Source organism: Rhodopseudomonas telluris (assembly GCF_042432815.1).
In the GTDB taxonomy this organism is placed as follows: Bacteria; Pseudomonadota; Alphaproteobacteria; order Rhizobiales; family Xanthobacteraceae; genus Rhodopseudomonas; species Rhodopseudomonas telluris.
Map to the genome: position 1 here is coordinate 73,457 of NZ_JBHLWM010000008.1, position 461,373 is coordinate 534,829.

Below are 461,373 nucleotides of genomic sequence, written 5' to 3' on the forward strand. Positions count from 1 at the left end.
GGCTGCCGACGATCGACGAGCTCAACGCGGTGGCGCCGGATACGCCGGTGTTCCTGCTGCATCTGTACGATCGCGCGATCCTCAACGGCGCGGCGCTACGCGCCGTCGGCTACACGAAGGACACGCCGGAGCCGCCCGGCGGCGAGATCACCCGCGACGCACACGGCAATCCGACCGGGCTGTTGCTCGCCAAGCCGAACGCCAACATCCTCTACGCGACGCTGGCCAAGGGCCCGAAGTTGCCCTTCGACTATCAGGTCAATTCGACTCGGCACTTCATGCGCGAGCTGAACCGGCTCGGCGTCACCGGCGCAATCGACGCCGGCGGTGGCTTTCAGAACTATCCCGACGACTATGCGGTGATCCAGAAGCTCGACGAAGAGGGGCTGCTGACGATCCGGCTCGCCTACAATCTGTTCACGCAGAAGCCGAAGGGCGAGAAGGACGACTTCCTGAACTGGACCAAGACGTCCAAATACAAGCAGGGCAACGAATACTTCCGCCATAACGGCGCCGGCGAAATGTTGGTGTTCTCGGCCGCGGATTTCGAGGATTTCCGTGTGCCGCGGCCCGACATGCCGCCGGAGATGGAAGGCGAGCTCGAGGAAGTGGTCCGCGTTCTGGTGCAGAATAAATGGCCGTGGCGGTTGCACGCGACTTATGACGAGACGATTTCGCGGGCGCTCGACGTGTTCGAGAAGGTCAACCAGGACACGCCGCTGGAAGGGCTGCACTGGTTCTTCGACCACGCCGAGACGATCTCGGATCAGTCGATCGACCGCATCGCCGCGCTCGGCGGTGGCATCGCGGTGCAGCATCGGATGGCGTATCAGGGCGAGTATTTCGTCGAGCGCTACGGCATCGGCGCGGCGGAAGCGACGCCGCCGGTGAAGAAGATCATCGACAAGGGCGTCAAGGTATCGGCCGGCACCGACGCGACGCGAGTGGCGTCGTACAATCCGTGGGTGTCGCTGTCTTGGCTGGTCACAGGCCGCACCGTCGGCGGCATGCGGATCACACCGCAGCGCAATTGCCTCGATCGTGAGACGGCGTTGCGGATGTGGACGGAGAACGTCACCTGGTTCTCGAACGAAGAAGGTAAGAAGGGACGGATCGCGGTCGGTCAGCTCGCCGACCTGGTGGTGCCGGATCGCGATTACTTCGCCTGCAGCGAGGCGGAGATCGCTGACACGACGTCACTGCTGACCGTCGTCGGCGGCAAGGTGGTGTACGGCGCCGGCGACTTCGCCAGGCTCGACGATGCCGCGCCGCCGCCGGCGATGCCGGACTGGTCGCCGGTGCGGCGTTTTGGCGGTTACGCCGCGTGGGCGGACGAGCCTGAAGCCAACAACGCGGTGGCGCGGCAGGCGGTTGCGTCCTGCGGCTGCGCTAATTCCTGCAACGTTCACGGCCACGACCATGCGACGGCGTGGTCGAGCAAACTGCCGATCGCCGACCTCAAGAGCTTCTGGGGAGCGCTGGGATGCGCATGCTGGGCGGTGTGACATGAAGCCGGCGGGCGAGCCGCAGTGGGTGGCGACGATCCTGTCGTCGCCGCCGCTGTGGCTCGCGGTGCGTCTGGCGCTGGTGTCGGCCTATCTGCTCGGCGGCGTGGTCAAGCTGGTCGACTTTCCCGGCGCCGTCGCGGAGCAAGAGGCGTTCGGCCTGCATCCCGGCTGGCTGTGGGCGACCCTTGCAATTGTCATCGAACTGGGCGGTTCGGCGCTGGTGCTCGCCGATCGGCTGGCCTGGCTCGGCGCGGGCGCGCTGGGCGTGCTGACTTTCGTGGCGATGCTGACCGCCAATGCGTTCTGGGCAGCGCCCGTGGCCGAGCGGTGGACGCTGACCAACGCCTTCTTCGAACATCTCGGACTGATCGCCGGCCTGGTGCTGGTGGCGATGCGATCCGGACGTACCCGATCGATTTCCTGAAACACGCGAGGACGCTTCTGTGAAACAGCTCTCAAAACCCATTCTGCTGCTGGCGATCGTCGCAGCGCTCGGATCGCCTGCGGTCGCGAAACAGGCCAAGCCGGCCGTCGCCGTCGCGCCGCAATACGACACAACGCACGTCTATGTGGCGCCCGACGATGTCGACAAGTTCGTCGCCGGCTTTCTGGGCACGTTCGGCGGCAAGAGCACCAAGCAGGTGGTCGCGACGGTGACGCCGACGCCGAGCAGCACGACGTCGCAGTTGCTGCAGACGCCGGTCGGCACCGTGTCGCTGTTCGGCTTCAAGACGCCGATCCCGTATCTGTTCGGCGCCGAGCGCAATGGCTATCTGGTCAGCGACATCGACGTCGCGGTCAAGCGAGCGCGGGCGGCCGGCGCGTCGGTGATCGTGTCGACCTTCCCGGATCCGATCGGGCGCGACGTGGTGGTGCAGTGGCCGGGCGGCGTCAACATGCAGCTCTACTGGCACACGACCAAACCGGACTATGCGGCCTTCGAGACCATCCCCGAGAACCGCGTCTATGTGCCGGCGGACCGCGCCGACGCCTTCGTGCGCAGCTTCGTCATGTTTTCGCACGGCAAGATCGTCTCGGAGACGGCGAAGGCCGCGGGGGCTGAGGTCGGCAAGCCGGGGACAACCATCAAGCGGGTTCGTATCGAGTCGTCGTTCGGCAAGATGGTGGTGCTCGTCACCGACGGTCATCTGCCGTATCCCTACGGTCACGAGACCACCGGCTACGAAGTCGCCGACCTCGACGCGACGCTAGCTAAAGCCAAGGCGGCCGGCGTGACTGTGCTGACCGAACCCACTAAGTTCGACGATCGTACGGCTGCGATGGTGAAGTTTCCCGGCGGCTATGTGGCCGAGATCCATGCGGTCACGGCCAGCCACGCCGCGGCGAAGTGACGGCGGGCCAAAGCGGAAGAGGGCGTCGTGAAGGGATATATCGGGGCCGGTGTCGGGTGCGCGCTGCCGCTAGCGGCCGCGCTGGCGTTGGTCGCGCCGGCTCGGGCCGATGACGACGCCGTCGTAGCGGCGTCCGCGCCGGCGACGCGGCCTGCGATCCAATCCAACCGCTGGGCTGAGGATTGGTCGGTGCTGGCCGATCCGCGGCTGCGCACCGAGCCGTTCGATGCGCTGAAATACATCCCGCTGTGGGCGAGCGATCCCAAGAGCTACATCTCGCTCGGCGCCACCGTCCGGCAGCGCTTCGAATCGAACGACGCGGCCGGCTTCGGCACCGCAGGCACGCGCTCGGACAGTTATTTCATCCAGCGTCTGCAGGTCCATGCCGACGTGCATTTCGACGAGAACTGGCGGGCTTTCGTTCAGCTCGAGGACGACCGCGCTTTCGACAAGCTGGTGGTGACCTCGGCTGATCAGGACCGCGCCGACCTGCGGCTGGCCTTCCTGGAATACACGCGGACCTTCGCGGACGGCACACTGAAGGCTCGTGTCGGGCGTCAGGATTTTCTGTTCGATCTGCAGCGCTTCGTCTCGTCGCGCGACGGCCCCAACGTCCGCCAGTCGTTCGATGCGATCTGGGCGGATTGGGAGACTGGCCCTTGGCGGTTCATCGGATTCGTCAGCCGGCCGGTGCAGTATTTCGACGTTCGCCTGTTCGACGACCGCTCGGACGATCGGTTCCGGTTCAGCACCGTCCGCGTCGAGCGCAAGGTGCTTGGGGACAACGAGTTGTCCGGCTATTACTCGCTGTATGAGAGGGCAGGCGTGAAGTATCTCGACGCACTTGGTGACGAGCGGCGCCACGTGTTCGACATTCGTTTCGCCGGCAAGGCCGCGCAGATCGACTGGGATCTGGAGGCGATGGGGCAGCTCGGGCAGGTCGGCGCCAGCACGGTGCGGGCTTGGGCAGTCGGCGCGCGGACTGGCTACACATTGAACGCGACCTGGCAGCCGCGGCTCGGGTTGCAGTTCGACGCCGCGTCCGGCGACAATCGGCCTGGCGACGGCGTGCTCGGTACGTTCAATCCGCTGTTTCCGAACGGCTACTACTTCACGCTCGCCGGCTACACCGGCTACGCCAACCTCGTTCACCTCAAGCCGTCGCTGACCCTCAGCCCGGCGGCAAAGTTGAAGGTGATGGCCGCAGCGGGCTTCCAATGGCGCGCGACGACCGCGGATGCGGTGTACGTCCAGCCGAGCAATCCAGTTCCGGGAACGGCGGGGACCGGCAGCACCTGGACTGGCGCTTATGGCCAGCTCCGCGTCGATTACGCCTTCGACGCACATCTCACCGGCGCGATCGAGGCCGTGCACTTCGAAGTCGGCGACACCATCCGCAACGCCGGTGGTCGCAGCAGCAACTATCTCGGAGCGCAGTTGCAGTACGGGTGGTGATGGGATTTTTGCTTGAAGGGATCTAGCCCCTCCAACAAGCACTGACTCCTCTTCCTGAGTAGCCCGGCGAAGCCGAGCTTCTCGAAGGATGAGGGCAACGAAGTCCTTGCAGCGCACGGTTCGAGACGACGCTTCGCGTCCTTCAGAATGAAAGCACTGCCTGCGGCCGGAGCGGGACGGGCCCGCTCCGGCGTACGGCGCTTAGTCCTTGATGAACGCGAGCAGATCGGCGTTCAGCACGTCGGCGTGGGTGGTCAGCATGCCGTGGGGATAACCCGGATAGGTCTTGAGCTTGCCGTTCTTCAGCAGCTTGACGGAGAGGCGGGCGGAGTCGTCGATGGGGACGATCTGATCGTCCTCGCCGTGCAGCACCAGCGTCGGCACCGAGATCGCCTTCAGGTCGTCGGTCTGGTCAGTTTCGGAGAACGCCTTGATTCCGTCATAGTGAGCGTTGGCGGCGCCCATCATGCCTTGACGCCACCAGTTGTTGACGACACCGGGCATCGTCTTCGCGTCGGGACGGTTGAAGCCGTAGAACGGGCCGGCCGGAACGTCGAGGAAGAATTGCGCACGGTTGTCGGCGAGCGCCTTGCGGAAGCCGTCGAACACTTCAATCGGCAGGCCGCCGGGGTTCTTCTCGGTCTTGAGCATCAGCGGGGGCACGGCCGAGACAAGCACGGCCTTTGCGACGCGGCCCTGCGGCTCGCCGAATTTCGCGACGTAGCGAGCGACTTCGCCGCCGCCGGTGGAATGGCCGATATGCACCGCCTTCTTCAGATCGAGATGCTCGGCGACCGCGGAGGCGTCGGCGGCGTAGTGATCCATGTCGTGGCCGGTGTCGACCTGCGCCGAGCGGCCGTGGCCGCGGCGGTCATGAGCGACGACGCGATAGCCGTGGGCGCGGAAGAACAGCATCTGCGCGTCCCAGTCGTCGGACGACAGCGGCCAGCCGTGATGAAACATGATCGGCTGCGCCGACTTCGGGCCCCAGTCCTTGTAGAAGATATCGACGCCGTCCTTGGTCTTCACAAATCCGCTGCTCATCGGGTGGTCTCCTTGTGGGGGGTGAGTGGGATGCGTGGGCTGCGCGATTGCGCTGCCCGGCAACAGGGCGATGCAGGCGGCTCCGGCCATCATCTCCCGGCGAGTGAGGAGAGGGCTGGGCCGTGCATCGGGATTGGACAGACAAGCGCTATCGTCGGAGGGGTGTGTGTTCACGTCAATCACCGCGTGTCCATTCGTGTCACGATGCCGCAGCGACCGCGTCGACGGCATCAATGATGACATCGGCAACCGCTTGCGGTTGTGACAGTATCGACAGATGGCTGGCCTTCAGCTCGATCGTGGTCGCGTTTAGCCGCTTCGCGAGTTCCCGCTGGAGCTCGATGCTGACTACTCGGTCGCTGGCGGAGACGATGAACCAGTTGGGACGCGTCGCCCAGGCTGCTTCGGTGATCTTGTCGCCGAAGGTCGCCTCCGGCAGCGGCGGCTGGACCACAGCCAACAGCCGGGCGTCTTCTTCCGGCAGGTCCTGCGCGACGTCGTTGATCCAGCCTTCCGCGCTGAGCTTGAGCAGGCCGGGGCCCGCCTTGACGATCTGGCTCAATCCAGGCGGTGCTGGATGCGAGCCGACGAGATCACCGACAGACTCGCCGACTTTTGGCGGCAGCGCAGCGACGAACACGAGCGCCTCGACCTTGGGGTCGTTGCCGGCCTGTGCGATCACCGCGCCGCCCCAGCTATGGCCGACCAGGACGACCGGTCCCTTGATCGCGTCGAGCACCAGCTTTGTCGCTTCGACATCGGCTGCCAGGGAGGTCGTCGGGTTCTGCACCGCGACCACTGGGATGCCTTTGTTCATCAAATACGGGATGACGAGCCGCCAGCTCGATCCGTCCGCCCACGCGCCGTGAACGAGGACAACGGTCGGAGACGGCTCGGAACTGCTCATGTGAGATTGTCCTGTGCGGGATCGTGATCGGTCGCAACCAATCTAGGACACAGGCACGAGCGCATCTTGCAGGTTCGCACGGCGTCTTGAACATTCAGTCCGTGCGGAAGCCCGGATCAGGCGCTGCCCGTGGTAAAGAAAAGTGAAATGCGGCGCCGCGTGGTTTGACCGATGTCGCCCAAAGCCGGCCACCGTGCGCCTCGACGATCGACTTGCTGATCGACAACCCCATGCCCATCCCGTGAGGCTTGGTCGTCACCAGCGCTTCAAATAGTTGATCGATACGGTCTTCGTCGAAGCCGAGGCCATTGTCGGTGACGCTGACGACGACGGTGTCGTTGTCGGCCGACCGCGTGGCAACCTGGAGCGTTCGTCGGCCCTCAATGGCTGCCGTCGACTCAATGGCATTCATCGTCAGATTGAGGAGAACCTGCTGGAGCTGGACCTTATTGCCCAAAACCAGGCTGTCCTCGTCGGTGAGATCTGTCTCGAGCTGAACAGTATGCTGACGAAGTTCGCTTTGGATGATCGAAAGCATCTCGATGGCGACATCGTTGATGTCCACGGCGGACATTTTGGGTGGGGATTTAACCGCTAGGCCTCGGATGGTTTGAACGACGTCCGCGGCGCGGCGGCCGTTTTCGATCACCCGGCGAGCGGCGCGCTCGGCCTCCTCAATCGAAGGTCTGTCGTTGCTCAGCCACCTGACGCAGACCTCTGCGTTGGTAATGATCGCGGTCAAAGGCTGGTTGATCTCGTGGGCGATCGAGATCACCAATTCGCCGATCGCCGTGAGCCGCGACATGCGCATCAGCTCGGATTGGGACTTTTGTAACGCCTCGACCAGGGCATCCTTTTCTTCCAACAGTGCGTTCTTCAATGACATCGCTGCCTGCGACGCCAGGAGCTTGAGGATCGTGAGCTTTGCGGGCGTGAAGACGCCGGCCGCCAAATTGTTCTCGAGGAAGATGATGCCGACAAGCTTGGTGCGTTTGACGAGGGGCAGGCACAGGATCGACCTGCATTGCACCGAAGCAATGTAAGGATCGTCAACGAAGGGTCCGCTGGCGCGTGCGTCGTCGAGCATCACGGGTTCCCCGGTGCGGGTGACGACGTTGATGATCGTATTCGGCAATTCGGACGCCGAGACGATCTCCTCGCGCAACGATACGCGAATGCCATCGTGACCGGTTCTGGCCTCGGCGCGAACGCTCAATTCGTCGCCCTGTGGGATGATCAGCAAGCCCCGCTGCGCGCCGGCATGTTCGATCACCAGGGCCATCAGGGTTTCCATCAGGCGCGAAACGCCCGGCTCGTTGGAGACAGCCTCCGAGGTTTTGACGACGGTTGCGAGATCGAAGCTGTCGGTGAATTCCGGTGGCACGAGCGGAGTTGTCAGCAGGCCGAATCCGTGTCCCGGGTTTTGGCGTTCGATTTGCTTCACCTTCCCGAGCGCGCCCCACCGGTGATAGCAGTCGCGCGCTCGTGCCGAATGAGTCTCGTAACCGGTCTGCAGGCCCTGGCGATGATAGAGGCGGGAAGCCAACTCGTGAGCGATTGCTTCGACATGCAGAAAATGATGTCGCTGCGAGGACTCGATGGCCCGTTCGTATGATCGGATGGCGTCGAACGGCCGGTTGTCGATCCGCGCGATCTCCGCGGCCAGCACAGCCGCGCGGCCCTCGAAATTCTCGTGGCAATGCGTTTCCCACTCCGACATCTGGCGGTGCGCTTCGACCAGTCCGGCCTTCAGCCTATCCCGCAGGCTGGCGGGCGCGGAGTCGTAGTAGGCAGCCTGGACCAGCCCGCCATAGAAGCGGACGACGACGTACTCGAAATGGCCGAATGTGGTCCACAGCAGCGGCGTGGCTTTCTCCATCGCCTCGTAAGCCGCGCGGAATTCGCCGGCGAAATAGCGCGCCTGCATCTTCCGGATCCAGAACCAGCAAGTCGCAATATCGAGGCTGCGGTTCGCCGAGAGCTCTTGTTCGAAATTGCCTTCGTCAAATTCCGCATCGTTCAACGAGCCGAAGGCATCGGTGTCGCTTCTCAACATCCGAATGAGTTGGAGCTGCGTCCTGATGATGTGGACGATCAAGCCGAATTTGGCACGCTGCATCAATTGCAGTCGTGTGGCCGCTTCCGGTTCGACGTCGTCGAGCAGGTCCCCGGAGTCCAGGCGGTTCGTGATCAGCGTGCAGGATGAAAACCCGGCATAGGTCAGGTCTCCGGTCTCGTTGGATTCGTCGAATGCTCGCCGCAGATATTTCTGCGACTCCGTCAGGGGGCGGGCCCATGGCAAGACATGCGCGCCATAGGTGAGGTCGACGCGTGCTTTGTACTTGTCGAGTCCGCGCTCTTCCGTGAGGCGAAGACCGAGTTCACCGAAGCTCAGCGCAGCCCGATAGTCGCCGAAAGTAGGCCCCGCCACCATGCCGAGATACGCATAGGCCAAGGCGGACGCGTCGCTATTGCCGTGGTGGATACTGAGATTGGCCATCCGGCACAGGATCAGGCAAACGAGGTTGAGGTCGGTGAAGAAGGCGGGCGCGAGCGCGGCGGTCATGACGCCTAGGGCGGCGCAGTGCTTTGGGGCGGTCGCGATCGGCAGGTCCAGCAGCGCGGCAATGGAAAGACCGTCCAGGCGCCGCGCAAGACGCTGATATTCGGCCCGGGCGTCCTCCCGGGAGGGCTGCCGAGGCCAGATGATGCCGACTTCGCTCAGGTAGTCGAGACAGATCCTCACTGCGTCGGAACTGCGATCCATTGCGGTACAGAGAGTGATCTGCAATGCGACGACCGAGGCTTTGTCGACCTCATCGGCCGCTTCGAGCCTCAGGTCCTGCAGCCGACTTTCAGCCGCGAGGGGCCGCCCTGTCAGGAGTTCGCACTCGGCGATCTGATATTCGATCTGAAACGCCAGATCCTGGTGGTCCCGCCACTCCTGCCTGGTCAGCCGCGAGCGGGCCGCCGTCAGGTAAATCAAGGCGGACTGATAAGCGACGGCATTTCTCGCAGCCTTGCCGGCTTCGTGATTGTATTGCGCCATCGTCAGGCGTTCTGTCGCTGACGATACCAGTGCGGCGCCTGAATTGTAGTGGTTCACGATCTGGAAGATCGCATCGGACGACGCAGCGGGGCCGGCGGCCGCGGCGAGATGGCGGGCGATAAACAGGTGCTGTGCCGCGAGATCGGCCGCGGGGATCAGGCGGTAGGCTGCCTCCCGCACGCGGTCGTGAACGAAGCGATAATCGGATCCGGCGCGGAGCACCAACTCGGCGGTTACGAGGTCTTGCAGTCCGGCGTGGACCTGATTTTCCGACAGTTCACAGAGCCGACTCAGCGTTTCGGCATCAGCGTACATGCCGAGGCACGAGAAGACTTTGACAATTTGCAAGCTGGCTGCTGGCAACCTGTCGAGCCGACGCGCCATCAGATCGACGACGTTGTCGGTGTATCCCTTTGCATCGATCAGGTCGAGGTTCCAGGTCCATTCATGACGGAGCGCGTCGAACACGAGAAGCTGCTCGTGAACCAGCGACGAGAAGAACTGAATAGTGAAGAACGGATTTCCTCCGGTCTTGCGATGAATCAGGGCTGCCAACGGCGATACGCGCGCCGGATCACTGCGCAACACGTCGGCGACGAGGCTCCTCACGCTTTCGAACGTCAGCGGTTGCAGCCGAAGTTCATCGACATGAGCTGCATAGGCGCGAATGTCGTCCAGCGCCGAGGCCAGTGGGTGCGATTCATCGACCTCGTTATCGCGGTAAGCGCAGATCATCAGGAGGTGGCCAATCTCCGGCGCGCTCGCGAGACGCACCAGAAATTCGGCGGTTGCGGTATCGAACCATTGCACATCGTCGAGGAAAAGAACGAGCGGATGGTCTGGCCCCGCCAGGGCGCCGACGAAACGGCTAAGGACGGCTTGGAACCGGGCGCGGCTTTCCTGCGCCGGCAGATCCGGGATTGCGGGTTGATCTCCGATCAGAAGTGCGAGCTCGGGCACGAGATTGAGCAGCAGTCCGCCGCTCGTCCCGAGAGCATCGCAGAGTCGATCCCGCCAACGCGCCAAGTCGTCCTTGTCCTGGCCGAGGATCTGCCGGACGAAGGATTGAAACGCCTGCGCCAGCGTAGCGAACGGAATGTCGCGGCTGTACTGATCGAATTTGCCGGAGATGAATAAGCCGTTGGTGGGGGTCAGAGTCTTGCGGAGTTCGTTGACGACCGACGACTTTCCTGCGCCCGAATAGCCGGAGATCAGCACCCATTCGGTGGCTCCGGTGGAAGCGACGCGGTGATAGGCGGAGAGAATCTGGTTGATTTCGGCGTCGCGGCCGTAAAGCTTCTCGCTCATCCGGATGACGCCGCAGGCGTCCTGCGCCGTCAGTCGGACGCCAGCCGTCGTGTGGTAAGCCTCCCAGGCGACCAGGCAGGAGCGCAGATCGCGCTCGACGCTGGCCGCAGTGAGATAGCGATCATCGGCAGATTTGGAGAGCAGCCGGAAGATCAGCTGCTCGATGGCGATGGTCTCCGGCCGCGCGGAAGGCAGCGGATTCGGGCTTCGCGCAATGTGGTAGTGGATCCACTGCGTCGGGCTGTTGGCGAGAAACGGCAGAGCGCTGGATGCCATCATCTGATACAGGATGATCCCGAGGACATAGAGGTCGCTGCGAGCGTCGATCGAGCGATTCACTCGGCCGGTTTGCTCGGGCGACATGTAAATGGGCGACTCGACCAGCGACTCGTGAATTGCGAGGTCGGGGCGTTCGCGATGAAATCGTGAGGCTCCGGCTAGCCCGGTGAGCCAGACGTGGTCGGCCGCATCGATCCAAATCGTGTCCGGACACAGGTTGCGGTGGATCAGGCCTTGCAGATGAACGTAGCTGAGCGCGTGCGCAAGTCCGATTGCCCGTCGGAGAAAGCGGGTGACCTCCAGTGGCTCATCGAGCAGTTCGGCGAGTGGGCGCGCGCGATCGTCGATCAGTAGGCCGAGTCGGCCATGCGCTGAGACCAACTCGCTTGGAATGAGGATCACGTCGGGATCAAGGTCGCGGGCGACAGCGAGTTCCTGGGCAAGGCGCTGCGCAGCGGCCGGGTCGGACGAGTCCGCCATGAAGAGGAGCGAGGCCGGGGCGGTCCCGTTTTGCACATGATAGAGGTCGTAGCGGCCGCTCCGCCGCACAAACCGCAATTCGCCACTGATGACGCGCAGCGATCGTGATTCATCTGGGGGCGGCGCCGGGGCCATCAGGTCGCCCCGCTTCCGCCAGGCAGAGCGATCGCGCGATGGATGCATTCCACGAGGCGCTGCGCGTCGAACGGCTTACTCAGGAACTCGATGGCTCCCATCCGCCGGGCCCGCGCCTCGATCCGTTCGTCGGGGAAGGCCGTGATGAACACGACCGGCGGTGCGCGCCCCTCTGCAAGCAAGCGCGCATAAAGATCCAGGCCATTGAGGCCCGCCATCTGCACGTCGGTGATCAGGCAGGCCGTCGCCTCGATCGACTCCGAATTCAGATACTGCCGGGCGGAGTTGAAACCACGGGCTTCGAGGCCGAGCGATTTGATCAGTCCCTCGATCGCGATCCGGACATTTTCGTCGTCGTCAATCACCGAGATGATCTTGCCGATGGTCAAGTCTGCCATCCTCAAGGGGCGATCCTGCACGATCGACGGCTCTCAAAATTGCGGCAGCCGTCGCGGCCTTATAAGTCATACGATGGTTTTATGTCGGTTCCGCCCGCGCCCGGGCAGATCAGTTCCGCCATTCTCACAAGCTCGGCGAGCGATCTCGCACCCATCTTCTTCATGACACGGCCGCGGTGGATCTTGACGGTGATCTCGCTGAGGCCGAGGTCAGCGGCAACGATCTTGTTCATCGATCCGGCCGCGACCATTTCGAAGATCTGCTTTTCACGCGGCGTGAGCGCGCGGTGACGCTGCAGGATCTCATCGCGCTTGCCGTCTGCCTCGCGGCGCTTGCGGTCGATCTCGATTGCTGCTGCGACCGCGTCGAGCATTTCCTGATCGCGGAAGGGCTTGGTGAGAAAATCGACTGCTCCCGCTTTCATGCCGCGCACGGTCATGGGCACATCGCCGTAACCGGTCATGAAAATGATCGGGATGCGGACGTTCAGCCGCGACAAGATGTCCTGCAGATCGAGGCCACTGGTCCCGGGGAGGCGGACATCAAGGAGCATGCAATTCGCTTCGGCAGGCACGCCCGCCGTCAGCAGCTGTTGAGCTGACGAAAATAGCGCAACTCTGTTACCGACCGAAAGAAACAGGCCAGCTAAGGCCTCTCTGATATCGACGTCATCGTCGACGATCACCACGAGTGGGCCGGGCGCTGAAGTCATGAATCCCGCTGCTACCTTCCGATCGGCGCCACATTAGACAAAGTCGGAAGGCAATGCCAGTTGGCGGCGCGCACCGGGCCGTGCAACGCCCATGCGGCAACTGCATCACTCGACAAGCTTGCGTTACAAGCTCCAAGACAAATGGGAAAGCCCGACAGGACGGGCTTCAGCAGCAGGACCTGATGCGGGGTAGCCGCGGACCGTCTTTGAGGAGACGGTCCCCGGGTTGATCCGCAAGCTACTTCGATTTCTGGCGGTTCTTGCTGCTCTCGGCGGCTTTGGCGAGAGCGGCTGCGAACGCACCGCCGCCGCTGTTGCTCTCGGGGCGCGGACGGTGACGATCGATCAGTTTGGCACTGGCGCCGCCGCCACCGCCAGATTGTCGGCGCTCGCCGGGCTTGGGGATCGGATCCGACATCCGCAGCGTCAGGCCGATCCGATTGCGCGGCACATCGACTTCGAGCACCTTGACCTTGACGACCTGGCCCGGCTTCACGACTTCGCGCGGATCGTTGATCCGCCGCTCCGACATCGCCGAGATGTGGATGAGCCCGTCCTGATGCACGCCGATATCGGCGAAAGCGCCGAACGCCGCTACGTTGGTGATCGTCGCCTCGAGGATCATGCCGGGCTTGAGATCTGTGATCTTCTCCACGCCTTCCTGGAAGGTGGCGGTCTTGAATTCCGGACGCGGATCGCGGCCAGGCTTCTCCAGCTCTTTCAGGATGTCACTGACGGTCGGAACTCCGAACTTGTCGTCGGCGAACTCTGTCGGCCGCAACGCCTGCAGCGTCTTGGTCTGGCCGATCAGCGCTTTGATGTCGCTCTTGGTCGCCGCGAGGATCTTCTTGACGATCGGATAGGCTTCCGGATGAACGCCGGAGGCATCTAGCGGGTTCTCGCCGTCACGAATGCGCAGGAAGCCGGCGCATTGCTCGAACGCCTTGGGGCCGAGGCGCGGCACTTCTTTCAGCTTGGCGCGGCTGGGGAAGGGTCCGTTGGCGTCGCGATGCGCAACGATGTTCGCGGCCAGCGTCTCGCCGATGCCCGACACGCGGGCCAGCAGCGGCGCCGAGGCCGTATTAAGATCGACGCCGACCGCGTTCACGCAGTCCTCCACGGTGGCGTCGAGCGCGCGCGACAGCGTGTACTGATTGAGGTCGTGCTGATACTGGCCGACGCCGATCGACTGCGGCGGCACTTTCACGAGTTCACCGAGTGGATCCTGCAGGCGGCGCGCGATCGACACCGCGCCGCGGATCGACACGTCGAGATCGGGGAATTCCTTCGAGGCGAATTCGGAGGCCGAATACACCGACGCGCCGGCTTCCGAGACGATCGCCTTCGTGAGCTTGAGGTCGGGCTTGGCCTTCATCAGGTCGGCGACCAGCTTCTCGGTTTCGCGCGATGCGGTGCCGTTGCCGATCGCGACCAGCTCGATGCGATGCTTGACGCACAACTGCGCCAGTTCGAGCATGCTCTCGTTCCACTTCCGCGCCGGCTCGTGCGGATAGATCGTGGTGTGATCGACGAACTTGCCGGTACGGTCGATCACCGCAACCTTGACGCCTGTGCGGTAACCAGGATCGAGTCCGAGTGTGGCGCGGCCGCCGGCAGGCGCGGCGAGCAGCAGGTCGCGCAGGTTCGCAGCGAATACGCGCACCGCTTCCTTCTCGGCCTGCTGCCAGAGCCGCATCCGGACGTCGAGGGAGAGGCCGGTCTTGATCCGCGTACGCCATGCCCAACGCACACAATCGGACAGGAAACCGTCGGCAGGTCGGCCCTTGCGCGAGATGCCGAAGGTGGCGGCGATACGGTTTTCGTACTGCGTCGGCTCCTTGGAGTCGGGATCTTCACCGTCGCCGAAGTCCAGCGACAGGATTTCTTCCTTCTCGCCACGCAGCAGCGCGAGGATGCGGTGCGACGGCAGCTTTTCGTAGGGCTCCGAGAAGTCGAAGTAATCGGCGAACTTTGCGCCCTCGGTCTTCTTGCCGTCGCGCACGCCGGCCTTGATCTGGCCGCGGCTCCACATCATTTCGCGCAGGCTGCCGGTGAGGTCGGCGTGTTCGGAGAAGCGCTCGACCAGGATGGCGCGGGCGCCTTCCAGCGCCGCCTTGACGTCGGCGACCGGATGATCGCCGTCGGTCTTCACATAGGCCGCGGCCTCGGCCTGCGGGTCCTTGTCGGGGTTCTGCAACAACAGATCGGCCAGGGGCTCAAGGCCCGACTCGCGGGCGATCTGCGCTTTGGTGCGGCGCTTTTCCTTGAACGGCAGATAGATGTCTTCAAGCCGCGCCTTGGTGTCGGCGGCGAGCAGGGCTTTCTCGATCTCGGGCGTCAGCTTGCCCTGTTCCTTGATGCTGTCGATGATGGCGATACGGCGCGCGTCCATCTCGCGCAGATAGGTGAGCCTCTCTTCCAGAGTGCGCAGTTGCGTGTCGTCCAGCATGCCCGTCGCTTCCTTGCGATAGCGCGCAATGAACGGGACGGTCGACCCGCCGTCGAGCAGGTCGATGGCAGCCTGGACCTGTTCTTCGCGGACGGCGAGTTCGGTGGCGATGATGGACGCGATTTTCGGCACTGGGAGTCTCTCGGAACGATGGCAAGGACGTCGACGCTTCGCTGACGCGCGCGGCGAATCGAAGGCAACCTACGACATCTCGCAGGCGAGGTGGACGGTCCGCGTGCGGTGGCCCACAGGCCTGTTCACGCGCGCCGCCGAATTCCGGCAGGTGCCCGGAGTCCCTCAGCTCGCCGGCACACCGCGGATTCGCAGGGGAAGCAACCCGCGTACGGCCCGTCCGAGGCGAATGCCCGGCAACTCGACAAAGCTGTAGCAAATGTAGGCCAGCGTCAGCGCCGCCATCGTGCTGGCCGAGAAGATCAGCAAGGCGACCGCCGGCCGCGGCATGCCCACTGTGTCAATCAGCCAGACCAGGAATTCCGGATGATTCCAAACCGGCGTGATCGTCAGGAAATGAAACAGATAGTAGCTGAACGATAATTTGCCGAGCCAGTGCGCGATCGGTTGGTCGAGCACGTTGAGCAGCGACGCGCGCGGACCGTAGGCGACAAGATAGATCATCCCCCAGGCGCTCAGCGAATTGACCAGAAATCGCCAGGTCGATGCGGGCCCCAGCATCGGACGCGCGGTGAAGAACAAGATGATGCAGATCGCAACCGCGATATTGGCCTGCATCGGCGACAGCCGCGATGCCAGGCGGCCAGACGAAGCCGCGCAGAAGCAGCCGAATGTGAAGGCATAGAACAATTGCAACGGCGGGTCGCCGAGCACCTTATGGATCGACGGATCGAACGACATCACAACAAGGCCCAGCGAGATCGCGATCGCCGCCATCAGCGCGAGCCGCGTGCCCCGCAACAGCAGCAGATACATCACATAGATCACCGGAATGGCCAGCAGTTCGAGCTGCAGCGACCACATCACGCCGTTGAGTGATGTACTGATCAGCGCCATGTTCTTGAGGATGGTCAAAGCCGCGGGCGCTGCGCCGAACAGCGCCAACGCGGTAGCGAACGATCCGATCGCAAAGATGATCGCGGGATACAGCCGGAATAGGCGCGCAATCACGAACTCGGCCGCCTGCGCAGGAGAGGGGCTTGCCTCGCGCAGCAGGGAGCGCGTCAGGACGAATCCGCTGAGCACAAAAAAGAAGATCACGGCCTGCAGGCCATCGACCGCGTGCACGATCGTCGCATAGAGCAGACGACTTCCGGTGCCGAATTCGATGCCCGGGTGCGTCAGCAATTCGGTTGTCGGTCCGGTTGGGGCCTGCACCACATGCGATGCCGCGACCAAAAGGGCGGCGATGCCGCGCATCGATTCGAGGCGCGGAATGAAAGTCTGGGTTCGGTTCATTCGGAGATGCGTTCGCTGATCTGAAAGTGACGTTAGAAGCCGGTGAGAGGGCCGTAAAGGGGCTCTGGCTGCGACCGGCTCTGCGGCGGTGTGGCCTGATTGACGGTAATTTGGTCCGCCGCGCGCCCGGCGCGTTGATTTCAGGATAATTCGCATCGACCGATTGTGCGCGGTGGGTTAGGGGGCGGCCAACCACCGGAGGAACTTACGCTTTTCCTTCGGCGCGCGCGGGTGCATCACTGTCGTCAGAAGCATCGTCCTGTTTGAGCCAGCTCTGACGCACGCGGCTTAGCCAAGGACCGTCGCCTTCGCAATGCGCGCCTCTAAGCTCGGTCCCTCAGTCGAGCCCGAAGCCCTCTTTGCGAACCCACTAGCCAGCGCCGAGACCTCCCCCGGTCGGCGTGGCTCCAGCCCCGGGGCTTCCCCGCCCAGCCCCGGGGCTTCTTCTTTGCGGCATCCCGCCGTCTTCCATTCGTGATTGTGTCTTGACCCGGTTGCGTTCTGCTCCGTCCTCTGATCTTTTAATGCAAATAATTCGCATGTGCATCTAGGGTGCCGTGTTGGGCTGTGTGGCAAGAGTGGAGGGCGGGAGTGGTGGAAATCGAGCATGTCTCATCGCGGCCGGGTTCGGCGGGAACCCGGATTTCTCCTCTGCTGTCGGCGGCTCTGCTGTCGCTCGGCGTGTTTGGTGACGCCTTGCCGGCTTTTGCGGAGGAGGAGCGGATTTCCCGACCCGGCGCCCGCCCGTTTCAGGGGCCACCCCTAAACCCAATAGGCACCGCGGCGCCGGTGCATGCCGAAGGTGCCGATACCGAGCACATCTTCGGTTTCACCATGGGGTCCGATATCGGCCGGGTCGGCGAAATCGAGCTGGAAATGGAGAATGTCGCCGCGTTCGGCAAGCGCGACGGCCGCTACGGGACGCTCGCGACGCTCAACCAGGTCAAGTACACGGTGTCCGATCGTTTCCGCATTGCGCCTGGTTTCGCGCTCGGCGCGCAACGGATCGATGGCGTCGCCGGCTTCGACGATCGTCACCATGTCAGTTTCAATGGAGCCACGCTGGAGTTTCGCGCAAAGCTGATAGAACGGGCGACGGCGCCCTTCGGATTGACGCTGCATGCGCAGCCGGGGTGGAACCGCGTCGACGACGGCAGCGGCCTTCGCGTCGAGCAATACGGCGCCGAGTTTGCGGCGCTGTTCGACAAGGAACTGGTCGAGGATCGCTGGTTCGCCGCGTTCAACATTTGGTACGGGACCGGCACCACCCGCACGCATGCGACGGGGATCACCGCGCATGACTCAGAATTCGCACTGCACGGCGCGGTGTCTTATCAGGTGAAGCCCGGCCTCCTTGTCGGAGTTGGGACACGCTATCTTCGCAGCTATGATGGTGGCGGGCTCGATCGACTCGTCGGAGAGGCGGTCTATGTCGGGCCGACGTTCTCCTACAGCCTCACCAGCACGCTCGGACTATCCGGCACCTGGCAGTTCCAGGTTGTGGGCCGTGCGGTCGGCGACAGTCGATGGCTGGACCTCGACAATCACGAGCGCCAGCAGGCGATGCTACGGATCAACGCACATTTCTGAGCGGCGTGACGTGGCGAAGCGACGTTCGCCGCGTCACCACAATCTCGTCCGAATTCACAACTAATCGTGGTCGAAGTACGAACCCGCGGGGGCGTGTCGTGCGCAATTGTCGCATCATCGGATATGCCCATGCCCCTTGCCGCCGAACCGGCTGTTACCCCACCATCGTCCGCTCCAACCGACAACGCCGGCAGGCTGGTTCCCACCTCGCTATTGTTGTCGCGTGGTGTCGACCGCCTCGAGGTGATGCTCAAGCTCACCACCGCGATCCTCGCGCTGGGCGCCGGCGTCTATACCTATCTGGGCGTGCGCGAACTGCTTAACGGCAGTCCCACCACGGTGTTCTTCGCGGCGCTGATCTACTCCGTCGCCGTCTCGGTCGGCATTTACGCATTCTGGGTCTTCCTGATGCAGTTCATGCCGCACGTCGTGGACCGCACCGGACGGGCGCTGATGTTCGGCTGCATGATCTTCGGCTCACTGATGATCGTGGCGATGTCGTCCTGGCTCAACGCGTCGGCTCTGGCTGGGGCCGCTGCCATCCGGCAGCACCTCTCCATCACGGTGCAGGACTACACACGCGATCTCGATGCGGCGAACAGCAACGCGATCGCTGCGCAGGGCCTGCTGCCGGATATTCAGATCGCCGCATCACGTTTCGCCAAGCTGGCTGATGCCGAGCGCGCCGGCTCGCTGACCGGCACCTCGGGCTCCGGCACGGTGGTGCAACTGCTCACCCAGATGTCGGCTCAGCTCGACAGTCTCGGCAAGGAAGTCGAAGCCTCCGGCAAGCGCGTCGCTGCGCTGTTCGAGGAGGGCGGCAAGCACCTCGCCAAGATGCGCGAACTGGTGTCGGACCGTGGCCCGATCAGCGAGCGCAGCGATGGGTTCGCCACCGAGTCGCTGGCGCTGATGGGCGTGATCGCCAATCTGCAGCAGACATCGGTCGCGCCAGCGGTGAAGCGCGCCGCGACGTCGTTGTCGTCGACCTTCATCGCGCCGTCTGCCGGCGGCCGTAGCGTCGATGTCGCAGAGCGGCAGACTGCGGTGGTCGGCAAGGTTGAGAGTGCGATCGCCGCGCAGGCGGCGTCGCTCGCTGGGGCTGCCGACAAGATCCTCGACATGCCACGGATCGAGCCGGGCCGTTTCCAGGCCATGTCGCCTGCCGAAGCCGTGCTGCGTTACGCCGGCGATTTCATTCCGAGTTGGGCGGGCGCGATCTCGATCGATCTGATGCCCGCAGTGCTGGTGCTGATCCTGTGTGTCGTGCACGCCGCCATCCGGCGCGAGGGGCTTCCCGTGGCAAGCGCCTCGGCGATGACCGCAGCCGAGATGATGGCGGCGTTGAAGATGGCGCGCGAGGTCGAACAGGCGAGCCGGGCCGTGCAGACGCCCGTTGAGCCCGACAGGCGCGTGCCCGCCGACTCGCCCGCAGAGCCTGCGGTCGCTGCCGCCGACGAGAACGTGACCGCGCTGTCCTCCGCACGTCACGGCAAGTAAGCGTCGGCGGCTCGATGACCGGCCTGACGCAGCGTTTTCATCAGTGGATGTCCGGAAACCCGGATGACACCGTGCTACGCTTGGTGTTTCGCGGTCTCGTGGCGGCGTCCGTCGGTGCGCTCGGCTTTGATCTCGCCACTGCCAATGGCTGGATCGCGCCAGGGGAGAACGACGCTGCGCCGGCAGTCCAGCGCGAGGCTCCGGGGGGCTTGCCATCGTTGCCGGCGATCCTGTCGCCGTGGCTGCCCGGACGGGATCGTCTGTCGCCGCTGCCGCAGCCTGACGGTGCGCTGGGCAAGCCGATGACGTTCGATCTGGTGGGCGGCAACAGGCTGGTCGCGTCCGGCACGATCACCCCGGGCACGGCCGGGGCCTTCGCCGCAGCGATCGAGCGGCATGGCGAGTACATCAAGACGGTCGTGCTGAACTCGCCCGGCGGTTCGGTTAGCGACGCATTGGTGATGGGCCGGCTCATTCGCGAGCGCAAACTCGCGACCGTGGTCGATGCGGGGAAATATTGCGCGTCCTCCTGTCCGCTGGTGTTCTTCGGAGGGGTGGAGCGCCGCGCCGGCGAAAAAGCGGCGATCGGGGTCCATCAGGTGTTCGCCGCAAAGTCCGCCGAGACTGCGCCGGCGCCGCTCGACGGGATGAGTGACGCGCAGCGGATCTCGGCGAAGTGCCAGCGTTATCTCGGTGAGATGGGGATCGATCTGCAGGTCTGGATCCACGCGATGGAAACCCCGAAGGATCGGTTGTTCGTCTTCAAGCCCGACGAGCTGGCCAAGTTCAACATCGTCCCCGCGCAACCCTCGGTCGTCTCGAAGCCCTGACCTCGGGCAACCCCGAGGTCTGATCCCCGCATTCGGCCCTGATCGGGCGTCGCCGTACACTTCGGGCAGTGTTTTCGCGCCTTGATTGTCCGGTTCCAGAAACCTTTCAAATTATGGGCGGTTATGGAGCAACGGTAATCTTGCGAACGGAGACGATATGAAGAAGACAGCTTTGGTTCTAGGTGCCGCAGCTTCCCTTGCGGTGGTGACGGCCTCCGCGCCGGCGCACGCCCAGCGTGGCTGGGGGCCCGCGGCATTTGTCGGCGGTATCGCGGCTGGCGCATTGATCGCGGGCGCGGCATCCGGCGGCTACGGATATGGCTGGGGCCCGGGTTACGGCTATTACGGCGGCGGTCCGTACTACGGTTATGGTCCGAGCTATGCCGGTTATTACGGCGGTCCCGGTTATTACGGTGGCTGGGGCTACGCTGGCCCGCGTTATTACGCCCGTCCGCGGGCCGTGTATTACGGCGGCTATCGCCCCTATGGCGGCTATCGGTCGTCCTACGGCTACTATCGTGGGCCGGTGATCCGGGCCGGATATGGCGGCCCGCGGTTCGGCTATGGCCATTACCATCGCCACTGGTAAGCAGAACTAGGCCGTTTTGGCCAGAGTTGGAGGCGGTGACGCTCGGCGTCGCCGCCTTTCTCTTTACTCCGCGGCGGTCGGCCTGCCGGTTTGCAGCGCGTGAACCAGCGCCTTGCGCAACGTGTCGAGCGTGTACGGTTTCTGAAGCAGCGGAAAGCCTTCGGCGAGCGCCGAGGCGCTACGATCGCTATAGCCGGAGGCGAGCACGACAGGTGTTTCCGGATGATGGTCCCGGATGAGACGGGCGAGTTCCAATCCGCTCATGCCCGGCATCACGATGTCGCTGAACACCAAAGCGATATCACGCCGCCTGTTCAGCAGATCGAGCGCCTCCTCGGCAGATGCCGCTCTGACGACCGAAAAGCCGCATTGCTCTGCGTAGTCGGTGGCGACCGCTGCGACGTCGGGGTGGTCCTCGACCAGTAACAGAGTTGCGTTTCTGTCAGCCTGTGCCGGCACCATGTCGGCATCCGCTGCTTCGTCGGCTGGCATCTCTGTGAAGCGCGGCAGGAACAAGTCGAAGCGGGTGCCGCGGCCGATTTCGCTTTCGACCGTGATAGCGCCGTTGGATTGCTGCACGAAGCCGTAGATTTGACTGAGCCCCAGACCGGTGCCGCGGTCGACCGGCTTGGTGGTGAAGAACGGCTCGAAGATTCGTTCGCGAATTTCTTCGGGAATGCCGACGCCAGTGTCGGCGAAGCCGAGGATGGCGTAGTCACCGGTGAGCTTGCGCGGTCCGAAATTCTTCAGCGTCTCGGTCCGGATCGAGACCGTGATGCGGCCGCCGTCCGGCATCGCGTCGCGTGCGTTCAAGGCCAGATTGAGAAGCGCAATCTCGAACTCATTGGGGTCGATCTGAACGACGATCCGCTCTGTCGGGGGCTCGATGTCGATCGTAATGTCGCTGCGTACCGACTGGCGCAGCACGTCGGCGAATTTTTCCACGCCATCGCCGAGGTCGACAAGCTTGGCCGCGACGTTGTGACGCCGCGAGAACGACAGCAATTGTCGCGTCAGGCCGGCGCCTTTTGCGACTGCGGAATCGATCATGTCCAGCGTGCGGCGATCCTGCAGGTCGGTGTGGCGCCGCCGCAATTTCTGCACCGAGCCGCCCACGACCATCAGCAGGTTGTTGAAGTCGTGTGCGACCCCTCCGGTCAGTCGGCCGAGCGATTCCAGCCGCTGCGACTGCTTGAGCGCATTCTCGGCGATCGCGCGGCGGCCCGCCTCTTCGTATAGTCGCCGAGTTCGAGCAAGCGCCAGCAGGACGATCGCGATCAGCGCTGCGGTTGCGGGCAGGCCGACCAGCAGGTAAGCGCCGAGTTGCGATAGCCACATGCTGCGGATCGCTCTCGTCTCCAGGCCGGCATAGACGTAGATCGGAAGCTTCGGCAGTTTGCGGTAGGCGACACGGCGTTCGATCCCGTCGAGCGAGGACACCTGAGTGATCGTGCCTTCCGTGCTGCCGGCGATCATCGCGCGCCCGATCAGACCGTCGGTCTTCACCGAGGCGTCGCTGGTCTCGATCTCGGGATAGCGTGCCAGGATGGCCCCGTCTTCTCGCACCAGCGCCGCATAGCTGCCGCTGTCGCGGCCGAGCTTGGCGTAGAAGCCCTCGAAATAATCCGGAAGAACCGACGATTCGATCACGCCGGCGAAACTGCCATCGCGGGCATTGCGGCGAACACTGACGCTGAAGAACGGAGCGCCCCCAAACGGGGGGCGGGGCTGCAGCGTGCGGCCGACGAACAGTGCGATATCCCGCCCCACGTGGGCCTGGAAGTAATCGCGATCCGAGAAGTCGCCGGGCGGCGAGGGGTACAACATGCTGTTGGCCAGCGTCTGCCCGTTTTTGTCGAAGATCCACATCGACTTGATCTGTTCGGAGTCTTCGGACAGTCGCTTCAACCTGTCGTGAAGAACAGCCTCATTCGCGCGGATCTGATCGTCCGACATGTCCCGAATGATCTCGGAGGTTTCGGCGATCGAGCGCTCGACCGATTCGAAGATCTTCAGTGCGTGTTCGGTGACGATGTCGCGCGTCTTGTCGATCTGCCGCTCAGCGCTGTCTTCGTTCGAGCGGTAGGCGAGCCAGCCTGCGTAGCTGAACAGCGCGGCCGGCAGGATGATCGACGCGACCAGGATCGCCCGCAGCAGCTGGAGCGAATCGCGTTGGGCGCTCAGCATTTGAGAGAATGGTTGGAGGTCGCCGCCATCGAGTTGCAATTAAGCATTTTTTCTTCGCGCGGGAAACAATTTGCGAGTGGTTGGCGGGAGCGCGGTATTTCCGGACAAGGGTCTAACTATCGATCATGGAACCGGTACAGTAAACAAATCTGGTTCACCGCTTTGCGGCACGAGCCACGGATCGACAAGCGGTACAAGAGGATGGAAATGCGCTCATTCTTTTTAAGTCTGACGCTTCTCGCCGGCGCTCACTGCGCTTCGTTTGCTGCGGACGCGGTCAACGGCGAGACATTGGCGAAGCGCTGGTGCGCGGGCTGTCACCTGGTGTCCGAAGATCAGCGGAAGGGAACCGACTTGGTGCCGTCATTCGCATCGATCGCGGCGCGCCCCGATTTCGACGAGGACCGGCTGGCCGTATTTCTGCTCGAGCCGCATCCCAAGATGGAGAGCATGGCCCTCAGCCGGATCGAGACGCGGAATATCGCGGCCTATATCGCCGAGCTCAAGCGCCGCTGACCGGCCCCCTGCGCGCGGTCAGCGCCTCGACGCAAGTGAGATTGGCGCTTTCCCGGCATCCTCGCCCTACGCGAGCTGCCGGGTGCCACCTTGACCGACTCCCTGTTTTACACTGCCGATCATGTTGCCTTTCGCGACGTCGTGCGTCGCTTCGTCCAGAGGGAAATCGAACCGTTCGCGACAGAATGGGATGAGGCGGGCGGCTTTCCCCGCGAGCTGTATGAAAAGGCCGCGGCAATCGGATTGCTGGGGCTCGGCTTCCCGGAGGAATATGGCGGCACGCCGACCGACCAGTTCATGTGGATCGTCGCGACCCAGGAACTGGCGCGGGCCGGGGCGGGAGGCGTCAGCGCCAGCCTCAACAGCCATTCGATCGGCGCGCCGCCGATCGCGCGCGCCGGCTCGCCAGAACTGAAGGCGCGGGTGCTGCCGGAGATATTGTCCGGCAAGAAGATCTCGGCGCTCGCGATCACCGAGCCCTCCGGCGGGTCGGACGTTGCCAATCTGCGCACCACCGCCAAGAGGGATGGCGACTTCTACGTGGTGAACGGCGAAAAGACCTTCATCACCTCCGGCATGCGTGCGGATTACATCACCACGGCAGTTCGCACCGGTGGTGAAGGTCCCGGCGGCGTCAGCCTGCTGCTGATTCCCGGCGACACGCCGGGCCTGACCCGGACGCCGCTGAAGAAGATGGGATGGTGGGCATCCGACACCGCGACGCTGCATTTCGATAATTGCCGCGTGCCGGCAGCGAACCTGCTCGGGCAGGAAGGCGCCGGCTTCATGATCATCATGCTGAACTTCAACAGCGAGCGCCTGACCATGGCGGCGGGCTGTATCGCGGCGTCGCGGGTCTGCCTCGAGGAGGCGACTGCCTATGCCAAGGAGCGCGTCACCTTCGGCAAGCCGCTGTCGAAGCACCAGGTGATCCGCCACAAGCTGGTCGACATGGCGCAGCGCATCACCGCATCGCAGGCGATGCTGGAACTGCTGGCGTGGCGGGTGCAGCAGGGCGAGAGTCCGGTCGCCGAGATCTGCATGCTGAAGAACCAGGCGACGCAGACCATGGCGTTCTGCGCGTCGGAAGCGGTGCAGATCTTCGGGGGCGCTGGCTTCATGCGCGGCGTCAAAGTCGAGCGCATATATCGTGAGGTCAAGGTCAACGCGATCGGCGGCGGCACCGAAGAAATCATGAAGGACCTCGCCAGCCGGCAAATGGGATTGTAGTGATACACACTGTCATTCCGGGGCGCGTGCAGCACGAGCCCGGAATCCCGAGGTGATAAGACAAGAACAACAATAAGGGAGATTCCGGGTTCGCCCGCCTTCGCGTGTGCCCCGGAATGACGAGGGAAGAGACCAATGCTATTCAGCCAAGAACACGACGAACCGCGCCGCGTCCTGCAGAAGTTCATCGCCAGCGATATCAATCCCCACGTCGAGGAATGGGAGAAGGATGGCATCTTCCCGGCGCACGAGCTGTTCAAGAAGCTCGGCGATCTCGGTTTTCTCGGTCTCAACAAGCCAGTCGAGTACGGCGGGCAGGGCCTCGATTACTCCTACGCGTTGATGATGGCGGAGGAGCTCGGCGCAATCAATTGCGGCGGCGTGCCAATGGCAATTGGCGTCCAGACCGACATGGCGACGCCGGCGCTGGCGAAGTTCGGCTCGGACGAGTTGCGCAGGGAATTCCTCGCTCCGTCGATCGCCGGTGACTACGTCGCCTGCATCGGCGTCTCCGAGCCGAGCGCCGGTTCCGACGTGGCGTCGATCAAGACTTCAGCTCGCTCCGATGGCGACGACTATGTCATTTCCGGCGGCAAGATGTGGATCACGAACGGCACCCAGGCCGACTGGATCTGCCTGCTGTGCAACACCGGTGACGGACCGATCCACCGCAACAAGTCGCTGATCTGCGTGCCGATGAAGACCAAGGGCGTCAGCATCGCCCGCAAGCTAGACAAGATGGGCATGCGCTCGTCCGACACGGCACAGATCCATTTCGACGAGGTGCGGGTGCCGAAGCGCAACCGCATCGGCGAGGAGGGCAAGGGCTTCGTCTATCAGATGGTTCAGTTCCAGGAGGAACGCCTGTGGGGCGCAGCCGCCTGTCTCAAATCGCACGAGAAAACGATCCAGGACACGATCGACTACACCCGCAGCCGCAAGGCGTTCGGCAAGCCGCTGCTCGACAATCAGGTGATCCACTTCCGTCTCGCCGAACTGCAGACCGAAGTCGAGCTGCTGCGCTCGCTGATCTATCGCGCTGCCGAACAGCTCGTCGCCGGCGAGGACGTCACCCAGCTCGCCACGATGGCGAAGCTGAAGGCCGGCCGCCTCGGGCGCGAGCTGCCTGATGCCTGCCTGCAATATTGGGGTGGCATGGGCTTCATGAACGAGACGCTGGTGACGCGCTCCTATCGCGACAGCCGCCTGACCTCGATCGGCGGCGGCGCCGACGAGGTGATGCTCGGCATCCTCTGCAAGGCGATGGGCACGCTGCCGGGGAAGGCGTAACTTCGAACACATAGGCGTTCGTCATTGCGAGCGAAGCGAACCAATCCAGAGACGCAGTGCACTGATCCGGATTGCTTCGTCGCTTCGCTCCTCGCAATGATGCCAAGAGGGAGCGACATCGATGATCACGTTGTATCACTGCCATGGAGCGCGGTCGTTTCGGCCGTTGTGGATGCTCGAGGAAATGGGGCTCGACTACGAGCTGAAGATGCTGCCGTTTCCGCCGCGGGTGTTCGCCAAGGAGTATCTGGCGATCAATCCGCTCGGGACTATTCCGTTCATGGTCGAGGGCGACACCAAGATGACCGAGTCCTCCGGCATCTGCCATTATCTCGGCACCAAGCATGGCCCGACTCCGCTGGTGGTCGATGTCGACGAGACGGACTACGGGACGTATCTGAACTGGATGTTCTTCAGCGACGCGACGCTGACGTTCCCGCAAACCCTCGTGCTGCGCTACGGCACGCTGGAGCCGAACGAGCGGCGTCAGCCGCAGGTCGTCGAGGATTACGCCAAGTGGTTCCTGGGCCGGCTGCGGGCGGTCGAGGCGGCAACGGGCGAAACCGAATGGTTGTGCCAGGGCCGGTTCACCGCAGCCGACGTGGTGATCGGCTATGCGCTACGGCTCGCCGACAATCTCGGGCTTTCCAAGCAATTCGGTCCCAATGTGGCGGCGTATTGGCAGCGTGTGCAGCAACGCGAAGGCTACCGGCGGGCCGTGGAGGCGGAAACGCGGGCAGGGGACGAGCAAAAGGTGGCTCGGCGGGCCTGAGGGGCCCCGGCAGCGGCAATCCGCCGTCGGGAGCCGGCATTTCCGCGGCATCGCGCCCGGTGACAACGCCTTTCGATGCTGTATTCTGCGCCCGCTCCGTAAGAGGGCGCCGCATCTCGGTGCGGGAACGGGTGCAGATCCCGGGAGGACCCATGAGTGACGAGGCATGTCCGACGGCCGGACATTTGATGCTGATCAGCCCTGAACGGGTGTTCTATGCCGGTCTGCTCGGCCGGCCCCGCCGCCGGACCAGCGGCGCCTATTCGATCTACGTCTCCTTGCACGGCGAGTTGCGGGTGACGATCGAGGACGGGCAGGCGCAGGTCGGCGCCATGGCTTTCGTGCCTCCCTACGTCCCGCACAATGTCGAGTCCGACAGCCGCAACGTCATCTGTCTGGTGATTGAGCCGGAAACCGTGTTGCCGGCCCCGATGGCGGCGCTCGGCGCCCGGATCGCCGGTGCGGGCGACGCGGCGTTCGTCGACCGCGTTCGGCAGGCGTATCGGTCGCTGGTGGCGACCGGCCGTCGAGAGGGCTTCACCACCTCGGAATTCGACAATCTGTTCTTCGGCGAGCCGCTTTCGGCACGGCGGATCGATCGCCGCATTGCCGCAGCGATCTCGAAGCTCAACGACGTCTCCGGCGCGGCCGTGACGGCGGAAGATTGCGCCGTGGCGGCCAACCTGTCGCAGTCGCGCTTCTTGCATCTGTTCAAGGACGAGACCGGTGTCTCGTTCCGAGCGTTGCGTGCCTGGAAGCGGGCGCGGCATCTGCTGCACTTCGTCAATGCCGAGATCAACCTCGCGCATCTGGCGCAGGACATCGGCTATCCGGACTCGACTCACTTCAGCCACTCGATCCGACGCTTTTACGGATTGCAGCCGCGCGCGATCTTCTCAGGTTCGCGCGATCTGGCGATCTGGCGCAGCGATCCGCAAGCCGCCAGCGCCGCGGATTCTCGGCAGGGCCGCCCCTGAATCAAGCGTTCAGCGAGTAGCAGCGCGTGCACGCAAGAAGCGTATGCGCTGCTTCCGCATCATCCTGGTCGACTGGTTTGCGCCGCGGTTCGTTCGCGAGTGCAGCATCACCGAAAGGGTTGATGAGGAATGAGCGACAAGGCCGTAATCACCTGCTCGCTGAACGGCGTGCTGACCGACCCCAAGCAGCATCACGTTCCGGTGACGCCGGAAGAGATGGCACGCGAAGCCAAGGCCGCGTACGACGCGGGCGCTTCGATCATGCACATCCATCTGCGCGACCAGCGGCCCAACAAGGGGCATCTCCCGAGCTGGGATGTGGAGGTTTCGCGCGAGATTCAGCAGGCCATCCGCGAAGCGTGCCCCGGCGTCATCATCAATCACACCTCCGGCACCTCCGGCCCGCACTATGACGGACCGCTCGCATGCATCCGCGAGACCAAGCCGGAGATCGCGGCCTGCAATGCCGGTTCGCTGAACTATCTCAAGGTCAAGGCGGACAACAGCTGGGCCTGGCCGCCGATGATGTTCGACAACTCGGTCGAAAAGATTCAAGACTTCCTCGGCGCCATGAAGGACGCCGGCACGATCCCGGAATTCGAGTGCTTCGACGTCGGCATCGTGCGCTGCGTCGGCATGTACGTTCAGAACGGCATGTATTCCGGTCCGCTCGAATACAACTTCGTGATGGGCGTCGCCTCCGGCATGCCGGCCGATCCGGATCTGCTGCCGATCATCTTGAAGTTGAAGCGTCCCGAAGCGCATTGGCAGGTCACCGCGATCGGTCGCGCCGAGATCTGGCCGCTGCATCAGGCCTGCGCCGATCACGGCGGCCATCTGCGCACCGGACTCGAGGACACGTTCTACCTCGCCAATGGCGAGAAGGTGACGTCGAACGGCCAGCTGATCGAAGAGATCGCGGGCTGCGCCCGTCGCGCCGGCCGCGAGATCGCGAGCCCTGAAGAGGCGCGGAAGATCTACGGCCTCCTCAACTAGCGAGCCGCCATGGCGAGCGTAGCGAAGCAATCCAGAAAACCGCGGAGCGGGAATGGATTGCTTCGTCGCTGTGCTCCTTGCCATGACGGGTATCGTCAAGCTTTTGCATCAAGCAGCCGGAAGAGCTGCCTCACCTCCGAGGGAGTACCATGAGCAGTCTTGAGGCGACCGGCGGAGTGCCGGGACCGGGGCGGATCGGACGAGTCGCGATCGGTGATATCCTGCGCAAGTCGGCGATCCGCTTCGCCGACCGCATCGCACTGACGGACGGTGGCCGTCAGGTCAGCTACAAGGAGCTCGACCGCGACGCCAATCGCTTTGCCAATTCTCTGCTCGCCCGCGGCCTGAAGCCCGGCGACAAGATCTCGACCGTTTGCAACAACTCGGTCGATTTCGTCAAAGCGTTGTTCGGGATTCACCGGGCCGGCCTCGTCTGGGTGCCGATCAACACCATGCTCGGCCCGGGCGATATGGGCTACATCCTCGATCATGCCGAGGTGAAGTTCGCGCTGATCGACGACAATCTGCATGCCCAGCCGGAACGCCGCGCCGCGCTCGAACAGCGTGGCGTCTCCCTGGTCGCGGTGGATCTCACCGGCAAGGCGGCCGAGACGGGGCTGAAGAGCTTCGGTGAACTGATCGAAGGCCAGTCCGAGATCGAGCCGGACGTCGCGTTCGACGATCGCGATCTCGCGATGATCATCTACACTTCCGGCACCACGTCGCGGCCAAAGGGCGCGATGCACGGCCATTTGGCTGTCGTCATGGCGGCGATGAGCAACGCGATCGAGATGCAGCTCACGCGCACGGACGGCATCAGCGGACAGTTTCCGCTGTTCCACTGCGCGGCGCATGTGCTGCTGCTCAGTTATCTCACGGTCGGCGGTAAACTGGCGCTGATGCGCGGTTTCGATCCGGTCGCTTGTATGGAGGCGATCCAGCGCGACAAGCTGTCGGTCTTCATCGGCCTGCCGCTGATGTATCAGGCGGTGCTCGACCATCCGCGTCGCAAGGAGTTCGATCTATCGACCCTGCGCTGCTGCATCTACACCATGGCGCCGATGCCGCGCCCGTTGCTGGAACGTGCGATCGCCGAGCTGTGCCCGAACTTCGTTCAGCCGTCTGGCCAGACCGAGATGTATCCGGCGACCACGATGTCGCAGCCGGACCGCCAACTCGCCCGTTTTGGCAACTACTGGGGCGAGTCGACGATCGTGAACGAAACCGCGATCATGGACGACAACGGCAATCTTCTGCCGCGCGGGCAGGTCGGCGAGATCGTGCACCGTGGCCCGAACGTGATGCTGGGCTACTATAAGGATCCGGAGTCGACCGAGGCCGCCCGCAAGTTCGGCTGGCACCACACGGGTGACCTCGCATTGATCGACGAGCACGGCGAGCTGCTGTTCCTCGATCGCAAGAAGGACATGATCAAGTCCGGCGGCGAGAACGTCGCTTCGGTGAAAATCGAGGAGACGCTGCTGGCGCATCCGGCGGTGATGAACGCTGCGGTGGTCGGCCTGCCGCATCCGCAATGGGGCGAGGCGGTGTCCGGCTTCGTCAAGCTGAAGCCAGGTGCGTCGGCGACCGAAGCGGAGATCATCGAGCATTGCCGCAAGACGCTCGGCGGCTTCCAGGTGCCGAAGCTGATCCAGATCGTCGAGGAAATGCCGATGACCGCTACCGGCAAGCTGCGCAAGGTCGAGCTGCGCAACGCGCATGCTGATTACTTCACGTTGGGGCAAACGGGATAGGGCACGGTATTGGAGTTCGTCATTCCGGGATGCGCCGCGTGAGCGTCACAAGCCTCGAATCTATACTCCCGGCAGGGATTATGGATTCCGGGCTTGCGCTCCGCGCGCCCGGAAATGACGAACGAGAGGGCGGGATTTTAGGTTCGCGTCAACAGGCGCCCGGACTAACAAAGGACGAACAATGGCAGTGATCGAATCCACCGTCGCGCCCGGGAGCGAAGGCTTCAAGGCCAATCGCGACGGCATGCTGGCGCTGATCGAGCGAGTCCGGATGCTGGAGGCGCGGGCGCGCACTGCATCCGCGGCCTCCGCGGAGCGCTTCCACAAGCGGGGCCAGCTGCTGCCGCGCGAGCGCGTCGCGCTGGTGCTGGATCCGGGTGCACCGTTCCTCGAGCTGTCGACGCTCGCGGGCTACATGTTCGACACTTCGAACGCTGACAAGAGCGTTCCCGGTTGCGGTGTGATCGGGGGCATTGGCTACGTCGCTGGCATTCGCTGCGTGATCAGCGCCAACGATTCCGGCATCGACGCCGGCGCGTTGCAGCCCTATGGCCTCGACAAATCAATTCGCATTCAGGAACTGGCGCTGGAGAACAAGCTGCCGTTCGTTCAATTGGTCGAAAGCGCCGGCGCCAATCTGCTGCGTTATCGCGTCGAAGACTTCGTCCGCGGTGGCAACATTTTCCGCAATCTGGCGCGGCTGTCGGCAGCCGGGTTGCCGGTGGTGACGGTGACGCACGGCTCGTCGACGGCAGGCGGCGCGTATCAGACCGGTCTGTCAGACTACATCGTTATGGTGCGGGGGAGGACGCGGGCCTTTTTGGCCGGACCGCCGCTGCTCAAGGCCGCGACCGGCGAAATCGCGACCGAGGAAGAACTCGGCGGCGCCGAGATGCACACCTCGATCTCCGGCCTCGGCGATTATCTCGCCGAGGATGACCGCGACGCACTTCGGATCGCGCGCGACATCATGGCCGGCCTGCCGTGGGATCGCTCCGGACCCGGCCCGGACCCTGCGAACTATCATCCGCCGCTGTACGATGCAGAAGAGCTGCTCGGCATCATGCCGATGGACCACAAGCGGCCGGTCGACATGCGCCAGGTGATTGCGCGCATCGTCGACGATTCGGACTTCACCGAGATGTCGCCGAATTACGGGCCGGCTACGGTGGTCGGCCACGCCAAGATCGTCGGCCAGCCGATCGGCATCATCACCAACAACGGTCCGCTCGATCCTGCCGGCGCCAACAAGGCGACGCATTTCATCCAGGCGTGCTGCCAGTCGCGCACGCCGATCCTGTATCTCAACAACACCACCGGCTACATCGTCGGCCGCGCCTATGAAGAGGCCGGCATGATCAAGCACGGCTCGAAGATGATCCAGGCCGTGACTTCCGCTTCGGTGCCGCAGATCACGATCTATTGCGGCGCCTCATTTGGGGCCGGCAACTACGGCATGTGCGGTCGCGGCTTCCATCCGCGGTTCTGCTTCTCCTGGCCCAACGCCAAGACCGCGGTGATGGGCGGCGAGCAGGCCGCCGAGACGATGGCGATCGTTGCGGAGGCGGGCGCGGCGCGGAAGGGCGCTCCGGTCGATCGCGAGAAGCTCGATCAGATGAAGGCGGGTATCACTGCGGTGTTCAATGGCCAGATGGACGTGTTCGCGACGTCGGCGCGGATGCTCGACGACGGCGTGATCGATCCGCGCGACACCCGCGCGGTGCTCGCCGAAGTGTTGGCGATCTGCAGCGAGAGCGAGGCGCGCACGCCGCAACAGATGCAGTTCGCGGTGTCGCGGGCATGACGATGGCACAGATGCTGAAACCCACTCCCTTCACCAAAGTCCTGATCGCCAACCGCGGCGAGATCGCGCTACGCGTGATGCGCACCGCGCGCCGCATGGGCTACGGCGTCGTCGCGGTGTATTCGACCGCCGACGCCGACTCCGCGCATGTCCGCGAAGCGGACGAAGCCGTGGCGATCGGCGGCGCGCAGCCGTCCGAATCGTATCTCAACATCCCGGTGCTGATCGAAGCCGCGAAGATCGCTGGCGCTGACGCCGTGCATCCTGGCTACGGCTTCCTGGCCGAGAATGAGGATTTCGCCGCGGCGTGCCGCGATGCCGGGCTGGTGTTCATCGGTCCGTCCGCGGAGTCGATCGCCGCGATGGGCAACAAGGCGGGCGCCAAGGAGATCATGCTGAAGGCGGGCGTGCCTTGCGTGCCCGGTTATCAGGGCGCCGACCAGAGCGATGCCGCGATGATCGCGGAAGCCGGCAAGATCGGCTTCCCGGTGATGATCAAGGCCGTGGCGGGCGGCGGCGGCCGCGGCATGCGGCTCGTGACGGACGCCGCGGCGCTGCCCGACGCGCTTCGCAGCGCGCGCTCCGAGGCGCAGAGCGCGTTCGGCGATCCTACCGTGATCCTGGAGCGCGCGATCATGGAGCCGCGCCATATCGAGATCCAGGTGTTCGGCGATCGCTACGGTCACGCCATCCATCTCGGCGAGCGGGACTGCTCGGTGCAGCGCCGGCATCAAAAGGTGATCGAGGAGGCGCCGTCCCCGGCTGTCTCCGAGGCGCTGCGCGAACAGATGGGCGTGGTGGCAGTGAACGCCGTCAAGGCCATCGGCTACGAGGGCGCCGGCACGCTGGAGTTCCTGCTCGACGCGCAGGGCCAGTTCTACTTCATGGAAATGAATACCCGGCTGCAGGTCGAGCATCCGGTCACCGAAGCGATCACAGGGCTCGATTTGGTCGAGCTGCAGCTGCGCATTGCCGCTGGCGAGCCATTGCCGCTGCGGCAGGATGACGTGACGTTCGAGGGCCATGCCATCGAGGTGCGGCTGTGTTCGGAGGATGCCGACAAGGACTTCATGCCGCAATCAGGCACGATGTCCGTTTGGCGGATGCCCGGCGAGCTGCGCGTCGAGCATGCGCTGCAGTCCGGTTCGCAGATCTCCCCCTATTACGACTCGATGATCGCCAAGATCATCGCGGTCGGCGCCAGCCGGGAGGAGGCACGGCGCAAGTTGGTGCACGGACTGGATAAGACCGTTGCGTTCGGTGTCGCTACCAATCGCGGCTTCCTGGCGGCGTGTCTTCGTCACGACGTGTTCGCGCGAGGCGAAGCGACGACGGCGTTCATCGCGCAGAATCGTGACGCACTGACGCGCGCGTTGCCGGAGGACGCGGTGCCGGCTTGGGCAGTGGCGTCGCTGCTGCTCTATGTCACCGATCCGCACGCGCATCCGCATCGCGCCGGTCGCTCGCTGGCCGCTTCGTTCCCGACCTTGCTCCGGTTCGAGCTCGACGGCACGGAGCAGAGCTGCGAAGTATTGCGCGAGCGCGACGGCCGCTACGTGACGGTCCATGACGGCAGCCGCATCGGCTTCGCGATCGAGGCGCTGAGCGCCGACAGTATCCGCTTCCAGGCCGAGGACTTCAGCGAGTCGGCCGTCTATCACCGCGAGGGCGAGCGGCTGCTCGTGCAACGGCTCGGCGTGCAGAACAGTATTGTCGATCTGACCCGGGCGGCGCCGCAAAGCGCGGCACGCGGTGGTGGTGACGGCAAGCTGCGCGCGGCGCTGAATGGCCGCGTCGTCGCCGTGCTGGTGAAGCCCGGCGATCGGGTCGAGGCCGGCCAACCGGTGCTGACGCTCGAGGCGATGAAGATGGAGCACGTGCATCTGGCGCCGGTCTCGGGCATTGTGGCGATAGACGTGAGCGAAGGCGAGCAGGTGACCACCGGCCGCATCGTCGCGCAGATCGAAGTTGCGCAGCAGCAAGTATGAACAATTGACCCGTCATTGCGAGCGAAGCGAAGCAATCCAGCATCTACGTGAACTGAGCTGGATTGTTTCACCGTTTCGCTCCTCGCAACGACGAGACTTGAGGACAGGTCGACCATGAGCAATGAGACTGTGATCATCGAGAAGCGCGATCAGGCGCTGTGGATCACCATCAACCGCCCCGACAAGCGCAACGCCATCAACGCCGGCGTAGTCGAGGGTATCACTCGCGGTTGGAAGCAGGCACACGACGATCCGTCGGTGCGCGTGATCGTGCTCACTGGCGCTGGCGACAAGGCATTCTGCGCCGGAGCCGACCTGCAATCGACCGGGGCGGCGTTCTCGTTCGATTTCTCCAAGCCGAATGTCGACTATGCCGACCTGCTGCGGCTGGCGCAGAATTCAACCAAGCCGTCGATCGCCCGCGTCAACGGCACCTGCATGGCCGGCGGCATGGGCTTGTTGTGCATGACCGATATGGCGATTGCCGCCGACAATGTGCAGTTCGGTCTGCCGGAAGTGAAAGTGGGCGTGTTCCCCATGCAGGTGATGAGCCTGTTGCAAGACATCGCTCCACGCCGGCTGATCGCGGAGTGGTCGCTGACCGGCGAGCCGTTCGATGCGGCTGCTGCTCGTGATGCCGGCCTGCTCAACTACGTCGTGCCGGCGCCCGAGCTCGACGTCAAGGTCGAGTGGCTGGTGAAGCGGCTCACCGACAAATCGCCGACCGCAATTCGTCGCGGCAAGTACGCGATGCGGGCGATAGCTGCGATGTCGTTCGACGAAAGCATCGCCTACACCGAAAGCCAGATCGCGCTGCTGGCGATGACAGAGGATGCGAAGGAAGGGCTGAAGGCGTTCGCCGAGAAGCGCAAGCCGGTGTGGCCGGGGAGGTAGGGCGCCCGAAGTGGGATCTCCGGGGCGCGACCTGTCGGTCGTCGTTCCGTTTCGCCCCGTCGTGAGCGAACCCGAAATCCATAACCCCCTGTGATGCTTGTGGCGCGGGGCGGCGGACGCTTCGCGGTCGGACGAGAAGACAGGGATTATGGATTGCGGGTTCGCGTTGCGCGCGCCCCGGAATGACTCATTGAGAGTATGACGACCTAACAGCTACGCCGCAGACAAGCGGCGGGCGCGACGTGAGGGAAGTTTGCGATGTTGGCATCCGAGATGATCCGGCGCGGCGCGATCTATCACGGCCCGAAGACGGCGGTGATGTTCGGCGACCAGCGCATGACCTTTACTGAAGTCGACTTGCTGTCGAACCGCATCGCCAACGTCTTGGTTGAGACGCTGAAGCTCGATGTCGGCCGCCGCGTCGGGTTGTTGCTGAACAATTCGATTTACACGGTGCCGCTGGATTTCGGCTTCGTCAAATCGCGGCTGTCGCGCGTGCCGCTCAATTCGCGGCTGTCGTTGACCGAGCAGCAACAGATGCTCGAAGGCGCGGGTGTGGATACGCTGATCCACGGCACCGATCTGACGGACCGCGCCCGGGAAATCGCAAAGGCGATGCAGGGCCTGAAGCTGATCAGCATCGGCGACACGACCGATCCGAACGATCTCCTGCAGCTCGCTCAAGCGGGCTCGGATGCGCCGCCGTCGCGCCGGCCGGAGCCGGACGATGTCGTGATCACCATCTTCACCTCCGGCACCACCGGCAAGCTGAAGGCGGTCGAGCATACCCAGGCGAGCTGGGCCGCAATGGCCACCAATGTGCTGATCAATCTGGAGGTCGGTGAGGGCGACGTGATGCTGCACGCGGCCTCGATGATCCATGCGTCCGGATGCTTTATCGTGCCGTACTGGCTGCGCGGCGGCGTCGCAGCGGTGCTGCCGGGCTTCACGCCGGCGAGCTATCTCGACGCGGTGGAGCGCTGGAAGCCCACCGCACTGAATCTGGTGCCGACCATGATCGGCATGCTGCTCGATCATCCCGGTAACGAGCAGGCGGATTTCTCCTCGGTGAAAAGCATCATCTACGGCGCCTCGCCGATGCCGCGGCCGGTGATGCTGCGGGCTCTGAAGCTGTGGGGGCCGCGCTTCGCGCAATATTACGGCCAGTCGGAAGCGCCGATCTTCATCACAAACCTCACGCAGCAGGATCACGTCGGACCGAAGGCCGAACAGCGGCTGGCATCCTGCGGCCGGCCGTCGATCGATTGCGAGATCAAGCTCGTGAACGAAGAGGGCGACGAGGTCGCGCCGGGCGAAGCGGGAGAGATCGCGCTGCGTGCCCCGTTCGCGATGAAGGGATACTACAACGCGCCGGACCTGAATGCGCAGATGTTTCTGCCGGACGGCTGGCTCCGCACCCGCGACGTCGGCCGCTTCGACGCCGATGGCTATCTGTATCTCGTCGATCGGACCTCGGACATGATCGTCTCGGGCGGCTACAACGTCTATCCGCGCGAGGTCGAGGATGCATTGGCGGCGCATCCGGCGGTGCGCGAGGTCGTAGTGGTGGGGCTGCCGGACGACAAATGGGGCGAGAGCGTCGCGGCCTTCGTGGCGCTGCGCGCGGGCGCCAGCGCCGAGGAGGCCGAACTCATCGCCTTCGCCCGCGAGCGGGTGGCCACCTACAAGGTCCCCAAACAGGTGCGCTTCATTGATGAAGTGCCGAAAAGCCCGGTCGGCAAGCTGCTGCGCCGCGCGGTGCGCGATCCGTTCTGGCAGGGACGCGAGCGGAAGATTTGATCGCGGGCTTAGACTGCGCTGAGCCTCTTTTGTGTCATTCCGGGGCGCGCCTCTTGGCGCGAACCCGGAATCCATAATCCCTGCATTGGCAATGAGGCACTGCGTTCGCTGCGGCCGTGTTTCACACCAGCACAGGGAGTATGGATTCCGGGCTCGCTCGCTGCGCGAGCGCCCCGGAATGACGATGTCGAGGACTGAGCTGGCGGCTACACATTGCTCTCCGTCATCGCGCCATAGACCAGCGTGCGGAGTTCGCGGCGGATCGGGTAGGCGCTCGAGGGCAGCAGCTGGGTCATGAAGATGGTGATCAGTTCCTCGGCCGGGTCGATCCAGAACGCCGTCGACGCCGCGCCGCCCCAGTAATATTCGCCGACGCTGCCGGGCAGCAGTGTCTGGGCCGGGTTCATGTTCACCGCGAAGCCGAGGCCGAAACCGATGCCGGCATTGGTGGCTTCGCTGAACATCGAACGCGACATCTCGGTGAGGTCGCGGTTGCCGGGCAAATGATTGGTGGTCATCAGCTTCAGCGTCTTCGGGCCGAGCAGGCGGACGCCGTCCAGCTCGCCGCCGTTCAGCAGCGCGCAGCAGAAGGTCAGGTAGTCGTCGATGGTCGAGACCAGACCGCCGCCGCCGGAGATCAGATCGGGCGGAGCCAGGAAGCTGGACGTGGTGGGATCATCCGAGAGCTGCATGCCGCCTTTGCCGTCTGCGGAGTAGCAGGCAGCAAGGCGATGCGCCTTGGCCGTTGGAACATAAAAGTCGGTGTCGGCCATGCCGAGCGGGTCGAGGATGCGCTGCTTGACGAACTGCTCGAACGGCATGCCGCTGATCTTCTGGACGATATAGCCGACGACGTCGGTCGAGACCGAGTAATTCCAGGCCTCGCCGGGCGAGAACTCCAGCGGAATTCTGGCAAGATCCGCGATCCAGGAATCGAGCGTGCCGGCCTTTTCGAAGGCGCCGATGCCTTTTTCCCGATAGGCCGCGTCGACATTTGTGCGGCTCTGAAAGCCGTAGGTCAGACCGGATGTATGCCGCAGCAGGTCGACCACCTGCATCGGCCGCGCCGGCGGCTTGGTCAGGAACGCCGGCGCGACGCCAGCCTGAAATACGCCGAGATTGGCCCATTCGGGAATGTACTTCGCGACCGGATCGTCGAGCTGAACGCGGCCCTCCTCGAACAGCATCATCAGCGCTACCGATGTAATCGGCTTGGTCATCGAATAGATACGGAAGATCGTGTCGTCCTTGATCGGGACGTTGCGCTCGCGGTCGGCATGGCCGAGCGAGGAGCGATAGGCGATCTGGCCGCGGCGATAGACAAGCGTCTGGGTGCCGGCCAGCTTGCCCGGGCCGACATAGACCCGCTGCAAATGATCGTCGATCCGCCGAAGCGCCTTCTCGGAAAAGCCGGCGCTGGCGGCCGAACTGCTGGAGGCAGCGCGAGGGGACTGGGCGTGGACCGGCATGAGGCACTCCGTCTGGACAACAGCAAGGCCGGGTGAGCCAGCGGCGCAGTCGCCTTTCGCCCGGTTCCACAACTCTGGATAAAGGAAAAGTCGCCGCCGTTCTATCTTGGGGCGCTGGCTCCGTGGTGAATCTGTGCGATTTTGAGCATACGCGCTGGGCGGTCCGCAATGAATCTCCGCGCAGACCGGTCTGCAAGTCACGCGCTTATCACATTGGAACACTTGGTGTAGCGTCCCGCCGTTGCCAACCGGGAATGGAAGATGCCTCAATTCGACGAGACCGAGCTGACCGAAGCGGTCGTCGCAAGCTTCGACGAGACGCCTGATCCGCGGCTGAAGCACCTGATGCGCGAACTGGTCCGCTCGCTCCACGACTACGTTCGGCGGACGGGGCTAACCTTCGAGGAATGGCAGAAGGCGATCGATTTCCTCACCCGGACCGGCCAGAAGTGTACGCCGAGCCGGCAGGAGTTCATTCTGCTGTCCGACGTGCTCGGCGTCTCGATGCTGGTCGATGCCGTGAACCATCGTGAACGCGACGGCGCCACCCAGACCACCGTGCTCGGTCCGTTCTATGTCGGCGAACACAAGCCGATGCCGAACGGCGCGGACATTTCCGAAGGTGTCGAGGGTGAGCGGATGTACGTGCAGTGCCGCGTCGTCGACATCAGCGGCCAGCCGCTGGCCGGCGTTCCGGTCGACGTCTGGCATGCCGATGATGACGGCTTCTACGATTCGCAAAAGCCTTCTTACGCCGAAGCCGGCCCGTCGCTGCGCGCGAAGTTCGTCACGGACACCGAGGGCCAATTTGCATTCCGCACGATCCTGCCGTGCAGCTATCCGATCCCGATCGACGGACCGGTCGGTGAATTGATCCTTGCGGCGCAGCGTCATCCGATGCGGCCTGCGCATGTCCATTTCCTGGTGAATGCGCCGGGCTACGAGCCGCTGATCACCCACGTGTTCATCGAGGGCGACAAATATCTCGAGAGCGATGTGGTGTTTGGCGTCAAGGACGACTTGGTGTCCAGCATCGAACTGCGCAATGATGCGGTGATGCCCGATGGCCGCGAGGCCCCTGGTCCGTGGCACCTGATGACGTACGAATTCCGATTGAAGCCGGGCAGGGGTGCCGCACCGCGGCCGATGCTGGCGGTTGCGGCGGAATAACAGCGGAGATGGTCGTGAGCGGGGACACGCGCAGCTTCGGTCCGGCCGGGCCGAAGATCGCTCCGATCGGCCAGGGTACCTGGCACATCGATCGCGGGGACCGCGCGTCGGCGATCGCCGCGCTGCGCCGCGGGCTTGACCTCGGCATGACTCACATCGACACCGCCGAGATGTATGGCGACGCCGAGCCGCTGGTCGCGGAAGCGATCGCGGGCCGGCGCGACGAGGTGTTTCTCGTCTCCAAGGTGCTGCCGAGCAACGCCTCGCGCAGCGGCACGATCTCGGCCTGCGACCGCTCGCTGCAGCGGCTGAAGACCGACCGGCTGGATTGCTACCTGCTGCACTGGCGCGGGCAGTATCGGCTGGCCGACACCGTCGCGGCGTTCGAGAAACTGGTTGCGGCCGGCAAGATCCTATCTTGGGGCGTCAGCAATTTCGACGCCGGCGACCTGCAGGAACTGCTCAAGATTGCCGGCCCCGGCAAGATCGCCTGCAACCAGGTTCTTTATCATCTGCACGAGCGGGTGATCGAGCACGCGGTGATCCCATGGTGCGAAGCGCACGGCGTCGCGGTGACGGCCTACTCGCCATTCGGACACGATGAATTTCCCGCGCCGCAGAGCGTGGAGGGGCGGGTGCTCCAGAGCATCGCCGACCGCCACGGCGCGACGCCGCGCCAGGTGGCGCTGGCGTTTCTGATCCGCCGACCATCGGTTTTCGCGATCCCCAAGGCCGCCGATCCAGCCCATGCGGCGGACAACGCCGAGGCCGGGACGCTGCGTCTGTCCGACGATGATCTTGCGGCCATCGACGAGGCGTTTCCTCGTGGACCCGAGCCCGCCAGCCTGCCGATGCTGTGACCGGCCACCCTGGCGGCCCGATGCATAGCCGAGTCCTGAATTCCGGTGTTGCGCGGCCGCTGCGAACATCGTTTTGTCGGATTGTTAGTTGAAAGGCTCGGCCGCGCGCGGCCTCCCCCAACTCCTTTTCATTGCACTGCTGAACACGTGACCATCACCTCGCCATCCGTGACCGACGCCGGCCGCCGTCTCACCCAGCGCCACGCCGACCACCCGCTGCGCGGCATCGGGCTGATCATCGTGTCCACGGTGTTCCTCGCCTGTTCGGACACCATGGCGAAGTATCTCGGGCGCACCCTCCCGCCGATTGAAATCGGCTGGATCCGCTTCCTGGTGTTCGTGCTGATCATGGCGCCGGTGGTGCTGATGTCGTCCTCGGCGTCGCTGCTGCGTTCGGTGCGGCCGAAGCTGCAGGTGCTGCGCGCACTGGCGCTGGTCGCGTCTTCCGTCCTGTTCATCAGCGGCCTGCAGTTCCTGCCGATCGCCGAGGCTTCGGCGACCTCTTTTGTGGCCCCGCTGTTCGTCACCGCGCTGTCGATCATCGTGCTCGGCGAGACCATCGGTGTCCGCCGCTGGATCGCCGCGGTGGTCGGTCTGATCGGGGTGCTGATCGTGATCCGGCCGGGCTCGGCAGCGTTCGATCCGGCCGTGATCTTTCCGATCTTGTCGGCGTTGGCCTGGGCCGTGACGTTGACGCTGACGCGGATGATCAGCGGAGCCGATCGCGCCATCGTCACCATGACGTTCTCCGCGCTGGTCGGCTTCGTGGCGCTCAGTGCTCTTGTGCCGTTCGTCTGGGTGACGCCGAGCTGGCACGACATCATGATCGGCGTCCTGGTCGGGCTCGCCTCGACCATGGGGCAGTGGATCGTGGTGCTGGCCTATCGCTACGCCGACGCGTCCGTCCTGGCGCCGTTCACCTACAGCCAGCTCGTCTGGGTCACTTTCCTGGGCTACGGCCTGTTTGGCGAAATCCCGGACGTCTGGACCTTTGTTGGCGCCGCCGTGATCATTGCCAGCGGCATCTACATCGCCCACCGCGAACGCATCCGCCGCAAGCAGCCGCCGGTGCCGGCGGAGCCGTATCCGAGCCCTTGAGCCACGATCCCCGTCATTGCGAGGAGCGCGCGACGAAGCAATCCAGATGCAGTGCACTAAGCTGGATTGCTTCGCTGCGCTCGCAATGACGGGGAGAGCTTGTTGCCTCACAGCGGCAGCGCGATCGAATATTTCACCTGGCTGAGCGCGAAGCTCGACTCGATCGAGGCGATGCCGTCGAGGCGGGTCAGCTTGGTTTTCAGGAAGTTCTCGTAGGCGGCCAGATCGGTGGCGACCACCCGCAGGAGATAGTCGCGGTTGCCGGTCATCAGATAGCACTCCAGCACTTCGTCCCATTTCGAGATCGCCTTGGCGAAGCGGGTGAGGTCTTCTTCTTTCTGCCGCGTCAGCTTGATCGAGATGAAGACGCTGACATGCAGGCCGAGGGCCTTCTGATCGACCTGGGCGGTGTAGCGGCTGATGACGCCGCGATTCTCCAGCAGCTTGACCCGGCGATGACACGGCGACACCGACAGGCCGACCTGATCGGCGAGCTCCTGCATGGTGATGCGGCCATCGGCCTGCAGTGCGGCGAGAATCTTGCGGTCGATCGCGTCGAGGTTGGGCATTGGGATAAATCGCTCAGAAGACCTTTACAACAACGAGTTTATCCCAATTCAGAGCGCTGCGCCGCCATAAATTGAGAATATCCTGGCGGGGATCCATCGTAGACTTTGGCAATCTCAACGCAGGTGATCGCCATGCCGCAATCCCCGGACCGCCTCGACTTGCTGAATGCGCTGACCCGGAAGGCGCTGTGGCTGTCGACCTGGATGATCCATCACGCCAATCATGTCCGTCCGAACGCGGATGGGCTGAAGGTTGGCGGTCATCAGGCATCGTCGGCGTCGCTCGCGACCATCATGTCCGCGCTGTATTTCGCGGTGCTGCGGCCGGAAGACCGCGTCGCGGTGAAGCCGCATGCCAGCCCGATCTTCCACGCCATCCAGTATCTGTTCGGCCGGCAGAGCCGCGAACGTCTCGAAAATTTCCGCGGCTTCAAGGGCGCGCAATCCTATCCGTCGCGCACCAAGGACGCCGACGACGTCGATTTCTCGACCGGCTCGGTAGGCCTCGGTGTGGCGCAGACGCTGTTCTCCTCGCTGGTCCAGGACTACGTCACGGCTCATGGCTGGATGAAGAATCGTCGCGAAGGTCGGATGATCGCGCTGGTCGGCGACGCCGAGATGGACGAGGGCAATATCTTCGAGGCGTTGCTCGAAGGCTGGAAGCACGGTCTCCGCAACACCTGGTGGGTGGTGGACTACAATCGTCAAAGTCTCGATGCGGTGGTCCGCGAAGGCTTGTGGGAGAAGTTCGAGTCGATGTTCCGCAATTTCGGCTGGGACGTCGTGATCGTGAAGTACGGCCGGCTGATGCAGCAGGCGTTTGCCGAGCCCGGCGGCGAGGCGCTGCGGCACTGGATCGACAACTGCCCGAACCAGATGTACGCGGCGCTGTGCTTCCAGGGCGGGGCGGCGTTCCGCAAGCGTCTCCAGGACGAAATCGGCGACCAGGGCGAGGTGTCGCGCCTGATCGACGCGCGCAGCGACGACGAACTGCTGGCGCTGATGTCCAATCTCGGCGGCCATGACATGGCGAGCCTGCTGGATGCGTTTGAAGCCATCGATCACGATCGCCCGGTGTGCTTCATCGCCTACACGATCAAGGGCGTCGGACTGCCGTTCCAGGGCCATAAGGATAATCACGCCGGGCTGATGACGCCGGCGCAGATCGAAGCTTATCGCGCCGCGCAGAATATTTGCCCCGGCCACGAATGGGATCGTTTCGAAGGCCTGACGCAGGACACCGCGGCGCTCGATGCGCTGTTACGGAGCGCGCCCCTCAATGGCGGAGGGGAGCGCCGCCTGCGCGCGCCGGTTGTCGACGTACCCGACCGGCTGTCGTTCAAGCCGAGCCCGCAGATGTCGACCCAGCAGGGTTTCGGCCTGATCCTCAACGAACTGGCGCGCGGCGACAGCGCGCTGGCGTCCCGGATCGTGACGGCATCGCCGGATGTCACGGTCTCAACGAATCTCGGCGCCTGGGTCAATCGCCGCGGCCTGTTCGCGCGCGCCGAGAAGGCTGATTTGTTCCGCAGCGAGAAAATTCCGACCACGTTCAACTGGGACTTCTCGCCCAACGGCCAACATATCGAGCTCGGCATCGCCGAGATGAATTTGTTCATCCTGATGTCTGCTCTCGGACTGTCGCATTCCATCAACGGAGAGCGACTGCTGCCGATCGCCACGCTGTACGACCCTTTCATCCAGCGCGGGCTCGATGCGCTGAACTACGCCTGTTACCAGGACGCGCGCTTCATGGTGGCCGCGACGCCGTCCGGCATCACGCTGGCGCCGGAAGGCGGCGCGCATCAGTCGATTGCAACGCCGCTGATCGGGATCGCACAGGACGGGCTGGCGTCGTTCGAGCCTGCCTTCGTTGACGAACTCGCGACGATCATGCGTTGGGGCTTCGAGCATATGCAGCGCGACAACGTCGAAGGCGGCGATGCCGACGACGGCATGCGGTCCGGCGGTTCGGTCTATTTGCGGCTGTCGACGCGGATGATCGAGCAACCGCAGCGGATGTTGACGCCGGATTTGGAGAAGGCCTTCGTCAACGGCGCCTATTGGCTGCGTAAGCCGGGCCCGAACTGCGAGCTGGTGATCGCATACACCGGCGCCGTCGCGCCCGAGGCGATCGAGGCCGTCGGCCTGCTCGGCGACAGCCGTCGCGATATCGGACTCCTGGCGATCACGTCCGCCGACCGGTTGCATGCGGGCTGGACGGCGGCGCGCCGCCTGCGCCGTGCACATCGAGGATCGCGCCACGCCAGCCATATCGAAAATCTGCTTGCTCCGCTGCCGCGGAGCTGCGGCATCGTCACCGTGCTGGATGGTCATCCGGCGACGCTGGGGTGGATCGGTGCGGTCTGCGGTCATCGGATGGAAGCGCTTGGGGTCGAGCATTTTGGCCAGACCGGCAGCATTCCGGAGCTGTATCGGCACTACGGCATCGATGCCAACGCGATCATCGATGCTGCTGAAAGTCTTGTTGGGGGCGCTCCCGTGCTGCACCGGAAGATGGCCGTCCAGTTTTTGCCGATGAGCTATGGTGAATAGTTGGTTGATTGCACAATAAGCGAACTCCAAAGCCGGAATCGGGGGCAGTATTACTTGTCTCGGTTTGTCTTTCTTTTTGATCTTTAAGCATTAGGCAAAACTACGATGGGATATTGAGGCGTCTTCGCTGGTCTGGACCGGATATGCTTCAATTTTCTCCCGCATGGGATCAGCAGCACATTGGCCTGGTGGTTCTTGGGCTCGCGCTGTGTCTGCTCGGCGGCATGGCGGCGGCCGGAGCGCTCCGCTTTACTTACGTCAGCTCCGGCCGTGTCCGACGGGGCTGGGTCGTTGCGGGCTGCGTGGCCGCAGGCTGCGCCATCATCAGCGCGCTGACTGTCGTGCTGCTGCTGGCGTTTCCTGAGGCACCGGCTGTACGCAACTTCGCTCTCTCCCTCGTCACCCTGACGATCCTGGGCTTGACGGTGACCGTCGCGATGGCGGTCTGGTCCGGCGCGCACGGGACCGAAAACGTTCGCGACGCTTTAGCCAAGCGCATGATGGTGCTCGACGCGGTGGTGCATGAGGACAGGCTGGGGTTCTGCTTGTTCAGCCCCAATGGCCGGTTGGAGTCCTGGAACGAAGCGTTTCTCGAGATTTATGCGATTCCTCCCGGCCAGGCGCTCGCCGGCAGCCGGTTGAAGGACCTCGTCGAGATACTTCGAGTCAGCGGCAATCAGCTCGTCGACGTCGAACAACTCGCGGAAATCAAGGCGGCCAGTGCCAGCGGCGAGCCATCGGAGGCGATCATCGCGCTCCTTGATGGCCGACACATCAAGATCGAATTCCGACCGTTGCCGAACGGCGGCTGGATCGCCAAACACTCCGACGTCACCGATTACAAGATGGCCGAGCAGCGTTTCGCCTATGTCACGCTGCATGATCTGGCCACTGGCCTGCCGAACCGTGCCGCGTTCAATCAGCGGATCGTGCAGAGCCTCGCTGTGGCCCGCGAACAGCACGCGAGCTTCGCGGTGATCCGGCTCGGGATCGATCGGTTCAAAGAGATCAACGACGTGTTCGGCCAGTCGGTCGGCGACGCTGTGCTCGCCAGGATGGCGGCGCAGCTCACCGAAACCTGTCACTGGGGCTTTCTCGCGCGTCCAGGCGGTGACGAGTTCTCGATCGTCACGCCGCCCGATCAGACCGAGGGGGCGGTGCAGGAGATCTGCGCCCAGGTCGCCGCGCTCTGCGATATCGCATTCGACATCGAGGGACACACGATTCGCGTTGGCTCGACGGCCGGCGTCAGCATCTATCCCCGCGACGGCGACAACGCCGACACGCTGATCGCTCATGCCGACGTTGCGTTGTATCGTGCCAAGACCGAACGTCGAGGCACCGTCTGCCTGTTCGAACCATCGATGGACCTGCAGATCCGCGAGAAGCGTGCTCTGCAGCGCGAACTCGCCGAGGCTGTGCAGAACGGTGAGTTCGAACTCCATTATCAGCCGCAGGCGACCACCCAGGGTGAAATCGTCGGCTTCGAGGCTTTGCTGCGCTGGCGGCATCCGGTCCGTGGCATGGTGTCGCCCGCTGTGTTCATTCCCCTGGCGGAAGAAACCGGGTTGATCGGAGCGATCGACGAGTGGGTGCTGCGTAGCGCCTGTGCGGAGGCTGCCTCCTGGCCCAAGCCTTTGGCGATCGCCGTCAACCTGTCGCCGCTCGATTTCCGGCGGCTCGACGTGCCGACGTTGATTCTTCAGGTGCTGATGGAGACGGGGCTCGACCCGAAACGGCTCGAAGTCGAGATCACCGAAGGCGTGCTGATCGACGATTTCGCCGGCGCCATCGCGATCCTGCGGCGAATCAAGAATCTCGGCGTCCGCGTCGCGATGGATGATTTCGGCGCCGGCTACTCGTCGTTGTCCTATCTGCAATCGTTCCCGTTCGACAAAATCAAGATCGATCAGGTGTTCACCCGGAAGCTGGAAATCAATCCGGATTCCGCTGCGATCGTCGAGGCGATCCTCGATCTTGCCCGCCGTCTGAAGCTGCCGGTGATCGCTGAAGGCGTTGAGACGGAAAGCCAGCTCGCTTTTCTGGCAGGCGCGGGGTGCCAGGAAGTGCAGGGCTATCTGATCGGCAAGCCGCACCCGCTCGAACAGTATCGCCACATCACCGGCGTCGCGGCGCCCGCTCAGCGGATCGCACAGGCCGGCTGATTTTGTTGCGCTGCAATGCGCGGCAAAGTCGCGGTTTGCGGCCGGCGCGCGACGAGATCGCACACGCTCAATTGTCTTGTCCGGCCTTGCTCCGTTCGCGGCAGTGTTTTTATATGCGCTCCCCCGCACATGGCGGGCCCAACCTCATTCGCGTTGCCCGGGCGAGGATGCTCGCCGGAGGCGCCGCCGTCCGCACCGACTCCTGCCACCACCGCAATCAAAATCAGAAGAAGAGGTTCACGATGGTCAACCGCATGCAATTCTACATCGACGGCGCCTGGGTCGATCCCGTCGCTCCCAAGTCGACGCCGGTCGTCAATCCGGCCACCGAGGAGGCGATGTATGAGGTTGCACTCGGCTCCAAGGCCGACGTCGACAAGGCCGTCGCTGCGGCCAAGCGGGCGTTCGAAACGTTTTCGCAGACCAGCCGCGAGGAGCGCATCGCGCTGCTCGAGAAGATCATTGCGATCTACAAGGGCCGCATGAAGGAGATCGGCGCCGCGGTGTCGGACGAGATGGGCGCGCCGCTGCCGATGGCCGAGAAGATGCAGGCCGGCGCCGGCCTCGGCCACATCATGTCCACGCTCGACGTGCTGAAGAACTACGTCTTCGAGGAGCCGATGGGCTCGGCGGTCATCGTGCGTGAGCCGATCGGGGTGGTCGGCATGATCACGCCATGGAATTGGCCGCTCAATCAGATCGCCTGCAAGGTCGCGCCTGCGCTCGCTGCCGGCTGCACCATGATCCTGAAGCCCTCCGAATTCACCCCGACTTCGGCTCTGATCTTCGCAGAGATCCTGCATGAAGCCGGCGTGCCGAAGGGCGTGTTCAACCTCGTCAATGGCCTCGGCCCCGAGGTCGGTGCGGCGATGAGCGAGCATCCCGATATCGACATGATCTCGTTCACCGGCTCGACCCGCGCCGGCATCGATGTCGCCAAGCGCGCGGCGCCGACGGTGAAGCGCGTCAGCCAGGAACTCGGCGGCAAGTCGCCGAACGTGATCCTGGAAGATGCCGACCTGACCAAGGCGGTCACCAGTGGCGTGATGCACATGTTCAACAACTCCGGCCAGTCGTGCAACGCGCCGAGCCGGATGATCGTGCCGCTGTCGAAGATGAAAGAAGTCGCCGCGATCGCCAAGGGCGTCGCGGAGAAGACCAAGGCCGGCGATCCGCGCGGCGAGGGCACCACGATCGGCCCGGTGGTTAATCGCGGCCAATGGGACAAGATCCAGGCGCTCATCCACAAGGGCATCGAGGAAGGTGCGACGCTGGTCGCGGGCGGCCCCGGCCTGCCGGAAGGCGTCAACAAGGGCTTCTACGTCCGTCCGACCGTGTTCGCCGACGTCACCGACAACATGACCATCGCGCGCGAAGAGATCTTCGGGCCGGTGCTGGTGATCATGGGCGCCAAGGACGAGGACGAGGCGGTCAAGCTCGCCAACGATACGCCCTATGGTCTGGCGGGCTACGTCTCGGCTGGTTCTGTCGAACGCGCCCGCAAGGTCGGTCGGCAGATCCGCGCCGGCAACGTCAATCTGCAGGGCGTGCCGAACGAACGCACCGCGCCGTTCGGCGGCTACAAGCAGTCGGGCAACGGCCGTGAGTGGGGCAAGTTCGGTCTCGAAGAATATCTCGAGGTCAAGGCGATCGCCGGCTTCAACGCCGCCTGATCGCGCCCCCCCAATTCCGAGTTGATCAGTCACGCCGGGACGGTTCCACCGTCCCGGCGTTTGCATTTCAGATCCAGCTCCTAATCCGGTAGTCGTCCGAGTAGTTGGGTCATGACCTCGTCGCTAAAAGCGGGTTCAATGTTGCGGTTGGAGGTCGATTCGTCGGCCGACGGTGAAGGATCTCATGAACACGCTCATTCCCGACGCGCATCGACGCCAGTTCCTGACCATCGGCCTCAGCGGCCTCGCTATTCTGATCGCGTTGCTGGTGGCCAAGATCATCACTTGACCGCCCGCGATTGACATCCGCTTCCGCCACCCTTCAATTGCCGCGAAACGGCAGCGGGATGGGACATGGCGGACGGACTGCGCAAGGGACTCACTTCTTACGGCGACGCCGGGTTCTCGCTGTTTCTTCGCAAGGCCTTCATCAAGGCCATGGGCTATTCGGACGATGCGCTCGAACGTCCAATCGTCGGCATCACCAACACGCACAGCGATTACAATCCCTGCCACGGCAACGTTCCGCAGATCATCGAGGCGGTGAAACGTGGCGTGATGCTGGCGGGCGCGATGCCGATGGTGTTTCCGACCATCTCGATCGCTGAAAGTTTCGCGCATCCGACCTCGATGTATCTGCGCAATCTGATGGCGATGGACACCGAGGAGATGATCCGCGCCCAGCCGATGGACGCGGTGGTGGTGATCGGCGGCTGCGACAAGACACTGCCGGCGCAGATCATGGCGGCGGTGTCGGCCGATCTGCCGACGGTTGTGATTCCGGTCGGACCGATGGTGGTCGGGCATCACAAGGGCGAGGTGCTTGGCGCCTGCACAGACTGCCGCAGGCTGTGGGCGAAGCATCGTGCCGGCGAAATCGACGAGGTGGAGATCGAGGCCGTCAATGGCCGACTCGCGCCGTCGGTCGGTACCTGCATGGTGATGGGCACGGCCTCAACGATGGCGTGCCTCACCGAGGCCATGGGCCTGTCGCTGCCGATGAGCGCGACGATTCCGGCGCCGCATGCTGAACGTTTCCGCTCGGCCGAGGAGAGCGGCCGCGTCGCCGCGCAGATGGCCAGGGCCAAGGGGCCGAAGCCCAGCGAACTGCTCACGCCCGCCGCGTTCCGCAACGCGCAGGTGGTGCTGCAGGCGATCGGCGGCTCCACCAATGGACTGATCCACCTCACCGCAATCGCCGGCCGCGTCCCCCACAAGATCGATCTCGATGTGTTCGACAGCATCGGCCGCGACGTTCCGGTGCTGGTCGATCTCAAGCCCTCCGGCGCGCACTACATGGAGCACTTTCATCACGCCGGCGGCGTACCCAAGCTGATGGCGCAACTCGGCGAACTGATCGATCTCGATGCCGGGACGATCACCGGCGCGACGCTGCGCGAGGTCGTGGCGAAGGCTGAGGATGTGCCGGGCCAGGACGTGATCCGCTCGCGCGACAATCCGATCCGCCGGGAAGGCGGCATTGCGTTTCTCACCGGCAATCTCGCGCCGCGCGGCGCAGTCATCAAGCACGCAGCGGCGTCGCCCAAGCTCATGCAGCACACCGGCCGGGCGGTGGTGTTCGACTCGGTCGAAGACATGACGTTGCGGATCGATGACCCTGATCTCGATGTCACCGCCGACGACGTGCTGGTTCTGCGCAACGCCGGGCCGAAGGGCGCACCGGGGATGCCGGAGGCGGGCTATCTGCCGATCCCGCTGAAGCTGGCCCGGGCAGGGGTGAAGGACATGGTTCGGATCTCGGACGCACGCATGAGCGGCACCGCGTTCGGCACCATCGTGCTGCACATTACCCCGGAGAGCGCCGACGGCGGGCCGCTGGCGCTGATCGAGACCGGCGATCGCATCACATTGGACGTGGCGGCGCGGAGGATCGATCTGCTGGTGGACGCGAGCGAACTCGCTCGCCGCCGGGTATCGTTGCCTTCGTCTGCCGTGGCGCGGCCGCCGCGCGGCTACGCGCAACTGTTCCACGACACGATCCTGCAGGCGGATGAAGGCTGCGACTTCGATTTTCTCACTGCGGCCGGGCGCGGCGAGCGCTGATCTCAGCGTCCTACATCAGCGTGGCTTCGAGCTCTTCCAGCATCGCCAGGGTTTCGAGATCGCCGTTGTCTTCAAGCAATTCGCGGAGCGTCGGCAGATAGTTGTGCAGCACGCGCAGATCGTCGAGACCCTGCTTCTCGCGTAGTTCGGTGCGCTTCTGCGCGAAGTAGGCCCAGAACGGATTCCCTGCGGCGTCGATGTGTTTTTGTAATCGCGTCATCACGCGCTCGGATCGAACCTCCCAGTTGCAGTTCCTGAAGCTGACATAGCGATCGAACGAATCCGACATTCCAAACTCCAAAAGGCGGCGGGCTCGCCGTCGAAGCAAGCGATATGCCATCATGACGCATGAGCGATTGTGCCTGGGCGTGTCGGATCGGCCTGGCGCGATTCGTCCTGGTGAATGATGCCCACCTCATCCCGGAGGATTGCAATGAGCCTGAAGCCCGCCGCCGAGCTTGCCCGACTCAGCCAGGCCCGTTTTCCCAATGAAAGCGCGGATTATCGCCGCGCCCGCACCGAGCTGCTCGCCGAGGAGATCGAGCTGCGCCGCCATATCGAACGTGTCGCCGAATTGCGCCGGCAGTTGCCGCCGGGCGGCGAAGTTACCGGCGCTTATTCGTTCGAAGGCGAGGGCGGGCGAACCGACTTCGCCGGACTGTTTGGCGATAAGTCGACACTGGTGGTCTACAGCTACATGTTCGGACCGCAGCGCAGCGAGCCATGTCCGATGTGCAGCTCGTTGCTGAGTGCCTGGGACGGCGAGGTTCCGGACATCACCCAGCGGGTCGCGCTGGCGGTCGTTGCGCGGTCGCCGCTCGAGCGGCTGATCGCTTTCAAGCGCGCCCGCGGCTGGCATCACCTGCCGCTGTTCACCGATGTCACGGGGGAGTACAGCCGCGACTACGGCGGCATCGGTCCGGACGGCGGCGACGACGCGGCCTTCAACGTGTTCAGCCGCCGCGATGGCACGATCCGGCATTTCTGGGCCGGCGAGATGTTCGCCGCCACCGCCGACCCCGGTCAGGACCCGCGCGGCGCCCCGGATCTGATGCCGTTGTGGACGATTCTCGACTGCACGCCCGAGGGCCGGGGGGCCGATTGGTACCCGAAACTCCGCTACGGCTGAGGCCAGGAGCTGTGCCAGGAGGCGTTGGAACCGGCGAAGCTGAAAATTTTTTCATCTTTGTGAAGGCAGCCCGATCGGCCCCGGTCGGGATATATGGTCCCTCGGCCGGTGCCAAGATGCCTTTCGGTGCCCTTCGGAGCGTCCGCGGGCCCCTGCTAAGCCATTGATGTATCAAAATTACCCATCGATGCTTCGAGTTTACAGCCTGTTAACCATGGCGGCGCATGGTCCAGCCAGTCAGCGCTTAAGCGGCATTTAACTAAAACACGCCTTAATCGCGCTCCTCTGTTCTGCCACATCTGCGTGCGGTAAGATCGTTTCAAAGCACCGCAGAGCCAGTGGGGATGTCTGGGTGCTTGGCGTATGACTGTCGGTTCGAGGGCGCGTAATCTGCCCAACCATCGTGGGGCCCGCTCTATGGGTTTTCGTAAATCGCTCGGCGCGATCGCCGTCGCGCTGCCAGTGATTGGCTGCGTCTGGACCGTATATGCCAACACGGTCGGCGCGAGCATCTACCCCGCCGTCGGTGCGTGGGGCGATGAGCCGGCCACCCGCGTGGCACGGTCGGATTTCGCCGCTCGCTTTGAGCCGCTCGCCGCTGCGGCCGCCGCGGCGCCCAGCCTGATGTCCCACCTGGCGCTCAAAGCCGCATTGGCCAAGCAGGGCGGTGTGCAGGTCGCTTCCGCCGATGCCGGCGATGTGCCGGTCACCTCCAGCGTGCAGGCCGCGAACGCCGCGCCGCCGCAGACCAAGTCCGGTCATCGCTATTACGCGCTGCTCGACGCCAATTATTCGTTCGGCTTCGAGCCCGACAGGTTCAAGCCGACGCAAAATAATCCCGCGCCGGCCACGGACGCCGATGACGGCAAGACCGATCCCGGCAAGGCCGCTGTCGCGGTGGCGCCGGCTCCGCAGCCGGTGAAACTCGCCACCGCCGTGCCGTTGCCGCCCGAACGCAGCAGCAAGTCGACCACGAGCCGCGTGTCGCCGGGGCCGACCCGCAATCCTTTCAGCCAGGAAGCGCTCGTCGCCCGCGCCAAGGCGGTGCTGATGGCGCAGAAGTCCGAGAGCAAGTCGAGCTTCTTCGACAAGCTGTTCGGCAAGCCTGATGCTCCAGCGCTCGCTTACGCCTCTGCGGATGCCGGCGTGACCTCGACCGGCGAGCCGCGCGATCCCGCCTTTACGCCGTCCGACGATGATCGCTACACCGCGGTCTACGACATCACCGCCAAGACCGTGTACATGCCGGACGGCACCAAGCTCGAGGCGCATTCCGGTCTTGGTGCGCGAATGGACGATCCGCGCCACGTCAACGTGCGGATGCAGGGCGCCACCCCGCCGCACATCTACGACCTCAAGATGCGCGAAGCGCTGTTCCACGGCGTCGCCGCGATCCGCCTCACGCCGGTCGGCGGCGAGGACATGATCCACGGTCGCACCGGCCTGCTGGCCCACACCTACATGCTGGGACCGCGCGGCGACTCCAACGGCTGTGTTTCGTTTCGGGACTACAACGCGTTTCTGCAGGCGTTCAAGCGCGGCGAAGTCAAGCGTCTGGTCGTCGTCGCCAGCATGAGCTGATGCGCCTCTCCAGCCTTGCGACGCGCACGAGCGGCGCCAGGCTGGCTCACGCGATCCGACTGTCTGAGGATGTGTAGCGCGCGCCGGAACCATTTTCGGTTTTGAACGATTGGTCGATCTCATCGGAGGATCGACCATGCCCTCACGAACTTTCTCAGGCGTCCTTGCATTGGCGACGCTGCTCGGCGGCGGTGTGGCGCTCGCCCAGCAGCGCGGCACCGAGGCGCAGCGCGAAGCCTGTACGCCCGACGCCCTTCGGCTCTGCGGCCAGTATATTCCTGATGCATCACGGATCGAGAGCTGCCTGCGCGCGGCGGGACCGCGCCTCAGTCCGGCGTGCTACGTGGTCTTCAATCCGCCGCAGGACAAACCGCAGCCCTCGATGCGTACGGTGCGGCGCCAGCAGCAGCCGGCGGATCGTTCGAACGATGACGATGGCTGGGATCGCCGCAGCTTCGAACGTTGGTGACGCGGTTCGCTTGTCACTTCTCGCGCATGATGGAATGGAGCGGACCCTATACGGGTCCGCTCCGATCTTGACGCGTGGCGTTAGCGGCAGACGCGGCTGGTGCGGACGACACGGTGGCCGTGCGGTCCACGGGTCACCACCTTGCGCACGGTGCAGTGCGGGCCACGGCGGATCACGCGGCGCCGTTCAACGTAGCGCTGCGCCGAAACGTCCGTCATCGGCTTGACGATCGTCGTCTTCGTGGATGTCGCGGGTGCCGCCGAGGCCGCACCGCTGAAAGCGCTGAAACCAAGCGCGAGGGCGGCAGCCACTCCCAATGCAATTTTCTTCACAAGCGTTTCTCCTCAAACTGATGCTGATCTAGGTCGAACGACCTGCTGGACCTTGGTGGTCGAGGAATGAATTGCCGGTGAAGGAACCATGGCGGGAAAGTGATAATGACTTCGCGTCCTGATTTAGTGTGTACGCAGGCAGACGTGCGCAGGAAAATGGATTTATAGGTGGCTCTCTTCGAAGAGTGAAATCCGCATTCCTGCGCTCCGCGGCGGACAACGCGATGTGAAAGTCCGGAACCGCGTATGCGGTGAGACGGCGCGCAGCGGGGAGTTGGAAATCGTCACCGCTGCGCGTCCGCCGTATATCCCCGGGCATAGCCGCGGGAGAGGGCGCTTACTTCAGGCCGCCGGTCACGTGCAACGTTTCGCCAGTGACGTAGGAGGCGGCGTCCGAGGCGAGGAAGGCAACCACGGCGGCGATTTCGTCGGCTTCACCGACGCGGCCCAGCGGGGTGATGGCTTCGAGCTGCTTTCGCATCTCGCCCTCGTGGAAGCCGGCGGTCTTGACCCCTTCGGTGACGACCATGCCGGGATTGACGGCGTTGACGCGGATCTTGCGCGGCGCCAGTTCCTTGGCCAGCACCCCGGTGATCAGGTCCACCGAGGCCTTGGTCGCGCCGTACACCGCCGTACTCGGCATCGCCATGGTCGAGGCCCCCGACGAGATGTTGACGATGCTGCCGCCGTCGTTGAAGTGCCGCGCCGCTTCCTGCGTCACCAGCAGCAGGCCGAGCACGTTGATGTTGAACTGGCGATGGAAATGCTCGGGCGTGATGACGTCGAGCGCGCCGAATTCATAGACGCCGGCATTGTTGACCAGCACGTCGATCGGGCCGAGCGCCTTCACCGTCTCGGCGACCAGCTTGGTTGCGTCGGCCGGCTGGGCAAGGTCGCCGTGAACGGCGATCGCCTTGCCGCCGGCCGCCTGGATCTTTGCCACCACCGCGTCGGCGCCCGCCTTGCTGGAGGCGTAATTCACGGCGACCGCTGCGCCGTCCTCCGCGAGCTTCAGCGCGATCGCTGCGCCGATGCCCTTCGATGCGCCGGTCACCAGCGCGACCTTGCCTTGCAGAGTGTTGGTCATGGATCTGTCCCTTGTTCCCTATTTTTGTAATACAGTAGTTCGGAAATATGGGACTATTGAACCAGAACAAGGGGGCGCCTATATTTTTCTCATGGTGCAGTTCGTTCATCCAGCCCGCAACGACATCACGCTGGCCGGCGTGCTCGCCGCGCTGAGCGATCCGATGCGGCTGCGCATCGTCAGGGCGCTGCTGCAGGAGGGCGACTGCATGTCGTGCACGGCGGCCGCGCCGTGTCCCGACATTCCGAAGTCGACGCTCTCCAACCACTTCCGCGTGTTACGCGACGCCGGCTTGATTCAGACCACCAAGAAGGGCGTCGAGAACCGCAACGTCGTGCGCGAGGCCGACATCAACGCGCGGTTTCCGGGACTACTCAAGGCGATTTTAAAACACGCCGACGAATAGGTTCGGTTTTAAACTTTGTCGCTGTTTAAATTCCGATTATTGAATAAATAGACGGGCGTGGGGCTGGCCGCCCGCTCGCAAAGTTCGAATGGTCGCTCGACGACCGTCCTCGCCGGGCAGCGGCAGAATGCGTGGTCCGATCGCGGCTGCGCTTCGACAGGTCAGCGCGGCCGTCATTCAAGCCACCGATCCCGGGCGTCGTGACGCGGAGCTGCGCGTGGCGCTCGAGGTGGCCCCGAAGGCATGTTTGCAATTCCCCTCTGCGGATCCATGCGTGGCCGGCTTTGCGGCGCACGGCGCCACGGCCGGCCTGGCGGCGCGCCCGTGATTCGGCGGCGATCCCGACCGCTGCTCGCGCCGGTTGTTCCGTGCGCCGGTATATCGCCGGTAATCGGTGGCGGCCGACGTCGAAATCCCCAAAATTAAACCGCAATTTATTCGTCCGCCGGCCACATAAATAAATAAACCGATTGCCACTCGGGTTCCCCATAATTAAACGCTTTTAAATCACCATGAGTCAGTAAATGAGGTTTAATATGTCGTGGCGTGAAAATATTCCCCTCAGCCCGTATTTTCGCGCGTCGGCTCGACGACTCCTGATGACGACCGCACTTAGCCAACTCCTGATCGGAGCGGTTTCCGGCACGGCGGCTCAGGCCGGGTGCAGCGCGACGGGCAATGTCGTGATGGTCTCGTGCAACAGGTTGCTGGTCTCGGCGGCCCCGGTGAAGGGGACCTCGTCCATCACCATCGACTCGGTGAAGTCGCTCGGCATCGATCTCTATCCGTCGATCTTTTCCACCGCACCGTTGGATGTGACGGTGAATATCGTCGGCAAGACCGACGTCTATCGGCCGCTTTATCCCGCCTTCGCCTGGGCGACGGCACGGGCCAACGCCGATCTCTCGGTGATCATCGGCCCGGAGGTTACGCTGCGGTCGGATCAGCTTTTCGCGGCGGTCTGGCTGCGCAACGAAGTCTCCGGAAATCTCTCCGTCAACAATGCCGGCACCGTCATCGCCAACGGCGTGGAGCAGGACGGCATCTCGCTGACGACCCATATCGGCAATGTCAGCCTGACCAATTCCGGCAAGGTCACGGCGGCTCGCGGTCGCGGTCTTTACGCCGACGGCAACTATGCCGGCACCGATCCGTCGACGGTGAGTATCGTCAATTCCGGTGAGGTCACGTCGCAGCTCGCCGGCGCCCGCGCCATCAACTACAACGGTCTCGCCTCCATCGACAATTCCGGCACTGTGGAGAGCAAGTATCGCCAGGGCCTTGTGGCCTGGTCGAATAACGGCCCGGCGACGATTACGAACTCCGGAACCGTGACCGCGAAGGACGATTCCGCCATCGTGGCCTGGACCGAAACCGGCGATGTCTCGATCGTCAACAGCGGCACCGCGATTTCGCGCGACAACGCCAGCCATGCCGATCTCGGCTCAGGGCATTACGGCCTGTATACGAATGTCGGGACGTCCGGCCAGACGACCATCGAGAACCAGCTCGGCGGCGTGGTCGAAGCCGCCCAGGTTGGCATTCTGGCCACCTCGGCGTCCGGCGGAATCACCATCACCCAAGCCGGATCGGTCACCGCAGCGCAGGGTATCGTCGCGTCGACCGGAAACGGCGTCGTCAGCGTGACCAACAGCGGAACCATCACGGCGACCGGGACGGGCGCAAGCCTCGACGGCACCACCAATTCGCTCGTGAACTCGGGCACGATCACCACCAGCTCGGCGACCGAAGCGGCGATCGTCACTGGCAATGGCAATTCGACGATCACCAACAGCGGCACCATCGCCAATACGGGGGGCGGAGCCGCCATCCAGTTCGGCAGCGGCACCAACCGGCTGATCCTCAACGCCGCTGATCCGAACATCCAGGGCGTCGTCCAGGCGGGAACGGGGGATAACACCCTTGTTCTGAACGCCACCAGCGCGGCGTCGCTGGCGATGCTGTCGTTCGGGGCGACCGGTCAATTCCACGATTTCGATTTCATCGAGAAGTCCGGCAGCAGCACGCTGACTTTGTCCGGCAACGGCAGCGGCTTCACCGGCACGATGCTGGTCAAGGACGGCAAGCTCATCGTCAACAGCGACAGCGGAACGTCCGCGGTGACTGTCTATAGCGGCGCGTCGCTGTCGGGCTCGGGGACGGTCGGCACCATCGACATGCAGTCGGGCTCGACGATCTCGCCCGGCAACAGCCCGGGCACGCTCACGGTGGCGGGCAATTATCATCAGGCGTCGGGGGCCACCTATCTGGCCGAACTGGTGCCGGGCAGCACGGTCTCGGACAAGATCGCGGTGACTGGCACCGCGACGATCGACAACGGCGCGATCCTTAATGTCACGCGCTACGGCGCCGGCGCCTATCTGCCGGACGTTCGCTACACCGTGCTGAGCGCGACCGGCGGCGTCAGCGGCAGCTACACGCTGACCGGCGACACCTATGTGTCGGCGTTCTACGCACTGATGGCGACTTACGACCCGACCCATGTGTACGTCGATGCGGTTCAGATCCGGGCCTTCGCCGATGCGGCCGCGACCGCCAATCAGCGCGCCGCGGCGAATGGGCTGCAGAGCGTGCCGATCGGCAACGGCCTGCGCTCCGCGGTTTCGGCGCTGACCAGCGACAGTGCGGCCCGAACGGCATTCGATCAGGTGTCCGGCGAGGCTTACGCCTCGGCCAAGACGGCGCTGCTCGATGACAGCCGCTTCGTGCGGGAGGCGACGACGCAGCAGGTGCAGTCGGCGCGCCGCGGTCCAGACACGTCGGTGTGGACGCGTGGCTATGGCTCCTGGGCCACCGCTGACGGCAACGGCAATGCCACCGGCGTTCGTCGCACCACTGGCGGCGTGCTGTTCGGTGCCGATGGCGACGTGTTCGATACGCTGCGGCTCGGCCTCGTCGGCGGCTACGGCTACACCAGCGTTAATCTCGACGGCGGCCGCGGTTCGGTGTCGGGCGACACCTACAGCATCGGCGCCTATGGCGGCAGCGACTTGAACGGGATCACGCTCAGCTTCGGCGCGAACCACGCCTGGCACACCCTGACCTCGAGCCGCAACGTCGTCCTGTCGGGCTTCGCCGACCGATTGGTCGCCGACTACAATGCGCGCACCACGCAGGTCTACGGTGATGTCGGCTACAACATCGAACTCGGCCGCGCCGCGCTGCAGCCGTTCGCCGGCTTCGCTTACGTGAACCTCGCCACTTCCGGCTTCACCGAAAAGGGCGGCGCGGCGGCGCTGACCAGCGCGAGCGACACGATCGACGCGGCGTTCACCACGCTCGGCCTGCGCGCCAAGGGCGGCTTCGATGTCGGCTCCACGGCGCTGACGGCAAACGGCATGGTCGGCTGGCGCCACACGCTGAACCACGTCATCCCGACGGCCACCAACGCGTTCGCTGGTGGCGGCGCTTTCACCGTGTGGGGCGTGCCGCTTGCGCAGGACGTTGCCGTGTTCGAAGCGGGGCTCGGCACCGCACTGACGCCGACTGCTGCGATCAGCGTCAATTACTCGGGCCAGGTCGGCACCGGCGTCTCCGACCAGGGCGTCCGCGCCAATCTCCGCGTGACGTTCTAGGCGCGCTCATCGCCGGCCGGATCAGGCATCCGGCCGGCCCCGCCGCTCTCATCCTCCAATCGTCGCACGCGCTTGCCGGGCTGATCAGGCCGAGGCGGCGATGACGGCTTCATGCCTCAACTACGAAGTTCGAAAAGGCCATGTCATGAACAGACATCTTCTGCTCAGCACATCGCTCGTGCCACTGCTGGCCGGCGTTTTCGGGGGCTCGCCCGCCAGCGCCACCTGCGCCATCACGGGCACGACCACCGGCATCTCCTGCGTCGGCGGCAGCATATCGAGCGCGAACGCGACGCTCGGTGATGGCACCGGCCATGCCGGCAGCGTGACGTTGAGCGGCGCGGGGGCAGCCTGGACCGACACCGGCGAAGTCAGCGTCGGTCGTGGCGGCGGCGTCGGCAGCATCAGCGTGTCGAATGGCGCCTCGCTCACCACCCGACGGCTCGCGCTGTCGACCGGAAGCTGGGAACCCGGCAGTGGCGGGCAGGGCTCGCTGGTCGTGACCGGCCCGCAGACCGTGTGGACCAACACGGGCGGCGTCGATATCGCCCGCACCGCCGGCTCGACCGGCAGCCTGACCATTTCCAACGGCGCGACGGCCTACATTCGCGACACCGGCATCTACACGGGCGCCGGCGCCGAGATCACCATCAAGGATGCCGGCACGCATGTCGAGATCGGCGATCCGACCAACTGGAACGCCGGGGCCTGGATGAGCCCGGGTGGCGGCACCATCAACGTCTTGAACGGCGCATATCTCTACGCCAGCGGCATCTATGTCGGTCCGGGCGGCAGCGATCTCACCACCATGACGATCGCCGGCAAAGGTACAGTGGTCGATACCGATCAGCGCATCTATGTCGGCGGCCAGAACGGCGTTCGTGACGTTGATCCGATGAACGGCAACGGCGTCCTGAACGTCACCGATGGGGCGGTCGTGACGTCGGGCACTGTGGGCGCCGGCATGGATCCGCACTCGCAGGGCCAGATCAACCTCAGCGGCAGCGGCTCGCGGTTGTGGGCCAAGGCCAATCCGGCGCAGGGCATTCTCGGCAATTTCTACGTCGGGTATAACGGCTCCGGCACCGTCGTGGTGTCGAACGGCGGCGAGATCCGCGCCGATAACGAAGTCCGCATCGGCTACGCGTCGGACGGGCAGGGCGTGCTCGCCGTCGGCGCGGCCAGCGGCTCAGTCGCCGCTGCTCCGGGCAAGATCACGGCGCCGCGCATCGTGTTCGGCGACGGCCTCGGCCAGCTCGTGTTCAATCACACCTCGTCGAACTACACGCTGGCCTCCGACATCGTCGGCTCCGGCGCGATCAAGGCGATCGCCGGTACGACCATTCTGACCGGCGACTCGTCCCGCTTCACCGGCACGGTGGACGTGACCGGTGGCATCCTGACGATGTCCGGCGTGATCGCCGCGACCATGACGGTGCAGAACGGCGCCGTGCTGTCGGGCTCGGGCACAGTGGGCAGCGTCGACGCCCAGGCCGGTTCGACGATCGCACCCGGCAACAGCCCCGGCACGCTCACGGTGTCGGGCAATTATCATCAGGCGTCGGGATCGATCTATCAGGCCGAACTAGTGCCGGGCAGTACGGTGTCGGACCGCGTCGCAGTCGGCGGCACGGCGACGATCGACAACGGCGCGATCCTCAACGTCTCGCGCTACGGCGCCGGGCCCTACGCGCTCGACGCACGCTACACCGTACTGAGCGCGACCGGTGGCGTCAGCGGCGGCTACACCCTGACCGGCGACACCTTCGTGTCGACCTTCTACATGCTGGTCGCCAGCTCCGATCCGACACACGTCTATGTCAGCGCCGCGCAGACCCGCGGCTTCACGGACGCGGCGGGGACGACTAATCAGCGCGCCGCGGCGAGCCGGTTGCAAAGTTTGGCCAGCAGCAACAGCCTGCGCTCGGCGGTGGCGATGTCGTCGACGGACGGTGCGGCGCGCGCGGCGTTCGATCAGGTTTCCGGCGAGGCCTACGCCTCGGCCAAGACGGCGCTGCTCGACGACAGCCGCTTCGTGCGCGAGGCGACAACGCAGCAGTTGCTGTCCGTTCGGAGCGGTCCTGATACGTCGGTGTGGACGCGCGGCTACGGCTCATGGGCCAAGGCCGATGGGGACGGCAACGCGACCGGCGTCCGTCGTAACACCGGTGGCATTTTGTTCGGCGCCGATGGTGAAGTCTTCAACGCGCTGCGGCTCGGCGTGGTCGGCGGTCACGGTTACACCAGCATCAGCCTCGACGGCGGCCGCGGGTCGGTGTCGGGCGACACCTACAGCATCGGCGCCTATGGCGGCGGCAACTGGAACGCGGTCGCGCTCAGCTTGGGCGTCAATCACGCCTGGCACGATCTGACGTCGAGCCGAAATGTGGCGCTCGCGGGCTTCGCCGATCGGCTGGTCGCCGATTACAATGCGCGCACCACGCAGGTCTACGGTGATGTCGGCTACAACATCGAACTCGGCCGCGCCGCGCTGCAGCCGTTCGCCGGCGTTGCCTATGTGAATCTGAATTCGTCGGGCTTCGTCGAAAAGGGCGGCGCCGCGGCGCTGACCAGCGCGAGCGACACGATCGACGCCACCTTCACCACGCTCGGTCTGCGGGCGAAGGGTACGTTCGAAGTCGGCGCGGTGGCTCTGACTGCGAACGGCATGGTGGGCTGGCGCCATACGCTGAACCACGTCACCCCGACCGCGACCAACGCGTTCGCGGGTAGCAGCGCCTTCACGGTGTCGGGCGTGCCGCTGGCGCAGGACGTGGCCGTGTTCGAAGCGGGCCTCGGCTCCGCGCTGACGCCGACCGCGGCGATCAGCGTCAACTACTCGGGTCAGGTCGGCAACAGCATCTGCGACCAGGGCGTCCGCGCCAATCTGCGCGTGACGTTCTGAGCTAACGCCGCGGTCGCCGGACGAGATCATCATCCGGCGATCGCAGCGCGACAACGCTCAGTTCATTCCGCAGCAGCGTTTGTACTTCTTGCCCGAGCCGCAGGGGCAAGGCTCGTTGCGGCCCACTTTGCCACGCTTCGCAGAGGCCGGCGGCGGTGCGCCCCATTCGATGTGGCGTGGACCTGGATCGTTGGCGAGCCGCCATGTGTTCAGCGCGCGGATCCAGCCGGCGATTTGCTCGGACGCCTCAGCCCCGATCGCTTCGAGATCGTTCTGCGGAGTCTCCGAGCCGTCCGCCGAGATTTCGACCAGTCCGACCAGCCCCTCGAGCGCTTCCACCGTTGCTTTGTCGGCATCCTGCAGGCATTGCCAGGCCTGCGGGCGCAGCGAGACCGCCGCCGCGAAGCCGTCGACCCAGACCTCCCAGACGACATCGCCGCTTTCCGTATCGACCGGCAGCAGCGGATGGTAGCGCTCGGGCCGCTCGAACAGCGTCGCGGCGACCGAATTGTAGTGCGCCATGATCAGCGCAAACACGCGATTGGCGTGTGCGAGATCGGTGAACGGAGACGACTCGTCGTCGCCATTCCAGACGGCCGGCAGCCAGTCGCCGGGCTTGATCTGCTCAGGGCAGACCAGCAGCCCGGCAACGAAGCCGTCGAGCTCTTCCACCAGCATGGCGTCGGGCCCGAGAGCGTCGAGCTCGTCTTCGAGCTGTGCGAGGTGAGGAGGGAGTTCGGGCATGCGATGGTCCGGTCTTTGCGAGGGCAACGTGGCATCCTGTAGCCCAATCGGATCTGAGCGCAATCAGAGAGGCAGATCTGTTGCGTTGCCCTCTCCATGTCATTCCGGGGCGCGAGCGTCAGCTCGCGAACCCGGAATCCATAACCACTGGACTCTATGATCGAGAGCCGGCGTTGCAACCGCCGTGCGTCACCGCGAGTCGCGGGCGTATGGATTCCGGGTTCGCGCGTCGCGCGCCCCGGAATGACGAGCGAGAGGGATTGAGTGGGGCAACCCAACAAAAAAGCCCGGCGTTTCCGCCGGGCTTCGTTGTCCTTGCGAGGGTAGTTGGACTTAGAAGTCCATGCCGCCCATGCCGCCGCCCGGGGGCATGGCGGGGCCGCCCTGGTTCTTCTTCGGCAGCTCGGCGATCATCGCTTCGGTGGTGATCAGGAGCGCTGCGACCGACGCGGCGTTCTGGATCGCGGTGCGGACCACCTTGGTCGGGTCGATGATGCCCTTCTTGACCAGGTCGCCGTACTCGCCGCTCTGCGAGTCGAAGCCCCAGTTGTACTGCTCCTTCTCGAGCACCTTGCCGACGATCACCGAGCCGTCTTCACCGGCGTTGATGGCGATCTGGCGGGCCGGTGCGGAGAGGGCGCGGCGCACGATCTCGACGCCGGTCTTCTGGTCGTCGTTCTTGGTGCGCAGGCCCTTGAGCTGCTCGGAGGCGCGCAGCAGCGCGACGCCGCCGCCCGGGACGATGCCTTCTTCGACCGCGGCGCGGGTGGCGTGCATCGCGTCATCAACGCGATCCTTGCGCTCCTTCACCTCGACCTCGGTCGCGCCGCCGACGCGGATCACCGCGACGCCGCCGGCGAGCTTGGCCAGACGCTCCTGCAGCTTCTCGCGGTCGTAGTCCGAGGTGGTTTCCTCGATCTGCGCCTTGATCTGCGCGACGCGGGCCTCGATGTCCGGCTTCTTGCCGGCGCCGTTGACGATCGTGGTGTTTTCCTTGTCGATCATCACCTTCTTGGCGCGACCCAGCATCTGCAGGGTGACGTTTTCGAGCTTGATGCCGAGGTCTTCCGAGATCGCCTGGCCGCCGGTCAGGATCGCGATGTCCTGCAGCATGGCCTTGCGGCGATCGCCGAAGCCCGGAGCCTTGACGGCCGCGACCTTGAGGCCGCCACGCAGGCGGTTGACGACGAGGGTGGCGAGCGCTTCGCCTTCGACGTCTTCGGCAACGATCAGCAGCGGCTTGCCGGTCTGCACCACGGCTTCGAGCAGCGGCAGCAGCTCGTTGAGGCTCGACAGCTTCTTCTCGTTGATCAGGATGTAGGCGTCATCCATTTCAACGCGCATCTTGTCGGCGTTGGTGACGAAGTAGGGCGAGATGTAGCCGCGGTCGAACTGCATGCCCTCGACGACGTCGAGTTCGGTCTCGAGCGACTTGGCTTCCTCGACGGTGATGACACCCTCGTTGCCGACCTTCTTCATCGCGTCGGCGAGGAACTTGCCGATCTCCGCGTCGCCATTGGCCGAGATGGTGCCGACCTGGGCGATCTCGTCGTTCGAGGTGACCTTCTTGGAGTTCTTGACGAGGTCAGCGACGACGGCTTCCACCGCGAGGTCGATGCCGCGCTTCAGATCCATCGGGTTCATGCCGGCGGCAACCGCCTTGGCGCCTTCGCGGACGATCGCCTGGGCCAGCACGGTCGCGGTGGTGGTGCCGTCACCGGCGGCGTCGGCCGACTTCGAGGCCACTTCGCGCACCATCTGGGCGCCCATGTTCTCGAACTTGTCGTCGAGCTCGATGTCCTTGGCGACGGTGACGCCGTCCTTGGTGATGCGCGGCGCGCCGAACGACTTGTCGAGGACGACGTTGCGGCCCTTCGGACCCAGCGTGACCTTCACGGCATTGGCGAGAATGTCCACGCCGCGCAGCATGCGGTCGCGGGCGTCGACGCCGAATTTGACTTCTTTAGCGGACATAAGAGGTTTCCCTTGGGTTTGATCGTTTGTCCTCATCCCGAGGAGCCGACCGAACCCGAGGGGCGAGGGCGGCGTCTCGAAGGGTGAGGCGATGAACGTGGACGATGCTCACCCTTCGAGATGCCGGCTGCGCCGGCGCCTCAGGGTGAGGGCGAGGCGAGGCCTTAGGCCGCCTTCTTCTTGGCGCCGACGTCAGTGATGACGCCCATGATGTCGCTTTCCTTCATGATCAGCAGCTCTTTGCCGTCGATCTTGACTTCGGTGCCCGACCATTTGCCGAACAGTACCCGGTCGCCGACCTTGAGGTCGATCGGGATCAGCTTGCCGGCTTCGTCGCGGCCACCCGGGCCGACGGCGACGATCTCGCCCTGCGAGGGCTTTTCCTTGGCCGAGTCAGGAATGATGATACCGCCAGCGGTCTTCTCTTCGGCGTCGATGCGCTTGACCACGACGCGGTCGTGAAGCGGACGGAAATTCATGCAAGTCCTCCTAAGTTTCTGAAGAGTTTTCAGAATTTCTGGAATTAGCAGTCGCGCCCAATGAGTGCCAGCGCGACACCGAGGAGATAATCCAGCGATTTCGGAGAGACAAGGGTGGGTAGCAGAAAAATTGGCACTCGGGTGAAACTTCTGCCAGTTCCGCTGACCAGGATTAACAGGGGCGACCGAGCCGTCGCCCTGAACAGCTTCGCTGGCTGTTAGCAGTCAGGCTAAGTCGCTGCTAACGCTCGTGTTTTCAACACAACGTTAAACTTTTAGGCTTGAGATCAGTTACATCGTCGCGTCACATTCGAGGCAGCCCCGCCGGCGAAGTGGAGAACCGGACCGGGCGGGCAGTCAGGACAGGCCGTAGAGCACATCGACCCGCAAGCCGGACACCACTTTTGCTGAATGCGCTCTACCCCAGGAGGTTGGCATGGACGGAAAAGGTGCAGTTTCTGAAGACTTCAGGAAACAGGTGCTCGGCTACGGTCTGACCACGGCGGAGATTCTCTACCGCCGGCCCGATCGCCACTGGCTGCTGCAAAGCTACACGTGGCAGAATTACGATCTGTTTCCGCACTTTCCCGCCCTGAAGGACTTTCTGGCGTTCTGGGAGAAGGAGCTGGAAGGCCCGCTGTTCTCGGTCACGGTCGCGCATTCCAAGCTGATCAAACCGGCCGAGCTGCGCGCCGTGGACGGCGTATTCCGCTTGCATTGAGCCCGCAATCTCTCCGTCACGCGCCTTGATGGAAAACATCGAACGCGTGACGGAGGCACGCAGATGGCGGCAGGCAGTCAGCCTTCAAGCTGTCTGCGCTGGACGCCGAAGCCGCGCAGCGGCCGATGGGCCTATGCAGCCGTGCTGAAGCTGGTCGAAACGATCGAATATCTGCCGATACGTTTCCTGTCAGTCTTAAGGCGTTCCCGCCTCCGCCGTTGGCTGCAGGGCCGGGTTCGTCTTGGGCTCGAAGTCGGACCAGGCACGCGCGTCGCGTTGATAGCGGCACACGTGCTTGGTGATGTGGGTTTGCTCGATCCAGCGCTTGGCGGCGGCATCGTAGTCCGTGTCGGGATCGGCGAGCTGCCAGCCGGGCGGCGACCAGCCGGAATTGCCGTTGAGCGTCGGCAGGCCGACTCGCATCGAGATCCACATCGCATCGAACTCGCGAACGCCGTAGCCCTGGTCGTCCCGGGCGTCGACCAGAAACACTTCGCAGTCCGGCGGGGGAGGCGCCACCGCGGCGAGTCGTTCCAGCTCCGCGCGGCGCGGCAGCGAGCCGTCGCGCAGATTGACCTGTTCGAGCAGGCAGAACGCCACGATCAGCGTCGTCGCAGCGAGGCGGGCGGCCGAGCGCCGCGAGATCGCGGCAGGCCATGCGTGTTGCAGAAGCACCGCCAGCGCCGTGACCACCCAGAGACTGGTGAGCAACTGGATCCGTCCACCGACGCGGATCGCCGCGGCCCCGGGCACCAAATGATACAGAAGCCAGAACGGGCTGAAGCTGCCGATCCGGAAGGTCAGCAACCAGGACACCGCCCAGACCGCCGCACAGACGATGCCATACATCACCGGCCAGGGCCGGTGGTCGGCCATGCGCCCCTTGTTGGTCCAGTACACCAGCAGCAGGGTGATCAGGGTCATTCCCGGCGTCACCGACAGCATGTGGTCCCCGGTCGACGGAAGCCCGATGCCGTCGATCAGCCAGCCCCAGAGCAGGTTCTGGTCGCCGACATTCGGTAGGTCTTTCGGAAACGGCGCGAAGCCGAGATAGTCGCGGAACGAACGTCCGGCCGTGGCGCGCAGCACCGGCTGATAGATCAGCCAGACCGGGATCAGACCGACGATCAGGCCGAGCAGCGCAGGGACGCACAGCCGCGCCAACGCACCGACATTGGTCCGGACGAAGGCGAGGCACGGTGCCGGCAGCAGCACAATCAGCGTGCCGATCGCGATCGCCACCGTAATGGCGAACAGCCAGGCCACGTAGAACGACGTGGAGAACAGCAATCCGTAGAGCAGCCCGAAGCAGGCGGCGCGGATCTGCGACCAGTGCGTCGGCCGCGGAAAATCCTCGACGGCCCACAGCGCCAGCAGCACGAGCATCGGGACGTAGTACAGCGCGAAGAAATTCGGATGCGCGTTGGCCGTCTTGAACATCAGATTGTTGGGAAAGGTGATCAGCAGACCGGCGCAGATCGCGAGCGCGGCATGCAGACTGAGATAGCGCCGGCCGATGATCGTGACGGACGCGAAGCAGCAGAACGACAGGATGATCGCCAGGAGCTGCAGCGCGAGAAACGGATCGATGCCGAGACTGCGCAGCGCCGCGTAAGGCAGCGCGTCCAGCAGGAAGGCGTCCGTGTAGCCGAGTATTTGTTTCTGCGGATAAAAGAACGGCGGTGACAGAAACTCCGCACGACCGCGCAGGGCTTCGTACAGGTGCTCGTGCAGATACACGATCAGCCGTCCGTCGCCATTGTTGCCGAACACGACGTCGAAGCCGGAGAGTAGCGCCGAGCGGAAGGCAATGCCGGCGCCGACCGCCCAGGCGATCGCGGCGGCGATCAGTGCAGACGGAGACAAGGACAGCGCGCGGTCGCGCAGAGAGATCGGCGCGGGCGAGGCCTGCAACACGTCGCTGATGGTCGTCACTTCTGCAATGTCTCTGTTCGGGGTCCGCGCTTCTTAGCGGTGCGGCTTGCAAAAGCCAACGGGTCGCACCGCGCCGCCGAGACCTGGTATGTGACGACTGGTCTCTTGCTAGTCGGCGGCGGTCCAGGCGTTACGTATCACCCAGAATACGCGGGAGCTCGGCGATACGAAGGCCGAGCCGTGTCGCGATGTTTCCGCTGCGGACCGATGGACGTCGCTACACGCGGCGCGGGTAATTGTTGGGATTACGTCATCACTCCGACCACCGCGCCCATCAGGCAGGTGGTGAGCGTGCCCGATACGATCGAGCGGAGGCCGAGCGCGGCGATCTCCTCGCGGCGCTGCGGCGCCATAGCGGTGAGGCCGCCGAGCATGATGCCGAGGCTGCCGAAATTGGCGAAGCCGCACATCGCATACAGCATGATCAGCTTGGAGCGCGGATCGAGCGCATCGGTCGGCAGCTTCGACAGTTCGACATAGGCGATCAGCTCGTTGAGCACGGTCTTGATGCCCATCAGCGAGCCGGCGGTGACGGCCTGTTGCCACGGCAGTCCGAGCAGCCAGCATATCGGCGCCATCGCATAGCCGAGCATCCGCTGCAGTGAAATCGGTTCGCCGCCGATATTCGGCAGCACGCCGAGGATGGCGTTGGCGAGATAGACCAGCGCCACCAGCACGATCAGCATCGCGACGATGTTGAGCAGCAGTTCGAGGCCGGCGGCGGTGCCCTTGACGATCGCGTCCATGGTGCTGACCGCGATCCGCTGCGGATCGTCGAGCGCGCCCCCGGTGCTGCGCGACTCCGTCTCTGGCACCATGATCAGGCTGACCAGGATCGCTGCGGGCGCGCCGAGCACCGAGGCGATGACGAAATGCGCGGCGGCGTCGGGCAGGATCGGCGCGAGCAGGGTGGCGTACAGCACCAGCACCGTGCCGGCGATGCCGGCCATGCCGCCGGTCATCACCAGAAACAATTCGCTGCGGGTGAGCTGCGCCAGATACGGCCGGATGAACAGCGGCGCCTCGACCATGCCGAGAAACACATTGGCGGCCGTCGAGAGCCCGACCGCGCCGCCGACGCCGAGCGTACGCTCCAGAATCCACGACATGCCGTGTACGACCGGCGGCAGGATCTTCCAATAGAACAGCAGCGTCGTCAGGACGCTCATCACCAGCACGACGGGCAGCGCCTGGAAGGCCAGGATGAAATCGGCGCCGGGCGCCTTGATGTCGAACGGCACCTGCGCGCCGCCGAGATAGCCGAACGCGAACGAGGTGCCGGCCCGCGTCGCCGCGCCGATCACCCCGACCGCCTCGTTGATCACCCCGAAGGCATGCGCCGCGCCGGGCAATTTCAGCATCAGCGCCGCGGTGGCGAGCGTCACCGCTAGGCCGAGCACGATCTGGCGCAGCGAGACGCGGTCGCGATGTTCGCCGAACGCCCAGGCGAGCATCAGCAGCGCGAAAATTCCAAAGCCTGATTGAAGTTGCAGCATCATTCCCCCGCGCGCATTATGCCGATGCGGCGCACTGAGGCCAGCCTGGATGCGGAGCAGTCCGTACCGACTTTGTGCGCACGCCGCGGCGGCACGCCGGCTCCGCACGCGATGCGGGGCAGACGTGCCGGTACGCTGCTTGACGCTACGCGCTGTGCGCGTCATGGCATGGCCAATGATCCAGCCTCGGCCCCGCGCGTCCGGTCGCGCGACTCCATGAGCACGCTCGCCGCTTCCGACTCGCTGCTGCGGCATCGCCCGTTGATGCTGTATCTCGGGGCGCGGACGTTTTCGCGCTTCGCCAGCCAGATCGCTGCCGTCGCGGTGGGCTGGCAGGTCTACGACATGACCTCGAGCGCCTTCGCGCTCGGCATGATCGGGCTGGTGCAGTTCATCCCCACCGCGGTGCTCGTGTTCGTGGCCGGCCATGCGGTCGATCATTTCGATCGCAAGCGCGTGGTGCAGCTCTGCCAGATCGCCGAAGGACTGACCGCGCTGTTCCTCGCCGTCGGTACGTTCGGCGGCTGGCTGACCGTGACGCAGATCTTCGTGGCGATGACGGTGGTCGGCATCGCCACCTCGTTCGAAAGCCCGGCGGTGGCGGCGCTGCTGCCCTCCGTCGTGCCCGAGGGGACGCTGCAGCGCGCGACCGCGACCTCCACCGGCGTCGCGCAACTGGCGATGATCACCGGCCCGGCGATCGGCGGATTTGCCTATGCGGTGTCGCCGACGCTGCCTTACGCCATCATGGCGGCGTTCTGGCTCGCCGGCAGCCTGCTGATCCCGCTGGTCCAGGTCGCGCGCGCCGCGCCCAAGGTCGAGACGTCGGAGGTCGACGATCTCTACTCCGGCCTGCGCTTCGTCCGCTCCAACCCGGCGATCCTCGGCACCATCTCGCTCGACCTGTTCGCGGTGCTGCTCGGCGGCGCCACCGCGCTGCTGCCGATCTATGCGCGCGACATCCTGCACACCGGACCGTGGGGCCTCGGCGTGCTGCGCGCCGCACCGGCGATCGGGGCGCTGGCGATGACGGTTCTGCTGGCGCGCCACGCCATCACCAGCCGCGTCGGCCTGCGGATGTTCCAGGCCGTGATCGTGTTCGGCATCGCCACCATCGTGTTCGCTCTGTCGTGGTGGCTGTGGCTGTCAGTGGCGGCGCTGGTGATCATGGGCGCGGCCGACACGGTCAGTGTCGTGATCCGGTTCTCTCTGGTGCAGCTCGCCACGCCGGACAACATGCGCGGCCGGGTCGGCGCGGTGAACTTCCTGTTCATCAACGCCTCCAACCAGCTCGGCCAGTTCGAGAGCGGCGTCACCGCGGCGCTGTTCGGCGCGATGCCGGCCGCCGTGCTGGGCGGTGTCGGCACCGTGGCGGTGGCGCTGCTGTGGATGAAGCTGTTCCCGTCGCTGCGCAAGATCGAGCGGCTGGAATAGGCCATCACCGCGCTGACATGACGGTTGTGCTACACAGGCCGACGCGGCGCGGGGCGCCGGGCAGCGGCACGAGCGGATGACCGACCGGCACATCATTGCGACCTATCATGTGAACAGCGACGCGGCGCGGATTTCGGATCGCGCGCTGGCGCTGGCCATCGAGCAAAGCGTCGAATGCCCGCTGGATGCGATCGGTGACCCATGGGTACGCGACGCCATTCTCGGCCGGGTCGTGCAGATCGAGCAGGTCGCAGAGAGCCGCTACGCTGTGCGGATCGCGCTCGCCGCTGCGACCGCGCCGGCGGAGCCGGGGCAACTTCTCAATATGCTGTTCGGCAATGCCTCGATCCAGCCGGATGTCGAACTGGTCGATGCCGAGCTGCCGCGATCCTATAGCGAGGCCTTCGGCGGCCCGCGGCTCGGCATCACGGGGATTCGCGCGATGACCGGCGCGCACGGCCGGGCGCTGGCGGCGTCGGCGCTGAAGCCGCAGGGACTGTCGCCCGACGCACTGGCGACCATCGCCGGTCGGCTGGCGCGCGGCGGCGTCGATCTGATCAAGGACGACCACGGTCTCGCAGATCAAGTCTACAGCCCGTTCGCCCAACGTGTCGGAGCGGTCGGTCGCGCGGTGCGCGACGCCAATGCGGCGAGCGGACGTCGAACGCTGTATGCGCCGCACGTATCCGGCACGTTGGACGACATGCGGCGGCAGCTCGATCTGCTGCGGGCCGAAGGCATCGAGGCGCTGATGCTGATTCCGATGATCGTCGGTCTTGCGAATTTCCAAGCGCTGGTGCGGGAGGCGGAGGGATTGGTGGTGCTGGCGCATCCGGCGATGTCCGGCGCGGCTCGGATTGCACCGCCGCTGCTGCTCGGTAAGCTGTTTCGGCTGCTCGGCGCCGACGCGACCGTGTTTCCGCACGCCGGCGGCCGTTTCGCCTCTACGCCGGAAACGTGCCGGGGGCTGGCGCGGGCTGCGCGGGGCGAATGGGGCGGACTGAAGCCGTGCCTTCCGGTGCCGGCCGGCGGCGTCACGATCGATCGCGTCGCCGAGCTGTTGTCGTTCTATGGTGAAGACGTGATGCTGCTGATCGGCGGCAGCCTGCTCGCGGCCGGCGAGCGGCTGACCGAACAGGCGGCGCTGTTCACGGCGGAGGTCGCTCAGAATGGCAAATAACCAACCGACGTCGCAGCCGCCGCCGGGCGAGCGTCCCGGCGTGCGTGCGCAGACTGCGCCAGGCCGTTGGGACGGTGTGGCGGTGATGCCCTACAAGCAGAGCGCGGACGCGCCGTTTCGAGATGTGACACGGCAGGTGCTGTTCGCCGATTCGAACCTCGCCTGCGAGTGGCGTTACTTCGAGGTCGACGAGGGCGGCTACTCGACGCTGGAGCGGCACGAGCACGTCCATGCGGTGATGATCCACCGCGGCAAGGGGCAGTGCCTGGTCGGCTCAGCGATCAGCGACGTTGCGGCAGGCGACCTCGTCTTCATCCCGCCGATGACATGGCATCAATTCCGCGCCAATCGCGATGACTATCTTGGTTTCCTCTGCGTGGTGAATGCGGCGCGTGACCGGCCGCAGATGCCGCAGCCGGACGATCTCGCCGCATTGCGCCGCGACCCCGAGGTCGCAAGATTCATTCGCATCGGAGCAGAGCCCGCGTAGTTGCGATGGTGTCTCGATGCCGTGGGGCGCGGCATTCTGCGCGGCCCAGGCGGCGGCCGCTCGCAAGCATGAGCTTTTGCCGCGAGCCAAGAGCCATCGTCAGGTCCAGGCAAGCGCGGCGCCTCGCGCCGCGCTTGCCTCTCGACTTGTGACGGGTGAATCCGCCGGTTGACAAGCGGGATTGGACGATCGCGCCGCTCCTCCTTGCGGCAGCGGTCACCGAGATCTCCGGCCCGCGGAAAGTTACTTTCCGACCTGCTGGGCGCTGATGGCGATCTGGACCGCGTAGCGGTTCGCCGGCGCTCCCGGCTCCCACGGCCGCAGATAGTCGAACACCGCCGTAGCTTGACCGGAGGCGACCGGCAGAATCTTGAAGACGTGCTTCCCGGGGGAGCCCGGAGGGCCACCACTGGGGATGGAGCCGCCGTCAGCGACGTTGAACAGCTCCGGATGCTTGCTGGCATCGGGGTTGTACTTCCAGATGTATCCGGTCGAGGGATTCTCCGTCAGCACGACGTGACCGACCCGAAGTTTCAATTGATCACCGGCAAGAGCCGGCGCTGCGAGCAGCGCAACTGCGGTGAGGGCGGTGAGTCCGAGGCATGTAGACTTGCGATTGGAAAGTAATTGCATGGTAGTCTCCATGAGCATTCACGAACACGAATAGTTTAGCTGATCAATGATCGCTCTGGAATTGTGAGTTGTGGACGGTGGGGAGATTCTCTTTCTAGGCGAGCGTCGATTTGAGTCGAATCTGATCGCTCCCCGCGCGGGCGAGCCGGCCACGTTTCGCGCAACACAGCCGATCGCGGTCGGATCTTGGGACGACTATGAGCTGGGGCGGCGGCAACTGGGATCGTGCGCATCCGGCGAGGATTGGGCACGCACTACGCAGAAGAATGCGTGACGGCTTGAGGGTCCGCACGGCCGGCGGTGGCCGGCCGCGCGGCTGTGCGGCGGGACGTCCGTGCCTCAAGCGAGGTCGAGCGGACCGTGGTCGTCGCAGTGGGCACCGTGCGGATGATGCAGCCGGCCGTTGACAAGATAATCGACGTGATCGCCGTGCGGCACCGCCTCGTGACCACAGCCGGGGCCGTGGGTGTGGCCGGCGCAAACGGTATCGGGAGTGCATTGGGCCGGGTTGGTACCGTCCACCGCGATGCGGTGTTCGTCGACGTGATCGCCGTGCATATGATGCAGATGACCGTCGTGCAGATAATCGACGTGTCCGTCATGCTTCACGGCGGTGTGGCCGCAGCTCGGGCCGTGCTTGTGATCGTGGTTGGCGTGGTGGGGTTCGTTGCAGGCGCTCATGATGGGTCTCCGGCGATGAGGCGCGCTCATCTTCCGCACGACACAGCGCAGAGCAATCGAATTTTTCCTCGCCTCGGTACAAACCGGGGCGAGTCTGTCGATTACTACCAGTGTCGGTTGCGAGCGCGGAGTGATCAGAACATCCGCACGATTCGCACGCTCAGCCGCGGCCAACGAACGGCATCTTTGTGGCCATCACCGTCATGAACAACACGTTGGCGTCGAGCGGCAGGCCGGCCATGTAGGCGACTGCATCGCCGACGGCTTTCGCGTCCATCCGCGGTTCGGCGATGGTGCGACCGTCGGGCTGCAGCACGCCCTGCACCATGCGGTCGGTCATCGGCGTCGCCGCGTTGCCGATGTCGATCTGGCCGACCGCGATGTCGTAGGCACGGCCGTCGAGATTGCTGGACTTGGTGAGGCCGGTGATGGCGTGCTTCGTCGAGGTGTAGGCGGCGGAGAACGGCCGCGGCGCGTGCGCCGAGATCGAGCCGTTGTTGATGATGCGGCCGCCGCGCGGGGTCTGATCCTTCATGATGCGGAAGGCGTGCTGCGTGCACAGAAACGGCGCGGTGAGGTTGGTGTCGACCACGGTCTGCCACTGCTGCAGCGACAGATCCTCGAATGGCACCGGCGGCGCGCCCATGCCGGCGTTGTTGAAGAGGAGATCGAGCTGGCCGTAGGTCGCGACCGTCTTGTCGAACAGTGCGGCGATCGAGGCCGGGTCGGCCATGTCAGCCTGGACCGGAAGGCTTTGTCCGATCGCTTCGCCGAGCTTCTGCGTTTCCTGCAGCAGTTCGAGCCGGCGGCCGGCGAGCACCACGGTGAAGCCGGCCTGCATCAACGCCAGCGAGGCGGCGCGGCCGACGCCGGTGCCTGCGCCGGTGACGATTGCGATCTTGGTGGTGGACATGGACGTCTCCCCGGACTTGTTCTGTCGTTACGATGTGGCGCGGATGGTAAAGGCTGTGCGGCCGCGCAACAAGCCGATGCGATCAGCGGTCCGAGACGGCTTCTGCGCCGGCCCTTTGATCCTCTGAGGGGGGCGCGGTCCTGGACGACTTCTGCTGCGCCCGGCTGCGATAGGTCTGAATGGCGTGCCAGGCGCGGTCGGATTGCAGCGCCGCCTTGCCCAGCAGGGTGCGACCGCCGACGAAGGAGGCCAGCGTCACCTGCTGGTTGGCGAAGCGATACTTGTAGTCTTCGTCGCCGCAGAGAAAATCGATGCTGGTGGCGCCGTGATCGACTGCCCACCGAATGTAATCGAACAGCAGGATGTAGCCGGGCGAACTGCGCTCGAAAGTGGCGTCGTAGGTCGTCACATAGGCCATCATCGTGTCGTGCTGCACGAAATTGATGGTGATGGCGACGATCACGCCGTCCCGTTCGAGCACGAACACGTGGAGCAGTTGCTTGTCGGCGAGCACTTGCGCCAGAGCCTGCAGCATCGGCGAGCCTTCGTCGAACAGCGGCGCCACCAGACCATTGCGCGCGCACCAGGCGCGCTTCAGCTCGGCGCAGCGGTTCAGCGCCGGGCCGAGCGGCTCGTCGGGCCCGAGGCGACGGAATTCGACGCTTGCGCCTTCGGAGAGATTTTTCAGGGCACGGCGATAGTTCCGCCGCGCATTGCCGGATTGCGAGTCGAACCAGGCCTGGCCGCTCGTCCACGGGCCGACGACGCGCAGGCTCGTGGCCTGCCGATGGTGCGGATGCAGCGTGAGACCACTCGCGCGGTGGGTGAGCGCAGCCGCGGTTGCGGTCGGCAGCAGATGGCCGAGATAGGCGGCGTCGAAGCCGCCGTCCGCCGTCACATAGTCCCACATCCGCGCGACGACAGCCGGATCGACGCCGGGACGCAGCAGGACGTCGCAATAATCCGAATAGTCCTTTGCGGCCCATTCGAGCACGCGAACGCCGTGCTGCCGGCAGGTCGCGAGCGGCAGCGCCGCGTCGAGCGTGTCGCCGCGCCACGCGAGCACGATGGCCAGCGCGCGTCGCTCAGGATCCGGAACGGCGTGCCACCACGCCGCCACCCAGCCATGGCTTTGAAAAACCAGAGCACCCGCGTGCTCCCACAGCGTCTCCCAGGCGTCGCCGATCTGCTGCAGGCGTTCGCTCGTCCGCACGATCTCCAGGCGTTCGCCGTGCGCTCCTGGAGCGCCGGGCTTGCTCGTCATTTCTCGTCCTTCGTCTTTCGGTCAGCGATGCAAGCCGGGCGCGCGGAGCGCGCCGTCGGCAACTTAACATTCAGGGAGTGGCGTTTGAATTTCCGGAAGGGCTGGAACAGCAGACAGAGTTAACTGCTAGTGCGTCGAGTTGCGACGCAATGGCAGCGTTCTGACAACTTCGGAATCGCGATGAGGTTCTCGGCTCTGCGACTCTTCAGCGCGGCAGCTGCGATCAGGCGCTGCGCCGCTCAGCCGCGGGCGGCGATCGCGCCATCGACCAGCGGGCGGACCATGTAGCTCGCGTCGGTGCCATAGCTTGCGAGCTTGTGGGCGAGGGCCGTGGTCTGTCTTGGAACAAACCCGTGGCGGCGCCAGAACGGCACGGTTCCGCCAACTGCGACCAGCGAGACGTTGTCGCTGATCGCCGCGGCGTGACGCAGCAGGATCGTCAGCACGGCGGCCGTCGCGCCGCTGCCGCGCGCCTGCGGCAGCAGTGCGATGTCGTGGACGTAGTAGGTCGAAGCCGGCGAGGGGATGGTGCCGAGCAGCGCGTTCAGCGCCGGCGGCTCGCCGAGGCGCCAGGGGTGACTGATGATGTAGCCGGTGATCCCCGTGTCGCCACTGTCAGTCTCGCCGAGCACGTGGCAGCCTTGCGGATGCAACGCGAGCCGTTCGTCGAACACGGCGGCGTCTTCCGGGTAGTCGACATGGACCGCGGCGGCGATGGCGTTGACGGCGGGAAGATCGGCGGTGGTCATCGCGCGCCAGAGAGCTGCGGTGGTCGTCATGGCCGACCCATGCCCCCGCGCTCGTCATTCCGGGATGCGCCCGCAGGGCGCAGACCCGGAGTCCATATCCCCTGACGGATGCGGGGGAGCACCGCGGTCAAGAGTGTCATCTCCACGAGAGTCCAGGGACTATGGATTCCGGGTTCGCGCTACGCGCGCCCCGGAATAACGGGGATCGTGCCATCGCGGCGGGTTTACTTCGCATCCTTGTAGGGCGGCCGTGGGATGTTCTTGTGGGCGGCGCGCAGCGCTGCGGACCAGCGCGAGCGGAGGTCGTGGAAATACGGCTCGCCGGCCTCGATGCGGTGGTTGAGGTCGGCGTCGCAGACGTCGGTGCGCACCACCAGCACGTCGATCGGCAGGCCGACGCCGAGATTGGAGCGCATCGTCGAGTCCATCGAGATCAGGCTGGTCTTCAGCGCCTCGTACAACTCGACGTCGTAAGTAATCGCGCGGTCGAGCACCGGCTTGCCGTATTTGTGCTCGCCGATCTGCAGATACGGCGTGTCGATGGTGCATTCGATGAAGTTGCCGGCGGGGTAGATCATGAACAGGCGCATCCGCTCGCCCTTGATCTGGCCGCCGAACAGAAACGACACCTCGTAGTTGATATCTTCGGCCTTGAGCGCCTGTGCCTCGGTGGCGTTGACGTGGCGGATGGCGCGGCCGATCAGCTGCGCCGCCTGAAACATCGTCGGCGCGCCGAGCAGCTTCTCGCGTTCGCCGGTCTCGGGGTTCTCGAGCCCTTCGTTGAGCGTGGACAGCACCGACTGGCTGATCGACAGATTGCCGGCGCTGGCGATCGCCAGGATGCGGTCGCCCGGCTTGTTGAAGACGTGCAGCTTGCGAAAGGTCGAGATGTTGTCGAGCCCGGCATTGGTCCGCGTGTCGGCCACCATCACCAGGCCGTCCTGGACCAAAACTCCGCAGCAATAGGTCATCTCATCCTCGACAGGCTTGTGCTCATGGGAAGCCGGCAGCGTCGCGGCGCGGCGATCCGGCGCGGGGAGAGTAGAGCATTTCACTGCCGAGGGGAAACCGGCGCGCCCCAGCAATTATGCGCAGGTGCACGAAGGTGCGTCGTCGCAGCGCCCGTCGATGTTGGTCGGATGACGCTATTGCGACTGGGACTGCGATTGTGAATGCCGGCCGCCGGCCTGATCGACTTTAACGGCGACGGTCAGCGTCTCGACGCCGCCGCCATAGCGCGTGCCGCGCACCGGCGCGGCGCCGAGATAGTCGAGCCCGATCGCGATGCGGGCATGGGCGTCGGTCGAGCAGATGGCGTTGGCTGGATCGAACCCGACCCATCCGAGCGCCGGCACATAGGCTTCGGCCCAGGCATGGCCGGCCTGCTGATGCACCTGGCCGTCGGCCCGCAGGAAATGACCGGAGACGAAGCGCGCCGGCACCCCGCCGGAGCGGGCGCAGGCAATGAACACGTGCGCGTAGTCCTGACAGACGCCGCGGCGCAGCGTGAACGCTTCGGCCGCCGTCGTGCCCGAATGAGTGGGATCGTCGTCGAACGTCATGTGATCGTTGAGCCGCATCATCAGCGCGTGCAGGAAGCTGATGACGTCGCCTTCGCCGCCCCCGATCTCGCGAGTGAAGGCGGCGATCGCCGTGCTGGGCTCGGTCAGATCGGTCGAGCGCAGAAACAGCTGTGGCGGAAACCGCTCGTCGGTGCCGCGCATCACCCCGCCGGTGTCGGTGGTGTCGATCAGCCCCTCGGCCGTGATGGTGAGATCCTCGGTCGCGCCGATCGTCAGCACATGGGTGATGTTGCCGAAGGCGTCGTAATGCATGTCGAGCTTGGCGTCGGACGAGACGTCGATCTGCCAGTCGGCGACGTATTGGCCGTCATGGCTGCCGGGCGTCATCCGCAGCACCTGGATCACGCCCGACGCGGCGGGCTCGTAGCGATAGGTCGTGGTGTGGGAAATTCGCAGGCGCATGGGTCGGCATTCCGGATCGTCGCGGCGCAAAGCGCGCGGACTATATCAGCTACGGGGGCAGGGGCTTTGCTGGAATCGCCGGGGTGCCCGGATTTTTCGTTTGTCCGCGTGCCGGCCCGCCGAAAACGGGCCGGAAATCGCGCTCAGATCAGATATTGCTTGGCGATGATCTCGCCGAGGCGGCTGTTGTCGGCCAGGAACTCCTGGATGAATTCGTGCACACCGCGCTGGAAGATGTCTTCCATGTCGGAATGCTCGAGCCGGTTGCGGATGCCGCGGGCGTGGCGCTGGGCCGGACCCTGGCGACCATAGGCGACGCCGATCTGGTCGAGATTGCGGACGAGATCGCCATAGCACGAGGCGAGCGAGCGCGGCAGGCTGTCGTTGAGGATCAGCAGATCGGCGATCAGCCACGGCTTCAGCGTCTGGCGATACACCCAATGATAGGCGGTCTGCGCCGACACCGAGCGCAGGATCGACGACCACTGATAGTAATCGAGCGGACCGCCGACGTGCTGCTCCTCGGGCAGCAGCAGATGATATTTGACGTCGAGGATACGCGCGGTGTTGTCGGCGCGTTCGAGATGCACGCCGAGTCGCGAGAACCAGTAGGCGTCGTTGCGCAGCATGGTGCGATAGGCCGAGCCGTCGAACCGCAGCGAGGCCTCCTGCACAAAGCGCAGGAAGCCGTCGAGCTGTTCGCGGGTCTTGGCGCCCTTGCTCCAGGTCTCCTGCAGTTCGATCCAGGTGCTGTTGATCGTCGCCCACATCTCGCCGGTCAGCGCGGTGCGCACGGAGCGCGCGTTCAGCCGCGCCGCCTCGATGCAATTGCGGATCGACGAGGAGTTGGTCGAAGCGAATGCCAGATATTCGACGACGTTGGCTTCGTTGGCCTCGTCATAGTGATTGTAGAAGCTGGCCGCGACCCCGGCGGTGAGCAGCGCGGAGTCCCACTCGTTTCCCTGGCCCGAATAGGTGTTGGGCAGGGCGGTGACACGCAGCGTCGCCTCGATCGTCCGCGCCAGATACTCCGCGCGTTCGACGTAACGGGCGAGCCAGAACAGATTTTCAGCGGTGCGGGACAGCATGGCGATGTCTTCTGGAGCATGTAGTCGACGAAGCAGGATAAGAAGAAGGCGTCATTCCGGGGCGCGCGAAGCGCGAGCCCGGAATCCATAACCACCGCCGGGAGTATGGATTCCGGGCCTGCGCCCAAGAGGGCGCATCTCGGAATGACGAGGGTTTTGGTTGATCCGACCTACTCATCCAGAATCCACGTGTCCTTGGTGCCGCCGCCCTGGCTGGAGTTGACCACCAGCGAGCCCTCCTTCAGCGCCACGCGGGTGAGGCCGCCGGGGACGATGGTGACGCGGTCGCGGCCGGTCAGCACGAATGGGCGCAGATCGACGTGGCGCGGGGCGAGGCCGGCTTCGGTGCAGGTCGGGCAGGTCGAGAGCGCCAGCGTCGGTTGGGCGATGAAGCCTTCCGGCTCGCGCTTGAGCTTGTCGCGGAACGCTTCGATCGTCGCCTTGGTGGCGGCCGGGCCGATCAGCATGCCGTAGCCGCCGGAACCGTGCACTTCCTTGACGACCAATTCGCCGAGGTGATCGAGCACGTAGGCGAGGTCGGCCGGCTCGCGGCAGCGCCAGGTCGGGACGTTCTTCAGGATCGGCTCCTCGCCGAGATAGAACTTCACGATCTCCGGCATATAGCTGTACACCGCCTTGTCGTCGGCGATGCCGGTGCCGACCGCATTGGCCAGCGTGACGTTGCCGGCGCGGTAGGCCGACATCAGTCCGGGGACGCCGAGTGCGGAATCCGGGCGGAAGGTGAGCGGATCGAGGAAGTCGTCGTCGACGCGGCGGTAGATCACGTCGACCCGCTTCAGTCCCTCGGTGGTGCGCATGAACACCTCGTCGTTCTTGACGACGAGATCGCGGCCTTCGACCAGCTCGATGCCGAGCTTGTCGGCGAGGAACGAGTGCTCGTAATACGCCGAGTTGTAGACGCCCGGCGTCATCAGCGCGACGGTCGGTTCCGACGAGGAATGCGTCGGAGCGACCGAGCGTAGCGCGGTCAGCAGCTCGTCCGGATAGCGCTCGACCGGCGCGATGCGATGCCGGGCGAACAGGTCCGGGAATAGCCGCATCATCACTTCGCGGTTTTCCAGCATGTAGGACACGCCGGACGGCGTCCGCGCATTGTCCTCCAGCACATAGAAGTCTTCGTCGTCGACGCGGACCAGATCGATGCCGGCGATGTGGACGTAAACGTCGTGCGGCACCGCCTGGCCGTTCATCTCCGGCCGGAACACGGGATTCTGGAAGATCAGATCGTGCGGGATGATGTCGGCGCGGAGGATGTCGCGGCCGTGATAGATGTCGCGCAGGAACATGTTGAGCGCGCGGACGCGCTGCTTCAGGCCGAGTTCCATCCGCGCCCATTCGGTGCCGGACAGGATGCGCGGGATCACGTCGAACGGGATCAGTCGCTCCTGGGCCTCGGCGTCGCCATAGACCGCGAAGGTGATGCCGATCCGCCGGAACAGCATCTCGGCCTCTTCGCGCCGATGGGCGAGGGCCTCGGGCGGCGTTTCGGCGAGCCAGCGGGATAATTCCTCATAGGCCCGGCGAGGCTCGCCACCCGGGCCGTTCATTTCGTCGAACGCAACTGCCATATCGCCAAATTGATTCCAAAGCTGTTTGCACGAGAGTGCAGCACGGAACACGATGGTAGCAAGGCCCGGGCCAGCACGATATGCAGGGAGTGGACCGATTTCTGCGATCGGTTCAGGATGTTGCCCGAAAAACGGGCGGCGCGCCGCCCATTCAAGTGTCAGCGTGCGCGATCAGGCGGCCGACCATAGGCCGGGAGGGACAAGGGACGTCATGAGTGACATCGTCACGGCGGGTATTCTGGTGATCGGCGACGAGATCCTGTCCGGCCGCACCAAGGACAAGAACATCGGGTTCATCGCCGAATACCTCACAAACATCGCTATCGACCTGCGCGAGGTGCGCGTGGTGGCCGACGACGAGGACGCGATCATCGAGGCCCTCGATGCGCTGCGCAGCCGCTACACCTACGTCTTCACCACCGGCGGCATCGGCCCGACCCATGATGACATCACCGCGGATTGCGTCGCCAAGGCCTTCGGCGTTGCGATTGGTTATCATCCGGACGTGGTGGCGCGGTTCCGCGAGCGCTTTTCGGAAGCCGAACTCAACGAGGCGCGACTGCGGATGGCGCGCATCCCCGAGGGCGCCGAACTGATCCAGAGCGCGACGATCATCGCGCCGGGCTTCAAGATCGGCAATGTCATCGTGATGGCGGGCGTGCCGTCGATCATGCAGGCGATGATGGACATTGTCGCGCCGAAATTGAAGTCCGGAGTGAAGATGCTGTCGGAATCGGTCAAGGCCGACGCCCGCGAGGGCGATATCGGCGGGCCGCTGCGGGCGATCGCGGCGGCGCATCCGGACACGATGATCGGCAGCTATCCGTTCCTCGATGAGGAGCGCAAACCGAATACGAATCTGGTGGTGCGGTCCCGCGATCCGGACAAGCTCCAGCAGGCGATGACTGCGGTGAAACAGATGCTGGCGGAGCTGCACAACAACAAGAACAACTAAGCCGCCAGCGCAACCCGGGAGGGGGCGATGGACAGGGACTCGGTGTTCTGGAAGATTGCGGACGGCCGGATGCCGCCGCCGCCTTGCGCCAGGACGCTCGGCATGACGTTCGGGCGGGTGGATCCCGCCGGCTGCATCGAAGTCACCTTCGAGGCGACGCCGGCGTTTCTCAATCTCGCCGGCCATGTCCAGGGCGGCTTCCTGGCCGCGATGCTGGACGACACCATGGGTCCCGCGCTGGTCGCCACCCTCGATGCCGGGGAATTCGCCCCGACCGTCAATCTTGCCGTGCAATTCCACCGTCCGGCCAAGGTCGGGTCGTTGAAAGGCATTGGCCGCGTGCTATTGCGGGGCCGGGAAGTCTGCCAGCTCAGCGGCGAACTGCTGCAGGACGAGCGGGTGGTCGCCACCGGCATCGCGACCGCGGTGATTCGCAGGATAGGAGCAGACACATGGGCGGCGGGACAGAAGCCGGCGTAGCAGGGCAGCGGCCGTTTCCGGTCTCGTGGGACCAATTCCACCGCGACTGCCGCGCGCTGACCTGGCGGCTGAACGAGGTCGGGCCGTTTCACGCGGTGATCGCCATCACGCGCGGCGGCCTGGTGCCGGCTGCCATCGTGGCCCGCGAGCTCGGCCTGCGGGTGATCGACACCATCTGCGTCGCCAGCTACGCCCACGACAAGCAGGGCGAGCTGCAGGTGCTGAAGGGCGTCTCCGAGCAGACCGCCGCGCTCGGCGGCGGCACCGGCAAGGGGCTGTTGATCGTCGACGACCTGGTCGACACCGGCAAGACCGGCCGCATGGTGCGCGACCTGCTGCCCGACGCCCATTTCGCCACGGTCTACGCCAAGCCCAAGGGCAAGCCGCTGGTCGACACCTTCATCACCGAAGTCTCGCAGGACACCTGGATCTTCTTCCCGTGGGACACCGGATTGACCTTCCAACCGCCGCTGAAAGACGGGGCGGCGTAGCGGGGCAAGGACGCTGGGAAGTGATCATGCCACTGCAGAACCGCGTCACGCCGTTCGGTGCCATCGTCGCGGTAGCGGCGCGTGGGATGTTCACCGGCAATCGCGGCATCATTCATGATCCAGCGACGAAGACGCTGCTGAACCGGCGCTGGTCGAATCCGGCGTGGATCACCTGCGTCTGCGACTTCCGCGGCCGCCGCCGCGCCGTGATGGCGGCGCGGAGCTGGACCGAGCTGTTCTTCCTCGACGAAGCCACCGCGCTCGCGGCCGGGCATCGGCCCTGCTACTACTGCCGCCGCGACGACGCGACCCGCTTCGCCGCGGCGTGGGCGAGGGGCAACGGTTTCGCACGCGTGAGCGCGAAAGCGATCGATGCAGTGCTGCATCGCGAGCGGCTCGACGGCAAAGCCAAGCGGCTGCATCCGCTGCCGTGTGAGGTGAGCGCGTTGCCGGATAGCGCGATGGTGGCGGCGGGCAACGACGGCGCACCTTCAACGGCGGTCACGCAAGGTGTGGCATGGCATCACGCGACATGTTACTTGATCACGGGCGGCCGCCGACTGCGTTGGTCATTCGATGGTTATCAGCCGGTCGACAGCAGGGACATCGAGCGAGCATCGACGACGCTACGCCTGCTCACACCGCCCTCGACGCTGCGAGCGCTCAGCGCCGGCTATCAACCCGTGCTGCATCAGACCGCGGGCACCACCTAACCCCGTCATTCCGGGGCGCGCGCAGCGCGAGCCCGGAATCCATAACCCCTGTGCTCGTAAAGAAGCACAGCGGCGCGGCGTCACGCACTAACACCATCGTCCAGGGAGTATGGATTCCGGGTTCGCGCTGCGCGCGCCCCGGAATGACGGGGAGAGGTTGGTGACGAAAGAGAGGCCGGCGACCGAGGGACGCCGGCCTTGTTGACTTTTTACTTAAACCGCCGCCGCGCCAGCGCTGCCCCGCTTACTTGAACCGCTCCCGCGCCAGCTCCGCGCCGGCGCCGAGCGCGGCCAGCTTGGCTTCGGCAATATCGCGGCGCATCGGGGCCATGCCGCAATTCGTCGTCGCGACGATGTTGCTCTTCGGCACGTACTTCATCACCGCCTCGATGGTGGCGCAGACGTCCTCGGCGGTTTCGACCTCGTCGCTGGCGACGTCGATGACGCCGGCCTGGACGATCTTGCCCTTCAGCAGCGACAGCAGTTCCAGCGGCACCTTCGAGTTGCGGCACTCGACCGCGACCTGCTGGATCGAACTGGCGTCGATCGCCGGGAAGATGTCCTCGTATTGCCGCCACTGATCGCCGAGTGTCTCTTTCCAGTCGGTGTTGGCCTTGATGCCGTAGCCGTAGCAGATGTGCACGGCGGTGGCGCAATTGAGGCCCTGCGCGGCGCACTCCAGCGCCTTGACGCCCCAGTCGGCGGCCTCGCTCATGTAGACGTTGAACGCCGGCTCGTCGAACTGGATCATGTCGATGCCGTCGGCTTCGAGCGCCTTGGCTTCCTCGTTCAAGAGCTCGGCGAAGGCGAACGCCATCTTGACGCGGTCGCCGTAGTAACGGTCCGCGATCGTGTCGATGATGGTCATCGGGCCGGGCAGGGTGAACTTGATCTTGTGAGTGGTATGCGCCCGCGCGATCTGGCCCTCGAAGCCGTGCACCCGGCCCTTCAGCCGCAGCGGCGCGACCACCTGCGGCACCATTGCTTTGTAGCGATCGTTGCGGATGCCCATCTCGACCTTGTGGGCGAAGTCGATGCCTTCGACCGCCTCGAGGAAGCCGTGGACGAAATGCTGCCGCGCCTGCTCGCCTTCGGTGACGATGTCGACGCCGTAATCTTCCTGCAGCTTCAGCGCGAGAATCGTCGCGTCGCGCTTGGCGCGGGCGAGTTCCTCGCCGCTGGATTTCCACGGCGCCCACAGCTTGTTGGGCTCGGCGAGCCATTCGGGCTTCGGCAACGAGCCGGCGATCGTGGTTGGAAACAGCATCGGTCACTCCGGGCTTGAGGGGCGCTCTGTCTGCCATGTCCGCGCCTCGCCGTACAGCCGCGCGCGACCGAGGTGACAAGCCCGCCACAGCCGGGCTAGGATCGGCGCAAACCCGTCAAGAGGACCCGAGGAGCCCGCATGATCGAGCTGTTTTACGCGCCGACCCCGAACGGCTGGAAGATCTCGATCATGCTGGAGGAATGCGGCCTGCCGTACAAGGTGGTGCCGATGCAGCTCGGCCGCGGCGACCAGCACAAGCCGGAGTTTCTCAAGCTCAACCCGAACGGCCGGATGCCGGCAATCGTCGATCACGCGCCGGCGGACGGCGGCGGACCGCTCGGCATCTTCGAGAGCGGCGCGATCCTGATCTATCTGGCGGAGAAGACCGGCAAGTTCATGCCGGCCGCGACCCGGCCGCGGTTCGAGGTGATGCAGTGGGTGATGTGGCAGATGGCCGGGCTCGGGCCGATGCTCGGCCAGAACGGCCACTTCCTGCTCTACGCGCCGGAGAAGATCCCGTACGCGATCGATCGCTACACCCGCGAGGCGAAGCGGCTGTACGGCGTGCTCGACGCGCAGCTCGCCGGCCGCGACGCCATCGCCGGCGACTATTCGATCGCCGACATGGCGTGCTTCCCCTGGATCATGACCCACAAGGCGCAGGGCATTTCGCTCGACGAATTTCCCAACGTGAAGCGCTGGTACGCGCTGCTGCGCGAGCGCCCCAAGCTGCAGGCCGGCCTCGCGCTCGGCAAGGAAGACCGCAAGCCGATGGACGAGCAAGCGCGCAAACTGCTGTTCGGCGTCGACAAGCCGGCGCATGCGGAAGCGGGCGCCGCCGCCGATGCGCAGGGCGTGCAGCAGCAGTGAGGGCGAAGCGAGACATTTGCGTTCGTCATTCCGGGTTCGCGCTGCGCGCGCCCCGGAATGACGAACGAGAGTTTGATCGCTTTACGCGGGATGAGTTCGCCAACAACAGCAACTAACAACAACAGACAGACACGACCAACAACAACAACCAAGAAAAGGAAACGCCGATGCTCGAAGTGTTCTTCGATTGCTCCAGTCCCTGGACCTATCTCGCCTTTCACAACATCCAACCATTGGCGAAGGAGATGGGGGTGGAGATCACCTGGCGGCCGATCCTGGTCGGGGGCATCTTCAACTCGGTCAATCCGAGCGTGTACGAATCGCGCAAGACGCCGGTGCCGCTGAAGGCGCGCTACATGAAGAAGGATCTGGCGGATTGGGCGCGCTCGTCCAATCTGGCGATCAAGATGCCGCCGAGCGTGTTTCCGGTGAACAGCGTCAAGGCGATGCGCGGCTGCCTGTGGCTGCTGCGCGACAAGCCGGACGCGATGGTGCCGTTCGCCACCGCGGTGTTCGAAGCCTATTGGGGCGACGATCAGGACATCTCCAAGGACGAGGTACTGACGGCGATCTGCGCCAGGTGTGGCCTCGATCCGCAGGCGTTCTTTGCCGGCATCGCCGAGCCGGCCATCAAGGATCAGCTCAAGGACAACACCGACGAAGTGATCGCGCGCGGCGGCTTCGGCTCGCCGACGATCTTCGTGGACAAGACCGACATGTATTTTGGCAATGATCGCCTGCCGCTCATCCGCGAGGCGCTGATCCGCAGCAAAGCGGGTGCCGCCTGATGCCGAAGGTTGTGATGTGCCGCGAACTCGGCCCCCCCGAGACGCTGCGGCTGGAAGAGGTCGAGCGCAAGGCCTTGAAGCCGGGCGAGGCGCGGGTCGCGATCCGCGCCGCGGGCATCAACTTCCCCGACATCCTGATGTGCGCCGGCGAGTATCAGCTCAAGCCGGAGCTGCCGTTCATTCCCGGCATGGAAGCGGCCGGCGACGTGATCGAGCTCGGCGAGGGCGTCAACAGCGTCAAGCTCGGTGATCGCGTCATCGTCAAGCTGCGGTTCGGCGCTTACGCGGAAGAAGTGGTGACGGCGGCCTCGCAGCTGACGCCGGCGCCGTCGACCTTCGACTACGCCGAGGCCGCGACTTATCTGGCCGGCCACGGCACCGCGTGGCACGGCTTGGTCGAGCGCGGCCATCTGAAGAAGGGCGAGGTGCTGCTGGTGCATGGCGCCGGCGGCGGCGTCGGCCTTGCCGCGGTCGAGGTCGGCAAGTATCTCGGCGCCACGGTGATCGCGGCGGCCTCGAGCGAGGAGAAGCTCGAGGTGGCCCGCGCGCGCGGCGCCGATCACGGCGTGCTGTACGGCGCCGAGCCGTTCCGCGATGCGGTGAAGCGCATCACCGGCGGCCGTGGCGCCGACGTGGTGTTCGATCCGGTCGGCGGCGAGATCTTCGAAGACAGCGTCCGTTGTATCAACTGGGGCGCGCGGCTGCTGGTGATTGGCTTCACCGGCGGCATCGGGTTGGCACGCACCAATCTGATCCTGATGAAGGGCGCCAGCGTGGTCGGCGTCCGCGCCGGCGAGGCGGTGCGGCGCGATCCCGCGCTCGGCGAGCAGCGCAGCGTCACGCTGCTGGATCTCGCCGAAAAGGGCGTGCTGCGCCCGAATATCTCGCATCGCGTGCCGCTCGTCGAATGGGCCCGCGGCATGCGGCTGCTGATCGACCGCAAGGCGATCGGCCGGGTCGCTTTGATCCCGTAACGCGGAACTGCTCAGCCCGCGCCGGCGAAGATTTCGCTTGGCGCGGGTTCGTCAAATGTGGAATGTGCGCCGCAAAACAACGAGGATCGAATGGGCGCTGAAGTCGAACGCGACGCGTATCTCAAGATGGTCGGCAGCGAGATCGGCGTGTCGGAATGGCACGTGCTCGATCAGAAGCGGATCGACACTTTCGCCGACTGCACCGAGGACTGGCAATTCATCCATGTCGATCCGGAGCGTGCCGCACGCGAGACGCCGTTCGGCTCGACGATCGCCCACGGCTTCCTGACGCTGTCGATGCTGAGCGTGTTCAGCTACGAGGCGATGCCGAAGATCAAGGGCGTCACCATGGGCGTCAATTACGGATTCGACCGGCTGCGCTTCATCTCGCCGGTGAAAGCCGGCATGCGCGTGCGCGGCCGTTTCATGCTGGCCGAAGCGACCTGGCGCAAGCCGGGAGAGCTGCTGTCGCGCACCAGCGTCAATGTCGAGATCGAGGGCGAGAAGCGCTCCGCGCTGGTCGCCGACTGGCTCGGCCTGATCTACTTCGAACAATAATCCGGGGAAGCAAACACATGGCTATCAGGTTCGACGGACGCGTCGCCATCGTCACCGGCGCAGGCAATGGTCTGGGACGCGCGCATGCGCTCGGCCTCGCGGCGCTCGGCGCCAAGGTCGTCGTCAACGATTTCGGCGGCGCGCGGGACGGCACCGGCGGCTCGATGACCGCGGCCGAGACCGTGGTCGAGGAAATCAGGAAGGCCGGCGGCACCGCGATGGCCGACGGCGCCGACGTCTCCAACTACGAGCAGGTCCAGGCGATGGTCGCCAAGGCGACCGAGGAATGGGGCAGCGTCGATCTGCTGGTCGCCAATGCCGGCATTCTGCGCGACAAGTCGTTCGGCAAGATGGAGCTGAGCGATTTCCAGAAGGTGATCGACGTGCATCTGGCCGGCACGTTCTACTGCTGCAAGGCGGTGTGGGACGGCATGAAGGAGCGCAACTACGGCCGCATCGTGCTGACGACCTCGTCGTCGGGCATGTTCGGCAATTTCGGCCAGGCCAATTACGGCGCGGCCAAAGCCGGCATCGTCGGCCTGATGAACGTGCTGGCGCAGGAAGGCCGCAAGACCGACATCCGCGTCAACACCGTGTCGCCGACCGCCGCGACCCGTATGACCGAAGAGCTGCTGCCGCCGCAGGCGCTGCAGCTGATGAAGCCCGAGGCGATCACGCCGGCAGTACTGTTCTTGCTCAGCGAAAACGCGCCCACCCGCACCACGCTCGGCGCCGGCGCCGGCTCGTTCGCGCAGATCAAGATCATCGAGACCGAAGGCATCAACCTGCCGGAGTCCGAATGGACCCCCGACGGAATCGCCGCGCACTTCGCGGAGATCATCGACGACTCCAAGGCCCAGGCGCTGGAAGGCGCCTTCCAGCAGACCCAGAAATACGTCGCCCAGGCGGCTGCGCGGCTCGGCATCAAGATGTGACTCTGGACATCATCCGGGGCGAGCCGCGAGGCGCGCCCCGGAATCCATAACCCCCGCGCGGGGTGTGGAGCACGGTCGTTGAGGCGTCGTGCCTTTAGCGCGACTCCAGGGCGTGTGGATTCCGGGTTCGCGAGCTACGCTCGCGCCCCGGAATGACGGAGGAGAGGGCGGGATCCTCTCCACGACCCGCTCCGGGGCGCGGACGAGAACCCGGAGTCTCTGCGCCGTTCCAGGTTCGTGTATAACGGCCCGATGATTTCCATCGGACATAGCCGCCGTGGCTGACATCCTCGACATCGACGCTGCCGTGATCGGCGCGGGGCCGGCCGGGCTGATCGCGGCCGAGCAACTCGCGCAGGCGGGCGCGCGCGTCGTCGTGTTCGACGGCATGGGCGCGCCGGCGCGGAAGTTTCTGCTGGCGGGGCGCGGCGGACTCAATCTGACGCACAGCGAAGCGCTGCCGGATTTTCTCGCGCGCTATGGCGCCGCGCAGACGCGGCTCGCTCCGGCGATCGAAGCGTTTCCGCCCGATGCGCTGCGTGCCTGGGCCGAGCAACTGGGCCAGCCGACCTTCGTGGGGTCGAGCGGCCGCGTTTTCCCGGTGGCGATGAAAGCCTCGCCGTTGCTACGCGCCTGGCTCCGCCGGCTCGACCAGCAGGGTGTGCAGCTGCGGCTGCGGCATCGCTGGGCCGGCTGGGACGATCAACGCCGTCTGCGTTTCGACACCGCGACCGGTGTCGCCAACATCGCGGCGCGCGCGACGGTGCTGGCGCTCGGCGGCGCCAGCTGGCCGCGGCTCGGCTCGGACGGCGGCTGGGTCCCGCTGCTCGCCGCCAAGGGGATCGCGATCGCACCGCTGCGGCCGGCGAATTGCGGCTTCACCACCGCGTGGTCGGCGCTGTTCGCGGACAAGTATCAGGGCGCGCCTTTGAAGAACGTGGCGCTTGCCTTCGGCGGCGGCGGCGGCGTCGTGCGCGGCGAGGCGGTGATCACACGGGATGGCATCGAGGGCGGCGCGATCTACGCGCTGTCCGCGCCGCTGCGCGATGCTATCCTGGCGACCGGCGAGGCGCGGCTGATGGTTGCGCTGCGGCCCGATCTCAGTGGTGATGAACTCGCGCTGCGGCTCGCCAAGCCGAAGGGCAAGCAGTCGCTGTCGACCTGGCTGCGCAAAACGGCGGGGCTGACGCCGGCCGCAATCGGCCTGCTGCAGGAAACGACGCACGCGGCCGGCCGCGCGTTGGCGTCGCTGTCGCCGGCCGACCTCGCCGCGCTGATCAACGCCGTGCCGCTGCGCCTCACCGGCGTTGCGTCGATCGCCCGCGCGATCGCCAGCGCCGGCGGCATCGCGCTGGGCGAGATCGACGATGATTACATGCTGCGGAAGTTGCCCGGCGTGTTCGCCGCCGGCGAGATGCTCGACTGGGAAGCGCCGACCGGGGGCTATCTGCTGACGGCGTGCTTCGCGACCGGCGTTGCGGCCGGGCGCGGCGCGGCGAAGTATCTGGGGCGATAAATTTCGTCATTGCGAGGAGCGAAGCGAAGCAATCCAGGACGCCATGCTTGGCGCTGCTGGATTGCTTCGCTTCGCTCGCAATGACGGACGAGGGCGCGCGAGGGCAACGCTAACACATCCCCTTTCGTCATTCCGCGGCGCGCGGAGCGTGAACCCGGAATCCATAACCCCTGCGCTTGCGAGATAGCACGGGCGTTGCGCCGTCTTTGTCTACCGCGGGTCCAGGGGGTATGGATTCCGGGTTCGCTCGCTACGCGAGCGCCCCGGAATGACGAAACGTTAGGGCGGGGGCAACAGCGTAGCCGCGGTCGGGACCAGCAGCGCGCGCGGAGTAATTTGCGATTACTTCAGCTTTCCCCGCGCCGCCACCGGCAGCACGCCCAAGATCTCCTCGCCGCGCACCATCACCACTTCGTCCACCATGTTGACGACCACGCAGACGTGGTTCGGCACGATCCGCACAACGTCGCCGACGTTCGGGCGTGAGTTGCTGCGGGAGAGGTCGAGGAAGCCGTGTTCCTCGGCGAATTTGGCGATGCGGGCTTCCGGGTGGTCGAGGATCAGGCCGAAGCCGTCGAGGCCGCCGCCGGGATCGGAGGTCAGGGTCTTGGAGCCGGCGTCGAGGATGCCGCGCTCCGGGCCGGCGCGGCTGACCACGGTGGAATACACGGTCAGCGCGCAATCGTCCCAACCGGCGACGCCGGCGGCGACCTGCATGCGGTCGTTGTAGATGTAGGTGCCGGGGCGATGCTCGGTGGCCCCCTTCAGTCGGCCGAGGTTCTTCAGGTTGGGCGAGCCGCCGGTCGACACCATCGCGGCGTCGAGGCCGTGGGCGCGGATGCCGGCCAGCGCCTCGTCGAAGAAGCGCTGCGCGCGCGGCCAGCCGTCCTCGGTCGGGTACAGCATGAAGCCCTTGAAGACGAGCCCATCCGATGCAGCGATGGCGCGGGCCAGCGCGATCGCTTCGCCGGGCGTCTCGACGCCGGCGCGCTGGCGGCCGGTGTCGCATTCGACCACGACGCCGAGCGGGCGACCGGCGCGCGCGGCGGCGGCGGGCAGGCCGGCGATTACCACCTCATTGTCGGCGGCGACGGTCATGTCGACGCGCTCGTGCAGCGCGCCGAGCCGCGCCATCTTCTCGTCGCCGAGAAGGTTGTAGCTGATCAGAATGTCGTCGATGCCGGCCTCCGCCATCACTTCGGCCTCGCCGAGCTTCTGGCAGGTGATGCCCTTGGCGCCGGCAGCGATCTGCATCTGCGCCAGCAGTGGTGACTTATGCGTCTTGATATGCGGCCGGTTGGCGACGCCGACCGCGTCGCACATCACCTGCACTCGCGCGATGTTATGCTCGACCCGGTCCATGTCGATTACCAGCGCGGGCGTGCCGACCTCACGGGCAATCTTGGCGGCGAGGGGTGTGGTCATCGGTGGGCTCCGGTTGTTGAAGCACAGGACATTGGGTACGCCCTCATGGTGAGGAGCGCAGCGAAGCTGCGCGTCTCGAACCATGAGTTGTGTGGCACATCCTTCGAGACGCACCGCTGCGCCCTCCGGGCTACGCGGTGCTCCTCAGGATGAGGGCGGTGCGTGTGACGCGTCTGCGTCTCACGCGCTTTCGATCTCTTCGCGCAGCATTTCGAGTTCGAGCCAGCGGTGCTCGGCGGCCTGGTGGTCGTCGTGCGCCTTGGCCATCGCGGCGGAGAGCTTGTCGAATTTCGCGCGGTCGCGGGCGTACAGTTGCGGGTCGTCGAGTTCGGCCTGTAGCTTGGCGATCTCGGCTTCGAGCTTGGCGATGGTCTTGGGCAGCGTTTCCAGCGCGTGCTTGTCGTTGAAGCTCATCTTGCGTTTCGGCGCGGATGCCGGTGCTGCGACCGGCTTCGCGGTGCTGGCCTCGCTCGCGGCCTTCGCGACCGGAGCGCGGCTGAGATCGGCGCCGCGCTGCGCCAGCATGTCGGAATAGCCGCCGGCATATTCGATCCACTTGCCATCGCCCTCGGGCGCGATCACCGAGGTGACGACGCGGTCGAGGAAGTCGCGGTCGTGGCTGATCAGGATGACCGTGCCTTCGTAGTCGCCGAGCATCTCCTCGAGCACGTCCAGCGTCTCGAGGTCGAGATCGTTGGTCGGTTCGTCGAGCACCAGCAGGTTGGACGGCTTCGCCAGCGCGCGCGCCAGCATCAGCCGGCCGCGCTCGCCGCCGGACAGCGCTTCGAGCGGCGTGCGGGCCTGCTCCTGCTTGAACAAAAAGTCCTTCATATAGCCGATGACGTGGCGCGGCTTGCCGCCGACCATCACCTGATCGCCGCGGCCGCCGGTCAGCGCCTCGGCCAGCGAGGTCTTGGCGTCGAGGCTGTCGCGGTGCTGATCGAGCGTGGCGACTTCCAGATTGGTGCCGAGCCGGATGCTGCCGCTGTCGGGCGGCTCGGCGCCGGTCAGCAGGCTGATCAGCGTGGTCTTCCCGGCGCCGTTCGGGCCGACGATGCCGATGCGATCGCCGCGATTGATGCGGATCGAGAAGTTGTCGACGATGGTGCGCTCGCCCCAGGCCTTGTTGATGCCCTTGGCCTCGATCACCAGCTTGCCGGACTTGTCGGCCTCGGCGGCGGCGAGGTTGGCGCTGCCGGTCGGTCCGCGATAGTCGCGGCGCTGCGCGCGTAGTTCATGTAGCCCGGCGAGGCGCTTGACGTTGCGCTTGCGGCGGCCGGAGACGCCGTAGCGCAGCCAGTGCTCTTCCATCACGATCTTGCGGTCGAGCTTGTGCTGATCGCGCTCTTCTTCGGCCAGGATATCGTCGCGCCAGGACTCGAATTGCGAGAAGCCGCGGTCGATCTGGCGGATCACGCCGCGGTCGAGCCAGGCGGTGGCGCGCGACAGGTTGGCGAGGAAGCGGCGGTCGTGGCTGATCATCACGATCGCGCTCTTGCGCTGCGCCAGATCGCTTTCCAGCCATTCGATCGTAGTGAGGTCGAGATGGTTGGTCGGCTCGTCGATCAGCAGGATATCCGGATCGGGCGCCAGCATGCGCGCCAGCGCGGCGCGGCGCGCTTCGCCGCCGGACAGATTCGACGGGGCCTCGTCGCCGTGCAGGCCGAGCTGCTCCAGCAAATAAGCGGCCTGATAGTGCTCGTCGCCGGGCGCGAGGCCGGCTTCGACATAGGCCAGCGTCGTCTTGAAGCCGTCGAAGTCCGGCTCCTGCGGCAGATAGCGGATGGTGGCGCCGGGCTGCACGAAGCGGCTGCCGCGGTCGGATTCGATCAGGCCGGCGACGATCTTCAGCAGCGTCGATTTGCCGGAGCCGTTGCGGCCGATCAGGCACAGCCGGTCGCCGGCCGAGACGCTGAGTTCGACGCCGTCGAACAGCGGCGCGCCGCCGAAGGTCAGCGCGATGTCTTTGAGTTGGATCAGCGGCGGGGCCATTCGTGGTCCATTACGTCTGAGGTTGCGCCGGCGGCGAGGGGCGGCGGCGGGCGATCCGGCGGATCGTGGTGTCGAGCGCGGACAGAAACGCCGAGCGGTCGCGCGGGGTGAAGCCGCGCGGGCCGCCGGTGATCTCGCCCGACGAGCGCAGATCGGTCATCAGATTGCGCACCGCCAGCGTCATGCCGATCGACGCCTCGGAGAACGGCTTGCCGTTCGGCGCCAGCACCTCGGCGCCGGCCTTGACGCAGCGGCTCGCCAGCGGGACATCCGCGGTGACCACGATATCGCCCGGCTGGACGCGCTCGGCAATCCAGTCGTCGGCGGCGTCCATGCCGGAACCCGCCGCGATCCGCTCGATCAGCGGATGGGCCGGCACGCGGATGAAGCTGCCCGCGACCACGCTCACCGGCAGGCCGTGGCGCTCCGCGACCTTGTAGATCTCGTCCTTCACCGGGCAGGCGTCGGCGTCGACATAGATGCGGGTGGGCGCGGATTCGGTCATTCGCTCTCGATGCATGGGCTGGCGAGGGCGCTTTACGCCCGCGGCGGGGCTGGCGTAGCATCGCCGGACACGATCGCCAACAAGATCGAACAAACCGGGAGAATCCATGGCCGCTCCGTTCGAGCCCTGGCGCGTCCGCGCCTTCAACACCGCCACCAAATCCGAAAACAAGATGCACGACGACACCGTGGCGCGGCGGTTCGGCTTTTCCGGCGGACTGGTCCCGGGCGTCGAGGTGATGGCCTATATGATGCACCTGCCGGTCGCGCGCTGGGGCCGCGACTTCCTGGAGCGCGGGCTGATCGAGGCGCGGTTCGTCAAGCCGGTCTATGACGGCGAGATCGCCACCGTCACAGGTGAGGCGCAGGGGAACGGCGTCGCGCTCAGCGTCGAAAGCCGCGGCGAGCTGTGTGCGACGGGCAGCGCCTCGTTGCCGGCGCAGGCACCGGTGGTCGATGTCGCCGCATATCCAGACACGCCCGTGGTCGCGACCCGGCCGCCGGTCGGTGCGGGCTCGTTTCCGGAAGGGCACTGGTTCGGCACCGCGCCGGTGAGCTGGGGCGGCGCCAAGCTGCGCGAGTACCTGGACGAGATCCGCGAGACCGAACCGATCTATCGGTCGGGCGATCTGGTCCATCCCGGCACGCTCCAGCGGATCATGAACCGCGTGCTGGTCGACAATGTCGTGCTCGGGCCGTGGATTCATGTCGGCTCAAAGATGCAGCTGCTCGCGGCGGCGCGCGGCGACGACGTGCTGACGGCGCGTGCGCGGGTGACGGCCAACTACGACAAGAAGGGCCACCGCTTCGCCGAATTCGACGCGCTGATCGTGGCGAACGGCACCACTCCGGTCGCGCACTGCCATCACGTCGCGATTTTTGCGCCGCGGCAGCAGGCCGCCGCGTAGTCCGCGGTTGGTCCGCGACGCGGAGAATCAGCTCGCAGGCTGCGACGTTCTGCCCCGCGCGCGGTTCGTGCGGGACCGGCGAGAATGAGCATCACGCCAACGCGGCATCAGGGGAAGGGGGCACACCAGCACGTACGCGAGGCCGGCGACAAGGCCGACACAACAAATCAAAAAAGACTCCGGAGGAAACATGCACTTCATTCAACGTGCGGCGGCAGCGGTGACGCTGGCTGCGCCGCTGCTGCTCGGCGCGTCCGCCTTCGCGCAGCAACAGGGCCCGCTGAAGATCGGCCTGCTCGGCGACTTCCAGTCGGTGTATGCCGACATCGGCGGACAGGGCAACGTCGAGGCCGCCAAGATGGCGATCGAGGAGATGGGCGGCACGATGTTCGGCCAGCCGATCGAATTCATCTCGGCGGACGTTCAGAACAAGCCCGACATCGCCGCGTCGCTGGCGCGCAAATGGTACGAGAACGAAGGCGTCGACATGATCGTCGACCTGCCGACCTCGGCCACCGCGCTCGCCGCGATGGAGATGTCGAAGAAGTTCGAAAAGATCATGATCGTCACCGACGCGGCGTCGTCGGACATCACCGGCAAGTCGTGTTCGCCCTACACGGCGCACTGGACCTACGACACCTACTCCAACGCCCACACCGTCGGCTCGGCGATCGTCAAGAACGGCGGCGACACCTGGTTCTTCATCACCGCCGACTATCTGTTCGGCCATTCGATCGAGCGCGATACCGGCGAGGTGGTGAAGGCGAACGGCGGCAAGATCGTCGGCAGCGCGCGTCACCCGCTCAACAATGCCGATTTCTCGTCGTTCCTGCTGCAGGCGCAGTCGTCCAAGGCCAAGATCATCGGCATGGCGAATGGCGGCGGCGACACCATCAACACCATCAAGCAGGCGGCCGAATTCGGCATCGTGTCCGGCGGCCAGAAGCTCGCCGGCATCGTGATGTTCATCTCGGACATCCACAGCCTCGGGCTGAAGATGGCGAACGGCCTGATCATCACCGAAGCCTATTACTGGGACCTCAACGACCGCACCCGCGCATTCGGCAAGAAGTATTTCGAGCGCATGAAGCGGATGCCGACGATGAACCAGGCCGCGACCTACAGCGCGACCCTGCATTATCTCAAGGCCGTCAAGGCGGCCAACAGCAAGGAGACCAAGACGGTGCTGGCCAAGATGCGCGAACTGCCGGTGCGCGACGCCTTCACCGACAACGGCTTCCTGCGCGAGGACGGCCGCATGGTGCACTCGATGTTTCTGTTCGAGGTCAAGAAGCCCGAGGAGTCGAAGGCGCCGTGGGACTACTACAAGGTGCTGGCCGAAGTCCCCGGCGACCAGGCCTTCCGCCCGCTCAAGGACGGCGGCTGTCCGCTGGTGAAGACGGATTGAGCGCATCTGCGGGTGTCGTGAGTCCACGACCCCCGCAACCAACAAACGTCATCGCCGGGCTCGACCCGGCGATCCATCCTCTTCGAAAGGTGTCGCGCTGGCGCGCTCACGCGCGCGATGGATGCGCGGCCTTCGCCGCGCCGAAGCGGTTACGGCCGCGCAGGCGGGGCAAGCCCGCGCATGACGCAGCAAATGGGGAGGCGGCAGTGCCACAAAGCCGAGCGTCATCCCCCGCGCATGCGGGGGACCCAGTATTCCAGGGCGTGGATGGGGGAAGCAGTGCGGGTGCTACACGCGCTGCGGTTCAACAACGCGATTCTCTGGAATACTGGGTCGCCCGGTCAAGCCGGGCGATGACGGCGGTGATTGGAGCGAGGCCCCCTTTAAGGACAGCGCCGTCTAGGGCAGCGCCCCGTCTCACGCCGCTGCGCTCTGCTTCGCCTCCCGGATCGCGCGCCAGACTTTTTCCGAGGTCAGCGGCATGTCGAGGGACTTGACGCCGACGTCCTTGAGGGCGTCGAGCACGGCGTTGACGACGCTGCCGAGCGAGCCGGCGCAGCCGGCTTCGCCGCAGCCCTTGGTGCCGAGCGGGTTGGCCGGCGTCGGCACCGGATGATCGGCGACCGTCATCAGCGGGATGTCTTCGGCGCGCGGCAGTGCGTAGTCCTGCAGCGAGCCGGTGATCGGCTGGCCGCTGGCGTCGTAGCTCATCTTCTCCATCAGCGCCTGGCCGATGCCCTGGGCGACGCCGCCGTGGAGCTGTCCGGCGACGATCATCGGATTGATCACCGTGCCGAAATCATTGACCGCGGTGTAGCGCACGATTTGCGTGACGCCGGTGTCGGGATCGACCTCGACCTCGGCGACGTGGCAGCCATTGGGGAAGGCGGAGGGCGGACCTTGTGTGGCGTGGTCGACGTCGAGCGAGGAGGGCACGCCGTCCGGCAGCTTGGCGTCCCGCAGCTTCTGCGCCAGCTCCATGATGCCGATGCTGCGGTCGGTGCCGGCGACGGTGAAGCGGCCGGCCTCGAATTCGATATCCGCTTCGGCCGTTTCGAGGACGTGCGACGCGGCGGCCTTGCCCTTGGCGATCACCTGCTGGGACGCCTCGACGATCGCCTGGCCGCTGGCGGTGATCGAGCGCGACCCGCCGGTGCCGTTGCCGGTGTGAACGATGTCGCTGTCGCCCTGTTCGAGCCGCACCGCGTCGAACGGCACGCCGAGCTGCGCGCACAACACCTGGGCGAACGGCGTGGCGTGGCCCTGGCCGTAATCCAGCGTGCCGGTGATCAGCCGCACCGTGCCGTCCGCTTCGAACACGATCTTGCCGAGCTCGGGGCTTGGCGGCGCGGTGACTTCGAGATAGGAGCCGACCGCGATGCCGCGCAGCTTGCCGCGCTTGCGGCTGTCCTTCTTGCGCTGCGCGAAGCCCGCATAGTCGGCATGCTCCAGCGCGTCGGCGAACACGCCGGCGAAATCACCGCAATCATAGGTGACGCCGGAGCAGGCCGTGAATGGCAGTTGCGCCGGCTTGATGAAATTGCGCTTGCGCAGCGTCAGGCGCTCGATGCCCATCTCGTCGGCAGCGCGATCGATCAGGCGCTCGAGGAAGTAGTTCGCCTCGGGCCGGCCGGCGCCGCGATAGGCGCCCATCAGCGTGACGTTGGTGACGACGCATTTGATATCGACGCTGAGCAGCGGCGTGCGATAGACGCTGCCGATGTTCTTGCCGACGTTGAGCGACAGCGGCAGCGGCGCGACGCCGGTGATGTAGGCGCCGAGATTGCCGGTGCCGCTGAGGCGGATGGCGAGAAAATGCCCCGCGGCATCGAGCGCCAGCTCGGCGTGGATCTGCTGGCCGCGGCCGTGGCTGTCGGTCAGGAATGCGGTGGAGCGCTCGTCGGTCCATTTCACCGGCCGGCCCAGGTCCTTGGCGGCATGCAGGATGCAGATGTATTCCGGATAGGAGATGTTCTTCATCCCGAACGAACCGCCGACCTGGCCGGTCAGCACGCGGACCTTGTCGTTCGGCACGCCGAGCAGCTTCGCCAGCGTGTTGCGGTTGCCGGAGACGCCCTGGGTCGGGAGCTGGATGGTGTAGCGGCCGGTGTTGGCGTCGTAGGATGCGAGGCCAACGCGCGGCTCCATCGGCACCGCGGCGACGCGGGTGTTCTCGATATCGAGCGTTGTGACATGCGCGGCGGAGGCGAAAGCTGCGTTCACCGCGTCGGTGTCGCCGAAGTGATAGTCCAGCGCGACGTTGTTCGGGATGTGGTCGTAGAGCTGCGGAGCGCCGGGCTGTAGCGCGGCCTCGGCGTCGGTGACGGCGTCCAGCGGCTCGATATCGAGCTCGACCGCCTCGGCGGCGTCGCGCGCCTGCGCCAGCGTGTCGGCGACCACGAACGCAACCGGATCGCCGACGAAGCGCACCTTGTCGGTGGCGAGAGCCAGACGGTTGGTCTGGAGCAGTGGCGCGCCATCGCGGCTCTTCATCGGCAGACCGCAGGTGAAAGGCCCATAATTGGCGGCGGCGAGATCGGCGCCGGTGTAGACGCCGCGTACCCCGGGCATGCCGCGCGCGGCCTCCGTGCCGATGCCGCGGATGACGCCGTGGGCATGCGGGCTGCGGACCATGACGGCGGTGAGCTGGCCGGGTAGGCTGCAATCGTCGGTGTAGCGGCCCTTGCCCCGCACCAGCGTGTCGTCCTCCTTGCGCCGGACCGGCTGGCCGACGCCGAATTTCTGCAGCGCAATGGAGGTGTCGAGCGACGCTTTCGAGGTGTGGTCCTGCATCCGGTTCGTTCCAGCACGTGAGGGGTGCGGACCGCCGCAGGGCGCAGCAAATGTCCGCAAGGGCTTGGCGAGGAGGGCAATTACCTCCAAATAGGCCCCCGGCGGCGGCGCCACAACGCATGATCCGGAATGCGGGCCGTGCGGTGGGTTGCGCCACAGCCGGGCGCTGCTAAACTTTCCGTGAAAACGTGATCACGACGTCGGCCGGACGGCCACGAAAGACCAAATTGATGGACGAGGAGATGCGGCTCCGCGGCGGTCCTGTGCCGCGCGAAGATCCGCAGCACGCGCATGTTGCGGCGGGCGAGGACGAGCATGACACGGTGGCGCCGCACGGCGCCGTCTATGCGGCGCTCGATCTCGGCACCAACAACTGCCGCCTGCTGATCGCACGACCCGCCGGCGACAGCTTCCGGGTGGTCGACTCGTTCTCCCGGATCATCCGGCTGGGCGAGGGCGTGTCCGCGACCGGACGGATCAGCGACGCCGCGATTGCGCGGGCGATCTCGGCGCTGGCGATCTGCCACGACAAGATCAGGCAGCGGCACGTCACCCGGCAGCGGCTGATCGCGACCGAGGCCTGCCGCGCCGCGGTCAATGCCGACGAGTTTTGTGACAAGGTGGCCCATGCCACCGGCATCCGGCTTGAAATCATCGATCGCGAGACCGAGGCCAGGCTGGCCGCGACCGGCTGTTCGCCGCTGGTCGACACCGCCGGCCGCGGCGCGATCCTGTTCGATATCGGCGGGGGCTCCAGTGAGCTGGTGCGGCTGGCGCGCGATCCGGCGCGGCCCGATCTGCCGCCGCAGATCCGGGCCTGGATGTCGATCCCGCTCGGCGTGGTGACGCTGGCCGAGCAGTTCGGCGGCAAGGTGGTGACGCCGGGCAGCTATGTGGCGATGGTGGCGGAAGTCGCCAGGCACGTCGCGCCGTTCGCCGCCGCGCATGGCGACGATCTCGGCGGCCTGCATTTGCTCGGCACCTCCGGCACGGTGACGACGCTGGCCGGGCTGCATCTCGATCTGATCCGCTACGACCGCCGCCGCGTCGATGGCATCTGGATGGACGACGCCGAGCTGACCATGACGATCGACCGGCTGCGCACCATGACCTATCACGACCGCGCCCAGAACCACTGCATCGGCACCGAGCGCGCCGACCTGGTGCTGGCCGGCTGCGCCATCCTCGATGCGGTGCGCGCCGCGTTCCCGCTGCCGCGGCTGCGCGTCGCCGATCGTGGTCTGCGCGAGGGCATGCTGCTCGAGATGATGCAGGCGGACGGCGTGCTGGGCGGCTGAGCTTCAATTCCGCGCGCGGCCTCTCGATCCGTCATTGCGAGCGCAGCGAAGCAATCCAGAGCCCGGTGCACGGCGCTGGATTGCTTCGTCGGCTTCGCCTCCTCGCAATGACGGGGCGAGGGCGGAGCCCGCGGCTTTCTTTCCACCGCCGGTTCCGCGCTGTCTTTTCCCCGCTCATCTGCTAAGCAACGCGGGTTCACCACGCACAGACAGGGCCATGGCCAAAGACACCACCGGACGGATGCGCGTCACCGTCAAGAGCGCCGGCAGGATGAAGCTGTCGTCGAAGCTCTGGCTCGAGCGCCAGCTCAACGATCCGTATGTCGCGCAGGCCAAGCGCGACGGCTACCGCTCGCGCGCCGCCTACAAGCTGCTGGAGATCGACGACAAGTATCACCTGCTCAAGCCGGGCCTCGCGGTGGTCGATCTCGGCGCCGCGCCCGGCGGCTGGAGCCAGATCGCCGCCAAGCGCACCCGCGCCGCGGAAGGCCGCGGCAAGGTGATCGCGATCGATCTGCTTGAGATGGGGGAGATCCCCGGCGTCACCTTCGCCCAGCTCGACTTCCTCGACAATGCCGCGCCGGACAAATTACGCGAGATGCTCGGCGGCGGCGCCGACGTGGTGATGAGCGACATGGCAGCCAACACCACCGGCCATCGCAAGACCGATCAGCTCCGCATCGTCGGCCTGGTCGAGAGCGCCGCGCAGTTCGCCAGCGAAGTGCTGAAGCCGGGCGGCACCTTCGTCGCCAAGGTGTTCCAGAGCGGCGCCGACGCGACGCTGATGAATCAGCTCAAGCGCGATTTCGCGACGGTCAAGCACGTCAAGCCGGCCGCCAGCCGCAAGGATTCCTCCGAGCGCTACGTGCTGGCGATGGGATTTCGCGGCACATCGGACGTGCCACAGGTTTGACACAAGGGTGCACCCAACGTTCGATCGCAAACTGCGAGCGTCTTGCATATATTGTAGGTGAGTAACGCATTATTTGTTGCGTTGGGGTATCAATTTACAGAGCCGATTTCGCAGACTCTCCTAGGCTTTCGCCGGGCTGAGAAACGCGAGGGGCCTGCGAATGGATATTCTGACCCCGATGTGCCGGGCCTGCGGCGTCGATCGCGAACTCGTCGCAGTTGAGCACGCCAATGCGAGTTTCGACGTCCCCCATTACCGTTGCCCGGTCTGTTCGGACGTCCTCCGCCTCGCAGTCCGGCACGGCGAGCCGGACCATCGTGATGGCGAGCCCCTGAGGTAGTCGCTATCCCAGCCGCTGATCGCGGGCATCTTGGGTCTCTTCCACGGCTTTCTTGGTGGCGGTGCTGCTGACCGCGCTGACTTCGCCCTTGCGGCTTGAGATATCGATCGCCTTCCGCCCGGAAATCTCGCTGCCGGCATCGTCCGGCATCCGCCAGAACGAGAACGCCGACAGCGCCGTCAGCACCGCGACAACCACGAAGGCAGGGGCGAAATCGTCGGCACCGAGCGCCGGCGAATGGCGTAGCGCCATGGTGGCCTCCACCGAGAACGCGCCGACCGCAACGCCCGCCGAGATCGCGAGCTGCTGGCCGACACTGACCAGCGTGGTGGCGCGGCTCATCTGCGGCGTCTGCACCTCCGCATAGGCCACCGTGTTGATGGCGGTGAACTGCAGCGAGCGGAAGAAGCCGCCGACCAGCAGGATGATCATGATCAGCAGCAGCGGCGTCGCCGGTGTGAACAGCGCGCAGGCGGCGAGAAAGACCGAGCTGACCAGCGCGTTGATGGTCATGATCCGGCGGAAGCCGAAGGTGCGGATAATGCGTGCCGCAAGCGGCTTCATGCCCATCGCGCCGGCCGATGAAGCGAAGGTGACGAGGCCGGATTGGAACGGCGACAGGCCGAAGCCGATCTGCATCAGCAGCGGCAGCAGGAACGGCAGTGCGCCGATGCCCAGCCGGAACAGGAAGCCGCCGGTCAGCGAGGCGCGCAGCGTCGTCAGCCGCATCAGCGAGAAGTCCAGCACCGGCGAGGCGGTGCGGCGGGCATGGCGCAGATACAGCAGCATCGAGCCGCAGCCGACAACGATCAGCGCGGTGACCACCGGCCAGGGCAGCAGGCCGAGCCCGGCGACCGATAAGCCAAACGCGATGCCGGCGAGGCCGACGCCGGCCAGCACCAGCCCGTAGACGTCCAGCCTTTCGGGATTTTCGCTCCGAATCGGATCGATGTAGCGCTGCGCGAAGAAGATGCCGGCGAGCCCGATCGGGATGTTGATCAGGAAGATCCAGTGCCAGGAGAAATAGGTGGTAATGAATCCACCGAGCGGTGGCCCGATCACCGGGCCGATCAGCGCCGGCACCGTCATCCATGCCATCGCGCCGACCAGCGCCGCCTTGTCGATCGAGCGAAGCAGCACCAGCCGGCCAACGGGGGTCATCATCGCGCCGCCGAGGCCCTGCAAGATGCGGGCGGCGACGAAGTCGTTGATCGAATGCGCCAGCGCGCAGCCGATCGAGCCGACCATGAACACCGCGATCGCGGCCGAAAACACCGTGCGGGCTCCGAACCGGTCGGCAGCCCAGCCGGATGCCGGAATGAACACCGCGAGCGACAGCAGATACGACGTGATCGCCAGTTTCAGCGTCAGCGGCGAGGTGCCGATATCCGCCGCGATCGCCGGCAGGGACGTTGCGATCACGGTGGCGTCCATGTTCTCCATGAACAGCGCAGCGGCCACGATCAGCGGGATCAGTCGTTCTTTTTGCATGCCGGATGAGGTCGAGGAGGGAGCCCGGGCTGTAGCATCGGACCCGGATGGCCGCCATTGCCGACGGCATTAAAGGAGCTAAATCCTGCGTGACCGGCGGGTTCCCTTGCTTGCCCAGGGAACGCTCGGCCGAGTCCGCTTCAGGCTGGCGCAATCGGAGCCTGGCCGACCGGTTTCTCCAGAATGGTCAATTTAGGGCATTTTTGCCGTTGCGACCAGGTCGGGCGCTGTCTTCGCAGGCCTGCGGCGCTCTGTCCGCTTCCCCCTATGATTCGTCATATCGCCATGATATCGACCACCGCCAACCCTACCGACGGGCTCGATTCGACGGCGTCGCCTCTTGCGGCGCCGAATGTGTCTCCCGTCCCCGCAAGATCGAGCGCGGCCATCGTCGCCGCTGAACGGAGTTGGCCATGGCGTCAGTGAACGGATCCCCGCAGTTTCAGGAAGCCTACACGTTCGATGACGTGCTGCTGAAGCCCGGCCTGTCGGACGTGCTGCCGTCCGAAGTCGACATCCGCTCGCGCATCACCCGCTCGGTCTCGTTGAACGTCCCGATCATTGCCTCCGCGATGGACACCGTCACCGAGGCGCGGATGGCGATCGCGATGGCGCAGGCCGGCGGCATCGGCGTGATCCACCGCAACTTCGATCCGGAAGGTCAGGCCGCGCAGGTCCGGCAGGTCAAGAAGTTCGAATCCGGCATGGTGGTCAATCCGCTGACGATCAGCCCCGATGCCAAGCTCGCCGATGCGCTGGCGCTGATGAACCAGTACGGGTTCTCTGGCATTCCGGTGGTCACCGGCGCCCAGGGCCACGGCCCCGGCAAGCTGGTCGGTATCCTCACCAACCGCGACGTCCGCTTTGCGACCGATCCGTCGCAGAAGGTGTCGGAGCTGATGACGCATCAGAATCTCGTCACGGTGCGCGAGGGCGTCAGCCAGGACGAAGCCAAGAAGCTGCTGCATCAGCATCGCATCGAGAAGCTGCTGGTCGTCGACGATCAATATCGCTGCGTCGGCCTGATCACCGTCAAGGACATGGAGAAGGCGGTCGCGCATCCGCTGGCGTCCAAGGACGCGCAGGGTCGTCTACGCGTCGCAGCAGCGACCACGGTGGGCGAGGGCGGTTATGAGCGCACCGAGCGGCTGATCGAAGCCGGCGTCGATCTCGTCGTCGTCGACACCGCGCACGGCCATTCGGCCCGCGTGCTCGAAGCGGTGACGCGGATCAAGCGCATCTCCAACGCCGTGCAGGTGATCGCCGGCAACATCGCGACCCGCGAGGGCGCTCAGGCGCTGATCGATTCCGGCGCGGACGCGGTGAAGGTCGGCATCGGCCCGGGCTCGATCTGCACCACCCGCATGGTCGCCGGTGTCGGCGTTCCCCAGCTCACGGCCATCATGGACGCGGTCGAGGCCTGCAAGAAGGCCGACGTGCCGGTGATTGCCGACGGCGGCATCAAGTACTCCGGCGATCTCGCCAAGGCTCTGGCGGCCGGCGCCGACATCGCCATGGTCGGCTCGCTGCTCGCTGGTACCGACGAGACGCCCGGCGAAGTCTTCCTGTGGCAGGGCCGCTCCTACAAGGCATATCGCGGCATGGGCTCGGTCGGCGCGATGGCGCGCGGCTCGGCCGACCGCTACTTCCAGCAGGACATCAAGGACACGCTGAAGCTGGTGCCGGAAGGCGTCGAGGGCCAGGTGCCGTACAAGGGTCCGGTCGGCAACGTCGTGCATCAGCTTGCCGGCGGCCTGCGCGCCGCGATGGGTTATGTCGGTGCCAAGGACCTCGGCGAATTCCACAGCAAGGCCCAGTTCGTCCGCATCACCGGCGCCGGCCTGCGCGAAAGCCACGTCCACGACGTCACCATCACCCGCGAAAGCCCGAACTACCCGGGCGGGGTGTGAGGTGCGAGCCCATATCGTATTGGCACATCCGGAGCCGGCTTCTTACAACGCTCATCTTGCAGCGACCGCGCAGCGGGTGCTTGCCGAGCAGGGATGGACAGTCACGGTCTCTGATCTTTACGCGATGGGGTTCGATCCTTGCGAAGCGGCGAGGCACTTTGTGCACCCGAACGATCCCAATCGGTTCGACGCGCAAAGCGAGCAGCGGCACGCCTCCGCGAACCACACGCTGCCGAACCATGTCGCGGATGAGATAGCTCGGCTCGATCAGTCCGATCTCGTGATTTTGCAGTATCCGATGTGGTGGCATATGCCGCCGGCGATCCTGAAGGGCTGGTTCGATCGGGTGTTCGCCTATGGCGAGATCTACACAAGCCGGATGCGGTTCGAAAACGGCCGCTTCAAAGGCAAGCGGGCGATGCTGTCGGTGACGGTCGGCACCAGCGAGGCGACCTACGCCTACAATGGCCGTAGTGGAGACATCGACCTGATGCTGTGGCCGGTCAATTTCAACTTGGCCTATGTGGGGTTCGACGTTGTCAAGCCGTTCGTGGCCTATGGGGTCGAAAGCGGGATTCGCTATTCCGATCCGGAAACGATCGAGGCGCGGCTCCGGGACATCGTCGTGGATTGGAGCCGAGCCCTGCAAACGATCGGCGAACGCCCCAACGTGCCGTTCAACCGCATGGCGGAGTGGGGCGAGGATGGACGGATCATTTCGACCGCTCCGAGTTATTCGCCGTTCATGCGCCACCAGCCCTAGGCCAACGCAGAACTGCGTTCCCCGACGTTAGCCGGTTTGTTGGCAATCTTCTCCGCAGTTGGCGAATTGGATGCAGTCGCATACAATCCGGCCTCCAAGCCCGCTCTCTCAATAAGCCCTAAAAAAGGAAACGCAATGTCCAAGGCCAAGCGTATCGTTCTTGCCTCGCGTCCGGTCGGTGAGCCGACCGCGGCGAATTTCCGCCTCGAGGAAGTCGACGTGCCAACGCCAGGCGAGGGACAGGTGCTGCTGCGGACGATCTGGCTGTCGCTCGATCCCTATATGCGCGGCCGCATGAGCGACGGCCCGTCCTACGCCCAGCCGGTTCCGGTCGGCGGCGTAATGGAAGGCGGCACGGTGTGCGAAGTGATCGACAGCAAGAGCCCCGGATTCGCCAAGGGCGATATCGTGCTGGCGCACAGCGGCTGGGCGACGCACGCGGTGGCCGACGCCAAGCCGCTGCGTAAGATCGATCCGTCGCTCGGTCCGATCTCGACCGCGGTCGGCGTGCTCGGCATGCCCGGCATGACCGCCTACACCGGTCTGCTCGACATCGGCCAGCCGAAGGAAGGCGAGACTGTCGTGGTCGCCGCGGCATCCGGCGCGGTCGGTTCGGCGGTCGGGCAGATCGCTAAGATCAAGGGCGCACGCGCGGTCGGTATCGCCGGCGGCAAGGAGAAGTGCGACTACGTCAAGAAGGAGCTCGGCTTCGACGACTGCCTCGATCATCGCGATCCCGATCTCGCCGCCAAGCTGAAGGCGGCGTGCCCGAACGGCATCGACGTGTACTTCGAGAATGTCGGCGGCGAAGTGTTCGAGGCGGTGTTCCCACTGTTCAACAATTTCGCCCGCATGCCGGTGTGCGGTCTGATCGCTCAGTACAACGCGTTCGAGACTCCGCCCACCCCGAAATGGGCGACGGCGTTGATGCGTCATGTGCTGACCAAGCGGCTCAACATCCGGGGCTTCATCGTCAGCGACTTCGCCGGCCGGCGTCAGGAGTTTCTCCGCGAGATGTCGGAATGGGTGCGCGACGGCAAGGTGAAGTACAAGGAGTTCGTCACCGAGGGTGTCGAGAGCGCGCCGGAGGCGTTCATTGGCCTGCTCAAGGGCGCGAATTTCGGCAAGCAGCTGGTTCGCGTCGGCGCCGACAAGGCGTAACGCGTGAGCTAGATCACGCGATAGCGGATCGCGTAGTCGTCGCGGACGGCCTTGGGCCGGCTCTGCGACGTCACGCGGTCCGCCACGTGCCACGGGCCGAAAATCGCGGTGCGGCTTGGATTGGCGGCAAGCCGCAGCTTGAACAAATGCTGGCCCTCGCCGGGTAGATTCAGGATCACCAGCCGGTCGGCGGTGCGGAATTCGATCGGCACCGAGCCGCGCAACACGGCGTGGCCGTCGGCCAGCGCGGCGGTGCTTTGCAGCTTGGCGATGGTCTGGTTGCGGTCGGTGTGCAGCTCGATCTGGGCGTCGCGGCCGAGCGCCGCGACGGCGGATGGCGGCAGCCGGATCTCGAATTCGACCGCAGGCTTGGCGCTGTTCAGACCGAGGAAGTCGAACGCGGCGTGGCGGACGTCGTGCACCACGAAGGCGAGCAGGGCGCAGGCGAAGGCCAGCGCGCCCCCGTGCTTGACGATGTCGCGGGCGCTCCGCTCGCGTCGGCCGAAATACAGCCACAGCACGATCGCCACCGCGCCGGCCGCGGCTGCTCCGGCCAGCGCCGAGGTCGCGATCCCGGCGGTATCGGCGGTGAGGCCGAAGCTGCGGCCGGGGTCGGCGATCGTGTCCGCGATCGTGGCGCCGATCGTTTCCACCATGTTTGCCAAATCGCCCACCCGCGCCTCCGTCGCTGTCCGCCCGCCGTCAGGCGTGGGTCGGGGCTGCGCTGGCGCCGGTTCAATGCGCAGGCCCGATTTGTCATAATCCGGCGGCGCGGCTAAGAGGGCCCGAACACACGGGAGCTTTCGATGTCGGTTCAGATGGTGCTGCTGCCGGTCTTCGCGCTGATCGGGCTGGCGTTCGCTCTCATGCTCGGCGGTTTTGCGACTCGGTCAAAGGCCGCGTCCGGCGCATCGGATCGGTCGGCACAGCTCGGCGAAGGGCTTCGCGACCAGTTCGAATTGCCGGTGCTGTTCTATGTGCTGGTGGCAATCGCGCTGCCGCTCCGGCGGATGGATCTCGTGCTGGTGCTGCTGTCCTGGGTGTTCGTGGTCGCGCGCTATGCCCACGCCGGCGTGCTCGTCACCTCCAACGATGCGGGACGTCGCGGCCCGGTGTGGCTGGCCGGCGCGCTGGTGCTGCTGGCGATGTGGCTGTACTTCGCGCTGCGCATTCTGCTCCTGATTTGACCGGCGCTGTGCGCCTTCGACGATTTGAAAGTCTGCCATGACCCCCGCCGCCCGGCTGTCCGCAGCCATCGACCTGATCGCCGCCATCGATGCGCAGCGGATCCCGGCCGCCAAGGCCCTCAAGGAGTGGGGCACGGCGCATCGCTACGCCGGCTCCGGTGACCGCGCCGCGATCGCCGGTTTGGTGTGGGACGTGCTGCGCCGACGGGCCTCCAGCGCCTTTGTGATGGACGCGGACACGCCGCGCGCCCGCGTGCTCGGCATGTTGAAGCTGGAGCGCGGGCTCGATACCGAGGCGGTCGCCGCACTGTGTGACGGCGGCCGCTTCGCGCCGGAACCGCTGACCGACGCCGAACGCGCCGCGCTGACGACGCGCACGCTCGAGGGCGCGCCGCCGCATGTCGCCGGCGACTATCCGGAATGGCTCGACGACCAGCTCGCCGCGCTGTTCGGCGACCAGCGTGTCGCCGAGGCGGCCGCGATGGCCAGCCGCGCGCCGCTCGATCTGCGCGTCAACACGTTGAAGGGCAAGCGCGACAAGGTGGCGGCATCGCTGAAGCATCTCGGCGCCACGGAGACCCCGTGGTCGCCGCTCGGGCTGCGCATCGAGCTCGGGGCCGACGCCCGCAACCCGGGCATCCAGGCCGAGCAGGATTTCATCAAGGGCGCCGTCGAGGTGCAGGACGAGGGCTCCCAGCTCGCGGCGCTGCTGTCGGGCGCGAAGCCCGGCGAGCAGGTGATCGACCTCTGCGCGGGAGCGGGCGGCAAGACGCTGGCGCTGGCCGCGATGATGCAGGGTAAGGGCCGGCTGATCGCCACCGACTCGGACAAGCGCCAGCTCGCGCCGATCCACGAGCGGCTGTCGCGCGCCGGCGTGCACAACGCCGAGGTGAGAGCGCCGAAGGGCGACGCCGATCCGCTTGCCGACATCAAGGGCAGCGCCGATCTGGTGCTGGTCGATGCGCCGTGCACCGGCACCGGCACCTGGCGCCGCAACCCCGACGCCAAATGGCGGATGCGCCCCGGCGCGCTGGAGATTCGGCTGAAGGACCAGGCCGAGGTGCTGGCGCGCGCCGCCAGGCTGGTGAAGCCGGGCGGACGCATCGCCTATGTCACCTGCTCGGTGCTGCCGGCGGAGAATGTCGAGCAGGTGAGGGCCTTTGTGGCCGCGCATCCCGACTTCACCCCGACCCCGCCAGCCGAACTGGCCGCCGCGCTGTGGGACAAAGCCGACGCTTTCCTGGCCGCCACCTGGCCGACCCCCGAAGGCCTCCTGCTGACCCCGCGCCGCACCAGGACGGACGGCTTTTTCATCAGCGTCCTGAAGCGCAAAGCCTAGCCCCAAGCACGGCGCGCTCCCTCTCCCGCTCGCGGGAGAGGGTTGGGGTGAGGGCGCCCCGAGCACTGAACGTCGGTTTCGCGCAGGCGCGGTCAGAGGTCAGACCCGCCGTTTTTCCCCGTTGCGAGCCGCGCCCCGGTCGCGTATTTGCTGCCCATGACAGCCCCCAGCACATCCTCCGCCTCCGTGGTCCCGTCCGGGGCCGACACCTCGCCGCATGTCGCCGCGATCCATGAAAAGATCCTGATCGTCGACTTCGGCTCGCAGGTTACCCAGCTGATCGCCCGCCGCGTTCGCGAGGAGGGCGTCTATTCCGAGATCGTGCCGTTCCAGAAAGCCGAAGCCGCCTTCGCCGAGATGAAGCCGAAGGCCGTGATTCTGTCCGGCGGTCCTGCCTCGGTGCTCGACGACAACGCGCCCAGCGCGCCGATGGCGATCCTCGAAGCCGGCGTGCCGGTGCTCGGCATTTGTTACGGCGAGCAGACCATGGCGCAGCAGCTCGGCGGTACCGTCGAGGCCGGCCACCACCGCGAATTCGGCCGCGCCCAGATCGAGATCACCGACGACTGCGCGCTGTTCGACGGCGTCTGGCAGAAGGGCGGCACCTACGACGTCTGGATGAGCCATGGCGACCGCGTCACCAAGCTGCCTGAGGGCTTTCGCGGCGTCGCCAAGGCGCCGGGCTCGCCCATTTCGGTCATCGCCGACGATACCCGCAAATTCTACGCGATGCAGTTCCACCCGGAGGTGGTGCACACGCCGGACGGCGCGAAGATCCTGCGCAACTTCGTCCGCAAGGTCGCGGGGCTGACCGGCGACTGGACGATGCGCGCCTTCCGCGAGGAAGCGATCGAGAAGATCCGCGCCCAGGTCGGCAGCGGCAAGGTGATCTGCGGCCTGTCGGGCGGCGTCGACTCGGCGGTCGCGGCGGTGCTGATCCATGAAGCGATCGGCGATCAGCTCACCTGCGTGTTCGTCGATCACGGCATGCTGCGCAAGGACGAGGCCAAGACCGTCGTCGACCTGTTCCGCCATCACTACAACATCCCGCTGGTTCACGTGGATGCGTCGGAGACCTTTCTCGGCGCGCTGAAGGGCGTTACCGATCCGGAGCAGAAGCGCAAGATCATCGGCAAGCTGTTCATCGACGTGTTCGACGCCGAGGCCAAGGTGGTCGGCGGCGCTGATTACTTAGCGCAAGGCACGCTGTATCCCGACGTGATCGAGAGCGTGTCGTTCACCGGCGGCCCGTCGGTGACGATCAAGTCGCACCACAATGTCGGCGGCCTGCCTGAACGCATGAACATGAAGCTGGTCGAGCCGCTGCGCGAATTGTTCAAGGACGAGGTGAGGGCGCTCGGCCGCGAGCTCGGCCTGCCCGACGTGTTCGTCGGCCGCCACCCGTTCCCGGGCCCCGGCCTTGCGATTCGTTGCCCCGGCGAGATCACCGCCGAGAAGCTCGACATCCTGCGCAACGCCGACGCCGTCTACATCGACCAGATCCGCAAAGCCGGCCTCTACGACAAAATCTGGCAGGCCTTCGCCGTGCTGCTCCCGGTCAAGACCGTCGGCGTGATGGGCGATGGGCGGACCTATGAGTACGTCGTGGGCCTACGCGCTGTGACTTCGACGGACGGCATGACCGCCGATTTCTACCCGTTCGACATGGCGTTCTTGGGCGCGACCGCGACGCGGATCATCAACGAGGTGAAGGGCGTCAATCGGGTGGTGTACGACGTGACGAGCAAGCCGCCGGGGACGATCGAGTGGGAGTGAGTGGTAGTCTATCCGGACAGTCGCGTCGGTGCACGATCCCAGTCGCTACTGTTGATTGGCGACGTCGCGAGCAAGGTCAATGAAGGCCCTGAACGCTGCCGAGGGATTGCGTCGGCTCGGGTAGTATAGGCAGAGCGGGGCAAGTGGTGGCGTCCAGTCTTCGAGGACGCGGACGAGACGCCCCGTCGCGATGTCATCGCGAACGTCCGATTCCATGAAGAAGCCGATGCCGAAATCTTCAAGCGCGGCTATCCGCGCGAGGCTGGCCTCATCAAGCGTGATTGAGCCTTCAACATCGATCAGGACCGATTGTCCGTCCTTCTCGAAATGCCATCGGTACAGTGCTCCATTGGGCAGCCGAACGCGGACGCAAGAATGCTTCAGTAGATCGGGAGGAACACGCGGTTCCGCATTGTTCCGAAGGTAAGCGGGCGAGCCCACTGCCGCGTAACGTCGAGGACGCCCCAGCGGGATCGCGATCATGTCGCTGGGAACGAGGTCCGCATTTCGGATACCGATGTCGAATCCATCGGCGACGATGTCAACAAGCCTGCCCTCGGTCACGAGATCGACATGCACTTGGGGATGGCGTCGGAGAAATGGCAGAAGAAGGGGCGACAGAATCTCACGCGCGGCGGTTGCGTAGGCATTGATCCGCAGCGTCCCCGATGGTGTCTCCTGCTGCGATCGCGCGCCTTCGATTGCATCGTGAAGGTCTTGGAGCGCAGGGCCGATCTTATCGACGAAGTTACGCCCGGCATCGGTAAGGGAGACGCTTCGCGTCGTCCGGTTGAACAAGCGGACCCCGAGCTGGCGTTCCAGCTTGCCAATCGCGTTGCTCAGCGCGGTCGTCGACATCCCCAAATCGATTGCTGCCGCCCGAAACGACCCCCTGCGCGCAATGGCGAGGACGGAATCGAACTCGATCAAACTGTGGCTAGCCATTGTCCTGCTTTTCGCAACGTCGCGTTACGCTTTATCCTGATTATCAATGCCAACGTCCATCCCTAAGTTCGCCTGAGGCGAGGGCAGATCGTCACTGACGATCCCGCCAATCTGGCCAAGCCTCACGATGGAGAAAAACGATGGCTGTGGAACTCCCTAAAGCAATTGCCGAGTACTTCGCTGCGGACAAACAGCAACCGGCCGAAGCTGTTTCGCATTGCTTCACCGAAGATGCGGTGGTTCGGGACGAAGGTATTACCAACGCTGGCCGCAGCGCCATTCGGCAATGGAAGGCGGACACTTCTCAAAAATACACTTACACCAGCGAACCCGTCGCGATCGCGCGCGAAGGCGATCGCACGATCGTCACGAGCCATCTCGTCGGCAATTTTCCCGGTAGCCCGCTCGATTTGCGCTATGTCTTCGTTCTGGAGGGCGAGAAGATCGCGGCATTGGAGATCGCGCCATGAGCGCGGACGTCCAGATCTTAGGGCAGACCGCAAGGATCATCCCGTTTCTCAGCTTGGAGGGGAAACGGGCGTTGATCACGTCCGGCACTCGCGGTGCCGGAGCCGCGACGGTCGCTCTCTTTCGTGAACTCGGCGCGCAGATAGTTACGACCGCCCGGACCCAGCCCGCTGACTTGCCAGACTCGCTGTTCGTCGCTGCCGATCTGACCAGTACCGAAGGCTGTGCCGCACTAGCTGCCGCCGTGCGGGAGCGCATGGGAGTCGTGGACATCATCGTCCATATGTTGGGCGGTTCTTCCGCTCCCAGCGGTGGTTTCGAGGCGTTGAACGACGAGATCTGGCGCAAGGAGCTTGATCTGAATCTCATGCCTGCAGTGCGACTGGATCGAGAACTCGTTCCAAGCATGGTGTCGCGCGGCACTGGCGTCGTCATCCACGTAACATCCATTCAACGTCAACTGCCGCTGCCGGAGGCGACAACGGCCTACGCGGCGGCAAAGGCGGCCCTGTCGACTTACAGCAAGAGCCTTTCAAAGCAGGTGTCACCTCACGGCGTCCGCGTCGTTCGGGTGTCCCCCGGCTGGATTGAGACCGAGGCCTCTATTGATCTGGCGACGCGGTTGGCGGCGGATCACGGCGGTGATGTCGAGCAAGGCAAGAAGATGATCATGGAATCGCTAGGCGGGATACCAATCGGTCGTCCCTCGAAGCCCGAGGAAGTGGCAAGCCTGATCGCATTCCTGGCGTCCGATCGGGCTAGTACCATCACAGGGACGGAGTATGTAATCGACGGCGGAACGGTGCCGGTAGTTTGACCGAATCAACCGGCCGTAGCGCGCCGACAGGCTCTGCGGCGCGGCGGTGTGCTCGGCAATCGCTGCGATGCATCAGCCGCGCCACCGCGCGTTTTCCGCGATCTTCGCGCAGGGCAAAGATCGACCAGCACCCGGCAAGAGTTTCCCGCACTGAGCCGGTCGCGATGTCCGAGGCGCTGCCTTTCCTAGCGGAAACAAAGAAAAACATCACGGTGCCGGATGGCATGGTGGTTGCTTCGATCTGGTCGAAGGATCGGATCGAAGGTACGACATGAGCATTGCCGGAGTTGGGTCGTATGCGGCTCAAATCATCAATCCCTGGACCAGCGGTACCAAGAGTGCGTCGGCAGCGATGGCCTCTGCCGACGGGATGCAGCCGACGTCGGACAGCGGCGGTGTGCAGAAGACCGACTTCACCCAGATGACTCGTAAGCAGCTGTTCGACTGGATGAACAGCAAGATCGCCAGCGGCGAGATGACGTTCGACGAAAGCTCCACCTTCCTCAGCATGACCGTGAGTTTTCGGACCGACAGCACCAACGCCGGCATCGATGATACGCAGAAGGTCGATTTCACGCAGTTGGTCCGCGACGGGATGGCGCGGGCACAGAAGACCAATGAATCCGATCTGTTCACTCGCCTGCAGACGGCGCTCAACACCATGCAGCGTTATCAGGGCGAAGTCAGAGGCGTAAACATCACCGCCTGAGCGCTTTCTGCAGCATGTCGGGTTGCGTGACCGGCGGTCGTTTCCACGCGCGCTCGGAACGATCGCGCATGATACGTGGCGGTCATTCGCCCTTGCGTCCTTGGCTCAATCTTGGGAAGGGCAGGCTGCCGACATGGCAGTCCCGTATCGCCCCGCCATCGCCCGCACCATCTCCGCCATCGTCTCACGTAGCTCCGCCGGCTCCAGCACTTCAGCCTCCGGCCCGAGCCGCAGCAGCTCGGCGGCCGCGTGCCAGGACGTTGTGCCGACCGGGATCCTCGCGACGCGCCAGCCGTCGGCGTCGGCTGCATCGTCGAGTTGCGTGCGCGCTTTGACGTAAGGCTGGCTCAGCGCATTCAGCAGCTTCACGCCGAGCGAGGACAGCCGGACAACCGCTACGTTAGGGTGAAGTTCTGCTTCCATGCGTAGCGTCGCGCTGCGCCAGTAGGCGGCGAGATCGAAATCGGGCGGGCGCGGGAAGGGGGCGTCGAGCGCGGTGCAGTCGAGCACGCGGGCGATGCGATAGGTCCGGACGTTGCCGTCGACATGTCCGGCGAGATACCAGCCGCCGCCCTTGAGCACGAGGCCGAGCGGCGCGACGCGGCGGCGCTTCTGTCCGCGCCAGCTCTGGTAGCGGATCTCGATGAAGGTGCCGCGCAGCACGGCGCCGGCGATGATGCGCAAGTGCTTCGGCTCATCGGCTTCGCTGAACCAGCCGGGGGCGTCCAGATAGAAGCGCTCCTGCATGCGCGCGGCGTCGTCGCGCAGGTTCGCCGGCAGCGCGGCCATCAGCTTGTTCTGGCCGGCGATCATCGCCGCATCGAGCCCGAGCGCGGCGGCGGGGCCGGGCAGGCCGGCGAGGAACAGCGCGCCGGCTTCGCTTTGCGACAGCCCGTTCAGCCGCACACGATAGCCGTCGAGCAGCCGATAGCCGCCCTCCGCGCCGCGGTCGGCATAGACCGGCACGCCGGACGCGGCGAGCGCATCGATGTCGCGATAGATCGTGCGCACCGACACTTCGCAGGCCTCGGCCAGCTCCGGCGCAGTGACCCGGCCCTTGGCCTGCAGGGTGGTGAGGATCGACAGCATTCGGCTCGCGCGCATGGTTCATTGAACCATACCTGACATAAGATGTCAGGTATGGGATGCTACGACACCGGTCTCGCAAGCTCGCTGAGGGAGACCATCGTGACCGATCCGAACCGACTGACCCTGTTCTATTCGCCGCAGAGCCGGGCGACCGGCATGCGCGTGCTGCTCGAGGAGCTCGGCGCGCCATACGACTTGCATGTGCTCAACATGAAGGCCGGCGAGCAGCGGCAGCCCGGCTACCTCGCGGTCAATCCGCTCGGCAAGGTGCCGGCAATCCGCCGCGGCGACGCGCTCGTCACCGAGCAGGTCGCAATCACGATCTATCTGGCTGACCTGTTTCCGCAGGCCGGTCTCGCGCCATCACTCGACGATCTGCTGCGCGGCCCGTATCTGCGGTGGATCGCCTATTACGGCTCGACGTTCGAACCGGCGGTGGTCGACAGGTTCATGCAACGCGAGCCGGGGCCGGTCGAGATGTCGCCCTATGCCGACTACGACACGATGCTCGGCGCGCTCGAAACGCAGCTTGCGACCGGACCATATCTGTTCGGCGACCGCTTCACGGCGGCGGACGTGCTGTGGGGGATTGCATTGAACTGGACGCTGAGTTTCGGCCTGGTGCCGAAGCGCGACGCGTTCGTGCGCTACGCCGAACGGCTCACCGCGCGACCTGCGTTCCAGCGCGTCAACGCTGCCGATGCGGAGATGGCTGCGCAGCACGCCGCAGCATTAGGGAGCTAACTGCGGCGGAGTGACGGCGTCGTCCATCAGCTGCCCGCGGTCCCGGCACCGCCCGTCAGCGCTTCGCTGATCTGCCACAGCCGAAGGTTGGCCCCGGCATCGCGCGCCTGGGCGGGGGCGGTGAGCGGCTTGCGATCGCCGAAATACTGACCGCTGACATTCGCCAGTTCAGGGGCGTCGGCGAGATACAGCACGCGGCGCGCGGCGCGTTCGGGCGACGGGATCGCCCAGCCGCCCAGCCGGATGAGAAGCTTCCAGAACAGCCCCTGTGCGCCGTCGGTGCCGCCGAGATTCGATCTGAATACGCCCGGAAATACGCAATTCACCGTCACGCCGCTGCCCTGCAGCCGGCGCGCCAGCTCGAAGGTGAAATGCAGATTGCCGAGCTTGGACTGGCCGTACCCCTTCATCATGCGGTAGGGGCGCCGCTCCCAGTTCAGATCGTCGAAATCCATCGCGGTGTCGATGCGGGTGCCGACGTTGACGATCCGCGCCGGCGCGCTGGCTTTCAGCCGATCCAGTAGCAGCATGGTCAGGAGAAACGGGCCGAGATGATTGACCGCCAGCGCGCACTCGATCCCCTGAGGACTGAGCTTTCGCTCCGCAAAGGCGGTGCCGGCATTGTTGATCAGTAAGTCGAGGCGATCGAAACGGTCCAGCACGGCCTGAGCCAAGGCGCGGATCGTGAGCTGATCCGCCAGGTCAGCGGTAAACAGATGAAGATCGTCGTTGCCCGTCGAGGCGCGGATCTCCGCAAGCGCAGCCGCCCCGCGTGCGCGGTCGCGGACCACCAGGCCGACGCGAAGACCCTCGGCCGCCAGCGCTATCGCGATGGCTTTGCCGAGCCCCGAATTGGCGCCGGTGACCAGCGCCGTCCTCTTCCCTCCAGCGCTTGCGCTCATCGATCCCTTGGTCCTGCCCGATGCCGATTAGGTCGCAGGTCATCCGCGGAGGCGAACTCTTTGAAACGTTCATCATGATAGCACAATGCCAGGGCGCGCGCCGCGAATAGGCGGACGTGCGGCGTCGCACGGCTGCACTAAGGATCCCGAGCGCAGGCTCAGCGGGGCGCGAGGGCCATTCCGTAGAGGATCATGCATGCCCCTTGGGGGCGATCGGACGCGAGCTGCGCGGCGATATCCACGATGGTGCCCTGGATGACACGCGTCTCCGGCGAGCCGAGGCTTTCGACGATTGCTGCCGGTGTCGACGGCGCGAGCCCGTGCGCCAGCAGGCGCTCGACGAGGGCGGGGAAGGTCGCCTTGCCCATGTAGATGCAGGTCGTCGCAGCCGGGTCGGCGAGCGCGGCGATGTCGAGATCGTCGGGCAGGCGTCCGTCGACATCGTGGCCGGTGACGAGTTGCACGCGCCGCGCCACGCCGCGTTTGGTGAGCGACGCGCCGAGCGCTGCCGCGGCCGCGGTCGCGGTGGTGATGCCCGGTACGATCTCGACCGCGATCCCGGCGTCGCGCACCGCCCGCAGTTCTTCATCCGACCTGGCGAACACCGCCGGATCGCCGGCCTTCAACCGCACCACGCGCTTGCCGCTACGCGCATAGGCGACGAGCAGCCGGCTGACTTCGTCCTGCCGCGGCGACGGATGGCCAGCGCGCTTGCCGACGGCGACGAGTTCGGCCTCGGGAGCGACGAAGGACATGAAGTCTTCGCCGGCGAGATCGTCGTACAGCACGACCTCGGCGGCCTGCAGCCGCTGGATCGCGCGCAGCGTCAGCAGATCGGCATCGCCGGGCCCGGCGCCGACCAACGCGACGCTGCCGGGAGCAAAGGATGAGTTCGGACGGGCAGGTGTCACGCGGCGTGCTCCTGCGCGCTGTCGATCATATGGAAGAAGGTGCCGGTGACACGGCCACGGCGGCTGCCGGTCTCGGCCGTGGCGGTGCCGGAGGCGTCGCGGATGCTGGCGAGCGGCTCGTCAGAAACAGAGACGACGCGCGCGTAGTGATACTCGTGACCGCGCAGCACGGTGCCGGCGGCGTGGCCGGCGGCGGGCGCGTGCAGCGTCGCGACGCGATAACCCAGATGCAGCTTGCGCTGCGCGAAGTCGGTCTCCAATCCGAGCAGGCCGGCCATGGCGTGGCGCGTGCCGTCGGCATCGATGAGTCCGGCGCCGAGCGCCATGTAGCCGCCGCACTCGCCGTGGACCGGGCGCGTTTCGGCGAAGGCGCGCAGGCCCGCCATGAATCGCGACGCCGCGGCGAGGCGACCGGCGTGGAGTTCGGGATAGCCGCCTGGCAGCCAGGTGGCGTCGCAGCTGTCGTCGGGCGCTTGGTCGGCGAGCGGCGAGAACGGCACGATTTCGGCGCCGGCCGCGCGCCAGCCGGCGACGAGGTGCGGGTAGATGAAGGAGAACGCATCGTCGCTGGCGAGCGCGATGCGCTGGCCCGGCGGCGTGAAGCCCGGCGTCGCCGGCGCCTCGAAGCGGGCCGGCTGCGCCAGCTGTTCGAACGTGGCGAGATCGATGCCTTGCTCGGCCAGCGTCGCCAGCGCCTCCAGCCGTTCGGCGAGTTGCTCATGTTCGCGTGCCTGCACCAGGCCGAGGTGACGGTTCTTGATCGACTGGCTGGTGTGGCGCGCCAGCGTGCCGAGCACGGGGATCGGATGCGCCGCAAAGCCGGCGCGCACCAACGCTTCGTGCCGCGCGCTGGCGACGTTGTTGAGGATGACGCCAGCGACGGTCACGTCGGGCCGATAGCGCGCAAAGCCGAGCGCGATCGCGGCGGCGGATTGTGATTGCCCGGCGACGTCGATCACCAGCACCACCGGCCAGCCGGTCGCGGCCGCGATATCAGCCGTGGCGCCGTGACCCCAGGCGCCGGGATGGCTGCCGCCGTCGAACAAGCCCATGACGCCCTCGGCAATACTAAGATCAGCGTCGGCCGCAGCGCCGAGGAGCGCGGCCACGCGGCCGCGGCTGAACGCCCAGGAGTCGAGATTGTAGCAGGGCCTGCCTGCGGCAGCCGTGTGAAACGCCGGGTCGATGTAGTCCGGCCCGCATTTGTATGGCTGCATGACGCGGCCGCGCCGGCGCAGCGCTGCGAGCAGCGCCAGCGTCACCGTGGTCTTGCCACTGCTGGTCGATGGCGCTGCGATGATGAGCCCGCGCGGGTGGTTAGTCACGGGCGACATCGTCCTGCGCCGCGCGGCGATAGCGGCGATCGTAACCCGCATCGTACAACGCGCTGTCGCGAAACTCCGTGGCCGCCAGCGCGGGACCGACCAAAATCAGCGCGGTACGATCGATCCCGGCCGCAGCGACATCTGCGGCGATCGTCGCCAGCGTGCCGCGGATGATCTGCTCCTCCGGCCAACTCGCGCGAACCACGACGGCGACCGCGCAGTCGTCGCCGTAATGCGGCCGCAGCGTTCCGACGACCTTGTCCAGCACATGCACCGACAGATGGATCGCCAGCGTCGCACCGGTCGCCGCATAGGCGTCGAGCTTCTCGCGCGGCGGCATCGCCGACGCGCGGCCGGAGGTTCGCGTCAGCACGACGGTCTGGGCGACTTCGGGCAGCGTCAGTTCGCGGCCGAGCGCGGCCGCAGCAGCAGCGAAGGACGGCACGCCGGGCGTCACCGTGTAGGCGATGCGGTGCGCTTCGAGCCTGCGGATCTGTTCGCCCATCGCGCTCCACACCGACAGATCGCCCGAGTGTAGCCGGGCCACGTCGTGACCGGCCTGATCGGCCGCAACGAACTCCGCCGTGATGGCGTCGAGATCGAGCGGCGCGGTGTCGACGATGCGGGCATTCGGCGGGCACTGCGCGATGATTTCGCGCGGCACCAGCGAGCCGGCGTAGAGGCAGACCGGGCAGCGCCGCACTAGATCTTGCCCGCGCACCGTGATCAGATCGGGCGCGCCGGGGCCGGCGCCGATGAAGTGGACGGTCATCAGTTGATCTCCTCGATCGCAACCGCGGCGGTGGCTTGGCGGTCGCGCGACACTAAGCGGGGCACGGCGAGGCGCGCGGTGGCGCCTGCGGCTGCCAGCGCTGCTGCTTCACAGACGCTGCCGACGCCGCGGGCCTTGGCGACGCGCGCCGAATGCGTGGTGATACGCGCTGCAGCCTGTTTCAACGCACACTCGTCGATGGCGAGGCAGGGGAGTGCCGCAGCTTTGGCCTCAGCGATCAGCGGCGGATACAAACTCTTGTCGCTCGGAGCGGCGAGCAGCGTCGGCCGCGCGGGCGCCGCGGCGTCACGCGCGGCGGCGATGACTTCGGCGATCGACGCCTGCGGCGCTGCCGCGCGAAAGCCGAGACCGATCACCACGCGCGTCATTTGCGAACGCTCCACTGCACCACCGGGATCGCGGCGCGCCACGCGGTCAGGCCACCGACCGGCGCTGCGCGTTCGACGCCGAGCCGCAGCAACTCGCCGCCGTGGCGCGCATGCCAGGCGATCAGCAGCGCTTCGCTTTCCAGCGTCACCGAATTCACCACAAGTCGGCCGCCGTCAGGCAGCGCCTCCCAGACGGCATCGAGCACGCCGGGCCGGCCGGCGCCGCCGCCGACAAACACCGCGTCCGGCGTTGGCAGACCGGCAAGCGCTTCCGGCGCCTGGCCGAGACGCAGATCGAACTGCGGCACGCCGAGCGCCTCGGCATTGGCGCGGGCATTCGCCAGCCGATCCGCGCGCACCTCGATGCCGATCGCACGGTTACTCCGCGCCGCCAGCAGCCATTCGATGCCGATCGAGCCCGAGCCGGCGCCGATGTCCCACAGCAGTTCGCCGCCCGTCGGCGCCAGGCTCGACAGCGTCACGGCGCGCACCTCGCGCTTGGTGAGTTGGCCGTCGGTCTGAAACAGCGCATCGCGCAAGCCGGAAGTGACGGGAATGATCGCGGCGTCGGGCTCGGCTGCGACCGCAATGCCGAGCGCGACCGGCGCGGTGATATCGGTGAAGGCGAGGGCGGCGGCGGTGGACTGGCGGACACGCTCGCGTGGGCCGCCGAGCGCTTCGAGCACGGTGAGCTGCGAGCCGCTGAATTTCGAACTCGTCAGATAGGCCGCGATCTGCGCCACCGCCGCGCCGTCGCGGACCAGCACGATCAGCCGCGCGTTGGGCCGCAAATGAGATCGCAGCGCTGCAATCGGCTGAGCATGCAGGCCGAGCGTGATCGTGTTCTCCAGGCGCCAGCCGAGCCGCGCGGCGGCCCATGCGAACGTCGAGGGCGCGGGGAGTGCGGTCCATTCCTCCGGCGCGAGATGATCGGCGAGGACGGCGCCGGCGCCATGCCAGAACGGATCGCCCGAGCACAGCACGACGACGCGGCGCCCGCGCTGCGCCAGCACCTCGGGCAGCGAGTCCGAGAACGGCACGCGCCATGGCAACGCCGGTCTGCCGAGCGCGCTCACCATCGCCAGATGACGCTCGCCGCCGATCAGCAGCTCGGCCTGCGTCAGCAGCGCGCGTGCTTTTTCTGAAAGGCCCTCGAAGCCGTCCTCGCCGATTCCGACGATGGACAGCCACGGCGTCGTCGTGTCATCGCTGAGGGCCATGATCCCTCGCTCGAACCAGTCTTTGCGCCTGTTGATCCTCGGCGGCACCGCCGATGCGAACCGTCTTGCCGCGGCGGTGGCGGCCGAGCCGCGGATCGCCGCGGTGCTGTCGCTCGCCGGGCGGACCGAGGCGCCGAAGCTGCCGCCGATTCCGTCGCGCGTCGGCGGCTTCGGCGGCGTCGCTGGCCTCGTCGATTACTTGCGCGCAGAACGGATCGACCGCGTTGTCGACGCGACACATCCATTCGCCGCGCAGATGAGCCGCAACGCGGTGGACGCCTGCGCCGCCGCCGGCGTGCCGCTGCTGGCACTCGAACGCGTGCCATGGACGGCACAGAGTGGCGATCGCTGGACCGAGGTCGATGATCTGCCGGCAGCGGCTGGCGCGCTTGGCGATGCGCCGCGCCGGGTATTCCTCGGCATCGGCCGGCAGAACCTCGATCTGTTCGCGGCCCAGCAGCATCACTTCTATCTGGTTCGGCTGGTCGATCCGCCGCGCGGTCCGCTGCCGTTGCCGAATGTCGAAGTCATCATCGCGCGCGGACCTTTCGACCGCGCCAGTGATCGCGCGCTGCTCGCCGCGCATCGCATCGAGATCGTCGTGGCGAAGAATGCCGGCGGCGAGGCTGCGGTGGCGAAGATCGAAGCCGCGCGCGATCTCGGGCTGCCCGTGGTGATGGTACGCCGGCCGGCGATCCCGCCGCGGCGCACGGTCGGCAGCGTCGCCGAAGTGATGCACTGGCTCGCTCACGACAGCACTCCGACCGACCGCGGCGTGTAGACGAAGCGCGCGCCGTCGCGGCGTTCGATGATGCGGGTTTGCGACGAGCCGATCATCACCACAGTTCGCATGTTGGCGCGGTCCGGCTGCGCCTCGCCGAGCGGGACGACATCGATCTGCTCCTGCGGCGCGCTCACCGCGGTGGCGAAGATCACCGGCACCGAAGCAGGATGAATGCTCCGCAGCAGCTTGAAGGCAGCTTCGAGCTGCCACTGCCGCGCCTTCGAAATCGGATTGTACAGCGCGATGACAAAGTCGGCCTCGGCGGCGGCGCGCAGGCGCTTCTCCACGGTTTCCCAGGGCTTGAGATTGTCCGACAGGTTGATGGCGCAGAAATCGTGGCCGAGCGGGGCGCCGATGCGGGCCGCGGCGGCGAACATCGCGCTGACGCCGGGTAGCACGCGGATGTCGAGATCGCGCCACGCCGGCTCGCCGGCCTCGACCGCCTCGAACAGCGCCGCAGCCATCGCGAACACGCCGGGGTCGCCGGAGGAAACGATGACGACGCGGCGGCCCTCTGCGGCGAGCTTCAGCGCGAACGCAGCGCGGTCGATCTCCTCGCGATTGTCCGACGCATGCCGGCGCACGTCACGTCCAGCGTCGACGCGCGCCACATAGGGCGCGTAGCCGACCAGGTCGGTTGCGGCGGCGAGGGCGGCGGTGACTTCCGGCGTGATCAGTTCCGGTGCGCCGGGGCCGAGGCCGACGACGATCAGCGAGCCGCTCATGGCCGTCGTCCCTGGCCGTGGACAAGGATCATCGAAAAATAGGGCGCCTCGTCGGTCTGTTTGTCGGCGAGGCGGAGCACGGTCTCGCCGGCCATCGCGCCGCGCTCGACATAGATGGCGCGGTCGAGCAGGCCGACGTCCTGCAGGATGCGCCGCACCTTCGGCAGATTGCGGCCGAGCTTCATGATTACCACGGCGTCGCTGGTGCGCACCACCTCGGCGAGCCGCTCGGCGCGCAGCGTCGCCGGCACCACGCAAAGCACGTCGTCGCCGTAAGTAATCGGCGTGCCGCTCGCGGTCCAGCATGCCGCCATGCCGGAGATGCCCGGCACCACCACGACCGGCACCGTGCCGACCAGCCGGTGATACAAATGCATGAACGAGCCGTACAGAAACGGATCGCCTTCGCACAGCACGACGACGTCGCGGCCGCTTGCGACGTGAGCCGACAGCCGGGCGACGCATTCTTCGTAGAAGCTGCGCAGCGTCGCCGCATAGGCCGGATCGTCGAGCGCAATCTCGGTGGTCACCGGATAGTCGAGCGGCTCCTCGATCGCGTCGCTCGCCAGCAGGCCGTTGACGATGGTGCGCGCGTGGCCGGCGCGGCCGGCCTTGCGGAAGTAAGCGACGACCTTGGCGGCGCCGACCAGCCGCGCGGCGCGTACGCTCATTAGGTCCGGATCGCCGGGGCCGACGCCCACGCCGTAGACGGTCGGCTTGCTCATTCGCGTTCGCTCGCCAGCGCGTTGATGGCCGCTGCCGCCATCGCGCTGCCGCCGCGGCGGCCGCGCACCACCACGCAGGGGACTGGAGCAGCTTCGAGCAGCGCTTCCTTGGATTCCGCGGCGCCCACAAAGCCGACGGGAATTCCGATGATCGCGGCGGGTCTAGGCGCGCCGGGCTCGCCGAGGATCTCGAGCAGGCGGAACAGCGCGGTCGGCGCATTGCCGATCGCCACCACCGCGCCGTCCAGACGCTCGCGCCAGAGTTCGAGCGCGGCGGCCGACCGGGTGGTCTTCAGCTCAGCGGCGAGTCCCGGCACGCGGGGATCGCTCAGCGTGCAGATCACATCGTTGTCGGCCGGCAGCCGCTTGCGGGTGACGCCATTGGCGACCATCTGCGCGTCGCACAGGATCGGCGCGCCGGCCCGGAGTGCGGCGCGGCCGGCGGCGACGAAGTCGCCATGAAACACGATGTCGTCGGCGACATCGACCATGCCGCTGGCGTGAATGATCCGCACCGCGATCGTCTCGGCATCGGACGCAAAGCGCGCGAGCTTGGCCTCGGCTCGGATGATGGCGAAGGACTGGCGATAGATCGCATCGCCGTCGGTCTCGTAGACGTAGGTCATCGCGCTTCTCCGCGGACGAGTTCAGGGACCGCGTCGGTGGGCGCGTCGAGCCACGGCGCGATTGGCAGGCCGGCGGCCAGCGACAACTGCGTGAGCACCGCGCGAGCCGATCGCGCATCGGAACGGTGGCACAGCGCCGCCAGTCGGCGCAGCGTGGTGCGCGGCAGGTTGGAGAGCGCATCGAGTGCCGGATCTGCCGGGTCGGCTGCCGCAACAACGGCGAGCGCGATCCGCCGGTCGCGGGCGCTGGCTGCTACGCCCTCGATGCCGCGGCGCCAATCGTCGAGGCCATGCGGGAGATGGATCAGTACGGCGCGGGCGGTCGCGATGGCGGCGCGGAGGTCAGCCTCCGGATGTGGCAGCAGCCGCTGCACCTTTGCAAGATACAGAGCCGGCAGATCGCAACCGGCGCCATGCCACGCCAAGGCATAACGCGCCAGCTCGGCATCCGAACAGGAGATCATGACGAGATCGGCCGGACGCGCGAGCGCAGACGCCGGATCGGATCCGGCGCGCTCATCGGACGAGACAATCGAAAGCGGCATTGCGCCGTATCCGTCGGTTGATCATCGCGCGCTGCGATGATGCGAAACCGGCGAACGGACCTGCACTCCGAACGGCCGAACTTCACCCCGGAACACCCCGCCCGGAATGGCGTCAATCAGCAGGCGACGGCAGGTCTCCTGGCTCACGGGTCGTCGCCAGCGCAGCCTTCCCGGAAACATCCAGTGGCGTGTTGCGATGGCTCGCCGTTCACAGTTGCGGGGGCAGCTTCGGCACGTCGCATCCGAGCAGGATGCCGGCTTCCGATATTCCCTCTTCGTCCCGTCCGAAGACAGGAACCGTCGGCAGGCCGATGTTTGGTCTGAAAACCACGGGGTGTCAATCGAGCTTACCGCCCGGCCGACGGTCGTTTCGGCGTAATAATTTCGCACCCGCTTGCGATGGATCAAGACGGAGCGCTGCGGACGGCCATGAGCCGATCAGTCGCCCGGCTTGCGGGCCGTTGGCCTGGAAATCGCCGCTTCAGCCGCCGCGCGCAGCAGCGCTGCGGCCCGGAAAGGCGCGTGGATCGCCTTGGTGAACGGCAGTGCCAGGAAGAAGCCGAACACCAGGCCGAGATGCAGGATCAGCAGCAGGCCCATCGCGGCGGTCTCGCGCAGCGCCAGCACGGCGAGGCCGCTGAGGGTGACGAGCGCCAGCAGGATCAGAAAGGCGACGTTGAGCTGCGCCTCGTGCGGATCGGACGGCTGCCTGTCGGCGCGTTGCTCGATCGTCAGCAGGCCGCCGATGCCCACCAGCATCGCCAGCCCGCCGACGCCGCCGAGCATCACCGGCAGGCTGAGCAGCGGGTAGGGCGCGAGCCAGCCGAAGCCTTTGTGATAGATCGCCGCCACGACAGTCGAGAGCACGGTGCCCATGCAGCCGGCGACCATGACGTGGTGCGCGATCCGGCGCTGATGCGAGGGGCGCTCATCGATATCGGTGCATCCGGGGCCGCCGCCGCCGAGATGGCGCAGCGTGACGATGTCGCGGAATGCAGGGCGAAGCGCTTGGAGGATCGCGTTCGTCGGGAGCGGCGGCGCAGTCGCTCGCCAGTAGCGCACCGTGGCCAGGGCGATGCACAGCATCGCCCAGAGCAGCGATGCCCCGGCGGCGCCCGCCATCATTGGCCACGGCAGCACCCGATAAAACGCGCCGGCGCTATCATCGGCGCCGAAGAGTTCGGCGGGAGAGGTTGAGAGCAGCACCGCGGCCAGCGTGAACAGCAGCGCGGTGCTGACCACGACAGCGATGCTGAGGAAGGGACGGCGGAACGCATGGCCAAGCGCAGCCGGCCACAGATAGTCCGCGTAGGATCGCTGGCGGAGCGCGGCCAGCGTCGTCGGCAGATTGATGGCGAAGGGATGTGGCGGCGTGTACTGGCACACGCTCCAGCAGCCGCGGCAGTTGTGGCAAAGATTGGAGAGATAGGCGAGGTCGCTGAGTTCGAAGCGATGCTGATTGTCGATCGCCGGGAACACCGGACACAGGCCGTCGCAATACATGCAGGCCGTGCAGATTCGAAGCTGGCGCTCGGCCTCGGCGGTCAGATCATCGGGCGACATGGTGCGCCGCCTCCTCACCGGCGAGACGGCCGAACACGGCTGATAACGTGATGCCGAGGCCGGCGAGATAACCGCGGCGCAGCACGTTGGCGGCCATGATCATGCCCGCGGCATACAGCGTGGCGTTGGCGCGTCCGTCCGCCCACCGCACGCGCAAGCGTTCATCCACCGCGACGCCATGGTGTACGAAGGTGATGCCGGCGCGCATCGGATAGGCTGCGAACGGCGCCCGGATCAGCGGGCGAGCACCAGTGGGCTGCGTTGCGTTGAAGGAGGCCACGGCCGCCGCGAGCTTGGCAGGCTCAAAGTCGAGCGCCGCCGCGAGCGCCGCGATCGTCTCGGCCTCGATCGGCGCAAAGGCCTGCGGCGCGGCGCGTTGCAGCCCGTCCGCATCCAGAATGAGGTAGGCCATCTGATCGTCGCATGCCGCGATCCGAGGGCCCCAACGCGCGTAGTGCGTCGGCTCCTGACCGGCGCCGATCGCATCGATCCGCGCGCCGAAGCGATCCACCACCATGCCGCAGGGGATCGCGGTGATCCGGGTGACGATGCCGCCGTCGAAGCGCGGCCCGCGCGCATCTACTGCCACCATGTGGCAAACCGTGGGCTCACCGACCGCGCATCCACCCAACCCGATCAGATGATCCAACATCCGGCCGTCCGCGTACGGCGTCCCGCGCAGCATGAGGCCGTCAGCCGATTTTCCATAGTGCGCCCGCAGCCATGCGGCATCGGCACCGGGGCCACCGGCGCAGACGATCACCGCGCGCGCTTCGATCACGGACTCTCCAGGCGCGCTACCCGCCATCTCGACGATCCATCCGCCGTCCGCGACGTCGCGAAGCGCACGAACCTCGCTGTTGCTGCTGATTGCGATGTCCAGCGCAGCCGCTTGCCGGTACAGCGCGTTGATCATCGCCTTGCCACCGCCCAGCGGAAATACGGTGCGGCGCGAATAGGGCACCACGCCGAGCGACGGCGGCTGCATGGCGACGCCGTTCTCGATCAGCCATGGCACCAGCGTCTCGGAGCCGGAGACCATGCGCTCAGCCAACGTCTGGTCGGCCGTGCCACCGGTCACGCTGCCGAGTTCGGCGAGGAATTCGGACGCGTGATAGCTGTCCGGCACGTACGGGGTCGGCTCACCGTGCACGACCCGGAAGTTTCGGGCATGGCGTGCGTTGCCGCCCCGCATGGCGACCGGCGCATTGTCGAGCAGGCGCACGGAGACGCCGGTGCGCCGCGCGGCGAGCGCCGCACAGAGCCCGGCAATGCCGCCTCCGACCACCACCACATCCCAACACGAACTCACCGCGACCCCGGGTGACTGTTCCCACGCGCCCTTGCAGCGCTCGCGCCGGGCGGCGCGAGCGTTCGGCGCTCCGTCTTAGGGCCTGCGTGGCTGCCGCTGTCAATTGCGGCGATGATCGCGCTTCATTCGGTGCGGATCTTCAGCCGGGTCGAGCCTGTGTAACCGTAGACGCTGTGGAGCAGCGTCAGAATCTCGGTGGCGATCGCCCCGTCGGCCAGCGTCAAGGGATAACTCTTGCTGTAATTTGGGGCGCGCCCCGGCTCGGCGTAGCCGGCTGTGGTCAGGCGAGCGATCTTGTCGGGCGTCAGCACGGCGGTCAGTGCCGGCCAACGCTCGGCCGACTGTGCCTCACAATACAGCGCCACCGGCGGCATCTCCGGCATGCACTGAATGTAGCCGATGCCGCTGTCGAACACGACATGCACGCGCTGGGTGGCGTTGATGCGGAGACGCTGAATCTCGGCCGTCGTACTCGGACCGTACAGCGCGAGCAGCGCGTCCAGCGTCTCGGCCCGCTGCGGCGCCGCCGGCGCCTTGTAGGAGCAGCTCAGCAGGGCGGTGGGTAGCATCGATTTGGCATCGTTGATCATGCCGGCGAGGTTTTGCGACGGGCCATTGCGCGGCGGACAGGGGATGTCGACCACCCAGGCGGTGCCGAATTCGAGGTCCGGAATGTTGATCAGATAGGCCTCGGTCAGCGCCTTGAGCACATGTTCGGCGATCTGTGAGGTCGGCATATCGCCGGGAAACGTCCGCGTGTAGTTGCCGAACGCCGGATCCAGCACCCAGGCGAGGGCGACGAGGCGGGACTGACGCTCCGCATTCAGCACCCGCGCGAGCGAGGGCTGTAGTGTGACGCCCGCGGCCTCGCAGCGCATGTCGCGATTGGGGAGCCGCCGGCACTGCACGTATTTGTTGCCATCCCAGATGGTCGCGTAGCCGACGCGGTCGGCTCTGACGATGCTGGTGATGTTCTGCAGTGCGGCGTCGATCCGTTCGGTCGGTGACTGCGCTCCTGCCGGCGCCAAGCCGGCGAGATTCAGCAACGCGACGGCCAGCGCCGCGCAAAGTCCGCGAACTCCCATCGAACGCCCCCACGCAACCAGTCACGCGAGCTCTTGAGCTCTGGGGCAATGGAACGATAGGCGAACATTGAAATCAACCTCAGGTTGATACCAGTTTTGAATTAGCCCCAGCTCTGCAGCTTGCGGAGCTGCGGCGTCTTCTTGTGCTGGTGGACGGCCATGCGGCCGAGCAAATTGTCGAGCTCGGTAATCGCCTTGAACAGATACGGCCCCTTGTTGAGCATCACGCATTCGGCGCGCGCCGCCATCGCGGCGTCGGTCATTTCGCCGCGCGAGGGCGTGCCTTTCTTCACCAGTTGCTCCAGCACCTGCGTGGCCCAGATCACTGGAACATGCGCGGCTTCGCCGATCCACAGGATCTCTTCCTGCATTTCGGCCAGACGGGCGAAACCGATCTCCACAGCGAGATCGCCGCGCGCAATCATTACTGCGGTCGGCTGCTGGCCGGCCGCCTGCACCAGAATGTCCGGCAGATTGGCGACCGCTTCGGGTGTCTCGATCTTCAGCACCAGCGACAGCTCGCGCCAGTCGTCGGGGCGGCGCTCGGCGAGCGCGGCCTGCAGCGTCTCGACGTCGGCGACCGACTGCACGAAGGAGAACTCGATGCCGTCGGCGTGCGCGGCGACGAAGTCGAGATCGTCGCGGTCCTTGGCGGTGAGGGCCGGGATGTCGAGCAGCGTGTCGGGGAAGTTGAGGCCTTTCTCCGGCTTCAGCCGAAGCCCCTTGTCGGAGGTCGAGGTGACGCGCCCGATCAGGCCCCACGCCGTCTTGCGCTCGATCCGGATGCAAAGCTTGCCGTCGTCCACGAACACCCGGGCGCCGACCGCACTGTTGATCAACGGATCGCTGAGCGTGCATTCGATCGCGAAGTGCTCCTCAGCGAGATCGATGCGATGGAACGAGCCTTCGGCGACGATGGCGATCAGATCGCCGGTCAGAATGCGCTCACGGCCCTCGGGCGCGCGCGCCGCACCGGTACGGATCTTCGGGCCGGCGATGTCCATCAGGACTTTCATCCGGTGGCCAGTCGCTTCCTCGGCGACGTGCAGATGGTTGATCATGCGCTGCCACGCCGCAGCGTCGTCGTGCGCGCAATTGATCCGTACCGCCTCGACCTTACGCTCGGCGAGCCGGAGCATGAACGACGGATCGTCCGCGGCCTCGCTCGGGCAGGTGACCAGCAGCGCGGTCGCCCGGCCGCTCGCTGGCGCGCCGAACATCTCCTCGCTGCGCTGGTCGAGTTCGTGCTCGCCGGCGAAAAACTGACGCGGCGTAGGGCGCACCGCCTGGGGTTCGCCGCAGAGTTCGCCGAGGGTGGCGCGGACGGCGTGGAGTGTCGGCATCACCCGGCTCTCGAGCCGCCCAAGCGACGACAGGCCGAGTGCGGCCAGCGAACGCTGCAGAGGACGCAGATCGTGCCGGCGCAACGCCAGATAGTGCGCCAGGTTGGCGGCGCTGGCGGTGAAGCTCGGACGTTTGATCTTGCCGGCCCAGGCATCGATCCGCGGACGGCTGTCGGCCTCGATATCGGCAATCAGCCGGTCGAGTTTCTGCTTCAGGCGATCGATTTCGGTCGGCATGGCGGGCTCGCTTGATCAGGCGCGGACGGAACGGACCGCGCCAGCCCGCTCTAGGAGCCGTCGATGTAACTCCTGTGACAGCGAGACAGCCTTTGTCTGCGACCTTATGCGCATTCCGGCGGGGGCATCGTCCACAGCGCCGGTGGCAGCGCTTGACGGGGAGCGGACGGCCGGCCTGAATGCGCCTTCGCTAGAACCTGAGGGATGCGCGTGTCGGTCACCATTTTCGGCATCAAGAACTGCGACACCATGAAGAAGGCGCGAGCCTGGCTCGATGGTCACGGAGTCGCTTACGACTTTCACGACTACAAGACCGCCGGCATCGACAAGGCGCACCTGACGCGCTGGGTGAAGCAGGTCGGCTGGGAAACGCTGCTCAACCGCGCCGGCACGACGTTTCGTAAGCTGCCCGACGTGGACAAGGAAGGTCTGACCGAAACCAAGGCCATTGCCCTGATGCTGGCGCAGCCTTCGATGATCAAGCGGCCGGTGCTCGAGACCGGCAAAATGCTGCTGGTCGGGTTTCGGCCGGAGGCCTACGCCGAAGCGTTCGGCTAAGCCGCCAACGCGCCCCTTTTCCACACCGGATCGCTCAGAAACGCCGATCAGCTTTGCATCTTGCGCACGGCTGGCGAATAGCGGCATAGTCCGGCCCAGAAAGACGGGCCGGCCGCCTGCCAGGGCGCGCGGCACCGGACAGCAACAAAAATTCGGCCGCGGATGTGCCTCCACCGCGGGACCGGGCAGGGGGAAGTTTTACTTGGCCGATGACATCATTCTCGAAACGCATGGGCTGACAAAGGAGTTCGCGGGCTTCTTTGCCGTTCGCGACGTGAATCTGCGCGTTCGTCGCGGACATATCCATGCGCTGATCGGTCCTAACGGCGCCGGCAAAACCACCTGTTTCAATTTGCTCACGAAGTTCTTGCATCCCTCGGCAGGCAAGATTCTCTACAAGGGGCAGGACATCACCGCGACTGCGCCGGCCGATGTGGCGCGGCTCGGGCTGGTGCGCTCGTTCCAAATCTCCGCCGTGTTTCCGCATCTGACGGCGCTCGAGAATGTGCGCGTCGCGCTGCAACGCCAGCACGGCAGTTCGTTCGACTTCTGGCGCTCCAAGAGTGTGCTCGACCGCTACAATCAGCGCGCCCGTGAGTTGCTCGACGACGTCGGTCTCAGCGAATTCGCCGACATTCCCGCCGTCGAAATGCCCTACGGCCGCAAGCGCGCGCTGGAGATCGCCACCACGCTGGCGCTCGACCCGGAGATGATGCTGCTCGACGAGCCGATGGCCGGCATGGGGCACGAAGACATCGACAAGATCGCCGCGCTGATCAAGCGGATCTCGGCGAAGTACACCATCTTGATGGTCGAGCATAACCTCAGCGTCGTCGCCAATCTGTCGGACGTCATCACCGTGCTGACGCGCGGACAGGTGCTGGCGGAAGGCAATTACAATGATCTGACCCAGGATGAGCGCGTCAAGGAAGCCTATCTCGGAGCTGGTCATGGTTGAGGCGACGACTTTGGACCGGACCGCGCCCGCTGCCAGCGGCAACGTGCTGCTCAACGTGCGCGACCTGCAGGCGTGGTACGGTGAATCCCATATTCTGCACGGCATGAACTTCGAGGTGCGGACCGGCGAGGTGGTGACGCTGCTTGGCCGCAATGGCGCAGGCAAGACCACGACGCTGAAGTCGGTGATGGGCATCATCGGCAAGCGCACCGGCACCATTACCTTCGACGGCCACGACATCAGCCGCGCATCCTCCGACAAGATCGCCAGGCGCGGCATTGCGTTTTGTCCCGAAGAACGCGGGATCTTCGCCAGCCTCGACGTCCGCGAGAATCTGATGCTGCCGCCGCAGGTGCGGCCCGGCGGCCTATCGCAGGAACAGATCTTTGAACTGTTCCCCAATCTGCGTGAGCGGCTCAAAAGCCAGGGGACCAAGCTGTCCGGCGGCGAACAGCAGATGCTGGCGATCGCCCGGATCCTGCGCACGGGCGCGCGCTTCCTGATGCTCGACGAGCCGACCGAAGGTCTGGCCCCCGTGATCATCCAGCAGATCGGCCACACCATCGCGCGGCTGAAGAAGGAAGGCTTCACCATTCTCCTGGTCGAGCAGAACTTCCGCTGGGCGGCGACGGTGGCCGATCGCTACTACGTGGTCGAGCACGGCAAGATCATCGACGGCTTCGCCAACTCGGAACTCGAAGCCAACATGGACAAGCTGCACACCTATCTCGGCGTCTGACGCCGCTGACGTGACTTCTCGCTGAGAGCTGGAAAACCTATGTCGATCAATATCCAGGCCCTGTTGGCGCAGCTTCTGGTCGGGCTGATCAACGGCTCGTTCTACGCGCTGCTGAGTCTCGGCCTCGCCGTGATCTTCGGCATGCTCAACATCATCAACTTCGCCCACGGCGCCCTTTATATGATGGGCGCGTTCTGCGCCTATTTCCTGCTGAACCTGTTCGGGATCGGCTACTGGTGGGCGCTGATCCTGGCGCCGCTGATCGTCGGCGCGTTCGGCATGTTGATGGAGCGGACGCTGCTACAATGGTTGTCCGGGCTTGATCATCTCTACGGCCTGCTGCTGACGTTCGGCGTTGCTTTGATCATTCAGGGCCTGTTCCAGAATTATTTCGGCTCGTCGGGACTGCCTTATGCGATCCCCGACGAGCTTCGCGGCGGCGTCAATCTCGGATTCATGTTCCTGCCGATCTATCGCGGCTGGGTGGTCGTGTTCTCGCTCGTGATCTGCCTGCTGACTTGGTACCTGATCGAGCGGACCCAACTCGGCGCCTATCTGCGGGCCGCCACGGAGAACCCGACGCTTGTGCGCGCCTTCGGCATCAACGTGCCGCGGATGATCACGCTGACGTATGGCCTCGGCGTCGGCTTGGCCGCGCTGGCCGGTGTGCTGTCGGCGCCTATCAATCAGGTCCGGCCGCTGATGGGCGCCGACCTCATCATCGTGGTGTTCGCGGTGGTGGTGATCGGCGGCATGGGTTCGATCATGGGCTCGATCATCACCGGCTTCGCTCTGGGCGTGATCGAAGGCCTGACCAAATATTTCTACCCCGAGGCCTCCAACACCGTGGTGTTCGTGCTGATGGTGCTGGTGCTGCTGGTCAAACCCTCGGGCCTGACGGGACGGGCAACCTGACATGACGACGATTACGCAGAATTCCGTTCCCGCCACCACCCGCCGCCCGGTGCGCGATGAGATGATCGCCCTGGGCCTGATGACGCTGGTGCTGGTGATCGTGCCGTTCACCGGCGTGTATCCGTTTTTCGTGATGCAGGGGCTGTGCTTCGCGCTGCTCGCCTGCGCCTTCAACCTGCTGATCGGCTATGGCGGCCTGCTGTCGTTCGGCCACGCGATGTTCCTCGGCACTGCTGGCTACGTCACCGCCCATGCGCTCAAGGTATGGGATCTGGCGCCGGAACTTGCGATCGTGGTCGGCACCGCCGGGGCGTTCGGGCTCGCGATCATCACCGGGCTGATCGCGATCCGCCGCCAGGGCATCTATTTCGCGATGATCACGTTGGCGCTGTCGCAGCTGCTTTACTTCATCTATCTGCAGGCGCCGTTCACCCATGGTGAAGACGGCATCCAGGGGATCCCGCAAGGCAAGATGTTCGGCGTGATCGATCTGCAGAACGCCACGACGCTATATTTCGTGGTGCTGGCCGGCTTCCTGCTCGGCTTCCTGATCATTTACCGCGCCATTAACTCACCGTTCGGCGAGGTGCTCAAGGCGATCCGCGAGAACGAGCCGCGCGCGATCTCGCTCGGCTATAAAACCGACCAGTACAAGCTGCTGGCGTTCATCCTGTCCGGCACGCTGGCGGGCTTCGCCGGCGCGCTGAAGGTGTTCGTGGCGCAGAACGCCTCGCTCACCGACGTGCACTGGTCGATGTCCGGTGAAATCGTGCTGATGACGCTGGTCGGCGGACTCGGCACCATCTTCGGGCCGGTGGTCGGTGCCTTCGTGATCATCGCCATGCAGCAATATCTCGCCGGCTTCGGCCAGTGGGTCACCGTCATCCAGGGCGTGATCTTCGTCGCCTGCGTGCTGACCTTCCGCCGCGGCATCGTCGGCGAGATCGGGCACTACTTCAAGCGGTCGCTGTAAGCGGGTCGTCCCGGTTGGCGACAACGGTCCAGAAAAAACCGCCGCGCAGGGCCCTGCGCGGCGGTTTTTCGTTGAGGGGGCGACTGCTGCTTACGCCTTTGGGAACGGGCCGTATTGGGGCGTCGGTTCGAGTGGAAGCTCCGCCTCAGTGGCCTGCTGGGTGACCGCGGCGGCTTCGCGCCGGACGCGCGGTGGCTTCTTCTTGACCTTGGACAGTTCGACGGCCTCGCTCATCAGCTTTTCGACGTCGGCGCTGTATTTCGGAGCCTGACTGACGGTCGGCGCATCGGACGCGGCATCGGGACGAGCCTCGGCCACTGGTATCTGCTGTTCTACAACGGCTGCCGAAGCTGCCGGTTGAACGATAAGTTCCGGACCACTGGCTCGATCGACCTCTGATCGGGCTGGCTTGGCATCCGTTTCGTCGGTCTGGACGGCCGACGTGGGGACCGCTTGATCGGTGCTCATTGGCGCGGCCAGGGGCGCCGGTTCGAGGAACGGAGCCGGCTCGTATGCGCCTGTCCGAGTCGGGGGACTATCGGCCGGAACTTCGTCGCTTCGAATCAATGGCGCGTGCGCTGGCATCGCAGACAGCTCGGCTGCCGGGGGCACCTCGGCGGCGGTGAACACCTCGTGGACCAGCTCGTTCACCTCCGCATCTTTGATGGAGGCCGGGACGGTCGCTGTTGGTACGGGCAGGGGCTCCGCCGGGATTGGCTTGGCCGTCGGAGCGGCCTTCCGGACGCCGAAGGTTTCACGCACTTCCGCGTCGCGGGCGGTTGGCTCCCGCCGCGCCGCGCCGCGCTTCGGCATGATCAGGTTGCGAACGTCGAGCTCGCCGGGGACGAACTCCGGTTCGTTATGATCCGACACGGCTTCATCGACGGCATAGTCTTCGGCTGCAAACCGGGCATTGCGAAACTGCGCCGGCTCGTAGCGGGGAGGGGCGTCGTAGCGGGACGGCTCATAGCGGGCGTCCTGGCGGCGCGCATAGTCCCGGCGTTCCGGATTTCGGCGATCGAAATCACGGTCATGTCGGTGGTCGAATTCGTGATGCATGGCCGCGCGGCGGTCGCGATCCTCGTGGCTGCGCCGTGGGTCGCGTCGGGGATCGCGGCCTCCATAGCCACGCTGCGGGTAGGACTCGTCAATGCGGCGTTCGCCGTAAGCGTCGCGCGCCTCGTCCTGCCAGCCATCGTCACGCCACGCCACGCCGCGGCGGTGAGCTTCGGCCGGTACGCGCGAGGGAGGTGCTGAGCGAGGATCCGGCGCCGGTTGCGCCGGCTGCTTCATCGTCACTGCGCCGAGGCTCATGGCAGGAAGCGTAATGGCGGCAATTGCCGGTGCAGGAGGGCTTGGAGCAGGCTTGTCGTCGTCGAGATCTTCGTTGTTCTCGATCCGCTGTCGTGCGCGTTCGACCTGGGCCTGGATCTTGGCGGCGTAGACGCTGGGCGGCGAGAAGAAGATTTTCGCAACTACTGGAACGATTTCCAGGAAGATAATGAACAATCGCGTCATCCACGAGAACAGCGTCATGGTGACGCCGTCCTTGGGATCGTTCTTCAGTTCCTGATAGGCGGCGATCCGAGTCAGCGGATCGATCCGGTCCTTCTTGTCCTGATAGTAGGACTCCGCGAGCGCCTTCTGCCGGAAGTCAGCAATATCTGCAGCCTTCGAGGCCTCGAACTGCTTCAGGTCGGCGCGCGCCGCGTCGATCCGCGCCTGCAGCGCGTCGGCCTTGGCCTTGATGGCGAGCCGCTCCTGATCGCGCACCACCATTGCCTCACCGGCGATTTTGGCTTGGGTGGTGCGGAGGTCGTCGCGCTTTTGGTGCAGCTGGATGATTTCGGACTCGCGCGCCGCGCGCTGGGCGATGAAGGCTTCCTTCTGCTTGCGGGCGAATTCGTAACGCGGGCCGGCGCCGGGCCGGCCGGAATTGCCGGGCGCCGCCTTCAGGCCGAACTCCTCGGCGTTCATGTCGGCGATGTAGCGCTGGATGGTGCGGTCGATCTGGGCGATGTCGGCGCGCACGTCCGCTTCGCGCGCGACCAGCGCCTTGATCTGCTGATCGATATCGTCGGTGCGGCTCTGCAGCGCGGGTTCGAGCGGCGGTACTTCGGTGAGGGCGTCCCGATGCAGCGCTTCCAGCGCATCGATGCCAGCCTGCCGGCGCGCGGCCTCGGCATTCAGCCCGGCTTCGTATTGGGCGATCTTGGCGTAGATCGGCTGATTGGCGGCGATCCGGTCGGCCTCGATCTTCTCATTGATGGTCCCCGAGAAGATCGCAAGCTCCAGGAACATCGCGATCACCCAGGCCAGGCCGAACGACATCAATAGCCTGATACCAACGCGCACGAAGCGCCACGCGGTCTGCCTGGCCTCGCTGCTCGACTGAATCGGCGCGGTATTCCAGAGCGTGCCTTGATAGAACCAGTCGGACTGGCACAGCGCGCGGTCGAACATCAGCACCGTGAGGCCGATGACGCCGGAGACCAGCAGCCGCGTCCAGACGTTCGCGATCATGTAGCCGGTGGCGTGAAACGACACGCCGACCACGACAATGAAGGACAGGCAGAGCGATGCGCCGAGATGCGCCGCCCAGAGTTTGTCGGAGGCCGGGCAGGTCGACAGGGTCTTGCGGTCGACTCCGGCGATGACACCCAGTGCGCGTTGAATCATGGCCGCCCAATTCTGCGGTGAACATGCGCCGCGGTTGGAAGTGACAGGTTCGCGCGAGTCTAACAGTTCGTTTACGAATTCAATACGCGACGCTCAGCGCAGACGCGGGTGCGGAGTTCTCACTCCGGCTCAGCAACTCCTGCTAAGTCGTAGTAGCCAGAGCAGAACTCGTCCTACGCGAACGGCCGATAGGCGAGCGGGCCTGTCCTCACAATTTTCCGCGGCGTTGCAGCGGGGACCAGCTACTCTTTCCTCCGATACCGCTCGTGCTGTGAGCGGGACACCCGGCGAATCCGCAAAGTGCCCAGGTGATTCGCCGGACCGCGCGCCGGGATCGCTGAGGCTTGCGATGCAAGTGCAGCCGGCGACCGTTTCTGTGGATGACGGGAGGCGGCGGATGTCGCCACGTTCTTGCCGGACAGGAATGCCGCCCTTTGTGTCCGCCGGAACCCAACGGCCGCCGGTCCTGCTGTTGCGAATGGGCGGTTGCCTGAGAACGCTTGAAATGTTTTATGACGCCCCTGTGACGCGTCCGACGCCCGGACCAGTCCCGTCAAGCGGATAGCTTCCAATGCTGCGATACTTTCGAGCCTTTCTGCCGAAGGAGGAGAGGTTCTTCGACCTGTTCGCCCGGCATACCGAAACCGTGGTCCAGGGCGCTCATGCGCTGCAGGACATGTTGCGGGGAGGCGACGAAACGCCGGTGCATTGCCAGCGGGTCAGCCATTTCGAGGCCGAGGCCGACGCCATCACCCGTGAGGTGCTGACCGCGGTGCGCCGCACCTTCATCACCCCGTTCGACCGCGTCGACATCAAGAACCTGATCACCTCGATGGACGACGCCATCGACCAGATGCAGCAGACCGCCAAGGCGGTGATCCTGTTCGAGGTTCGCGAATTCGAGCCGCCGATGCGCGAGATCGGGACGCTGCTGGTCGAGAGCGCCAATCTGGTCGGCAAGGCGCTGCCGCTGATGAAGTCGATCGGGCCGAATTTGCAGATGCTGACGGCCATGACCGAGGAAATCACCAAGCTCGAAGGCCGCGTCGACGATCTGCACGATATCGGGCTCAAGGAACTGTTCCTCAAGCATCGCAACGCAAACACCATGGACTACATCGTCGGCGCCGAGATCTACGACCATCTCGAGAAGGTCGCCGACCGGTTCGACGACGTCGCCAACGAGATCAATTCCATCGTCATCGAACAGGTCTAGGGCAGGGCCGTGGACGCTTCGATCGGGCTGCCCATTCTGGTCGGATTGATCGCCGTCGCGCTGCTGTTCGACTTCCTGAACGGCCTGCACGACGCGGCCAATTCGATCGCCACCATCGTCTCCACCCGCGTGTTGCGGCCGCACTACGCGGTGTTCTGGGCGGCATTCTTCAACTTCGTCGCCTTCCTGGTGTTCGGCCTGCACGTCGCCAACACCATCGGCACCGGCATCATCGAGCCCAGTGTGATCGATTCCGCGGTGATCTTCGCCGCCCTGGTCGGTGCCATCGTCTGGAACATCGTCACCTGGGCGCTCGGGATTCCCTCGAGCTCGTCGCACGCGCTGATCGGCGGATTGCTCGGCGCCGGTCTGGCCAAGGCCGGACTGTCGGCCGCGGTGTGGAGCGGCGTCTCCAAGGCGCTGCTGGCGATCGTGCTGTCGCCGCTGGTCGGCTTCGTGCTGGCGCTGGTGCTGGTGGCGATCGTGTCGTGGGCGTCGGTGCGCTCGACGCCGTTTGCGGTTGACCGCGCCTTCCGCATCCTGCAGTTCGCCTCGGCCTCGCTGTATTCGCTCGGCCATGGCGGCAACGACGCGCAGAAGACGATGGGCATCATCGCCGTGCTGCTCTACTCGCAGGGCTATCTCGGCAGCGAATTCTCGGTGCCGTTCTGGGTGGTGATTTCCTGCCAGTCGGCGATGGCGCTCGGCACCCTGATGGGCGGCTGGCGGATCGTCCGCACCATGGGGTTGCGCATCACCAAGCTGACCCCGATGCAGGGCTTCTGCGCCGAGACCGGCGGCGCCGCGACGCTGTTCATGGCGACCTTCCTTGGCGTGCCGGTGTCGACCACCCACACCATCACGGGCGCCATTGTCGGCGTCGGTGCGGCGCGGCGAATGTCGGCGGTGCGCTGGAACGTGGCGAGCTCGATCGTCTATGCTTGGGTGATCACCATCCCGGCGTCGGCGTTGGTTGCCGCCGCCGCCTATTGGGCGACCAAGCTGCTACCGTCGTTCTGACCGCGCCGCCACTCGCCGCCAGCGGCGGAACCTGCCGACGTCCTCGCGCTTGTCAAAGGTATCCAATCGCTGAGGAAAGTGCGGCCCTTGATGCTGAAGCAGCTAAGATTGCGCAGCATCGATGCGCCGCCGCCGAAGCCGCATGCGCCACCCTGCGAACCCGGCGTGGTCGCGGCCAGTGCCTACGCGCACGGCCAGTTGGTGGCCGACATCACCATCGAACAGGCGGGCGAGTGGGCCCGTAAGGACGGCCATATCGTCTGGATCGGGCTGCACGACCCCAGCCAGGACCTGCTGGCGCGGGTGGCCAGGCAGCTCCATCTGCACCCGCTGGCGATCGAGGACGCCACGAACGCCCGGCAGCCGCCGAAGGTCGAGCAATACGACGACGCCTTCTTCGTGGTCGCCCGCACCGCGCAGATGGAGGACGGGCAGATCGCGTTCGGCGAGACGCATATCTTCGTCGGCAAAGGCTACGTCGTGTCGGTCCGACACGGCGCGTCGTCGTCCTACAACGTCGTTCGGTCGCGCTGCGAAGCCAGCCCGAACTGGTTCGCCGAGGGCGAGGACTACATCCTCTATGCCATCCTCGATTTCATCGTCGACAACTACCGCCCGGTGATCGACCGGATTCAAAGCGAGGTCGACAGTCTCGAGGAGGAGGTGCTGCGCCGCTCGCATCTCGGTCAGATGGACGGCCTGTATCGGCTGCGGCGCGAACTGCTCAAGCTGAAGCGGGCGGTCGGGCCGATGGTCGACGTCTGCAAGCGGCTCGAGCATGCCGATCTGATCACGCTGGATGCGCCGCTGAAGCCGCTGTTCCGCGACATCCTTGATCTTGATCACGTCAATCGCGCCGAGGAAGACATCGACCAGTTGCTGCAGATCCTGGCGTTCGTGTTCGAAGCCAGCATGATGGCCGGGCAGGCGCAGCAGACCGAGATCGCGCGGCGACTGACCGCCTGGGCCGCTATCCTGGCGGTCCCGACCGCGATCGCCGGCATCTACGGCATGAACTTCGAGCACATGCCGGAGCTGAAGTGGGAGTATGGCTACTACGTCGTGCTCGGCGTCATCGCCAGCGTCTGCGGGTTTCTGTATTATCGCTTCAAGCGCGTCGGCTGGCTGTGATTGCTGAAGGCCATGGCTGTCGGGCGTTGATGTGAGTCGTCATCCTGAGGAGCGCGCGCAGCGCGCCTCGAAGGATGCGGCCAAGGTGCTTGCGGCCCATCCTTCGAGGCCCACCGAGCCGCGCACAGCGCGGCGCAGTGGGCGCCTCAGGATGACGGCGTCGAGTTGATCAAATTCAGCCCACCATCTTCAGCCCGATGATCCCGGCGACGATCAGGCCGATGCAGGCGAGGCGGCCGAGCGTTGCCGGATCGCCGAACAGCGCGATGCCGAGCGCCGCGGTTCCCACCGCGCCGATGCCGCTCCAGATCGCATAGGCGGTGCCGATCGGCAGCGTCTTCAGGGCGAGGCCGAGCAGGGTGATGCTGGCGACCATCGCCGCGACGGTCAGTGCCGTCGGCACCAGCCGGGTGAAGCCTTCGGTGTATTTCAGGCCGAGTGCCCAGCCGATTTCCATCAGGCCGGCGACGAACAGATAGAACCAGGCCATTGAGGCCTCCCTTGCGCAGCTCCGGCAGTCTCGATCGAGGGGATTTCGTGAGGCCATCCAGCGGGATGGCGCCGGCGCTTGGTGCGCTCTGCGAGGAGGACGGGTCGTCCCGGCCGAAAAGGTGATTTTGAGGTCGTCCTCGAACCCTTATATGAGACACGCCGACGCGCCGTGCAACCACGGGCCCAGCGACCCGCCGGAAGCCCTTGATTGCGCCGGCTTTCCCTGCCACAGGCTGAGTATGTCCGACACCGCTGTTCCGGCCGATGCGCCGTCCTCGACCCCGTCTTCGCTCGCCCATGAAGTGGCGCGGCGGCGCACCTTTGCGATCATCTCCCACCCTGACGCCGGCAAGACCACGCTGACCGAAAAGCTGCTGCTGTTCGGCGGCGCGATCAATCTCGCCGGTCAGGTCAAGGCCAAGGGCGAGCGCCGCAACACCCGGTCGGACTGGATGAAGATCGAGCGCGACCGCGGCATCTCGGTGGTCACCTCGGTGATGACCTTCGAGTTCGACAACCTCGTCTTCAACCTGCTCGACACGCCGGGCCACGAGGACTTCTCGGAGGACACCTACCGGACGCTGACCGCGGTCGACAGCGCCGTGATGGTGATCGACGCCGCCAAGGGCATCGAGGCACGGACGCGCAAGCTGTTCGAGGTCTGCCGGCTGCGCGACATCCCGATCATCACCTTCATCAACAAGATGGATCGCGAGAGCCGCGACACCTTCGACATCCTGGACGAGATCGAGAAGACGCTGGCGCTCGACACCACGCCGATGACCTGGCCGGTCGGCCGCGGCCGCGACTTCCTCGGCACCTATGACGTGCTCACCGGCGGCATTCGCCTGCTCGAAGGCGGCGGCGCCAAGACCGGTGCGGCCGAGCAGATCGACATCGACGACCTCGGCAAGCGCAACCCCAATCTCGACGTCGCCGCGGTGAAGGAGGAGCTTGCGCTCGCCACCGAGGCCTGCAAGCCGTTCGACCTCGACGCCTTCCGCGAGGGCCATCTGACGCCGGTGTATTTCGGCTCGGCGCTGCGCAATTTCGGCGTCGGCGACCTGCTGGAAGGACTCGGCCGCTACGCGCCGCCGCCGCGCGCCCAGGATTCGAATTTGCGCAAGGTCGAGGCGGACGAGCCGAAGATGAGCGCCTTCGTCTTCAAGATTCAGGCGAACATGGATCCCAATCATCGGGATCGCATTGCCTTCGCAAGGCTTTGCTCCGGCAAGCTGACCCGCGGCATGAAGGCCAAGCTGGTCCGAACCGGCAAGAACATGAGCCTGTCGGCGCCGCAGTTCTTCTTCGCGCAGGACCGCTCGGTGGCGGACGAAGCCTTCGCCGGCGACGTCGTCGGCATTCCCAATCACGGCACGCTGCGGATCGGCGATACGCTGACCGAGGGCGAGGACGTCACCTTCGTCGGCGTGCCGAGCTTCGCGCCGGAAATCGTCCGCCGCGTCCGGCTCGGCGACGCGATGAAGGCCAAGAAGCTGAAGGAAGCGCTGCAACAGATGTCCGAAGAGGGCGTCGTCCAGGTGTTCCGCCCGCGCGACGGCGCGCCCGCGCTGGTCGGCGTCGTCGGCCCGCTGCAGCTCGACGTGCTCAAGGCGCGGCTCGAAGCCGAGTATCAGCTGCCGGTCGATTTCGAAGTCTCCGAATTCCAGCTCGCGCGCTGGATCTCTTCCGAGGACCGCAAGAAGCTCGACAGCTTCATCACCGCCAACAACTCGTCGATCGCCGACGACGTCGACGGCGACCCGGTGTATCTGGCCAAGAACGAGTTCTACCTCGGCTACACCCGCGACCGCGCCGAAGGCATCGTGTTCTCCGAGATCAAGGACGTGAAGAAGGTGGCGTGAGGCGAGGGCGGCTTCGCCGGTCGCTCGCTCGGTACGCGATAATCACACCGCCCACCGCCGTCATCCCCGCGAAAGCGGGGATCCAGTATCCCAGAGCGCTTCTGATCGGGGACGTCGCCTCGTCGCATCCGCTCTGGAATACTGGGTCGCCCGGTCAAGCCGGGCGATGACGTCGTGCCTGGGAGGCGATGACGTTGTGCCTGAGAGCATGACCCGCAGTCCTCCGGGCGGACTACAATGGAGACACGAGATGGCCTCCGTCCACGGCCAGCGTCGTTCCGGTCATCCACGCGGAGGCATCAGAAGCAAGAAGCAGGAATGCGCCGTCGAGATCGCAAGGATCCCCCAAGCGACGCATTGGAATTCGGTCAATCATCCTTCGACCGGCTTCACTCGCAAAGAACTCGGCATTCATGTCCGTCCCGACGTAGCCAGGGCACAGAGCGTTGACGCGAATGCCGTAGCGAGCCCATTCCAGAGCGAGCAGCTTCGTCATCTGGATCAGGCCCGCCTTGGAGATCGAATAGGGAGCTACTCCGTTCCCGGGATGAAGACCAAGTACAGACGCGATATTCACGATCGCCCCCGGACGCCTTTCGGAGAGCCACGCCTGTGCCGCCGCGTTTGACAACAACCACGCGCCGCGCAAGTTGGTATCGATGATGCGATCAAAATCCGCAGTGGCGACAGCGATCGCAGGTTGCGAGTTGGCAACGCCTGCGTTGTTGACGAGGATGTCGAGCGGGGGCACCTCTCCGCTTTCGATGTGCGAGAGGGCCCGAGATACCGAACTCTCGTCCGCGACGTCGAGCATGACTTCGTAGACGGCAGGGGAACCCAGGGCCCTGAGCTCTGCGGCAAGCACTGCGAGTCGATCTTTGCGGCGCGCCGCGATGGAGACAATCGCTTCATGTCGAGCGAGCAGCCGGGCGAAGTGTTCACCCAATCCACTGGAGGCGCCCGTAACCATCACATGTTTTCCAGCTACCAACGCTCCAAGGTTCATTGTCCGTTCCCATTTGATGATTTGAAATACGAGCGGACATTCTGAATTCGCGCCACGCGGGCTGGCCATCTCAAAAGCGACCAAAGCGACCCGGTGTTCATGTCCGACATCACCTCAGCGTCGGGAAGATAAGGTGAGATTCCGCGGGCGCTTTACTCATCGGCTTTGATCAAGCCGAGCGATTGAGCCGAGGATTTAGCCAGAAGGAATTTCTGGACCTTGCCGCTTGTCGTCAGAGGAAAAGTGTCGACGAAGCGGAGATATCTGGGAATCTTGTAGTGGGAGATCTTGCCCTTGCAGAATTCCCGCACGTCTCGATCGTCTGTGTGAGAACCCGCCTTTAGCATGAGGCACGCGCAGAGTTCCTCGCCGTATTTGTCGTCTGGCACCCCGACGACGCAGGCGCTTTCCACGGCCGGATGTCGCATCAGAAATTCTTCAATCTCCCCGCAGGAGATGTTCTCGCCGCCCCTGATAACCATGTCCTTGAGGCGCCCGACGATCCTTCCGTAACCATCTCCGTCGAACATGCCGAGGTCGCCTGTTCGCAACCAACCTTCCGAATTGATCGTTTGAGATGTCGTTACGGGATCGCCCCAGTATCCCAGCATCGTCGAGTAACCTCGAACGAGAATTTCCCCGGGCTCACCGATTTGAACAGTCGATCCTGTCGGATCGACGATCTTCGCCTCGACGTGCGGCACGACGCGTCCGACTGTCGTAACACGTCGTTCTGGCGTGTCGGTCGGCGACGTGACCATGACAGCTGAACTGGTTTCGGTCATGCCGTATCCATTTACAACGCCCGTCATGTTCATCTCGGCCATCACCCGGCGCAGAAGCTCCATCGGAACCACGGCGCCGGCGATGATCCCCGTGCGAAGTGACGACAGATCGCGGGCGCGTTCTTCGAGCCTGGCCAACTCGGAGACGAACATCGTCGGCGTGCCATACAAAGACGTGCACCGTTCCGCTTCCACCGCGTCCAACACGGCGTCCGCATCGAATGCGTCGCCTGGGTGAACAATCTTCGCGCCCCGCAGCATCGCGAGCAGATTACCGGTTAGCATCCCGAATATGTGGAACAAAGGCAGCGGCACGCAGATCGCGTCGCGCTCTGACGTGCCGCAAATGTGCCCCGTGAACCATGCGCTATTGAGCAAGCCGTGATGACTGAGTGTCGCCGCCTTCGGTGCACCGGTGGTGCCGCTCGTATACTGAATGTTGATTGGGTCGGCGGACTTGAGGCCTCTGGGCCAGCTGAAGCCGTCGTTGATTGCCCGTGAACCATCCGCGACGACATCTTGGAAACGGACGACTCCGTCATGCCGCTCGGATGCCGTACAAATCAGAAGTCGAAGGTCCGGGACTTCTGCCGAATGAAGATCGCCAGACCGGCACCCGCCGATCTCCGGGATGAGGCCTCGAAGCGTGTCCAGATAGCGGCTGGTTTTGAACGATTCCGCAAACACCAGCGCCTTGCAGCCGACTTTGACCAGAGCGTATTTGATTTCCGCAGTCCGATAGGCCGGATTGAGATTGACCAGGATTAGGCCGATTTTCGCCGAAGCGTATTGAGTCACCGTCCACTCGACGCAATTCGGTGCCCATATTCCAATACGGTCGCCCGGCCGAAGCCCGGCCTGCCACAGGCCGGCGGCGAACTTATCGACCTGGCGCTTCAGATCACGGTAGCTCCACCGCACCTGCTGATGTCGAACGACGAGCGCAATGTTGTCGCCGAAGCGTTCCGCAGCATCGTCAAGCGCGGCGCCAATCGTCGCGTCGATCAGCGGAAGCGTCTGCTCCCCTTTGAAGTGGCTTAGTCTCGACCGCGTATTGTTTTCCACGACATGGACCCAGCAAGACGGAGAATCTATCGGTTGCGTAACGCTACTTATCATCTATAGTAGCGTTACGCAACCGGCTTGAAAAAACGGGCCTATCAAGGGAGGGATCGATGCGAGCACGATTATTTGCGGCAGTGGCTTCTGGGTTGGCCATGCTTGCCTTCAGCCCTGGCGATACGTTCGCGCAAAGCAAATACGACGTTGGCGCCAACGATCACGAAATCAAGGTCGGCAACATTCTGGCGTATAGTGGTCCCGTCTCGAGCCTCGGCATCATCGGCAAGATCGAAGCCGCCTACTTCAAGAAGGTGAACGATGAGGGGGGCATCAATGGACGCAAGATCAAGTTCATATCCTATGACGACGCCTACAGCCCGCCGAAGACCGTCGAGCAGGCCCGCAAACTCGTCGAGAGCGACGAGGTGCTTTTCATCTTCAACCCTGTAGGCACTCCGACCAACGCGGCAATCCAAAAGTACATGAACACCAAGGGCGTTCCGCAGCTGTTCGTTGGTGGGGGCGCAACACGCTGGAACAAGCCAGCCGAATTTCCCTGGACGATGGGCTTTCAGCCAAACTATCAGACCGAGGGGCGAATCTTCGCGAAATACATCTTGGCGACGAAGCCCGACGCCAAGATTGCTGTCCTCTATCAGAACGACGACCTCGGCAAGGATTACCTGAAGGGCCTCAAGGACGGCCTCGGCGACAGGGCGTCCCTGATCGTGGCGGAAGAAAGCTACGAGATATCTGAGCCAGTCATCGACTCGCATGTTGTGAAAGTGAAGGCCAGCGGAGCAGACACCTTCATCGCGATCGCCTTGCCGAGAGTTGCTGCTCAATCAATTCGAAAAGTCTCGGAGCTGGGCTGGAAGCCGCTCTTCATCCTGTCGAGCATCGGAGCATCGATCGGCACGGTCATTCGCCCCGCAGGCTTCGATAATTCTCAGGGAATCGTCTCGACCGTCTACCTCAAGGATCCGTCGGACCCGCAATGGGCCAACGATGAGGCGAAGCAGAAATTCGACGACTTCCTGGCGAAGTACGCTCCCGACGCCGACAAGAACGATTACTTTGTCGTGTATGCGTACGTCATTTCTCAGACGATGGTGAAGGTCTTGCAGCAGTGCGGCAATGACCTGACGCGCGCCAACGTCATGCGGCAGGCCGCCAACCTGGTCGATTTCAGGCCGGACATGCTGCTGCCGGGAATTGCGATCAACACGAGTGCGACGGACTTTGCCCCGATGAAGGACATGAGGACAGCCCGGATGCAAGGAGATCGTTGGGAGATCTTCGGCGACATTCTGTCAGGTTCGGCCCCCTGAACCGAAACAGCCCGCACGTTTCCAATCACGCCTTCGTTCGGCTAGCGCCCTTCTTCGAGACTGTCTTAGAAGGGCGCGATTGACGGGCGCGCGGCGCAACAAGGTGCACCTGCTTGACTTCGACGTCCTTGGGCAGAGGCGGATGCCCGCACGCCATACAGACGATTTCGACATGCAGGGGCTGCCCACACGATCGGTGAAGGATCGATGTCTTGGCGGCACGCTTGTGGAGACCGCGAAGGCCCCAGTCGTGAAGGGTTAGGAGCACCGGGCAAAGTGCCTTGCCGCTCTCACTCAGCCGGTATTCGTACCGAGGCGGACGCGACTGATATTCCAAACGGTCCAGCACGCCACGTTCGACGAAATGGTTGAGCCGCGCTGTCAGCGTCGTTCTTGCGATGCCCAGCACGCTATGGAAATGTTCAAATTTTGAAATGCCCGCGAGGGCCAACCACAAGACGAAAAAGCCCCAGCGGTCTCCGATGACGGCTAATGTTCGGCTGACGGATGTTGGTCTCCCGGCAGTATAAAGTTCAGGACGTGATGAGACCCGGACCGAGGCGGTATCATTGCGAATAGTCTCGGCAATATTGCCCAGGTTGATCTGAACATCCTCCGCATGGATTTCGCGTTTGCAGGCCGAGCAGATCGCTTTCGGGCGCAGTACACGGCCGCACGTCTTGTGCGACAGGATGACCGGCGGGCCATCCTTCCCGGCAACCCAATCGTCCCCCCACCTCATGAGCGACAAAGCGTATTGATAAGTATCAAGACCGCGAGGGGTCAGACGATACTCATGGATGTCGGAACGGTCAGGTAGCTTCTTCCGCTCCAGAAGGCCAAATTCAACGAGCATCGACAGACGGTCGGTCAACGTATTTTTTGCGATGTTCAAATTTCGTTGAAAATCGCCAAATCGGCGAACCCCGAAGAAGGCTTCCTGCTGGATCAGGAAACTCCAGGGATCACCAATCGCCCGCAAGGCACTATCCAACGGAGGGGGGTCGTCACGCATGTTGAGCGAAATCGCGTCTCTGCATCTGCCATTTAGGGGTCGTTGCTAGCAGATGCGAAGGCGCACCGCACGTGTTTCCTGCAATTTCGCTCGTTCGGACATGCTCGCCTGCATGCACGCCTTGAAGCCGTGAGCGTCTCACCGCTTCTGTTCGCGTTCTGGCTGGCGCGACCGCTCGCCCTGAAAGGGCCGAGTGAGCGGTGCCTGCCGGAGATCGGCCCAGCAGCTACGTCAGCCTGCCTCGCGAAAAGGTGGTTGCGCAACGATACTGACTAATGTACAAAGGTCTTGTTAGTAGCGTTACGCAACCATCATTCCAGAGGAGACTCCCTTGTCGCAGTACAAGCACATCATCTTCAAGCGCGAAGGAACGATTACGCGAATCACCTTCAATCGACCTCATGCTCACAACGCGCTCGATCGCGAGATGTCCGACGAGCTCGCGAACGCGGTTCGTTCGGTCAAGAAGGATCGTGAATGCCGCTTTCTTGTGTTCCAGGGCGCCGGAGATACGTTCTGCGCGGGCGACGACATCAAGGACTTTCTGACCTGGAATGATGAAGACCCGTATTGGCAGTGCCGCCAGTATCAGGAAACGGCACAAACGATCGAAGACCTCACCTGTATCACGATCGCGGCCGTAGACGGGGTGTGCACGGGCGGTGGCCTCGAGCTCACCTTGACGTGCGACTTCGTGGTCGCAACCGATCGAAGCCGATGGGGTATGCCGGAAATCGACTGGGACATCACGCCAGGCTGGGGCGGCGTGACTCGGCTCCAGAAATTCGCCGGCCGCCGCAAGACCAAGGAATGGAATCTGATCGGTCAACTGTTCGATGCGGAAACCGCAGAGCGATACGACCTCATCAATCGAATCTGCAAGCCGGCTGATCTCGACAAGGAGGTCGATGCCTTGATCGCCGTGGTCGCGGCGAAGAATCCCGTGACGCTTCGTCGGTCGAAGTTCGTTCTCAACAAGAGCGCAGACCTTCCGGTGCCGGCGGCCATGGCCTTCGAAGTGCCCCTCCAGCCGTTCGACAGCAAGCCCGGACGTTTCGCCACGGAAGGCATGGAGGATTTTGCCAAGCGGGAAACTCGCAGCGCGCGCCGCAAGGTTTCGAAGACGTTCTGGCAAGACTAGCGGTTGGCCAAGCGCCACGTCACGAGCTGGCATCCAACAGGCAACAGAGGGCAGGTGAACTGGCCCTCTGTTTACTACTTCGCATGCGGTCGGAAAAATCAGGCCTAGACCTGCCGATCAAAACTCGTCTCCTCCAACAACCGGTGATCAGGTGGACACAATCAGAATTCGTGAGTGGGTTCACGCCAATATTTGCGTAAGCGATCTTGAGCGTAGCATCGCATTTTACGAAATGCTCGGATTTGAAAAATTCGACGACAATATATTCGAGCAGGGCGCCGGCGTTTGGGATGGCCTTGGATTGCCGGAGGGAAGGCGCTTCCGCGCCGCCTTCATGAGAATCCGTGGTGGCCGGCCGCGTCCGTTCCTGGACATCATACAGTTCATCGACCCGCCGACGGTCGGCAACGCATATCCCACTCTCCATAACATCGGGATCGGCCGACTGTGCTTCGAAGTCGATGACGTCTTTCAAGCAGCAAAGACCCTGGAGGCTCACAACGTCGAATTCGTCGGACCGATCTCTCGTTACGAGACCGCTAAGGGCGTTCGGTCGCACGGGCTCGATTGTTTGTTCTTGTGCTTTAAAGACCCGGATGGAACGATTATCGAATACATCTCGTTTCAACGCCAAAAGAACGTGCCGGATTGGCGTGCCTGACGCGTAGCCCATTTCTCCATCACAGCGTCGGCGGCTCTCCACGTTTGCGGTGCAATGGGAGATCGGCACGCGGATACGCCTGTGCCAGCAGCAGATCTCGAACAGGTGTGTTAGGTCGGCGTGTTACTCATAGCGGCCAGCAGGGCGTGTCGGCCCATTGGCCGCCGCTTCGCCGGTCGGCTCACCGCCGCTCCACAATCCTCTTGATATTCCCCAATCCCAGCTCCGCCTCCGCGCTCATCCGCTCGACCATCTCCGCGGTCGGTGGCTTCGGCCTTGCCGGGTTGCGGAGGATGCGGGTGAAGCGGGTTTGGCCATCGACCTCTTCAAACGTGTAGTGCACCACTACCGGGCCCATGAAGCTGGTGTAGGTCATGCCGATCCACAGCGTCGGGCGGTCGCAGGCGATCACCAGCCAGTCGAGATCGACCGGGCCGGTGCGGGTCGACCAGTGTTCGTGGAAGGTGTCGCCGAAGCGCATCGGGCGATCGTCGCAATCCAGCGCGTGCGAGGAGGGCAGCCATTCGGGCCACGACTTCGGATTGGTGACGTAGTCGAACACGGCCTCGCGCGGCGCGGCGATGTCGATGGCATGGCGGATTTCGAAGGGATGCGTCTGCGCGCGTGAAGGCTCGGTGGTCATGGCGTTTCCTGGATGCGCGTTGGCCCGCGCGCGGTTTCGTTGACGGCAGTCTAGGCGAGCCGCCTCGCGGCCGCCATGCCGACCTGCGGTGCTTGTGGAGGCACGTGGCTGACTACGGCCAATCCACGGCGCCGAACTGCATCCGCTATGTGGCCAGATACGCCGCCAGTTCCTCCGGCATCCCGGACGGGAAGGCGTGCTTGAGATGATCGAGGAATGCAGAGACGCGGGCGCTGAGCAGCCGGCGCGACGGGTAGAGCGCCCACAACTGAATCTCCGGCCCGTCAGCGTCGCCCCACTTCACCAGACGTCCGGTGCTCAGATCGTGGGTCACCAGCGAGATCGGCAGACGTGCGACGCCGACGCCGGCGCGGACGGCATCGCGGACCATCATCAGCGACGACAGCCGCAGCACGGGATCGACCGCGAGGCGCGATCGTCCTGCCGCCGCGATCAGGTCCCAGCTTTCGCGGCCCGCGCCGCTGCCACGGACCACGGCCGGGGCGACGCCGTCGTCCGCGGGGCGGGCGAGGCTCGGGCTCGCCACCACGACGAGCCGGTCGCGGAGGAAGATCCGGCCGACCAAGTTGTCGTCGGGGGCGGGATTGACCCGGATCACCAGGTCGTAGCCTTCCTCGATCATGTCGACAGCGCGGTCGTCCGTCGTGACCTCGAGCCGGACCTCCGGATAGCTCAGCGCGAAGTCGGCTGCGAGCCTGCCCATGGCCGTCTGCGAGAACAGCAGCGGCGCGCTGATGCGCAGCTTGCCTTTGGGCCGGCCGCCGCCCGAGGCAATCGACGCCGCAGTCTCGTCGAGTTCGGTAATCAGGGCGCTGGTTCGTTCGAACAGCGCGCGGCCTTCTTCGGTGAGCTTGAGCGTGCGTGCGCCGCGTTCGAACAGCCGCAGATCGAGCGCGGCCTCCAGCTCGGTCACGCGGCGCGACAGCGTCGCCTTGGGGCGGCCGGTGGCGCGGGCCGCGCGGCCGAAGCCGCCATGGCGGGCAACCAGATTGAAATCGGACAGAGCGAGCAGGTCCATCGTTTCACCTGTGAGACGGTCTGTCCAAATCTAGCAGCTATCGGCTCGAATGTGGATCACTCATGGTCGGGGTGTCTTCAAACCCCAACGGAGTGACCCTTATGACCATCCTCGTCCTCGGAGCCGCCGGCCGCGTCGGCCGCCATGTCGTCCACAACCTCGTCCAGCGCGGCGCACAGGTGCGCGTGCTGGTTCGCGATCCCGCCAAGGCTGATTTTGCGGCCGGGGTGGAGGTGGTGAAGGGCGATCTGCTCGACGTCGACTCGCTGCGCGCGGCCTTCGCCGGCGTGGGGGCGTTCTTCCTGCTCAACGCGGTCGCCGGCGACGAATTCGCACAGGCGCTGATCACGTTGAACATCGCGCGCGAGGCCGGCGTCGAGCGGGCCGTGTATCAGTCGGTGATCCATGCCGACCGCTTCGTCGACGTACCGCATTTCGCGGTGAAGTCCGGCGGCGAGCGGATGCTCGAGCAGATGGGCTTCAGCGCCACCATCCTGCGTCCGTCCTACTTCATCGACAACGATCTGATGATCAAGGACGTGGTCCTCGGCCACGGCGTCTATCCGATGCCGATCGGTAGCAAGGGCCTCGCCATGGTGGATGCCCGCGACATCGCCGAAGTCGCGGCGATCGAACTGATCCGCCGCGCGCAGGCGCCGGGCAAGCTGCCGGTCGAGACCATCAATCTGGTCGGGCCCGATACGCTGACGGGCGCGGACGTGGCGGCGATCTGGTCGGACGTGCTGGGCCGCCCGGTGGTCTATGGCGGCGATGATACGACCGCCTTCGAGCAAAACATGGCGAGCTTCATGCCGAAGTGGATGGCGTATGAAATGCGGCTGATGGCGCAGCGCTTCGTCAGCGACGGCATGATCCCGGAGCCGGGCGACCGCGACCGTCTCGTCAAGTTGCTCGGCCGTCCGCTGCACGCCTATCGCGACTTCGCAGCCCGGATCGCGGCGGCCGGCTAAGGCGCCGCGACGACGGGGGCCACTGGCGCCGGCGAATGTTCGTCGCGCGCCGGTGGCTTACGCGGCCAGATCGCGCATCACCTTGATCAGGTCGGACTTGCCTTCGAAGCCGATGCCGGGGAGTTCGGGCATGACGATATGGCCGTCCTCGACCTTCACGCCGTCCGGGAAGCCGCCGTAGGGCAGGAAGAGATCCGGATAGCTTTCATTGCCGCCGAGCCCGAGGCCGGCGGCGATGTTGAGCGACATCTGGTGGCCGCCGTGCGGTATGCAGCGCGACGGTGACCAGCCGAATTGCTTGAGCACGTCGAGCGTCCGCAGATATTCGACCAGCCCGTAGGACAGTGCGCAGTCGAACTGCAGGTAGTCGCGATCCGGCCGCATGCCGCCGTAGCGCAGCAGGTTGCGGGCGTCCTGATGCGAGAACAGGTTCTCGCCGGTGGCCATCGGGCCGGGGTAGAATTCGGACAGCGCGGCCTGCAGCGCGTAGTCGAGCGGGTCGCCGACTTCCTCGTACCAGAACAGCGGATACTGCCGCAGCATCTTGGCGTAGGCGATGCCGGTTTCCAGATCGAACCGGCCGTTGGCATCCACGGCGAGCCGGGCCTCGTTGCCGATCTCCGCCAGCACCGCTTCGATCCGGCGCTGGTCCTCGGCGATCGGTGCGCCGCCGATCTTCATCTTTACGACATTGTAGCCACGATCGAGATAGCCGCGCATCTCGGCGCGCAGCGCGCTGTCGTCCTTGCCCGGATAGTAGTAGCCGCCGGCGGCGTAGACAAACACGCGCGGATCCGCCTCGCGGTCGTTCTGCTTGGCGAGCATCCGGAACAGCGGCTTTCCGGCGATCTTGGCGGTGGCGTCCCAGATCGCCATGTCGAGCGTGCCGACCGCGACCGAGCGTTCGCCGTGGCCGCCGGGCTTTTCGTTGGTCATCATCGCCGACCAGATCCTGTGCGGATCGAGATTGTCGCCGGCTTCGTTGAGCAGACTGCTCGGCTCTGCCTCGAGGATGCGGTCCCGAAAGCGCTCGCGGATCAGGCCGCCCTGGCCGTAGCGGCCGTTGGAGTTGAAGCCGTAGCCGACGACGCGGCGGCCGTCGCGTTCGACGTCGGTCACCACCGCGACCAGGCTCGTCGTCATCTTCGAGAAATCGATATAGGCGTTGCGGATCGGGGAGGCGATCGGCTTGGTGATCTCGCAAACGTCGACGATGCGCATCTTGGACTTTCCTGTTGCACGGCTGGCGTGGTCGTACGCGGAAGCTGCCTCAGCGGCCACCGCCAAGTTCGGTTCCGCGATGCGCGACGGGCACGGGTTCACCGCAGCGCCGCGCTCTGCCAGACTCGGTGCGAATCGTCGGCGTCCGCTGGCGGAACATGCGATGAAAGGGCGTTCGATGATGCCGGGATCTGCAATGCGACGCGGCTGGACTCTGATGGCCCTGGCCTTGACCTTGGGGGTGGTGGCGGCACCGACGCCTGCTGCCCAGGCCCAAGGCCTTGTTCAGGGCGTGCAGCAGGGCGCCCGCGAAGGCAACCGGGCGGCCGGGCCGGTCGGCGGGGTGCTGGGCGGAGCCATCGGCGGCGTGGTTGGCGTCGTCGGCGGGGTGCTCGGCGGCGTCACCGGCACCAACAATCGCAACGCGGCCGGGCCGGTGCAGCCCCAGGCCGCCCCCCCGGCGCAGACTGCTCAGCCAACTCAGACTCCGCCGCGCAATGCCCGCGAGGCCCGCAAGCAGGCGCGCGAGGCCGCGAAGGCGGCAAAGGCCGCCCAGGCCAAGGGCAATGCGGCGCCGGCGGCTGCCGCGGTGCCGGCCGCGCTGACCGCCGAGCAGATCGTCGCCAGTTCGGACGCCAACATCCAGCGGATCAAAAGCGAGCTGAAGCTGACGCCGGAGCAGGAGAAGCACTGGGGGCAATTCTCCAGCGCGATGCACTATCTCGGCCAGCACGGCGCCGAGCGGCTCGAACTGCGCAAGGCACGGGCGCAGCGCGATCCGCCGGACGACATCGTCGAGCAGATGCGCAACGAGGCGCAATTCCTGTACGACCGCGGCGCCGACCAGCGCGCCGTCGCCGACGCCGCCGAGCCGCTGTTCGCCACCCTCGACGACAAGCAGAAAGCGATTTTCGTCACAGAGATGGTCCGGCTCAGCACCGAGCGCGGGCTGGACTGATTTGCCTGAATCCGCGGCGTGTTGTGTGACCTCGTACGGATTCAGGACATCGCGGCCGTCTCCGCGTGACACAAAAGCCACGACCGCAGCCAATCCCGCTGGGACAGCGTAAAAAAGGATACCGCTGCCCGAACGTTCTCAGCAAAATCCCGACCCATTAGCTCGGACAACGAGCAAACGGTTTCGATCGTATTTGATTTCGGAGTGCTGCGTGACGTTTCGAGCCACCATGATGGGCCTGCTGGCGGCGACCGGGATCGCCATTTCGGGCGCTGCCGCACAGCAAGCCGGGCCGGCGCCGACCCCGGCGTCCGCCCCGGTGTCTGCCTCGCCCGACTACGATACGCTGTTCGCGCAGATGTATCAGCGGCCGTCCGATCTCGACGTCAGCTTCAAGTTCGCCCACGAGGCGGTGGCGCGGGGCGACTACGAGGCTGCGATCGGCGCGCTGGAGCGCATGCTGTTCTTCAATCCCGAGTTGCCGCGGGTGAAGCTCGAACTCGGCGTGCTGTATTTCAAGCTGGCGTCCTACGAGATCGCGCGTGGCTATCTGCTCGACGCCATCAAGGGCACCAATGTGCCGGCCGATATCCGCGCCCAGGTCATGGCGTATCTGTCGGAGATCGACCGCCGGCTGGCGCCGTACGAATACAGCGTGTTCATGCATTCCGGGATGCGCTACCAGACCAACGCCAATATCGGGCCGAACGGCCTGCAGGTGCGGGCGCTCGGCCAGGACGCGATCCTCGATCCGCGTTACGGCAAGAAGCCGGACTGGAACACGTTCCAGACCGTCGCGGCGACCTATGCCTACAAACTCAATCTGCGTGGTGACGCGATCGAGACCTCGTTCCTCGGCCTCAATTCGCGGCAGATGACGCAGAGCCGGTTCAATCTCGGCCTGGTCGAAGTCACCGCCGGTCATCGCGTCGGGCTCGGACAGGACTCCTCGTTCAAGTACTACGCGATCGGCGACAAGGTCTGGCTTGGCGACTATAGTTACTTCAACGCGCTCGGCGGCGGCCTGTCGGCCCGCACGCAGCTCGGCGGCCTCGGCCTAGTCGAAGGTTATGTCGAGACCCGGCATCGCCGCTTCAGCGACTCGAACTATTTCCCGACCGCCAGCGACCAGACCGGCGATCTGCTCACCGCTGCGATCCTCACCGATTTCCGCTGGGGCGGGGTGCACTGGACGACGCGCGCCGGCTACGACAGCAACAAGGCGATCGCCGATTACAACAGCTACAAGCGCTATTCGATCGACGTCGCGCTGCCGATCGAGTTCGTGCTGCCTGTGTTCGGCACGCCGCATGCCTTCGTGTTCGCGCCGACCGCCGGCTTCAGCCAGGCCAATTACGACGCGCCGAACTTCATCGTCGATCCGGTGATCGTCCGCCGCGACCAGGAATATCGCTACGGCGCGATCTTCGACGCGCAGCTGGTCGACAATGTCGGCCTGCGCACCCAGGTGACCTACACCAAGATCGACTCCAATCTGCCGAACTACCGCACCAACAACCTGTCGGCCTCGATCGGCCCGACGCTGCGTTTCTGAGGAGATCGGCGATGCAACGCACGGCAGGACGACGGATCGGGCAGGGCGTGCTGGCGGCTCTCGCGCTGGCGATGCTCGGCACCAGCGCGCTGGCGCAGGAGGTCGGCAAGGCCTCGGCGGTGAACCCCAACGCCACCGCCAATCTGCGCACCATCACGATCGGCTCGTCGATCGCCCACAAGGAGCGGATCCAGACCACCTCGGCGGGCTCGGTACAGCTGCTGTTCGTCGACAAGACGTCGATGACGATCGGCCCGAACAGCGACCTGACGATCGACGAATACGTCTATGACCCCAATGCGGGCAGCGGCAAGCTGGCAGCGACGCTGGGCAAGGGAGCGCTGCGCTTCGTCGGCGGCCAGATCAGTCATAATGGCGATGCCGAGATCAAGACCGCGTCCGCGACCGTCGGCATCCGCGGCGGCGTGGCGCTGATCGGGACCAATCACGTTTATGCCGGCTATGGCACCTCGACGGTGTCGTCCGGTGGCAGCACGGTGTCGCTGGGCGCCGGTGAATACACCGCCCTGCAGGGCGGCCAGCCGCCGACGCCGCCCGGTCCGCCGCCGGCGAATTTCGTGCTCAATCAGATTCGGCTGTTCCAGAGCGGCAGTGGCCAGAGCGGCGGCGTCGCCCGCGGTACGGCGTCGCCTGCCAATGTGCAGCGCGCCGAGAACCGCGCCACCGGCACGCCGGGCGGCTCGGTGGCCGGCTCGCTGACGCCTGTCCCGCCTCCTCCACCTCCGCCGCCTCCGGTCGCCGCATCGCTGAACCAGACGATCCAGACCTCGACCCAGCAGGCGGCCGTCAACCAGATTGCGCAGGAGAGCATCGGGGCGCGGCCGAGCATCACGCTGGCCGGCTTCGTCGGCGGCCTGATGACGACGCTGACCAGCAGCTCGACCTATTACGCGGGGCCCTCGACGGGCATCTTCGGTGGCACCGCGAGGGTCGCGCTCGATGCGACGAGCGGACGGGTCCAGGCGAATTTCGACGGCGACGTCGCGCACGGCCCGAACACCGGCTATCTGCCCACCACCTTCAACTATCAGTTCGGATCGACTGATCCGTCGCTCGACGGACAGAGCGGTTACGGCGATTACAGCAACTTCGCCGCCGGCCCCGCGACCGACAAGACCGGCAAGCCGCTGTCGACCATCAACGGGCTGCCGATCACCGACCATACCGGCGTCATGGTCACGGTGACCCGCGACCAGGCGCGGCAATACGCGGACGACGGCGGCGCCACGACGAATTTCTGCGATTGCGACTACACGCGCTGGGGATTATGGGCGAGCCAGAGCAAGCAGGGGCCGTATCTCGACACGGCGCTCGGCTTCTGGGTGGCCGGCCGTCCAACCACGGCGGGCGAGGTGCCGCTCAGCGGGCAGGCGACCTATGCGGGCCATGTCATCGCGAACATCGACAACGCCGGCAGCAACTACGTGGCGACCGGCAATTTCAGCAATACGGTGAATTTCGGCTCGCGCACCGGTCAGGTCACGGTGACGGGTCTGGACAACACCAACTATGTCGGCCAGGTGCAATTCATGCCCGATCCGCGCAATTTCGCCGGCTCACTCGCCGGCGACGTCGGGCAGCGGCAGATGGGGATCGCCGGCAGCTTCTTCCGCGGCGCGAACAGTCCGGTGGGAGAAATGGGCGGCGCCATCGGGATCTCCGGCGCCAGCTATCTCGGCGGCGGCATCTTCGCAGCGAAGATGAAATAATCACCGGCCGCTATCGGCGAGGCCGCCTAGAAGCGATGAGAGTCCGGACCGGAATGGCCGGAGATCGCCGCGGCTTTCTGTTCGGCCCGGGGCGCGCCCGGCGGCACGTAGCGTGCCGTGGCGGTCACTTCGGACCTGGTGGCGGGGTCGATAAGTTCGACCGATACGGTCAACCCGTCGGCCGAGGGCGTGATCGCGCGGATCGTCGCCTGCCGGTCGCCAACCGCGCGGCTGACGGCGACCGACGTCGCTGCATCTCGCTCTGCTGCGGTTTTGTGAGCGCTGGTGGCAAGGACGCCGGCAAGCGCAGCTTCGTCGGCGATCTGCTGGAGAGATTGATGTCCCCGCGCGGGCGCGGTCGCGGCATAGATCGCGATGGCGACGATCGGCAACGCCGACAGCGCGATCAGCGATCCCAGCCGCTCGCCGCGCGATTCCCTTCGCAGCATCGTCTCGCTCCTTCGTCGCGGCGCGGGACGAGCCCAGCCACCGCAGCCGTTCGGCAAAATCAGTGGCAAGACCCCACCAATCTTCCTACCATCACGACATCTGTCGCTGCGGTTCGGATCGTTCGGCCCGTGCCTGTCCTTTCAACGTTTGATCGTATGGACCAGTTCCGTCTTGCTCATCGTCCGTGGTCCGTGCATCGGCGTGCCGGCTGGCGTGGAGGCTATGCCGATCGGGGGATGCCATGCGGCGGTTGAGCCGCGACGCATACCCGTTTCTCAGCCGTGCCACACTGGCCTGGGTGCGGCTGCGGCGGCTCGGGCGCAGCAAGTCGGTGCGGGCGGTCGCGGCGGCGCTGGCGACGCTGCTCCTGCTCACCGCGCTGCGGGCTTACGACCCGCGGATCGTCGGTGAGCTCAAGGAGCGCGCCTTCGACGCCTATCAGCGGCTGTCGCCGCGGCCGGTGGCGGACCTGCCGGTGCGCGTCGTCGACATCGACGAGGCCTCGCTGGGGGCGTTCGGACAATGGCCATGGCCGCGGACGCGGCTCGCGGCCCTGACCAAGCGCCTCGGCGAACTCGGCGCCGGTGTGGTCGCCTACGACATCATTTTCTCCGAGCCGGATCGGACCACGCCGGGCCGGCTGGCCAACGAACTCGGCACCGCGGATCTGCCCGACCGCGATCTCACCGTCGCACTGCTCAAGAGCCTGCCGGATCACGACACGAGCTTCGCACAGGCGATGCAGGCGACACCGACCGTACTGGGCTTCGCGGCGATCAGCGCGCGCAACACCACGCGGCCGACGGTGAAGAACGGACTGGCTGTCGTCGGCGTGACGCCGACGCAAGTGCTGCCGCCGTTCCGCGGAGCGGTCGCCAACTTGCCGCAGCTCGAACAGGCCGCAGCCGGCGTCGGCGCCATCAACCTGTCGGCGCGCGACAGGACCGGCGTGGTGCGGCGACTGCCGATGCTGATGTCGGATGGCGCGCAGGTCTATCCCAGTCTCGCCGTCGAGGCGCTGCGCGTGGTGCAGAACCAGAAGGGAATCGTGGTGCGCGGCACCGGCGCCAGCGGTGACGCCGACACCGGTCACGCCGCGCTGGTCGACATGCGGGTCGGACAGTTCAAGCTGCCGCTGACCCGCGACGGCGAGGTCTGGGTGTATTTCAGCCGTGAGCGTCCGGACCGTACCGTCTCGGTCAAGGACGTGCTCGACTCGGCCAAGACCGCCGAGATGCGCGACAAGCTCGAAGGCACGATCGTGCTGGTCGGCACCTCGGCCTCCGGCCTGCTGGACGCGCGCGCCACGCCACTCGGGCAGGTGGTGCCGGGCGTCACGATCCAGGCGCAACTGATCGAACAGATCATCGCGCAGGATTTCATCGAGCGGCCCGACTGGGCGGACGGGTTCGAGATCCTCGCGACGCTGCTGCTCGGCACGCTGGTGACGGCGCTGCTGCTGATCGCCGGCGCGCGGTTCTCGCTAATCGCCTGCGGCGTGGTGTTCCTCTGCGCGATCGGCGGATCGTGGATTGCGTTCTCGCATTTCCGCCTGCTGATCGATCCGGTGTATCCGTCGCTGGCGACGCTGGCGACTTACGTCGCGGTCGAGCGCGTGCTGCACGTTGCCTCGGTGCGCGAGAAAACCTTCGTCCGCCAGGCGTTCGGGCAGTATCTCGCGCCGGCGCTGCTGGCCAAGCTCGAACAATCCTCCGAGCCGATGCGGCTCGGCGGCGAGATGCGCGATCTCAGCGTGATGTTCATGGACGTGCGGGGCTTCACGCCGATTTCCGAGACGCTGAACGCGACCGAACTGGTCGACTTCATCAACACGCTGCTGTCGCCGCTGTCGGACGCGATCCAGGACGAACTCGGCACTATCGACAAATATATCGGCGACTCGATCATGGCGTTCTGGAATGCGCCGGTCGACGTCGTTGACCATGCCGCGCGCGCCTGCCGCGCAGCGCTGAAGATGCGCGGCGTTGTCGGGCAGCTCAACGACGTCGATGCGTTCGGCTTTGCGGCGCGCGGGCTGGCCGATCCGGTGGTGCGGATCGGCATCGGCATCAACACCGGCACCGCCTGCGTCGGCAATATGGGCTCTGCGAAGCGCTTCAACTATTCGGCGATGGGGGACGTGGTGAACGTCGCGGCGCGGATCGAAAGCGCCTCGAAGGAATTCCGCAGTGACGTTCTGGTGTCGGAAGACGTCGCCCGCGCGGCTCCGGGGATGGCGTTGCTCGAAGCTGGGGAGATCATGCTGAAAGGCAAGTCGAAGCCGACGCGGCTGTATGCGCTGGCGGGCGACGAGGATTTTGCCGCGACGTCGCGCTTCGCCGCGTTGAAGCAGACCCACGCCACGATGCTGGCCGCGTTCAAGGCCGGCGATGCCTCAGCCGCCACTTCCGCATTGGCGGGATGTCGCACCGCAGCCGGTCCTGCCCTGCAGGGACTGTATGATCACTTCGCGGAGCGGCTCGCCGCGTTGCCGACAGCGCGGGTGAGCGCGGATTAATTGGGGCTGTTCTGTTCGTGAAGGCTCAGCAGCCGCGACAGATGCTCTTCAACTTGGACAACAGCTTGTCGCGTTCGTCGGATGCGGCCTTGATATAGCTGTCGTTGCCGTGGCGGCCGGCGGCGAAGCGGCCGAGATGCATGCCCATGCCGCCATGCATGTGAAAGCCCATGCCGCCGCGCGCCTGGACGGCGAGGGGCGTCAGCAGCAAGGCGGCGAGTGCCGCGGCCGCCAGAGCGCGGCTGAGAGCGGAGCGTAGCATCGGTCGATTTCGAACCGCGATTGCGGCGGAAGTGGCGTGCCGCTGCAACGCGTAAGCCATGGTGAGGCCTGCTGTTTCGACGACGGCCGCTGCGACGATCCCGGCGACTGTGTCCAGGGATTGCTGGGCGCGTGTTCGCGAAGCGGCCGCGTCAGCTCGCCCGCACGGCCACGGCGGACGGCAAGTGCGGTTCGACCTCCGCGCTCGGCAGCGTGAAGCCGAAAACCGTGCCGCCTTCCGGCGGCGTCGAGACGCTGATCGAGCCGCCATGGGACTGGATGATGGTCTGGGAGATCGACAGGCCGATGCCCATGCCGTCCGGCTTGGTGGTGGCAAAGGGCTGGAACATGCGCTCGGCGATCTGCGCGTCGAGGCCCGGGCCGGTGTCGGCGACCATGACCTCGACCATGCCGCCGGCCGTCGCGCGGCTGCTGATCTTCAATCGGCGCTCCGGCTCGTCGCGCATTGCCTCGAAGGCGTTCCGGATCAGGTTGAGGAACACCTGCTGCACCTGCACCTTGTCGACCAGCACGCGGTCGCTCGCCGGATCGAGCGCCAGGATGATGTCGACCGGGCGGTCGCGGCTGACGACCGAGGCGAGGGCGAGCGCATCCTCGGCGATCGCGCGCAGGCTCTCGATGGTCTTGTCTGTTTCGCCGCGGCCGACGAAGTCACGGAGCCGCTGGATCACGGCGCCGGCGCGCAAGGTCTGCTGCGCGGCCTTGTCGAGCGCGGCGCCGATCTTCGCCTTGTCGGGATGGCTGCTGGCCTCGACTAGCCGGCGCGACCCCTGCACGTAGTTGGTGATGGCGCCGAGCGGCTGGTTGAGCTCGTGCGCCAGTGCGCTGGACATTTCACCCATGGTGCTGAGCCGCGCCACCCGCATCAGCTCGGCCTGCAGGCTCTGCAGCCGTTGGTCGGCCTCCTGCTGCCGTGCCGTTGCGCGCTGGTGTTCGAGCAGGAAGGCGGCGATCGCTGCGCTGGCCACCGCGAGAATGAGCAGGCATGCGGTGATCAATGCAGCCGCGAGGCTTTCGCGGTCGTGCTGGAGCATGCGCTCGGTGAGCAGGGCTTGTTCGACGCGGGTGAGCGCTGTGAGACTCGTTTCGACGCGCTCGGTGAGGCGATCGGTCCTGGCCTGTTCGAGGATTTCCAGCGCTTCGCGCATATGCTCGGGGCCCAGTTCGATGACGCGTCCGAGCTGCGCGGTGCGCATGTCGACGAACTGGCGCAGCTCGTCGACGCGCGCGACGTGGCTGCGATTGTCGCCGACCAGCGCTCGCAGACTGTCGATCCGCGATCCGAGCGCCTCGCGCGCATGCAGATAGTTTTCGCTGTAGCTCTCGAGCCCGGTGAGGAGATAGCCGCGCTCGTTGGTCTCCGCTTCCAGCACCGCGCGCTGAATGCCGGCAATCGCCAGCAGCACGTCATTGGTGTGCTGCACCCAGGAAAAGCTGTCGCGCAGCCGCATCAAATTGAGAAACAGCGCGCCGGCGATGACGATGAACAGCAGCAGCGTCGCGCCGAGCAACAGTGGTGCCTGGGTAGGTGTTGCAAGCGTTTTGCGGGCCATGGGATTCATCAAGATCAGTGTCAGGCTACCCTAGGTCGCAGACCGCCAAAGCTCAATCCGCCGGAGGACGACCTTCGTCGTACAGCAAACAATCGCGGTCGACAGCATCGGGATTGTGGCGCCTCGAGCCGCGCGGAGAACGGCTCCGGCATGGTCAACGGGCGTTGTCCCCCGAGCGCTGCGCATCGCCAGCGGCAGGACGCCGCACTGGCGGTGGCTCTCCTCAAGGTCGTAGGGCGGCGAAACTCATCGCATGGCAATCCTCTGATTCTGCGGCAGCGGAGCCGGTCGTCCGGCAGTTCGCGCGCATGTCTCCTATGCTTTGACTTGGTCGCGCGGCGTCCCGACAATCCTCGAATACCGCCGCATGCGGTGCGGCGACGTCCACGGCGTCGAGGAGGTGATGGAGACGATGGTAAGTCCGAGCACGGCCCGCGACACAAGCCGGGACGCGAGCCATCTCGCTACCGACGTTCTAATCATCGGTGCCGGCGGCGCCGGCATGTATGCGGCGCTGGAAGCGGCGCGCGAGGGAGCCTCCGTGCTGCTGGCGGATCGCAGCCTGATCGGGCGCGGCGGCGCCACGGTGATGGCGCAGATGACGGTGGCGGCCGCGCTCGGCGAGCAGACCCCCGATCATTGGGAACACCATCTGGCCGACACGCTGGCGGCGGGCCGGGGACTCTGCAATCCGGCTCTCGCGGCCTTGCTGTGCGAGGACGGCCCGCGCCGTCTCCGCGAGATGGATGCCTGGAAGGTCGGCTGGGCACGCGAAGACGGCCATATCAAACAGGCCCAGGCGCCGGGACACGACCGTCCGCGCTGTGCCTATGTGGATTTTCTCGCCACCGGCCCCGCGGTGTCGCGGACGCTGCGAACGCAGTTGAACAACGCCAACGGCATTCGCCGGGTCGGCGATCTCGCGATCATCGATATCGCCGTGCGGGACGGCGCGGCCTGCGGGGCGACCGCGCTGCATCTGACCAGCGGCGACGTCGTGACGATCGCCGCCAAGGCGGTCGTGATCGCGACCGGCGGCCTGACGCGCCTGTATCGCCGCAACAGCGCGTCGTCCAATATGAGTGGCGACGGCTATGCGCTGGCGCTGCGCGCCGGCGCCGAGCTGATCGACATGGAGTTCGTGCAGTTCTTTCCGATCGGGCATCTGGCGCCTCGGCTGGTGGGGATGGATCCGATCATGTGGGATCCGTTCCGCTACAAACTCGGCGGCAAGCTGCTTAACGCCGACATGCGCGAGTTCGAGGAAGACTACGCGACACGGGACAAGCGCAGCGACGGCCGCTACGTGCTGACCCGGGATCTGGCGACCTACGCGATCACCAAGGAGGTCGAAGCCGGCCGGGGCAGTCCGGCGGGGGGCGCCTATCTCAGCTTCCAGCATGTGCCGGAAGCCGACATCCGCCGCGCCTTCGGGCCGGTGGTCGATCGGCTCGCCGCCAACGGGATCGATCTCGCGCGAGCCCCGGTCGAGGTCGCGCCGATCGCGCACTATCACATGGGCGGCGTCCGCGTTGATGCGGAACTCGAGACCGCCGTACCTGGGCTGTATGCTTGCGGCGAGGCGGTCGGCGGCGCCAACGGTGCGAACCGCCTGTCGGGCAATGCGATTACCGAAGCCTTCGTGTTCGGCGCGCGCGCCGGCCGCAACGCCGCGCGGCGGGCGGCGCGAGTATCTTCGGCATGGTCTTCCGAAGCCGCGCGTCCTGCGGTCGATCTGCTGAGTGGCACCGGATCGGAGCCGCAATCCAATCCCGCGGCGCTGATCGGGGACCTGCAAGCGCTGATGGCCGACTTCGTCGGACCTTTCCGCACGGATGACAAGCTGGGCCGTGCCATCGCCGGGCTCGCAGCGCTCAGGCAGCAGATTGGCGACGGCCCATGGGTGTCTTCAAGCGGCTACAATATCGCGCTGCTCGACTGGCTCGATCTGCGCAACATGGTGCTGGTGGCGCAATCGGTCGCGCTGCCGGCGCTGGCCCGGACCGAAAGCCGCGGTGCACATCAGCGCGAGGATCACCCTGGGCTGGACGAGACGTGGACCATCAATCAGATGATCAGCTTGTCGGACGGCGAACTGAGGCTGACGCGCAACGCGACGCCCGGCGGAAAGGCCGCCGCATGAAGGCGACGCTGCAGATTCAACGCGGCGGGCCGGACGAGACGCCGCGGGTCGAAGCCTTCGAACTGTCGTTCGAGCCCGGGCAGTCGGTGCTGGACGGATTGCGCGCGCTGCGCCTCGACGCCGATCCGACGCTGGCGTTCCGATATTCCTGCATCAATGCCAACGCCTGCAAGGAATGCATGATGCTGATCGACGGCGATGTCGATTACGCCTGCACGGTCCGTCTCAAGGAGGGTGTGACCTCACTGGCGCCGTTGCCGAAGAAGGCGCTGGTGCGCGACCTCGTCACCGAGATCGCGCCGCCCGATGAGCGACTCTATCGCTCCTGATAACGGACCGGCCGTTGAGGTTGCCGTTTGGCGGGGATCTCGATCGCAACTTGATCGAGGTTGTTACAGGTCCTGCAGCCGCGCCTTGTCGAGCAGCCGGCTGCTGTAGGTCTTGATGGTGTGAAATGCCGCCACCGGGTTGTGGCTCAGCACGCGATCCTTCACCACCAGCGTGGTTACCGGCGCCTCGGCGTGGCGGATGAACAGCGAGTCGTGGCCGACGCACAGACCCATGATGACGTTGAGCTGGGTGTTCTCGCGATTGAGCAGCCTTGCCTGGAGCACCGGATTGCAGCAGGCCTCGTGGCCGCATTTGATCTTCAGCTCTTCGGGGATGCCGATTTCGGTCTTGTCGATCGAGCCGACCTTGCACAATGCGGTGCGGGTCTCGAAGCCGGCGAGGCGGAGGATGTCGACCAGGATCTTGCTCTCGTCGATCAGGCCGATGCAGGTTGCGATGCCGATACGGTGCGCACCGATCCGCCGGGCGAATGCCACGGTCTCTTCGATCCGGTTGAGCTTGCAGTAGTAAAGGCCTTCGACCTCGGCGGCAGCGCGTGCGAGCGTGGCATCGAGACCGTCGCCGGAATACAGATCGACCAGCTCCGCGCGTTCTGCCCCGGCGAGGTCGGTGGTGGCGCAGATGCCGGGATAGCGCTTGTCGTGACGATAGCAATTGTACTGCCCGCATTCCGAGCAGGTGACGACGTCGGGCTTCGGCTTGGCCATCGATGAGATCCTGATGTTGGCGTGGTGCCGGCGGACTAGCCGAGACGAGTCCGGCGTGCAATTGGACGCTCGTTCGATGACAAGGATGAGCGCTGGCACGAGGTCGGGCCGGGAGTGAGTTGATCTCTCGCAAGGCGCCGCGATGGAATGATATTCGCGCGCCGGACGTCTTCATTCGTTGCGCGTCGCGCGGCGGCGGCGATCTTCTCCATTCGATCCGACATTTGAAATCGCGTTTCATTGACCGACTACCAGCGGCCGCACGATCATGCGGTACGAAATGCAGCGTCGGATATCATTGCTGGTGATCGCGGCGCCGGCTGGGGTGACGCCGGTGATACTGGCGTCATGATGTGAAGAGGATTCCATGAGCAACGAAAATGGTCATCGGCTGAGTCGGCGCTCGCTTCTGCTGGGCGCGGCTTCAGGCGCAATTGTTGCGCCGTTCGCGGTCCAGGCATTTCCGGCGCGGCCGGCAGCGTTCGACATCGACAGTGCGCCGATCTGCCGAACCGCGGGCGAGGCCACGCCGCTGACCGGCGCGCCGCGCAAGCTCAAGCTGTCGTGGAACGCCAATGCGGTGTGCTCGGTGCAGGTGCCGGTCGCGGTCGACTACGACTTCTTCAAGAAGCAGAATCTCGACGTCGAACTGGTGAACTTCTCCGGTTCGACCGATCAGTTGCTCGAAGCCATCGCCACCGGCAAGAGCGACGCCGGCGTCGGAATGGCGCTGCGCTGGCTGAAACCGCTGGAGCAGGGCTTCGACGTCAAGATCGTCGCCGGCACTCATGGCGGCTGCCTGCGCGCGATTGCGCCTACCAAATCGGCGATTACCAAGGTCACCGACCTGAAGGGCAAGGTTGTGGCGATCGACGACCAGGCCGGGCCGAGCAAGAACTTCTTCGCGATCCAGCTCGCCAAGGCCGGGATCGATCCGAACAAGGATGTCGACTGGCGGCAGTATCCGGGCAATCTGGTGCGGCTCGCGGTGGAGAAGGGCGAGGCGCAGGCGGCGTTGTCGTCCGATCCGCTGGCCTACGCCTTTCTCAAGGATAGAGAATTCCGCGAGATCGGCTCCAACCTCGACGGCATTTATCGCAACGTCAGTTGCTGCATCGTCGGTGTGCGCGGCTCGCTGCTGCGCGACGATCCGCAGGTCGCGCGGGCGCTGACCCGGGCGCTGCTCGATGCGGCGGAGTTCTCGTCGAAGAATCCCGAGAAGGCGGCCAAGTCGTTCCTGCCGTATTCGCCGAAGATCGTCACCGAAGACGATCTTCGCGAGCTGATCGCCTATCACACCCACGATCATCATCCGACTGGCGCCCATCTGAAACAGGAGCTGAAGCTGTACGCCGACGATCTCAAGGTGGTGTCGGTGATCAAGCCCTCGACGGACACGACCAAGTTCGCCGACAAGATCTACGCCGACGTGTTTGCGGTCTGAGGTCGCCATGTCCGAAGCGCTGGATCTTCCCGTCGGCGTCCGGTCCGCCGGCAGCCTCTCCTTGCTCCGTGCGGTGCGCGGATGTTTCGTCGGCTTCGCCGCGAGCCTCGCCTGGCTGGCGTTCGGCCTGTCCTGCCTGTGGCGGGAGGATGTCGGCGACTGGTCGCGCACCAAGGAGGTGGCGATTGCGGCGCTGATCATCGGCGGAGCCATCGCACTCGCGGCCGTCGCGGCGTTCTGGTCGAGCCGCATTGCCGACACCTTGCAACGACGGGCGCCGTGGTTGGTGCTGCTCGGCGTCTGGCTCGCGGTGTGGGAGGTGCTCACGGCGAAGCTGGGTCTGCTGCCGCTGCCGTTCTTCCCGCCGCCGCAGGCGATCGTCGAGGTTTACACCGACGATCTGCCGAAGCTTTTCGATAGCGTCTTCGCCTCGGTCAAGCTGCAGCTCGGCGGCTATGCGATCGGCGCGCTGGCCGGTTTCGTCACCGGCGTTTCGATCGGCTGGTCGCGGGCGATCGGTTATTGGGTGCATCCGGTGCTGCGCTTCATCGGTCCGCTGCCGGCGACGGCGTGGCTGCCGATCGCGTTCTTCGCGTTTCCGACGAGTTGGAGCGCATCGACCTTCCTGATCGCGCTCGCCACCGGCTTCCCTGTGACGGTGCTGACCTGGTCGGGCGTCGCCAGCGTCAGCAATGCTTACTACGACGTGGCGCGCACGCTCGGCGCCAAGCCGTCGTTCCTGGTGTTCAAGGTCGCGATCCCGGCAGCGCTGCCGCACGTCTTCGTCGGCCTGTTCATGGGGCTGGGCGCGTCGTTCGCGGTGCTGGTCGTCGCCGAAATGATGGGCGTGAAGTCGGGGCTGGGCTGGTACCTGCAATGGGCGCAGGGCTGGGCAGCTTACGCCAATATGTATGCGGCGCTTCTGGTGATGTCGCTGCTGTGCTCCGGCGCGATCACGGCGCTGTTCAAGGTTCGTGATCGGCTCCTGGTCTGGCAGAAGGGTGTGGTGAAATGGTGAGCGCGCTGGCGGTGAAACACGAGGTTCCGGTCGCCGGCGCCTCGCTCGAAGTCGACGACGTCAGCCATCACTTCGACATCGACGGCAAGCCGCTGCCGGTGCTCGACCGGGTCTCGCTGAACGCTCGGCCGGGCGAGTTCGTGGCGCTGCTCGGTCCGTCCGGGTGCGGCAAGTCCACGCTGCTGCGGCTGGTTGCGGGCCTGGAGCCGCCGCGCTCCGGCCGCCTGCTCGAGGACGGCCGGCCGATCACCGGGCCGAACCCGTCGCGCGTCGTGGTGTTTCAGGATCCGACGCTGTTTCCTTGGCGGACGGTGTGGAAGAACGTCGCGCTCGGGCTCGAGGCGCAGGGTATCATCAAGTCCGAGCGTCACCGCGTCGATGCGGCGCTGCAGCTCGTCGGGCTGTCCGGCTTCGCCAATGCCTATCCGCACCAGCTTTCCGGCGGCATGGCTCAGCGCGTGTCGCTGGCGCGGGCGCTGGTCAACGATCCCGACATTCTGATTCTCGACGAGCCACTCGGCAAGCTCGACTCGCTGACGCGACTGAGCATGCAGACCGAGATCGTGTCGCTCTGGCAGCGCAACGGATTCACCACGCTGCTGGTGACGCACGATGTCGAGGAGGCGCTGTTCCTCGCGCAGCGGGTGGTGGTGTTCAGCGAGCGGCCGGCGAAGCTGAAGGCCGACATCCCGGTCGACCTGCCGTATCCGCGCCACCGCGGCGATCCCGTCCTTGCCGATCTGCGCCGCCAGATCCTCGGACTGCTCGGGCTCGACGCGACCTGGTGAGCCGGCGATCAGCGGCCAGCGGCGATGTCGTTCACGCGGGTCGGCTGTCCTGACATTGCAGTCCCCGTTGCCGTCGCTGCTGCACGATGCGATCGGTGCAGCGGCACGTCGCGCTTCTGATCTTCCACCAACGAGAGACGTTCATGTCCCGGTCTTCCAAATTGCGAGATTTCGTCGTCGCGTTCACGCGCCTGATCGAGCGCGAGCCGCAGGAGGCCGACGCGCTCGCTGCGGGGCGGGGGCTGCTCCTCGACCTGGTGAGAGAGGACGACTGGCTGCCCGAGGCCTATGCGCAGCCGCATCCTCAGTTCTATCAGCAGTATCTTTTACATGCCGATCCGCTGGAACGGCTGTCGATCGTCAGCTTCGTCTGGGGACCCGGGCAGCGCACGCCGGTGCACGATCACACCGTGTGGGGATTGGTCGGGGTGCTGCGCGGTGCCGAGCTTTCGGAGAGCTACACGCCCCGAGCCGAAGGTGGCTTCGAGGTCGGGCCGACAGAACGGATCGAGGCAGGCGAGGTGGTTGCGGTGTCGCCCCGCATCGGCGACATTCACGCCATCGCCAACGCCTATGACGATCGGCCCTCGATCTCGATCCACGTCTATGGCGGCAATATCGGCGCGATCCGCCGCTCGGTGTTCGACCCGGCGACCGGCGCGCGCAAGCCGTTCGTATCGGGATATGCCAACGCGGCCGTTCCGAATCTGTGGGATCGATCGAAGGAGTAGAACGATCTGATGATGATGTTCGACTTGCCCGCGGGGATCGTTCTGTGACCCGCACCGTCTCGTTCGCCGAGGTTCGCGCGGCGCTGATCGAAGGCCGTGAGATTGCACTGCTCGACGTCCGTGAGGAGGGGCCGTTCTCGCGTGGTCACCCGCTGTTCGCCGTGCCGCTGCCGCTCGGCCGCATCGAACTCGATGTGCTCGATCTGGTGCCACGGCTGGATGCGCCGATCGTGTTGTACGATGACGGCGAGGGACTGGTCGCGCGGGCCGCGGCCCAGCTGGCCGAGCTGGGTTACAGCAACGTTGCTGAACTCGACGGCGGTCTCGACGGCTGGCGGCGCGCCGGCGGCGAGCTGTTCATCGACGTCAACGTCCCGAGCAAGGCGTTCGGCGAGTTGGTCGAGTCGACGCGGCACACGCCGTCGCTGCCTGCGACCGAGGTCGAGCGGCTGATCGCCGACAAAGCCGATATCGTCGTGCTGGATTCCCGGCGCTTCGAGGAATATCGCACGATGTCGATTCCGACCGGCACCAGCGTGCCGGGTGGCGAACTGGTGCTGCGCGTGCAGGATCTCGCGCCCCGGCCGGAGACGACGGTGATCGTCAACTGTGCCGGCAGGACGCGCTCGATTATCGGCACGCAATCGCTGATCAACGCCGGCATCCCCAACAAGGTCTTCGCGCTACGCAACGGCACGATCGGCTGGACGCTGGCGGGGCTGAAGCTCGACCACGGCGCGGAGCGGCGCTTCCCGGATCTGTCGGAGGCGGCGCAGCGGCTGGCGCGCGACCGGGCCCAGGCGCTGGCGCAACGCGTCGGCCTCACGACGATCGATCGTGACACGCTCGCGCGCTGGCGCGATCGCCCCGACATCACGCTGTATCTGCTCGACGTGCGCACGCCGGAGGAGTTCGCTGCCGGTCATCTGCCGGGCTTCCGCTCCGCGCCGGGAGGCCAACTGGTGCAGGCGACCGACGAATGGGTCGGGGTGCGTCATGCGCATCTCGTGCTGTTCGACGACGACGGCGTCCGTGCGACGCTCGCGGCGTCGTGGCTGATCCAGATGGGCTGGCGCAACGTCTATGTCGTACAGGGGCCAATCGATGGCGCGCGCGAAACCGGCTCGCGACCGCCACGACGGCCGCGACCGCCGAGCCATGGGCTGCGGACGCTGACAGCTCAGGCGCTCGCATCCGATTTGGCGCAATGGACGGTGATCGATCTAGCGCCGAGTCCACTTTACGCGGCGGGCCATATCCCCGGCGCGTGGTTCGCGGCGCGTTCCCGGCTCTCCGAGGCGTTGCCGCAGCTCCCGGGCGAGGGGCCGCTGCTGCTGACATCCTGGGACGGAGTCCTGGCGCAATTTGCCGCCGGCGAATTGCAGGCGCTCACCGATCGACCGATCGCACTATTGCACGGCGGCACGGAGGCATGGGAGGCGGCTGGTCTGCCGCTGGAGCGCGGCATCGCGCGTGCCGCCCACGCGGTCGACGATGTCTACAAGCGCCCGTACGAAGGGACGGACAACGCCGCCGCGGCGATGCAGGCCTATCTCGACTGGGAGTTCGGCCTGGTCGCACAGCTCGAACGCGACGGCACGCACGGCTTCCGGGTGTTGTGAGCGCGGTACCGGCCGTTCGCGACGGCGGACATCTGATGAGAGGCGGGTGCGGTGAGCGCCTTGCCGCAACTTCGTGTCCGCTAACTGGACTATTCGGTCAGATAGTCAGCTCGCACCGTCAGCTATGTGTCTCGGGCGTGTCGGCCGCGATCGCGTGGATGACCGGCACGAATCCGGCCATGTCCCGGAGAAGCAACGCTCCATCTCACCACCCGAGACGCGAGCGTTACTCCGTGGGCTCCTCACGATCCGCGCGGCGCCCAGATTTTGACGGCGTCGGCCTTCACCTTGGTGGGAATCAGCCCTTCGGTGAAGAAGGCGTCGGCAATCTTCTGTTGCTCGGACAGGCCATCCGGAGTGACGCGGCCGACCGCGTACGAGCGGTGGCTATTGGCCTCCTCGACAATCGGGGCCTCGATGCTCCAAAGGCCAGCCAGCAGCGTCGCCGCTTCCTTGGGGTTGGCTTTGACCCAGCGCCCCGTTTCCGCGAGCTTGCTGTAGATCAAGTTCAAGACGTCGCTGTGCTGCTCGGCATAGGGCGCTGAAGCGAGGTAGTAACGTTTGTAGCTGGCGAGCCCGTCGGAGCCGTCGGCCAGGATCCGGGCGCCGGTCTGATGCCGGGCGCTGGTGTAGAACGGATCCCAGGCTACCCACGCATCCACGTTGTTGCTGACGAACGCGGCGCGCCCGTCGGCTGGGGCCAGATAGGCTGGCGTAACGTCCTTGAAGGTGAGCCCGGCCTTCGCGAGCGCCGCCAGCAACAGATAGTGACTTCCGGCTCCCTTGGTGACGGCGATCCGCTTGCCCTTGAGGTCGGCCAGCGTCCGGATCGCGGATTGCTGTGCGACCAGGATGGCCTGCGCGGCCGGCGATGCGGCTTCCTCGGCCACATAAGCGAGCTGAGCGCCGGCTGCCTGCGCGAAGATCGGGACCGTGTCGGCCACATCCGCGCCGAAGTCGATGCTGCCGACATTGATGGCTTCGAGGAGCGGCAATCCGCTGGTGAATTCATGCCAGCTGATCTTGACGCCGAGCGGAGCGAGCGCCTTCTCCAACTCACCGTTCGATTTCAACACCGCCACCAGCGTCGAGGATCGCTGGTAACCGATCCGCACGGTGGCTGGCGGTGATTGCGCCCAGCCGGGAAGAGTCGACAAACCGGTCGTAGCGGCAGCGATGGTCGCGAGAAGAAATGAACGGCGCGATGGCATCAGAGGTCCTTGCCGATGAGAGGTGTGAGTTGGCGGCAACGCCGCGGAAGCGGACGACACAAGTCTGCGGAGATTGCATCCAAGTTGCAATTCTACAGTTCGGGAGAATACGTCTCGTCCATGCTTCGCAGCGCGACCACGCGAGAATGTCTTTCCGGTGTCTGTAGGGGACGACGATCGTAATGAAGAGGAACGCGGTCGCTCCGCAATCAGCGGAGGATAGCTGCGGGACTGCGTGGCTCGGGAGGCGTGATCGGCAGGGTCGTGACCGACTTGATCTTCTCCATTGCGATCCGCGATGTGACGTTCTTCAGCGCCGCGGCTCCGATCAGCTTGCGATAGAACCGGTCGAAGCTCTTCATGTCCGGCACGACGACGCGGAGAACGTAGTCGAAGTCGCCCGCCAACCGAAACACGTCGACGATTTCCGGCATCGCCTTGAGCGTCGCGGCGAACGAGGCCTGCCACTCCTTGGAGTGATCGCCGCTTTCGATGAAAACGAACACCGACAGGTCCAGGCCGATCTTGATCTGATCCACCAGCGCGACGCGGCCGGTGATGACGCCTTCCATCTGCAGGCGCTGGATACGTTTCCAGCAGGGCGTCGATGACAAACCGATTTTGCCGGCGATCTCTGCAACAGAAAGGGTCGCGTCCTCCTGGAGCAGGCGCAGGATCTTGTAGTCGACTCGGTCGAGCGCGCGGGAGACGCCAGGGGGAGCTGAGCTCATCGGATATCACGACCGGGTTAGTGCGAAACGACACGAAGCGTAGCAACGCTGCGGTGATCTAACGAGGGTTCGCAGGTCATGACAATTGGGGCGGGCGAAATCGAAAGAAGCTTCCACCCGATGAGCCGCGGGAAGAATAGCGAGCTAATCAAACAGGCGCCGACGATGCAGACTCTCTCGGCTGAAAAAACAAGTCGCGAGGTGCGGGCCCTCAACAATGCGGCTGCCAACCCCGGCAGATCGAAGGATGGGCACCGGCTACGGCGCCGATCCTTCGATCGACAGAGGTCAGGACGCCGGCGACCACTTCCAGACGATGTCCCGGACGTTGATCGGCTTCGGGATCAGGCCAAGCTTGTGAAAGCGGTCGGCGGTCTGCTGTTGCTCGGCAAGGATCTTGTCGGTGACCGGCGTCACCTCAAACACCGAGCGTTCGACCAGCGTGCCGACCACGGCGGGATCGACGCCGGTAGCGGCAGCGAGCGATTTCGTGATCTCGTCGCGATGGCCGTTGGCCCATTGGGCTTCCTTGGCGAAGGTCTGATTCAGCAGCGCGACGACATCGCCGTGCGCGGTGGTGAATTCGCGATTGGCGAGGAAGAAGCCGATCGACTCGTGCGCGTCGCCGGCGAAACTCAGCACGCGGGCGCCGCTTTTCTCCGCGAGCGCGAGGTACGGATCCCATATCGACCACGCATCGACGGTGCCGCCGGCGAAGGCCGCGGTGCCATCGGCGGGCGGCAGATACACCGCCGTGACGTCCGAGAACTGCAGTCCAGCCTTCTGCAGGATCGCGACCGCGGTGTTGTGTGCGCTTGAGCCCTTCGGAATGGCGAGACGCTTGCCTTTGAGGTCGGCGACGGTCTTGATCTGCGAATTCGCGGGCACGACGATGCCCTCGTTCTTGCCGGAGCCGGGCAGGGCGGCGACGTAGAGCAGATTGGCGGTCGCTGCCTGCGCGAAGATCGGCGGCGTATCGCCGGTGTAGCCGAAGTCGATGTTGCCGGTGTTGAGCGCCTCGAGCAGGGGCGGGCCGAACGCGAATTCGACCCACTTCACTGTCAGGCCCTTCTCCTTCAGCGTGGCTTCAAGTACGCCGCGCTCCTTCACGGCCGGCTGGATGCCGGCTTTCTGGAAGCCGATCCGAACTTCCTTCAGCTCGGCGGCTGAAGCGGTGCAAAGGGAAGATGCCGCGAGCGCGGCGAAAGCGAGGGCGAACAGCGATCTACGCGAAGTCTTCATGGCCTGCTCCAGTGATCGTTTAGGGGACGATCATTAGAGATGCAAAAGAGACCCGATTGAATTCCAAAGATCGACGCGACTCATGAGGACCATGCTTCGCGGCTCGGACGCGCTAGGAGAGAATATACGCGATCATTTAGCTGATATGCGCAGGGACCCGGACTAGCCATGCTTGGGGCTCGGCACGCTGACTTCTGCGAGCCGAACAAGGTCCTCGTCGCGATCGATCGCGACGTAGCTGCCTTGCCAATACGCGAGCGAGGCCTTGCGTGGCAGTGTGGCGGTGTGAACCACACGGCCGATCAGGATCGCATGGGTATGGCGCTCGATGAGCTCGTCGAGTTCGCATTCGATGCTGGCGAGGGCGCCGGACAGAACCGGGGCGCCGGAAATGCCGGTGCTCCAGCTGCCAGCGGAGAAGCGGGCCGCGCCCTTGAAGCCACCTTTGCCGGCAAAACGTTCGCCGATCTCGATCTGGTCGGCCGCCAGGATATTCACCGCGAAGCTGCGGCTCTGCGCGATCGTCGGCCCCGCCGATGAGGTTCGGTTGAGACAGACGATCAGCGTCGGCGGCGACGCCGATAGCGATGTCACAGCGGTGGCGGTCATGCCGACGCGGGAACTTCCGACGCCGGCCGTGATGATGCTGACTCCGCTCGCGAGTTGTCGCATCGCATGGGCGAAGTCCGCCGGCGAGGCGGACCGCAGACAGTCATCGATAGCAAGCGTCATGGCAGCAGCCTCACAGCTCGAACGCGCCCTCCGAGCCTTTCAGCAGATCGCGCAGGATCTCGCCTTCGAGCGCAGCGAGTTCGGCGGAGCCGCGTTGGCGTGGGCGTGGAAGATCGATCAGCAGATCCTTCGCAATACGGCCGTCCTCGATCACCAGCACGCGATCGGCGAGCGCCACCGCTTCGGCGACGTCGTGCGTCACCAGAATGGCGGTGAAGCCCTGGTCCTGCCACACCTGTTCGAGCAGGCGCTGCATGGCGATGCGCGTCAACGCGTCGAGCGCGCCGAGCGGCTCGTCGAAGGCCAGCACGCGCGGCCGGCTGACCAGCGCCCGCGCCAGTGCGACGCGCTGCTTCTGGCCGCCCGACAGCACGGCGGGCCATTGGCCGCGCTTGTCGTCGAGGCCGACCTCGATCAGCGCGGTATCGGCTCGCGCGCGGGCGTCCGGCGAATTACGCTCGGCGCCGAGCCCGACTTCGACATTGGCGAGCACGCGCGCCCACGGCAGCAACCGCGGCTCCTGGAACATCACGCGGACATCGCCCGGTAGCTTGTCGTCGCCGAAGCTGATGTGCCCCGCGCTCGGCGTCTCCAGCCCGGCGATCAGCCGCAGCAGCGTGCTCTTGCCGCAGCCGCTGCGGCCGACGATGGTGACGAACTGCCCGGGGGGGATGTGAAGATCGATACCACGCAGCACATCGTTGTCGCCGAACGACTTGCGCAGACCGCGGATGTCGAGCGGCAATGCGGCGGTCTCCGGACGAGGCGATGGGGCTTGGTCGGTGCGGACGTCGTCAACTTCGTCCGGGCGGAGCCGGGGTTCGGCGACGAGAAATTGCAGGGCTTCCATCATCCTCGCCTCACGACTTCTGGAACGCCGGGTGCCACGACAGAGTCAGCCGTTCGAGCAGCCGCGATGCGCTGTCGGCGAGCTTGCCGAGCAGAGCGTAGATCAGGATCGACAGCACCACGACGTCGATCAGCATGAACTCTCGCGCCTGCATCGCCATATAGCCGAGCCCGGAGGAGGCCGCGATGGTTTCGGCGACGATCAAGGTCAGCCACATGATGCCGAGCGCGAAGCGAACGCCGACAAAGACCGAGGGCAGTGCGCCCGGAAAGATCACCCGGCGGAATAGCTCGAGGTTGCTCATTCCGTAGATCCGGCCCATCTCGATGAGTTGCGGATCCACGGTGCGGATGCCGTGCAGGGTGTTGAGATAGATCGGAAAGAATACGCCGAGCGCGACCAGGAACAGCTTGGCCTGCTCGTCGATGCCGAACCACAGGATCACCAGCGGGATCAGCGCGAGATGAGGCACGTTGCGGACCATCTGCAGTGTGGTGTCGGACAGCTTGGCGCTGAGGCTGGACAGGCCATTGGCGAGGCCGAACGCGAAGCCGATGCCGCCGCCGATGGCGAAGCCGACCGAGGCGCGCCAGAAGCTGACCCAGATGTTGCGCGCCAATTCGCCGGATTGCAGCAGCTTCCAGCCAGCCACAACGACATCACTCGGCGCCGGCAGCACGCGCGCCGACACCAAGCCGAAGCTGCAGGCCGCCTGCCATAGCACGATGATCAGCAGCGGCACGATCCACTGGATCAGGCCATCGGCACGCGGCAGCCGCCAATTGCGGGGACGGGCGAGAGTTTCGACGAGGCTCATGGCTTGGCCGCCAGCTTGGCATTGGGCAGGTGCTCGTTGGCGATGGTCTCGCCGAACGGTCCGGAATTGACCCGCAGCGGCGTCACATTGTCGGCCTGTTGCGGCTTGACCAGCGGAAACACCAGTTCGGCGAACCGATAGGCCTCTTCGAGATGCGGGTAGCCGGACATGATAAAGGTGTCGATGCCGACGTCCTGATACTCCTTGATCCGCGCCGCGACGGTCTGTGGATCGCCGACCAGCGCCGTCCCGGCGCCGCCGCGAACAAGGCCGACGCCGGCCCACAAATTCGGGCTGATTTCGAGCTTGTCGCGGCGGCCGCCGTGCAACTGGCCCATCCGCTGCTGTCCGACCGAGTCCATCCGGGCGAACACCTTCTGGGCGGCGGCGATGGTGTCGTCGGTGACATAGCGGATCAGATCATCGGCGGCTGCCCAGGCCGCCTCGTTGGTCTCGCGCACGATCACATGCAACCGGATACCGAACGATAGCTTGCGACCCCGCGGTTCGGCGACGGCGCGAACACGATTGACCTTCTCGGCGACCTGCGCCGGCGGTTCGCCCCAGGTGAGATACTTATCGACCGTGTCGGCCGCGACATCGATGCCGGCATCAGACGAGCCGCCGAAATACAGCGGCGGGCGCGGGCTCTGCACCGGCGGAAACAGCAGCCGTCCGTCCTCGATGGTGATGTGCTTGCCGGCAACGTTCACGGCCTTCCCGGACAGCAGATCCGAATAAACATTGAGGAATTCGCGCGTCACCTCGTAGCGCTCGTCATGCGCCAGGAAGATGCCGTCGCCCTTGTTCTCGACAGGATCGCCACCCGTGACGACGTTGATCAGCAGTCGGCCGCCGGTGACGCGATCGAGCGTCGCGGTCATGCGCGCGGCAACGCTCGGCGATTGCAGGCCGGGGCGCACGGCGACCAGATAGCGGAGGCGCTCGGTCCACGGCGCCACCGCCGAGGCGACGACCCACGAATCTTCGCAGCTTCGTCCGGTCGGCAGCAGCACGCCGAAATAGCCGAGCTGATCAGCTGCCTGTGCGATCTGGCGCAGATAGGCGAAGTTTACGTCACGGCCGCCGGTCGAGGTGCCGAGATGGTGGCCGTCGCCATGGGTGGGGAGGAACCAGAGGAAATTCGATGCTGGTGCGTGAGCTGAGCTCATCGGGATTGCTCCTTGTTGTATTACTTGTGGCGTCCGGTGTGACTAAGCCTGCGGCGGCTTCCACACCGCATCGCGCACCACGATCGGCCGCGGAATCAGGCCGAGCTTGTGGAAGCGATCGGCGACGCCCTGCTGGGTGGCGACAATGTCGTCGGTGACCGGGCCGACCGCGAAGGACGAACGATTGGCCGCGACGGTCTGGATGTCGAGCGGGATGCCGGTGACAGCGGCGAGGGACTGCGCGACGTCAGTGCGATGATCTTCCGCCCACTGAGCGGTCGCGCTGGTGACGGCGATGATCTGCTTGAGGATCGAGCCGTTGCGCTGCGCAAAGTCGCGGTTGGCGATATAGAACGAGTTGGTGCGACCGACGTCCGAGGCGTTGACCAGAATCCGGCCGTTCTGCTTCAGCTCACCGATAGCGAAGTACGGATCCCAGATCGACCACGCATCGATGCTGCCCTGCGCGAAGGCGGGGCCGGCATCGGGTGGCGCCAAATAGACCGGCGTGATGTCGTCATAACTCAGTCCGGCGGCCTGCAGGACGAGCAGAACGACATTGTGGGCGCTCGATCCCTTGGTGAAGCCGATACGTTTGCCTTTGAGATCCGCGAGATTGCGTATCGGCGAATCTTTCGGGACCAGGATGCCCTGGCCGTTGGTGATCGGCTGGCCCGCCGCATAGACGATCGCAGCGCCGGCGGCCTGCGCGAAGATCGGCGGCGAGTCGCCGACCGCCCCATAATGAATACTGCCGACGTTCATCGCCTCCAGCATCGGTGGGCCGGACGAGAACTCCAGCCATTTGACCCCGATGTTCTGCGACGCGAAGTGTTCCTCGAGCGTCCGGCGCTGCCGCGCGATCACCAGCACGCCGTTCTTCTGATAACCGATGCGGATCTCGGTCAGCGGTTCAGCAGATGCTTGCGCCGATAGCAGCGGTGTCAGCGATATGGCTGCTGATAGCTTGAGGAACTCGCGTCGCTGCATCCCGCTTCACCGTCGGTCGATCGATCGTGATGAGAATGATGGGCAGGCGCTGGCGGGCTGTCGAGACATCCGGGAAAATAGCAATGCAAGTGCTGTGGTCCGCGGACGGATAGCGGTAAATTCCTTTTTGGGGCGTCTGTTCAGGACGGATGTTCTCGACGATGCGGATGCGACTGTCATCGCGCTGCGGCGAAAGGCACGACCACGAGTTGCGGCGAGGCGCAACACGCGTCGCGCCTCATGCTGCGCGTGCTGAGTCAGCTTCGAGCGCGGGAATGGCTCGACGCGCGGATGGAACCCGCGGCCGTTGACCTCGGAGGACTGCCGGAATGGACCGAAGTGTGTAGCTGCGGCGCGTGACCGATGCGACGCAGCCTCGTTCGTCAGTTCACCGGCGCCGGGGGATCGAAGGCACGGATTGGTGGCAGCGATCCGCTGTACTTCTCGCATTCGACGATGGTGACCTGACCCGTGCAGCCCTGGGCCAGTCGTGAAGTTCCGATATCGCGCGTCAGCACGTTCGGATTGCCGTGGACGCAGAGCGGCCGATCTCCTCCACCCGGGAGCGGGTCGTACCACGCGCCGGTCGGCAGATGGATGACGCCGGGTGCGACCTGATCCGAGATCGCCGCAGCCGCAAGGCACGCCCCGCGATCGTTGAAGAGGCGGACGATATCCCCGGCAGCGATGCCGCGCGCTGCGGCGTCGGCCGGATTGAGACGCACGACCTCGCGCCCCGCGACCTTGCTCGATTGACTGTAGCGGCCGAAATCGAGCTGGCTGTGGAGGCGCGTCGCCGGCTGGTTGGCGATCAGCGTCAGGGAATGGCGCGCGCTCGGTTGATCAGTCGGCGGCAACCAGGTCGGATGGCCGGGGCAATCCGCGTAGTTGAAGTCTGCGATGGTCTGCGAGAAAATCTCGACCCGGCCGCTCGGCGTCGGCAGTTTGCCCGCCTCGGGATCGTTTCGGAACGCCCGGAGCAGACCGCCGTCGTCTGGCTCCGAGGGTAGCGCCAGTTCGCCGCGTTGCCAGAAGTCGTCGAACGTCGGCGCGTCCCAGCCTTTTGCTCCCAGCGCCGTCCGCGTCGGCTCGTAGAGATACTCGAGCCACTGCCGGCTGTTGCGGCCTTCGGTGTACGCTTGTTCCACGCCCAGGCGACGCGCCAGCGCAGCGAAGATCTCGAAATCGTCCCGTGCTTCGCCGACGGGCGGCGCGACCTTGCGCATCGCGATCAGACGGGGATCCGTGGCGGCGGCGCCGATATCGTCGCGCTCCAGCGTCATCGTCGCCGGCAGCACGATGTCGGCGAACCGCGCCGACGGAGTCCATGCCGTCTCGTGAACGACAATCGTCTGCGGCACGTTGAAAGCGCGGCGCAGCCGGTTGATATCCTGATGATGATGGAACGGATTGCCGCCTGCCCAGTACACCAGCTTGATATCCGGATAGCGCAGCGTGCGGCCGTTGTATTCGAATGGCTGCCCGGCATTGAGTAGCATGTCGCTGATCCGTGCCACGGGGATGAAGGCGTCGATGCCGTTGCGTCCTTGCGGCATCGTCGGAATCGGCACGGCATTGACGCGGCGGCCGGTATGGCCGAGGGCACCGAGTGCGTAGTTATAGCCGCCGCCCGGCAACCCGATCTGTCCGAGCATGGCGGCGAGCACAGCGCCCATCCACACCGGCTGCTCACCGTACTGCGCGCGTTGCAGGGAATGCGACACGGTGACCAGCGTACGTCCGTTGGCCGATCGCTGCGCGAGCGCGGCGATCTCGGCGGCGTCCATGCCGGTGATCGCCGATGCCCAGCCCGCATCTTTCGGTTGGCCGTCGTCGAGCCCGAGCAGATAGCGTTCGAAGATGTCGTAGCCGGTGCAGTAGCGGGCGAGGAAGTCGCGATCGTGCAGCTTCTCGACAACCAGACTGTGCGCGAGACCGAGCATCAGCGCGACGTCGGTGCCGACTCGAATCGGAAGCCAGGTGGCGGTCGCCTGTTCAGGGAGGTCGTCGCGGAGCGGGCTGATGCAATAGAAGCGTGTGCCGCGTTGTGCCGCCTTGCGCATCGCGTCGCGTTCGACGTGCCGGCTGATGCCGCCGCTCGCCACCATCGAATTCTTCAGCGCCATGCCGCCGAATGCCAGCACCGTGTCGGTGTGCTCGCTGACCTGTTCCCAGGTAACGTTACGCCGCGACAACGCTTCGAACGAGCCCAACACATGCGGCAGGATCACCGCGGAGGCGCCCGCGCTGTAGCTGTTGACGGAACGGACATAGCCGCCGAACGCGACGTTCAAGAAACGATGGATCTGGCTCTGCGCATGGTGAAAGCGGCCGGCGCTGGCCCAGCCATAGGAGCCGCCGAAGATCGACTCAGCGCCGTAATCTGTGTGGATGCGCGATAACTCTGCGGCGAGCAGGTCGAGCACTTCGTCCCATGGCATCGCCACGAATGCCGTGTCGAAGCCGCGCGGCTCGCCGGTCTTCGAAAGCCAGCTTCGTCGCACCATCGGCCGCAGCAGCCGCGCCTTGTGCCGCAGCGCGTCGGTGAAATTGTCCAGGATCGGTGAGGGCGCGGGATCACCCGCGTCCGGCTCGACCTCCACACCATGGCCGTCCCACCGTGCAGAAAAAGCGCCCCAGTGCGAGCTGTGCGTGCTCCAGCCGTCGTTCATCTCGTTAGTCTCCATCGATCGTTTTTGGCGGCGATGATCGCGAACGGGCTAACGCCGCATTGATTGTAATCGTTCAAAATTGAGCGAAATGTCGTGGCGTCGAGCTGGACATGCGCGGCGAAGAGGAAGGTGCACATTTGTGACGGTTGCGTTGGCGTGCGACAAGAGGGAAGAGTTCGTCGGCAAACCGAACTCGATCGCGGACGAACCGGCTGGTTGCGCGTGCGTAGAGGTGACAGAGACATAATGTGCAAGCGTCGTTACACCGAACCTGCCATGCAACGCTCATGACGCGCCGTCGTTTGCCCTCGCTGATCGCACTGCGTGCCTTCGAAGCCGTCGGGCGCACCGGCAGCGTCCGCGCCGCTGGAGATGAACTCGCCGTCAGCCACACCGTGGTGTCGCGGCATTTGCAGAACCTGCAGAAATTTCTCGGTGTCGCCCTGGTGCGCGGCGAGGGCCGCGGAGTCATACTGACCGAGGCGGGGGCGAGCTTTCACGCGCAGATCTCGCAGGCGTTCGACATCATCGCACGCGCCACGACCAGCGCGCAGCCGTCGTCGCTGCCAACGCTGAATATCTGGTGCATCCCAGGCATCGCCAACCGCCTGTTGCTGTCCCGTTTGCCGGAATTGACCGGACCGCCGCGCAACTGGGAGGTGAATCTTCAGCCGACGCTGACTCACCCGGACCTGTCGCGGGCGGAGGCCGATGCCGAGATCGTCTATGCCGACGTGATCGATTCGCGCGGACCGCTGATGGCCGAAATCCTGGTGCGGCCGCGCGTATTCCCGGTCGCCAGTCCCGCCTATCTGGCGCGCTATCCGGCGATCACCAGTCTCGAAGATCTGTCGAAGATCGCTCTGATCCACGAAGAATCCACGGCGCAATGGTCGCGTTGGTTCGAACTCGCGGGCCTCGACGATCTGCCGCCGCTGCGCGGCCAGCGGCTGTGGCATGCGCATCTGGCGATTGAAGCAGCGCGGCTCGGGCAGGGGGTGGCGCTGGGAAACGACGTGCTGGTCGAGGAAGATTTGCGGTCCGGTGCGCTGGTCGAGGTGATCACGTCGTCGGTCTACATGGAGACCTATCAGCTGGTCGCGCTGAAAGAGCGCTGGGACGATCCTGAAATCGTTGCATTGCGAAATTGGCTGAAGCAGGTGCTCGCAGAGCTTTAGCGCCGTGTGGCTGCGCCTTGGGCGGTTCGCTCAACAAAGCGCCAGCATTTGCTCGCAATCGTGCAGCGTTTTTCGATTGGTGCATGGAAGTCACCAGACCGAACTTACAAGCTGATTGATTGTCCTCATTGTCGCTTTAGCGTTGTCATCAGTTCGGGAGAGAGCTGATGACGAATAGTGAATTGTTGGCGCGCAGGCAGGCGGCTGTCGTGCGGGGCGTCAGCCAGGCGACGCCGGTGTTCGCGGAGCGCGCGCTGAATAGCGAGATCTGGGACGTCGAAGGTAAGCGCTATGTTGATTTTGCCGGCGGCATCGCTGTGCTCAACACCGGCCATTGCCATCCGCGCATTGTCGCGGCGATCCGCGAGCAGCTCGACCGCTTTACGCACACCTGCTTTCAGGTGGCGCCCTATGAGGGGTACATCCGTCTCGCGGAGCGGCTGAATGAGTTAGCGCCAATCAATGGCCCGCTGAAATCGATCCTGCTCAGCACCGGTGCTGAGGCGACCGAGAACGCCGTGAAGATCGCGCGCGCCGCGACCGGGCGCAGCGGCGTCATCGCTTTCACCGGCGGCTTCCATGGCCGTACCGCGTTCGCCTCGGCGATGACCGGCAAGGTCATTCCCTACAAGAAGGCGCTGGGTCCGCCGCTGCCGGGCGTCTGGCACGTGCCGTTTCCGGTGGCTGGTAGTGACGTGACGGTCGAGGATGCACTGCGCTGCGTGTCGTTCATTTTCAAGGCCGATATCGATGCGTCGCAGGTCGCTGCGATCATCATCGAGCCGGTGCAGGGCGAGGGCGGATTCCATCAGGCGCCGCCGGAGCTGATGCGCGGCCTGCGCCGGCTCTGCGACGAAAACGGCATCGTGCTGATCGCCGACGAAGTGCAGACAGGGTTCGGCCGGACCGGCAAGATGTTCGCGATGGAGCACTACGACGTTCAGGCCGATATCGTCTGTGTCGCCAAGAGCCTCGCCGGCGGTCTGCCGCTGTCGGGCGTGATCGGACGCGCCGCGATCATGGACGCCGCCGAACCGGGTGGCCTTGGCGGCACCTATGCGGGCAATCCGCTGGCCTGCGCGGCGGCGCTCGCAGTGCTTGACGTGTTCGAAGAGGAGAATTTGATCGCGCGTGCGAACCAGATCGGCGAGCGGCTGCGCAACGCGATCGATCGCTTCGCGCTGTCCAACACGCTGGTGCCGACCTCGGTCGCGCGTGGTCCGGGCGCCATGGTCGCGTTCGACATTCTCAAGCAGCGCGGCAGCAACGAGCCGGATGCCGAGGCGACCAAGCGGGTAACGCGGCTGGCGCACGAGAATGGCCTGATTCTGCTGTCGTGCGGCACCGCCGCCAACACCATTCGCATCCTGGTGCCGCTGACTGCCTCGGACGCGATCGTCGACGAGGGGCTGGCGATCCTGGAGCGTTGCCTCGCTGCTTAGTTGAAGGGCGCGTCCGCGCCGAGACGGGACTATTCATGATGCTGATGCCGAGTGATCCTGGCCTGTTGGCCGAACGCTGCCTGGTCGGCGGCAAGTGGTGCGGCGAGCCGGTCGATGCCGTGTTGAATCCCGCGACTGGCGAGCGTATCGGCGCGGTGCCGCATTTCGGTGCGGACGAAGCCGAAGAAGCCGTGCGCGCGGCCGATATCGCGTTCCGGCAGTGGTCGAAGCTGCTTGCAAAGCAGCGCGCGACCACGCTGCGGGCGTGGTTCGATCAGATCATCGCCAATCGCGACGAGCTCGCACTGCTGTTGACGCGCGAGCAGGGCAAACCGCTCGCCGAGGCGCTGGGCGAGATCGACTACGCGGCCTCGTTCGTCGAGTTCTACGCCGAGGAAGCACGGCGCATCTACGGCGAGACGATTCCGTCGCATCGCGCCGACGCGCGCACGATGGTGATCCGTCAGCCGGTCGGCGTCGTCGCCGCGATCACGCCGTGGAATTTCCCCGCCGCGATGATCGCCCGCAAGGTCGCGCCGGCGCTCGCCGCAGGCTGCACCGTGGTGATCAAGCCCGCGCCGGAGACGCCGCTGACGGCACTGGCGCTCGGCGTCCTGGCGCAGCGCGCCGGCTTTCCGCCGGGCGTCCTCAACATCGTCACCGGCGATGCGCCGGCGATTGGCCGGGCCTGGACCGAGCATCCGACGGTGCGGGCGATCAGCTTCACCGGCTCGACCGAGGTCGGCAAGATCCTGATGCGCCAGGCGGCCTCGACCGTGAAGAAGGTCGGGCTCGAGCTCGGCGGCAACGCGCCGTTCATCGTGTTCGACGACGCAGATCTCGACGCTGCCGTCGAAGGCGTGATCACCTCGAAGTTCCGCAACATGGGGCAAACCTGCGTCTGCGCCAATCGCATCTACGCGCAGGACGGGATCTATGACGCCTTCGTCGAGAAGCTCACCGCCAAGGTCGCGACGCTCAAGGTCGGCAACGGCGTCGACGCCGGCGTGACGCAGGGCCCGCTGATTACGAAGGAGGCGATTAGCAAGGTCGAGCGTCACGTCGCCGACGCGGTCGGCAAGGGCGCCAAGGTAGTACTGGGCGGCAAGCGACATGCGCTCGGGCGCACCTTCTTCGAGCCGACTGTGCTGGCCGATGTCACCACCGAGATGCTGATCACCCGCGAAGAAACCTTCGGTCCGGTCGCGCCGGTGTATCGCTTCACCGACGAGGTCGACGTCATCGCGCAGGCCAACGACTCGCCATTCGGTCTGGCTGCTTACTTTTATGCGCGCGATCTCGGCCGGGTGTTCCGCGTCGCCGAGGCGCTGGAGTCCGGCATGGTCGGCGTCAATTCAGCGCTGCTCGGCGCCGACGTCGTGCCGTTCGGAGGCGTCAAACAATCCGGCCTCGGCCGCGAGGGCTCGCGCCACGGCATCGAGGAATATGTCGAGACCAAATACATCCTGCTCGGCGGTCTCGATCGCTGACGCTGTCATCTGCATTGCGACGACTTTCAGATCCAGGGGAGACCGAGGCGTGACGACTGGGACATTGACGAAATCGGATGCGATCACCGAGAGCCTGCGGGCCGCCGTCGATCGCAACTTCGACGATCAGGTCGCGTTTCTGCAGCGCATGGTGCAGTTCCGCAGTATCCGCGGTGAAGAGGCGCCGCAGCAGGCGTGGCTGGCGCAGCAATTCGCTGATCGCGGCTACAAGGTCGATACGTTCAGTCTCGCCGATGTCGATATCGCCAGCCATCCGAAGGCGGCGCCGATGGATACGATCGATCCCGCCGGCTCGATGCAGGTCGTCGCTACCGCGGAGAGCGACGGCAAGGGCCGCAGCCTGATCCTGCAGGGCCATATCGACGTGGTGCCGGAAGGGCCGGTCGATCTGTGGAGCGATCCGCCCTATGAGGCCAAGGTCCACGACGGCTGGATGATCGGCCGCGGTGCGCAGGACATGAAGGGTGGCGTGTCGGCGATGATCTTCGCGCTGGATGCGATCCGCGCCGCCGGCTACGCGCCCGATGCACGCGTGCATGTGCAGACGGTGACCGAAGAGGAAAGCACCGGCAACGGCGCGCTCTCGACGCTTATGCGCGGCTATCGCGCCGATGCCTGCCTGATCCCCGAGCCGACCGGTCACACGCTGACGCGCGCTCAAGTTGGTGCGATCTGGTTCAGGCTGCGGGTGCGCGGCACGCCGGTGCACGTCGCCTATTCGGAGACCGGCACCAGCGCCATCCTGTCGGCGATGCATCTGATCCGCGCCTTCGAGGAATACACCAAGACGCTGAACGCGGCGGCCGTGCGCGATCCGTGGTTCGGCCAGATCAAGAATCCAATCAAGTTCAATGTCGGCATCATCAAGGGCGGCGACTGGGCGAGCTCGACCGCGGCGTGGTGTGAACTCGACTGCCGGCTCGGCCTGCTGACCGGCGATACGCCGCAGGAAGCGATGCGTGGCATCGAGAAATGCCTCGCCGATGCGCAGGCGACCGACAGCTTCCTCTCGGAAAATCCGGCCGAACTGATCTGGAGCGGCTTCCAGGCCGATCCGGCGGTGTGCGAACCGGGCAGCGAGGCCGAAGCCGTGCTCACCAATGCGCACCAGGCCGCATTCAAAGCGCCGCTCGACGCCCGCTTGTCGACGGCGGTCAACGACACCCGGTACTACTCGGTAGATTACGGCATCCCGGCGCTGTGCTACGGGCCTTATGGCGAGGGACCGCACGCGTTCAACGAACGCATCGATCTCGAAAGCCTGCGCAAGACGACGCTGAGCATCGCACTGTTCGTCGCGGAATGGTGTGGGCTGAGGAAGCTGTGATGGCAGTCGCGGCACGGGCGGCGTCCGCCACGCAATCGATGACAGGAGCAGATCGGCTTTGCGATGCGCTGTTGGCGCACGATGTCGACGTCTGCTTCGCCAATCCCGGCACGTCGGAGATGCATTTCGTGGCGGCGCTCGACCGGCAGCCGCGGCTGAAGTGTATCCTCGGGCTGTTCGAGGGCGTCGTCACCGGCGCCGCCGATGGCTATGCACGGATGACCGACCGGCCGGCCGTGACGCTGTTGCATCTCGGCCCCGGCCTCGCCAATGGCCTGGCGAACATGCACAACGCCCGACGCGCGCATTCGCGGATGATCAACATCGTCGGCGACCACGCCGTCGATCATCTGCCGCTCGATGCGCCGCTGACCAGCGACATCGACTCGCTAGCGCGGCCGATGTCGCGCTGGGTCAAACGCATCGCCGATCCGGCGCGGATCGATCAGGATGTCGCGGAGGCCTGGTCGCAGAGCATGGCGCCGGGCATCTCAACGCTGATCCTGCCCGCCGACATGGCCTGGAACGAGCACGTCTATCGCTCCCAGCCGGTGCACGGCAGACGATTGCCGCAGACGCCGCTGCAGCAGGAGACGGTGGCACGCATCGGCGCGGCGATCCGCACCAGGCGCAAGGTGGTGCTGGTGCTCACCGGCGCCGCGCTGCGTGAGCGGCCGCTGCTGATCGCCGACAATATTCGCCGCAGTGCCGGCGTGGAGGTCTACGCGCAGGGTACCAACGGCCGGATCGAACGCGGCCGCGGCCGCGCGCCGATCGCTAAGATGTCGATGATGCACGAAGTCGGCCTCGACATGCTGCGCGACGTCGACATGGTGGTGCTGATCGGCGCCAAGGAGCCGGTGTCGTTCTTCGCCTATCCGAACCGGCCGGGCCGCTTGACGCCGCCGACCTGCGAGATCGTCCAGCTCGCCGCACCCGATCAGGATCTGGTGCAGGCGCTGGAATGGCTGGCTGACGAAGTGAACGCGCCGAGCGAGCCGGTCGCGACCAAGCCGTTCGCCGTCGCTGCGCCGGCTGCCGGTGCTGGCGACGCGCTGACGGTCGACATGGTCAACCGCCTGGTCGCGGCGCGGCTGCCGGAGCAGGCGATCGTGTGCGACGAGGCGCTGACCTCGTCGGGCTTCTTCGAATATTCCTACGACGCGGCGCCGCACGATTATCTGCAGATCACCGGCGGGGCGATCGGGATCGGCATTCCGATGGCGGCCGGCGCTGCTGTCGCGTGCCCGGACCGCAAGGTCATCAACCTGCAGGCGGACGGCAGCGGCATGTACACGGTGCAGGGGCTGTGGACCCACGCCCGTGAGAACCTCGACGTGCTGACCATCGTCTTCTCGAACCGCTCCTATGCGACGCTCTGGGGCGAGATGAGCAAGGTCGGCGCGCAGAATCCGGGCCGCAACGCGCAGCGCATGCTGCAGCTCGATCAGCCCGAACTCGACTGGACCAAGATGGCGCAGGGCCTCGGCGTCGAAGCCAGCCGTGCCACCACGCTGTCCGAATTCACGCGGGCGCTCGATGCGGCGCTGTCGCGACGTGGTCCGTCTCTCATCGAGGCGATCGTCTGATGCGGCGACTGCCTTCATCACGATCAGCGACGTCCTGGACGAATGATCAGTTTCAACTTCTTGTAACGCGGGGGATGGCATGAACAGACGTGAATTCGCCAAATTGGGCCTGATGGCCGGCGCGCTCGGCATCGGCGGCATCCCGCTGGGGATCACGCGGGCGGCGGGGCAGACCAAGGGTGGCACGCTCAATACCATCATTCAGCCTGAGCCGCCGATCCTGGTGACTGCACTGAACCAGCAGCAGCCGACGCTGACGCTCGGCGGCAAGATCTACGAGAGCCTGCTGCGCTACGATTTCGACCTCAAGCCGCTGCCGGGCCTCGCGCAGTCGTGGGACGTGTCGCCGGACAAGCTCACCTACACCTTCAAGCTGTTCCCCAACATCACCTTCCACGACGGCACGCCGCTGACCTCGGAAGACGTGGTGTTTTCGATCACGAAGATCCTGATGGAAAACCATGCGCGGGCGCGCAACACCTTCTCGCGTATTGAGAAGGCCGAGGCGCCGGACCCGCTCACCGTGGTGTTCAAGCTGAAGACGCCTTTCGCGCCGTTCCTGACGGCCTTCGATTGCACCACGGCGCCGATCGTGCCGAAGCACATCTACGACGGCACCGACTATCGCAAGAACCCGGCCAATGCGAAGGCGATCGGCTCCGGCCCGTTCAAGCTGAAGGAGTGGGTGCGCGGCTCGCACGTCCACCTCGTGAAGCACGAAGGCTATTATCGTCCGGGCGAGCCGTATCTCGACGAGATCATCTATCGGGTCATTCCGGACTCTGCGTCGCGTTCGGTGGCGCTCGAGCAGGGGACCGTTCAGCTCACGCAGTGGACCGACGTCGAGCTGTTCGAGGTGCCGCGGCTCTCGAAGTTGCCGAACCTCACGATGACCACGAAGGGCTACGAATTCTTCGCGCCGCATACCTGGCTGGAGATCAACAACCGCATCGCGCCGATGAACGACAAGCGGTTCCGGCAGGCCGTGATGTATGCAATCGACCGCAAGGCGCTGTTGAACCGGATCTATTTCGGCCTCGGCAAGGTCGCGACTGGCCCGGTTTCGTCGAAGACCAAGTTCTACGAAAAGGACGTCAAGAAATACGACTTCTCGCCCGACAAGGCGAAGGCGTTGCTCGATGAGATGGGGCTGAAGCCGGGCCCCGACGGCAAGCGCGTGACGATTCCGTTCCTGGTGCCGCCGTATGGCGAAACCCATCAGCGGACCGCCGAGTTCCTGCGGCAGTCGCTCGCCCGCGTCGGTATCGATCTGCAGTTGCAGGGAATCGACGTCGCCGGCTGGGCCGATAAGTTCAGTAACTGGGACTTCTCGATGACCACGACCACGGTCTATCAGTTCGGCGATCCGGCGCTCGGCGTGTCGCGGAGCTATGTTTCCTCCAATATTCGCAAGGGAATCCTGTTCTCCAACACCTGCGGCTACTCCAATCCGGAAGTCGACCGGCTGTTCGAGGAGGCCGCGGTCGCGACGTCCGACGACAAGCGACAGGAGCACTACAGCGCGTTGCAGAAGATCATGGTCGAAGAGGTGCCGGTCGCCTGGCTGCTCGAGATCGACTATCCGAACTTCATGGACAAGCGACTGAAGAACGTGATCACCACAGCAATTGGCGTGCACGACACCTTCGGGACGGTTTCGTTCGGATGAGGGCGCTGGCGCTGTCCATCGCCGGGAACCGCGGCGTGGCGGTCGCGATTGCGATCGCCCAGTGGTTAATGCGGTTTGTCGCGGTGGTCCTGGTGATCGCCACCTTCAACTTTGTGCTGGTGCATGCGGCGCCCGGAGATCCGGCGCAGGTGATGGCCGGGCAGAGCGGATCGGCCGATGAGCAGATGCTGAATCAGCTCCGCGCCGAGTACGGCCTCGACAAGCCTTACCCGGTGCAGCTCGCGATCTATCTGAAGCGGATCGTGACGCTCGATCTCGGCTATTCCTATCGGCAGCAGCGCAGCGTGCTGTCGCTGATCGCCGAGCGCCTGCCGGCAACGCTGCTGCTGACCTGCAGCGCGTTCCTGCTGTCCCTCGCGGCCGGCGTCTCGCTCGGCACTCTGGCCGGCGTGCGCGCCGGCAAATGGTCGGACACCGCCCTGACGATCGTGTCGCTGCTGCTCTACGCGATGCCGGTGTTCTGGCTCGGCCTCATGCTGGTGCTGCTGTTCTCGGTGAAGCTCGATTGGCTGCCGGCGTTCGGTTACGTCAGCATCGGCGTGCCGATGACGCCGTTCGAACGCATGCGGGACATCGCGGCCCATATGGTGCTGCCGGTTGTGTCGCTGGGCGCCGTGCTGATGGCGATCTATGCGCGGCTGATGCGGTCCGCCATCATCGACGTCGCGCATCAGGACTTCATCAAGACGGCGCGGGCCAAGGGGCTGAAGCGCGGTCAGATCATCATGCGCCACATGCTGCGCAACGCCGTGCTGCCGGTCGTCACCGTTGCCGGCATGCAGGCCGGCACGCTGGTCGGCGGTTCAGTGGTGATCGAAACCGTGTTTGCGTGGCCGGGCCTCGGCCGGCTGACCTTCGATGCCGTGTTGCAGCGCGACTACCCGCTGATGCTCGGCATCTTCCTGGTGATGTCGGTGATCGTCATTCTGCTGAACTTCGTCACCGACACGATTTATCGGATCGTCGATCCGCGCGTGTCGCTGCGTGCGGCGTCCTGAGGGAGGTTGGGAATGGACAGGCTGAAGACGTTCCTGCGTCACCCGACCGGCATGATCGGGCTGATCATTCTGCTGGCCGTGGTGATCCTCGCGATCTGCGCGCCGACGCTGTTTCCGGACGATCCGTGGGAGATGGTCGCGGCGCCGTTCCAGCCGCCGGCCAGCGAAGGTCTGCCGCTCGGCTCGGACATGCTCGGGCGTAACGTCGCCGCCGGCATTGCCTACGGTGCGCGGGTCTCGCTGACGATCGGCGTCGCATCGACGCTCGCCGCGCTGTGCATCGGCGTGACGATCGGCGCGATCGCCGGCTATTTCGGTGGCAAGGTCGATGATCTGATGATGCGGATCACGGAGCTGTTCCAAACCATTCCGGGCTTCATACTTGCCATCCTGCTGGTCGCGACGATCGGACCGACGCTGACCAACGTCATCATCTCGATCGGTGCCGTGAGCTGGCCGCCATTGGCGCGGCTGACGCGAGCCGAGTTCATGCGACTGCGCGGCCGCGAGTTCGTGCAGGCGGCGGTCTGCCAGGGCCAGGCGCCGCTGATGGTGGCGCTACGCCACATCCTGCCCAACGCGATTTCGCCGATCATCGTCACCGGTTCGCTGACCATCGCGACCGCGATCCTGATCGAGAGCGCGCTGAGCTTCATGGGGCTCGGCGATCCCAATCTGATGTCATGGGGCCTGATGATCGGTGCGTCGCGCACGGTGATCCGGCAGGCGTGGTGGATGAGCGTGTTTCCCGGCGTCGCCATCCTGCTCACCGTGCTGGCGATCAATCTCGTCGGCGAGGGCCTCAACGACACGCTGAACCCGCGCATTGCGCGAAAGGTGCGCAACGCATGAGCGACGATATCCTGCTGTCCGTCGAGGGTTTGTCGGTCGAGCTGCCGCAGGGAGGCGATCGTAGCCACGCCGTCTCGGATGTGTCGTTGAGCGTGGGCCGCAACGAGATCGTCTGCCTGGTCGGTGAATCCGGTTCGGGCAAATCGATCACCGCGCATGCGGTGCTCGGCCTGCTGCCGCCGAGTCTCGAGATCGGCACCGGCACGATCCGGTTTCGTGGTCAGGATCTCGCCCACGCCGACGAAGACACCATGCGCGGCCTACGTGGCGGGGCGATCTCGATGATCTTCCAGGAGCCGCTCAGCGCGCTCAATCCGCTGGCGCGGGTCGGCCAGCAGATCGCCGAGGCGATCCTGGTGCACGCTGCGCCGCGCCCCAGCCGCGCCGAGCTGGATGCGCGGGTGCTGGAACTGATCGGAGCGGTCGGCCTGCCGGACCCGGCGACGCTGGTGCGCAGCTATCCGTTCCAGCTCTCCGGCGGACAGCGTCAGCGCGTGATGATCGCGATGGCGATGGCCAACAATCCGGCGCTGTTGCTCGCCGACGAGCCGACCACCGCGCTCGACGTCACGACCCAGAAGCAGATCCTGGCGTTGATCCGCCGCCTGCAGGCCGAGCGCGGCATGGGCGTGTTGTTCATCACCCACGATTTCGGCGTGGTCGCCGACATCGCCGACCGGGTCGTGGTGATGCGTAACGGCCGCGTGGTCGAGCAGGGCAGCGTCGACGAAGTTCTGCGGCGCCCGAAGGACGACTACACCAAGGCGCTGATCGCCGCCGTGCCGGGCTCGCGACCTGCATCGGAGGTCGATCGCAAGATCGACGGCGAGCCGCTGCTCGACGCGCACGGGCTGAACAAGACCTTCGTCACCGGGCAGGGCCTGTTCCGGCCCGATCGTACGACGGTCGCGGTGCGCGACGTCGCGCTCAGCCTGCGGCCGCGCGAGACGGTCGCGGTGGTCGGCGAGTCCGGCTCCGGCAAATCGACGCTCGGCCGCATCATCATGCGACTGATCGAGCCCGATACCGGCGCGATCGAGTTTGCAGGTGCGGATTTCCTTCAGCTCCGCGGCAGCCAATTGCGGGCGATGCGCCGCAAGGTGCAGATCGTGTTCCAGGATCCGTTCGCGGCGCTCGATCCGCGGCAGAAGGTTGGCGATGCGATCGCCCGCGGGCCGATGGCCTATGGCGCTCCGCCGGCGGAGGCGATGGCCGACGCGAAGCGCCTGCTGGCGCGCGTGGGCCTGGAGGCCAGCGCGGCCGAGCGCTATCCGCACGAGTTCTCCGGCGGCCAGCGTCAGCGCATCTGCATCGCGCGTGCGCTGGCGCTGAAGCCGATGGTGCTGGTGGCGGACGAGGCGGTGTCGGCGCTCGACGTGTCGGTGCAGGCTCAGATTCTCGATCTGCTGGCCGAACTGCGCGAGGAGATGAATCTCGCGATGCTGTTCATCACCCACGATCTGCGCGTCGCTGCGGAAATCGCCGACCGCATCGTGGTGATGCGCAGCGGCGAGATCGTCGAGCAGGGTGATACCCAATCGGTGTTCACCTCGCCGCAGCACGCCTACACCCGCGCCTTGCTGGACGCGATTCCGGGACGGAGCCTGTTCGCCGGTCCACAGGCCGTCGCCGCGCCGGACGCGATGACGGCGTAGCTGGGATGAGAGCCGAACGGAAACGGCTAGGCCAACGTCTTGCTTTGAACGCACGCGACATCTGCGTGCGGTATTAGCGCAGAGCAAGACGCGATCCCGCGCGCGCCACCACGCAGATCGCGTCGATCGCGCGTCGGTCGAGTTGTTTCGGCAAGTCATGGCCCATGCCCGAGATCGGCATGTAGGTTGCGTCCGGGATCGAAATCGCCGTGTCGCGGCCGCAGCTTTCAGGGATCAGCGGGTCATCGGTGCCGTGAATGACCAGCGTCGGCGCGGTGATCCTCTTCAACTGAGGGCGGCGATCGCCTGCCACAGCCATCGCGGCGATCTGGCGTGACTGGCCATCAGAATCGTGTCCACGCGTCGCCTCTTCCAGCAGAACGGCGCGATGGCCGTCCTCGTCGAACGGTGCGACCGTTCCGGCGATCCGGCGCGCGAAGGCGAGACGGATCGCCAGGAAGCCGTCGGGGTCGACAGATGGATCAGGTGCAGGACGCATCATCAACGCCATGATGTCCGGTGCCGCCTGGGGCAGGGCGGGGTTGCCGGTACTCGACATGATCGAGGTGAGGGAAAGAACCCGGTCGGCGTGCTCGCTCGCCAGGATCTGCGCGATCATCCCGCCCATCGATCGTCCGACGACATGAGCCCGCGCGATGCCGAGCGCGTCGAGCAGGCCGACCGCATCCATTGCCATGTCGTCCAACGTGTAGGCCACATCGGGTCTCCGCCCGGCCATCAGCGCAGCTGCGAGCGATCCAAAGTCCGGCGGTGCCGCGGCGTCGAGATGCGTCGAGCATCCGGCGTCCCGATTGTCGAAGCGGATGACGCGGTACCCTTGGGCGGCAAGGCCTTCGCAGAAGGTCCTCGTCCAGCGGATCATTTGCGTTCCCAGCCCGGCGATGAGCAGGATGACCTCGTCGCCGGGATTGCCGACCGCATCCCAGGCCAGTTCGATGCCATTGGCCTTCGCGAGGGGCATGGCGACACTCCTTCAAGGTGAGCGCCGGGCGTCGGTGACAAGCGACACTGCTTTCAGTCGCCCCCAGCCGCCGAGCTGCGCGCGGAGTTGGTAAGCCGGCCCAAGTGTCGCGTCAATTATATCCGGGTAAAAAGAAGCGGGCGGCATATCCTGAGCTTCCGATCGCTACCCTCTTTTTTCGGGCGGACCGAGGCGCGTCGATCTGCCATTGGCGAACCGCTAGGACGAACCAGCCACGGACTCGCGGCGAAAAGCCCCTGGGCTGCGCGCCATCCACTTCTTGAAGGCGCGGTGAAAGGCGCTGGGTTCGGCGAAGCCGAGGTCGGCGGCGATGTCGCCCACCGGCTTCTGGTTCTCCGCGAGCCAGCGGATGGCGAGCGCGCGGCGGATCTCATCCTTGATGGTCTGGTAGGTCTGCCCTTCGGCGCGCAGCCGGCGGCGCAGCGTCGAAGCGGGGATCTTCATCTGCTTGGCCAGCGTCTCGAAGTTCGGCCATGCCGTGGGCGGTTTTGCGCGCAGCGTGGTGCGGATCGCGGCCGTCAACGTCGCATCATGGCGGTAGCGCACCAGAATGTTTGCGGGTGCCCGGCGCAGAAACTCTTTCAGCGCCCGCTCGGTGCGGTTGGTGCGCAGCGCCAGAAACCGCGCGTCGAACACCAGCGCGCTTTCCGGCTGGCCGAACCGCACCGGCGCGCCGAAGAACGAGCGATAATCGGCCGCGACCGCAGGCGGGCCGCAGGCGAAATCGACCCGGCGCAGCGGCAGCCGCCGGCCGACCAGCCAGCAGGCGACGCCGTGCACCACGATCCAGAAGGTGCGATAGGCGAAGGCCGAGCGCGGCGCGGTCTTATCGCGCAACACGATGCGGGCGAGTTCGCCCTCGATCCGCAGCTCACCGGCCGGATCGTCCAAAGCCACCTTCAGGAAGCGCAGTGCACGGTTCAGGGCCTGTTGCAGCGTGTCGGCATTGAGCACCGCGTGGCACAGCAGCGTGAACGAGCCCGGGCGCATCGGTCGACCGCCGAGGCCGAAGAATTCGTCGTCCATCGCGGCCGCGACGGCGAGCCATAGCGCGCCGAACTGGGCAGCCGAGACACGCTCGCGCACCACCTCAGGCAGCCCGGCGGCTGCGAAGATCGGTCCGGGAGGGATGCCCGCGCGCCGGAGACAATCGGCGACCTCCTCAACGAACAGAGGCGAAATCGTCCGCCGCTCCATTCGTCATCCTCCGCAAAAGTGGCAAAACCGATCACATTTCTAGGTCAGTTTGGTCCTGGAAAGCCACAGGGCTGCGCAGCTTAATCCGCAACCACGAGTCCACTCGCGTCAGATCCTCGTGCGCGGCGAGGGCAAAGAGAAAACAAGGGAAGAAACGTCATGAGCAACGACCAGCGCCCGGCTGCCACCGAAGATTATGCCGATGCCCTTGCGCGGTTTCGCCGCGAGGATCTTGAAGCGCTGTTCGACGGCGACTTCGCGACCGGCATCAACGTCTGCGTCGAATGCTGCGACCGTCATGCGGCGGGCGGCGGCATAGCGCTCGATTGGGAGAGCCAGGACGGCCGCACGGCCTCCTTCAGCTTCGCCCAGATGAAAGACTACGCCGCGCGGGTCGCCAATCTGTTGGTCGCGCAGGGCGTGAAGCCGGGCGACGTGGTCGCCGGCATGTTACCGCGGACGCCCGAACTGCTGGCGCTGATCCTCGGCACCTGGCGGGCCGGCGCGGTGTATCAGCCGCTGTTCACTGCGTTCGGTCCCAAGGCAATAGAGCATCGCTTGAAAATGAGCGGCGCCAAGCTGGTCGTCACCGATCTCGCCAACCGCGCCAAGCTCGCCGACGTCGCCGATTGCCCGACCGTGGCGATCGTGACCCGGCCCGGCGAGAGCGCGCCGCTCGGCGATCTGGATCTCCACGCCGAACTCGCGGCTCAATCGACCTCGTTCGAGCCGGTGCTGCGCAAGGGCACGGACCTGTTCCTGATGATGTCGACCTCCGGCACCACCGGCCTGCCGAAGGGCGTGCCGGTGCCGATCAACGCGCTGCCGGCGTTCTATTCGTACATGCGCGATGCGGTCGACCTGCGCGCCGGCGATATCTTCTGGAACATCGCCGATCCGGGTTGGGCCTATGGCCTGTACTACGCGGTGACTGGTCCGCTGCTGCTCGGCCATGCCACCACCTTCTACGATGGCCCCTTCACGGCCGAGAGCACTTACGGCCTGATCAAGCGCCGCGGCATCACCAACCTGGCCGGCGCCCCGACGGCGTATCGGTTGCTGATCGCAGCGGGGCCGGAGGCAGCAGCACCTGTGAACGGACAGCTTCGCGTGGTCAGCAGTGCCGGTGAGCCGCTCAATCCGGAAGTGATCCGCTGGTTCGCCGAGCACCTCGCCACGCCGATCCACGATCACTACGGGCAGACCGAACTCGGCATGGTGGTCAATAATCATCACCGGCTACGCCACACCGTGCATCCGGGCTCTGCGGGGCTCGCGATGCCGGGCTTCCGCGTCGCGGTGCTCGACGAGCAGAGCAAGGAGCTGCCACCCAATGTTCCGGGCGTCCTCAGCGTGGATCTGGCGCGCTCGCCGCTGATGTGGTTCTCCGGTTACTGGCAGCAGGAGACCCCGGCGATCGAAGGTGGTTACTACCGCACCGGCGACACCGTGGAGCTCGAACCCGACGGGTCGATCAGTTTCGTCGGTCGCGCCGACGACGTCATTACCTCGTCGGGCTATCGGATCGGTCCGTTCGATGTCGAAAGCGCGCTGATCGAGCACGCCGCGGTGATCGAGGCGGCGGTGATCGGCAAGCCTGATCCCGAGCGCACCGAGATCGTGAAAGCCTATGTGGTGCTCGCCAAGGACGTGACGCCAACTGAGGCGCTGGCCGAGGAGTTGCGCCAATATGTCAAGAAGCGGCTCTCCGCGCACGCCTATCCGCGCGAGATCGAGTTCCTGGAGCAGCTGCCGAAGACACCGAGCGGCAAGCTGCAGCGCTTCATCCTGCGTAAGCGCGATGCCGATCTGGTGCGCGAGGCGCAGGGGGCTTCATCGTCCGCAGCCTGAGACACTAACCAAGCGTCGCTCGTTTCACATCGCGATCAAACAAACCAAGATGCAGGGAGAACTCCCATGACCCACGATCCTATTGTTATCGTCGGCTCAGCCCGCACCCCGATGGGCGGCTTTCAGGGTGAGTTGAAGGATGCCACCGCATCCCAGCTCGGCGCGGCTGCGATTTCGGCCGCGGTCGAGCGTGCCGGCTTGAAGCCAGATGCGATCGACGAAGTCGTGTTCGGCTGTGTCCTGCCGGCAGGGCAGGGACAGGCCCCGGCGCGGCAGGCCTCGCTCGGCGCCGGCCTGCCGCTCTCGGCGGGCTGCACGACCATCAACAAGATGTGTGGCTCCGGCATGAAGGCGGCGATGCTGGCGCATGATCTGCTGATCGCCGGCAGTGCGACCGTCGCGGTCGCAGGCGGCATGGAGAGCATGACCAACGCGCCGTATCTGCTCGACCGCGCCCGCGGCGGCTATCGCATGGGCCACGGCCGGGTGATCGATCACATGTTCCTCGACGGACTCGAAGACGCCTACGACAAGGGCCGGCTGATGGGCACCTTCGCCGAGGACTGTGCGCAGAGCTATCAGTTCACCCGCGAAGCCCAGGATAACTTCGCCATCACCTCGTTGACCCGCGCCCAGGCCGCCATCAAGGACGGCTCGTTCGCGGGCGAAATCACGCCGGTGACGCTGAAGGCCGGCAAGTCGGACATCACCGTCACCACCGACGAGCAGCCGCTGAAGGCTAAGCTCGACAAGATCCCGACGTTGAAGCCGGCGTTCCGCGAGGGCGGTACGGTCACGGCGGCGAACTCGTCGTCGATCTCCGATGGTGCCGCGGCGCTTGTGCTGATGCGCCGTTCCGAAGCCGACAAGCGTGGCCTGAAGCCGCTGGCCGCGATCGTCGGGCATTCCACCCACGCGCATGAACCGGCGCTGTTCGCCACCGCGCCGATCGGCGCGATCCGGACGTTGAGCGAGCGTACCGGCTGGAAGCTTGCCGACGTTGACCTGTTCGAAGTCAACGAGGCGTTCGCGGTGGTGGCGCTGGCGGCGATGCACGATCTCGGCCTGCCGCACGACAAGGTCAACGTCCACGGCGGCGCCTGCGCGCTCGGCCATCCGATCGGCGCTTCCGGCGCCCGCGTGCTGGTGACGCTGCTGGCGGCGCTGGAGAAGTACGACCTCAAGCGCGGTATCGCCTCGCTGTGCATCGGCGGCGGCGAGGCCACAGCCGTCGCGGTCGAGCGGCTGTCGTGAGGTGAGGGCGTCATGATCCTCAACGAGTTGCAGACCCAGATCCGCGACACCGCGCGCGACTTCGCCCGCGAGCGGCTCGCCCCCACCGCGGCAGCGCGCGACGCCGCGCATGCCTTTCCGCGCGCCGAGCTGACCGAGATGGGCCAGCTGGGCTTTCTCGGCATGCTGGTGCCGGAAGCCTATGGCGGCTCCGAGACCGGCATGGTGGCATACACGCTCGCGCTGGAAGAGATTGCGGCCGGCGACGGTGCCTGCTCGACCATCGTCAGCGTGCATTCCTCCGTCGGCTGCATGCCGATCCTGAAGTTCGGCACCGACGAGCAGAAGCAGCGCTTCCTGCCCAAGCTTGCGAGCGGCGAATGGATCGGCGGCTTTGCGCTCACCGAGCCGCAGGCCGGCTCGGATGCCTCCAATTTACGCACCACCGCGCGCCGAGACGGCGATCACTACGTCATCAACGGGGCCAAGCAGTTCATCACCTCGGGACAGAATGGCCAGCTGATCATTCTGTTCGCCGTCACCGATCCGGACGCCGGCAAGAAAGGCATTACAGCCTTCATCGTGCCGACCGACACGCCCGGCTACGAGGTCGTGCGGGTCGAGCACAAACTCGGCCAGCATTCGTCCGACACCTGCCAGCTCGCCTTCAACGATATGCGCATTCCGGCCGATCTCCGGCTCGGTGCCGAAGGCGAGGGGCTCAAGATCGCGCTGTCAAATTTGGAAGGCGGCCGGATCGGCATCGCGTCGCAGGCGGTCGGCATGGCGCGTGCCGCCTTCGAGGCGGCCCGCGACTACGCGCGCGACCGCGTGACGTTCGGCAAGCCGATCATCGAGCACCAGGCGGTGGCGTTCCGGCTCGCCGACATGGCCACCCGCATCGCCGCCGCTCGCGAGATGGTGCTGCATGCTGCCAGCCTGCGCGAGGCCGGACTGCCATGCCTGACCGAAGCCTCGATGGCCAAGCTGTTCGCTTCCGAGACCGCCGAGGCGGTGTGCTCGTCGGCGATCCAGACGCTCGGCGGCTACGGTTACTTGAAGGACTTTCCGGTCGAGCGGATCTATCGCGACGTTCGTGTCTGCCAGATCTACGAAGGTACCAGCGACGTCCAGCGGATCGTCATCTCGCGCAATCTATGAACTGCTACGGTGGTCAGCGCCCCGCCTTAGCGTGGCCACCGGTTCTTCGTCTCAGCGGAAAAAGTTGACATCTAAGTCACCAACTGGATCGACGAGAACGCCCCTCTGCTGAAGAGGAACAGAGGACGGCAGCAATCGGTCAATCGTTGCGCTACGCGATGATTTTCGTGACAGGTGTCACTCAAATCGTAGGTAAGCACGACGTGCATCAATCCGGCTACTAACAGCGGCAGGTGGCGCCGACGGCGAACGGCTACAGGGCGGTCAGGCAATTCGCCGGAATTCATCCGGCTGTCCCCAACAGCGTAACGAAATAGTTAAATTATGGTTCTCATTCCTAGTGACAACGTATCTTACTCAATGCAAGATCGAAGCCGTAGTTTCAGTAGCTGGATTTTAACCAAGATAGTGAGCGGAGCGTACCATGCCGCAAAAAGCCCTCAATACGGTTATCGTCGATCCTCAAAGTCTCATTCGGGACGTGTTGTCCTCACTGCTGCAGCCCTACTCGTTCAATATTGTCGGGGCCTTTGCGTCTATTCACAAAATCGACGATCTCCATCGAACCTCCAAGGACGTTGATCTGACTATATTGAGTGGCCAGAGTGTCGAAAACGCCCTGGTGACTGCAGAAATCATGTCCGCCGCTTATCCCGGTGGAAAGGTGTTCTTTCTGTTCGACGAACTGTCATCTGACGAAATGTGCCGCCTTTGTAGTTCGCCGATCGATGGCTGCGTTTCACTTCACGTGTCCCATGACCTGTTGATGAGATCGATTGAGTTCGTCGTCGGCGACAATGTTCGAATTTTTACTCTCGACGAGAGCCTGCCGGGTGTCGGGAACAGTGCGCGGCATCGACGGAGTGACTTTTATATCAACCAGCCCCTCGATTCATCGGGGTGGGGGAAGGATAGCTCAGTGCGTCTGGAGAGTCCTTTCTTCGGTGAGGGTGATGTTTTTAGTCGCGATTCAAATGGTTCTGTTGTCGGAAAGGGGTCTCATCGACGACATTGAAACCGTCGAGAGCTGATCGACACCGGCGAGCGCATTGATTTTGTCGATCGGAAGCATGCCAAAGCGGAGGTGTCAGGCGTTGTTTGGGATGGTGTTCGATCGTTGCCATGTCGCGATGCTGAAACGCCTCACGATTTGACGAACTAACGATCGGAAGATCTCGTCATTGTGCCCTGGTGGTTGTATGTTTGTTCTTACGCTCATGGCGGCGCGTTCAATGCGCCTCCGGGCATCGCCGGCTGGAAACGGTGTGGGAGGCTGTCTCACGATCGACGTATCTTCGGGCGGGGGTCCATCTTCATGCAGACAAGGTCGATTTCAACTGTCATCGTCGGGCCTCACAAGCTTCTGCGAGCGGGCATATCGTATCTCATCGAGGAATTTCTGTTTAATGTGGTCGCCACATTTGGTTCGATGGAAGATGCCGGGCAGAACAGGTTCGCGAACCACGATCCAGAGCTCGTGTTGATCTGCATCCAAAGCGCCGAGCGTGCGCTGAAGGACTCGGCCGAAATTCGCCAGCAATGGCCGACTTGCAAGATTGTCCTTCTGTTCGATCAGTTGCCACCCCGGCAACTTCAGAAACTTGGTCAAGCGTCGATCGACGGTTGCATTCCGCTTCGCGTGTCTCGCGAATTGTTGATCCGAACGTTGAAGCTCATCGTTTTGGGCGGCGCGCGCATCTTGATGCACGACGAGCCTTCCAAGAGCATCTCAGCGCAAAGGGAAGCGCAAGGCGAACGGCAAGCCGAGCAGTTGCACTCGATGAAGCCGAGTAGCGGGTTATCGTCGGCGACGGGTATCACGGAAGAGGTGGCGGACAACGGCGCCGAACAAAGAGAAGAATTCGCCGTCGGATTTGATCCTGTCGGATCAAATGATCAAACGACCGTTCAATCGCCTCAATTCCCGACGCTGTCTGGCAGGGAAGAGATGATCCTGGACGGACTGGTCAGGGGGTTTTCGAACAAGCAGATCGCCCGCGAATGCGGGATCACGGAGGCCACCGTCAAGGTTCATATGAAGTCGATCCTTCGGAAGATCCAGGTTTCCAATCGAACGCAGGCCGCGATATGGGCGCTCGATCGGAAGGCCGCTCTCACGTCGTCGGTGCGCTGAGGTCGTGATCTCGACCAGTTCGTCGATCGCCTGAAGAGCACCCGTTCTGATTGGCGCCGCCGCGATCCTTGCCGATGGATAGTCATGTGTTCGCCCGGCGTCGGGACCGGGACCTATCGCTTCAGGTCGTCCCGGCTCACGCGGATCACCGTAGCGGCGTCGCGACGCACTTGCGCAGGATCGTTGATCGCAACCTTTCAACCATCTGACTGCGATCGCGCAGAAACTCGCGGTCGAGAGCATCGGAAAACAGAGGCAGCGCTGGGATCGTCCTGCGATGAATTTCGCAACGGATATGTCGGCGGGCGTTCCGCGCCCACGCTGAGAGCCTGGCGCCCTCCCGGGCGATGTCCGGCTTGATGAGTTGCAGACTGTCAGCTTCAGGATCGTCCGCGGCTTCCTCCCGCGCAGGCAGTACGCGGCCTCAGGCGCCCGCGTAGCCTGCTGGATTCATGGATTGCCAGCGACAGTGGTCGGCGCACATCTGCAGAAGTGAGCGGGTGGACGTCCAGCCCATGACGGATTTCGCCAGAGACGGATCGGCGTAGCAGACGGCGACGTCGCCGGTGCGGCGCTCACCGATTTCGTAGGGGACGCGGCAGCCGCTGACCGCCTCGAAGGTCCGGATGACCTGCAGCACACTGCTGCCTTCGCCGGTGCCGAGGTTGAGGGTCAGAATCCCTGGCTCGCTCAGTTGCCTGAGCGCTCCGAGATGGCCCTCGGCCAGGTCACAGACGTGGATGAAGTCGCGCACGCCGGTGCCGTCAGGCGTCGGATAATCGCTGCCCCACACCGTGAGCTTGTCGCGTCTGCCGACGGCCACCTGGGCGACGAACGGCATCAGGTTGTTCGGGACCCCGAGCGGATCCTCTCCGATCAATCCGCTCTCGTGGGCACCGACAGGATTGAAGTAGCGCAGGATGCAGATCCGCCAGTCGCCGCCGGCGGCATGCACGTCCCGCAGAATTTCCTCAACGAAGAGTTTGGTGCGTCCGTACGGGTTGGTCGGCGCCAGCGAATGCGACTCGTCGAGTGGCAGGTAGGAGGGGGCGCCGTAGACCGTGGCGGAAGAGCTGAAGACGATGGTCCTGACCCCGGACCGCTGCATCGCCGAGAGCAGGCGCATCGACCCGATCACGTTGTTGTCGTAGTAGCTCAGCGGCTGCTCGTTGGATTCGCCGACCGCCTTGAGCCCGGCGAGGTGGATGACCGCGGTCACGCCGTAGGTCGTCAGGACGTCGTAGACCGCCTCTTCGTCGCGGATGTCGGCCTGTCGGAAGTGGACCGGCCTGCCGCAAATCGACTGAACTCGCTCTAGCGAGGCAGAATTGCTGTGGGATAAATTGTCGAGGACCACCACATCCAGTCCTGCATCCAACAAAGCGACCGCCACGTGAGAGCCGATATAGCCTGCGCCTCCGGTCAGCAAGATCATGGGACGTCCCATTTTAGTTAGCCGGCCGGACCGACGCGGACGGTCGTGCCCTGGCTCTGAGCGGGCGCCACTCCGCCGAGACGGGTCCTGGCGTAGGCGAAGGCGGTAAGTGTAAAGCCAGCCACGATCGCGCCGGCTCGTCCGAGAGCGCCGGGCTCGCCGCGCAGCGCTGCGACGAGATTGCGGGCCACGGCGCGCGGCAGGACCTCACGGACATAGCGGTTCTCAGCGCCGAGGCCGTCTGCGTGGCCGGTCAACCGTGTTAGTACCGCCTTGGCGGTACCTTCGACGAGGCAGCGCTGAACGAAGTATTTCCATGTGGTCCGCTGGGCCGGAACGCAGTGCCGGACCTGCGCTCCGCGCCTGTAGGCCCAGTGGCAGCCGGGATTGAGCCGCGCGGTTCGGATGCTGAATTCGGTCTCTTCGCAGCTTTCGGCCTTGCCGCCGATGCGGGCTTTGCCGCTCACCGAGAAACCGAGCTTGCGGCGTCCGAGGTCCGAGGTGAAGCCGCCAGCGCGGCGTAGGACGTCGGCCCGTACCGACATGTTGGCGCCGACGGGGTTGCGGATGCGTCCCTGCTGGATGTGCATGCCGGCGTAGGTGCAGCCGACTACCCATAGAAATTCGTCGGGAAACCATGCCGGCCGCGGCGCCCGCCAGAGCGGCTCCACCGGACCTCCGGCCCCGATCACGGCCGGATCGAGATAGGCATCCAGCAGCGCGGCCAGCCAGCCGGGCTCGGTGACGGCGTCGTCATCGAGGAAGGCGATGACGGTCCCGGTTGCGTGCGCTGCGCCTGTCATCCGCGCGCCCGACAGGCCGGCGGGCCCTTCATTGGCCAATATGGTCACGCCGTCGATCTCACGCGCTGCGCGCTCGCGCAGGTGCTCGTTGTTGTCGATGACGACGATGAGCTCCCGTGCCGGCGGCTGCTGAGCGCGGACCGACGCGACGGCCCTGGTCAGGTCGTCCCAACGGTCAAGAGTGTGTGCGCAAATCACGACGGAAGCATCGATCGTTTCGGTCATCGGGCCTCTCGGGTGGTTGAGGGGGGGTGGTCGTCGCTCGCGGTTGAGCGTTTCCGGGCGGCTGCGGTCCTCAGCGCCTCCCAGATCGGGCTGCCGTCGTTGCGGACGTCGAACTGGTCGTGAAGATCGGTCGGATAATTGCCGCTGTCTTGGCGAGAGACCAGTCGCCACACCACCCATCCGGCACAGTCCGGACCGCGGCTCAATGTGTCGAGCCAAAGGGCGTAGGCGTCTGCAGCGTCCGGGTTGGATCGGGCGTAGCCGAATTCTTCCAGCAGCACCGGCTTGCCGGCGCGCGCGCCGACTTCGCAGAATTCGCTGATGGTGCGGTCGAACTGGCGGACCGACAGCTTGTAGTAGAGCGGATAGCCGTGCCAAGTGCCGAAGTCGAGACTCTGCACGGCAAGGTCGGACATCCGGTCGATCGCACCGGCATGCCCTGATCCAACAAGATGATTGGGGTCGAGCGATTTCACGTAAGCCGACATCTCGGCGGACCAAGCCAGACGCAGCGTTTCCGGGACGGCGTTGCCCTCGTTCATCAGCTCCCAGGCCATAATCGTCGGGTCGTCACGATAGGTCATTCCGGTCAGCGAATTGACCCGTCCCACGACGTGCGCAACCCAGCGCCGGTAGTCGGCCTTCGGGCGCGGATCGTCGAAAAAAAATCCCGCCTTGTCAGTGCTGCCGTACCAGGCCCGCATCTGCTGCGAGCCGCCCGTGTAGTCCCAGAAATCGAGGAAGGCGATGATGAGTTTGAGATTGCGCTTGGCGGATTCGGCCAGCAGAAAATCCACTTTCGCCATGCCGTCGGGACCGTCGTTGATCGCCATGGCACCGGCGACGTGATCCCAATACAGCAGGTAGGTTCCTCCGACGCCGAGGTTGCTGGCATCGGAGCTGGATCGCCACGCCCAGATGGTTGCGCGGCTACCATCGAGCGATCCGATCACCGGTTGGAGAAACGTCCGAACCACGTTGGCTCCCAGAGCCACGGCGTCGTCGAGGACGCTAAGAACCTCCCGCCTGGATCCAAATGTCAGATAGTGGTTGTTGACGCCGGTGACGTAGAAGGGTCTGCCATCGAGCATGAAGGCGGTGCCGGAGGTCTTCACGAAATTCGTCGAGGCGCGAGCGGTGTCGGTAGACGAGCTCCAGGCCGCGCAGAGCAGCGCGATCGCGAAGACGGCCATTCCGGCGCCCCGCAGTCCGTGCGTTGTCCGACCCCGGTTTCCGTTCATAGACGAAAGCTGACTACGGCGGAGCCCGCAATGCCAGCCGCCCAGAGGGGGTACCCCCGATGGAGATTGCCGATTTGCCGGCGCTGCGTTCGGGCAAGGGACTTCGTCGCCACTGCGGGTATTTCCGCCTAGGCAGAAGATAGCGCTCCTCCGGGCGCAAATTGATCTTCTATCGTGGGAGGACCTATCGGGGCTGGCAAAGTTGATATTGACATCACGCATGTCAGCGGAACGACAAGGAAGCAGCGCGGCGTTCCCTCGCCTGTGTCAACTTGCGTTTATGGCGGCGTTACGACGCGGCTCAGATGCGGCCCCGGCCGACGGATAATCCGTCGGAGGAGGGTGATCAGCATCCGAGCATCCTCTTTAGATCGTTTGGACTGCCATAGTTTCTATTTCAGTATCAGGGCAGACCGAACAGGCGCCGTTGGCGAATGCACATATGCCTCAATCTTGATCGATCGCGACTCTTCCGTTGGCATTCATGGCTGGCGGATGCCCTCGTTGCCGTGCCGGGTCAAAAGGTATCACGCAAATTTGCAGCAAAATCGCGCCCGATCCCGCTTGGCGTTTCGTTGCTGCTCGATCTTGAACGGATGATCTACCGGCTGGATCGGAAAGGCGCCATGGAGCGGGCGGACCCGGCCGTCATCGTGCTCGCGCCGGAACGGGACGACGTCCCGGACGTGGTGGTCGATCTCGCCGGCGACGAAGCGCCGCCCGCCGGACGCCGCGTTCTTACGCCGATGTTCAATGGCATCCCCGGCGAGATCGGCGTCATGGCCGCCTTGAGCGGGGGCTGTGGTCTCTCGATCGAACTTCACGATACGGCGCGCCCGCAACGGCCGTGGACGGCCCGGCCTGCGAGCCCGGATCGAGAGGTGTTTGCCGCCACGCTCGACGCCGTCTTGTCGTGCGCCGTGGCGCTGATCCTCAAGGCCATCTCCGAAAAGTGCGGCACTGCGGCCGAACCTGCCGCAGCACCAGTACTCGCCCATCCGCGTTTCGGAACCGCCGGCGCTCTCGCGGCGGCCAGCGGCGCCGTTGCGGCCAAGGCAATACGCCTGCTGGGCATCCTGGCGAAGGGAAGCAAGGAGTGGCGCATCGGCTGGCGGCTCGATAGCCGGGGCGTGAGCTTACTCGATCGGGGCGAGGCCGCATTCCGCGTTCTCACGGGCGGCGTGGGCAGCTACCTCGCCGACCCATTTCCGTTTCGGTACGGTGGACGCGACTTCATCTTCGTCGAACAGTACCTGCATTCCAAGAACAAGGGCTGCATCGCCGTGGTGCCGATGGACGGGCGGGGCGTTGCCGGACCCGTCGAAATCGTGCTCGAGGAACCGCATCATCTGTCGTATCCGATGGTGTTCGAGCAAGCCGGGCAGATCTGGATGATCCCCGAAGCTGGCGAGTCGGGGAAGGTCACGCTGTACCGTGCGGAGTCATTTCCTTACCGATGGAAGCGGGAGGCCGACCTGGCCAGCGGGAGTGAGAACTACGATGTCACTCCGCTGCCAGACGGCTCCGGTATCTGGTTTTTTGCTGCCCAGCGGCTGTGGCGGTCGTCATCGTGGGACGTCCTGAACATCTATCACGCTGACAGCTTGAACGGTGTTTGGAAGCCGCACGGCGCGAGACTAACGTTGATCGACGCCACCCTGAGCCGTCCGGCCGGCGACTTCATCCGGCGCCATGGGCAGACGCTCCGTCCAGTCCAGGATTGTGCGCGTGGCTACGGAGCCGGATTGACATTTTGTCGGATCGACGCGCTCGACGCCTTGGATTTCGTGCAGACTCCGGTCGGTCGCATCGTGGCGGGGCCGTACGGTTGCCACACCTATAATCACCGCGACGGCATAGAGGTGGTCGACCTGTTCGGTCGGATCGCCGACTCGGACGAAGTAACAATTTCCTACGTACCGCTGCCAGCGGCCGCAGCTGCGGAGCGCCCCTCCGCTCATCCCGAGTCTTCGGCCTTTTCCGAGATCCGATCAGGTGCCGCTCACTCGGCGGCGTTCCGGAACTCGGCCAGAGCGCGCTTTCCCTGACGGACCATCGCTTCGATGCGGTGCTCGATCGTGTCGCGCCCGACCACGACGCGTTTCAACGTGCGCTGGGCGTTGGCCAAGCGCGTTTTGTGAGCGGCCGATCCCGCCATGAAGTCGTAGCCGCGCTCGCCGCGCGCGAAGCTGTCCTCGATCGCCAGAACGTGGCTGAGCAGGCCCGGCTTCAGCTTGGCGTCCTCTTCGTACAGAAAGCCGCTTTGGTAGTGCAGGACCTCGCCGTCATGCACGAAGTTATAAAGCACACCGATGGTGTGGCCGCCGACCGTGGTGCGCGAAATCCGCACCGCACCGGTGGGAACGCCGCGGGCGATCAAGTCCTCGTGAAAAGGGCGGAAGACTGGATTAGCGAAAGCGCCCTTGCGGCCCCAGCGCGCGTTGTGAAGCTCGGCGAACTCGGCGAAGGCGGCCAGCGCCTCCGGGACCGTCTCCATGATGCGGTGCTCCACCGGCCCGCGTTCCTCATAAAGACGTAACGTTCGGCTGACCGCCTGGCGGGTGTTGCGGCCGAGCGAGGCGCGATAATCTTTGTTGGCGCGGCGGATCTCGCCGAAATCCACCCAATGCGCGGTGTCGACGTTGGTCGCCTCGGCGCGTAGCCCGGCGTTCGCCGCGACGCGGCATGTGGCGGCGTCAAGATCGGTGGTGATACCCGACAGCACCAACTGATCGAGCCGGCCAAGATGGCGGACCGCACGATCGAGGCACTCGATGGTGATGGCCTCGCCCGCCGAGCGGTCGACTAGAATGCCGTTATATTCGATGGCGAGCCGGTCGAAGCGGGCGTCACCGGTCTCGTGGAGAAACCATCGTGCGCGGGGACGAACCCCAAGACGCCATGTCTTGCGGCGACAGACGATGGCCATCCCGACGACCCGGCCGGACATCATGGCGGTGATCAGATGCGGCGTGACGTTCTTCGGCAAGTGCGCCAGCCATGTTCCGATCCATAGCCACGACGTGAAGAAGGAGGGAGCGGCGCGCGCTTGCAGATCCCGCCACCCGGCTTCGGTCGCTGCAGAGTCCCCGAGCGGCTCAATCCGTACTTCGACGGCGTCGGCCCGCTCGGTGTCGCCACCGGTGATCACGCGGAGCGGGGGCTGGCGCAACCGACGGGCGGGATGACTTGAAATCGACGTCTGCGGCATCGGGACCTTCCTGGCAGCTTGCAGCCGGGTGCGTGGCCGCCGTCGCTGTTCGATCTCGGCGGTGACCCAACGACCTTGTGCCTCGACGCGCCGATAGTGAAGGTCCCACTGAGGTTACCTCCGGGGTAGTCGGCGCGGTGCATTGTGATTACTCCGTGGGATCGGCCATTGGGTACCGCGTCTGCCTCTCTTCGTTCCGCGTCCTGACAGCGTCGGTCTAATGCTAAGGGACTACCCACCCATAGCGCTTCCAACATCATCGGGCTTCGATGAACCTCCAGGCAGCCGAATTTGGCCAGGAGAAACGCTCCCATGAACGCTCCGGTACCCCATCCAATTGCCGAGTCCGTCCCGATTGCCGAGTCTGCTCTTGCCGAATCCGCTCGGACGCCCAGCTTCTCGTCAGTCGAATATGGTTTGCCGCCGACACTGTCGCTTCCACGAGTCAGCTTCATCGTTCCGACGCTCAACGAGGCTTTGAACCTGCCGCATCTCTTGCCTCGGATTCCGGCATGGGCTCACGAGGTGGTGATCATCGATGGCCGATCGACCGACGACACGGTTGCCGTCGCCCGCAAGCTTCGCTCCGACGTCAAGATCGTCATGGAGCCGCGGCGCGGAAAGGGAGCCGCGCTACAAGCCGGCTTTCGTGCGGCGACCGGCGATATCATCGTGATGCTCGACGCCGACGGCTCGATGGATCCCGACGAGGCCATCCTGTTCGTGGGCGGGTTGATGGCCGGCGCCGACATGGTCAAGGGCTCCCGCTTCCTGCAGGGCGCGGGGACCGACGACATGTCTCTCATCCGCATGCTCGGCAACTGGGGCCTGACGACAACCGTGCGGCTGCTGTACGGATGCGCCTTCTCAGACCTTTGCTACGGCTACATGGCGTTCTGGACGCGTCACGTCGACACCCTGAAATGCGACTGCGACGGGTTCGAGATCGAGACACTGATCAACGTGCGTGCCCTGAAGAACCGGCTGAAGATCGTCGAAGTGGCGAGCTTCGAGGCCCCGCGCATCAGCGGCCTCAGCAACCTGCGTGCTCTCCCGGACGGCTGGCGGGTTCTCAAGACCATCCTGCGCGAGCGGATTCTCGGGCAGGTCGCGCCGGTCGGCTATGGCGTGTCGTAGCTGGCACCTGCCGAACCGCACGAAAGCGAAGCAAAATCGACAGCTCAAGAGTGGTGATCGTTCGATGCGAATTCTGATGGTTGCCGCTCGCTGCCATCCATTCATGGGTGGCATCGAAACTCACATCCGGGAGGTCGGTCCGCGGCTGCAGTCGCGCGGCCACAGCGTCGACGTGCTCACGACCGACCCGTCCGGCGAACTACCAGTCGAAGAAGATGTATTGGGGATGCGCGTCCGGCGGGTCAGGGCCTGGCCGAAGGACCTCGACCTGTATATCGCGCCGGGCGTCTATGCGGCGATCCGAGAAGGCACCTGGGACCTGATCCACTTCCAGGGTTACAGCACGTTCGTGGTGCCGATAGGTCTGTTCGCCACTATCCGGGGCGATCTGCCGTTCGTGCTGACCTTCCACAGTGGCGGGCACTCGTCGCGCCTGCGCAATGCCGTGCGCGGCACCCAGCAGGCCATGCTGCGGCCGCTGATATCACGGGCTGACCGCCTGATCGGCGTCTCCGAATTCGAGGCGGACTTCTTCAGTGCCCGGATGGGCGTGCCGCGGGAGCAGTTCGCGGTGATACCGAACGGGGCGGCGATGCCAACACCGAGCCCCGGCGTTCGGGTCGATCCCAACCTGATCGTCTCGAGCGGCAGGCTGGAACGCTACAAGGGGCATCATAGGGCCATTGCGGCAATGCCCGAGGTCATTCGGCGGCTTCCGGAGGCACGGCTTCACGTCGTCGGCACCGGACCCTACGAGAACGCGCTGCGGAGCCAGGTGCGCAAGCTCGGTCTCGATGATCGGGTGACGATCGGCGCAATCCCGGGTGGCGACCGGCAACAGATGGCGGACCTGCTGGCGAGAGCGGGCCTGTTCGTGTTGTTCAGCGATTATGAGGCGCATCCCGTGGCGGTGATGGAAGCACTCGCGCTGCGGCGTCCGGTGCTGGTCAGCAAGTCTTCGGGATTGGCTGAACTCGCCGCGAAGGGCCTGTGCCGAGCCATCCCCTGCGGCGCCAGCGCTGTCGAGACGGCTGCGGCGATCGCCAGGGAGATGACCACCACACGTTTGTTTCCCGACCTGGCGCTCCCGGACTGGGACGATTGCGCGGATGCATTGATGGACGTGTATTGCGGTGTGATGACCGCTCGGTCTGCGGCGCGAGGGGCCTCTGGCAATGGCCGGTTGGCGCTTGTGCCTCGAACAGCGCCTCGCCGATGACGACCGGCGACATCACGCTCGGAACGTGGACCGGCCCGGTCAGAAACCGTGTTCGGCAGGTCATGGCCGTGATCGGGCCGGATTTTCGGGACGGTGCAGCCGAGCCTGTGCCGCAGCCGGCCAAGCCGGGCGTGGTGGCCGTATTGTTCCTGATCGTCTCGGCCGCCTTGTTGCTGGTGGTGCTGGGGCAGGGCGCGGGCCGACGTGGCGAAGCAATGGCGCCGGTGCTGTTCTGGCTCGGTATCGCCCTGATGGTTGTTCCGATCAGCTTTCGCATCGCATGGCCGGATGCGTCGCGCGGCGAGCGACTTCTACTGCTGTTGCTATTGGTCGAGGCGATGTTCTTCTGCAGGACGGTGTATTCACCGACCAGCTTCACGCCGCACGATGAATATCTGCATTGGGTCGCGGCCGACGATCTGATGACGGCTCGACGCCTGTTCCTGTCCAATCCCTTGCTCGAAGTTGGATCGACCTACCAGGCTCTGGAGATTCTGGCGACGTCGCTCGCCGACCTGACACGCCTGCCGTTATTCGCTTCCGCAATGCTGCTGCTCGCAGTGCTGAAGGGCACCTTCATCGTCGCGCTGTTCCTGCTCTATGAGAAGATCACCGGCTCGGCACGGATCGCTGCGGTCGGCTCGCTCGCCTATATGGGCTGCTCGACGTTTTTCCTTTTTGAGGCGATGTTTTCGTACGAGAGTCTCGGCATCGTGTTGTGCGCGTTGGCTTTTGCGATCGAGGCGGCCTCGCGAAACGACGCCGGCCCGCAACGGGCAAGAGCGCTGTTACTCATCGGCCTGATACTCGGCGGCATCGCAGTTACCCATCACCTCTCGGCTGTTTATGCGGCGATCTATTTCGGCGCGGTGGCGACACTGGATCTTTTGCGCCGAGACGGGTCTCGGCGAGAAGCCCGAGTTGCCATTGGTGCCGTCATGGCGGTTGCTCTGCCGCTGCTCTGGATGGAGTTCCGTGGCACCGATCTCGGCGCTTATCTCGGTCCGGTGATCGAGAGCGGCGTCAAGACTCTTTTGACGAAGCTACACGGTGCGGCGATGCAGCCGCCCGATCCGCTCGCCGACGCGAAGGCGCCGTCGCAGCCCCTCGTGATGCGGGTAATCACGCTACTCGGCGTGTTGCTGACAGCAATCGGGTTGGCGACTGGGTTCTTCAGGTCGCTTGCGCTTTCGATGGTTGGTTCGGGCCGGGCGGGCTGGCGGTCGATCCAACATGTGCTGGAGCGGCGTTGGAGCGATAGCCGCATCGTATTCCTCACCGTGCTCGCCTTCGGGTTTCCGCTCTCGGTCCTGTTTCGGCTGAGTATCGGCGGGTGGGAAATCGGCAATCGCATGGGGACGCTGGCATTCTTCGGCGTTGGACTGGTCGTCGCGGCTGGAGTCGTCCACTTCTGGCAGGGCCTGTCGCCGCGGGGATGGCGTCTGTTTGCACCGCCGCTCGCGCTCAGCGTGATCGTGCTGAGCGGAATCACGAGCGCCTCACTCGATCTGATCCGGGGGCCTTATCGGGTGGCGGCGGATGCCCAGTCGGTCGAGGCGATGGCCGTCGGAACCGCGCGCTGGACCAAGGAGTGGATGGGGCCTGGCAACCGCTTCACCTCCGACCGCGTCAACCGTCTGCTGCTCGCCGGATACGGGCGTCAGGACGTGAGGCTCGATATCGCGCCGGGTGTCAATTCGGCGCGCGTGTTCGGGAGTGCGACGCTATCGGGCGACGATTTCTGGGCCCTAGCGCAGAGCGACGTGGACTTCCTGCTGGTCGACATGCGCCTGACCGCGGCTCCGCCGGTTCTCGGGTTCTACTTCGAGCCATGGGAGCCCAGAACCGACAAGCCGATCGCAGTCGATGCGCTGAGCAAATTCGAGGACATTGAGGGGGTTGGACGGATCTACGACAACGGCTTCATCCGGATCTACGACATGAGGGGAATGCATGTACGCCCCTAACAACCGAGACCTTCTGTTGGCGTGCCTGTTAGCCAATCTGGCGGTGCTCGCGGTCGCCATGACGGACAATGCAATCCTGCGGACCGTTCTCTGCCTTCCTCTGGCCTTGCTGGTCTGCGGCCATACGGCGGTCCGGGCGATCGGGATCGCTGCGAACTCGATTGCTGAGCACCTTGCCTACGCCATCGGGGCGAGTCTTGTGGTCGGGATCGCCGGCGGCCTCGTGCTCAACGCGGTTGGTGCATTGTCTCCGCTCGGCTGGGCTGCTTGGTTCTGGCTGGTCGTGGTCGGGTCATCGTTGTTGGCGATCCGCAGTGGCGGGGCCGCTCTGGCACAATTTGTTGTGCCAGGTGGTACGCCGAACGGCGTGCGGCCGTGGCACGTCGGTGCGATAGCCCTCTCGCTCATGATCGCGACCGGAGCCTACGTCCTGGCTGTTAGGGACGAAGCGGCGCAGCAGCAGTTCAAGTACACCGAGTTCTGGCTGCTGCCGGCGGATGACGGCGGACGGCTGAAGGTCGGCGTGCGCAGCGGCGAGGCGAAGGGGCAGCGGTTCGACGTCGAGGTCGTTCTGGACGGTCGTCCGATCGCCACCTTCCGTTCGCTCGAGATGGCCCCCGGCGAGACCTGGACCCGCGAACTGCCCGTCGCTCCCGGCGCGACGCCGCGACAGGCGGTGGCGAGACTGTACCGACCCGATGACAACCGCCTCTACCGCAGCGTCTCGGCCTTGCTCGGGCGAAGCTGAACGGCAACGGAGCATTCATGCGCGTCCTGCTGCTATCGCAGTTCTATCCTCCCGTGATCGGCGGCGAGGAGAGGCACGTTCGCAATCTCGGTGCGGCGCTGGCGCAACGGGGGCATCAGGTCAGCGTCGGCACCTCGGTGCATCACGGTTCGCCCGACATCGAGACGGATGGCAACGTCCACGTTCACCGTCTGCGCGGAACGCTACAGCGGTTCGCGGGCCTGCATGCCGATGCAGACCGCCCGCATGCGCCGCCGTTCCCGGATCCCGAACTGGCGCTGGCGCTGAAGCGCCTGATCGCGGCGGAACAGCCGGACGTCATCCATGCGCACAATTGGATCTACGCCTCGCTGCTGCCGCTCAAGGCGATCGGTGGTCCGCCGCTGGTGATCACCATGCATGATTACGGACTGTCCTGCGCCAAGAAGAACTTCATGTATCTGGGACAGCGGCTGTGCGACGGTGTCGAACTGACGAAATGCCTCGCTTGTGCGAGCCGACACTACGGCGCCGCGAAGGCGACCGCGACCACACTGGGCAATTTGGCATCCGGGTTTGCTGCGCGACGGATCGTCGATCGTTTCATCCCGGTGAGCCATGCGGTGGCCCGCCATACGGGCTTGGTCGGAAGTCGCGCGCCGTTCGAGGTGATTCCGAATTTCGTGCCCGACGATGTCGGAGTTCCTGGCGCCGAGGAGCCGTGCCTCCGTGAGCTGCCGGAAGGCGAGTTCATCCTGTTCGTGGGCGATATGATGCGCCTGAAGGGAATTCACGTTTTGGCGGAGGCGTATGGCCAATTGAAGCATGCGCCGCCCTTGGTGCTGATCGGACGCTCCGCGCCCGACACGCCGCGGGACTTTCCGCCCAACGTTCGGGTCATGGGGACCTGGCCGCATTCGGCAATCATGCACGCCTGGCGAAAGTCGTTGTTCGGCGTGCTGCCTTCGGTCGGTCCGGAAGCCTGCGCGACCGTAGTGATGGAAGCGATGGCCTCGGGCAAGGCCGTGGTAGCGAGCGATATCGGCGGCATGCCCGACCTGATCGATCCAGAAGAGACCGGGGTGCTGGTGCCTCCCGGTGACGTCGCCGCGCTGACGACCGCGATGCAGCGGCTCATCGACGACCGCGCGCTCCTCAATCGATTGGCGACGACGGCTGAGGCGCGGGTCGGACGTCTCAAGGCGAGCGCGGTGGTACCAAGAATCGAACAGGTGTACCGCGACGTGATGCAGAAGGCGGCGCGCGGCGTGCGGGTGCTGGAAGCGGAGGGTGCGCCTTGCCCCTAGAGAGCCCCACGTCGCTCGCAAGGGTGAGGGAGGCGGTCAGGAAGAGCGCGGCCCTGCTTCGGAATTCCGGAGCTCTGACGCTCGCGACGGTTGTCACCGCCGGATTGGGTTTCGGCTATTGGTGGTTGGCCGCAAGGCTCTTTCCGCCCGAGGCGATTGGACGGGCGGCGGCGCTTTTGTCGGTGATGGGACTCTTGGGACTGCTGGGCGACTCCGGCCTCGGCACGCTGCTGGTGGGAGAGGCTGCCCGTTACCGGGGAAGGGTCGCCGGGCTGGTCAGCGCCGCGACGGTCGTCGCGATGGCGCTGGCAGCCGCCCTGGGGATGGTTTTCGTTGTTGCGGAGCCGCTGTTCGGACATGCCAGCCTGATCGCCGGCCGGCACACCATGCTACTCTTCATCTTCGGCAGCGCACTCACCGCGTTCACGATGGTGGTCAGCCAGGCGCTCCTCGGCACCCTGAACGGGACCGCCAGGATGCTTCAACAGGTGGTGTTCTCCCTGTTGAAGCTCGGCATGATCGGCATGGCTGCCTTAGCCGGAGCGTCCAATGAAATCGCCATTCTGATGACCTGGATCGCAGGCGCGGTCGTGTCCTGGATCCTGGTCGATCTCGCGACCCATGGCGGTGTCCGTGCTCTGCTGGGCCGTCCGGACTTCGCACTGTTGCACAAGCTGCGGCACAAGGTGCTTGATCACTACACGCTCGACATCGCCTTGCAGGCGCCCGGCCTCGTCGTGCCATTTCTGGTGGTGGTGATACTGACCCCGACCACCAATGCGGCGTTCGCGGTGGTCTGGATGCTGATTGCCACCGCCGCGGCGATCCCGGCGGTGATGGCGACCGTGCTGTTTCCGGTCGTGCGTGCAAGTCCCAAACAGTCACGCCACAATTTCGCAGTGTCGCTGGGCGTCTCGTTGCTGTTCTCGACCGCCTGCGCGGTGTTCGTCCTGGTCTACTCGCGGGAGATCCTGGCCGCTTTCAATCCGGCCTATCCGGATATCGCCGGCTCAAGCCTGCGATTCCTGGGATTCAGCTTGCTCGGATCGACGCTCAAGTTTCATGCGTGCACCCTGGCGCGCTTGAACGATGCCATGCGCCGATCATCGCCGTGGTTTCTGCTCGGGGGAATTCTGGAGCTCTGTGTCGCCGTGGCCGGTGCAGAGCTTGGCGGTCTCGAAGGTCTGGTCGTGGGATGGACCGTCGTCGTCAGCATCGAGGGAGCGTGCATGGTGCTGTATGCGGGCTACGTCGCCTATTCCGGAAGCGCATCCCGCCCCCCAAGTTCGGGGTCGCAGCCGACGCAGCCCCGATCGACACTCGGCAGTGCTCCGGGCAAGCGGATGCCACCGTTCGACAGTCCTGCTCCGTGCGAAGTGCCGGCAGGCGGCATCTACATCACCGCGAAAGGAACCGACGCATGACCAGCAGCAGCCCGATGCCGCTCGCCCAGGCCAGGACCGCGCCACGCTACCGTCACCCCGGCGGTTCGACCGCGTTCGGGACTAATCTCGCCTACCGCCTCGGCAAGTTGAAGGAGCTCGGGCTGCTCGAGGGCGTCTGGCTCGACTGCGGCTGCGCGGACGGTGGTTACACGGAGGCCCTGGTGGCCTCGGGCGCCGACAAGGCCATCGGGGTCGATCCCGAACAATCCAGGATCGACGAGGCGTCGGCTCGCAGGCAGGCCGCCCTGGAGCGCGGCGACCGCCGGGCGCAACGCACGGAATATTACTGTTGCACCGACAATTTTCCGCTGCCCGCCGCGTCGGTGGATGCTGCGCTGATGAACGAAGTCCTCGAGCATGTCGCCGACGAGGCGGCGACGCTGCGCGAAATCCACCGGGTGCTACGCCCTGGCGGCCGGCTGGTAGTCATCAGTCCGAACCGCTGGTTTCCGTTCGAAGGCCACGGCATGCGAGTCATGGGCCGCGATTTCGGTTTCCCGATCCCGTTGCTTCCATGGTTGCCCTATCGGCTGGCGACCAAGGTGATGTCGGCTCGCAACTACTGGCCGCACGAATTGCGCGACACGGTGGCCGCCGCGGGATTCCAGATCGAGAAGGTCGACTACGTGCTGCCGGTGTTCGAGCTCTATCAGTGGATGCCGGCATTTGCGATCTCGGCCTACCGCCGCTTGATGCCCATCATCGAGCGCTCTCCGCTGCGCCGGTTCGGAGTTTCGACCATGATCGTGGCCAGACGCCCTGCCTGACAGGAGCGTGTTACTGAGGCCGTGCCTAGTCGGGCATCGTGTGCCAGTCAGGTCGGCCCCGGGGGCCACGACGTCGGTTTCATCGCGATGGACATCGTCCGTCCATTTCCCGATGCCCTGCAAGGGACAGCAGAATTTGCTCGGCGCGCACATGCTTCACGCGTTCATTCGAGACTTCGCCGTACCTTAGAGTCTGCGCACGAACTATCACACCTGAACAAACAAAGAAGGCTTTCGGCGATACCGAAAGCCTTCTCAATGGCGGTCGTCCAACTCGCTGCCGGATGACTCCTGCGGTCGTCGCTTAATCCCGCGCGACCTTTTTGTCCGTCGAGCGCAGCCCGACCGGCGCCGCCGGCGTCGTTGGGATCTGCGGCGCCGCTGGCACGATAACGGCCGGCTCCCGATCAAGGGCGTCGCCGGCGCCGAGCGTAACATTCACAAGATCGCCCGGCTGCAGCACCGTCATGCCGTCGGATTCGATGGTGATCGGACCCTTCGATGACTGCCGCACAATACTGTAGTTGATACTGTTGGCCCGTTTGGCGAAGGAGAACTGGGCGCGGGTGGAGGGCAGGCTGCTCAGGATGCCTTCGCTGGTACGGAACTCGCGCTCGTTCTCGGTGAGCTGCCGCTCGATGGCGTCGATCTCCACCGCCAGCTCGTTCTTCAGGTCGGACTGAATCTTGAGCGCGTCGGCTTGCATTCCGGAAAGCCGCTGCTTGGCCATCCCGTATTGGTTGAGTGAATCCTGACGGCGCTGCTCGGCATCGGACAGTTCGCCCTGCACCTGACTAAGCACCGCTTTGCTGAGGACGTTGCGCTCCACCAGCGTGCGGGTGTTGTCGACGCGCTCCTGCCGTGTCTTCACCAACTGATCGAGCGACTCCGTGCGGCCGTACAGCTCGAGGTCCTGCTTGGCTGCCTCGATCGCGCCGGTGATCGCGCGCTGGCGTTCCTGCCGGGCCAACATCAGCGGCTTGCGACGCTCGATCTGTTCCTCGATCAGATTCTTGGCTTCCGCCGCGCCGACCATTTCCATCAGCTGTGGCTGGATCTTGGGGGAGACGCCGTCGCGCTCGGCCTTCAGCACCGCGAGCCTCGCGAGCAGCTTCAGCATGGAGCCGGCGGCGCCACTGCGCTTCTGGATCTCGCGGACCGTTTCGATCTTCATGTACGAGTCGCTCGATCCGCGGTCGAGGCCGCCAGCCAGGGCGACGGCGTGCAGGACCGTGATGCCGGAGGCGTACTTGAACGATCCCGAATTCTTGACCGGACCGAGGACATAGACCGGCGCGCGATCGAGCGAGACAACGTTGACCATCAACTTGTGCCCGAGGATCTGCTCGGAGCTGTCGGCGACGGACGCCACGAACTGCTTGAGGGATCTGCCTGCCGCCGGAATGGAGCCGAGCAGGGGCAGCGCCACCGTGCCGTCCTCCTGGACGGCGTACTCGCCGCTCATCTCCGGGCGTTGCACGATGCCGCGCATCGCCGACGAAGCACGGCCCCATTTATCCTCTTCCACCGCCATCTTCTCGTAGAATGCGAGCTTCACCCGATCGCCGATGGCGAAGGCGGTGCCTGAACCTGGTTCGACCGCGATGGCCAGCTTCGGCGGCTCCGCCGTCGGCTGGTCTTGCGCCAGCACCGCGTTGGAGGTCGCGTGGACCGCGTCGCCTTTCACTGGATCGCCTTTGGATGTGTCCGGAACGGTGGTGGGAGCCGCGGAGGCCACCGCGACGAAGTCATTGGCGTTCTTCATCGCCGTGCCTCCCAACACGGCTACGCCAGAGACACCCACAGCGAGGAGGATGGCGGCCGGGCTGACGTGCCCATCTTGCTCGAAAAGTCCCATGGCGTGCTGCACTCCGTTCACGTAATGCGGCCCCACGCAGATGGAGCAGCATGCAGGACTGCCATCGTGGTCCTTCGCCACTGCGGTAACAACTTCCCTTCGGGAGCACCTCTTTTGCGCCCCGTTCGAAACGACCTGACGCCGCCTTGGGACACTGCTCGGTTGAAAAGCGGTTGGTATCTCCGGGCTTGTCGGCTGTCCTGATTTTCTCGGGCTACGACAACAACGGTGCGCTCGAGAGTCCTGGCGCTGCTCGCAACGGCAAAACGCGAGCACTTGGAGGCAAGACAGTTCCTAACCCGATCTGGGTAGCGCCGGGGTCCTCCATGTTGGCCGTAGAATTCGCTCAGAGGCGGGGTGCATAGTGCCGGCTATGAAACAGGGCTCCTCTGGTTGTCCCAGCAACGACGATACGAATGCCGCCCTTCGCCGACGTCGGCGCGTACAGGCCGTGCGGGTCAGCTCGTTGCTGCTGTCGGCCGCCTTCTGGGCCGGCGCAGCGCTTGCGGCGGAGCCGGGGGCGTCTGCATCAGGGCCAGGCGAAACCGGCCTGGCTCTGCGATCCCAGCAAGCAACCAAGGACAACGTTCCCGAGCCGCTCGCACGCGAGCTGGCCGGGGCTCGGCGCGAGATCGAGCTGCTGCAGCATCTCTCGATCGAACACGAGCGATCCACGCGGCTCGACCAGGAGCTCGCGTCGGCGCGGCGCGCACTCGATGCTCAGGCCGCTCTTGCTGCCAAGGCCAAGGACGAGACCGCCTCGATCAAGACGTCCTACGAAGCGGCCGCGGCCGATCTCAGAACGGCGGCGCAGAAGGAGCGCGAGCGGAGCGAGGCGCTCGCCTCTGATCTGGCCAAGCTCCGGCTCGAACTCGACGCCAGCCAGGCGCGGGCCATCAAGGCGGCCAACGAAGCCACGGAGCTTCGCGGACAGATGGCTGCTTCCGGTCCGGCACGTCAGTCGTCGTCCGAGGACAAGACAGACAAGACTCGCATTGCGGCATTGGAGCGCGATCTCGCGGCTGCGCGAAGCGAACTCGATGGCCGAACGACGATGCTGGCAAAGCTGCGCGACGAGGCGGCCCAGCTCAAGAAGAGCTCCGAGACCAAGGCCGCCGATATCAAGCAGGCGACGCAGAAGGACCGCGAACGCGCCGAGGCGCTTGCCGGCGAAGTTGCGAAGCTTCGCGCTGATTTGCAGGCGGAGCGGCTGCAGGCGATCAAGGCAGCCGAGGAAGCCGCGGAGTTACGGCGGCAGGTGGCGACGGCAACCACGGCGCGGCCAGGGACGGTGACGGAGAAGGAGCGCGCCGCGCGGCCCGAACGCCCCAGCGCTGCTGCCAAGCTCGCTCCCGACAAGATCGCGCCGAATAAGCCTGCTCCAGAAACGGAGGCGGCTGCCATCAGTCTTCTGGCCCGGGCCAGTTCGTTGCTCGGGCAGGGCGACATTATCGCGGCCCGGATCGTGCTGGAACGCGCCGCCGAGATGGGTAATCCGCAGGCGAGCTTCGCGCTCGCCGAAACCTACGATCCCTCAGTGCTCGCCAAATGGGGAACCTACGGTACGCGCGGCGACCCCGCGATGGCGCGCGAGCTCTATGCCAAAGCAGGCGCCGGCGGCGTGCCGGAAGCGAGCAAGCGGGCCGAAGCGCTCCGCCAATAAAACAGGCTCGCTAAGGCCGGACGAACCGTGCGGCCGTCGCTCGCTCTGAAAGGGAGTTCGCTCGTGGGCCAGTTCAAGGGATTGCGCATTCTGCTGTTTGCGATGCTTGCGATGACGTGCGTGGCGGCGATGGACTGCGTAGCGGCTCAGGACGGCAAGACTTCGCCAAGTCGGCAGGGCCGTCCACCGCTTCCACGCACCGAGGCGAGGCCCACTCCGCAGCAGCTCAAGATGAACGCCTGGACGGTCGGGCTCGCTGGCGGCCTGATCGAGGGGGCTCCGTTGCGTTTGGCGGCGGAAATGGCCCGCGTCACCGACGACGGTGATGAACTCCGCGTCCTGCCGGTCGTGACGCGCGGTGCGGCGGAGAACGTGAACTCGCTGCTCTATCTCCGCGGGATCGACGCCGCGATCATCAATTCGGACGCGCTCGACGAATACAAAGGAGAGGTGCCCGACATCGATCGCAGGATCGCCTACATCGCGAGTCTGTTTCCGTCCGAACTGCACGTCTTCGTGCGGCCAGAAATCGGCAGCCTGAAGGATCTCGCCGGCAAGAAGGTGAACTTCAATACCCAGGGCACCGCGGCAGCCTATTCCGGGCCCCTGATCTTCAGCAGGCTCGGTATTGCGGCGGAGCAGACCTTCGTGCCGCACCAGGTGGCGCTCGAGCAGATGCGACGCGGCGAGATGGCCGCGGTGGTGTTCGTCACCTCCAAGCCGATCGACGCCTTCGTCAAGGGACGATGGGAGCCGGGGTTCAAGTTTCTGCCGGTGCCGTACGAGAGTAACTTGGGCAACTACTACCTTCCGGCCACGTTGGAATCGTCCGACTATCCCAATCTCCTCAAGCCAGGCGAGCGGGTTGCGACGATTGCGGTGCCCACGGTGCTGGTTGCCTTCAATTGGCCGGCCAACACCAACCGCTACGAACGCGTTGCGCGCTTCGTCGACCGGTTGTTCTCGCGCATCGACACTCTGCAGGGGGCGGGCTTCGATCCGAAATGGAAGTCCATCAACCTCGGCGCGACGGTGCCGGGGCTGACGCGTCTGCCTGCGGCGCAGGCGTGGCTCGACCGCTAGCCGCGCGCCGCCCGATGAACCGCTCGACGATCCTATCGATCGTCACGGCCGCCCTCGCGTGCACGTCCGCGTTGGCCGAAGGGGCCGACGATCCGATGGGGCGGATGCGCGCCTGTTCGCTCATGGAGACAGCGCAGCGCGTGCAGTGCCTGGAGCAGGCGGCCCAAGCCATCGCGCCGTCGCCTGCGCCGTCCGTCGGCTGGACCGTCGGGCTGACCACGTCGCCGGTCGACTATTCGCCTGTCGGGACCGCATCCGTTGCGGCCCGAGCGCGGGCTGCCGATGTGGCAGCCCCCGCATTGCGGTTGACGATCCGGTGCCGCGGCGGGCGGAGCGAGCTGGTCATCGAGAGCGTCGGAGCTGCGCGCATCATCCAGACGACGTCCTACCGGATCGACGGCGGTCCCGCGGTCAGCGTTGGCCCGTCATCATCTGCGGACTCTGCCATCGCGCGGGGCGGCGATGCGGTCCGTCTCGTACAGTCGCTGCCGGACAGCGGCAACCTTTCGGTACAGATTCTGTCGTCCGGACGCGTGGATGAAGTGACATTCCCCCTGGACGGATTCGATGCGGTCCGTCGGCGCCTCGCCTCGGCGTGCCGATGGCCCGATGCACTCGCCAAGCCCAAGGACCGATAGTTCATCGCCTATCCGAAGTCGCTCACTCAAGGAGTTGCGCCATGCGTTCTATCCCGTTCATCGCGCTGTCCACTCTGGTTGCGTCGGCAATGCTTCCGTTGCTCGACCAGCCGACGTCGGCCAAGGATGGCTGTCATGGCTGCACGATTCCGGCGGGATCTCAGAACAAGTCGATGGCCGGGTCCGTGGATATCGCCGTGCCTGGGCCGCGCTTGCATGCTGAAACAGCGACCAAGTCGAAGCCGCAACAACGCTCAGAGCGTGCGAAAGAGCCGACCGCGATCGCGCATCGTCTGGTTCTCCAGGTCAATTCGAACGATGCGGCCGCCATGAACCTCGCCCTGAACAATGCAACCAATGTGGCCGACTATTACAAGTCGAGGGGCGACAAGGTGCAGATCGAAATCGTGACCTTCGGCCCCGGCTTGCATATGCTTCGAAACGACACCTCGCCGGTGAAGACTCGCATCGAGGAGATGGCGCTCGGCTTGCCGGAAGTGTCGTTCAAGGCCTGCGGCAATACCCGGGACAAGATGAGCAAGGCCGAAGACAAGGAAATTCCGATCCTGTCGCAGGCCAGGATCGTCGATTCCGGCGTGGTGCGGGTGATGGAGCTGCAGGAGAACGGTTGGAGCTACGTCAAGCCCTGAGTGCAGCGCGCGTGCGGCACTCAGGACCTTATCGAAGCTGGCCTTTAGTTGCGATCAACCTCAGATGGACGCCGGCGAGATCAGGTGAGCGGGGTTCTCGCGCAGCCGCGACGATCAGGTCAGCGCCTGCTGGTGCACGCCCGTCACGGCGCGGCCCGAGGGATCCGCCATCGCGGCGAAGCTGGCGTCCCAGGCGATCGCCGCCGACGAGGAGCAGGCGATCGATTTGCCGCCCGGCACCGTTTCGGCCGCAGCCTGCGTCGGAAAGAACAGCTGGAACAGATGGCGGTAGTAATACGCCTCCTTGGTCTGCGGCGGATTATGTCCGAAGCGCTTGTCGGCTGCGGCCATGACCCGGTCGCTGACCTGAGCTTCGGTATGCGCCTTCAGGCCATCGATCCAACCGTATCCGACGCCGTCGCTGAACTGCTCCTTCTGACGCCACAGGATCGAATCCGGCAGATAGCCCTCGAACGCTTCGCGCAGGATCGCCTTCTCGATGCGCCGCGCGCCATCCGCGCCCTGTCCGACCATTTTTTGCTTGGCGTCGATGCGCATGGCCACGTCGAGAAATTCGCGGTCCAGGAACGGCACGCGCGGCTCGACGCCCCACGCCATCATCGACTTGTTGGCGCGCAGGCAATCGTAGTTGTTGAGCGCATCGAGCTTGCGCACCAGCTCTTCGTGAAATTCGCGAGCGTTGGGCGCCTTGTGGAAATACAGGTAGCCGCCGAATATCTCGTCGCTGCCTTCGCCGGACAGCACCATCTTGACACCCATCGCCTTGATGCGCCGCGCCAGCAGGAACATCGGCGTGGAGGCGCGGATCGTCGTGACGTCGTAGGTCTCGACGTGGCGGATGACTTCCGGCAGCGCGTCCAAACCTTCTTCGAAGGTGTATTCGAAACCGTGATGCACTGTGCCCAACGCCTCGGCGGCGATCGCTGCCGCGGCGAGGTCTGGCGAACCCTTCAGGCCGATGGCGAAGGAATGCAGCCGTGGCCACCATGCTTCGCTGCGGTCGCCATCCTCGACGCGGTGGCGTGCGTAACGCGCGGCCACGGCGGCGACCAGCGATGAATCGAGGCCGCCTGACAGCAGCACGCCGTACGGCACATCGGTCATCAACTGGCGATGCACCGCGCGTTCGAAAGCTTCGCGCAGCGCGGCACGGTCGGCTGCCACGCCCTCGACCGCCTTGTAGTCGCGCCAGGGGCGTACGTAGTAGCGGGTGAGGGTGCCGGTGCCGCTGTCATACCAGTGGCCCGGGGGGAACTGCGCGGCGTCGGCGCAGATGTCGACCAGCGCCTTGAGCTCGGAGGCGACGACGAGTCTGCCGTCCTTGTCATGGCCCCAATACAGCGGGACCACGCCGATCGGGTCGCGCGCGATCAGTACGCGCTGCCGTTGAGAGTCCCATAAGGCGAACGCGAAAATGCCGTTGATGCGGTTGAGGAAAGAAGCGGGGGTGTCTTCGCGAAACAGCGCGTTGATGACCTCGCAGTCAGAACCGGTCTGGAACGCGTAGGGCTGGATCAGTTCGGCCTTCAGTTCGAGGTGATTATAGATTTCGCCGTTGACCGCCAGCGCCAGACTGGAATCCTCGGAGAGAAGCGGCTGCGCGCCGCCGGCCGGATCGACGATCGACAGGCGCTCGTGGACCAGGATTGCGCCTGCATCGACATACACGCCGCTCCAGTCCGGCCCACGATGGCGCTGGCGTCGGGAAAGATCGACGCAGTGGCGGCGCAACACCGAGCGGTCGTCGTCATCCTGCAGGCCGAAAATGCCGAAAATCGAACACATGGAACGGACTCCGGATGCGTGAGAATTGCGGCTTCACGAACTCACATCAGCGACGCGATCACATCCAGCATCACTTCCGTCGCGCCGCCCGCAATGGACAGGATGCGGGCGTCGCGTGCTATTCGCTCGATCGGGCTCTCGCGCATGACCCCCATGGCGCCGTGAAACTGCACGCAGGCATAGGCCACCTCGTTGACGAGTTCGCCGCAAAGGGCCTTGAGCATCGAGATCTCTCGCAGGCAATCGTCGTCCGCCGCCATGCGCCAGGCCGTGGCGTAGAGAAACTCGCGCGCCGCCTCAACCTTTGCAGACAGCATCGCGAGACGATGCCGGATCGCCTGCATGTCCCATAGCGCGCCTCCGAAGGCCCGACGGGCCTTCACCCACGCCAGAGTCGCATCGAGCGCCGCCTCGGCTGTTCCCAGGGCCATGGCGGCAAGTACGAGGCGCTCGTTCTGCAGGTTGCGCATCATGGAATAGAAGCCCTGTCCCTCCGCGCCGAGCATGTTCTCGGCGGGGACACGGCAATCGTTGAAGACGAGCTCGGCCGTATCGGAGGAACGCCAGCCCTGCTTGTCGAGCTCGCGGGCGACGTGGAAGCCCGGCGTTCCCTTCTCGACGAGGAACATCGTGATTCCGTTGGCTCCTGCAGACGCATTGGTCGTCGCCGCGACGCAGTAGAGATCCGCGTGGACGCCGTTCGTGATGTAGAGCTTTGTGCCGTTGAGAACGAAAGAGTCGCCATCACGCCGCGCGCGGGTGCGGATCGCCTTCATGTCCGACCCGGCATCCGGCTCGGTGATGGCGACCGCGGTGATGGTTTCGCCACGGACGATTCCGGGCATCCAACGATCGCGTTGGGCCTTGCTGCCGTCGTGGAAGACATACGCGGACGCCATGTCGGAGTGGACGAGGATCGCATCGGCGGCGCCGCCATAAGTGGAGCGACCGAGCTCCTCGGCGAAGACCACGGACGCGACGGCGTCCATTTCGGCGCCGCCGTACTCGGTCGGGTAGCGGATGCCGAAGAAGCCGAGTTCGCCCATGCGGCGCAGGATCGAACGGGGAACGAAGCCGTCTTGTTCCCAGTGATCGGCAGAAGGCTTGATCTCCTCCTCGACGAAGCGGCGAACCTGATCGCGCAGAGTCTCGTACTCGCCCGCCGTCCAGGGCAGGCCCGGTCCTTGTGCCGATACCCACGCTTTGTCCATCGTCGTCACCCTTCGCAGTGTCTCCGACACGAAAGCCTTCGTGCCGGCTTCGAACCTCGTGGAATTGCGGCGCGCTACAGTTCGATCTCCTCCAACGGTCCGTCGGAGCGGGAGGCTGTTCCTGACGCAGCGACCCAGCGCATGCCGTCGATCAGTTCGGCCAGTCCGGCCAAGGTCGGGCGCTCGAACAGATTGCGGAGCTGCACGTCGACGCCGAAGGTCTTTCGCATCCGCGCCATTGCCCGCGTCACCAGAAGCGAGGCTCCGCCCAGTTCGAAGAAGTTATCGCCACGACCGATCGCCTCGACCTTGAGAAGCTCGCACCAGAGCGCGGCCAGCTTCTTTTCAGTCTCGGTCTCCGGGGCGACGAAATCCGTGGCGGCTTCATGGCCCTGTGCGGTCGGCGCTGGAAGCGAGGAGCGGTCGATTTTGCCATTGGATGTCAGCGGCATCTGGTCGAGACGGATGTAGTGCGTCGGGATCATGGACTGCAGGAGTTCCTGGGCGAGGTGAGTGCGCAGGTCCGCCGCGGTGAGGGGAGCCGAGGACACATAGTAGGCGACGAGGCGGTCGATGCCGTCTTCGGCCATCGCCGCAACGGCGCAATCCTGAACCCGCGGGTGGCTCATCAGCCGGGCCTCGATCTCGCCCAGTTCGATACGCGCGCCGCCGATCTTCACCTGATGATCGGCGCGGCCGAGAAATTCCAGACGTCCTTCCGCGTTCCAGCGGGCGAGATCGCCCGTTGCATACATCCGAAGCTTTGAAACCCCATCCCTCGGATCGACGACCGTCACGAAACGTTCGTCGGTGAGATCCGGACGCTGGTAGTAACCTCTCGCCAGACCGTCGCCCGCAATGAACATCTCTCCGATCACGCCGGGAGCCGTCGGGCGATGCGCCTGATCGAGGACATAAATGCCCGTATTGGCGGCCGGGACGCCGATCGGCACCGATGCGGATCGGTCCCGCTCGGCATCGAAGCGGTGGATCATGCAGCCCACAGTGGCTTCGGTCGGCCCGTATTCGTTGTAGATTTCGACGGAATGCGGGATGGCTGTGCTGATCTCGCGGGCCAACTCCGACTTGAAGTCTTCACCACCCACGATGAATTTGCGCAGCCGCGTGGTTGCGAGCGCGCCGGTCCGGATCATCGAAAGATGTGCCGGCGTCAGTTTGATGATGTCGGCGGCATTATCCTCGAGAACCTTGAGCACCACCATGCTCTGCACCCCCGGGTCGCCGAGGTAGGCCACAATGCGGCCGCCGGTGACGAGGGGCGTGAAGAGCGTCGTGACGGTGAGGTCGAAGGCCAAGGAGGAAAACAGAGGCCATGTGAGGCGTTCGCCGGCGCTATACATCCGCGCGGCCCACCAGATGTAGTTCACCAGGCTCCGGTGTTCGATCACGACGCCCTTGGGCGTGCCGGTCGAGCCCGAGGTGAAGATGATGTAGGCGGGCTGATGTGGAGCCGCGGCCGACGGCCGGTCCGAATCCGGCTGATTGGAAATCGCGCCGAAATCGGCATCCAGCACGAAGATGTCGGCGAGGTCCGGCGAAATGACAGACTGAAGGCGCGCCTGGGTGATCGCCACCGGCATCGTCCCGTCAGTCCCATTACGGATGTCCTTCAGGATCGTCGCGATACGCCCTTTCGGCGTGGCCACGTCCAACGGCACGTACGCCGCGCCCGACTTCAGAATGCCCAGTATCGCGACGACGACTTCGATCGAGTGCTCCATGAACAGCACGACGATACGTCCGGGGCCAACCCCGACCGAGCTTAAATACGCAGCCAACTGGTTCGAGCGGGCGTCGAGTTGCCGGTAAGTCAGCGTCGCGGCGCGGTCGCGGATCGCCTCGGCATCGGGAGCATGGACCACCTGCTCGCGGAAAAGATCGATGACCGTTTTGTCAGAGGGGAAGGGCGCGGCCGTGGCGTTGTAGTCCACCACGCGCGTGCGATGATCATGATCGCTCGGCCCCGCAATTGCTACGCCGTCCAGCGCCATCGATACCACTTTGTTCATGCGGCACGCTCCTCCTGCGAAATTCCGGACATCAGGTCATCTCGGCCGATCGGCTCGTTGCATTGCCTGGTGATAGAGGGCCGCGATGGCAGGCGCATCCGGCTCCTCGAGCATGCGGAAATCGTTGCAGCCCCGGGGGCCGAAGTAGAATTCGGCGTGGGGCATGACTTGGAGCCACCGATGCGGTGCTGCCCCCGACCTGAGCCAGGCCTTGTTCGGAAGGAAAATGCAGACACGCCCCGCATAGCGGGCGGGCGTGTAGCGCCGCAAAGCCGTGATCGCGGTGGATTTGAGCTGCTCCCGGCTTGCCAGCACCGGGTCCACCGCCACGGGCTCTTGGTTTTTGCCAAGCCTGGCTGTCAGGGAGCGAACGTGCCCACGGAGGCTATCGTAGCAATACTGCAGACGGGCGCCGAAGGTCGGCAGGTTCGCGATCTCGCGTGCGATCGTATCGACGCTTCCCCTGGTGAGGAAATACAACAGGCGCGGCAATTCCCTGTAGGTGGTCGGATGGAGCGGGCCAAACAGCGCCACGCAGGGGATATCCGCGCCGCGTTGGCGGAGGATCCTCGCCAGTTCCAAGGCGGTCGCGCCGCCGGAGCAGTAGCCGGCGATGATGTAAGGACCAGCAGGCTGGTAGTCGACGATCTGCCGGGCGAAGTACTCCGCGATGTCCTCGACGCGGTCCATCGGCTCGCTCTGTCCATCGAACCCCGCCGGCTGGAGGGCGTAGAACGGCTGATCGTCGCCGAGGTGCTTCGACAGATTCAGGAACGAGAACGGTGCGCCGATATGCCCGGGGACGGCATAAATCGGCGTTTGTGTTCCGTGAGACTGCAGGGGGATAATCGCCGGCTGTTGCACGGCCGCCGCCGTGGCCATGTTGAGAAACGCGATGATATCGCCCTTGCGGTCCCGCAACTGATCACGAAATTCCGGTGTCAGCGCGCCGACCGGTGCGCTGCAACGCAGCCGATCACGTTCGACGGAGATCTTGATATCCTTGGCCGCAAGGCCTGCGAGCAGATCCGGGATCTGCAGCATGTCGTGCATAAAAGGCCTACCGATCCCTTGCTTCATGGGATTCCTCATTGTCCGCCGTGCAGCGTACGGCCGTTGGTGCCTTGGCGGACACTTCAATTCCGGACTACTACCGTTCCGACATATCCGGGCTTCGGGACGAAGCCCGTGGCCGTCCAATTCCTTTCGTCCCAGACGATTGGCTGTCCCAAGCCGCAGCCCATCGCCTTGGACACCGCCTCCAGCCGCGTCCAGCGCTCGAGAAAATCCGTCGGCCGGCGTTCGGGCTCCTGGGCCGCATAGGACGCGTGCTCGGAGGCAGGAAGGCACAGCGCTGCGATCTCGTCGGCTTCCGGCACGGGCAGAATGGCCTCAATGTCGACTCCGACGTCGCGGTCGTTCGCGAGCGCAATGACCGCGACGTCTGCCGACCGTGAGAGGCTGAATCGAAGATCGGCACCGCACTTGCGGCGGGGCAGGCGAGGTTTGCCGAGCCTTCCAATTTCGAATTCGATGTCGGAGGGGCGTAGTCCCAGTCTGGCAGCGAGGACGTGGCGCAGATGCCCATGCGTCGCGACGAAGCGGCGCCGATCCCGCCCGAGTTTGAGCCTCAGGGCGCGACGCCGTTCTTCGTCATTGAGGCAGAGACCGAGGTCGTCGACGGCGTCCTGATCCATGTCGAGCATGAATGCCAGGACCTCCAAACCGTCGGTCTTGAAAACCAAACCATCAGTTTCGAAAACCGGCGTCATGATCTCAAAGTCTCAAATCAGCGGATGGCCGATTGAAGTGAAATCACCGGGGTGCCTCAATGTCCCGTCGTGAGTACCCCTTTATTGCCGATCTCGCCGGTCATCTGTCGAGGGAGGTTACCACCATCGGGTTATCGTGCGCGGCGTGTTCAGACCCACGCAGCGTCCGTCTTGGGCGGCGCAACGATCGTTTCGCGGAAATCGCGCATGCAGCGTTCGCAGTGGGACGTCAGGAAACCTGACCTTGAATTTCGACGAGAACGATTTCTGGCGGCATGCCGAACCGGACCGGCCACCACGAGCAGCCGAGCCCGCCCGACACAATCAGGTGCCGCCCGCCTTCGAAGAAGTGGCCATAGCAATACGTCAGGCTGAGTTGCGATGGTGCGAACAGCGCATTGCCGAGCAGGCGCACCTGGCCGCCATGTGTGTGACCGGCCAGCGTGACCGAAACCCTCTCCGGGACCCGCGGGAAGATGTCCGGCTCGTGAACCAGCAGGACGACGGGCGCATCCTGGGGCACGGCCGCGAGCGTGGCTTCGAGATCATCGATGCCGCGTTTGACATAACGTCCCGATGAATAGCCAAGCAGCGCCTCCTGCTCGGCCAGTCCGGCGACCCAAAAATCCTTGCCGTCCTTTGTAAGGCGGATGTTGTCGTTTTCCAGAACCGGGATCCCTGCCTTCTCGAGCGCAAGCCGGGCCGCAATCGGCCCCCGTCGGAGCGACTGGGCGCTTTTATCCGCCCACCAATCGTGATTGCCGAGGATCGCATACACGCCGAGGGGTGCGCGCAAATTCCCAAGCGCGTCTGCCCAGTCGTGGTCCGGCACGATCGCGGTGATCTTGTTGTGGCCGGCCACGTAGTCCCCGAGCAGGACGATCAAATCGGCGCCGAGCGCATTGGTGAGTTGAACGATCTGTCCAATCCGCTCGATATCCATCCATGGCTGGCAGGCATGAACATCGGCGATTACGGCGACTTTCAATTTCAGGCCTGCGGGCCAGGACGCGGGCCTGACCAGATATCGCGTCACGTTCGTGTGCAGCAGCGGCTCGATTCCGACACCGTAGGCGCCTGTGGCGGTCGCCAACATCGGTGCCAAAAGAAGGCTGCGTCTGCTCAGCATTGAATTCCCACACCACGAGAAGTCGCACCGCTTTTCGGCAATGTGACAAGCGGCCGGACGGCGGGCTATGCCGCAGGACGCCGCACGGTATCCTATCATGCTGTCGGTGGGGGCGGCCGGCAATCCGGCCATTCCGCTACCGCTCCCGGAGCGTTTCGTGGCGGTATCGCGCCAGAGGGGATAACAAGTAGCTGATGATCTTGCGGGTGCCGGTCTTGATCTCGACCGTCACGGCCATGCCGGGTGCGAGCTTTACCCGTTTCTCGTCGATCTGCATGTCGGTCCGGGCGAGCGACACCCGGGCGATGTATTCCAGATCCTGTCCCCGCGGCTCGGCGGCGGCCGAGCCGCCCCCGGTGGGGCGGTCGAACGGACCGGCGCGCGGCACCTCGCGCGTGACGGCGTCGGAGGAGACGCTGACCACTTCGCCTTGCAGCAGCCCGTAGCGTGTGAAGTTGAACGTATCGACCTTGACCTCGGCCTCCTGTCCGGGATGGACGAAGCCGATGTCGCGGTTCGAGACCGTCGCCTCGATTTCCAGCTTGCTCTCGCTGGGCACGACCACCGCAAGCGCCTGGGCCGGGGTCACCACGCCGCCGACAGTGTGGACGGCAAGCTGCTGCACCGTGCCGTCGACCGGCGAAGTCAGCCGCTGCAGCCGGGTTCGCTGTTCGGCCTTGATCGTATCCTGGGCCAACTCGTTGGCCTTCTGCTCGGCTTTGGTGAGTGCGTCGTAGATGTTGCGTCGGTACTCCACCGCAGTCTTCTCTCGCGTTTCCTTCAGCAGCGAGATCGCGGCGTCGACCTCCGTCAGCCGGCTCGTCAGCACCAGGATGTCCTGCTGCAGCCCGACCAATTCCTGCATCTGGGTCAGATAAACCACCCGCGAGGCCAAGCCCTTGTCGAGTAGTCCTTTGTGGATATCGATCTTTTCCTGCAACACTGGAATCGTCGCTTGAACCTTGGCGACGCTGGCCGAAATTGTCGCACGCTCGGCCTCTTTCTGGGCCTGTTGCCGTCCGATCTCGGCGAGTTTCGATGTCAGCTCCGCGCGCTGATTGATCAGGAATTGACGCTGCATCTCGATCTGGTCAGCCAGGGCACCCGGCGGCGGCTTGAAGCTTGCGAGCGGGTCTTGCTCGAGGGCTGCTCGCAACCGTGCCACCTCAAGGCCGGCAGCCATCAGGTCGCCCCTTTGTCGCTCGTGGTCGGCAGCCAGCATGGTCGGGTCGAGTTCGATCAGAACGTCACCGGCCTTTACTGTCTGGCCGTCTCGGACGTGGATGGCGCGCACGACGCCGGTGTCGAAAGGTTGGATGAGCTTGGTCCGACCGCCCGGCACAATCTTGCCGGACGCGGTCGCCACGATATCGACACTGCCGACCGATGCCCAAATCAGCGCGATGACGAACACCCCCATGATGCTCCCCGCGATGGCCCGCGCGGCCGGCGAGGGAGGACGCTCGGTGATCTCGAGCGCCGCTGGCAGGAAAGCGATCTCCTGCTCGCGGCGCCGCATCTCCGCCTTGCGAAACGGAACGATATTCTGACTACCGGACGTCATGGAGACCTGCCTGCAGGTAGTGCAGATTTGCGTAGCGCCCGTTGCTTCGGATCAGCTCGTCGTGCGCACCGTCCTCGACGATCCGGCCACGCTCGATGGTGATGATGCGGTCGGCATTGCGCACCGTCGACAGCCGGTGGGCGACCACGAAGACCGTTCGCCCCTCGGCGATCAACGACATATTCCGCTGGATCGCGCGTTCGCTCTCGTAGTCGAGCGCGCTGGTGGCTTCGTCGAAGATCAGAATCCGCGGATCCGTGATCAGGGCGCGGGCGATGGCGACGCGCTGGCGCTGTCCGCCCGAGAGGCTGGATCCGCGTTCGCCGACCACGGTGTCGTATCCTTCGGGAAGTTCGAGGATGAAGTCGTGCGCTCCGGCGAGTTTCGCCGCCTCGATCACTTTCTCCATCGGCAGGGTCGGATCCGCCAGCGCGATGTTCTCGCGGATCGTGCTGTTGAACAGCACGTTCTCCTGCAACACGACGCCCGTCTGGCGCCGTAGCCATGACAAGTCGACCATCGCGAGGTCGACGCCGTCGACCAGCACCCGGCCGCTCTCCGGCACGTAGAGCCGCTGGATCAGCTTGCCGATCGTGCTCTTTCCAGATCCCGACGACCCGACGATGCCGACGATCTGACCGGGCTGGACCGTGAAGGAGACGTCGTGAAGCACCTGAGGGCCATCGACCCGGTAGCGGAAGTGGACATGTTCGAAGGTCACCTGTCCGCGGATCGCCGGCAGCGCGGCGCGCCCGGGATGAAAGCCGGGCTCGGGCAGGGTGTTGAGGATGTCGCCGAGCCGGTGAACCGACAGGCGGGCCTGATGGAAATCCTGCCACATCTGGGCCAGCCGCAGGACAGGCGCACTGACACGTCCGGCCAGCATGTTGAAAGCAACGAGTTCGCCGACGCTCAGATCTCCACCGATCACCAGCCGGGCGCCGAAATACAGCGTTGCGGCGGTGACGAGCTTGTTGATCGTCTGCACCGCCTCGCTTGCGACGTTGTTCAAGCTGAGCACACGGAAGCTCGCAGCGACATAGGCGGCGAGCTGCTCCTCCCATTTCCGCTGCATCTGGGGCTCGACAGCCATCGCCTTCAGGGTCTCGACGCCGGTGACGCTCTCGACCAGAAACGCCTGGTTCTCGGCGCCTCGGGAGAATTTTTCGTCCAGTCGCTGGCGGAACAGCGGTGCCGCGACCGCGGAGATCGCGATGTAGATCGGCAGCGATGCGATGACCAGCCAGGTCAATAGCGGCGAATAGTTGAACATCACGGCCAGGAAGACGAAGGTGAAGAGCAAGTCGATACCGAGCGTCAGTGCCGAGCTCGTCAGGAAATTACGAATGTTCTCCAATTCCCGCACGCGCGCGACCGAATCGCCCACCCGCCGCGCCTGGAAGTAGGCGACCGGCAGGGCCATCAAGTGGCGGAATAATCTTGCCCCCAGCTCGACGTCGATGCGGTTGGTCGTGTGCGAGAACACGTAGGTCCGCAGCGTCCCGAGAACCGCCTCGAACAAGGTGAGTCCGATCAGCCCGATAATCAGAACGTCGAGCGTGCTCATGCTACGATGCACCAGCACCTTGTCGATGACGACCTGGAAGAATAGCGGTGAGACCAGTGCGAAGATCTGCAGGAAGAAGGAGGCCAGCAGCACTTCGCCGAGAAGGTATCTGTACTTGTGAATGGCGCCGACGAACCACGAAATATCGAAGCGGCGAGAGAGGTCGGACAATTGCGCCCGTCGCGCCATCAGCACGAGATCGCCGCCCCAAACCGCCTCAAGTTCGATCTGCGTCATCGTCAATGGCTGAGCGATGGTCGGGCGCTGCACCAGGATCTTGTCGTCCGAAACCTTGCCGAGGATCAGGAAGCTGCCATCGCGAAGCACCGCGATTCCCGGCAGCGGGGTGACGGCCAATCTGGCCCAATTGGTCTTCTGCACCCGCGCTTTCAGTCCGAAATTGACGGCGCAACGCAGCATGTCGGCAACGCCGACCTGGCCTGTGCCGAGCTGGTGGCGGATCTGGACCGGCTCAGCAGGAATGCCGTGGCATCGCAGCAGCGTTACGAGTGCCCTCAGACCGGCCTCGTCGGTATCAGCCGCACGCTGAGTGGTCTGCGGCGCGGCATTGAGAGGTCTCCGTGCAATGATTTCGCGCCAACCGGCGAGAAATCCGGGGACAGATTGCAGCCGAACGGCCAAGCGACGCCCTTGGGCGACAATCTGGAGAGACACCCTCGCATGGATATCGGAAAGCCGGCCTCTCAGCCGCTGAATGGTCCCCGGAGGCCCGGCCGATATCACGTCGCCGCTCCGGATTTTCTCCAGCTCGTCCCGCGTCATCCGCTCCGGCCGTGCGGCGGCCGGCCGCAATACCAGCGCCTCATGACCATCGATCTTGCCGACGAGAAGGAATCCCCCCGCGCGCAACGAGGCGATCACGGGCATCTGCATGTTGGATAGTCTGGTCCAACTGGCCTTGCACGAGCGTGTCGCCACACCGAGCGTGCTGGCGCAGCGGAGCATGTCGCGGAGTCCGACGGTGGCGGTGCCGCAGCGTGCGCGAAGGTCGTCGATCGTGACCTCTCGGCCGTGTGAGCGCAGAAACAGCCAGAGGGTCAGAAGCCCTGCATCCTGGGGAACATCGTCCTCGTTCAGCATTGCCATTGCGATAAGTCCTTTGCAATCAAGGAGACAGACCGCGGCCCTGGTGCGGGTCGGCCGTCGTGCGGCCGTGCGGACGAACGTCCCGGGGCCGCGGCCCCGGGACGCAGCTGTTATGAGGCTAGCCGTGCGGACGGGTCAGAACTGACTGATTCAGCCAGTGTCCGACATTCGAACTGGTCGCCGAAGCGATCGCGCCGAGGTCCGCCTTGTTGTGAAAGCCTCCCGCCAGCGCCTGGCTCAGCAAAGCGAAACCCTGATCTTGGTTTTGAATGCCGCCTGCCGAAACTGGCGGATCCACGACCGTGATGGTCTGAACCGCCGAGGCCGCCGACGTGCCCGTGACCGGATCCTTGCCGGTCGCGGTCACCGACAAGGTCGCCGTCGGCGAGCCAGTGCCGCGATAGTTGGATTGCAGCGTCAGGCCACTCTCGACTTCGGCGGCGCTCAGAGTGATGTTGCTACCTCTGTGTACGTGGCCGAGACCGTCGGTGATCGTCTCGTAGCGCGGCAGTCCCTTGATGTTAACGGACACAATGTCGTTCTTGTCCGCCGTCGAGACATCGATTCCCAGATTGATCTTGCCTCCCGGATTGACGGACAAAGTGTTGTCGGCGACGACGAGCGTCGGCTTGGTCGGCCCCGAAGTCTGAGGCGGCTGGACGACCGGAGAAGTCACGGGTGAAGTATCGACCGACAGGCCGGCAAAGGTCTTCACCGCGCCCGCGAGGTTGGCTGCGAGGCCGCCGGCGTCCTTGATGCTTGCGCCATTCGTGAGGTTTACCCCCGTGATCGCAAGCGCCGACGTGCTGCGATCGGTCGCGGCGACCGTGGTGGAGAACACCAGCTTGTCCGTTCCCGATCCGCTGACATACGTGGCGACGCTGCCGTCGTTGAGGCTCAGGGTCGGTTTACCCGAGACCGTCACCGCCTCATCGAACGCAAGCGTCAGGGCGATTTTGTCTCCGACATGTTCGACGCCAGTGCCCGGAAGTGCCGTGGCGCCAGATACGGTCGGTGCCACGTTCACCGGCGTCACTGGGCTGTTGGGCGTGACCGGCGTCGTTCCGGCGGTCACATTGCCGCCCTTCACGGTCTGACCGCTGCCGGCCTTCTGGTACAGCTGCACGCCGTCAACAAGCATGTGGGTGGTCGATGGCGTCGAACTATCGACCGTCGTGTGCCAGCCGGCAGCCTTTGAGTTCGCCCATTGGCTGTCCAGGATCAGTTCCATCGGCTGCGTCGGGATCGGCAGTTGGGCGCTGGTGACCTGCGCCATCTGCTTGCCATCGAGATACCAGGTGATCGACTTCCCGGGCTGCCAGTCGATAGCATAAGTGTGGAAGTCGGCGGTCAGATCCACTCCGGTGTCCACCACACCGCCGACGTCGCCGTTCGGCGTGTGAAGGTGCCACTGAAAGGCTTGATTAGCCGGACCTTTTCCGGTGTAGCCGCCTTCCTGGATGTCGATTTCGAAGTTATCGCCCGCTGACGAGCCGCTCCCGGGCATCAGCCAGATGCCGGGCCAGGCGCCGTTGCCGGCCGGCTGTTTCATGCTGACCTGGAGCAGGCCGCCGGTGAACTCGAAATTGCCGTAGCTGCTGACGACGCCCGAAGTCATCGGATAGTTCATCACGGTGCCCTGGTTCATGCCCGTGATCGGGGTCTTGCTGGACGTAATGTCGAGCACGCCATCGTGCACCGAGACTTGCCCCGGCATGTCGAATTCGGCCTCGAACTGGCCGCCCGGGCCGCTACCGCCGTTGTAGGAATTCCATGGCGAGCCGTTCGCCGCCTTGCTGGTGATGTATTTGTGCCACGCGGTATTGAGTGTGTTTCCGTCGAAGTCCTCCTGATAGACCAGGTTGTCCGCCGAATACCCTGTCGGTGTTGATAAAGCCATCGTGCCAGACCTTGTTGATATGACCGCGTTTTCATCAGCGGCCTTTCGATCGCGTCTGAAGTATCTGCCGCGGTATCTCGCCCCCGAGCCCGAGCCCATCCCCCCGAGTGGCTATGAGCAGAGTATGGCGAGAACGGGTTACGAATGGGGTGTTGGCGTGCGGAATCGTAACAGTTGTAAGGCGGCGAGCCGGCGAAGTGTAGGCGCTCAGAAAGATGCTACTAATTTCAATCGTGTAGGAGGAGTGAAGTGATTATTTTCGTAGAACTAGGATTATTACTTAGGTCGATCGGATGCTACTGAATTTGGTCCTGATTCGCATAGTCCGAGGCGCGTTGCGGATCGATTTCATGCTAACTGAGCAAAAGCTGCCCTCGGAATCGCTTTTTTTCGGGGGGGGCTTATTGATTCATAAGTTAATCATGAGCTTTCGCGTTTTGAGTAGAGGCACACATGCGGGTCGCGGTCGGGGAGGGGATATCCAGAGGAAAAAAGTAGCATGAAGTCGGCGGCGTGAAATTCTACGGGCACGTTCTGTCGTTGCGCCGCGGCGTATTTGTCCGCGAGCCCGTCGTTCAGGTCGTCGTCGATCGTGAACCGTAGCCTTGGGGTGAGGAAGCTCTCACGCAACAGTCTCTCGCCATTTGGGCAGAGGAGGCCGGTCGCGGATTGGTGCTAACCGTCGGCGTTTGGCCGATGGTCGGTGTCAGCAGGCAGCACAAACCGGATGCCGCCCAGGAAGGTCGTCACCTTGGCGTCTATAATCGAATTGATGTCCGTTTCCAGCGGCATCGAATAGATGAACTTTCGGACGCCGAGATAGAAAATTGCGGCGTGCAGGCCCCACACCATCTCAATTTCCAGAACGGTGATCGGAAGGTCTTGCGGCGACGGATGCCCGTACGCAAACCGGATCTCCTGTATCAGCCTCTCGAAGGCGCGTTCCCGCAGCATCTTGAGATAGCGCTCATTGAAGTCGAGATCCTTCAGGCCAGCGAACATGAATAGCCGGATCCACTCATAGGTGAGGATGACTTCGGCGTACTCGCGGTAGAAACGGATCAGCCTGGTCTCGAGCGGGATCGAACGATCGGTGATGATGGTTTCCCAAGACGGCCGCCAGCGCTCGACGAAGACTTCTCGGTAGACGCGCTCGATCAGCGCCTCCTTGCTCGGGAAGTAACGATAGAGCAGGGGCTGGGTGATCTTCAGCCGCCTGGCCAGTTCGCGCGTCTGTCCCTCGAATCCAAACTCGGCGAAGAACGCGACCGCCTCCTTGGCGATGATGGCTTCGCGCTCGGCCGGGTCGAGCCTCTGCGGCTCTTTTGCTGTGGCCTTGCGGCGCGCTTTGGACGGCTTCTTCACGCAGGACTTCGTGGGCTCGACTGCAATTTTGGCAGCATACACTGATTTGCCGCCAGCCCGCGGCTGAACTCACGTCTTGTTGATCAATTGATAAATAGACATTGACGCCGATTGATGTCGGGCCAATAAATAATCAAACGATAAATAAGAAGCGTCAAATCCGGCGCGCCAATGGGGAGATTGTCATTCCCCATCTCGAGGAGGCACGACAGTGAGTCCCATCAAGCCAGACCATGGTATGGCCGCGTGGCCCGAAGAGATCCGCCGGGAGTTCGAGGCCGATCAGCACAACGGGCGGGTGGGTACGCGTCTGTTGTCGGAAACGGACCGGGTGCGGGTGTGGGAGATCCGGCTGGCGCCGGGAGAGCGGATCGGATTCCATCGCCACGTGCTGGACTACTTCTGGACCGCCGTGACCCCGGGCCGCGCCAGATCTCACACCGAAGATGGCGCCATCGTCGAAGCCGTCTACGCCGCTGGCGACACCCGCCACTTCGTCTACGGAAAAGGCGAATACAAGATCCACGATCTCCAGAATGTCGGTCCGACGGACTTGTGGCTTACGACGGTCGAATTCCTCGACAGCGCCAATCCACCACTGCAGCTTGGACGTTGAAGGCGCGGTCGTTCCGGGGGGCGTTCACGAAGCACCGGCCACCGCAAGGATGGCGCTGGAGGATCGCCGAAGGCCTGAGGGGGCTCTCGCCGAGCCTTGCTCGTATTCGATCTGCCCCATGGCAGCGCCAGCCGCCTGAGAAGACATCCGAGCGACGCTCCGTCGTCCGCGTCCCGAATTGCGGTAGTTCGCTTTTGGTCCAGTCGCTGGATTTGCCGACCAGTGCTGGAAGGCGAGCTCAAAGCCGCGTGCAGGGCGACTTCCGCATTCGGATAACGCCGGCACAGGGTGGGTGCAACCGGCTGGAGGCGGGCTCACACTCATATCTTGATATGATTGGCCACAGGAATGGTTCCTGCATCTAGTCCGAGGCTCGGCGCGGGGACCGGCAGGAGACTCTTGTGGCGCACGCTAAGATCGTTTGCATTGTTGACGATGACGAGGATCTCCGGGGAAGCATTTCCAGCTTCTTTCGCTCGGTCGGTTTGCGCGTCGTCGATTTCGCCACTGCGGAGACGTTTCTATCATCGGGGACAGTGGAGGAAGCCGCCTGCCTGATTACGGACCTGCATATGCCGGGAATGAACGGCCTGGGGCTGTGCCGGGAATTGCTCCGCCGCGGCTTCCGTTTGCCGGTGATTGTAATGACCGCTTATTCGTCGCCCGAAGCTCGGGCGGAAGCGAGTGAGCTTGGAACTGCGGGCTTTATGGAAAAGCCGATCGATCCTGAGGTGTTGCTTCGGGATATCGAGATGATTCTGCAGCAGCAGCCTCGCGAACCTTCATAGCCAGATACGGATCCCACAGGATGAGCGCGGAAACCCACGCCTCGGAACAGCCGCTAATTTGCGTCGTCGACGACGACGAAGACGTGCGCAACTCGCTCAGCAGCCTGTTGCGGTCGGCGGGCTATCGCGTCAACGTGTTCGCAGGGCCTTCCGAGTTTCTCGCCTCGGACGCCGGCGATGCTGCCTCCTGCCTGATCCTGGATATCCGGCTCGGTGAAGCGGACGGCCTCGAATTTCAACAAGAACTGGCGGCCAACGATGCTGCTGTCCCGATCGTGCTGATCTCGGGGCACGGCGACATCCCGATGACCGTTCGCGGAATGAAGGCCGGAGCCGTCAACTTTTTGCCGAAGCCGTTCGAAGAAGCCGAGTTGATCGATGCTGTCGAAGAGGCGGTGGCGAGGGCCCAACGAAGGCGCAGCGAAGCCGAACGCGAAAACAGCGTTCGGGTCCGGTACGACACTCTGTCTCAGCGCGAACGCGAGGTGATGGGCCTGGTCACTGCCGGATTGATGAACAAGCAGGTCGCCTGGAAACTCTCGCTCAGCGAGATCACGGTCAAGATCCATCGCGGCAATATGATGCGCAAGATGCAGGCGCGGTCGCTCGCCGAATTGGTGCGGATGGCGGATCTGCTCGGCGTCCGCGCGGTGCATGCTGCCGAGCCGGATGGCCGGCCGAGCGGTTCAGCGCCCCCGCAATCCTAGAGCGTTTCGCTTGCCGAGGAACGACCCTCGTCAAGCGGCGGCTGCCACGTTTACGAGCGCCCGGGTCGCGATCAATCGGGGCCCCTATCGCTCGCAGTCACGTGTTCGAAATAGCGGATTTGCGCAAAGCATCGGGCAAAAGTTCAAAACGAATATCGAGCCGCTGATCTAGGCTTGATTGCAGGCTCACTCGGCCCTGCGAAATGATCTCTGGCAACGATGCCACATAGTCACGGCAATCAGGTGCCCGCATCTAAGTCGTCGAATTCAGGCTCCTACGAAGCCATCGATCCCCAATGGTGGGGCGATCTCGCCTTCTCGTTCGGCGGACTGCGCGATGGGGTCGAGACGCATCTGGCCGAAGATACATCGGGCCGAAAATGGCGAGTTCGTAGCGCAGCTTCGGAAACGGCCGGTGGCGCACTGCTCGAGCGCGAAGCCGCGATCGCCGCTCTGCTGGGTGGCGAGGTTGCGGAGTTGCCTGCCCATGTGGGGCGTGGAGAAAAGATCGTCCTGATCTACCCGGCCTGGGGCAGACAGGCGTTGGCCGATATGGCGGCGGGCGAGGTCGCGTTCGCCCGCTTCTTAGAGATCGCCGAGCGCTCGGCACTTTCCCTGGCGCGGGTACACGCCAGTGACATCGTGCACGGAACTTTGGACCCCACGAAACTCATCATCGCTGACGATGGCCGTGTGCGCTTTTCGGAGTTCGGTCGGGCGCGTGTGCCCGGCCAAGAGCTTGAGCCGGCGAGCCTTCCGCAATCCCGCTTCAAATACGCTGCTCCCGAACAGGCCCGGCGTGATCGTCCGGCCTTGGACGCGCGCAGCGATCTCTATTCCCTGGGTGTGATCCTCTACGAGTTTTTGGTCGGCCGTCCTCCGCTGCTCGCGGGGAGTATCGCTGAGTGGCTGCATGCCCAAGTGGCCATCGACGTGCCGGCGCCGAGTCGCGTCCGTCTGGATCTTGCACCGGCGATCGACGGCGTTCTGCTCAAGCTGCTCGCGAAGGACCCGGACCAGCGCTATCAGATGGCCGAGGAGCTTCACGCCGACCTGAAGCAAATCAGGATTTGGCCGGTGGGGGCCGTCGAAGACGACGGGTCTGCGAAAGCGAAGCGACGACTGGCCGTCAGAGCCCGGCTTGCTGAATCGCTCGTCGGCCGCAGCCGCGAGTTCGAGAGCCTCGTTCGCTCCCTGGCCAATGTCCGGCAATCCGGTAGAGCCGAGGTGGTGCTGCTGGCGGGCGCGCCTGGAGCGGGAAAGTCCTCGCTCGTCGGCCATCTTCTCAAGCACATTCGCCCCGGCGATGCCATTTGTGCCACGGGGAAGGGCGATCCGCTCCGCAAGGCGATCCCGTTTGCTCCCATCGTGCAGGCGCTCAGGTCCGCGTTGTTGGCCTTGGCGACCGGTGATCACAATGTGCGGGAGGACGCGCGAAGCCGGCTTGCCGAAGTGCCCGGCAGCGGCCGATTACTCGCTGATCTCATTCCGGATGTCGCGCTGCCGGCGAGTAGAAGCGCGCCTCTGCCCGACGTCCCCGCCCATCTCGCCCAGATCCGCACCACGCGGATCATCAGAGAAACCTTTGCGGCTATTGCAACGGCACGAGCGCCGCTCGTGCTGTTTCTGGACGATTTGCAGTGGTTCGACGGCGCGAGCCTCGATGTCGTTCAAGCGCTGCTCGATGCGCGCTCGTCGCATATGTTGCTGATCTGCAGTCATCGCAGCGAGGACGGCGGCGAGCGTCCCTGGAGCTCGCTGGCCGATGAAGCCCGAGCTTCGGACATTCCCTGCACCGAAATGAGTCTCGCTCCACTGACGACGGAGAATACGGCTGAGCTGATTGCCTTTGTGCTCGATCACGCGATCGACGAAGTCGGCGAGCTGTCGGCGATCGTACATCGCGAGACGCAGGGCAATCCTTTCTACATCGGTCAGCTCGTGCAGAAGTTCACCGACGAGGAGACCGTCTCGCTGGATGCTGCTCGGCAGACGTGGGTATGGGATCAGTCCCGCCTTCTTCAAGGTATGACAGTCATTGAGTTCATGGCGCGTCGCCTCGAAGCGCTGCCGCAGCTGAAGCGTCGGTTTCTGCATCATCTGTCGTGCCTGAGCCGGCGAGCCTCGATCGAGGTATTGTCCGGGTTGGCCGCAATTCCCCTCGACGAAGCGGGCCAACTGGCTGACAAGCTGGTGCAAGACAATCTTCTCTCCCGTGCGGGAGAATACTTCACCTTCTCGCATGACCGGATTCGCGAGGCTGCCTATTCGCTCGTGCCGCAGGAGCTTCGGTCGAACGAGCACTTGCGCATCGCTCGTTACTTTCTGGCCGCCTATCGATGCGACGACGCGGACCTGGCGTTCGATATCGCGACGCAGATCGAGCGCAGCGATCGAAACCACCTGAACGACAACGAGCGCGTCGCCTTCGCTCAAATCCTTTTGACGGCGGCGCGTAGCTCACGCTCGACCGGCGCGGCGAGGCAGGCGTTGCGCTTTCTCGATGTGGCGCGGGACATTCAGACGCGCGGCTCGTCGGAGCGGTTTGCAAGCTTTGCGATCGAATGGCTACGGTGCGATTGCCTCTTGGCGCTCGCGCGCGTCGAAGAGACGCTCGAGGCGCTTGGCTGCCTCCTCGCGGTCGCCGCTACGCCGATCGAGATTGCTGATACTTATCGGCTTCGCGCCGTCGCTCTGACCGTTCGGTCTGATTATGTCCCGGCGATCGAGGCCGCCTTGCATGGGCTTTCGGCTGTGGGAATCGAGATCGAGCGTTTTCCCGATCTGCATATGCTCGAGCGTCTCTACAACGTCTGCTGCGAGCGATTGGACGTGCTGACGCCCAGCGGCGTATTGGATCTGCCCGAGGCGACCGATGAGGTGGCACGAACAGCGCTTGCGCTGTTGTCGACGCTGTCTTCGTCTTTCTTCGTTCCGGGAGAACTCCGCTTCCTTCACGCTCTCAAGATCGTCGAGATCACTCTGGAATTTGGCCTGACGCCGGAGTCGGCCTACGGGCTTGCCTGGTTCGGGGTATTCGGCGCGCATCACTATCAGGCCTATGAGACAGGGCGGCTGTGGGCCGAACTCGCGTGCCGAATAGCCGAGCGGGAGGGCTACGAAGCCCAGCGCGCGGCCGCGCTCATCGCGCTCGACCAGGTCAGCGTCTGGACCAAGCCGATGCGCTTCGCGCTGGACCGCGCCCGCGAAGGCGCCCGGGTGGCGGAGGCGACTGGCGATCTCGGCATGGCTTGCTACGCCCGAAACCATATCGCATCCAATCTTCTGGTCCTCGGCGCTCCTCTCGATGCCGTTCGAGCCGAGGTCAGCGAGGGGCAGGCCAAGACCATCCAAATCGGCTATCGGGATATCGAACGGATTCTGAATGCCCAAATGGGACTCATCACCGCTCTGATGATGGGCGAAAGTCATCATGTGCAGCCACCTGGCGACGATGTCGCCATCTCGATAGCCACGCGCTTTTGGGTGCATCACTACGCCGGTGTGATCGCGTTCCTGTTCGACCAAAGCTCGGATGCGCAGCGCCACCTGGCGAAAGCGATGGATCTGGCCTGGTCTGCGCCGGCCCATATCGATACGTCGTATAGTTGGTTCTTCCTTGCGCTGACGGTCAGCCGGTCGGCCATCGCCGGTCGGCCGGCCGACGACGCCATCGCTTGCTTCGCTGCCGCGAGAGCGCGCTTCGCAGAATGGGCGCAGTTGAATCCGGACACGTTCCAGACGAAACATCTGCTTCTTGAAGCGGAAGCTGCGCGGCTCGACGGAGACGGTCCCGCTGCGCAAAGGCTGTATGAGCGCGCGGCCCAAGCCGCCGACAGGAGCGGTTTCATCCACGAACAAGCGCTCGCTTACGAACTCGCCGGACAGTACTACTTGGAAGCCGGTCTGTTCGCGCCGGCCCAGGGGTGCCTGATCGCGGCAGGGGCTTGCTATCGCCAATGGGGGGCGGCCGGCAAGGCTACGCACTTGGCCCGTCGATTCCCTCGCTGGGCGACCACGACCGATGTCGTTGGAGATGGCACGGGGCAGCGCGATCTCGATCTGGCCGCGCTGACAGCGGCGGCGCAGACGCTGGCCGAAGAGGTCGGCCTCGAGCAGGTCCTTCGCACGCTGATGCGGAGCATGGTCGTTCATGCCGGCGCGCAATTCGGCCTGTTTCTGCTCGTCCAGGACGGCGTCGCCGGGATCGAGGCGGCGGCGCGGGTCGAGAACCAGGAGATCCGGGTCGATCTTTATTGTGCAACTCCGACCGACGACGATCTGCCGCTCTCGCTTTTGACGACCGTCATAAAGAGCAAGAAGGCTATCACTTTCGCCGACGTTCAGGCGGATGCGCCGCAGATGGATGCGGCCGGCCCGCGCCATCGCGGCGCCCGCGCGCTCGCCTGCATCCCGTTCGTCAAGCGCGGCGACCTCGTCGGGATCCTCTATCTGGAGAACTCACTCTCCGTGAATGTCTTTACGCCGGGACGCACGGCTATGTTGGAGGTGCTCGCTGCGCAGGCGGCGACCTCGCTCGACGCCGCGAGGTTATATCGCAATCTCATTGACGAGAACCGACGTCGTGCGGCGGCGGAGTTTCAACTTCGCGAGGCTCGTGCCGAGTTGGGTCGGACGTCGCAGATGACGGCGCTCGGCAGCTTTGCGGCCTCCATCGTGCACGAGATCAATCAGCCGATCGCGAGCATTCTGACCCAGACCGAAGCAGCGCTGCGCTGGCTCAACCGGGAGCAGCCCGAAATCGCCGAGGCCACGCAGGGCCTCACACGCATCCGCAATTCAGGCCGTCGGACAGCTGACATTGTGAAGTCGCTGCGGGCGCTCGGGAAGCAGGCGCCGACCAACTTCTCGTCGATCCATCTGGAAGAGGTGGTGGAGGAGGTCATACGCCTGATCGCCGAAGACCTCGAAGCCGGCCATGTGCGGCTCGCCGTGGAGCTGTCCGAGCATCGGCGGCTGGTTTTGGCCGACCGCGTCCAGATTCAGCAGGTGATCTTCAATCTCGTGACGAATGCCATCCACGCGATGGAGGCGGTCGAGCGCGATACGCGCAGCATCGTGCTGAGGACGTCCGACAGCTCCGACGGGAACGTGCGCCTTACAATCGAGGACAGCGGTTGTGGCATGTCCGACGAGGTGCTCAGCAAGATTTTCGCTCCGTTCTTCACCACCAAGGCCAACGGGATGGGTGTCGGACTGGCGATCTGCCGTTCCATCGTCGAGATGCACCGGGGAACGATCAGCGTTCGATCAACCATCGGGCAGGGAAGTACGTTCGAGATCAAGATTCCCTTTCTATCGTAGGTCGCGTGCGGTCGGATCCGTCGTTCAGAAACCTGCTCGAGGCCGCTGAGCGCGCTCGAACTATGTAAGTCATTCAGCCGGGAGTTCGGTCGACCTGCCATAATATCTAGGTATGATTGGGTGCGCTCCGGCCTCAGCTCACCTTCACGTGGCAACGCGCCGAGTGACACATGCGCGCTTCGAATGTATCGGGGACGCGCTGCGGACTGCGCATGATGGTGGAACGAGATTGATGAAGAACCGGACGGATATTCCGACACTGCGCGATGTGCCGATCGGCCTTGTTGCCGAAGGTCGGCGTCATGAATTCGACAGCATGGGCAGCGTCGACGTACCCGCCGATCGCTATTGGGGCGCGCAGACGCAGCGCTCACTGCAGCACTTCTCGATCGGCGGCGACCGGATGCCGAAGGCCGTGTACCACGCCTATGGCTATGTGAAGAAAGCCTGTGCCCTGGTGAACCACGCGGCGGGCCGGCTGCCGGCCTGGAAGACCGACGCCATCGTCCGCGCCGCCGACGAGACGATCTCGGGCGCGCTCGACGATCACTATCCGCTGTTCGTGTGGCAGACTGGCTCCGGCACCCAGAGCAACATGAATGTCAACGAAGTCGTCTCCAACCGGGCGATCCAGCTGCTCGGCGGCATGCTCGGCACGCAGCAACCGGTCGGGCCGAACGACGACGTCAATATGGGGCAGTCGTCGAACGACACCTTTCCGACGGCGATGCATATCGCGGCCGTGACGGCGATCGACGATCAGGTCGTGCCGCAGCTGAGCAAACTGATCGAGATCATCGAACAGAAGGCCGATGGCTGGATGGACGTCGTCAAGATCGGCCGCACCCATCTGGAAGACGCCGTGCCGCTGACGGTCGGCCAGGAATGGCACGGCTGGGCTGGCCAGTTGCGCGATGCACGCGATGCAATCGAAGCCAGCCGCGCAGGCCTTTATCAGCTCGCTGTCGGCGGCACCGCGGTCGGCACCGGTCTGAATGCGCCGAAGGGCTTCGCTGCGGACGTCGCTGCCACGATCGCCGAGCTCACCGGCAAGCCGTTCGTCACCGCACCGAACAAGTTCGCCGCGCAGGGCTCGCTCGACGCGATGGTCCGCGCGCATGGCGCGCTGCGCGATCTCGCGGTTGCGTTGATGAAAATCGCCAACGACATGCGCTGGCTTGCCTCCGGTCCGCGCTGCGGCTTCGGCGAACTGCTGCTGCCGAGCAACGAGCCCGGCTCGTCGATTATGCCCGGCAAGGTCAACCCGACACAGTGCGAAGCGATGGTGATGATCTGCATCCAGGTGATGGGCAATGACAGTGCCGTTGCTTTTGCGGGCAGCCAGGGCAATTTCGAACTCAACGCGATGCGGCCGGTGATCATCAACAACTTCCTGCATTCGGCCCGCATCCTCGCCGACGGCTGCGAGAAATTTCGCACCTACTCGGTCGAAGGCACCGAGCTCAACCGCGACCGGATCGCCCAATATGTCGAAGGCAGCGTGATGCTGGTCACCGCTTTGTCGCCGGTGATCGGCTATCAGAACGCCGCCCATATCGCCGAGGACGCCATCGCCAAGGATCTCACGCTGAAGCAGGCGGCGCTCGCTTCCGGCAAGGTCGACGAGGCGACGTTCGACCGCATCGTCCGGCCGATCGACATGGTCGGCAGCGGCCTCGCGGGCGCGTGAGCCGGAAGGCTCGGCGCGACTTTAACGCTTCGCATGGCGGAACGCCTCCGCAATTCACCAAAGAGGAATACCCGATGATACGCTGCGTGCGGATGTGGACCGGTGAGGACGGCAACTCGCTGTTCGAGGAGGGGTGGATCGATCTGACCGAAGGCGCGCGTGGCGACGCGGTCGGCAAGCCGGTGCCCGCCATCGAGGTCTCGTTTCAGGAGACGAAGTCGGGCGGCTCTTTCGAATGGCATCAGGACCCGGTGCCGCGTTACGTCATTACGCTGTCGGGCACGCTCGAATTCGAGACCAAGTCCGGTGCGACCTTCACGATCCGTCCCGGCGACATCCTGTTGGCGCAGGACAACAGTGGCTCCGGCCACAAATGGCGGCTGATCGGCGACGAGCCGTGGCGGCGCGCCTATGTGGTGTATCGCGAAGGCTCCGAATTGCAGTTCGTCGCCGCCGGCAAGGAGAAGTCGGCATGAGCCGGATCCCCGAGACCTCCGACATCGTACTGATCGGCGCCGGCATCATGAGCGCGACGCTCGGCACCGTCTTCAAAGAATTGGAGCCGTCGCTCTCCGTGACGATGTTCGAGACGCTGCACGATTGCGGCCAGGAAAGCTCGCAGGCCTGGAACAACGCCGGCACCGGCCACGCCGCCAATTGCGAGCTCAACTACACACCGCAGCGGCCGGACGGCAGCGTCGACATCTCCAAGGCGCTCGAGGTCAACACGGAATTCGACATCTCGCGGCAGCTCTGGGCGCATCTCGTCGGCAAGGGCGCGATTCCGGACCCACGCGCCTTCCTGCATCCGTGTCCGCATATGAGCTTCGTCTGGGGCGACGACAATGTCGCTTTCCTGCGCCAGCGTCATCGGGAGATGGCGGCGCATCATTGCTATCACGGCATGGAGTTCAGCGAGGACCCGGCCCAGATCGCCGGCTGGGCGCCGCTGATCATCGAGGGCCGCGAGCCGGGGCAGCCGATCGCCGCGACGCGGATCATCAGCGGCGCGGATGTCGATTACGGCGCGCTGACGCATCTGCTGGTGAAACAACTGCAGGCGCAGTCCGGCTTCTCGGTGCACTACAAGCATCGCGTCGTCGCGCTGGCGCGTGGCGACGACGGGCGTTGGCTGGTGACGGTCGAGAACGTTACGACTTATGAACGGAGCACGACCTCCGCTCGCTTCGTCTTCGCCGGTGCCGGCGGCGGCTCGCTCGACATCCTGCAGAAGTCCGGGATTCCGGAAGGGAACGGCTATGCGGGCTTTCCGGTCAGCGGCATCTGGCTGCGCTGCGATGTCGACGACATCAGCGCGCGGCATCACGCTAAGGTCTATGGCAAGGCCGCGCACGGCTCGCCGCCGATGTCGGTGCCGCATCTCGACACCCGGATTATCGGCGGCAAGCGCTCGCTGCTGTTCGGGCCTTATGCGGGCTTCTCCAGCAAATTCCTCAAGCACGGCTCTTACGCAGATCTGTTGCGCTCGATCGAGCCCGGCAACATCCTGCCGATGCTGGCGGTGGCGCGTGATGACTGGCAGCTCAGCGAATATCTGATCGGCCAGGTGCTGCAGACGTCCGAGCATCAATTCGCCGCGCTGCAGGGCTTCTTCCCTCAGGCGCAGCGCGAGGATTGGCAGCGCGCGGTCGCCGGCCAACGGGTGCAGATCATCAAGCCCGACCCGCAGCACACCGGTGTGCTGGAATTCGGCACCGAGCTGGTCGCCAGTGCCGACAAGTCCTTTGTCGCGCTGCTCGGCGCGTCGCCGGGTGCTTCCACCGCCGCATTCATCGCCATGGAGGTCCTGCAGAAATGCTTCGATGATCAGCTGACGCCCGACGGCTGGCTCGGCCGGTTGAGGCAGATGATTCCGACCTATGGCATCGACCTGAAACAGGACGCTGCCGCTTGCCGGGACATTCGCGCCAAGACCGCAAAGGTCCTGCAGTTGGAGTTTGTCTGACGATACGACAGCACGTGAAGCCCTCGTGCGCGTCGCGCCGGTCCGATCGGTCGCTGTCATTGCCCGACGATCGTTTTGACCGTCCGCCAGCCCCGGGTCTGCTGGTACAGCGTTCGGCGCCGCAGGCCGGTTGCGGCAGCGCCGATGCCAAGATTGGTTCTGATTTACCTCTTGCAGAAAAGAATTGATCCTTCGTCCTCCAACGTCGTTAGCTGTCGTTGGCGAGGTCGTGCGAGAAGATGAAATTGCCGATGATCATCCGCGGCAGTACCAGGCCGATACACATCGCGACCAGGATGGCCGTGCTGGTGACGCCATCGGCGATGGTGGCTCCCGTCAACTGAGGAGACGCCGACGAGCTTGCGGCGATCTGTAACAGGCCGCTGATCATGCGGAACACGAACACGCCGGGGATCATCGACACGACCGCCGCAAAGCCGATGGATGCGAACGGCAAATGCCGCTTGTGCGAGACCGGTGTCAGCATGATGCCCACAAGCAGACAGGCGATGAAGGCGCCCGACGCGGCGCCGAGGCCGAGCTCAGTCATGACCAGCCATCGGGCCGCATGGACGATCATCCCTGCTGCCACGGGCCACGCCAGCATGCTCAAGGGCGCCGAGAAGAACACGCTGTAGCAGGCGACGGCGACGCCGGCCGCCAGCGCATCGAGCCAGAGCGGGACCCGCAGGCCGGGCGGATCAATCGGCAACGACTGATCGAGCAGCGCCAAACCGAGCAGCAAGCCAATCGAAATCGCGAGCAAGATCAGGCTGGCGTACACCAGGCGAGCCGTGCCGAGCTGAATCCGTCCGGCGATGAGGTCCAGGGCACCATTGAGGATGTGCGGACCGGGGACCAGCACCATGCAAGGGCACACCACAACGAGGCGAAGTGCCGAACTGAGCTCATATCGCGCCGCCAGCCCGCCGATCAGGCCGGCGAGCAGTGCAGCACAGAACGGCTGTATCAGGAAGTTATCGGTGACGCGCCCAAGTGCGCGTCGCATGAGCGCACCGACGCCGGCGCTGACAAAGATGATCGCGGCCGACGCCGCATGCTGAATGCCCAAAATGATGGCGAGCGCTCCTGCACCGAGCGCGGCCGCGAGTGCGAACAGCCAAGTCGCGGAGGCTGGGGCGTTGGCAATTTGATGAATTCGGTCTCGCGCCGCCTCGGCGGATAGAGTCCCGGCCTCGACATCGACGACCGCCCGCATCGCCGCCGCGACGCGGGTCATGTTGATGCCCACGGGAGCGACCGCGAGCGAGATTGTGGAAACGGTCTCGCCATTCGCAATTTCGAGGCGCAGTTCATCCCATCGAACTCGCAAGTCGACCGGTGTTGCGAGTGCGTTGCCGAGCCGCGTTACCGCTGCCATAATCTGGTCGGTTGCCTGTCCGTTGACGAATAGCACCTTGGCGACTGATGAAATGAGTTGCGCGTGATCGTTACTGGTCATCGGAGGCACTCTCCGATCCGCTCGGCCGGGGCCTGCGGACGACCTGCGCCTGCGCAAACATTCCGGCGGCAATCGACCTTCAACCGTCCTGGGAGTGCTGTGGCGCGGGCGTGGCTCGCCTGGCTGAGTCGACGATTTGATCGAAATCCCGTTTGAGCGGAATGACGAGCCGTCCGCATATGGGATCGAGGGAGGCGGCGCGCCCGAGCGCGACGCTCGAGGAAGCGGAGGGAGGCAACCAATTCAAATCCTCATTGCGTTTGGCCGCTGACCACAGAAACCAGACCTGGATCTTGCGCCCTTTGCACGACGACTGGGCCGCTTATGAGCACCATCTCAACGCTGGCTGCAGCTGCAGCGTTCAAACGGCCAGCGCATCGTGTGATCTGGGCATATCGCTGCCGCGCCGTTGTCAAACAGCACGGTCCCGCTCAAGACATACGCTGCGTGAAATCGAAGCAGGCGCCGTTTCGGCCTGATCGTCGCCGGCGAAAAGTCGGAACGGCGAGCCCAAAAGACGGATGAGCCATCAGGCCCGCCGATGTCGATGATGCTTTACTCTCACAGTTATGAAACGTTGTCTGCTAGTCTCAGTCGCGTTGGAGGAGTTCGAAATCACGTTCGAATGTCAGTTCGAGCGGGACCATGCGGACTCTGCGCCGGCGTCAATCAGAAGAGAATTGCCGTGACCGCGATCCGGCTGCTCTAAGTATCAATCGGGCGGCGACGAGGCATCAGCGACGTGGTGCGTTCCGCCAAGGCAACGGGGTCGGGGTGATCCTGGAGCTACGAGCTCAAGGTCGCTCGCCTTTACGGTCGATGCAGCAGCTCGGCAACCGCATGCCGGGCGGTTTCATTTTCCTCGGCCGTGCCGATCGAGATCCGGACCCAGTTCTCCAGCGGCGGGTGAGCGCGGCCGATGTCGATTCCCCTGGCGGCGAGCTCTGACGCGATGATCCGCTGGGGACACTGGGCATCAAAGAAAACGAAATTGGCGTGAGACTCGGTGAAGCGAATAGCGCGCTGTCGGAACAGCGCGTGCCACGTCTCTCGCTCGCGCGCGATCCTGGTGCGCGTGGTTTCGATGAAGCTGCGGTCCTGAAGGCTGGCGTTTGCGGCGACGAGGCCAAGCCGGTTGAGGTTGAAATAGGCGCCGATGCCGATCTGCGTCATCGCTGCGGCGAGGTCGGGCGGGGCGAGCGCGTAGCCGAAGCCGAGCCCGGCGAGCCCGTGAAGCTTGGCGAAGGTGCGGAACACGACCACGCGGGCGCCACGGCTGAGCAGCCGCGCGGCGGTTCGCTCGCGGAAGTCCGGCAGGAAGTCGAGATAGGCCTCATCGACCAGCACCAGCGTTCGCTGCGAAACCTCCGACACGACATCGAGAAAGTGCTGCGTGTCTTCGACGAGCCCGGTCGGGTTGTGTGGATTGACCAGATAGACCGCTCGCGTCTGCTCGTTCAGCCGCCGCAGGAACGCGGGCAGGTCGTTTCCCAAACGATCATCAAGCGGAATGCCGACCACGTTGCCGCCGGCCGGCGCCACAGCATCGACCAGCGCGGTGTAGCCCGGCTCTGAATAGAGAAAATCGCCGCCCGGCCCACTGCGCGCAGCCAGATACAGGCCGAAGATGTTGAGCACTTCGCCAAGGACGATCTGATCCGGAGCGACGTCGGCCTCGGCGGCGATAGTCGATTTCAGAGCGGCGAGAGCGTCGCCGGCATAGCGGCCGACGTCGGGGAGGGCGTCGTTGATCGCTTGCAGCGCCCGTGGCGACGGGCCGAGCGGGTTCTCATTCAATGACAGACGAAGCGGTTTTGTTGTCGAAGCAATGGTCATGATCGTCCCAGGCGGGGGTGGCTCGTGCCTGCCCATCATCGCCCAGCGAACATCGCAAGCAAAGACCGTCGCGGGGGCGGTCCGCGCGTTCCCTTGGGAAGCAGCTGTGTCTCGCGGATGGTTCCCATCGAAAGAATTGAGCTTGGTTAGTCAGGTCAGGATCGACTGTCGTTGGTAATCGAGTAATTGATTGCAGCGACGCAGTGCCGTTATGGCGATGACGGTGTCGATTGAGATGAGCGTGAGGGGCAGAATTGAACTACACGGGCGCGTGACGCGAAAATAGCCGCGGCGTCGCTTTCATCCAGACAGTGTGTTCATCGCTATTTTCTTGCGTGGCTCGACTCCGCATAGTTGGGACGGCATCATTCTCCGCGGTGGTCACTACCCTGGGCTCTCGTGATCGCACGGGCGGAGATGTCGACCCATGATGGTTGCCGACGACGCTTGTGTTGCCGTCGCGTGCGCCTCTCGCAGGCTCGGACCGGATAGACTTCCGGCGCTTCTGCGACAGGTGCGAACGGCGGCGCGGAGCCCGGGGGCTTTTTGTCGGCTGAGATGTTCCGGCGGATCTCGCCATTCTACGTCGTCTGGTTCGGCCATGCCCATCGTGACGAAGACAAGCGCTCGCTTGGCACCGCGCCGGCGAACTCGCAATCCTGATCCAGGAGGACCTGATGTCCCGATCCAAATCCAAGAGTGGTGTGTCCCGTCGCACGTTGTTGAGGGCGACCGGCGCGGCTGGCCTCGTGGCGTCGGCCGGCGCCGTGACCAGCAACATCTTTTCGCCGGCGATCGCAGGTCCGGCGCCGAAGGTGCGGCTGGCCTGGACCGAGGTTGCGGCGTGCCACTCGCCGCTCGGGTTCGGCGTCGCCAAGGGGCTCTACGCCAAGCACAATCTCGACGTCGAACTGTTCTTTCAGGGCGCCAGCGGCCAGACGCTGATCCAGGCGCTTGCCACCGGCAAGGCCGACGTCGGCGCGGGGCTGATCGGCGACTGGCTGAAGCCGCTGGAGCAGGGCTTCGACGTCAAGCTGTTCGTCGGCTCGCACGGCGGCTGTCAACGGCTGCTGGCTTCGCAGGCCTCGGGCATCAAGGACATCGCCAGCGTCAAGGGCAAGACCATTGCCAGCTACGACGTAGTGTCGCCGCCGAAGGTGGCGTTCCAGGTCACGCTGGCGAAGGCCGGCATCGATCCGGAAAACGACGTCACCTGGAAGGTGGTGCCGTTCGATCTGGTCGGCGAGGCGGTGAATCGCGGCGACGCCGACATCGCGGCGCAGCTCGATCCGTGGGCGTTCTCGATCGAGAAGAAATTCAATCTGGTGAAGATCGCCGACACCCAGACCGGCGTGTATGAGGGCCACACCTGCTGCGTGCTCGGCGCCAACGGCCCGTTCCTGAAGGCCAACAAGGATGCGGTACGCCGGCTCGCCGAGGCCAATATCGAGGTTTACGACTACGTCGCCGGTCATGTCGAAGAAACGGCGAAGTGGTATCTCGACGAATTGAAGCCCGCCGGCCTGACGCTCGCCGAGCTCACCGAGATCCTCGGCTCCTTCGTGCTGCACAACCATCCGATCGGGCAGCCGCTGGTCGATCAGATTCGCAAGACCTCGGAAGATCTTAAGCTGGTCAAGGTGCTGGATTCCTCCACGGATCCGACGGCCTTCGCCGAGCGCGTCACCGTCAATCTGCTGGCCTGAGATCGCTGCGATGACCGATGCGGTGCAGACGAACGGCGAGGGCGCGATCGCGGCCCGCGTCCCGCTCTTTCCAGGGCTATGGCGAGACGGCCTGTTGGCCGGCTTATCCTGGTTTGCCGCGAGCGTCGTGACGGTGAGCCTGCCGGATGTCGTACCGTGGGGCAGTGGACAACTGTTCGCTGCGATCACGGGCGGCATCGCGGCGGCTTTGGTCGTGCTGGCGCTGGTCGCGCATAGGCTGGGGCGCGTTGGCGAGGTGTTGATCCACTACGGCCCGTGGCTGATCGCGATCGGGATCTGGCTGGCGCTGTGGGAATTCGTCACCGCGAAGTTCGGCTGGCTGCCGAAGCCGTTCTTCTCGCCGCCGCACGGGCTTCTGAATGTCTACGTCACCGACGGCCAGCGGCTGCTGATCTGCATCGGCTATACGCTGCGGCTGTGGGCGCTCGGCTTCCTGTCCGGAATCGTCGTCGGCTACGTTGTCGGCGTCGCGCTCGGCTGGTCGAAGCGGTTCAGCTATTGGGGCATGCCATTGTTGAAGCTGATCGGCCCGGTACCGGCGACGGCGTGGATTCCCTGCACGTTCTATTTCTTTCCGACGACCTTCGGCGCCAGCATCTTCATCGTCGTGCTCGCCTCCGGCATTCCGGTGGCCATCCTGACCGCCTCCGGCGTCGGCTCGGTCAATCGGGCGTTCTACGACGTCGGCCGTATCCTCGGTGCCGACAATCGCTACCTCATCCGCCGCGTCGCGATTCCGGCCGCGATGCCGCATGTGTTCGTCGGCCTGTTCATGGCGCTGTACTATTCGTTCGCCGTGTTGGTGGTGGCCGAAATGCTCGGCGCCAAATACGGGCTCGGCTGGTACATCCAGTTCCAGACGGCGTATTCGGGCTACGCCAACGTCTACGCGGCGCTGTTGATCATGGCGTTGCTGTGTGCGGGCATCATCCGGCTGCTGTTCGTCGTTCGCGATCGCCTGCTCGGCTGGCAGCAAGGGTTCATCTGATGACGGGCACAGCTTTCGTCGAGGCGGAGATTGCGGCGTCCGCGATTGCGGACGTGGCGCCATCCGGCATGGCGGTGGACATCCGCGGGGTCAGCCATCAGTTCAACCTGTCAGGATCGGTGCTTCCTGTTCTCGAAGCGGTCGATTTCAGCGTCGCGCCCGGCGAATTCGTCGCGCTGCTCGGGCCGTCGGGATGCGGCAAGTCGACCTTGCTGCGGCTGATCGCGGGGCTGGAGCCGCCGTCGAGCGGCGCGATCCTCGCGGACGGCGACGCGGTGGTCCGGCCTGATCCGTCGCGCAATCTGGTGTTTCAGGACCCGACGTTGTTTCCCTGGGCCACCGTCTGGAACAACGTCGCCACCGGGCTCGAGGCGCGCGGGGTGCTGAAGCAGCAGCGTGGGCGGGTCGACGAGGCGCTGGCGCTGGTTGAACTCGGCGGCTTCGCCGGCGCCTATCCGCATCAACTCTCCGGCGGCATGGCGCAGCGTGCCTCGCTGGCGCGCGCGCTGGTCAATGATCCGTCGCTGCTGTTGCTCGACGAGCCGCTCGGCAAACTGGATTCGCTGACGCGACTGACTTTGCAGGCCGAGCTGGTCCGGCTGTGGCAACGCAACGGCTTCACCGCGTTGCTGGTCACCCACGACGTCGAGGAGGCGCTGCTGCTGACATCGCGCATCATCGTGTTCAGCGAGCGGCCGGCGCGGATCAAGGCGGAGTTCGCCTTCGACGAGCCCTATCCGCGGCGGCGCGACGATCCGGAATTGATCGATCTGCGGCGGCGCATTCTGGCTACGCTCGGCCTCGCCACGTGAGGCCGTCGTGAGGCGCGTGGGCAAAGTTCTTCTCGCCGCCGGGGCACTCGTTTTGCTGGTCGCGGTCGCTTGGTGGTGGCTGACCTATGCGGACGTGGTGCAATACACCTATCTCAGTGCACCGGAAGCGGCCGCCTGTCTGGTCGGTCGCTCGGGCGTCTGCGATCTCGCACGCTCGCTGTGCCGTGGGTCGCATCCCGCAGCGATCGCTGCCTATTGGTGGGGGACGTTCTGGATCGGAGTCGGTGTTGCATCGGCGGGCCTCAGTCTCGCCGGCGCGAAACGCGCACCGTGATCGTCGGCCGGCATTGCTGCGGCCGGCAAGTACATACCGCAAGACCTCAATCATAGCATCGATCAGTTGCGCGGGCGGTTGCAGGAGAAAACGCGTCATGCATCCGCGCGCACTATGAAAGCCAATCCTCGGATGAATGAGATACGAGTATCGATAGTGTTTGATTAGTTGTGTGGCGGTCGATCGCTCATTGCAAACGATCGTCAAGGAATCGCGAAACAGCATATGGACAGTGCGTCGAACTCGATTACAGGCACGACCGCGGCAGCGAGTGCCTGTCCGGCGCAAGCGATGCGCATGGCGGCGTCCACGCCGGCGTTTCCCGCATTGGAAGGCCGCCATCCCTGTTTCAGCACCACGGCCGAGGGGCATTCGCGCAGCGCGCGGCTGCATCTGCCGGTCAGCCCAGGCTGCAATATCGATTGCGCCTTCTGCATTCGCGATTTCAATCGGCGCGACCAGCGACCCGGCGTCGCGACGCGGTTGCTGACGCCGGAGCAGGCGGTCGACATCGTCGAGCGTGCGCTCGAACTCTGTCCGACGATCAATGTGGTCGGCATCGCGGGGCCGGGCGATCCGCTGGCGACGCCGCACGCGTTGCGCACCTTTGCCTTGGTGCACGAGCGCTGGCCCGAACTGGTGCTGTGCCTGTCGACCAATGGCCTGATGCTGCCGGAACGGATCGACGCGATCGCCGCGGTCGGCGTCTCGACGCTGACGGTGACGGTGAATTCGATCGATCCGCAGATCCAGGCGCGGATCACGCCGAAGATCGCCTGGCAGCGCAAGCGCGTCGACGGCGTTGCCGCCGCCGAGCGGCTGATCGCCAACCAGCTCGACGGCATCGCCCGTGCCGCGGCGCTCGGCCTCACCATCAAGATCAACACCGTGCTGATCCCGACGGTGAACGATCACCACATCGGCGCGATCGCCGCGCGCGTGGCCGCGGCCGGCGCGCATCTGATCAACATCATCCCGCTGATCCCGCAACACGGCTTTGCGCACCTGCCGGCGCCCGGAATGATCGCGCGCTACGCCGCCCGCACCGCGGCCGAGCAGCATCTGCGCGTGTTCACCCATTGCCAGCGCTGCCGCGCCGATGCCTGCGGCATCCCCGGCGTCAGCGACTACGCCGCGGAGCTTTATGGCGACGGCCTCAGCGCCGAGCCGACCTTTTCACACGGCTGAGGCCGATCACCCGACGTCCAAATGGAGAAGCCGACATGGCCAGACAACTCAAACAGATCGCGATCTACGGCAAGGGTGGAATCGGCAAGTCGACCACGACGTCGAACATCAGCGCCGCGCTGGCGGAGGCCGGCTACAAGGTGATGCAGTTCGGTGCCGATCCCAAGGCCGATTCCACCAACACGTTGCGCGGCGGCGAGTACATCCCGTCGGTGCTCGATCTGCTGGCCGAACGGCGGCGGGTCGATGCCTATGAGGCGATCTTCGAAGGCTTCGGCGGCATCTATTGCGTCGAGGCCGGCGGCCCGCAGCCCGGCGTCGGCTGCGCCGGCCGCGGCATCATCACCGCGGTCGAGCTGCTGAAGCAGCAGCGGGTGTTCGAGGAACTGAACATCGATATCGTGATCTACGACGTGCTGGGCGACGTGGTGTGCGGCGGCTTCGCCGTGCCGGTGCGCGAGGGCATCGCCGAGCACGTCTTCACCGTGTCGTCGTCGGACTTCATGGCGATCTACGCCGCCAACAATCTGTTCCGCGGCATCGAACGGTTCTCGAATTCCGGCGGCGCGCTGCTCGGCGGCATCATCGCCAATTCCATTAACACCGACTTCCAGCGCGAGATCATCGACGACTTCGCCGCCCGCACCGATACCCCGATCGTCCAATACGTGCCTCGTTCGCTGACGGTGACTCAGGCCGAACTGAGCGGCCGCACGACCATCGAGGCCGCACCGCAATCGGCCCAGGCAGACGTCTATCGCCAGCTCGCCAGGCGCATTGCCGAGCACGCTGACTCCAAGGTGCCGACGCCGCTCAATCCGCAGCAATTGCGCGAATGGTCGGCGCGCTGGGCCGATCATCTGGTTGCGGCGGAGCGCGCGGAAGCCGAGCGCAACCGCGAGATCGCTTAATGGCGCCGTTCGTGCCCGACCGGCGCGAGCGATTGCCTTTCCTTGTTCGAGCGGAGCATCCTCGATGACCCTCAATCTCAAGACCTCGACTGTTGAGACCCGCGAGCAGCGGCTCGGTACCATCATTGGCTGGGACGGTACGGCCTCGAAGCTCGCCGATGAATCGGCGTTCTCGCGCGGCGATTGCGGCGGCTGCGGCTCCAAGGCGCGGCGGGTCTGCGAGCTCGAAGGCCCGTTCACCCAAGGGTCGGTGTGCAGCGAGCAGATGGTGGAATGCCAGGCCGGCAACATCCGCGACGCGGTGCTGATCCAGCATTCGCCGATCGGCTGCGGCGCCGGGCAGGTGATCTACAATTCGATCTATCGCAACGGTCTGGCGATGCGCGGCCTGCCGGTGCAGAACATCCGCTTCATCTCGACCAATCTGCGCGAGCGCGACATGGTCTATGGCGGCGCCGACAAGCTCGCGGTCGCGATCCGCGCGGCGGTCGAACGGCACGCGCCGAAGGCGGTGTTCATCGCCACCTCCTGCGCCAGCGGCATCATCGGCGACGACGTCGAAAGCGTCGCGCGCGCCGCCGAGGCGGAATTCGGCATCCCGATCATCCCACTGCATTGCGAGGGCTTCAAATCGAAGCACTGGTCGACCGGCTTCGACGCGACCCAGCACGGCATCCTGCGCCAGATCGTGCGCAGGAACCCGGAGACCAGGCAGGACGACCTGATCAACGTCATCAATCTGTGGGGCACTGATGTGTTCACCCCGATGCTGGCCGATCTCGGGCTGCGGGTGAACTACGTGGTCGACATGGCGACCGTCGAACAGCTCGCTCAGATGTCGGAGGCGAGGGCGACCGTCAGCTTCTGCTACACGCTCGGCACCTATCTCGCGACCGCGCTGGAGCAGGAATTCGGCGTCGAGCAGATCAAGGCGCCGCAGCCTTACGGCTTTCCCGGCACCGACGCCTGGTTGCGCGAGCTCGCCCGCGTCACCGGCCGCGAGGCGCAGGCCGAGGACTACATCGCCCGCGAGCATGCGCGGGTGAAGCCGCTGCTCGACGAGCTGCGTCCGAAGCTGAAGGGCCTCAAGGGCTATGTCGCGACCGGCTCGGCCTATTCGCATGGGCTGATCGGCGTGCTGCGCGAGATCGGCGTCGAGGTCGACGGCTCGCTCGTGTTTCACCACGACCCCGTCTACGACAGCGAGGATCCGCGGCAGGATTCGCTCGGCCATCTGGTCGAGAACTACGGCGATGTGAGGCATTTCACCGTCGGCAACCGGCAGCAATATCAGTTCTACAATCTGCTGCAGCGGGTGAAGCCGGACTTCATCATCATCCGCCACAACGGCCTCGCGCCGCTCGCGGCGCGTCTCGGCATTCCGGCGATCCCGCTCGGCGATGAGCACCATGCGCTCGGCTATCAGGGCATGGTCAATCTCGGCGAGTCGATCCTGGCGGCGCTGCAGCACCGCAAATTCCACCAGGACATCGCGAAGCGCGTCAGCCTTCCCTACAAGCAATCCTGGCTGGCTCAGCCGGATCCGTTCGCGCTCTCCCGCGCCGCCGTCGCCTAGAGGACTCCGAAATGGCCATCCTTGCCCTCAAATCGCGCCCGACCGAGATCACGCCGGACGCCGACAAATCCGGCCCGATCGAACTGGTGCGTTACGTCTGCGCGATCGGCGCGATGCAGAGCGCCGCCGCGATCCCGCGGGTGGTGCCGATCACCCATTGCGGCCCCGGCTGCGCCGACAAGCAATACATGAACCTCGCGTTCTACAATGGCTTCCAGGGCTCGGGTTATGGCGGCGGCCCGGTGGTGCCGTCGACCAACGCGTCGCAGCGCGAAGTGATCTTCGGCGGCGCCGACCGGCTGCGCGAACTGATCGAATCGACCCAGCTCGTGCTCGACGCCGATCTGTTCGTGGTGCTGACCGGGTGCATCCCCGATCTTGTCGGCGACGATGTCGGCTCCGTGGTGCGCGATTTCCAGAAGAAGGGTGTGCCGATCGTCTATGCCGAAACCGGCGGCTTCCGCGGCAACAATTTCACCGGTCATGAAGCCGTGACGCAGGCAATCATCGAGCAGTATCTCGGCCCGTGGGACGGCGTGCGCGAGCAGGGCCTGGTCAATCTATGGTCGCTGCTGCCGTATCAAAACACGTTCTGGCGCGGCGATCTGGAAGAGATCAAGCGGCTGCTTGAGAGTATCGGCCTGAAGGTCAACGTGTTGTTCGGTCCGGATTCGGCGGGGCTCAGCGAGTGGCGCAACATTCCGCGCGCGCAGTTCAACCTGGTGCTGTCGCCGTGGCTCGGCCTCGCCACCGCGCAGCTGCTGGAGGAGCGTTACGACCAGCCTTATCTGCACATCCCGGTTCTGCCGATCGGTGCACGGCAGAGCGGCGAGTTCCTGCGCAAGGTCGCCGAATTCGCAGGTCTGGCGGCCGGGCCGGTCGAACAGGTGATCGCCCGCGAGGAGACGCGCTACTACAACTACATCGACGGCTTCACGGATTTCTATTCGGAATATTGGTGGGGGCTGCCGGCGCGGTTCGCGGTGATCGGTGACAGCGCCTATAATCTGGCGCTGACGAAGTTTCTGGTGACCCAGCTCGGCCTGATCCCGGCCAAGCAGATCGTCACCGAGGATCCGCCGGTCGAACACCGCGAAGCCATTCGCGAGCAGTTCCGTGCCATCGACCATGACGTCTCGGTCGAAATCGAGTTCGCCGAGGACAGCTATCTGATCCACGATGCGATCCGGAATGCGGGTTTCGGCCACAAGCCGCCGATCATCTTCGGCACGACCTGGGAACGCGATCTAGTCAAGGAGATGAAGGGCTCGCTGATCGAAGTCGGTTTCCCGGCCTCCTACGAGGTGGTGCTGTCGCGCAGCTACGTCGGCTATCGCGGCGCGCTGTCGCTGCTCGAGCGGATCTACAGCACCGTCGTCAGCCACAGCGCCTGAGCGACATCGTATCAAAGACATTTCGGCAATCGGCGGCGCTTCGGCGCCGCCGATATCGGCGTTGGCGAGCGGGATCTTTCCGGGCGGGAGCCAGCTTGCTCGACCGATCATCGGCCGCGACGCCGACGATCGAGGTTCTGGAATGCTGAAAGGCCGGGCCACGATCCGCCCGGCCGCTTGATGCTCACCAGCGGCGGCGCGTTCGCTCGTCAACAGATTTTGCGAAATACAATCAACGGTTTATGGCGGAAGGGGTGGGATTCGAACCCACGGTACCCTTGCGGGCACGCCGGTTTTCAAGACCGGTGTCTAACGTTGATTAAATTGAAGTTTTTGGCATTTTGGCGTCACCGTTGCAGCATTGTTGCAGCCTGGAGCGAAAAACGCAATCTCCTGCGTGATTAGGACGCGAGGAAATACGGAGAAAAATGGCGGGCTGCCGGACAGGTTTCACGGCCGGCAGCCTCGAAATCGATCAGCCAACGTCCTCATAGTAGGATACCAAATGCTCCGCCTGAGTTCGACGAAGACGGCCATCCAACTCGGCAATTGGCGCCCACGGCTCGAACCAAGGCCTACTGACCCCTTGACAGGCCCGAGCAGCACTTCGGAGTCATTGGATGACCACGAGATCAAGGTAACGCCCGAGAAGAAGGGGCATTGCAGTAGTTAGCAATGCTCCAAAGGCCGGCACGGGTGCATTTCGCCCGCACTAGAGATTTGATGCTACCAACTTCGCGCACGATGCACGCGATCAGGCCGGTACTCAGTCTCTACGATCAGGAACAACCTCAAAAATATCTCGGCCGTCTACGAATGGCTGATCCATAAGAAGGCTGTCGACATCGCCAATCCCATTGCATCGCTTCGGAAGCGCGCCGACGAGGCGTGCCCGTGAGCGACAACTCCTCGAGGGCGAAAATGGGCTTTAAAGCAGCCAATTGAAAAGCTGTCCGTTGATCCGGTGCGCAGAAATGGCGCGCACTCTTACAGCTGCTTCTCGATACCGCAATGCGGCTTAGAAAGGCCGTCTGGTTCGAACGCGCCGAGATCCTACGAGAGTACGGAAAAAGTATTGGTTCTAGACTCAAACACGGGCTGTACCGCCACGTCGCGCGTTCGGATCGAGCCTACGCCGGCCTCCTCGACCTGACGGATGAAGAACTCGCCGACCGCCAGATATTCCGGTTCACAGCCTGGGTTGCCAAAGACGGCTGACGGAAAGAGATCGGATCAATGCAGGATCAGGACCTCACGAGTCACGATGGTCGGCACGAAGCGTCGTCGAGGATAGCGGCGCGAGGCGCGAAATTGAGACGCTCATGCGGCAGAGCGAGCATAAGATTGTAGGGGTAATCATGAGGTATCTGAATCCGCCCCGCTGAGCAGAGGGCACAGCGATTTCCGGGCACGAATGTTTACGTAGATGCGACCTAAGTTACTGGCGACAAGGGTCGATCCGACGGCAGTGGCGGTAAAACCGTCTCTGATCTTCTAGCCAATCAACGTCGATGGACCACGGGGCTCCAGACTGCGGCCCAAACCGAAAAATCGAAGGGGCACCAAAGCCGCTCAAGCGGCCTGTTGGCTACACAAATAGTCGTATTCGCTCGCTTGGCGAAACGCTTGAATGTCTTTCCACTATTGGTAGTAATACGAGAACCGTACTTGGTAGCTTTGGAGAACGAGGCTGACCGAAACGAACTTTGAATTCGATTTGGAATCGGACGTCCGTTGGTACTCACGGCGATTTCCGACAATTTTCGTGTCCGGGTCAGGTGCTCTGCTTACAGATATAGCAGGACGAAGCTACATCGATTTCTTCTCCGGAGCCGGCGCTCTCAACTACGGACATAATCCCCCAGCGCTGAAGAAGGCGTTGATCGACTATATAGAGCGTGATGGAATTGCACATTCGCTCGATATGCGAACCTCCGCACGACAAGAATTCATAAGCGCATTTACGAACAAGATACTTCGGCCAAGAAATATGCGTTTTAGGTGCGTATTCACGGGCCCAACAGGAACGGACGCAATAGAAACCGCGTTGAAGCTGGCTCGCAAAGTAACAGGCAGGTCAAACGTTGCTGCCTTCACTAACGCCTACCATGGTACAAGTCTGGGCTCCCTCGCGGGGACCGCTTCGCTTGACAAACGAAGAAGCGCTGGCATCTCACTTGAGAACGTTGATCGCTACCCATACGACGGCTATCTCGGTGCAGAACAAAACACCATTCCCTTGATAGCAAAGCTTCTTAGCGATCCAGGTAGCGGTTTTGTGCCGCCGGCGGCGTTCATTGTTGAGACGGTCCAATCGGAGGGCGGTCTTAGTGTTGCAAAGCAAGCTTGGTTGCACGATCTGGCCGATCTGGCGCGAAAAGTAGGCAGCTTGCTTATCATTGACGATATTCAAGCTGGGTGCGGCCGGACTGGGAAATTCTTCAGCTTTGAAAGTCAAGGTATCGAGCCTGATATCATCTGTCTTTCCAAATCGATAAGTGGATTCGGATTGCCGATGTCTCTAGTGCTAATTCGTCCAGAAATAGACATTTGGGAGCCAGGAGAGATAAGCGGAACTTTCCGGGGCAACAATCATGCGTTTGTAACTGCGACAGCAGCAACCGACTACTGGACAGACAGAGATTTTCTCGATCGCGTGGAGCGAAACATCGAGATCATCGATGATTGGCTGGAAAATGTCGCGGAGTCGCTTCCGCAAGCGATGTTCACAAAAAAGGGAGTGGGTCTCATTCGCGGACTACACACAGGTGTATCCGACCTACCAAAGACGATTTGTGACTATGCATTTCAGGCCGGCCTCCTTGTTGAAACGAGTGGAGCAGCTAGCTGTGCTATTAAACTGCTTCCTCCTCTTTGCATGGACAGTGCCCAATTGTCTGACGGTCTGATGATCCTGTCCGAAGTTGTGCGCCGCTCTTTGTCTTAGGAAGTCGGAGTGCAGGAGTTAGCCTATGGCAGATGATGACATCTCAACCAAAGAGACTGCGAAACGATTTGAAGAAATGGCTGACGTCAGAGTGTTACTATTCATAAACATCATGTTGTCGGCGCTAACGCCAATTCTGATCAATGCACTCAATCCCACGCTCTTCTCAGCTGCGGAAAGCGTTATATTTTCTATACTAACCTTTCTCGCTTTGACGTTGGCTGAGCTGACCCTAATAATCCGTACAATCGTGAGCAAAATACGATCTGATCACAAGATCTGGGAAGCGCGTGACGAGATCGATGCTCGTATGTATGAAATCCGGCGAATGTTCCACAAGGTGTGTGAGAACAGCTTTGGTCAGTCGGATTTGTTTGTACGGTTCTTTGCGAGAAAATTCGATCAGTTGGACAGTTTGCTCGTCGACGCAACCACAAAGCAGGAGATTCGCATAGATGAAACCATGTTTCAGGTAACATCGGAGCTCCTATACTCTGCCTTCGAGGGAAGGCCGAATGATGTATTTCGAGCCCTTCACTATTGTTCTGACAATAGCTTCTTCTTTGATTTGCATTCGAAGCGCTACTTTCGACAAGGTTACGAGCTCGTTCAAAGTCGCAAGATCTCCAAAGTCAAGCGGCTCATGGTGTATGCAAACGACGACGAACTAAAGGCAGACCAGACAAAGACACTGGTCGCATTTCATGCCAATGTGGAGCATTACGACTACAAATTGATCAGCCGCGAGGCGTTTGACCGTATCCTCGATGATTTTGGGCTGCAATATCTTACAAACGATTTTGGAATTTACGGTGATAGATACTTGTACAAGGGTTACGTAAATCATCGGGATAAGATCGTCGGTAGCTACTCCAAAAACAAAAGCGAACTAAAGCGGTTTACTGATTGCTTCGAAGCATGTTGGGCATCGCCGTCGGCGAAGCACTTGGCGGTACCGAGCGTTTCTATAGACATAAACGATCTCCTGGGAACAGATGATCGCGCGCCGTGCGGTGTGCCTGGGCTAAGCAACGCCGTTCAAGGGGGCGTGCCTCCCAAGATGGTCGGCTCTAGTGCTGGGATGAACCTAGACGAAACCTCAGCCGGTCGAGGGCAAGACGAATGAAAGTGGCATTTGTCACTGGCGGTACAAGCGCGATCGGCTCCGCGATAGTCCATACCCTTGTGAATGCAGGACATAGAGTTCATTTCCAGTATCACCGCAACGGCGAAGAGGCGTCCGAACTTCGTCGCGCGACGGGTGCAATTGGTCATCAAATTGATTTTCTGTCTGACTGGGCACCTCCAATCGAGAATTGCGATATATTCGTCCACAACGCCGCTATCAATCTCTCCGGAGGTTCATCTCTGGATTTGAAGGAGTCCGAGCTAGAAGATACTATGAAAGTGAATGTTCTGGTCTCGGCTACTCTCGCAAGAGCGTTTTCGGCGCATATGATGCATCATAGGTGGGGCAGGATAGTCAATATAAACTCGATATTTGGACTTAGAGCCGGGTTAAATCGTGCAAGTTATAGTATCAGCAAATTTGGACTGCGAGCGCTAACCCAGTCACTGTCCGTTGAGCTTGCTGCATTTGGCGTCACGGTCAATGAAGTGTGCGCGGGTCCAGTGAATACGACTATGCTCCAATCCATGGCGTCAATCGCTGTCTCCCAAGGAAGATTCAGAGACACGGAATCATATCTAGCGAGCGTTGGGAGCGGACTTCCAATTCGCCGTCTCATAACCCCCCAGGAAGTCGCCGAAGCGGTCCGTTACTTAACGTCAGATCTCGCGAGCTGTTGCGCCGGCAGTTCGTTGGTGATCGATGGAGGGTTGTCGGCGTGCTGGCCATAATTCGCGGCGCAGCGAACATCTTGAAGTGAAGAGGAAAGTTTGCGGTGGTCACGGGACATGCGCGTCGGCTGGGACGGCTCTTTGATGCGAAGTCGAAACGTACGGTAATCGTTCCTGTAGATGATGGAATGATTTTTGGGCCGGTCGCCGGATTGCAATCGGCTGCCAATGCGATACGCGACATCGCCGATGGCAGGCCGAATGCAGTGCTAGCGTTTAGCGGCATCTACCGGCAGTGTGGAGCTGCGCTCGGTGAAGTGGGATGGATTGTGAATCTGACGGCGAGTACCAGTCAGCGTGAACACACGCGCAAGCGTGTGGTGGGATCGGTGAAAGACGCCCAGATTCTTGGAGCGGATTGTGTCGCGGCGCATATCAACGTCTCAAGCCGCTACGAAGGAGAGATGATTCAGCAGGCCGGCCTGATTGCTGAAGCATGCAGGGCTAATCAGATGCCATTTCTCGTCATTGTCTATCCGCGGCGCGAGATGGCGGGTCAGGATGACAATTACGATCTGACCAAAGATAAGTCGCCCGATGAGTATGGGCGGATAGTGGCTCATTGTGCTCGTATTGGTATGGAATTGGGAGCAGATATAGTCAAAACGCAGTATACCGGCGTTCCCGACACGTTTAGGCGCGTTGTTGAGGCTGCATATCCTGTGCCCGTTGTGGTGGCGGGTGGTCCGGTTGTGGGATCGGCTGTGGCGTTGAAGGTTGCGAAGGAATCGATCGACGCTGGTGCAATGGGAATAAGCTTTGGGCGTAATGTATTCTCCCGATGGGAGCGCGCTGCAATGATCAGTGCGTTATCGGCTATCGTTCACGATGGCGCCTCGGTGGAAGACGCCTTAGCAGAGTGGCCGTCATTAGATCGTTTGGCAGAGTAGAGATGTGGAACGCGATACACGACTGGAATTTGGTATTACCGCCATCTCGCCCTGATCGGAATGAACTCGTCAGAATCCGAAAGATTGCGCTATCGTTGAGTAAAGAGTCTCCTGTTGCGGTGCTAGGCAGCACGCCGGAATTTCGAGATCTTCTCTGCGATTGCGGGTTTCGTAATGTGTTTGTAATCGACAAGAATCAGGAATTTCATGAGCGCATGAATCACATGAGAATTTTTCGAAATGAAGAAGTGTTTGTTTGTGGTGATTGGATTGATGTTCTTGGATCATACGAAGCGATGTTTTCTCTCGTTCTGTCCGATCTTACATCAGGTAATGTTGCGTACTGTGATCGCGCCAGATTCTACGAGTTGATAGACGGTTCGCTTTCTCGCGGCGGGTGGTTTATTGATAAGGTGCTGACGAACGAGAGGAAGCTGATATCAATTGAGCATATTGAGGCGTACTACGCGGATAGCCCGATTAATCTCCAATCGGCAAATCGCTTCTCCTGCGAAGCAATCTTTTGCTCAGAGCTTCAGCTTGAAAATGAAATGATTGATACTTCTGAGATTTATCGCAGGCTGGAGGTGCGGCTGCCGGGGCGGCGGTTTATGGCGCTCTGCGAACTCGCGAAGAGGGTGACTCCGCCGGGATGTCGTTGGTATTATGGGAGGCCATGGGGAATGTTGTCCGGTTCATACTGCCCGTCGCTGACCTTGAGGCGATCGTTTGAGTTGCCTAGGGAGGGGCCATACAGTGGGCGTGCGAAGCAGTTTATTTGGCAAAAGTGCTGAGGTTTTTGGAACTGGGATGTGAGAGGTCTGATGCTTACCAAAGATGCTGTTGTGGCGTGGCTAGAGCAGTTAAAGGCTGCGTGGACGACGAAGGACGTAGAAGGTGCGTTGCGGCTTTTTGAGGCAACCGAGAGATATTACGAACGGCCCTTCCACGCGGGGACGACGCAATCGGAATATAGGAGCTACTGGCAGGATATTGTCAATTTGGAGGATATCACTTTTGACTTTGAAGTAGTGGCGGTGGACGGAAATACAGCATGCGTTCATTGGAGGAACGACTTTCGCACTCCGGGCGACGGGAAGTCGTGCCACCTAGACGGTGTGTTTGTGATCAAGTTTGACAGTAGTTTGCGCTGCATCGAGTTTCGTCAGTGGTGGTTTATGGCTTAGTGGGAAAGCGCGATGGAGTATTTTGAGTGCATAGCTAATGACGGACATGTCGTGCATGGGCTCATTTCTGGCGATTTGCTTACGTGTGACGTTGTCGTATTGCACTCTCATGGTTTTGGAGGGGATTTCATTAAGAATAGATTCGTGCGGCATATGCACGGACGATTTCCAGAGAGCGGCGTCGCATTTGCATCTATAAATCATCGGCTCAGCGGGTACGTGGTGGAAGAGTACAGTGAAGCAGGTGCGGCCTATCATGGGGCGTCGATTAGTAATCCGGAGTTGGCTTTACTCGATTTGGATGCGGCGGTTTCTTTTCTGGGACAGAGGTGCAATAAGCTGGTGGTTCAGGGGCATAGCTTTGGAACGAATATTCTAAGAGAGTATCTTGTTAGAAGCAGTGCAACGAATGATGCGATATTCCTTGGGCCGTCGGATAGTTCGTGGCTGTATAAGGAGTGGCGTCGCGGGCGGGACCCTCGGGTTGCAAGAGATTGCGGCTCAGAGGCCGTCTTATTCGATCTGTTCGGTATATCGGTTGGGGGGGCTGAATATTCAATTCCGATTTGCCGCCGGTCTTTGAATGAATTGATCAATGGCCGGGTATTTTCGGCATGGTCGCGAGTTGGTCAAGCTATTGGAAATCGGGCCCTGATAGTGCAGGGCGGTGGAGATCAGATTTCGATAGGTGGGCTGACTGAGTCGGTGGCGAATTTCCGGAAGTGGCTCCCAAGAAGTGAGGTGGTGCGCATTCCAGAGGCCGGTCATGTGTTCGGGGGAGTGGAGAGTGAGTTGGCTGAAGTGATAATTAAGTGGATTCAGGTGGGAGTATTGGGCGACCACTAACCAATGTATTTGGTTGACGTTGTAGGCTTCGGCGAGCGGATCCAGACTGCTTATGCGACGGGGTATTTATCGGGTTAATCAGCTGACGGTAACGAGGTGAGTGCGCAGGGATAGCGGAGTGATCGCATTCCACGTCCCTGCTTATAGCCGGTTGCGATTATTATCCGTCGGTTCGCTTTTCCTGTCGTTGGTGATGGAGAGGTCGTCGGTGGCTGCAATAGGCGTCGTCTTCCTTGCTGGTTCGAAAGGGCAGATCAACTTCTGCAAGCAGGAGTGCGCCGTTTCAAATCGAGAACCCTGGATAAACGAAAGCATTGCGAATTCTTTCGGCGTCCTGTTCTGAAACGCCTTGGGCGCGCATTGTGTCGTACCACCTCCCTTCCACCTGAGCCTTCATGTCGTTGACGATCGTCTCGGCTTCCGGGCGATCGAGCAAGAACCGTGCGTGCTGCGAGAGGATGTTCTTGGCGTTGGCGTAGCGGCCCTGATCGCCGCAATCTAGTGCGAGGTCACGGCGTTCCAGGCTGACGGGTGTCGAGGGCGTGAGGTCGTAGGCCGGAGACAGCTTCCAGCTCTTCTCCTTGGCGATGATGGCGTGATTGCGTGGATGATCATCGGTGTTGGAGATCAACGCGTTGAAGCAGACGCGGCGGAAGAGTTCTTTGGCGTCCTTCTTGGGATCCTCGACGATCCGGCGCAGTTCTTCGACCAGAACGGGATAAGACGAGTTCTGTCGTGCCTCCGGCGCTTCGTCGGCGCGCAGAATGGTCAGGCCGCTGACCATGCGCGCCCGCGTGTAGCCCTTGTTTGTCGTCTCACGGTCGAAGCGCTTGACGAGAAGAACATCCTTGCCGCCCACGGTCTCGATCCGGCTTTCGGCTGTGGCGAGCCCGCATTCGCGTGCGAGTCGCAGCATCGCATACTCGACCCGTGTGTTGTTCCAGCTATCGTCGGCTCGGTTGAATTTCGCCACCCAGAGTGCGCCGTCGGCTTGTACGACGGCCTTTGGCCGTGCGCCGCCCATCGAGGTGCCGAGCAGCATCAAATCCTGCACTTGCTGCGTCTGCGGATCGTTCGGCAACTCGTCCTTGACCAGAGCGTCCGCCAAGGCTTGCAGCTTCTCGAGATCGATCGTCTGGTTGAATTGGCGCTTGGGCGCGGGTGGTTCGGTGTTGAGGCCGAAGCCGAGGGCGCCCGCACGGTCGTCGGGTGATTCCAGCAGGTAATCGAGTTCGCCAAGCGGCAATTTGCCGGCTGGCTTTTTCGATGACCCCGTTAAGCTATGGTCAACCTTGCGGGCACGCCGGTCTTTGGACCGGTCTTTACATTGATTTCAAAGCGCCTTTAGCATCTTTCCGGTACCTTGTTGCTGTATTGTTGTGAAGCGGAGCCCCGAAAACGCTATGTCGACCTTGATCAAGCGCGGGAAGAATTGGACCGCTACGGCGCGCTTGCCGGACACTTTTCAGGGGCCGGCAGCCTCGAAATCGATCAGTCAAACGTTTGCAAAGAAGGACGCTGCAAAGCTCTGGCTGAGCTCGACCGAGACGGCCATGAAGCTCGGCAACTGGCGGGATCCTCGGCTCGAACCCAAAGCCTATGGGCCGCTTGGGTGGCCTGAGAAGCGCTTTGCCGAGGCGCTGGATGACTACCGGATCAAGGTCACGCCCGAGAAGAAGGGAGCATCACAGGAAGCTGCGATGCTACAGATGCTCGCCCGGCAGGACTTCGCCCAGAAGCGCATTCGGGATCTGACTGTGTCCGACTTCGTCGACTTCCGCGATGCCCGTAGCGAGGCCGGAAAGTCGGCATCCACGATCAGGAACAATCTCAATACCATCTCGGCCGTCTACGAGTGGCTGATCCACGAGAAGTCCGTCGACATTGCCAATCCGATCGCTTCCCTTCGCAAGCGCCGACGAGGGGTGCCGCAGCCAACCGGGCACCGTGAACGGCGGCTCTTCGAGGGCGAGGAAGAGGCCATCATGACAGCCATTGAGGGGCTTACGGTCGACCCGACCCGTCGGCAGTGGCGCGCACTCTTTCCGCTGCTCCTCGACACTGGAATGCGGCTTGGAGAGGCAGTCTCAATCGAATGCGCCTGGATCCGACGGGAGTACGGATTTGTCCACATTCCTGACTCGAAGAACGGCAGCGCGCGGCACGTTGCGCTTTCGGATCGAGCCTACGCCGGTCTGCTCGAATTGACGGACGGGGAGCCTGCCGACAGCAAGGTCTTCCGCTTCACGGCCTGGGTCGCGAAAGACGCCTGGCGGAATGAGATCAGGGTCAGTGCAGGGTGTCAGGATTTGAGGATTCACGACCTACGGCACGAGGCCTTGTCGAGGATGGCGGCGAGGGGAGCCGACCTGAAAACGCTGATGCGGCAGAGCGGCCACAAGACGGTGGCAGTGCTCATGAAGTATCTGAACCCCACACCTGCCGAACAAAGGGCGAGGCTGTTTCCGGCCACCGACAGGGTGGATGCTTAGACCGATGATTGATGGCGGATGAGGCGAAACAACACATGCGTCCGTCACTGCGGCGCGTCGCGCCATGGATCAAAGTGCCGAGTGTCCTCTTCCTTGATCTCGTCCCTAGAGATTGTCGGGCCATGCAACTGTGCGATTGCACCGCCCTGAGAAATGAGGTCAAAAGATTGTCGGGCATTCACGCTGGGCAGTCTATAAATGGGACTCTTTTCTTCGCGCGTTCTTTGGAACGGGGTGATTCGTCTCGTCTTGTTCTGGGGTATCGTCGGGGCGACGGTATATGCTGGTTCGGTTACGCTTTCGCTTCTAGACCTCTCTCTCGTCCAGAACACTCTCCGAGTTGCAGTATCCACCGGACACGTTGAGGGGCTGAGCTCGCATGAGTTCGCCTTTGCTCTGGCCATTTTGATAGGGGTGATCGCCCTAGGGCTGTCAGTTGCATACCTAGTTATGCACGTGTTGCTTATTTCCCTGGCAATTTCTGATGCGACTCGGCGGATCAAGAGCACGCGAAACTCCGCGCAATTCTCCGAGAATTTCGATGCAATCGACCAGCGCCTTTCGAGGCACCCTCTGCTTGGGGGCGCTTGGAGGGTCTTTGACCAAACGATGGTCCGAATACCGGAAGCAAAAGTCATCCATGCCACGGTTCGTCCTGGTAGCCTCTTGAACTTTGGTGCTGCGAGAGAGCGGCTTGCTGGATTAAAGATGATGGGCAGCATACCCGGCTATTTCGTCGGCGTCGGTCTGCTTCTTACGTTCATCGGGTTGGTTCTAGCGCTTCAGCAGGCATCGGCGGCAGTCAGTAGTAGCGATGCAAACGGAATGCAAACAGCCACCCGTCAGCTATTGCAAGTAGCGACTTTCAAATTCATGACGTCAATAGCTGGATTAGGTTCGTCGATCGCACTGTCAATCCTATTTCGGTTCTACGTTGTTTGGATCGAGGCTGCTTTTGATCGGTTCAATCATCAGATCGAGCAACGCGTGCGGATTGTGTCATCTCAGTCAATCGCATGGGATATGAACGAAACTCTCAGCTCTCAGCTTAGCGAATTGAAGCAGATCAACAGTGCGGACTTCTTTGCCCGCATGGGGGAAAAGATTTCACCGCAGATTCAATCGGCACTTACGACCGCAATGGCTCCCGTCGCGGCCAGTATCGACGACGCAATGGAGAGGCTTTCGGACTCGAGCCAAAGCGGTGTCTCTGGTCTTATCAAGGAGTTCAGTAAGACACTTCAGGTCGGGGCCGGCGACGAACTTCGGGAATTGACCAAGACGCTTCAGACCATGCAAGGCGCGCTGGTTGAAGCGCAAGGCGGAATTGGCCGGACGGGAGAGGACTTCGGGCGCCGGATGACGGAGGCCGCCGAAAACCTGAATCGTCTGGTGTCGGATGCTGGTGGACGGATGACCGAAACCTCTGAGCAGAGCCGAAAGGCGCTCATGGACGTCGTAGGAGCGCTACGCGAGGCGTTCGAGCGAGCCAATCATAAAGTGGACGAACAGCTGGGGCAAGCCGCATCGGGTGCATCCGGGAAGATCGAAGAGGCTATGGTTCGCGTCATGGCTAAACTCGAGGGTCAGGTTGAGAATTTCCGTGGTGGGCTCGATTCTTACCAACAGGACATGTCGAGACGATTGAGCGAGACCGATGCAATGGTCGGCTCTGCGCAGGTCAATGCGGTGAGTGCAGTCGCGGCAGCATCGAGCGGGGCAGCCAATGCATTGAAGGAAGGTCTCGCGGCGGCAATGCAGTCAATTCGAAGTGAGCTTGAGGCCTTCGCTAGTACAGTCCGCAATGTCGAGACTGGTATGACATCTCAGGTCACAGCTTTGAGGGACGCCACAAGTCAAACCCGGTTGGCAGCCGATGCTTTCGGCGCGACGGCTCAAGATGTTCGCTCTGCCTCGGCTCCGCTGTTGCAATCAGGCGAGAGGATCGCCGGTGCAACCCAGAGCTTGACCACCGTTGTGTTGGGCGCGAGCGAACGGATCTCGGCAAGTGTCGTGGATTCCAACGCCAAGCTCGCTGATTCAGTGACACGTTCGGTTGCCAGTTTCGAGGCTGGGCAGCGATCAGCGGCAGAGTTTGCAGGGACGCTAGGGGAGCATATTGGCCAGCTTTCTACTGTCTGGGCTGGCTATTCCGAAAAGTTCGAGCGCGTCGATGAAGAGCTCGGAAGTGCAATCGACGATCTTTCAAGAGCCGTCACCATGCAAGGTGAGCAACTCGTCTCTTATGCGTCAAAGGTCGACGAAAGCTTTGCAACCGCAATTTCGCGGCTAAACCCATTCCTGGAAGAGCTGAAGAGCAATACCGAAGAGCTCGGTGAGTCGGTTTCGGAGTTGAAAGACGCGCTTCGTCTGCCTGCCCGAGCCTGAGGACTAACTCATGATCGCGAACGAAAGTGCTTCGGAGGCTGAAGAGGGCGAGAATTACTTCGTCTCCATGACCGATATGATGGTCGGCGTGCTGTTCATCTTTATCATCATGCTCATGATTTTCGCTCTTGATTTTAGGACCAAGACCGATGTCCAAGACAACGCCATCGATGTTGCGCGGGAAATTGCACGCAAGCTTGATGATCTTCAGAAGGACGTGACGGCAGAGATTGCGGCCATGGACCGAAGCCAGGAGACGCGCCGGAAACTCCTGATGACCCTAAGATCTGAACTCAAGCGGGACGGCATGGATGTCCAGATTGATGAGGCAAACGGAGTTTTGCGTCTCACGGAGGATGCCGTTCGGTTCGATGCAAGCCAGTCAGTTCTTCTGGATAGAGCCAAACTCAATGTCGATCGAATTGCGCGCGTGCTTGAAAAAGTGATTCCGAATTACGTGGCGTGTCAGAGTGGCGCAGGACAGAATCAGTGTCGCACCGGGCTAGAATCGAGCGTCGAAACCGTCTTTATCGAGGGACACACAGACTCGACGGGAGCGAAGGGAGGCGACGATCGTTACAATTGGCAGCTCTCGGTGGAGCGATCGGTAAATACTTATCGTGAGATCGTCAACTTTGCGCCGAGTCTGCGTGCATTGCGGAACACGCGCAATGAGGAGATCTTGTCGGTTTCGGGCTATGCCTCTACTCGCCCCATTGATCCGGACGAGAACCGTGAGGCCTGGGCCAGGAACCGTCGAATTGATCTCCGCTTTGTCATGGAGGTCGATTCCAAGCAACGCCTTAAGCAAATCATCAATTTGACCGACTCAATGAAGGTGGAAATTGATCGCCTTGTGACGGCGAGCGGAGGCCGGAAGTGAGTGGTTTGAAGGCTTCGGTACGAGCCTTGCGAACGGTCTTTCGGCCTGCATTGTCAATTCCAGCCACCACCCGTATCGCCCGTGAGGCGGATAAGATCGGATCAGTGGCATCGGGGGCTGATTCACCGAAGGCCACCAAGAACTACAATCTTGTTGCCAACGAAATTTTGGACAAGGTGATTTCTACCTGCGAGTTAACGCGCCGCGAAGCGCGCGATGCAGCTTGGTGCCTGTGGGAAACGGTACCAGCGCTCGCATCAGACGGTGCGACGGTCACGTCGTTGGTAAGCGCCACGGAGGCCTCAGGAAGAAGACAGCCGTTTCGGGCGCTGGCCTCTTCCTACCTGGCGAGTTACGCACCCGATCGGTCCCGTATAGCCGAGATATCTGCTGTCTTGATGCGCCTAGCTGCCGGCATGGGAAAGCCATGGGCATCTCTCCAGAACGATCTCAATCTGTTCCATGTTGTGGAGGGACCACAAAACTTGGCGCGGATGGCTGTCCAGCGCAATATCTCACCGGCGGCGGTGCTTACTTCCTATGGACTGGGTGCCGTGAATGCGCAGTCAGGATTTACGAAGTTCTGCATCGCCACGGCATTGGAGCAGCTAAGAGATGGTAAGGAACTGCGCCACGACGTCCGGTTGCAATGGGTCAAGACATTTGCGTTGCGGGATGTACGTGAGTTGTTGTTTCAAGAGCATGGACCGCTAGTTGCGGAAGCGTTGCTGTTTCCGTTTGGCAACTCTACCCCAGACGAGGATGTCACAGACAAGTTCTTGGCAGTTCTGCTCCGCCTGTTCGGCGATCCACGATCGCAGCCAGCCAAGTGGGCGCGGATGCGCGAGGCGGCAGCCATTGTTCGTCGCTGGCTAACAATGCAATCACTGAGGCAGTTCTTAGAGGTCGTCGACCGAACTGCCGTTGCGAGAATGTGGAAGCATCGTCGAGCATTCTGGGGAGCAGTTTATGATCGGGGGCTCATCTCCGATGCATGGGTTGTATTCGGACCTCTTGGGGCTGATGCAGCACGTCGCTCCTTTGGCAAGGATATTTCCTTTGCGACGTTTGACGGAGGCACCGTCGATAGAGGCCACGCTGTTCTCTTGCTTCGCATCGGGCGTGGCGTTGTTGCGGAATGGAGCCACAACGGTAGGTGTATCATATGGAGCGACTCTGAAGCGCCTGGTGCACCTACTCTGCACTTGAGCACATACCATCCTGCGGCTCTTCGTTCTCCAAACGGCGAGTCACCTAGCCTGTCAGTGCCAGTCTTTGCGATCACCCACAGTGGTGCCGAGTTTTATGCGTGGCAATCCAAAGTTGCGGGGAAGCTACATCAGATGACTGGCGTTCGTATTCCTCTTAGCGAGTATCAGGTGAAGTAGTGGCGCCCAGATTTGTCTGTTCTTTACACCCTGATCTCGTCCGCATCGAAGCAAGACGTCGGCGACTTTTGAAGTCGGTGGCAGTTCCCGTGTGTGATTGGCTCGGCGAGCCGGGCCGCGCTGGCGTTGCAGCCCGAGTATTGTTGGGAGCTGTTCAAAGTCAGGACGGGCGGACGGAGGACGATTGTGTCCTGTTGCCACATGCGGCAGTCGCTAAGCTGCCGACGTCGATAGCCGATCAGTTGAATGTGCCTGCACTGTCCCTTTTGTCGGTCACATTGTCCTTTGACGGACGTGTTGACACGCCGGACGGCACCATTCGAGCGCGGTGGTTTGACGAGCATACCCGGCCGGTTTCAGCCAAGCGGGTTGGAGCGTTTGTTCAGGTCGGGGATAGGACTTCTCGGCTGTCTTCTTCGTTGTTCGAGCTACTCGAGGCGATAGATGGCTTCAATGAAAGCGTCGGCTGCGACATCGAAACTCGTATCACGAAGTGGCAACCTGTGCAGGTTGCTCTGAGGGAGGTCACAGGATCGGAGGTCAGAGCGGATGGCTTCCTTGGGTCGCTGACAATCTATCAGGCTGGCAGCTTTGCGCTCGATGTCCGCGAAACCGCCGATGGGCCAGACTTGGTTCCCGTTCTGATGGGGCGCAACAAGGCGCCGTCGTTAGACGACAATGCTCCAGCTGAAGATGACGGGGAGGACCTAGATAGTGGAATCCGTGATGATGTTGCCGATGCGCTGTTGCCGCCCGAGCTGCAAAGACGATTTGCCAGCGAACGATTCGGACCGTCGGATAAGACACGCGATGCCTACGTTCTTGCTCGAAATACGTTCGTCATTTTGGATAGAGACCTGAAGGTCGCGCTCGATGTGGTTCGTGAAATTCGCAAAGCGTCTCCAGAAGTCAGGCGCGATTTCCTGCGCAATCCTCGGCCGGCCATTGCGGCAGCTTTGGGACGCGACGATGCGGATCAGGCCGCGGTCGGTCTTTTCGTGGAGACGAAGCAATATTCGGAGCGTGTGCTTGGACTGGGTATATGGGATCCGCCAAAGCTTCCGTGGTTGCAGAAGAAGGCCGGGCAGTGGGCTCCCGAAACCTTTCCTGTCACGTTGCGTGGGCGAACGATCGAACTGACGCCAGAGCGGCTGGATGAAATTATCGAGGAGGTCGACGTCGCAAAGCGCGAAGAACGCGTTGACGTTTCCATCGATCAGGAAGTCTACACTGTCGCGGAGGTCGAGGCTGCAGTCGAAGGATTGCGCGCTAAAGCGGACAAGCCGGATATCGATCCGAGCCCGGAACACCCAGTCGAGGAGGGGGAGGCTGTTCCGGATGAGAATGTCCTCATTCTCAAACAGAATATCGATGGTGTTGAGTACCAATTTAGTCACCCGCGTCGGCCTGTCGCGATCAGTCGGGAGCTGCCGGTCGGCAGCTTGGCTTCGACACGACCGAAGCCGCACCAGACTGAGGGGTTCAAATGGCTGGTTGACGCTTGGGAGGCAGGTTGGCCGGGGGTGTTGCTGGCGGACGACATGGGCCTCGGAAAGACATTCCAGGCACTGGCTTTCATGGCTTGGGTTCGAAACAACGCCGCCGCGAAGGCTCGAGGAAAGTTAGGTGCTTCTGGGAAAGGTCCCATCCTAATCGTAGCGCCGACTGCTTTGTTGCGAAACTGGGCTGCCGAGGCGGAGCTTCATCTGGGGCCGCATGTTCTCGGTGACCGGGTCGATGCATTCGGCTCCGGGCTCAGGCAACTTAAGAGCGCGAAGACAGCCGAGTGGACGCCAGAAGACGCACTGGATGTCGACAGGCTTCGTGATGCTGATTGGATCCTGACGACTTACGAGACGCTGGCCGACAATCACCGTGCCTTCGCGCGCGTTCCGTGTTCGATTGTCATTTTCGACGAGATGCAGAAGGTCAAGTCTCCGGGCACCATCAACACCCATGCCGCCAAGGCGATCAATGCGGATTTCGTGCTCGGCCTGACCGGGACCCCGATCGAAAACCGGCTGGAAGATCTCTGGTGCATCATGGACCGGGTGGCGCCGGGCTATCTCGGTGATCTCAAGACCTTCTCTGCAACGCACACCGAAGACGCCCACGACGCGTTGAAGGACCTCAAGGCAAAGCTTGATGAATCGCGGCTTGGTCTTCCTGCGATCATGCTGCGGCGCATGAAGGATCAGATTCTGGTCGGGCTTCCGGTCAAAAGCATTAAGCCTTATCGCGTCGACATGCCGCCAGCGCAAAGCGACGCCTATGCTCGAGCTGTCCGCGAGGCGCAGTCTGGCGATCGAACGCCGGGCACGATGCTGAAGGTGATCCACGCGCTTCGCTCGATTTCGCTACACCCCAGCGGGGGTGGTGATTTCGACCCCTATGATCCTGAAGCGGCAACCAAATGGGTCGACGAATCTGCTCGGGTTCAGAAGGTGTTCTCGATTCTCAGGACAATCGAAAAGAGTGGGGAGAAGGCACTGGTCTTTCTGGAGCATCGCGACGTGCAGACGACGTTTGCAGCAGCTGCGGCGACGCTGCTGGGGTTGAGGACGGAGCCTGCCATCATCAATGGAACTACGCCGGGTGCCAAACGCCAGGACATTGTCGATCACTTTCAGAACGGTCCGCCGGGCTTCAATTTGATGGTGCTTTCGCCGAAGGCCGCGGGTGTAGGACTAACCATCACCGCAGCCAACCATGTGATCCATCTCAGTCGTTGGTGGAATCCAGCCGTCGAAGATCAGTGCAATGATCGCATCTACCGCATCGGGCAATCGAAGCCGGTGACGATCCACGTGCCGATGGCGTTGCATCCGACGCTCGGCGATAGGTCGTTCGATGCCAACCTAGACAGATTACTCGAACGCAAGCGCTCGCTGTCACGGCACATGCTGGCCCCGCCCGTGGGTGATGCCGACGTCGGAGTGCTCTTCGATGAGACCATTGGAACGGCCGGGTTGCCGCAATGAAGGGCCTGATCATCAGGGATCCATGGATCGGCATGATCCTGGACGGCACTAAAACGTGGGAGCTGCGCACCCAGCACACCACTTTGCGCGGCGAAATCGCGTTGATCCGAAAAGGTAGCAGCCAGATCGTAGGCGTAGCGGACCTTGTCGACAGCCTGCCTCGGCTGGATCAACACGGGCTTGCCGAGTCCGTCCAGTTCCATCGTGTTCCACCCGCTGAGCAGGCGAGCGCCCTTGCTAATGGCTGGCTGTTTCCTTGGCTGATCGTCAATGCAAGGCCGCTGTCGACGCCCGTGCCGTATCTTCATCCCAATGGTGCGGTCACCTGGCTGAATCTTGATCCTAACACTAGCCAGTCGATCGCACGCGCGAGGCAGACGAGCCGCGGTGAACCGAGCCAAGAAGCCGTCAAAGCCCCATCGCAGCCGGCGATAATCCGGTCGGTTCAGGCATTCAAGACTAACGGAGATGTGGTGCGGGAGCTCGATCGCGACAGCGGTCCGGGATCCAAGATTTCGCCGGCACTGGAAGCCGAACTCGTCGCGACCGCCGATCGGCTTGGCGTCAAGGTCAAGCCGCTTGGATCAAACACAACCAAGATGCGAAGTTTTATCGTCCCGTCGCGGGCAGGGGACCATGTCGTCCTTTTGAACCGGATGGCCCGGTCCACTTCGCATTTCCAGGTCTTCCTCGCGCCGGCGCTGGACGGCCGCGTCGCGAATTCGATTGCGGGCATCCCCGGCGTGCAGCGCTTTGTCAACGCCAGCACCCATGACCATCGCATGCGCCACAGTGCGTTCCGTGCCTTCAAGGAGCCGCAGCCGGTTGGCGAGCCGTTCGGCCACGGCTGGCTGCTGGATCAGCATCGTGCTGGGGAGCTTTTTAGCAAGCTGGTTGAAATCATTCGCAATAAATAGAGGGCGTTCAGCGCAAAGGTGATCGAATACACTTTTTTGGTGAAATCTGGCACTGTTCGCCTGTCGAATCGACGCTCATGGCCGACGGTGCGCTCCGAATCTCAAGCGAAATCAATCCGTTTTGGGGGCTTTGGGCTTTGATATGCCCGCGGGATTCGTGGCGCCGGGCTGATTGTGGGGCTTCGGATCAGGGGCCGATGCTGAGTAGCTAGTTGAGGTGGGGGCACGGTGACAGAGCAGTTTTTTGAGCAGCCCATCCTGAATTCGCCTTATGCCTTTCCTGGTCGCCATTGGGAACTCGACGAAGAAGGGCAGCCGACAAATCGGATCCTCGAGACCCGCCGCCGCTCGGATTTGGTGACGCCGGTCCCGAAGCCAAAGAAGCGGCGTCGGGCGCGCGGTCAGGCCCAGATTGTCTTTGAAGACGAGGAAGGCCTTAGTTCTGAAGAACAGGAATACAATCCAACCCCGATCATCAACGAAATCAGAACCTACGTTGAGACCTGGCGCAATCTACCTAATCCAGATCAATGGCTGGTGACTCCGGAGACCGCTCGCCTTCTGAAGCATTGGCGGCACCATAAGTTCGAAGGCATTCGTCCATTCTTTTGTCAGATCGAGGCCGTCGAAACCGCGATCTGGCTCACTGAGGTGGCGCCTAAGCTCGGGCCGCGGGTCGCTAAGTTTTGGGCGCACCTCAAAGGTGGAAATGAGCAGGCGAACCCGGAGCTGCTTCGGCTGGCTTTGAAGCTGGCGACCGGCGCCGGCAAGACGACCGTGATGTCGATGCTGATCGCGTGGCAGACGATCAACGCCGTCCGTCATCCCAACAGCAAGACGTTTTCCCGCGGTTTCCTGATCGTCGCGCCTGGCATCACGATCAAGGACAGATTGCGGGTTCTCCTGCCCAACGATCCCGAGAGCTACTATCGCCACCGCGAGATCGTACCGCCTGATCTTCTCGCAGACATCGATCGGGCAAAGATCGTCATCACAAACTATCACGCGTTCAAGCTTCGCGAGCGTATCGACGTATCGAAGGGGACGCGTGAAGCTATCGAAGGTTGGCAGGCCAAGAAGGATCCCAGCAAGAAACTGCAGACTCTCGAAACCGAGGGTCAGATGCTTCAGCGCGTCATGCCCGAGCTGATGGGGATGAAGAACATTGTCGTCATCAATGACGAAGCCCACCATTGTTACCGCCAACGAGTGAAGGACGCCGCCGTCGAGACGGAAGACGATCTGAAAGGTGAAGAGAAGGAAGAGGCGAAGGAGAACAACGAGGCCGCCCGGATGTGGATCTCCGGGTTGGAGACGGTCAAACGCAAGCTCGGAATTTCGCTGGTCTACGACCTTTCCGCGACGCCATTCTTTCTGCGCGGCTCCGGTTATCACGAGGGAACCCTATTCCCTTGGACCATGAGCGACTTCTCTCTGATGGACGCAATTGAATGCGTCATCGTCAAATTGCCACGAGTTCCGGTCGCCGATAACGTGCCGGGTGGGGACACGCCGAAATTCCGCAATCTGTGGGAGGAGATCAAGAAGAGCCCCCGCGGTTTGCCCAAAAAGGGACGGTCGGCCGGAGCCAAAGGTTATGATCCGCTTGCCCTTCCCACCGTCCTGTTATCGGCCATCGAGGCGCTCTATGGCCACTACCAGAAGACGTTCGAGCTTTGGGAGAATGAAGACATTGGCGTCCCGCCGGTGTTCATCGTGGTGTGCAACAACACATCGACGTCGGAACTGGTTTACAAATACATCTCGGGCTTCCACCGCGAGAATGGCGACGGAACGACGACGCTTGAAAATGGTCGCCTACCTCTTTTCCGCAACTACGATGAGTTTGGCAATCGGGTCGCCAGGCCGAACACGATCCTGATCGACTCGGCGCAGCTCGAATCCGGCGAAGCGCTCGATAAGGATTTTCGTGAGATGGCCGCTGACGAGATCGAGCGGTTTCGACGCGACATACTTGCACGAGGCGGCAAGGACGCGAGCGATCTACGGGCCGGCGGCGAGATCGATGATGCGACACTCCTGCGCGAGGTCATGAACACCGTTGGCAAGAAGGACAGGCTCGGCGAGCAGATTCGCTGCGTCGTCTCGGTCTCGATGTTGACCGAGGGGTGGGATGCCAACACCGTCACGCATATCCTCGGCGTTCGAGCCTTTGGCACGCAGCTGCTTTGCGAACAGGTCGTCGGCCGTGGCCTGCGCCGTCAATCCTATGATTTGAACGACCATGGTCTGTTCAATGTCGAATATGCGGACGTGCTTGGCATTCCGTTCGACTTCGCAGCTAAGCCTGTGATCGTAAAGCCTGCACCGCCGCGAGAGACCGTTCGAGTTCATGCAGTGAAGCCCGAGCGCGACGCGCTCGAGATTGTGTTCCCGAGAGTCGAAGGCTATCGCGTTGAACTGCCCGCGGAGCGTCTCGAAGCGACGTTCGGCCCCGATCATACGCTCCATCTGACGCCGGAGTTGGTCGGACCTTCCGTTACCAAGAACCAGGGGATCATCGGAGAGGGCGTCGACCTCACGCTCGCCCATCTCGAGGATACGCGTACATCCACGATCTTGTTTCATCTGGCTCGGCATCTTCTCTACAACAAATACCGTGATCCGGGCGAGGAGCCGAAGCTTCACCTGTTCGGTCAGCTGAAGCGGATTACCCGCCAATGGCTGGAAGGCGGCTCGTTGAAGTGCTCAGGCGGCACCTATCCGGCGCAGCTGCTCTACAAGGAGATCGCCGACATGGCGACCGAGCGGATCAAGGCGGCGATCACGCTGTCGCTGGTCGGCGAGAATCCCGTGAAGGCGATCCTCGACGCCTACAATCCCACGGGCTCCACGGCCTATGTGAACTTCACGACGTCGAAGGAAACGCGCTGGCAGACGAACGGTCCGCCGCCGAAATGTCATCTCAACTGGGTGATCTGCGACAGCGACTGGGAGGCGGAGTTTTGCCGCGTCGCCGAGGCGCATCCGCAGGTGCGCGCCTACGTCAAGAACCAAAATCTCGGCCTTGAGGTCCCGTATTTGATGGGCTCAACCCCAAGGAAATACATCCCCGACTTCATCATTCAGGTGAATGATGGTCGGGAAGAGCCGCTCAATCTGATTGTCGAGATCAAGGGCTTCCGCGGCGAGAACGCCAAGGAGAAGGCCAACACCATGCGTTCCTATTGGGTGCCGGGCGTCAACAATCTCGGCAAGTTCGGGCGCTGGGCATTCGAGGAATTTACAGCGGTCTACGAGATCGAATCTGAGTTCAACAAACTGATAGACCGGCTTGCTAACGCGGGCGCGGTGAGCTCGGCGGCATAGCGACAAGAGGGGCGTGGAATGGCTCAGACCGCATTCAAGACCAATCCAGTTTCATTGGAAGATCTCCTGAAGGAGTGCGGGAGCGGCAAGATTCAGTTGCCCGATTTCCAACGCAGCTGGGTGTGGGACGAGGATCGGATCAAGAGCCTGATCGCGTCAATATCGGAGGCCTTCCCAGTTGGCGCGCTGATGACGTTGGAAATGAAAGCCGGCGCTGCCGATACGTTCGCTCGGCGGCCAATTCAGGGCGCGCCTCCCGAGGCCTCGAGCCAAGCGCCGGACCAACTCCTGCTCGACGGCCAGCAGCGGATGACTTCACTCTACCAGACATGCATGCGAAGGCAGGTTGTAGAGACCATCACTGCACGCCAGAAGCTCGTGAAGCGGTGGTTCTACATCGACATTGAAAAGGCATTGAGGTCAGATTTCGACCGCGAGGATGCGATCTTCACGTTGCCAGAAGATCGCAAGATCAAGGAGGACTTCGATCGCAAGATCACGCTCGACCTGTCCACAGCGGAGTCCGAATACGAGCAGCTGATGTTCCCCGTCAACCAAGTGTTTAACTGGGACGCTTGGCAGGATGGGTTCGGTGACTACTGGATCGGAAAGGGAGACGTGGCAAAGCGCCAGATCTTCCAAAGATTCAAAAACGAAGTCCTGCAGCATTTCAAAAGCTATCAGGTTCCCGTCATAGCGCTTGGCCACGACACCTCTCATGAAGCCGTGTGTTTGGTCTTCGAGAAGGTGAACACTGGCGGGAAGGCCCTCGATGCGTTTGAGCTCGTCACCGCTATGTACGCCGCCGAGGGCTATAGGCTTCGCGACGACTGGCTCGGCGCAGCCGGTAGTTTCGGTCAACAATCGCGCTTGCAGCATTTTGGTCACATGGCAGGCCAGAAGTATGGTGTGCTGGAGAAGGTTGCGAGTACGGATTTCCTTCAGGCGGTTGCGCTGCTGCACACGAAGAAGGTGCGTCAGGAGGCTGTTGTTGCTGGGGTCAAAGAGAGCGATCTTCCAGCGGTTCGAGCGACGCGACAATCGCTCCTCGACCTTCCACTAAGCGCCTACAAAGCCAACAAGGACCGCGTCGAACAAGGCTTCACCACAGCTGCGAAGTTTTTGAGGCAGCAGTTCATCTACAGGGGCATCGATTTGCCCTATCAGACGCAGATTGTTCCTCTGGCCGCGATCCTCGCTGAGATCGGCGATAAGTGGGAGCATGCAGAAAACAAGCGCAAGCTTGCTCGCTGGTATTGGTGCGGGATTTTCGGCGAGCTTTATGGCTCGGCCGTGGAGTCTCGCTTCGCAAAAGATATCGTCGAGGTACCAGCATGGCTTGCCGGCGGCCCTGAGCCGACCACGGTGCGAGACGGCGTTCTCCGGTCGGATCGGCTCCGAACCATGCGCAGCCGCGGTTCAGCCGCATACAAAGGGGTGCATGCGCTGTTGATGCAGGAAGGTGCGAAGGACTTTCGCACTGGCCAAACCTTCGACCAGACGGTGTTTTTCGACGAGGATGTCGATATTCACCACATCTTTCCGCAAGACTGGTGCCGCAATCAGGGTATCGAAGCGAAGGTCTACGACAGCATCATCAACAAGACGCCGCTCAGCTACCGCACAAATCGAAGAATTGGCGGAGTGGCGCCGTCCATTTATTTGCAGCGGCTAGAGTCAGGCCAAAAGGACGACCCGCCGATTGTGCCGACGATGATGGATGGCTACCTCCAGACGCATTGCATCGCCCCCGAACTCCTGCGTTCCGACGCCTTTGATAGATTCATGAACGATCGCGAACAGCGGCTGCTGGCTCTCATCGCAAGGGTAACGGGCCACGATATCGTTGCCGCCGGCAGTTCGTCGGACGAGCAAGAAGTGCCAGATGACATAGCCGAAGACAGCGGTCTCATGGTGAGTACAGCGGCGTAAGAGAGAAGGGCTGGGGTCTATGGCAAAGAAGCCGATTGAGGTCGAGGCGCTGAAGCATAAGGCGGCCACGCGGCTGAACATTCCGACGGCTGAGTTCGAGAGCGTGATGCTGGAGGAGGACAAGCGGCCGATCCAAGTCGCATATGAGCGGCGCAATCGGGATCTCGATCCGCAGCTCGTCTGGCGAGGCAAGGACGAGCAGGACTGGTCAGACCTGGTCGTGGCCGCGCCGCCGCTCTACATCCAAGAGAAAGTGCACCCGAAGGTCATCATCGACGATCTCAAGCGCGAGACGAAGGAACGCGCGGAAGAAGAGATCGGTGCGACGATCGACTTGTTCTCCGATTTCAATGGGCTACCGGACAAAGAAGCGGCGACAGAATTTTATCAACATGCAGGGCACTGGTCGAACCGGATGATTTCCGGCGATTCGCTGCAGGTGATGGCGAGGCTTGCCGAACGCGAAGGCCTTCGCGGGCAGGTGCAGTGCATTTATATCGATCCGCCCTACGGCATCAAATTCAACTCCAATTTTCAATGGTCCACCACTTCGAGGGACGTAAAGGATGGCGCTAAGGACCAAATCACGCGCGAGCCGGAGCAGGTGCGGGCATTCCGCGACACGTGGCGCGATGGCATTCACTCCTATCTTGGCTATCTGCGTGATCGGCTCACGGTGGCGCGCGAACTTCTGCATGAGTCAGGATCCATCTTCGTGCAGATTGGTGACGAAAATATACATCGGGTTCGAGTCTTGATGGATGAAGTATTTGGTGAGGAGAACGCAGGACCAGTTATCAATTACAAGACCACATCTGGCCTAGCTTCTGAGTTTCTAGCTGGATCGACTGATCACATAGTGTGGTATTTCAGAGACCGATCTCGCGCAAAATTTCGAAGACTTTTCAATCAAAAGAATCCTGGAGAAGAAGGCGCTACTCAATTCACCTTCATGCAAAGTCCCGACGGCGCGATCGTCAACGCAGCTGTGGCTGCTGAGAAAATGGAGCCGGGCTGGGAGTTAATGGCGCATGCTGATCTGACCTCCACAGGCAGTGCGACAACTACAAATTATGATGCTCATGTTGAGGGGAGAACGTTCAGACTTAGATCTGGCAACCTTAGATGGAAAACTACTGAGGTTGGACTTGGACGTTTGGCCAAGAGCTCCCGGACTCTAATCATAGGTAGCACACTGCGATATCGTCGTCTTCTCAGGGATTTTCCTGTCTATCCAATCGTCGATCTGTGGACGGATACCGGAATTTCTGGGTTCGCTGATAGGAAAGTGTACGTGGTTCAAACGAGTCCATTGGTCATTCAACGCTGCATTCTGATGACCACAGACCCTGGTGATCTCGTGTTAGACCCAACGTGCGGTTCGGGAACCACAGCCTTTATTGCTGAGAATTGGGGGCGGCGATGGATCACCATTGATACCAGTCGTGTCGCCATCGCGCTTGCCAGATCGAGGCTCATGGGCGCGCGCTTTCCCTATTATCTCCTCGCCGACTCTGCTGAAGGTCAGCGAAAGGAAGGTGAGATCACCCGAGCTGCACCCAAGTCGTCGCTCACGCGGGGCGACATTCGGCACGGCTTCGTTTATGAGCGAGTGCCGCACATCACGCTGAGGTCAATCGCCAACAACACCGAGATCGATGTGATCTGGGATCGGTGGCAAGAGACGCTTGAGCCGCTCCGAAGCGATCTCAATCGCGTCCTCGGTCGCAATCAGCCCTGGGAAGAATGGGAAATCCCGCGCGACGCGGGCGATCCTTGGAAGCCGGAGGCCGTGGCTATTCATGCCAAGTTGCGAGAAGCGATTACTGAGGACGAGATCGGCAAGAAGTCGCAGAAGGCGCTCGCGAAGCTCAATGGTGTGTTGGGTCGTGAGTACACCTTCAAGACCCTGCCGGAACGGCCGATCGATCCTTGGACGAACCAGAAGGCGATCGAAATTCACGGCCAATGGTGGGAGGCGCGGATCGCCCGACAGAAGGAGATCGACGCCTCCATCGCCGCCAAGGCCGAGTTCGAATTTCTCTATGACAGGCCTTACGTCGACAATTCTCGCATCCGCGTTGCCGGACCTTTCACGGTCGAGAGCCTGTCGCCGCATCGCACGCTCGCAGTCGATTGGGACGACGAGCTGATCGAGATCCTCGAGGCGTCCGAAGGCAAACGGGAAGCGCCAGACCGCGATGACGTGTCCAGCGACTTCGCTCAGATGATCCTCGAGAACCTCAAGGTGGCGGGCGTCCAGCAGGCGCACAAGGAGGATCGGATTGCGTTTACGAGCCTAAGCGGATGGCCTGGCCGCTTCATCTGCGCCGAGGGCGTGTTCATGGAGGGCGAGCGCGAGAAGCGCGCCGGCATCTTCATCGGTCCCGAGTTCGGAACGGTCTCACGTCCCGATCTCGTCGCCGCAGCAAAGGAGTGCGGCGATGCCGGCTTCGATTTGCTGATTGCCTGCGCCTTCAACTACGATGCCCATTCCTCGGAATTCGACAAGCTCGGGCGCGTGCCTGTGCTGAAGGCCCGGATGAACCCCGATTTGCATATGGGGGGCGATCTCAAGGCGACCGCGACGGGCAACCTGTTCGTGATCTTCGGCGAGCCGGATATCAAGATCGAGGACGCCGGCGACGACATGATCCGTGTCAAGGTGTTTGGCGTCGATGTGTTCAAGCCGCAGACCGGCGAAGTGATCTCCGAAGGCACCGACGGCATTGCGCTGTGGATGCTCGACACCGACTACAACGAGGAAAGCTTCTTTGTCCGCCATGCCTATTTCCTCGGTGCCAACGATCCTTACAAAGCCTTGAAGACGACCCTGAAAGCGGAAATCGATCAGGAGGCCTGGGAAAGCCTCTATTCCGATACGTCGCGTCCGTTTCCGAAGCCTGAGTCGGGCCGCATCGCGGTGAAGGTCATCAATCACCTCGGCGACGAGGTGATGAAGGTCTTCGCGGTCGCGTGAGAGCGTGGAATGCCTGTTTCAACAACCGTGCTTTTCGCTTCCCCTCAGCGTGAGATTGCGTCCCTCATCGAGGATCGACTCGATCGGTCGGTTGAGAGCAGCATCGTTGTGGGGTTCGCAACACCCGGTGGCATGGACCTGGTGGGGGCGCCCCTCAGAAGGCGGCCCGCAACCTTGAAATGCCTCATCATCGGTGCGGCGACGTTTCCCGCGTTTGAAATGATGGACGAGCTTTTGAGCGTCGGCGTTCCGAAGGATCGCCTGTTTGTTCATCTCGGACATACGTTCAAAACGGGCACGCCGAAGAACCCGTTCGCCCGATTTCACCCGATGCTCCACAGCAAAATCTACTACATGGAATTGGAGGGAGGACAGGCCTGCGCCTTCATCGGCTCCCACAACGCGACAGTTTTTGCGCTTGATGGCATGAATGGCGAAGCGTCAGTCATGCTGGAAGGCGACCGAAATGAACCTCAATTCCGGCAGGTCAGGCAATATATCGATGAGGCTCGTGGTCAGGCAACTGCCTACGATTCCTCGCTCAAGGATGCATATGCTTGGTGGTGGAGAGAGTATCTCGATGGTCTTCGCGCCGAGGTAAAGATCCCCTCCGACTGGCAGATCAAGCGGACAATTCTGATTTTTGCGCAGGCAGCACCTCAGGATCGGCCAAGGAACAATGAGGCACTGTATTTTGAGCTGCCTGCTGGCATTCAGATCGACAACCTGAAGACCGAGGTTCACCTCTTTCTCTTCAATAGTCTTCCCCCCAATCCGGAAGCCGCCTTGGCGAGCCGAAGCGGGGCTTCTGCCAGCTACGTTTGCCAAACGTTGGGCGCCGACAATGAAAGGGGCAATCGGATGCTCGCAGCCGATTGGCACGTCGACAACGCCACCCGACCGACCCTTCTCTATGTTCCCTCGGGCACGTTCAGCCCGTCGACCAACCCGAACATGCAGCAAGTGCGGGCGAAGATTACGGCATATGGCTCTGGTACGCTCGACTATGCGTTTGAGCGTCAGAGAGCGGGCTGGGACCCGGTATTCGCCGAGGAGGAGGCGGCGAAAACGGATCGGCCGACGCTTCAAAGTGACAGAGCTCGTCTCGAAGCATATGCGGGCCGGTCCGGTCCTCCCCACTGGACCTTGGTGAAGGGCCTCAGCCCGAGAAAGGGCGAGGCGGTCGAGCGTGACGAACAGGCGCTGCGTCTGGCTGCCCCGGATTCTGGTTCGTTCATCCTTGTGTCGTTGCGGCAGCGAAGGATGACCTGATGGAATTCCGGATTGCCGACACCTTCACAGAATCTTTGTCGCGCCTTACCGCACAGGAGCAGAAGGCGGCGAAGACGACGGCCTTCGACCTCCAACTCAATCCGGCTTCGCCAGGCTTGAGCTTCCACAAGCTGGATCGCGCAAAGGACGCGAATTTCTGGTCCGTGCGTGTCAACGCCGACGTCCGGCTCATTGTCCATCGGACTGCCTCGAGCCTGCTCTTGGTCTATGTCGATCATCACGATGATGCCTATAAATGGGCGGAGCGGCGTAAGATCGAGCGACATCCCACCACCGGCGCCATGCAGCTCGTCGAGGTCCGGGAGCGCATACAAGAAGTCGAGATCGTCAGGCCGAAGGAGGCGGCCGAGCCTGCGCCGGCCCCGAGCTCATCGGCGAAACCGAAACTCTTCGACAATCTGCGCAAGTTCGAGTTGATGGCCTTCGGAGTGCCGGAGGAATGGGTCAACGATGTCCGCACGGCCACCGAGGACACGCTCTTCGACATCATTGCGCATCTGCCCCAGGAGGCGCAGGAGGCGCTCCTGAAGCTCGCAGTCGGCGAGAAGCCCGAGCCGCCCCCGCCAGCGCCGGCCGAGGCCGATCCCTTCGCCCACCCAGACGCGCAGCGCCGATTCCGCGTCCTGACCAATGTCGAGGAACTGGAACGAGCGCTCGACTATCCATGGGACAAGTGGGCGGTCTTCCTGCATCCTTCGCAGGCAGCCTTGGTCGAACGAAGCTATTCTGGGCCAACGCGTGTCTCGGGTTCAGCGGGAACCGGCAAGACGATCGTCGCTCTGCACCGGGCTGTTCACCTTGCCCGCTCAAATCCGCATGCGCAGGTGCTGCTGACAACGTTCTCCAGGGCGCTCGCAAACGCGTTGCGCGTCCGGCTTGTAACGCTGGCAGGAAATGAGTCCACCATAGCCAGCCGAGTCATGGTGAAGTCTCTCTCCGCTGTCGGATATGATCTGTACAGTCATCGTTTCGGGAAACCGAATATTGCCCCGCCAGAACTGATCAGAGAGCTGCTCACGAAAGCAGCTGTGGAGGTCGATGGGCACAAATTCTCGTTACACTTCCTGTTTGGGGAGTGGAGTGACGTTGTCGATGCGTGGCAACTGAAGTCTTGGGAGGCATATCGGGATGTCTCCCGGCTCGGCCGCAAGACGCGAATTGGAGGAAAGCAGCGGGAGATCCTGTGGGCGATTTTCGAACGCCTTCGGGCCGGCCTTTCGGAGAAGGGGGCGGTCACGTGGGCCGATGTGTTTGGCCGGCTCGCCGGCGATCTGGCCATGGGTGGTAGGACGCCATTTGACTATGCGGTGGTCGATGAGGCTCAGGACCTCGGGGTTGCCGAGGCGCGGTTTCTGGGCGCACTGGCGGGCGATAAGTCGGACGGGCTGTTCTTTGCGGGCGATCTTGGCCAGCGCATCTTCCAGCAACCGTTCTCGTGGAAGGCCCTCGGTCTTGATGTGCGAGGGCGTTCTTTCACGTTGCGTATTAATTACCGGACCTCACACCAGATACGTATCCATGCCGACCGACTGTTGCCTGCCACTGTTTCGGACGTAGACGGCAATGCCGAAGGCCGCCGGGGCACTGTTTCGATGTTTGATGGGCCTGTTCCGAAGGTCGCAGTATTCTCGAGCCAAGAGAAAGAGCAGGCAGCTGTCGGTCAGTGGATCAAAGAGCAGCTTCGTCATGGGTGCCGACCGCACGAAATAGGAGTGTTCGTTCGTTCTGATCCTCAGCTCAGTCGTGTCAGAAGAGCGCTGGACCTTGCGGGCATCGCCGGCTCGGAACCAAGCGAGGAGGGTGGTTCAGTCGAAGGAGCTGTGACGATCAGCACCATGCACTTCGCTAAGGGGCTGGAATTCCGGGCGGTTGCAGTGATGGGCTGCGATGACGAGGTCATCCCGCTCCAAGAACGCATTGAGAGCGTTGCGGACGACGCGGATCTTGAAGAGGTCTACGATACGGAACGGCATCTCCTCTACGTCGCATGCACTAGGGCGCGTGACCATCTGATGGTCACGGGGGTTGAGCCGGCATCGGAGTTTCTGGATGATTTTCTGAATCGTTAGCAAAGATCGGGTTGTGATGTGTCAGAATGGTCGGTCAATGCCTCGACGCAGTGCGATCACTGAATTGGATGGTGGACTTGGGAAGCCGGCGCAGACGGCAGCCAGGCGCGATTGCAGGGCGCTCAGTGGCGTCGAGAGGAGCAACCAAACGGTCATCGACGCTGCGTTCCGCAGCAATGGCGTCGATTAAACCCGGAAAAGGGTATCGCGATCGTCCAGGGTGGCCTTTGGGAATGCGACGATCCGGAAGCGGTCGAGAGTAGGGCCGGCAACGGCTCTAGGATGCCGGCCTTTGCGACGTAACGGACGTAGCTGAGGTCGTCAGCCGGACGCTGTCGCTCAGCCTCCGCAATGCCGGCAGGCCATCGACCATCGCCAGCCGGTCGAGTTCAGCCGCAAGGGCGACGCCGGTCTCGGAAGTCTCGCGGCCGCCCAGTCGGCGGTCTGGGGCAGGCTCGGCGAAAGCTCATCGATCTCAGCGATCAGACGGTTCGCTGACGGCGTCGTCGACGTCGTCCTTCGCGAGCATTGCATAGCGCGGCAGGCGTGGCAGTCCCTGCATGCCGCTATGGTCGCTATCGGTTCCGCGGCGCCGTCGACGATAGCGTCCGGCTTAGCGGCACCGGGAGACGACGGAACGTCACCGTTACCATCGTTGCCGATCAATTGTAGCTTCTTGGCCAGCCGTCCATGTCGCTGTCGTCGAACGTAGACAGGGATGAGTTTGTGATGGGATTCTGACCGCCTGGATCGGCGGGGCGTGCCAAATTATAGAATCGCGACAGAGTGCGAGCCCACCGTCCTCCCGGATCTGCAAACCATAACTGCGACGTGATGATCCAGCGCGATCCGAGCTGCGGATGGTCGGTCACCTGGCCAACGAGACGGAGGCCGAGTGGCGTCAGCATGGGGACGTAGAGGTCCAGTGTCGGTGCCGTCCGCAATCTGGCTTCCACGAACGAGATGTCATGCTCCAGCAGGGCACAGTCCCTGGCCAACGAAGTCAACCGCTCAGAGAACTCCGCGGTAATCGTGCTGGGGTCAAGAAACGGGAAGCTGCGGGTGAGCATTTTAGGGGCTCGTTCAACTTGAGGAAAAGTGGGGCAGGGCGCTGTTGCACGCAGGCAGAGGGGCACCGTAAATCGGCCTGTCTACCGCCGGTGATCCGCTCGAGACCTTATTGACGAGGCAGCACTTGGCGACTCGATGGGAGACCGGCTGGGGCTCGCCGTGGTCGCGCTGAATGATGATGGTCGCTGGGCGAACGTATCCCCGAGCCGGTCATGCGCCGTTCGCCGCGCGGCAGAGTCGGCTCTCCCTCTTTCCAGTCTATCGGAAGGTGAAGCAGGTTCAGCCGCGGCGTGGGCGATTTCAGCTCGGCGTCCCGGGTTGCGGAGCTGGAATGGACCAATGCAACCTTCTCCTCCCTGCACACGAGGGCATCGGCTCAGGCCCACGCAGCAATGCCCCACCGCTGTTCCCGTGGCAGGCCGACGGTGACCGAGGGAGGCGGCGCGACGGTCAGAGGTCATCCGCATCTCCCTTCATCCTTGTCACGTACGCATCGGCGTGAACCGCCACTGCCGCTGCAAAAGCGCGGCAGCGTTCCATCAGCTGAGGATCCTGCCAGATTGAACGTTCGAACAGGAGCGCAGTCAGCGCGGCAGAGTCGAGAAACGGCACCTCCTCGATGAGGTCTGCCGGCTCAGCTGGCATCAACTCGCGCTCGGGATCGCTCTCGCGCAGCATGGCATCCAGCAAGGCCTTTTGGTGATCTCGCTCCCTGTCCGGCGCAATGGCCGCCAGCAATGTCGGGACTGGAGTCCTTCTTTTACGCTGCTTGTCCCGAAAATGACTGAAACTGCGAAACGCCCAGTCGATCTCGAGCACCGACGTTCGAACTGGAACGATGATCACTGCCGCGCCGCGCATGGTCGCCCGATTGCAGGCACGGTCGTGACAGCACAGATCGACGACGACGTCTCCATCTGCGCCGACCTCCGCAATCGCAAGATGTTTGAGAGCAATTAAGAACCGCGCGTCGGCCTGATTGATCGCCGCCGCGAGCTTGATAGAAACACCGGTGGTGAGTTCGAACGGGGGGTGTAGCAACAACGACGTGCAGGGGAATGGCAGCGTTGCCCCGACCGGATCGATCGCCGAGACAGAGCCGTCGTAAGTCTGCCGCACCAACAGCGTTCGGCGAGCCTGAAGATGGAGACCATACGCTAGCAGTGCAGCCGTCAAGCTGCGGCCCGAGCCGCCGTGGAAGCCGGCGACCAGATGAATTCTCAAGGGCATCACAGCATTCTCAAGCCGCATGATGACGAGGCACGTTCAGGCGCATCGTCGTTCCCGCGGGTGGTTTGTCATACGCCGCACGGAGATTCGTCATTGCCCGCGAAAGGCGCGTGTAAACCGTGCCAATGTGCACACAGAGCCGGCCTGCGATTTCTGCCGGGGAAAGTCCCTCAACTCGTGCCAACCAAATGACTTCTTGATCTGCTGCAGACAGAGTGCGCAGAGCAGCCATTATATCTTCAAGTTCGAGCGTCAGCTCCTGGGTGGCATCGACGGGAAAATCGATGATCTCGGTTTCGCCACCGTCCGCCATTTTCAGTGGCGACCCAGACATCGGACTGCGGCGTTGGCGGCGGCGAGCGTTACGGATGTGATTGCGGAGGATCGCGATCAACCAACCAGGCAAGTTGCCAGATTCAAAGCGGTCGATGTGCAGAAGGGCGGTGGCGAGGGTATCCTGCACAAAGTCATCCGGCGGCCCGATTTCGGTTTGCTTGCCGATCAGAAAAGCGGCTTGCCTTAGCAGCTCGGGGCGCAGCGCGACGATGCTGCCCAAAAATTCGTTCGCGAGTTCGGAGGACATCGATTGCTCCTTGGTTGACGAGCGGCAACCTGGCAGGATCCCGAATTCTTTGCAAGGATCTTTTTCCTATTATGTAGACCGTGGCCGCGGTCTCCGGTTCTCGTCAACGATTTTGGCGTTGTGGTCGCATTGCTCCGCCATGCCTTGCGATTGACTTAGCCGGCAGCCGAAACGCCCCGATCGCAAACTCCTGGGTTGTGCTTAGGATGAAGCCGGATATTGCGCGGCTTCCCCAAGTTGCAGATCGTTTGAGCGATTCAGATGGCAACGGCGTTTGATGGAGTAAGGGGGAGAATACGCCTTATTGAGAGGGCCCAAAGGCGTGCATCAAATGCGGCTTACGCTGAAAATCCCAACCATCCGCGTAGCGCTCGATGAGTTCATCAAGCCGGTTCCGGGTGGCATCTCGATCGAAGCCCTGGTCGACCAACCCAGTCGTCACCACGTCGCACCACGCAGCGAGCTTGCGTTCCTGGCCATCCTTCAGCCCCTCGCTGATCACGAGATACAGCGCCAGGCGCGCCACATCGTCCCGTGAGGGCTTGCGTGACGCCTTCTGCTGGCGTCGGTAAGCTCTCTGATAGTCTGCCTGATGATTGAGACGTCTACTATTTGAATTTCTCATCTTGGAATCCCCTCCGTCTGTCGTGCCGGTAGCGCTGCCGCCTCCGCAGGCACACTTTCCAGCCTTTTCAGTCTGGCGCAGGGTGTTGCAAGTGACAAACTGCGCCGGTCGACTATCGTCTGCCCGAACATCAGCTCATGAATCGGAAATATCGAGATCTGCAACGCAAATCTTGAGCATCGCAACGGCAATCTGGAGTTTTGAATCGGCAATCTGGAACTCTGAATCAAAAATGCGCAACTGCTTCCGCGTTGCCGGATACTGCAAATGGTGTGCTTTGCGACGGTATTCAGGTTGTCGACAACGCAAGTCGATGTGTCGCCGCGGAAGCAGTGCGGAGATGGCCGCTATGCCGGTGCCCTCCATTTTCGTTGCTCAGGGCTTGGAGCGCGGCGGTTGATAAACGCCGTCAAAATCAGCAACGCAAACTCTGGCGCGTGAATCGAAAGCCTGGAATGTTGAATCGCCTTCCTTGAAAATCGAATCGGAAATATCGAGATCTGCAACGCGAATCTTGAGCATCGCAACCGCATTCTCGAGTTTCGAATCGGAAATCTGGAATTCTGAATCAGAAATGCGCAACTGCTTTTGCGTTGCCGAGGACTGCGAACGGTGTGCTTGCAACGGTTATCAGGTTGTCGAAGACGCAGTTGATGCGCAGAAGGCCAAAGCAATGCCGAGATGGCTGCATGCCGGTGTTCCCTCCATGTATCAGGCCTTTGGCGCGGCGGTCGATCAACGTCGTTAAGATCTGCAACGCGAACTCTGGCACTTGAATCGGAAGCGGAGAAATTTGAATCGTTTTCCTTGGGCTTTGAATCGGAAATCTCGAGATCTGAACCGGAATATCGCAACTGATGTAGCATTGCGGGCAACTGCTCTTACGCCTTCCGTGCCGGTTGAGCGGCGAAAAATCCAGTACAATTCAGATGTGGAACTGCTTATCCTGACGACGAGTGTACGCGTTAGCCTCAAGAGATGTCCATCAACGTGCAGTTAGTGTTGTTACCTCTAACGTCGTTTGATGTTGTAACGCCGTTTTCGAATTTTGAATCGGAAATGTTGAAGATTGAATCGCGTGCCATGAATTTCGCAACGGAAGCCTTGGAATTCGAAACGTTTGCTCCGATGTGTGAATCAGAATTGCGGAACTGCTTTCGAGTTGCTCACGACGTACAATCTGTAGAAGACGCATTGTCTGTTGTGCTTAATCGAGCGGCAGGGCGCTCTGAAGGCGCAGCCGGGTTCCCCACGACGGGCCGAGAGGCCTGGGCGCGCCGAGGCGTTTTTCGGCATCCAACGTGATCAGTGGCGCACAGCTCTAGCTCTGGGGGGAGCAAAGTTCGGTCTCGCTGAAAACCCACCGAGACTCTAAGCGTGGCTGGATGAAAGTTCAGCGGCACGTCAGTGTGCGGCAGTGCCTCGGATCGCGCGGCGCGAACTGGAAAGTGGCCAGCACAGTTGAAAGCCGACGATAGTAGCGTTGACCTCGGCGTGTGCCCTCTTCGCTCAATCGCCTTTTAGACGCGGCCTTGCAGGCTCCTCCGTCGGGGGCGACATCGGAATCAGCATCCTTTCGGCCGCAAGCACGATATAGTCCGGAGCAAAACTAATAGTGCTAGAAGAAAGTACTGCATGTAATCGCACGGAGCCATCGTCCGACTTGTCTGATAGATCACTTAGTCGTAGTGGTCCAATCCAAATTTCATTAGATTGCTTTAAGTTGTCGGAAATCCACTTCTTAAGTGCTGTCGATAGATTGCGAAGTTTCAGGTTTCGGGCAATCAATATGCCACTCGTAATCTTGGGAAGGACTCCGCACGCGCCGCCCGAATGAAGAGTGCGGATGTCGCCGCAAGAAATCGAACCGGGGACATTTAACGGAGCAGGTAGGGACCAGCCTCTCATGCTGAATAGTCGTAAATCCAGCCACGGACGCATTACTTGGTTTTGAACTCCTTCAAACGTAATGGACAACCCTCCGTCTTTGCCTGCCCGGCCAGAAAAATACTCCGCGACTCCTGTATTTGATCTAGCAAGAATCGGCCATGTGTTACTTGCCAAGGACGTCTCTGGCTCGCAATTGTCGAGCTTTTCGACTGGTGAGGAGCTAAAACTCGACCAGCCCAATGGGCTCCGTAGACCGAGCGCGCCTGGAAATATTTCCGTGGGACTTGAGTTTGACAATCCCTCCAGCATTTCCTTTCTGCGCTCCGCATTGGTGACCTCTAGTTCCTTCAGTCGCGTTTCGAGCAACGCGTATTTCGTTCCGTTCCCAACCGCTTCCAAGTCTAGACGAGCTTGGTTCCACTTGAACTCGTTTACGGCCGACTGATTTTCCTTCCAGTTCTTGTCCGCATCATTGAATGCCGCTGAAAGTTTTAGGTAGCGGGCGTACGCCGGGTTTGGAACGCGTTTTCCACCGCCGTCCAAATAGAGAGAAGAAGTTATCGATCTAAGCTCGTCAGTGTCGGACCGAGACTTTGCCTCAGACCACACCCCGGAGTTCAGGATGTAGGAGTAAGTCTTTGGGACCGTATCGAACTCGTTTGAGTATGGATTTGCGTCAGCCACTTCTACAAAGAGATCGGCTATAGATTTTTGCCCCTCAGGCGTCTCTGAACTCGCATCGTCGGAATAGAGATAGCGTGCTGTCTTCAGAAAATCCCAGTCGGATGAAGGCGAATTGCTCCAGATTGTCGCGAGTTCGTTCGGACCAGCAATAACCGTGGTGCACTCAGCTGCAAATGCAGCAGAGGGCAAAATGATGATGGCTATGCAAAGAAACAGTGATCGCAATCGCATCTCCCATCTGTACTGAAAATAGCACTTGACACAGCACAACTACAGATGGAGTTTTTCACTTTACGCTTTTGATTGTCAATATTTTGATTTGGGAGCGCGCAAATGGGCGGGCGTGTCACTTTAAGACTGTCAAAGAAATGCTGCGTTGCGATGGCGTTCCTGGCGGCTCTAAGTATCCAGAGTGCTTACGCCCAGGATAAATCGCTCAAACAGATGCGACAGCTCTACACTGGTCTGGCGAATAATTTCACCATGGGAGAAAACATAGCAGTCCCGGGCAAGACGTATCTCGTGCTTATGAATCCAGGCGTCCTCATTGACGACAAGCTGGATCTCGAGAAGAACGACAGCCAACGATATTCGTTGATGACTTTCGCCGATAAGGTTCTTACCCCGAATTGGATTTATCAACAGAAGGGAGGTCAGCTGTACACCATTTATCAGAACATTCTTACGTACGCGCAGTTGCCCATCGTCAACCTGAGCGACGATCAGAAGAAAGATTTGAAGAAAGCGGAATCTATTCTCTTCAAAGATCCCAAAACTCTTGAGAAGAGCGATGATTATCTGAAATGGGAGCGCGTTGGCCTCGAATTGGCAACTGCCCAGGACGATGCGGATGATTGGATTCGAAACAATCCAGGAATGAATCCACCAGCAAGCAAGGTTGTAAGATTCCAGCAAGCTCTAAGTAATTTCAATGCATTCGCTAGAGCAGATGACATTCAAGCCGCGGTAAACGATTACGTGAGGTTGAAGCGCTTTGATCCAAAGACCTATTTTGCCTCGCTTCAGCTTCGTATGGATAATCCGTTGGCTTCACGAACGTACGCCGGGCAAAAGTACGGGACCTATGAGTTCTACCCAACCTATAAGCAATGGTTCAACACCAGTCTCGGTTGGACGAGCTACAGCCTGAGTGAGAAGGACGCAGAAAAGACCGTCGAGAATTCCGTCACTCACACGAGCGGAGGAGTTTCGGGAGGTTGGGGCTTATGGAGCGCGAACGCCAATTATTCGAAAGACACGGAAAAGAAGTTCTATCAAAATGAGGTCTCTGATTATCTCGTAAGCGGTGAGTTCATGCGAGTGACTATTCTCCGTCCCTGGATGGAGGAGACATTATTGAGGTCGGATGCATGGGCGTGGCCAAAGAATGGTGCAATCGACCGAACGGTAGTTTCCGATGGCGGGTCACTGACGGGAGACGTGCTGCCCACGGGGCAGTCGCCGTTTCTTCCGGTCGGATTTTTGGTAGCGAAGAACGTAAAGCTAAAAGGGACGTGGCAGAAGGATCTGGAGACGTTTTTCAAGGAGGTCACAAGCGGCGGAGCCAAGGTGGGTTGGGGACCGTTCAGTTTTGGAGGCCGTACAAACTCGTCCAATGACAAAACGTACACCAAGGGTAACGCTTCAGCGGCGGAGGTGTCTTTTGCTACCCCGCAAATCATTGGCGTATTCGTCGCGGTGCTAGACAAGAGCCCAAATCCGAACCCTGAATACAATTGGGGAGACAATGCTCAGGTACCAGGAAAGAAGCCAAGCGCCTTACCAGAGCATCTAGACAGTCGTGCACTTTCGGAAAGAGCCAACAAGTTTTTGGAGCAACTCAAGATCAAAAATTTACTGCTGCAATGAAACTAACCATAGGCGCGGTTCGCAAGGCTCCAGTATAGTGAAGAGAGCGATCTGGCTTTCGATTTGGCTTACGATGATATCCGCGGTGTCGGTGACCCGCGGATACTCGGCGGACTCGAGCGCGACGTTCTCTGAGCTGATTGCGAATATAGCCGCGGAGGTTCAAGGCGATGTTCTTAATCAGCTGGCTGTTCCTCGACTGATAGTAACTTCCGCTACGCTATCTCCGGTGTTTCCGGAAGCCCTATTTTCAGACCAGAATTATGCATTGGTCAAAATCTTTGCTGTGCGCCAAATCGCTCCCGATCCCATCTATCATCCGCTAAATGAGAAAATATCAGCATTGTATTCTACAGTCATCGCGAACGCGAAGCTGTGCGATATCCCATTTACGAAGCAGGAGACTGACCGTCTGCGAGTGTTGGCGAAATTGCTTTATGTCGTAGACAAGCAAGGCAAGCCGCGCATCCCTTTGACGCCGTCGCCGGGTTTCCGAAAGTATCTAACAATTTTGGAGGAGGTAAGATCCCTATTCAAGGAGCTGGAGTCATCCGCGACGTTGGACTCCAAGTCGGGGGCGTACCTCAAGTCAATTAAACGGCGAAAGCAGTTGCTAGCGAGGCTCAACCGGTTGCTCGACGGTGAGAAAGGAAAGGAGATCATCGCGCAATACGAGCAGCTGACTTCTGAATATGATGCGTTAAAGATGCGTGAAAGTTCAGAACGTGCTCTGGGTTTGCGAAACCTGTATGATTCGCACGTTCTTCAATGGGAAAACTCTGGCGAAAGCATGCTCTCCATCGGTAGGCGCGACTGGGGGAGCTCACTTCCATGGAAGCCAAGATCTTATATCGACTCTGCCAGAAATTTGAACGTAACATTTGAGTATGCGCTGATCCCGTTTAATCGGCCCTGGCTATCGTTACCGTTCCTTCTTCAGCCTTGTTATGATTGGGACAAAGACGCGCTGAGTAGAATAAGGCAGTCTGTGGTTGCAAGCGGAACGGGGTTTGGGAATGGCATGATCGAGCGCTTGCCATTTGGGTTACTTGTTGTGAGAAATGTAAGGGTCAATCTTTCCTCTATACTGATTGCACCCACAGCTATCGGCGTGACGTCAGTTGTACTGCCGAAGCAGCCGATTGCCCTCAGGCCCTCCGTAAGCTCTGAAAACAACTAGATCATCTCAGTAGAAGTTGCCAGACGAGATAGCGTATGGGGCCGGGCTTTCAGTGGGGCTCACTAACGTCGTTTGATGCTGTAGCGCCTTGTTCGGACTTTGAATCGGAAATCTTGAAGTTCGAATCGCGTGCGTTGAACTTCGTAACGCAAGTTTTGAAATTCGAAACGTTTGTTTCGGGGTTTGAATCAGAATTGCGCAACTGCTTTCGAGTTGCTCACGACGTACAATCTGTAGGAGATGAGTTATTTGTTGCGCATGATCAGGTGCCGGGAAGCTCTGAAAGCGCAGCCGGTCTCCCCTTGACGGGGCCGAGCGTCCTGAGCGCAATGGCGTTTCGAAGTGAGAGAGTCCTTCTCCCATAGGCATGGCCCACGCAGCTCAGGTTCTGATGGCTTTGCAGGCCCTCGAGCAATCCTGTTTGATCGGACAAGCTTTACTATCCGCATCGTGCCAGCAACGTCAGGACGCTCGTACGGTTAGGCAGCGTTCTTTAGTGCCCGGTGCCGGCGAGCCTCACCCCGGCGCGATATTTTCGTAGTGCCGTGGGTGGCGCGAAGCACAGACTCCTTCGCGTTGTCCCGGGTAAGGGCGTCATTCGAGCCATCGGCATGGTCGGCGACGATGCTGGCGTTTCGATACTCGGGCGCCGTGCCAAACGCGCTCTCGCGCTCCAAGAGGGGACGAAGGCTTGGTCAATCGTTCCCGTCGCGGATGAGCGAACAGTATCGAGGTGCGCAATGGCCGATGGACGGCTCTGAGGCGATCCCGCTCGCCACGGCGTCGGTCGGTGGGAGGGGGAAGGTCGGGATGGCCGGCGCGCCGATGCTCATCCCAATTCGCTGATCCAAAGTTGGCCGCGGTAATAAGGTGTGGCTGCCAGATATTGACGAACGTTGCGATTGGAGCCGGCGGCCTGCGATTCCCGGGTGGCCGCTCGGTTCCGGCGAAGTCGCCGCCGAGGGGCCGCCTGCAACAGAAAAGTTGTTGCAGCATTGTTGCAGGTTGAAACCCGCTTTCGCCGTATGGTTGTAAAACGGCGCTCCGCTCGTCAACAGATTTTGTAAAATACAATCAACGGTTTATGGCGGAAGGGGTGGGATTCGAACCCACGGTACCCTTGCGGGCACGCCGGTTTTCAAGACCGGTGCCTTAAACCACTCGGCCACCCTTCCGACTTGGACGCCTGGGCACTTAGCAGACGGGGCGCCGGGGCGGAAGGGGCATGGGGAGCGCAGAGGGCGGTTGTCGTCCTGCCCCGCGTCGCAGGGCTGAAAGTCCAGAACCGAAGCGTCCAGAGCCGAGCCGGCGAGACGGCTAGTGCAAGGCGAAGACAGACGAGCCGCGCCGCCGGTCCCGCTGATGCCGACAATGGGTTCGAGGCGGCTGCCGCCAGCATTCAGATCGAGGCGGCTGCATAAATCCTTCGCCCGTGAAATTGTGTTGACTTGGTTTGCGGTGCGGGCGTAGGGACCCGCTTGGTCGCGCATTTTATCGCGCGACTTTTCATCCTTCCAACGAAGAGCACATGGGCCCTAGCAGCTTTGGTTGCCTTTTCCCGGCGTCGGTCCGGGCGAACGCGACCGCAACACATCGGACCGCGACCGGTTTGGGCCGCGTGAGCAAGGTGCGCTGCTAGCCGCCTGATCTCACCGTCCCGCCGCGCCTGCGGCCGTGGAGGTGAGTGATGTCGATCAAAATCAAAACCGCATGGTGGCCGGCACGGACCGGCCTTTCACCGCGCCCGGCTGATGCCCGCGTCGCGGCCAACGACAACCTGCGCGGCGGCGTGCGCCGGCTGCGGCGTCCGGCCCTCGAACTCCATTGGCATCTGACCCGGACGGGCGACCTGGCCGGCGCCTGGACCGCCGTGCCGTCGGCCGATGACGCCGTGGGCGCCGAAGCCGAGGGCGCTGCCGGCAGTCGCGTCGAGCAGCCGCCTTCGCGCGCGGCGTAAGCAATAACGTCCGGCCGCGCGGCCGGACAGGAGACCATCGCGATGGACCATCAACCCAGATTGCCCGCTGCCGCCATCCGGTGCGTGGCGGGCTTGCCGAACTCAACATCAGGCCGCGGCGGCGACGATCGGGCGCCGGACTAGCGAGGGCAACTGACGCTGCTCTCCGGTCCGGCCCGTGCGCGCTGGCCGGATCAGGAGAGCCACATGACCAAGCACATCCCCATCGAGGCGGCGTCGACTTGCACGGCCGTCAGCCCCAGCGCCGTGCTGGACAGCGCGCATCTCGGCGAGATCCGCGGCGCGTTCGGCACTATCGCGCTCGATGACCGCGCGCTGCGCCGCACCTGGAAAGCGCGGCTGCAGACGCTGCTGGCGATCGCCGGCCCCGGCCTGATCGTGATGGTTGGCGACAACGACGCCGGCGCGTTCGGCACCTACACGCAGGCCGGTCAAAACTACGGCACCACGCTGCTGTGGACGCTGCTCCTGCTGATCCCGGTGCTCTACGTCAATCAGGAGATGGTGGTGCGACTCGGGGCCGTCACCGGCGTCGGCCACGCCCGGCTGATTTTCGCGCGGTTCGGCAAGTTCTGGGGCGCGTTCAGCGTCGCCGATCTGTTCCTGCTCAACGCGCTGACTCTGGTCACCGAGTTCATCGGCGTCAGCCTGGCGCTGCGCTATCTCGGGCTGCCGCAAATCTGGGGCGTGATCGCCGCCGCGCTGATCATCACGCTGGCGGTTTCGACCGGCGACTTCCGCCGCTTCGAGCGCTTCGCGCTGGTGCTGGTCGGCGGCAGCCTGCTGCTGATCCCGATCGCCCTGATGCTGCATCCGCCGCTGCCGCAACTGACGCACGACTTCTTCGTACCCAAGATGCCGGAGGGGGCGCCGCTCAGCGACGTGATGCTGCTGATCATCGCGATCGTCGGCACCACGATCGCGCCGTGGCAGCTGTTCTTTCAGCAGAGCTATCTGATCGACAAGCGGATCACCCCGCGCTTCATTCGCTACGAGCGCTGGGACTTGTGCATCGGCATCGCGCTGGTGATCATCGGCGCGGTGGCGATGATCGGATTTTCCGCGGCGGCATTCGCCGGGCGACCTGAATTCGGCGCCTATACCGACGCACTCGGGACCGCGCATGGCATCGAACAGGCCGCCGGCCGGCTGCCTGCGATCCTGTTTGCCCTGGCGCTGCTCGACGCCAGCATCATCGGCGCCGCCGCGGTGTCGCTGGCGACGGCCTATGCGATCGGCGACGTGTTCGCGGTCGCGCATTCGCTGCATCGCAAGCCCAGCGAGGCGAAGGGATTCTACGCCGTCTATGCCGGACTGATCGCGTTCGCGGCGGCGCTCGTCGTGACGCCGGGGATGCCGCTCGGTCTGCTCACCAATGCGGTGCAGACGCTGGCCGGAGTGCTGCTGCCCAGTGCGACGGTGTTCCTGCTGCTGTTGTGCAACGACAAGGCCGTGCTCGGGCCGTGGGCCAATGGCCGGGCCCAGAACCTGTTCACCGGCGCGATTGTCGCGGTGCTGGTGCTGCTGTCGGTGATCCTCACCGCCTCGGTGCTGTATCCGGACATCGGTGAGGACTGGATCGTTGGCATTTTGCTGGGTGGCGGCGCGGGCGCGTTGCTACTCTCGCTGATCGTCATGCTGGTATCGCGACCACGCGGCGAGGTGCGGGAGGCTGCACCGCCGGCGGTCGTCTCCTATGGCGATCCGACGGAATGGCGGATGCAACCGCTCACAGCGCTCCCGGCGGCTCACCTGTCCGGGCTCAGCCGGACTTGGATGGTGGTTCTTCGCGGATATCTGGTGTTGGCTGCCGGACTGGTGCTGTACCGCATCGCCGAATTGGTCGCGACCAAGCTGTGAAGAGGCGACCCGGTCCCGATTCGGGGCTCACGGGACACATGAACGGCGATGAGTCATCCGAAATGGAGTGAAGTAGTCTCGTTTGGCGGAATGTCGTTCAGAAACTGTGATATTTCCGCATCGGTCGGAGGGCTAATCCGACGTCTAAAGGGCCGCGGCGTCTCAGGATGTGCGGTATTGGTCGGTCGCGACTGCGGTCCACCACTAGGTTCGGCGGGCAGATCTGGCCAATCCAGACAACCGACGGAGTTCTCCGAGTATGTCCGACGCTTCCGAGCGGCCCACCGAAGCCAACTATCCGGCTAATCGGGCGCCGGCCGCCCCTGCCGCCGACGCCCAAGATATGCGTTACGCGCTGATCGGGTTCGATGGTGCACAAGCCTTTTCAGGAGAAGCAGAGGGTTTCGAATGCCTCGTCAGTGTCGTCGAACTGGACGTCGTGACGTTCGGCTTCTGTCGCTCACGAACGCCGACCGCGGCAACCGATCTCGCGGAGACGGATTTCGCGCGTTTACAGGTCGCACTGCGTGGCAATCTCCGCAGCGGTGACGAGCGGATCATCATCCGCTGTCCGAACGGCGCGTTGATGGCGACACTGGAGTCGATGCTCAGGGTGAAGCCGCGCGGCAAGCTGGTGTTCGCCCCGTCGGCGCCGATCGACGATCGAGGCGCGCAGGCGGTTTATGATTTCGCCATGCTGCTGGCCCGCCACGTCGATGCGTCGCAGCCGCGCTTGCCGCCGCTGATGCTGCGCGAATTCGAGCGTGCTTTGTTGGTGTCGTTGCTCAGTGTCGCCCGGCATAATTTCAGCGATCAGCTCGATCGCGACGCCCCGGACAGCGCGCCGGACTACGTCCGCGTCGCCGAGGAGTTCATCGCCTCCTCCTGGAACAGGGCGATCACCATCAACGACCTCGCCGCGGTGACCAGCGTCGGCGTCCGCAGCCTGTTCAAGGCATTTCAGAAGCACCGCGGCTACTCGCCGATGGCGTTCGCCAAATCGGTCAGGCTCAACAAGGCGCGCGAACTGCTGCTGCAGGGCGAGCCGTCCCGATCGGTCACCTCGGTGGCGTTTGCCTGCGGCTTCAGCAATCTCGGCCATTTCGCCCACGATTATCGTCAGAAGCACGGCGAACTGCCGTCGGAGACGTTGGCGCGCGCCCGCTGATCCGCGTGCCGGCGATGTGACTAGCCGAGATGCGCATAGGCAGGTGAGGTCGCGTCCGGTAACCATGCGCCTGTGAAGCGTTGGAAGCGCCCGCGGGCGCGAACGGCAGGCCGGAATCCTTGAGCGCAGCGGCGGGCATCGGTCATTCAACCAATCTTGTCGGCGTGCCGATGGGATATCTCACAGATGTCGCCTTCAACGATCAGCCGGTGCCGCTCCATATCGCCGGCGTGCGCGAGATGAATCCGAGCCTCTTCGAGATGCTCGGTCAGGCGGCCGATCTCGCCGACGCCGGGGAGGCGTTCGCCTGCTACATGAATGCGCTGTTCGGCATCTATCCGGAGCAGCGCGCCGGCGCGGGGCGTCGCCGCTTCCGCTCGTCGTTTCTCGATCTGATCAAGGGCTGGGGCTTCGACAGCAACGGGGCGGAAGGCGCCGTGCTGAAGGGCTGGGTGGAAAGCCGGTTCGGCATCTTTCCGACTTTTCACAAGCAGCGGATCGAGCGGGCCGCGTGCCCGGCCTGGGCGAGCTATGTCGAAGAGAAGATGTCGAGCCGCTTTCACAACAACGCCATCACCGTTCAACTCGATCTGCTGTTCGAATTCTGCCAGTGGGCGCTGGCGCATTTCGCGGCAGCCGGCTGCAGCCATGTCACGCTGTATCGCGGCGTCAATGCCTTCGACGAACACCAGATCGTCGAGCGGATCGACCGGCGCCGGGTGGTGATGCGGCTCAACAATCTGACCTCGTTTTCGTCGGACCGCAGCGTCGCCGATTGTTTCGGCGACACCATCCTGACGGTCCGGGTGCCCGTGCAGAAGATCCTGTTTTTCAACCAGCTGCTTGCCGCGCATCCGCTCAAGGGCGAGGGCGAGTATCTGGTGATCGGCGGCGCCTATCGCGTCACTGCGAGTTACTTCTGAGGAACGCAATGACACGGTCCGACATCGAAGACAGGGCACTGGCAGCCTATCTCGGCTTCGCGCTCGGCGATGCGCTCGGCGCCACGGTCGAGTTCATGACCCAGCGCGAGATCGCGGAACGTTACGGCGTTCACAAGGAGATCATCGGCGGTGGCTGGTTGCGGCTCAAGCCGGGACAGGTGACGGACGACACCGATATGGCGCTGGCGCTCGGCCGCTCGCTGATCCGCTGCGGCGGATTGGACGTCCGCGACGTGTGTGAGGAGTTTGCCGCCTGGCTGAAGACGGGTCCGGTCGATGTCGGCAGCACCTGTCGCCGCGGCATTCGCCGCTACATCACCAACGGGACCGTCGAAGGACCATACTTCGAGGGCGACGCAGGCAATGGCGCGGCGATGCGGGTCCTGCCGCTGGCGTTGGCGACGATTGGACGACCGGCCGAGGCGGAGGCCTGGACGGTGGCGCAAGGCCACATCACGCATCATCATCCGCTGTCCGACGGCGCGGCGTTGGCACTGGTCCAGATGCTGCAGGCGCTGATCGCCGGCGAAGGGCGCTCTCGTGCCCGCGCGATCGCGGACGCATTGGTGGACACCCATCGCAGCTTCAGGTTCGAGCCCTATCACGGGCAGTCCTCGGCCTACGTGGTCGATACGATGCAGACGGTGCTGCATCACTATTTCAGCACTGAGACCTTTTCAGACTGCGTTGTCGCGACGGTCAATCAGGGGGGCGACGCGGATACGACCGGGGCGCTCGTGGCGATGCTGGCGGGCGCCACCCATGGGCTGGCGGCGCTGCCGAAGCGATGGCTCGACCGGCTCGACCGTAGCGTGGCCGCCGCGATCCGTGAGCAAGTGCCGCGGTTGCTCGCGCTGGCGTGAGAGGCAGTGAGCGTTCGATCTGCCGATATGAGCAGATCGCGACCATTCAAATCAGCAACCAGGTTCCCAAGCCGGTTCCCATCATCCGTCCGATCGATATTTAGCTAAGTCGTTATGCAGATTGTCACATCGTGGTGCGCACTCTTGCCGCCTCGCAATCGGCGCAGGTGCGCTCCATACTGTTATCGTCACCGCACCGTCTAAGGCAGTCATCGGTGATGAGATCGCACTCTTGCGCTCCCGCCATTTCACTCGACATGGGAGGAGACTATGCAGCAACGTTCATCGGCCGCTCCGAAGTCTCTGCATCAACGCCTGGTGGAGGAGGCCTGCGCTTTGCGAGGTCAGGCGGAGGTTGCTCCGCGGGACGAGCGTGATCGCCTGATCGAGCGAGCGCGGCAACTCGATAGCGAGGCGACCATGGAAGGCTGGCTGTCGTCCGAAGAACTCAAGCCGCCGACATGAGCGGAGTCACCGCTTCATCCGCAGGAACTTGACACCGATCTCATCGCCGTTGATCCAGGCCAGTTCGCATCGGCGATAAGCGAGGCCGGTCGAGGACAGCAGGAGAAAGAATTCTTTCTCCTTGAGCTTTTCCAGCGAGGACGGCACCAGCCGGGCGCCTTCCACCGACGCGTCGCGAAGTTTGCACGTCAGGCGCCAAGTGCCGTCGATCGACATGATCCAGGCATCGACTCCACGATCGAAGGCGACCCGGCGGAATTTACGTTTCTCGGGAATTGCCATGAGGATGTCGCCGTTCTTGAAGTGACGATTGCCATCATCGATGACGACCGCGCTTCAGTCACTGATGCGGGTCAGAATGGCGCGTAGCGTCAGGCTCGGGGTCTCCCGGGCGACGCCCTCGATCGCGACGTAGCCATCCTTGGCGACACCGTCGAAGCTGACTTCGACCGGGTCGATGCCGAAGATCGAAATGCGCTCTGGATCGTTGGCATGGGCGTGGCGAATGCCGCGCAAGCTGCCCGAAACGGTAAGTCCGTACTGAGTGTAGGAGCCGATATAGGCGAAGCTTGAGTCGCCGCCCCGGATCTTTCCATCGCTGAGCAGTACGACGCCGTGCGCTTTCTTTCGGGCCGTTTCAAATTCTGCCGCGTAGAAACCCTTCAAAGGATCAATCATTGCAATATCCCCGTCGCTTAATACGGACGGTCTAACACCTTCGGTTTACATCTTTGCTAAGAACCGAAGTCGGCGCGGAGTCGGTGCGATTTGCCGGCCGGAATAGAGCGCTGGGGGGCGAACAGAGGTCGGCGGCAACGCGGCGCCGGCCGATGCGTACGACAGCGATCGGTTGCGTTCGGCCGACGATGTCAATCGTGGTGATGATCCTCCGGGTTGGTCGGGATCGTCACCAGTCGGCCGTACCGGACACCGCGCTCGGCGAAGATGTGATCCGCAAAATGCTGCAGCTCGCTGGCCTTGCCGTCCAGGATGGTGACCTCGAGGCACTGATCGTGGTCGAGATGCACATGCATGGTTGCGCGCGACAGGTCGTGATGGGTGTGGAAGTTCTGCGTCAGCTTGCGTGGCAGGTCGCGCTTGGAGTGATCGTAAGTGTAGACCATCGCTCCGACGCAGTGATCGTCGGTGGAATGGGCCGCCGTTTGCTGGATGCCGATCCGTGCCAGATCGCGGATCGCCTCGGAGCGGTTCTGGTAGCCGCGGGCGGCGATGATGGCGTCGAGTTTCTCCATCAGGTCGTCGTCCAAAGTGATGGTCACGCGATGCATCGCAGGCCTCGTTTGAGTATGCAGTTTTATTGACATCGTCATACTGCCCGTGTCACGCTGACGGCACGGGCGATCTGCCGGGGCCGTCCGCGATAGCAGATTGGGGCGGGCGCGTCTTGCAGCGAAGCGGGGCGCGAGGGTGACGGCGTGTCTTGGTACGACTTCCGGCATTGGGTGCGGGGCGGGGCGGCCTGCGCGATCATCAGTTTTCCATGGATGGGGGCTGCTCAGGCGCAGCAGCAAGCGCAGTTTCGGACGCTGCCGGAAATCGCCGTGGATGCGCCGGCCGCTCCGCATCGGACGGCTCGGCGACATCCGGCCCCGCGGTCCGGTTCGCATCAGGCGCGGACGGCGCCAACTCCCGCTTCAGCCGCGACCGCAATTGCCGCGCCGGTTGCCGGTGCATCGTCGCCCCCGGTACCGCTGAGCGCGCCGCAGAACCAGGCGGCCAGTACCCGTGTCATCAGCGGGGCCGAGGTGAATGCACTGCCGGTGGCGCGGGTCGGCGAGGTGCTGGAGGCGGTGCCGGGTCTGGTCGTCACCCAGCACTCCGGCGAGGGCAAGGCCAACCAGTACTTCCTGCGCGGCTTCAACCTCGACCACGGCACCGATCTGGCGATCACGGTCGACGGCATGCCGGTCAATATGCCGACCCATGGCCACGGCCAGGGCTACGCCGATATCAATTTCATAATCCCGGAGCTGATCAGCACGATGACCGTGCGCAAAGGGCCGTACTTCGCCGATGTCGGGGATTTCGGTTCGGCCGGCGCGGTGGGCATCGAGTATTTGCGCGCGATGCCGAAGAATCTCGCCGAGATCACGGTCGGGAGTTTCGGCTATCGCCGGCTGCTCGGCGCCGGCTCGACCCCGGTGGGTGAGGGGACGTTGCTGGCGGCGTTCGAGGGCAATACCTATAACGGCCCTTGGGACGTGCCGGACAACGTCCGCAAGCTCAATGGCGTGCTGCGCTACAGCCAGGGCACGCTGACCGATGGCTTCTCGCTGACCGGCATGGCCTACGCCAACCGCTGGACCTCGACCGATCAGGTGGCGCAGCGCGCGATCGACGACGGCCTGATCGGCCGCTACGGCTCGCTCGATCCGACTGACGGCGGCATCGCCAGCCGCTACAGTCTCTCCGGCCGGTTCGCACACTCCAGCGACATCGGGCAGACCGATCTCAACGCCTATGTGATCCGCTCGTCGCTGCAGCTCTACAACAACTTCACCTATTATCTCGACAATCCGATCGAGGGTGATCAATTCAACCAGTACGACCGCCGCACGGTGGTGGGACTCAATGGCACCCAGCGCTTAAACTATCGCTTCGCCGGCCTGCCAGTGGAGACGCGGGTCGGACTGCAGAGCCGCGCCGACAGCATCAGCCTCGGCTTGAACAAGACGTTGCAGCGCGACTGGCTATCAACGGTGCGGGCCGACGATGTGTCGGAGCAATCGCTGGGGCTGTGGACCGACACCACGGTGCGCTGGACCGACTGGCTGCGGACCACGGCCGGCGTCCGCGAAGATTACTTCAACGGCCGCGTCATCAGTGACACGCCGGCGAACTCCGGCAATGCGTCTGCGTCGATGACCAGTCCGAAATTCGGCATCGTGCTGGGGCCGTGGGCGTCCACCGAGTTCTATGGCAATGCCGGCACGGGGCTGCACAGCAACGACATTCGTGGCGCCACCATCTCGGTCGATCCGAACGACAAGACTACGCCGCTCGACCGCGTGCCGTTGCTGGTCCGTTCCAAGGGCGCCGAGCTCGGCATTCGCAACCGCTCGATCCCCGGGCTGACGACGTCACTCGCGGTGTTTGTGCTCGATTTCGATTCCGAGCTGCTATTCGTCGGCGACGCCGGCACCACGGAGCCGAGCCGGCCCAGCCGCCGCGTCGGCGTCGAATGGACAAGCCAATACAAGCCGCTGCCGTGGCTCGGCTTCGATCTCGACGTCGCCTATACGCGCGCGCGCTTCACCAATGTCGATCCGGCCGGCGACCTGATCCCGGGCGCGCCGGCCTGGGTGGCGAGCGCGGGCCTGACGCTGGGCCGCGAGACCGGCTGGTTCGGCGCCGTGAAAGGCCGCTACTTCGGGCCGCGGCCGCTCATCGAGGACGGCAGCGAAACCTCGCTGGCGTCGCTGATCTTCAACGCGCGTCTCGGCTATCGCTTCGACAACGGCATCCGCTTGCAGCTCGACGCGCTGAACCTGTTCAACGCCAAGACCAACCAGATCGAGTATTACTATCTGTCGCGTCTGCCCGGCGAGCCGCTCGACGGCGTCGGCGATCGCCACGTGCATCCGGCCGAACCGCTGGCCGTGCGGCTGACGCTGGCCGGGGCATTCTGACGCCCCGGCATACGCGTGACGACGCGGGTCAGAGCACCCGCGACAGCAGGACGTACAGCGACCCCGACAGCAGGATCGCAGCCGGCAGGGTGAGGACCCAGGCCATCAGCAGATTGCGGATCGTCGCCATCTGCAGGCCGGAGCCGTTCGCCGCCATCGTACCGGCGACGCCGGACGACAGTACGTGGGTGGTCGACACCGGCAGGCCGAACACGTCGGCAGCGCCGATCGTCGCGGCGGCGACCAGTTCGGCCGAAGCGCCCTGCGCGTAGGTGAGGTGCGACTTCCCGATCTTCTCGCCGACGGTGACGACAATACGCTTCCAGCCGATCATGGTGCCGAGGCCGAGCGCGATCGCGACCGCGATCTTCACCCAGGTCGGGATGAACTTGGTCGCGCTGTCGAGCGAGCCCTTGTAGGCGTTGAGTGTGGCGACCTCGTCCTTGCTGAGGTCGTTCTCCTTGTCCTTCATCAGGAAGCGGATCGCTTCCGACGCCAGATACATGTCGTTGCGGGTGTTGCCGACGGCTTCCGCCGGGACCTTGCTGAGCGAGCCGTAGCGCTGCACCTGATCGCCGATATCCTTCACCAGCACCGCCAGCGACGGATAGGTGCCTTCGCTGATGTGGTGTTGCGACACATACTGCGTCACCGCGGGCCGCGGATCGCCGATGATGCTATGGCCGGCGCCCTTGGCGGAGATCACCGCCGAGGCGGCCGACGAAGTGCGTTCGAATTGAGCGATCTGCGAATCCGGCAGCGCGCGGTTCAGGGCATAGGCCGTAGGCACCGTGCCTATCAGGATCAGCATGATCAGGCCCATGCCCTTCTGGCCGTCGTTCGAGCCGTGGGCGAAGCTGACGCCGGTGCAGGTGAGGATCAGCAGGCCACGAATCCACCACGGCGGCGCCGCGTCGCCTTCCGGCGCGGTGTACAGCTTGGGATTACGCACGACCAGCTTGAGCAGCAGCAGCAAGACCGCGGCGCAGACGAAGCCGACCAGCGGCGACAGCAGCAGCGCGTAGCCGATCTCCGTCGCCTTGCTCCAATCCACGCCCGACGTGCCGTCGCGCCCGCGCAGCAGGGCGTTGGCGACGCCGACGCCGATGATCGAACCGATCAGCGTGTGCGAGCTGGAGGCGGGGAGGCCGAAATACCAGGTGCCGAGGTTCCACATGATCGCGGCGATCAGCAAGGCGAACACCATCGCGAAGCCGGCGCTGGAGCCGACCTGGAGGATCAGTTCGACCGGCAGCAACGACACGATGCCGAACGCCACCGCGCCGGTCGATACCAGCACGCCGAGGAAGTTGAAGAAGCCCGACCAGATCACCGCCACCTCGGCGGGAAGCGAGTGCGTGTAGATCACGGTCGCGACCGCATTGGCGGTGTCGTGGAAGCCGTTGACGAATTCGAACCCGAGCGCGATCAGCAGCGCGACCAGCAGCAGAATGTAGGGCACGTAGGTCGTGACCCGGACGCCGGTGGCCTGGACGTCGACATAGATGCTGTAGGCGACGTAGAGCATTCCGGCTGCGAGGATCCCGACAAACAGGATCATGGTCAACGGGTTGAACCCCTTGTCCAGGTTCGGCCGACCGGCCGGCTGGATCGGCCCATTATTATCGATGGTTTGATTGATGGTGAAATCGGTCATTGAACGCCTCTCGACTAATCGTGGGGCGATCTTGATCGGTTGCGTTAACGGTCAGATGATACCTGCGACAAAATGTACAAATTGTCCTGACTCTGACTGAATATCCGAACTGAACTCAGCGACTTCTCGATCGCTTCGGACGCTCAAAAGATACGTCATGGCCGGGGGCTCGTCCCGGCCATCCACGCCTTTCCGGCGTTTGCGTCAGCGACACGTGGATGCCCGGCACAAGGCCGGGTATGCCGGCTGGCACGGCACTGCATCATTTCAACGGGGCGTTTCCGGTCAGGCTGTGATTGACGCTTATCCGCGGATCAGCCGCGCGGCGGCTTCGCCGGCCGTTTCCATGTAGCTGGCGTCCCGGTTGAGCAGGACGACCGAGAAGGCGCCGTCGATCAGCAGCACGACCTGGCGGGCGAGGCTGCGTGCCGCTTGCTCGGGGCGGTCCTGCGCAAAGAGCCCGCAAAGCCAGTCTTCGGTGCGCTTCTTGTGGGCGCGGCCGGTCTGGATTGCCGGATGTCCTGGAAGGTTCATCAGCTCGACCGAGGTGCGCAGGAAACCGCAGCCTTTCCATCGGGGATTGCGCGCGTTCTCGGCGAGATGGTCGAAGATCGCCCGCACCTTGTCGGCGGTGTCGCCCTCGGCGTCCGTGAACCAGCGCTGGAAGATCGCGACGTTGGGCTGGTCGCGGGTCTGCAGATAGGCGGCGATCAGGTCGTCCTTGCTGCGGAAATGATAGTAGATCGTCCGCTTGGTGAGCCCGGCTTTGGCCGCCACGGCGTCGACGCTGACGGCGCGGATGCCGTCCCGGTGGAACAGCTTTCCGGCGGCCTCGACGATACGATCGCGCGTGGAGTTCGGCGGCTTGCTCATGCCTCTATGTATACCGACCAGTGAATATACACAACGCAGCCGCCGCGTTAGCGTCGGCGGCATGAACCAGATCGCGCCCGACAGCTCCGTTGAAACCCGCCCGGTCCAGATCCGCTGCGCCGATGGCGTCGTTCTCGGCGGCCATCTGTTTCGGGCGGCGCGGGCGGAGCCGATCGGAACGGCGATCGTCAATTCCGCGACCGGCGTGCTGGCTCGCTACTATCACCGCTACGCGAATTTCCTCGCCGCGCACGGCTTCGACGTGCTGGCCTACGACTATCGCGGCATCGGCCAATCGCGCCCGGCGCGGCTCAGGGGATGCGGCTATCGCTGGCGGGACTGGGGCGAGCGGGATTTCGCGGCTGCGCTGCGCTTTGCGCGCGAGCAGGGGCGGGGCGAGCGGCTGGTGGTGGTCGGCCACAGCATCGGCGGCTTCCTGCCTGGCCTCGCGGACAACGCGCACGGCATCGACCGCATGCTCACCGTCGGCGCCCAATATGCGTGGTGGCGCGATTACGTCGCGCACCGCCGGCTCGGGCTGTTTGTGAAATGGCACGTGGCGATGCCGGCGCTGACGGCCGCGTTCGGCTATTTCCCCGGCCGCCGGCTCGGTTGGCTGGAGGATCTGCCAGCCGGCGTCGCCCATGAATGGAGCTTCCGCGGTCCGCGCTTCGAGCGCAGCCACCCCAAGGGGGAACGGCAGAGCGTGCTCGACCGGATGGCGTCTGTTCGCGCGCCGATCCTGGCCGTCGCCGTGTCCGACGACGAATTCGGTACGCCGCCGGCGATCCGCCGAACGCTGCGTTATTATGTCGGCGCCGAACGGACAGCGGTGCTGTTGCATCCCGCCGATTATGGCCGGCAGAGCATTGGCCATTTCAGCCTGTTCCACGACAGCCATGCCCAAGGCTTCTGGCGCGACTCGCTGCGCTGGCTGCGCGATGGCGCCAATCCGTGGCCCAAGCAAGTGATCGACCATCGCGCCTGATGGGGCAGTCGCTCGGATGCGCAATTCTATAAGACAGACGGGGAGGCGATCGCCGCCTTGAATAAAGGCTGACCCTAACGGCGGAACGCGTCGTCTGTTGAGCGGGACGGCGATGATTCGGCTGGGAGCTGGCGGAGACGGAGGGATTCGAACCCTCGATAGGGCTTTACAACCCTATAACGGTTTAGCAAACCGCCGCCTTCAGCCACTCGGCCACGTCTCCGGCTGGCCCGATATGCCCGACACGGTCGCGGGCCGCAAGCACGATTCCACGCTTGATAACCGAGACTTCCGGATCGGGCGCCGTTCGTCCCCATCTTCGTCTCTTTAAATGGCGAGCCTTGCTGGGCTGACGGAGCCCGGCGGGAACTTTCCGCGCGCGGGAAGCAAAAGATCGCGGAACTTCGAGGTTCCACGCTGCGGAGATTCGCGGTTCGCCGAGGATTCGAATCTTAGATGAGACGAGATTCGAAGCCCGACGTCGGCCAACGGATGCCGATCTCGACCGTGGCCAAGATCGGGCGATTTTGTGCATGGCGGCATCGCGCTCCGCGCCGGTCGTAAAAACAGCAATTAAAACAATCGCTTACGCAAGTTCCAACGGCGTCCGGCAGTGTTATTTGTGCAACACCCCCCTAAAAACGGCCGCACTCGGACGCTTCTGCGGCGTTCCTTTGTTGCGTGTGCATCACGCTTAGGTAATTCTCGTGACTGCGACGGAGGGGGGCATCCCGAGGTCGTCCCGTATTAGGTGGTTCGCTTAAGTCCCTCGCGTTCAGCGGGTGTGTCCGAAGGCGCGAAGCGACTAGGCGGGTTTGATTGGGACAAGGGGACCACCCTGCGGGTGCCGTGTGCATCCTGCGGAAGTAACCTTCCCTAGAGAGCAAACTTGGAGGTTTACATGAAGATGGTTAAGGGCCTTTTCCTTGGCTCGGCGGCGGCTCTCGTCGCCATGAGCGGGGCGCAGGCGGCTGATCTCCCGTTGAAGGCCAAGGCGGTCGAATACGTGAAGGTCTGCTCGATCTATGGCGCCGGCTTCTACTACATCCCGGGCACCGACACCTGCATCAAGCTCGGCGGCTACCTGCGCGCCGACGCGACTCTCTACGGTTCGAGCAACTACAACGCGCCGGCGTGGAACGGTGCGGCTGGTGCGAAGAGCCGCCTGGCGAACAACACCATCATGTACATGCGCCAGGACATCAACATCGATACGCGCACCGCGACCGAGTACGGCGTGGTCCGCACCTACTTCGATGCGACCTTCAACTGGGGTTCGGGTGGTTCTTCGGGCGGTTCGACCGGCATCGCGTCGGGTTCGCTCGGCGTGTACTACGCCTTCATCCAGTTCGCCGGCTTCACCTTCGGTAAGGCCGTGTCGCAGTTCGACACGCCCTGGACCGGTTATCCGGGCAACAACACTTCGTTCCTGATCGGCGGCTACGACGACGTCACCGGCATCAACCAGGTGTCGTACACCGCGCAGTTCGGCAACGGCGTGTCGGCCGCGATCTCGCTCGAAGATCAGTCCGCCTACCTGCAGTCGGCGCTGTACAACACCTCTGGCCTGACCCTCGCGGGCTTCGCCACCGGCGTCTACGGCACCAGCTCCTACGCTGGCACGCAGATCCCCGACATCGTCGGTCAGATCCGCGTCGACCAGGCCTGGGGCCTCTTCCAGTTGTCGGCCGCCGCTCACCAGGTTCGCGCCAGCTACTACAACACCGCTCTCGAGACCTCGGGCCACCCGAGCGACACTTGGGGCTACGCGGTGCAGGGCGCTCTGTCGATCAAGAACCTGCCGACCGGCCCCGGCGACAGCTTCAACATCACGGCGACCTACTCGAACGGCGCGACCCGTTACGTCATCGGCGGCGTGACCGGCAACTCGTTCGCGATCTATGGCAGCTCGAACATCGGCTACCAGAGCCTCGCTGTTGCGGCTGCGGCTGACGGCATCTTCGCCGGCACCAGCAACCTGAACGGCACTGGCATCGAGAAGACCTCCGCCTGGGGCGTCCGTGGTGCGTTCAACCACAACTGGAACCCCTACTGGTCGACCTCGGTGTTCGGTTCGTACTCCGCGATCGACTACAACGGCACCGCGACTTCTCTGATCTGCGGCGCCCCGGTTGCCGGCTTCACCTGCAACCCGGACTTCAAGATCGCTCAGATCGGTACCGTCACCCGCTGGACCCCGGTCAAGAACCTGACCCTGTCGGGCGAAGTGATGTACACCTACCTCGACCAGAGCTACGGCGGCACGCTTGCCCTTCCGGCGGTTGCTGCGGTTGCGAAGCCGGGCGCCGTGTACGAGTTCAAGGACCAGGGCGTCTGGAGCGGCAACCTCCGCGTTCAGCGCGTGTTCTGATCCGGCTCGTTCCGCAAGGAACAGTCTGCGAAACCCCGGCGGGCAACCGCCGGGGTTTTTCGTTGTGAGCAGGGGCGACGGTCGCGCGCTCACGACGAGCGCAGCTCGGGCGGCGGCGTCCAAGGATGAACCGATTTCTATTGCGATGATTGCCGCACTGCGCGGGCGGCTGAACGTCGTTTTGATCGGCGTCCGACTTGGCTGGCGACGAAGACCGCGCCGCTTCGCGCGCTTACTCGACCTTTTCGGCCCCGCGACGCAGGTCGGCGTCGATCTGTAGTCGGCTGCCGCCGCCGAATCGCGCGCGATAGACCTGAAGGTTCTCCATGATCCGCTGCACGTAGTTGCGCGTTTCGGAGAACGGAATCAGCTCGACCCAGTCGACCGCGTCGACTTTTGGATCGCGTGGATCGCCGTAGCGCTCGACCCATTTCCGGACGCTGCCGCGGCCCGCATTATAGGCCGCGAAGGTCATGATGTAGGAGCCGCGATAGTCCTCGAGCAGACCGCCGAGCTCGGCGGCGCCGAGCGCGGCGTTGTAGACCGAATCGGTCTTCAGGCGCTGCAGGTCGTAGCTGCAGCCGTGGCGGCGGCAGACATACTTCGCCGCGTCGGGCGTCACCTGCATCAGGCCGTAGGCCTGGGCCGGCGAAACGACGGCGGGATTGAAGCCGCTTTCCTGCCGGGCGATCGCATAGACGATGGCTCGCTCGACCTCGGGGCCGATCTGCCGGAATTGCGGAATACCCGACATCGGATAGGCATAGTGATCGAACGGCAGGCCGCGGTTCAGCGCCGCCTTGCCGACCAGCAGCATCGCGCGGCCGTCGTTGTTGCGGGCGGCAAGCTCGGAGAGCCCGAGCAGGGCGTCGACATCGCCGTTTTCGCCGACGTCCGCATAGATCGGAATGGCGACGTCGCCTTCGCCGATCGCGTAGAGCAGCTGCACGGCGCGTACCACCTCGAGCCGTTCGACTCCGCGGCCCTGGCTGGACGGCTGGGCGCTCAGATCGAGATGCGGCAGGCCGAGTTTGGCGCGCGCCAGTTGCCCGTAGTAACTGGTCGACTGAGCTGCAGCGGCCGAGTAGGCGGCGCGAGCGTCCTGCGTCCGGCCGATCGCCTCGGCGGCGCGGCCCTGCCAGTAACCGGCGCGGGCCAGCGCGGTGGGATTGGTCGTATCGGTACCGATCCGGGCGAAGTGCTGCGCGGCGGTCGCGGGATCGTTGAGGAAGCGCAGCGCGATCCAGCCGGCGGTGAATTCGTGCTCGGTCTTGTACACCTCGCGCGTCGGCGTCGCGGCGTTGCGCGCCACCAGATACGCGAGCCGATAGTCGCCGATGTCGATCAGCTTGCGCGCGAGCAGCCGCCGCTCGATCCACCATTCGTCGAGATTGTACAGCCGGTTCGGATCGCGCGGCACGGTCAGCATCAGCCGGCCGGCCTCCGCGATCTTCTCGTCGCGGCGCAGCAGCTGGATCCGCGCGAACATATAGCCGGGGTCGCTGTGCAGATCCGACGGCACGTCGTCGAGCAGCGCCTTGCCCTGCGGGGATTTGTTATCGACCGCGAGCCGCGCCTTGCCGAGGGCGAACTGAGCGGCACCGAGCCGCTTGGCCGCGCGCAGGCCGGGCTCGTTGTCGTTGCCGTACAGAAACGCGTCCATGCGCGCCTTGTGATCGCTCGGCGTCAGCAGCGCGCCGAACATCTCGATCGCAGTGGTCTCGTTGGCGGCCGACATCGTGTCGTTGCGCCAGGCGTCGCGCACGAGTTGTTCGGCGGTACGGCGGTCGCCGCGCGCCAGCACCGCGCGCGCCAGCGCCAGCTTGCCCTTGGCGGACAGCGGCATTTCGCCCTCGAAATAAGCCAGCACCGCCGAGTCGTCGCGCTTGTCGTCCCACAGCGCCGCTTCGGCGCGGCGGCGGAAGAAGGTTTGCGACGGCCAGCTCGGATTGGCGCGCACGAACGCCCGATAGCGCTCGACGCTGGCGCCGTTGTACTCGGCGCGCAGGATGATCCACTCGGCGAGCTTGCGCGCCAGCGGATCGGAAATCGTGTCGGCCACCTGGGTCGCGTCGGCGGCCTTCCGCTTGCGCACCATCTCGATGACGCTTTCAAGCGCCTCGGCATCGGCTTGCGAGGTCTGGCTCGTGGTGGCGACCGCGGACCGCGTCGCCGGCTTTCGCGTCACGATCGGCGGCGTGCCGTGCGCGTGCGAAGGCGCCAGGGTCGGCGCCGTGAGGGCGGCGTTGGCGAGTTGGCCGGAGGGCTTCGGCACCGATGCGACGGTGGCCGGCGCGGTCTTGGGGACGATGCTGCGCGAGATCGGGCGCGGCTTCGGCAGTGGGACCTGCTTCGGCGCAGCCTGCGTTTCGATCGACACTCCGCTCAAGCCAATGCTCAGCGCCAGCGTCGCCGTCGAGACGCGCAGCGCTGACGCGAAGGCGGCCACGCGTCGGATGGATCGGTTATGAGGCAATCTCGCGGGTCCCCGGTGAGCGGGCGATTCGTGCGATTCTGTCAGCATCGGCTGGACAAGTGAAGGCGTTCGGGTGTCCCGGAACGTACGCTGCTTCCGGTTGCAGCCGATGAGAGCGGCGAAAACACGGCAAATCGCTCAATGCTGCGTGACGCGGGGCCGCCGCGCGACGAAATGACTCGTCCTGATCGCGGCCGCTTTAGCGGTGGCCGTCATGCGGCTTTTCAGTCATCGTCGTTCGAAAAGAAACACCGGGGGGACGACGCGACCATGACGACGTTTGAATCCGCGCCGTTGCGCGGCCGCATGTCGCCGGCGGGACTGGCTTTTCTGGCCGTCGCGTCGATCGGCTGGGGCCTCAATTTCCCGATCATGAAGCACCTTCTGACCGAATGGCCGCCACTGACCTCGCGGGGCCTGTCCGGCATTGTCGGCGCGGTGGCCTTGGCGCTGATCGCCGGGGCGCGCGGGCAGGCGTTGCGCGTGCCGCGCGTCTTGTGGTCGCGGCTGCTGCTGGTCTCGCTGCTGAACATCGGCGGGTGGGTCGCATTCATGGGGCTGGCGCTGCTTTGGCTGCGCGCCAGCGACGCCGCAGTGCTCGGCGTGTCGATCCCGCTGTGGGTGGCGTTGGTCGCGTGGCCAATTCTCGGCGAGCGTCTGTCAGCGACCCGTGCGGTGGCGCTCCTGATCGCACTCGGCGGCATCGCCGTGCTGATCGGTGGCGGCGGCCTGGATGCCAGCGTGGACAAGCTGCCCGGCATTCTGTGCGCGATTGCCGGAGCGATCTGCGTCGCGCTCGGCACCGTGCTCACTAAACATTTCCCGCTGGCCTTGCCGCCGCTGTCGCTGGCAGCCTGGCAGGTGGGGATCGGCTGTATTCCGGTTGCGATCGCCGGGCTCGCGCTGGAGGACGCGCATCTTGCGGCGCTTTCGACCAGCGGCTGGGCGTCGATGATCTACATGACGCTGGTGCAGTTCTGTGTCTGCTACGTGTGCTGGTTTGCCGCGCTGGAAAGACTGCCCGCGGCCACGGCCTCGATCGGCACGCTGCTGGTGCCGGTGGTCGGCGTACTGGCGGCGTCAGCGATGCTGCACGAAACGCTCGGGGTCAGAGAACTCGTCGCGCTTGCCGTCACGCTCTGCAGCGTGGCGGTCGCGCTGCGATCGTAACCGCAACGAAAACGGCGCCCCGAGGGGCGCCGTTAGCGAGTTCAATGACGTTCTGCTTACGGGCAGGGGTGCCGCCGGCCGTCGTAGCCGAGGTAAGTGCCCGAAGCCGGGTCGTAGGACTTGTAGCGCTGCGAGCAGTACGCGTCGTCGCGATCGCCGCCGCCGGGAACGACCGCCACGGTCGGCTCGTCGTAGTACCCGTAGTAACCCGGGTCATTGTAATAATACGACGATCCATAGCCGCCGACGAACGCGCCCGCATAGGCACCCGGCCAGTAGCCGCCACCGCGCCAATGCCGGTGACCGTTCCAGCCGCCGCCGTGCCAGCCGCCACGGCCGTAGCCGCCGCCATAGCGCGGGCCACCACCGCCCATCGAGGGGCCCGGGCCGACATTGCCGCCGCCGCGACCCACCGCGCCACCGATGCCGTATCCGCCGCCGCCACGGGCTGCGCCGATCGCGGCGCCGGCGACGCCAGCACGTCCACCGCCCATCGCGGCGCCCATGCCACCACCACCACCACCGCCCATCGCGGGACCGCCGCCACCGCCTCCGCCTCCGCCGCCTCCGCCACCACCGCCGCCACCAGCAACGGCGCCGCCGATGCCCTGGGCATGGCTGACGTCAGCAGTGGCGAGCGGCATGGCGATAGCCAGCGCCGCCACGGCGGTTAGGGTTTTGAAATTCATCATTTGGGGCTCCATCGATAGGTTTTGTGTTTGGAACATCTTCGGGACCACAACCCGCAGGGGCGAGCGTCGTTCCGGTCTGTTCTCTTTCGGTCCCTCAGTCTGATAGATGCTGCCTGACCCCTTCCTGAACAAGAGTTCCGGCCCGGAACCGACGCCAGTGTTCGAAACCAGTCGCAACGGCTGGACATTCGGGGCGGCGGGTGGCATCAGGGAAACTGTCGCCGCCCATGGATGCGCTCATGAAACTGTTTCTGCTGCGGATTTTTACCTGGTGGTCGGGCTTTACGTTCGGCACCCAACTCTGGACCTGGCGGTTTGGGGAGCTCGTCGGCACCGACGAGACCGGCAACCGCTATTTCCGCACCAAGGGCGGCAAGATCGACCCGACGCTCGGCTTCGAGCGGCGCTGGGTCCTTTATAACGGCTATGCCGAGGCCACCCGCGTTCCGCCGGCCTGGCACGGCTGGCTGCATCACATCGTCGACGTGCCGCCGACCGAAGAGACCTATCAGCCCCGTGAATGGGAAAAGCCGCATCACCCGAATCTGACCGGCACGCCCTATGCGTACCGGCCGTCGGGATCGACGCTGGCAGCCGGCCGCCGCCCCAAGGCGACGGGCGATTATCAGGCCTGGACGCCCGGGAGCTGACGCTCCAGGCATCCAGAACCTCGATGAGATGACGGCGGCTCAGGCCGCCGTTTCTGTTTGCGCGCTCAACCTTGCTGCCGCGCGAGCGATGGCTTCGCTTCGGGGCTGCCGCGCGCTCTGCATCCGCGCGCGAAGCAGGCTGACGACTTCCTCGGGCGCGGTGTCGGGAGAGCCGGCGTTGAACGGCGGCGCCGGATTGTATTCCAGCATCAGCTGGATGGCCTGCGCGGTCGTGCGGTCGGCGAGCAGCGCCGCCAGCGTCAGTGCGAAATCGATTCCCGCGGTGACGCCGCCGCCGGTGATCCGATTGCGGTCGATGCAGACGCGCGTGCATTCGGGGATCGCTCCGAAGGCCGCAAGATCATCGATCGTCGACCAATGCGTGGTCGCGCGATAGCCGCGCAGCAGGCCTGCCGCGGCCAGCACCAGCGCACCCGTACACACGGAAGTGACGTAGCGCGCGGCTGGAGCTTGCTGTCGCAGGAAGGCGAGCATGGCCTCGTCGTTGATCATGTCGTCTGCGCCGGCGCCGCCGGGGACGCAGATCACATCGAGCTGCGGGCAGTCCGCGAAGCTCACGGTCGGCGGCAGCGACAGCACCGTGTCGCTCGAAACCGCGGCGAGGGTTTTGCCGACAAGATGCACCGTGGCTCCCGGGATCCGGGAGAACACCTGCAGCGGGCCGGTGAGATCGAGCTGGGTGACCTTGGGAAACAGCAGCAAGCCGATCTGAAGTGAGCTCATCGAAGCCTCCTTGTTGCCTGACGTGAGATCCTTGACGGGACGATCGTGGCATGCTGGCCTTATGTCCGAAATGACCAATATCCCTCTATTTGAGACGTCTGCTCGCGAGAGGCATCACCGGGGGACCGCATGATCGGCGTTCTGATCTATCCCGATTTCCAACTGCTCGACGCGGCCGGGCCGATCGCGGCCTTCGAGATCGCCGGGCGCCACGTCCGCGCTGCCGATCCGATCCGGATCATCGCCACCACGCCGGGGCCCGTGCGCAGCTCCTCGGGTGTGGAAATGCTGGCGCGCGGCCTGCGCCACGATCGGACGATGCGAACGCTGATCATCGCCGGAGGCGACGGTGTGCGGGACGCGGCGCGGTGTCCGCGGACGCTTGCCTTCCTGCGTGCCGCCGCGGCGCGCGGCTGCCGCATCGCCAGCGTCTGCTCGGGCGCATATCTGCTCGCGGAGGCGGGGCTGCTCGACGGACGTCGCGCGACCACGCATTGGGGCCGCACCCGCGATTTCGTGAAGCGCTATCCGCAGGTGCGCCTCGAGCCAGATCGCATCTTCGTGCGCGACGGCGACGTCTGGACCTCAGCCGGGATCACGGCCGGCATCGACCTCGCGCTCGCGATCATCGCCGAAGATTACTCCGATGGCATCGCGCGGGACACGGCGCGCCAGCTCGTGCTGTCGCAGCGCCGGGCCGGCGGCCAATCGCAATTCTCTTCGCTGGTGGAATTGCAGGCGCCGTCGGGGCGGTTTGCGTCGCTGCTCGCCTGGGTCCGTGAGCATCTCGCCGAGCCGCTTTCCGTCGAGCGTCTCGCCGAAGAGGCGGGAATGAGCGCGCGGCATTTCACGCGCGCCTTCATTGCCGAGACCGGCTCGACGCCGGCGAAGGCCGTCGAACGTCTCCGCATCGAGGCAGCGCGAACGCGCGTACAATCGACCAGCGAGCCGATCGAACGCGTCGCGGAGGAAACCGGCTTCGGCGATCCGGAACGGATGCGCCGCGCGTTCATCCGTGCATTCGGCCAGCCGCCACAGGCGGTGCGCCGTGCCGCCCGTGCGGCTTGATCATGCGGCCGGCGGCGTCACGATCCGCCTGGCTGCCGATGCGGCGGCTTCGTGCAGCCATTCGGCGTCGTCATTGACGACGCGCATCGCTTCGGTCAATTCGGGATAGACCTCGTCGTTGATGGTGACGACGCCGTAGTTGGAGTTCTCGCCGTCCCAGCGGCCTTCGGCTGGCTGATCGGCGTGGACGAACCAGTGATAGCCGATCAGGTTCGGATGCCGCAGTCCGGCGCCGACATAGCGCGCGAAGCCTGCGGCGCGGTCGGCCTGCGTCTCGACACGCGGGCCGGCGCCCTGGGTGTTCGGCAGCCCGGCGTCGTCGCCGCGGAACGAGAATTCGCCGATCAGGCAGGGCCGTCCGGTCGCCGCATAGGACTCGATTACCGGGCCGGGCAGCGCGTCGTAGCAATTGATGCTGATGACGTCGCAATGTCGGCCTGCGGCTGCGATCACTTGCGGCGGCGGCACATAGGCAAAGCGGCTGCCGAGCACGAGGTGATGCGGCGCCGCCGTGCGGATCGCCGCGGCACTGACCGCGAAGTAACGCTCCGCCAGCAGCCCGGCGAAGGCATCGCAATCGGCGAAGTAGCGCGCGCGCGACGGATCGCGCTCCTGCGCGTGATCATGGGTGAGAAAATTGCGGTTGAACGGCGGCGGAGCGACCGGCTGGCTAGCGAGATCATCCCAGGACGTGAGAGACAGCCGCCAAGCCGTGTTGAACGCCGCGACATCCTTGTAGCGCTCGCGCAGCAGCGCAACCGCGATACGTCGCGTATGTGGCGCGGCGGCGTCGCGCAGGATGGTCGGTAGCAGCTCGTTCTCGCCGCGCCAGTCCGGCCCCCATTGCAGCTCGTTGTCGATGAACCAACCGAGCACGCTGGCGTCGTCGCGTAACGGTCCGCAGATCTCGAGCGCGCGCTTTTGCGCAAACCGCTCGAAGGCGGGATCGAACAGGTCGCACTGGGGCCAGCCGCGTCCCTCCGCATAGGCCGTCGCCAGATAGACGACACCGGCCGCGCAGGCGAGCGGCGACGTTCCTGCGCGAGCCAGTTCCGGCTCCGACCAGGCGCCGAGCGTATTGAAGCCCCAGCCGTGCAGGCGATCGGCAGCCGCGCGGCGCCAGGCCTCGCGGCTCGGATATTTACGCAGGCAGGCTTCGCGATATGGCCGCCGCTCGGTGCCCTTGATGTTGTCGTGATCGAATTGCACCGACACCACGCCCTTCGACAGGAAGCGCCCACCATCGGGATCGATGAACCACCACACGCCGCCGATGTGAGCGACGCGGAAGAAGCCGGTCGCCTCGGCCTTGTTCGTGGCGAGGCCGCCCCAGCAGGTTCTTGGAATGTCGGTCATTGCAGATCAACGCGCCGCGCGGCCGGCGCGGAGCCCTCTCGTTGGAGAGGGCATCCTTGCCACCCGGCCGCATGGCGACGTTGATGCGGGTCAATCCCGCCGCTACAGCGCCTTCAGCCAGTCGCCGATTTCGCTGACGGCGACATTCGCCTGCGGCAGCAGCTTGCCCATGGTGAAGAAGCCGTGAAACTGCCCCGGATAGGTCCGGTGCTTCACCGGCACGCCGGCGTCTTCGAGCCGGCGGGCATACTCGTCGCCTTCGTCGCGTAGCGGGTCGGCACCGGCCGTGATGACGAAAGCGGGCGGCAGGCCGGCGAGCGTCTCGACACGCGCCGGGGAGGCACGCCAGTCCTCGGCGTCATGGCTGCCGGTGAGATAGTGATCGCGAAACCAGCGGATGACCGAGTGTGTGAGCAGCACGCTGGTCTCCGGCTCGCTGTGCGACGGATGGCTCATCGCGAAATCGGTCGCCGGATAGATCAGCACCTGGCCGGCGAGCATCGGCCCGCCATGGTCACGCGCATGGATCGCCACCACCGCCGACAGATTGCCGCCGGCGCTATCGCCGCCGACGCTTATCTGCTCGGCATCGATGCCGAGCTTGCGGGCGTTGTCGGCGATCCAGCGAGTCGCTGCGATGGCATCGTCGACCGCCGCCGGGAATTTGTGCTCGGGCGCGAGCCGGTAGTCGACCGAGATGACGATGAGCTGGCCTTCGTCGGCGATGGCGCGGCACACCACGTCGTGGGTGTCGAGATTGCCGATCACCCATCCGCCGCCGTGGAAGAACACCAGTGCCGGCGATACGCCGTCGTCCTGCCGCAGCGCCTTCGGCGTGTAGACGCGCGCCGGAATGTCGCCGGCCGGGCCGGGGATCGAGATCGATTGCACCGATGCGAGTTCGCGCGGCTCGGGATTGCTGACGACGCGGGCGGCCAGATAGTAGGCGCGCGCTTCGTCGGCGCTGAGGTCTTCATAGGCCGGGCGTCCGGCGTCCTGGAACGCTTTGTAAACGGCGGCGGCGTCGGGATCGAGTTTGGCTGGCATGGGGGCACTACCTGTTGAGAGAGAATGATCAGCTCGCGACGCGTCCGCCGTCGACCGTGTAGGCCGAGCCTGACACGTAGCTGGCGTCGTCCGAGGCGAGGAAGGCGACGATGGAGGCGACCTCATCGGCGCGGCCGAGGCGGCGCATCGGAATCCGCTCCACCACGCGATCGTTCGGCACCGGTGTCGTGCCGGGATTGCGGCCCTCGACGATGGCGCTCAGCATTCGGCTGTCGATCATGCCGGGGCAGACGCAGTTGACGCGGACGCCGCTATCGCCGCACTCGAGTGCCGCGGTCTTGGTCATGCCGATCACCGCGTGCTTGCTGGCGGTGTAGGCGACGATGTCATTGGAGCCGATCAGTCCGGCGATCGACGCGGTGTTGATGATGCTGCCGGCGCGCTGCTGCAGCATCACCGGCAGCACGTGCTTCATGCCGAGAAAGACGCCGACGACGTTGACGTCGAGGACGCGGCGGAAGGCATCGACCGACGTGCGCACGATCGGCGTGATGTCGCCCTCGATGCCGGCATTGTTGTAGAACACGTCGATGCGGCCGCAGCGATCGACGGTCGCGCGCACGTAGTTGGCGACCTGGTCTTCCTGGGTGACGTCCGCGGTCAGTGTGAGAGCCTGCGCCGAGGCGGGCAGGGTGGACATCGCCTGGTCGAGGGCGGCCGCATCGCGGTCCACCGCGACGATGCGGGCACCGCGTGCGGCGAGCAGGGCGATGGTGGCGCGGCCGATCACCCCCGCGGCCCCGGTGACGAGTGCCACCTTGCCGTCCAGCCGAATTCTGTCGGTCATGTTGTTTCTCCCCGGTTCCTTCCGGTTCGATCCGGAATGGCCTGCGGCTTCGGCCAAGCGCCGCGCCGCGTTCTGCGGGATTATTTCAGGTGGTTCGCGGGATGGCCAGCGTGCAGGGCGCCGCCGCTCGCCCTTCCCCCGCCGTATTCGGCGTGTTAACCGGGACCGATGCAAGCGGCCGAAGCTGTAGAATGTCGCGAGCCTGATTCGTCATTTTGAAGCCGCGCGGAATGTCCCGAAGCCTTTGTCTCGTCGGCCTGGCGGCGCTGATCGCCGCTCCGTTGATCGCGTCCGCGCCGCCCGCGCGTGCGCAGATCGGCAACATCTTCTCGGACCCCGCGCCGCGGCCGCCGGGGGCGATCCCGCGTGGCGGGCCTCAGATGGACGACGAGGAAGAGGTCCCGGATTTGCCACCGCAGGGCCGCGTGCTGCCGGCGCCGACCCGGCCGCCACAGGGCTCGGCGTTGCCCGGCCCGGTGCAGTCACAGCCGCTGCCACCTCCGCCCGGTACCAGCATCGTGCCCCAGACCCCGCCGGCGACCGCCAACGTACCTCCGGCGGCGCCTCAGCCCGGCGCGCCGGGCCAGCCCAACAATGGCGTGGCCACCGCGCCGCCGGGCGCCAATCCGCTGCCGGGCTTGCCGCCGGGTCAGCGCCAGCCGCGCACTGCGCCGCCGTCGCCTGCGACGCTGCAGCCCGGCGACGAGATCGTCACCGAGCCGCCGGCGCAGAAGATCGTCAACAAGAAGGCCAGCTTCACCGGCCTCGACAAGATCACCGGCCGCACCATCAATTTCGACGCCGACATCGGCGAGACCGTGCAGTTCGGCGCGCTGCGGGTGAAGACCGACGCCTGTTACACGCGTCCTTCGACCGAGGCGACGAACACCGACGCCTTCGTCGAAGTCGACGAAATCACGCTGCAGGGCGAGGTGAAGCGGATCTTCTCAGGCTGGATGTTCGCCGCGAGCCCCGGCCTGCATGCGGTCGAGCATCCGATCTACGACATCTGGCTGACCGACTGTAAGAACCCCGAAACGCCGAGCGTCGCCACCGCGCAGCCCGATGCGCCGAAGCCCGCCGCCCAGCAGCCCCAACAGCGCCGTCGCCAACCGCCGCCGCAACAACCCCAGCGGCCAACCGCCCCGCCGCCACCGCCGCCGTTTCCGCAGTTCAGGTAATCCCGGCTAGCGATCTGCCAGCGTCTGGTTCAAGCGTGCCGCAAGGGGAAAGCGACGGAAGGATTCACCGGCCGCTTTCGAGATGTGAAGCCGGGGCTAATTGCAGAGAACTTGGACGGTGAAGGACTTGGCCAGATCGGCGATCGCCTCTGGCGGAAGTTCTCGCGTGCTCACCGCGCCGTTGGCGACGACGCCGCTGCTATCGAGAAAATTCGCCGCGATACTGGATTTGATCGCAAAATTGACGTTCTGCGGAATGTCCTTGGTCGCGGCGGCGACATTCAAGGCGTTGAGTTTCGACACGATCACGCCGATCACGTTGCCATACTTGTCCAGCAACGGACCACCGCTGTTGCCCGGCTGAACCGGAGCCGAAATCTGGGCGAGACGGGTGTCGTCTTCGGTGCCTGTGGTCGCCGTGATGGCGCCTGCCGTGAAGTTTCCAGACGTAGATAGAATACCTGTCAGAGGAAAGCCGAACACGTAGACGGCCTCACCCAAGCGCATCTGATTCCTCAATCCAGGGACGGCAGCCGGCGTCGAGGACGTCTTCAAAATAGCGAGGTCGTTCGTCTTGTCTTTGGCAACGAGCGTCGCGCTGACTGCGGTCCCTCCGGGAGGCATCACGTTGATCGCAGAGCATTCGGCGATCACGTGGTTATTGGTCACGATGTGCCCGTTCCCCGAGACGTAGAAGCCCGTACCTGAACTCTTGGCGTTGCGCTTCGGCTTGGTTTCCGTCGGCCCATCGCGGCGGGAGTCTGTCTGCGCCGTCATGAAGGCCTTCTGGCAGGACAGCACAGCTTCAAGCGCGCGCCGCGAGCCATCCAATGACAACGCGGCGATACGATTGCGATTCAGGAACACGGCCACGCCGCCGGACTCTGCCAACTCCACCATGAACTCGGTCTTCAGGTTGGCGGAGAAAACGCCCTTCTCATTACTCCGTTCGAAGCCGAAGAACTGGCCGTTCCAGCGCGTGCGGCCCATGACCAGTTGCATGTCGTATTGGCCATCGACTTCGACGGATGCCCAGCGCGGATTGGTGAAGGCGATGTAGGCGCTCGGCTTGTCGCCGGCGAAGCCGAACCATACCGTGGTTCGGTCACGATACGTTGCAGCCGCCAGACAGCCGCCGACGCTCTTGCTGAAGCCGACGTCCCACCCCGAGACCGATCCGAATGACTTGTCGATGTTCAAGCCGTCTTCGCAGCGAGCCGGGGATGCCAGCGCCATCGCCGCGATGGCGAGTAACACCGCCGCCTGACACGACCGGACTACACTCCGCAGCACGGATGTGGCGGGTCGATAGGCCTGTCGGGCCGCAGGCATCTGCATCATCGGCTTCATATCGCAATTTGCGGACGACTTGCAGGTCGGTCGCTGGTTCGGCGGCAGATGTCTTAGTCCTTGGCGGCGCGGATTTTCGTTGGAGTTACGCCCGCGAAAGGATCCGACATCGATGCTTGTGACGGTGTCGGGCGCTGACGATGAACGACGTGCCGCCGAGGACGCGCTGTGCGATAGACCCGCGGCTGCTGCTGTTGCGCGATACCATTCGCGATGATCGCGGCGGCGGCGACGCCGGCAATCGCACCAAAGACGGCAGCGCCATCCCGCGCAACGGACCGAGTCGGAAAAGCAACAAGCGAGACCGCGAACGCAGCGGCCAACACCAGCGGCGAAAAATGTCGCGCATTCTTATCAAATCGGATGTTCAGCATGATGCCCCCATATGCCCTGTCCGAATTAGTAGAAAGCGGAGTTGCATCGGTCAAGTGATGACCGCAATGCGGGCGCTACGCACTCGTGTGGGCGCAGGCTGGTGAGCTTGGAAGGCTCGGCGCTAAGTCTTGGCGATAACCGCCAGCGCTTCCGCGCCCGACACCGGCCGCTCGACCGGCAGCGCGCCGAAGTCGGCGATGCCTTGCAGGGAGTCGTCGAGCAGGGAGCGGTAGCGCTGCCGCGGGATTTCGATCGCGCCGAGGCTGCGCAGGTGATCGGTGACGAATTGCGTGTCGAGCAGTTCGTAGCCGCCGGCGAGCAGCCGGGCGATCAAATGCACCAGCGCCACCTTCGAGGCGTCGCGGGCGCGGTGAAACATGCTTTCGCCGAAGAAGGCGCGGCCCAGGCTGACGCCGTAAAGTCCGCCGACAAGGTCGCCGTTCTGCCAGACCTCGACGCTGTGGCAATGGCCGATCTCGTGCAGGCCGATATAGAGCTCCCGGATGCGGCGGTTGATCCAGGTGTCCTCACGGCCCGGCTGCGGCTCGGCGCAGCCATCGATCACCGCCTGGAAGGCGCGGTCGACCGTCACCGTGAAGGCGTCCGAGCGCACCGTGCGTGCGAGGCGAGAGGGGACGCGAAAGCCGCCGAGCGGGATGATGCCGCGCAGCTCCGGCTCGACCCAGAACAGCGTCGGATCGTCGACGCTCTCGGCCATCGGAAAGATGCCGCACGCATAGGCGCGCAGCAGCACTTCGGGCGTGATCTCGGCGGTGGCGGAGTCGCGTGAGGCCATTGCCGGAGCATAGCAGGACGCGGCGCCGGCCGCGACCCGTGGCTCAGCGGATCGGATCCGGCATCCAGCCGAGCAGCGCCAGCATGGCGAAGAAGCCGACGAAATACGCGATGCCGACATGCCAGCCGAAGCGCAGCCACAGATACACCGACTTGCCCTCGGGAAACATGTTGGTGAGCGCGACGCCGGCCGAGGAGCCGAACCACATCATCGAGCCGCCGAACCCGACCGCGTAGGCGAGGAAGCCCCAGTCGTAGCCGCCCTGTTTCAGCGCCAGCGCGGTCAGCGGGATGTTGTCGAAGCCGGCCGAGACGAAGCCGAGGCCGAGCGCGGTCTGCCAGCTTGCCGTGGGCAGGTCCTCGACCGGCATCAGCGAGGCGGCGGTGACCAGCGCGAGCAGGAAGATCGTGCCCTTCAGCGTCGAGGGCATCAGCTCCCAGTCCGGCCGTCGGATCGGCGCGGTGATCAGCAGCACCGCCCAGACGGTGAGGCCGAGCAGCGGCAGCGTGTCGAGCAGCGCCGGGAATTTCACGTTGGCGACGATGTTGGCCGCCAGCGCCGCGATCAGGATCGCCGCCACGATGCCGACGCGGCCCCATTCGATCTTCAGCCCGCGCGGCGGATCCTTGACGATCGGCGAGAAGGTCTGCTGCTGGATCGAGGCCGGCACGGCGAACAGCAGCAGTGCGACGCCGGCTGCCACATAGGCTTCCACCACGCTGAGCGGGCTGACGCCGGCGATCCACATCATTGTCGTGGTGGTGTCGCCGACTACGCTGCCCGAGCCGCCGGCATTCGACGCCGCGACGATCGCGGCGAGATAGCCGATATGCACACGGCCGCGGAAGACATGCCGCGCCACCATGCCGCCGATCAGCGCCGCGGCGATGTTGTCGAGGAAACTCGACAGCACGAACACCAGCACCAGCAGCACGACGGGGCCCTTCCAGTCGTCCGGCAGCAGCGCCGGCATCTCGTCCGGAATGCCGCTCTTCTCGAAATGCGCCGACAGCAGCGCGAACCCCATCAGCAACAGGAACAGGTTCGCCAGCGTCACCCATTCGTGCTGCAGATGCAGCGCCAGGCCGAGCACGCCGGCGCCGGTCTTGAACCCGGTGAACAGCAGCTTGTAGCCGGTGATCGTCGCAAGGCCGGCCAACGCGATCGCCAGCGTGTGGCGATGGAAGATCGCGACACCGAGCAGCGTCAGCGCGAACAGGATGAAGTCGAGCGGGATGCCGAAGACCAGGACTGGAGTCACGCCGGCCTCGTCGGATGAGCAGGCGGCGCGGCGTGGCTCAGGGCGGTGTCGTGAGGTCGCACTATCAAGGCATCGATCCCGGCGAAGAACCGCCGGCGCGCTCCCCCCGAGGCGCCGGTCCGGCGCGGCGGAAGCTGCCCGAGCTGCGACAAAATGGCAAGATAGGCCGGCCCGACGCTGCCTAGGCCTTTCGGCCGTCAGCTCCGCACGGCGAGCCAGATCCAGTGCCGCGCCCCGCCGCGCTTGCCGACGGCGCGCACCGGCACTTCGTTGACGGCGAACCCGCTCTGCCTCAGCCGGCGCGTGAAGCCGTCGTCCGGTCCCGATGACCACAGCGCCAGCACGCCGCCGTCGCGCAAGGCTGCGCGGGTCGTGGCGAGGCCCGAATGATCGTAGAGACGATCATTCGCCTTTCGCGACAGGCCCTCGGGCCCGTTATCGACGTCGAGCAGGATGGCGTCGTAGCGGCCGGCGCCGGCCTGGATCAGTTCGCCGACGTCGCGGGCGATGAGTTGCACGCGCGGATCATCGAGGCTGTCGCCGTAGAGGGTGGCCATCGGGCCGCGCGCCCAGTCGATCACCTCGGGGACCAATTCCGCGACCTCGATCACGGCATCCTTGCCGAACACCGCGAGCGCGGCGCGCAACGTAAAGCCCATGCCGAGCCCGCCGATCAGCACGCGGGGCCTGCTGCGGCCTTCCAGTTTCTTGCAGGCGAGGGTGGCGAGCGCTTCTTCGGAGCCGCCGAGGCGGCTGTTCATCAGCTCATTGGAGCCGAGCTTGATCGAGAATTCCTCGCCGCGCTGCATCAGCCGCAATTCGTCGCCGCCGGGGATCTGCGCGGTGGCCAATTTGGTCCAGGGAAGCACGGAGCGTCACTCGTCAGGCGGCGGCCGGGGTCGGGGCGGGCGCAGGGGTGTTGGTGCGGCGGAAGCGGAGCACCATGCGTGTGCCCGCATGCGCCGGGTCGCGCGCCACGCTGGCCTCCAGCTTGGTCGCCATCGCGTTGACGATCCGTTGCCCCATGCCGGTCGATTGCGGATGAGACTTCACGCCGAGGCCGACGCCGTCGTCGGAGATCGCCAGTTCGAGGTCGTCGCCGTCGGCCTTGAGATCGACATGGATCGGTCCCTGGCCTTCGGGATAGGCGTATTTGACGGCGTTCATCACCAGCTCGTTGACGACGATGCCGATCGCCACCGCCCGATCCGGGTCGATCTCGACGGCTTCGGCGGTCAGCGTCAGCCGCGACATCCGATTGCCTTCCGCGGACCGGCGCAGGTCTTCGAGCAGCGATTCGAGATACTGGTTCAGCATCACGCTCTTGAGGTCGTGCGACGTGTACAGCCGTCGATGCACCTGTGCGACCGCCGCGACGCGGCCCATCGCATTGGTGAGCGCCGCTTTGACTTCGCCCTCCTTGCTCGAGGAGGCCTGCAGATGCAGCAGTGAGGCGATGATCTGCAGCGAGTTGCCGACGCGGTGGTTGACTTCGCGCAGCAGCATCTCGCGCTCGGCCGCGAGCGCGGCGTAGCGATCGCGGGAGGCGCGAACCTCGGCTTCGGCATCGTCGCGCGCCTTGCGGATGACCGCCTGGCGTAGCGCCTGGTCGGCGGCGACCTGCAGCAGGGGAATGAAATCGCCCTGGGTGTCTTTCACCAGATAGTCCGCCGCGCCGGCCTTCAGCGCGGTCACGGCGATGCTGGAATCCTGGGAGGCCGTGACGAACACCACCGGAGGCGCGTCCGGAATATTCTGGATCTGCTCGAGCGTTTCGAGGCCGTCGAGGCCCGGCATGTACTGATCGAGCGCCACCACGTCGATGCCGCCCTCGCGCAGCCGCGCCAGTCCGGCTTCGCCGCTCAGCACATGCTCGACCGCAAAGCCCTGCCGCCGCAGGCCGCGCGTCACCAGCCGGCCGAGCGCCTCGTCGTCGTCGATATACAGCAGGGTCGGCGTTACATGGGTCATGTGGTTTCGGGTTGGGGGACCTGGATGACCGAAAAGAACAGGCCGAGCTGACGGATCGCGTTGGCGAAGCTTTCGTAGTTCACCGGCTTGGTGATGTAGACGTTGCAGCCGAGTTCGTAGCAGCGCTTGATCTCCTGGGCGTCGTCGGTGGTGGTCAGGACCACGACCGGCGTGCACTTCAGATGATCGTTCTCCTTGATGCGGCGGAGAATATCGATCCCGCTGGCGTCCGGCAGGTTGAGGTCCAGCAGCACCAGCAGGGCACGGTCGCGATGTTCGATGCCGGTGCCGTCGGGGCCGAACAGATAGTTCAGTGCGGCTGTACCCGAGGTGAACGGGATGATCTCGTTGTTGACACCCGAGCGGCGGATGTTGCGTTCGATCAGGCGGGCGTGGCCTTCGTCGTCCTCGATCATGAGGATTGTAACTGGATTGCTCATGAGCGGGGTTCCCGGTTGGTTGCCGCAGTCCATTTCATCGGCAACGTGATGGTGAATGTCGAGCCCTCGCCGAGGGCGGAGCTCACCGACATGGTTCCGCCGAGCCTCCTGACGAGCGCACGGACGTGAGCGAGCCCGATCCCCTGACCGGGCCTGTCTTGTGTACCGGCCCTGCGGAAAAGATCAAAGATTCTCTGATGGTCTTTCGGATCGATTCCACGGCCATTGTCGGTGATCTCGAAGATCGCGAAGCCGAGCTTCTGCCGGCCGCGGATGCGGATGTCGCCGGGCACGCCGGACTTCAGATATTTGAGCGCGTTGTCGATCAGATTGGAGAAGATCTGTTCGAGGGCGAGGCGGTCGCTGACGATGTCCGGCAGCGGCTCGATCCGGATTTCGGCGCTTGCTTCCGCGGCCTGATGCGCCATCGTTGAGGCGATGTTCTCGATCAGCTCGCGGGTGTCGATCGGCACCGGCTGAAACTGCCGGCGTCCCTCGCGGGTCAGATTGAGGATCGCGCTGATCAGCCGGTCCATCTTGCCGATCGAGGATTTGATGAAGCCGAGCGCCTCGGTGAAGTCGTCCGACAGCTGCTGGTCGGGCTGGGTCAGCTCGGGCTCCTCGTCGGCATCCGCCTTTTCCGGCATCTGCTTGTCGGCGACCTCGCGGCTCAACGTCGCAATGCGACGGAAGATGTCGCCGCGCAGCTCCTCGAGTTCGCTGGTGAAGCCCATGATGTTGACCAGCGGCGAGCGCAGATCGTGGCTTACGATGTAGGCGAAGCGCTGGATCTCCTCGTTGGCCTCGCGCAGGTCGGCGGTGCGTTCCGACACCGTGGTTTCGAGATTGAGGTTATTGTCCCGAAGCTGCGATTCCGCCTCGTCCCGGGCCCGCGAGGAGCGGCGCACCAGGAAGATCGACAGGCCGGCGAGCATCAGCACGAGGCCGGAGCCGGTGGCGGTGACGATGGAGGTCAGCGACTGGCTGCGGTCGGCGGCGGCCGTGCGCATCACGAAGAGCTTGTTCTCCTCGGCGCGCATCGCCGCCATGTAGCTGGCGAATTGGTTCATGGCTTCGCGGCCATTGGAGTCGCGCACGGCTGCCCGCGCCTGATCGGCCTGGCTCGCTTGCGCCATCGCGATCAGTTCGCGAAATTTGGTGAGCCGGGCGTCGGCGAGCGGGATAGTCTTATCGATCAGCGGGCGTTGCACCGGATTGTCGGCGACGAGTTCTTTCAGCCGGGCCAGCATGGTCGGGACCTGTGCGGCCGATTTGTCGAACTCTTCGACGAATTCGGTCTGACCGGTGAGCAGGAAGCCGCGCTCGGCGCTCTCGGCCCGGCGCATTTCCAGCTGGGCGAGCGAAATCTGGTTCTCGACCTCGAGCGTGTGGGCGACCCAGGCGCTGTCTTCGCGAGCCTCCCGAAGCAGGAAAACCGACGCGACGCTGATCAGGATCAGCAGCGCGAACGACAGGGAGAGCAGGGTGATTTGAATGAAAGCGCGACGGCGCGTGGCTTCCGGCGTCACCGCGCGCCCTCGGACAGATTAAAACGAAGCAAGAACATCCCCCGCCAGACGTTCGGATACAGAACTGTCCAAACGCGCGTCCGGGGAACTTGTTCCCGGTCCCCGGGAAATTTTTTAGCGGCCTTCCAGCGAGGTTCCGGCCAGATACTGCTCCAGCCAGTGGATGTGGTAGTCGCCGTCGATGATGGCGGGCTCGCGCACCAGCGCCCGGAACAGCGGCAGGGTCGTCTCGATCCCGTCCACCACCATCTCGTCCAGCGCCCGCCGCAGCCGCATCAGGCATTCGCCGCGGGTCTTGCCGTGGACGATCAGCTTGCCGACCAGGGAGTCGTAATAAGGCGGGATGGTATAGCCCTGGTACACCGCTGAATCGATACGGATGCCGAGGCCGCCGGGCGGATGATACCGCGCGATCTTGCCGGGCGATGGCCGGAAGGTGACCGGGTTTTCCGCGTTGATGCGGCACTCGATGGCATGGCCGTTGAGCACGATGTCGTCCTGCGTCACCGGCAGGTCGCCGCCCGCCGCGATCCGGATCTGCTCGAGCACGAGATCGATTCCCGTGATCATCTCGGTCACCGGGTGCTCGACCTGGATGCGGGTGTTCATCTCGATGAAGTAGAACTCGCCGTCCTCGTAAAGGAATTCGATCGTGCCGACGCCGAGATATTTCATATCCTGCATCGCCTTGGCACAGATGCCGCCGATCCGGGCGCGCGCCTCAGGACTGATCACGGGCGAGGGGCTTTCCTCCCACACCTTCTGATGCCGCCGTTGCAGCGAACAGTCGCGCTCGCCGAGATGGATCGCGCCGCCGCGGCCGTCGCCCAGCACCTGGATTTCGATGTGGCGGGGCTTCTGCAGGTATTTTTCGAGATAGACCGAGGCGTCGCCGAACGCGGCCTTGGCCTCGTTGCCGGCCGTCGAGATCGCCAGCGCCAGATCGCCGGCGGTGTGGGCGACCTTCATGCCGCGCCCGCCGCCGCCTGCCGCCGCCTTCACCAGCACCGGGAAGCCGATCTCCTTGGCGATCGCCATCGCATCGTCGTCCGGCCCGACCCCGCCGTCCGACCCCGGCACCACCGGAATGCCGAGGCGCTTGGCGGTCTTCTTGGCTTCGATCTTGTCGCCCATCAGGCGGATGTGCTCGGCCTTGGGGCCGATGAAGTGCAGATTGTGGTCCGCGAGGATCTCTGCGAACCGCGCGTTCTCGGACAGGAAGCCGTAGCCCGGATGCACCGCATCGGCGCCGGTGATCTCGCATGCGGCGAGCAGCGCCGGAATGTTGAGATAGCTGTCCTTCGACGGCGGCGGGCCGATGCAGACGCTTTCGTCGGCGAGGCGGACATGCATCGCGTCGGCGTCGGCGGTCGAGTGGACCGCGACCGTGGAGATGCCGAGCTCCTTGCACGCGCGCAGCACCCGCAGCGCGATCTCGCCGCGATTGGCTATCAGGATTTTATCGAACATCGGGGCCACCGAGCTGGAAGGGCCAAAGGGCGTTTCGCAAACGGCGAACGGAGCGCGCGGGCGACGAGAAGGCGTCTCGCCGCCGGTCGCTGCTCACATCCGCCGATTACTCGATCACGACGAGCGGCTCGCCGAACTCGACCGGCTGGCCGTCTTCGACGAGGATCTGCGTCACCGTGCCGGCGCGCGGCGAGGGGATCTGGTTCATGGTCTTCATCGCCTCGACGATGAACAGCGTCTCACCGGCAGACACGCGCTGGCCGACCTCGATGAACGGCTTGGCGCCCGGCTCCGGCGCCCAATATACGGTGCCGACCATCGGCGACGGCACCACGCCCGGGTGCTTGGCGATATCGACGGCGGCGCTCTCGACCGAGGTCGCGGCTGCGGCCGTCGGCGCAACGGCGTAGCTGGCCGGGACCGAAGCCGCGATGCTGACGTTGCGGGCGACGCGCACGCGCAGGCCGGCGCGTTCGATCTCGATCTCGGTGAGGTTGGTTTCGTCGAGCAGCAGCGCGAGCTCGCGGATCAGCGTGCTGTCCTCGGTGGCCGGGGCGTCCTTCGGCTTGGCGGTCTTGGTGTCAGGCTGGCGGGCCATATTTCGATCCAGATGGCTTGAGTGAACGGGGCGCTAGGTCAGGCCTTGGCGACGGCGCCGATTTTGGTGGCGAGGCCGATGATGGCCAGCCGGTAGCCGTCGATGCCGAAGCCGCACAGGCTGGCAAAGGCGGCCTTTGCGATAAAGGAATGGTGGCGGAAGCTTTCGCGCGCAAAAACGTTGGAAACATGAACTTCCACCGTCGGGATTTGCACGCCCACCAGCGCGTCGTGCAGCGCCACCGAGGTGTGGGTGTAGCCGCCAGCGTTGAGCACGATGCCTGCGGCCTTGTCGGTGCGCGCCTGGTGGATCCAGTCGATCAGCTCGCCCTCGCGATTGGATTGGCGGCAGATGGCGGTGAGGCCGAAGCCCGCCGCGGTTTCGGTGCACAGTTTTTCGACATCGGCCAACGTGGCCTTGCCATAAATTTCCGGCTCTCGCGTCCCGAGCAAATTGAGGTTCGGGCCATTGAGCACGTAAATCGGTTGAGGCATCCGAGAATCCGGCAATGTCAGCGAAGGGTCCGCGGCGGAAGGTGCCGTTCGGGCCAAAATCCGGTTCTGCAGGAGCCGGCTTCCTGGCGAAATTCACTTGATTGCGGGCGTTATAGGTAACCTCACGGCTGAGGGGAAGCCTCAACATGTTCCCATGCCGCATGAATCGGGTGATGCTTTGGACGAGGAGGGCGGGCCAAAGTACCGCCGTATCTTGCAAATCCGTCGCATCAGAGATTGCGCCCATCGGCCGCGCCGGCCGCCATACACAGGAAAGGGCGACCCGAAGGCCGCCCTTGCTCAAATGATGGATGTGCCGCGACTTTAGGCGTCGAGCACGGCGACGATTTCCAGCGTCCGTGGATCGACCACGATGATCTCGTCGCGAACCAGGAAGAATTCGTAGCCCCGCCACTCCGGATAGATCGTCACGATCTCGGTCGGCAGCGGATGGAAGCGGACGTCGCGCGGCACCCGCGTGCCCACCGAGATCGAGAAGTTGACGTTGGTCTGCGGCTCGATCCGCTGGTTCTTGATCACGGTGGTGATCTTGGTGCGCTGCTCGGTCGAGAGCTTTGCGCCGGCGCCGGCCTGACCGGTGGTGGTCCGGTCGCGCTGGCCCTCGGCGTTGCGGTTCATCTGCTCGCGCTCATTGCCGGCCTTGCGATCCATGTCGCGCGCGCCGCGATCTTCGGCTTTCATGTCCTTGCCGGCGCGGCCGTTGTCGGAGCTCATCGAGCCCTTGGCGGCGCCGTCCTGCGCCCGCTGCTGGTTCGCGGCGCCGCCGGGCGCCCGGTCGGCAGCACCGGGGCCGGTGCCTTCAGAACGGTTCATCTGCGGCGCGGTCGACCCGCGCTCCGCGGGGGCCGTCGACCCGGCCGAGGGCGACGCTCCGGTGGAACCGCTGGCGGCTCCGCCGACACCCTGCGCGTGGGCAGCAATGCCGCTGGCGAGGAGCGCGGCGGCGGCGACTGAGATCAAGAAACGATGAGTCATTGCGTGTTACCTCCCGATGAGCCTGCCCGCGCGCGACAACCCGACGCGGAGAAGACTGTTCCGGAGGAAAGGCAGTCTCGCAGTTTTGTTTTGCTTAGGAGGACGGAGGAGGATTAGGTTTGTAGCGACGAGCTGCGATCCTCGATGAGGCGCAAAATTGGACCGCCGCGCTGGAGCCTGCGGACCATCAGCCTGTTATCAGGCATGGCGATTGCATCGCCGATGGCTCGATCGGGAGGCATAATGGCTCATTACGTTGTAAGATTTATGAAGGACATTCTCGGCGAGAACGGCCGGCATGCCGAAGTCTGCCAGCGCCTGCTCGAGGTTGAAGCAGCGAGCCGGCACGAAGCGACCGAGATCGCCAAGCAGAAATTTTGCGAGATGGAGCGCCTGCACGAATGGTCGTTGCATGCGGACCGCGTGCACGTCGCTGAAAGCGATTTTCCGTCTTAGGCTGTCCCGGAACTTTCCAACCTGCGAACCATCCGGCCCTCGGTGCCCGCGCGCGCGAGCGATCCTCGCTGCGTTGCAGGCTTGCGCGTCCGCGCCGATCGGTACCGTGACCGACCGCGGCCTTGACCACCTCAATTCTACAGTGTAGAAATTAGCTGCCGTCGGGGCTTAAGCGTTGCGAGCGCCCCTTGACGCTCGGATCGCAGACGTTCTGCGCGATCCCCCAATCATGCTCTTTTGCTGAATGGCCGGTCCTGGGCGCATCTGCGGAGCGCTCCGACATGCGTCGGAGCCAACTCGCGACGCGCAGCTTGGACTGCGAGCGTATCATGAGCGGACTGCTCTCATTTTTCGATCTCTCCGACGAACGAGGCGTGCTTCGAACCTCGATCGCCGTGACGTTTGTCATCTCGTCTCTCGGCATCGGCTTCGGCCTGGCCTCGGGATCGTTCTCGATCGTCTTCGACGGCGTATATGCATTGATCGACGGCGGCATGAGCCTGCTGTCGCTGGTCGTGGTCAATCTGATCACCTCGTATGCGCTCGCCGGTCATCTGTCGCGCAAGCTCCGCGAGCGTTTCTCCTTCGGGCTCTGGCACCTCGAGCCGATGGTGTTGGGCCTGAACGGCGCCTTGCTGATCAGCGCGGCGCTCTATGCGCTCGTGACTGCCGTCGGCAGCCTGTTGCGCGGCGGGCGTGAGCTGGAGTTCGGCGCCGCGCTGATCTATGCGGTCGTCACGGTGATGATCTGTTCGGCCATCGCGCTCGTCGAGTGGCGCGCCAATCGGACCATCAAGTCTGAATTCATCAGGCTCGACGTCCGCGGCTGGATCATGTCGACAGGCATCACCGCCGCCCTGCTGGTCGCCTTCCTGATCGGCTGGGCCGTGCAGGGGACGTCATGGCAATGGATTTCGCCCTACATCGATCCTGCGGTTCTGGCGGTGGTGTGTGCTCTGATCATCCCGCTGCCGATCGCGACGGTTCGCCGGGCGCTTGCGGATATCTTTCTGGTCACGCCGGCCGACATGAAGGCGCATCTGGACGCCGTCGCGGCGGCCTTCGTCGAGAAGCACGGCTTCGTCTCCTATCGCGCCTATGCGGCGCGGGTCGGCAGGTCGAAAGTAATCGAACTCTACTTCATCGTTCCTGCCGATGCCCCGGCGCGGACCATCGGCGAATGGGACATGCTGCGCGACGAGATGGGAGATCTGGTCGGCGATGAAGGTCCGGATCGTTGGCTGACCATTGTCTTCACGGGTGATCCTGAATGGGCCGAATAACATCGACCACTGACACCAAGCCGAACACCAAGACCCGCGCGAGCGCCGGCCCGCGCGGGCTTGCGAAGGACGAGATCGTGCAGACGGCGGTGACGCTCATGGAGGAACTGGGGGAGGCGGCCTTCAGTCTGCGCAAGCTCGGCGACCGGGTCGGCTGCGATCCGATGGCGATTCTCTATCACTTCAAGAACAAGGACGGCATGTATCGCGCGATGGCGGACGCGCTGGTGGCGAAGCTGTCTCCCGTCGGCGACGATCAGCCCTGGCAGGATCGGCTGCGCGTCCACGCCCGCGATCACCGCGCGCTGGCGCTCCGATATCCGAATACGTTTCCGTTACTGCAGAGATTTCTCAACACGGGGGTGTCGGACTTCGCCCATATCGAAATGGTTCATCGCGTTCTGACCGAAGCCGGCGTCACCGACGAGGAGGCGCCCGCCATCTGTCTCGCCTGGTATGCCAGCGTGATCGGTTTGTGTGCGGCAGAGATCAGCGGGCTGGTCCGGCCCGCTCGCGAGTCCGAAGTCGCCGAAATGGAGGAACTGCCTGCGGCCGAATTTCCGGCGTTGCGGAGACTGGCTGCATCCTATCTCACGCTCGAGACGGAAACCGTCTTCGAGATCGCCCATGAAATCTTTATCGATGGACTATGCAGCCGCCTCGGCGCCTCGACGACTTGAAATGTCGCCATCGTTCGGTTCGCGAAACGCCCTAGCGGCAAGAGCCGGACCGGACGTGCAGCGTTTGACATCAGGCCGTTTCGTTTGCGCCCGTCATGCCCGGCCGTGTGCCGGGCATCGCCGTCTTGCTGCCTGACGTGTGGAAAGACGTGAATGGCCGGGACAAGCCCGGCCATGACGGAATTAATGAGAACGCTAAGTAAGCGATCCGGAAGTCGCTGAGAAGCCCAGCTCGAATCGAGAGCCGGCCTCTGAAAAGAGAGGCTGGTCGCTTCGAAAGCGCTCAGCACTGTTCCTTGCCGCAGCGGGCCAGCGCCACCTTCTGGCGCAGCGTGTCGAGGCCAACCGCGCCGACCACCACCTGCTTGCCGATCACGTAGCTCGGCGTGCCGTTCATGCCCATCGACTCGGCGAGCTTGAAGCTCTCTTCGATCGTCGAGCGCACTTCGGGGCTCTGCATGTCCTTGTCGAGCCGCGCCATGTCGAGGCCGGCGTCCTTCGCGGCCGCGAGCGCGCGCGCCTTGTCGGCCTGACCACGGCCGCCCATCAGCTTCTGATGGAAGTCGAGATACTTCTTGCCGCTCGGATCCTGCATCCGCACCGCGATCGCGACCTGCGCGGCTTCAACCGAGCCCGGTCCGAGCACGGGGAACTCCTTCAGCACGACCTTGAGCTTGGAGTCTTCCTTCATCAGCTCGAGCATGTCGGCCATCGCGCGCTTGCAGTAGCCGCAATTGTAATCGAAGAACTCGACGAATGTGACGTCGCCGCTCTTGTTGCCGAGCACGACGCTGCGCGGCGAATTGAAGATCGCGTCGGCGTTGTCCTTGATGGCGGCCTGGTGCTTCTCGGCCGCAGCATTCGCCTGGCGCTTGCTCAGTTCCTCGGAAGCTTCTTCCAGAACTTCCGGATGCGACACCAGATATTCCTTGATGATGCTTTCGATCTGGCTGCGCTGCTCGTCGGAGAATTTCTGCGCCGAAGCGGCTCCGGGCGCGCCGATCAAGGCAAGCGCGAACAGGGCGGCAGCGAGCGGGCGGAACGACGGCATGGACAATCCCTTCGAGACGGAAGAATGGGCGGACAGCAGCGGAATCGGAATTTCATAGCGCTTTTCCCGTCCAATTACGCGTAATTTGTGAACACGTTTCGGTCAGGAGAGCCGGGCCGGCCCGCGGGGACAAATCGTCCCGGTCGCCCCGCGCTCGTTGGACGAGTTCGGGGCGAGGATGTTCCGAAGCGGCGGGACGCCGCAGCCTTCACTTCACGGTGGTCAGGCGCAGATAGGGGCGGGGCGCGTCCCAGCCTTGGGGAAATGCCTTCACGGCGTCGTCGCCCTGCACTGAGAGCGGAATGATCACCTTGTCACCGGCGCGCCAGTCCGCCGGCGTGGCGACGCGATGCTTGTCCGCGAGTTGCAGCGCGTCGATCACCCGAAGGATCTCGTCGAAGTTTCGACCGACATTCATCGGGTAGGTCATCGTCAGCCGGATCTTCTTGTTCGGGTCGATGATGAAGACCGACCGGACCGCCGCGGTATCGCTCTGGTTGGGATGGATCATGTCGTAGAGCTTCGCGACGGTCAGGTCCGGGTCGGCAACGATCGGAAATTGCAGGTCGGTCTGCTGCGTGTCGTTGACGTCGGCGATCCACTTCAGATGCTCGGACACGTGATCGGTCGAAAGCCCGAGCGGCTTGACGTTGCGCGCGGCGAACGGCTCCGACAGCTTCGAGGTCTTGCCCATCTCGGTGGTGCAGACCGGCGTGAAATCCGCCGGATGGCTGAAGAAGAACACCCAGGAATTGCCGGCCCATTCGTGCAGCGAGATCCGGCCCTTGGTGGTGTCGGCGGTGAAGTCGGGGGCGGTGTCGCCGATGTGCAGAGACATATGAACTCCTGTTGGGTGCTGACGAAGATAGAAGAAGCCCGGCGCTGTGAACGCCGGGCTGGCAGTGGATCTAAGAGAGGTTGACGAGGGCGGCTTGAGCCGCATCAAAGCAGATCACGCAATGCAGCCACGCGATCTTCGTCGCGACGATGCCGACGACCGGAGCAGCCGTATGGTGTTGATCGGCCGCTGGGACTTGCAGGTCTGGCTACGGGCAGGGGCGGGCGCGGCCGTCCTTGCCGATATAGGTCATGGTCTCGGGATTGAACGACCGGTAGCGCGAGGCGCAGTAGTTGATCGCGTCCTGACGGCGGGATTGTTCGGCAGCGCTGGCGGCGATCGCGCCGCCGAGGATGGCCGCGCCAATGCCGATCCCGACGGCGGCGCCGGCGTCACCACCCCAGCCGCGCCCGCGGCCGCGTCCGCGACCACGCCAGGCTTGGGCGGGGGTCGTCGAGGCCGCCATCATGGCGCCCGTGGTGGTGATCAGTCCGAACGCGTACATTCCCAGCAGCAACCCGCTCGCCAAGGTTCGCGAGATCAGCTTGCGCGCCTTGCTACGCTGCAATCCGGTACCAGTCATGGTGTCTCTCCCTCGCATGGCGCCGCCCGACTCAGGGCTGAGAAGCGCGGCGGTTGATTATCGAGACACAAGGTAGCCCCGGATCCGCGCCGCATCAAATCGGCGGCTGAATGGGTCGCCCGGATGCGCTATTTTGATGGTCCCTTCGCTGCGACGATGTCGTCCGCTCGGACCCATCCCGGCGAGCCGACCGGGAAGCGTGTCTTGGCGCGGGAGGCGAGTTCGCGGGCGGTCTTGTTATCGCCACGCAGGTACGCGGCCTGCGCCGACGCGAGGTCGGCTTCGGCGTAGTCGCCTTTGCGGCCATAGGCCATCGCGAGCTGGCTGTAGCCCAGCGGCGCCTCGCCCTCGCGGGCCAGCGCGGCCTTGAGAATCCGGATCGCTTCCTCGGTCGTCGCGGGATTGTTGGATGCGACCAGCGCCTGACCGAGCAGCATTTCGATCAGCGGCGCGCCGCGTGTCATCGACACCGCCTTGCGCAGCGGGGCGATCGCCTCCTGCGGCCGGCCGCCCTCGAGCAGGGCCTGGCCGCGCAGCTCATAGAAATACGGGTTGTTGGGCTCGGATTGAATCAGGCTGTCGATCTGCGCCAGCGCCGAGCGCGGATCGCCATGCAGATAGGTCGAGATCGCGCGGGCGTAGCGCGCCGGCAGGCTGGTATTGGACAGCGGATAGCGCCGCGCCACCGTGTCCGGCCGCTCCATGAAACCGGAGGTCTTGGCGCGCATCATGTCGTGCCGCAGCTGCAGCGCGGCGTCGTCCTTCTTGTCCCAGTTGGGGCTAGAGCGCGCCAACTCCTCCAACGCCCGCACGCGCTCGGCCGGCATCGGGTGCGATTGCGCATAAGGATCGGCGCCGCGTGCGGCGAACAGGCTTTCGTCGGTGAAGCGGCGGAACGTCTCGTACATGCCCTTGGCCGACTGCCCGGTGGCGTCGAGGAATTTCACCGCGGCCTTGTCGGCGTTCTCTTCCTGCTGGCGCTGATAGGACAGCAGGTTGCGGCGGATCAGTTCCTGCGGCGCTGAGACGGCGGCGGCGCCGATGTTGCTGGCGCCGCTGTTCGGCCCGCTGCGCGATCCGGCCACCATCGCGCCGACGCCGAGCAGCATCGCCACGATCATCTGGGTTTGGGCCTGGGCGAGCTGGGTGCGCAATTTGGACAGATGGCCGCCCGCAAGGTGCCCGGTCTCGTGCGCCAGCACGCCGATCAGCTGGTTCGGGGTCTGCGACTGCATCAGCGCGCCGTAGTTCACGAAGATGCGGCGGCCGTCGGCCACGAAGGCGTTGAACGAGGGATCGTTGATGATCGCGACGCTGATGTTCTGCTTTTCCAGCCCGGCGACGCGCAGGATCGGCCGCGTGTAGTCGCGCAGCAGGTTCTCGATCTCGGTGTCGCGCAGCAGCGGAGGGCCCTTCTGCTGCGGCGCCTGCGCCAGGCTCGGAACCGGCGCGACCACCAGCGCAGCGGCGCAGACCAGCGCGGTCAGCCGCGAGAATTGCATGCGGGCCACGCGGCGCACGCGGCCGGGCAGATCTTCTACCGTCACTTTGGTCATTGGCCGAGGTTCGAATACCGGTTATTGCCTTGCATCAGCCCAGCATTACGGCAGCAGCGCGACGCCCGCCGGGTTTCGCCGAACCGCGCGCGGGATAGCAGATTTCGATGTTGGATGCGACCAAGTCGGCCGTGGTGCGTCAATTGTTGACCCCCTCGGCAAGGAGCGATGTTCCGCCGTTCATGGTGATGGACGTGATGGCGGCGGCCGACAAGATCGAGGCCGCGGGCGGCCACGTCATCCACATGGAGGTCGGTCAGCCCTGGGCGCCGGCGCCGCGCACCGCGATCGCCGCCGCGCATGCCGCGCTGGAGCAGGGACGCATCGACTACACGTCAGCGCTCGGCCTGCCGTCGCTGCGCGCGCGCATCGCGCAGCACTACCGGGAAACCTACAACTGCGACGTCGCGCCCGAGCGCATCGTCGTCACCACCGGCTCGTCGGGGGCCTTCATCCTGTCGTTCCTGGCGCAGTTCGAGCCGGGCGACCGGGTCGCCGTCACCGTGCCGGGCTATCCGCCGTATCGCCATATCCTCAACGCGCTCGGCTGCGTGCCGGTGCCGATCGAGACCCACAGCGAGACGCGTCACGCGTTGACCGGGGAGGCGCTGCTCGCCGCGCATCGCAAGGCGCCGCTGAAAGGCGTGCTGGTCGGCAGCCCGGCCAATCCGACCGGGACGATGATGACCCGCGCCGCGCTGAGCGAGCTGATCGCGGTGGCGGAGAGCGAGGGCATCCGCTTCATCTCGGACGAAATCTATCACGGGCTCGACTATGCGTTCCTGGCGGTGACCGCAGCCGAGCTGTCGCCGCACGCGGTGGTGATCAACTCGTTCTCCAAATACTTCTGCATGACCGGCTGGCGGGTCGGCTGGATGGTCCTTCCGGAGGCGCTGGTCCGTCCGGTCGAGCGCCTGCAGCAGAACCTCGCGATCTCGGTGCCGACTCTGTCCCAGATTGCCGCCGAGGCGGCATTCGACGGACGTGACGAGATGGAGACGGTCAAGCGCGGCTACGAAATCAACCGCCAGATCCTGATCACAGGTTTGCCACAAGCCGGTTTGACCGAGTTCCTGCCCGCCGACGGCGCCTTCTACCTTTACGCCGACGTGTCGAAATTTACCTCCGACAGCTTCGATTTTACCAAGCGGATGCTGGCCGAGGCGCACGTCGCCGCCACCCCCGGAACCGACTTCGACCCGCTGCGCGGCAAGGACTTCGTGCGGTTCTCCTACGCCCGCTCGGCCGATGACATGCGCGAAGCGGTGCAGCGCATCACCGACTGGCTCGGGGGAAAATCTCGCTGAGATGACGGTCTTGGGCGAATCGTCCCTTGATCTCAGCGGCAATTCGTCGCTATAGGCACGCGCGAATAATTCCTTCCGGGAGAATGCGTTGCCGATCTGTTCGTCCGCGCACCGAGCCCGCAAGGGGCAGGTCGTGCTCGCGGCGGTGTCGGGACCCTGGCTTGCGGGCAACGGTGCCCAAGCGGGCCGTCATCCGGTGTCGATCCCCGTCGGCGGCCGGCGAGGGTGAACGTCACGCTCCTGATCTGGACCATCAATCGACTTGGCCGACCAGTCTGCCTGGGGTCGTCCGCGACGTCGTCCTCAACGACAGGCACATCAAGGTCAGTGGAGTGACGGCATGTCGACGATGACCGATCTCGGTGCGCACAGCGTGCCGAGCCCGAAGGCCCAGCCGCGGAAGCCCTGGTACAAAGTCCTCTACGTGCAGGTGCTGATCGCGATCGTGCTCGGTGTGCTGCTCGGTTGGCTGTCGCCACAACTGGCCACCAACGAATGGATCAAGGCGCTCGGCGACGGCTTCGTGAAGCTGATCAAGATGGTGATCGCGCCGATCATCTTCTGCACCGTGGTGTCGGGCATCGCCCACATCCAGGACGCCCGCAAGGTCGGCCGCGTCGGCGTCAAGGCGCTGGTGTATTTCGAAGTGGTGTCGTCCTTCGCGCTGCTGCTCGGCCTGGTTGTCGGCAACATCTTTCAGGTCGGACACGGGCTCGCCGCCAAGCCGGACGCTGCCGCCGTGGCGAAGTATGTCGATCAGGCCAGCCATCTGAAGGCTGTCGACTTCGTGCTGCACATCATCCCGGACAGCGTGGTCGGCGCCTTCGCGCAGGGCGACATCCTGCAGGTCCTGCTGTTCGCGGTGCTGTTCGGTTTTGCCCTGATGGCGCTCGGCGAGCGCGGCCACCGGCTGCGCGACGTCATCGACGATGCCGCGCACGCCGTGTTCGGCGTCATTGCCATCGTGATGAAGGCGGCGCCGATCGGCGCGTTCGGCGCGATGGCCTTCACCATCGGCAAATACGGCCCGGCCGCGCTCAGCAATCTGATCGGCCTGGTGCTGCTGTTCTACGCGACCGCCGCGCTGTTCGTGTTTCTGGTGCTCGGGCTGATCGCGCGCTTCGTCGGCTTCAACATCTTCAAGTTCATCGCCTACATCAAGGACGAGCTCCTGATCGTGCTCGGCACGTCGTCGTCGGAGAGCGCGCTGCCGCAGCTGATGGAAAAGCTCGAGCGGCTCGGCTGTTCGAAGTCGGTGGTCGGCCTCGTGGTGCCGACCGGCTATTCTTTCAACCTCGACGGCACCAACATCTACATGACGTTGGCGACGTTGTTCATCGCGCAGGCGCTGGGCATCGAGCTGACCTTCAGCCATCAGGTTGCGATTTTGCTGGTCGCGATGCTCACCTCCAAGGGCGCCAGCGGCGTCACCGGTGCCGGCTTCGTGACGCTCGCCGGCACCCTCGCGGCCGTCAATCCGGCGCTGCTGCCGGGCATGGCGATCGTGTTCTCGATCGACAAGTTCATGAGCGAAGTCCGCGCGCTCACCAACATCACCGGCAACGGCATCGCAACCGTGTTCGTGTCGTGGTGGGAAGGCGAGCTCGATCACGAGCGCCTGCACGCCAACCTCAACAAGACGATCGACCCGTCGGACGTCGAGACCGCCGTCACTACCGGCTGATCAACGGGGCCGCGTACCAATGAGCCGCCCGGCTGATGAAGCCGGGCGGCTTTTTTATTGGGGCACGGGTCGGCCGAAGCGACGCGGACGGATACCGACCGCCGGGGCGCCTCTCAGTCCCAAGACCCGAAGGGCACCGTCATTTGCAAGGTGCGAGCGCGCCGGCCTCGAAGGATACGGCGACCGGCGCGCGGCCGATGCCTAGAGGCCCAGCTGCGCCGCGCACCTCAGACGGATGCGAGACGGGCCGAGAGCCAAGCTTCACCGCGTAACGGCTTGCGCCTTGCCAGCGGAGTCGCCTCTGCGCGTCCGGCTGCTCTTCACATGAAAATGCCCGCGACGAGCGCGGGCATTTTGCAGAAGTTGATTGGTGACGAAGGCTCAGTTGCCGCCGCCGAAGCGGCGGGACCACCAGCCGGCGCGGCGCGGCGCTTCCGGCGTGGGAGCGGCAGCGGCCTGCGGTTCGGGAACCGGAGCAGGAGGCGTGGCTTCGACCGGCGCGGTCTCGACCGGGTCAGATTCGATCGCCAGCGGCGTGGTGACTTCGGGCTTCGCCTCGGAGCTGCTGCCGAAATTCACCTTCTCGCGAACCGTCGAGCGGCGGCGGGCCGTGCGCTCGGCAGCGGTTTCCTCGGCCACAACGGAAGCGGGCTCGCTGACCACGGGCGCCGGGGCAGGCGCGGGCGCAGGCTTCTCGGCGCTCTCGACCTCCGCAGCGACAGCCGCGGGAGCCAGCGGAGCAGGGGCTTCGTCTTCCGTGTCGGGCTCGTGACGCTTGCCGAGCCAGGGCTCGTCGGAGGTCTCGGCCGCAAGAGTTTCGTGGGTGGCTTCGGTATCGGCGGCAGCCTCGTCGGACTGGTCCGCTCCACCAAACTCGTCGGTCGCGCCGAGTGCGGCCTCATCGCCGCCTTCCTGACCACGCCGGCGACGGCCACCACGGCGGCCGCGACGGCGCGGACGACGTTCGCCATTCGCCTGGTCGGCCCGGGCTTCGCCGTCGGCCTCGGTCGCCTCGTCGGTTTCCTCGCCTTCGCCTTCGTCCTCGGCAACAGCTTCACCGCCCTCGGCAGTGAACGCGGCCTCGCCCTCCTCGGGCTGCCCGCTGGCCTCGCGGCCTTCACCGCCACGCGACCGGCGGCGCCGACGGCGCTTCCGCTTGCGCTCGCCACCTTCGCCCTCGGGGCTTTCGCCCGCGGCTTCGTCGGTCAGGCCGATAGTCTCGTCGGTTTCGATCTCGGCTTCGAAGTCGTAGCCTTCATCGTCAGTGTAGGGTTCGTCAGGTTGTGCCGGGGAGGCTGCGACCTGTGCAGCCAACAACGCCTTGGCGGCCTCCAGCGTATGGACCTGCTCGCCGCGATCGATCACGAACGACTGCTGTCCGCTCACGGTCGGGTCGGCGATCACCGACAACGACACCTTGAAGCTGGTCTCGAGATCGCGGAGATGGCCGCGCTTCTGGTTGAGGACGTAGAGCGCGACGTCGGAGCGAGTCCGCACGATCAGATTGTGGGTCGCGCCCTTCATCAGGATCTCTTCGAGGCCGCGCAGCAATTGCAGCGCAACCGAGGAGACCGAGCGGACGTGGCCCGAACCGCCGCAATGCGGGCACGGCTCGGTCGAGCTTTCCAGCACGCTGGCGCGGATGCGCTGGCGCGACATTTCGAGCAGGCCGAAATGCGAGATGCGGCCGACCTGGATGCGGGCGCGATCCTGCCGCAGGCAGTCGCTGAGCTTACGCTCGACTGCGCGGTTGTTGCGCTTCTCGTCCATGTCGATGAAGTCGATGACGATCAGGCCAGCGAGGTCGCGCAGCCGGAGCTGCCGGGCGACTTCTTCCGCGGCCTCCATATTGGTCTTGAGCGCGGTGTCCTCGATGTGGTGCTCGCGGGTCGAACGGCCCGAGTTCACGTCGATCGAGACCAGCGCTTCGGTCTGGTTGATGACGATGTAGCCGCCGGAACGGAGCTGCACGGTCGGCGAGAACATCGCGTCGAGCTGGCTCTCGACGCCCATCCGCGAGAACAGCGGCTGGCCGTCGCGATACAGCTTCACCGCGCGCACGTTCGACGGCATCAGCATGTGCATGAAGTCGCGCGCTTCCTGATAGCCGGCTTCGCCGGCCACCTGAATTTCGTCGATCTCCTTGTTGTAGAGATCGCGCAGCGAGCGCTTGATCAGCGAGCCTTCCTCATAGACCAGCGTCGGCGCCTGCGACTTCAGCGTGACGTCGCGGACCGTCTCCCACATCCGGATCAGATATTCGAAGTCGCGCTTGATCTCCGGCTTGGTGCGGGTTGCGCCGGCGGTGCGCAGGATGATGCCCATGCCTTCCGGCACGTCGAGATCCTGAACCACTTCCTTGAGGCGCGAACGATCCTGCGCCGAAGTGATCTTGCGGCTGATGCCGCCGCCGCGCGCGGTGTTCGGCATGAGCACAGCGTAACGGCCGGCGAGCGACAGATAGGTCGTCAGCGCCGCACCCTTATTGCCGCGCTCTTCCTTCACGACCTGAACCAGCATCACCTGGCGGCGCTTGATGACTTCCTGAATCTTGTACTGACGGCGCGGGCGGAACGCGCGCTCCGGCACTTCCTCCAGCACGTCGTCGCCACCGACGGATTCGACGATGTCTTCCTCGGCGTCGTCGTCCTCGTCGTCGTCACCTTCGACGTCGCTCTCGGCGATCTCGTCGCCTGCGTCGTGGCCGTGATCGTCCTCGCCGTGCTCATGGTCGTGTTCGTCATCATGCGCCGCATCGGCGCTGTCGGCGAGCGGGAACGGCGCGTCGTCGGCGTAGCCGGACGGGCTTTCGGAAAAGTGACCTTCGGACGCGTGGTGCTCCGACGCGTGCTCTTCGGCAGAATGGTCGTCTGCACTATCCGCCTGCGACGCGACCGGAGCAGCGGATTCGGGCTCGGCCGGCGCTTCTGCGACCGCATCGGCAGCGATCGACGGCGCGGCATGTTCGCCCCCGTTCGCGCTCTGATCGTGGTGATCGTCTGGCGCCTGATCGGAACCCTGAGCCTCGTGACCTTCGGCCTCGGCGCCCGAAGCCTGAGCGGCTTCATGCTCCGGCAGTTCGTGCATCAGCGGCTGGTGATCGCCGTGATCGTGATCATGATGCGCATGGTCGTGATCAGCGTGATCGTGATCGGCGTGCAGGTGGCCTGCCTCGCCGTGATCGGCGGACAGATCGTGCGGCTGGTCGGCCGCGGCCTCGATGATCTCGCTTTGCACCCGCTCGCCATTACCGCGGCGGCGATGGCTGCGATGCCGCGAACGCCGGCGGCTGGAGCGCTGCTCGCTCTCTTCCTCGGCTTCGCGGTGGGCGCGTTCGTCGGCCTCGATCAGAGCCTGCCGGTCGGCGACCGGGATCTGGTAGTAGTCCGGATGGATTTCGCTGAAAGCCAGGAAGCCGTGGCGGTTGCCGCCGTATTCGATGAACGCCGCCTGCAGCGAGGGTTCGACCCGGGTGACTTTGGCGAGGTAGATGTTGCCGCGCAGTTGTTTGCGCTGGGCGGTTTCGAAATCAAACTCTTCGACGCGGTTGCCGCGGACCACGACCACCCGGGTTTCTTCCGGGTGGGTGGCGTCGATCAGCATCTTGTTTGGCATTTTTCAACTCTTGGCGGCGGAAAGCGCGCGAGACGGCCAGCGCAATGGGCGCGGCCGGATAACGCGACGGTCCACCTGATTCGGGGGTGAGGGGAAGGCCGAAACGCAACTCACCGCGCCGCGCCGGAGTGGGACCCGAGGCATCGCGCGTAGCGAAGCGGTTGCTTCGCGGCGGCGCGGCCTTTGCGTGGGTCCGGTTCGGCATCGCAATTTGGCGCATCAAGCGTCGGCCCGTCTGAACGAGTGGCGGCAAAGCGTCCGCCGTGTCTTCTTGCTGAAGGACCGGCCTCGCGCCGAAGCGCTCACCGGCATGGATCATCCGGCCTGTGGAGGCCGGACTGGTCGGTCATGAAGAGTCTGAACCGTCCCTGGTACGAAGAAGCCCGGGGACCGGACGCCGCTCGGGCCTCACCGACGTTCCTGCCTGATCGCGCGCTGCGCTGACGAGGAGGGGCCGGAAAAACGCAAAATCCCGCTTCTAGAGGTTTCGGGGATCGGGCGCTGCACCAAGAGGCTGAACGCGACACAACCGGAGGATTAGACCGTCAGCATGAGATACATACGTGGATTGGCTCGCGCTTGCAAGGAGAGCGTCGCCGGCCGGTCACACTGCAGCTTATTCGAAACGCGTCGCTTAAGAGCCGATTAACCACGCAGTTCTATTGCGGTAGAAGACCAGCGGAGAGGGGCTCGAATCCTTGCAGGGGCGCGCAAATCATTTTGTTTTGTTCCGCGCCCTCCTGGCGTGCGCTGCAGCATTGCTGTGCCTGCCGGTTTCCGCAGCCCCCGCGCCCGAACAGCCGGCGCCGGCAGCCGTCCCCAACAACAGTTTCCCGATCGCCACCGACGTCCGGCTCGCCGGCGACGACACCCAGACCCGTTTTATAGTCGATCTCGACGCCAAGGTGCCGATGCGGGCTTTCACGCTCGCTGACCCGTATCGCGTGGTGATCGACCTGCCACAGGTCAATTTCCGGCTCCCGGCGGCGGTTGGGGCGTCGGGGCGCGGTCTGATCAAGGCATTTCGCTACGGCCTGGTGATGCCGGGCGGCTCGCGAATCGTCCTCGAGCTCAACGGCCCCGCCAGGATCGCCAAGGCCGACATGCTGGACGCCGCGAATGGCCAGCCGGCCCGCATGGTGATCGAACTCGATTCGGTCGATCGAACCGCGTTCGACGCGCAGCTCGGCGCCGAAAAGGGACCCGAACTGCGCCCGTCTGTCGGTGCGGCCGATGTGACGGCCTCGGTACCCGGCGTCGAAACGCCGAAGCCTGACGTCGCGAAGGACGATCCGCGGCCCGTGGTGGTGCTCGATCCGGGCCATGGCGGGATCGACAACGGCACGCAGTCCTCGAACGGCATCGCCGAGAAGACCCTGGTGCTGGAATTCGCCCTGGCGCTGCGCGACCAGATGGAAAAGGGCGGCAAATATCGGGTGGTGCTGACCCGTGCCGACGACACCTTCATCCCGCTGAACGACCGGGTGAAAATCGCCCGCGCCCGTGGGGCGGCGCTGTTCGTGTCGATCCATGCCGACGCGCTGCCGCGCGGCGAGGGCGACGCCCAGGGGGCGACGATCTACACCCTGTCCGACAAGGCCTCCGACGCCGAAGCGCAGCGGCTGGCCGACGCCGAAAACAAGGCCGACGCGATCGGTGGCGTCAATCTGACCGAAGAGCCGACCGAGGTCGCCGACATCCTGATCGACCTGGCGCAGCGGGAAACGAAGACCTTCTCGAACCGCTTCGCCCGCACGCTGATGCGGGAGATGAAGGGGACCACCCGGCTGCATAAGAATCCCCTGAAATCGGCTGGCTTCCGGGTGTTGAAGGCGCCGGACGTGCCCTCGGTCCTGCTCGAGCTTGGTTACGTGTCCAACAAGGGCGACCTGCAGCAGCTGGTTTCCGAGCAATGGCGTACCAAGACCGTGGGCGCGGTCTCGCAGGCGATCGATTCGTTTTTTGCCAAGCGGGTGGTCTCGGCCAAGCCGGACTGAACGTTTCCCGGCGATCGCCGGAGCCCTAGTTTGGCCACAGCGTAAGTTCTATAAGATCACCAGTGCTGTTCGTGATTTCGGCCTGAATCGAGGCCGGTCCCGGCGGGCGTGAGGGCAGGGTTGCGGACCGGGCCAATCTCGTTCAAGGGACATTTCGCCGCGTTGCGCGGTCCTCGGGATACGGAACTCCATCGATGCGCTTTCTGCTGCGGTTCTTCGGCTTTTTGTTCGCAGCCGGGACGATCGTGTTTCTGGTCGGCGTCGCCGCTGCGGCCGGGCTGATCTGGCACTTCTCCAAGGACCTGCCGGACTACTCTCAGCTTCAGGATTACGAGCCGCCGGTGATGACGCGCGTCCATGCTGCGGACGGCTCCCTGGTCGGCGAATACTCCAAGGAGCGCCGGCTGTACCTGCCGATCCAGGCGGTCCCCAAGCTGGTGATTAACGCCTTCCTCGCGGCCGAAGACAAGAATTTCTACGAGCACGGCGGCATCGATTATTCGGGCATGGCGCGCGCCGCGCTGCTGTACGCCCAGAACATCGGGTCGAACCGTCGCCCGCAGGGCGCTTCCACGATCACCCAGCAGGTCGCCAAGAACTTCCTGCTGACCAACGAGGTGTCGTTCACCCGCAAGATCAAGGAAGCGCTGCTGGCGATGCGCATCGAGCGGGCCTATTCCAAGGACCGCATCCTCGAACTGTATCTCAACGAGATCTATCTCGGCCTCGGCGCCTACGGCATCGCCGCTGCCTCGCTGGTGTATTTCGACAAGTCGGTCAACGAGCTGACGGTCGCCGAAGCGTCCTATCTGGCGGCGCTGCCGAAGGCGCCCGCCGCGCTGCATCCGATCCGCAATCACGACCGCGCGGTCGAGCGGCGCAACTACGTGATCGATCGTCTGCTGGAAAACGGCTGGATCAAGCAGGCCGACGCCGACAAGGCGCGCAAGGAGCCGCTGACCGTTGCCACCCGTGGCACCGGCGCCCACACCTTCGCGGGCGAATATTTCGCCGAGGAAGTCCGCCGCGACATCCTCGAGCGCTATGGCGAGAAGAAGCTTTACGAAGGCGGCCTGTCGGTGCGCGCCACGCTCGATCCCAAGCTGCAGGTCGAGGCCCGCAAGACCATGACGGCCGGACTCGTCAAATTCGACGAGGCGCAGGGCTGGCGCGGGCCGCTGTCCAAGCTGGACGTCAGCGGCGACTGGGGAGTCAAGCTCGCCGAGGTCAAATCGCTGTCGGATATCTCGCCCTGGCGCATGGCCGTGGTGCTCGAAACGTCGGACCAGTCGGCGCGGATCGGCTTCCAGCCCGGCCGCGAACTCGGCGGCGCGGTGTCCAAGCAGCGCGAGACCGGACTGATCACGCTCGACGGCGTGCGCTGGGCCAAGGCCGCCGCAGGTCCGCAGCGCGGACGGACACCGACCACGGTGTCTCAGGTGCTGTCGCCGGGCGACGTGATCTATGCGGATCCCTTGCTCGACAAGGAAGGCAAGATCGTCGACGGCCAGTACCGGCTGCGGCAGATCCCCGAAGTCTCCGGCGCGATGGTCGCGATGGACCCGTCGACCGGCCGCGTGCTGGCGATGGTCGGTGGCTTCTCGTTCGACCAGAGCCAGTTCAATCGCGCCACGCAGGCCTATCGGCAGCCGGGCTCGTCGTTCAAGCCGCTGGTGTACTCGGCGGCGATGGACAACGGCTACACGCCGTCCACCGTGGTGATCGACGCACCGATCGAAATCGACCAGGGGCAGGGCGTCGGCGTGTGGCGGCCGGAGAACTACTCCACCGGCAAGTATTACGGCCCGACGACGCTGCGCAACGCGCTGCAACGCTCGCTCAACACCGTGACGGTGCGGCTCGCGCAGGACATCGGCATGCCGCTGATTGGCGAATATGCCAAGCGGTTCGGAGTCTATGACGAGCTGCCGAACTACCTGTCGTATGCGCTTGGTGCGGGCGAGACCACCGTGATGCGGATGGTGACGGCCTATTCGATGTTCGCCAATGGCGGGCGCCGGGTGAAGGCGACGCTGATCGATCGCATTCAGGATCGCTACGGCCACACCATCTTCAAGCACGACCAGCGCGAATGCCGCGGCTGCGACGCGCCGGAGGGCTGGAAGAATCAGCCCGAACCGCAACTCGTCGACCGCCGCGAGCAGGTGCTTGACCCGATGACCGCCTACCAGATCACATCGATGATGGAGGGCGTGGTTCAGGCCGGTACCGCCACCGTGTTGCGCGAGGTCGGCAAGCCGATCGCCGGCAAGACGGGCACGACGAATGACGAGAAGGACGCCTGGTTCATCGGCTTCTCGCCGGACCTCGTGGTCGGCATCTATTTCGGCTACGACAAGCCGCGCAATCTGGGGCGTGGCGCCACCGGCGGCCATCTCGCCGCACCGGTCGCCAAGGACTTCTTCAAGCTGGCGCTGGCCGACAAGCCGGCGGTGCCGTTCCGCGTCCCGGCCGGCATCAAGCTGATCCGCGTCGACGCCAAGAGCGGCATGCGCGCGGGTCCGGGCGACGGCGGACGCACGATCCTCGAGGCCTTCAAGCCCGGCACCGCGCCGCCCGACAACTATGCGGTGATCGGCGTCGCCGATGCCGACGGTCGCCAGCAGCAGCCGGCGCCGCCGCCTGACGATCGCGGCTTCTTCCGCCCCGGCACCGGCGGCCTTTACTAGATCGGCGCGCAATCGCCACGCGGTTGATCGCGGCGATTGCGCTTTGCCGCCGCGCCCGCTAAATCGCCCCCATCATCCCTGCGGCCACGATGGCCGCAGCGTCGCCATCAGAGTTTCCATGCGCGCAGAAATCGAACGCCTTGTCGAAGAGATCAAGCAGTCAGTCGGGCTGCTGAGGAGGCATCTTTGACGTCGATCAGTCGACGGTCCGCCTCGCGGAGCTGAACAAGCTCGCCGAAGATCCCGACCTCTGGAACGATCCCCAGAAGGCCCAGAAACTGATGCAGGAGCGGACCTCGCTGGAGGATTCGCTCACCGGCATCGGCAAGGTCGAGCGTGAGCTCGCCGACAATGTCGAGATGATCGAACTCGGTGAAGCCGAGGGCGACGACAGCATCGTCAAGGAAGCCGAGGACGCGCTGAAGGCGCTGAAGAAGGAAGTCGCGCGTCGCGAGCTGGAAGCGCTGCTGTCCGGCGAAGCGGATCGCTTCGACACCTATCTGGAAGTCCACGCCGGCGCCGGCGGCACCGAGAGCCAGGACTGGGCCTCGATGCTGCTGCGCATGTACACGCGCTGGGCCGAAAAGCATGGCTTCAAGATCGAGTATCTCGAAGAGTCCGAGGGCGAAGAGGCCGGCATCAAGTCTGCGACGATTCAGATTTCCGGCCACAACGCCTATGGCTGGCTGAAGACCGAGGCGGGCGTTCATCGCCTCGTGCGGATCTCGCCGTTCGACTCGAACGCGCGCCGCCACACCTCGTTCTCGAGCGTGCAGATCTTCCCGGTGATCGACGACAGCATCAAGATCGACATCAAGGAAAGTGACGTGCGCACCGACACCATGCGGTCCGGTGGCGCCGGAGGTCAGCACGTCAACAAGACCGAGTCGGCGGTGCGGCTCACGCATATTCCGACCGGCGTCGCGGTGGTCTGCCAGGCCGGCCGCTCGCAGCACAAGAACCGTGCCCAGGCGTGGGACATGCTGCGCGCACGCCTGTACGAGATCGAGCTGAAGAAGCGTGAGGAGCAGGCCGCCGCCGATCAGGCCGCCAAGACGGAGATCGGCTGGGGTCACCAGATCCGCTCCTATGTGTTGCAGCCGTACCAGATGGTGAAGGACCTGCGCACGGGCGTGCAGACCTCCGACACCGCCGGTGTGCTCGACGGCGACCTCGACGAGTTCATGGCCGCAACCCTGGCGCAGAGGGCGTTCGGGACCGGGCCGGGAGCGGTCGAGGACGTGGACTAAGCGTGGGCGAGGGCGCTCCCGCCAAGGTCGCCTTCCTCGGCCTCGGCAAGATGGGCCGCGGCATGGCCGGCCGGTTGCTGGACGCTGGCTTCGAAGTCGCGGTGTGGAATCGCAATCCCGCCAAGGCCGACGAACTGATCACCCGCGGCGCGCGCCGCGCGGCAACGCCGGCCGAGGCCGCCCGCGATGCCGAGGCGATCTTCACGATGGTCGCCGATGACAATGCTTCCCAGTCCGTCTGGCTGGGAGCTGGCGGCGCGGCGACGGAGGTAAAGGCGGGTGCTCTGGCGATTGAGTGCTCGACGGTATCGCATCAGCACGCGCTCGATCTCGCCGCAGCGCTGCGCGCACGCGGCCTCGTTTACATCGATTGTCCGGTCACAGGTTTGCCACAAGCCGCGGCGGCCGGAGAATTGACGCTGCTGGTCGGTGCAGACCCCGGCGATCTGACCAAGGCGAGGCCTTTTCTCGCCCCGCTGGGCCGTACGATCCGCCACTTCGGCCCGGTCGGCTCGGGCACGGTCTACAAGCTCATCAACAATCTGATGGGCGCGATCCAGATCGCTGGCATCGCCGAAGGCATCGCGATCGCCGAACAGGCTGGCCTAGACATGGCGTTAGTACGCGAGGCACTGGAGAGCAGCGTCGTCGCAAGTCCGCAGGTGTTGCGCCACGCGCCGCGCATGATCGCGCGCGATTTCTCCGACGCGACGTTCACCGCCGCGCTTCGGCACAAGGATGCGGAGTATGCGCTGAAGCTGGGCGAAAAGCTCGTGCCGCAGCTTCCGCTCAGCCGCGCCGCCGTGGAGGCCTATGCCGCCGCCAAAGCCGCTGCGCCTGACGAAGACGAGGGACGGCTGATCGAGTTGCTATCAGCCGGCACATCACCGGCCAAGCGCGGGCTCAGCTGACGCCGAGCTAAGTCGCTCCCGCCAGCCGCACCCCCGCGCGCAGAAACTTCTGCGGATCGACCGCTTCGCCGTCGATGCGGGTTTCGTAGTGCAGATGCGGGCCCGTCGAGCGGCCGGTGGAGCCGACTTCGCCGATCACCTGACCGATCTGGATGCTCTGGCCGACCTTGGCGATGATCTTCGACAGATGGCCGTAGCGGGTCGACAGGCCGTTGCCGTGGTCGATCTCGACCATCTGGCCGTAGCCGCCGGCCCAGCCTGCGCTCACGACCTTGCCGATCGCGGTGGCGCGGACCGGATCGCCGCTCGACGCGCGGAAGTCCAGGCCGGTGTGCATGGCCGGGCGGCCGAGGAACGGGTCGCTGCGGATGCCGAAGCCGGACGAGAACTCGACCTGTCCCAGCACCGGCTTGCGATACGGCACCAGCGACAGCGCGCGGTTGAGGCGATCGAGCTGAGCGCGGCCGACATTGATCCGATACAGCTGGCGGTCGAAAGCGCTGGCACTGGACGAGGGCGCCTTCACCGGGACGAATGGGCCGCCGACGCCGGCGCGTGGCGCAGAGGCTTCCAGGCTGCGGGAGTCGAGGCCGAGGTCGGTCAGCACGCCGCGCATCCGGCGCGCGCGGGACTCGAAGGACTCTTCGACCGAGCCGAGCATGGCGATCTGTCGCCGTTCGATCTGGTCGAGCGATTGGTCGAGTTTCGACAGCGCGGTGCCGACACCCTGCGCCTTGGCGTATTGCGTCGTCGGCAGCGCCGGAGCGGTCGCCGGCGTCCGCGACTCCAGCCGCGCCTCGCGGTCGGGCGGGGCGACGAAGATCACGGTGTCGTTGATCGGCGAGGGCTTGAGCGGGCCGGCGGGAGCCTGCTCGGCAGCCGGCGTCCGGCCGCTCTTGATGCTGCCGGTGACGGCGACGTCGGGCAGGCTGCTCAGAGCGTTCGCGCGCGACTCCAGCATGCTCTGGCGACGCATGATCTGGTCGAGCTTCTGGTCGAACTGCTCCTGGTCGAGCAATTGCCGGCTGGTGGTGCGATCCACCTTGGCGCGGAGCTCGGCGATGCGATCCTCATAGGCGTACTGCATCTCGGCCTGGCGGGCGATCAGCCGGGTCAGTACGTCGTCGCGGAACGCGAAGTAGGTCGCGGTTGCGGCCGACCAGACGCCCAGCGCGACGATCGTGCCGACGACGATCCAGAACACCACGGGCCCGATCCGCACCTGCTTGCCGGCATGGGCGATCGTGTAGCTGCTGCCTTCGGCGGCCGACACCGTTGCGGGCCTCGGCGGCTGGGAGGTCTGATGCGGGCGCGGCGCCCGATGCGGGCGGCCGTGATGTGGTGCGTGGTGCTGAGGGTGGTCGGGCTGGTGACCGGGACGGTAGGACATCGATACTCCCGCGCCGACAGAACAGGTCGTCGGCTCAACGCGCGGGCAGATTTGACCCCCTCATGGTTAATTTTCGGAAAAGGGAGTCACAACAATTGTGCGGCTGCGAGGACCTGATCGGCATGGCCGTCAACCTTCACGTTGCGCCAGATCCGGGCGACCTTGCCGTCCCGACCGATCAGAACCGTGGTGCGAATGATCCCCTCGAACTTGCGGCCATACAATGATTTCTCGCCCCAGGCGCCGTAGGCCGCGAGCATCTCGTGGGCCGGATCGGAGAGCAGAGGAGTGGTGAGGCCGTGCTTGTCGCGGAACGAGTCCTGCGCCTTCACCGAGTCGGCCGAGACCCCGACGATGTCCGTGTCGCAGTCGGCGAAGGCGGGCTTCAGCCGGGTGAAGTCGATCGCCTCCTTGGTACAGCCGGGGGTATTGGCGCGCGGGTAGAAGAAGATCACGAGCTTCCGGCCTGAAAAGCTTGCCAGGGTTACGGATTCGCCGCCGTCACGGGGCAGCGTAAAGGCAGGCGCCTTGGCGCCCTCGGCGAGGCCTCCGGTGACCGCAGCCTTGGCTGGTTTGACCTGGCTGGCTGCCGCGGTCTTGCTGGATGAGGCCGTCTTGGTCTTGGCCTTCGCGGCAGCGTCACCCGGCGAAACGGGTGTTGCCGAGCGTTTCCGGGCGGGCGCAGGTTTCGCCACGGCTCCCTTAGGTGCCGACGGCCTTGAGGGATTCTTGCGCGTTTGCTTGGACATACGCCTTCCTTTCGTCGCTTTCAGCAGGTCAAACAAGCGTCGCGGAGATTGCTGCGGCGCTGCCACTGCTGGGCAAATCCGTCAGCCTCAGGATATGGTTGCAGGGATTCGTCGTCCCGGCCACACGATTGTTGCGTAGGCCTTCCGGGCCCGGCGGCGATTCATGAGTTCAACCGGGGATAGGCAGAGATGCCGCCACAGGAGCGTATCCTGCGCGTCGGCGCGCAAACCTCCCTCGGCGATCAGGCTGCGACCGAGCGCGTGCATCGAGAGGCTATGGCCAGCTACCCATCGCCCGACGCTTCCGGGCCGCATTCCCGGCGTGACGACGATGACCACCATCGCTGGCAGGATGGCGAGTGGGATCACGAACACGAGGAGGCGTGCCGCAACCGCGCCCGCAAGCTTCTGTCCCGCCCCAATCTCGGATTGCACCGCGTCGATGACTCGATGCGCCGGTGGGGGCACCGGCTGGCCGGCGCGCCTTGGATCAAGCGGACGGTCGTCGCGCTGCTGGTGGTCGGCTTCGTCCTGGCAGCCGGCTTCGGCGGGTTGTGGCTGCGGCTCGGCGCCGGGCCGATCAATCTCGATCTGGCGACGCCCTGGCTCGCCGACGCCATTGAAGAGAATATCGGCCATGGCAACACCGTCGAGGTCGGAGGCACTCAGATCGAGCGTGCCGGCCGGATAAGGGTCGCCGTCCGGATTCGCGATATCGTCGTACGCGACCGCGATCATGTGATCGTCGCCACTGCGCCCAAGGCCGAAGTCCGGCTGTCCGGCTGGGCGTTGCTGATGGGCCGGTTGCGGGCCGAAAGCCTTCGGCTCGTCGATGCCGAACTGGCGATCCGGATCACGCCGGACGGTCAGGTGACGGTATCGACCGGCGATACGGCACGGCCGATTGCCACTGGCGTTGCCTCAACACGCCGGTCGCCGGAGTTCACGCTACCGATACAGCCGCCGACAACGGCCCCCGGCGGCTCGCCGCCGACCGGGCAAGCGGGCAAGGCCGCTCCGGCCGATAGCGGCGATGCGATGAAGAGTCTGCTCGCGGGACTCGACTGGCTCGACAGCCTCAGCCTGACGGGGCTCGATGGGCAGAACCTCGACGAGATCGGCCTCAAGAACGGCAACCTCGTTGTCGACGATCAGCAGCGCGGCAATCGCTGGAACTTCGAGAACATCAGCCTGAGCTTGCGCCGACCGAGCCGGGGTGGCGTCGCTCTCAGCCTCGGCGAGGAGGGCAAGAAAGCCTGGTCGCTGCGGGTGCAGGTCGGCCCGCCGCAGGACGGCGTCCGCTCGGTCGAACTGCACGCTAACCAGGTGCCGACTCGCAATATCCTGTTGGCGCTGCGTCTGAAGAACCTCACCTACGGGGCTGATTTTCCGTTGACCGGCGATCTGCGGGGCGAGATCGGCCGTGATGGTTTGCCGACCTATTTCCGCGGCAAGCTGATGGCCGGCGCCGGCACCGTGACCGATTACGATACGCCGGACTACCCGATGGCGATCGACCAGGCCGAATTCAATTTCGAGTGGGATGCCAATCGTCGGGTGCTGATGGCGCCGTTCAAGATCATCGCTGGCGCCAACCGGATCACGCTGCTGGCTTCGCTCGAGCCGCCGAATGGCAGCGCCACCGATTGGCGCCTCGGCCTATCCGGCGGCACCATCGTGCTGCCTGGTGTCGAGGGCGAGACGCCGCTGATCTTCAACCGCATCGCGGTGCGTGTTCGCTTCGATACCGAAGGCCGCCAGATCGTGCTGAGCCAGGCCGACTTCAGTAACGGCGAGATCAGCGTCGCCGGCTCGGGGAGCGTCGACTATTCGGGCGAGCCTCGGCTCAAGCTCGGTTTTGCCGGCACGCCGATGTCGGTCTCGGCATTGAAGCGGATTTGGCCGGTCCTGATCGTGCCGGAAGTTCGCGAATGGGTGAACGAGCGGATCGAGAAGGGGGCGGTGCAGAGCATCGACATCGCCGTCAATTCGCCGGTGAAGAACCTGTCTCGGCGCGGCCCACCGATCCCGGACGAGGGACTGCTGGTCAACATCATCGGTACCGGTGCCACGATCCATCCGGTCGACGGTCTGCCCTCGGTGCGCGATGCCGACATGAGAGTTCGTGTGACGGGTCGCACCGCATCGGTCGCGATCGCGCAGGCCAATGCCGATACGCCGAGCGGTCGCCGCGTGGCATTGTCGGACATTCTGTTCGAAGTGCCGGACATGGCGCCCAAGCCGTCGCCGTCGCGGATCAAGTTCAAGCTCGACGCACCGGTCCCGGCGATTGCCGAGCTGCTGTCGTCGGGGCGCCTGAGCGACGTGGCCAACGTGCCGATTGATCCGGGCACGACCAAGGGATCGGTCAGCGCTCAAGTGACGCTCGGGATGCCGATCCAGCGCGAGCTCACCAAGGCCGACACCAGCTACACGATCAATGCCGATCTCAACGGCTTCGCCGCCGACAAGATGGTGATGGGGCAGAAGCTCGAAGCGAATACGCTGAAGCTGATCGCCTCCAACCAGGGCTATCAGGTCAAGGGCGACGTGAAGATCAACGGCCAGCAGGCGACGCTCGACTACCGCAAGCCGGCGGATGGCGACGCCGACGTCAAGCTGCAGGCGACCCTCGACGACGCCAGCCGCGCCAAGCTCGGCTTCGATCTCGGGCCGGCCGTCTCCGGTGCCATGCCGGTGAAGCTGTCCGGCAAGATGGGCGACAACGAGCAGGACACCAAGCTCGGCCTCGACATCGATCTCACCCAGATGAAGTTCGACAACGTATTGCCCGGATGGACCAAGCTGTCGGGCAAGCCGGCCCGTGCCACCTTCAACGTCGTCAAGAAGCCGCAGTCGACGCGGTTCGAGGACATTCAGATCGAAGGCAGCGGCACGCTGATCAAGGGCTCGCTCGAGGTCGACGAGGATGGCGACATCATCAACGCGAACTTCCCGGTGTACTCGCCGTCGGAAGGCGACAAGGCTACGATGAAGGCCGACCGCGGGACGGACGGCGTGTTGAAGGTAGTGGTGCGCGGCGACGTGTTCGACGGTCGCGGCTTCATCAAATCCGCGCTGTCCGGTACGCAGCCCGAGCCGAAGAGCAAGACCAAGAGCCTCGACTTCGACCTCGATCTCAAGCTCGGCGCCGTTGCCGGCTATTCCGGCGAGGCGATGCGCAGCGTCGACGTCAAACTGGTCCGCCGCAACGGCGCGTTCCGGACGTTCACCTTCAGCGGCAAGCTCGGCCGCGACACGCCGATCACCGCGGACCTGCGCGGCAAGAACAAGGGGCGTGAAGTCGTCTATCTCGAGACCAACGACGCCGGCGCATTCTTTCGCTTCTCCGACACCTATTCGAAGATGTATGGCGGCCAGCTGGCGCTGGCGCTGGAGCCGCCGACCGCAGAGCCTCGCGAGAAGGAAGGTCTGATCAACGTCCGCGACTTCACGGTGAAAGGCGAAGCTGCGCTTGAGCGCGCTGCCGCAGGTGCGCCGGGTGGCACCTCGGGCGGTCTGGCGTTCTCGCGGCTGCGCGCCGAATTCACCCGGCAGAACGGCCAGCTCACCGTCCGCGACGGCGTGGTCAAGGGGCCGACGATCGGCGCGACGATCGAGGGCTCGATCGACTACCCCGCCAACCAGGTGCGGATGAGCGGCACTTTCGTGCCGATGTATGGGCTGAACAATATGTTCGGACAGATCCCGATCGTCGGCCTGTTTCTCGGCGGCGGCAGCAACGAGGGGCTGATCGGGGTGACCTACGAGGTGGTCGGCACGCCGGGCCAGCCGATGCTGCGGGTTAATCCGATTTCGGCGATGGCGCCGGGTGTGCTACGCAAGATCTTCGAATTCAATACGGGCCGACAGAACAACAACGTCGACTTCCCGACGCCGCCGAACTAGGCGCTGGGCTCAAGCCGTAGGCGGCGTCCGCCGTCCTCTGACGATGACCGCCCTGAGCAAGGGTAGGGAGCGCGCGGAGGGGACGGAGGCGGAAACACATTCCGAAGAAACAATAGGCCATATTGAAAAGTAGCCTGGCCCGACTTGCACCTCCGCGCCCACTTCACCCGTCAAATCCCCAGGATTGGACGGTGCCTACGAATCAACGAAGAGCTGTATCTTCGCAAGTAGCGTGTGCAAGTAATTGGATGATGGGCGGTCGACTTCCTCACGGATCATGTCGAGTTGATCGTCAGACATCTGCGTAGTCAGCCCATTCGGGAGTCGTCCCGTGCACCATGCAGAGCCTGCTGCGTCTGACGTGCCTGGTATCTCATCCAAGGTATCTCATCCAACGCCCGTTGGCTGCTTCCCAATGGGGTTTTGCCTATCACGCGGCGATCGCAGCCAAGTTCGCCTCCGGCCTGGCGCGGCGGGCGATCTACAGTGCGATTCCGTCCTGAGGCGAGGGCGTACGAGAGGAGCCGTTGTTGGTCACGCCTTTGTCGGCGCGCAACAGCTCGTGCAAGAGAGGTCGACATGGACAAGACCAAGACAAGGTTCGAGACCGCGAACAACGCCATGGAGATGGACAAGCGGAGTGTCATCGCCGCGCTGATGGCTGCGCCGTTCGTGCTGAAGTCGGGTCTCGCAGCGGCGGCATCGGATAGTCCAGCCGCGGAAGCCGCATCCACCGCCCCGCTCTGCTATGCATCGGTCGATGAACTCAAGGCGATGTTTCAGGCCGGCAAGGCCTCGCCGGTCGATCTTCTGAAGGCGCAGATCAAGCGCATCGAAGCGCTCAATCCGAAGGTCAATTGCATCACCTACACGCATTTTGACCAGGCGATGAAGGAAGCCCAGGAATCCGAGGCGCGCTACCGGCGCGGCGAGGCAAGGCCGCTGGAAGGGATTACGGTCGCCCTCAAGGACGATGCGAGCCGGGCAGGCTGGAAGACGACGCAGGGCTCGCTGCTGTTCAAGGATGCGCCGCCGGCCACCGAAAACGTCGCTATCGTCGACATGCTAGAGGCCGCTGGTGCCGTCATGCCGTTCCAGACGACCGTGCCGGAGTTCTATCTGTTCGTCGGCGCATCCACCCGCGCCTTTGGCACGACCCGTACGCCTTGGAATCTGGCATATTCCCCGGGCGGGTCGTCGGCGGGATCGGGAGCGGCGCTTGCTGCAGGCTTCGCGACGCTCGCCACGGGGTCGGACATGGGCGGCTCGATCCGCTTGCCCGCCTCGCAAAACGGCATCTATGGCTTCCGGCCGACATTCGGGCGGGTCGCAAGCGGCGAAGTTCCGATGGCGACCAACGGTCCGATGGCCCGTCGCTTCGACGACCTGGTCCATCTCCAGAACGCCATCGTCGGTCCCTCCGAGAAATGCATGGCCGCAATCCGGCCGCGCCTCGACTATCCCGCCCGATACGCGGACCTGTCGGGGTGGCGCATCGCCGTGGACTGGGGCGCCGACATCGCCGAGGTCACGCCGGCGATGAAAGACGCGATGCTGAGAGGCATCGAGGCGCTCCGCGCCGCCGGCTGCGTTGTCGACGAAGTGGACTGCGGGTTCTCCAAGAAGGACTTCAACACCTACGCCCATGGCCTGATGGCGACGTCCATCGGCGTGCTCGTCGGCATCGCTAACGGCGGTCGTGATCAGCTCTCACCCTATATGACCGACATTCTCGATCAGGTCGCCGGCGCAGCCGCCGGACCACGAGAGGCCGACGCAACCGAGGCGTTGCTGGCGCGCTGGCACCTCCAGGTTCAGCAGCGAGTCTATGGCAAGGGCTATCGCATCCTGCTGATGCCGACCATGGCGACGTCCCTCGTCGGCGCCGACATGTTCAAGAGCAAGGACAGCAATGTGCCCCTGTTGGAAGGCAGCGGGCTGGCTTATGCGCTGACGTGGCCGTGGAATCTGCTCAACCGCTATCCGATCGTGGATGTCCCGCTCGGCATCGTCGAGGACCGCATGCCGGCAGGCATGCAGGTCATCGGACAGACCTTCAGCGATCTCGACACCTTCCAGTTCGCGTTCAACTGGTCTCGTCTGGCGCAGCCGCTGTTCGCCGACGGGCGTTTCCCGACCTTCGCCTGACGGGCGGCTCACTGCTGCCGACATTCCGGCGTGAGGCTAATCCTGCGAGGCGAAGCAATCCATTCTTCGAGGCCCGAGCCTCTGAATTGCTTCGCCGCCGTGCAAAGATGTGTGCGGAACGATTACTTGCCGCGCAGCCAGGGGACCATGCGGCCGAGCGTGGCGTCGTGGCGGAAGTACTGGTGCCACAGCGCGCCGGCGATGTGGATGCCGACCACGGCCAGCGTCACCACGAAGATCGTCTCGTGCGCTTCGTGCAGAAAGCCGGCGGCCTGCTTGTTGGCTTCGAACAGCGGCGGGATGCCGAGCAGGGTGACGCCGCGGCCGGCGGCGAGTACCATGGCGAGCCCGGACGCCGGTACGGCGAGCAGCAGCAAGTACAGCAGGCCATGGCTGATGCGCGCGATCACCTCCGTGATGCGTGGCGACGGCACCAGCTCCGGTGCGCCGCGCACGCGGATCCACAAGATGCGCAACGCTGCGACACCGAGCACAACCACGCCCAGCGCCTTGTGCCAGTCCATGATTGTCACCCGCAGCGGGTCGGCCTTGTCGAGGCTGCCGGCATATTTCACGAGAACGAACAGCGCGATCACGGCGAAGAAGATCGCCCAATGTAGCAGCACGGCGAGAGCGCCGTATTCGCTGGGCCGTTTATCGGCGGAATCGAGGGTGGTCGTGGTCATGATGTCTCCCGAGGCGTAGCTGTTGTGCGCAAAAGCCCTACGGCGCGAGCTGCGCGCGATGCCATCATGCGCAAGCCTGTCGATCCGGCATCTGATCGAGCGCAAATTCCGGGAACACAATTTGCTGATCGGCGTGTCCGGCGACGCGATGCCGCAGGTGGTGCGATTAGTTGCGAGTGGTTCGCAAAATTCGCCTAGCGCTCCCGCAGCGCCGGCACAACCAGGAACGGGATCATGCCGAGCAGCACCGCGACCAGCGCGAATGCGATCACAGGGTTGTAGCTGGCGCTGAGATCGTGGATCAGGCCGCCGCACCACGACCCGAACGCCGAGCCAAGCCCGCTGCCGATTGCGATGGTGCCATAGATCAGGCCGACCTGCTTGCCGTGAAACACCTTCATGGCAGTCGCCGTGATCAGCGGCCCGCGCGAGCCGATCATGCTGCCGAAGCACAGCACGAAGCCGGAGAGCACGACGTAGTTCGGGTACCATTGCAAAAGCCACAGCAGCACGATGCCGGCGATCGAGATCGCATAGCTGAACAGGATCGATGGCCGCCGTCCGATCACGCCGTCGAGCCAGCTCACGCTCAGCATGCCGATCACCAGCACGACGCCGGAAAAGCCCCAGGCGGTCGCAGCCTGCAGCGGCGGGAAGCCGGCATCGACCAGATAGGCCACCACCTGCGCCGAGATCGCGTACATGCCGATCGCGGTGAAGAAGAAGGTGGCGAACAGCGCCCAGAAGGCGTGATGGCGGATTGCCGCGCGCAGCGTCCAGCCGTCGTCCGGCGCTTCCAGCGTCGCTGCGCGCGACATGCCGGCAGCACCGGCTGAATAGCGCCGCCACGGCAGCATCAGGAGCGGCGCGATCAACAGCAGCATCGCGGCGCCGAGCAGCTCGTAGGCGCCGCGCCAGCCGGAGCGGTCGATCAGCACCTGCGCGATCGGCAGCATCACCAGGACGCCGGCGCCGGTCGCGGAATACACGACGGCCATCGCAGTCGGCAGGCGCGGGCCGAACCAGCGGCCGAGCAGAATCGAATTCGGCACGTTGCCGGTCAGCGCGATGCCGAGCCCGACGCAAAGGCCGACGGTGATTTGCAGGTGCCAGAGTTGTTGCGCGATGGCTGCGCCGAGGAAGGCGCCGCCGAGTAGCAGCAGGCCGAGCATGTAGACGAGGCGAGGGCCCGAGCGGTCGAACAGCCGCCCGACGAAGGGCGAGGCGAGGCCCGAGCACAGTGCCGTCAGCGAATAGATCGACACCACCTCGGCGCGGTCCCAGCCGAAGGATTGCGAGATCGGCAGAAGGAAGACGGTGAAGCTCTCGCCGAGCCCGCGGCCGAGCAACGATAGCACGAAGCAGACGCCGAGCACGGCGAGGCCGGTGCGCTGCGACGCGCGCGAGGGCGGCGTAAGGTCCAAGAGCGATCCTTCCCGGGAAGCGTTTGCGCCATGGAGCGCGCTTCCGCCGGAAAAGAACAGCGCCCGCAGCGAATGGGCCTATGCAGGCTTCAGCAGCACGTGCTTCTTCTTGCCCATCGACAGCTTGATCACGCCGTCGGCGGTGAGATTCGCGGCCGTCAGCGCCATCTTCTCGTCGGTGACCGCGACGTCGTTGACCTTGAGGCCGCCGGCCTTGATCTGCCGCCGCGCCTCGCCATTCGACGCGACGAGACCGGCCTTTTCGGCGAAGGCCGCCAGCACGCCGATGCCGGCTTCGAGTTCGGTGCGGGCGATCTCCACGCTCGGCAGATCCTGCGCAGTGCCGCCCTGTTCGAACGTCGTCCGGGCGGTCGCTTCGGCTTTCTCGGCCGTCTCGCGGCCGTGCATCAGCGCGGTCGCTTCCGTCGCGAGCACCTTCTTGGCGTCGTTGATCTCGGCGCCCTGCAGCTTCGACAGCCGCTCGATCTCGTCCATCGGCAGCAGCGTGAACAGCTTGAGGAAGCGGCCGACGTCGGCATCCTCGGTGTTGCGCCAGTACTGCCAGTAATCATAGGGCGACAGCATGTCGCCGTTGAGCCAGACGGCGCCCGCGGCGGTCTTGCCCATCTTGGCGCCGGAGGCGGTGGTCAGCAGCGGGCAGGTCAGCGCATGGAGCTGGTGCGTGCCCATGCGGCGGCCGAGATCGACGCCGTTGACGATGTTGCCCCACTGGTCGGAGCCGCCCATCTGCAGGTTGCACTTGTAGCGACGCGCCAGCTCGACGAAGTCGTAGGATTGCAGGATCATGTAGTTGAATTCGATGAACGACAGCTCCTGCTCGCGATCGAGCCGCAGCTTTACCGAATCCATCGTCAGCATGCGATTGATCGAGAAGTGGCGACCGACGTCGCGCAGCATCTCGATGTAGTTCAGCTTGGTGAGCCACTCGGCGTTGTCGGCCATCACGGCGTCGCTGGCGCCGTCGCCGAACTGGATGAACTTGGAGAACGTGCCCTTGATCGACTCCTTGTTGGCGTCGATCTGCTCGTAGGTCAGGATCTTGCGGGTTTCGTCGCGGCCGGACGGATCGCCGACGCGGGTGGTGCCGCCGCCCATCAGCGCGATCGGCTTGTTGCCGGTCGCCTGCAGCCAGTGCAGCATCATGATCGACAGCAGGTGGCCGACATGCAGTGACGCCGCGGTGCAGTCGTAACCCACATAGGCCACCACCTCGCGCTTCGCGGCGAGCGCGTCGAGCGAATCCGGGTCGGAAATCTGATGAACGAAGCCCCGCTGCTGGAGCACATTCATAAAATCTGACTTAAAGGCGGCCATATGTATCGATCTCTGATCACTGATCCTTCACGTTCGGCGCAGATCGCGCCGAACGTGGTGCAGGAAGGTCTTTCAGGCGGGTTACCGTGTGGCATTATAAGAACTGGGTGTTCGACACAAGTTGGACCTTCCGCAGCGTTCGGAAAGGCGCGACACCATGATGCTGACCGCGATCGGACTGATGAGCGGGACCTCGCTCGACGGGGTCGACGTCGCCTTGATCAAGACCGACGGGCGGCGGGTCTCCGCGCTCGGACCATCGGGTTATCGGCCCTACACCGAGGCCGAGCGCGGGGTGTTGCGCCAGGCGCTGGCGGAGGCGGCCCAACTCGATCGCCGCGACGCGCGGCCGGGGATTCTCGCCGAGGCCGAGCGCTCGGTGACGATCGCCCATGCCGAAGCGGTAGCGGCATTCGTGGCCCAGCACGGCATCGCCAATGATTCTGTCGATCTGGTCGGCTTTCACGGTCAGACCGTGCTGCACCGGCCGGCGTCGAAGCTGACGGTTCAGATCGGTGACGCGCAGGCGCTGGCGAAGGCGATCCGCCTCCCGGTGGTGTACGATTTCCGCGCGGCCGATGTGGCTGCCGGGGGACAGGGGGCACCGTTCGTTCCGGTCTATCACCGCGCGCTGGCCCAGTCGCTCGGGCGCGAGGGGCCGGTGCTGGTGGTGAATATCGGCGGGGTGTCCAACGTCACCTTTATCGATGGCAGCGACACGCTGATCGCCTGCGACACTGGTCCGGGCAATGCGCTGCTGGACGATTTCGTGTTCCGCACCATCGGCAAGGCGTTCGACGGCGAGGGCAAGCTGGCGGCGCAGGGGCAGGTCGACGAGGCCTGGCTGGCGCAGGCGCTGCAGCATCCGTTCTTCGCCAGGCCGGCGCCGAAGTCGCTCGACCGCAACGATTTCGCAGCGCTGGGACTAGGCGACTGGTCGCCCGCCGATGGCGCTGCGACCCTGACGGCGTTCACGGCCGGGGCGATCGCGGCGATCCTGCCGTTGCTGCCCAAGCAACCGCACAGCGTCGTCATCACCGGCGGCGGTGCTCGCAATTTGACGATGATGCGGATGCTGCGGGAGCGGCTGGCGCCTGCGAGCGTCGAGAGCGCCGACGCGCTCGGCTGGTCGGCGGATGCGATGGAGGCGCAGGCCTTCGGTTTCCTCGCCGCCCGCGGCCTGAAAGGCCTGCCGCTGAGCTATCCGGCGACCACCGGCGTCGCATTTCCGATGACCGGCGGGCTGTTGGCGCGTCCTTGATGTAAGCCGTCATTGCGAGGAGCGTAGCGACGAAGCAATCCAGCCCGGTGCATTGGGCTGCTAGATTGCTTCGCTCCGCTCGCAATGACGGAGCGGGCTTTACCGGACGTTCGCGAGCCGCATGTCGAGATAGGACGTCACCGTCTCCATCAGCGGCTCCATCTTGTCTTCGAAGAAGTGGTTGGCGCCGGGGATGGTCTGCTGGTCGATGACGATGCCCTTTTGGGTTTTCAGCTTTTCGACCAGGGTGTTGACGTCCTTGGCCGGGGCCACGATGTCCTTGTCGCCATGGACGATCAGGCCGGACGACGGGCAGGGCGCCAGGAACGAGAAATCGTAGCGGTTCGGCTCCGGGGCGATCGAGATGAAGCCTTCGACCTCGGGCCGGCGCATCAGCAGCTGCATGCCGATCCAGGCTCCGAATGAGAAGCCGGCGACCCAGCAGGCACGGGCTTCGGGATTGATGGTCTGGGCCCAGTCGAGCGCCGAGGCGGCATCGGACAATTCGCCGGTGCCGTGGTCGAACGAACCCTGGCTGCGGCCGACGCCGCGAAAATTGAAGCGCAGCACCGAGAAACCACGGGCCACGAAGGCATAATACACCTGATAGACGATCGGGTGGTTCATGTTGCCGCGGAACTGCGGGTGCGGATGCAGCACCATCGCGATCGGGGCATTCTTCTGCTTGGCGGGGTGATAGCGGCCTTCGAGGCGGCCCGCCGGACCGGTGAAAATGACTTCAGGCATCAGCGATCCTTGGTAGACATCTTGGCATTCGGCCTGGCGCGTCGAGCGCGCGCCGGTCTGAACGGCGACGGCCGCCGGAGCCCGTCGCGCGGGTCTGGCAATTGGCCGTATGAACGGGGAGTTGCGTTCTAGCATAGGGCGCAGGGCCAAATGCAAGCATATTGAACACGAACAGGATTTCGGATGCGGGTATTGCGACACCCGATGTGGGAAATGGAACAAAGGCGGGCCGCGTGACCAACGAGCGAGTCTATCTCGATTGGAATGCGACCACGCCGCTGCGGGCGGAAGCGCGCGCCGCGATGGCGGCGGCATTGGAGCTCGCCGGGAATCCGTCCTCGATCCATGCCGAAGGACGGGCGGCGCGGGGCTTGGTCGAGCAGGCGCGCGCGGCGGTCGCGGACGCGGTCGGGGCGGCGGCGCGGGACGTGGTGTTTACCTCAGGCGGGACCGAGGCGATCACGCTGGCGCTGACGCCGGGACTCCGGATCGGACCGCAACCGGTTGAGAGACTTGTCGTTTCGGCGATCGAGCATGCTGCCGTGCTGAGCGGCGGGCGGTTCGCTCCCGCGCAGATCGAAGTCGTTGAAGTGACGCGTGAAGGCGTTCTCGATCTCGATCACCTGCGCCGGCTTCTCGCCGACGGACCGCCGGCGATGGTCTCCCTGATGCTCGCCAACAACGAGACTGGTGCGCTGCAACCCATTGAGCAGGCGTCCGAAATCGTTCATGCGGCCGGCGGCGTCCTACATGTCGACGCGGTTCAGGCGCTCGGCAAGGTTCCGTTCCGAATCAAAGGCTTGGGCTCCGATCTTATGTCGCTGTCTGCGCACAAGCTGGGTGGCCCCAAGGGCGTGGGGGCGCTGGTGCTGGGGGCCGACATTCAGGGCCTCGACCCGCTGCTGCGCGGCGGCGGTCAGGAGCTGGGACGGCGGGCCGGGACCGAGAATGTCGCGGGAATTGTCGGGTTCGGAGCGGCCGTTGCGGCCACGATGCCAACGCTTGTCGATGACATGGCGCGGGTCGAAAAACTGCGGAATCGGCTTGAGGCAAACCTGAGGCAAACCGAAGACAGTGTGATCGTCTGCGAATCCGTGGCACGGCTGCCGAACACGACGCTGTTCGCGGTCCCAGGACTGCGGGCGGAGACCGCGGTGATCGGCTTCGACCTCGCCGGCGTGGCGGTGTCGTCCGGCTCGGCGTGCTCGTCCGGCAAGGTGCAACCCTCGCACGTGCTGCAGGCGATGGGGTTCGGTCCGGAACTTGCAAAGTCGGCGATACGGATCAGTTTGGGTTGGTCGAGTAGTGAATCCGACATCGAGGCGTGCCTAAAAGCTTGGAAAAAGCTCGCTGGCAACCTAACTAAAAGGGATCATGAAACAGTGCTTGAACGGTTCTAAGAGGGTTTCATCCCGCGTCGGATCGTGTAAGCATGTTCCAGCAGATCCACCGCGGTCCTTGAAACCGCGAGCGGAGGTTTAAATGGCTGCCGTCCAAGAGACCGTCGATCGGGTTCGCCAGATCGACGTCGATCAATATCGTTATGGATTCGAGACGCTGATCGAATCCGACAAGGCTCCGAAGGGGCTGTCGGAAGACATCGTCCGCTTCATCTCAGCAAAGAAGAACGAACCGGACTGGATGCTGCAGTGGCGGCTCGAGGCCTATCGTCGCTGGCTGACGATGACCGAGCCGACCTGGGCGCGAGTGAACTACCCGAAGATCGATTTCCAGGATCTGTATTACTATTCGGCGCCGAAGCCGAAGAAGACCGTCGGCTCGCTCGACGAGATCGATCCTGAGATTCTCAAGACCTACGAGAAGCTCGGCATTCCGCTGCGCGAAGTCGCGCTGCTGGAAGGCGTCGAGCCGGCGCCGGGCGGACCGGACACGCCGAGCCGCAAGATCGCGGTCGATGCGGTGTTCGATTCGGTCTCGGTGGCGACCACGTTCCAGGCCGAGCTGAAGAAGGCCGGCGTGATCTTCATGCCGATCTCGGAAGCGATCAAAGAGCATCCGGAGCTGGTGAAGAAATATCTCGGCACCGTGGTGCCGACCTCGGACAACTTCTACGCCACGCTGAACTCCGCGGTGTTCTCCGACGGCTCGTTCGTCTACGTGCCGCCGGGCGTGCGCTGTCCGATGGAGCTGTCGACCTATTTCCGCATCAACGAGCGCAACACCGGCCAATTCGAGCGCACGCTGATCATCGCCGACAAGGGCTCCTACGTCAGCTATCTCGAAGGCTGCACGGCGCCTCAGCGCGACGAGAACCAGCTGCACGCCGCGGTGGTCGAGCTGGTCACGCTCGACGACGCCGAGATCAAGTACTCGACGGTTCAGAACTGGTACCCGGGCAACTCGGAAGGCAAGGGCGGCATCTACAACTTCGTCACCAAGCGTGGCGACTGCCGCGGCCATAATTCCAAGATTTCCTGGACCCAGGTCGAGACCGGTTCGGCGATCACCTGGAAATATCCGAGCTGCATTCTGCGCGGCGACAACTCGCGCGGCGAGTTCTATTCGATCGCGATCTCGAACGGCTATCAGCAGGTCGATAGCGGCACCAAGATGATCCATCTCGGCAACAACACGACGAGCCGGATCATCTCCAAGGGCATCGCGGCCGGCCGTTCGCAGAACACCTATCGCGGTCTGGTCACCGCCCATCGCAAGGCCAAGGGCGCGCGCAACTTCACCGCCTGCGACTCGCTGCTGATCGGCGACCAGTGCGGCGCGCACACCGTGCCGTATATCGAGGCCAAGAACGCCTCGGCGCTGTTTGAGCACGAAGCCACGACGTCGAAGATCTCCGAAGACGTGCTGTTCTATTGCATCCAGCGCGGCCTGTCGCAGGAGGAGGCCGTCGGCCTCGTCGTCAACGGCTTCGTCAAGGACGTGCTGCAGCAATTGCCGATGGAATTCGCCGTTGAGGCCCAGAAGCTGATCTCGATCAGCCTCGAAGGCTCGGTCGGCTGACGCCCGGATCCCGGGATGGCCGCGTTGCGGCCGTCTCGTCATGGCAACGATAACATCACATCAACTCGTTCTTTGCGATGCGCGTGAGGCGCGCTCCCCAGGACGAAGGCCAAACAGGAAGCTGACAATGCCCGCACTACTCGAAGTCAACGATCTCAAGGTCAGCGTCGCGGATCGCGAAATTCTGCATGGGCTCACGCTCAGCGTGAACGCCGGCGAAGTCCACGCCATCATGGGGCCGAACGGCTCCGGTAAGTCGACGCTCAGCCACGTGATCGCCGGCAAGCCGGGCTACGAAGTCACCGGCGGCCAGATCCTGTTCAAGGGCGAGGACCTCCTGGAGATGGCGCCGGACGAGCGCGCCGCCAAGGGCGTGTTCCTGGCCTTCCAGTATCCGGTCGAGATCCCGGGCGTCGCCACCATGACGTTCCTGCGCACCGCGCTGAACGCGCAGCGCAAGGCGCGCGGCGAGGAAGAGTTCTCGACCCCGGATTTCCTCAAGCGCGTCCGCGAGGTCGCATCCTCGCTCGGCATTCCGCAGGAAATGCTGAAGCGCGGCGTCAATGTCGGCTTCTCCGGCGGTGAGAAGAAGCGCAACGAAGTGCTGCAGATGGCGCTGTTCCAGCCGAGCCTGTGCATCCTCGACGAAATGGATTCCGGCCTCGACATCGACGCGCTGCGCGTCGCCTCGGAAGGCGTCAACGCGCTGCGCACGCCGGACCGCGCCATGGTGGTGATCACCCACTATCAGCGCCTGCTCGACTACATCGTGCCCGACCATGTGCACGTGATGTCGCGCGGCAAGGTGGTGAAGAGCGGCGGCAAGGAGCTGGCGCTCGAACTCGAAGCCAACGGCTACGCCCAGTATCAGGAAGCGGCGGCCTGACGCCGAGGATCGGACCCATGAACATCGCATTGGCGAAGACCGAAAAGGCAGACGTCGCGGGCGCGAATTTCGCGAGCGTGCTGGCGGCCCAGACCGGCTCCGGCAAGGTCGCCGACGCCCGGCGCCGTGCCTTCGATCAGTTCCAGCTCATCGGCTTGCCGCACCGGCGGATCGAGGACTGGAAGTACACCGACCTGCGCGCGCTGATGCGCGAGGTGCTGCCGATCGCGCCGGCGCCGGACGCCGCCGCGCTCGCCCGCGCCGCCGCGGCCGTGAAGCTGCACGCGATCGACGGCGTCCGCCGGCTGGTGCTGGTTGACGGCGCGCTGGTCGCAGACCTTTCCGACCTGTCGGCGCTGGAGCAGGGCCTGTCGATCCGCAGCTTGCGTGATGCGCTCGCGGCCGGCGACGAGCGGCTGCTGTCGCTCGGCACCGCCGATCCGATGGTCGCGCTCAACACCGCGCTGATGACCGATGGCGTCGTGATCGACGTTGCCGACGGCATCAAGCTGTCGCGGCCGCTGCATGTCGTGCACGTCGCGGCGAGCAGCGCGAAGGCCGCGAGCTTCACCCGGTCGCTGGTCCAACTCGGCAAGAATTCCGCCGCGACGCTGGTCGAGAGCTATGTCGCAGGCGAGGGCGCCGGCACCTATCAGGTGCACGACGCCGCGGTGATCAGCATCGGCGACGGTGCGCGGCTCGATCATGTCCGCCTGATCGAAGACGCGCGCGACTCCTTCAACATCGCCGCCGCCGAAGTCCGCGTCGGCACGCAGGCGCATTACGGCGTGGTCGGTATCAACACCGGTTCGCTGGTCAGCCGCTATTCGTCGACCGTGACGATCGCGGGCGAGCACGCGCGGGTCGAAACCAACGGCGTCAATCTGCTCAACGGCACGCAGCATGCCGACACCACGCTGGTGATGAACCACGACGTGCCGCATTGCGTCAGCCGCGAAGGTTTTCGCGCGGTGGTGGACGACCGCGGGCATTCGGTGTTTCAGGGCCGCATCAATGTGCGTCAGCCGGCGCAGCAGACCGACGCCAAGATGATGACGCGCGCGCTGCTGCTGTCGGACGATGCCGAGGCCGACAACAAGCCCGAGCTCGAGATCTTCGCCGACGACGTCACTTGCGGCCACGGCGCCGCGATCGGCGCGCTCGATGATCAGCTGCTGTTCTACCTGCGCGCCCGCGGCCTGCCCGAGAAGGAAGCCGAGGCGCTGCTGATCCAGGCCTTCGTCGGGGAGGCGATCGAAGCGATCGCCGACGACAATCTGCGCGCGCTGGCGATCGCCGCCGCCGAGCGCTGGCTGGCGGCGCGCGGATAGTTACCCTCATCCTGAGGAGGCCGCGGAGCGGCCGTCTCGAAGGATGAGACACAAAGAGAGGATGAACTCCGTCCTTCGAGACGCGCGCAAAGCGCGCTCCTCAGGACGAGGCAGAGTGAGTGACGATGGCACATCCCGCGGTATCAAACGGCTCCTACGACGTCGCCAAGGTTCGCGAGGACTTCCCGGCGCTGGCGCTGAAGGTGTACGGCAAGGACCTCGTCTATCTCGACAACGCCGCGTCGGCGCAGAAGCCGCGCGCCGTGCTGGAGCGGATGACCAAGGCGTATGAGAGCGAATACGCCAACGTGCATCGCGGCCTGCATTATCTCGCCAACGCGGCGACCGAGGCTTATGAAGGCGGCCGCAGCCGCGTCCAGGGCTTCCTCAACGCGCGCAAGCCCGAAGAGATCATCTTCACCCGCAACGCCACCGAGGCGATCAACCTCGTTGCGTCCTCTTTTGGCGCGCCGAATATCGGCGAGGGCGACGAGATCGTGCTCTCGATCATGGAGCACCATTCCAACATTGTGCCGTGGCACTTCCTGCGCGAGCGCCAGGGCGCCGTGCTGAAGTGGGCGCCGGTCGACGACGAAGGCAACTTCCTGATCGACGAGTTCGAGAAGCTGCTGTCGCCGAAGACCAAGCTGGTGGCGATCACCCAGATGTCGAACGCGCTCGGCACCATCGTGCCGGTCAAGGAAGTTGTGAAGATCGCGCACGACCGCGGCATCCCGGTGCTGATCGACGGTAGCCAGGGCGCCGTGCATCTCACCATCGACGTCCAGGATCTCGACTGCGACTTCTACATCATGACCGGCCACAAACTGTACGGTCCGACCGGCATCGGCGTGCTGTACGGCAAGTACGACGTGCTGTCGAAGATGCGGCCCTACAACGGCGGCGGCGAGATGATTCGCGAAGTGGCGCAGGACTGGGTGACCTATGGCGACCCGCCGCACCGCTTCGAGGCCGGCACCCCGGCGATCGTCGAGGCGGTCGGGCTCGGCGCCGCGATCGACTACGTCAATTCGATCGGCAAGGAGCGCATCGCCGCGCACGAACACGATCTTTTGACCTATGCGGAGGAGCGGCTGCGCGAGATCAATGCGCTGCGCATCATCGGCACCGCCAAGGGCAAAGGACCGGTGATTTCCTTCGAAATGAAGGGCGCGCACCCGCACGACGTCGCGACTGTGATCGACCGCCAGGGCGTCGCGGTCCGAGCGGGAACTCACTGCGTGATGCCGCTGCTGGAGCGGTTCCAGGTCACGGCGACGTGCCGGGCGTCGTTCGGCATGTATAATACGCGTGAAGAAGTCGACCAACTCGCACAGGCGCTGATCAAGGCGCGGGATCTGTTCGCATGACCGATACGATCGAGGCCAAAGCCAATATGCAGACCGTCTCGGCGCTGCCGCCCGAGGAGACCGAGCGGCTCGGCACCGAAATCGTGGGCGCGCTCAAGACCGTGTTCGACCCGGAAATTCCGGCCGACATCTACGAGCTGGGCCTGATCTACAAGGTCGAAATCAAGGACGACCGCACCGTCGACCTCGACATGACGCTGACGACGCCGAACTGCCCGGCCGCGGCGGAGCTGCCGACCATGGTGGAGAACGCCGTGGCCTCGGTGCCGGGCGTCGGCGTGGTCAACGTCAACATCGTCTGGGAGCCGCCGTGGACGCCGGAGCGGATGAGCGACGAAGCGCGGCTCGTGCTGAATATGTGGTGAAGTCACGTGCGACGGCCTCGCCGTCATTGCGAGAAGCACCCGGATCGGCGCTTCGTGCCGTCCGAGTACAGGCTCCGTGACGAAGCAATCCATGCGAAGTGCACTGAAGTGGATTGCTTCGCTGCGCTCGCAATGACGGGGTGAGGGTCTTAGATAATCAGCCACCGGGCGGCCTTGAACCGCCACGAGGATGGAAACGATGACGCAGACGACACCAGCAACGACACCGACCCAGCCGGCGCGCCGGCCCCGGCCGCAGGTCATGCGCCTGACCGACGCCGCAGCGAACCGCGTCAAGGACCTGATGGCTCGGGCCGACAGCGCGATCGTCGGCCTGCGCGTCGGCATCAAGAACGGCGGCTGCGCCGGCCAGTCCTACACCGTCGAATACGCCCACGACGTCGCCTCAACCGACGAGGTCATCGAGGACAAGGGCGTCAAGATCCTGATCGACCCGAAGGCCGTGCTGTTCCTGCTCGGCACCGAGATGGACTACAAGGCCGACCGGATGCAGGCGCAGTTCGTGTTCAACAACCCGAACCAGATCTCGGCCTGCGGCTGCGGCGAGTCGGTGGAACTGAAGCCGGCGACGATCGACGGCTGACGCCGCGCGGAGCTTCGAAGGACTCCGGGTCGCCAATTCCGCGCCACGGATAGCGACGCTCAAAATACGACCTTGGCGCTCAACAGTCGCATATTCCATTAAGTTGGCATTAAGAGGCGGACGCGAATAACTCTTGCGAAGCATTCGCAGGGGAGATCGCATGAAACGCCGTGACTTTCTGCTCGGGGCCGCCGCGCTCGGGCTCGGAGGACCGCTCCTCGCCAAGGCAGCGATTTCCTCGCTTCACGCCCAGCAGGCCGCGCCGCAGGGCGCCAAGATCGCGAAGGTCGCGATCTTTCCGGCGATCGGCTTCTCCCGCGTCGGCAATGCCGAGGACTGGTTCCTCGCTCCGGAGGTGCCGGGTCTGCTCGACGAGCCGGAAGGCGGCTTCAAGGATTCCCGCGGACGCATCAAGAAGCAGGTCCAGCGCTTCCGCCTGTTCGGTTACGACGATCAGGGCCGGGTGGTGCGCGAGATCGATGCCAGCCAGGCGACGTGGACCGTGCACGCCGCCAACACCAAGGCGACCTGGTACGGCTTCGTCAACGCGCTCGACCGCGGCGCCAGCGCGCCGGGCGTGCCGAACCCGCAGCGCAATGCCTTCATCCCGCTCGACAAGCGTGAACAGATGCTGTGCATCGATGCCGGCGCGGTGACGATCGCCGGCGCGTCGGTGAACGGCGCGGGCGGCGACGACAAGTACAAACTCAAGGGCCGGTTCTGGCAGACCCTCGACGTCTCGCTCGGCCATCTGCGCACCGACGACAAGGGGCGCCTGTTGGTGTTCGCCGCCGACGGCGTGTCGCGCTCGGCGTTGCCACAGAATCCGGTGCGCGACTTCACCAACAATGACGGCTGGCACGACGACTGGGCCGACGGCTGGGTCAAGGCCAGCATCAGCATCGACGGCCAGACCGTCGAGGCCGAGCCGGCCTGGGTGGTGTGCTGCGGACCGAAATTCGCGCCGCAGCTCGAGCCGATCGTGACGCTGTATGATGCGGCGCGCGAGGCGATGATCGACCTCGGCCAGATGCAGGCGCCGGCCGACAAGGTGTCGTTCCGCCGCGACGTGCTGCCGATCCTGCGCCGCGCCGGCACCATGCAATGGGTCGCGGCCGCGTCGTTCCTCGGCGCAGCGTGGCACGACGTCGGCGACCTGTCCGATCCGGCCATCATCGAGACGCTGGCGAAGCCGACCGCCGACACCAAGGCGGCGCGCAAGAAAGTGTTCGACATCTTCCGCCGGCCGGGCGGCGAAGACACCCGCGCCTATGCGGTGCCGATCATGCTCGGCGACGGCGTCAACTATCCGGATAGTCCGCATTCCTGGCTGGCGCTGACGCACACGCAATATCGCGTGCTGCAGCTGTGGGCCGACGGCAAGTTCGAGGCGGACTACACCAATGCGGCGGCCGATGCGGTGAAGACGCTCGACGACCTGCCAGTCGAACTACGTCCGGAAGCGATGACGCGCGCCGCGCTCGACGCCTGCTCGGGCGGCGCCTTCCATCCCGGCGTCGAGATCACCTGGCCGATCCGTCACAAGGCGCTGTATCGCGGACCGAAAGACACCAAGCTGCCGTTCCGCATCGCGCTGTCGAGCCGCAAGACGCTCAACCAGGATCTCGGCCTGCAGCTCAACCCGGACAATGTGTTCGCCGGCAATCCGGCCAAGCCGGAGCAGGGCGCGCCGATCGGTCCGCAGGCGCCGGGCGACCTGACGCGCTGGATGGGCGTGCCGTGGCAGGGCGACGCCTTCAGCTGCCAGTCGGTGCTGACCGGTTCGGGCTTCCCGACGCCGGTGTGGTGGCCCGCTCTGCTGCCGGTCGATGTGCTGCCCGAGGGCTTCTACAAGCAGATGATGCGCACCGACCTCAGCGACGAGGAGCGGCTGCGTTTCTATCACACGCGGGTGCCGTGGGCGCGCGGCGCGGCCGGCATCGGCCTTCATGTCGAAGCCGGCTACACCGATGGCCTGCGCCGCATGATCGAATTGTGGACCCGTATGGGCGTGGTGGTGAAGCGTCCCGGACCCAAGGGACTGCCGGGCGTGCCCGATCAGGTGTTCGTCGAGGTGCAGCGCGGCTCGATGGATATCGTCGAGCCGAATCCGTCGCGTTAGCCGCACGGATGCCGCGGATAGCCGTGATCGGCGCCGGGGTGGCGGGACTATCCGCCGCCCGGCGTCTCGTACTGGTGGGACATCGACCGATCCTGATCGCTCCCGATCCGGCCGTGCCGAACCGCGGCGAGACACTGTCACCGAAGGCGCTCACGATGCTCGAAGCGCTGCAGTGGGGGCATCTGCTCGACGCCGACAGCGCGCTGCCGGGCGAAGGCCGCTTCTCGGTCTGGGGCGATGCCACGCTGCGCAAGGCGCCCGATCACGAAGGCCTCGGCTATCATCTCGATCGTGCCCAGTTCGAACGGCTGATGCGAACCGCGTTGCTGACCAGCGATGTCGAACGGATCCGCAGCAGCGTCACCTCGATAGAGCATCGGCCGGACGGCGTCGAACTGACGATGGCCGACCGCGCGGTGATCTCGGCCGCGGCGGTGATCGACTGCACGGGCCGCGCGGCGTTGTCCTCGGGCGCCGCGGCTGCGCGGCGCCGGCTCGATCGGCTGATCGCCGCATGGCGAGTCCTCGACCTGCCGGACGATGCGGAAACCGCAGCGGCGACGCTGGTCGAAGCGGTCGATCTCGGCTGGTGGTACATGTCACCATTGCCCGGCAGGCGGATGATGCTCTGCCTGTTCACCGACACCGATCTGCTGCCGAGCGGCGTGGCGCAGGATGGGGTGCGCTGGGCGAATCTGGCGACCGGCACGATCGCGATCGCGCCGCGTCTCGCCAGCCTCAGCCTCGAAGCGCTCGCGGCGGCGGCGCCGCCGGCAATTGCGCCGGCCGCCTCGATCACCGTCAGCCGCCTGATCGAAGGCCGCATCGTCCGCGCCGGCGATGCCGCGACCGCGCTCGATCCGGTCAGCGCGAACGGTCTGGCGACCGCGCTGTGGAGCGGTCTGCAAGCCGCCGCCGCGGCGCTGGGGTTGGTCAAGGGCCAGGCGGATGCCGCCGCCGCTTACGAGCGCGATTACTTGCAGGGCGTGACGCATCAACTCGCCACCCAGCAGGCGATGTACGCGTCAGAACCCCGTTTCGCCGATGCCGAGTTCTGGCGCCGGCGCCAGATCACGCCATCCCAATCCGACCAGAAGGAGAGAACCGCATGAACCGTCCGCTCCGCGCGCTGCTCGTCGCCACCGTGGCCGCAACCGCGATGCCCGTGGCTGCTTCGGCCCAGACCGCCAGCGCCGTGCAGATCATCGCTCCGACCGACAAGACCATCACGCCGAGCGGCACCTGGAGCATCGGCGCGCGCGCCGGCGACTTCGTGTTCATCGGCGGCATGCGCGGCACCGACCGCGTCACCGGCAAGATGGTCGATGGCGACGAGGCGCGGGTCCGCCGGATGTTCGACAACATGCTCGCTGCCGCAGAGGCGGCGGGCGCCACCAAGGCGGATGCTGTGCGGCTCACCGTGTTCGTCACCGACGTCGCCAAGTATCGGCCGGTCGTCAACAAGGTGCAGAAGGACATCTGGGGTGACGGCCCGTATCCGCCGCGCACCGTGTTGCAGGTCCCGGCGCTCGACCAGGGCGACATCGCCGAGATCGACGGCACCTTCTACGCGCCAGTGAAGAAGTAGTCCGGCGCTTCGGGCGGGCGCGGCGCCGCCGCGCTCGCCTTTGCGTCCGATCCTGCTAAGCTCCGGGTCAGCGGAGCTGAAGCCGGTGCGCCGATGGATCGTGAATATCTCGCCGACTTGTTCGAGCCGTTTGGGCCGGTGGCGATTCGGCGAATGTTCTCCGGCTTCGGCATTTCAGTCGACGGCGTGAATTTCGCGTTGGTGCTCCGGGGCGCCATCTATCTGCGCACCGATGGCGCCACGATTGCCAGGTTCGAGGCCGAGGGCTCGCAGCCGTTCGCTTACACCACACGCCAGCGCACGGTGACGGTCGCGTCGTATTGGCGGCTGCCGGACAGGCTGCTCGACGAGCCGGATGAGCTGGTGGAGTGGGCGCGCGCCGCGCTGGCCGCTGCAGAGCGGGCGGCCTTGGCCAAGCCACGCAAGCCGAAAGCGGCGGCGACGAAGCCCGCCGCGCCGAAGGCGACCAAAGCGAAGGCACAGGGCGCGAAGAAAGCCGCCAAGGCAGCGCCGGCGGAAAAGGCCGCTCGGTCCCCGCGCAAAGCTTCGCCGAGAAAGTCGCCGGGCAAGCCCGCTGCGACCAGGCGCGCGCCGGCGAAGTCATGAGTGCCAGCGCCGATATCAATTGCTGATACCACGCCTGTCATCATCGCGGGGGCTCGCCCCGGGCATCCACGGCTTTCCTGCGGAGCTCTCAAAGAAGTCGTGCCTCGAACGGTTTATCGATCGAGCGCACAGATATGCGCGTGCCAGAGGCACGGAGTGCTTATCCTGCTCATCAAACGTTCCAAGCTAAGCGACAAAAAGCATCGAGTTCCGGAGTCGGATCGAGATGCTGCCGATCTCTGAGTAATTAGCTAGCACAGATGCATCGCGAGCGAGCTATTGAAGCCCTCGACGTAAGCAGGCGTTCGCTCTGGAGACGAACGCGACGGTTGGCGGCGCTCCACGGCTCTGAAACCGAACTCCTTTCTCAACGCGTGATACCCAGCCTGTGCCGTGTATCCACGCCTTGATGATGGAAATGCCAGCGAAGCGTGGATGGCGGGACGAGCCCGGCCATGACGGAGTGAGTAGCAGCTCGCGACGCGTCTGATCGCTCTCGCAATCGACAGTTGGCTCGAACGCTATTTTGGTTGCGTCTCGATTCTTGCGACGTCGTAGTAATAGCGTGGTCGGGCAGGGCTAAGCGCAGCGAGGCGGCATTTGCCTGTACGAGAGGCATCATTCGGCGCGTGCCGGATCAATTCACACCGTTCAAACGGTCCCGCGCGTCTGGCACGAACCGTGCAAGTTCGAATGCGAAGCGTGCTTCCTAATTAGTCGAGGATGTATCTGCATGACTGGATTGGGCGTCCCCGACGACGCCGGGCAGGACTGCGACGTCGTCGTGTGCGGTGGTGGCTCGGCGAGATACGTCGTGGCTGGCCGCAGAACCGTACCTCGAAACGCACAAATTTCCGTTCCGACGGAAGCGAGCCACGCCGGTGCGCGAGCGCCGGCGAGGGAGTGGCGATGCGGCGCACACATCGCGTGTTCGCGGCGAAACTGAGGGAAAGCAGATGGCGAAGACGGAACTACGACTTGACGATCATGCGATCGAGCCGATTCCGGCTGCGGATCGGGATTCGACCGGCGCTCAGCAGATGTGGATCTGGGCCGGTGCCAACATCGCGCCGATCAATTGGGCGCTGGGTGCTCTCGGCATCATCCTCAAGCTTGGTATCTGGGACGTGATTGCCGTCATCGTGCTCGGCAATCTCGTCGGCTGTGCGCTGTTCGCCTCGTTCACGGTGATGGGACACAAGACCGGCGTCAACCAGATGGTGCTCAGCCGCGCCGCGTTCGGCCGGCGCGGGGCCTATCTGCCGGCTGCGCTGGTGTTCCTGATGACGCTTGGCTGGATCGGGGTGAATACGTATTTCCCGGTCAAGATCTCGATGGGCATCCTCGGCCAGTTCGGCGTACCGGACACCGCCGTCCCGAACCTCATCGTCATCACCATCATCATGGCGCTGCAGATCGGGATCGGGACCTACGGCTTCTACGCCATCCGGACGTTCGAGAAATACACCGTTCCGGCGACCGTCGCGATCATGGTGTTGATCAGCGTCGCCGCGTGGACGCAGCCGGGCGTCGTCAACTGGAATCTCGTGAGTCCGCTGGCTCCCGGCGAGCGCTACGCAATGATGACGCTGCTGACGGCCGCGATCGGCGTCGGTTGGGGCATCTCCTGGGTCACCTGGGCGTCGGATTACTCACGGTTTGTCCGCAAATCCGAATCCTCGGCCAGCGTGTTCTGGTACAGCTTCGCCGGCATGTATCTGCCGGTGGTCTGGCTCGGCATTCTCGGGGCGACGATCGCCAGCGTGACCAACGATGCCGATCCTGCCAAGATGGTAAGCGCGGTGTTCGGCGGCCCGATGGCCGTGCTGGTTCTGGCGCTGGTGCTGCACGGGCCGATCGCCACCAACATCCTCAACGTCTATTCGGCGACCCTCGCGCTGCTCAGCATGGGGATCCGGGTGCCGCGCATCGTGCTCGCGCTGATCGTCGGCGCGGCGGGCTATCTCGTCACGTTCTACTTCGTGTTCGCGCCGAACTTCGCCCAGGCGTTCGACCACTGGATGATCGGCCTCATCATGTGGCTGAGCCCGTTCGCAGGTGTCGCGCTCGCCGACTTCTATATCCGGCGCAAGGGCGTGATCGACGTGGCCGAACTCTACAAGTCGCCCGAGACCAGCGCCTATGGCGACGTGAACTGGCCGGGGATCATTGCGTTCGTCGTCGGACTCGTCGCCGGCTGGTTCTTCCAGAACGGTCTGCTGCCGGTCTTCAAGGGCCCGATCTCGGTGTACATGCTCGGCGGCGCCGATCTGAGCTGGCTGGTCGGCACGCTGGTCGCGGGCGGTCTTTACCTCGTGTTCAGCCCCAAGCCCTCGGTCGCCGTCGCAACCGTGACGCCCTGACGGGCCAATGGGCCGTGCCTAGTTGATAGTTGAACCAACCGTCATCGCCGGAGCGATCCGGCGATGATGGATTTCAAAGATAGAAGTCACGCCACCTTGGCGGTTTCGACTTTGCGGAATTCGGGGTCGGTTTCGCAGATGACGCGGTTGCGGCCGTTGCGCTTGGCCGAATACAGGCACGCGTCGGCGCGTTCGATCAGGGCATCTGCATCGTCGTCCGGCTTCAGCGTCGAGACGCCGGCCGACAGCGTCACGCGGCCGAGGATCTCGCCGGTCGACTTCTTCTTCAGCTCCTTGGACATTACCATGCGGCGGATGTCGTCGGCGATCATCAGCGCCTGACGCAGCGGCGTTTCCGGCAGCACGACGGCGAATTCCTCGCCACCGTATCGCGCCGGGATGTCGTTGTTCTTGATGGTCTGCTTCAGCGTCATCCCGACCAGACGCAGCACCTGGTCGCCGGTGAGGTGGCCGTAATTGTCGTTGAACGACTTGAAGTGATCGATGTCGATCATCAGCAGCGACAGCGGACGCCGGTTGACCGCGGCGCTGCGCACCGCTTCGCTGACGACGCGATCGAAATGCTTGCGATTGCCGAGGCCGGTGAGCGGATCGGTCAGGCTCTCGGCGCGGATCGCCTCGAGATTTGCCTGCAGATTGGAGATTTCCAGGCGCGAGGTCGAAAGTCGTTCCTCGAGCGCACTGTTGGCTTCCTGCATCTCGCGGGTGGCCGAGACCAGCCGCTCGACGATGGCCTTGATCTGCTCGTGATCGGTGGCGAGCGACAACGTCTGGCTCGCGCCCTTCAGATTGTCGCCGAAGGTCGCCGTCGTGCCGAGCGTGTCGGCGAGCAGCGACATCATGTCGTCGATCTCGCTGACCACGCGCGCGCCGATGCGGTCGATCCGGTCGTTGGTCCGGCTCGGCGACAGGTAGCAGTCGTGGATTTGTTCGAGGTCCGAGTCGCTCAGTCGGCCGCGGTTGGCCAGCGCTTCGTTGATCGCCTTGTTGAGCTCGGCGTTGTAGCCGGTGGCGTAGACGTACCAGATCTCGTAGTTGCGCGGCATTGCAGGCTGCCGCAGCGCTTTGATCTGGTTCAGCGCAAGCTCGGCATACGCCATGCTGCGCTCGTGTTCATCCTGCATCGGTGCCACCGCGTCCCCGGCGGACCACACTGTCCGCCATTCCCGGTTGTAAAAACTACGGGGTGACGGTGAACGCCGCGTAAATTTTCACGGAACCCACAGGACAGGAAGGCGTGCGGAGCGCGGCAATTCCGCGCCGCACTGCATCATGTCAGCCGCGCGCCCGCACCGGCCGCAGCAGGAAGGCGGGCAGGTGGGAGTGATCGCCGGGCTCCGAGGAAGTGTCGCGCGGCGGCGGCGCCGATCCAAACGACGCGTGCGCTGCAGCGGCGGGCGTGCTTCGCGGCTCGCGGCGCGGCTTGCGCGCATCGCGGGGCTCGCGGCGGCTTTCGCCACGCGGCTCGCGCGGTTCACGGTTCTCGCGCGGCGCGCGTTCCTCGCCACGTGCTTCGCGCGGTTCGCGATGGCGCGATTCGGACGAGCGGCGGGACGAACGCGCGGGGCGTTCTTGCTCTTCCTCGACCTCGACGGCAGGGCCGGACTCGGCGCGGGGAATCTCTTTGCCGATCAGCTTCTCGATCGCGGCGATCGATTTCTGATCGGACGGGGCAACGATCGAAATCGCGGTGCCGAGACGGCCGGCGCGGCCGGTGCGGCCGATGCGATGGACGTAGTCGTCGGGGTGATGCGGGACGTCGAAGTTGAAGACGTGGCTGACTTCGGGGATGTCGAGGCCGCGGGCCGCGACGTCGGAGGCGACCAGGATCGGCAGCTCACCCTTGCGGAATTGATCCAGCGCGGCGGTGCGCGCCGACTGGTCCATGTCGCCATGCAGCGCGCCGACGCTGAAGCCGTGCTTCTGCAGCGACTTCGCCAGCAGCGCGACTTCGCGCTTGCGGTTGCAGAAGATGATCGCGTTCTTGAGGTCGGTGGACGCCCGGATCAGGCGGCGCAGCGTTTCGCGCTTCTCGTGCGGCTCGCGTCCGCAGGGCACCTGCGACTGGGTCACCGTCACGGCGGTGGAGGCCGGCTTGGAGACTTCGACCTTTTCGGGATTGTGCAGGAAGGTCTCGGTGACGCGGCGGATTTCCGGCGGCATCGTCGCGGTGAAGAACAGCGTCTGCCGCGTGAAGGGGACCAGTTTGCAGATCCGCTCGATGTCCGGGATGAAGCCCATGTCGAGCATCCGGTCGGCTTCGTCGATGATCAGCATCTCGACGCCGGTGAGCAGCAGGCCGCCGCGTTCGGTGTGGTCGAGCAGTCGGCCCGGGGTGGCGATCAGCACGTCGACGCCGCGGGTGAGCTTGAGGTCCTGATCACCGAACGAAACGCCGCCGATCAGCAGTGCGACGTTGAGCTTCTGGCCGGCGCCGTATTTGTCGAACTGCTCTTTGACCTGGGCGGCGAGCTCGCGGGTCGGCTCGAGGATCAGGGTGCGGGGCATGCGAGCCCGGGCGCGGCCCTTTTCCAGCATCGTCAGCATCGGCAGCACGAAGGCGGCGGTCTTGCCGGTGCCGGTCTGGGCGATGCCGAGGACGTCTCGCCGGGCGAGAACGTGGGGGATCGCCTGTTCCTGGATGGGGGTGGGGGTCGTGTAACCGCTGGCCGCGACAGCGGCGAGGACCTTGTCTGAAAGGCCGAGATTGGAAAAGGACATTTAGCCTCTGTTGTCGGCGCGATCCGATCCGAACGAGAATTGAACCATTTCGAAGATCACGCCACTTGATGAAACCGCCGCCAGGATTTCTCGGAAATCACTGTCGCGCTCAGCCCCGGAGCGGCAAGCAATGTTGCACGGGGATGTCGGTCGCGGACAGGCGGCTCAGTCGGGATATCGCTAGTCGATACCGGGCCGCATCACGGCCGGAACATAGGCCGGAATCGCGCAAAGTCAATGCGTCCGCGTATGAAACGCCTGAAAAGCTTAATATTCTTGCAGTTTGGGGGGCTTTTGTGTCGGTGCTTGACGGCGGCACGAGGCGGGTTGAACCGCGCCCCGGTTTTGGCCGACTATGGCGCAGGCGGGCCGTTCGGCCGTCCGGCTCATCGGGGACCTGGGAATGCGATCGCTGCGACAGCGCGGGATATCGGCGGTCGGTCTTTTTGCGGCGGTGCTGATCTGGTGCGCGCCCGCCGAGGCCGCCAAGCGCGTCGCGCTGGTAATCGGCAACAACGATTATCGCAATGTGCCGAAGCTGCAGAAGGCGGTGAACGACGCCCGCACCATGGGCGACACGCTGCGCGCGCTCGGCTTTCAGGTGATGATCGCCGAGAACCAGACCCGGGCCGCGTTCGGCCAGAGCCTGCTGGCATTCGACAACAGCATCGAGCCGGGCGACACCGCGTTCTTCTTCTACGCCGGCCACGGCTTCGAAATCGCCGGCCAGAACTTCCTGCTACCGACCGACGTGCCGGCGGCGACGGAGGGACAGGAAGAGCTGGTCCGCGACGCCTCGATCATGGCGGACCGTATCGTCGACCGGTTGCAGAACCGCGGTGCGCGGACCGCGATCCTGGTGCTCGACGCCTGCCGCAACAATCCGTTCGACCGCCGTGGCGTGCGCGCGCTCGCCGGGCGCGGCGGTCTCGCGCCGATGACGACGCTGCCTGAGGGCGTGTTCTCGATCTTCTCGGCCGGGCCGCGGCAGACCGCGCTGGACCGGCTGTCGGACAACGACTCCGATCCGAACTCGGTGTTCACCCGCGTATTCGCCAAGCAGATCCGCGACCCCGGCGACAATCTCGTGCAGGTGGCGCAGCGCACGCGGCGCCTGGTCAGCGAGATGGCGGAGACCGTCGGCCACAAGCAGGTGCCGGTGTATTTCGATCAGATGGTCGACGACGTGTTCCTCAACGGTCCGCCGAAGCCGGCCGCGAGCGCTGCTGTGGCGCCCAGCCCGCCGCCCGAGAAGGTCGCGGCCTTGCCGCCGGTGGCGCCGCTGCAGCCGCCGACCTCGGAGAGCCTGAACGCGCCGATCGCCAGCTTCTCGCGCCACAATGGCGGCTGGACAGTGGTGTTCTCGATTGCCGATCCGACGCTCGGCATCTCGTGGCGGATGGCCGGCGAAAGCGAATTCCGCGAAACCGGCTTCATGGATTCGCTCGACCCGCGCACGCGCAAGCGGCTGCCGAACCCGTCGATTCAGCTTCCCTCGGACGCGCCGGCCTCGACCATCGAGGTGCGCTACGTCGATGCGAACGGCGAATTGCAGGGGCCATTTCCGATCCGGTTCGACCCGGAAGCGGCGCTGCTGCGCGATCAGCGCAAGATCCTCGACATGACGGCGACGAGTTGGTTGTCGTTCCGCGACTACAACGGACTGCTCGTCTACTACACCCATCTGATGTCGTATCGTTGCGCGATCCGCGAGGCGCGGATCGGCATCGACAGCGCGGTACCCGACAAGGTGCTGAAGATGCCGGCCTGTGACATGCGCGACCCGATCGCGATCCCGAGCAGCGCCACGCCGTATTTCAAGCTGCCGTCGAACGTGAAGTCGGTGTCGGTCGAATTGACTTATCGCGACGGCAGCGTGTCGGAGATCAAGACGTTTCGGCGGTGAGGGCAGAGGCGCCGCAGGGCCGGGGTCGCAATAGCGAACTCCAGTCTCGTTGCGCGAACCCCGCCTGAGAGCCGCCACGCCACCGGGCGAGCCGGGTGGGGTGGCGGTGTGACTTGCCTGCTATCTGAAGGCTAGGCCGCGGCCTTGTCTTTCAGCTGGTTGATCGTCTCCAGGATCACCGCACTGACGCGCGCGCGTTCTTCGCCTTCCAGCGGTAGGCGAGGGGCGCGGACCCATTCCGGGGCGCCATAGACGTAGTGCTCGGCGAGCTTGATATACTGCACGAGCTTGACGTGCGTATCGAGATGGAAGGCCGGCGTCAGCAGACGATAGAGCGGGCGGGCTTCGTCGAACCGGCCCGCGCGGCAGAGGTTGAACAGGCGAACGCATTCGGCGGTCCAGGCGTTGGTCATGCCCGATACCCAGCCGGTGACGCCGAGGGCCGCGCTCTCCAGGATCAGGTCGTCCACGCCGCAGAACACCGCGAAGCGGTCGCCGCAGGCGTTGTAAACGTCGGTGACACGCCGAATGTCGCCGCTTTCTTCCTTGATGCAGACGATCTGCGGCGTGTCCGCCAGCTGCTCCAGAATGTCGGGCGTGCAATCGACGCCGTAGGCGATCGGGTTGTTGTAGATCATGATCGGCAGCGAAGACGCCGCCGCGAGGTCCTTGTACCAGCGAACCGTTTCGCGTTTGTCGCTCTTGTAGGCGATCGACGGGAAGGCCATCAGCCCCTGCGCGCCGAGCTTTTCGTAAGTACGCGCCGCCTCGGCGGCGGAGCGGGCGGAGATCTCGGCTAGTCCGCTCAGCATGGGGACGCGCCCCGCCACGGCTTCCTTGCCGGCGCTCAGCACCTGCGCCCGCTCGTCCATCGACAGCGAGGCGTTCTCGCCGAGCATCGGCAGAAGAATGACGCCCGAGACGCCGTTGGTAATCAGGCGGTCGAGGCTGTGCTGCAGCGCGGGCAGGTCCAGCGCGCCATCCTGCTTCAGCTTCGTCGTCACCGCCGGAAAAACGCCGCTCCACCGAGTCATTGCTCTGCCTCCAAAATTGAATACAATATTCGATATCATCTGCTCCTTCGGCGATGCAACAGGGTCGTCTGCTCAATTAATTTGCAAATTCAGTCCAAATTCTACCCTTGCGGGATGTTTCGAAATCATCATTGAATATCGTATTCAATTTTGGAGCCAGTCGTGACCAAGCTGGGAAGGCAATCACTTACCGACCAGATCGTCAGCGCGGTGCGCCAGCGGATCGTATCCGGCGACCTGCCGGAAGGGACGCCACTGCGCCAGGAGAAGCTCGCGGCCGAGCTCGGCGTCTCCCGCGTTCCTCTGCGGGAGGCGATCCGTCAACTCGAGGCCGAGGGTCTCGTCGTGTCCGAAATTCACAAAGGCACGGTCGTCTCTTCGCTGTCGCTCGCCGAGCTTCAGGAGATCTTCGAAATCCGCGTCGAGTTGGAGACCTGGCTGTTTGCCCTCGCAATCCCGCGGATGACCGAGGCGGACTTCGCCCTTGCCGACTCCGTCATCGCCGAGAGCGCGGCGAGCGGCATCGACAAATGGGGCGAGTTCAATTGGCGCTTCCATTCCGCGCTCTATGCCGCCGCCGGACGCACGATCGCGCTCAAGCTGCTCAAGGGCGTCCACGACAATGCCAATCGCTACATCAACCTTCAGCTCGCAGTGGTGGCCGACGTCGAACACGAGTCCGTCGACCATCGCAATCTGCTGGCGTTCGCTCGCCTTCGCGACGTCGAGGGGGGCGTGAAGCTACTGCGCAAGCACATCGAAACAGTGGCTGAGAATCTGGTGCGGTCGATCGGCGAAAGCCGCAAGGCCGCACCGCACGTCGCCTGACAGACACCGAAGCGGAGACGGAATGTGAAGCGGACGTTCGACATCATTGAACGAATGAACGCGGCGCTCCGTCATCTGGTCGGCGCCATGCTCGGGATCATGGTGGCGACGGTGGCGGCGCAGATCTGCGTGCGCTTCGTCCTCCCCAAATTCGGGATCATCGTGGCGGCGCCCTGGACCGAGGAACTGGCGCGTTACCTGATGGTCTGGTGCATCTTTCTTGGAGCCGCGGTGGCGGCTCGGGGCGGCGCTCTCATCGCGATGGATAGTGCGGCGGACGCTCTGCCGCCCGCGATGGGGGATGCGATCCGGACCGCCGGCCTGCTGCTGACCATCGCGTTCTTCGCATTGCTGGTCTGGCTCGGGGCGCGCTGGGTGCAATTCGGCACCATGGAAACCTCGACCGTGATGGCCCTGCCGATGGCCTGGGTCTACGCGGCCATGCCGGTCGGATCGCTCGTGGCGATCATCAACATCCTGGCGCTCATGGTCGAGCGTCACTTCCAGCGGCGATCGGAACGCCGCGCCGCGCAGGCCGCCGCCGAAGAAGCGGCCGCATCGATCGTCTGAGGAGACAGCGAGATGGCCCTTCTGTTCGGAACGATGGCTCTCACGCTGGCACTCACCGTCCCGATCTTCGCCGTGATGGGCATCTCTGCCGTGGTGGCGCTGATGGAGCGGGGCATCAACCTGATCGCCGTGCCGCAGAACGTCTTCGAGGCGCTGGATTCGTTCGCGCTGCTGGCGATTCCTTTCTACGTACTCGCCGGCAACATCATGAAGGCCGGCGGCATCTCCAACCGGCTGATCGGTCTCGCCAGCGCGTTGCTCGGCTGGATCCGGGGCGGGGTGGGCGGTTCGGCCATCCTGACCTGCATGTTCTTCTCGACCATCTCCGGCTCGTCCTCAGCGACCACCGCCGCGGTCGGCGCGACGATGATCCCGGCGATGGTGAAGAAGGGCTATCCCAAGCCGTTCGCCGCCGCCACCGTCGCGGTGGGTGGTGAGCTCGGCGCCATCATCCCGCCGTCGCTGCCGATGGTGATCTACGGCCTGGTGGCGAACGTCTCGATCGGCGGACTGTTCATCGCCGGCATTCTGCCCGGCATTTTCATCGGCCTGTCGCTGATCCTCACCATCTGCATCATCGCCAAGCGCAACGATTTCGACCGCACCAAGCCGGTGTCGTTCGGCGCCTGGGCCCAGGAGGTCGTGACCAGCGGCCGCGAGTCCTTTCTGGCGCTGCTGATGCCGGTGATCATTCTCGGCGGCATCTATTCGGGCGCCTTCACGGCGACCGAGGCGTCGGTGGTGGCCGTGATCTACGGCTTTGTGGTCGGCTGCTTCGTATATCGCGAGATCAGCTTCGCCGACGTCGTGAAAATCCTCAACGACAGCGCGGTGATGACCGGCATGGTCATGCTCATCGTCGCCTTCGCGGCGCTGTTCGGCCACGCCATGACGATCAATCGGATCCCGCATTACTTCGCGCAGCTCGTGGGGCAGGTGGCCTCGGGGCCGATCATGTTCATGCTGCTGGTGAACGTGCTGCTGTTCGTGGTCGGCACCTTCATGGAGGCGCTGGCGACCATTCTCATCCTCGGTCCGATCCTGGCGCCGCTTGCGCTCAAATACGGCATCGATCCGATCCATTTCGGTCTGGTGATGATCGTCAACATCGCCATCGGCATGGTGACGCCGCCCGTCGCCGTCAACCTCAACGTCGCTTCGGAAATCTCCGGAGTCAGCATGGATGCGATGACCAAGCCCGTCCTGGTCTTTCTCGGCGTGCTCACCATCGACGTGCTCATCATCAGCTACGTGCCCGCGTTGTCGCTGGCGCTGCTGTGAGATTCTTCCGCCCAGAAAAGGACCCGCCGAGCATGCTCAGAACCGCACGTTATCTATTGTCATCCGCCTTGCTCTTTGCCGGCACGCTCGCCGCCGGCGCGCAGACGCTGGAGCTGAACGCAGGGCACGTCCTGAGTGCCGCCAGCCACTATCATGCCGCGGCTGCCAAGCTGGCGGAACTGGTGGGCGAAAAGTCCAAGGGGCAGATCAAGATCAACGTGTTTCCGGCGGCGCAGCTCGGCGGCGAGGTGAAGATGATCCAATCGGTGCGGACCGGCACCCAGGACATCGTCGTCACCGGCGAGGCGCCACTCGAGAACACGGTGAAGGACTACACCGTGTTCTCTTTCCCGTATTTGTTCTCCTCGGTCGACGAAGCCAACAAGACGCTGCAATCCCCGATCGGCAAGGAGATGCTCGGCCTGCTGCCGCAATACGGCATGGTCGGCCTCGGGTTCATCTCGGCGCTGGAGCGCAACACCTTCACCAACGGCCGCGGGATCAAAACCGCCGCCGACATGCAGGGGCTCAAGATCCGCGTCATTCCGGGCCCCGGCTATGTCACGGCCTACAAGGCTCTCGGTGCTCAGCCGACGCCGATGGCCTATACCGAGCTGTATTTGGCCTTGCAGAACGGCGCCGTGGATGCGGCGGAGAATTCGCCCGATCTGTTCCTGCAGGATCGCTTCGTCGAGGTGTCGAAGACCTTCTCGCTCACCAAGATCATGTACATGCCGGCGCTGATCATCATCTCCAAGTCGCGCTGGGATAGTCTGTCGCCGGAGCAGCAGAAGATCTTCCGTGAGGCTGCGGCCGAAGCCGTGACCTTCGCCATCGATCACTACAAAAAGGACTATGCGTCCGCGCTGGAGACCATCAAGACGAGCGGCAAGGTGGAACTGATCGAGCCCGACCTGGCGTCGTTCCGCGCCACTGCTCCGGATGTTTACGCCACGCTGCTGAAGGAGTTTCCGCAAGCCAAGCCGTGGCTCGACAAGATCAAGGCGCAGTGAGAGCTGATCTTTTGCCAACCGAGCGCAGAACGAATTGATCCCGGCGGCCGCTCTTCGGAGCGGCCGTACTGTTTGGGGGGGGCGATCATCCGGATGGCGTCAGCGCGCCGCCGTCACACCTTGCGAGAAATCAGGATCAGCAGCAGGCCGCCGAACGCCGTGGAGGCGCCGTACCACATCCATTGCGACTGGTTGATCATGAAGCTCTGCGCCGGCCATTGGATCAGGCCGGCACCCTGGCCGGTCCAAACGAGGCCCATCAGCAGGGCAATCAGGCCGATGACGAGAAACAGCGTGCGCATCAGGCGATTACGCACGTTTTCGGCGCGGGGAGCAAGCGCGATCGCGGTCGTCGCGCTTGCGCCTTTCGATCGACGTCCTAATCCGAATGAAGCGTTGCCCTGATCGATCCGCAATCGAAATAGGGGGTGACGCGCAGCCGCGTCCCGGCGATCTCGACGTCCTTAAGCTGCGAAGGCGCGAGGGCGAACTGGCCCGAGCGCAGCTTTTCGCCGACGCCCTTGCAGTTGGAACCGGCGAGGGTACCGAAATAACGCCACTGGCCGTCGGTCCGGCGGAATACCGTGGCCTCGCCGGTCCGCGCGTCGAGGATGATCTCGTCGCTGCCGTCGCCGTCGAGATCGGCGAGGATGGCGTCGCAGCTCGAGGATGCCGATTTCAAACAGAGCGGCAGCAGATAGCTGGCCTTTTCGCTGCTCCAGTCGGCAGTGAGGAAGTCGCGAGGCAACTCGCCGCCCGGCGGTTGCGCCACCCGGATCATGCCGATGCGTTCGCCCTCCGGCATCGGATCGTAGCGCGATTGTCGCTCCAGCATGGCGACGGCCTTGGCGCGGATGGCGGGCGCGTTGTCGTCCTGCGCCAGCCGGCGCAGCGCCTCGACGCCGTAACGGCCGGTGTCGAACCGCAGATACTTGAACGAGAAGCGGTCGAGATCGGCTCGACCATCCTTCAGCCGCGCGACCTGATCGGCGACCGACAGCCGTGCCGGATCGGCGAACGGCGACAGCAGCGCCAGTGCGATCGCGATGACGACGAGCGAGGTTGCGATATTGGTGGTGGCGAGCACGCTCGTCGCAATCCTGCGGCGCGCCACGGCGATCGCATAGCCGATCGCGTAGCAGGCGGCCACCGCTGCGCCGGCGGTGCCGATGATACGGACATTCGACCAGCCATATTGCGCGACCCGCAAGGCAATCGCATAGCCAGCCAGCGCGACGAGCGGCAGCATCACCAGCGATGCGGCGACGATCGACAGCCGCAGCGCAGCCGGCATCGATGCCGCAGGCGCGGCCGCCGACAGCCGCGCGCCATCCTGCAAGGCGGTGTTGATCAGGATCACGAGCGTCGCGGCGGCGGTGAGCAGGATCGTCGCCGCACGTTTGGTGCCCCACAGCGGTTCGAGCCCGGTGAACAGCAACGCCCCCACGAAGGCGACGACGATCGCTGCGAACAGCGGCAGCAGCCAGCCGAGCAGATTGCACACGACAGTCCGGACACCGCGCACCATGCCGGCGCGCGTGTCGGTGACGTGCAGCGCCACGCTGATCGCGACCGTGGTGGCCGGGATCCAGAACCAGTTCTGGCGTAGCACTTTGGCGAAGGCCTCGACCTTGATCAGTCGGAACAGATCGCTACCGAGCCACAGCACGGCCCAGAACGTGCCGGCGAACAGCGCCGCCAGCGCGATCTGCAGGCCGAGGCCCCATGATACCTCGAAATAGGTGCGATACCTGGCGATGGGACGGCGATCGTGGGCGGCCGCGATCAGCAGCGACTGCGCGATGAACAGGATCAGCGGCACGCCGACCCAAGCCTGCGCCGGCATCACGCGCGGCGGAGCGTGCCCTGGCGTGCCGAAGGGATCGCGGTAGAAATCGTACCAGCCGAGCGCGGCGCAGATCGTCGCCACCGCGAGGATCCACACCAGCAGCGGTAGCGGCCGCAGCCGTGTCAGCGCGGACGAGGCGACCAGTGGCGTGAAAACCGCCGTCACCAGCAGCGCGGCATAGAGTTCTGGCGTGGTGGCCGGCCAGACCTTGTCCTGCGCGACGCGCAACAGCGCGTACAGCGCGGCGCCTTGCAGCAGGCCGATGACGACGCGGAGCGCGAAGGTCAGCGGCGTCGGAGCCGGATCGAAGTCGTCGGTGTCGGTCACGATACTATCCCCGCACACGCCTGCTCAGCGCAGGGCGTCATGCGGGGGATTAGTGCACGGCTTCGTTAAGATGGTTCGACAGCAAGCGCGGTAAAATCGCGCTTACACGTCCAGCATTTCCTCGCTGGCGAATTCCGCCTTGTCGCTGATGAAGGCGAAGCGGGCTTCGGCCTTGGTGCCCATCAAGCGCTCGACCGAGTCGGCGGTGCCCTCGCGATCGTCGGCGAGCAGCACGACGCGGAGCAGCGTGCGCTTGCTCGGGTCCATTGTGGTTTCCTTGAGCTGCGCGGGCATCATCTCGCCGAGGCCTTTGAAGCGGCCGACATCGACCTTGGCGTTGGCGTTGAATTCCTTCTTCAGCAGCTCTTCCTTGTGGGCGTCGTCGCGGGCGTACACGGTCTTGGCGCCGTGGGTCAGCCGATACAGCGGCGGCACCGCGAGATAGAGGTGGCCCTCGTCGATCAGCTTCGGCATCTGCCGATAGAAGAACGTGATCAGCAGCGAGGCGATGTGGGCGCCGTCGACGTCGGCGTCGGTCATGATGATGATGCGCGAGTAGCGCAGGTCTTCCTCGCGGTAATTGACCCCGGTGCCGGCGCCGAGCGCCTGGATCAGGTCGGACAGCTGGGCGTTTGCCACCACCTTGTCCTTGCCGGCCGAGGCGACGTTGAGGATCTTGCCGCGGAGGGGGAGCACCGCCTGGGTGGAGCGGTCGCGCGCCTGCTTGGCACTGCCGCCGGCCGAGTCGCCCTCGACGATGAACAGTTCGGAGCCGTCGGCAGCGGTCGACGTACAGTCGGCGAGCTTGCCCGGCAGCCGCAGTTTCTTCACCGCGGTCTTTCGGGAGATTTCCTTTTCCTGGCGGCGGCGCAGCCGTTCCTCGGCGCGCTCGATGACGAAGTCGAGCAGCTTGTTGGCCTGCACCGGGTTGCCCGACAGCCAATGGTCGAACGGGTCCTTGATGGCCTGCTCGACGATCTTCTGCGCTTCGGCCGTGGCGAGGCGATCCTTGGTCTGGCCCTGGAATTCCGGTTCGCGCACGAACACCGAGAGCATCACCGCGGCGCCGACCATGACGTCTTCCGAGGTGATCGACGCGCCGCGCTTGCCCTGGCCGACGCGCTCGGCATGGTCCTTGAGGCCGCGGAGCAGGGCGCTGCGCATGCCGGATTCGTGGGTGCCGCCGTCCGGCGTCGGCACCGTGTTGGTGTACGACGACATGAAGCCGTCGGCATCCGCGGTCCACGCCACGGCCCATTCGCAAGCGCCGTGCGCGCCATTGCGGCCGCTCTTGCCGGCGAAGATATCGGGATGCACCAGCGTGTCGTTGTGGATCGCCGCGGCGAGATAATCCTTGAGGCCGCCGGGGAAGTGGAAGGTGTCCTCGGCCGGGACGTCCTCGATGCCCTTCAGCAGCTCGGGATCGCACTTCCAGCGGATCTCGACGCCGCCGAACAGATACGCCTTCGACCGCGCCATCTTGAACAGCCGCTGCGGCTTGAACGCCGCCTTGGCGCCGAAGATGTCGGTGTCGGGCTTGAAGCGGACGCGGGTGCCGCGGCGGTTGTTGACCTTGCCGAGGCTCTCCAGCTTGCCTTTGGGGATACCGCGTTCGAACACCATGCGGCTGAGCTGCTGATTGCGCGCAACCTCGACCTCAAGACGCGACGACAACGCATTGACGACGCTGACGCCGACGCCGTGCAGACCGCCCGAGGTCTCATACACCTTGCTGTCGAATTTGCCGCCGGCGTGCAGCGTGCACATGATCACTTCGAGCGCCGACTTTTTTGGAAATTTCGGATGCGGATCAACGGGAATGCCGCGGCCGTTGTCGGAGACAGTGAGGAAGCCGTCGGCGCCGAGCTCGACCTCGATGAAGGTCGCGTGGCCGGCCAGCGCCTCGTCCATCGAGTTGTCGATCACTTCGGCGAACAGGTGATGCAACGCCTTCTCGTCGGTGCCGCCGATATACATGCCGGGGCGGCGGCGGACCGGTTCCAGTCCCTCCAGCACCTCGATGTCGGCGGCGGTGTAGCCGTCCTCCGCGCCTGCGGGCTTCGCGGCCGCTCGCGGCGCGCTCGCCTTCGGCGCGGCCCCGAACAGGTCGGAGGATTTGGATTTGCTGCTCGCCTTCAGTGCCTTGGCCATGGGTCTTGAAAGTGGTCCTGAGATGAAAGGGGCTGGGCCCGGCGCGCTGCGCCGCGCGAATCGCTGGCCGTGACTATGCCACGGAAGGCCAGCGGGTGGTGACGGCAGGCGCGGCGGAATGGCCCGGCGGCCGGTTGCCGCGCTGCAGCACGTCCGCTGGAGGGCGCATATAGGCCGGAGCGGAGGCGATGGAAAGGCCCAAGGCCTCGGGCGGCTGCCAGATGATACCGCTCCGCCCGCAGTCGCGCGGCTGTGACGTGCAAAGTGGGACCCTTGGGCGCAGGGTCATACCGTTCTGTATTCGTTGCCGCATTCAGGCCATCCCGGTCTGATCTGCCGGCCGCCCCGGGCAATCCGTCACGGGGTGCGGCGCTTGCCCGTCGGGCGGCGGCCGTGCGATGCGACAGTGATGTGAACCCTGCCGGCAGGGGACGCCCGCAGGTCAGAAGGACGATGGAAGAAGCTTTTCGTGGCCTCATCGATTTCGTGCGCGAGCACCAGGCCTGGGCCGCGCCGGTGGTGCTGGCGCTGGCGTTCGGGGAATCGCTCGCCTTTATCTCGCTGCTGATCCCGGCCTGGGGAGCGCTGGTCGCGATCGGCGCGCTGGTCGGCGCCTCCGGCATCAGTTTCTGGCCGGTCTGGATCGCCGGCGCCGTCGGCGCCGCGCTGGGCGACTGGCTGTCGTACTGGTTCGGCTATCGCTACAAGAACAACGTCGCCCAGATCTGGCCTCTGTCGAAGTTCCCGGGGCTGCTGACGCGGGGCGAGGATTTCGTGCAGAAGTGGGGCGTCCCGAGCATATTCATCGGCCGCTTCTTCGGGCCGCTGCGCGCCTCGGTGCCGCTCGCGGCCGGCATCTTCGAGATGCCGTATTGGAGCTTCCAGATCGCCAACGTGCTGTCGGCATTCGTCTGGTCGGCGGTGCTGCTGCTGTTCGGCGACGCACTGTCTGTCGGAGCCACCTGGCTGGTGCGGTCGATCTGAGCGAGCGGAATAGGGGGCCCCGGTCGGGGTTGATGTCGGGAGCCCTAGGGCCGATCAAACCGTCGTTATGATGCGCTCCCGTCACCGATCCCGGGCTAGACTGCCGCTCGCAACAATCCCACCCATCGAGGATACGCCATGGACCTGACCCGCCGTCACGCCCTTACTGCTGCCGCCGCCCTGGCCGCCACGCCGCTGCTGCGCAGCGCGCCTGCCGAGGCGGCCGCGCCGCTTGCCGACAAGCAGGCGCCGAGCTTCTATCGCTACAAGGTCGGCGACGCCCAGGTGAACGTGATCTCCGACGGCGCCAACACCTTCCCCATGCCGGACGGCTTCGTGCTCAACGCCAAGAAGGACGAGATCAATGCGGCGCTCGAGCAGGCCTTCATGCCGAAGGACAAGATGACCATCAATTTCGCCCCGCTGGCGATCAACACCGGCGGCAAGCTGGTGGTGGTCGACACCGGCAACGGTCCGGGCGCCTTCGCCTCCAGCAAGGGCAATGTCGGCCAGTTCGCCAGCAATCTGGTCGCCGCGGGCCTGGACCCGAAGGCGGTCGATATCGTGGTGATCTCGCATTTCCATGCCGACCACATCAACGGCCTGCTGACGGCCGACAACCAGCCGGCGTTCCCGAATGCAGAGATCCTCGTGCCGGCCGCGGAGTGGAAGTACTTCATGGACGACGGCGAGATGAGCCGCGCCTCTGGCGAGCGGATGCAGGGCGTATTCAAGAACGCCCGCCGCGTGTTCGAAGCCGGGCTGCAGAAGAAGGTCACGCCCTATGAATGGGGCAAGGACGTCGCGCCGGGCCTGCTCGCGGTCGAAGCCACCGGCCATACGCCGGGCCATACCTCGTTCGTGCTGTCGTCCGGCGCCGACAAGGTGTTCATCCAGTCCGACGTCACCAACCACCCGGCGCTGTTCGTCACCCATCCGGGCTGGCACCTGATGTTCGACCAGGACCCCGCCCAGGCCGAGACCACCCGCCGCAAAGTCTACGACATGCTGGTCGCCGACAAGATGCGCGTCCAGGGCTTCCACTATCCGTTCCCGGCCAACGGCTACGTCCAGAAGGACGGCAGCGGCTATCGGCTGGTGCCGGCGCCGTGGAGCCCGGTGATCTGAGCGTCATCGTCATTGCGAGCGCAGCGAAGCAATCCCGACGCAGTGCACGGCGCTGGATTGCTTCGTCACTTCGCTCCTCGCAATGACGACAGATAACCGCTCCCCGCAAAGCCGGACGAGGGGAGTGCGCCGGGCCGTGCCGCGATCGATCAGTTCGATCGGGCCGCGTGCGGTGGAAACCAGGATGGGAGCGGGGAGAGACGCGCGCGTGGCGACGCGCCGCTTTACCAAGCGAGCAGACATGATTGCCTCTCTTGAAAAGCGGCCGCGGCGTCAGGCGGCGAGCCGCGGGGCCAGGTGGCGGATCAGCGCCACCGCCTCAGCCGGCGGCCGTTGCTCGATCCGGCGATAGATCCGGCCGTCCGGCGTGCGCGTCATCAGGCCGTGGTCGCACAGCGCGCGGCGCAGAAGCGCATGGTCGCCGAAGCTGTGATGGCCGGCGAGCAACGCGGCGAGCTGCTTCTCGCTGAGTTCGCGGCCGCGCGGAATGCGCGACCACAGCACCCACAGGCCGAGTTCGGCGTGGCTCGCCTTTGACGGCCAGCGCAGCAGGCTGCCGCCGGCATCGAAGTGCCTTGCGACGCGTTCGACACGCTGATGGTCGATCGCTGGCAATGGCTCAGGTGAGCGTGCGAGGCGGTCGCCGGCTTCGCGCTCCGCGCGGAAGTGCTGGAAATTGCGGAAGCCGGCCGAGCGCGCCAACAGGTTGAGCATCTCGACATGGCCGAGCTTGTGGCCCTGCGCGTCGAGCTCGCGATTGAGCGCGCGGGCGAGGGCCGACACATCCTGGGCGGAGTAGGGGAAAACAGTGCGGGTCATGACCTCATCCTCGATCGTGCCGAAAGGACAAGTCGATGGTCGCTGACTTTCGACGCGGCACGGGACAAGTGTCTGCCGATCAGGAAACGTGGCAGGTTTAGCTCCCCTCGCGGGGCAGCGACGCCTTGGTGAACTGCCGACCAGTGCGCGGGCAAATACACCCTCGGTCGTAGCTTTGCAAGCATCGCGTGTACTTGCAATACGTATGCGGAGTCACCTCGGTCGAGGCTCCGCGCGGCTCAAGCGTCGTCGACGGCCTATATGGCGGGCTATTCGGCTGGAGCGGTGTCCTCGCCCGCCGCGGCGGGGCGTCCGGATTGACGGGGTGTCAGTCCAAATCGCCTCCGGTAACAGGTCGAGAAGTAAGACTGGCTGGTGAAGCCGCACTCGTAGGCGACCTGGCCGAGATTGACGTGGCTCGCCCCTCCATGCGTCACGATCAATTGTCGGGCGCGCTGCAGCCTGAGCTCGAGTAGCCGTTGACCGAACGAAGTGCCGTGACAGTGAAAGATCTTGTGCAGGTAGCGCACCGAGATCTTGTGTTCGCGTGCCGCCTGATCGGGTGACAGCTCGTGATCCGACAGATTGCGCTGCAAGTAGCTGTCGAGCCGATTGTAGAGCGAAGAGGCGAGCGTCTCGCGAATGAAGGACCGATCCTGCGGCGACTCGCGGAGGTCCAGCATCAGGCAGATCAGCTCGATCACCGACTGCTGCAGCCGGTCGGCGTGTTCGCCGGGCGGCAGGTGTAGAAGTTGCCGCCCGAGCGTCGCCACAACCGGAACGAGTTGGGAGTTTGCAATATTCATCGCCGCGCACAGCCCGTCGATGCCCTTCACCCGATCGATCAGCAGGCTGCGGTCGATCTTGATGGTGATGTTTTCCGATCCGTCCGGGACGTCAACGACGTAATTTTCAGCAGAGTTGAGGAGAAACACAGCGCCTGGCATCGCCTTGCCGGTGCGGCCGCGCTGCTCGAACTCCAATCCCTTTCGGGTCGGAAACAGAAACACGAAGTCTTCCGAGCCGTCGATCTTGGCGGATTCCTTGCGCCGGATCACGCGCTGTGCATCGGCCTTGAAGTTGGACAGCCCCATCGCGCCGAACTGAACATCGATCAGTTCGCCGACCACGCGATCGTCGTGTCGGGCCTGAATATCAAGGCGATAATACACTTCCGCCATCGCCTGCCGCCAGGCGGCGATGCTTTCGGATCCGGAGAGCGAGGCGGTCGAATAATGGTTCTTCTGACTCATGGCGGCGACCTCGAAGGAACTGGGAGTGTCCTACTAAACGCAAGAAGTGTGCCGTGAACCGTTAGTTGCTTTGTCGCGCGGTGGTTAGCAGTGCACTGGAATTGTAGAGACAGTGCTTTCCAGTGAAAGACCAAAATTTGATCAGCTACCTAGGATGAGGCGTCTTTCGACACAGGGAGCGTCCGGGGGGATGCTCATCAGGGAGAGGTCTTATGGTCGGCAAGGTCTCACGTCGCAAACTGCTTCAACTTGCGTCAGCCGGCACGGCTGCTGCCGCATTTCCAGCTCCTTTCGTCTCCGGCGCGACGCGCGCGGCGTCGGCCGATCCGATCCTGATCGGCGTTCCGACCGCCCAGACGGCCCAAGCCGGCGTCGCTGATCATCAGGACTATCTCAACGGGACGACGCTGGCCCTGGAAGAAATCAACGCCGCGGGCGGCGTATTGGGACGCCAACTCAAGGCCGTCGTGGTCGACATCGATCCACTGTCTCCGGAAAGCGGCCAGGTTGCAATCAACAAGCTGATCGACGCCAAGGTGCACGCCATGTCCTGCGCCTTCGTCTTCACGCCGATCCCGGTCGCCGACGTGTCGGCGCGTTACAAGGCGCCGTTTCTGTGGGGGCTGACGCAGCGCAACATGACCGATCTGGTGGTCAAGCAGCCCGACAAATACTCGCACGTGTTCCAGACCGACCCGTCCGAAGTGCATTACGGGCACACGTTCCCGGTGTTTCTGAAGGCGATGAAGGATCAGGGGACGTGGAAGCCGCTCAACAACGGCGTGCATATCGTTCAGGAACAGATCGCCTACAACCAAACGATTTCGAAGGCGCTGCAGGCATCGCTCCCCAAGAGTGAGTTCAAGCTCGCGGGTATCACCGACATTCAGTATCCGGTCCAGGACTGGGGCTCGGTCATTCAGGAGATCAAGAAGGTCGGCGCCGGCGCGGTGATGATCGACCATTGGGTCGCGGCCGAATACGCGGCCTTCGTCAAGCAATACAGCGCCGACCCGCTCAAGGGCGCGCTCGTCTATCTGCAATATGGCCCGTCGCAGCCTGAGTTCCTCGAACTGTCCGGTCCCGCCGCGGAAGGTTTCGTATGGAGCACCGTGCTCGGCGTCTATGCCGACGAGAAGGGCAAGGCGTTCCGGGCCAAGTACAAGAAGCGTTTCCCGGGCATCATGGGGCTTTGTTACACCGGCAACGGCTACGACACGACCTACTATCTCAAGGCGGCGTGGGAAGCGGTCGGCGATCCGTCGAACTTCAAGGTCGTCAGCGACTGGATCCGCAAGAACTCGTATCGCGGGGTTTGCGGCTTCATGAGCATGGACAATCCCTATCAGGAATGCGCCCACTATCCGGACACGGGCGATGCGATCGGCGCTGCGGACCTCGAAAAGGGTATGGCCCAGCTGTTCTTCCAGGTTCAGAACAACGAGCACAAGATCATCTATCCGGACGTGCTCGTCGAGAACAAGCTGCAGAAGGCGCCGTGGTGGTAACGCCGAGGCGATGACAATGGCGGCATCGGCGATCTTCTCCTGTGACCGGATCGCGCTCGATCTTGGTGGCCGGTCGATCCTGCGAAATATCTCGCTCGACGTGAAGCCGGGCGAGGTGATGGGGATCATCGGGCCTAACGGGGCGGGCAAGACCAGCCTGTTCGAAGTGCTGTCCGGCCGGATCTCGCCGAAGAGCGGGACGGTGACCTACGACGGCCAGGACGTCACCGGCCTCCCATTGCATCGGCGGGCCCGGCTCGGGATCGGCCGCACGTACCAGACCCCGATCGTGCCTGAAGACATGACCGTCGCGCAGGTTCTGAAGGCGGCCCGGCAAGCCTATCGGCCGTATCTGACGCCCGACGATGCCGAATGGGGAGCAGGGTTGGTCGGTTTGCGGATCCCGGGCGCGACGATGGCGGATCGGCTCGACACCCTGAACCGACGCAAGCTGCTGATGACCTGCCTGCTGATGCGGCGTCCATCGGTGCTGCTGATGGACGAGCCGGCCGCGGGACTGATCAACTCCGAGATCGACGAGCTCGACGACATCATGCGGGTGCTGGCCAAAGAGCTCAACATTGCGATCGTGCTGATCGAGCACCGGATGGAGCTGCTGGATACGATCGCCGATCGTGTCCTGGTGATGGATGCGGGCGAGACGATCGCCGAGGGGCTGCTGTCCGAGATCCTGCAGAATCCACGCGTCAAGGCGGCCTACTTCGAAACCGAAACGGGCGGAGGGCTGCACTGATGGCCGCGCCCGACACCAGTTCGGCCCGTCCCGCGGTCCTGGACGTCAAGGGACTGTCCGCCGGCTGGGGGCCGATGCGCGTGATCCACGACCTCGACCTCACGGTCTTCGCCGGCGAGCGGATCGGACTCGTTGGTCTCAACGGGCATGGCAAGTCGACGTTGTTTCAGGCGATCGCCGGGCTGACCGGCTGGCAGCGTGGGTCGATCAAGCTGAACGGCTACGAGGTCGGGCGCACCCGCAGCCAGGGTCCGGGACGCTACACCCACCTGATCGTGCGCCGTGGGCTGGCGCTGATCCCGCAGGGCGATGAGATCTTTCACGGCCTCACCGTGGAGGAACATCTGGATAGCGGCGCGTTCACAAAGCGCGCGTGGGCCGAACGCGGGCTGCGGAAGAAGCGCATTCTGCAGATCTTTCCGCCGCTGGAGAAGCTGATGAAGACACCGGTCGGGCGCTTGTCGGGCGGCGAGCGGCGCATGGTGTCGATCGGCCGCGGCCTGATGTCCGACGCCGAATTGTTTCTCGTCGACGAGCCTTCGCTCGGCTTGGCTCCGAAGATTGGGCGCTCGGTGGTCGAAGCCTTGATGGCGGTCGAACTCGGCGGTTCGGCAATGGTGATCGCCGAGCAGAACGTAGCGCTGCTCGAAGGCAGCGTCGACCGAATCATCGGAATGCACGCCGGCAAGCTGAAGGGCGAGGCCTCGGCATCCAAGGCCCTGTCGACGGAGCGCAACTGATGAACTGGGGTTTCATCGTCACCAACGCCATCACGCTGGCCTGCATCTACGGCACCTTGGCGATCGGCATCTCCGTCACCTGGTCGAGTCTCGGCCTGGTCAATATGGCCTACGGCTTCATCTTCGCGCTGTCGGGCTACGGCGCGTGGATGGCGAGCGTGTATATCAGCCCGTATCCGGCTGTCGTGATGATCGCCGGGATTTTGACGGGTGCGATCGGTGGGCTGATCGTCTGCCTGCTCGCCTTCATCCCGATCCACGACAAGCCGAATTTTCCGCTCCGCGCGCTGATCGCGACGCTGGCGATCAGCCTGGTCGGCAACCAGATCCTGTTGTGGTGGTTCGGTCCCCGGGCGAAGTCGCTGCCGCGCCTGTTCGGCAACTGGAACGCCGATATTCTGGGTGTAGTGGTGACCTCCGACAAGCTCGGCGCATCGGTGTCGGCGATCGTGCTGCTCACTCTGATCCTGCTGTGGATGCGTTCGAGCCGCCGCGGCCTCGAGATCCGGGCGATGATGATGAACCCGCATGCCGCCTCGATCGTCGGCATCGGCGTTCGCCGCACCAGCATCTACGTGATGGCCTTGACCGGCTCGCTCGCCGGATTGGCGGCGGTGCTGCTGGCGCAGACCTATTACGTGGCGCCGTTCAGCGGCATAACGCCGATGATCAAGGGGCTCAGCATCGCCCTGGTCGGCGGCCTCGGCAGCATCCCCGGGGCGGTGATCGGCGCGATCATGCTCGGCGTGAACGAGTCGCTGACGTCGACCTTCCTCGGCGGTCAGTACGTCCTGATCACCCAGTTCCTGCTCATCATCGTCGTCCTCCTGATCCGCCCGCGTGGGATCTCCGGAATTCTCGACAAGGCGCGCGAGGCATAAGCGATGTCCGATACAACGGCTCCGATCTGGATCGATCCCACCGACTCGCAGCACCCGGAGACCCCGGCGCGCGAGGTGGTGACCAACCCCTTCCTGTCGCATCAGGTGACGTGGGACGAGACCACGCGATTTCGGCCGAAGATGTATCTCGTCGGCCGGCTGCGCTATTACTACAAATGGCCAGGCCACGGCGGCGCGCTGTGGACACGGACACGCTACTGGCCAACGCGCCGCCGCGTGCTGAATATCCGCGGCGAGTACAATCCCAAGACGATGCGGCGCGAGAAGACCATCGTCGACAAGCGGCCGATCTGGTGGATGCTGGCGCTCGCGGCGTTCTTCATCATGCCGCTGTTCGTGCCGGTGAGCTCGTTCAACACTGTGATGTCCGCGGCGTCGGTGTTCGCGATCTATGCGGCGATCAATCTATGCTGGATGCTGGTCGTCGGCACCGCAGGCATCTTCTCGCTCGCCACCTATGCGGTGGTCGGCGCCGCCGCTTACGGCACCACCTATATGGCAATCATGCTGGGGCTGCCATGGTGGCTGCTGCCGCTCGCGGGCGCGCTGATCGGTCTCGCGTTCGGCATCCTGATCGCGCTGCCGGCGATGCGGCTCGACGGATTTTACTACGCGCTGCTGACTCTCGGCGTGGTCGAACTGTGCCGCGTCTATGTGGTGCAGTCCCGCCAGTTTGGTTCGGCTACCGGCGGTCTCTACGGCGCGCCCAGCTATCTGCCGGCGGCGCTGTCGCAAACCGGCCGTTTGCTGCTTGGCTACTACGTCGCGCTGTTCGTCATGATCCTCGCGCTGGTCCTGTATCGCTTCGTCGACGGCAAGCGGCTCGGCCGGCTGCTGCGAATGGCGCAGGAGAAGAAGGAGGGCTTCGCGCAAGCCTGCGGCGTCGATTTCATCCGCGCCCGCATCATGGTGTTCCTGATTTCGTCGGCGGCGCTGGGCTTCATCGGCGGCTTCTACGCAACGCATTTCGGCGGCGCGTCGCCCAATTTGTTCTCGTTCGACACGCTGCTGCTGTCGCTGGCGATGCTGGTGATCGGCGGCATCGGGCGCGCCGAGGGCGCGGTCGCCGGCACGCTGATCGTCGTGTTCATCGATCGCGTGCTGATCGATCTCGGCCCGCTGCGCTTCGTGCTGATCGGGGCGATCATGCTCGGCGTGGTGCTGTTTCTGCGCGGCGGCATCTTCGGCATCAAATCGCAATTCCGCGCCTGGCGCGACAAGAAGAAGAGCGAGAGGCGATCAACCCGAGCCGAGAAAGGAGGCGAGATGTTGCCCGAAGAAGCCACCGAGGTGGAAGACAAGGATCAGGTCTATTTCCGCCGCTTCGACAAGATGCAGCGCGACTTCCTCAAGCGGCTGGTGTCGGACGCGTTGATCGCCGAGCACAAGTCGAAACCGCTCGGCCAGCACAGCGAAGCGCTCGAACGCCTGCTGATCTACTTCCGTCGCCAGGGGCAGATCGACAAATACGCCATCATGGTGCTCGAGGAGTTCAAGGCCTATCGCATCGTCGCGCTATCGGGCCACCGCGGCACGGCGCCGCGTATGGTCGAGGACCGCAACTACGAGACGCCCGACGAGGCCTATCACGCGCTGTTCCTGCGCCGCGTGCAAGATCTGCTCGAAACCTGAGATCGTTCAAGTTCAGTCGCCGGAGAAGCCCACCACCATGGCCGAGAAGAAGATATTCGGATACGCGGACAAGATTTCGGTCAAGCCCGGCGATGACATCTCGTTCTACGTGCATGCCGATGGCACCGACGTTGTCGACGCCCAACTCGTGCGGCTGATCCACGGGGACGCGCATCCGGCCGGTCCGGGCTATCGCGAGGAGGAGATCGCCTCCGAGGCCAACGGCGTCTGGCGCGTCCGCAAGCAGTTCACCCAGGTCGGCTCGTTCCTGACTGTGGCCGACCCCGACCAGCGCCTGGCTCTGAACGGCAGCTTCAGCCTGTGCACCTTCGTCCATCCCAACAGTCCGGGGGGCGGCCGACGGCAATGTCTGCTCGGGCGGTGGGACGCGTTCGGCAACCGTGGCTACGGGCTTTGGCTCAACCCCGATGGTTTTCTCGAATTCGGCTTCGGCGATGGCCACGAGGTCGACTATCTCGACGCCGAGGTGCCGGTTCTGAAGAACAACTGGTATTTCGTCGCGGCGACCTTCGATGCGACGACCGGCGTCGCGACGCTGTATCAGGAGGGTGTGGCGACCCGCTATAATTCGCTGCTGAGCAAGGTCGCCAATGTCGATTTCCGCTCGCACGTCCGCGAGACGCTGCGCTTTCGGCCAGTTAACCCGCCGGAGGTCCCGTTTCTGCTTGCCGGCGCGCGCGACCACCACACATTGCGCGGCGATTTCGTCACCCAGTGCCTGAACGGCAAGCTTGACCGACCCGCCGTGTTCGATCGCGTCCTGACGCGCGACGAACTCGACCGTTATCGCGACAGCGGACTTGCCCCGCAGACCGGTCTCGTCGCCTATTGGGACACGGCGCAAGGTTACACCGCGCACGGAATCGGCGATCGGGTGATCGACACCGGCCCCTATGGTTTGCATGCCGCGGGTTATAATCGCCCGGTGCGCGCCCAGACCGGATTCAACTGGCAGGGCAAGGACGACTGTTTCCGGCTCGCACCAGAGCAGTACGGCGGCATCGAATTCCACGACGACGCCATCATCGATTGCAAGTGGGAGCTGACGCGCGCGATCAAGGTGCCCGAGCTGCGCAGCGGCGCCTATGCGTTCCGGCTGCGCACCGGCGACGCGAAGGGAATGCGCGAAGAATACATCGTGTTCTTCGTTCGCCCGCTCAAGCCGAAAGCGCCGATCCTGTTCCTGGTGCCGACAGGAAGCTACCTCGCTTACGCCAACGAGCATCTCAGCTTCGACGCCGAGATCATGCAGCCGCTCGCCGGTCAGTCGCCGATCCTCTCCGAGGTCGACATCGAGCTGTACCAGACCGCCGAGTTCGGCCTGTCGCTCTACGATCATCACGCTGATGGCGCCGGCGTCTGCTACAGCACCTATCGGCGGCCGATCCTGAACATGCGCCCGAAAGCCCGGATGTCCTCGATGGGCGTGACCTGGCAGTTCCCGGCGGATCTGTCGATCATCGCCTGGCTCGATCACATGGGCTACGACTACGAGGTGACGACCGACGAGGATCTGCACCGCGAGGGTGTCGATGCGCTCAAGCCCTACAATGTGGTGCTGAGCGGGACGCACCCGGAATATGTCTCGGAGCAGATTCTCGACGCGACCGAAGACTACATCGCCTCCGGCGGCAGGTTCATCTATCTCGGCGGCAACGGATATTACTGGAACGTGGGCTACCACAGCGATGATCCATGGTGCATGGAGGTGCGCAAGCTGAACTCCGGCATGCGCGCGTGGCAGGCTCGGCCGGGCGAGTACTATCTCGCCACGACGGGGCAGAAGAGCGGGCTCTGGAAGGACCTCGGGCGTCCCCCGCAGAAGGTGTTCGGCGTCGGCTTCATCTCCGAAGGATTCGACTCGGCGCGGCCGTTCCGGCGGATGCCGGATAGCTGGCATCGCCGCGCGTCCTGGATCATGGATGGGATCGAGGGCGAGATCATCGGCGATTTCGGTCTCGCGCAGGGGGCCGCCGGCGGCATCGAGATCGATCGCTACGATCTGACGCTCGGCACGCCGCCGCATTCGCTGATCGTCGCCTCGTCCGGCGGGCACAGCGACAATTATCAGACCGTGGTGGAGGAGGTGCTGTATCCGTATCCCGGCCTGTCGGGCTCGCACGACTATCGCGTGCGCGCCGACATGGTGTACTTCACCGCCCCGAACGACGGCGCGGTGTTCTCCACCGGGTCGATCGCGTTCAGCCAATCGCTGCCGTACCGGAATTTCGACAACAACGTGTCGCGGCTGCTGGCGAATGTCGTCATGGCCTTCAGCAAGCCTGGCAAGCTGCCCGGCTGGGCCTGGTCGGCCGAGGAGAAGCAGTGGCGCTGAGGCCGGTCCGAGCCTGAGACGAGGCTGTTTCGGGGCCGGGAAGGGCGCCGAGATGGCGCTGCGCCGATGCTTGACCGCGTCCCGTTCTCGACCTATGAGGAGCGCATGATCAACGTCGTGACCATCGCCAAAGCCCGCCGTCGCCGCATCCCCGCGGCTCGGGCCAACGCGCGCGTCTGACAGCGTTGCCCCTGCCGCCGGTCTCGGTCCGCGGCAGGTTGATCTCTCCCTCTCCACACGCGAACTGATCCCGGCGGCTCCGCCTTCAAGCAGGAGCTAAGCCATGTACGTGCCGCCCGCCTTCAAGCCCGATCGATCCGCCTGCCTTGCTTTCGCGGCAGCGCGCGGCTTCGGTCTTGTCTGCGCCCATGACGGCCGCAAGCCGGTGGCGTCGCCGCTGCCGTTCGCGATCGACTATTCCAGCGACGGCACGCCGCTGCTGTCGTTCCATGTCGCGCGCGGCAATCCGCTCGCCGGGCTGGCCGACAGCCGCACGCCGTGGCTGATGGCGGTGAGCGGGCCGGGTGCCTATGTGTCGGCGGACTGGTACGCCTCGCCGGACCAGGTGCCGACCTGGCTGTACCAGAGCGTGCATCTGACCGGGCCGGCGGCGGTGATGTCGGAGGCGGAGCGCGATGCCCATCTTGACGAGGTCAGCGCCGTCTTTGAAAGCTCGCTGGCGCCGAAGCCGCCGTGGCGGGCGTCGAAGATGACAGCGGGACGACTGAACGCGATGAAGAAGGCGATCGTGGGCGTGATGATGCGGGTGGATGTGGTCGAGGGCAGCTTCAAGCTGAACCAGCACAAATCCGACGCCGATCACATGGCCGTCGCCAATGCGCTGGCAGCGCGGCCCGATCCGGCCTCGCAGGCGATCGCCGCGCAGATGATCGCGCTGCGGCCCCAACTCGAATACAACTCTCCGGCGCTGGCCGCCGAACCCGCCTTGTGAAGGAACCCGAGATGACCCTGACGGATACCACGACCACCAAGGCCGCCGCCACCGGCAAACCGGCCGTGTTCATCGACGGCGCCGCCGGCACCACCGGGCTCGGCATCCGCGAGCGGCTGGCGCGCCATGGCCAGGTCGTGGTCAAGGACATCGCCGAGGACAAGCGCAAGGACCCCGCAGCCAAGCGGGCGCTGATGGCCGAGGTCGATCTTGTCATCCTGTGCCTGCCGGACGATGCCGCGAAGGAAACCGTCGCGGTGATCGACGGCATGGGTGCGGACGCGCCGAAGGTGCTGGACGCCTCGACCGCATTCCGTGTCGCGCCGGACTGGGTGTACGGTTTCGCCGAACTGGCGCCGGACCAGGCGGACAAGATCCGCGCCGCGCGCAAGGTTTCGAATCCGGGCTGCTATCCGACCGGATCGATCGCGCTGCTGCGGCCGCTGGTCGACTCTGGGCTGATCCCGGCCGACTACCCGGTGTCGATCAATGCCGTCAGCGGCTATTCGGGCGGCGGCAAGTCGATGATCGCGGCCTATGAGGCCGGAACCGCGCCGGCATTCGAACTCTACGGCCTCGGCCTCGCGCACAAGCATCTGGCCGAGACGCGGTTGTATTCGAAGCTGACGCGGCGGCCGATCTTCATCCCGTCGGTCGGCAATTTCCGGCAGGGCATGCTGGTGTCGGTGCCGCTGCATCTCGATACGCTGCCCGGCAAGCCTTCGGTCGCCGATCTGCACAAGGCGCTGTCTGATCGCTACGCCGGTGGCAATTATGTGTCGGTCGCGCCGCTCGACAGCGCGGCGAATGTCGGCGGCCGGATCGAGCCGGAAGCGTTGAACGAGACCAACAAGCTCGAACTCTACGTGTTCGGCAGCGACGCGCAGCATCAGGCCGTGCTGGTGGCGCGGCTCGACAATCTCGGCAAGGGGGCATCCGGCGCTGCGGTGCAGAACATGCGGCTGATGCTCGGCCTGCCGGATAGCAGCGAGTCCAACTAGGTACCTCGCATGACCAACGCATTCGATTCCGACACGCTCGCGTTCTACCAGGGCAACGCCGCCGACTACGCGGCGTGGAGCAAACACCGTCACGTCCGCCTCAACCAGTTCCTTGAACGGCTGCCGCCGGGTGGGTCGATCCTCGAACTCGGCTGCGGCGCCGGTGCGGACTCGGCGCATATGATCGCGCAGGGCTTCGCGGTGCGGCCGACCGACGGCTCGCCGCAAATGGCCGCGCAGGCGGCGCAGCGGCTCGGCCGTGATGTCGAGACGCTGCTGTTTCACCAGCTCGATGACGTCGGATTGTACGATGGCGTCTGGGCCAATGCCTGTCTGCTGCACGTCCCACGCGACGAACTCGGCGGCGTGCTGGCCCGGATCTGGCGGGCGCTCAAGCCAGGCGGCTTGTTCTATGCCAGCTACAAGTCCGGCGAGGGCGAGGGGCGCGACAAGCTCGCGCGCTATTACAACTACCCGTCGGAAGTCTGGCTCCGCGAGCGCTATCGCGACGCCGGCGCATGGGCATCGCTGGCGATCGAGGCCAATCAGGATATCGGCTACGACAATCAGCCGACCGAGATCCTGCATGTCACCGCGCAGCGAGTTGCCTGATACCAGCTCTATGGCGTTGCACTGATCACTCCAGCTCACGTCCCCTGTCTAACTTGCTAATACGCTACGCCTTGCGCCAAGCTGTGCCGGACGATGTCCTGCACGGCATCGTACTGTGCCGGATTGCTCGTTGGGGGACGTGCCATGGTGGTATCGCAGCCGTTCGTGAAGGTGGACCCGGACTCTCGCGCAGCAAAGCGATTTCAGGTCGCGCTGATCAAGCCGTCGCACTACGACGACGACGGCTACGTCATCCAGTGGGCGCGCTCTTTCATTCCGTCGAACTCGCTGGCGGTGGTGTACAGCTTGGTCGAGGACTCGCGGCAGCGCCGGGCACTCGGTGACGACGTCGAGATCGACATCACAGCGGCCGACGAGATCAACACCCGCACGCGGATTCCGCAGATCATCGAGCGCTTCCGCGGACACGACTTCTTTGGCCTCGTCTTCCTAGTCGGCGTGCAGTCCAACCAGTTTCCGCGGGCGCTGGACATCGCGCGGCCGCTGCGCGCAGCGGGCGTGCCGGTGGCGATCGGCGGCTTTCACGTGTCCGGCTGCGTCGCGATGCTGCCGGGCATCCAGAGCGATCTGCAGCAGGCGCTCGATCTCGGCGTTACGCTCTATGCCGGCGAGCTGGAGGGGCGTTGCGACGACCTGCTGCACGATGCGGCAGCCGGCCGGCTGCAGCCGATTTACAACTATCTGAACGATCTGCCGTCGCTGGAAGGCACCCCGACGCCGCTGCTGCCGCGCAAATATCTCAAGGGCACGTTCAGCCTGCAGACCTCGTTCGATGCCGGGCGCGGCTGTCCGTATCAGTGCTCGTTCTGTACCATCATCAACGTGCAGGGCCGCAAGTCGCGCGGCCGCAGTGCCGACGATATCGAGCGGCTGGTGCGCGCCAACATGGCGCAGGGCGTCAACTGGTTTTTCATGACCGACGACAATTTCGCCCGCAACAAGGACTGGGAGCTGATCCTGGATCGCCTGGCGGCCCTGCGACGCGAATTCGCTGCGACCGGCCAGAAGGACATCAAGCTGGTGATCCAGGTCGATACGCTCTGCCACAAGCTTGACGGCTTCATCGAAAAGGCCCGAGCGGCCGGCGTGGTGCGGACGTTTCTCGGGCTGGAGAGCATCAATCCGGACAATCTCGCTTCGGCGAAGAAGCGGCAGAACAAGATTACCGAATATCGCCAGATGCTGCAGGCGTGGAAGCGGGCCGGGGTGATCACCTATGCGGGCTACATCCTCGGCTTTCCGCACGACACGCCGGAGAGCATCGCGGAGGACATCGCCATTATCCAGAAGGAGCTGCCGCTCGACATCCTCGAATTCTTCTGCCTGACGCCGTTGCCCGGTTCCGAGGATCATCAGCGCCTGTTTCAAGAAGGCGCGCCGATGGATGCCGATCTCAACCGCTTCGATATCGAGCACGCTGTCACGGCGCATCCGCGGATGAGCCGGGACGAGTGGCAGGGCACGTACTTCAAGGCATGGGATCTGTACTACTCCGCCGAGCACATCGAACGGCTGCTGCGCCGCACCGCGGCCACGGGCGGTGGTGTGTCGCGGCTGGCGTCGATGATCTTCCTGTTTTCGTCGATGGTGAAGGTCGAGCGGGTGCATCCGCTGCAGGGTGGCATCCTGCGCCTCAAATACCGGCGCGACCGCCGGCCGACGCTGCCGGCGGAGTCGCCGTGGCTGTTCTATCCGAAGCTGGTGTTCGGCACCGCGTTCAAGCTCGGCCAGAATTTGCGGCACTGGCTGTGGATCGACGGGCTGCGCCGCAAGATTCTGGCCGATCCGAACCGTGCCGGCTACACGGACCCCGCGATCACGCCGGTGGACGAGCACGAGACCGAGGAGCTGGAGCTGTTCACCCACAGCCAGGCCGCCCACGACGCCGTCGAGCACATCCGCAAGGTCGAGAAGCTGACCCACGCGAAGTCAGTGGCCTAGGGCAGGGCGATGGTGCGCCCATCGCGCGCTTCGCGCGCCCAGGGCGTCGTCATTCTGAGGTGCGCGAAGCGCAAACCCGCAATCCCGGGTCGCCGCGTCCTGTCTGTGGCGCGCAGACGGATCGGATTTCGGGTTCGGGAGCTTGCGCTCGCGCCGGAATGCCCCGTTCGCGGTGTTCTCAATGTTCCGCCGCCGTGCTTAGATCACGTTCTTTCATGGCGATTGTTTCGGAGGCGGCATGACGGCGACGCCGGTTCTGGTGATCCTGAGCGCGGCGACGGCGCTCGGTCTGTATCTCGGGCTGTTGTATCTGCGCGGCGAGCGCAAGCAGGGCCTGGTCGCGCTGCATCTCTTGCTCGGCTTCGGCGGGCTGGAGACGCTGGTGATGTTGCTGCACGGCACGCCGGACGGCGCGACCGCGGCGGGCAGCCTGTCGTTCGGCAAGGTCGCAGCCGGGCTGTTTGCCGTCTCGGCGTTCTCCGGCTTCATCGCCGCGCTGGCCCGCCGCTCGCCGGTGGCCGCAAACGTACTGCTCGGCACCCACGTCACCGTGGGGCTGGCCGGCTTCGCGCTGGTGCTGGCCTGGATTTCCGCGGTCTGAGAGGCGACGTGGCCCAGACTAGGGGATGCGCGCCGTCACCTTGATCTCGAATTCGAAGCCGGCGAGCCAATTCACGCCGACGGCGGTCCAACTCGGGTAAGGCTTGGTGGGGAACGCTGCGTCCTTGGCGGCGAGCACGGTCTCGAACTGTCGCTCGGGATCAGTGTGGAAGGAAGTGACGTCGATAATGTCGTCGAAACTGCAGCCGGCCGCCTTCAGAACCGCCGCGAGATTGTCGAAGGCGAGCCGGACCTGCTTGGCAAAGTCCGGCTCGGGCGAACCGTCCTCACGGCTGCCGACCTGCCCGGAGACGAAAAGCAGATCGCCGGAGCGAACAGCGGCGGAATAGCGGTGCATCTCGTAGAGCGCCTGTCGTCCGGCCGGGAAAATCGCCTCACGCTTCGTCATCGTCACCTCCTGGTTGTCGGAGGAGATGTGCAGCGCCGGGCTGCCGTCTAGACGGCTGCGACAACACGTCCGCGGCGCTCGGCCGCGAACGAGACCTCGGTTCTGGTTAAGACCGCACCCGGACGTAGCTGCCCGGCGCGTCTTCGATCGGCGGGAAGACTTCGGTGCCGGTCGCGCGGGCAGGGACGCGCTCGGCATCGAACTGCTCGATCCACGCCCGCCAGTCCGGCCACCACGAGCCTTTGTGCTCCTGCGCGCCCTTCAGCCATTCGGCGACCGAGCCGACGTGAATGTTCTCGTTGGTCCAGTACTGATACTTGTTGGCCATCGGTGGATTGATCACGCCGGCGATGTGGCCGGAGCCGGACAGCACGTATTTCACCGGTCCGCCGAAGAACTGCGAGCCGTACAGCACGGACTCCGCCGGCGCGATGTGATCCTCGCGGGTGGCGAGGTTGTAGATCGGCACCTTGACCTTGGCGAGATCGAGCTGGGTGTCGTCGAGCACCATGGTGCCGGCCGACAGCTTGTTGTCGAGATAGCAGTTGCGCAGATAGTAGGAGTGGTTCGCCGCCGGCATCCGCGTGGCGTCGGAATTCCAGTGCAGCAGGTCGAACGCCGCGGGCGGCTGCCCCTTCAGATAGTTGTTGACGACGTAGGACCAGATCAGGTCGTTCGGCCGCAGCATGTTGAAGGCCATCGCCATCTTGGCGCCTTCGAGCACGCCGGTGGTGCGCATGTCGCGCTCCAGCGCCGAGATCTGTTCCTCGTCGACGAACACGGTGAGGTCGCCCGCATGGGTGAAGTCGACCTGCGTCGTGAGGAACGTCGCCGAGGTGACGCGCTGGCGACGCCGCTCGGCGAGCCAGGCCAGCGTCGAGGCGAGCAGGGTGCCGCCGACGCAATAGCCGATGGTGTGCACCTTCAACTCGCCGGTGACTTTCTCGACCACGTCCATCGCGGCCAGTGGACCGAGCTTCATGTAGTCGGCGAAGCTCTTGTCGCCGAGGCTCTTGTCCGGGTTGACCCAGGAGATCACGAACACCGTCAGGCCCTGGTCGACGCAGAACTTGATGAACGACTTTTCCGGCTTGAGGTCGAGGATGTAGAACTTGTTGATCCACGGCGGCACGATCAGCAGCGGCGTCCGCAGCACCGTCTCGGTGGACGGCGTGTACTGGATCAGCTGCATGATCTCGTTCTGGAAGATCACCTTGCCGGGCGTCGTCGCGATGTTGACGCCAACTTCCAGATTGCTCGGGTCGGACTGCCGGATCTTGAGATGGCCTTTGCCGGCGACGATGTCCTCCGCCAGCATCTTCATGCCGCGCACGAGGTTATCGCCGTTGTTCTCCAGCGTGGTCCGCGTCAGCTCCGGGCTGGTCGCCACGAAGTTGGACGGCGCCAGGGCGTTGGTGATCTGCTGGATATAGAACGCCGCCTTCTTCCTGGTGTGCGGATCGAGGCCGTCGGCCTTTTCGACCAGCTCGTTGGCCCACTGCGAGGTCAGCAGATAGGCCTGCATCAAGAATTCGTAGAACTGGTTGGAGCGCCAGGACGGATCGGCGAAGCGCTTGTCGCGCGGGGGCGGCTCGATCGTCGGCTCGACCTTCTCGCCGGACAGCTTGCGCGACGCGGCGCTCCAAAGCTCCAGATAGGACTTGCCGAGCTTGGTCTGCAGTTCCGCCGCGCGGGTCTGGTCGGAGGTCCAGTACTCGGCGACACGGGTGAGGGTCTTCACCATTTCGGTCAATTCGGCCGGGGGCTGACCGCCGTTCGCCGGCTCGCGGGGCTTGAGTATCGTCGCCAGGGCCTGGCCGCCGGTTTCCATCGCCTGCGCCAGATTGCGCGCGAATGCCTCCGGATCGAACTTCTTCGCGGTCGCTGTTTCTGGTAGCATGTCGCTCATCGGTGGACGCTTCATCCCTGATCGAATGTCTTACACGTTTTTGTCTTCAGTCCGCCGATGATGACATAGTTCGGTAAACGTCGCTGGATTCGATGTGCTGCACTGCGACAATTTGCGCTTGATTTAGCCACATTGGCATCTCACTGACTCGGCGTGCTGTTGGTGAGCTTGCCGCTGGAATAAGGTTTTACGGCGCTGCGGGTTCGGCTATGTGACGATTTAGTGCGTGAGCGTGCGGCAGGTCGCCGCCGCTTGATGTCGGGGATGGCGTTTTGCGGGTGACGAGACAGAGAGCGATGTCCATGCGGCCGATCCCCGTTCGACGGGGTGTGCAGGCGCAGGGCCGCGGCGTGTTCGTCACGGCCGCGTTGCTGGCCGCGCTGGGCGGCCTTGGGCTCGGCGGCTGCTCGATCTCGCTGTCCGACATGCCTATGCTTGGCGGTAGCGAAAAGGCCGAGAAGCCGAAGGACGCCGAAGGCTTCCCGGCCGTCAACGATCTGCCCGCCAACCGGGATGAAGCTGTGCTGGCCCCGGCCGAGCGCAACAAGATCGAGCAGGAATTGATCGCTGCCCGCGAACGTCAGGCGAACGCGAACGCTAGCACCGCGGCCGCCAAGCCGGCGGCCGCCAAATAGTCGTCAGCGTCGCCGGTGCACGAACGGCGGCGGTGGCGGGTCACCGTTCGCAGGCCGGCGCACCACAAACACCGTCCTCGACCTGGTCCGCCGCAAAATCGTGCCATTGGGAGCGTTTCTGCGGCTGAATCGGATTCCCCTCCGATCAAGAACGCGGTAACGATCCTGCCGCACCCCGGAGTCGAGGACCATGGAAGAATTCTACCGTATCCGCCGTTTGCCGCCTTACGTGTTCGAGCAGGTCAACCGGGCCAAGGCGGCCGCGCGGAACGCCGGGGCCGACATCATCGATATGGGCATGGGCAACCCGGACCTGCCGGCGCCGCCCCACGTGCTCGAGAAACTCAAAGAAACACTCGGCAAGCCCCGCACCGACCGCTACTCCGCGTCGCGTGGCATCACCGGCCTTCGCAAGGCCCAGGCGGCCTATTACGAGCGCCGGTTCGGCGTGAAGCTGAACCCGGACACCCAGGTGGTGGCCACCCTGGGCTCCAAGGAAGGCTTCGCCAACGTCGCCCAGGCGATCACCGCGCCCGGCGACGTCGTGTTGTGCCCGAATCCGAGCTACCCGATCCACGCCTTCGGCTTCCTGATGGCGGGCGGCGTGATCCGCTCGGTGCCGTCGGAGCCGACCCCGGAGTTCTTCGCGGCGGCTGAACGCGCGATCATTCACTCGATCCCCAAGCCGATCGCGCTGATCGCCTGCTATCCGTCGAACCCGACGGCCTATGTGGCCAGCCTCGATTTCTACAAGGATCTGGTCGCGTTCGCGAAGAAGCACGAGATCATGATCCTGTCGGATCTGGCTTACGCGGAAGTCTATTTCGACGACGCCAACCCGCCGCCGTCGGTGCTGCAGGTGCCGGGCGCGATGGACGTCACCGTCGAGTTCACCTCGATGTCGAAGACGTTCTCGATGGCCGGCTGGCGGATGGGCTTCGCGGTCGGCAACGAGCGCATCATCGCCGCCTTGGCGCGGGTGAAATCGTATCTCGATTACGGCGCGTTCACCCCGGTTCAGGTCGCCGCCACTGCGGCGCTGAACGGCCCGGACGACTGCATCAAGGAAATGCGCGAGACCTACAAGAAGCGCCGCGACGCGCTGGTCGAGAGCTTCGGCCGCGCCGGCTGGGAAATCCCGCCGCCGTCCGCCTCGATGTTCGCTTGGGCGCCGCTGCCGCCGGCTTTCCGCGAACTGGGCAGCATGCAGTTCGCTACCCTGATGGTGGAGAAATCCGGCGTCGTGGTGTCGCCCGGCGTCGCCTTCGGCGAGCACGGCGAGGGCTACGTCCGCATCGCCATGGTGGAAAACGAGCAGCGCATCCGCCAGGCGGCGCGCGGCGTCCGGCGCTTCCTTGAAAGCGGCGTCGAAACGTTGCACAACGTGGTGCCTCTCGCCAACCGGCGATAGGGGCCAGGTTCCCCGGAGGCCGCGTTCGCCGGCCTCCGTTTCTCAGCAGATACAGACGACAGGTTCGGCGCCCGATGAACGCGCTCAGAGTGGGTATTGCGGGTCTCGGCACTGTCGGCGCCGAAGTGGTCCGCGTCATCGAACGGCAGCAGCGCACGCTGGAAGCGCGCTGCGGACGGCCGATCCGCGTGGTCGCCGTCACCGCCCGGTCGAAGACCAAGAAGCGTGGGCTCGACCTGCGCGGCATCACCTGGGCCAAGAGCCCGCTGGCGATCGCGACCGATCCCAATGTCGATTGCTTTGTCGAGCTGATCGGCGGCGCCGGCGATCCGGCCGGCCCGGCGATCGAGGCGGCGCTCGCCGCCGGCAAGTCGGTCGTCACCGCCAACAAGGCGCTGATTGCCAAGCACGGCCTCAAGCTCGCCGGGCTCGCCGAGAAGCACCAGGTTGCGCTCAACTATGAAGCCGCCGTCGGCGCCGCGATCCCGGTGATCAAGACGCTGCGCGAGGGCCTTGCCGGCACCGACATCGACCGCGTCTATGGCATTCTCAACGGCACCTGCAATTACATCCTGACCCGCATGGAGCAGGAGGGGCTGTCGTTCGACGACTGCCTCGCCGACGCGCAGCGGCTCGGCTATGCCGAAGCCGATCCGACTTTCGACATCGACGGCCACGACACCGCGCAGAAGCTGTCGATCCTCGCCAGCCTCGCATTCGGCACCAAGGTGTCGGAGAGTTCGGTTTACGTCGAAGGCATCCGCTCGATCACGCCGGAAGATCTCCGTGCGGCCGACGATCTCGGCTACCGGGTCAAGCTGCTCGGCGTCGCGGTGCGCACCGCCAAGGGGATCGAGCAGCGCGTGCATCCGACCATGGTGCCGAAGACCTCGTCGATCGCGCAGGTGATGGGCGTCACCAACGCGGTGTCGATCGACGGCGACGGCATTGCGCCGATCACGCTGGTTGGCGCCGGCGCCGGTTCGGCCGCGACCGCCTCGGCGGTGGTCGCCGACATCGCCGACGTCGCGCGCGGCATTCGCGCCGAGCCGTTCGGCAGGCCGGTGGCCAAGCTCGCCGCGATCAGCAAGGCGCCGATGCAGCGCCACGAAGGCGGCTATTATCTGCGGCTGCTGGCCCGTGACCATGCCGGGACCGCGGCGACGATCGCCACGCGGCTGGCCGAGCAGGACATCTCGATCGAATCGATCGTGCAGCGGCAGCCGGTGCGGGCGCTGGACGCCAGCGGCAAGCCGGGCAAGGCCGGGCCAGTGCCGGTGATCCTGATCACCTATGCGACCAGCGAGGACGCGGTGCGCCGCGCGCTGCAGGCCGTGCAGAAGGACAAGGTGATCAGCGGTCGGCCGCAGGTCATCCGCATCGAGAAGAACTAGACGCCGGGGATATCGTGTAGCCGCGCCGCTGTGGCGCGGGCTGAGTTTGAGGAGAGGGCTGACATGTCGACCACCATTTCCGTTCCGCCGCAATTGTTGCTGGAGCGCATTCTGACGCTCGAGATCGTGCGCGTGACGGAGCGTGCGGCGGTGTCGGCGGCTCGTCTGCGCGGCCACGGCAACGAGAAGGGCGCCGACCAGGCCGCGGTGGACGCGATGCGCCGCGAGCTCAACAAGATGCCGATCGAAGGCACGATCGTGATCGGCGAGGGTGAGCGCGACGAAGCCCCGATGCTGTTCATCGGCGAGAAGGTCGGTGCCGGAATCAACGGCGGACCGAAGGTCGATATCGCGGTCGATCCGCTCGAAGGCACCACGCTGTGCGCCAAGAACATGCCGGGCTCGATCGCCACCATGGCGATGGCCGAAGGCGGCACGCTGCTGCACGCGCCCGACGTCTACATGCAGAAGATCGCGATCGGCCCGGGCTACGACAAGAACGTGATCGACATCGATGCGCCGCCAGAAGACAACATCCACCGCCTGGCGCAGGCCAAGGGTGTGCCGACTCATGGCATCACCGTGCTGGTGCTCGACCGCCCGCGCCATGCCGAACTGATCGCCAAGATCCGCGCCACCGGCGCCGGCGTGCAGCTGATCACCGACGGCGACGTTGCCGGCGTGATCCACTGCGCCGATCCGGAGAACACCGGCGTCGATATCTACATGGGCACCGGCGGCGCGCCGGAAGGCGTGCTGGCCGCGGCGGCGCTGCGCTGCATCGGCGGCCAGATGCAGTGCCGGCTGCTGCTCGACACTCATTCCAAGCGCAACCGCGCCGAGTCGATGGGCATCGAGGATCCGAACTTCGTGTACCAGATCGAGGACATGGTGAAGGGCGACTGCCTGTTCGCCGCGACCGGCGTCACCGACGGCTCGCTGCTGTCCGGCGTCAAGTTCCGCAAGGACGTGATCCAGACCGAGACCGTGGTGATGCGTTCTGTGACCGGCACCGTCCGCTACATCAAGGCCGACCACCGCCAGTTCGAGAAGTTCCACCTCGATTAAGGAGAGCGCCCATGGCTGTCGAGATCCGTCCGGTCGGCGCCGACGAACGGGCCGCCTGGGAGCCGCTGTGGGCGGGCTACCTCACTTTCTACAAGTCCACACTCCCGCCCGGGACCGATGACGTCACCTGGGCGCGCTTCCACGATCCTGCCGAGCCGATGTATCTGCTCGGCGCCTATGTCGATGGCAAGCTCACCGGGATCGTGCAGTTCCTGTATCACCGCTCGAGCTGGACGGTCGGCAACTACTGCTATCTGCAGGACCTGTTCGTGGACAACAGCGCGCGCGGCCTCGGCCTCGGCCGCAAGCTGATCGAAGCGGTGTACGAGCGCGCCAAGGCCGACGGCTGCAGCCGGGTGCACTGGCTGACTCAGCCCGGCAACACGACCGCGCGTCTACTGTACGATCGCATCGCCGACGATTCCGGCTTCATGCAGTATCGGAAGGTTTTGTAGTTCGTTGTTCCGCGTGGTTCGGATTGACGCGAGCGCAGACCACATCCTGAGCAGCGGCCGGCTTCGGTCGTGTCTTGAAGGGGCAGGACGAAGCTCTTGGTTCGAGACGCGCGCGCAGACACGCGCTCGTCACCATGAGGCCGGGCGGCTCGGCGGCTTGAGCCCGAGACGATTTGGTGAGGGAGAGAAACAATGGCCGCAAGAGCCGAAGCGACAAACGTGCAGGCCCTGATTTTCGACGTGTTCGGCACCGTGGTCGACTGGCGCACAAGCTTGATCAATGACTTCACGGCCTGGTCCGCGACGCGCGGCCTCAGCGGCGACTGGACAGGGCTGGTCGACGCATGGCGACAGGCCTATGTGCCGTCGATGGACGAGGTGCGGAAGAACCCGGCGCGGGGCTTCATCAAGCTCGACGATCTGCACCGCCGCTCGCTGGAGCAACTCGCGCCGCAGTTCGGCTTGAAGAATCTCTCGGACGGCGATCTCAACTACATCACCACCGGGTGGCATCGGCTGAAGCCGTGGCCGGACGTCATCTCCGGGCTGACGCGGCTGAAGTCGAAATTCATCATCAGCCCGCTGTCGAACGGCAATGTCGGGCTGCTGACGCGGATGGCTAAGAATGCCGGGCTGCCGTGGGATCTGATTCTTGGTGGCGACGTGTTCGGCCACTACAAGCCAGATCCCGAGACCTATCTCGGCGCGGCGCGGCTGCTCAACCTGCAGCCCGAGCAGGTGATGATGGTCGCCGCCCACAACAACGACCTCGCCGCGGCGCAGAAGCTCGGGCTCAAGACTGCGTTCATTCCGCGTCCTACCGAATACGGGCCGCTGCAGAAGCTCGACTTCGAGGCGACCGGCGACTGGACGATCGTGGCCAAGGACCTCAACGGCGTCGCCGAAGCGCTGGGCTGCTGATCCGCAATACGGTCAATCCTCTCCGTCATTGCGAGCGGAGCGAAGCAATCCAGCTCAGTGCACGAAGCTGGATTGCTTGGCTTCGCTCGCAATGACGGGCAGTGGCGTTCCCCGCAGCCTTCCTGGCTGTTTGCCCTGCGCCGACTTCGTGCTTATCTGCCCTCACCATGACGCTTCCCGCATCCGCATTGCCGCCTGAACCGGTGTCGGCGTTTCTCGGCGTGACACGCTCGGCCACCGGCAAGCTGTGGCGCGATCGGCTGGATGCGCGCGGCACGGCGAAGGCGCAGGCGATCGCGCAGCGTTATCAATTGCCCGAGATGCTGGCGCGGGTGATTGCGGGGCGGGGCGTCGAAATCGACGCGGTGCCCGATTTCCTCGATCCGACCATCCGCAAGCTGATGCCCGATCCATCGACGGTGACGCAGATGGAAGCGGGCGCCAAGCGCATCGCCGATGCCGCGACGCGGCGGGAGAAGGTGGCGATCTTCGGCGACTACGACGTCGACGGCGCGACCTCGTCGGCGCTGCTCGCCTGGCATCTGCGGCATTGCGGGCTCGATCCGCTGATCCACATTCCCGACCGCATCTTTGAAGGCTACGGCCCGAACGTCGACGCCATTCGCGGACTGGCCGAGAAGGGGGCGACGCTGCTGGTCACCGTCGACTGCGGCACCACGAGTCTCGAGCCGCTGGCCGAGGCGCGGCGGCTCGGCATGAGCGTGGTGGTGATCGATCATCACCAGACCGCCGACGAGCTGCCCGAGGTTGACGCCCTGATCAACCCGAACCGGCCTGACGATCTATCCGGCCTAGGTCATCTCGCGGCCGTCGGCCTGGTGCTGATGACGTTGGTCGCGGTCAATCGCGAACTGCGGCATCGCGGCTTCTGGAGCGTCGAGCGGCCGGAGCCGAACCTGTTGGACATGCTGCATCACGTCGCGCTCGGCACCGTCGCCGACGTCGCGCCGCTGATCGGGCTCAACCGCGCTTTCGTCGCCAAGGGACTGATCGCGCTGCGCCGGCGTGATCATGTCGGTCACACCGCGCTGATGGATGTGGCGCGGCTCAACGGGCCGCCGGAAGTCTGGCATCTCGGCTTCATGCTCGGGCCGCGGATCAATGCCGGCGGACGGATCGGCCGCGCCGATCTCGGCGTCCGGTTGCTGCTCGAAGGCGATGTCTCGGAGGCGGCGCGGATCGCGGCCGAACTCGATCGGCTCAACACCGAGCGCCGGGTGATCGAACAGCAGGCCGAAGCGCAGGCCGAGGCCGAGGCGATCGCCTCGCTCGGCCTCGAGGACAAGGGCGCGGTGATCGTTACCGCGTCCGAGGGGTGGCACCCGGGCGTGGTCGGTCTCGTGGCCTCGCGGTTGAAGGAGAAATTCGGTCGGCCGGCCTTCGCGATCGCGCTGGAGCCGGGCGGCATCGGCACCGGCTCGGGCCGTTCGATCGGCGGTGTCGATCTCGGCCGCGCGGTGCGGCAGGCGGTCAACGAAGGCATCCTGATCAAGGGTGGCGGCCACGCGATGGCCGCCGGCGTCACGCTGCGCAAGGAGCGGCTCGCCGAATTCCGCGGCTGGCTGGAGACCTCTCTGGCTGGCGATGTCGCCAAGTCGCGGCACGTCAACGAGTTGTCGATCGATGGCGCGGTGTCGGCGCGCGGCGTCACGCCGGAGTTCGCCGCCACGCTGAACCGCGCCGGTCCGTTCGGTGCTGGCAATCCCGAGCCGATCATCGCGCTGCCGGCGCATCAGCTGGTCTATGCCGACGAAGTCGGACAGGCGCATCTGCGGCTGCGCTTCAAGTCCGGCGATGGTGCGATCGTCAACGGCATCGCGTTTCGGAGCATCGGCCAGAAGCTCGGCCAGGCGCTCATCGAGAACCGTGGCCAGTCGCTCCACGTCGCCGGCTGCCTGTCGGTCGACCGCTGGCAGGGCGCCGAGCGGGTGCAGCTCCGGGTGATCGATGTCGCGGTGCCGGATCCCGGTCCGACGATGATCAGATAGCCCGCGGGTAGTCGCGGATCGATGCGACCTCCGCTGCGGTTTGGCGATCCTGCGTGATTCGCTTCGCGCTTTGCCGACCGCTCTCTGTACTCGTAGATCTACCAGGGCGGCATCGGATCGGTGGTTGTAGTTGCGGATGCCGAATCACGAATGCTCATCAGCATCTCAACTCGCGATAAGCGAACCCTCGTAGTTATCCTAGCTAATTCACGATTATTTGGTTGAGTCGATCCGCGTAACGCAATCGCAAGTAATCATCACGTCGATATTCTGAAAAGTTCCAAGTCGTTTACTAATTATTTCTTCGCTGCATGTGAATCTACCGCTGCGAGACGGGAGCTGGAGGAGAAAGCGCGGATCTTGATCCACGCACAATGGCTTCGACTCCCACGAAGTTGAACTGATTATCAAATCACGCTCTCACTGACTCGACGGAAGTCCGGTGCGGTTAATGCCCTGTCGGCCGGCGCGAACGTGTTCGGAAGGTCTTGCTCCGCTCTCCAGAAGGAAAGAATAAGAACGATGTTCTCGTCGCTGTTGAACTTGAAGACGTCCTACAAGCTTGCGGGCATCCTGTCCCTGATCGCGTTGATTTCGATCGCCGCAAACGCTCTGATCGCCCGCAATCTGGCGGTCCTTGCACAGAACAACGACATGACCACGCACACCTACAAGGTCATGGATCATGCCAAGGCGATCGTCGCCGCGATGGTCGACGGCGAGACCGGTGTCCGCGGCTACCTGATCAGCGGCGAAGACAAATTTCTCGAGCCCTATCGGGCTTCCGACAAGCTGTTCAAAAGCTCCTGGGACGAAACCAAACGGCTGACGTCGGACAATCCCGCCCAGCAGAAGCGACTCGATCAGATAGCGGCTTCCGCCGCCGACTGGCGCAGCACCGTCGCCGAGCGCGAAATCGCGTTGATGAAAAATCCGCAGACGGTGAACGAGGCCCGGGCTCTCGAGACGTCGGGGGCGGGTAAGAAGGCGATGGACACCATCCGCGCTCATGTTCGTGACCTCGTCGATGCAGAAGCTTCGCTGCTGTCGGTGCGCGCCGAGGCGTCGGCAGCCGCGCTGTCCTCGTCCTACACCGCGATTATCGCCAGCGCCGTCGTCATGATCGTCGTGATCGTCGCCGGCCTGCTGTTCCTCGGTCGGGCTGTCACCCGCGGCATCGTCGATATGACAGGAGCGATGGGGCGGCTGGCCCAAAACGATCTGACGGTCGATGTGCCGCACGCCAATCGTCGCGACGAAATCGGCAAGATGGCCATGGCGGTGCAGGTGTTCAAGGACAACGCGATCCGTGTCCGCCAGCTCGAAGCCGAGCAGCAGGAAGCGGAGCGTCGTCAGGTCGAGCAGCGCAAGGCCGAGATGATGAAAATGGCGAACGGCTTCGAAGCCGCGGTCGGCGAGATCGTCAATACCGTGTCGTCCGCGTCCACCGAGCTGGAAGCCTCCGCGACAACGCTGACGAGTTCGGCGGAACGCGCCCAGCATCTCAGCTCGACGGTGGCGGCGGCTTCGGAGGAAGCCTCGACCAACGTGCAGTCGGTCGCTTCGGCGACGGAAGAACTGAGTTCGTCGATCAGCGAGATCAGCCGGCAGGTGCAGGAGTCCGCCCGCATCGCGGCGGATGCCGTCAATCAGGCGCGCAGCACCGACGATCGCGTCAGCGAATTGTCGAAGGCGGCGACCCGCATCGGCGACATCATCGAACTGATCAACACCATTGCAGGCCAGACCAATCTGCTGGCGCTCAATGCGACCATCGAGGCCGCCCGTGCGGGCGAGGCAGGACGCGGCTTCGCGGTGGTGGCGTCGGAAGTCAAGGCGCTCGCCGAGCAGACCGCGAAGGCGACCGGTGAAATCAGTCAGCAGATCTCCGGCATCCAGGCCGCCACCAACGACTCGGTGACCGCGATCAAGCAGATCACCGGCACGATCGAGCAGTTGTCCGAGATTGCCTCCACCATTGCGGCCGCTGTCGAAGAGCAGGGCGCCGCCACACAGGAGATTTCGCGCAACGTCCAGCAGGCGGCGCAGGGCACCCAGCAGGTGTCGTCGAACGTCATCGACGTGCAGCGCGGAGCGACCGAAACCGGCTCGGCCTCGTCGCAAGTACTGTCGTCGGCGCAGTCGCTGGCCCAGGAGAGCACGCGGTTGCGGACGGAAGTCGGCCGGTTCCTCGACACAGTGCGCGCGGCCTGAGCTTTAGATGGCAGGCCGGGATGCTGATGGTGGCGTCCCGGCTTGCTGATCGACCGCCGCCCGTTCGACATTGCAGGATGCGAAATCGCCGGACTTGATCTGGCGATTTTGTCGTGAGGGGCTGGCGCGGGAATGCGCTCGGAAGCGAAGGGGCACGGAAGACTGGTAGCCTCTCGATCTGCCGCTAGGTGCAGATCTCGCCCTGCATGATCTTCTCGCGAAACAGCTCGACGGCTTTCGGGTTCAGCGCGCCTTCGTCGGGCAGCACCAGCGGCAGATCCGGAGGAGCCAGGATGGCGAATTGCCGGCCCCATTCGTAGACCCACGCCAGCCCATCCTGAAACATCACCTCGTCGTCGTAGCGCGGCAGGCGGCCGGAGCGCGCCTCGGCGAAGCCGCGGCGGAAGGCGGTGTTCCACACGATCTCCTCGAGCGGAGCCTGAAAGGTTTCAGCCTGCGGGCGTACGTCTGTCACGGCGCGATCCAGCGACTAATCCGAACATGAAGTGGAGGCGGGGAGTATCCCATGCCGGGCGGCCGTCCGCATTCGGACTTTCGGCCGATCCGGTCACGGCGGCGGGCTGCGCCGCGGCAGCAGCGCGAGCGGCGTCAGCCAGCGGACCGCCGGTCGCACCAGGTTGCGGAAGCTCGCGTTGTGCAGCAGGATCCCGCCGATCAGGCCGATCAGGCAGCCGAGCAGAGTGTCGATGAAGCGGGCCTGGATGATCGCGCCCGGAGCCTCGTGGCCGAGCGTCGCGGCGTCGGCGAGGAAGATCGTCAGCGGCGTGATGAAGATCACCGCGAAGCCGTAGTGCCGGATGACAGCGGTCTCGATCACGAACGACAGCGTCATGATCAGGAGCGCGATGCTCCATTTCTCCAGCGGCAGCGAGAGCAGCACGATCGCGACGCCGAGGCCGAGCGAGGTGCCGAGAATGCGGTGGAGCTGCCGGTTCCAGATCGCGCGCACCGACATGCCCTGAATCACCGCGAGGCAGCTCACCGGCACCCAATAGGGCCGGTCGAGCTGGAGCGCCTGGGCCAGCGCCAGTGCAACGCCCACGGCAGCGCCGATCAGCACCGAGTCGAGGACGACGATATCGAAGTCCAGCGGCTGCAGCGGCTCGACCGGGGCCGGAGTCCGGATGCGCAGCGCGATCAGCGAATACACGAAGGCGATCTGGGTCGACAGCAGGCTGCCCAGTGCGAACAGCCCCGCCTTCAGCGGCAACTGCATGAGATCGCCCGGCGTATAGGCGGCGATCGACGCCGCCATCACGAAGAACAGGCTGCCGGGTGGTCCGACCCGATAATAGCGGCAGACCATCGTCACCACGATGGCGGTCAAAGTGATCGCCGGCACGAGCAGGAACGGCAGCAGGTGCACCACCAGCCCGACCACGTAGCAGCCGAGAAAACCGAACGCGCAGGCCATCATCGTCACCATGCGATGATGCAGCGGCGTGCGCGGCAGATAGAGAAACGCCATGCCGCCGAGCGACGACACCAGCCCGTAGTCGAGATGGTCGAAGTAAGCGCCGATCAGCATCGGCAGCCCGGCGGCGAGCGCGACCGAGGCCGGCATCTGCCAGGGCCGGTCGCTCGGATTGATGGTGACGAGCGCGTGCCATTCCTCGTGGGCCAGCGTCTTCAGTCTGTGCCACGTCCAGTGATGTCGCATCGGAGATCAGAGGCCCTGTCGAAGCCGCGCCAGCACTTTGAGGCCGCCATAGCCGTCGGCGGGCGACAGGCCCGCTCGGGTCTGGAAGTCGCGCACCGCCTTCATGGTGTCGTTGCCGACGCGGCCGTCCGTGCCGCCGGTGTCGAAGCCGGCGCGGGTGAGGCGGGTCTGCATTTCCTGTACTTCGGCGAGCGTCAACGCGCGCTCGGAGCCGGGGAACGGCTGCGCGAACGGGCCGGCGCCGAGGATGCGGTCGCCGAGATGGCAGATCGCCAGCGCGTAGTTCATCGACGGGTTGTAGCTGCGCACCGCGTAGAAATTTGGACCGAGCAGGAATTGCGGTCCGCCTGCGACCGGCACCCACATCGTGGCGCTGGCTTGCGGGTCCGGGAACGGCTCGCCGTCCACCCGCGTGACGCCGGAGCGCGACCACGCCAGATAGGACCGGCTGCCGCTGACTGCGCCGCCGGGGCCGCGCACCTCGTAGCCCCAATGTTCGCCGCGATGATACTTGCCGCGGTTGACCAGATACTTCGCGGTCGAGCCGAGCGCGTCGTCCGGCTTGCCGAAGGGCGAGACGCGGCCATCGCGGTCGTAATCAATGCCGACATTGAGCCAGACTTCCGGCATCCATTGCGTGTGACCCATGGCGCCGGCCCACGAACCGCGCATCTCCTCCGGCGTCGACCAGCCCTTGTCGACGATCTTCAGCGCGTTGATCAGCTCGGTTTCCCAATAGGCCTTGCGGCGCGGCTCGTTCCAGGCGAGCGCGGCGAGCGAGGGAAACACCGGGCGCATGTGGTTTTGCTGCACCAGCGGATCGCCATAGGCGCTCTCGACGCCCCACAGCGCCAGCAGCGTCCCGCGCTCGACGCCGAAATCGCGTTCGATCCGCCCAAACAGCGCTTCGTTCTTCCTCAGCGCGTCGCGGCCATTGATGATGCGCCAGTCGGACACGCGGCGGTTGATGTATTGCCAAAGCTGCTCGTTGAACTCGGGCTGCTTCTGGAAATTCTTGAACACGCTCATGTCCGGCTCCAGCCGGCTCATCACGCGGTCCCAGGTCTGCGGCGAAATTCCCTTGGCAAGGGCGCGAGCGCGAAACCCATCGCGCCACTCGTCGAAGCCGGCAGGCGCGGCGTGGGCGGCGAACGGCAGCAGCGCAGCCGCGCCCAGCGCCGATTGCAGCAGGCGGCGGCGGGACGGTCGGAAGCGGGAATCGAGTGGGCTCATCGACGCAGTGTAGCGGCTTTAGCGACCCCGACAAAACGGACGCAAGTCGATGAGGAGACGCTCGGCGTGCACCGACGCAGAAGTTCCCCCACGCAGGCGCGGCACAATGCCCCGCGACATTCTCTTGCACCGGTACGGCGCGTGCCCAATTCGTAAGGCCAATTCACACTCTCCCTCTATTCGCCGGATGTTCGGCGACGGGGCCTTCCGGAGCACCGCTGCGTGCAAGACTTCCAAGAGTTCACTGCGCCTGACCGAGACGCGCCGCCGGACGTCGGTTCGGCCGAGACGCCGCGCACCGCGAAACCAGAGTCTTCGCGCCGCCTGCTGGTGGTGGTCAATCCTGGGAGCCGGTCGGGCGCCCAGGCCATCGGCATCGCGGGAGCGCGCCTCAGTTCAGCTGGCTTCGACCTCGTCTTGTCCGCGCCGTGCAGCCGGCACGAAGTCGGACCGTGGATCGAGGCGCATGCCGAGGGCGCGCAGGCGGTGGTCGTCGCCGGCGGCGATGGCACGCTGAATGCCGTGGCGGACGCGCTGCTGAAGACCAAGCTGCCGCTCGGCGTGATCCCCGCCGGCACGGCCAACGACCTGGCGCGCTCGCTCGGCCTGCCGCTCGACATGGAAAAAGCTGCCGACGTGATCGCGGCCGGGCATCGCAAGCAGATTGATCTCGGCGACGTCAACGGACACAAGTTCTTCAATGTCGCCAGCGTCGGTCTCAGCGCCGACCTTGCGCGCGAATTGAGCGGCGAGATCAAGCGCCGGTTCGGACGTATCAGTTACGCGATCACCGCGGCCAAAGTACTCGGCAAGGCCCGGCCGTTCCGCGCCTCGATCGTTTCGGACGACGGCTCGGTGCTGGTGCGCTCGATGCAGATCGCCGTCGGCAATGGCCGTTACTACGGCGGCGGCATGGCGGTCGAACAGACCGCGGAAATCGACGACGGCCAGCTCGATCTGTATTCGCTCGAGTTCGGCAGGGTCTGGAAGCTGCTCGCGCTGGCTTACGACTTTCGCCGCGGCCGTCACGGCCTTTGGCGCGAGGTTCGCTCCGCCAGAGGGACGTCGTTCGAAATCCGCACCCGCAAACCGCGGCCCGTCAATGCCGATGGCGAACTGGTGACGTTCACGCCGGCGCAGTTCTCTCAGCTCCGTAAGGCAGTGACGGTGTTCGTGCCGGAGAACGCTTCGACCTGATCGGCTCTTAGGGCATGCCGTCGTTCGGCCCAGCGCGGGCGACGGCTGGCGTTGCAGGAGCAGGCGTGAGATCGCGCCCGCGGCCACCGATCAGGCGTTCGTAGGAGGCGACCAGCGTCGCGTAGGGATTGACCCACAGCCAGCCGTCCGGCGTGAACACCTGGACGTCGAAGTGGAGATGGCGCGTAGTGCCGTTGGGGAAATCGAGGTAGTTGCTGACGACGCCGAACCGTTCGCCCTCGGCGAGCCGGCGGCCGTCGAGGACCCCATCCTCGTCGAGCCGGTTCGGGTTCATGTGCATGTAACGGAAACGAATGTGCTCGCGTTCGGTGTTGACCTGCAGCGTCACCGCCTGCTGCCTGGCCGCCCGGATCACCACGCCGTCGCGCACCGCAACCACACCTTGCTGCTTGACGTCGCAGTCCGGCTGGTCAGGCAGGCACGAGCAGGGACGAATGTCCTGTCCCTGATGGCCATAGCCTAGAGCGCACTGGCCGACGCCGAAACTGCGGCTCTCGCAGAAATTGTCGCGCCATGGGTAGGAGAACGGGCTGGCCCCACCGTCCTCTGCGCGCGGCGAATAGGATTGCGAGCGCGCATAGGCCGGAGCCTTCTCGATCGGGAATCGGATCTGCGCGTACACGGTCGAGTCGGGACGGCCGTCCTGCTTTCGGAAGCCGGAGCCCGGGATGATCTCGCCGCTTGGCCAGTAGGTGAAGCCGTCCGATTGCGTGAGGGGGCGCTCGGCCGCCGTCGCTGGAATATCCCGCAGCGGACGCTGAGGCCGGCCGCCGGCGACATGCAACGTCCTGAGAAAGTGCTCGGCGACTGGAGTGGCCTCGCGGCACGCCAGGCGGCGCGCTCGCGGCACGGAGTCGAGGCACTGGATCGAGACCACATAGGCGGCGCCAAACCGTGTGAACGCGTAGCGGACGTAGCCTTCGCGGATGAAACGGCGCAGGTCCGGATATTGCGCGGCCAGCGCTTTGACCGCCTCGCCCTTGCCGCCCAGCGGGTCGGTGATGTCGTAGATCAGCCTGGAGCCGGTGATCTGGACTTCGACGGGCGGCGTAAAGACACGCGGGGGAAGGTCGCCGCCCGCGTTTGCGTCCAGCGTGAACATCGCATCGTAACCCGCTGGTCCCGCATCGAACATCGCGGTTTGAAAGCTGCCCTGGACGGCCGGCACAGCGGCGCTGTCGACAGCCGGGTCCGGGTCGGCACCCAGCAGGGCAGCGGCATCGAACGGCAGCAGCGCAGGGACCGGGCTTTGCTCGATGCGCGGGAAGAACCGCCCCGTGATGGCGTTAAGGCGGACCAGCGCCGGGATGCGGCGGGCGTCATAGGTGGGCAGGCCGTGGCGGCCGCTGAAGACGAATTCGGCGGCAACCGCCGGATAGGGGGACAGTTCGGCGCGGAGCTGATCGAGTGCGGCTCGCCAGTCGATACGAAGCGCCGTCAAGGTCGGCGTGCCGAACTCCTCGGCGTTGGCCGGAGCGGCGGTGACGGCGGCCACCAGCAGCAGGCCGCTTATCCGTCTTCGATATTTTCGACCGACTGCCACCCGGCTCAAGCGAAATGCCTCCACTTCGTGCAGGAGGTAAATCTAGCGATATTTTAGGCGGTCGGCCAAGTGCGGTGCGGCAACAGGGCAAACAAGGGCTTTTCGAAACGAAAAGGCCCGCCGGTGAACGGCGGGCCTGGATCGATCGCGACGCTGCGAAGGCGCCTTAGTCCTTGGCGCGCTCGACGTAGGAGCCGTCTTCGGTCAGCACGACGATACGAGTGCCGGTGCCGATGTGCGGCGGGACGGCGGTGCGGACGCCGTTGGACAGCACGGCCGGCTTGTAGGAGGACGACGCGGTCTGGCCCTTGGTGACCGGCTCGGTATCGACGACTTCGAGCGTGGCGCGTTGCGGCAAAGTGATGGCAACGGCGGTGGTGTCGTGCATCGACAGCTTCACCACCATGTTCTCCTGAAGATACGGTGCGGAGTTGCCGACGACATCCTTGGCGACCTGGACCTGGTCGAAGGATTCCGGCTCCATGAAGTGGAAGCCTTCGCCGTCTTCATACAGGAAGGTGTAGTTGCGCTCTTCGATGGTGACCTTTTCGACCTGGTCGGTGGTCTTGTAGCGCTCCGAGATCTTCACGCCGTCGCTGATTCGGCGCATTTCGATCTGGCTGACCGGGGTTCCCTTGCCGGGATGGATGTTTTCGGCCGACAGGACGACGTAAAGCTTCCCATCTTGCTCGAGGACGTTGCCCTTGCGAATAGAACTGGCGATGACTCTCAAAGGAATGTTTCCTGTGGTTCAGGTCCGGGCCCGATCCGGGCGTTGGTATCCCGAGGCCTGCGAAACGGTTTCGGGCCGCAACATACTCATTTGGCCCGCTTATGCCAGCGTTTTGCGCTTTTTCGCGGGATCGACTTGAGATGCAGGACCAAGCCGCCGTCTCGCCCTGGTGGGAGCCGGGCAAGTATCTGGACCGCAAGCCGTTTCTGCGCGCGCGCAGCGGCCTGACCCGGGCTGTTCGCGACTGGTTCGCGGCTGCAGATTTCGCCGAGGTCGAGACCGCGATCCTGCAGCGCTCACCGGGCAACGAAACCCATCTGCATGCGCCGAAGACCGAACTGCTCGGAGCCGATGGCGAGCGCCGGACCTTGTTTCTGCGGACCTCGCCGGAATTCGCCTGCAAGAAGCTGCTTGCCGCCGGCGAAGCACGGATCTTCGAATTTGCCCGGGTGTTCCGGGATCGCGAGCGTGGCCGGCTGCATCTGCCGGAGTTCACCATGCTGGAGTGGTACCGCGCCGGCGAGCCCTACGAGGCGGTGATCGCCGATTGCGTGGCGCTGATCGGGCTGGCCGCGCGCACCACCGGGATCGGCGCGTTCGCGTATCGCAGTCGCAGCGCCGATCCGCTGGTGTCGCCGCAGATGCTGACGGTCAGCGATGCGTTCGATCGCTACGCCGGAATCGATCTGCTTGCCACGATCATTGGCGGCGCGGGCGATCGTGCGGCACTGGCGCGCGCGGCTGATAGCAAGGTGCGCGTCGTGGACGACGACACCTGGTCGGACATCTTCAGCAAGGTGCTGGTCGAACATATCGAGCCGCGGCTCGGGGAAGGGCGGCTCACCGTGCTGCATGAATATCCGGCACCGGAAGCGGCGCTGGCGCGAACCAAGGCCGGCGATCCGCGCGTCGCCGAGCGCTTCGAGGTCTATGCCTGCGGCGTCGAGCTCGCCAACGGCTTCGGCGAACTCACCGACGCCGCCGAGCAGCGGCTGCGCTTCACCGCCGAGATGGACGAGAAGCAGCGGCGCTATGGTGAGCGCTATCCGCTCGACGATGACTTCCTCGCCGCGGTGGCGCGGATGCCGGAGGCGAGCGGCGTCGCGCTCGGCTTCGATCGGCTGGTGATGCTGGCGACCGGCGCCAGCAGCGTCGATCAGGTGGTCTGGACGCCGCCGGCGAGCGAGGCCTCATGAGCAAGGTGACCCGCCTGCAGTCGGCCGCCGCCGGGACGCTGCGCCATGCCGACGATCTGATCGCGCAGGGCCTCGCACCCGCGGGCGCGCGTGCCGACCTCGACCGCGTCGCGGAACGCTACGCGATCGCCGTAACGCCCGACGTCGCCGCGCTGATTGACCCGAATGATCCAGACGATCCGATCGCGCGGCAATACATTCCGCATGCCGACGAACTCGTGTCGCTGCCGATCGAGCGCGACGATCCGATCGGGGACAATGCGCATTCGCCGGTCGAAGGGATCGTGCATCGGCACCGCGACCGCGTGCTGCTCAAGCTGGTGCATGTCTGCGCGGTGTATTGCCGGTTCTGCTTCCGCCGCGAGACCGTGGGGCCGGGCAAGGACAACGCGTTGTCGCGCGAAGCGACGGCGGCGGCGCTGGACTACGTCCGCACGCATCCGGAGATCTGGGAGGTGATCTTCACCGGCGGCGACCCGCTGGTGCTGTCGCCGCGCCGGCTTGCCGAGATCATGGCCGAACTGGCGACGATCCCGCACCTCAAGATCATCCGCTTCCACACGCGACTGCCGGTGGTCGATCCGGCGCGAATCGATTCCGCGCTGCTGCAGGCGCTGCGCGTGCCCGGCAAGACGGTGTGGATGGCGCTGCACGCCAATCATCCGCGCGAACTCACGCCCGCCGCACGCGCCGCGTGCGCGCGGCTGATCGATGCGGGCATCCCGATGGTCAGCCAGTCGGTGCTGCTGCGCGGCGTCAATGACGATGCGGCCACGCTGGAGGCGCTGATGCGCGCCTTCGTCGAATGCCGGATCAAGCCGTATTACCTGCACCACGCCGACCTTGCGCCCGGCACGGCGCATTTGCGCACCGCGCTCGCCGAAGGCCAGGCGTTGTTGCGCGCGCTGCGCGGTCGCGTCTCCGGGCTATGCCAGCCGGAATACGTGCTCGACATTCCGGGAGGCTACGGAAAGGCGCCGGTCGGCCCCAACTATTTGGATGTGGTTGATGGAACCGACGCGAATTCGCGCTATCATGTCGCCGACTATTGCGGCGATGTGCATCTGTATCCGCCCGCGCCCGAATGAGCGTCGGTCGGCCGCAAGCCGGCTCCGCAACTGCCGTGGCGAGTGCGCGTTAATGCTGGGTTCGCGGCTTGCGGTCGAATGCGAAAGGCGCGGGTGCGCACGCAGCACACTTAATGCCGGGCGATCGAGACGGATGCTGCCGTCAGTGGCTCCCGGGTTGTGAAGGAAGAACTGCCATGAAGATCATGATCATCGCCGCCACCGTCCTGACGCTCGCAGGCAGCGCGGCCGCGCTGGCGCAGTCCGGCTCAGGCGGGGCGGGCGGCAGCATGGGCGGTGGTGCGGGCGGCGTTGGCGGCCCCGCCAATCCGAGCGTGCCGCCGGCGCTGTCGTCGGATCAGCGCGTCACCGGGCAGGCGCCCGTCGGCCATCGCCAGCCGCGGCGCGGCGATGTCTCCGAGCCGCCGGGTTCGATCGATCAGGTCGATCCTCAGGACGCGGCGCTCGATCGCAAGATCAAGAGCATCTGCCGCGGCTGCTGACCGCGGCAGATATTCGCTGTCGGTGATCAGGTCTTGTTACGCGCGGCGAGCGCCAGCGCGATCAGGGACGTGCCGCCGAACACCAGATTGATGCCGACCAGCAGGCCGATCGCCCACGCGGCAGTGCCCGGCCATCCCGAGATGATGATGAACGCCACCAGGATGTCGAGCACGCCGGCGGCGAGCATCCAGCCCCAGCGTTCCGACAGCCGGCCGCGATGCTGGAGCGCGTACATGATGGTGGCGACGCCCTCGGCAAGGAAATAGATGCCGATCACGAAGGTGAGGGTGAGGATGCCCTGAACCGGCATCGCGATCAGCACCACGCCCGCCGCGACGGCGAGAATGGCTGAAATCAGCGACCACCAGAAGCCCGGCGCCTGCCGGGCCCAGAAGCTGAAGACAAGGCCGGCGATGCCGCTGATCAGGAACATCCAGCCGAGCAGAATGGTGATCGTCAGGCTCGCCAGCAGCGGCAACAGGATCGCGGCGAAGCCGAAGATCAGCAGCAGGATGCCCTCGATCAGATAGGCTTTCCAATGCTTCTGGATCGTCGCGTCGACAGCGGCCTGAAGCCGCTCGGTATCGTTGGGAAGTGTCATGCGAATCTCCTGCACCTTGGACACGGTTCACCTTACCCTGTGAACGTTGACGCGCCGCAAAATGTTCGCGGGCGATTCAGCCAGACGTCGAGGCAGGATGAACAAAGTCCAATGCGGCCGGCCGAGTCGATAGCCGTGGGCCGCGGTGCGCTGCCCGCGACCTTGCTTTATCTCAACATTCCAACACGTGAATGAGGTATGTTAGTGCTGCCGGCGGTTGGTGCATGCTGATTCGCCGAGGCTTTCAAGCTGAGGACGTTGATGCCTGGAAGGCAGAGACCACGCTGTACGGCTTGCGGAGCACGCACTGCTCTCGCGCGCATTTCTCCGATCGAGCTGGTTCACGAGCTTCGTACTTTCGAATGCCGAGGCTGCGGTCAGGTCGATCGTTACGCCGTAAAGACCGGGCCGAACTCCTACTGGCTTTTGCTATCCGACTGCGGCAGCGCACCAGCGCGGGCTGACAGCAGCGCTGCCTAGGCGCCTTCTGCCGCATAAATTCCGAACGTCGATCGGCGAGGCGGGTGGTCGATCTTCACTTGGTCGCGTAGCAGCTGGTGCGCACGGCTTCGCTGTGCCGGTGTCCCGGGCAACCAATGATCAGCGGCACTTATTTGACCGGATGTTTGATGTGTCGGGGCGCTTTACGGTCAATCAACCGAAAAGTTGGCGCTCCCTAGCGGAATCGAACCGCTCTCTCCACCGTGAAAGGGTGGCGTCCTAACCGATAGACGAAGGGAGCGAAGCCGCGCGGCTTGCGATCCAGTGATGGAATCGCCGGGCCCGCGGAACGCACGGTCTTTAACGCAATCGTCAGCCAAATCAACATGATGTGCCGATCGGCAGGCAGTGCGGCCGTGTCGTCGGGAGGTCCCGGCGGCAGCGGCGGGCGAACGTATAGTGGCGTTTGCGCGACCGGGCAAGTCCACTACGCCAAGAACCGACAATACCCCGAAATTTCGATCAATTTTGCAACGTTTTTTCAATGTCGCCGACCTAAACCGGCCTCCACGGAGCACGACATGGCAAGAGAGCGCAGCAAAAGAGAGCAACGGCGATCGGTTCGGCAGAGTGGCTGGATCACGCTAGACGGTGGATTCGCGGCGCGCCCCTGCGAGGTGATCGACCTGTCGGCGACCGGGGCCAAGCTGACCATTGCGAACGCGATCTCGCTCGGGCCCAAGCTGCGGCTGGCGTTCTCGCGTGATGCCCGCACCGGACGGAATTGCGAAGTGGTCTGGCGCGACGGCACCACGGTCGGCGTCAAGTTCGTCACCTGAGCCGCACGCCTCTGCGATCCTCCATCCGAACACAAAAGGCCCCGCTCGAGAGCAGGGCCTTTCGTTTGCGTGTGCGACGTTTCGGGCGATCAGCGGCCGAAGAACAGCCAGAGAAGAATGATCACCGGAATCGGCACACCGAGCATCCAGAGAAGTAGTCCGCGTCCCATTTTCAGCCTCCGTTGATTTCATCACCAACGCCATCCGATAGCGCTGGTTCCGGGAAGCTGGCCGGTTTTAAACCGCAGGGTTGTGGAACAATTCGCGCTCGGGCTCGGACGCGAACTAATCGGCGACGCTTACCAGTGGCCGGTGTTCGGCATCGACAGCCAAGGCTCTTGCGGCGGCAGCGCGGCGCCCTTCTGCAGAAACTCGATCGAGTGCAGATCGGGCGATCGGACGAACGCCATCTGACCGTCGCGCGGCGGACGATTGATGGTGATGCCGAGCTTCATCAGCCGTTCGCAGGTCGCGTAAATGTCGTCGACCTCGTAGGCGAGGTGGCCGAAATAGCGATCCTCGCCGTAGCTTTCCTCATCCCAATTGCAAGTGAGTTCAATCGTCGGTGCGGGACGGCCCTTCGACTGCTTCACCAGCGCCTCGTCGTCGGGCGCGCACAGAAACACCAGGGTGAAGCGGCCCTTCTCGTTATCAATGCGATGGACCTCCTTGAGGCCGAGCGCGTCGCCGAAGAATTTTAGAGCGGCGTCGAGATTGCGGACGCGCAGCATGGTGTGCAGGTAACGCATGGGATGTCGATCTCCAGTGAGGCTGTGATGTCGATCTTGCGATGAAAGCCGCGGGATTGAAAGCGCCGGCCGGCGCGCTGCCGCATGCGACCAAGCGCGCGGGGAAGATACCGACACATCGGGCCCCGCAGCAGTGCTGCGGGGCCCGTCGCTGATCCGCAATCGCTTGCACGGGGAGTGCGGCGAAGAAGGCAACTCGCGCGGCGGCCCGCCGACGAAAAAGAGCCCCGCCTTGGAGGGCACGGGGCTCTTTCGGGGGAGGTCATCCGTAGAGACACTCAGACTATCGGCGCGGTCACTCACGGTTGCAATTCAAAAAAATGTGGGGTCGAATCCGTGCATGCGGAACCGCGGCATTTGGGTCTCGTTCTGGTTCTCGCCGGGATCTTCGCGCCGTGTCCGGCCCGCCGCCTGGCTTGGGACGCAGCGGCGAGCCGACATGGAATTTGATCTGCCAGGACGACGATCTCCATGGACTGATCCGCCGTGGACCGATAGGCCCGCCATGGATCGACGTGTTTCGGAATGCAGCCATGATCGCACCCGACCTTCGCAGCGGCGTTGAACAGCTCGGCGACATGATCGCGCACGCCAAGGTGATCGTGCCGTTCACCGGCGCCGGGATCTCGACCGAGTCCGGCATTCCGGATTTCCGGTCGCCCGGCGGGTTGTGGACCCGCAATCGGCCGATCCCGTTCGAGGAGTTCGTCGCGCGACAGGATGCGCGTGACGAAGCCTGGCGCCGCCGCTTCGCGATGGAGTCGACCTTCGCGGCCGCGCGGCCGGGCCGCGGCCATCGCGCGCTGGCGGCGCTCTACAAGGCCGGCAAGATTCCCGCGGTGGTGACTCAGAACATCGACAATTTGCATCAGGCGTCGGGAGTCGCGCCGCACGACGTGGTCGAACTCCACGGCAATACGACCTATGCGCGTTGCATCGGTTGCGGCAAACGCCACGAGCTCGATTGGGTGCGGCAATGGTTCGAGCGCACGGGCAACGCGCCGCATTGCACGGCGTGCGACGAGCCCGTGAAGACCGCGACGGTGTCGTTCGGTCAGGCGATGCCGCCGGACGAAATGCGCCGCGCGACCGAACTCGCGCAGCAGTGTGATCTGTTTCTGGCGATCGGCTCGTCGCTCGTGGTGTGGCCGGCGGCGGGCTTTCCGATGCTCGCCAAAGAGTCCGGCGCGAAGCTCGTGATCATCAACAACGAGCCGACGGATCAGGACGAGATCGCCGATCTGGTGATCCGTCACGACATCGGCGAGACGCTCGGACCGTTCGTCGGCAACTGAATCCCCGTAGGATTCTCAGGTATTCAACTCTGTTTATAGTCGTTGTCCCGCGCGTTTTTTGTCTTTGCCATGCGGGCCGGGGTGTTATCTTCGAATCACAGATTCGCGGCGGCGTAATCCTGATTAGTCTTGGAACCAAGGTTAACGGATTGGGGGCGTCGCATAAGCGGCACGAAATTTTTTTGACGCGCGGGGTCCGGGGTCATGGGGTCGGACGGATTTGAGTCCAAAAAGCCAGGCGGCATGCCGGGCGTCGGCGTCGGACGGCCCGTGGCCGTCGAGTTCGCACATCGCGACAGCGTCGGCACTGCCTTCGCGGGGCTCGGAGACTCTGCGAGTCTGGTCGAGATCTCCGGCGTGATCAAATGGTTCGACGCCTCGAAGGGGTACGGCTTCATCGTCCCGGACAACGGCGCTGCGGATGTTCTGCTGCACGTCACGGTGCTGCGCCGCGACGGATATCAGACCGCCTATGAGGGCGCCCGCATCGTCGTCGAATGCGTGCAGCGCGCCAAGGGCTATCAGGCGTTCCGCGTCGTCTCGATGGACGAGTCGACGGCGATCCACCCGGCGCAGATGCTGCCCGCACGCACGCATGTCAGCGTCACGCCGACCAGCGGACTCGAGCGCGCCCAGGTGAAGTGGTTCAACCGGCTGCGCGGCTTCGGCTTCCTGACCTGCGGCGAGGGCACGCCGGACATCTTCGTTCATATGGAAACCCTGCGGCGCTACGGCATGACCGAACTGCGTCCGGGGCAGTACGTGCTGGTGCGGTTCGGGCCGGGCTCCAAGGGCATGATGGCCGCCGAGATCCAGCCGGAGAACGGCGCGCCGGGGCTGTCGTCGCACTGAGCTTGCGGCGATCGCCGGGAGCGTGACGTCTTCCACTGCCGACTTCCCCCCGCCATTGTCTGCATCCCGCGCGCCGAAGAAGGGCGTCGCCGATCGTTGATCGCCGAGTTGTGAACTCTTGCTTCGCGAGAGCGAGCCGATCCGCGCCGCATGGTCTGGCCTTCGCCATCATCGCCGGGCTAAAGCGGTAGCGAGCAAAGGGGCAAGAACGCGCGTCCGTTCAACACCCTGGCGCTCGCGGTTCTCGTTCAATCAGAACCTGAACTGCTCCAGGCTTGAGCCGAGTTTCCCCGGGATGGACCAACAGGTTGGATCGATGACGAGCTTTCGAATGGATTGGAGCCTGCGCTCGCTGGTCGCGGTCGCGCTGATGGCGTTCGCCATGGCCGGCGCGCCGGCGCAGGCAGCCAAGATGGAGACGCTGGAGATCGCCTCCAAGACCGGGGTGCACGTGTTCAGCGTCGAGATCGCCACCACCGAGCAGGAGCGCGAGACCGGCCTGATGTATCGCAAGGAGCTGCCCGACGGGCAGGGGATGCTGTTCGACTTCCGTCCCGAGCAGCAGGTCTCGATGTGGATGAAGAACACCTACGTCTCGCTGGACATGATCTTCATCCGCGCCGACGGCCGGATCCTGCGCATCGCCGAGAACACCGAGCCGATGTCAACGCGGATCATCGCCTCGGGTGGCCCGGTGGCCGGCGTGCTGGAAGTGGTCGCCGGCACCGCCAAGAGGCTCGGCATCGCGGCGGGCGACCGGGTCGGTCACCCGCTGTTCAAGGGCCGCTGAAGGCCCGGCTTGTCCCGCTGGGCTGAAGCGTGTATCGACGGCGCATCGACACGGCCCGGGGTATAGCGCAGCCTGGTAGCGCGGCAGTTTTGGGTACTGCAGGTCGTTGGTTCGAATCCAGCTGCCCCGACCAGTCTTTGCGGCCGTCCGTGGCCGCGCCGCGGGCCTCGGCCGGCTTTCGCCTTGAAATCCCTGTCAGCTTGAACTCGCGCCCGCCGAGGGCACGGACTGTGCTGCCGCGGGGCTGCCGACTGCCGTGTTCGTTCCGGCGACTGCCACGCTCGATGCCGGGGCCACGATGCCAGCCGGTTGCGCGGCCTCCGCCTTGGGAGCCGCGGGCCTGACCGGCTTGTCCTGCTTCTTCGACCAGGTGATGTAATAAGCGACCAGCGTCATCATCGCGATGCCGGAGACGCTGACGATGATCTGCGCCAGCAGCGAGCCGGAGCTCATCAGCAATTCGAAATGCGCGACGAAGGACAGGAACACGCCGACGCAGAACACCGCCAGCGACTGCTGGCCGCATTTGATCAGTGGATCGAAGATCGGCCAGTTCAGGCCTTCCCATTCTTTCGGCACGAACCGGATCACCAGCACCACCAGCACGGCGAAATGCAGGAAGCGGTAAGGCGCGAGGTTGGTCTTGTCGTTCGGATTGAAAGCGTCGAACAGCCAGGTAGGGAACAGCTCGCCCAGCGCCGGAAACCGGCCGGCCATCGTCATCACCAGCGCGAACAGCATGTAGGCGATGCAGAACCACAGCATCGCACGCGAATTGATGATCGAGCGCGACCGCGTGGTGCCGCCGAGCGCGCACCAGGCGCCGAACACGAACAGCAACTGCCAGCAGAACGGGTTGAAGTACCAGGTCCCGGCCGGATAGGCGGGCAGATTCCAGCCATAGTGCCGGGCGGCAAAGTACAGCGCGAACGAGGAGATCATCACCGCGTCGGGGCGGCGCAGCATCAGCCACAGCACCGGCGGGAACAGGCCCATCAGCACGATATAGAGCGGCAGCACGTCGAGATTGACGGGTTTGAACTTCAGCAGCAGGCCCTGGCGCAGCGTCTCGATCGGGCTGTCGACGAGGCCGGCGACGTTGAACTCGTTGATAATGTCGGGATCGCTGAAGCGCTGGGCGACATAGCCGATCGCCACGATGTAGATCACGAACAGCACAATGTGGGCGACGTAAAGCTGCCAGACCCGCTTGGTCAGGCGTGTGCCCCCGACGATGAAGCCGCGCTCCAGCATCATCTTGGCGTAGACGAACGAGGCGGTGTAGCCGGAGATGAAGACGAACAGGTCCGCGGCGTCGGAAAAGCCGTAGTTCCGGGTGGTGATCCAGTTCACCACGTTGTCTGGGATGTGATCCAGGTAGATCGCCCAGTTGGCGACGCCGCGGAACAGGTCCAGCCGCAGGTCGCGCCCCTTGCCCGGGAGAATTGCCTGAATTTGCATGAAGCCGCCGTCCGTTTGTTCACGAAATCAATGTGGTCCGGGACTGCTCGATTGTCACGACGCCGGGGAGGGAATATACCCGATCAGAAACCAAGTCGCGGAGCGATCGATCAAGATTGACGGGATCGATCATGATCGCTCGGCTTTCGCGGCCTTGAACGTTACACGATGAGCCGCGTTTTCACCAAACCGCCGCAATGCCGCACCTGACAGGCCAGAACCTTCGATGACCGCACGGATCTTCAAGCCCGCCAAGAACGCCATGCAGTCCGGGACCGCGAAGACGCGGGACTGGCAGCTCGACTACGAACCCGAGCTGCCCCGGCAGATCGAGCCGCTGATGGGCTGGACCTCGTCCAGCGACATGCAGCAGCAGATCAGCCTGCGCTTCGACACCCGCGAGGAAGCCATCGCCTATTGCGAGCGCGAGGGCATCCCATACCAAGTTATCGAGCCGAAGGACCCGGCGCGCCGCCGCGCCGCCTATGCGGACAATTTCGCGTTCCGCCGGCCGGAGCCCTGGACGCACTGACCGGGGGTTCGCGGACGCTTCGCCGTCCGCAGCCAGCCTCTCCAGAATCGAGCCTTAATCAGGCCGGGCCAAATCTCCGCCCGGCCTCATAACCTCTCGGCACAAGCCCGCCGAGCGCCCGATTGCTAATCTCCGCGCATACATCCGACGACGTGAGGTTAGGGTTGCATCCCGCGCCTGCGCGGTGAACCATGCGCCCAACGCTTCGCCCGAAGCGACCCAGAACTGCCGGAAACGCCATGTCCCTGCATTCCAAGATCGATCCCGGCTCGGCCGATTTCACGCGCAATAGCGAGACTATGCGCGCGCTGGTGGCGGAGCTGAAGGACAAGCTCGCAGCCGTTGCCGGCGGTGGCGGCGAAGCGGCCCGCGCCAAGCACACCGCGCGCGGCAAGCTGCTCGCCCGCGACCGCGTCGACCTGCTGCTGGATCCGGGCACAGCCTTCCTCGAATTGTCGCCGCTGGCGGCCAACGGCCTCTACGGGGGCGACGTGCATTCGGCCTCGATCGTCACCGGGGTCGGCCGCGTCCAAGGCCGCGAATGCATGATCGTCGCCAATGACGCCACCGTGAAGGGCGGCACCTATTATCCGCTGACGGTGAAGAAGCATCTGCGCGCGCAGGACATCGCGCGGCAGAACAATCTGCCGTGCATCTACATGGTCGATTCCGGCGGCGCCTTCCTGCCGCAGCAGGACGAGGTGTTTCCCGACGAGCGGCATTTCGGCCGTATCTTCTTCAACCAGGCCAACATGTCGGCGCAGGGCATTCCGCAGATCGCGGTGGTGATGGGGTCCTGCACCGCGGGCGGCGCCTACGTCCCGGCGATGTCGGACGAGAGCATCATCGTTCGCAACCAGGGCACCATCTTCCTCGGCGGTCCGCCGCTGGTGAAGGCCGCGACCGGCGAGGTGGTGAGCGCCGAAGAACTCGGCGGCGCCGATGTGCATTCGCGGCAGTCCGGCGTGACCGATCACTACGCGCAGAACGACGCCCATGCGATCGGCATCGCGCGGAAAATCGTCGGCACGTTGAAGCCGCCGCAGCGGCCGGTGCTGAACATGCGTGAGCCGCGCGAGCCGCTGTATCCGGCGGAGCAGCTCTACGGCATCGTGCCGGCCGAACAGCGTAAACCGTTCGACGTGCGCGATATCATCGCCCGGATCGTCGACGGCTCCGAATTCGACGAGTTCAAGAAGCTGTACGGCACCACGCTGGTGTGCGGCTTCGCGCACATCTGGGGCTTCCCGGTCGGCATCATCGCCAACAACGGAATCCTGTTCAGCGAGTCTTCGCTGAAGGGCGCGCATTTCATCGAGCTGTGCTGCCAGCGCGGCATTCCGCTGGTGTTCCTGCAGAACATCACCGGCTTCATGGTCGGCAAGAAGTACGAGGCCGGCGGCATCGCCCGCGACGGCGCCAAGCTGGTGACGGCGGTCGCGACCGCCAATGTGCCGAAGTTCACCGTGGTGATCGGCGGCTCCTACGGCGCCGGCAATTACGGCATGTGCGGCCGCGCTTACTCGCCGCGCTTTTTGTGGATGTGGCCGAACGCGCGCATCTCGGTGATGGGCGGCGAGCAGGCCGCGATGGTGCTGAGCCAGCTGCGCCGCGACAACATCGAGGCCAAGGGCGGCGCTTGGAGCACGGAGGAGGAAGAGGAATTCCGCTCGCCGATCCGTGCGCAATACGAGACGCAGGGCAGCCCGTACTACGCGACGGCGCGGCTGTGGGACGACGGCGTGATCGATCCTGCCGACACGCGGCTGGTGCTGGGGCTAGGCCTGTCCGCCTCCAGCAATGCGCCGATCGAGCCGACCAAGTTCGGCCTGTTCCGGATGTGATGAGCAGGATCTGATGATGACCAGCACAGCCCTGTATCGGCGCTTTCGCACGCTCCTGATCGCCAACCGCGGCGAGATCGCCTGCCGCGTCATCCGCACCGCGCGCGCCATGGGCCTGCGCACCGTCGCGGTGTATTCCGAAGCCGACGCCGGTGCGCTGCATGTCAGCGAGGCCGACGACGCCGTGCTGCTCGGCCCGGCCAAGGCGGCCGACAGTTACTTGAATATCGCGCGGATCATCGAAGCCGCGAAACAGACCGGCGCCGAAGCGGTGCACCCGGGCTACGGCTTCCTGTCGGAGAGCGCCGAATTCGCCCAGGCCTGCGCCGACGCCGGTCTCGTGTTCGTCGGCCCGACGTCGCAGATGATCACCGCGATGGGCTCGAAGTCGGGCTCCAAGGCGCTGATGGAAAAGGCCGGCGTACCGCTGGTGCCGGGCTATCACGGCGCCGCGCAGGACGACGCGACGCTGACGGCAGCAGCCGACAAGATCGGCTTTCCAGTGCTGGTCAAAGCTTCGGCCGGCGGCGGCGGCCGTGGCATGCGGGTGGTGCGCAAGGCGGACGAACTCAGCGACGCGATCGCCAGCGCCAAGCGCGAGGCCAAGGCGGCGTTCGGCGACGACACGCTGCTGATCGAGAAGTACGTCGACAATCCGCGCCACATCGAGGTGCAGATCGTCGGCGACAGCCACGGCAATCTGGTGTCGCTGTTCGAACGCGAATGCACGCTGCAGCGTCGCCACCAGAAGGTGATCGAGGAGGCGCCGTCGCCGACGCTCGATGCCGCCGGGCGCGAGAAAGTCTGCGAAGCAGCGCGGCGCGCGGCCGGCGCGGTCAACTACGTCGGCGCCGGCACAATCGAATTCGTGTCCGACGGCAAGGATGTGTTCTTCATCGAGATGAACACGCGCCTGCAAGTCGAGCATCCGGTCACCGAGCTGATCAGCGGCGTCGATCTGGTCGAATGGCAGCTCCGCGTCGCCTTCGGCGAAGCCCTGCCGCTCAAGCAGGATCAACTCAAGCTCAACGGCCACGCCATCGAGGCGCGGGTCTATGCGGAGATTCCGGCGAAGAACTTCATGCCGTCGGTCGGCAAGATCACCACCTGGCGCACGCCGGCGGAAACGGACGGCCTGCGCATCGACGCCGGCTATCGCGCCGGCGACAGCGTGTCGCCGTATTACGACGCGATGCTCGCCAAGGTGATCGCCTGGGCGCCGACTCGCGCGGCGGCGATCGATCGGCTGGACCGCGGCCTCAATGAGACCGACGTCCGCGGCGTCACCACCAACATTCCGTTCCTGTCGGCGCTGGTGACGCATCCCGAGGTGCGCGCCAACGCCATCGACACCGGCTTCATCGAGCGCCAACTGGCGGCGTTGACCGCGACGCCGGACACGCTCGGCGATCTTGAACTCGCCGCAGCCGTCGCGGCGATCCTCCGCAGCGAGGACGAGGCGGCCAAGACGGACGCGGCGTCGCCGTGGCGCGCGTCGGGCTGGATGCCGGTGGGACGCCGCAAGCGCAGCTTCGTATTCCGGCGCGGGCAGGGACATGAGCACAAAGATCATCCGGTGCTGCTCAGCTATGGCAGCGCCGCTTCGACTTTGACGATCGACGGGCGCGAGCTCGCGTTCGCGTCGTCGGCGAATAGTGAGGGCATCGATCTGCTGCTGGACGGCGTGCGCTCGCGCATTGCCGCCGTTGTGGATGGGCAGGACCTCTATGTCCGCACGAAGAACGGTCGCTTCGACCTCCACCTCGTCGATCCGTTCGGCGGCGAGAGCGAGGAAGCGTTTGGCGAGGACAAGATCGTCGCGCCGTTGCCCGGTACCGTGGTGGCGTTGCTGGCCGAGCAGGGCGCGAAGCTCCAGAAGGGCGACGCGATCCTGACGCTCGAGGTGATGAAGATGGAGCAGACCCTGCGCGCGCCGTTTGCCGGCACGCTCAAGGCGCTGAAGTGCAAGGTTGGCGACATTGTTGCCGAAGGCACCGAGCTCGCCGAACTCGAGCCGGACGCCGAGTCGTAATTTTCCGTCATGGCCGGGCTCGTCCCGGCCATCCACGTCTTCGTGCGTCTTTCCGCCGAAAGACGTGGATGCCCGGCACAAGGCCGGGCATGACTTGATACTTCGGAGTTGTTCATGACCGACACCATCCGCATCGTCGAAGTCGGCCCGCGCGACGGGCTGCAGAACGAGAAGACGCCGGTCAGTGTTGCGGACCGCATCGCCTTTGTCGACGCGCTGGTCGCAGCGGGGCTGTCGACCGTCGAGGTCGGCGCGTTCGTGTCGCCGAAGGCGGTGCCGCAGATGCAGGGCTCCGACGAGGTGCTGCGCGCTTCGCTGAAGCTGCCCGGCGAATTCCACGTGCTGGTGCCGAACGAGAAGGGCTACGAGGCCGCGCGCGCCGCGGGAGCGCAGGTCATCGCGGTGTTCGCTTCGGCGTCGGAAGGGTTTTCGCGCGCCAACATCAATTGCACGGTTGCGGAGTCGATCGAGCGCTTCAAGCCGGTGATCGCGCGCGCCAAGGCGGACGGCGTCAAGGTTCGGGGCTACGTGTCCTGCGTGCTCGGCTGTCCGTTCGACGGCGATGTGCCGGTGCAGGCGGTGGTCGATGTCACCACCACGCTGCGCGATCTCGGCTGCTACGAAGTCTCGCTCGGCGACACCATCGGGGTCGGCACGCCGAAGAAGGTCCGCGAGCTGCTACGCGCCTGTGCCGACGCAGTGCCGATGGCGTCGCTGGCGATGCATTTCCACGACACCTACGGCCAGGCGCTCGCCAATCTCTATGCCGGCCTGGAAGAGGGCGCCCGCGTCATCGACAGCGCCGCCGGCGGCCTCGGCGGCTGCCCGTATGCGCCGGGCGCCACCGGCAACGTCGCGACCGAGGACGTGGTCTACATGCTGGAAGGCATGGGCGTATCGACGGGCGTCGACATGGAGAAGCTGATCGCCGCGACTAACGGCATTGCGTCGCTGCTTGGGCGACCGCCGGTCAGCCGCGTCGTCAATGCGCTGAACGCTAAGAAGAAGCGGGCGAGTTAGCGATCACCATCCGTGTCCCGCACGCGGTGCAGCGCATAGCGCTGCGCCGCAGATGCGGGACCCCGGTTAGCGGCGCGAGCGAAGGAACCGGGGCCCCGGATCTGCGCAGCGGCACTGCGTGCCGCGGCTTGTCCGGGGCACGAGGTCAGCGTGCGCTCTCCGGGCCCATCACCAGATCTGGTAGCCAGGTCGAGATCCCCGGAAAGAAGCACAGCAGCAGCACGGCCAGCATCATCAGCAGAACGAACGGCAGCGTGCCCCAGATCACGTCGCTGAGCGGGATGTCGGGGGCGACGTTGCGGATGACGAAGATGTTGAGGCCTACCGGCGGGTGGATCAGGCCCATCTCCATCACGATGGTCATCACCACGCCGAACCAGATGATGTCGAATTCGGCGGCGCGCAGCGGCGGCAGGATGATCGGGGCGGTCATCAGGATGATCGACACCGGGGGCAGAAAAAAGCCGAGCATCACCACCAGCAGCAGGATCGCGGCGAGCAGTTCCCAGCGCGGCAGGTTCATCGCCACGATCGCCTCGGCTGCCGACTGCGAGATGTGCAAATAGCTCATCACGTAGGAGTACAGCAGCGACATGCCGATGATCATCATCAGCATGGTCGACTCGCGGACCGTCGAGGTCATGATCGGCGCGAGGTCGCTGGGTCGCCACACGCCGTAGATCATCGCGATCAGCAGCAGCGCCAGCAGGCCGCCGAGGCCGGCGGTTTCGGACGGCGTGGCGTAGCCGCCATACAGGGCGATCATCACGCCGGTGAGCAGGATGATGAACGGCAGCACCCGCGGCAGCGCGCCGAAGCGCTGCGCCATGGTGAACTTTTCGTCGGTCAGGATCGGCGAGGTCGCGCCGGTTTGTTCATAGGCGCGCTTCGCCGTGGCGTATTCCTTGCGGAACCGGATCACCGCATAGATGCCGAACAGCGTCACCAGCAGCAGGCCGGGGCCGATGCCGGCGAGGAACAGCCGGCCGAGCGATTTCTCGGCCGCGACCGCGAACAGGATCATGGTGATCGACGGCGGCAGAAGGATGCCGAGCGTGCCACCGGCCGCGATGATGCCGGCCGCGAAGCCGCCGGAGTAACCGCGCTTGCGCATCTCCGGGATGCCGGCGGAGCCGATCGCCGAACAGGTCGCCGGTGACGAGCCGGCCATCGCGGCGAACAGCGCGCAGGCGAACACGTTGGCGACGCCAAGCCCGCCGGGGACCTTGTGCAGCCAGGCGTGGAGGGCTGAGTACAGATCCTGGCCGGCGCGCGACTTGCCGATTGCCGCGCCCTTGAGGATGAACAGCGGGATCGACAGCAGCGTGATCGAGGCCATTTCCTCGTAGACGTTCTGCGTCACCGTATCGAGCGACGCCGACGGCATGAAGATCGCCATGAACACCAGCGCGACGGCGCCGAGCGCGAACGCGATCGGCATGCCGGAGAACATCGCGACCAGAGTCGCGAGACCGTAGCTGATCCCAATGCCGAGAACTGTCACGAGCGATTCCAATTCTTGAGCGCTTGAGCGATCTGCAGCGCGATCTGCAGGCACAGCAGCGTCATGCCGGCGGCCATCAGCGCATAGGGGATGGCGAGCGGAGGCGACCAGATCGAGTTCGAGACCTGGCCATCGACCCAGGCCTCATGTGTCAGCGTCCACGACTTCCAGGCGAAAAATGCGCAGAAGGCGAGGCTGGCGATATCGACCAGCAACAGCCGGATGCGATTGACCAGCGGTGGCAGCAGCCCGGTGAACGCCTCGATGCCGATATGGCCGCGCTGGCTCTGCACGAAGGCGGCGGTGAGGAAGGTGGCGCCGACCAGCAGAAAGACCGCGGCTTCGTCCTGCCAATAGGTGGCGCTGTGAAACAGGCTGCGGACCGCCACGCTGTAGCTGAGGATGCCGCACGCGGCGATCAGCGCTAGCGCGGCGGCCAGCAGGATGGCGCGGTTGACCCACGCCAGCGCGTGGCCGAGCACGCCGCCCGTCTCGCGATGGGCGGCGCTGGTCGGGTCGGCCTGACCCGCGGCAGGACCATGCATCATGCGGCGTCGGTCGCCAGCTTGAGCAGGTTGGCGCAGGTGGCGCTCTTCTTGGCGTAGTCCGGCCACGCGGTGTCGCGCGCGATCACGCGCCATTTCTCGACCGTGGCGATGTCGAGCTTCTGTACCTTGGCGCCGGCCTTCTCGTAGACCTTGGCGACTTCGATATCGTCGTCCTGCGCGCCTTTGCGGCCGAACGCTTCGAGCTCGGTGCCGACGCTGAGGATGATGTCCTGATGGTTCTTCGGCAGCTTGTCGAAGATCGCCTTCGACATCATCAGCGGCTCGAGCATGAACCAGTACGACGCGTCTGCGCCCGAGGTCAGATGCTTGGCGACTTCTTCGAGCCGGAACGAGATCAGGCTGGTGGAGGAAGTGATGCCGGCGTCGCAGGCGCCGGTCTGCATCGCGGCGTAGATTTCGTTCGACGGCACCGACAGCACCGCGGCGCCGGCCTGCTGCAGCACCATGTCCATCTCGCGCGATCCGCCGCGCACCTTCAGCCCCTTGGCGTCTTCCGGCGCGAGCAGCGGCTTGTTGCGGCTGGCGACGCCGCCGGCCTGCCACACCCAGCTGATCAGCATGATGCCCTTGTCGGCGAGGAAGTCGGTCAGCGCCTTGCCGATCGGCTTGGTCTTCCAGGCGAGGCCCTGATCGTAGGTTTCGACCAGGCCCGGCATCAGGCCGATATTGGTCTCCGGCACTTCGCCGCCCGCATAGGGCATCGGATACAGCGACAGATCCAGCGCGCCCTTGCGCATCGCCGAGAACTGCGCGTTGGTCTTGATCAGCGACGAGCCGGGATAGACTTCGCCGACCAAATCGCCGCCGGAGCGCTTGCTGATTTCGGCCGCGAACATCCGGCACAGCCGGTCACGGAAGTCGCCCTTGTCGATCGTGCCGCCGGGAAACTGATGTGAGATCTTCAGCGTCGTCGCGGCGTGTGCGGTTCCGGTTCCGAACCGCAGGACCGCAGGCGCGGCCAGCATGGTCGCGACGACATGGCGACGTGAGATCATCATTTCTCTCCCGGGAATTTGTTTGTTGGTTGTGATGGCTACCGCCTGCGTCGGCGGGTGGTCAAGCCGGCGCGTGATCAGCAGGCCGATTTGTGGCGACTATTATGCGCCGCAGTGCAACGCAGCTCGGGATGCTGCGCCGCACTGCTTGGTAGTTAGTTGCGCGCGCCAGCGGTTGAGCCGCGGGGAAGTCCGATCTCGATCTGAGGAACTCGCGAACGCACTGGCAAAGTCAGTGAGCAATTTCAGGTTCCCTCTGCCTGCTGGCCGTAGGCAGTGGCATTTGCGGGAAGAATCGTGTTCGTCGGTATGTGGGTGTGGTTTGGGGGCTTGGGAATGATGAGGATTGGAGCCGGGTGGGCGAGCGCGTGCGCGGTCGTCGTGTGGTTCGGCGCGGCCCACGCCGCTGATGTGCCGCTGGCCCGGGTCCCCGTCGTCAAGGCGCCCCCTGGAGCCGCCGCCGTGGCGGATTGGAGCGGCTTCTATGTCGGCGCGCATGTCGGTGCCGTGGCCTCGGACAACGCCTGGACGAGCGCGTCAGGGCCGGTGCTGGCGCTTCCGCCGCAGCCGCTTCCATTTTACGGCCATGGCGTCAGCGGCAATGCGATTTCGGGATTTCAGGCCGGCTATAATTTTCAGGCGGGACGCTTCGTCTATGGCTTGGAGGCCGACGCGAGTTTCGGCACGATCGGCGGTGTAGCCGGGTGCCTGGGCGGCGCGTTCGCCTGCACGACCCGGATGGATGATCTATGGACCGTGGCAGCGCGGTTCGGCTTCGCGGCCAGTGATTTCCTGCTTTATGCGAAGGCAGGTGCAGCCTGGGCGGATGTCAAACGCCGGATGGCGAGCGGCGGAGCTTCCGCCGTTTTGGACGGCTCCGAGACCCGCGCCGGATGGTTGATCGGTCTCGGCGCCGAATATGCCTTCCTGCCGGGCCTGTCCGCCAAGATCGAGTACGACTACGCCGACTTCGGCAGCCGCTCGCTGGCGATGACGGACCAGTTCGGCGCGACGTCCGATGTCACGGTCGGCCAGACGGCACACTTGGTCAAAGTCGGTCTGAACTATCGCCTGGGGGCCGCGTCGATCAGCGCGGCACCGGCTCCCGGCGTGCCGTTGCCGCAATGGAGCTGGACCGGCGTCTACATCGGCGCGCAGGCCGGCGGCGGCTTCGGCCGTAATCAATGGGAGTCCGCGAACGGCGCGCTGCTCGCGGTCTCGTCGTCGGGTGGCTTCCCCGGCAATGGCGACAGTTCGGGGCTGTTCGGCGGTGGACAGATCGGCGCCAATCTGCAGGTCGGGCGCTGGGTACTCGGCGTCGAGGCGTCGGCGGCTGCGGCGGATATCGGCGGCTATGCGAAATGCGCCACCAATGTCGTCGTCGGGATCAACTTCGTCTGCCACAATGCCATCACCTCGCTGGGCACCGTCGCCGGCCGCTTCGGGCAGAGCTGGGGCAATCTGCTGATCTACGGCAAGGCCGGCGCCGCCTGGGCCACCGGCAACAGCGAGGCGCAACAGTCCGGCTTCGCCAGCCGTTTCACCGAGAGCGGGACGCACTGGGGCTGGATGACCGGTACCGGCCTCGAATACGCGCTGAGCCAGAACCTCTCGGCCTTCGTCGAATACAACCACGTCGATTTCGGCATGCGCGACACCCGCTACGCCGATCAGTTCGGCAACGCCTCGGTGGTCGGCTTCAACCAGAAACTGGATCTGGTGAAGGCGGGCATCAACTATCGGCTCGGCTGGGGCGCCCCGATGCTGGAAGCGGGCGCGGCCACGCCGCTGTTCGTCAAGGCGCCGACGCTGCCGCTCGGCTGGTCGGTCGAAGCCGGCACGCGCTATTGGGGCAGTTCCGGGCGGATGCAGAAGGATCTGAACGACAACACCTCGCCGAGCCGGCTCAACTCCCGCCTGATCTATGCCAATCAGACCGGCCATTCGCTGGAGTCGTTCGTCCGCTTCGATCACACCTCGGGTGTGTTCGCCAAGGCGAATCTCGGCCTCGGCCATCTCGTCGGCGGCCAGCTCAACGACGAAGACTTCCCGAACCTGGTGACGTACTCCAACACGATCTCGAACATGCGGAATGGCCGGCTCGCCTTCGGCAGCGCGGATGTCGGCTACAACTTCATCAACGATGGCGGCCGCAAGCTCGGTGGCTTTGTCGGCTATCGGTCTCTCTACCAGACCGGCAACGGGTTCGGCTGCCTCCAGATCGCCACCGACACCACCTGCGGTGTAACGACCCCCTCCCGATTTCTTGGCCTCAGCGAAACCGAATCCTGGCGCGGAGTCGCGCTCGGTTTCAACGTCCGCGCGCCGCTGAGCGAGCGGCTGCGGCTGGAGGTCGATGCGGCCTATCTGCCCTACGTCAATCGCGCCGGTTTCGATAATCACTGGTTCCGGGCCGACATCAATCCGCAGGCGGAGACCGGCCACGGGTGGGGCACGCAG

General features: G+C 64.4%; 374 protein-coding genes, 4 tRNA genes and 1 riboswitch (2 of these 379 only partly in view). Of the genes, 222 read left to right on the forward strand and 156 right to left on the reverse strand.

From position 1 onward, the window contains the following. The 4 genes in view from ACFFJ6_RS18060 to ACFFJ6_RS18075 are tightly spaced (at most 27 nt apart) and all read left to right on the forward strand, a layout consistent with a single transcriptional unit that may run on beyond the window. Window positions 1-1,505 carry the 3' portion of an amidohydrolase gene (locus ACFFJ6_RS18060; RefSeq protein WP_378390343.1) on the forward strand. The gene continues 376 nt to the left of window position 1, outside the view, so the window shows 1,505 of its 1,881 coding nt (coding positions 377-1,881); its start codon lies off the left edge, out of view; it ends in the stop codon at window positions 1,503-1,505. 1 nt (window position 1,506) lies between these two features. Continuing rightward, window positions 1,507-1,932 carry a DoxX family protein gene (locus tag ACFFJ6_RS18065; protein WP_378390345.1) on the forward strand — a complete coding sequence of 142 codons (426 nt, stop codon included), beginning with the start codon at window positions 1,507-1,509 and terminating at the stop codon, window positions 1,930-1,932. A 19-nt stretch (window positions 1,933-1,951) separates the two neighbouring features. Then, the gene (locus ACFFJ6_RS18070; protein WP_378390347.1) at window positions 1,952-2,860 is read left to right on the forward strand and encodes a VOC family protein; all 909 of its coding nucleotides are present in this window, start codon (window positions 1,952-1,954) and stop codon (window positions 2,858-2,860) included. A gap of 27 nt (window positions 2,861-2,887) precedes the next feature. Then, window positions 2,888-4,315 carry an alginate export family protein gene (locus ACFFJ6_RS18075; protein WP_378390349.1) on the forward strand — a complete coding sequence of 476 codons (1,428 nt, stop codon included), beginning with the start codon at window positions 2,888-2,890 and terminating at the stop codon, window positions 4,313-4,315. Window positions 4,316-4,516: 201 nt separating this feature from the next. Here ACFFJ6_RS18075 and ACFFJ6_RS18080 read toward each other — a convergent pair whose 3' ends face one another. The 7 genes from ACFFJ6_RS18080 to ACFFJ6_RS18110 all read right to left on the reverse strand — a co-directional run bounded on the left by ACFFJ6_RS18080 (window position 4,517) and on the right by ACFFJ6_RS18110 (window position 16,664). Beyond that, window positions 4,517-5,359, reverse strand: coding sequence for an alpha/beta fold hydrolase (locus ACFFJ6_RS18080; protein WP_378390351.1), 843 nt, complete (start codon window positions 5,357-5,359; stop codon window positions 4,517-4,519). Window positions 5,360-5,558: 199 nt separating this feature from the next. Next, window positions 5,559-6,266, reverse strand: coding sequence for an alpha/beta fold hydrolase (locus ACFFJ6_RS18085; protein WP_378390353.1), 708 nt, complete (start codon window positions 6,264-6,266; stop codon window positions 5,559-5,561). Window positions 6,267-6,360: 94 nt separating this feature from the next. Continuing rightward, entirely contained in the window at window positions 6,361-11,517 is a 5,157-nt protein-coding gene (locus ACFFJ6_RS18090) for a trifunctional serine/threonine-protein kinase/ATP-binding protein/sensor histidine kinase (protein WP_378390355.1), read from the reverse strand. Next, on the reverse strand, window positions 11,517-11,906 hold the full coding sequence (locus tag ACFFJ6_RS18095) for a response regulator transcription factor (protein ID WP_378390357.1): 390 nt from the start codon (window positions 11,904-11,906) through the stop codon (window positions 11,517-11,519). Before ACFFJ6_RS18095 ends, ACFFJ6_RS18090 begins: the two co-directional genes overlap by 1 nt. A 68-nt stretch (window positions 11,907-11,974) precedes the next feature. Next, window positions 11,975-12,628, reverse strand: a complete 654-nt coding sequence (locus ACFFJ6_RS18100; protein ID WP_378390359.1) for a response regulator transcription factor — start codon at window positions 12,626-12,628, stop codon at window positions 11,975-11,977. A 238-nt stretch (window positions 12,629-12,866) separates the two neighbouring features. After that, on the reverse strand, window positions 12,867-15,209 hold the full coding sequence (locus ACFFJ6_RS18105; RefSeq protein ID WP_378390361.1) for a Tex family protein: 2,343 nt from the start codon (window positions 15,207-15,209) through the stop codon (window positions 12,867-12,869). Between the two features lie 165 nt (window positions 15,210-15,374). After that, window positions 15,375-16,664, reverse strand: a complete 1,290-nt coding sequence (locus ACFFJ6_RS18110) for an acyltransferase family protein (RefSeq protein WP_378390363.1) — start codon at window positions 16,662-16,664, stop codon at window positions 15,375-15,377. A gap of 444 nt (window positions 16,665-17,108) precedes the next feature. Here ACFFJ6_RS18110 and ACFFJ6_RS18115 point away from each other — a divergent pair, with 444 nt between their 5' ends. The 4 genes from ACFFJ6_RS18115 to ACFFJ6_RS18130 all read left to right on the forward strand — a co-directional run bounded on the left by ACFFJ6_RS18115 (window position 17,109) and on the right by ACFFJ6_RS18130 (window position 21,017). After that, complete coding sequence (locus ACFFJ6_RS18115) at window positions 17,109-18,098, forward strand: DUF6662 family protein (RefSeq protein WP_378392187.1); 990 nt, start codon at window positions 17,109-17,111, stop codon at window positions 18,096-18,098. A gap of 129 nt (window positions 18,099-18,227) precedes the next feature. Beyond that, window positions 18,228-19,598: a hypothetical protein gene (locus ACFFJ6_RS18120; protein ID WP_378390365.1), complete on the forward strand. Its 1,371-nt coding sequence runs from the start codon at window positions 18,228-18,230 to the stop codon at window positions 19,596-19,598. 14 nt (window positions 19,599-19,612) lie between these two features. Further along, window positions 19,613-20,428: a COG3904 family protein gene (locus ACFFJ6_RS18125; RefSeq protein WP_378390367.1), complete on the forward strand. Its 816-nt coding sequence runs from the start codon at window positions 19,613-19,615 to the stop codon at window positions 20,426-20,428. A gap of 157 nt (window positions 20,429-20,585) precedes the next feature. Continuing rightward, window positions 20,586-21,017, forward strand: coding sequence for a hypothetical protein (locus tag ACFFJ6_RS18130; RefSeq protein ID WP_378390369.1), 432 nt, complete (start codon window positions 20,586-20,588; stop codon window positions 21,015-21,017). A gap of 63 nt (window positions 21,018-21,080) precedes the next feature. Here the strand turns inward: ACFFJ6_RS18130 and ACFFJ6_RS18135 are convergent, their stop codons facing one another. Then, a complete protein-coding gene (locus ACFFJ6_RS18135; protein WP_512700693.1) occupies window positions 21,081-23,204 on the reverse strand; it encodes an ATP-binding protein in 2,124 nt (707 codons plus the stop codon). Window positions 23,205-23,216: 12 nt separating this feature from the next. Between ACFFJ6_RS18135 and ACFFJ6_RS25505 the strand changes: the two genes are divergently transcribed. The 11 genes from ACFFJ6_RS25505 (at window position 23,217) to ACFFJ6_RS18190 (ending at window position 37,225) form a co-directional block, all read left to right on the forward strand. Beyond that, window positions 23,217-23,720 (forward strand): c-type cytochrome, encoded by a 504-nt coding sequence (locus ACFFJ6_RS25505; RefSeq protein WP_512700694.1) that lies wholly within the window; start codon window positions 23,217-23,219, stop codon window positions 23,718-23,720. A 90-nt stretch (window positions 23,721-23,810) separates the two neighbouring features. Continuing rightward, a complete protein-coding gene (locus tag ACFFJ6_RS18145; RefSeq protein ID WP_378390375.1) occupies window positions 23,811-24,950 on the forward strand; it encodes an acyl-CoA dehydrogenase family protein in 1,140 nt (379 codons plus the stop codon). 135 nt (window positions 24,951-25,085) lie between these two features. Further along, window positions 25,086-26,240 (forward strand): acyl-CoA dehydrogenase family protein, encoded by a 1,155-nt coding sequence (locus tag ACFFJ6_RS18150; RefSeq protein ID WP_378390377.1) that lies wholly within the window; start codon window positions 25,086-25,088, stop codon window positions 26,238-26,240. A 121-nt stretch (window positions 26,241-26,361) separates the two neighbouring features. Beyond that, window positions 26,362-27,012 carry a glutathione S-transferase family protein gene (locus ACFFJ6_RS18155; RefSeq protein ID WP_378390379.1) on the forward strand — a complete coding sequence of 217 codons (651 nt, stop codon included), beginning with the start codon at window positions 26,362-26,364 and terminating at the stop codon, window positions 27,010-27,012. 152 nt (window positions 27,013-27,164) lie between these two features. Continuing rightward, window positions 27,165-27,989 (forward strand): helix-turn-helix domain-containing protein, encoded by an 825-nt coding sequence (locus ACFFJ6_RS18160; RefSeq protein WP_378390381.1) that lies wholly within the window; start codon window positions 27,165-27,167, stop codon window positions 27,987-27,989. Between the two features lie 129 nt (window positions 27,990-28,118). Continuing rightward, a complete protein-coding gene (locus ACFFJ6_RS18165; RefSeq protein WP_378390383.1) occupies window positions 28,119-28,985 on the forward strand; it encodes a beta-keto acid cleavage family enzyme in 867 nt (288 codons plus the stop codon). Window positions 28,986-29,134: 149 nt separating this feature from the next. Then, window positions 29,135-30,739, forward strand: coding sequence for an AMP-binding protein (locus ACFFJ6_RS18170; RefSeq protein ID WP_378390385.1), 1,605 nt, complete (start codon window positions 29,135-29,137; stop codon window positions 30,737-30,739). A 181-nt stretch (window positions 30,740-30,920) separates the two neighbouring features. Beyond that, entirely contained in the window at window positions 30,921-32,543 is a 1,623-nt protein-coding gene (locus ACFFJ6_RS18175; RefSeq protein ID WP_378390387.1) for an acyl-CoA carboxylase subunit beta, read from the forward strand. An 11-nt stretch (window positions 32,544-32,554) separates the two neighbouring features. Then, the gene (locus ACFFJ6_RS18180; protein WP_378390389.1) at window positions 32,555-34,531 is read left to right on the forward strand and encodes an acetyl/propionyl/methylcrotonyl-CoA carboxylase subunit alpha; all 1,977 of its coding nucleotides are present in this window, start codon (window positions 32,555-32,557) and stop codon (window positions 34,529-34,531) included. A 114-nt stretch (window positions 34,532-34,645) separates the two neighbouring features. Beyond that, a complete protein-coding gene (locus tag ACFFJ6_RS18185) occupies window positions 34,646-35,425 on the forward strand; it encodes an enoyl-CoA hydratase/isomerase family protein (protein ID WP_378390391.1) in 780 nt (259 codons plus the stop codon). 258 nt (window positions 35,426-35,683) lie between these two features. Beyond that, complete coding sequence (locus ACFFJ6_RS18190; RefSeq protein WP_378390393.1) at window positions 35,684-37,225, forward strand: class I adenylate-forming enzyme family protein; 1,542 nt, start codon at window positions 35,684-35,686, stop codon at window positions 37,223-37,225. 206 nt (window positions 37,226-37,431) lie between these two features. Here the strand turns inward: ACFFJ6_RS18190 and ACFFJ6_RS18195 are convergent, their stop codons facing one another. Then, the gene (locus ACFFJ6_RS18195) at window positions 37,432-38,694 is read right to left on the reverse strand and encodes a serine hydrolase domain-containing protein (protein ID WP_378390395.1); all 1,263 of its coding nucleotides are present in this window, start codon (window positions 38,692-38,694) and stop codon (window positions 37,432-37,434) included. A gap of 261 nt (window positions 38,695-38,955) precedes the next feature. On the opposite strand from ACFFJ6_RS18195, the gene ACFFJ6_RS18200 reads away from it, so the two are divergent. From ACFFJ6_RS18200 to ACFFJ6_RS18210, 3 genes are all read left to right on the forward strand, one after another. Next, entirely contained in the window at window positions 38,956-39,864 is a 909-nt protein-coding gene (locus ACFFJ6_RS18200; RefSeq protein WP_378390397.1) for an intradiol ring-cleavage dioxygenase, read from the forward strand. Between the two features lie 8 nt (window positions 39,865-39,872). Beyond that, complete coding sequence (locus tag ACFFJ6_RS18205; RefSeq protein ID WP_378390399.1) at window positions 39,873-40,724, forward strand: aldo/keto reductase; 852 nt, start codon at window positions 39,873-39,875, stop codon at window positions 40,722-40,724. A gap of 147 nt (window positions 40,725-40,871) precedes the next feature. Further along, on the forward strand, window positions 40,872-41,822 hold the full coding sequence (locus ACFFJ6_RS18210; RefSeq protein ID WP_378390401.1) for a DMT family transporter: 951 nt from the start codon (window positions 40,872-40,874) through the stop codon (window positions 41,820-41,822). Between the two features lie 107 nt (window positions 41,823-41,929). Here ACFFJ6_RS18210 and ACFFJ6_RS18215 read toward each other — a convergent pair whose 3' ends face one another. Continuing rightward, entirely contained in the window at window positions 41,930-42,391 is a 462-nt protein-coding gene (locus ACFFJ6_RS18215; RefSeq protein WP_378390403.1) for an Lrp/AsnC family transcriptional regulator, read from the reverse strand. A gap of 132 nt (window positions 42,392-42,523) precedes the next feature. Here ACFFJ6_RS18215 and ACFFJ6_RS18220 point away from each other — a divergent pair, with 132 nt between their 5' ends. The 4 genes from ACFFJ6_RS18220 (at window position 42,524) to ACFFJ6_RS18235 (ending at window position 50,849) form a co-directional block, all read left to right on the forward strand. After that, complete coding sequence (locus ACFFJ6_RS18220; RefSeq protein ID WP_378390405.1) at window positions 42,524-44,947, forward strand: thiamine pyrophosphate-binding protein; 2,424 nt, start codon at window positions 42,524-42,526, stop codon at window positions 44,945-44,947. 143 nt (window positions 44,948-45,090) lie between these two features. After that, a complete protein-coding gene (locus ACFFJ6_RS18225) occupies window positions 45,091-47,112 on the forward strand; it encodes a putative bifunctional diguanylate cyclase/phosphodiesterase (protein WP_378390407.1) in 2,022 nt (673 codons plus the stop codon). Window positions 47,113-47,354: 242 nt separating this feature from the next. Then, window positions 47,355-48,785, forward strand: a complete 1,431-nt coding sequence (locus tag ACFFJ6_RS18230) for an aldehyde dehydrogenase family protein (RefSeq protein WP_378390409.1) — start codon at window positions 47,355-47,357, stop codon at window positions 48,783-48,785. Between the two features lie 354 nt (window positions 48,786-49,139). Then, window positions 49,140-50,849 carry an IlvD/Edd family dehydratase gene (locus tag ACFFJ6_RS18235; RefSeq protein ID WP_378390412.1) on the forward strand — a complete coding sequence of 570 codons (1,710 nt, stop codon included), beginning with the start codon at window positions 49,140-49,142 and terminating at the stop codon, window positions 50,847-50,849. Between the two features lie 10 nt (window positions 50,850-50,859). On the opposite strand, the gene cowN is transcribed toward ACFFJ6_RS18235, so the two are convergent. After that, entirely contained in the window at window positions 50,860-51,138 is a 279-nt protein-coding gene (gene cowN / locus ACFFJ6_RS18240; RefSeq protein WP_378390414.1) for a N(2)-fixation sustaining protein CowN, read from the reverse strand. 144 nt (window positions 51,139-51,282) lie between these two features. Between cowN and ACFFJ6_RS18245 the strand changes: the two genes are divergently transcribed. The 3 genes from ACFFJ6_RS18245 (at window position 51,283) to ACFFJ6_RS18255 (ending at window position 54,028) form a co-directional block, all read left to right on the forward strand. Continuing rightward, entirely contained in the window at window positions 51,283-51,978 is a 696-nt protein-coding gene (locus ACFFJ6_RS18245; protein ID WP_378390416.1) for a DUF899 family protein, read from the forward strand. A 363-nt stretch (window positions 51,979-52,341) separates the two neighbouring features. Then, entirely contained in the window at window positions 52,342-53,559 is a 1,218-nt protein-coding gene (locus tag ACFFJ6_RS18250) for a DUF2778 domain-containing protein (protein WP_378390418.1), read from the forward strand. 136 nt (window positions 53,560-53,695) lie between these two features. Next, window positions 53,696-54,028 carry a hypothetical protein gene (locus ACFFJ6_RS18255; RefSeq protein ID WP_378390420.1) on the forward strand — a complete coding sequence of 111 codons (333 nt, stop codon included), beginning with the start codon at window positions 53,696-53,698 and terminating at the stop codon, window positions 54,026-54,028. Between the two features lie 80 nt (window positions 54,029-54,108). Here ACFFJ6_RS18255 and ACFFJ6_RS18260 read toward each other — a convergent pair whose 3' ends face one another. Then, a complete protein-coding gene (locus ACFFJ6_RS18260; RefSeq protein WP_378390422.1) occupies window positions 54,109-54,360 on the reverse strand; it encodes a hypothetical protein in 252 nt (83 codons plus the stop codon). 337 nt (window positions 54,361-54,697) lie between these two features. Then, on the reverse strand, window positions 54,698-55,447 hold the full coding sequence (locus ACFFJ6_RS18265) for an SDR family NAD(P)-dependent oxidoreductase (protein ID WP_378390424.1): 750 nt from the start codon (window positions 55,445-55,447) through the stop codon (window positions 54,698-54,700). A gap of 91 nt (window positions 55,448-55,538) precedes the next feature. Here ACFFJ6_RS18265 and ACFFJ6_RS18270 point away from each other — a divergent pair, with 91 nt between their 5' ends. From ACFFJ6_RS18270 to ACFFJ6_RS18280, 3 genes are all read left to right on the forward strand, one after another. Next, window positions 55,539-55,853, forward strand: a complete 315-nt coding sequence (locus tag ACFFJ6_RS18270; RefSeq protein ID WP_378392189.1) for an ArsR/SmtB family transcription factor — start codon at window positions 55,539-55,541, stop codon at window positions 55,851-55,853. Window positions 55,854-56,452: 599 nt separating this feature from the next. After that, a complete protein-coding gene (locus ACFFJ6_RS18275) occupies window positions 56,453-59,449 on the forward strand; it encodes an autotransporter outer membrane beta-barrel domain-containing protein (RefSeq protein WP_378390426.1) in 2,997 nt (998 codons plus the stop codon). Between the two features lie 145 nt (window positions 59,450-59,594). After that, the gene (locus ACFFJ6_RS18280; RefSeq protein WP_378390428.1) at window positions 59,595-62,354 is read left to right on the forward strand and encodes an autotransporter outer membrane beta-barrel domain-containing protein; all 2,760 of its coding nucleotides are present in this window, start codon (window positions 59,595-59,597) and stop codon (window positions 62,352-62,354) included. A 57-nt stretch (window positions 62,355-62,411) separates the two neighbouring features. On the opposite strand, the gene ACFFJ6_RS18285 is transcribed toward ACFFJ6_RS18280, so the two are convergent. The 3 genes from ACFFJ6_RS18285 to ACFFJ6_RS18295 form a co-directional block, all read right to left on the reverse strand. Continuing rightward, window positions 62,412-63,098, reverse strand: coding sequence for a UPF0149 family protein (locus tag ACFFJ6_RS18285; protein WP_378390430.1), 687 nt, complete (start codon window positions 63,096-63,098; stop codon window positions 62,412-62,414). 333 nt (window positions 63,099-63,431) lie between these two features. After that, the gene (groL, locus tag ACFFJ6_RS18290; RefSeq protein WP_378390432.1) at window positions 63,432-65,072 is read right to left on the reverse strand and encodes a chaperonin GroEL; all 1,641 of its coding nucleotides are present in this window, start codon (window positions 65,070-65,072) and stop codon (window positions 63,432-63,434) included. Between the two features lie 164 nt (window positions 65,073-65,236). Then, the gene (locus ACFFJ6_RS18295; RefSeq protein ID WP_119857170.1) at window positions 65,237-65,551 is read right to left on the reverse strand and encodes a co-chaperone GroES; all 315 of its coding nucleotides are present in this window, start codon (window positions 65,549-65,551) and stop codon (window positions 65,237-65,239) included. A gap of 436 nt (window positions 65,552-65,987) precedes the next feature. On the opposite strand from ACFFJ6_RS18295, the gene ACFFJ6_RS18300 reads away from it, so the two are divergent. Beyond that, on the forward strand, window positions 65,988-66,272 hold the full coding sequence (locus tag ACFFJ6_RS18300; protein ID WP_378390435.1) for an usg protein: 285 nt from the start codon (window positions 65,988-65,990) through the stop codon (window positions 66,270-66,272). 195 nt (window positions 66,273-66,467) lie between these two features. Here ACFFJ6_RS18300 and ACFFJ6_RS18305 read toward each other — a convergent pair whose 3' ends face one another. Then, window positions 66,468-68,207: a hypothetical protein gene (locus ACFFJ6_RS18305; protein WP_378390437.1), complete on the reverse strand. Its 1,740-nt coding sequence runs from the start codon at window positions 68,205-68,207 to the stop codon at window positions 66,468-66,470. A gap of 245 nt (window positions 68,208-68,452) precedes the next feature. Continuing rightward, window positions 68,453-69,703 carry a NupC/NupG family nucleoside CNT transporter gene (locus ACFFJ6_RS18310; RefSeq protein WP_378390439.1) on the reverse strand — a complete coding sequence of 417 codons (1,251 nt, stop codon included), beginning with the start codon at window positions 69,701-69,703 and terminating at the stop codon, window positions 68,453-68,455. A 216-nt stretch (window positions 69,704-69,919) separates the two neighbouring features. On the opposite strand from ACFFJ6_RS18310, the gene ACFFJ6_RS18315 reads away from it, so the two are divergent. The 3 genes from ACFFJ6_RS18315 (at window position 69,920) to ACFFJ6_RS18325 (ending at window position 72,807) form a co-directional block, all read left to right on the forward strand. Then, a complete protein-coding gene (locus ACFFJ6_RS18315; protein WP_378390441.1) occupies window positions 69,920-71,137 on the forward strand; it encodes an MFS transporter in 1,218 nt (405 codons plus the stop codon). Between the two features lie 76 nt (window positions 71,138-71,213). Further along, complete coding sequence (locus tag ACFFJ6_RS18320) at window positions 71,214-72,317, forward strand: RuBisCO large subunit C-terminal-like domain-containing protein (RefSeq protein WP_378390443.1); 1,104 nt, start codon at window positions 71,214-71,216, stop codon at window positions 72,315-72,317. Further along, window positions 72,307-72,807, forward strand: coding sequence for a cupin domain-containing protein (locus tag ACFFJ6_RS18325; protein WP_378390445.1), 501 nt, complete (start codon window positions 72,307-72,309; stop codon window positions 72,805-72,807). The genes ACFFJ6_RS18320 and ACFFJ6_RS18325 overlap by 11 nt, the downstream gene beginning before the upstream one ends. A gap of 243 nt (window positions 72,808-73,050) precedes the next feature. On the opposite strand, the gene ACFFJ6_RS18330 is transcribed toward ACFFJ6_RS18325, so the two are convergent. The 9 genes from ACFFJ6_RS18330 to ACFFJ6_RS18370 all read right to left on the reverse strand — a co-directional run bounded on the left by ACFFJ6_RS18330 (window position 73,051) and on the right by ACFFJ6_RS18370 (window position 81,709). After that, window positions 73,051-73,440, reverse strand: a complete 390-nt coding sequence (locus ACFFJ6_RS18330) for a protease inhibitor I42 family protein (protein WP_378390447.1) — start codon at window positions 73,438-73,440, stop codon at window positions 73,051-73,053. 339 nt (window positions 73,441-73,779) lie between these two features. After that, on the reverse strand, window positions 73,780-74,121 hold the full coding sequence (locus ACFFJ6_RS18335) for a hypothetical protein (protein WP_378390449.1): 342 nt from the start codon (window positions 74,119-74,121) through the stop codon (window positions 73,780-73,782). A 160-nt stretch (window positions 74,122-74,281) separates the two neighbouring features. Next, entirely contained in the window at window positions 74,282-75,034 is a 753-nt protein-coding gene (locus ACFFJ6_RS18340; RefSeq protein ID WP_378390451.1) for an SDR family oxidoreductase, read from the reverse strand. A gap of 82 nt (window positions 75,035-75,116) precedes the next feature. Continuing rightward, entirely contained in the window at window positions 75,117-76,298 is a 1,182-nt protein-coding gene (locus ACFFJ6_RS18345; RefSeq protein ID WP_378390453.1) for a GNAT family N-acetyltransferase, read from the reverse strand. 239 nt (window positions 76,299-76,537) lie between these two features. After that, window positions 76,538-77,077 (reverse strand): GNAT family N-acetyltransferase, encoded by a 540-nt coding sequence (locus tag ACFFJ6_RS18350; protein ID WP_378390455.1) that lies wholly within the window; start codon window positions 77,075-77,077, stop codon window positions 76,538-76,540. Between the two features lie 194 nt (window positions 77,078-77,271). After that, window positions 77,272-78,018: a proteasome-type protease gene (locus ACFFJ6_RS18355; protein ID WP_378390457.1), complete on the reverse strand. Its 747-nt coding sequence runs from the start codon at window positions 78,016-78,018 to the stop codon at window positions 77,272-77,274. A 174-nt stretch (window positions 78,019-78,192) separates the two neighbouring features. Beyond that, window positions 78,193-79,032 (reverse strand): transglutaminase family protein, encoded by an 840-nt coding sequence (locus ACFFJ6_RS18360; RefSeq protein ID WP_378390459.1) that lies wholly within the window; start codon window positions 79,030-79,032, stop codon window positions 78,193-78,195. Between the two features lie 143 nt (window positions 79,033-79,175). Beyond that, window positions 79,176-80,120: an alpha-E domain-containing protein gene (locus ACFFJ6_RS18365; RefSeq protein ID WP_378390461.1), complete on the reverse strand. Its 945-nt coding sequence runs from the start codon at window positions 80,118-80,120 to the stop codon at window positions 79,176-79,178. Between the two features lie 170 nt (window positions 80,121-80,290). Then, window positions 80,291-81,709 (reverse strand): circularly permuted type 2 ATP-grasp protein, encoded by a 1,419-nt coding sequence (locus ACFFJ6_RS18370; RefSeq protein ID WP_378390463.1) that lies wholly within the window; start codon window positions 81,707-81,709, stop codon window positions 80,291-80,293. A gap of 211 nt (window positions 81,710-81,920) precedes the next feature. Here ACFFJ6_RS18370 and ACFFJ6_RS18375 point away from each other — a divergent pair, with 211 nt between their 5' ends. Genes ACFFJ6_RS18375 through ACFFJ6_RS18390 form a run of 4 tightly spaced genes read left to right on the forward strand, consistent with a single transcriptional unit; the run spans window position 81,921 to window position 84,348 of the window. Beyond that, window positions 81,921-82,664, forward strand: a complete 744-nt coding sequence (locus ACFFJ6_RS18375) for a competence/damage-inducible protein A (RefSeq protein WP_378390465.1) — start codon at window positions 81,921-81,923, stop codon at window positions 82,662-82,664. A 27-nt stretch (window positions 82,665-82,691) separates the two neighbouring features. Next, entirely contained in the window at window positions 82,692-83,144 is a 453-nt protein-coding gene (locus ACFFJ6_RS18380) for a PaaI family thioesterase (protein WP_378390467.1), read from the forward strand. Next, complete coding sequence (gene gpt, locus ACFFJ6_RS18385) at window positions 83,117-83,635, forward strand: xanthine phosphoribosyltransferase (protein WP_378390469.1); 519 nt, start codon at window positions 83,117-83,119, stop codon at window positions 83,633-83,635. The genes ACFFJ6_RS18380 and gpt overlap by 28 nt, the downstream gene beginning before the upstream one ends. Window positions 83,636-83,661: 26 nt before the next feature. Further along, window positions 83,662-84,348 carry a hypothetical protein gene (locus tag ACFFJ6_RS18390; RefSeq protein WP_378392191.1) on the forward strand — a complete coding sequence of 229 codons (687 nt, stop codon included), beginning with the start codon at window positions 83,662-83,664 and terminating at the stop codon, window positions 84,346-84,348. 244 nt (window positions 84,349-84,592) lie between these two features. On the opposite strand, the gene ACFFJ6_RS18395 is transcribed toward ACFFJ6_RS18390, so the two are convergent. Further along, a complete protein-coding gene (locus tag ACFFJ6_RS18395) occupies window positions 84,593-85,615 on the reverse strand; it encodes a methionine synthase (RefSeq protein WP_378390471.1) in 1,023 nt (340 codons plus the stop codon). Between the two features lie 138 nt (window positions 85,616-85,753). On the opposite strand from ACFFJ6_RS18395, the gene ACFFJ6_RS18400 reads away from it, so the two are divergent. The 6 genes from ACFFJ6_RS18400 (at window position 85,754) to ACFFJ6_RS18425 (ending at window position 91,256) form a co-directional block, all read left to right on the forward strand. Continuing rightward, entirely contained in the window at window positions 85,754-86,485 is a 732-nt protein-coding gene (locus ACFFJ6_RS18400; RefSeq protein ID WP_378390473.1) for a glutathione S-transferase N-terminal domain-containing protein, read from the forward strand. Window positions 86,486-86,652: 167 nt separating this feature from the next. Continuing rightward, the gene (locus ACFFJ6_RS18405) at window positions 86,653-87,273 is read left to right on the forward strand and encodes a 2-hydroxychromene-2-carboxylate isomerase (RefSeq protein WP_378390475.1); all 621 of its coding nucleotides are present in this window, start codon (window positions 86,653-86,655) and stop codon (window positions 87,271-87,273) included. Then, entirely contained in the window at window positions 87,273-88,247 is a 975-nt protein-coding gene (locus tag ACFFJ6_RS18410; RefSeq protein ID WP_378390477.1) for an NADPH:quinone oxidoreductase family protein, read from the forward strand. The genes ACFFJ6_RS18405 and ACFFJ6_RS18410 overlap by 1 nt, the downstream gene beginning before the upstream one ends. Window positions 88,248-88,337: 90 nt before the next feature. Beyond that, window positions 88,338-88,805, forward strand: a complete 468-nt coding sequence (locus tag ACFFJ6_RS18415; RefSeq protein WP_378390479.1) for a MaoC family dehydratase — start codon at window positions 88,338-88,340, stop codon at window positions 88,803-88,805. Between the two features lie 17 nt (window positions 88,806-88,822). Further along, window positions 88,823-89,740: an SDR family NAD(P)-dependent oxidoreductase gene (locus tag ACFFJ6_RS18420; RefSeq protein WP_378390481.1), complete on the forward strand. Its 918-nt coding sequence runs from the start codon at window positions 88,823-88,825 to the stop codon at window positions 89,738-89,740. 277 nt (window positions 89,741-90,017) lie between these two features. Beyond that, window positions 90,018-91,256 (forward strand): BaiN/RdsA family NAD(P)/FAD-dependent oxidoreductase, encoded by a 1,239-nt coding sequence (locus tag ACFFJ6_RS18425; protein WP_378390483.1) that lies wholly within the window; start codon window positions 90,018-90,020, stop codon window positions 91,254-91,256. Window positions 91,257-91,598: 342 nt separating this feature from the next. Here ACFFJ6_RS18425 and ACFFJ6_RS18430 read toward each other — a convergent pair whose 3' ends face one another. The 3 genes from ACFFJ6_RS18430 to ACFFJ6_RS18440 form a co-directional block, all read right to left on the reverse strand. Further along, complete coding sequence (locus ACFFJ6_RS18430) at window positions 91,599-92,681, reverse strand: alanine racemase (RefSeq protein ID WP_378390485.1); 1,083 nt, start codon at window positions 92,679-92,681, stop codon at window positions 91,599-91,601. A 180-nt stretch (window positions 92,682-92,861) separates the two neighbouring features. Next, window positions 92,862-94,673, reverse strand: a complete 1,812-nt coding sequence (locus ACFFJ6_RS18435; protein ID WP_378390487.1) for an ABC-F family ATP-binding cassette domain-containing protein — start codon at window positions 94,671-94,673, stop codon at window positions 92,862-92,864. Between the two features lie 10 nt (window positions 94,674-94,683). After that, on the reverse strand, window positions 94,684-95,178 hold the full coding sequence (locus tag ACFFJ6_RS18440) for a YaiI/YqxD family protein (protein WP_378390489.1): 495 nt from the start codon (window positions 95,176-95,178) through the stop codon (window positions 94,684-94,686). Window positions 95,179-95,284: 106 nt separating this feature from the next. Here ACFFJ6_RS18440 and ACFFJ6_RS18445 point away from each other — a divergent pair, with 106 nt between their 5' ends. Both ACFFJ6_RS18445 and ACFFJ6_RS18450 read left to right on the forward strand, forming a co-directional pair. Next, window positions 95,285-96,085, forward strand: coding sequence for a hypothetical protein (locus tag ACFFJ6_RS18445; RefSeq protein WP_378390491.1), 801 nt, complete (start codon window positions 95,285-95,287; stop codon window positions 96,083-96,085). 190 nt (window positions 96,086-96,275) lie between these two features. Next, entirely contained in the window at window positions 96,276-97,493 is a 1,218-nt protein-coding gene (locus tag ACFFJ6_RS18450; RefSeq protein ID WP_378390493.1) for an ABC transporter substrate-binding protein, read from the forward strand. 417 nt (window positions 97,494-97,910) lie between these two features. Here ACFFJ6_RS18450 and ACFFJ6_RS18455 read toward each other — a convergent pair whose 3' ends face one another. Continuing rightward, window positions 97,911-100,286, reverse strand: coding sequence for a xanthine dehydrogenase family protein molybdopterin-binding subunit (locus tag ACFFJ6_RS18455; RefSeq protein WP_378390495.1), 2,376 nt, complete (start codon window positions 100,284-100,286; stop codon window positions 97,911-97,913). Between the two features lie 230 nt (window positions 100,287-100,516). Here ACFFJ6_RS18455 and ACFFJ6_RS18460 point away from each other — a divergent pair, with 230 nt between their 5' ends. Together ACFFJ6_RS18460 and ACFFJ6_RS18465 are read left to right on the forward strand one after the other, a co-directional pair. Further along, on the forward strand, window positions 100,517-101,584 hold the full coding sequence (locus tag ACFFJ6_RS18460) for a Ppx/GppA phosphatase family protein (protein WP_378390497.1): 1,068 nt from the start codon (window positions 100,517-100,519) through the stop codon (window positions 101,582-101,584). A gap of 217 nt (window positions 101,585-101,801) precedes the next feature. Beyond that, on the forward strand, window positions 101,802-102,497 hold the full coding sequence (locus ACFFJ6_RS18465) for an RlmE family RNA methyltransferase (RefSeq protein WP_378390499.1): 696 nt from the start codon (window positions 101,802-101,804) through the stop codon (window positions 102,495-102,497). Window positions 102,498-102,840: 343 nt separating this feature from the next. Here ACFFJ6_RS18465 and ACFFJ6_RS18470 read toward each other — a convergent pair whose 3' ends face one another. After that, the gene (locus tag ACFFJ6_RS18470) at window positions 102,841-104,328 is read right to left on the reverse strand and encodes an MFS transporter (RefSeq protein ID WP_378390501.1); all 1,488 of its coding nucleotides are present in this window, start codon (window positions 104,326-104,328) and stop codon (window positions 102,841-102,843) included. Window positions 104,329-104,741: 413 nt separating this feature from the next. Here ACFFJ6_RS18470 and guaB point away from each other — a divergent pair, with 413 nt between their 5' ends. The 3 genes from guaB (at window position 104,742) to curA (ending at window position 108,162) form a co-directional block, all read left to right on the forward strand. Further along, window positions 104,742-106,238, forward strand: a complete 1,497-nt coding sequence (guaB, locus tag ACFFJ6_RS18475; RefSeq protein ID WP_378390503.1) for an IMP dehydrogenase — start codon at window positions 104,742-104,744, stop codon at window positions 106,236-106,238. 19 nt (window positions 106,239-106,257) lie between these two features. Further along, window positions 106,258-107,001 (forward strand): NAD(P)H-dependent oxidoreductase, encoded by a 744-nt coding sequence (locus tag ACFFJ6_RS18480; RefSeq protein ID WP_378390505.1) that lies wholly within the window; start codon window positions 106,258-106,260, stop codon window positions 106,999-107,001. A gap of 135 nt (window positions 107,002-107,136) precedes the next feature. Then, complete coding sequence (gene curA / locus ACFFJ6_RS18485; protein WP_378390507.1) at window positions 107,137-108,162, forward strand: NADPH-dependent curcumin/dihydrocurcumin reductase; 1,026 nt, start codon at window positions 107,137-107,139, stop codon at window positions 108,160-108,162. An 8-nt stretch (window positions 108,163-108,170) separates the two neighbouring features. Here curA and ACFFJ6_RS18490 read toward each other — a convergent pair whose 3' ends face one another. Beyond that, a complete protein-coding gene (locus tag ACFFJ6_RS18490) occupies window positions 108,171-108,836 on the reverse strand; it encodes an acriflavin resistance protein (protein WP_378390509.1) in 666 nt (221 codons plus the stop codon). Between the two features lie 132 nt (window positions 108,837-108,968). Here ACFFJ6_RS18490 and ACFFJ6_RS18495 point away from each other — a divergent pair, with 132 nt between their 5' ends. The 3 genes from ACFFJ6_RS18495 to guaA all read left to right on the forward strand — a co-directional run bounded on the left by ACFFJ6_RS18495 (window position 108,969) and on the right by guaA (window position 112,464). After that, on the forward strand, window positions 108,969-109,349 hold the full coding sequence (locus ACFFJ6_RS18495) for an MAPEG family protein (RefSeq protein ID WP_378390511.1): 381 nt from the start codon (window positions 108,969-108,971) through the stop codon (window positions 109,347-109,349). 37 nt (window positions 109,350-109,386) lie between these two features. Further along, window positions 109,387-110,688, forward strand: coding sequence for an RsmB/NOP family class I SAM-dependent RNA methyltransferase (locus tag ACFFJ6_RS18500; protein ID WP_378390513.1), 1,302 nt, complete (start codon window positions 109,387-109,389; stop codon window positions 110,686-110,688). 156 nt (window positions 110,689-110,844) lie between these two features. Then, a complete protein-coding gene (gene guaA, locus ACFFJ6_RS18505) occupies window positions 110,845-112,464 on the forward strand; it encodes a glutamine-hydrolyzing GMP synthase (RefSeq protein ID WP_378390515.1) in 1,620 nt (539 codons plus the stop codon). 45 nt (window positions 112,465-112,509) lie between these two features. Here the strand turns inward: guaA and ACFFJ6_RS18510 are convergent, their stop codons facing one another. Then, the gene (locus ACFFJ6_RS18510; RefSeq protein ID WP_378390517.1) at window positions 112,510-113,409 is read right to left on the reverse strand and encodes a LysR family transcriptional regulator; all 900 of its coding nucleotides are present in this window, start codon (window positions 113,407-113,409) and stop codon (window positions 112,510-112,512) included. 140 nt (window positions 113,410-113,549) lie between these two features. Between ACFFJ6_RS18510 and ACFFJ6_RS18515 the strand changes: the two genes are divergently transcribed. The 3 genes from ACFFJ6_RS18515 to ACFFJ6_RS18525 all read left to right on the forward strand — a co-directional run bounded on the left by ACFFJ6_RS18515 (window position 113,550) and on the right by ACFFJ6_RS18525 (window position 115,403). Then, the gene (locus tag ACFFJ6_RS18515; protein ID WP_378390519.1) at window positions 113,550-113,879 is read left to right on the forward strand and encodes a nuclear transport factor 2 family protein; all 330 of its coding nucleotides are present in this window, start codon (window positions 113,550-113,552) and stop codon (window positions 113,877-113,879) included. A 35-nt stretch (window positions 113,880-113,914) separates the two neighbouring features. Continuing rightward, a complete protein-coding gene (locus ACFFJ6_RS18520) occupies window positions 113,915-114,694 on the forward strand; it encodes an SDR family oxidoreductase (RefSeq protein WP_378392193.1) in 780 nt (259 codons plus the stop codon). Window positions 114,695-114,965: 271 nt separating this feature from the next. Continuing rightward, window positions 114,966-115,403: a hypothetical protein gene (locus ACFFJ6_RS18525; protein ID WP_378390521.1), complete on the forward strand. Its 438-nt coding sequence runs from the start codon at window positions 114,966-114,968 to the stop codon at window positions 115,401-115,403. Window positions 115,404-115,508: 105 nt separating this feature from the next. On the opposite strand, the gene ACFFJ6_RS18530 is transcribed toward ACFFJ6_RS18525, so the two are convergent. Next, window positions 115,509-116,507, reverse strand: a complete 999-nt coding sequence (locus ACFFJ6_RS18530) for a helix-turn-helix transcriptional regulator (protein WP_378390523.1) — start codon at window positions 116,505-116,507, stop codon at window positions 115,509-115,511. 84 nt (window positions 116,508-116,591) lie between these two features. On the opposite strand from ACFFJ6_RS18530, the gene ACFFJ6_RS18535 reads away from it, so the two are divergent. Beyond that, complete coding sequence (locus tag ACFFJ6_RS18535; protein WP_378390525.1) at window positions 116,592-117,236, forward strand: glutathione S-transferase family protein; 645 nt, start codon at window positions 116,592-116,594, stop codon at window positions 117,234-117,236. 26 nt (window positions 117,237-117,262) lie between these two features. On the opposite strand, the gene ACFFJ6_RS18540 is transcribed toward ACFFJ6_RS18535, so the two are convergent. From ACFFJ6_RS18540 to cbiE, 6 genes are all read right to left on the reverse strand, one after another. Further along, the gene (locus tag ACFFJ6_RS18540; RefSeq protein ID WP_378390527.1) at window positions 117,263-118,138 is read right to left on the reverse strand and encodes an SDR family NAD(P)-dependent oxidoreductase; all 876 of its coding nucleotides are present in this window, start codon (window positions 118,136-118,138) and stop codon (window positions 117,263-117,265) included. Between the two features lie 158 nt (window positions 118,139-118,296). Beyond that, window positions 118,297-119,049: a uroporphyrinogen-III C-methyltransferase gene (cobA, locus tag ACFFJ6_RS18545; protein ID WP_378390529.1), complete on the reverse strand. Its 753-nt coding sequence runs from the start codon at window positions 119,047-119,049 to the stop codon at window positions 118,297-118,299. Further along, window positions 119,046-120,383, reverse strand: coding sequence for a cobyrinic acid a,c-diamide synthase CobB (locus tag ACFFJ6_RS18550; protein WP_378390531.1), 1,338 nt, complete (start codon window positions 120,381-120,383; stop codon window positions 119,046-119,048). The genes cobA and ACFFJ6_RS18550 overlap by 4 nt, the downstream gene beginning before the upstream one ends. Next, window positions 120,367-121,146, reverse strand: a complete 780-nt coding sequence (gene cobM / locus ACFFJ6_RS18555) for a precorrin-4 C(11)-methyltransferase (protein ID WP_378390533.1) — start codon at window positions 121,144-121,146, stop codon at window positions 120,367-120,369. The genes ACFFJ6_RS18550 and cobM overlap by 17 nt, the downstream gene beginning before the upstream one ends. Then, on the reverse strand, window positions 121,146-121,535 hold the full coding sequence (locus ACFFJ6_RS18560) for a cobalamin biosynthesis protein (RefSeq protein WP_378390534.1): 390 nt from the start codon (window positions 121,533-121,535) through the stop codon (window positions 121,146-121,148). The genes cobM and ACFFJ6_RS18560 overlap by 1 nt, the downstream gene beginning before the upstream one ends. Then, the gene (gene cbiE, locus ACFFJ6_RS18565) at window positions 121,532-122,755 is read right to left on the reverse strand and encodes a precorrin-6y C5,15-methyltransferase (decarboxylating) subunit CbiE (protein WP_378390536.1); all 1,224 of its coding nucleotides are present in this window, start codon (window positions 122,753-122,755) and stop codon (window positions 121,532-121,534) included. Before cbiE ends, ACFFJ6_RS18560 begins: the two co-directional genes overlap by 4 nt. 31 nt (window positions 122,756-122,786) lie before the next feature. Here cbiE and ACFFJ6_RS18570 point away from each other — a divergent pair, with 31 nt between their 5' ends. Continuing rightward, on the forward strand, window positions 122,787-123,536 hold the full coding sequence (locus ACFFJ6_RS18570) for a cobalt-precorrin-6A reductase (protein ID WP_378392195.1): 750 nt from the start codon (window positions 122,787-122,789) through the stop codon (window positions 123,534-123,536). On the opposite strand, the gene cobJ is transcribed toward ACFFJ6_RS18570, so the two are convergent. The 8 genes from cobJ to ACFFJ6_RS18610 form a co-directional block, all read right to left on the reverse strand. Next, the gene (gene cobJ, locus ACFFJ6_RS18575) at window positions 123,503-124,264 is read right to left on the reverse strand and encodes a precorrin-3B C(17)-methyltransferase (protein ID WP_378390538.1); all 762 of its coding nucleotides are present in this window, start codon (window positions 124,262-124,264) and stop codon (window positions 123,503-123,505) included. The two genes, ACFFJ6_RS18570 and cobJ, sit on opposite strands and share 34 nt — an antisense overlap. Further along, on the reverse strand, window positions 124,261-124,989 hold the full coding sequence (locus ACFFJ6_RS18580; RefSeq protein WP_378390540.1) for a precorrin-2 C(20)-methyltransferase: 729 nt from the start codon (window positions 124,987-124,989) through the stop codon (window positions 124,261-124,263). The genes cobJ and ACFFJ6_RS18580 overlap by 4 nt, the downstream gene beginning before the upstream one ends. Next, window positions 124,986-125,615, reverse strand: a complete 630-nt coding sequence (locus ACFFJ6_RS18585) for a precorrin-8X methylmutase (RefSeq protein WP_378390542.1) — start codon at window positions 125,613-125,615, stop codon at window positions 124,986-124,988. Before ACFFJ6_RS18585 ends, ACFFJ6_RS18580 begins: the two co-directional genes overlap by 4 nt. After that, the gene (locus ACFFJ6_RS18590) at window positions 125,612-126,160 is read right to left on the reverse strand and encodes a hypothetical protein (RefSeq protein WP_378390544.1); all 549 of its coding nucleotides are present in this window, start codon (window positions 126,158-126,160) and stop codon (window positions 125,612-125,614) included. The genes ACFFJ6_RS18585 and ACFFJ6_RS18590 overlap by 4 nt, the downstream gene beginning before the upstream one ends. A gap of 111 nt (window positions 126,161-126,271) precedes the next feature. Continuing rightward, a riboswitch (cobalamin riboswitch) is annotated at window positions 126,272-126,477 on the reverse strand. A 121-nt stretch (window positions 126,478-126,598) separates the two neighbouring features. Further along, the gene (gene tcuB, locus ACFFJ6_RS18595; protein ID WP_378390546.1) at window positions 126,599-127,723 is read right to left on the reverse strand and encodes a tricarballylate utilization 4Fe-4S protein TcuB; all 1,125 of its coding nucleotides are present in this window, start codon (window positions 127,721-127,723) and stop codon (window positions 126,599-126,601) included. Then, entirely contained in the window at window positions 127,710-129,011 is a 1,302-nt protein-coding gene (gene tcuA, locus ACFFJ6_RS18600; protein WP_378390548.1) for an FAD-dependent tricarballylate dehydrogenase TcuA, read from the reverse strand. Before tcuA ends, tcuB begins: the two co-directional genes overlap by 14 nt. A gap of 146 nt (window positions 129,012-129,157) precedes the next feature. Next, window positions 129,158-130,120, reverse strand: a complete 963-nt coding sequence (locus ACFFJ6_RS18605) for a hypothetical protein (protein WP_378390550.1) — start codon at window positions 130,118-130,120, stop codon at window positions 129,158-129,160. Window positions 130,121-130,221: 101 nt separating this feature from the next. Then, window positions 130,222-131,700 (reverse strand): pyruvate kinase, encoded by a 1,479-nt coding sequence (locus tag ACFFJ6_RS18610; RefSeq protein WP_378390552.1) that lies wholly within the window; start codon window positions 131,698-131,700, stop codon window positions 130,222-130,224. A gap of 210 nt (window positions 131,701-131,910) precedes the next feature. Here ACFFJ6_RS18610 and ACFFJ6_RS18615 point away from each other — a divergent pair, with 210 nt between their 5' ends. From ACFFJ6_RS18615 to ACFFJ6_RS18635, 5 genes are all read left to right on the forward strand, one after another. After that, window positions 131,911-132,258, forward strand: coding sequence for an ArsC family reductase (locus ACFFJ6_RS18615; RefSeq protein ID WP_378390554.1), 348 nt, complete (start codon window positions 131,911-131,913; stop codon window positions 132,256-132,258). A 202-nt stretch (window positions 132,259-132,460) separates the two neighbouring features. Further along, on the forward strand, window positions 132,461-133,216 hold the full coding sequence (locus ACFFJ6_RS18620) for an ABC transporter ATP-binding protein (RefSeq protein WP_378390556.1): 756 nt from the start codon (window positions 132,461-132,463) through the stop codon (window positions 133,214-133,216). Then, window positions 133,209-133,955, forward strand: coding sequence for an ABC transporter ATP-binding protein (locus ACFFJ6_RS18625; protein ID WP_378390558.1), 747 nt, complete (start codon window positions 133,209-133,211; stop codon window positions 133,953-133,955). Before ACFFJ6_RS18620 ends, ACFFJ6_RS18625 begins: the two co-directional genes overlap by 8 nt. Before the next feature lie 51 nt (window positions 133,956-134,006). Continuing rightward, the gene (locus ACFFJ6_RS18630) at window positions 134,007-134,870 is read left to right on the forward strand and encodes a branched-chain amino acid ABC transporter permease (protein WP_378392197.1); all 864 of its coding nucleotides are present in this window, start codon (window positions 134,007-134,009) and stop codon (window positions 134,868-134,870) included. 1 nt (window position 134,871) lies between these two features. Continuing rightward, window positions 134,872-135,843: a branched-chain amino acid ABC transporter permease gene (locus ACFFJ6_RS18635; RefSeq protein WP_378390560.1), complete on the forward strand. Its 972-nt coding sequence runs from the start codon at window positions 134,872-134,874 to the stop codon at window positions 135,841-135,843. Between the two features lie 90 nt (window positions 135,844-135,933). On the opposite strand, the gene ACFFJ6_RS18640 is transcribed toward ACFFJ6_RS18635, so the two are convergent. Next, complete coding sequence (locus ACFFJ6_RS18640) at window positions 135,934-138,522, reverse strand: DUF4407 domain-containing protein (protein WP_378390562.1); 2,589 nt, start codon at window positions 138,520-138,522, stop codon at window positions 135,934-135,936. A 571-nt stretch (window positions 138,523-139,093) separates the two neighbouring features. Here ACFFJ6_RS18640 and ACFFJ6_RS18645 point away from each other — a divergent pair. From ACFFJ6_RS18645 to corA, 3 genes are all read left to right on the forward strand, one after another. Further along, window positions 139,094-139,738 carry a DUF47 domain-containing protein gene (locus ACFFJ6_RS18645; protein WP_378390564.1) on the forward strand — a complete coding sequence of 215 codons (645 nt, stop codon included), beginning with the start codon at window positions 139,094-139,096 and terminating at the stop codon, window positions 139,736-139,738. Between the two features lie 9 nt (window positions 139,739-139,747). Further along, complete coding sequence (locus tag ACFFJ6_RS18650) at window positions 139,748-140,758, forward strand: inorganic phosphate transporter (RefSeq protein ID WP_378390566.1); 1,011 nt, start codon at window positions 139,748-139,750, stop codon at window positions 140,756-140,758. A 90-nt stretch (window positions 140,759-140,848) separates the two neighbouring features. After that, window positions 140,849-141,889 (forward strand): magnesium/cobalt transporter CorA, encoded by a 1,041-nt coding sequence (gene corA, locus ACFFJ6_RS18655; protein ID WP_378392199.1) that lies wholly within the window; start codon window positions 140,849-140,851, stop codon window positions 141,887-141,889. 175 nt (window positions 141,890-142,064) lie between these two features. Here corA and sugE read toward each other — a convergent pair whose 3' ends face one another. After that, window positions 142,065-142,379: a quaternary ammonium compound efflux SMR transporter SugE gene (gene sugE / locus ACFFJ6_RS18660; protein WP_378390568.1), complete on the reverse strand. Its 315-nt coding sequence runs from the start codon at window positions 142,377-142,379 to the stop codon at window positions 142,065-142,067. Window positions 142,380-142,620: 241 nt separating this feature from the next. On the opposite strand from sugE, the gene ACFFJ6_RS18665 reads away from it, so the two are divergent. After that, window positions 142,621-144,246, forward strand: coding sequence for a peptide chain release factor 3 (locus ACFFJ6_RS18665; RefSeq protein ID WP_378390570.1), 1,626 nt, complete (start codon window positions 142,621-142,623; stop codon window positions 144,244-144,246). A 232-nt stretch (window positions 144,247-144,478) separates the two neighbouring features. Here ACFFJ6_RS18665 and ACFFJ6_RS18670 read toward each other — a convergent pair whose 3' ends face one another. Both ACFFJ6_RS18670 and ACFFJ6_RS18675 read right to left on the reverse strand, forming a co-directional pair. Beyond that, a complete protein-coding gene (locus ACFFJ6_RS18670) occupies window positions 144,479-145,252 on the reverse strand; it encodes an SDR family NAD(P)-dependent oxidoreductase (protein WP_378390572.1) in 774 nt (257 codons plus the stop codon). 152 nt (window positions 145,253-145,404) lie between these two features. After that, on the reverse strand, window positions 145,405-147,102 hold the full coding sequence (locus tag ACFFJ6_RS18675) for an AMP-binding protein (protein ID WP_378390574.1): 1,698 nt from the start codon (window positions 147,100-147,102) through the stop codon (window positions 145,405-145,407). Between the two features lie 110 nt (window positions 147,103-147,212). Between ACFFJ6_RS18675 and ACFFJ6_RS18680 the strand changes: the two genes are divergently transcribed. Continuing rightward, window positions 147,213-148,430, forward strand: a complete 1,218-nt coding sequence (locus ACFFJ6_RS18680; RefSeq protein WP_378390576.1) for an ABC transporter substrate-binding protein — start codon at window positions 147,213-147,215, stop codon at window positions 148,428-148,430. A gap of 25 nt (window positions 148,431-148,455) precedes the next feature. Here the strand turns inward: ACFFJ6_RS18680 and ACFFJ6_RS18685 are convergent, their stop codons facing one another. Next, window positions 148,456-149,445 carry a winged helix-turn-helix transcriptional regulator gene (locus tag ACFFJ6_RS18685; protein ID WP_378390578.1) on the reverse strand — a complete coding sequence of 330 codons (990 nt, stop codon included), beginning with the start codon at window positions 149,443-149,445 and terminating at the stop codon, window positions 148,456-148,458. A 331-nt stretch (window positions 149,446-149,776) separates the two neighbouring features. Between ACFFJ6_RS18685 and ACFFJ6_RS18690 the strand changes: the two genes are divergently transcribed. Further along, window positions 149,777-150,586 carry an enoyl-CoA hydratase/isomerase family protein gene (locus ACFFJ6_RS18690; RefSeq protein WP_378390580.1) on the forward strand — a complete coding sequence of 270 codons (810 nt, stop codon included), beginning with the start codon at window positions 149,777-149,779 and terminating at the stop codon, window positions 150,584-150,586. Between the two features lie 151 nt (window positions 150,587-150,737). Further along, a complete protein-coding gene (locus ACFFJ6_RS18695) occupies window positions 150,738-151,247 on the forward strand; it encodes a VOC family protein (protein ID WP_378390582.1) in 510 nt (169 codons plus the stop codon). A 181-nt stretch (window positions 151,248-151,428) separates the two neighbouring features. On the opposite strand, the gene ACFFJ6_RS18700 is transcribed toward ACFFJ6_RS18695, so the two are convergent. Together ACFFJ6_RS18700 and ACFFJ6_RS18705 are read right to left on the reverse strand one after the other, a co-directional pair. Beyond that, the gene (locus tag ACFFJ6_RS18700; protein ID WP_378390584.1) at window positions 151,429-151,890 is read right to left on the reverse strand and encodes an SRPBCC family protein; all 462 of its coding nucleotides are present in this window, start codon (window positions 151,888-151,890) and stop codon (window positions 151,429-151,431) included. A gap of 145 nt (window positions 151,891-152,035) precedes the next feature. Continuing rightward, window positions 152,036-152,929, reverse strand: coding sequence for a LysR family transcriptional regulator (locus ACFFJ6_RS18705; RefSeq protein ID WP_378390586.1), 894 nt, complete (start codon window positions 152,927-152,929; stop codon window positions 152,036-152,038). A gap of 101 nt (window positions 152,930-153,030) precedes the next feature. On the opposite strand from ACFFJ6_RS18705, the gene ACFFJ6_RS18710 reads away from it, so the two are divergent. After that, a complete protein-coding gene (locus tag ACFFJ6_RS18710) occupies window positions 153,031-153,900 on the forward strand; it encodes an SDR family oxidoreductase (RefSeq protein WP_378390588.1) in 870 nt (289 codons plus the stop codon). A 57-nt stretch (window positions 153,901-153,957) separates the two neighbouring features. Here ACFFJ6_RS18710 and ACFFJ6_RS18715 read toward each other — a convergent pair whose 3' ends face one another. Further along, the gene (locus ACFFJ6_RS18715) at window positions 153,958-155,121 is read right to left on the reverse strand and encodes a mandelate racemase/muconate lactonizing enzyme family protein (RefSeq protein ID WP_378390590.1); all 1,164 of its coding nucleotides are present in this window, start codon (window positions 155,119-155,121) and stop codon (window positions 153,958-153,960) included. 217 nt (window positions 155,122-155,338) lie between these two features. Between ACFFJ6_RS18715 and ACFFJ6_RS18720 the strand changes: the two genes are divergently transcribed. From ACFFJ6_RS18720 to ACFFJ6_RS18730, 3 genes are all read left to right on the forward strand, one after another. Further along, window positions 155,339-156,079, forward strand: coding sequence for a Spy/CpxP family protein refolding chaperone (locus ACFFJ6_RS18720; protein ID WP_378392201.1), 741 nt, complete (start codon window positions 155,339-155,341; stop codon window positions 156,077-156,079). A 229-nt stretch (window positions 156,080-156,308) separates the two neighbouring features. Further along, a complete protein-coding gene (locus ACFFJ6_RS18725; protein ID WP_378392203.1) occupies window positions 156,309-157,634 on the forward strand; it encodes a hypothetical protein in 1,326 nt (441 codons plus the stop codon). Window positions 157,635-157,645: 11 nt separating this feature from the next. Continuing rightward, window positions 157,646-159,364, forward strand: a complete 1,719-nt coding sequence (locus ACFFJ6_RS18730) for a FecR family protein (RefSeq protein WP_378390593.1) — start codon at window positions 157,646-157,648, stop codon at window positions 159,362-159,364. A 26-nt stretch (window positions 159,365-159,390) separates the two neighbouring features. Here the strand turns inward: ACFFJ6_RS18730 and ACFFJ6_RS18735 are convergent, their stop codons facing one another. Then, window positions 159,391-159,813, reverse strand: coding sequence for a hypothetical protein (locus tag ACFFJ6_RS18735; RefSeq protein ID WP_378390595.1), 423 nt, complete (start codon window positions 159,811-159,813; stop codon window positions 159,391-159,393). Window positions 159,814-160,055: 242 nt separating this feature from the next. Between ACFFJ6_RS18735 and ACFFJ6_RS18740 the strand changes: the two genes are divergently transcribed. Then, entirely contained in the window at window positions 160,056-162,332 is a 2,277-nt protein-coding gene (locus ACFFJ6_RS18740) for a CHASE2 domain-containing protein (RefSeq protein WP_378390597.1), read from the forward strand. 25 nt (window positions 162,333-162,357) lie between these two features. Here the strand turns inward: ACFFJ6_RS18740 and ACFFJ6_RS18745 are convergent, their stop codons facing one another. After that, a complete protein-coding gene (locus tag ACFFJ6_RS18745; protein WP_378390599.1) occupies window positions 162,358-162,594 on the reverse strand; it encodes a hypothetical protein in 237 nt (78 codons plus the stop codon). 151 nt (window positions 162,595-162,745) lie between these two features. Continuing rightward, on the reverse strand, window positions 162,746-164,167 hold the full coding sequence (locus ACFFJ6_RS18750) for a sensor histidine kinase (RefSeq protein ID WP_378390601.1): 1,422 nt from the start codon (window positions 164,165-164,167) through the stop codon (window positions 162,746-162,748). A 367-nt stretch (window positions 164,168-164,534) separates the two neighbouring features. Between ACFFJ6_RS18750 and ACFFJ6_RS18755 the strand changes: the two genes are divergently transcribed. Both ACFFJ6_RS18755 and ACFFJ6_RS18760 read left to right on the forward strand, forming a co-directional pair. Continuing rightward, window positions 164,535-166,310 carry an FAD-binding protein gene (locus tag ACFFJ6_RS18755; protein WP_378390603.1) on the forward strand — a complete coding sequence of 592 codons (1,776 nt, stop codon included), beginning with the start codon at window positions 164,535-164,537 and terminating at the stop codon, window positions 166,308-166,310. Then, the gene (locus ACFFJ6_RS18760; RefSeq protein ID WP_378390605.1) at window positions 166,307-166,639 is read left to right on the forward strand and encodes a 2Fe-2S iron-sulfur cluster-binding protein; all 333 of its coding nucleotides are present in this window, start codon (window positions 166,307-166,309) and stop codon (window positions 166,637-166,639) included. The genes ACFFJ6_RS18755 and ACFFJ6_RS18760 overlap by 4 nt, the downstream gene beginning before the upstream one ends. A gap of 63 nt (window positions 166,640-166,702) precedes the next feature. On the opposite strand, the gene ACFFJ6_RS18765 is transcribed toward ACFFJ6_RS18760, so the two are convergent. Beyond that, a complete protein-coding gene (locus ACFFJ6_RS18765; protein ID WP_378390607.1) occupies window positions 166,703-167,368 on the reverse strand; it encodes a DUF1847 domain-containing protein in 666 nt (221 codons plus the stop codon). A gap of 367 nt (window positions 167,369-167,735) precedes the next feature. On the opposite strand from ACFFJ6_RS18765, the gene ACFFJ6_RS18770 reads away from it, so the two are divergent. From ACFFJ6_RS18770 to ACFFJ6_RS18790, 5 genes are all read left to right on the forward strand, one after another. Further along, a complete protein-coding gene (locus ACFFJ6_RS18770; RefSeq protein WP_378390609.1) occupies window positions 167,736-168,812 on the forward strand; it encodes an ABC transporter substrate-binding protein in 1,077 nt (358 codons plus the stop codon). A 7-nt stretch (window positions 168,813-168,819) separates the two neighbouring features. Continuing rightward, on the forward strand, window positions 168,820-169,830 hold the full coding sequence (locus ACFFJ6_RS18775; protein WP_378390612.1) for an ABC transporter permease: 1,011 nt from the start codon (window positions 168,820-168,822) through the stop codon (window positions 169,828-169,830). Then, window positions 169,824-170,618 (forward strand): ABC transporter ATP-binding protein, encoded by a 795-nt coding sequence (locus ACFFJ6_RS18780; RefSeq protein WP_378390614.1) that lies wholly within the window; start codon window positions 169,824-169,826, stop codon window positions 170,616-170,618. The genes ACFFJ6_RS18775 and ACFFJ6_RS18780 overlap by 7 nt, the downstream gene beginning before the upstream one ends. A 143-nt stretch (window positions 170,619-170,761) precedes the next feature. Further along, window positions 170,762-171,349 carry a cysteine dioxygenase family protein gene (locus ACFFJ6_RS18785; RefSeq protein ID WP_378390616.1) on the forward strand — a complete coding sequence of 196 codons (588 nt, stop codon included), beginning with the start codon at window positions 170,762-170,764 and terminating at the stop codon, window positions 171,347-171,349. A 44-nt stretch (window positions 171,350-171,393) separates the two neighbouring features. Further along, window positions 171,394-172,971, forward strand: a complete 1,578-nt coding sequence (locus ACFFJ6_RS18790) for a rhodanese-like domain-containing protein (RefSeq protein WP_378390618.1) — start codon at window positions 171,394-171,396, stop codon at window positions 172,969-172,971. A gap of 242 nt (window positions 172,972-173,213) precedes the next feature. Here the strand turns inward: ACFFJ6_RS18790 and ACFFJ6_RS18795 are convergent, their stop codons facing one another. The 9 genes from ACFFJ6_RS18795 to ACFFJ6_RS18835 all read right to left on the reverse strand — a co-directional run bounded on the left by ACFFJ6_RS18795 (window position 173,214) and on the right by ACFFJ6_RS18835 (window position 183,388). Next, window positions 173,214-174,182 carry an aliphatic sulfonate ABC transporter substrate-binding protein gene (locus ACFFJ6_RS18795; RefSeq protein ID WP_378390620.1) on the reverse strand — a complete coding sequence of 323 codons (969 nt, stop codon included), beginning with the start codon at window positions 174,180-174,182 and terminating at the stop codon, window positions 173,214-173,216. A 209-nt stretch (window positions 174,183-174,391) separates the two neighbouring features. Further along, complete coding sequence (locus tag ACFFJ6_RS18800) at window positions 174,392-174,913, reverse strand: Lrp/AsnC family transcriptional regulator (RefSeq protein ID WP_378390622.1); 522 nt, start codon at window positions 174,911-174,913, stop codon at window positions 174,392-174,394. Window positions 174,914-175,201: 288 nt separating this feature from the next. Then, window positions 175,202-176,155 (reverse strand): aliphatic sulfonate ABC transporter substrate-binding protein, encoded by a 954-nt coding sequence (locus tag ACFFJ6_RS18805; RefSeq protein ID WP_378390624.1) that lies wholly within the window; start codon window positions 176,153-176,155, stop codon window positions 175,202-175,204. A 162-nt stretch (window positions 176,156-176,317) separates the two neighbouring features. Further along, entirely contained in the window at window positions 176,318-176,887 is a 570-nt protein-coding gene (locus ACFFJ6_RS18810) for a flavin reductase family protein (RefSeq protein WP_378390626.1), read from the reverse strand. Between the two features lie 10 nt (window positions 176,888-176,897). Next, window positions 176,898-177,740, reverse strand: coding sequence for an ATP-binding cassette domain-containing protein (locus ACFFJ6_RS18815; RefSeq protein WP_378390628.1), 843 nt, complete (start codon window positions 177,738-177,740; stop codon window positions 176,898-176,900). A 7-nt stretch (window positions 177,741-177,747) separates the two neighbouring features. Continuing rightward, the gene (gene ssuC, locus ACFFJ6_RS18820; protein ID WP_378390630.1) at window positions 177,748-178,554 is read right to left on the reverse strand and encodes an aliphatic sulfonate ABC transporter permease SsuC; all 807 of its coding nucleotides are present in this window, start codon (window positions 178,552-178,554) and stop codon (window positions 177,748-177,750) included. Beyond that, on the reverse strand, window positions 178,551-179,726 hold the full coding sequence (ssuD, locus tag ACFFJ6_RS18825) for an FMNH2-dependent alkanesulfonate monooxygenase (RefSeq protein WP_378390632.1): 1,176 nt from the start codon (window positions 179,724-179,726) through the stop codon (window positions 178,551-178,553). The genes ssuC and ssuD overlap by 4 nt, the downstream gene beginning before the upstream one ends. 42 nt (window positions 179,727-179,768) lie before the next feature. Beyond that, entirely contained in the window at window positions 179,769-180,716 is a 948-nt protein-coding gene (locus ACFFJ6_RS18830) for a sulfonate ABC transporter substrate-binding protein (RefSeq protein WP_378390634.1), read from the reverse strand. Between the two features lie 383 nt (window positions 180,717-181,099). Next, window positions 181,100-183,388 (reverse strand): molybdopterin-dependent oxidoreductase, encoded by a 2,289-nt coding sequence (locus tag ACFFJ6_RS18835; protein WP_378390636.1) that lies wholly within the window; start codon window positions 183,386-183,388, stop codon window positions 181,100-181,102. A gap of 287 nt (window positions 183,389-183,675) precedes the next feature. On the opposite strand from ACFFJ6_RS18835, the gene ACFFJ6_RS18840 reads away from it, so the two are divergent. The 9 genes from ACFFJ6_RS18840 (at window position 183,676) to ACFFJ6_RS18880 (ending at window position 195,630) form a co-directional block, all read left to right on the forward strand. Continuing rightward, entirely contained in the window at window positions 183,676-184,566 is an 891-nt protein-coding gene (locus ACFFJ6_RS18840) for a LysR substrate-binding domain-containing protein (protein ID WP_378390638.1), read from the forward strand. Window positions 184,567-184,733: 167 nt separating this feature from the next. Then, on the forward strand, window positions 184,734-186,008 hold the full coding sequence (gabT, locus tag ACFFJ6_RS18845) for a 4-aminobutyrate--2-oxoglutarate transaminase (RefSeq protein ID WP_378390640.1): 1,275 nt from the start codon (window positions 184,734-184,736) through the stop codon (window positions 186,006-186,008). 38 nt (window positions 186,009-186,046) lie between these two features. Continuing rightward, window positions 186,047-187,498, forward strand: a complete 1,452-nt coding sequence (locus tag ACFFJ6_RS18850) for an NAD-dependent succinate-semialdehyde dehydrogenase (RefSeq protein WP_378390642.1) — start codon at window positions 186,047-186,049, stop codon at window positions 187,496-187,498. A gap of 49 nt (window positions 187,499-187,547) precedes the next feature. Continuing rightward, entirely contained in the window at window positions 187,548-188,846 is a 1,299-nt protein-coding gene (locus ACFFJ6_RS18855; protein ID WP_378390644.1) for an ArgE/DapE family deacylase, read from the forward strand. After that, on the forward strand, window positions 188,846-190,435 hold the full coding sequence (locus ACFFJ6_RS18860; RefSeq protein ID WP_378390646.1) for an acetolactate synthase large subunit: 1,590 nt from the start codon (window positions 188,846-188,848) through the stop codon (window positions 190,433-190,435). Before ACFFJ6_RS18855 ends, ACFFJ6_RS18860 begins: the two co-directional genes overlap by 1 nt. Before the next feature lie 79 nt (window positions 190,436-190,514). Then, window positions 190,515-192,104: an ABC transporter substrate-binding protein gene (locus ACFFJ6_RS18865; protein ID WP_378390648.1), complete on the forward strand. Its 1,590-nt coding sequence runs from the start codon at window positions 190,515-190,517 to the stop codon at window positions 192,102-192,104. Then, entirely contained in the window at window positions 192,101-193,123 is a 1,023-nt protein-coding gene (locus tag ACFFJ6_RS18870; protein ID WP_378390650.1) for an ABC transporter permease, read from the forward strand. The genes ACFFJ6_RS18865 and ACFFJ6_RS18870 overlap by 4 nt, the downstream gene beginning before the upstream one ends. 12 nt (window positions 193,124-193,135) lie before the next feature. Then, window positions 193,136-193,975, forward strand: a complete 840-nt coding sequence (locus ACFFJ6_RS18875; RefSeq protein ID WP_378390652.1) for an ABC transporter permease — start codon at window positions 193,136-193,138, stop codon at window positions 193,973-193,975. Beyond that, the gene (locus ACFFJ6_RS18880; protein ID WP_378390654.1) at window positions 193,972-195,630 is read left to right on the forward strand and encodes an ABC transporter ATP-binding protein; all 1,659 of its coding nucleotides are present in this window, start codon (window positions 193,972-193,974) and stop codon (window positions 195,628-195,630) included. Before ACFFJ6_RS18875 ends, ACFFJ6_RS18880 begins: the two co-directional genes overlap by 4 nt. Window positions 195,631-195,703: 73 nt before the next feature. Here ACFFJ6_RS18880 and ACFFJ6_RS18885 read toward each other — a convergent pair whose 3' ends face one another. After that, window positions 195,704-196,612 (reverse strand): alpha/beta fold hydrolase, encoded by a 909-nt coding sequence (locus tag ACFFJ6_RS18885; protein ID WP_378390656.1) that lies wholly within the window; start codon window positions 196,610-196,612, stop codon window positions 195,704-195,706. Window positions 196,613-196,831: 219 nt separating this feature from the next. After that, window positions 196,832-197,830 carry an AraC family transcriptional regulator gene (locus ACFFJ6_RS18890; protein WP_378390658.1) on the reverse strand — a complete coding sequence of 333 codons (999 nt, stop codon included), beginning with the start codon at window positions 197,828-197,830 and terminating at the stop codon, window positions 196,832-196,834. Window positions 197,831-197,989: 159 nt separating this feature from the next. Between ACFFJ6_RS18890 and ACFFJ6_RS18895 the strand changes: the two genes are divergently transcribed. The 5 genes from ACFFJ6_RS18895 (at window position 197,990) to ACFFJ6_RS18915 (ending at window position 204,209) form a co-directional block, all read left to right on the forward strand. Then, the gene (locus ACFFJ6_RS18895; RefSeq protein WP_378390660.1) at window positions 197,990-199,681 is read left to right on the forward strand and encodes an acyl-CoA synthetase; all 1,692 of its coding nucleotides are present in this window, start codon (window positions 197,990-197,992) and stop codon (window positions 199,679-199,681) included. Window positions 199,682-199,747: 66 nt separating this feature from the next. After that, a complete protein-coding gene (locus ACFFJ6_RS18900; protein WP_378390662.1) occupies window positions 199,748-200,935 on the forward strand; it encodes an acetyl-CoA C-acetyltransferase in 1,188 nt (395 codons plus the stop codon). Between the two features lie 12 nt (window positions 200,936-200,947). Next, complete coding sequence (locus tag ACFFJ6_RS18905) at window positions 200,948-202,075, forward strand: acyl-CoA dehydrogenase family protein (RefSeq protein ID WP_378390664.1); 1,128 nt, start codon at window positions 200,948-200,950, stop codon at window positions 202,073-202,075. A 424-nt stretch (window positions 202,076-202,499) separates the two neighbouring features. Next, window positions 202,500-203,090, forward strand: coding sequence for a hypothetical protein (locus ACFFJ6_RS18910; protein WP_378390666.1), 591 nt, complete (start codon window positions 202,500-202,502; stop codon window positions 203,088-203,090). Window positions 203,091-203,390: 300 nt separating this feature from the next. Beyond that, window positions 203,391-204,209, forward strand: coding sequence for a LuxR C-terminal-related transcriptional regulator (locus ACFFJ6_RS18915; RefSeq protein ID WP_378390668.1), 819 nt, complete (start codon window positions 203,391-203,393; stop codon window positions 204,207-204,209). Between the two features lie 424 nt (window positions 204,210-204,633). On the opposite strand, the gene galE is transcribed toward ACFFJ6_RS18915, so the two are convergent. The 3 genes from galE to ACFFJ6_RS18930 are packed head-to-tail and all read right to left on the reverse strand — an operon-like array spanning window position 204,634 to window position 207,865. Then, window positions 204,634-205,644 carry a UDP-glucose 4-epimerase GalE gene (gene galE / locus ACFFJ6_RS18920; protein ID WP_378390670.1) on the reverse strand — a complete coding sequence of 337 codons (1,011 nt, stop codon included), beginning with the start codon at window positions 205,642-205,644 and terminating at the stop codon, window positions 204,634-204,636. Between the two features lie 17 nt (window positions 205,645-205,661). Then, window positions 205,662-206,672: a glycosyltransferase family 2 protein gene (locus ACFFJ6_RS18925; RefSeq protein ID WP_378390672.1), complete on the reverse strand. Its 1,011-nt coding sequence runs from the start codon at window positions 206,670-206,672 to the stop codon at window positions 205,662-205,664. After that, a complete protein-coding gene (locus ACFFJ6_RS18930; protein WP_378390674.1) occupies window positions 206,669-207,865 on the reverse strand; it encodes a glycoside hydrolase 5 family protein in 1,197 nt (398 codons plus the stop codon). Before ACFFJ6_RS18930 ends, ACFFJ6_RS18925 begins: the two co-directional genes overlap by 4 nt. Before the next feature lie 623 nt (window positions 207,866-208,488). Here ACFFJ6_RS18930 and ACFFJ6_RS18935 point away from each other — a divergent pair. Next, window positions 208,489-209,961: a glucosamine inositolphosphorylceramide transferase family protein gene (locus ACFFJ6_RS18935; protein ID WP_378390676.1), complete on the forward strand. Its 1,473-nt coding sequence runs from the start codon at window positions 208,489-208,491 to the stop codon at window positions 209,959-209,961. On the opposite strand, the gene ACFFJ6_RS18940 is transcribed toward ACFFJ6_RS18935, so the two are convergent. Further along, complete coding sequence (locus tag ACFFJ6_RS18940; RefSeq protein ID WP_378390678.1) at window positions 209,916-211,124, reverse strand: GNAT family N-acetyltransferase; 1,209 nt, start codon at window positions 211,122-211,124, stop codon at window positions 209,916-209,918. The genes ACFFJ6_RS18935 and ACFFJ6_RS18940 overlap by 46 nt on opposite strands. A gap of 312 nt (window positions 211,125-211,436) precedes the next feature. Between ACFFJ6_RS18940 and ACFFJ6_RS18945 the strand changes: the two genes are divergently transcribed. The 7 genes from ACFFJ6_RS18945 (at window position 211,437) to ACFFJ6_RS18975 (ending at window position 219,693) form a co-directional block, all read left to right on the forward strand. Then, window positions 211,437-212,261: a glycosyltransferase family 2 protein gene (locus ACFFJ6_RS18945; RefSeq protein WP_378390680.1), complete on the forward strand. Its 825-nt coding sequence runs from the start codon at window positions 211,437-211,439 to the stop codon at window positions 212,259-212,261. Between the two features lie 64 nt (window positions 212,262-212,325). Continuing rightward, the gene (locus ACFFJ6_RS18950; RefSeq protein WP_378390682.1) at window positions 212,326-213,480 is read left to right on the forward strand and encodes a glycosyltransferase family 4 protein; all 1,155 of its coding nucleotides are present in this window, start codon (window positions 212,326-212,328) and stop codon (window positions 213,478-213,480) included. Beyond that, window positions 213,477-215,447, forward strand: coding sequence for a hypothetical protein (locus tag ACFFJ6_RS18955; protein ID WP_378390684.1), 1,971 nt, complete (start codon window positions 213,477-213,479; stop codon window positions 215,445-215,447). Before ACFFJ6_RS18950 ends, ACFFJ6_RS18955 begins: the two co-directional genes overlap by 4 nt. Next, window positions 215,434-216,195 carry a hypothetical protein gene (locus tag ACFFJ6_RS18960; RefSeq protein ID WP_378390686.1) on the forward strand — a complete coding sequence of 254 codons (762 nt, stop codon included), beginning with the start codon at window positions 215,434-215,436 and terminating at the stop codon, window positions 216,193-216,195. The genes ACFFJ6_RS18955 and ACFFJ6_RS18960 overlap by 14 nt, the downstream gene beginning before the upstream one ends. A gap of 17 nt (window positions 216,196-216,212) precedes the next feature. Beyond that, window positions 216,213-217,481 (forward strand): glycosyltransferase family 4 protein, encoded by a 1,269-nt coding sequence (locus ACFFJ6_RS18965; RefSeq protein ID WP_378390688.1) that lies wholly within the window; start codon window positions 216,213-216,215, stop codon window positions 217,479-217,481. Continuing rightward, the gene (locus ACFFJ6_RS18970; protein WP_378390690.1) at window positions 217,472-218,905 is read left to right on the forward strand and encodes a lipopolysaccharide biosynthesis protein; all 1,434 of its coding nucleotides are present in this window, start codon (window positions 217,472-217,474) and stop codon (window positions 218,903-218,905) included. Before ACFFJ6_RS18965 ends, ACFFJ6_RS18970 begins: the two co-directional genes overlap by 10 nt. Before the next feature lie 14 nt (window positions 218,906-218,919). Then, the gene (locus ACFFJ6_RS18975; RefSeq protein ID WP_378390693.1) at window positions 218,920-219,693 is read left to right on the forward strand and encodes a class I SAM-dependent methyltransferase; all 774 of its coding nucleotides are present in this window, start codon (window positions 218,920-218,922) and stop codon (window positions 219,691-219,693) included. Window positions 219,694-219,997: 304 nt separating this feature from the next. Here ACFFJ6_RS18975 and ACFFJ6_RS18980 read toward each other — a convergent pair whose 3' ends face one another. Next, window positions 219,998-221,458 carry a polysaccharide biosynthesis/export family protein gene (locus ACFFJ6_RS18980; protein WP_378390695.1) on the reverse strand — a complete coding sequence of 487 codons (1,461 nt, stop codon included), beginning with the start codon at window positions 221,456-221,458 and terminating at the stop codon, window positions 219,998-220,000. Between the two features lie 559 nt (window positions 221,459-222,017). Between ACFFJ6_RS18980 and ACFFJ6_RS18985 the strand changes: the two genes are divergently transcribed. The 4 genes from ACFFJ6_RS18985 to ACFFJ6_RS19000 all read left to right on the forward strand — a co-directional run bounded on the left by ACFFJ6_RS18985 (window position 222,018) and on the right by ACFFJ6_RS19000 (window position 225,585). After that, window positions 222,018-223,214: a coiled-coil domain-containing protein gene (locus tag ACFFJ6_RS18985; protein ID WP_378390697.1), complete on the forward strand. Its 1,197-nt coding sequence runs from the start codon at window positions 222,018-222,020 to the stop codon at window positions 223,212-223,214. A 63-nt stretch (window positions 223,215-223,277) separates the two neighbouring features. Next, the gene (locus ACFFJ6_RS18990) at window positions 223,278-224,297 is read left to right on the forward strand and encodes a TAXI family TRAP transporter solute-binding subunit (RefSeq protein WP_378390699.1); all 1,020 of its coding nucleotides are present in this window, start codon (window positions 223,278-223,280) and stop codon (window positions 224,295-224,297) included. A 14-nt stretch (window positions 224,298-224,311) separates the two neighbouring features. Beyond that, window positions 224,312-224,935: a hypothetical protein gene (locus ACFFJ6_RS18995; protein WP_378390701.1), complete on the forward strand. Its 624-nt coding sequence runs from the start codon at window positions 224,312-224,314 to the stop codon at window positions 224,933-224,935. 41 nt (window positions 224,936-224,976) lie between these two features. After that, complete coding sequence (locus ACFFJ6_RS19000) at window positions 224,977-225,585, forward strand: DsrE family protein (protein WP_378390703.1); 609 nt, start codon at window positions 224,977-224,979, stop codon at window positions 225,583-225,585. A 114-nt stretch (window positions 225,586-225,699) separates the two neighbouring features. Here the strand turns inward: ACFFJ6_RS19000 and asnB are convergent, their stop codons facing one another. The 10 genes from asnB to ACFFJ6_RS19050 form a co-directional block, all read right to left on the reverse strand. Then, window positions 225,700-227,391, reverse strand: a complete 1,692-nt coding sequence (asnB, locus tag ACFFJ6_RS19005; RefSeq protein ID WP_378390706.1) for an asparagine synthase B — start codon at window positions 227,389-227,391, stop codon at window positions 225,700-225,702. Between the two features lie 41 nt (window positions 227,392-227,432). Beyond that, window positions 227,433-228,602 (reverse strand): acyl-CoA dehydrogenase family protein, encoded by a 1,170-nt coding sequence (locus tag ACFFJ6_RS19010; protein WP_378390708.1) that lies wholly within the window; start codon window positions 228,600-228,602, stop codon window positions 227,433-227,435. A gap of 74 nt (window positions 228,603-228,676) precedes the next feature. Then, entirely contained in the window at window positions 228,677-230,632 is a 1,956-nt protein-coding gene (locus ACFFJ6_RS19015; RefSeq protein WP_378390710.1) for a non-ribosomal peptide synthetase, read from the reverse strand. A 36-nt stretch (window positions 230,633-230,668) separates the two neighbouring features. Further along, the gene (locus ACFFJ6_RS19020) at window positions 230,669-231,712 is read right to left on the reverse strand and encodes a thioesterase domain-containing protein (RefSeq protein ID WP_378390712.1); all 1,044 of its coding nucleotides are present in this window, start codon (window positions 231,710-231,712) and stop codon (window positions 230,669-230,671) included. Between the two features lie 56 nt (window positions 231,713-231,768). Beyond that, window positions 231,769-232,404, reverse strand: a complete 636-nt coding sequence (locus ACFFJ6_RS19025) for a 4'-phosphopantetheinyl transferase family protein (RefSeq protein WP_378390714.1) — start codon at window positions 232,402-232,404, stop codon at window positions 231,769-231,771. Window positions 232,405-232,633: 229 nt separating this feature from the next. Continuing rightward, window positions 232,634-233,533, reverse strand: coding sequence for a metallophosphoesterase (locus tag ACFFJ6_RS19030; protein ID WP_378390716.1), 900 nt, complete (start codon window positions 233,531-233,533; stop codon window positions 232,634-232,636). Window positions 233,534-233,669: 136 nt separating this feature from the next. Continuing rightward, the gene (locus ACFFJ6_RS19035; RefSeq protein ID WP_378390718.1) at window positions 233,670-235,097 is read right to left on the reverse strand and encodes an HlyD family type I secretion periplasmic adaptor subunit; all 1,428 of its coding nucleotides are present in this window, start codon (window positions 235,095-235,097) and stop codon (window positions 233,670-233,672) included. Then, on the reverse strand, window positions 235,084-237,771 hold the full coding sequence (locus tag ACFFJ6_RS19040; RefSeq protein ID WP_378390720.1) for a type I secretion system permease/ATPase: 2,688 nt from the start codon (window positions 237,769-237,771) through the stop codon (window positions 235,084-235,086). The genes ACFFJ6_RS19035 and ACFFJ6_RS19040 overlap by 14 nt, the downstream gene beginning before the upstream one ends. A 118-nt stretch (window positions 237,772-237,889) precedes the next feature. Beyond that, window positions 237,890-239,671, reverse strand: a complete 1,782-nt coding sequence (locus ACFFJ6_RS19045; RefSeq protein ID WP_378390723.1) for a family 16 glycosylhydrolase — start codon at window positions 239,669-239,671, stop codon at window positions 237,890-237,892. Between the two features lie 675 nt (window positions 239,672-240,346). After that, window positions 240,347-241,036 (reverse strand): TetR/AcrR family transcriptional regulator, encoded by a 690-nt coding sequence (locus ACFFJ6_RS19050; protein ID WP_378390725.1) that lies wholly within the window; start codon window positions 241,034-241,036, stop codon window positions 240,347-240,349. A gap of 238 nt (window positions 241,037-241,274) precedes the next feature. Here ACFFJ6_RS19050 and ACFFJ6_RS19055 point away from each other — a divergent pair, with 238 nt between their 5' ends. From ACFFJ6_RS19055 to mqo, 7 genes are all read left to right on the forward strand, one after another. Next, entirely contained in the window at window positions 241,275-241,652 is a 378-nt protein-coding gene (locus ACFFJ6_RS19055) for a cupin domain-containing protein (RefSeq protein ID WP_378392205.1), read from the forward strand. A gap of 401 nt (window positions 241,653-242,053) precedes the next feature. After that, window positions 242,054-242,440 (forward strand): response regulator transcription factor, encoded by a 387-nt coding sequence (locus tag ACFFJ6_RS19060; protein ID WP_378390727.1) that lies wholly within the window; start codon window positions 242,054-242,056, stop codon window positions 242,438-242,440. Between the two features lie 20 nt (window positions 242,441-242,460). Continuing rightward, window positions 242,461-243,147, forward strand: coding sequence for a response regulator transcription factor (locus ACFFJ6_RS19065; protein WP_378390729.1), 687 nt, complete (start codon window positions 242,461-242,463; stop codon window positions 243,145-243,147). Window positions 243,148-243,366: 219 nt separating this feature from the next. Beyond that, window positions 243,367-248,472, forward strand: coding sequence for a trifunctional serine/threonine-protein kinase/ATP-binding protein/sensor histidine kinase (locus tag ACFFJ6_RS19070; RefSeq protein WP_378390731.1), 5,106 nt, complete (start codon window positions 243,367-243,369; stop codon window positions 248,470-248,472). 232 nt (window positions 248,473-248,704) lie between these two features. After that, window positions 248,705-250,162, forward strand: a complete 1,458-nt coding sequence (gene fumC / locus ACFFJ6_RS19075; RefSeq protein ID WP_378390733.1) for a class II fumarate hydratase — start codon at window positions 248,705-248,707, stop codon at window positions 250,160-250,162. A gap of 74 nt (window positions 250,163-250,236) precedes the next feature. Beyond that, a complete protein-coding gene (locus ACFFJ6_RS19080; protein WP_378390736.1) occupies window positions 250,237-250,638 on the forward strand; it encodes a cupin domain-containing protein in 402 nt (133 codons plus the stop codon). Then, window positions 250,635-252,128: a malate dehydrogenase (quinone) gene (gene mqo / locus ACFFJ6_RS19085; RefSeq protein WP_378390738.1), complete on the forward strand. Its 1,494-nt coding sequence runs from the start codon at window positions 250,635-250,637 to the stop codon at window positions 252,126-252,128. Before ACFFJ6_RS19080 ends, mqo begins: the two co-directional genes overlap by 4 nt. 208 nt (window positions 252,129-252,336) lie before the next feature. On the opposite strand, the gene ACFFJ6_RS19090 is transcribed toward mqo, so the two are convergent. Together ACFFJ6_RS19090 and ACFFJ6_RS19095 are read right to left on the reverse strand one after the other, a co-directional pair. Then, window positions 252,337-253,590, reverse strand: coding sequence for a threonine/serine exporter family protein (locus tag ACFFJ6_RS19090; RefSeq protein WP_378390740.1), 1,254 nt, complete (start codon window positions 253,588-253,590; stop codon window positions 252,337-252,339). Between the two features lie 810 nt (window positions 253,591-254,400). Continuing rightward, window positions 254,401-255,462, reverse strand: coding sequence for a pyridoxal phosphate-dependent aminotransferase (locus tag ACFFJ6_RS19095; RefSeq protein ID WP_378390742.1), 1,062 nt, complete (start codon window positions 255,460-255,462; stop codon window positions 254,401-254,403). Window positions 255,463-256,103: 641 nt separating this feature from the next. On the opposite strand from ACFFJ6_RS19095, the gene ACFFJ6_RS19100 reads away from it, so the two are divergent. The 15 genes from ACFFJ6_RS19100 to ACFFJ6_RS19170 all read left to right on the forward strand — a co-directional run bounded on the left by ACFFJ6_RS19100 (window position 256,104) and on the right by ACFFJ6_RS19170 (window position 272,047). Beyond that, entirely contained in the window at window positions 256,104-257,132 is a 1,029-nt protein-coding gene (locus tag ACFFJ6_RS19100) for an ABC transporter substrate-binding protein (RefSeq protein ID WP_378390745.1), read from the forward strand. Between the two features lie 10 nt (window positions 257,133-257,142). Next, window positions 257,143-258,141, forward strand: coding sequence for an ABC transporter permease (locus ACFFJ6_RS19105; protein ID WP_378390747.1), 999 nt, complete (start codon window positions 257,143-257,145; stop codon window positions 258,139-258,141). Further along, on the forward strand, window positions 258,141-258,953 hold the full coding sequence (locus ACFFJ6_RS19110) for an ABC transporter ATP-binding protein (RefSeq protein WP_378390749.1): 813 nt from the start codon (window positions 258,141-258,143) through the stop codon (window positions 258,951-258,953). Before ACFFJ6_RS19105 ends, ACFFJ6_RS19110 begins: the two co-directional genes overlap by 1 nt. Before the next feature lie 16 nt (window positions 258,954-258,969). Beyond that, window positions 258,970-259,248, forward strand: coding sequence for a hypothetical protein (locus ACFFJ6_RS19115; RefSeq protein ID WP_378390751.1), 279 nt, complete (start codon window positions 258,970-258,972; stop codon window positions 259,246-259,248). 297 nt (window positions 259,249-259,545) lie between these two features. After that, window positions 259,546-260,436 carry a radical SAM protein gene (locus ACFFJ6_RS19120; RefSeq protein WP_378390754.1) on the forward strand — a complete coding sequence of 297 codons (891 nt, stop codon included), beginning with the start codon at window positions 259,546-259,548 and terminating at the stop codon, window positions 260,434-260,436. Window positions 260,437-260,471: 35 nt separating this feature from the next. Further along, on the forward strand, window positions 260,472-261,347 hold the full coding sequence (locus ACFFJ6_RS19125; protein ID WP_378390756.1) for a nucleotide-binding protein: 876 nt from the start codon (window positions 260,472-260,474) through the stop codon (window positions 261,345-261,347). A gap of 64 nt (window positions 261,348-261,411) precedes the next feature. Then, on the forward strand, window positions 261,412-262,923 hold the full coding sequence (locus ACFFJ6_RS19130; protein ID WP_378390758.1) for a nitrogenase component 1: 1,512 nt from the start codon (window positions 261,412-261,414) through the stop codon (window positions 262,921-262,923). Between the two features lie 11 nt (window positions 262,924-262,934). Further along, a complete protein-coding gene (locus tag ACFFJ6_RS19135; protein ID WP_378390760.1) occupies window positions 262,935-264,317 on the forward strand; it encodes a nitrogenase component 1 in 1,383 nt (460 codons plus the stop codon). 1,717 nt (window positions 264,318-266,034) lie between these two features. Further along, window positions 266,035-267,264, forward strand: coding sequence for a diaminobutyrate--2-oxoglutarate transaminase (gene ectB, locus ACFFJ6_RS19140; protein ID WP_378390762.1), 1,230 nt, complete (start codon window positions 266,035-266,037; stop codon window positions 267,262-267,264). A gap of 25 nt (window positions 267,265-267,289) precedes the next feature. Then, window positions 267,290-268,390, forward strand: coding sequence for a hypothetical protein (locus ACFFJ6_RS19145; protein ID WP_378390764.1), 1,101 nt, complete (start codon window positions 267,290-267,292; stop codon window positions 268,388-268,390). Then, the gene (locus tag ACFFJ6_RS19150; RefSeq protein ID WP_378390766.1) at window positions 268,387-269,124 is read left to right on the forward strand and encodes an SDR family NAD(P)-dependent oxidoreductase; all 738 of its coding nucleotides are present in this window, start codon (window positions 268,387-268,389) and stop codon (window positions 269,122-269,124) included. Before ACFFJ6_RS19145 ends, ACFFJ6_RS19150 begins: the two co-directional genes overlap by 4 nt. Window positions 269,125-269,168: 44 nt before the next feature. Beyond that, window positions 269,169-270,014: a 2-amino-3,7-dideoxy-D-threo-hept-6-ulosonate synthase gene (locus ACFFJ6_RS19155; RefSeq protein ID WP_378390768.1), complete on the forward strand. Its 846-nt coding sequence runs from the start codon at window positions 269,169-269,171 to the stop codon at window positions 270,012-270,014. A 95-nt stretch (window positions 270,015-270,109) separates the two neighbouring features. Further along, window positions 270,110-270,808, forward strand: a complete 699-nt coding sequence (locus ACFFJ6_RS19160; RefSeq protein ID WP_378390771.1) for a hypothetical protein — start codon at window positions 270,110-270,112, stop codon at window positions 270,806-270,808. A gap of 30 nt (window positions 270,809-270,838) precedes the next feature. Further along, window positions 270,839-271,201, forward strand: a complete 363-nt coding sequence (locus ACFFJ6_RS19165; protein WP_378390773.1) for a nuclear transport factor 2 family protein — start codon at window positions 270,839-270,841, stop codon at window positions 271,199-271,201. Window positions 271,202-271,213: 12 nt separating this feature from the next. Then, complete coding sequence (locus tag ACFFJ6_RS19170; protein WP_378390775.1) at window positions 271,214-272,047, forward strand: alpha/beta hydrolase; 834 nt, start codon at window positions 271,214-271,216, stop codon at window positions 272,045-272,047. A 283-nt stretch (window positions 272,048-272,330) separates the two neighbouring features. Here the strand turns inward: ACFFJ6_RS19170 and ACFFJ6_RS19175 are convergent, their stop codons facing one another. After that, the gene (locus tag ACFFJ6_RS19175; protein ID WP_378390778.1) at window positions 272,331-273,293 is read right to left on the reverse strand and encodes a type II toxin-antitoxin system HipA family toxin; all 963 of its coding nucleotides are present in this window, start codon (window positions 273,291-273,293) and stop codon (window positions 272,331-272,333) included. Window positions 273,294-273,450: 157 nt separating this feature from the next. Here ACFFJ6_RS19175 and ACFFJ6_RS19180 point away from each other — a divergent pair, with 157 nt between their 5' ends. The 11 genes from ACFFJ6_RS19180 (at window position 273,451) to ACFFJ6_RS19230 (ending at window position 294,700) form a co-directional block, all read left to right on the forward strand. After that, window positions 273,451-274,539: a tyrosine-type recombinase/integrase gene (locus tag ACFFJ6_RS19180; RefSeq protein WP_378390780.1), complete on the forward strand. Its 1,089-nt coding sequence runs from the start codon at window positions 273,451-273,453 to the stop codon at window positions 274,537-274,539. A gap of 198 nt (window positions 274,540-274,737) precedes the next feature. Continuing rightward, window positions 274,738-276,927, forward strand: a complete 2,190-nt coding sequence (zorA, locus tag ACFFJ6_RS19185; RefSeq protein WP_378390782.1) for an anti-phage ZorAB system protein ZorA — start codon at window positions 274,738-274,740, stop codon at window positions 276,925-276,927. Between the two features lie 10 nt (window positions 276,928-276,937). Further along, window positions 276,938-277,810: an OmpA/MotB family protein gene (locus ACFFJ6_RS19190; protein WP_378390785.1), complete on the forward strand. Its 873-nt coding sequence runs from the start codon at window positions 276,938-276,940 to the stop codon at window positions 277,808-277,810. Continuing rightward, window positions 277,807-279,198, forward strand: coding sequence for an EH signature domain-containing protein (locus tag ACFFJ6_RS19195; RefSeq protein WP_378390787.1), 1,392 nt, complete (start codon window positions 277,807-277,809; stop codon window positions 279,196-279,198). The genes ACFFJ6_RS19190 and ACFFJ6_RS19195 overlap by 4 nt, the downstream gene beginning before the upstream one ends. A 143-nt stretch (window positions 279,199-279,341) precedes the next feature. Next, entirely contained in the window at window positions 279,342-282,179 is a 2,838-nt protein-coding gene (locus ACFFJ6_RS19200; RefSeq protein WP_378390789.1) for a DEAD/DEAH box helicase, read from the forward strand. Further along, window positions 282,176-283,096 (forward strand): ASCH domain-containing protein, encoded by a 921-nt coding sequence (locus ACFFJ6_RS19205; protein ID WP_378390791.1) that lies wholly within the window; start codon window positions 282,176-282,178, stop codon window positions 283,094-283,096. Before ACFFJ6_RS19200 ends, ACFFJ6_RS19205 begins: the two co-directional genes overlap by 4 nt. Before the next feature lie 228 nt (window positions 283,097-283,324). Further along, window positions 283,325-286,426: a BPTD_3080 family restriction endonuclease gene (locus tag ACFFJ6_RS19210; RefSeq protein WP_378390793.1), complete on the forward strand. Its 3,102-nt coding sequence runs from the start codon at window positions 283,325-283,327 to the stop codon at window positions 286,424-286,426. Window positions 286,427-286,444: 18 nt separating this feature from the next. Next, window positions 286,445-288,358 carry a GmrSD restriction endonuclease domain-containing protein gene (locus ACFFJ6_RS19215; protein WP_378390795.1) on the forward strand — a complete coding sequence of 638 codons (1,914 nt, stop codon included), beginning with the start codon at window positions 286,445-286,447 and terminating at the stop codon, window positions 288,356-288,358. Window positions 288,359-288,377: 19 nt separating this feature from the next. Continuing rightward, the gene (locus tag ACFFJ6_RS19220) at window positions 288,378-291,338 is read left to right on the forward strand and encodes a site-specific DNA-methyltransferase (RefSeq protein ID WP_378390797.1); all 2,961 of its coding nucleotides are present in this window, start codon (window positions 288,378-288,380) and stop codon (window positions 291,336-291,338) included. Window positions 291,339-291,347: 9 nt separating this feature from the next. Continuing rightward, the gene (locus tag ACFFJ6_RS19225; protein WP_378390799.1) at window positions 291,348-292,610 is read left to right on the forward strand and encodes a phospholipase D-like domain-containing protein; all 1,263 of its coding nucleotides are present in this window, start codon (window positions 291,348-291,350) and stop codon (window positions 292,608-292,610) included. Continuing rightward, window positions 292,610-294,700, forward strand: a complete 2,091-nt coding sequence (locus ACFFJ6_RS19230) for a 3'-5' exonuclease (RefSeq protein WP_378390801.1) — start codon at window positions 292,610-292,612, stop codon at window positions 294,698-294,700. The genes ACFFJ6_RS19225 and ACFFJ6_RS19230 overlap by 1 nt, the downstream gene beginning before the upstream one ends. Before the next feature lie 662 nt (window positions 294,701-295,362). On the opposite strand, the gene ACFFJ6_RS19235 is transcribed toward ACFFJ6_RS19230, so the two are convergent. The 7 genes from ACFFJ6_RS19235 to ACFFJ6_RS19265 form a co-directional block, all read right to left on the reverse strand. Then, a complete protein-coding gene (locus tag ACFFJ6_RS19235; RefSeq protein ID WP_378390804.1) occupies window positions 295,363-295,770 on the reverse strand; it encodes a DUF6634 family protein in 408 nt (135 codons plus the stop codon). A gap of 451 nt (window positions 295,771-296,221) precedes the next feature. Continuing rightward, window positions 296,222-297,001 carry a hypothetical protein gene (locus tag ACFFJ6_RS19240; protein WP_378390806.1) on the reverse strand — a complete coding sequence of 260 codons (780 nt, stop codon included), beginning with the start codon at window positions 296,999-297,001 and terminating at the stop codon, window positions 296,222-296,224. 10 nt (window positions 297,002-297,011) lie between these two features. Continuing rightward, complete coding sequence (locus ACFFJ6_RS19245) at window positions 297,012-297,584, reverse strand: RNA polymerase sigma factor (RefSeq protein ID WP_378390808.1); 573 nt, start codon at window positions 297,582-297,584, stop codon at window positions 297,012-297,014. 301 nt (window positions 297,585-297,885) lie between these two features. Further along, complete coding sequence (locus tag ACFFJ6_RS19250) at window positions 297,886-298,209, reverse strand: hypothetical protein (RefSeq protein WP_378390810.1); 324 nt, start codon at window positions 298,207-298,209, stop codon at window positions 297,886-297,888. Window positions 298,210-298,344: 135 nt separating this feature from the next. Beyond that, a complete protein-coding gene (locus ACFFJ6_RS19255; RefSeq protein ID WP_378390812.1) occupies window positions 298,345-298,575 on the reverse strand; it encodes a hypothetical protein in 231 nt (76 codons plus the stop codon). Window positions 298,576-298,584: 9 nt separating this feature from the next. Beyond that, entirely contained in the window at window positions 298,585-298,833 is a 249-nt protein-coding gene (locus tag ACFFJ6_RS19260; protein ID WP_378390814.1) for a hypothetical protein, read from the reverse strand. An 885-nt stretch (window positions 298,834-299,718) separates the two neighbouring features. Continuing rightward, entirely contained in the window at window positions 299,719-301,008 is a 1,290-nt protein-coding gene (locus tag ACFFJ6_RS19265) for a hypothetical protein (RefSeq protein WP_378390816.1), read from the reverse strand. 108 nt (window positions 301,009-301,116) lie between these two features. On the opposite strand from ACFFJ6_RS19265, the gene ACFFJ6_RS19270 reads away from it, so the two are divergent. Next, window positions 301,117-302,652 carry an outer membrane protein assembly factor BamD gene (locus ACFFJ6_RS19270; protein ID WP_378390819.1) on the forward strand — a complete coding sequence of 512 codons (1,536 nt, stop codon included), beginning with the start codon at window positions 301,117-301,119 and terminating at the stop codon, window positions 302,650-302,652. An 85-nt stretch (window positions 302,653-302,737) separates the two neighbouring features. Beyond that, a complete protein-coding gene (locus tag ACFFJ6_RS19275; RefSeq protein WP_378390821.1) occupies window positions 302,738-303,832 on the forward strand; it encodes a hypothetical protein in 1,095 nt (364 codons plus the stop codon). 1,085 nt (window positions 303,833-304,917) lie between these two features. On the opposite strand, the gene ACFFJ6_RS19280 is transcribed toward ACFFJ6_RS19275, so the two are convergent. Then, window positions 304,918-305,007, reverse strand: a tRNA-Ser gene (locus ACFFJ6_RS19280). 512 nt (window positions 305,008-305,519) lie between these two features. Between ACFFJ6_RS19280 and ACFFJ6_RS19285 the strand changes: the two genes are divergently transcribed. From ACFFJ6_RS19285 to draG, 5 genes are all read left to right on the forward strand, one after another. Beyond that, entirely contained in the window at window positions 305,520-305,789 is a 270-nt protein-coding gene (locus tag ACFFJ6_RS19285) for a hypothetical protein (RefSeq protein WP_378390823.1), read from the forward strand. A 207-nt stretch (window positions 305,790-305,996) separates the two neighbouring features. Further along, the gene (locus tag ACFFJ6_RS19290) at window positions 305,997-307,670 is read left to right on the forward strand and encodes an NRAMP family divalent metal transporter (RefSeq protein ID WP_378390825.1); all 1,674 of its coding nucleotides are present in this window, start codon (window positions 305,997-305,999) and stop codon (window positions 307,668-307,670) included. Window positions 307,671-307,929: 259 nt separating this feature from the next. After that, entirely contained in the window at window positions 307,930-308,838 is a 909-nt protein-coding gene (locus tag ACFFJ6_RS19295) for an AraC family transcriptional regulator (protein WP_378390828.1), read from the forward strand. 170 nt (window positions 308,839-309,008) lie between these two features. Beyond that, on the forward strand, window positions 309,009-309,761 hold the full coding sequence (locus tag ACFFJ6_RS19300) for an NAD(+)--dinitrogen-reductase ADP-D-ribosyltransferase (protein ID WP_378390830.1): 753 nt from the start codon (window positions 309,009-309,011) through the stop codon (window positions 309,759-309,761). An 8-nt stretch (window positions 309,762-309,769) separates the two neighbouring features. Then, window positions 309,770-310,645: an ADP-ribosyl-[dinitrogen reductase] hydrolase gene (gene draG, locus ACFFJ6_RS19305; protein WP_378390832.1), complete on the forward strand. Its 876-nt coding sequence runs from the start codon at window positions 309,770-309,772 to the stop codon at window positions 310,643-310,645. Between the two features lie 471 nt (window positions 310,646-311,116). Here the strand turns inward: draG and ACFFJ6_RS19310 are convergent, their stop codons facing one another. The 3 genes from ACFFJ6_RS19310 to nikR form a co-directional block, all read right to left on the reverse strand. Then, window positions 311,117-311,392: a PilZ domain-containing protein gene (locus ACFFJ6_RS19310; protein WP_378390834.1), complete on the reverse strand. Its 276-nt coding sequence runs from the start codon at window positions 311,390-311,392 to the stop codon at window positions 311,117-311,119. 54 nt (window positions 311,393-311,446) lie between these two features. Beyond that, window positions 311,447-311,788: a GrlR family regulatory protein gene (locus ACFFJ6_RS19315; RefSeq protein ID WP_378390836.1), complete on the reverse strand. Its 342-nt coding sequence runs from the start codon at window positions 311,786-311,788 to the stop codon at window positions 311,447-311,449. A gap of 191 nt (window positions 311,789-311,979) precedes the next feature. Continuing rightward, window positions 311,980-312,399 (reverse strand): nickel-responsive transcriptional regulator NikR, encoded by a 420-nt coding sequence (nikR, locus tag ACFFJ6_RS19320; protein WP_378390839.1) that lies wholly within the window; start codon window positions 312,397-312,399, stop codon window positions 311,980-311,982. Window positions 312,400-312,615: 216 nt separating this feature from the next. Between nikR and ACFFJ6_RS19325 the strand changes: the two genes are divergently transcribed. Beyond that, the gene (locus tag ACFFJ6_RS19325; protein WP_378392207.1) at window positions 312,616-314,760 is read left to right on the forward strand and encodes a TonB-dependent receptor; all 2,145 of its coding nucleotides are present in this window, start codon (window positions 312,616-312,618) and stop codon (window positions 314,758-314,760) included. A 28-nt stretch (window positions 314,761-314,788) separates the two neighbouring features. Here the strand turns inward: ACFFJ6_RS19325 and ACFFJ6_RS19330 are convergent, their stop codons facing one another. Beyond that, window positions 314,789-316,417, reverse strand: coding sequence for an inorganic phosphate transporter (locus ACFFJ6_RS19330; RefSeq protein ID WP_378390841.1), 1,629 nt, complete (start codon window positions 316,415-316,417; stop codon window positions 314,789-314,791). A 303-nt stretch (window positions 316,418-316,720) separates the two neighbouring features. After that, window positions 316,721-317,290: a TetR/AcrR family transcriptional regulator gene (locus ACFFJ6_RS19335; protein ID WP_378390843.1), complete on the reverse strand. Its 570-nt coding sequence runs from the start codon at window positions 317,288-317,290 to the stop codon at window positions 316,721-316,723. Window positions 317,291-317,351: 61 nt separating this feature from the next. Between ACFFJ6_RS19335 and ACFFJ6_RS19340 the strand changes: the two genes are divergently transcribed. Continuing rightward, a complete protein-coding gene (locus tag ACFFJ6_RS19340; protein ID WP_378390845.1) occupies window positions 317,352-318,278 on the forward strand; it encodes an alpha/beta hydrolase family protein in 927 nt (308 codons plus the stop codon). A gap of 129 nt (window positions 318,279-318,407) precedes the next feature. Here the strand turns inward: ACFFJ6_RS19340 and ACFFJ6_RS19345 are convergent. Then, a tRNA-Ser gene (locus ACFFJ6_RS19345) sits at window positions 318,408-318,501 on the reverse strand. A 678-nt stretch (window positions 318,502-319,179) separates the two neighbouring features. On the opposite strand from ACFFJ6_RS19345, the gene ACFFJ6_RS19350 reads away from it, so the two are divergent. Beyond that, complete coding sequence (locus ACFFJ6_RS19350) at window positions 319,180-320,649, forward strand: porin (RefSeq protein WP_378390847.1); 1,470 nt, start codon at window positions 319,180-319,182, stop codon at window positions 320,647-320,649. 232 nt (window positions 320,650-320,881) lie between these two features. On the opposite strand, the gene ACFFJ6_RS19355 is transcribed toward ACFFJ6_RS19350, so the two are convergent. Next, the gene (locus ACFFJ6_RS19355) at window positions 320,882-323,098 is read right to left on the reverse strand and encodes a lytic transglycosylase domain-containing protein (RefSeq protein WP_378390849.1); all 2,217 of its coding nucleotides are present in this window, start codon (window positions 323,096-323,098) and stop codon (window positions 320,882-320,884) included. 297 nt (window positions 323,099-323,395) lie between these two features. Here ACFFJ6_RS19355 and ACFFJ6_RS19360 point away from each other — a divergent pair, with 297 nt between their 5' ends. Then, complete coding sequence (locus tag ACFFJ6_RS19360) at window positions 323,396-324,295, forward strand: DMT family transporter (protein ID WP_378392209.1); 900 nt, start codon at window positions 323,396-323,398, stop codon at window positions 324,293-324,295. Between the two features lie 56 nt (window positions 324,296-324,351). On the opposite strand, the gene ACFFJ6_RS19365 is transcribed toward ACFFJ6_RS19360, so the two are convergent. Further along, window positions 324,352-324,987, reverse strand: a complete 636-nt coding sequence (locus ACFFJ6_RS19365; RefSeq protein WP_378390851.1) for a BA14K family protein — start codon at window positions 324,985-324,987, stop codon at window positions 324,352-324,354. Window positions 324,988-325,226: 239 nt separating this feature from the next. On the opposite strand from ACFFJ6_RS19365, the gene ACFFJ6_RS19370 reads away from it, so the two are divergent. After that, on the forward strand, window positions 325,227-325,637 hold the full coding sequence (locus ACFFJ6_RS19370; RefSeq protein ID WP_378390853.1) for an NADH:ubiquinone oxidoreductase subunit NDUFA12: 411 nt from the start codon (window positions 325,227-325,229) through the stop codon (window positions 325,635-325,637). A gap of 39 nt (window positions 325,638-325,676) precedes the next feature. Here the strand turns inward: ACFFJ6_RS19370 and ACFFJ6_RS19375 are convergent, their stop codons facing one another. Continuing rightward, a complete protein-coding gene (locus tag ACFFJ6_RS19375) occupies window positions 325,677-326,381 on the reverse strand; it encodes a DJ-1/PfpI family protein (protein WP_378390855.1) in 705 nt (234 codons plus the stop codon). Between the two features lie 129 nt (window positions 326,382-326,510). Here ACFFJ6_RS19375 and ACFFJ6_RS19380 point away from each other — a divergent pair, with 129 nt between their 5' ends. Then, entirely contained in the window at window positions 326,511-327,449 is a 939-nt protein-coding gene (locus ACFFJ6_RS19380; protein WP_378390857.1) for a GlxA family transcriptional regulator, read from the forward strand. On the opposite strand, the gene ACFFJ6_RS19385 is transcribed toward ACFFJ6_RS19380, so the two are convergent. The 3 genes from ACFFJ6_RS19385 to ACFFJ6_RS19395 form a co-directional block, all read right to left on the reverse strand. Beyond that, the gene (locus tag ACFFJ6_RS19385) at window positions 327,450-328,805 is read right to left on the reverse strand and encodes an agarase (protein ID WP_378390859.1); all 1,356 of its coding nucleotides are present in this window, start codon (window positions 328,803-328,805) and stop codon (window positions 327,450-327,452) included. 102 nt (window positions 328,806-328,907) lie between these two features. After that, window positions 328,908-329,852 (reverse strand): LipP1 family hormone-sensitive lipase, encoded by a 945-nt coding sequence (lipP1, locus tag ACFFJ6_RS19390; RefSeq protein ID WP_378390861.1) that lies wholly within the window; start codon window positions 329,850-329,852, stop codon window positions 328,908-328,910. A 28-nt stretch (window positions 329,853-329,880) separates the two neighbouring features. Beyond that, a complete protein-coding gene (locus tag ACFFJ6_RS19395) occupies window positions 329,881-330,660 on the reverse strand; it encodes an SDR family NAD(P)-dependent oxidoreductase (protein WP_378390864.1) in 780 nt (259 codons plus the stop codon). 230 nt (window positions 330,661-330,890) lie between these two features. Here ACFFJ6_RS19395 and ACFFJ6_RS19400 point away from each other — a divergent pair, with 230 nt between their 5' ends. Next, window positions 330,891-331,841 carry a DUF2155 domain-containing protein gene (locus ACFFJ6_RS19400; protein WP_378390866.1) on the forward strand — a complete coding sequence of 317 codons (951 nt, stop codon included), beginning with the start codon at window positions 330,891-330,893 and terminating at the stop codon, window positions 331,839-331,841. 96 nt (window positions 331,842-331,937) lie between these two features. On the opposite strand, the gene ACFFJ6_RS19405 is transcribed toward ACFFJ6_RS19400, so the two are convergent. The 12 genes from ACFFJ6_RS19405 to ACFFJ6_RS19460 all read right to left on the reverse strand — a co-directional run bounded on the left by ACFFJ6_RS19405 (window position 331,938) and on the right by ACFFJ6_RS19460 (window position 342,959). Then, window positions 331,938-333,098 (reverse strand): S1C family serine protease, encoded by a 1,161-nt coding sequence (locus tag ACFFJ6_RS19405; RefSeq protein WP_378390868.1) that lies wholly within the window; start codon window positions 333,096-333,098, stop codon window positions 331,938-331,940. Window positions 333,099-333,244: 146 nt separating this feature from the next. Beyond that, on the reverse strand, window positions 333,245-333,565 hold the full coding sequence (locus ACFFJ6_RS19410; RefSeq protein WP_378390870.1) for a hypothetical protein: 321 nt from the start codon (window positions 333,563-333,565) through the stop codon (window positions 333,245-333,247). 122 nt (window positions 333,566-333,687) lie between these two features. Beyond that, window positions 333,688-334,362, reverse strand: a complete 675-nt coding sequence (gene aat / locus ACFFJ6_RS19415; protein WP_378390873.1) for a leucyl/phenylalanyl-tRNA--protein transferase — start codon at window positions 334,360-334,362, stop codon at window positions 333,688-333,690. A gap of 43 nt (window positions 334,363-334,405) precedes the next feature. Further along, on the reverse strand, window positions 334,406-335,623 hold the full coding sequence (locus ACFFJ6_RS19420) for a citrate transporter (RefSeq protein WP_378390875.1): 1,218 nt from the start codon (window positions 335,621-335,623) through the stop codon (window positions 334,406-334,408). Between the two features lie 197 nt (window positions 335,624-335,820). After that, complete coding sequence (locus ACFFJ6_RS19425) at window positions 335,821-336,492, reverse strand: spermidine synthase (protein WP_378390877.1); 672 nt, start codon at window positions 336,490-336,492, stop codon at window positions 335,821-335,823. Between the two features lie 13 nt (window positions 336,493-336,505). Continuing rightward, the gene (locus ACFFJ6_RS19430) at window positions 336,506-337,594 is read right to left on the reverse strand and encodes a sensor histidine kinase (RefSeq protein ID WP_378390879.1); all 1,089 of its coding nucleotides are present in this window, start codon (window positions 337,592-337,594) and stop codon (window positions 336,506-336,508) included. After that, complete coding sequence (locus ACFFJ6_RS19435; protein WP_378390881.1) at window positions 337,591-338,034, reverse strand: response regulator; 444 nt, start codon at window positions 338,032-338,034, stop codon at window positions 337,591-337,593. Before ACFFJ6_RS19435 ends, ACFFJ6_RS19430 begins: the two co-directional genes overlap by 4 nt. Continuing rightward, window positions 338,031-339,563 (reverse strand): sensor histidine kinase, encoded by a 1,533-nt coding sequence (locus tag ACFFJ6_RS19440; protein WP_378390882.1) that lies wholly within the window; start codon window positions 339,561-339,563, stop codon window positions 338,031-338,033. Before ACFFJ6_RS19440 ends, ACFFJ6_RS19435 begins: the two co-directional genes overlap by 4 nt. Before the next feature lie 114 nt (window positions 339,564-339,677). Next, window positions 339,678-341,033, reverse strand: coding sequence for an acetyl-CoA carboxylase biotin carboxylase subunit (gene accC, locus ACFFJ6_RS19445; RefSeq protein WP_378390883.1), 1,356 nt, complete (start codon window positions 341,031-341,033; stop codon window positions 339,678-339,680). A 106-nt stretch (window positions 341,034-341,139) separates the two neighbouring features. Continuing rightward, window positions 341,140-341,631, reverse strand: a complete 492-nt coding sequence (gene accB / locus ACFFJ6_RS19450) for an acetyl-CoA carboxylase biotin carboxyl carrier protein (protein ID WP_378390885.1) — start codon at window positions 341,629-341,631, stop codon at window positions 341,140-341,142. Window positions 341,632-341,669: 38 nt separating this feature from the next. Then, window positions 341,670-342,125 (reverse strand): type II 3-dehydroquinate dehydratase, encoded by a 456-nt coding sequence (aroQ, locus tag ACFFJ6_RS19455; protein WP_378392211.1) that lies wholly within the window; start codon window positions 342,123-342,125, stop codon window positions 341,670-341,672. A gap of 324 nt (window positions 342,126-342,449) precedes the next feature. After that, a complete protein-coding gene (locus ACFFJ6_RS19460) occupies window positions 342,450-342,959 on the reverse strand; it encodes a DUF1236 domain-containing protein (protein WP_378390887.1) in 510 nt (169 codons plus the stop codon). 405 nt (window positions 342,960-343,364) lie between these two features. Between ACFFJ6_RS19460 and ACFFJ6_RS19465 the strand changes: the two genes are divergently transcribed. The 3 genes from ACFFJ6_RS19465 (at window position 343,365) to ACFFJ6_RS19475 (ending at window position 345,540) form a co-directional block, all read left to right on the forward strand. Then, window positions 343,365-343,577, forward strand: a complete 213-nt coding sequence (locus ACFFJ6_RS19465) for a hypothetical protein (protein ID WP_378392213.1) — start codon at window positions 343,365-343,367, stop codon at window positions 343,575-343,577. A 329-nt stretch (window positions 343,578-343,906) separates the two neighbouring features. Beyond that, window positions 343,907-344,860: a cation diffusion facilitator family transporter gene (locus ACFFJ6_RS19470; protein ID WP_378390889.1), complete on the forward strand. Its 954-nt coding sequence runs from the start codon at window positions 343,907-343,909 to the stop codon at window positions 344,858-344,860. A 77-nt stretch (window positions 344,861-344,937) separates the two neighbouring features. Next, window positions 344,938-345,540 (forward strand): TetR/AcrR family transcriptional regulator, encoded by a 603-nt coding sequence (locus ACFFJ6_RS19475; protein WP_378390891.1) that lies wholly within the window; start codon window positions 344,938-344,940, stop codon window positions 345,538-345,540. Between the two features lie 283 nt (window positions 345,541-345,823). Here ACFFJ6_RS19475 and ACFFJ6_RS19480 read toward each other — a convergent pair whose 3' ends face one another. From ACFFJ6_RS19480 to ACFFJ6_RS19495, 4 genes are all read right to left on the reverse strand, one after another. Then, window positions 345,824-346,591: a DsbA family protein gene (locus tag ACFFJ6_RS19480; protein ID WP_378390893.1), complete on the reverse strand. Its 768-nt coding sequence runs from the start codon at window positions 346,589-346,591 to the stop codon at window positions 345,824-345,826. Between the two features lie 208 nt (window positions 346,592-346,799). Then, entirely contained in the window at window positions 346,800-347,429 is a 630-nt protein-coding gene (locus tag ACFFJ6_RS19485; protein WP_378390895.1) for a peroxiredoxin, read from the reverse strand. A 208-nt stretch (window positions 347,430-347,637) separates the two neighbouring features. Then, complete coding sequence (locus ACFFJ6_RS19490) at window positions 347,638-348,012, reverse strand: BA14K family protein (RefSeq protein ID WP_378390897.1); 375 nt, start codon at window positions 348,010-348,012, stop codon at window positions 347,638-347,640. Window positions 348,013-348,140: 128 nt separating this feature from the next. Then, window positions 348,141-349,514 (reverse strand): M48 family metalloprotease, encoded by a 1,374-nt coding sequence (locus ACFFJ6_RS19495; RefSeq protein WP_378392215.1) that lies wholly within the window; start codon window positions 349,512-349,514, stop codon window positions 348,141-348,143. A 161-nt stretch (window positions 349,515-349,675) separates the two neighbouring features. Between ACFFJ6_RS19495 and ACFFJ6_RS19500 the strand changes: the two genes are divergently transcribed. Both ACFFJ6_RS19500 and ACFFJ6_RS19505 read left to right on the forward strand, forming a co-directional pair. Further along, a complete protein-coding gene (locus ACFFJ6_RS19500; RefSeq protein ID WP_378390899.1) occupies window positions 349,676-350,875 on the forward strand; it encodes a pyridoxal phosphate-dependent aminotransferase in 1,200 nt (399 codons plus the stop codon). Window positions 350,876-351,215: 340 nt separating this feature from the next. After that, window positions 351,216-352,559, forward strand: coding sequence for a dicarboxylate/amino acid:cation symporter (locus ACFFJ6_RS19505; RefSeq protein ID WP_378390901.1), 1,344 nt, complete (start codon window positions 351,216-351,218; stop codon window positions 352,557-352,559). Between the two features lie 381 nt (window positions 352,560-352,940). Here ACFFJ6_RS19505 and ACFFJ6_RS19510 read toward each other — a convergent pair whose 3' ends face one another. Next, window positions 352,941-356,174, reverse strand: coding sequence for an Rne/Rng family ribonuclease (locus tag ACFFJ6_RS19510; protein ID WP_378390904.1), 3,234 nt, complete (start codon window positions 356,172-356,174; stop codon window positions 352,941-352,943). A 698-nt stretch (window positions 356,175-356,872) separates the two neighbouring features. Between ACFFJ6_RS19510 and ACFFJ6_RS19515 the strand changes: the two genes are divergently transcribed. From ACFFJ6_RS19515 to ACFFJ6_RS19530, 4 genes are all read left to right on the forward strand, one after another. Continuing rightward, on the forward strand, window positions 356,873-358,171 hold the full coding sequence (locus tag ACFFJ6_RS19515) for an N-acetylmuramoyl-L-alanine amidase (protein WP_378390906.1): 1,299 nt from the start codon (window positions 356,873-356,875) through the stop codon (window positions 358,169-358,171). A 194-nt stretch (window positions 358,172-358,365) separates the two neighbouring features. Then, a complete protein-coding gene (locus tag ACFFJ6_RS19520; protein WP_378390908.1) occupies window positions 358,366-360,861 on the forward strand; it encodes a penicillin-binding protein 1A in 2,496 nt (831 codons plus the stop codon). Between the two features lie 118 nt (window positions 360,862-360,979). Beyond that, window positions 360,980-362,111 (forward strand): peptide chain release factor 2 gene (gene prfB / locus ACFFJ6_RS19525; RefSeq protein WP_378390910.1). Its coding sequence is split into 2 segments (ribosomal slippage): window positions 360,980-361,048 and window positions 361,050-362,111, totalling 1,131 coding nucleotides; the frame shifts between segments, so codons are not numbered across the junction. Between the two features lie 2 nt (window positions 362,112-362,113). Beyond that, the gene (locus ACFFJ6_RS19530) at window positions 362,114-363,022 is read left to right on the forward strand and encodes an NAD(P)-dependent oxidoreductase (RefSeq protein WP_378390912.1); all 909 of its coding nucleotides are present in this window, start codon (window positions 362,114-362,116) and stop codon (window positions 363,020-363,022) included. Between the two features lie 7 nt (window positions 363,023-363,029). Here ACFFJ6_RS19530 and ACFFJ6_RS19535 read toward each other — a convergent pair whose 3' ends face one another. Next, window positions 363,030-364,412, reverse strand: a complete 1,383-nt coding sequence (locus ACFFJ6_RS19535; protein WP_378390914.1) for a peptidoglycan DD-metalloendopeptidase family protein — start codon at window positions 364,410-364,412, stop codon at window positions 363,030-363,032. A gap of 86 nt (window positions 364,413-364,498) precedes the next feature. After that, window positions 364,499-365,161: a peroxiredoxin gene (locus ACFFJ6_RS19540; protein WP_378390916.1), complete on the reverse strand. Its 663-nt coding sequence runs from the start codon at window positions 365,159-365,161 to the stop codon at window positions 364,499-364,501. Between the two features lie 189 nt (window positions 365,162-365,350). On the opposite strand from ACFFJ6_RS19540, the gene ACFFJ6_RS19545 reads away from it, so the two are divergent. Next, window positions 365,351-369,070, forward strand: coding sequence for a YhdP family protein (locus ACFFJ6_RS19545; RefSeq protein WP_378390918.1), 3,720 nt, complete (start codon window positions 365,351-365,353; stop codon window positions 369,068-369,070). A 486-nt stretch (window positions 369,071-369,556) separates the two neighbouring features. After that, window positions 369,557-371,218 (forward strand): amidase, encoded by a 1,662-nt coding sequence (locus ACFFJ6_RS19550; RefSeq protein ID WP_378390920.1) that lies wholly within the window; start codon window positions 369,557-369,559, stop codon window positions 371,216-371,218. A 122-nt stretch (window positions 371,219-371,340) separates the two neighbouring features. On the opposite strand, the gene ACFFJ6_RS19555 is transcribed toward ACFFJ6_RS19550, so the two are convergent. From ACFFJ6_RS19555 to tyrS, 3 genes are all read right to left on the reverse strand, one after another. Next, window positions 371,341-371,904, reverse strand: coding sequence for a cytochrome b (locus ACFFJ6_RS19555; protein ID WP_378390922.1), 564 nt, complete (start codon window positions 371,902-371,904; stop codon window positions 371,341-371,343). Between the two features lie 194 nt (window positions 371,905-372,098). Continuing rightward, entirely contained in the window at window positions 372,099-373,328 is a 1,230-nt protein-coding gene (locus tag ACFFJ6_RS19560) for an MFS transporter (protein ID WP_378390924.1), read from the reverse strand. A gap of 78 nt (window positions 373,329-373,406) precedes the next feature. Then, window positions 373,407-374,663 carry a tyrosine--tRNA ligase gene (gene tyrS, locus ACFFJ6_RS19565; RefSeq protein ID WP_378390926.1) on the reverse strand — a complete coding sequence of 419 codons (1,257 nt, stop codon included), beginning with the start codon at window positions 374,661-374,663 and terminating at the stop codon, window positions 373,407-373,409. Between the two features lie 157 nt (window positions 374,664-374,820). Here tyrS and ACFFJ6_RS19570 point away from each other — a divergent pair, with 157 nt between their 5' ends. Then, window positions 374,821-375,924, forward strand: coding sequence for an anhydro-N-acetylmuramic acid kinase (locus tag ACFFJ6_RS19570; protein ID WP_378390928.1), 1,104 nt, complete (start codon window positions 374,821-374,823; stop codon window positions 375,922-375,924). 99 nt (window positions 375,925-376,023) lie between these two features. On the opposite strand, the gene ACFFJ6_RS19575 is transcribed toward ACFFJ6_RS19570, so the two are convergent. Next, entirely contained in the window at window positions 376,024-376,671 is a 648-nt protein-coding gene (locus ACFFJ6_RS19575) for an alpha/beta hydrolase (RefSeq protein WP_378390930.1), read from the reverse strand. Window positions 376,672-376,904: 233 nt separating this feature from the next. Between ACFFJ6_RS19575 and ACFFJ6_RS19580 the strand changes: the two genes are divergently transcribed. The 12 genes from ACFFJ6_RS19580 to ACFFJ6_RS19635 all read left to right on the forward strand — a co-directional run bounded on the left by ACFFJ6_RS19580 (window position 376,905) and on the right by ACFFJ6_RS19635 (window position 390,885). After that, the gene (locus tag ACFFJ6_RS19580; protein ID WP_378390932.1) at window positions 376,905-378,071 is read left to right on the forward strand and encodes a cysteine desulfurase family protein; all 1,167 of its coding nucleotides are present in this window, start codon (window positions 376,905-376,907) and stop codon (window positions 378,069-378,071) included. 82 nt (window positions 378,072-378,153) lie between these two features. Then, on the forward strand, window positions 378,154-379,650 hold the full coding sequence (sufB, locus tag ACFFJ6_RS19585; RefSeq protein WP_378390934.1) for a Fe-S cluster assembly protein SufB: 1,497 nt from the start codon (window positions 378,154-378,156) through the stop codon (window positions 379,648-379,650). Between the two features lie 127 nt (window positions 379,651-379,777). Then, window positions 379,778-380,536, forward strand: coding sequence for a Fe-S cluster assembly ATPase SufC (gene sufC / locus ACFFJ6_RS19590; protein ID WP_378390936.1), 759 nt, complete (start codon window positions 379,778-379,780; stop codon window positions 380,534-380,536). Window positions 380,537-380,553: 17 nt separating this feature from the next. After that, on the forward strand, window positions 380,554-381,867 hold the full coding sequence (gene sufD / locus ACFFJ6_RS19595) for a Fe-S cluster assembly protein SufD (protein ID WP_378390938.1): 1,314 nt from the start codon (window positions 380,554-380,556) through the stop codon (window positions 381,865-381,867). 125 nt (window positions 381,868-381,992) lie between these two features. Further along, window positions 381,993-383,237: a cysteine desulfurase gene (locus tag ACFFJ6_RS19600; protein WP_378390940.1), complete on the forward strand. Its 1,245-nt coding sequence runs from the start codon at window positions 381,993-381,995 to the stop codon at window positions 383,235-383,237. Further along, window positions 383,234-383,602 (forward strand): SUF system Fe-S cluster assembly protein, encoded by a 369-nt coding sequence (locus tag ACFFJ6_RS19605; RefSeq protein ID WP_054163221.1) that lies wholly within the window; start codon window positions 383,234-383,236, stop codon window positions 383,600-383,602. The genes ACFFJ6_RS19600 and ACFFJ6_RS19605 overlap by 4 nt, the downstream gene beginning before the upstream one ends. Before the next feature lie 199 nt (window positions 383,603-383,801). After that, a complete protein-coding gene (locus ACFFJ6_RS19610) occupies window positions 383,802-384,206 on the forward strand; it encodes a HesB/IscA family protein (RefSeq protein ID WP_378390943.1) in 405 nt (134 codons plus the stop codon). Between the two features lie 160 nt (window positions 384,207-384,366). Beyond that, on the forward strand, window positions 384,367-386,328 hold the full coding sequence (gene goxA / locus ACFFJ6_RS19615; protein WP_378390945.1) for a CTQ-dependent glycine oxidase GoxA: 1,962 nt from the start codon (window positions 384,367-384,369) through the stop codon (window positions 386,326-386,328). A 23-nt stretch (window positions 386,329-386,351) separates the two neighbouring features. Continuing rightward, the gene (locus tag ACFFJ6_RS19620) at window positions 386,352-387,440 is read left to right on the forward strand and encodes an NAD(P)/FAD-dependent oxidoreductase (RefSeq protein ID WP_378390947.1); all 1,089 of its coding nucleotides are present in this window, start codon (window positions 386,352-386,354) and stop codon (window positions 387,438-387,440) included. Beyond that, window positions 387,437-387,916 carry a RidA family protein gene (locus ACFFJ6_RS19625; protein WP_378390949.1) on the forward strand — a complete coding sequence of 160 codons (480 nt, stop codon included), beginning with the start codon at window positions 387,437-387,439 and terminating at the stop codon, window positions 387,914-387,916. Before ACFFJ6_RS19620 ends, ACFFJ6_RS19625 begins: the two co-directional genes overlap by 4 nt. A 93-nt stretch (window positions 387,917-388,009) precedes the next feature. Continuing rightward, entirely contained in the window at window positions 388,010-388,522 is a 513-nt protein-coding gene (locus tag ACFFJ6_RS19630; RefSeq protein ID WP_378390951.1) for a TfoX/Sxy family protein, read from the forward strand. Between the two features lie 956 nt (window positions 388,523-389,478). Beyond that, window positions 389,479-390,885 (forward strand): purine-cytosine permease family protein, encoded by a 1,407-nt coding sequence (locus tag ACFFJ6_RS19635; RefSeq protein WP_378390953.1) that lies wholly within the window; start codon window positions 389,479-389,481, stop codon window positions 390,883-390,885. A gap of 86 nt (window positions 390,886-390,971) precedes the next feature. Here ACFFJ6_RS19635 and ACFFJ6_RS19640 read toward each other — a convergent pair whose 3' ends face one another. Further along, window positions 390,972-392,039 (reverse strand): GGDEF domain-containing protein, encoded by a 1,068-nt coding sequence (locus tag ACFFJ6_RS19640; RefSeq protein WP_378392217.1) that lies wholly within the window; start codon window positions 392,037-392,039, stop codon window positions 390,972-390,974. Window positions 392,040-392,181: 142 nt separating this feature from the next. Continuing rightward, the gene (locus ACFFJ6_RS19645) at window positions 392,182-393,627 is read right to left on the reverse strand and encodes a DEAD/DEAH box helicase (protein ID WP_378390955.1); all 1,446 of its coding nucleotides are present in this window, start codon (window positions 393,625-393,627) and stop codon (window positions 392,182-392,184) included. A 403-nt stretch (window positions 393,628-394,030) separates the two neighbouring features. Here ACFFJ6_RS19645 and ACFFJ6_RS19650 point away from each other — a divergent pair, with 403 nt between their 5' ends. Beyond that, entirely contained in the window at window positions 394,031-395,533 is a 1,503-nt protein-coding gene (locus ACFFJ6_RS19650) for a caspase family protein (RefSeq protein WP_378390957.1), read from the forward strand. Between the two features lie 131 nt (window positions 395,534-395,664). Here ACFFJ6_RS19650 and ACFFJ6_RS19655 read toward each other — a convergent pair whose 3' ends face one another. Continuing rightward, the gene (locus tag ACFFJ6_RS19655) at window positions 395,665-396,567 is read right to left on the reverse strand and encodes a dihydrodipicolinate synthase family protein (RefSeq protein WP_378390959.1); all 903 of its coding nucleotides are present in this window, start codon (window positions 396,565-396,567) and stop codon (window positions 395,665-395,667) included. A 162-nt stretch (window positions 396,568-396,729) separates the two neighbouring features. Here ACFFJ6_RS19655 and ACFFJ6_RS19660 point away from each other — a divergent pair, with 162 nt between their 5' ends. The 4 genes from ACFFJ6_RS19660 (at window position 396,730) to ACFFJ6_RS19675 (ending at window position 400,259) form a co-directional block, all read left to right on the forward strand. Beyond that, entirely contained in the window at window positions 396,730-397,395 is a 666-nt protein-coding gene (locus ACFFJ6_RS19660) for a GntR family transcriptional regulator (protein WP_378390961.1), read from the forward strand. Between the two features lie 99 nt (window positions 397,396-397,494). After that, window positions 397,495-397,965, forward strand: coding sequence for a TRAP transporter small permease (locus tag ACFFJ6_RS19665; protein WP_378390963.1), 471 nt, complete (start codon window positions 397,495-397,497; stop codon window positions 397,963-397,965). A gap of 12 nt (window positions 397,966-397,977) precedes the next feature. After that, window positions 397,978-399,246 carry a TRAP transporter large permease gene (locus ACFFJ6_RS19670; protein ID WP_378390966.1) on the forward strand — a complete coding sequence of 423 codons (1,269 nt, stop codon included), beginning with the start codon at window positions 397,978-397,980 and terminating at the stop codon, window positions 399,244-399,246. Between the two features lie 32 nt (window positions 399,247-399,278). Next, window positions 399,279-400,259, forward strand: a complete 981-nt coding sequence (locus ACFFJ6_RS19675) for a TRAP transporter substrate-binding protein (protein ID WP_378390968.1) — start codon at window positions 399,279-399,281, stop codon at window positions 400,257-400,259. A 113-nt stretch (window positions 400,260-400,372) separates the two neighbouring features. Here the strand turns inward: ACFFJ6_RS19675 and ACFFJ6_RS19680 are convergent, their stop codons facing one another. The 3 genes from ACFFJ6_RS19680 to parE form a co-directional block, all read right to left on the reverse strand. Next, window positions 400,373-400,561 (reverse strand): hypothetical protein, encoded by a 189-nt coding sequence (locus ACFFJ6_RS19680; protein WP_378392219.1) that lies wholly within the window; start codon window positions 400,559-400,561, stop codon window positions 400,373-400,375. Window positions 400,562-400,638: 77 nt separating this feature from the next. Further along, a complete protein-coding gene (locus tag ACFFJ6_RS19685; RefSeq protein ID WP_378390970.1) occupies window positions 400,639-402,435 on the reverse strand; it encodes a DUF4153 domain-containing protein in 1,797 nt (598 codons plus the stop codon). Window positions 402,436-402,537: 102 nt separating this feature from the next. Further along, the gene (gene parE, locus ACFFJ6_RS19690) at window positions 402,538-404,586 is read right to left on the reverse strand and encodes a DNA topoisomerase IV subunit B (protein WP_378390972.1); all 2,049 of its coding nucleotides are present in this window, start codon (window positions 404,584-404,586) and stop codon (window positions 402,538-402,540) included. 453 nt (window positions 404,587-405,039) lie between these two features. On the opposite strand from parE, the gene ACFFJ6_RS19695 reads away from it, so the two are divergent. Continuing rightward, window positions 405,040-405,570 (forward strand): DedA family protein, encoded by a 531-nt coding sequence (locus ACFFJ6_RS19695; protein ID WP_378390974.1) that lies wholly within the window; start codon window positions 405,040-405,042, stop codon window positions 405,568-405,570. Window positions 405,571-405,708: 138 nt separating this feature from the next. After that, window positions 405,709-406,698 carry an MBL fold metallo-hydrolase gene (locus tag ACFFJ6_RS19700; RefSeq protein WP_378390976.1) on the forward strand — a complete coding sequence of 330 codons (990 nt, stop codon included), beginning with the start codon at window positions 405,709-405,711 and terminating at the stop codon, window positions 406,696-406,698. A gap of 273 nt (window positions 406,699-406,971) precedes the next feature. Here ACFFJ6_RS19700 and ACFFJ6_RS19705 read toward each other — a convergent pair whose 3' ends face one another. Both ACFFJ6_RS19705 and ACFFJ6_RS19710 read right to left on the reverse strand, forming a co-directional pair. Beyond that, a complete protein-coding gene (locus tag ACFFJ6_RS19705) occupies window positions 406,972-407,517 on the reverse strand; it encodes a DUF2087 domain-containing protein (RefSeq protein ID WP_378390978.1) in 546 nt (181 codons plus the stop codon). Between the two features lie 269 nt (window positions 407,518-407,786). Beyond that, window positions 407,787-408,770 carry an AraC family transcriptional regulator gene (locus ACFFJ6_RS19710; protein WP_378390980.1) on the reverse strand — a complete coding sequence of 328 codons (984 nt, stop codon included), beginning with the start codon at window positions 408,768-408,770 and terminating at the stop codon, window positions 407,787-407,789. A gap of 212 nt (window positions 408,771-408,982) precedes the next feature. Between ACFFJ6_RS19710 and ACFFJ6_RS19715 the strand changes: the two genes are divergently transcribed. The 11 genes from ACFFJ6_RS19715 to ACFFJ6_RS19765 all read left to right on the forward strand — a co-directional run bounded on the left by ACFFJ6_RS19715 (window position 408,983) and on the right by ACFFJ6_RS19765 (window position 421,790). Continuing rightward, window positions 408,983-410,278: an ABC transporter substrate-binding protein gene (locus ACFFJ6_RS19715; RefSeq protein ID WP_378390982.1), complete on the forward strand. Its 1,296-nt coding sequence runs from the start codon at window positions 408,983-408,985 to the stop codon at window positions 410,276-410,278. 16 nt (window positions 410,279-410,294) lie between these two features. Continuing rightward, entirely contained in the window at window positions 410,295-411,032 is a 738-nt protein-coding gene (locus ACFFJ6_RS19720) for an ABC transporter ATP-binding protein (RefSeq protein ID WP_378390984.1), read from the forward strand. Next, window positions 411,032-411,772 (forward strand): ABC transporter ATP-binding protein, encoded by a 741-nt coding sequence (locus ACFFJ6_RS19725; protein ID WP_378390986.1) that lies wholly within the window; start codon window positions 411,032-411,034, stop codon window positions 411,770-411,772. The genes ACFFJ6_RS19720 and ACFFJ6_RS19725 overlap by 1 nt, the downstream gene beginning before the upstream one ends. Continuing rightward, window positions 411,772-412,653: a branched-chain amino acid ABC transporter permease gene (locus ACFFJ6_RS19730; protein WP_378390988.1), complete on the forward strand. Its 882-nt coding sequence runs from the start codon at window positions 411,772-411,774 to the stop codon at window positions 412,651-412,653. The genes ACFFJ6_RS19725 and ACFFJ6_RS19730 overlap by 1 nt, the downstream gene beginning before the upstream one ends. A 3-nt stretch (window positions 412,654-412,656) precedes the next feature. Further along, window positions 412,657-414,306 carry a branched-chain amino acid ABC transporter permease gene (locus ACFFJ6_RS19735; protein ID WP_378390990.1) on the forward strand — a complete coding sequence of 550 codons (1,650 nt, stop codon included), beginning with the start codon at window positions 412,657-412,659 and terminating at the stop codon, window positions 414,304-414,306. 37 nt (window positions 414,307-414,343) lie between these two features. After that, entirely contained in the window at window positions 414,344-416,662 is a 2,319-nt protein-coding gene (locus ACFFJ6_RS19740; protein WP_378390992.1) for a N,N-dimethylformamidase beta subunit family domain-containing protein, read from the forward strand. A gap of 283 nt (window positions 416,663-416,945) precedes the next feature. Further along, window positions 416,946-417,614 (forward strand): FMN-binding negative transcriptional regulator, encoded by a 669-nt coding sequence (locus ACFFJ6_RS19745; protein ID WP_378390994.1) that lies wholly within the window; start codon window positions 416,946-416,948, stop codon window positions 417,612-417,614. A gap of 11 nt (window positions 417,615-417,625) precedes the next feature. After that, window positions 417,626-418,615 carry an N-acetyl-gamma-glutamyl-phosphate reductase gene (argC, locus tag ACFFJ6_RS19750; protein WP_378390996.1) on the forward strand — a complete coding sequence of 330 codons (990 nt, stop codon included), beginning with the start codon at window positions 417,626-417,628 and terminating at the stop codon, window positions 418,613-418,615. A gap of 9 nt (window positions 418,616-418,624) precedes the next feature. Further along, on the forward strand, window positions 418,625-419,227 hold the full coding sequence (locus ACFFJ6_RS19755) for a class I SAM-dependent methyltransferase (RefSeq protein WP_378390998.1): 603 nt from the start codon (window positions 418,625-418,627) through the stop codon (window positions 419,225-419,227). Between the two features lie 144 nt (window positions 419,228-419,371). After that, window positions 419,372-421,189 carry a B12-binding domain-containing radical SAM protein gene (locus ACFFJ6_RS19760; RefSeq protein ID WP_378391000.1) on the forward strand — a complete coding sequence of 606 codons (1,818 nt, stop codon included), beginning with the start codon at window positions 419,372-419,374 and terminating at the stop codon, window positions 421,187-421,189. Window positions 421,190-421,427: 238 nt separating this feature from the next. Continuing rightward, window positions 421,428-421,790 (forward strand): hypothetical protein, encoded by a 363-nt coding sequence (locus tag ACFFJ6_RS19765; protein ID WP_378391003.1) that lies wholly within the window; start codon window positions 421,428-421,430, stop codon window positions 421,788-421,790. A gap of 18 nt (window positions 421,791-421,808) precedes the next feature. On the opposite strand, the gene ACFFJ6_RS19770 is transcribed toward ACFFJ6_RS19765, so the two are convergent. After that, the gene (locus ACFFJ6_RS19770) at window positions 421,809-422,198 is read right to left on the reverse strand and encodes a RidA family protein (RefSeq protein ID WP_378391005.1); all 390 of its coding nucleotides are present in this window, start codon (window positions 422,196-422,198) and stop codon (window positions 421,809-421,811) included. 106 nt (window positions 422,199-422,304) lie between these two features. Further along, the gene (phaC, locus tag ACFFJ6_RS19775) at window positions 422,305-424,107 is read right to left on the reverse strand and encodes a class I poly(R)-hydroxyalkanoic acid synthase (protein WP_378392221.1); all 1,803 of its coding nucleotides are present in this window, start codon (window positions 424,105-424,107) and stop codon (window positions 422,305-422,307) included. A 329-nt stretch (window positions 424,108-424,436) separates the two neighbouring features. Between phaC and ACFFJ6_RS19780 the strand changes: the two genes are divergently transcribed. The 8 genes from ACFFJ6_RS19780 to ACFFJ6_RS19815 all read left to right on the forward strand — a co-directional run bounded on the left by ACFFJ6_RS19780 (window position 424,437) and on the right by ACFFJ6_RS19815 (window position 434,214). Then, a complete protein-coding gene (locus ACFFJ6_RS19780; protein ID WP_378391007.1) occupies window positions 424,437-424,742 on the forward strand; it encodes a hypothetical protein in 306 nt (101 codons plus the stop codon). A 190-nt stretch (window positions 424,743-424,932) separates the two neighbouring features. Then, window positions 424,933-426,153 carry an LL-diaminopimelate aminotransferase gene (locus tag ACFFJ6_RS19785; protein WP_378391009.1) on the forward strand — a complete coding sequence of 407 codons (1,221 nt, stop codon included), beginning with the start codon at window positions 424,933-424,935 and terminating at the stop codon, window positions 426,151-426,153. A 74-nt stretch (window positions 426,154-426,227) separates the two neighbouring features. Beyond that, window positions 426,228-427,547: a homoserine dehydrogenase gene (locus ACFFJ6_RS19790; protein ID WP_378391011.1), complete on the forward strand. Its 1,320-nt coding sequence runs from the start codon at window positions 426,228-426,230 to the stop codon at window positions 427,545-427,547. A gap of 63 nt (window positions 427,548-427,610) precedes the next feature. Next, window positions 427,611-428,615, forward strand: a complete 1,005-nt coding sequence (glpX, locus tag ACFFJ6_RS19795; RefSeq protein WP_378391013.1) for a class II fructose-bisphosphatase — start codon at window positions 427,611-427,613, stop codon at window positions 428,613-428,615. Between the two features lie 11 nt (window positions 428,616-428,626). Next, the gene (locus ACFFJ6_RS19800; RefSeq protein WP_378391015.1) at window positions 428,627-429,070 is read left to right on the forward strand and encodes a GNAT family N-acetyltransferase; all 444 of its coding nucleotides are present in this window, start codon (window positions 428,627-428,629) and stop codon (window positions 429,068-429,070) included. A gap of 192 nt (window positions 429,071-429,262) precedes the next feature. Then, on the forward strand, window positions 429,263-429,991 hold the full coding sequence (locus tag ACFFJ6_RS19805) for a haloacid dehalogenase type II (RefSeq protein ID WP_378391017.1): 729 nt from the start codon (window positions 429,263-429,265) through the stop codon (window positions 429,989-429,991). A gap of 167 nt (window positions 429,992-430,158) precedes the next feature. After that, the gene (gene recJ / locus ACFFJ6_RS19810; protein WP_378391019.1) at window positions 430,159-432,000 is read left to right on the forward strand and encodes a single-stranded-DNA-specific exonuclease RecJ; all 1,842 of its coding nucleotides are present in this window, start codon (window positions 430,159-430,161) and stop codon (window positions 431,998-432,000) included. A gap of 522 nt (window positions 432,001-432,522) precedes the next feature. After that, complete coding sequence (locus ACFFJ6_RS19815) at window positions 432,523-434,214, forward strand: methyl-accepting chemotaxis protein (protein ID WP_378391022.1); 1,692 nt, start codon at window positions 432,523-432,525, stop codon at window positions 434,212-434,214. A 184-nt stretch (window positions 434,215-434,398) separates the two neighbouring features. Here the strand turns inward: ACFFJ6_RS19815 and ACFFJ6_RS19820 are convergent, their stop codons facing one another. The 3 genes from ACFFJ6_RS19820 to ACFFJ6_RS19830 form a co-directional block, all read right to left on the reverse strand. After that, window positions 434,399-434,689: a hypothetical protein gene (locus ACFFJ6_RS19820; protein ID WP_378391024.1), complete on the reverse strand. Its 291-nt coding sequence runs from the start codon at window positions 434,687-434,689 to the stop codon at window positions 434,399-434,401. A 93-nt stretch (window positions 434,690-434,782) separates the two neighbouring features. Continuing rightward, window positions 434,783-435,895: an FUSC family protein gene (locus ACFFJ6_RS19825; protein ID WP_378391026.1), complete on the reverse strand. Its 1,113-nt coding sequence runs from the start codon at window positions 435,893-435,895 to the stop codon at window positions 434,783-434,785. 6 nt (window positions 435,896-435,901) lie between these two features. Continuing rightward, the gene (locus tag ACFFJ6_RS19830) at window positions 435,902-437,128 is read right to left on the reverse strand and encodes a lytic murein transglycosylase (protein WP_378391028.1); all 1,227 of its coding nucleotides are present in this window, start codon (window positions 437,126-437,128) and stop codon (window positions 435,902-435,904) included. Between the two features lie 222 nt (window positions 437,129-437,350). On the opposite strand from ACFFJ6_RS19830, the gene ACFFJ6_RS19835 reads away from it, so the two are divergent. Further along, window positions 437,351-438,325 carry a lipid kinase gene (locus ACFFJ6_RS19835; RefSeq protein ID WP_378391030.1) on the forward strand — a complete coding sequence of 325 codons (975 nt, stop codon included), beginning with the start codon at window positions 437,351-437,353 and terminating at the stop codon, window positions 438,323-438,325. 7 nt (window positions 438,326-438,332) lie between these two features. Here ACFFJ6_RS19835 and ACFFJ6_RS19840 read toward each other — a convergent pair whose 3' ends face one another. Beyond that, window positions 438,333-439,898: a M23 family metallopeptidase gene (locus ACFFJ6_RS19840; protein WP_378391032.1), complete on the reverse strand. Its 1,566-nt coding sequence runs from the start codon at window positions 439,896-439,898 to the stop codon at window positions 438,333-438,335. A 157-nt stretch (window positions 439,899-440,055) separates the two neighbouring features. Further along, window positions 440,056-440,622: an elongation factor P gene (gene efp / locus ACFFJ6_RS19845; protein WP_054161581.1), complete on the reverse strand. Its 567-nt coding sequence runs from the start codon at window positions 440,620-440,622 to the stop codon at window positions 440,056-440,058. Window positions 440,623-440,762: 140 nt separating this feature from the next. Here efp and epmA point away from each other — a divergent pair, with 140 nt between their 5' ends. From epmA to ACFFJ6_RS19860, 3 genes are all read left to right on the forward strand, one after another. Next, entirely contained in the window at window positions 440,763-441,818 is a 1,056-nt protein-coding gene (gene epmA, locus ACFFJ6_RS19850) for an EF-P lysine aminoacylase EpmA (protein ID WP_378391035.1), read from the forward strand. Beyond that, complete coding sequence (locus ACFFJ6_RS19855; protein WP_378391037.1) at window positions 441,815-442,906, forward strand: lysine-2,3-aminomutase-like protein; 1,092 nt, start codon at window positions 441,815-441,817, stop codon at window positions 442,904-442,906. Before epmA ends, ACFFJ6_RS19855 begins: the two co-directional genes overlap by 4 nt. A 176-nt stretch (window positions 442,907-443,082) precedes the next feature. Continuing rightward, a complete protein-coding gene (locus ACFFJ6_RS19860; protein WP_378391039.1) occupies window positions 443,083-443,388 on the forward strand; it encodes a hypothetical protein in 306 nt (101 codons plus the stop codon). A 26-nt stretch (window positions 443,389-443,414) separates the two neighbouring features. On the opposite strand, the gene ACFFJ6_RS19865 is transcribed toward ACFFJ6_RS19860, so the two are convergent. Together ACFFJ6_RS19865 and ACFFJ6_RS19870 are read right to left on the reverse strand one after the other, a co-directional pair. Further along, window positions 443,415-443,990, reverse strand: a complete 576-nt coding sequence (locus ACFFJ6_RS19865; RefSeq protein WP_378391041.1) for an HdeD family acid-resistance protein — start codon at window positions 443,988-443,990, stop codon at window positions 443,415-443,417. Between the two features lie 667 nt (window positions 443,991-444,657). Further along, window positions 444,658-444,732 (reverse strand) — tRNA-Glu (locus tag ACFFJ6_RS19870). Between the two features lie 280 nt (window positions 444,733-445,012). Between ACFFJ6_RS19870 and ACFFJ6_RS19875 the strand changes: the two genes are divergently transcribed. After that, on the forward strand, window positions 445,013-445,270 hold the full coding sequence (locus ACFFJ6_RS19875) for a PilZ domain-containing protein (protein WP_378391043.1): 258 nt from the start codon (window positions 445,013-445,015) through the stop codon (window positions 445,268-445,270). A gap of 299 nt (window positions 445,271-445,569) precedes the next feature. On the opposite strand, the gene ACFFJ6_RS19880 is transcribed toward ACFFJ6_RS19875, so the two are convergent. After that, a complete protein-coding gene (locus ACFFJ6_RS19880; protein ID WP_378391045.1) occupies window positions 445,570-446,019 on the reverse strand; it encodes a VOC family protein in 450 nt (149 codons plus the stop codon). Window positions 446,020-446,552: 533 nt separating this feature from the next. Here ACFFJ6_RS19880 and ACFFJ6_RS19885 point away from each other — a divergent pair. The 4 genes from ACFFJ6_RS19885 to ACFFJ6_RS19900 all read left to right on the forward strand — a co-directional run bounded on the left by ACFFJ6_RS19885 (window position 446,553) and on the right by ACFFJ6_RS19900 (window position 449,089). Next, complete coding sequence (locus ACFFJ6_RS19885; RefSeq protein WP_378391047.1) at window positions 446,553-447,314, forward strand: SIR2 family NAD-dependent protein deacylase; 762 nt, start codon at window positions 446,553-446,555, stop codon at window positions 447,312-447,314. A 204-nt stretch (window positions 447,315-447,518) separates the two neighbouring features. Next, window positions 447,519-448,166, forward strand: coding sequence for a cold-shock protein (locus ACFFJ6_RS19890; protein ID WP_378391049.1), 648 nt, complete (start codon window positions 447,519-447,521; stop codon window positions 448,164-448,166). 316 nt (window positions 448,167-448,482) lie between these two features. Further along, window positions 448,483-448,956, forward strand: a complete 474-nt coding sequence (locus tag ACFFJ6_RS19895; RefSeq protein WP_378391051.1) for a DUF192 domain-containing protein — start codon at window positions 448,483-448,485, stop codon at window positions 448,954-448,956. Between the two features lie 56 nt (window positions 448,957-449,012). Continuing rightward, a tRNA-Pro gene (locus ACFFJ6_RS19900) sits at window positions 449,013-449,089 on the forward strand. A 62-nt stretch (window positions 449,090-449,151) separates the two neighbouring features. Here the strand turns inward: ACFFJ6_RS19900 and ACFFJ6_RS19905 are convergent. Continuing rightward, window positions 449,152-450,417 (reverse strand): OpgC domain-containing protein, encoded by a 1,266-nt coding sequence (locus tag ACFFJ6_RS19905; protein WP_378391053.1) that lies wholly within the window; start codon window positions 450,415-450,417, stop codon window positions 449,152-449,154. Between the two features lie 226 nt (window positions 450,418-450,643). On the opposite strand from ACFFJ6_RS19905, the gene ACFFJ6_RS19910 reads away from it, so the two are divergent. The 4 genes from ACFFJ6_RS19910 to ACFFJ6_RS19925 all read left to right on the forward strand — a co-directional run bounded on the left by ACFFJ6_RS19910 (window position 450,644) and on the right by ACFFJ6_RS19925 (window position 455,845). Next, window positions 450,644-450,949, forward strand: coding sequence for an ETC complex I subunit (locus ACFFJ6_RS19910; protein WP_378391055.1), 306 nt, complete (start codon window positions 450,644-450,646; stop codon window positions 450,947-450,949). 239 nt (window positions 450,950-451,188) lie between these two features. Next, window positions 451,189-452,793, forward strand: coding sequence for a carboxyl transferase domain-containing protein (locus tag ACFFJ6_RS19915; protein WP_378391057.1), 1,605 nt, complete (start codon window positions 451,189-451,191; stop codon window positions 452,791-452,793). Between the two features lie 16 nt (window positions 452,794-452,809). Next, window positions 452,810-454,825 carry an acetyl/propionyl/methylcrotonyl-CoA carboxylase subunit alpha gene (locus ACFFJ6_RS19920; RefSeq protein WP_378391059.1) on the forward strand — a complete coding sequence of 672 codons (2,016 nt, stop codon included), beginning with the start codon at window positions 452,810-452,812 and terminating at the stop codon, window positions 454,823-454,825. 114 nt (window positions 454,826-454,939) lie between these two features. Further along, window positions 454,940-455,845, forward strand: coding sequence for a hydroxymethylglutaryl-CoA lyase (locus ACFFJ6_RS19925; protein ID WP_378391061.1), 906 nt, complete (start codon window positions 454,940-454,942; stop codon window positions 455,843-455,845). Between the two features lie 145 nt (window positions 455,846-455,990). Here the strand turns inward: ACFFJ6_RS19925 and ACFFJ6_RS19930 are convergent, their stop codons facing one another. Genes ACFFJ6_RS19930 through dctP form a run of 3 tightly spaced genes read right to left on the reverse strand, consistent with a single transcriptional unit; the run spans window position 455,991 to window position 458,913 of the window. Beyond that, window positions 455,991-457,349: a TRAP transporter large permease gene (locus ACFFJ6_RS19930; RefSeq protein WP_378391063.1), complete on the reverse strand. Its 1,359-nt coding sequence runs from the start codon at window positions 457,347-457,349 to the stop codon at window positions 455,991-455,993. Beyond that, window positions 457,346-457,897 carry a TRAP transporter small permease gene (locus tag ACFFJ6_RS19935; protein ID WP_378391065.1) on the reverse strand — a complete coding sequence of 184 codons (552 nt, stop codon included), beginning with the start codon at window positions 457,895-457,897 and terminating at the stop codon, window positions 457,346-457,348. The genes ACFFJ6_RS19930 and ACFFJ6_RS19935 overlap by 4 nt, the downstream gene beginning before the upstream one ends. Then, the gene (dctP, locus tag ACFFJ6_RS19940) at window positions 457,894-458,913 is read right to left on the reverse strand and encodes a TRAP transporter substrate-binding protein DctP (protein WP_378391068.1); all 1,020 of its coding nucleotides are present in this window, start codon (window positions 458,911-458,913) and stop codon (window positions 457,894-457,896) included. The genes ACFFJ6_RS19935 and dctP overlap by 4 nt, the downstream gene beginning before the upstream one ends. Before the next feature lie 339 nt (window positions 458,914-459,252). Between dctP and ACFFJ6_RS19945 the strand changes: the two genes are divergently transcribed. Then, on the forward strand, window positions 459,253-461,373 hold the 5' portion of the coding sequence (locus ACFFJ6_RS19945; protein WP_378392223.1) for an outer membrane protein. 891 nt of this gene lie beyond the right edge of the window; the window shows 2,121 of its 3,012 coding nt (coding positions 1-2,121); its start codon is at window positions 459,253-459,255; its stop codon lies off the right edge, out of view.

What these genes read in the sequence shown, in the direction of transcription:
- ACFFJ6_RS18065 (WP_378390345.1), top strand. Translation starts at nt 1,507, where the DNA reads ATGAAGCCGGCGGGCGAGCCGCAGTGGGTGGCGACGATCCTGTCGTCG.
- ACFFJ6_RS18080 (WP_378390351.1), bottom strand. Translation starts at nt 5,359, where the DNA reads ATGAGCAGCGGATTTGTGAAGACCAAGGACGGCGTCGATATCTTCTAC.
- ACFFJ6_RS18085 (WP_378390353.1), bottom strand. Translation starts at nt 6,266, where the DNA reads ATGAGCAGTTCCGAGCCGTCTCCGACCGTTGTCCTCGTTCACGGCGCG.
- ACFFJ6_RS18090 (WP_378390355.1), bottom strand. Translation starts at nt 11,517, where the DNA reads ATGGCCCCGGCGCCGCCCCCAGATGAATCACGATCGCTGCGCGTCATC.
- ACFFJ6_RS18100 (WP_378390359.1), bottom strand. Translation starts at nt 12,628, where the DNA reads ATGACTTCAGCGCCCGGCCCACTCGTGGTGATCGTCGACGATGACGTC.
- ACFFJ6_RS18110 (WP_378390363.1), bottom strand. Translation starts at nt 16,664, where the DNA reads ATGCGAATTATCCTGAAATCAACGCGCCGGGCGCGCGGCGGACCAAAT.
- ACFFJ6_RS18120 (WP_378390365.1), top strand. Translation starts at nt 18,228, where the DNA reads ATGCCCCTTGCCGCCGAACCGGCTGTTACCCCACCATCGTCCGCTCCA.
- ACFFJ6_RS18125 (WP_378390367.1), top strand. Translation starts at nt 19,613, where the DNA reads ATGACCGGCCTGACGCAGCGTTTTCATCAGTGGATGTCCGGAAACCCG.
- ACFFJ6_RS18130 (WP_378390369.1), top strand. Translation starts at nt 20,586, where the DNA reads ATGAAGAAGACAGCTTTGGTTCTAGGTGCCGCAGCTTCCCTTGCGGTG.
- ACFFJ6_RS18135 (WP_512700693.1), bottom strand. Translation starts at nt 23,204, where the DNA reads ATGCTGAGCGCCCAACGCGATTCGCTCCAGCTGCTGCGGGCGATCCTG.
- ACFFJ6_RS18150 (WP_378390377.1), top strand. Translation starts at nt 25,086, where the DNA reads ATGCTATTCAGCCAAGAACACGACGAACCGCGCCGCGTCCTGCAGAAG.
- ACFFJ6_RS18155 (WP_378390379.1), top strand. Translation starts at nt 26,362, where the DNA reads ATGATCACGTTGTATCACTGCCATGGAGCGCGGTCGTTTCGGCCGTTG.
- ACFFJ6_RS18160 (WP_378390381.1), top strand. Translation starts at nt 27,165, where the DNA reads ATGAGTGACGAGGCATGTCCGACGGCCGGACATTTGATGCTGATCAGC.
- ACFFJ6_RS18165 (WP_378390383.1), top strand. Translation starts at nt 28,119, where the DNA reads ATGAGCGACAAGGCCGTAATCACCTGCTCGCTGAACGGCGTGCTGACC.
- ACFFJ6_RS18170 (WP_378390385.1), top strand. Translation starts at nt 29,135, where the DNA reads ATGAGCAGTCTTGAGGCGACCGGCGGAGTGCCGGGACCGGGGCGGATC.
- ACFFJ6_RS18175 (WP_378390387.1), top strand. Translation starts at nt 30,921, where the DNA reads ATGGCAGTGATCGAATCCACCGTCGCGCCCGGGAGCGAAGGCTTCAAG.
- ACFFJ6_RS18180 (WP_378390389.1), top strand. Translation starts at nt 32,555, where the DNA reads ATGCTGAAACCCACTCCCTTCACCAAAGTCCTGATCGCCAACCGCGGC.
- ACFFJ6_RS18185 (WP_378390391.1), top strand. Translation starts at nt 34,646, where the DNA reads ATGAGCAATGAGACTGTGATCATCGAGAAGCGCGATCAGGCGCTGTGG.
- ACFFJ6_RS18190 (WP_378390393.1), top strand. Translation starts at nt 35,684, where the DNA reads ATGTTGGCATCCGAGATGATCCGGCGCGGCGCGATCTATCACGGCCCG.
- ACFFJ6_RS18195 (WP_378390395.1), bottom strand. Translation starts at nt 38,694, where the DNA reads ATGCCGGTCCACGCCCAGTCCCCTCGCGCTGCCTCCAGCAGTTCGGCC.
- ACFFJ6_RS18200 (WP_378390397.1), top strand. Translation starts at nt 38,956, where the DNA reads ATGCCTCAATTCGACGAGACCGAGCTGACCGAAGCGGTCGTCGCAAGC.
- ACFFJ6_RS18205 (WP_378390399.1), top strand. Translation starts at nt 39,873, where the DNA reads ATGGTCGTGAGCGGGGACACGCGCAGCTTCGGTCCGGCCGGGCCGAAG.
- ACFFJ6_RS18215 (WP_378390403.1), bottom strand. Translation starts at nt 42,391, where the DNA reads ATGCCCAACCTCGACGCGATCGACCGCAAGATTCTCGCCGCACTGCAG.
- ACFFJ6_RS18220 (WP_378390405.1), top strand. Translation starts at nt 42,524, where the DNA reads ATGCCGCAATCCCCGGACCGCCTCGACTTGCTGAATGCGCTGACCCGG.
- ACFFJ6_RS18225 (WP_378390407.1), top strand. Translation starts at nt 45,091, where the DNA reads ATGCTTCAATTTTCTCCCGCATGGGATCAGCAGCACATTGGCCTGGTG.
- ACFFJ6_RS18230 (WP_378390409.1), top strand. Translation starts at nt 47,355, where the DNA reads ATGGTCAACCGCATGCAATTCTACATCGACGGCGCCTGGGTCGATCCC.
- ACFFJ6_RS18235 (WP_378390412.1), top strand. Translation starts at nt 49,140, where the DNA reads ATGGCGGACGGACTGCGCAAGGGACTCACTTCTTACGGCGACGCCGGG.
- cowN (WP_378390414.1), bottom strand. Translation starts at nt 51,138, where the DNA reads ATGTCGGATTCGTTCGATCGCTATGTCAGCTTCAGGAACTGCAACTGG.
- ACFFJ6_RS18245 (WP_378390416.1), top strand. Translation starts at nt 51,283, where the DNA reads ATGAGCCTGAAGCCCGCCGCCGAGCTTGCCCGACTCAGCCAGGCCCGT.
- ACFFJ6_RS18250 (WP_378390418.1), top strand. Translation starts at nt 52,342, where the DNA reads ATGACTGTCGGTTCGAGGGCGCGTAATCTGCCCAACCATCGTGGGGCC.
- ACFFJ6_RS18255 (WP_378390420.1), top strand. Translation starts at nt 53,696, where the DNA reads ATGCCCTCACGAACTTTCTCAGGCGTCCTTGCATTGGCGACGCTGCTC.
- ACFFJ6_RS18265 (WP_378390424.1), bottom strand. Translation starts at nt 55,447, where the DNA reads ATGACCAACACTCTGCAAGGCAAGGTCGCGCTGGTGACCGGCGCATCG.
- ACFFJ6_RS18270 (WP_378392189.1), top strand. Translation starts at nt 55,539, where the DNA reads ATGGTGCAGTTCGTTCATCCAGCCCGCAACGACATCACGCTGGCCGGC.
- ACFFJ6_RS18275 (WP_378390426.1), top strand. Translation starts at nt 56,453, where the DNA reads ATGACGACCGCACTTAGCCAACTCCTGATCGGAGCGGTTTCCGGCACG.
- ACFFJ6_RS18280 (WP_378390428.1), top strand. Translation starts at nt 59,595, where the DNA reads ATGAACAGACATCTTCTGCTCAGCACATCGCTCGTGCCACTGCTGGCC.
- ACFFJ6_RS18285 (WP_378390430.1), bottom strand. Translation starts at nt 63,098, where the DNA reads ATGCCCGAACTCCCTCCTCACCTCGCACAGCTCGAAGACGAGCTCGAC.
- groL (WP_378390432.1), bottom strand. Translation starts at nt 65,072, where the DNA reads ATGTCCGCTAAAGAAGTCAAATTCGGCGTCGACGCCCGCGACCGCATG.
- ACFFJ6_RS18295 (WP_119857170.1), bottom strand. Translation starts at nt 65,551, where the DNA reads ATGAATTTCCGTCCGCTTCACGACCGCGTCGTGGTCAAGCGCATCGAC.
- ACFFJ6_RS18300 (WP_378390435.1), top strand. Translation starts at nt 65,988, where the DNA reads ATGGACGGAAAAGGTGCAGTTTCTGAAGACTTCAGGAAACAGGTGCTC.
- ACFFJ6_RS18310 (WP_378390439.1), bottom strand. Translation starts at nt 69,703, where the DNA reads ATGCTGCAACTTCAATCAGGCTTTGGAATTTTCGCGCTGCTGATGCTC.
- ACFFJ6_RS18315 (WP_378390441.1), top strand. Translation starts at nt 69,920, where the DNA reads ATGAGCACGCTCGCCGCTTCCGACTCGCTGCTGCGGCATCGCCCGTTG.
- ACFFJ6_RS18320 (WP_378390443.1), top strand. Translation starts at nt 71,214, where the DNA reads ATGACCGACCGGCACATCATTGCGACCTATCATGTGAACAGCGACGCG.
- ACFFJ6_RS18325 (WP_378390445.1), top strand. Translation starts at nt 72,307, where the DNA reads ATGGCAAATAACCAACCGACGTCGCAGCCGCCGCCGGGCGAGCGTCCC.
- ACFFJ6_RS18330 (WP_378390447.1), bottom strand. Translation starts at nt 73,440, where the DNA reads ATGCAATTACTTTCCAATCGCAAGTCTACATGCCTCGGACTCACCGCC.
- ACFFJ6_RS18335 (WP_378390449.1), bottom strand. Translation starts at nt 74,121, where the DNA reads ATGAGCGCCTGCAACGAACCCCACCACGCCAACCACGATCACAAGCAC.
- ACFFJ6_RS18340 (WP_378390451.1), bottom strand. Translation starts at nt 75,034, where the DNA reads ATGTCCACCACCAAGATCGCAATCGTCACCGGCGCAGGCACCGGCGTC.
- ACFFJ6_RS18345 (WP_378390453.1), bottom strand. Translation starts at nt 76,298, where the DNA reads ATGACGAGCAAGCCCGGCGCTCCAGGAGCGCACGGCGAACGCCTGGAG.
- ACFFJ6_RS18350 (WP_378390455.1), bottom strand. Translation starts at nt 77,077, where the DNA reads ATGACGACCACCGCAGCTCTCTGGCGCGCGATGACCACCGCCGATCTT.
- ACFFJ6_RS18355 (WP_378390457.1), bottom strand. Translation starts at nt 78,018, where the DNA reads ATGACCTATTGCTGCGGAGTTTTGGTCCAGGACGGCCTGGTGATGGTG.
- ACFFJ6_RS18360 (WP_378390459.1), bottom strand. Translation starts at nt 79,032, where the DNA reads ATGCGCCTGCGAATTTCCCACACCACGACCTATCGCTACGAGCCCGCC.
- ACFFJ6_RS18365 (WP_378390461.1), bottom strand. Translation starts at nt 80,120, where the DNA reads ATGCTGTCCCGCACCGCTGAAAATCTGTTCTGGCTCGCCCGTTACGTC.
- ACFFJ6_RS18370 (WP_378390463.1), bottom strand. Translation starts at nt 81,709, where the DNA reads ATGGCAGTTGCGTTCGACGAAATGAACGGCCCGGGTGGCGAGCCTCGC.
- ACFFJ6_RS18375 (WP_378390465.1), top strand. Translation starts at nt 81,921, where the DNA reads ATGAGTGACATCGTCACGGCGGGTATTCTGGTGATCGGCGACGAGATC.
- ACFFJ6_RS18380 (WP_378390467.1), top strand. Translation starts at nt 82,692, where the DNA reads ATGGACAGGGACTCGGTGTTCTGGAAGATTGCGGACGGCCGGATGCCG.
- gpt (WP_378390469.1), top strand. Translation starts at nt 83,117, where the DNA reads ATGGGCGGCGGGACAGAAGCCGGCGTAGCAGGGCAGCGGCCGTTTCCG.
- ACFFJ6_RS18390 (WP_378392191.1), top strand. Translation starts at nt 83,662, where the DNA reads ATGCCACTGCAGAACCGCGTCACGCCGTTCGGTGCCATCGTCGCGGTA.
- ACFFJ6_RS18395 (WP_378390471.1), bottom strand. Translation starts at nt 85,615, where the DNA reads ATGCTGTTTCCAACCACGATCGCCGGCTCGTTGCCGAAGCCCGAATGG.
- ACFFJ6_RS18400 (WP_378390473.1), top strand. Translation starts at nt 85,754, where the DNA reads ATGATCGAGCTGTTTTACGCGCCGACCCCGAACGGCTGGAAGATCTCG.
- ACFFJ6_RS18405 (WP_378390475.1), top strand. Translation starts at nt 86,653, where the DNA reads ATGCTCGAAGTGTTCTTCGATTGCTCCAGTCCCTGGACCTATCTCGCC.
- ACFFJ6_RS18410 (WP_378390477.1), top strand. Translation starts at nt 87,273, where the DNA reads ATGCCGAAGGTTGTGATGTGCCGCGAACTCGGCCCCCCCGAGACGCTG.
- ACFFJ6_RS18415 (WP_378390479.1), top strand. Translation starts at nt 88,338, where the DNA reads ATGGGCGCTGAAGTCGAACGCGACGCGTATCTCAAGATGGTCGGCAGC.
- ACFFJ6_RS18420 (WP_378390481.1), top strand. Translation starts at nt 88,823, where the DNA reads ATGGCTATCAGGTTCGACGGACGCGTCGCCATCGTCACCGGCGCAGGC.
- ACFFJ6_RS18430 (WP_378390485.1), bottom strand. Translation starts at nt 92,681, where the DNA reads ATGACCACACCCCTCGCCGCCAAGATTGCCCGTGAGGTCGGCACGCCC.
- ACFFJ6_RS18435 (WP_378390487.1), bottom strand. Translation starts at nt 94,673, where the DNA reads ATGGCCCCGCCGCTGATCCAACTCAAAGACATCGCGCTGACCTTCGGC.
- ACFFJ6_RS18440 (WP_378390489.1), bottom strand. Translation starts at nt 95,178, where the DNA reads ATGACCGAATCCGCGCCCACCCGCATCTATGTCGACGCCGACGCCTGC.
- ACFFJ6_RS18445 (WP_378390491.1), top strand. Translation starts at nt 95,285, where the DNA reads ATGGCCGCTCCGTTCGAGCCCTGGCGCGTCCGCGCCTTCAACACCGCC.
- ACFFJ6_RS18450 (WP_378390493.1), top strand. Translation starts at nt 96,276, where the DNA reads ATGCACTTCATTCAACGTGCGGCGGCAGCGGTGACGCTGGCTGCGCCG.
- ACFFJ6_RS18455 (WP_378390495.1), bottom strand. Translation starts at nt 100,286, where the DNA reads ATGCAGGACCACACCTCGAAAGCGTCGCTCGACACCTCCATTGCGCTG.
- ACFFJ6_RS18460 (WP_378390497.1), top strand. Translation starts at nt 100,517, where the DNA reads ATGGACGAGGAGATGCGGCTCCGCGGCGGTCCTGTGCCGCGCGAAGAT.
- ACFFJ6_RS18465 (WP_378390499.1), top strand. Translation starts at nt 101,802, where the DNA reads ATGGCCAAAGACACCACCGGACGGATGCGCGTCACCGTCAAGAGCGCC.
- ACFFJ6_RS18470 (WP_378390501.1), bottom strand. Translation starts at nt 104,328, where the DNA reads ATGCAAAAAGAACGACTGATCCCGCTGATCGTGGCCGCTGCGCTGTTC.
- guaB (WP_378390503.1), top strand. Translation starts at nt 104,742, where the DNA reads ATGGCGTCAGTGAACGGATCCCCGCAGTTTCAGGAAGCCTACACGTTC.
- curA (WP_378390507.1), top strand. Translation starts at nt 107,137, where the DNA reads ATGTCCAAGGCCAAGCGTATCGTTCTTGCCTCGCGTCCGGTCGGTGAG.
- ACFFJ6_RS18495 (WP_378390511.1), top strand. Translation starts at nt 108,969, where the DNA reads ATGTCGGTTCAGATGGTGCTGCTGCCGGTCTTCGCGCTGATCGGGCTG.
- ACFFJ6_RS18500 (WP_378390513.1), top strand. Translation starts at nt 109,387, where the DNA reads ATGACCCCCGCCGCCCGGCTGTCCGCAGCCATCGACCTGATCGCCGCC.
- guaA (WP_378390515.1), top strand. Translation starts at nt 110,845, where the DNA reads ATGACAGCCCCCAGCACATCCTCCGCCTCCGTGGTCCCGTCCGGGGCC.
- ACFFJ6_RS18510 (WP_378390517.1), bottom strand. Translation starts at nt 113,409, where the DNA reads ATGGCTAGCCACAGTTTGATCGAGTTCGATTCCGTCCTCGCCATTGCG.
- ACFFJ6_RS18515 (WP_378390519.1), top strand. Translation starts at nt 113,550, where the DNA reads ATGGCTGTGGAACTCCCTAAAGCAATTGCCGAGTACTTCGCTGCGGAC.
- ACFFJ6_RS18525 (WP_378390521.1), top strand. Translation starts at nt 114,966, where the DNA reads ATGAGCATTGCCGGAGTTGGGTCGTATGCGGCTCAAATCATCAATCCC.
- ACFFJ6_RS18530 (WP_378390523.1), bottom strand. Translation starts at nt 116,507, where the DNA reads ATGCGCGCGAGCCGAATGCTGTCGATCCTCACCACCCTGCAGGCCAAG.
- ACFFJ6_RS18540 (WP_378390527.1), bottom strand. Translation starts at nt 118,138, where the DNA reads ATGAGCGCAAGCGCTGGAGGGAAGAGGACGGCGCTGGTCACCGGCGCC.
- ACFFJ6_RS18550 (WP_378390531.1), bottom strand. Translation starts at nt 120,383, where the DNA reads ATGTCGCCCGTGACTAACCACCCGCGCGGGCTCATCATCGCAGCGCCA.
- cobM (WP_378390533.1), bottom strand. Translation starts at nt 121,146, where the DNA reads ATGACCGTCCACTTCATCGGCGCCGGCCCCGGCGCGCCCGATCTGATC.
- ACFFJ6_RS18560 (WP_378390534.1), bottom strand. Translation starts at nt 121,535, where the DNA reads ATGACGCGCGTGGTGATCGGTCTCGGCTTTCGCGCGGCAGCGCCGCAG.
- cbiE (WP_378390536.1), bottom strand. Translation starts at nt 122,755, where the DNA reads ATGGCCCTCAGCGATGACACGACGACGCCGTGGCTGTCCATCGTCGGA.
- cobJ (WP_378390538.1), bottom strand. Translation starts at nt 124,264, where the DNA reads ATGAGCGGCTCGCTGATCGTCGTCGGCCTCGGCCCCGGCGCACCGGAA.
- ACFFJ6_RS18580 (WP_378390540.1), bottom strand. Translation starts at nt 124,989, where the DNA reads ATGAGCAAGCCGACCGTCTACGGCGTGGGCGTCGGCCCCGGCGATCCG.
- ACFFJ6_RS18585 (WP_378390542.1), bottom strand. Translation starts at nt 125,615, where the DNA reads ATGACCTACGTCTACGAGACCGACGGCGATGCGATCTATCGCCAGTCC.
- ACFFJ6_RS18590 (WP_378390544.1), bottom strand. Translation starts at nt 126,160, where the DNA reads ATGCCGCTTTCGATTGTCTCGTCCGATGAGCGCGCCGGATCCGATCCG.
- tcuB (WP_378390546.1), bottom strand. Translation starts at nt 127,723, where the DNA reads ATGTCGCCCGATGATCTGACCGCCGAGGCCGAGCGCCAGCTTCGAATC.
- ACFFJ6_RS18605 (WP_378390550.1), bottom strand. Translation starts at nt 130,120, where the DNA reads ATGGGAGTTCGCGGACTTTGCGCGGCGCTGGCCGTCGCGTTGCTGAAT.
- ACFFJ6_RS18610 (WP_378390552.1), bottom strand. Translation starts at nt 131,700, where the DNA reads ATGCCGACCGAAATCGATCGCCTGAAGCAGAAACTCGACCGGCTGATT.
- ACFFJ6_RS18625 (WP_378390558.1), top strand. Translation starts at nt 133,209, where the DNA reads ATGGTTGAGGCGACGACTTTGGACCGGACCGCGCCCGCTGCCAGCGGC.
- ACFFJ6_RS18635 (WP_378390560.1), top strand. Translation starts at nt 134,872, where the DNA reads ATGACGACGATTACGCAGAATTCCGTTCCCGCCACCACCCGCCGCCCG.
- ACFFJ6_RS18640 (WP_378390562.1), bottom strand. Translation starts at nt 138,522, where the DNA reads ATGATTCAACGCGCACTGGGTGTCATCGCCGGAGTCGACCGCAAGACC.
- ACFFJ6_RS18645 (WP_378390564.1), top strand. Translation starts at nt 139,094, where the DNA reads ATGCTGCGATACTTTCGAGCCTTTCTGCCGAAGGAGGAGAGGTTCTTC.
- corA (WP_378392199.1), top strand. Translation starts at nt 140,849, where the DNA reads ATGCTGAAGCAGCTAAGATTGCGCAGCATCGATGCGCCGCCGCCGAAG.
- sugE (WP_378390568.1), bottom strand. Translation starts at nt 142,379, where the DNA reads ATGGCCTGGTTCTATCTGTTCGTCGCCGGCCTGATGGAAATCGGCTGG.
- ACFFJ6_RS18665 (WP_378390570.1), top strand. Translation starts at nt 142,621, where the DNA reads ATGTCCGACACCGCTGTTCCGGCCGATGCGCCGTCCTCGACCCCGTCT.
- ACFFJ6_RS18670 (WP_378390572.1), bottom strand. Translation starts at nt 145,252, where the DNA reads ATGAACCTTGGAGCGTTGGTAGCTGGAAAACATGTGATGGTTACGGGC.
- ACFFJ6_RS18680 (WP_378390576.1), top strand. Translation starts at nt 147,213, where the DNA reads ATGCGAGCACGATTATTTGCGGCAGTGGCTTCTGGGTTGGCCATGCTT.
- ACFFJ6_RS18685 (WP_378390578.1), bottom strand. Translation starts at nt 149,445, where the DNA reads ATGCGTGACGACCCCCCTCCGTTGGATAGTGCCTTGCGGGCGATTGGT.
- ACFFJ6_RS18700 (WP_378390584.1), bottom strand. Translation starts at nt 151,890, where the DNA reads ATGACCACCGAGCCTTCACGCGCGCAGACGCATCCCTTCGAAATCCGC.
- ACFFJ6_RS18705 (WP_378390586.1), bottom strand. Translation starts at nt 152,929, where the DNA reads ATGGACCTGCTCGCTCTGTCCGATTTCAATCTGGTTGCCCGCCATGGC.
- ACFFJ6_RS18710 (WP_378390588.1), top strand. Translation starts at nt 153,031, where the DNA reads ATGACCATCCTCGTCCTCGGAGCCGCCGGCCGCGTCGGCCGCCATGTC.
- ACFFJ6_RS18715 (WP_378390590.1), bottom strand. Translation starts at nt 155,121, where the DNA reads ATGCGCATCGTCGACGTTTGCGAGATCACCAAGCCGATCGCCTCCCCG.
- ACFFJ6_RS18720 (WP_378392201.1), top strand. Translation starts at nt 155,339, where the DNA reads ATGGCCCTGGCCTTGACCTTGGGGGTGGTGGCGGCACCGACGCCTGCT.
- ACFFJ6_RS18725 (WP_378392203.1), top strand. Translation starts at nt 156,309, where the DNA reads ATGATGGGCCTGCTGGCGGCGACCGGGATCGCCATTTCGGGCGCTGCC.
- ACFFJ6_RS18730 (WP_378390593.1), top strand. Translation starts at nt 157,646, where the DNA reads ATGCAACGCACGGCAGGACGACGGATCGGGCAGGGCGTGCTGGCGGCT.
- ACFFJ6_RS18735 (WP_378390595.1), bottom strand. Translation starts at nt 159,813, where the DNA reads ATGCTGCGAAGGGAATCGCGCGGCGAGCGGCTGGGATCGCTGATCGCG.
- ACFFJ6_RS18740 (WP_378390597.1), top strand. Translation starts at nt 160,056, where the DNA reads ATGCGGCGGTTGAGCCGCGACGCATACCCGTTTCTCAGCCGTGCCACA.
- ACFFJ6_RS18745 (WP_378390599.1), bottom strand. Translation starts at nt 162,594, where the DNA reads ATGCTACGCTCCGCTCTCAGCCGCGCTCTGGCGGCCGCGGCACTCGCC.
- ACFFJ6_RS18750 (WP_378390601.1), bottom strand. Translation starts at nt 164,167, where the DNA reads ATGGCCCGCAAAACGCTTGCAACACCTACCCAGGCACCACTGTTGCTC.
- ACFFJ6_RS18755 (WP_378390603.1), top strand. Translation starts at nt 164,535, where the DNA reads ATGCGGTGCGGCGACGTCCACGGCGTCGAGGAGGTGATGGAGACGATG.
- ACFFJ6_RS18760 (WP_378390605.1), top strand. Translation starts at nt 166,307, where the DNA reads ATGAAGGCGACGCTGCAGATTCAACGCGGCGGGCCGGACGAGACGCCG.
- ACFFJ6_RS18765 (WP_378390607.1), bottom strand. Translation starts at nt 167,368, where the DNA reads ATGGCCAAGCCGAAGCCCGACGTCGTCACCTGCTCGGAATGCGGGCAG.
- ACFFJ6_RS18770 (WP_378390609.1), top strand. Translation starts at nt 167,736, where the DNA reads ATGAGCAACGAAAATGGTCATCGGCTGAGTCGGCGCTCGCTTCTGCTG.
- ACFFJ6_RS18775 (WP_378390612.1), top strand. Translation starts at nt 168,820, where the DNA reads ATGTCCGAAGCGCTGGATCTTCCCGTCGGCGTCCGGTCCGCCGGCAGC.
- ACFFJ6_RS18780 (WP_378390614.1), top strand. Translation starts at nt 169,824, where the DNA reads ATGGTGAGCGCGCTGGCGGTGAAACACGAGGTTCCGGTCGCCGGCGCC.
- ACFFJ6_RS18785 (WP_378390616.1), top strand. Translation starts at nt 170,762, where the DNA reads ATGTCCCGGTCTTCCAAATTGCGAGATTTCGTCGTCGCGTTCACGCGC.
- ACFFJ6_RS18795 (WP_378390620.1), bottom strand. Translation starts at nt 174,182, where the DNA reads ATGCCATCGCGCCGTTCATTTCTTCTCGCGACCATCGCTGCCGCTACG.
- ACFFJ6_RS18800 (WP_378390622.1), bottom strand. Translation starts at nt 174,913, where the DNA reads ATGAGCTCAGCTCCCCCTGGCGTCTCCCGCGCGCTCGACCGAGTCGAC.
- ACFFJ6_RS18805 (WP_378390624.1), bottom strand. Translation starts at nt 176,155, where the DNA reads ATGAAGACTTCGCGTAGATCGCTGTTCGCCCTCGCTTTCGCCGCGCTC.
- ACFFJ6_RS18810 (WP_378390626.1), bottom strand. Translation starts at nt 176,887, where the DNA reads ATGACGCTTGCTATCGATGACTGTCTGCGGTCCGCCTCGCCGGCGGAC.
- ACFFJ6_RS18815 (WP_378390628.1), bottom strand. Translation starts at nt 177,740, where the DNA reads ATGATGGAAGCCCTGCAATTTCTCGTCGCCGAACCCCGGCTCCGCCCG.
- ssuC (WP_378390630.1), bottom strand. Translation starts at nt 178,554, where the DNA reads ATGAGCCTCGTCGAAACTCTCGCCCGTCCCCGCAATTGGCGGCTGCCG.
- ssuD (WP_378390632.1), bottom strand. Translation starts at nt 179,726, where the DNA reads ATGAGCTCAGCTCACGCACCAGCATCGAATTTCCTCTGGTTCCTCCCC.
- ACFFJ6_RS18830 (WP_378390634.1), bottom strand. Translation starts at nt 180,716, where the DNA reads ATGCAGCGACGCGAGTTCCTCAAGCTATCAGCAGCCATATCGCTGACA.
- ACFFJ6_RS18835 (WP_378390636.1), bottom strand. Translation starts at nt 183,388, where the DNA reads ATGAACGACGGCTGGAGCACGCACAGCTCGCACTGGGGCGCTTTTTCT.
- ACFFJ6_RS18840 (WP_378390638.1), top strand. Translation starts at nt 183,676, where the DNA reads ATGACGCGCCGTCGTTTGCCCTCGCTGATCGCACTGCGTGCCTTCGAA.
- gabT (WP_378390640.1), top strand. Translation starts at nt 184,734, where the DNA reads ATGACGAATAGTGAATTGTTGGCGCGCAGGCAGGCGGCTGTCGTGCGG.
- ACFFJ6_RS18850 (WP_378390642.1), top strand. Translation starts at nt 186,047, where the DNA reads ATGCTGATGCCGAGTGATCCTGGCCTGTTGGCCGAACGCTGCCTGGTC.
- ACFFJ6_RS18860 (WP_378390646.1), top strand. Translation starts at nt 188,846, where the DNA reads ATGGCAGTCGCGGCACGGGCGGCGTCCGCCACGCAATCGATGACAGGA.
- ACFFJ6_RS18865 (WP_378390648.1), top strand. Translation starts at nt 190,515, where the DNA reads ATGAACAGACGTGAATTCGCCAAATTGGGCCTGATGGCCGGCGCGCTC.
- ACFFJ6_RS18870 (WP_378390650.1), top strand. Translation starts at nt 192,101, where the DNA reads ATGAGGGCGCTGGCGCTGTCCATCGCCGGGAACCGCGGCGTGGCGGTC.
- ACFFJ6_RS18875 (WP_378390652.1), top strand. Translation starts at nt 193,136, where the DNA reads ATGGACAGGCTGAAGACGTTCCTGCGTCACCCGACCGGCATGATCGGG.
- ACFFJ6_RS18880 (WP_378390654.1), top strand. Translation starts at nt 193,972, where the DNA reads ATGAGCGACGATATCCTGCTGTCCGTCGAGGGTTTGTCGGTCGAGCTG.
- ACFFJ6_RS18885 (WP_378390656.1), bottom strand. Translation starts at nt 196,612, where the DNA reads ATGCCCCTCGCGAAGGCCAATGGCATCGAACTGGCCTGGGATGCGGTC.
- ACFFJ6_RS18890 (WP_378390658.1), bottom strand. Translation starts at nt 197,830, where the DNA reads ATGGAGCGGCGGACGATTTCGCCTCTGTTCGTTGAGGAGGTCGCCGAT.
- ACFFJ6_RS18895 (WP_378390660.1), top strand. Translation starts at nt 197,990, where the DNA reads ATGAGCAACGACCAGCGCCCGGCTGCCACCGAAGATTATGCCGATGCC.
- ACFFJ6_RS18900 (WP_378390662.1), top strand. Translation starts at nt 199,748, where the DNA reads ATGACCCACGATCCTATTGTTATCGTCGGCTCAGCCCGCACCCCGATG.
- ACFFJ6_RS18905 (WP_378390664.1), top strand. Translation starts at nt 200,948, where the DNA reads ATGATCCTCAACGAGTTGCAGACCCAGATCCGCGACACCGCGCGCGAC.
- ACFFJ6_RS18910 (WP_378390666.1), top strand. Translation starts at nt 202,500, where the DNA reads ATGCCGCAAAAAGCCCTCAATACGGTTATCGTCGATCCTCAAAGTCTC.
- ACFFJ6_RS18915 (WP_378390668.1), top strand. Translation starts at nt 203,391, where the DNA reads ATGCAGACAAGGTCGATTTCAACTGTCATCGTCGGGCCTCACAAGCTT.
- galE (WP_378390670.1), bottom strand. Translation starts at nt 205,644, where the DNA reads ATGATCTTGCTGACCGGAGGCGCAGGCTATATCGGCTCTCACGTGGCG.
- ACFFJ6_RS18925 (WP_378390672.1), bottom strand. Translation starts at nt 206,672, where the DNA reads ATGACCGAAACGATCGATGCTTCCGTCGTGATTTGCGCACACACTCTT.
- ACFFJ6_RS18930 (WP_378390674.1), bottom strand. Translation starts at nt 207,865, where the DNA reads ATGGCCGTCTTCGCGATCGCGCTGCTCTGCGCGGCCTGGAGCTCGTCT.
- ACFFJ6_RS18940 (WP_378390678.1), bottom strand. Translation starts at nt 211,124, where the DNA reads ATGCCGCAGACGTCGATTTCAAGTCATCCCGCCCGTCGGTTGCGCCAG.
- ACFFJ6_RS18945 (WP_378390680.1), top strand. Translation starts at nt 211,437, where the DNA reads ATGAACGCTCCGGTACCCCATCCAATTGCCGAGTCCGTCCCGATTGCC.
- ACFFJ6_RS18950 (WP_378390682.1), top strand. Translation starts at nt 212,326, where the DNA reads ATGCGAATTCTGATGGTTGCCGCTCGCTGCCATCCATTCATGGGTGGC.
- ACFFJ6_RS18955 (WP_378390684.1), top strand. Translation starts at nt 213,477, where the DNA reads ATGACGACCGGCGACATCACGCTCGGAACGTGGACCGGCCCGGTCAGA.
- ACFFJ6_RS18960 (WP_378390686.1), top strand. Translation starts at nt 215,434, where the DNA reads ATGTACGCCCCTAACAACCGAGACCTTCTGTTGGCGTGCCTGTTAGCC.
- ACFFJ6_RS18965 (WP_378390688.1), top strand. Translation starts at nt 216,213, where the DNA reads ATGCGCGTCCTGCTGCTATCGCAGTTCTATCCTCCCGTGATCGGCGGC.
- ACFFJ6_RS18975 (WP_378390693.1), top strand. Translation starts at nt 218,920, where the DNA reads ATGCCGCTCGCCCAGGCCAGGACCGCGCCACGCTACCGTCACCCCGGC.
- ACFFJ6_RS18980 (WP_378390695.1), bottom strand. Translation starts at nt 221,458, where the DNA reads ATGAAGAACGCCAATGACTTCGTCGCGGTGGCCTCCGCGGCTCCCACC.
- ACFFJ6_RS18995 (WP_378390701.1), top strand. Translation starts at nt 224,312, where the DNA reads ATGAACCGCTCGACGATCCTATCGATCGTCACGGCCGCCCTCGCGTGC.
- ACFFJ6_RS19000 (WP_378390703.1), top strand. Translation starts at nt 224,977, where the DNA reads ATGCGTTCTATCCCGTTCATCGCGCTGTCCACTCTGGTTGCGTCGGCA.
- asnB (WP_378390706.1), bottom strand. Translation starts at nt 227,391, where the DNA reads ATGTGTTCGATTTTCGGCATTTTCGGCCTGCAGGATGACGACGACCGC.
- ACFFJ6_RS19010 (WP_378390708.1), bottom strand. Translation starts at nt 228,602, where the DNA reads ATGGACAAAGCGTGGGTATCGGCACAAGGACCGGGCCTGCCCTGGACG.
- ACFFJ6_RS19015 (WP_378390710.1), bottom strand. Translation starts at nt 230,632, where the DNA reads ATGAACAAAGTGGTATCGATGGCGCTGGACGGCGTAGCAATTGCGGGG.
- ACFFJ6_RS19020 (WP_378390712.1), bottom strand. Translation starts at nt 231,712, where the DNA reads ATGAAGCAAGGGATCGGTAGGCCTTTTATGCACGACATGCTGCAGATC.
- ACFFJ6_RS19025 (WP_378390714.1), bottom strand. Translation starts at nt 232,404, where the DNA reads ATGACGCCGGTTTTCGAAACTGATGGTTTGGTTTTCAAGACCGACGGT.
- ACFFJ6_RS19030 (WP_378390716.1), bottom strand. Translation starts at nt 233,533, where the DNA reads ATGCTGAGCAGACGCAGCCTTCTTTTGGCACCGATGTTGGCGACCGCC.
- ACFFJ6_RS19035 (WP_378390718.1), bottom strand. Translation starts at nt 235,097, where the DNA reads ATGACGTCCGGTAGTCAGAATATCGTTCCGTTTCGCAAGGCGGAGATG.
- ACFFJ6_RS19040 (WP_378390720.1), bottom strand. Translation starts at nt 237,771, where the DNA reads ATGGCAATGCTGAACGAGGACGATGTTCCCCAGGATGCAGGGCTTCTG.
- ACFFJ6_RS19045 (WP_378390723.1), bottom strand. Translation starts at nt 239,671, where the DNA reads ATGGCTTTATCAACACCGACAGGGTATTCGGCGGACAACCTGGTCTAT.
- ACFFJ6_RS19055 (WP_378392205.1), top strand. Translation starts at nt 241,275, where the DNA reads ATGGCCGCGTGGCCCGAAGAGATCCGCCGGGAGTTCGAGGCCGATCAG.
- ACFFJ6_RS19065 (WP_378390729.1), top strand. Translation starts at nt 242,461, where the DNA reads ATGAGCGCGGAAACCCACGCCTCGGAACAGCCGCTAATTTGCGTCGTC.
- ACFFJ6_RS19070 (WP_378390731.1), top strand. Translation starts at nt 243,367, where the DNA reads ATGCCACATAGTCACGGCAATCAGGTGCCCGCATCTAAGTCGTCGAAT.
- fumC (WP_378390733.1), top strand. Translation starts at nt 248,705, where the DNA reads ATGAAGAACCGGACGGATATTCCGACACTGCGCGATGTGCCGATCGGC.
- ACFFJ6_RS19080 (WP_378390736.1), top strand. Translation starts at nt 250,237, where the DNA reads ATGATACGCTGCGTGCGGATGTGGACCGGTGAGGACGGCAACTCGCTG.
- mqo (WP_378390738.1), top strand. Translation starts at nt 250,635, where the DNA reads ATGAGCCGGATCCCCGAGACCTCCGACATCGTACTGATCGGCGCCGGC.
- ACFFJ6_RS19090 (WP_378390740.1), bottom strand. Translation starts at nt 253,590, where the DNA reads ATGACCAGTAACGATCACGCGCAACTCATTTCATCAGTCGCCAAGGTG.
- ACFFJ6_RS19095 (WP_378390742.1), bottom strand. Translation starts at nt 255,462, where the DNA reads ATGGGCAGGCACGAGCCACCCCCGCCTGGGACGATCATGACCATTGCT.
- ACFFJ6_RS19100 (WP_378390745.1), top strand. Translation starts at nt 256,104, where the DNA reads ATGTCCCGATCCAAATCCAAGAGTGGTGTGTCCCGTCGCACGTTGTTG.
- ACFFJ6_RS19105 (WP_378390747.1), top strand. Translation starts at nt 257,143, where the DNA reads ATGACCGATGCGGTGCAGACGAACGGCGAGGGCGCGATCGCGGCCCGC.
- ACFFJ6_RS19110 (WP_378390749.1), top strand. Translation starts at nt 258,141, where the DNA reads ATGACGGGCACAGCTTTCGTCGAGGCGGAGATTGCGGCGTCCGCGATT.
- ACFFJ6_RS19120 (WP_378390754.1), top strand. Translation starts at nt 259,546, where the DNA reads ATGGCGGCGTCCACGCCGGCGTTTCCCGCATTGGAAGGCCGCCATCCC.
- ACFFJ6_RS19125 (WP_378390756.1), top strand. Translation starts at nt 260,472, where the DNA reads ATGGCCAGACAACTCAAACAGATCGCGATCTACGGCAAGGGTGGAATC.
- ACFFJ6_RS19130 (WP_378390758.1), top strand. Translation starts at nt 261,412, where the DNA reads ATGACCCTCAATCTCAAGACCTCGACTGTTGAGACCCGCGAGCAGCGG.
- ACFFJ6_RS19135 (WP_378390760.1), top strand. Translation starts at nt 262,935, where the DNA reads ATGGCCATCCTTGCCCTCAAATCGCGCCCGACCGAGATCACGCCGGAC.
- ACFFJ6_RS19145 (WP_378390764.1), top strand. Translation starts at nt 267,290, where the DNA reads ATGGCAGATGATGACATCTCAACCAAAGAGACTGCGAAACGATTTGAA.
- ACFFJ6_RS19150 (WP_378390766.1), top strand. Translation starts at nt 268,387, where the DNA reads ATGAAAGTGGCATTTGTCACTGGCGGTACAAGCGCGATCGGCTCCGCG.
- ACFFJ6_RS19165 (WP_378390773.1), top strand. Translation starts at nt 270,839, where the DNA reads ATGCTTACCAAAGATGCTGTTGTGGCGTGGCTAGAGCAGTTAAAGGCT.
- ACFFJ6_RS19170 (WP_378390775.1), top strand. Translation starts at nt 271,214, where the DNA reads ATGGAGTATTTTGAGTGCATAGCTAATGACGGACATGTCGTGCATGGG.
- ACFFJ6_RS19180 (WP_378390780.1), top strand. Translation starts at nt 273,451, where the DNA reads ATGTCGACCTTGATCAAGCGCGGGAAGAATTGGACCGCTACGGCGCGC.
- zorA (WP_378390782.1), top strand. Translation starts at nt 274,738, where the DNA reads ATGGGACTCTTTTCTTCGCGCGTTCTTTGGAACGGGGTGATTCGTCTC.
- ACFFJ6_RS19190 (WP_378390785.1), top strand. Translation starts at nt 276,938, where the DNA reads ATGATCGCGAACGAAAGTGCTTCGGAGGCTGAAGAGGGCGAGAATTAC.
- ACFFJ6_RS19205 (WP_378390791.1), top strand. Translation starts at nt 282,176, where the DNA reads ATGAAGGGCCTGATCATCAGGGATCCATGGATCGGCATGATCCTGGAC.
- ACFFJ6_RS19215 (WP_378390795.1), top strand. Translation starts at nt 286,445, where the DNA reads ATGGCTCAGACCGCATTCAAGACCAATCCAGTTTCATTGGAAGATCTC.
- ACFFJ6_RS19220 (WP_378390797.1), top strand. Translation starts at nt 288,378, where the DNA reads ATGGCAAAGAAGCCGATTGAGGTCGAGGCGCTGAAGCATAAGGCGGCC.
- ACFFJ6_RS19225 (WP_378390799.1), top strand. Translation starts at nt 291,348, where the DNA reads ATGCCTGTTTCAACAACCGTGCTTTTCGCTTCCCCTCAGCGTGAGATT.
- ACFFJ6_RS19230 (WP_378390801.1), top strand. Translation starts at nt 292,610, where the DNA reads ATGGAATTCCGGATTGCCGACACCTTCACAGAATCTTTGTCGCGCCTT.
- ACFFJ6_RS19235 (WP_378390804.1), bottom strand. Translation starts at nt 295,770, where the DNA reads ATGCTCACCCGCAGCTTCCCGTTTCTTGACCCCAGCACGATTACCGCG.
- ACFFJ6_RS19240 (WP_378390806.1), bottom strand. Translation starts at nt 297,001, where the DNA reads ATGCCCTTGAGAATTCATCTGGTCGCCGGCTTCCACGGCGGCTCGGGC.
- ACFFJ6_RS19245 (WP_378390808.1), bottom strand. Translation starts at nt 297,584, where the DNA reads ATGTCCTCCGAACTCGCGAACGAATTTTTGGGCAGCATCGTCGCGCTG.
- ACFFJ6_RS19250 (WP_378390810.1), bottom strand. Translation starts at nt 298,209, where the DNA reads ATGAGAAATTCAAATAGTAGACGTCTCAATCATCAGGCAGACTATCAG.
- ACFFJ6_RS19255 (WP_378390812.1), bottom strand. Translation starts at nt 298,575, where the DNA reads ATGGAGGGCACCGGCATAGCGGCCATCTCCGCACTGCTTCCGCGGCGA.
- ACFFJ6_RS19270 (WP_378390819.1), top strand. Translation starts at nt 301,117, where the DNA reads ATGGGCGGGCGTGTCACTTTAAGACTGTCAAAGAAATGCTGCGTTGCG.
- ACFFJ6_RS19285 (WP_378390823.1), top strand. Translation starts at nt 305,520, where the DNA reads ATGTCGATCAAAATCAAAACCGCATGGTGGCCGGCACGGACCGGCCTT.
- ACFFJ6_RS19290 (WP_378390825.1), top strand. Translation starts at nt 305,997, where the DNA reads ATGACCAAGCACATCCCCATCGAGGCGGCGTCGACTTGCACGGCCGTC.
- ACFFJ6_RS19295 (WP_378390828.1), top strand. Translation starts at nt 307,930, where the DNA reads ATGTCCGACGCTTCCGAGCGGCCCACCGAAGCCAACTATCCGGCTAAT.
- ACFFJ6_RS19300 (WP_378390830.1), top strand. Translation starts at nt 309,009, where the DNA reads ATGGGATATCTCACAGATGTCGCCTTCAACGATCAGCCGGTGCCGCTC.
- draG (WP_378390832.1), top strand. Translation starts at nt 309,770, where the DNA reads ATGACACGGTCCGACATCGAAGACAGGGCACTGGCAGCCTATCTCGGC.
- ACFFJ6_RS19310 (WP_378390834.1), bottom strand. Translation starts at nt 311,392, where the DNA reads ATGGCAATTCCCGAGAAACGTAAATTCCGCCGGGTCGCCTTCGATCGT.
- ACFFJ6_RS19315 (WP_378390836.1), bottom strand. Translation starts at nt 311,788, where the DNA reads ATGATTGATCCTTTGAAGGGTTTCTACGCGGCAGAATTTGAAACGGCC.
- nikR (WP_378390839.1), bottom strand. Translation starts at nt 312,399, where the DNA reads ATGCATCGCGTGACCATCACTTTGGACGACGACCTGATGGAGAAACTC.
- ACFFJ6_RS19325 (WP_378392207.1), top strand. Translation starts at nt 312,616, where the DNA reads ATGGGGGCTGCTCAGGCGCAGCAGCAAGCGCAGTTTCGGACGCTGCCG.
- ACFFJ6_RS19330 (WP_378390841.1), bottom strand. Translation starts at nt 316,417, where the DNA reads ATGACCGATTTCACCATCAATCAAACCATCGATAATAATGGGCCGATC.
- ACFFJ6_RS19335 (WP_378390843.1), bottom strand. Translation starts at nt 317,290, where the DNA reads ATGAGCAAGCCGCCGAACTCCACGCGCGATCGTATCGTCGAGGCCGCC.
- ACFFJ6_RS19340 (WP_378390845.1), top strand. Translation starts at nt 317,352, where the DNA reads ATGAACCAGATCGCGCCCGACAGCTCCGTTGAAACCCGCCCGGTCCAG.
- ACFFJ6_RS19350 (WP_378390847.1), top strand. Translation starts at nt 319,180, where the DNA reads ATGAAGATGGTTAAGGGCCTTTTCCTTGGCTCGGCGGCGGCTCTCGTC.
- ACFFJ6_RS19360 (WP_378392209.1), top strand. Translation starts at nt 323,396, where the DNA reads ATGACGACGTTTGAATCCGCGCCGTTGCGCGGCCGCATGTCGCCGGCG.
- ACFFJ6_RS19365 (WP_378390851.1), bottom strand. Translation starts at nt 324,987, where the DNA reads ATGATGAATTTCAAAACCCTAACCGCCGTGGCGGCGCTGGCTATCGCC.
- ACFFJ6_RS19370 (WP_378390853.1), top strand. Translation starts at nt 325,227, where the DNA reads ATGAAACTGTTTCTGCTGCGGATTTTTACCTGGTGGTCGGGCTTTACG.
- ACFFJ6_RS19375 (WP_378390855.1), bottom strand. Translation starts at nt 326,381, where the DNA reads ATGAGCTCACTTCAGATCGGCTTGCTGCTGTTTCCCAAGGTCACCCAG.
- ACFFJ6_RS19380 (WP_378390857.1), top strand. Translation starts at nt 326,511, where the DNA reads ATGATCGGCGTTCTGATCTATCCCGATTTCCAACTGCTCGACGCGGCC.
- ACFFJ6_RS19385 (WP_378390859.1), bottom strand. Translation starts at nt 328,805, where the DNA reads ATGACCGACATTCCAAGAACCTGCTGGGGCGGCCTCGCCACGAACAAG.
- lipP1 (WP_378390861.1), bottom strand. Translation starts at nt 329,852, where the DNA reads ATGCCAGCCAAACTCGATCCCGACGCCGCCGCCGTTTACAAAGCGTTC.
- ACFFJ6_RS19395 (WP_378390864.1), bottom strand. Translation starts at nt 330,660, where the DNA reads ATGACCGACAGAATTCGGCTGGACGGCAAGGTGGCACTCGTCACCGGG.
- ACFFJ6_RS19400 (WP_378390866.1), top strand. Translation starts at nt 330,891, where the DNA reads ATGTCCCGAAGCCTTTGTCTCGTCGGCCTGGCGGCGCTGATCGCCGCT.
- ACFFJ6_RS19410 (WP_378390870.1), bottom strand. Translation starts at nt 333,565, where the DNA reads ATGCTGAACATCCGATTTGATAAGAATGCGCGACATTTTTCGCCGCTG.
- aat (WP_378390873.1), bottom strand. Translation starts at nt 334,362, where the DNA reads ATGGCCTCACGCGACTCCGCCACCGCCGAGATCACGCCCGAAGTGCTG.
- ACFFJ6_RS19430 (WP_378390879.1), bottom strand. Translation starts at nt 337,594, where the DNA reads ATGACCCATGTAACGCCGACCCTGCTGTATATCGACGACGACGAGGCG.
- ACFFJ6_RS19435 (WP_378390881.1), bottom strand. Translation starts at nt 338,034, where the DNA reads ATGAGCAATCCAGTTACAATCCTCATGATCGAGGACGACGAAGGCCAC.
- accC (WP_378390883.1), bottom strand. Translation starts at nt 341,033, where the DNA reads ATGTTCGATAAAATCCTGATAGCCAATCGCGGCGAGATCGCGCTGCGG.
- accB (WP_378390885.1), bottom strand. Translation starts at nt 341,631, where the DNA reads ATGGCCCGCCAGCCTGACACCAAGACCGCCAAGCCGAAGGACGCCCCG.
- aroQ (WP_378392211.1), bottom strand. Translation starts at nt 342,125, where the DNA reads ATGCCTCAACCGATTTACGTGCTCAATGGCCCGAACCTCAATTTGCTC.
- ACFFJ6_RS19460 (WP_378390887.1), bottom strand. Translation starts at nt 342,959, where the DNA reads ATGAACCGTTCTGAAGGCACCGGCCCCGGTGCTGCCGACCGGGCGCCC.
- ACFFJ6_RS19465 (WP_378392213.1), top strand. Translation starts at nt 343,365, where the DNA reads ATGGCTCATTACGTTGTAAGATTTATGAAGGACATTCTCGGCGAGAAC.
- ACFFJ6_RS19470 (WP_378390889.1), top strand. Translation starts at nt 343,907, where the DNA reads ATGAGCGGACTGCTCTCATTTTTCGATCTCTCCGACGAACGAGGCGTG.
- ACFFJ6_RS19480 (WP_378390893.1), bottom strand. Translation starts at nt 346,591, where the DNA reads ATGCCGTCGTTCCGCCCGCTCGCTGCCGCCCTGTTCGCGCTTGCCTTG.
- ACFFJ6_RS19485 (WP_378390895.1), bottom strand. Translation starts at nt 347,429, where the DNA reads ATGTCTCTGCACATCGGCGACACCGCCCCCGACTTCACCGCCGACACC.
- ACFFJ6_RS19490 (WP_378390897.1), bottom strand. Translation starts at nt 348,012, where the DNA reads ATGACTGGTACCGGATTGCAGCGTAGCAAGGCGCGCAAGCTGATCTCG.
- ACFFJ6_RS19495 (WP_378392215.1), bottom strand. Translation starts at nt 349,514, where the DNA reads ATGCAATTCTCGCGGCTGACCGCGCTGGTCTGCGCCGCTGCGCTGGTG.
- ACFFJ6_RS19500 (WP_378390899.1), top strand. Translation starts at nt 349,676, where the DNA reads ATGTTGGATGCGACCAAGTCGGCCGTGGTGCGTCAATTGTTGACCCCC.
- ACFFJ6_RS19505 (WP_378390901.1), top strand. Translation starts at nt 351,216, where the DNA reads ATGTCGACGATGACCGATCTCGGTGCGCACAGCGTGCCGAGCCCGAAG.
- ACFFJ6_RS19510 (WP_378390904.1), bottom strand. Translation starts at nt 356,174, where the DNA reads ATGCCAAACAAGATGCTGATCGACGCCACCCACCCGGAAGAAACCCGG.
- ACFFJ6_RS19520 (WP_378390908.1), top strand. Translation starts at nt 358,366, where the DNA reads ATGCGCTTTCTGCTGCGGTTCTTCGGCTTTTTGTTCGCAGCCGGGACG.
- ACFFJ6_RS19535 (WP_378390914.1), bottom strand. Translation starts at nt 364,412, where the DNA reads ATGTCCTACCGTCCCGGTCACCAGCCCGACCACCCTCAGCACCACGCA.
- ACFFJ6_RS19540 (WP_378390916.1), bottom strand. Translation starts at nt 365,161, where the DNA reads ATGTCCAAGCAAACGCGCAAGAATCCCTCAAGGCCGTCGGCACCTAAG.
- ACFFJ6_RS19545 (WP_378390918.1), top strand. Translation starts at nt 365,351, where the DNA reads ATGCCGCCACAGGAGCGTATCCTGCGCGTCGGCGCGCAAACCTCCCTC.
- ACFFJ6_RS19555 (WP_378390922.1), bottom strand. Translation starts at nt 371,904, where the DNA reads ATGACCACGACCACCCTCGATTCCGCCGATAAACGGCCCAGCGAATAC.
- tyrS (WP_378390926.1), bottom strand. Translation starts at nt 374,663, where the DNA reads ATGGCCGCCTTTAAGTCAGATTTTATGAATGTGCTCCAGCAGCGGGGC.
- ACFFJ6_RS19570 (WP_378390928.1), top strand. Translation starts at nt 374,821, where the DNA reads ATGATGCTGACCGCGATCGGACTGATGAGCGGGACCTCGCTCGACGGG.
- ACFFJ6_RS19575 (WP_378390930.1), bottom strand. Translation starts at nt 376,671, where the DNA reads ATGCCTGAAGTCATTTTCACCGGTCCGGCGGGCCGCCTCGAAGGCCGC.
- sufB (WP_378390934.1), top strand. Translation starts at nt 378,154, where the DNA reads ATGGCTGCCGTCCAAGAGACCGTCGATCGGGTTCGCCAGATCGACGTC.
- sufC (WP_378390936.1), top strand. Translation starts at nt 379,778, where the DNA reads ATGCCCGCACTACTCGAAGTCAACGATCTCAAGGTCAGCGTCGCGGAT.
- sufD (WP_378390938.1), top strand. Translation starts at nt 380,554, where the DNA reads ATGAACATCGCATTGGCGAAGACCGAAAAGGCAGACGTCGCGGGCGCG.
- ACFFJ6_RS19600 (WP_378390940.1), top strand. Translation starts at nt 381,993, where the DNA reads ATGGCACATCCCGCGGTATCAAACGGCTCCTACGACGTCGCCAAGGTT.
- ACFFJ6_RS19605 (WP_054163221.1), top strand. Translation starts at nt 383,234, where the DNA reads ATGACCGATACGATCGAGGCCAAAGCCAATATGCAGACCGTCTCGGCG.
- ACFFJ6_RS19610 (WP_378390943.1), top strand. Translation starts at nt 383,802, where the DNA reads ATGACGCAGACGACACCAGCAACGACACCGACCCAGCCGGCGCGCCGG.
- goxA (WP_378390945.1), top strand. Translation starts at nt 384,367, where the DNA reads ATGAAACGCCGTGACTTTCTGCTCGGGGCCGCCGCGCTCGGGCTCGGA.
- ACFFJ6_RS19625 (WP_378390949.1), top strand. Translation starts at nt 387,437, where the DNA reads ATGAACCGTCCGCTCCGCGCGCTGCTCGTCGCCACCGTGGCCGCAACC.
- ACFFJ6_RS19630 (WP_378390951.1), top strand. Translation starts at nt 388,010, where the DNA reads ATGGATCGTGAATATCTCGCCGACTTGTTCGAGCCGTTTGGGCCGGTG.
- ACFFJ6_RS19635 (WP_378390953.1), top strand. Translation starts at nt 389,479, where the DNA reads ATGGCGAAGACGGAACTACGACTTGACGATCATGCGATCGAGCCGATT.
- ACFFJ6_RS19645 (WP_378390955.1), bottom strand. Translation starts at nt 393,627, where the DNA reads ATGTCCTTTTCCAATCTCGGCCTTTCAGACAAGGTCCTCGCCGCTGTC.
- ACFFJ6_RS19650 (WP_378390957.1), top strand. Translation starts at nt 394,031, where the DNA reads ATGCGATCGCTGCGACAGCGCGGGATATCGGCGGTCGGTCTTTTTGCG.
- ACFFJ6_RS19655 (WP_378390959.1), bottom strand. Translation starts at nt 396,567, where the DNA reads ATGACTCGGTGGAGCGGCGTTTTTCCGGCGGTGACGACGAAGCTGAAG.
- ACFFJ6_RS19665 (WP_378390963.1), top strand. Translation starts at nt 397,495, where the DNA reads ATGGTGGCGACGGTGGCGGCGCAGATCTGCGTGCGCTTCGTCCTCCCC.
- ACFFJ6_RS19670 (WP_378390966.1), top strand. Translation starts at nt 397,978, where the DNA reads ATGGCCCTTCTGTTCGGAACGATGGCTCTCACGCTGGCACTCACCGTC.
- ACFFJ6_RS19675 (WP_378390968.1), top strand. Translation starts at nt 399,279, where the DNA reads ATGCTCAGAACCGCACGTTATCTATTGTCATCCGCCTTGCTCTTTGCC.
- ACFFJ6_RS19680 (WP_378392219.1), bottom strand. Translation starts at nt 400,561, where the DNA reads ATGCGCACGCTGTTTCTCGTCATCGGCCTGATTGCCCTGCTGATGGGC.
- parE (WP_378390972.1), bottom strand. Translation starts at nt 404,586, where the DNA reads ATGGCCAAGGCACTGAAGGCGAGCAGCAAATCCAAATCCTCCGACCTG.
- ACFFJ6_RS19695 (WP_378390974.1), top strand. Translation starts at nt 405,040, where the DNA reads ATGGAAGAAGCTTTTCGTGGCCTCATCGATTTCGTGCGCGAGCACCAG.
- ACFFJ6_RS19700 (WP_378390976.1), top strand. Translation starts at nt 405,709, where the DNA reads ATGGACCTGACCCGCCGTCACGCCCTTACTGCTGCCGCCGCCCTGGCC.
- ACFFJ6_RS19705 (WP_378390978.1), bottom strand. Translation starts at nt 407,517, where the DNA reads ATGACCCGCACTGTTTTCCCCTACTCCGCCCAGGATGTGTCGGCCCTC.
- ACFFJ6_RS19710 (WP_378390980.1), bottom strand. Translation starts at nt 408,770, where the DNA reads ATGAGTCAGAAGAACCATTATTCGACCGCCTCGCTCTCCGGATCCGAA.
- ACFFJ6_RS19715 (WP_378390982.1), top strand. Translation starts at nt 408,983, where the DNA reads ATGGTCGGCAAGGTCTCACGTCGCAAACTGCTTCAACTTGCGTCAGCC.
- ACFFJ6_RS19720 (WP_378390984.1), top strand. Translation starts at nt 410,295, where the DNA reads ATGGCGGCATCGGCGATCTTCTCCTGTGACCGGATCGCGCTCGATCTT.
- ACFFJ6_RS19725 (WP_378390986.1), top strand. Translation starts at nt 411,032, where the DNA reads ATGGCCGCGCCCGACACCAGTTCGGCCCGTCCCGCGGTCCTGGACGTC.
- ACFFJ6_RS19730 (WP_378390988.1), top strand. Translation starts at nt 411,772, where the DNA reads ATGAACTGGGGTTTCATCGTCACCAACGCCATCACGCTGGCCTGCATC.
- ACFFJ6_RS19735 (WP_378390990.1), top strand. Translation starts at nt 412,657, where the DNA reads ATGTCCGATACAACGGCTCCGATCTGGATCGATCCCACCGACTCGCAG.
- ACFFJ6_RS19740 (WP_378390992.1), top strand. Translation starts at nt 414,344, where the DNA reads ATGGCCGAGAAGAAGATATTCGGATACGCGGACAAGATTTCGGTCAAG.
- ACFFJ6_RS19745 (WP_378390994.1), top strand. Translation starts at nt 416,946, where the DNA reads ATGTACGTGCCGCCCGCCTTCAAGCCCGATCGATCCGCCTGCCTTGCT.
- argC (WP_378390996.1), top strand. Translation starts at nt 417,626, where the DNA reads ATGACCCTGACGGATACCACGACCACCAAGGCCGCCGCCACCGGCAAA.
- ACFFJ6_RS19755 (WP_378390998.1), top strand. Translation starts at nt 418,625, where the DNA reads ATGACCAACGCATTCGATTCCGACACGCTCGCGTTCTACCAGGGCAAC.
- ACFFJ6_RS19760 (WP_378391000.1), top strand. Translation starts at nt 419,372, where the DNA reads ATGGTGGTATCGCAGCCGTTCGTGAAGGTGGACCCGGACTCTCGCGCA.
- ACFFJ6_RS19765 (WP_378391003.1), top strand. Translation starts at nt 421,428, where the DNA reads ATGACGGCGACGCCGGTTCTGGTGATCCTGAGCGCGGCGACGGCGCTC.
- ACFFJ6_RS19770 (WP_378391005.1), bottom strand. Translation starts at nt 422,198, where the DNA reads ATGACGAAGCGTGAGGCGATTTTCCCGGCCGGACGACAGGCGCTCTAC.
- phaC (WP_378392221.1), bottom strand. Translation starts at nt 424,107, where the DNA reads ATGAGCGACATGCTACCAGAAACAGCGACCGCGAAGAAGTTCGATCCG.
- ACFFJ6_RS19785 (WP_378391009.1), top strand. Translation starts at nt 424,933, where the DNA reads ATGGAAGAATTCTACCGTATCCGCCGTTTGCCGCCTTACGTGTTCGAG.
- ACFFJ6_RS19790 (WP_378391011.1), top strand. Translation starts at nt 426,228, where the DNA reads ATGAACGCGCTCAGAGTGGGTATTGCGGGTCTCGGCACTGTCGGCGCC.
- glpX (WP_378391013.1), top strand. Translation starts at nt 427,611, where the DNA reads ATGTCGACCACCATTTCCGTTCCGCCGCAATTGTTGCTGGAGCGCATT.
- ACFFJ6_RS19800 (WP_378391015.1), top strand. Translation starts at nt 428,627, where the DNA reads ATGGCTGTCGAGATCCGTCCGGTCGGCGCCGACGAACGGGCCGCCTGG.
- ACFFJ6_RS19805 (WP_378391017.1), top strand. Translation starts at nt 429,263, where the DNA reads ATGGCCGCAAGAGCCGAAGCGACAAACGTGCAGGCCCTGATTTTCGAC.
- recJ (WP_378391019.1), top strand. Translation starts at nt 430,159, where the DNA reads ATGACGCTTCCCGCATCCGCATTGCCGCCTGAACCGGTGTCGGCGTTT.
- ACFFJ6_RS19815 (WP_378391022.1), top strand. Translation starts at nt 432,523, where the DNA reads ATGTTCTCGTCGCTGTTGAACTTGAAGACGTCCTACAAGCTTGCGGGC.
- ACFFJ6_RS19825 (WP_378391026.1), bottom strand. Translation starts at nt 435,895, where the DNA reads ATGCGACATCACTGGACGTGGCACAGACTGAAGACGCTGGCCCACGAG.
- ACFFJ6_RS19830 (WP_378391028.1), bottom strand. Translation starts at nt 437,128, where the DNA reads ATGAGCCCACTCGATTCCCGCTTCCGACCGTCCCGCCGCCGCCTGCTG.
- epmA (WP_378391035.1), top strand. Translation starts at nt 440,763, where the DNA reads ATGCAGGACCAAGCCGCCGTCTCGCCCTGGTGGGAGCCGGGCAAGTAT.
- ACFFJ6_RS19855 (WP_378391037.1), top strand. Translation starts at nt 441,815, where the DNA reads ATGAGCAAGGTGACCCGCCTGCAGTCGGCCGCCGCCGGGACGCTGCGC.
- ACFFJ6_RS19860 (WP_378391039.1), top strand. Translation starts at nt 443,083, where the DNA reads ATGAAGATCATGATCATCGCCGCCACCGTCCTGACGCTCGCAGGCAGC.
- ACFFJ6_RS19865 (WP_378391041.1), bottom strand. Translation starts at nt 443,990, where the DNA reads ATGACACTTCCCAACGATACCGAGCGGCTTCAGGCCGCTGTCGACGCG.
- ACFFJ6_RS19875 (WP_378391043.1), top strand. Translation starts at nt 445,013, where the DNA reads ATGGCAAGAGAGCGCAGCAAAAGAGAGCAACGGCGATCGGTTCGGCAG.
- ACFFJ6_RS19880 (WP_378391045.1), bottom strand. Translation starts at nt 446,019, where the DNA reads ATGCGTTACCTGCACACCATGCTGCGCGTCCGCAATCTCGACGCCGCT.
- ACFFJ6_RS19885 (WP_378391047.1), top strand. Translation starts at nt 446,553, where the DNA reads ATGATCGCACCCGACCTTCGCAGCGGCGTTGAACAGCTCGGCGACATG.
- ACFFJ6_RS19890 (WP_378391049.1), top strand. Translation starts at nt 447,519, where the DNA reads ATGGGGTCGGACGGATTTGAGTCCAAAAAGCCAGGCGGCATGCCGGGC.
- ACFFJ6_RS19895 (WP_378391051.1), top strand. Translation starts at nt 448,483, where the DNA reads ATGACGAGCTTTCGAATGGATTGGAGCCTGCGCTCGCTGGTCGCGGTC.
- ACFFJ6_RS19905 (WP_378391053.1), bottom strand. Translation starts at nt 450,417, where the DNA reads ATGCAAATTCAGGCAATTCTCCCGGGCAAGGGGCGCGACCTGCGGCTG.
- ACFFJ6_RS19910 (WP_378391055.1), top strand. Translation starts at nt 450,644, where the DNA reads ATGACCGCACGGATCTTCAAGCCCGCCAAGAACGCCATGCAGTCCGGG.
- ACFFJ6_RS19915 (WP_378391057.1), top strand. Translation starts at nt 451,189, where the DNA reads ATGTCCCTGCATTCCAAGATCGATCCCGGCTCGGCCGATTTCACGCGC.
- ACFFJ6_RS19920 (WP_378391059.1), top strand. Translation starts at nt 452,810, where the DNA reads ATGACCAGCACAGCCCTGTATCGGCGCTTTCGCACGCTCCTGATCGCC.
- ACFFJ6_RS19925 (WP_378391061.1), top strand. Translation starts at nt 454,940, where the DNA reads ATGACCGACACCATCCGCATCGTCGAAGTCGGCCCGCGCGACGGGCTG.
- ACFFJ6_RS19935 (WP_378391065.1), bottom strand. Translation starts at nt 457,897, where the DNA reads ATGATGCATGGTCCTGCCGCGGGTCAGGCCGACCCGACCAGCGCCGCC.
- dctP (WP_378391068.1), bottom strand. Translation starts at nt 458,913, where the DNA reads ATGATCTCACGTCGCCATGTCGTCGCGACCATGCTGGCCGCGCCTGCG.